Source organism: Myxococcus qinghaiensis (assembly GCF_024198215.1).
In the GTDB taxonomy this organism is placed as follows: domain Bacteria; phylum Myxococcota; class Myxococcia; order Myxococcales; family Myxococcaceae; genus Myxococcus; species Myxococcus qinghaiensis.
The window spans coordinates 1-457,120 of the sequence record NZ_JAKCFA010000005.1; the positions used below are offsets into that span (position 1 = coordinate 1).

General features: G+C 69.1%; 386 protein-coding genes, 10 tRNA genes and 1 pseudogene (1 of these 397 cut by a window edge). 207 read left to right on the forward strand and 190 right to left on the reverse strand.

Annotated features, from left to right (window positions below):
- Positions 1-117: 117 nt before the first annotated feature.
- From sitA6 to LZ199_RS09950, 4 genes are read right to left on the reverse strand one after another with little or no spacing between them, the layout of a single operon-like run.
- On the reverse strand, positions 118-768 hold the full coding sequence (gene sitA6 / locus LZ199_RS09935; RefSeq protein WP_253993412.1) for a SitA6 family polymorphic toxin lipoprotein: 651 nt from the start codon (positions 766-768) through the stop codon (positions 118-120).
- Between the two features lie 42 nt (positions 769-810).
- Positions 811-1,671 (reverse strand): ROK family protein, encoded by an 861-nt coding sequence (locus LZ199_RS09940; protein WP_253993413.1) that lies wholly within the window; start codon positions 1,669-1,671, stop codon positions 811-813.
- Positions 1,668-2,861, reverse strand: a complete 1,194-nt coding sequence (locus LZ199_RS09945; RefSeq protein WP_253993414.1) for a glycosyltransferase — start codon at positions 2,859-2,861, stop codon at positions 1,668-1,670. Before LZ199_RS09945 ends, LZ199_RS09940 begins: the two co-directional genes overlap by 4 nt.
- Positions 2,846-4,363, reverse strand: coding sequence for an asparagine synthase-related protein (locus LZ199_RS09950; RefSeq protein ID WP_253993415.1), 1,518 nt, complete (start codon positions 4,361-4,363; stop codon positions 2,846-2,848). The genes LZ199_RS09945 and LZ199_RS09950 overlap by 16 nt, the downstream gene beginning before the upstream one ends.
- 54 nt (positions 4,364-4,417) lie before the next feature.
- On the opposite strand from LZ199_RS09950, the gene LZ199_RS09955 reads away from it, so the two are divergent.
- Positions 4,418-5,206, forward strand: coding sequence for a 4Fe-4S cluster-binding domain-containing protein (locus tag LZ199_RS09955; RefSeq protein WP_253993416.1), 789 nt, complete (start codon positions 4,418-4,420; stop codon positions 5,204-5,206).
- Here the strand turns inward: LZ199_RS09955 and LZ199_RS09960 are convergent, their stop codons facing one another.
- From LZ199_RS09960 to LZ199_RS47120, 12 genes and pseudogenes are all read right to left on the reverse strand, one after another.
- Positions 5,207-6,205, reverse strand: coding sequence for an aldo/keto reductase (locus LZ199_RS09960; RefSeq protein ID WP_253993417.1), 999 nt, complete (start codon positions 6,203-6,205; stop codon positions 5,207-5,209).
- A gap of 54 nt (positions 6,206-6,259) precedes the next feature.
- Positions 6,260-8,443, reverse strand: a complete 2,184-nt coding sequence (locus LZ199_RS09965) for a sensor histidine kinase (RefSeq protein WP_253993418.1) — start codon at positions 8,441-8,443, stop codon at positions 6,260-6,262.
- Between the two features lie 436 nt (positions 8,444-8,879).
- Positions 8,880-10,067, reverse strand: a complete 1,188-nt coding sequence (locus LZ199_RS09970; protein ID WP_253993419.1) for a serine hydrolase domain-containing protein — start codon at positions 10,065-10,067, stop codon at positions 8,880-8,882.
- Positions 10,068-10,166: 99 nt separating this feature from the next.
- Positions 10,167-11,501 (reverse strand): ricin-type beta-trefoil lectin domain protein, encoded by a 1,335-nt coding sequence (locus tag LZ199_RS09975; RefSeq protein ID WP_253993420.1) that lies wholly within the window; start codon positions 11,499-11,501, stop codon positions 10,167-10,169.
- A gap of 264 nt (positions 11,502-11,765) precedes the next feature.
- Positions 11,766-13,091 carry a phenylacetate--CoA ligase family protein gene (locus LZ199_RS09980; RefSeq protein WP_253993421.1) on the reverse strand — a complete coding sequence of 442 codons (1,326 nt, stop codon included), beginning with the start codon at positions 13,089-13,091 and terminating at the stop codon, positions 11,766-11,768.
- Positions 13,079-13,645, reverse strand: coding sequence for a hypothetical protein (locus tag LZ199_RS09985; RefSeq protein ID WP_253993422.1), 567 nt, complete (start codon positions 13,643-13,645; stop codon positions 13,079-13,081). Before LZ199_RS09985 ends, LZ199_RS09980 begins: the two co-directional genes overlap by 13 nt.
- Positions 13,645-15,306, reverse strand: coding sequence for a M48 family metalloprotease (locus LZ199_RS09990; RefSeq protein WP_253993423.1), 1,662 nt, complete (start codon positions 15,304-15,306; stop codon positions 13,645-13,647). Before LZ199_RS09990 ends, LZ199_RS09985 begins: the two co-directional genes overlap by 1 nt.
- Positions 15,303-16,130 (reverse strand): hypothetical protein, encoded by an 828-nt coding sequence (locus tag LZ199_RS09995; protein ID WP_253993424.1) that lies wholly within the window; start codon positions 16,128-16,130, stop codon positions 15,303-15,305. The genes LZ199_RS09990 and LZ199_RS09995 overlap by 4 nt, the downstream gene beginning before the upstream one ends.
- Positions 16,127-17,662: a MoxR family ATPase gene (locus LZ199_RS10000; protein ID WP_253993425.1), complete on the reverse strand. Its 1,536-nt coding sequence runs from the start codon at positions 17,660-17,662 to the stop codon at positions 16,127-16,129. Before LZ199_RS10000 ends, LZ199_RS09995 begins: the two co-directional genes overlap by 4 nt.
- 41 nt (positions 17,663-17,703) lie before the next feature.
- Positions 17,704-18,351 (reverse strand): LuxR C-terminal-related transcriptional regulator, encoded by a 648-nt coding sequence (locus LZ199_RS10005; protein ID WP_253993426.1) that lies wholly within the window; start codon positions 18,349-18,351, stop codon positions 17,704-17,706.
- A 142-nt stretch (positions 18,352-18,493) separates the two neighbouring features.
- Positions 18,494-19,069: an imm11 family protein gene (locus LZ199_RS10010; RefSeq protein WP_253993427.1), complete on the reverse strand. Its 576-nt coding sequence runs from the start codon at positions 19,067-19,069 to the stop codon at positions 18,494-18,496.
- A gap of 140 nt (positions 19,070-19,209) precedes the next feature.
- A pseudogene (locus tag LZ199_RS47120) lies at positions 19,210-19,359 on the reverse strand (AHH domain-containing protein); the annotation flags it as partial.
- A gap of 193 nt (positions 19,360-19,552) precedes the next feature.
- Between LZ199_RS47120 and LZ199_RS10015 the strand changes: the two are divergent.
- The gene (locus LZ199_RS10015; protein WP_253993428.1) at positions 19,553-20,731 is read left to right on the forward strand and encodes a S41 family peptidase; all 1,179 of its coding nucleotides are present in this window, start codon (positions 19,553-19,555) and stop codon (positions 20,729-20,731) included.
- Positions 20,732-20,738: 7 nt separating this feature from the next.
- Here the strand turns inward: LZ199_RS10015 and LZ199_RS10020 are convergent, their stop codons facing one another.
- Both LZ199_RS10020 and LZ199_RS10025 read right to left on the reverse strand, forming a co-directional pair.
- Entirely contained in the window at positions 20,739-21,107 is a 369-nt protein-coding gene (locus tag LZ199_RS10020; protein ID WP_253993429.1) for a hypothetical protein, read from the reverse strand.
- Positions 21,108-21,140: 33 nt separating this feature from the next.
- A complete protein-coding gene (locus LZ199_RS10025; RefSeq protein WP_253993430.1) occupies positions 21,141-22,217 on the reverse strand; it encodes a dipeptide epimerase in 1,077 nt (358 codons plus the stop codon).
- Between the two features lie 245 nt (positions 22,218-22,462).
- Here LZ199_RS10025 and LZ199_RS10030 point away from each other — a divergent pair, with 245 nt between their 5' ends.
- Entirely contained in the window at positions 22,463-24,487 is a 2,025-nt protein-coding gene (locus LZ199_RS10030; RefSeq protein ID WP_253993431.1) for an ATP-binding protein, read from the forward strand.
- Here LZ199_RS10030 and LZ199_RS10035 read toward each other — a convergent pair whose 3' ends face one another.
- Positions 24,488-25,177 (reverse strand): suppressor of fused domain protein, encoded by a 690-nt coding sequence (locus tag LZ199_RS10035; RefSeq protein WP_253993432.1) that lies wholly within the window; start codon positions 25,175-25,177, stop codon positions 24,488-24,490.
- Between the two features lie 318 nt (positions 25,178-25,495).
- Between LZ199_RS10035 and LZ199_RS10040 the strand changes: the two genes are divergently transcribed.
- Complete coding sequence (locus LZ199_RS10040) at positions 25,496-25,765, forward strand: hypothetical protein (protein WP_253993433.1); 270 nt, start codon at positions 25,496-25,498, stop codon at positions 25,763-25,765.
- Between the two features lie 40 nt (positions 25,766-25,805).
- On the opposite strand, the gene LZ199_RS10045 is transcribed toward LZ199_RS10040, so the two are convergent.
- Both LZ199_RS10045 and LZ199_RS10050 read right to left on the reverse strand, forming a co-directional pair.
- Positions 25,806-26,978 (reverse strand): GNAT family N-acetyltransferase, encoded by a 1,173-nt coding sequence (locus LZ199_RS10045; protein WP_253993434.1) that lies wholly within the window; start codon positions 26,976-26,978, stop codon positions 25,806-25,808.
- Positions 26,979-27,097: 119 nt separating this feature from the next.
- Positions 27,098-27,895 (reverse strand): acyl-CoA desaturase, encoded by a 798-nt coding sequence (locus LZ199_RS10050; RefSeq protein WP_253993435.1) that lies wholly within the window; start codon positions 27,893-27,895, stop codon positions 27,098-27,100.
- A gap of 217 nt (positions 27,896-28,112) precedes the next feature.
- Here LZ199_RS10050 and bioA point away from each other — a divergent pair, with 217 nt between their 5' ends.
- On the forward strand, positions 28,113-29,444 hold the full coding sequence (gene bioA / locus LZ199_RS10055) for an adenosylmethionine--8-amino-7-oxononanoate transaminase (RefSeq protein ID WP_253993436.1): 1,332 nt from the start codon (positions 28,113-28,115) through the stop codon (positions 29,442-29,444).
- A gap of 8 nt (positions 29,445-29,452) precedes the next feature.
- On the opposite strand, the gene LZ199_RS10060 is transcribed toward bioA, so the two are convergent.
- The gene (locus tag LZ199_RS10060; RefSeq protein ID WP_253993437.1) at positions 29,453-30,517 is read right to left on the reverse strand and encodes an AI-2E family transporter; all 1,065 of its coding nucleotides are present in this window, start codon (positions 30,515-30,517) and stop codon (positions 29,453-29,455) included.
- Positions 30,518-30,761: 244 nt separating this feature from the next.
- Positions 30,762-31,286, reverse strand: coding sequence for a phage tail protein (locus LZ199_RS10065; RefSeq protein WP_253993438.1), 525 nt, complete (start codon positions 31,284-31,286; stop codon positions 30,762-30,764).
- A 365-nt stretch (positions 31,287-31,651) separates the two neighbouring features.
- Here LZ199_RS10065 and LZ199_RS46075 point away from each other — a divergent pair, with 365 nt between their 5' ends.
- Positions 31,652-33,745, forward strand: coding sequence for a FapA family protein (locus LZ199_RS46075; RefSeq protein ID WP_256569051.1), 2,094 nt, complete (start codon positions 31,652-31,654; stop codon positions 33,743-33,745).
- 361 nt (positions 33,746-34,106) lie between these two features.
- On the opposite strand, the gene LZ199_RS10075 is transcribed toward LZ199_RS46075, so the two are convergent.
- Positions 34,107-34,724, reverse strand: coding sequence for a GNAT family N-acetyltransferase (locus LZ199_RS10075; RefSeq protein WP_253993439.1), 618 nt, complete (start codon positions 34,722-34,724; stop codon positions 34,107-34,109).
- 50 nt (positions 34,725-34,774) lie between these two features.
- Here LZ199_RS10075 and LZ199_RS10080 point away from each other — a divergent pair, with 50 nt between their 5' ends.
- Together LZ199_RS10080 and LZ199_RS10085 are read left to right on the forward strand one after the other, a co-directional pair.
- The gene (locus tag LZ199_RS10080) at positions 34,775-35,299 is read left to right on the forward strand and encodes a hypothetical protein (RefSeq protein WP_253993440.1); all 525 of its coding nucleotides are present in this window, start codon (positions 34,775-34,777) and stop codon (positions 35,297-35,299) included.
- A 631-nt stretch (positions 35,300-35,930) separates the two neighbouring features.
- Entirely contained in the window at positions 35,931-36,680 is a 750-nt protein-coding gene (locus tag LZ199_RS10085) for a DUF1338 domain-containing protein (protein WP_253993441.1), read from the forward strand.
- Positions 36,681-36,685: 5 nt separating this feature from the next.
- Here LZ199_RS10085 and LZ199_RS10090 read toward each other — a convergent pair whose 3' ends face one another.
- On the reverse strand, positions 36,686-37,246 hold the full coding sequence (locus tag LZ199_RS10090; RefSeq protein WP_253993442.1) for a maltose acetyltransferase domain-containing protein: 561 nt from the start codon (positions 37,244-37,246) through the stop codon (positions 36,686-36,688).
- A 235-nt stretch (positions 37,247-37,481) separates the two neighbouring features.
- Here LZ199_RS10090 and LZ199_RS10095 point away from each other — a divergent pair, with 235 nt between their 5' ends.
- Positions 37,482-39,572, forward strand: a complete 2,091-nt coding sequence (locus LZ199_RS10095; protein WP_253993443.1) for a S9 family peptidase — start codon at positions 37,482-37,484, stop codon at positions 39,570-39,572.
- A gap of 18 nt (positions 39,573-39,590) precedes the next feature.
- Here the strand turns inward: LZ199_RS10095 and LZ199_RS10100 are convergent, their stop codons facing one another.
- From LZ199_RS10100 to LZ199_RS10115, 4 genes are all read right to left on the reverse strand, one after another.
- Positions 39,591-39,911: a DMT family transporter gene (locus tag LZ199_RS10100; RefSeq protein WP_163871012.1), complete on the reverse strand. Its 321-nt coding sequence runs from the start codon at positions 39,909-39,911 to the stop codon at positions 39,591-39,593.
- 16 nt (positions 39,912-39,927) lie between these two features.
- Complete coding sequence (locus tag LZ199_RS10105) at positions 39,928-40,521, reverse strand: GNAT family N-acetyltransferase (RefSeq protein ID WP_253993444.1); 594 nt, start codon at positions 40,519-40,521, stop codon at positions 39,928-39,930.
- A 241-nt stretch (positions 40,522-40,762) separates the two neighbouring features.
- Complete coding sequence (locus LZ199_RS10110; RefSeq protein ID WP_253993445.1) at positions 40,763-42,079, reverse strand: OmpA family protein; 1,317 nt, start codon at positions 42,077-42,079, stop codon at positions 40,763-40,765.
- 24 nt (positions 42,080-42,103) lie between these two features.
- Positions 42,104-42,463 carry a DUF4398 domain-containing protein gene (locus tag LZ199_RS10115; RefSeq protein ID WP_253993446.1) on the reverse strand — a complete coding sequence of 120 codons (360 nt, stop codon included), beginning with the start codon at positions 42,461-42,463 and terminating at the stop codon, positions 42,104-42,106.
- 219 nt (positions 42,464-42,682) lie between these two features.
- Here LZ199_RS10115 and LZ199_RS10120 point away from each other — a divergent pair, with 219 nt between their 5' ends.
- On the forward strand, positions 42,683-43,567 hold the full coding sequence (locus LZ199_RS10120) for a 5'-3' exonuclease (RefSeq protein ID WP_253993447.1): 885 nt from the start codon (positions 42,683-42,685) through the stop codon (positions 43,565-43,567).
- 9 nt (positions 43,568-43,576) lie between these two features.
- Here the strand turns inward: LZ199_RS10120 and LZ199_RS10125 are convergent, their stop codons facing one another.
- The gene (locus tag LZ199_RS10125) at positions 43,577-45,196 is read right to left on the reverse strand and encodes a sensor histidine kinase (RefSeq protein WP_253993448.1); all 1,620 of its coding nucleotides are present in this window, start codon (positions 45,194-45,196) and stop codon (positions 43,577-43,579) included.
- Positions 45,197-45,396: 200 nt separating this feature from the next.
- Between LZ199_RS10125 and LZ199_RS10130 the strand changes: the two genes are divergently transcribed.
- The 7 genes from LZ199_RS10130 (at position 45,397) to LZ199_RS10160 (ending at position 53,481) form a co-directional block, all read left to right on the forward strand.
- Positions 45,397-45,837, forward strand: a complete 441-nt coding sequence (locus tag LZ199_RS10130; protein ID WP_253993449.1) for a group II truncated hemoglobin — start codon at positions 45,397-45,399, stop codon at positions 45,835-45,837.
- A gap of 54 nt (positions 45,838-45,891) precedes the next feature.
- Positions 45,892-46,491, forward strand: a complete 600-nt coding sequence (locus LZ199_RS10135) for a TetR/AcrR family transcriptional regulator (protein WP_253993450.1) — start codon at positions 45,892-45,894, stop codon at positions 46,489-46,491.
- A gap of 40 nt (positions 46,492-46,531) precedes the next feature.
- Complete coding sequence (locus LZ199_RS10140; protein ID WP_253993451.1) at positions 46,532-47,494, forward strand: alpha/beta hydrolase; 963 nt, start codon at positions 46,532-46,534, stop codon at positions 47,492-47,494.
- A 14-nt stretch (positions 47,495-47,508) separates the two neighbouring features.
- Positions 47,509-47,826: a hypothetical protein gene (locus tag LZ199_RS10145; protein ID WP_253993452.1), complete on the forward strand. Its 318-nt coding sequence runs from the start codon at positions 47,509-47,511 to the stop codon at positions 47,824-47,826.
- A 152-nt stretch (positions 47,827-47,978) separates the two neighbouring features.
- Positions 47,979-48,833, forward strand: a complete 855-nt coding sequence (locus LZ199_RS10150; RefSeq protein WP_253993453.1) for a hypothetical protein — start codon at positions 47,979-47,981, stop codon at positions 48,831-48,833.
- Positions 48,834-48,952: 119 nt separating this feature from the next.
- Complete coding sequence (locus LZ199_RS10155; RefSeq protein WP_253993454.1) at positions 48,953-49,885, forward strand: ABC transporter ATP-binding protein; 933 nt, start codon at positions 48,953-48,955, stop codon at positions 49,883-49,885.
- Positions 49,882-53,481: an ABC transporter permease/M1 family aminopeptidase gene (locus tag LZ199_RS10160; RefSeq protein ID WP_253993455.1), complete on the forward strand. Its 3,600-nt coding sequence runs from the start codon at positions 49,882-49,884 to the stop codon at positions 53,479-53,481. Before LZ199_RS10155 ends, LZ199_RS10160 begins: the two co-directional genes overlap by 4 nt.
- 51 nt (positions 53,482-53,532) lie before the next feature.
- Here the strand turns inward: LZ199_RS10160 and LZ199_RS10165 are convergent, their stop codons facing one another.
- Positions 53,533-54,087 (reverse strand): hypothetical protein, encoded by a 555-nt coding sequence (locus LZ199_RS10165; RefSeq protein ID WP_253993456.1) that lies wholly within the window; start codon positions 54,085-54,087, stop codon positions 53,533-53,535.
- 148 nt (positions 54,088-54,235) lie between these two features.
- Complete coding sequence (locus LZ199_RS10170; protein WP_253993457.1) at positions 54,236-54,571, reverse strand: hypothetical protein; 336 nt, start codon at positions 54,569-54,571, stop codon at positions 54,236-54,238.
- A gap of 214 nt (positions 54,572-54,785) precedes the next feature.
- Here LZ199_RS10170 and LZ199_RS10175 point away from each other — a divergent pair, with 214 nt between their 5' ends.
- Complete coding sequence (locus LZ199_RS10175) at positions 54,786-55,436, forward strand: hypothetical protein (RefSeq protein WP_253993458.1); 651 nt, start codon at positions 54,786-54,788, stop codon at positions 55,434-55,436.
- Between the two features lie 14 nt (positions 55,437-55,450).
- Here the strand turns inward: LZ199_RS10175 and LZ199_RS10180 are convergent, their stop codons facing one another.
- From LZ199_RS10180 to LZ199_RS10205, 6 genes are all read right to left on the reverse strand, one after another.
- A complete protein-coding gene (locus LZ199_RS10180) occupies positions 55,451-56,383 on the reverse strand; it encodes an acyl-CoA desaturase (protein WP_253993459.1) in 933 nt (310 codons plus the stop codon).
- 142 nt (positions 56,384-56,525) lie between these two features.
- The gene (locus tag LZ199_RS10185; RefSeq protein WP_253993460.1) at positions 56,526-58,262 is read right to left on the reverse strand and encodes a caspase family protein; all 1,737 of its coding nucleotides are present in this window, start codon (positions 58,260-58,262) and stop codon (positions 56,526-56,528) included.
- A gap of 561 nt (positions 58,263-58,823) precedes the next feature.
- The gene (locus tag LZ199_RS10190; RefSeq protein WP_253993461.1) at positions 58,824-59,684 is read right to left on the reverse strand and encodes a hypothetical protein; all 861 of its coding nucleotides are present in this window, start codon (positions 59,682-59,684) and stop codon (positions 58,824-58,826) included.
- A gap of 17 nt (positions 59,685-59,701) precedes the next feature.
- Positions 59,702-60,388 carry an RNA polymerase sigma factor gene (locus LZ199_RS10195; protein WP_253993462.1) on the reverse strand — a complete coding sequence of 229 codons (687 nt, stop codon included), beginning with the start codon at positions 60,386-60,388 and terminating at the stop codon, positions 59,702-59,704.
- Positions 60,389-60,401: 13 nt separating this feature from the next.
- Positions 60,402-61,622 carry an RCC1 domain-containing protein gene (locus LZ199_RS10200; RefSeq protein ID WP_253993463.1) on the reverse strand — a complete coding sequence of 407 codons (1,221 nt, stop codon included), beginning with the start codon at positions 61,620-61,622 and terminating at the stop codon, positions 60,402-60,404.
- A gap of 108 nt (positions 61,623-61,730) precedes the next feature.
- Entirely contained in the window at positions 61,731-63,200 is a 1,470-nt protein-coding gene (locus LZ199_RS10205) for a DUF4397 domain-containing protein (RefSeq protein WP_253993464.1), read from the reverse strand.
- A gap of 212 nt (positions 63,201-63,412) precedes the next feature.
- Between LZ199_RS10205 and LZ199_RS10210 the strand changes: the two genes are divergently transcribed.
- Both LZ199_RS10210 and LZ199_RS10215 read left to right on the forward strand, forming a co-directional pair.
- The gene (locus LZ199_RS10210; RefSeq protein WP_253993465.1) at positions 63,413-65,440 is read left to right on the forward strand and encodes a S9 family peptidase; all 2,028 of its coding nucleotides are present in this window, start codon (positions 63,413-63,415) and stop codon (positions 65,438-65,440) included.
- Between the two features lie 192 nt (positions 65,441-65,632).
- Entirely contained in the window at positions 65,633-66,178 is a 546-nt protein-coding gene (locus LZ199_RS10215; protein WP_253993466.1) for a hypothetical protein, read from the forward strand.
- A 19-nt stretch (positions 66,179-66,197) separates the two neighbouring features.
- On the opposite strand, the gene LZ199_RS10220 is transcribed toward LZ199_RS10215, so the two are convergent.
- A complete protein-coding gene (locus LZ199_RS10220; protein ID WP_253993467.1) occupies positions 66,198-68,906 on the reverse strand; it encodes a sensor histidine kinase in 2,709 nt (902 codons plus the stop codon).
- 231 nt (positions 68,907-69,137) lie between these two features.
- Between LZ199_RS10220 and LZ199_RS10225 the strand changes: the two genes are divergently transcribed.
- Together LZ199_RS10225 and LZ199_RS10230 are read left to right on the forward strand one after the other, a co-directional pair.
- A complete protein-coding gene (locus LZ199_RS10225; protein WP_253993814.1) occupies positions 69,138-71,099 on the forward strand; it encodes a potassium transporter Kup in 1,962 nt (653 codons plus the stop codon).
- 579 nt (positions 71,100-71,678) lie between these two features.
- On the forward strand, positions 71,679-72,698 hold the full coding sequence (locus tag LZ199_RS10230) for a hotdog family protein (protein ID WP_253993468.1): 1,020 nt from the start codon (positions 71,679-71,681) through the stop codon (positions 72,696-72,698).
- On the opposite strand, the gene LZ199_RS10235 is transcribed toward LZ199_RS10230, so the two are convergent.
- Positions 72,699-73,280 (reverse strand): TIGR02265 family protein, encoded by a 582-nt coding sequence (locus LZ199_RS10235; RefSeq protein ID WP_253993469.1) that lies wholly within the window; start codon positions 73,278-73,280, stop codon positions 72,699-72,701.
- A 63-nt stretch (positions 73,281-73,343) separates the two neighbouring features.
- A complete protein-coding gene (locus LZ199_RS10240; protein ID WP_253993470.1) occupies positions 73,344-74,081 on the reverse strand; it encodes a metallophosphoesterase in 738 nt (245 codons plus the stop codon).
- Between the two features lie 455 nt (positions 74,082-74,536).
- On the opposite strand from LZ199_RS10240, the gene LZ199_RS10245 reads away from it, so the two are divergent.
- From LZ199_RS10245 to roxB, 3 genes are all read left to right on the forward strand, one after another.
- Positions 74,537-76,168: a golvesin C-terminal-like domain-containing protein gene (locus tag LZ199_RS10245; RefSeq protein ID WP_253993471.1), complete on the forward strand. Its 1,632-nt coding sequence runs from the start codon at positions 74,537-74,539 to the stop codon at positions 76,166-76,168.
- A gap of 25 nt (positions 76,169-76,193) precedes the next feature.
- Positions 76,194-77,276 carry a TolB family protein gene (locus LZ199_RS10250; protein ID WP_253993472.1) on the forward strand — a complete coding sequence of 361 codons (1,083 nt, stop codon included), beginning with the start codon at positions 76,194-76,196 and terminating at the stop codon, positions 77,274-77,276.
- Between the two features lie 186 nt (positions 77,277-77,462).
- Positions 77,463-79,526 carry a rubber dioxygenase RoxB gene (gene roxB / locus LZ199_RS10255; RefSeq protein WP_253993473.1) on the forward strand — a complete coding sequence of 688 codons (2,064 nt, stop codon included), beginning with the start codon at positions 77,463-77,465 and terminating at the stop codon, positions 79,524-79,526.
- Between the two features lie 15 nt (positions 79,527-79,541).
- Here roxB and LZ199_RS10260 read toward each other — a convergent pair whose 3' ends face one another.
- The 3 genes from LZ199_RS10260 to LZ199_RS10270 all read right to left on the reverse strand — a co-directional run bounded on the left by LZ199_RS10260 (position 79,542) and on the right by LZ199_RS10270 (position 84,419).
- Positions 79,542-81,923, reverse strand: coding sequence for a sensor histidine kinase (locus LZ199_RS10260; RefSeq protein ID WP_253993474.1), 2,382 nt, complete (start codon positions 81,921-81,923; stop codon positions 79,542-79,544).
- Between the two features lie 164 nt (positions 81,924-82,087).
- On the reverse strand, positions 82,088-82,957 hold the full coding sequence (locus tag LZ199_RS10265; RefSeq protein WP_253993475.1) for a carboxypeptidase regulatory-like domain-containing protein: 870 nt from the start codon (positions 82,955-82,957) through the stop codon (positions 82,088-82,090).
- Positions 82,958-83,129: 172 nt separating this feature from the next.
- Positions 83,130-84,419, reverse strand: a complete 1,290-nt coding sequence (locus LZ199_RS10270) for a hypothetical protein (RefSeq protein WP_253993476.1) — start codon at positions 84,417-84,419, stop codon at positions 83,130-83,132.
- Positions 84,420-84,651: 232 nt separating this feature from the next.
- Between LZ199_RS10270 and LZ199_RS10275 the strand changes: the two genes are divergently transcribed.
- Positions 84,652-85,641, forward strand: a complete 990-nt coding sequence (locus LZ199_RS10275; RefSeq protein WP_253993477.1) for a B-box zinc finger protein — start codon at positions 84,652-84,654, stop codon at positions 85,639-85,641.
- 55 nt (positions 85,642-85,696) lie between these two features.
- Here LZ199_RS10275 and LZ199_RS10280 read toward each other — a convergent pair whose 3' ends face one another.
- Complete coding sequence (locus LZ199_RS10280; protein WP_253993478.1) at positions 85,697-86,368, reverse strand: DsbA family oxidoreductase; 672 nt, start codon at positions 86,366-86,368, stop codon at positions 85,697-85,699.
- A 161-nt stretch (positions 86,369-86,529) separates the two neighbouring features.
- The gene (locus LZ199_RS10285) at positions 86,530-87,531 is read right to left on the reverse strand and encodes an ATP-grasp domain-containing protein (protein ID WP_253993479.1); all 1,002 of its coding nucleotides are present in this window, start codon (positions 87,529-87,531) and stop codon (positions 86,530-86,532) included.
- Between the two features lie 78 nt (positions 87,532-87,609).
- On the opposite strand from LZ199_RS10285, the gene LZ199_RS10290 reads away from it, so the two are divergent.
- The 7 genes from LZ199_RS10290 (at position 87,610) to ileS (ending at position 96,605) form a co-directional block, all read left to right on the forward strand.
- Positions 87,610-89,043: a sigma 54-interacting transcriptional regulator gene (locus LZ199_RS10290; RefSeq protein ID WP_253993480.1), complete on the forward strand. Its 1,434-nt coding sequence runs from the start codon at positions 87,610-87,612 to the stop codon at positions 89,041-89,043.
- 200 nt (positions 89,044-89,243) lie between these two features.
- The gene (locus tag LZ199_RS10295) at positions 89,244-89,981 is read left to right on the forward strand and encodes a TadE/TadG family type IV pilus assembly protein (RefSeq protein WP_253993481.1); all 738 of its coding nucleotides are present in this window, start codon (positions 89,244-89,246) and stop codon (positions 89,979-89,981) included.
- Entirely contained in the window at positions 89,978-91,633 is a 1,656-nt protein-coding gene (locus LZ199_RS10300) for a Tad domain-containing protein (RefSeq protein WP_253993482.1), read from the forward strand. The genes LZ199_RS10295 and LZ199_RS10300 overlap by 4 nt, the downstream gene beginning before the upstream one ends.
- Complete coding sequence (locus LZ199_RS10305) at positions 91,633-92,664, forward strand: pilus assembly protein (protein WP_253993483.1); 1,032 nt, start codon at positions 91,633-91,635, stop codon at positions 92,662-92,664. Before LZ199_RS10300 ends, LZ199_RS10305 begins: the two co-directional genes overlap by 1 nt.
- A 1-nt stretch (position 92,665) precedes the next feature.
- Positions 92,666-92,977, forward strand: a complete 312-nt coding sequence (locus tag LZ199_RS10310; protein WP_253993484.1) for a hypothetical protein — start codon at positions 92,666-92,668, stop codon at positions 92,975-92,977.
- Entirely contained in the window at positions 92,977-93,669 is a 693-nt protein-coding gene (locus tag LZ199_RS10315; RefSeq protein ID WP_253993485.1) for a hypothetical protein, read from the forward strand. The genes LZ199_RS10310 and LZ199_RS10315 overlap by 1 nt, the downstream gene beginning before the upstream one ends.
- A gap of 35 nt (positions 93,670-93,704) precedes the next feature.
- The gene (gene ileS, locus LZ199_RS10320) at positions 93,705-96,605 is read left to right on the forward strand and encodes an isoleucine--tRNA ligase (RefSeq protein WP_253993486.1); all 2,901 of its coding nucleotides are present in this window, start codon (positions 93,705-93,707) and stop codon (positions 96,603-96,605) included.
- Positions 96,606-96,710: 105 nt separating this feature from the next.
- Here the strand turns inward: ileS and LZ199_RS10325 are convergent, their stop codons facing one another.
- From LZ199_RS10325 to LZ199_RS10355, 7 genes are all read right to left on the reverse strand, one after another.
- The gene (locus LZ199_RS10325; RefSeq protein ID WP_253993487.1) at positions 96,711-97,379 is read right to left on the reverse strand and encodes a pilus assembly FimT family protein; all 669 of its coding nucleotides are present in this window, start codon (positions 97,377-97,379) and stop codon (positions 96,711-96,713) included.
- A gap of 2 nt (positions 97,380-97,381) precedes the next feature.
- Positions 97,382-98,602, reverse strand: coding sequence for a PilW family protein (locus LZ199_RS10330; RefSeq protein WP_253993488.1), 1,221 nt, complete (start codon positions 98,600-98,602; stop codon positions 97,382-97,384).
- Positions 98,599-99,123, reverse strand: coding sequence for a type IV pilus modification PilV family protein (locus LZ199_RS10335; protein WP_253993489.1), 525 nt, complete (start codon positions 99,121-99,123; stop codon positions 98,599-98,601). The genes LZ199_RS10330 and LZ199_RS10335 overlap by 4 nt, the downstream gene beginning before the upstream one ends.
- Entirely contained in the window at positions 99,120-103,376 is a 4,257-nt protein-coding gene (locus LZ199_RS10340; protein ID WP_253993490.1) for a DUF4114 domain-containing protein, read from the reverse strand. The genes LZ199_RS10335 and LZ199_RS10340 overlap by 4 nt, the downstream gene beginning before the upstream one ends.
- On the reverse strand, positions 103,376-103,855 hold the full coding sequence (locus LZ199_RS10345; protein ID WP_253993491.1) for a c-type cytochrome: 480 nt from the start codon (positions 103,853-103,855) through the stop codon (positions 103,376-103,378). The genes LZ199_RS10340 and LZ199_RS10345 overlap by 1 nt, the downstream gene beginning before the upstream one ends.
- A 27-nt stretch (positions 103,856-103,882) precedes the next feature.
- Complete coding sequence (locus LZ199_RS10350; protein ID WP_253993492.1) at positions 103,883-104,614, reverse strand: hypothetical protein; 732 nt, start codon at positions 104,612-104,614, stop codon at positions 103,883-103,885.
- Positions 104,615-104,843: 229 nt separating this feature from the next.
- Entirely contained in the window at positions 104,844-105,560 is a 717-nt protein-coding gene (locus LZ199_RS10355) for a Mut7-C ubiquitin/RNAse domain-containing protein (RefSeq protein ID WP_253993493.1), read from the reverse strand.
- A 203-nt stretch (positions 105,561-105,763) separates the two neighbouring features.
- Between LZ199_RS10355 and LZ199_RS10360 the strand changes: the two genes are divergently transcribed.
- Positions 105,764-107,365, forward strand: coding sequence for an endonuclease/exonuclease/phosphatase family protein (locus tag LZ199_RS10360; RefSeq protein ID WP_253993494.1), 1,602 nt, complete (start codon positions 105,764-105,766; stop codon positions 107,363-107,365).
- A gap of 49 nt (positions 107,366-107,414) precedes the next feature.
- On the opposite strand, the gene LZ199_RS10365 is transcribed toward LZ199_RS10360, so the two are convergent.
- Positions 107,415-107,792 carry a hypothetical protein gene (locus tag LZ199_RS10365; RefSeq protein ID WP_253993495.1) on the reverse strand — a complete coding sequence of 126 codons (378 nt, stop codon included), beginning with the start codon at positions 107,790-107,792 and terminating at the stop codon, positions 107,415-107,417.
- A gap of 121 nt (positions 107,793-107,913) precedes the next feature.
- Here LZ199_RS10365 and lspA (LZ199_RS10370) point away from each other — a divergent pair, with 121 nt between their 5' ends.
- The 7 genes from lspA (LZ199_RS10370) to LZ199_RS10400 all read left to right on the forward strand — a co-directional run bounded on the left by lspA (LZ199_RS10370) (position 107,914) and on the right by LZ199_RS10400 (position 113,868).
- Positions 107,914-108,537, forward strand: coding sequence for a signal peptidase II (lspA, locus tag LZ199_RS10370; RefSeq protein ID WP_253993496.1), 624 nt, complete (start codon positions 107,914-107,916; stop codon positions 108,535-108,537).
- A gap of 33 nt (positions 108,538-108,570) precedes the next feature.
- Positions 108,571-109,182 carry a signal peptidase II gene (lspA, locus tag LZ199_RS10375; RefSeq protein WP_253993497.1) on the forward strand — a complete coding sequence of 204 codons (612 nt, stop codon included), beginning with the start codon at positions 108,571-108,573 and terminating at the stop codon, positions 109,180-109,182.
- Positions 109,183-109,298: 116 nt separating this feature from the next.
- Positions 109,299-110,606: a prolipoprotein diacylglyceryl transferase gene (locus tag LZ199_RS10380; RefSeq protein WP_253993498.1), complete on the forward strand. Its 1,308-nt coding sequence runs from the start codon at positions 109,299-109,301 to the stop codon at positions 110,604-110,606.
- A gap of 41 nt (positions 110,607-110,647) precedes the next feature.
- On the forward strand, positions 110,648-111,868 hold the full coding sequence (locus tag LZ199_RS10385) for an MXAN_5187 C-terminal domain-containing protein (protein WP_253993499.1): 1,221 nt from the start codon (positions 110,648-110,650) through the stop codon (positions 111,866-111,868).
- A 9-nt stretch (positions 111,869-111,877) separates the two neighbouring features.
- Entirely contained in the window at positions 111,878-112,381 is a 504-nt protein-coding gene (locus tag LZ199_RS10390; RefSeq protein ID WP_253993500.1) for a KdsC family phosphatase, read from the forward strand.
- A 42-nt stretch (positions 112,382-112,423) separates the two neighbouring features.
- Entirely contained in the window at positions 112,424-113,308 is an 885-nt protein-coding gene (locus LZ199_RS10395) for a hypothetical protein (protein WP_253993501.1), read from the forward strand.
- A gap of 176 nt (positions 113,309-113,484) precedes the next feature.
- Positions 113,485-113,868 (forward strand): hypothetical protein, encoded by a 384-nt coding sequence (locus tag LZ199_RS10400; RefSeq protein ID WP_256568994.1) that lies wholly within the window; start codon positions 113,485-113,487, stop codon positions 113,866-113,868.
- Positions 113,869-113,876: 8 nt separating this feature from the next.
- On the opposite strand, the gene LZ199_RS10405 is transcribed toward LZ199_RS10400, so the two are convergent.
- From LZ199_RS10405 to LZ199_RS10415, 3 genes are read right to left on the reverse strand one after another with little or no spacing between them, the layout of a single operon-like run.
- The gene (locus tag LZ199_RS10405; protein ID WP_253993503.1) at positions 113,877-114,593 is read right to left on the reverse strand and encodes a LytR/AlgR family response regulator transcription factor; all 717 of its coding nucleotides are present in this window, start codon (positions 114,591-114,593) and stop codon (positions 113,877-113,879) included.
- The gene (locus LZ199_RS10410) at positions 114,590-115,660 is read right to left on the reverse strand and encodes a sensor histidine kinase (RefSeq protein WP_253993504.1); all 1,071 of its coding nucleotides are present in this window, start codon (positions 115,658-115,660) and stop codon (positions 114,590-114,592) included. Before LZ199_RS10410 ends, LZ199_RS10405 begins: the two co-directional genes overlap by 4 nt.
- Before the next feature lie 39 nt (positions 115,661-115,699).
- The gene (locus LZ199_RS10415; protein ID WP_253993505.1) at positions 115,700-116,620 is read right to left on the reverse strand and encodes an alpha/beta fold hydrolase; all 921 of its coding nucleotides are present in this window, start codon (positions 116,618-116,620) and stop codon (positions 115,700-115,702) included.
- 195 nt (positions 116,621-116,815) lie between these two features.
- Here LZ199_RS10415 and LZ199_RS10420 point away from each other — a divergent pair, with 195 nt between their 5' ends.
- The gene (locus LZ199_RS10420; RefSeq protein WP_253993506.1) at positions 116,816-117,154 is read left to right on the forward strand and encodes a hypothetical protein; all 339 of its coding nucleotides are present in this window, start codon (positions 116,816-116,818) and stop codon (positions 117,152-117,154) included.
- A gap of 21 nt (positions 117,155-117,175) precedes the next feature.
- Here LZ199_RS10420 and LZ199_RS10425 read toward each other — a convergent pair whose 3' ends face one another.
- Entirely contained in the window at positions 117,176-117,619 is a 444-nt protein-coding gene (locus tag LZ199_RS10425) for an NADAR family protein (RefSeq protein ID WP_253993507.1), read from the reverse strand.
- A gap of 201 nt (positions 117,620-117,820) precedes the next feature.
- On the opposite strand from LZ199_RS10425, the gene LZ199_RS10430 reads away from it, so the two are divergent.
- Both LZ199_RS10430 and LZ199_RS10435 read left to right on the forward strand, forming a co-directional pair.
- Positions 117,821-118,072 carry a hypothetical protein gene (locus LZ199_RS10430; protein WP_240356189.1) on the forward strand — a complete coding sequence of 84 codons (252 nt, stop codon included), beginning with the start codon at positions 117,821-117,823 and terminating at the stop codon, positions 118,070-118,072.
- Positions 118,072-118,980 (forward strand): tetratricopeptide repeat protein, encoded by a 909-nt coding sequence (locus LZ199_RS10435; protein WP_253993508.1) that lies wholly within the window; start codon positions 118,072-118,074, stop codon positions 118,978-118,980. The genes LZ199_RS10430 and LZ199_RS10435 overlap by 1 nt, the downstream gene beginning before the upstream one ends.
- A 22-nt stretch (positions 118,981-119,002) precedes the next feature.
- Here LZ199_RS10435 and LZ199_RS10440 read toward each other — a convergent pair whose 3' ends face one another.
- The 3 genes from LZ199_RS10440 to LZ199_RS10450 all read right to left on the reverse strand — a co-directional run bounded on the left by LZ199_RS10440 (position 119,003) and on the right by LZ199_RS10450 (position 122,852).
- On the reverse strand, positions 119,003-119,926 hold the full coding sequence (locus LZ199_RS10440) for a DUF6929 family protein (RefSeq protein WP_253993509.1): 924 nt from the start codon (positions 119,924-119,926) through the stop codon (positions 119,003-119,005).
- A gap of 39 nt (positions 119,927-119,965) precedes the next feature.
- Entirely contained in the window at positions 119,966-121,291 is a 1,326-nt protein-coding gene (gene mgtE / locus LZ199_RS10445; protein ID WP_253993510.1) for a magnesium transporter, read from the reverse strand.
- Positions 121,292-121,481: 190 nt separating this feature from the next.
- Complete coding sequence (locus tag LZ199_RS10450; protein ID WP_253993511.1) at positions 121,482-122,852, reverse strand: hypothetical protein; 1,371 nt, start codon at positions 122,850-122,852, stop codon at positions 121,482-121,484.
- 188 nt (positions 122,853-123,040) lie between these two features.
- Here LZ199_RS10450 and LZ199_RS10455 point away from each other — a divergent pair, with 188 nt between their 5' ends.
- The 7 genes from LZ199_RS10455 (at position 123,041) to LZ199_RS10485 (ending at position 123,931) form a co-directional block, all read left to right on the forward strand.
- Positions 123,041-123,193, forward strand: a complete 153-nt coding sequence (locus tag LZ199_RS10455; RefSeq protein WP_253993512.1) for a hypothetical protein — start codon at positions 123,041-123,043, stop codon at positions 123,191-123,193.
- A gap of 105 nt (positions 123,194-123,298) precedes the next feature.
- Positions 123,299-123,370, forward strand: a tRNA-Gly gene (locus LZ199_RS10460).
- A gap of 14 nt (positions 123,371-123,384) precedes the next feature.
- Positions 123,385-123,456: transfer RNA gene (locus LZ199_RS10465), tRNA-Ala, on the forward strand.
- A gap of 37 nt (positions 123,457-123,493) precedes the next feature.
- A tRNA-Leu gene (locus LZ199_RS10470) sits at positions 123,494-123,569 on the forward strand.
- Between the two features lie 9 nt (positions 123,570-123,578).
- Positions 123,579-123,654: transfer RNA gene (locus LZ199_RS10475), tRNA-Pro, on the forward strand.
- A gap of 28 nt (positions 123,655-123,682) precedes the next feature.
- A tRNA-Pro gene (locus LZ199_RS10480) sits at positions 123,683-123,757 on the forward strand.
- Positions 123,758-123,860: 103 nt separating this feature from the next.
- Positions 123,861-123,931: transfer RNA gene (locus LZ199_RS10485), tRNA-Ala, on the forward strand.
- 6 nt (positions 123,932-123,937) lie between these two features.
- On the opposite strand, the gene LZ199_RS10490 is transcribed toward LZ199_RS10485, so the two are convergent.
- Together LZ199_RS10490 and LZ199_RS10495 are read right to left on the reverse strand one after the other, a co-directional pair.
- Positions 123,938-124,327, reverse strand: a complete 390-nt coding sequence (locus LZ199_RS10490) for a VOC family protein (RefSeq protein ID WP_253993513.1) — start codon at positions 124,325-124,327, stop codon at positions 123,938-123,940.
- A gap of 90 nt (positions 124,328-124,417) precedes the next feature.
- Positions 124,418-125,209 carry a helix-turn-helix transcriptional regulator gene (locus LZ199_RS10495; protein ID WP_253993514.1) on the reverse strand — a complete coding sequence of 264 codons (792 nt, stop codon included), beginning with the start codon at positions 125,207-125,209 and terminating at the stop codon, positions 124,418-124,420.
- 207 nt (positions 125,210-125,416) lie between these two features.
- Here LZ199_RS10495 and LZ199_RS10500 point away from each other — a divergent pair, with 207 nt between their 5' ends.
- The 4 genes from LZ199_RS10500 (at position 125,417) to LZ199_RS10515 (ending at position 125,995) form a co-directional block, all read left to right on the forward strand.
- Positions 125,417-125,620 (forward strand): hypothetical protein, encoded by a 204-nt coding sequence (locus tag LZ199_RS10500; protein WP_253993515.1) that lies wholly within the window; start codon positions 125,417-125,419, stop codon positions 125,618-125,620.
- 107 nt (positions 125,621-125,727) lie between these two features.
- Positions 125,728-125,800: transfer RNA gene (locus LZ199_RS10505), tRNA-Glu, on the forward strand.
- A gap of 30 nt (positions 125,801-125,830) precedes the next feature.
- Positions 125,831-125,903: transfer RNA gene (locus LZ199_RS10510), tRNA-Glu, on the forward strand.
- A gap of 18 nt (positions 125,904-125,921) precedes the next feature.
- Positions 125,922-125,995: transfer RNA gene (locus tag LZ199_RS10515), tRNA-Arg, on the forward strand.
- Positions 125,996-126,095: 100 nt separating this feature from the next.
- Here LZ199_RS10515 and LZ199_RS10520 read toward each other — a convergent pair.
- The 5 genes from LZ199_RS10520 to LZ199_RS10540 form a co-directional block, all read right to left on the reverse strand.
- The gene (locus tag LZ199_RS10520; protein WP_253993516.1) at positions 126,096-127,316 is read right to left on the reverse strand and encodes a tyrosine-type recombinase/integrase; all 1,221 of its coding nucleotides are present in this window, start codon (positions 127,314-127,316) and stop codon (positions 126,096-126,098) included.
- Complete coding sequence (locus LZ199_RS10525; RefSeq protein WP_253993517.1) at positions 127,313-127,540, reverse strand: helix-turn-helix domain-containing protein; 228 nt, start codon at positions 127,538-127,540, stop codon at positions 127,313-127,315. Before LZ199_RS10525 ends, LZ199_RS10520 begins: the two co-directional genes overlap by 4 nt.
- Positions 127,541-127,542: 2 nt before the next feature.
- Complete coding sequence (locus LZ199_RS10530; RefSeq protein ID WP_253993518.1) at positions 127,543-128,124, reverse strand: hypothetical protein; 582 nt, start codon at positions 128,122-128,124, stop codon at positions 127,543-127,545.
- A gap of 34 nt (positions 128,125-128,158) precedes the next feature.
- The gene (locus tag LZ199_RS10535) at positions 128,159-130,171 is read right to left on the reverse strand and encodes a DNA polymerase (RefSeq protein ID WP_253993519.1); all 2,013 of its coding nucleotides are present in this window, start codon (positions 130,169-130,171) and stop codon (positions 128,159-128,161) included.
- 77 nt (positions 130,172-130,248) lie between these two features.
- A complete protein-coding gene (locus tag LZ199_RS10540) occupies positions 130,249-130,779 on the reverse strand; it encodes a hypothetical protein (protein WP_253993520.1) in 531 nt (176 codons plus the stop codon).
- Between the two features lie 353 nt (positions 130,780-131,132).
- Here LZ199_RS10540 and LZ199_RS10545 point away from each other — a divergent pair, with 353 nt between their 5' ends.
- Positions 131,133-132,464, forward strand: coding sequence for a hypothetical protein (locus LZ199_RS10545; RefSeq protein WP_253993521.1), 1,332 nt, complete (start codon positions 131,133-131,135; stop codon positions 132,462-132,464).
- 22 nt (positions 132,465-132,486) lie between these two features.
- On the opposite strand, the gene LZ199_RS10550 is transcribed toward LZ199_RS10545, so the two are convergent.
- From LZ199_RS10550 to LZ199_RS10565, 4 genes are all read right to left on the reverse strand, one after another.
- On the reverse strand, positions 132,487-134,310 hold the full coding sequence (locus tag LZ199_RS10550) for a DEAD/DEAH box helicase family protein (protein WP_253993522.1): 1,824 nt from the start codon (positions 134,308-134,310) through the stop codon (positions 132,487-132,489).
- Positions 134,311-134,321: 11 nt separating this feature from the next.
- Positions 134,322-135,776 carry a PD-(D/E)XK nuclease family protein gene (locus tag LZ199_RS10555; protein ID WP_253993523.1) on the reverse strand — a complete coding sequence of 485 codons (1,455 nt, stop codon included), beginning with the start codon at positions 135,774-135,776 and terminating at the stop codon, positions 134,322-134,324.
- Between the two features lie 114 nt (positions 135,777-135,890).
- Positions 135,891-136,646, reverse strand: a complete 756-nt coding sequence (locus LZ199_RS10560) for a hypothetical protein (protein WP_253993524.1) — start codon at positions 136,644-136,646, stop codon at positions 135,891-135,893.
- 96 nt (positions 136,647-136,742) lie between these two features.
- Positions 136,743-139,190 carry a virulence-associated E family protein gene (locus LZ199_RS10565; RefSeq protein ID WP_253993525.1) on the reverse strand — a complete coding sequence of 816 codons (2,448 nt, stop codon included), beginning with the start codon at positions 139,188-139,190 and terminating at the stop codon, positions 136,743-136,745.
- 783 nt (positions 139,191-139,973) lie between these two features.
- On the opposite strand from LZ199_RS10565, the gene LZ199_RS10570 reads away from it, so the two are divergent.
- From LZ199_RS10570 to LZ199_RS10590, 5 genes are all read left to right on the forward strand, one after another.
- Positions 139,974-140,690, forward strand: coding sequence for a sigma-70 family RNA polymerase sigma factor (locus LZ199_RS10570; RefSeq protein WP_253993526.1), 717 nt, complete (start codon positions 139,974-139,976; stop codon positions 140,688-140,690).
- A complete protein-coding gene (locus LZ199_RS10575) occupies positions 140,690-140,998 on the forward strand; it encodes a hypothetical protein (RefSeq protein ID WP_253993527.1) in 309 nt (102 codons plus the stop codon). Before LZ199_RS10570 ends, LZ199_RS10575 begins: the two co-directional genes overlap by 1 nt.
- Positions 140,999-141,217: 219 nt before the next feature.
- The gene (locus tag LZ199_RS10580; protein ID WP_253993528.1) at positions 141,218-141,688 is read left to right on the forward strand and encodes a hypothetical protein; all 471 of its coding nucleotides are present in this window, start codon (positions 141,218-141,220) and stop codon (positions 141,686-141,688) included.
- A complete protein-coding gene (locus LZ199_RS10585; protein WP_253993529.1) occupies positions 141,678-143,093 on the forward strand; it encodes a terminase large subunit domain-containing protein in 1,416 nt (471 codons plus the stop codon). The genes LZ199_RS10580 and LZ199_RS10585 overlap by 11 nt, the downstream gene beginning before the upstream one ends.
- A gap of 8 nt (positions 143,094-143,101) precedes the next feature.
- Positions 143,102-144,469 carry a phage portal protein gene (locus LZ199_RS10590; RefSeq protein WP_253993530.1) on the forward strand — a complete coding sequence of 456 codons (1,368 nt, stop codon included), beginning with the start codon at positions 143,102-143,104 and terminating at the stop codon, positions 144,467-144,469.
- Positions 144,470-144,545: 76 nt separating this feature from the next.
- On the opposite strand, the gene LZ199_RS10595 is transcribed toward LZ199_RS10590, so the two are convergent.
- Positions 144,546-145,943, reverse strand: coding sequence for an ATP-binding protein (locus tag LZ199_RS10595; RefSeq protein ID WP_253993531.1), 1,398 nt, complete (start codon positions 145,941-145,943; stop codon positions 144,546-144,548).
- A 272-nt stretch (positions 145,944-146,215) separates the two neighbouring features.
- Between LZ199_RS10595 and LZ199_RS10600 the strand changes: the two genes are divergently transcribed.
- Together LZ199_RS10600 and LZ199_RS10605 are read left to right on the forward strand one after the other, a co-directional pair.
- On the forward strand, positions 146,216-146,878 hold the full coding sequence (locus LZ199_RS10600; RefSeq protein ID WP_253993532.1) for an HK97 family phage prohead protease: 663 nt from the start codon (positions 146,216-146,218) through the stop codon (positions 146,876-146,878).
- The gene (locus tag LZ199_RS10605) at positions 146,875-147,978 is read left to right on the forward strand and encodes a phage major capsid protein (protein WP_253993533.1); all 1,104 of its coding nucleotides are present in this window, start codon (positions 146,875-146,877) and stop codon (positions 147,976-147,978) included. The genes LZ199_RS10600 and LZ199_RS10605 overlap by 4 nt, the downstream gene beginning before the upstream one ends.
- Positions 147,979-148,015: 37 nt before the next feature.
- On the opposite strand, the gene LZ199_RS10610 is transcribed toward LZ199_RS10605, so the two are convergent.
- Positions 148,016-148,195, reverse strand: coding sequence for a hypothetical protein (locus LZ199_RS10610; protein ID WP_253993534.1), 180 nt, complete (start codon positions 148,193-148,195; stop codon positions 148,016-148,018).
- A 222-nt stretch (positions 148,196-148,417) separates the two neighbouring features.
- On the opposite strand from LZ199_RS10610, the gene LZ199_RS10615 reads away from it, so the two are divergent.
- The 4 genes from LZ199_RS10615 to LZ199_RS10630 all read left to right on the forward strand — a co-directional run bounded on the left by LZ199_RS10615 (position 148,418) and on the right by LZ199_RS10630 (position 150,299).
- Positions 148,418-148,861 carry a hypothetical protein gene (locus tag LZ199_RS10615; protein ID WP_253993535.1) on the forward strand — a complete coding sequence of 148 codons (444 nt, stop codon included), beginning with the start codon at positions 148,418-148,420 and terminating at the stop codon, positions 148,859-148,861.
- Positions 148,862-148,924: 63 nt separating this feature from the next.
- Positions 148,925-149,524, forward strand: coding sequence for a head-tail connector protein (locus tag LZ199_RS10620; protein WP_253993536.1), 600 nt, complete (start codon positions 148,925-148,927; stop codon positions 149,522-149,524).
- Positions 149,524-149,847 (forward strand): hypothetical protein, encoded by a 324-nt coding sequence (locus LZ199_RS10625; protein ID WP_253993537.1) that lies wholly within the window; start codon positions 149,524-149,526, stop codon positions 149,845-149,847. Before LZ199_RS10620 ends, LZ199_RS10625 begins: the two co-directional genes overlap by 1 nt.
- Complete coding sequence (locus LZ199_RS10630; protein WP_253993538.1) at positions 149,844-150,299, forward strand: minor capsid protein; 456 nt, start codon at positions 149,844-149,846, stop codon at positions 150,297-150,299. The genes LZ199_RS10625 and LZ199_RS10630 overlap by 4 nt, the downstream gene beginning before the upstream one ends.
- Before the next feature lie 58 nt (positions 150,300-150,357).
- On the opposite strand, the gene LZ199_RS10635 is transcribed toward LZ199_RS10630, so the two are convergent.
- The gene (locus tag LZ199_RS10635) at positions 150,358-150,633 is read right to left on the reverse strand and encodes a hypothetical protein (protein WP_253993539.1); all 276 of its coding nucleotides are present in this window, start codon (positions 150,631-150,633) and stop codon (positions 150,358-150,360) included.
- A 160-nt stretch (positions 150,634-150,793) separates the two neighbouring features.
- On the opposite strand from LZ199_RS10635, the gene LZ199_RS10640 reads away from it, so the two are divergent.
- The 16 genes from LZ199_RS10640 to LZ199_RS10715 all read left to right on the forward strand — a co-directional run bounded on the left by LZ199_RS10640 (position 150,794) and on the right by LZ199_RS10715 (position 168,673).
- Positions 150,794-151,207: a hypothetical protein gene (locus LZ199_RS10640; RefSeq protein WP_253993540.1), complete on the forward strand. Its 414-nt coding sequence runs from the start codon at positions 150,794-150,796 to the stop codon at positions 151,205-151,207.
- A gap of 13 nt (positions 151,208-151,220) precedes the next feature.
- Positions 151,221-151,646 carry a phage tail tube protein gene (locus tag LZ199_RS10645; protein ID WP_253993541.1) on the forward strand — a complete coding sequence of 142 codons (426 nt, stop codon included), beginning with the start codon at positions 151,221-151,223 and terminating at the stop codon, positions 151,644-151,646.
- 34 nt (positions 151,647-151,680) lie between these two features.
- On the forward strand, positions 151,681-152,064 hold the full coding sequence (locus tag LZ199_RS10650; RefSeq protein WP_253993542.1) for a phage tail protein: 384 nt from the start codon (positions 151,681-151,683) through the stop codon (positions 152,062-152,064).
- Positions 152,065-152,078: 14 nt separating this feature from the next.
- Entirely contained in the window at positions 152,079-152,261 is a 183-nt protein-coding gene (locus LZ199_RS10655; RefSeq protein WP_176433757.1) for a hypothetical protein, read from the forward strand.
- Between the two features lie 3 nt (positions 152,262-152,264).
- Complete coding sequence (locus LZ199_RS10660; RefSeq protein WP_253993543.1) at positions 152,265-154,871, forward strand: hypothetical protein; 2,607 nt, start codon at positions 152,265-152,267, stop codon at positions 154,869-154,871.
- Positions 154,872-154,882: 11 nt separating this feature from the next.
- A complete protein-coding gene (locus LZ199_RS10665) occupies positions 154,883-155,719 on the forward strand; it encodes a hypothetical protein (protein WP_253993544.1) in 837 nt (278 codons plus the stop codon).
- Positions 155,720-155,722: 3 nt separating this feature from the next.
- Positions 155,723-158,122: a fibronectin type III domain-containing protein gene (locus tag LZ199_RS10670; protein WP_253993545.1), complete on the forward strand. Its 2,400-nt coding sequence runs from the start codon at positions 155,723-155,725 to the stop codon at positions 158,120-158,122.
- Between the two features lie 99 nt (positions 158,123-158,221).
- Positions 158,222-158,728 (forward strand): hypothetical protein, encoded by a 507-nt coding sequence (locus tag LZ199_RS10675; RefSeq protein ID WP_253993546.1) that lies wholly within the window; start codon positions 158,222-158,224, stop codon positions 158,726-158,728.
- Complete coding sequence (locus LZ199_RS10680) at positions 158,725-159,024, forward strand: hypothetical protein (protein WP_253993547.1); 300 nt, start codon at positions 158,725-158,727, stop codon at positions 159,022-159,024. Before LZ199_RS10675 ends, LZ199_RS10680 begins: the two co-directional genes overlap by 4 nt.
- Positions 159,025-159,240: 216 nt before the next feature.
- Positions 159,241-160,185 carry a DUF2381 family protein gene (locus tag LZ199_RS10685; protein WP_253993815.1) on the forward strand — a complete coding sequence of 315 codons (945 nt, stop codon included), beginning with the start codon at positions 159,241-159,243 and terminating at the stop codon, positions 160,183-160,185.
- A gap of 10 nt (positions 160,186-160,195) precedes the next feature.
- A complete protein-coding gene (locus tag LZ199_RS10690; RefSeq protein ID WP_253993548.1) occupies positions 160,196-162,010 on the forward strand; it encodes a serine/threonine protein kinase in 1,815 nt (604 codons plus the stop codon).
- Positions 162,011-162,175: 165 nt separating this feature from the next.
- Entirely contained in the window at positions 162,176-163,432 is a 1,257-nt protein-coding gene (locus LZ199_RS10695; protein ID WP_253993549.1) for a serine/threonine protein kinase, read from the forward strand.
- 120 nt (positions 163,433-163,552) lie between these two features.
- Positions 163,553-164,965, forward strand: coding sequence for a hypothetical protein (locus LZ199_RS10700; RefSeq protein ID WP_253993550.1), 1,413 nt, complete (start codon positions 163,553-163,555; stop codon positions 164,963-164,965).
- Positions 164,955-166,559, forward strand: coding sequence for a Tox-REase-5 domain-containing protein (locus LZ199_RS10705; protein ID WP_253993551.1), 1,605 nt, complete (start codon positions 164,955-164,957; stop codon positions 166,557-166,559). The genes LZ199_RS10700 and LZ199_RS10705 overlap by 11 nt, the downstream gene beginning before the upstream one ends.
- Before the next feature lie 13 nt (positions 166,560-166,572).
- Entirely contained in the window at positions 166,573-167,286 is a 714-nt protein-coding gene (locus LZ199_RS10710) for an immunity 52 family protein (protein WP_253993552.1), read from the forward strand.
- Positions 167,287-167,713: 427 nt separating this feature from the next.
- Entirely contained in the window at positions 167,714-168,673 is a 960-nt protein-coding gene (locus LZ199_RS10715; RefSeq protein WP_253993553.1) for a hypothetical protein, read from the forward strand.
- 8 nt (positions 168,674-168,681) lie between these two features.
- Here LZ199_RS10715 and LZ199_RS10720 read toward each other — a convergent pair whose 3' ends face one another.
- Genes LZ199_RS10720 through LZ199_RS10730 form a run of 3 tightly spaced genes read right to left on the reverse strand, consistent with a single transcriptional unit; the run spans position 168,682 to position 171,706 of the window.
- Entirely contained in the window at positions 168,682-169,641 is a 960-nt protein-coding gene (locus tag LZ199_RS10720; RefSeq protein ID WP_253993554.1) for an alpha/beta fold hydrolase, read from the reverse strand.
- Positions 169,642-169,683: 42 nt separating this feature from the next.
- Positions 169,684-170,835, reverse strand: coding sequence for an acyl-CoA dehydrogenase family protein (locus LZ199_RS10725; protein ID WP_253993555.1), 1,152 nt, complete (start codon positions 170,833-170,835; stop codon positions 169,684-169,686).
- A gap of 16 nt (positions 170,836-170,851) precedes the next feature.
- The gene (locus LZ199_RS10730; protein WP_253993556.1) at positions 170,852-171,706 is read right to left on the reverse strand and encodes an IclR family transcriptional regulator; all 855 of its coding nucleotides are present in this window, start codon (positions 171,704-171,706) and stop codon (positions 170,852-170,854) included.
- Between the two features lie 105 nt (positions 171,707-171,811).
- Here LZ199_RS10730 and LZ199_RS10735 point away from each other — a divergent pair, with 105 nt between their 5' ends.
- From LZ199_RS10735 to LZ199_RS10755, 5 genes are read left to right on the forward strand one after another with little or no spacing between them, the layout of a single operon-like run.
- The gene (locus tag LZ199_RS10735; protein WP_163863765.1) at positions 171,812-172,582 is read left to right on the forward strand and encodes an enoyl-CoA hydratase; all 771 of its coding nucleotides are present in this window, start codon (positions 171,812-171,814) and stop codon (positions 172,580-172,582) included.
- Position 172,583: 1 nt separating this feature from the next.
- Positions 172,584-174,107 (forward strand): 3-hydroxyacyl-CoA dehydrogenase, encoded by a 1,524-nt coding sequence (locus LZ199_RS10740; RefSeq protein ID WP_253993557.1) that lies wholly within the window; start codon positions 172,584-172,586, stop codon positions 174,105-174,107.
- A gap of 5 nt (positions 174,108-174,112) precedes the next feature.
- Complete coding sequence (locus LZ199_RS10745; protein ID WP_253993558.1) at positions 174,113-175,309, forward strand: 3-oxoadipyl-CoA thiolase; 1,197 nt, start codon at positions 174,113-174,115, stop codon at positions 175,307-175,309.
- 36 nt (positions 175,310-175,345) lie between these two features.
- Entirely contained in the window at positions 175,346-176,764 is a 1,419-nt protein-coding gene (locus LZ199_RS10750; protein ID WP_253993559.1) for an aldehyde dehydrogenase family protein, read from the forward strand.
- Positions 176,765-176,816: 52 nt separating this feature from the next.
- Positions 176,817-177,911, forward strand: a complete 1,095-nt coding sequence (locus LZ199_RS10755) for a zinc-binding dehydrogenase (RefSeq protein ID WP_253993560.1) — start codon at positions 176,817-176,819, stop codon at positions 177,909-177,911.
- A gap of 61 nt (positions 177,912-177,972) precedes the next feature.
- Here LZ199_RS10755 and LZ199_RS10760 read toward each other — a convergent pair whose 3' ends face one another.
- Entirely contained in the window at positions 177,973-178,881 is a 909-nt protein-coding gene (locus LZ199_RS10760) for a LysR family transcriptional regulator (RefSeq protein ID WP_253993561.1), read from the reverse strand.
- A gap of 134 nt (positions 178,882-179,015) precedes the next feature.
- Between LZ199_RS10760 and LZ199_RS10765 the strand changes: the two genes are divergently transcribed.
- Entirely contained in the window at positions 179,016-179,780 is a 765-nt protein-coding gene (locus LZ199_RS10765; RefSeq protein ID WP_253993562.1) for an SDR family oxidoreductase, read from the forward strand.
- A gap of 65 nt (positions 179,781-179,845) precedes the next feature.
- On the opposite strand, the gene LZ199_RS10770 is transcribed toward LZ199_RS10765, so the two are convergent.
- Genes LZ199_RS10770 through LZ199_RS10800 form a run of 7 tightly spaced genes read right to left on the reverse strand, consistent with a single transcriptional unit; the run spans position 179,846 to position 187,449 of the window.
- Positions 179,846-180,763 (reverse strand): transporter, encoded by a 918-nt coding sequence (locus tag LZ199_RS10770; RefSeq protein ID WP_253993563.1) that lies wholly within the window; start codon positions 180,761-180,763, stop codon positions 179,846-179,848.
- Between the two features lie 42 nt (positions 180,764-180,805).
- A complete protein-coding gene (locus LZ199_RS10775) occupies positions 180,806-181,894 on the reverse strand; it encodes a branched-chain amino acid ABC transporter permease (RefSeq protein ID WP_253993564.1) in 1,089 nt (362 codons plus the stop codon).
- 20 nt (positions 181,895-181,914) lie between these two features.
- A complete protein-coding gene (locus LZ199_RS10780; protein ID WP_253993565.1) occupies positions 181,915-182,808 on the reverse strand; it encodes a branched-chain amino acid ABC transporter permease in 894 nt (297 codons plus the stop codon).
- Positions 182,805-184,625, reverse strand: coding sequence for an AMP-dependent synthetase/ligase (locus LZ199_RS10785; protein ID WP_253993566.1), 1,821 nt, complete (start codon positions 184,623-184,625; stop codon positions 182,805-182,807). The genes LZ199_RS10780 and LZ199_RS10785 overlap by 4 nt, the downstream gene beginning before the upstream one ends.
- Positions 184,622-185,392, reverse strand: a complete 771-nt coding sequence (locus tag LZ199_RS10790) for an ABC transporter ATP-binding protein (protein WP_253993567.1) — start codon at positions 185,390-185,392, stop codon at positions 184,622-184,624. The genes LZ199_RS10785 and LZ199_RS10790 overlap by 4 nt, the downstream gene beginning before the upstream one ends.
- A gap of 10 nt (positions 185,393-185,402) precedes the next feature.
- A complete protein-coding gene (locus LZ199_RS10795; RefSeq protein WP_253993568.1) occupies positions 185,403-186,209 on the reverse strand; it encodes an ABC transporter ATP-binding protein in 807 nt (268 codons plus the stop codon).
- Positions 186,196-187,449, reverse strand: coding sequence for an ABC transporter substrate-binding protein (locus LZ199_RS10800; RefSeq protein ID WP_253993569.1), 1,254 nt, complete (start codon positions 187,447-187,449; stop codon positions 186,196-186,198). Before LZ199_RS10800 ends, LZ199_RS10795 begins: the two co-directional genes overlap by 14 nt.
- A gap of 415 nt (positions 187,450-187,864) precedes the next feature.
- Between LZ199_RS10800 and LZ199_RS10805 the strand changes: the two genes are divergently transcribed.
- Entirely contained in the window at positions 187,865-189,673 is a 1,809-nt protein-coding gene (locus tag LZ199_RS10805; protein WP_253993570.1) for a WD40 repeat domain-containing protein, read from the forward strand.
- Here the strand turns inward: LZ199_RS10805 and rraA are convergent.
- Positions 189,625-190,110: a ribonuclease E activity regulator RraA gene (rraA, locus tag LZ199_RS10810; protein ID WP_253993571.1), complete on the reverse strand. Its 486-nt coding sequence runs from the start codon at positions 190,108-190,110 to the stop codon at positions 189,625-189,627. The two genes, LZ199_RS10805 and rraA, sit on opposite strands and share 49 nt — an antisense overlap.
- 238 nt (positions 190,111-190,348) lie before the next feature.
- Here rraA and hemL point away from each other — a divergent pair, with 238 nt between their 5' ends.
- Both hemL and LZ199_RS10820 read left to right on the forward strand, forming a co-directional pair.
- A complete protein-coding gene (gene hemL / locus LZ199_RS10815) occupies positions 190,349-191,644 on the forward strand; it encodes a glutamate-1-semialdehyde 2,1-aminomutase (protein WP_253993572.1) in 1,296 nt (431 codons plus the stop codon).
- The gene (locus LZ199_RS10820; protein ID WP_253993573.1) at positions 191,628-193,718 is read left to right on the forward strand and encodes a serine/threonine protein kinase; all 2,091 of its coding nucleotides are present in this window, start codon (positions 191,628-191,630) and stop codon (positions 193,716-193,718) included. The genes hemL and LZ199_RS10820 overlap by 17 nt, the downstream gene beginning before the upstream one ends.
- Before the next feature lies 1 nt (position 193,719).
- Here the strand turns inward: LZ199_RS10820 and LZ199_RS10825 are convergent, their stop codons facing one another.
- The 3 genes from LZ199_RS10825 to LZ199_RS10835 form a co-directional block, all read right to left on the reverse strand.
- Positions 193,720-194,565, reverse strand: a complete 846-nt coding sequence (locus tag LZ199_RS10825; protein WP_253993574.1) for a hypothetical protein — start codon at positions 194,563-194,565, stop codon at positions 193,720-193,722.
- A gap of 31 nt (positions 194,566-194,596) precedes the next feature.
- Positions 194,597-197,188, reverse strand: coding sequence for a GAF domain-containing protein (locus LZ199_RS10830; RefSeq protein ID WP_253993575.1), 2,592 nt, complete (start codon positions 197,186-197,188; stop codon positions 194,597-194,599).
- Between the two features lie 307 nt (positions 197,189-197,495).
- Positions 197,496-198,014 carry a YbhB/YbcL family Raf kinase inhibitor-like protein gene (locus LZ199_RS10835; protein ID WP_253993576.1) on the reverse strand — a complete coding sequence of 173 codons (519 nt, stop codon included), beginning with the start codon at positions 198,012-198,014 and terminating at the stop codon, positions 197,496-197,498.
- Positions 198,015-198,343: 329 nt separating this feature from the next.
- Between LZ199_RS10835 and LZ199_RS10840 the strand changes: the two genes are divergently transcribed.
- From LZ199_RS10840 to ychF, 6 genes are all read left to right on the forward strand, one after another.
- Positions 198,344-198,610: an AtpZ/AtpI family protein gene (locus tag LZ199_RS10840; RefSeq protein ID WP_163863747.1), complete on the forward strand. Its 267-nt coding sequence runs from the start codon at positions 198,344-198,346 to the stop codon at positions 198,608-198,610.
- Positions 198,607-199,011, forward strand: coding sequence for a hypothetical protein (locus LZ199_RS10845; RefSeq protein WP_253993577.1), 405 nt, complete (start codon positions 198,607-198,609; stop codon positions 199,009-199,011). The genes LZ199_RS10840 and LZ199_RS10845 overlap by 4 nt, the downstream gene beginning before the upstream one ends.
- On the forward strand, positions 199,011-200,057 hold the full coding sequence (gene atpB / locus LZ199_RS10850) for a F0F1 ATP synthase subunit A (protein ID WP_253993578.1): 1,047 nt from the start codon (positions 199,011-199,013) through the stop codon (positions 200,055-200,057). The genes LZ199_RS10845 and atpB overlap by 1 nt, the downstream gene beginning before the upstream one ends.
- A gap of 136 nt (positions 200,058-200,193) precedes the next feature.
- Positions 200,194-200,427, forward strand: a complete 234-nt coding sequence (locus LZ199_RS10855; RefSeq protein WP_163863744.1) for an ATP synthase F0 subunit C — start codon at positions 200,194-200,196, stop codon at positions 200,425-200,427.
- A gap of 125 nt (positions 200,428-200,552) precedes the next feature.
- Entirely contained in the window at positions 200,553-201,104 is a 552-nt protein-coding gene (atpF, locus tag LZ199_RS10860) for a F0F1 ATP synthase subunit B (RefSeq protein WP_253993579.1), read from the forward strand.
- A 45-nt stretch (positions 201,105-201,149) separates the two neighbouring features.
- Positions 201,150-202,259, forward strand: a complete 1,110-nt coding sequence (ychF, locus tag LZ199_RS10865; RefSeq protein ID WP_253993580.1) for a redox-regulated ATPase YchF — start codon at positions 201,150-201,152, stop codon at positions 202,257-202,259.
- A 116-nt stretch (positions 202,260-202,375) separates the two neighbouring features.
- Here the strand turns inward: ychF and LZ199_RS10870 are convergent, their stop codons facing one another.
- The 4 genes from LZ199_RS10870 to LZ199_RS10885 form a co-directional block, all read right to left on the reverse strand.
- Positions 202,376-202,741, reverse strand: coding sequence for a hypothetical protein (locus LZ199_RS10870; RefSeq protein ID WP_253993581.1), 366 nt, complete (start codon positions 202,739-202,741; stop codon positions 202,376-202,378).
- A 449-nt stretch (positions 202,742-203,190) separates the two neighbouring features.
- The gene (locus tag LZ199_RS10875) at positions 203,191-203,427 is read right to left on the reverse strand and encodes a hypothetical protein (protein WP_253993582.1); all 237 of its coding nucleotides are present in this window, start codon (positions 203,425-203,427) and stop codon (positions 203,191-203,193) included.
- Positions 203,428-203,494: 67 nt separating this feature from the next.
- Complete coding sequence (locus LZ199_RS10880; protein WP_253993583.1) at positions 203,495-203,782, reverse strand: hypothetical protein; 288 nt, start codon at positions 203,780-203,782, stop codon at positions 203,495-203,497.
- A 58-nt stretch (positions 203,783-203,840) separates the two neighbouring features.
- Positions 203,841-205,127, reverse strand: a complete 1,287-nt coding sequence (locus tag LZ199_RS10885; RefSeq protein WP_253993584.1) for a citrate/2-methylcitrate synthase — start codon at positions 205,125-205,127, stop codon at positions 203,841-203,843.
- Between the two features lie 107 nt (positions 205,128-205,234).
- Between LZ199_RS10885 and LZ199_RS10890 the strand changes: the two genes are divergently transcribed.
- The 4 genes from LZ199_RS10890 (at position 205,235) to agmC (ending at position 209,549) form a co-directional block, all read left to right on the forward strand.
- The gene (locus LZ199_RS10890; RefSeq protein WP_253993585.1) at positions 205,235-206,014 is read left to right on the forward strand and encodes a class I SAM-dependent methyltransferase; all 780 of its coding nucleotides are present in this window, start codon (positions 205,235-205,237) and stop codon (positions 206,012-206,014) included.
- Positions 206,015-206,074: 60 nt separating this feature from the next.
- Positions 206,075-206,578: a cupin domain-containing protein gene (locus tag LZ199_RS10895; protein ID WP_253993586.1), complete on the forward strand. Its 504-nt coding sequence runs from the start codon at positions 206,075-206,077 to the stop codon at positions 206,576-206,578.
- A gap of 13 nt (positions 206,579-206,591) precedes the next feature.
- Complete coding sequence (locus tag LZ199_RS10900) at positions 206,592-207,086, forward strand: hypothetical protein (RefSeq protein ID WP_253993587.1); 495 nt, start codon at positions 206,592-206,594, stop codon at positions 207,084-207,086.
- A 63-nt stretch (positions 207,087-207,149) separates the two neighbouring features.
- Positions 207,150-209,549, forward strand: coding sequence for an adventurous gliding motility protein AgmC (gene agmC, locus LZ199_RS10905; protein ID WP_253993588.1), 2,400 nt, complete (start codon positions 207,150-207,152; stop codon positions 209,547-209,549).
- Between the two features lie 64 nt (positions 209,550-209,613).
- Here agmC and LZ199_RS10910 read toward each other — a convergent pair whose 3' ends face one another.
- The 3 genes from LZ199_RS10910 to LZ199_RS10920 all read right to left on the reverse strand — a co-directional run bounded on the left by LZ199_RS10910 (position 209,614) and on the right by LZ199_RS10920 (position 211,554).
- Positions 209,614-210,411, reverse strand: a complete 798-nt coding sequence (locus tag LZ199_RS10910; protein WP_253993589.1) for a TIGR00266 family protein — start codon at positions 210,409-210,411, stop codon at positions 209,614-209,616.
- A gap of 135 nt (positions 210,412-210,546) precedes the next feature.
- On the reverse strand, positions 210,547-211,074 hold the full coding sequence (locus LZ199_RS10915) for a hypothetical protein (protein ID WP_253993590.1): 528 nt from the start codon (positions 211,072-211,074) through the stop codon (positions 210,547-210,549).
- 36 nt (positions 211,075-211,110) lie between these two features.
- Positions 211,111-211,554: a cytochrome c oxidase assembly factor Coa1 family protein gene (locus tag LZ199_RS10920; RefSeq protein WP_253993591.1), complete on the reverse strand. Its 444-nt coding sequence runs from the start codon at positions 211,552-211,554 to the stop codon at positions 211,111-211,113.
- Between the two features lie 121 nt (positions 211,555-211,675).
- On the opposite strand from LZ199_RS10920, the gene LZ199_RS10925 reads away from it, so the two are divergent.
- From LZ199_RS10925 to LZ199_RS10945, 5 genes are all read left to right on the forward strand, one after another.
- Entirely contained in the window at positions 211,676-212,899 is a 1,224-nt protein-coding gene (locus LZ199_RS10925; protein WP_253993592.1) for a metallophosphoesterase, read from the forward strand.
- A 76-nt stretch (positions 212,900-212,975) separates the two neighbouring features.
- Positions 212,976-213,788 carry an SIR2 family NAD-dependent protein deacylase gene (locus tag LZ199_RS10930; protein WP_253993593.1) on the forward strand — a complete coding sequence of 271 codons (813 nt, stop codon included), beginning with the start codon at positions 212,976-212,978 and terminating at the stop codon, positions 213,786-213,788.
- A gap of 147 nt (positions 213,789-213,935) precedes the next feature.
- On the forward strand, positions 213,936-215,564 hold the full coding sequence (locus tag LZ199_RS10935; RefSeq protein ID WP_253993594.1) for a DUF4419 domain-containing protein: 1,629 nt from the start codon (positions 213,936-213,938) through the stop codon (positions 215,562-215,564).
- Between the two features lie 156 nt (positions 215,565-215,720).
- A complete protein-coding gene (locus tag LZ199_RS10940) occupies positions 215,721-216,233 on the forward strand; it encodes a hypothetical protein (RefSeq protein WP_253993595.1) in 513 nt (170 codons plus the stop codon).
- A gap of 10 nt (positions 216,234-216,243) precedes the next feature.
- Complete coding sequence (locus LZ199_RS10945) at positions 216,244-217,023, forward strand: hypothetical protein (protein WP_253993596.1); 780 nt, start codon at positions 216,244-216,246, stop codon at positions 217,021-217,023.
- An 8-nt stretch (positions 217,024-217,031) separates the two neighbouring features.
- Here the strand turns inward: LZ199_RS10945 and LZ199_RS10950 are convergent, their stop codons facing one another.
- Entirely contained in the window at positions 217,032-217,733 is a 702-nt protein-coding gene (locus tag LZ199_RS10950; protein ID WP_253993597.1) for an ATP-grasp domain-containing protein, read from the reverse strand.
- 42 nt (positions 217,734-217,775) lie between these two features.
- Positions 217,776-218,075 carry a YiaA/YiaB family inner membrane protein gene (locus tag LZ199_RS10955; protein ID WP_253993598.1) on the reverse strand — a complete coding sequence of 100 codons (300 nt, stop codon included), beginning with the start codon at positions 218,073-218,075 and terminating at the stop codon, positions 217,776-217,778.
- A gap of 111 nt (positions 218,076-218,186) precedes the next feature.
- On the opposite strand from LZ199_RS10955, the gene LZ199_RS10960 reads away from it, so the two are divergent.
- Positions 218,187-219,062, forward strand: coding sequence for a LysR family transcriptional regulator (locus LZ199_RS10960; RefSeq protein WP_253993599.1), 876 nt, complete (start codon positions 218,187-218,189; stop codon positions 219,060-219,062).
- A 78-nt stretch (positions 219,063-219,140) separates the two neighbouring features.
- Here the strand turns inward: LZ199_RS10960 and LZ199_RS10965 are convergent, their stop codons facing one another.
- On the reverse strand, positions 219,141-219,824 hold the full coding sequence (locus tag LZ199_RS10965; protein ID WP_253993600.1) for a LysM peptidoglycan-binding domain-containing protein: 684 nt from the start codon (positions 219,822-219,824) through the stop codon (positions 219,141-219,143).
- A gap of 263 nt (positions 219,825-220,087) precedes the next feature.
- On the opposite strand from LZ199_RS10965, the gene LZ199_RS10970 reads away from it, so the two are divergent.
- Positions 220,088-221,194: a putative NPN-dependent ornithine cyclodeaminase gene (locus LZ199_RS10970; protein WP_253993601.1), complete on the forward strand. Its 1,107-nt coding sequence runs from the start codon at positions 220,088-220,090 to the stop codon at positions 221,192-221,194.
- A gap of 23 nt (positions 221,195-221,217) precedes the next feature.
- Here LZ199_RS10970 and LZ199_RS10975 read toward each other — a convergent pair whose 3' ends face one another.
- The 16 genes from LZ199_RS10975 to LZ199_RS11050 all read right to left on the reverse strand — a co-directional run bounded on the left by LZ199_RS10975 (position 221,218) and on the right by LZ199_RS11050 (position 239,816).
- A complete protein-coding gene (locus LZ199_RS10975) occupies positions 221,218-222,423 on the reverse strand; it encodes a hypothetical protein (protein WP_253993602.1) in 1,206 nt (401 codons plus the stop codon).
- Positions 222,424-222,528: 105 nt separating this feature from the next.
- Positions 222,529-223,107, reverse strand: coding sequence for a hypothetical protein (locus LZ199_RS10980; RefSeq protein ID WP_253993603.1), 579 nt, complete (start codon positions 223,105-223,107; stop codon positions 222,529-222,531).
- Between the two features lie 111 nt (positions 223,108-223,218).
- A complete protein-coding gene (locus tag LZ199_RS10985; RefSeq protein WP_253993604.1) occupies positions 223,219-225,036 on the reverse strand; it encodes an acyl-CoA dehydrogenase in 1,818 nt (605 codons plus the stop codon).
- Positions 225,037-225,204: 168 nt separating this feature from the next.
- Positions 225,205-226,329 (reverse strand): slipin family protein, encoded by a 1,125-nt coding sequence (locus tag LZ199_RS10990; protein WP_253993605.1) that lies wholly within the window; start codon positions 226,327-226,329, stop codon positions 225,205-225,207.
- Positions 226,330-226,662: 333 nt separating this feature from the next.
- Positions 226,663-226,734 (reverse strand) — tRNA-Ile (locus LZ199_RS10995).
- A 319-nt stretch (positions 226,735-227,053) separates the two neighbouring features.
- The gene (locus tag LZ199_RS11000; RefSeq protein ID WP_253993606.1) at positions 227,054-228,013 is read right to left on the reverse strand and encodes a hypothetical protein; all 960 of its coding nucleotides are present in this window, start codon (positions 228,011-228,013) and stop codon (positions 227,054-227,056) included.
- Between the two features lie 258 nt (positions 228,014-228,271).
- Positions 228,272-229,039 (reverse strand): subclass B1 metallo-beta-lactamase, encoded by a 768-nt coding sequence (gene bla / locus LZ199_RS11005; protein ID WP_253993607.1) that lies wholly within the window; start codon positions 229,037-229,039, stop codon positions 228,272-228,274.
- A 37-nt stretch (positions 229,040-229,076) separates the two neighbouring features.
- Positions 229,077-229,460: a nuclear transport factor 2 family protein gene (locus tag LZ199_RS11010; protein WP_253993608.1), complete on the reverse strand. Its 384-nt coding sequence runs from the start codon at positions 229,458-229,460 to the stop codon at positions 229,077-229,079.
- Between the two features lie 103 nt (positions 229,461-229,563).
- Positions 229,564-230,214 (reverse strand): class I SAM-dependent methyltransferase, encoded by a 651-nt coding sequence (locus LZ199_RS11015; RefSeq protein ID WP_253993609.1) that lies wholly within the window; start codon positions 230,212-230,214, stop codon positions 229,564-229,566.
- A gap of 239 nt (positions 230,215-230,453) precedes the next feature.
- Positions 230,454-232,583, reverse strand: coding sequence for a glycogen debranching protein GlgX (gene glgX / locus LZ199_RS11020; protein ID WP_253993610.1), 2,130 nt, complete (start codon positions 232,581-232,583; stop codon positions 230,454-230,456).
- Positions 232,584-232,653: 70 nt separating this feature from the next.
- Entirely contained in the window at positions 232,654-233,928 is a 1,275-nt protein-coding gene (locus LZ199_RS11025) for a hypothetical protein (RefSeq protein WP_253993611.1), read from the reverse strand.
- A 248-nt stretch (positions 233,929-234,176) separates the two neighbouring features.
- Positions 234,177-234,632 carry a hypothetical protein gene (locus LZ199_RS11030; RefSeq protein WP_253993612.1) on the reverse strand — a complete coding sequence of 152 codons (456 nt, stop codon included), beginning with the start codon at positions 234,630-234,632 and terminating at the stop codon, positions 234,177-234,179.
- Positions 234,633-235,126: 494 nt separating this feature from the next.
- The gene (locus LZ199_RS11035) at positions 235,127-235,657 is read right to left on the reverse strand and encodes a hypothetical protein (protein ID WP_253993613.1); all 531 of its coding nucleotides are present in this window, start codon (positions 235,655-235,657) and stop codon (positions 235,127-235,129) included.
- A 309-nt stretch (positions 235,658-235,966) separates the two neighbouring features.
- The gene (locus LZ199_RS11040; protein WP_253993614.1) at positions 235,967-236,680 is read right to left on the reverse strand and encodes an MOSC domain-containing protein; all 714 of its coding nucleotides are present in this window, start codon (positions 236,678-236,680) and stop codon (positions 235,967-235,969) included.
- A 125-nt stretch (positions 236,681-236,805) separates the two neighbouring features.
- Positions 236,806-237,258 (reverse strand): Erp protein, encoded by a 453-nt coding sequence (locus LZ199_RS11045; protein ID WP_253993615.1) that lies wholly within the window; start codon positions 237,256-237,258, stop codon positions 236,806-236,808.
- Between the two features lie 77 nt (positions 237,259-237,335).
- A complete protein-coding gene (locus tag LZ199_RS11050) occupies positions 237,336-239,816 on the reverse strand; it encodes an efflux RND transporter permease subunit (protein WP_253993616.1) in 2,481 nt (826 codons plus the stop codon).
- Between the two features lie 445 nt (positions 239,817-240,261).
- Here LZ199_RS11050 and LZ199_RS11055 point away from each other — a divergent pair, with 445 nt between their 5' ends.
- Positions 240,262-242,739 (forward strand): efflux RND transporter permease subunit, encoded by a 2,478-nt coding sequence (locus LZ199_RS11055; protein WP_253993617.1) that lies wholly within the window; start codon positions 240,262-240,264, stop codon positions 242,737-242,739.
- Between the two features lie 104 nt (positions 242,740-242,843).
- On the forward strand, positions 242,844-243,098 hold the full coding sequence (locus LZ199_RS11060) for a hypothetical protein (RefSeq protein WP_253993618.1): 255 nt from the start codon (positions 242,844-242,846) through the stop codon (positions 243,096-243,098).
- A gap of 11 nt (positions 243,099-243,109) precedes the next feature.
- On the opposite strand, the gene LZ199_RS11065 is transcribed toward LZ199_RS11060, so the two are convergent.
- The 3 genes from LZ199_RS11065 to LZ199_RS11075 are packed head-to-tail and all read right to left on the reverse strand — an operon-like array spanning position 243,110 to position 245,837.
- Positions 243,110-243,955 (reverse strand): hypothetical protein, encoded by an 846-nt coding sequence (locus LZ199_RS11065; protein ID WP_253993619.1) that lies wholly within the window; start codon positions 243,953-243,955, stop codon positions 243,110-243,112.
- A gap of 3 nt (positions 243,956-243,958) precedes the next feature.
- Positions 243,959-244,612, reverse strand: a complete 654-nt coding sequence (locus LZ199_RS11070) for a hypothetical protein (protein ID WP_253993620.1) — start codon at positions 244,610-244,612, stop codon at positions 243,959-243,961.
- A 43-nt stretch (positions 244,613-244,655) separates the two neighbouring features.
- The gene (locus tag LZ199_RS11075; RefSeq protein ID WP_253993621.1) at positions 244,656-245,837 is read right to left on the reverse strand and encodes a cytochrome P450; all 1,182 of its coding nucleotides are present in this window, start codon (positions 245,835-245,837) and stop codon (positions 244,656-244,658) included.
- 324 nt (positions 245,838-246,161) lie between these two features.
- Here LZ199_RS11075 and LZ199_RS46675 point away from each other — a divergent pair, with 324 nt between their 5' ends.
- Both LZ199_RS46675 and LZ199_RS11085 read left to right on the forward strand, forming a co-directional pair.
- On the forward strand, positions 246,162-246,944 hold the full coding sequence (locus tag LZ199_RS46675) for an AHH domain-containing protein (protein WP_253993622.1): 783 nt from the start codon (positions 246,162-246,164) through the stop codon (positions 246,942-246,944).
- Positions 246,941-247,558: an imm11 family protein gene (locus tag LZ199_RS11085; RefSeq protein WP_253993623.1), complete on the forward strand. Its 618-nt coding sequence runs from the start codon at positions 246,941-246,943 to the stop codon at positions 247,556-247,558. Before LZ199_RS46675 ends, LZ199_RS11085 begins: the two co-directional genes overlap by 4 nt.
- Here the strand turns inward: LZ199_RS11085 and LZ199_RS11090 are convergent.
- From LZ199_RS11090 to LZ199_RS11115, 6 genes are all read right to left on the reverse strand, one after another.
- Entirely contained in the window at positions 247,555-248,136 is a 582-nt protein-coding gene (locus LZ199_RS11090) for a protein-tyrosine phosphatase family protein (RefSeq protein WP_323389495.1), read from the reverse strand. The two genes, LZ199_RS11085 and LZ199_RS11090, sit on opposite strands and share 4 nt — an antisense overlap.
- Positions 248,133-249,122: a hypothetical protein gene (locus tag LZ199_RS11095; RefSeq protein ID WP_253993625.1), complete on the reverse strand. Its 990-nt coding sequence runs from the start codon at positions 249,120-249,122 to the stop codon at positions 248,133-248,135. Before LZ199_RS11095 ends, LZ199_RS11090 begins: the two co-directional genes overlap by 4 nt.
- Positions 249,112-250,356, reverse strand: a complete 1,245-nt coding sequence (locus LZ199_RS11100; protein ID WP_253993626.1) for a GtrA family protein — start codon at positions 250,354-250,356, stop codon at positions 249,112-249,114. Before LZ199_RS11100 ends, LZ199_RS11095 begins: the two co-directional genes overlap by 11 nt.
- Positions 250,349-251,275 carry a phosphatase PAP2 family protein gene (locus tag LZ199_RS11105; protein ID WP_253993627.1) on the reverse strand — a complete coding sequence of 309 codons (927 nt, stop codon included), beginning with the start codon at positions 251,273-251,275 and terminating at the stop codon, positions 250,349-250,351. Before LZ199_RS11105 ends, LZ199_RS11100 begins: the two co-directional genes overlap by 8 nt.
- Entirely contained in the window at positions 251,253-252,587 is a 1,335-nt protein-coding gene (locus LZ199_RS11110) for an inositol-3-phosphate synthase (RefSeq protein WP_253993628.1), read from the reverse strand. The genes LZ199_RS11105 and LZ199_RS11110 overlap by 23 nt, the downstream gene beginning before the upstream one ends.
- A gap of 490 nt (positions 252,588-253,077) precedes the next feature.
- Complete coding sequence (locus LZ199_RS11115) at positions 253,078-253,617, reverse strand: pyridoxamine 5'-phosphate oxidase family protein (protein ID WP_253993629.1); 540 nt, start codon at positions 253,615-253,617, stop codon at positions 253,078-253,080.
- A gap of 121 nt (positions 253,618-253,738) precedes the next feature.
- Between LZ199_RS11115 and LZ199_RS11120 the strand changes: the two genes are divergently transcribed.
- Positions 253,739-254,233, forward strand: a complete 495-nt coding sequence (locus LZ199_RS11120) for a hypothetical protein (RefSeq protein ID WP_253993630.1) — start codon at positions 253,739-253,741, stop codon at positions 254,231-254,233.
- Between the two features lie 22 nt (positions 254,234-254,255).
- On the opposite strand, the gene LZ199_RS11125 is transcribed toward LZ199_RS11120, so the two are convergent.
- Positions 254,256-255,236 carry an aldo/keto reductase gene (locus tag LZ199_RS11125; RefSeq protein WP_253993631.1) on the reverse strand — a complete coding sequence of 327 codons (981 nt, stop codon included), beginning with the start codon at positions 255,234-255,236 and terminating at the stop codon, positions 254,256-254,258.
- A 140-nt stretch (positions 255,237-255,376) separates the two neighbouring features.
- Here LZ199_RS11125 and LZ199_RS11130 point away from each other — a divergent pair, with 140 nt between their 5' ends.
- The 10 genes from LZ199_RS11130 (at position 255,377) to LZ199_RS11175 (ending at position 264,832) form a co-directional block, all read left to right on the forward strand.
- The gene (locus tag LZ199_RS11130; RefSeq protein ID WP_253993632.1) at positions 255,377-256,870 is read left to right on the forward strand and encodes an LA_2272 family surface repeat-containing protein; all 1,494 of its coding nucleotides are present in this window, start codon (positions 255,377-255,379) and stop codon (positions 256,868-256,870) included.
- Between the two features lie 101 nt (positions 256,871-256,971).
- Positions 256,972-257,973 (forward strand): zinc-dependent alcohol dehydrogenase family protein, encoded by a 1,002-nt coding sequence (locus LZ199_RS11135; RefSeq protein ID WP_253993633.1) that lies wholly within the window; start codon positions 256,972-256,974, stop codon positions 257,971-257,973.
- Positions 257,974-258,149: 176 nt separating this feature from the next.
- Positions 258,150-258,488 (forward strand): ribosome hibernation-promoting factor, HPF/YfiA family, encoded by a 339-nt coding sequence (gene hpf / locus LZ199_RS11140; RefSeq protein ID WP_253993634.1) that lies wholly within the window; start codon positions 258,150-258,152, stop codon positions 258,486-258,488.
- Positions 258,489-258,645: 157 nt separating this feature from the next.
- Entirely contained in the window at positions 258,646-260,088 is a 1,443-nt protein-coding gene (locus LZ199_RS11145) for a DUF2079 domain-containing protein (protein WP_253993635.1), read from the forward strand.
- 323 nt (positions 260,089-260,411) lie between these two features.
- The gene (locus LZ199_RS11150) at positions 260,412-260,849 is read left to right on the forward strand and encodes a response regulator (RefSeq protein ID WP_253993636.1); all 438 of its coding nucleotides are present in this window, start codon (positions 260,412-260,414) and stop codon (positions 260,847-260,849) included.
- A complete protein-coding gene (locus LZ199_RS11155) occupies positions 260,846-261,475 on the forward strand; it encodes a thioredoxin domain-containing protein (RefSeq protein ID WP_253993637.1) in 630 nt (209 codons plus the stop codon). Before LZ199_RS11150 ends, LZ199_RS11155 begins: the two co-directional genes overlap by 4 nt.
- Positions 261,472-262,893 (forward strand): sensor histidine kinase, encoded by a 1,422-nt coding sequence (locus LZ199_RS11160; protein WP_253993638.1) that lies wholly within the window; start codon positions 261,472-261,474, stop codon positions 262,891-262,893. The genes LZ199_RS11155 and LZ199_RS11160 overlap by 4 nt, the downstream gene beginning before the upstream one ends.
- A complete protein-coding gene (locus LZ199_RS11165) occupies positions 262,893-263,669 on the forward strand; it encodes a response regulator (RefSeq protein ID WP_253993816.1) in 777 nt (258 codons plus the stop codon). Before LZ199_RS11160 ends, LZ199_RS11165 begins: the two co-directional genes overlap by 1 nt.
- A 3-nt stretch (positions 263,670-263,672) precedes the next feature.
- Positions 263,673-264,422, forward strand: coding sequence for an ATP-binding protein (locus LZ199_RS11170; protein WP_253993639.1), 750 nt, complete (start codon positions 263,673-263,675; stop codon positions 264,420-264,422).
- Positions 264,422-264,832 carry a response regulator gene (locus LZ199_RS11175; RefSeq protein ID WP_174456961.1) on the forward strand — a complete coding sequence of 137 codons (411 nt, stop codon included), beginning with the start codon at positions 264,422-264,424 and terminating at the stop codon, positions 264,830-264,832. Before LZ199_RS11170 ends, LZ199_RS11175 begins: the two co-directional genes overlap by 1 nt.
- 7 nt (positions 264,833-264,839) lie before the next feature.
- On the opposite strand, the gene LZ199_RS11180 is transcribed toward LZ199_RS11175, so the two are convergent.
- Together LZ199_RS11180 and LZ199_RS11185 are read right to left on the reverse strand one after the other, a co-directional pair.
- Positions 264,840-265,418 carry a carboxypeptidase-like regulatory domain-containing protein gene (locus LZ199_RS11180; protein WP_253993640.1) on the reverse strand — a complete coding sequence of 193 codons (579 nt, stop codon included), beginning with the start codon at positions 265,416-265,418 and terminating at the stop codon, positions 264,840-264,842.
- Positions 265,419-265,540: 122 nt separating this feature from the next.
- The gene (locus LZ199_RS11185) at positions 265,541-265,954 is read right to left on the reverse strand and encodes a nuclear transport factor 2 family protein (protein ID WP_253993641.1); all 414 of its coding nucleotides are present in this window, start codon (positions 265,952-265,954) and stop codon (positions 265,541-265,543) included.
- A gap of 281 nt (positions 265,955-266,235) precedes the next feature.
- Between LZ199_RS11185 and LZ199_RS11190 the strand changes: the two genes are divergently transcribed.
- Positions 266,236-267,321 (forward strand): aldo/keto reductase, encoded by a 1,086-nt coding sequence (locus LZ199_RS11190; RefSeq protein WP_253993642.1) that lies wholly within the window; start codon positions 266,236-266,238, stop codon positions 267,319-267,321.
- A 351-nt stretch (positions 267,322-267,672) separates the two neighbouring features.
- The gene (locus tag LZ199_RS11195) at positions 267,673-269,412 is read left to right on the forward strand and encodes an AgmX/PglI C-terminal domain-containing protein (protein ID WP_253993643.1); all 1,740 of its coding nucleotides are present in this window, start codon (positions 267,673-267,675) and stop codon (positions 269,410-269,412) included.
- 28 nt (positions 269,413-269,440) lie between these two features.
- Here the strand turns inward: LZ199_RS11195 and LZ199_RS11200 are convergent, their stop codons facing one another.
- Positions 269,441-270,865 carry an MATE family efflux transporter gene (locus LZ199_RS11200; protein ID WP_253993644.1) on the reverse strand — a complete coding sequence of 475 codons (1,425 nt, stop codon included), beginning with the start codon at positions 270,863-270,865 and terminating at the stop codon, positions 269,441-269,443.
- Positions 270,866-271,073: 208 nt separating this feature from the next.
- Here LZ199_RS11200 and LZ199_RS11205 point away from each other — a divergent pair, with 208 nt between their 5' ends.
- Positions 271,074-271,406, forward strand: coding sequence for a hypothetical protein (locus LZ199_RS11205; RefSeq protein WP_253993645.1), 333 nt, complete (start codon positions 271,074-271,076; stop codon positions 271,404-271,406).
- On the opposite strand, the gene pdxA is transcribed toward LZ199_RS11205, so the two are convergent.
- The 5 genes from pdxA to LZ199_RS11230 form a co-directional block, all read right to left on the reverse strand.
- Entirely contained in the window at positions 271,330-272,352 is a 1,023-nt protein-coding gene (pdxA, locus tag LZ199_RS11210; protein WP_253993646.1) for a 4-hydroxythreonine-4-phosphate dehydrogenase PdxA, read from the reverse strand. The genes LZ199_RS11205 and pdxA overlap by 77 nt on opposite strands.
- 33 nt (positions 272,353-272,385) lie before the next feature.
- A complete protein-coding gene (locus tag LZ199_RS11215; RefSeq protein WP_253993647.1) occupies positions 272,386-273,354 on the reverse strand; it encodes a peptidylprolyl isomerase in 969 nt (322 codons plus the stop codon).
- Positions 273,355-273,415: 61 nt separating this feature from the next.
- The gene (locus LZ199_RS11220; protein WP_253993648.1) at positions 273,416-274,405 is read right to left on the reverse strand and encodes a peptidylprolyl isomerase; all 990 of its coding nucleotides are present in this window, start codon (positions 274,403-274,405) and stop codon (positions 273,416-273,418) included.
- A 74-nt stretch (positions 274,406-274,479) separates the two neighbouring features.
- Positions 274,480-275,502 (reverse strand): peptidylprolyl isomerase, encoded by a 1,023-nt coding sequence (locus LZ199_RS11225; protein WP_253993649.1) that lies wholly within the window; start codon positions 275,500-275,502, stop codon positions 274,480-274,482.
- A 70-nt stretch (positions 275,503-275,572) separates the two neighbouring features.
- A complete protein-coding gene (locus LZ199_RS11230) occupies positions 275,573-276,592 on the reverse strand; it encodes an alpha/beta fold hydrolase (RefSeq protein WP_253993817.1) in 1,020 nt (339 codons plus the stop codon).
- Between the two features lie 146 nt (positions 276,593-276,738).
- Here LZ199_RS11230 and LZ199_RS11235 point away from each other — a divergent pair, with 146 nt between their 5' ends.
- From LZ199_RS11235 to LZ199_RS11245, 3 genes are all read left to right on the forward strand, one after another.
- Positions 276,739-277,050, forward strand: a complete 312-nt coding sequence (locus tag LZ199_RS11235) for a CBS domain-containing protein (RefSeq protein WP_253993650.1) — start codon at positions 276,739-276,741, stop codon at positions 277,048-277,050.
- Between the two features lie 97 nt (positions 277,051-277,147).
- On the forward strand, positions 277,148-277,399 hold the full coding sequence (locus LZ199_RS11240) for a GIY-YIG nuclease family protein (protein ID WP_163863667.1): 252 nt from the start codon (positions 277,148-277,150) through the stop codon (positions 277,397-277,399).
- 166 nt (positions 277,400-277,565) lie between these two features.
- Positions 277,566-277,937: a hypothetical protein gene (locus LZ199_RS11245; protein WP_253993651.1), complete on the forward strand. Its 372-nt coding sequence runs from the start codon at positions 277,566-277,568 to the stop codon at positions 277,935-277,937.
- A 21-nt stretch (positions 277,938-277,958) separates the two neighbouring features.
- Here LZ199_RS11245 and LZ199_RS11250 read toward each other — a convergent pair whose 3' ends face one another.
- The gene (locus LZ199_RS11250) at positions 277,959-278,276 is read right to left on the reverse strand and encodes a hypothetical protein (RefSeq protein WP_253993652.1); all 318 of its coding nucleotides are present in this window, start codon (positions 278,274-278,276) and stop codon (positions 277,959-277,961) included.
- Between the two features lie 88 nt (positions 278,277-278,364).
- On the opposite strand from LZ199_RS11250, the gene LZ199_RS11255 reads away from it, so the two are divergent.
- A complete protein-coding gene (locus tag LZ199_RS11255) occupies positions 278,365-278,646 on the forward strand; it encodes a hypothetical protein (protein ID WP_253993653.1) in 282 nt (93 codons plus the stop codon).
- Between the two features lie 43 nt (positions 278,647-278,689).
- Positions 278,690-279,130: a hypothetical protein gene (locus tag LZ199_RS11260; protein WP_253993654.1), complete on the forward strand. Its 441-nt coding sequence runs from the start codon at positions 278,690-278,692 to the stop codon at positions 279,128-279,130.
- Positions 279,131-279,144: 14 nt separating this feature from the next.
- Here LZ199_RS11260 and LZ199_RS11265 read toward each other — a convergent pair whose 3' ends face one another.
- The 9 genes from LZ199_RS11265 to LZ199_RS11305 all read right to left on the reverse strand — a co-directional run bounded on the left by LZ199_RS11265 (position 279,145) and on the right by LZ199_RS11305 (position 289,922).
- Positions 279,145-279,837 (reverse strand): radical SAM protein, encoded by a 693-nt coding sequence (locus tag LZ199_RS11265; RefSeq protein ID WP_163863661.1) that lies wholly within the window; start codon positions 279,835-279,837, stop codon positions 279,145-279,147.
- A gap of 174 nt (positions 279,838-280,011) precedes the next feature.
- Positions 280,012-280,944, reverse strand: a complete 933-nt coding sequence (locus LZ199_RS11270) for an oxygenase MpaB family protein (RefSeq protein ID WP_253993655.1) — start codon at positions 280,942-280,944, stop codon at positions 280,012-280,014.
- Positions 280,945-281,025: 81 nt separating this feature from the next.
- Complete coding sequence (nudC, locus tag LZ199_RS11275) at positions 281,026-281,865, reverse strand: NAD(+) diphosphatase (RefSeq protein WP_253993656.1); 840 nt, start codon at positions 281,863-281,865, stop codon at positions 281,026-281,028.
- A 47-nt stretch (positions 281,866-281,912) separates the two neighbouring features.
- A complete protein-coding gene (gene gloA / locus LZ199_RS11280) occupies positions 281,913-282,299 on the reverse strand; it encodes a lactoylglutathione lyase (RefSeq protein WP_163863655.1) in 387 nt (128 codons plus the stop codon).
- A gap of 56 nt (positions 282,300-282,355) precedes the next feature.
- Positions 282,356-284,680: a hypothetical protein gene (locus LZ199_RS11285; RefSeq protein ID WP_253993657.1), complete on the reverse strand. Its 2,325-nt coding sequence runs from the start codon at positions 284,678-284,680 to the stop codon at positions 282,356-282,358.
- 40 nt (positions 284,681-284,720) lie between these two features.
- Positions 284,721-285,131, reverse strand: coding sequence for a hypothetical protein (locus LZ199_RS11290; protein ID WP_163863652.1), 411 nt, complete (start codon positions 285,129-285,131; stop codon positions 284,721-284,723).
- Between the two features lie 115 nt (positions 285,132-285,246).
- Positions 285,247-286,473: an NAD(P)H-dependent flavin oxidoreductase gene (locus LZ199_RS11295; protein WP_253993658.1), complete on the reverse strand. Its 1,227-nt coding sequence runs from the start codon at positions 286,471-286,473 to the stop codon at positions 285,247-285,249.
- 146 nt (positions 286,474-286,619) lie between these two features.
- Positions 286,620-287,069 carry a GNAT family N-acetyltransferase gene (locus LZ199_RS11300; protein WP_253993659.1) on the reverse strand — a complete coding sequence of 150 codons (450 nt, stop codon included), beginning with the start codon at positions 287,067-287,069 and terminating at the stop codon, positions 286,620-286,622.
- Between the two features lie 3 nt (positions 287,070-287,072).
- Entirely contained in the window at positions 287,073-289,922 is a 2,850-nt protein-coding gene (locus LZ199_RS11305; protein WP_253993660.1) for a TonB-dependent receptor domain-containing protein, read from the reverse strand.
- Positions 289,923-290,103: 181 nt separating this feature from the next.
- On the opposite strand from LZ199_RS11305, the gene LZ199_RS11310 reads away from it, so the two are divergent.
- A complete protein-coding gene (locus tag LZ199_RS11310; RefSeq protein WP_253993661.1) occupies positions 290,104-290,685 on the forward strand; it encodes a Uma2 family endonuclease in 582 nt (193 codons plus the stop codon).
- Positions 290,686-290,688: 3 nt separating this feature from the next.
- Here the strand turns inward: LZ199_RS11310 and LZ199_RS11315 are convergent, their stop codons facing one another.
- Complete coding sequence (locus LZ199_RS11315) at positions 290,689-295,242, reverse strand: AAA domain-containing protein (protein WP_253993662.1); 4,554 nt, start codon at positions 295,240-295,242, stop codon at positions 290,689-290,691.
- 60 nt (positions 295,243-295,302) lie between these two features.
- Entirely contained in the window at positions 295,303-295,746 is a 444-nt protein-coding gene (locus tag LZ199_RS11320) for an HIT family protein (protein WP_253993663.1), read from the reverse strand.
- A gap of 267 nt (positions 295,747-296,013) precedes the next feature.
- On the opposite strand from LZ199_RS11320, the gene LZ199_RS11325 reads away from it, so the two are divergent.
- The 8 genes from LZ199_RS11325 (at position 296,014) to LZ199_RS11360 (ending at position 312,188) form a co-directional block, all read left to right on the forward strand.
- Positions 296,014-297,678, forward strand: a complete 1,665-nt coding sequence (locus tag LZ199_RS11325; protein ID WP_253993664.1) for a carboxypeptidase-like regulatory domain-containing protein — start codon at positions 296,014-296,016, stop codon at positions 297,676-297,678.
- Between the two features lie 234 nt (positions 297,679-297,912).
- Positions 297,913-299,709 (forward strand): Ig-like domain-containing protein, encoded by a 1,797-nt coding sequence (locus LZ199_RS11330; RefSeq protein WP_253993665.1) that lies wholly within the window; start codon positions 297,913-297,915, stop codon positions 299,707-299,709.
- A 152-nt stretch (positions 299,710-299,861) separates the two neighbouring features.
- Complete coding sequence (locus tag LZ199_RS11335; RefSeq protein ID WP_253993666.1) at positions 299,862-300,332, forward strand: response regulator; 471 nt, start codon at positions 299,862-299,864, stop codon at positions 300,330-300,332.
- Positions 300,333-300,452: 120 nt separating this feature from the next.
- Positions 300,453-304,262 carry an nSTAND1 domain-containing NTPase gene (locus tag LZ199_RS11340; RefSeq protein WP_253993818.1) on the forward strand — a complete coding sequence of 1,270 codons (3,810 nt, stop codon included), beginning with the start codon at positions 300,453-300,455 and terminating at the stop codon, positions 304,260-304,262.
- Positions 304,263-304,458: 196 nt separating this feature from the next.
- Positions 304,459-305,442, forward strand: coding sequence for an ADYC domain-containing protein (locus tag LZ199_RS11345; RefSeq protein WP_253993667.1), 984 nt, complete (start codon positions 304,459-304,461; stop codon positions 305,440-305,442).
- 197 nt (positions 305,443-305,639) lie between these two features.
- Positions 305,640-306,890, forward strand: coding sequence for an efflux RND transporter periplasmic adaptor subunit (locus LZ199_RS11350; RefSeq protein ID WP_253993668.1), 1,251 nt, complete (start codon positions 305,640-305,642; stop codon positions 306,888-306,890).
- 39 nt (positions 306,891-306,929) lie between these two features.
- Complete coding sequence (locus LZ199_RS11355) at positions 306,930-310,097, forward strand: efflux RND transporter permease subunit (protein ID WP_253993669.1); 3,168 nt, start codon at positions 306,930-306,932, stop codon at positions 310,095-310,097.
- Positions 310,098-310,223: 126 nt separating this feature from the next.
- Positions 310,224-312,188, forward strand: coding sequence for a 4-alpha-glucanotransferase (locus LZ199_RS11360; RefSeq protein ID WP_253993670.1), 1,965 nt, complete (start codon positions 310,224-310,226; stop codon positions 312,186-312,188).
- Between the two features lie 106 nt (positions 312,189-312,294).
- Here LZ199_RS11360 and LZ199_RS11365 read toward each other — a convergent pair whose 3' ends face one another.
- The gene (locus LZ199_RS11365) at positions 312,295-313,092 is read right to left on the reverse strand and encodes an AMIN-like domain-containing (lipo)protein (protein ID WP_253993671.1); all 798 of its coding nucleotides are present in this window, start codon (positions 313,090-313,092) and stop codon (positions 312,295-312,297) included.
- Between the two features lie 152 nt (positions 313,093-313,244).
- A complete protein-coding gene (locus LZ199_RS11370) occupies positions 313,245-314,252 on the reverse strand; it encodes a DUF1028 domain-containing protein (protein ID WP_253993672.1) in 1,008 nt (335 codons plus the stop codon).
- A gap of 374 nt (positions 314,253-314,626) precedes the next feature.
- Here LZ199_RS11370 and LZ199_RS11375 point away from each other — a divergent pair, with 374 nt between their 5' ends.
- The 3 genes from LZ199_RS11375 (at position 314,627) to LZ199_RS11385 (ending at position 318,607) form a co-directional block, all read left to right on the forward strand.
- Entirely contained in the window at positions 314,627-315,925 is a 1,299-nt protein-coding gene (locus LZ199_RS11375) for a pyridoxal phosphate-dependent aminotransferase (RefSeq protein ID WP_253993673.1), read from the forward strand.
- A gap of 105 nt (positions 315,926-316,030) precedes the next feature.
- Positions 316,031-317,326 carry an NTP/NDP exchange transporter gene (locus LZ199_RS11380; RefSeq protein WP_253993674.1) on the forward strand — a complete coding sequence of 432 codons (1,296 nt, stop codon included), beginning with the start codon at positions 316,031-316,033 and terminating at the stop codon, positions 317,324-317,326.
- Positions 317,327-317,419: 93 nt separating this feature from the next.
- On the forward strand, positions 317,420-318,607 hold the full coding sequence (locus tag LZ199_RS11385) for an NAD-dependent epimerase/dehydratase family protein (RefSeq protein ID WP_253993675.1): 1,188 nt from the start codon (positions 317,420-317,422) through the stop codon (positions 318,605-318,607).
- A 78-nt stretch (positions 318,608-318,685) separates the two neighbouring features.
- Here LZ199_RS11385 and LZ199_RS11390 read toward each other — a convergent pair whose 3' ends face one another.
- Complete coding sequence (locus tag LZ199_RS11390) at positions 318,686-319,213, reverse strand: SHOCT domain-containing protein (protein ID WP_253993676.1); 528 nt, start codon at positions 319,211-319,213, stop codon at positions 318,686-318,688.
- Positions 319,214-319,421: 208 nt separating this feature from the next.
- Here LZ199_RS11390 and LZ199_RS11395 point away from each other — a divergent pair, with 208 nt between their 5' ends.
- From LZ199_RS11395 to LZ199_RS11405, 3 genes are all read left to right on the forward strand, one after another.
- Positions 319,422-320,933: a hypothetical protein gene (locus LZ199_RS11395; protein WP_253993677.1), complete on the forward strand. Its 1,512-nt coding sequence runs from the start codon at positions 319,422-319,424 to the stop codon at positions 320,931-320,933.
- Between the two features lie 1,092 nt (positions 320,934-322,025).
- Positions 322,026-327,095 (forward strand): DNA topoisomerase 3, encoded by a 5,070-nt coding sequence (locus LZ199_RS11400; protein ID WP_253993678.1) that lies wholly within the window; start codon positions 322,026-322,028, stop codon positions 327,093-327,095.
- A 465-nt stretch (positions 327,096-327,560) separates the two neighbouring features.
- The gene (locus tag LZ199_RS11405) at positions 327,561-328,955 is read left to right on the forward strand and encodes an MBL fold metallo-hydrolase (RefSeq protein ID WP_253993679.1); all 1,395 of its coding nucleotides are present in this window, start codon (positions 327,561-327,563) and stop codon (positions 328,953-328,955) included.
- A gap of 13 nt (positions 328,956-328,968) precedes the next feature.
- Here LZ199_RS11405 and cls read toward each other — a convergent pair whose 3' ends face one another.
- The gene (gene cls, locus LZ199_RS11410; RefSeq protein WP_253993819.1) at positions 328,969-330,423 is read right to left on the reverse strand and encodes a cardiolipin synthase; all 1,455 of its coding nucleotides are present in this window, start codon (positions 330,421-330,423) and stop codon (positions 328,969-328,971) included.
- A 492-nt stretch (positions 330,424-330,915) separates the two neighbouring features.
- Here cls and LZ199_RS11415 point away from each other — a divergent pair, with 492 nt between their 5' ends.
- Positions 330,916-331,740, forward strand: a complete 825-nt coding sequence (locus LZ199_RS11415) for a matrixin family metalloprotease (RefSeq protein WP_253993680.1) — start codon at positions 330,916-330,918, stop codon at positions 331,738-331,740.
- Between the two features lie 131 nt (positions 331,741-331,871).
- Here the strand turns inward: LZ199_RS11415 and LZ199_RS11420 are convergent, their stop codons facing one another.
- Together LZ199_RS11420 and LZ199_RS11425 are read right to left on the reverse strand one after the other, a co-directional pair.
- Positions 331,872-332,255, reverse strand: coding sequence for a DUF5335 family protein (locus LZ199_RS11420; RefSeq protein ID WP_163863603.1), 384 nt, complete (start codon positions 332,253-332,255; stop codon positions 331,872-331,874).
- A 134-nt stretch (positions 332,256-332,389) separates the two neighbouring features.
- Positions 332,390-333,535, reverse strand: coding sequence for an AAA family ATPase (locus LZ199_RS11425; RefSeq protein ID WP_253993681.1), 1,146 nt, complete (start codon positions 333,533-333,535; stop codon positions 332,390-332,392).
- A gap of 213 nt (positions 333,536-333,748) precedes the next feature.
- Here LZ199_RS11425 and LZ199_RS11430 point away from each other — a divergent pair, with 213 nt between their 5' ends.
- The 7 genes from LZ199_RS11430 to LZ199_RS11460 all read left to right on the forward strand — a co-directional run bounded on the left by LZ199_RS11430 (position 333,749) and on the right by LZ199_RS11460 (position 343,402).
- Positions 333,749-334,240, forward strand: a complete 492-nt coding sequence (locus LZ199_RS11430; protein ID WP_253993682.1) for a hypothetical protein — start codon at positions 333,749-333,751, stop codon at positions 334,238-334,240.
- Between the two features lie 130 nt (positions 334,241-334,370).
- Positions 334,371-336,236, forward strand: a complete 1,866-nt coding sequence (gene treZ, locus LZ199_RS11435; protein ID WP_253993683.1) for a malto-oligosyltrehalose trehalohydrolase — start codon at positions 334,371-334,373, stop codon at positions 336,234-336,236.
- Positions 336,237-336,544: 308 nt separating this feature from the next.
- Positions 336,545-337,780 (forward strand): discoidin domain-containing protein, encoded by a 1,236-nt coding sequence (locus LZ199_RS11440; protein ID WP_407667189.1) that lies wholly within the window; start codon positions 336,545-336,547, stop codon positions 337,778-337,780.
- Positions 337,781-337,978: 198 nt separating this feature from the next.
- Positions 337,979-339,409, forward strand: a complete 1,431-nt coding sequence (locus LZ199_RS11445; RefSeq protein ID WP_253993685.1) for a M20 family metallopeptidase — start codon at positions 337,979-337,981, stop codon at positions 339,407-339,409.
- 155 nt (positions 339,410-339,564) lie between these two features.
- The gene (locus LZ199_RS11450) at positions 339,565-340,899 is read left to right on the forward strand and encodes an AHH domain-containing protein (protein ID WP_253993686.1); all 1,335 of its coding nucleotides are present in this window, start codon (positions 339,565-339,567) and stop codon (positions 340,897-340,899) included.
- Positions 340,900-340,918: 19 nt separating this feature from the next.
- On the forward strand, positions 340,919-341,494 hold the full coding sequence (locus LZ199_RS11455; protein ID WP_253993687.1) for an imm11 family protein: 576 nt from the start codon (positions 340,919-340,921) through the stop codon (positions 341,492-341,494).
- A 330-nt stretch (positions 341,495-341,824) separates the two neighbouring features.
- The gene (locus LZ199_RS11460) at positions 341,825-343,402 is read left to right on the forward strand and encodes a carboxylesterase/lipase family protein (protein WP_253993688.1); all 1,578 of its coding nucleotides are present in this window, start codon (positions 341,825-341,827) and stop codon (positions 343,400-343,402) included.
- A gap of 24 nt (positions 343,403-343,426) precedes the next feature.
- Here the strand turns inward: LZ199_RS11460 and LZ199_RS11465 are convergent, their stop codons facing one another.
- The 3 genes from LZ199_RS11465 to LZ199_RS11475 form a co-directional block, all read right to left on the reverse strand.
- Complete coding sequence (locus tag LZ199_RS11465) at positions 343,427-345,070, reverse strand: serine/threonine protein kinase (RefSeq protein WP_253993689.1); 1,644 nt, start codon at positions 345,068-345,070, stop codon at positions 343,427-343,429.
- A 99-nt stretch (positions 345,071-345,169) separates the two neighbouring features.
- Complete coding sequence (locus LZ199_RS11470; protein ID WP_253993690.1) at positions 345,170-345,931, reverse strand: ABC transporter permease; 762 nt, start codon at positions 345,929-345,931, stop codon at positions 345,170-345,172.
- A gap of 91 nt (positions 345,932-346,022) precedes the next feature.
- Positions 346,023-346,964, reverse strand: a complete 942-nt coding sequence (locus LZ199_RS11475) for an ABC transporter ATP-binding protein (RefSeq protein WP_253993691.1) — start codon at positions 346,962-346,964, stop codon at positions 346,023-346,025.
- A 340-nt stretch (positions 346,965-347,304) separates the two neighbouring features.
- Between LZ199_RS11475 and LZ199_RS11480 the strand changes: the two genes are divergently transcribed.
- The 5 genes from LZ199_RS11480 (at position 347,305) to LZ199_RS11500 (ending at position 355,365) form a co-directional block, all read left to right on the forward strand.
- On the forward strand, positions 347,305-350,274 hold the full coding sequence (locus LZ199_RS11480; protein WP_253993692.1) for a carboxypeptidase-like regulatory domain-containing protein: 2,970 nt from the start codon (positions 347,305-347,307) through the stop codon (positions 350,272-350,274).
- A gap of 238 nt (positions 350,275-350,512) precedes the next feature.
- Entirely contained in the window at positions 350,513-352,192 is a 1,680-nt protein-coding gene (gene ettA / locus LZ199_RS11485) for an energy-dependent translational throttle protein EttA (protein WP_253993693.1), read from the forward strand.
- 94 nt (positions 352,193-352,286) lie between these two features.
- A complete protein-coding gene (locus LZ199_RS11490) occupies positions 352,287-352,790 on the forward strand; it encodes a hypothetical protein (protein WP_253993694.1) in 504 nt (167 codons plus the stop codon).
- A gap of 64 nt (positions 352,791-352,854) precedes the next feature.
- Complete coding sequence (locus LZ199_RS11495) at positions 352,855-353,343, forward strand: hypothetical protein (RefSeq protein WP_253993695.1); 489 nt, start codon at positions 352,855-352,857, stop codon at positions 353,341-353,343.
- A gap of 396 nt (positions 353,344-353,739) precedes the next feature.
- Entirely contained in the window at positions 353,740-355,365 is a 1,626-nt protein-coding gene (locus tag LZ199_RS11500) for a LysM peptidoglycan-binding domain-containing protein (RefSeq protein ID WP_253993696.1), read from the forward strand.
- A gap of 102 nt (positions 355,366-355,467) precedes the next feature.
- On the opposite strand, the gene LZ199_RS11505 is transcribed toward LZ199_RS11500, so the two are convergent.
- Positions 355,468-356,262 (reverse strand): PH domain-containing protein, encoded by a 795-nt coding sequence (locus tag LZ199_RS11505; RefSeq protein WP_253993697.1) that lies wholly within the window; start codon positions 356,260-356,262, stop codon positions 355,468-355,470.
- Positions 356,255-356,860: a PH domain-containing protein gene (locus LZ199_RS11510; RefSeq protein WP_253993698.1), complete on the reverse strand. Its 606-nt coding sequence runs from the start codon at positions 356,858-356,860 to the stop codon at positions 356,255-356,257. Before LZ199_RS11510 ends, LZ199_RS11505 begins: the two co-directional genes overlap by 8 nt.
- Positions 356,861-357,252: 392 nt before the next feature.
- Between LZ199_RS11510 and LZ199_RS11515 the strand changes: the two genes are divergently transcribed.
- The 3 genes from LZ199_RS11515 to LZ199_RS11525 all read left to right on the forward strand — a co-directional run bounded on the left by LZ199_RS11515 (position 357,253) and on the right by LZ199_RS11525 (position 360,321).
- Positions 357,253-357,960 carry a hypothetical protein gene (locus LZ199_RS11515; RefSeq protein ID WP_253993699.1) on the forward strand — a complete coding sequence of 236 codons (708 nt, stop codon included), beginning with the start codon at positions 357,253-357,255 and terminating at the stop codon, positions 357,958-357,960.
- Positions 357,953-359,005 (forward strand): GNAT family N-acetyltransferase, encoded by a 1,053-nt coding sequence (locus tag LZ199_RS11520; RefSeq protein ID WP_253993700.1) that lies wholly within the window; start codon positions 357,953-357,955, stop codon positions 359,003-359,005. The genes LZ199_RS11515 and LZ199_RS11520 overlap by 8 nt, the downstream gene beginning before the upstream one ends.
- A 152-nt stretch (positions 359,006-359,157) precedes the next feature.
- The gene (locus LZ199_RS11525) at positions 359,158-360,321 is read left to right on the forward strand and encodes an ATP-grasp domain-containing protein (RefSeq protein ID WP_253993701.1); all 1,164 of its coding nucleotides are present in this window, start codon (positions 359,158-359,160) and stop codon (positions 360,319-360,321) included.
- Positions 360,322-360,330: 9 nt separating this feature from the next.
- On the opposite strand, the gene LZ199_RS11530 is transcribed toward LZ199_RS11525, so the two are convergent.
- Entirely contained in the window at positions 360,331-360,903 is a 573-nt protein-coding gene (locus tag LZ199_RS11530) for a TIGR02265 family protein (RefSeq protein WP_253993702.1), read from the reverse strand.
- Entirely contained in the window at positions 360,900-361,673 is a 774-nt protein-coding gene (locus LZ199_RS11535; protein WP_253993821.1) for an alpha/beta hydrolase, read from the reverse strand. The genes LZ199_RS11530 and LZ199_RS11535 overlap by 4 nt, the downstream gene beginning before the upstream one ends.
- Before the next feature lie 224 nt (positions 361,674-361,897).
- On the opposite strand from LZ199_RS11535, the gene LZ199_RS11540 reads away from it, so the two are divergent.
- The 6 genes from LZ199_RS11540 (at position 361,898) to LZ199_RS11565 (ending at position 370,259) form a co-directional block, all read left to right on the forward strand.
- A complete protein-coding gene (locus LZ199_RS11540; RefSeq protein ID WP_253993703.1) occupies positions 361,898-362,089 on the forward strand; it encodes a hypothetical protein in 192 nt (63 codons plus the stop codon).
- 106 nt (positions 362,090-362,195) lie between these two features.
- Positions 362,196-364,301 carry a hypothetical protein gene (locus LZ199_RS11545; RefSeq protein ID WP_253993704.1) on the forward strand — a complete coding sequence of 702 codons (2,106 nt, stop codon included), beginning with the start codon at positions 362,196-362,198 and terminating at the stop codon, positions 364,299-364,301.
- A gap of 80 nt (positions 364,302-364,381) precedes the next feature.
- Positions 364,382-366,268 (forward strand): lamin tail domain-containing protein, encoded by a 1,887-nt coding sequence (locus tag LZ199_RS11550; protein ID WP_253993705.1) that lies wholly within the window; start codon positions 364,382-364,384, stop codon positions 366,266-366,268.
- Positions 366,256-366,741: a thermonuclease family protein gene (locus LZ199_RS11555; protein WP_253993706.1), complete on the forward strand. Its 486-nt coding sequence runs from the start codon at positions 366,256-366,258 to the stop codon at positions 366,739-366,741. The genes LZ199_RS11550 and LZ199_RS11555 overlap by 13 nt, the downstream gene beginning before the upstream one ends.
- Positions 366,742-367,019: 278 nt before the next feature.
- The gene (locus LZ199_RS11560) at positions 367,020-369,281 is read left to right on the forward strand and encodes a sensor histidine kinase (RefSeq protein WP_253993707.1); all 2,262 of its coding nucleotides are present in this window, start codon (positions 367,020-367,022) and stop codon (positions 369,279-369,281) included.
- 132 nt (positions 369,282-369,413) lie between these two features.
- Positions 369,414-370,259 (forward strand): hypothetical protein, encoded by an 846-nt coding sequence (locus tag LZ199_RS11565; protein WP_253993708.1) that lies wholly within the window; start codon positions 369,414-369,416, stop codon positions 370,257-370,259.
- On the opposite strand, the gene LZ199_RS11570 is transcribed toward LZ199_RS11565, so the two are convergent.
- Positions 370,256-371,236 (reverse strand): TerC/Alx family metal homeostasis membrane protein, encoded by a 981-nt coding sequence (locus tag LZ199_RS11570; protein ID WP_253993709.1) that lies wholly within the window; start codon positions 371,234-371,236, stop codon positions 370,256-370,258. The genes LZ199_RS11565 and LZ199_RS11570 overlap by 4 nt on opposite strands.
- Positions 371,237-371,505: 269 nt before the next feature.
- On the opposite strand from LZ199_RS11570, the gene LZ199_RS11575 reads away from it, so the two are divergent.
- Both LZ199_RS11575 and LZ199_RS11580 read left to right on the forward strand, forming a co-directional pair.
- Positions 371,506-371,913 carry an arsenate reductase/protein-tyrosine-phosphatase family protein gene (locus LZ199_RS11575; protein ID WP_253993710.1) on the forward strand — a complete coding sequence of 136 codons (408 nt, stop codon included), beginning with the start codon at positions 371,506-371,508 and terminating at the stop codon, positions 371,911-371,913.
- Positions 371,914-372,050: 137 nt separating this feature from the next.
- Entirely contained in the window at positions 372,051-373,628 is a 1,578-nt protein-coding gene (locus LZ199_RS11580) for a DUF4153 domain-containing protein (RefSeq protein ID WP_253993711.1), read from the forward strand.
- On the opposite strand, the gene LZ199_RS11585 is transcribed toward LZ199_RS11580, so the two are convergent.
- The 4 genes from LZ199_RS11585 to LZ199_RS46095 all read right to left on the reverse strand — a co-directional run bounded on the left by LZ199_RS11585 (position 373,609) and on the right by LZ199_RS46095 (position 377,933).
- Positions 373,609-374,472, reverse strand: coding sequence for a TonB family protein (locus tag LZ199_RS11585; RefSeq protein ID WP_253993712.1), 864 nt, complete (start codon positions 374,470-374,472; stop codon positions 373,609-373,611). The genes LZ199_RS11580 and LZ199_RS11585 overlap by 20 nt on opposite strands.
- 184 nt (positions 374,473-374,656) lie before the next feature.
- Positions 374,657-376,465, reverse strand: coding sequence for a hypothetical protein (locus LZ199_RS11590; protein ID WP_253993713.1), 1,809 nt, complete (start codon positions 376,463-376,465; stop codon positions 374,657-374,659).
- A 182-nt stretch (positions 376,466-376,647) separates the two neighbouring features.
- Positions 376,648-377,724 (reverse strand): ATPase, T2SS/T4P/T4SS family, encoded by a 1,077-nt coding sequence (locus LZ199_RS11595; protein ID WP_253993714.1) that lies wholly within the window; start codon positions 377,722-377,724, stop codon positions 376,648-376,650.
- A gap of 74 nt (positions 377,725-377,798) precedes the next feature.
- Positions 377,799-377,933, reverse strand: a complete 135-nt coding sequence (locus LZ199_RS46095) for a hypothetical protein (protein WP_256569004.1) — start codon at positions 377,931-377,933, stop codon at positions 377,799-377,801.
- On the opposite strand from LZ199_RS46095, the gene LZ199_RS11600 reads away from it, so the two are divergent.
- Positions 377,932-378,165 carry a DUF1579 family protein gene (locus LZ199_RS11600; RefSeq protein ID WP_253993715.1) on the forward strand — a complete coding sequence of 78 codons (234 nt, stop codon included), beginning with the start codon at positions 377,932-377,934 and terminating at the stop codon, positions 378,163-378,165. The genes LZ199_RS46095 and LZ199_RS11600 overlap by 2 nt on opposite strands.
- A gap of 359 nt (positions 378,166-378,524) precedes the next feature.
- On the forward strand, positions 378,525-380,135 hold the full coding sequence (locus tag LZ199_RS11605) for a hypothetical protein (RefSeq protein WP_253993716.1): 1,611 nt from the start codon (positions 378,525-378,527) through the stop codon (positions 380,133-380,135).
- Positions 380,136-380,144: 9 nt separating this feature from the next.
- Here LZ199_RS11605 and LZ199_RS11610 read toward each other — a convergent pair whose 3' ends face one another.
- The 8 genes from LZ199_RS11610 to LZ199_RS11645 form a co-directional block, all read right to left on the reverse strand.
- On the reverse strand, positions 380,145-380,507 hold the full coding sequence (locus LZ199_RS11610; protein WP_253993717.1) for a cupin domain-containing protein: 363 nt from the start codon (positions 380,505-380,507) through the stop codon (positions 380,145-380,147).
- 149 nt (positions 380,508-380,656) lie between these two features.
- Positions 380,657-382,087 (reverse strand): efflux transporter outer membrane subunit, encoded by a 1,431-nt coding sequence (locus tag LZ199_RS11615; RefSeq protein WP_253993718.1) that lies wholly within the window; start codon positions 382,085-382,087, stop codon positions 380,657-380,659.
- Between the two features lie 13 nt (positions 382,088-382,100).
- A complete protein-coding gene (locus LZ199_RS11620) occupies positions 382,101-383,282 on the reverse strand; it encodes an HlyD family secretion protein (RefSeq protein WP_253993719.1) in 1,182 nt (393 codons plus the stop codon).
- A complete protein-coding gene (locus tag LZ199_RS11625) occupies positions 383,282-383,695 on the reverse strand; it encodes a DUF3302 domain-containing protein (protein ID WP_253993720.1) in 414 nt (137 codons plus the stop codon). Before LZ199_RS11625 ends, LZ199_RS11620 begins: the two co-directional genes overlap by 1 nt.
- A gap of 145 nt (positions 383,696-383,840) precedes the next feature.
- Positions 383,841-385,199, reverse strand: a complete 1,359-nt coding sequence (locus LZ199_RS11630) for a glucose-6-phosphate dehydrogenase (protein WP_253993721.1) — start codon at positions 385,197-385,199, stop codon at positions 383,841-383,843.
- A 16-nt stretch (positions 385,200-385,215) separates the two neighbouring features.
- On the reverse strand, positions 385,216-387,063 hold the full coding sequence (locus LZ199_RS11635; protein WP_253993722.1) for a glycoside hydrolase family 15 protein: 1,848 nt from the start codon (positions 387,061-387,063) through the stop codon (positions 385,216-385,218).
- Positions 387,064-387,274: 211 nt separating this feature from the next.
- Positions 387,275-387,844, reverse strand: coding sequence for a hypothetical protein (locus LZ199_RS11640; RefSeq protein WP_253993723.1), 570 nt, complete (start codon positions 387,842-387,844; stop codon positions 387,275-387,277).
- A gap of 49 nt (positions 387,845-387,893) precedes the next feature.
- A complete protein-coding gene (locus LZ199_RS11645) occupies positions 387,894-388,583 on the reverse strand; it encodes a DUF7693 family protein (RefSeq protein WP_253993724.1) in 690 nt (229 codons plus the stop codon).
- A gap of 237 nt (positions 388,584-388,820) precedes the next feature.
- On the opposite strand from LZ199_RS11645, the gene LZ199_RS11650 reads away from it, so the two are divergent.
- From LZ199_RS11650 to LZ199_RS11680, 7 genes are all read left to right on the forward strand, one after another.
- Entirely contained in the window at positions 388,821-389,714 is an 894-nt protein-coding gene (locus LZ199_RS11650; RefSeq protein WP_253993725.1) for a DUF2135 domain-containing protein, read from the forward strand.
- A 33-nt stretch (positions 389,715-389,747) separates the two neighbouring features.
- A complete protein-coding gene (locus tag LZ199_RS11655) occupies positions 389,748-390,326 on the forward strand; it encodes a DUF1175 family protein (protein ID WP_253993726.1) in 579 nt (192 codons plus the stop codon).
- Positions 390,323-391,951: a hypothetical protein gene (locus LZ199_RS11660; protein ID WP_253993727.1), complete on the forward strand. Its 1,629-nt coding sequence runs from the start codon at positions 390,323-390,325 to the stop codon at positions 391,949-391,951. Before LZ199_RS11655 ends, LZ199_RS11660 begins: the two co-directional genes overlap by 4 nt.
- Positions 391,948-396,666, forward strand: a complete 4,719-nt coding sequence (locus LZ199_RS11665) for an alpha-2-macroglobulin family protein (protein ID WP_253993728.1) — start codon at positions 391,948-391,950, stop codon at positions 396,664-396,666. The genes LZ199_RS11660 and LZ199_RS11665 overlap by 4 nt, the downstream gene beginning before the upstream one ends.
- 3 nt (positions 396,667-396,669) lie before the next feature.
- Positions 396,670-398,901, forward strand: a complete 2,232-nt coding sequence (locus tag LZ199_RS11670) for a SpoIID/LytB domain-containing protein (protein ID WP_253993729.1) — start codon at positions 396,670-396,672, stop codon at positions 398,899-398,901.
- 227 nt (positions 398,902-399,128) lie between these two features.
- Positions 399,129-400,238, forward strand: coding sequence for a three-Cys-motif partner protein TcmP (locus LZ199_RS11675; protein WP_253993730.1), 1,110 nt, complete (start codon positions 399,129-399,131; stop codon positions 400,236-400,238).
- 65 nt (positions 400,239-400,303) lie between these two features.
- On the forward strand, positions 400,304-401,149 hold the full coding sequence (locus LZ199_RS11680; protein ID WP_253993731.1) for a DUF5131 family protein: 846 nt from the start codon (positions 400,304-400,306) through the stop codon (positions 401,147-401,149).
- Between the two features lie 14 nt (positions 401,150-401,163).
- Here LZ199_RS11680 and LZ199_RS11685 read toward each other — a convergent pair whose 3' ends face one another.
- The 3 genes from LZ199_RS11685 to LZ199_RS11695 are packed head-to-tail and all read right to left on the reverse strand — an operon-like array spanning position 401,164 to position 403,656.
- The gene (locus tag LZ199_RS11685; RefSeq protein ID WP_253993732.1) at positions 401,164-402,588 is read right to left on the reverse strand and encodes a sensor histidine kinase; all 1,425 of its coding nucleotides are present in this window, start codon (positions 402,586-402,588) and stop codon (positions 401,164-401,166) included.
- Entirely contained in the window at positions 402,585-403,304 is a 720-nt protein-coding gene (locus LZ199_RS11690) for a response regulator transcription factor (RefSeq protein ID WP_253993822.1), read from the reverse strand. Before LZ199_RS11690 ends, LZ199_RS11685 begins: the two co-directional genes overlap by 4 nt.
- Before the next feature lie 13 nt (positions 403,305-403,317).
- Positions 403,318-403,656 carry a hypothetical protein gene (locus tag LZ199_RS11695; RefSeq protein ID WP_253993733.1) on the reverse strand — a complete coding sequence of 113 codons (339 nt, stop codon included), beginning with the start codon at positions 403,654-403,656 and terminating at the stop codon, positions 403,318-403,320.
- 192 nt (positions 403,657-403,848) lie between these two features.
- On the opposite strand from LZ199_RS11695, the gene LZ199_RS11700 reads away from it, so the two are divergent.
- Positions 403,849-405,177: a hypothetical protein gene (locus LZ199_RS11700; RefSeq protein WP_253993734.1), complete on the forward strand. Its 1,329-nt coding sequence runs from the start codon at positions 403,849-403,851 to the stop codon at positions 405,175-405,177.
- Positions 405,178-405,356: 179 nt separating this feature from the next.
- Here LZ199_RS11700 and LZ199_RS11705 read toward each other — a convergent pair whose 3' ends face one another.
- A complete protein-coding gene (locus tag LZ199_RS11705; protein ID WP_253993735.1) occupies positions 405,357-406,247 on the reverse strand; it encodes a zinc metalloprotease in 891 nt (296 codons plus the stop codon).
- 386 nt (positions 406,248-406,633) lie between these two features.
- Here LZ199_RS11705 and LZ199_RS11710 point away from each other — a divergent pair, with 386 nt between their 5' ends.
- The 6 genes from LZ199_RS11710 (at position 406,634) to LZ199_RS11735 (ending at position 415,020) form a co-directional block, all read left to right on the forward strand.
- Entirely contained in the window at positions 406,634-410,260 is a 3,627-nt protein-coding gene (locus LZ199_RS11710) for a hypothetical protein (protein WP_253993736.1), read from the forward strand.
- Positions 410,261-410,268: 8 nt separating this feature from the next.
- Positions 410,269-410,697, forward strand: coding sequence for a DcrB-related protein (locus LZ199_RS11715; protein ID WP_253993737.1), 429 nt, complete (start codon positions 410,269-410,271; stop codon positions 410,695-410,697).
- 192 nt (positions 410,698-410,889) lie between these two features.
- Entirely contained in the window at positions 410,890-411,570 is a 681-nt protein-coding gene (locus tag LZ199_RS11720) for a DUF4142 domain-containing protein (RefSeq protein ID WP_253993738.1), read from the forward strand.
- Positions 411,571-411,718: 148 nt separating this feature from the next.
- Positions 411,719-412,699, forward strand: coding sequence for a hypothetical protein (locus LZ199_RS11725; protein WP_253993739.1), 981 nt, complete (start codon positions 411,719-411,721; stop codon positions 412,697-412,699).
- A gap of 30 nt (positions 412,700-412,729) precedes the next feature.
- Positions 412,730-413,482 carry an ATP-binding cassette domain-containing protein gene (locus tag LZ199_RS11730; protein ID WP_253993740.1) on the forward strand — a complete coding sequence of 251 codons (753 nt, stop codon included), beginning with the start codon at positions 412,730-412,732 and terminating at the stop codon, positions 413,480-413,482.
- On the forward strand, positions 413,479-415,020 hold the full coding sequence (locus tag LZ199_RS11735; protein WP_253993741.1) for an ABC transporter permease/substrate-binding protein: 1,542 nt from the start codon (positions 413,479-413,481) through the stop codon (positions 415,018-415,020). The genes LZ199_RS11730 and LZ199_RS11735 overlap by 4 nt, the downstream gene beginning before the upstream one ends.
- Positions 415,021-415,022: 2 nt before the next feature.
- Here LZ199_RS11735 and LZ199_RS11740 read toward each other — a convergent pair whose 3' ends face one another.
- Both LZ199_RS11740 and LZ199_RS11745 read right to left on the reverse strand, forming a co-directional pair.
- Entirely contained in the window at positions 415,023-415,997 is a 975-nt protein-coding gene (locus tag LZ199_RS11740) for a COX15/CtaA family protein (protein WP_253993742.1), read from the reverse strand.
- A 528-nt stretch (positions 415,998-416,525) separates the two neighbouring features.
- Positions 416,526-419,480, reverse strand: coding sequence for a sigma 54-interacting transcriptional regulator (locus LZ199_RS11745; RefSeq protein WP_253993743.1), 2,955 nt, complete (start codon positions 419,478-419,480; stop codon positions 416,526-416,528).
- Positions 419,481-419,666: 186 nt separating this feature from the next.
- Here LZ199_RS11745 and LZ199_RS11750 point away from each other — a divergent pair, with 186 nt between their 5' ends.
- Positions 419,667-420,671, forward strand: a complete 1,005-nt coding sequence (locus LZ199_RS11750) for a hypothetical protein (protein ID WP_253993744.1) — start codon at positions 419,667-419,669, stop codon at positions 420,669-420,671.
- 3 nt (positions 420,672-420,674) lie between these two features.
- Here LZ199_RS11750 and LZ199_RS11755 read toward each other — a convergent pair whose 3' ends face one another.
- Positions 420,675-422,087 (reverse strand): NAD-dependent succinate-semialdehyde dehydrogenase, encoded by a 1,413-nt coding sequence (locus LZ199_RS11755; RefSeq protein ID WP_253993745.1) that lies wholly within the window; start codon positions 422,085-422,087, stop codon positions 420,675-420,677.
- Between the two features lie 108 nt (positions 422,088-422,195).
- Between LZ199_RS11755 and LZ199_RS11760 the strand changes: the two genes are divergently transcribed.
- The 11 genes from LZ199_RS11760 to LZ199_RS11810 all read left to right on the forward strand — a co-directional run bounded on the left by LZ199_RS11760 (position 422,196) and on the right by LZ199_RS11810 (position 435,659).
- The gene (locus LZ199_RS11760; RefSeq protein WP_253993746.1) at positions 422,196-423,965 is read left to right on the forward strand and encodes a sigma 54-interacting transcriptional regulator; all 1,770 of its coding nucleotides are present in this window, start codon (positions 422,196-422,198) and stop codon (positions 423,963-423,965) included.
- Between the two features lie 213 nt (positions 423,966-424,178).
- Positions 424,179-424,913, forward strand: coding sequence for a hypothetical protein (locus LZ199_RS11765; RefSeq protein WP_253993747.1), 735 nt, complete (start codon positions 424,179-424,181; stop codon positions 424,911-424,913).
- Between the two features lie 105 nt (positions 424,914-425,018).
- The gene (locus LZ199_RS11770; protein ID WP_253993748.1) at positions 425,019-426,062 is read left to right on the forward strand and encodes a DUF7107 domain-containing protein; all 1,044 of its coding nucleotides are present in this window, start codon (positions 425,019-425,021) and stop codon (positions 426,060-426,062) included.
- Between the two features lie 47 nt (positions 426,063-426,109).
- Positions 426,110-428,209: a serine/threonine-protein kinase gene (locus tag LZ199_RS11775; protein ID WP_253993823.1), complete on the forward strand. Its 2,100-nt coding sequence runs from the start codon at positions 426,110-426,112 to the stop codon at positions 428,207-428,209.
- On the forward strand, positions 428,209-428,928 hold the full coding sequence (locus LZ199_RS11780) for a hypothetical protein (protein WP_253993824.1): 720 nt from the start codon (positions 428,209-428,211) through the stop codon (positions 428,926-428,928). Before LZ199_RS11775 ends, LZ199_RS11780 begins: the two co-directional genes overlap by 1 nt.
- A gap of 62 nt (positions 428,929-428,990) precedes the next feature.
- Positions 428,991-429,233, forward strand: a complete 243-nt coding sequence (locus tag LZ199_RS11785; RefSeq protein WP_253993749.1) for a hypothetical protein — start codon at positions 428,991-428,993, stop codon at positions 429,231-429,233.
- Between the two features lie 115 nt (positions 429,234-429,348).
- Positions 429,349-429,792, forward strand: a complete 444-nt coding sequence (locus tag LZ199_RS11790) for an ExbD/TolR family protein (protein WP_253993750.1) — start codon at positions 429,349-429,351, stop codon at positions 429,790-429,792.
- Between the two features lie 134 nt (positions 429,793-429,926).
- Positions 429,927-430,631, forward strand: a complete 705-nt coding sequence (locus LZ199_RS11795) for a phosphatase PAP2 family protein (protein WP_253993751.1) — start codon at positions 429,927-429,929, stop codon at positions 430,629-430,631.
- A 258-nt stretch (positions 430,632-430,889) separates the two neighbouring features.
- Positions 430,890-432,638 (forward strand): histone deacetylase family protein, encoded by a 1,749-nt coding sequence (locus LZ199_RS11800; protein ID WP_253993752.1) that lies wholly within the window; start codon positions 430,890-430,892, stop codon positions 432,636-432,638.
- A 54-nt stretch (positions 432,639-432,692) separates the two neighbouring features.
- Entirely contained in the window at positions 432,693-433,352 is a 660-nt protein-coding gene (locus LZ199_RS11805; protein ID WP_253993753.1) for an acyltransferase, read from the forward strand.
- 270 nt (positions 433,353-433,622) lie between these two features.
- Entirely contained in the window at positions 433,623-435,659 is a 2,037-nt protein-coding gene (locus tag LZ199_RS11810; RefSeq protein ID WP_253993754.1) for a PAS domain S-box protein, read from the forward strand.
- A 78-nt stretch (positions 435,660-435,737) separates the two neighbouring features.
- On the opposite strand, the gene LZ199_RS11815 is transcribed toward LZ199_RS11810, so the two are convergent.
- Positions 435,738-436,892, reverse strand: coding sequence for a hypothetical protein (locus LZ199_RS11815; protein WP_253993755.1), 1,155 nt, complete (start codon positions 436,890-436,892; stop codon positions 435,738-435,740).
- 133 nt (positions 436,893-437,025) lie between these two features.
- Positions 437,026-439,005 (reverse strand): HEAT repeat domain-containing protein, encoded by a 1,980-nt coding sequence (locus LZ199_RS11820; protein ID WP_253993756.1) that lies wholly within the window; start codon positions 439,003-439,005, stop codon positions 437,026-437,028.
- Positions 439,006-439,211: 206 nt separating this feature from the next.
- On the opposite strand from LZ199_RS11820, the gene LZ199_RS11825 reads away from it, so the two are divergent.
- The 4 genes from LZ199_RS11825 to LZ199_RS11840 are packed head-to-tail and all read left to right on the forward strand — an operon-like array spanning position 439,212 to position 441,975.
- Positions 439,212-439,595, forward strand: coding sequence for a hypothetical protein (locus LZ199_RS11825; protein WP_253993757.1), 384 nt, complete (start codon positions 439,212-439,214; stop codon positions 439,593-439,595).
- Positions 439,592-440,761 carry an FG-GAP repeat domain-containing protein gene (locus tag LZ199_RS11830; RefSeq protein ID WP_253993758.1) on the forward strand — a complete coding sequence of 390 codons (1,170 nt, stop codon included), beginning with the start codon at positions 439,592-439,594 and terminating at the stop codon, positions 440,759-440,761. The genes LZ199_RS11825 and LZ199_RS11830 overlap by 4 nt, the downstream gene beginning before the upstream one ends.
- Before the next feature lie 57 nt (positions 440,762-440,818).
- On the forward strand, positions 440,819-441,253 hold the full coding sequence (locus LZ199_RS11835) for a hypothetical protein (RefSeq protein WP_253993759.1): 435 nt from the start codon (positions 440,819-440,821) through the stop codon (positions 441,251-441,253).
- Complete coding sequence (locus LZ199_RS11840) at positions 441,250-441,975, forward strand: hypothetical protein (protein ID WP_253993760.1); 726 nt, start codon at positions 441,250-441,252, stop codon at positions 441,973-441,975. The genes LZ199_RS11835 and LZ199_RS11840 overlap by 4 nt, the downstream gene beginning before the upstream one ends.
- Before the next feature lie 66 nt (positions 441,976-442,041).
- Here the strand turns inward: LZ199_RS11840 and LZ199_RS11845 are convergent, their stop codons facing one another.
- From LZ199_RS11845 to LZ199_RS11865, 5 genes are all read right to left on the reverse strand, one after another.
- Positions 442,042-442,878, reverse strand: coding sequence for a Hint domain-containing protein (locus LZ199_RS11845; protein ID WP_253993761.1), 837 nt, complete (start codon positions 442,876-442,878; stop codon positions 442,042-442,044).
- 45 nt (positions 442,879-442,923) lie between these two features.
- Positions 442,924-444,438, reverse strand: coding sequence for a M4 family metallopeptidase (locus LZ199_RS11850; protein WP_253993762.1), 1,515 nt, complete (start codon positions 444,436-444,438; stop codon positions 442,924-442,926).
- 201 nt (positions 444,439-444,639) lie between these two features.
- A complete protein-coding gene (locus tag LZ199_RS11855; protein WP_253993763.1) occupies positions 444,640-445,443 on the reverse strand; it encodes a hypothetical protein in 804 nt (267 codons plus the stop codon).
- 45 nt (positions 445,444-445,488) lie between these two features.
- Entirely contained in the window at positions 445,489-447,204 is a 1,716-nt protein-coding gene (locus LZ199_RS46680; RefSeq protein ID WP_253993764.1) for a M1 family aminopeptidase, read from the reverse strand.
- Between the two features lie 125 nt (positions 447,205-447,329).
- A complete protein-coding gene (locus LZ199_RS11865; RefSeq protein ID WP_253993765.1) occupies positions 447,330-448,166 on the reverse strand; it encodes a Hint domain-containing protein in 837 nt (278 codons plus the stop codon).
- Positions 448,167-448,621: 455 nt separating this feature from the next.
- Between LZ199_RS11865 and LZ199_RS11870 the strand changes: the two genes are divergently transcribed.
- Positions 448,622-450,640 carry a neutral/alkaline ceramidase gene (locus LZ199_RS11870; protein WP_253993766.1) on the forward strand — a complete coding sequence of 673 codons (2,019 nt, stop codon included), beginning with the start codon at positions 448,622-448,624 and terminating at the stop codon, positions 450,638-450,640.
- Here the strand turns inward: LZ199_RS11870 and LZ199_RS11875 are convergent.
- A complete protein-coding gene (locus tag LZ199_RS11875) occupies positions 450,627-451,094 on the reverse strand; it encodes a PilZ domain-containing protein (protein ID WP_253993767.1) in 468 nt (155 codons plus the stop codon). The genes LZ199_RS11870 and LZ199_RS11875 overlap by 14 nt on opposite strands.
- Before the next feature lie 330 nt (positions 451,095-451,424).
- The gene (locus tag LZ199_RS11880) at positions 451,425-452,489 is read right to left on the reverse strand and encodes a DNA ligase (protein WP_253993768.1); all 1,065 of its coding nucleotides are present in this window, start codon (positions 452,487-452,489) and stop codon (positions 451,425-451,427) included.
- Between the two features lie 315 nt (positions 452,490-452,804).
- On the opposite strand from LZ199_RS11880, the gene LZ199_RS11885 reads away from it, so the two are divergent.
- A complete protein-coding gene (locus tag LZ199_RS11885; protein WP_253993769.1) occupies positions 452,805-453,290 on the forward strand; it encodes a gluconokinase in 486 nt (161 codons plus the stop codon).
- 157 nt (positions 453,291-453,447) lie between these two features.
- A complete protein-coding gene (locus LZ199_RS11890) occupies positions 453,448-455,784 on the forward strand; it encodes a M12 family metallopeptidase (protein WP_253993770.1) in 2,337 nt (778 codons plus the stop codon).
- Here LZ199_RS11890 and LZ199_RS11895 read toward each other — a convergent pair.
- Positions 455,781-456,287: a LysR substrate-binding domain-containing protein gene (locus LZ199_RS11895; RefSeq protein WP_253993771.1), complete on the reverse strand. Its 507-nt coding sequence runs from the start codon at positions 456,285-456,287 to the stop codon at positions 455,781-455,783. The genes LZ199_RS11890 and LZ199_RS11895 overlap by 4 nt on opposite strands.
- 231 nt (positions 456,288-456,518) lie before the next feature.
- Here LZ199_RS11895 and LZ199_RS11900 point away from each other — a divergent pair, with 231 nt between their 5' ends.
- Positions 456,519-456,656, forward strand: coding sequence for a hypothetical protein (locus LZ199_RS11900; RefSeq protein ID WP_253993772.1), 138 nt, complete (start codon positions 456,519-456,521; stop codon positions 456,654-456,656).
- Positions 456,657-456,902: 246 nt separating this feature from the next.
- On the opposite strand, the gene LZ199_RS11905 is transcribed toward LZ199_RS11900, so the two are convergent.
- A protein-coding gene (locus LZ199_RS11905; RefSeq protein ID WP_253993773.1) for a hypothetical protein crosses the window boundary here: on the reverse strand, positions 456,903-457,120 show its final stretch. Its footprint extends 586 nt past the window's final position; only the last 218 of its 804 coding nucleotides appear in the window; its start codon lies beyond the right edge, outside the window; its stop codon occupies positions 456,903-456,905.

Here is a 457,120-nt window from a genome sequence, read left to right on the forward strand (position 1 = left end):
CTGCCCCAGGTTCGACGTCGCCTTCAGCACCTGCTGCTGCGCCGCATCGGCCATTGCCCGCTGTGCCTCCGCAGACTCGGAGCTCGCGCTCCTCCTCTCGGGCCGTCCCGCATCTGATCAAGTAGTAATAGGGCCGCCTATGAGCTGGAAGCGGTGAATCAGCTCTCCGGCGTGCTTGTAGATTTGCTCGGGCGACGCGGTGGGCTTCGCTGCTTTGAAATCTCGCCACGCCTGATTCCACTGCCCTCCTTGTCCTCCCACGTTGTGTATCCGGTAATGAAGGTCGCGTGGGATAGGCATCGTGTAGTGGTGGATTTTCACGCCTCGTATGTCGAACCACGTCGCCAGGTCCGGTGACTGGGGGAAGATGTGATGCTTCTCCCACCGTCCAGCAGTGAGCTGGTGTGAAGGAGGGATGACTGCTGTCGGGGCGCCGTTCCAGTTGGGGAACGTCATGACGGCGCCCGGAGGCAGCTTCTGCGCTCCGCCCCAGTTCCTTCGAGGGCCGCTTCCCGGCGCCGCTGCCGCGGCAGGAGGACGCGAGGGAGGGAAGCGTGCCAGCTCGACCGCTACCGGCGTGTCCTCGCAGCGGTAGAAGCCACAGGTGTCTTCCAGGCAGAAGAGGGTGACGCACTGGTCTTCCCCAGGGTCGTCGCATTCCTGCTCCGCCTCCTCCCAGGCCTGCTGGATGGGCGGCTTGCTGACCGTGGAGCAGCCCAGCCAGGACACGGCGAACAGCGAAAGCCAGAGCGCGTGAGGGATTCGCATGGACCGCGCAAGCTATCAGGTCTTGGTCACCAATCGGGCGCCCTACTTGCTGGGTGATGTGGAAGTCGTGAGCAGTGCTCCTCCAGGGCCGAAGCCCAGCGTGAGGCAGAGGATGTGACGGTGCTTGTGCTTTCGGAGCTCCATGCGTGCGGCCTCTGCTGCGAGTTCCGCGTCGTTGAGCACGAGCACCTCTCCGCCACCTGGCAGGGCTGCCTCCTCCAGGATGTCGGCCACCAGCGATGCGTGGCCTTCCCACCCATACGTGCAGCCTCCTGGAACGAGTGCCTCATCGAGGGGACAGGGGAGCGCGAGACACATGCCCTCCACCTTGAGGTCTCGTGCACAGGTCCGCAGCGCGTTGGCGATGAAGCGCACTGCCGCGACGATGTGGTGCCCATCCACGGGGCGTGGCATCCCGATGAAGAGGCGAGGCAGCTCGTTGAGGTCCCGCTCGAAGACACGCTGGGCTCCCGGGCTCGCGCACTTGATGCTTGTCTGTCCCACGTCGAGCACCAGCGGCGTTCGCGCCGTCACCAACCCGAGGCCCGCGTACACGGGCGCGAAGCGCGGAGCCTTGGACACATACACAGGACACCCGAGTGCAGCGGTGGCCTTCGCCGCCCCGACCTCGAAGCCCTCCAGGCAGGCCAGTCCTCCACTCAGCCACACCGCGTCCACGGCATGCCGGTGCACCAGTTGTTCGAGGGCGCTCATGAGCGCTGGAAACAGTTGCTCCGCGAGCTGGGCCTCGGGCACTCCCGCGCGTCGGTCCGCCTCCACTCGTGGCGCTCCGAGCAACTCCCACAGCTCGCGCCCGAACACCGGCAGGTTCCACACCTCCAGCGAGGTCACCCCGGCCGCATGGTGACGACGGGGCGTCCACGCTCGCGACAGCTCGCTCACTCGACGAGCCCCGCGATTCGCTCCGCTGCATCCTTCGCGCCGTCTCGGGATTGGTACGACTCCGAGATGGTGGCCACCTTCGCGCGCAGCGGCGTTCCCGGCTCCAGGAGCTGACGAAGCGCGGCGCGGCAGTCCTCCACTGTCAGCGTGTCCAATTCCAGCGTGAGCCCCGCCCCCGACGCTCGGAGGAAGTGCGCCTGGATGGGCTGGTCATTGCAAACAGGCAACAGCAACATGGGCACGCCCGCCGTCAATGCCTCCATCACGGAGTTGGCACCTCCATGCGAGACAAAGGCAGACGCTCGCGGAAGGAGCTGACGTTGCGGCGTATAGGGCACCGCCACCACGTCCCCAGGCAGCGAGCGCGAGAACTCCGTGTCCGCCAGCTCGCCCGCGCTCAACACCACCGTGACACCCAGCGGCGCGGCGGCCTCCGCGAGGGTTCGGAACACCGTGGGCTGCCACGAAATCTGGCTGCCGAAGGACACGTACACCACGGGCTTCGAGCCCAATCGCTCCCATGGGAAGTCCACTTCATCTCCCCGAGGCTCGGGCGGAATCGACGGGCCCACCAACAGCCCGGCGGGAGGAAGGTCCGCGTCCGCGCCGAGGAACGCCTCCGTGGCGAAGATGATGTTGAGCAGAGGCGAGAGCGCCTCGCAGTTGCGGAAGCTCGCCTCGAAGCCGTGTCGAGCGAACAGCTCCGCGCGCTCCGTCGCCAGGGCTCGCACGTTGCGGCGCAGCCCGTAGTCCTCCATGGGCTCCAGCAACGAGAGCGCGGAGGACACGCCCGCCCACGGTATCCGCTCCTGATGCGCGGCCAGCACCGCCGCGTACTGCATCCCATCCAGCGCCATGACGTCCGGACGGAAGCGCCGCACCACCTCGCGCACCGGCTCGATGAGCGCGGGCACCGCATCCAGCAACAGGCCCCGAATCCACTTCCCCAGTGCCACCTCGTCGCGCACCAGTCGGGCCAGCGCCTCTCCTCCCGTCTCGATGGCGGGTGCCTCCCTCGCGGAGTGGGGCAGATGCAGCACCTCCACTCCGAGCGTCGCGAGCTGCGGCGCGGGCTCGGGAATGCAGAGCCAGCCCACGGTGTGGCCCAGGCGGCGCAGCCACTGCGCGACGCCCATCATCGGGTTGATGTGACCCTTCTCGGGCGAGGTCGCAATCAGGATTCGGGACATGGGGAACCGTGCACTGCGTGCGCGTGGAGCATGGCGAGGGAGCACAGCCGCATCAACAGGCGATCCACGCCACTCGCCTCAGGAGCCTCGGGCTCCATTCGCGTGTATCGCTCCAGGAGCGCGGCCACCGCCTTCGGGTCGATGACCTCCAGCGGCTCCAGCCGAGCGGCCGACAGCCAGGCGCGATACAGCTCCAGCCAGCGCGCACGCACGGGACTGGAGAGCGCCGTGTGCCCATAGCGCGGTGTCTTGCGCGCCAGTCGGACCTCATCGGGGACCAGTCCGCGCACCGCGTATCGGAAGAGCCACTTGCCGACTCCATCGCGCGAGAGCGAGGACTCCGGCAGCGCGAGCGCCACATCAGCGAAACGCGAGTCGAGGTAGGGCATGTGCACGGTGAGCCCGTGGGCCCGCGCGCCCCTCAGCTCCGGAGGCAGCACCAGCTCGCGCAGCACCCACGCCGCGTAGTGGACCTCCTCGGAGACCTCCGGGCCGCCCTCCTGGGACGGAAGCCCACCACCAGACTCGTCGGAGACCTTCGGAATTTCCTCCAACGTCCAGGGGGCGCCACGGGCCGCATCGGCGATCTCCCGGTCATTCTGCTGGTACGAGTGCCCGCGACGGGCCACATCGGCGCTCTCCGTGTCGTTCTGCTGGGACGAGCGATCACCACGGGTCGCATCGGCGCTCTCCGGGCCGCCCTCCTGGGACCAGGGCCCGTGCGCAGTCCTCCCCAAGTTGTCCACAGCGGAGCGCAGCACGGTCCGTGCGAGTCGTCGGTCCTCCTCGATGCGTGCGAGTGCCGAGGCGCGCGCCCCGGGATTGCCCATCAGCACCTCATCCGCGCCGGCTCCGCTCAGCATCACCGAGGCCCCGAGCTTCTTCGCCTCCGCATAGAACGCGAAGCTCGCCACGGCCCGTGCATTCAGGATGGCGCTCTCGTTGGCGATGACCGCGCGCTCGAACAGGTCCGGCAGCAGGGCATCCGGAATCGGAACGTCCACCTGCTCCACACCCGCGAGGCGCGCCACCGTCCTGGCGTTGTGTCGCTCCACCTCGTCAGCGAAGTGGACGTCCATGCTCCACGCCCGAACCCGGCTCCCCTCATGTCGGGCCGCCAGCATGCACAGCACCGCGCTGTCCACGCCGCCACTCAGGCTCACCTCCCTTGCCCCCGCGCCCACCCGCGCCCCCACGGCGTCCGAGCACGCGCCCAGGAGCGCACGCGCTCGTGACTCGTCAGCTTCGTCCGAGCGCAACGACGCCGACGCGCGGTGGACGAGAGTCAGGGACGGCGCGACGCGGCTCACACCGCGAAAGAGGCTCCGGGTCGACGGCAGGCCATGCTCCAGGAACGCCGAGGCAGACGCGGGCTCCAGGCCCCGGGTCGGCGCCAGCCGCCACACCGACTCCTCGGGAGTGTCCCTCCGTGGCCCGGCTGTCGGCTGGTAGGAGGGCAGGATGGCGAGCGGGCCGCTCGGGTCACCGGGGGCGTCGGACACGCGGGGACTGTCGCAAGCCCCGGGGTCCCCCGGCAACCCCGCTATAGTCCCTCCGTGCGTTACGAGCTGCACGACGGCCGAATCCTCACCTGGTCCCTGGAGACGCACGTCGTCACCCACTGCAACCTGCGCTGCGTGCAGTGTTGCCCCCTGTCGCCCCACCTGCCCGCCTGGGCCGTGGAGCCCTCCGTGCTCGGCGCCGACCTCACCCGGCTCGCGCGCGTGCTCAAGCCCAACATCTTCAAGCTCACCGGCGGCGAGCCCTTCCTCCACCCCGACCTCGCCAGCGTGCTCGACGCCGTCCGCGCCTCCGGCATCTCCGAACAGCTCTCCGTCACCACCAACGGCTTCCTCGCCCAGAGCGCCCCCGACGCCGTCTACGAGCGCCTGGACCGGATGACCCTGTCCGTCTACTCCTCCGCGCTCCTGCCGGAGAAGTCGCTCGCCCGCATCACCGAGCGCTGCGAGAAACACGGCGTCCTCCTCACCGTGAAGCACATCGACGCCTTCCAGCAGCTCACCCCCGACGCGCCCCTCGCCACGGACGCGCAGGTCCGCGACGTCCACGCGAAGTGCTGGCTCAAGGTCCGCTGCCACCTGGTCCACCAGGGCCACTTCTACACGTGCACCCGCCCCCCTCACGTCGCCACGGTGCTCGGCCCACTGCATCCAGAGATGCCCGCGCTGGCGGAAGTCGATGGCGTGCGCCTCGACGCCCCGGAGCTGCTGGAGCGGATGCTCGGCCACCTGGAGCGGGACACGCCGCTCGCCACCTGTCGCTACTGCCTGGGCGCCAGTGGCCCGTGGCAGCCGCACGCGCAGCTCCCACGGGCCCACGGCTGACTACTTGCGCGACTGCGGCAGCACGCGCTGCATCGCCGCCGGATACCGCTCTCCCACCGCGACGCCCGGAGGCGCCACGAGGTCGATGTCCTTCAAATCCTGCTCCGTGAGCTTCACGTCGAGCGCCCCCAGGTTCTCATCCAGGTACGTGCGCCGCTTGGTTCCTGGAATCGGGACGACGTCGTGGCCGCGCGCCATCACCCACGCGAGCGCGAGCTGCGCCGGCGTGCAGCCCTTCTCCTTCGCCAGCCGCTCCACCTTCACCACCAGCTCCAGGTTGCGCGTGAAGTTCTCACCCTGGAAGCGCGGCGAGTTGCGGCGGTAGTCGTCCGCGGCCAGGTCCTCGTAGCGCTTGAGTTGCCCCGTCAGGAAGCCGCGCCCCAGCGGGCTGTACGGCACGAAGCCGATGCCCAGCTCGGAGCAGGCCTGGAGCACCCCGTCCTCCGGCTCTCGGCTCCACAGCGAGTACTCACTCTGGAGCGCGGCGATGGGGTGCACCTTGGAGGCCCGGCGCAGCGTGTCCGCGTCCACCTCCGACAGCCCCAGGTGCCGCACCTTGCCCTCGCGCACCAGGTCCGCCATGGCCCCCACCGTGTCCTCGATGGGCGTCGCCGCGTCCAGCCGGTGCAGGTAGTACAGGTCGATGACGTCCACGCCCAGCCGGCGCAGGCTGGCCTCGCACGCGCGCTTCACGTACTCCGGACTGCCGTTGATGCCGCGCGCCTGCGGGTTGTTCGGGTCCCTGACGACGCCGAACTTGGTGGCCAGCACCACCTTCGCGCGGTGGGGCTTGAGCACCCGGCCCACCAGCTCCTCGTTGCTCCCGGAGCCGTACATGTCCGCCGTGTCGAAGAAGGTGATGCCCTTGTCCAACGCGTGCAGCAGCGTGGCCTCCGATTCCGCGTCGTCCCGCCCCGAGTAGAAATCCGACATCCCCATGCAGCCCAGGCCCATGGCGGACACCTGGAGGCCCTGCCTCCCAAGCGTACGTGTCTCCATGTCGACACCCCTTTCGCCGGTCGCCGGCATGGCGTCCGTTCTCGCGCGGGGCTTTTACTGCGGCTGGGCTGCCGACACGTCAACAGGAAGCGTGCGCTCCCGAGGCAGGTCGACGGTGAAGACGGAGCCTCGGCCCTGCTCGCTCTCCACGCGCACCCGTCCTCCCATGGCCTCCACCAGCGTCCGGGTGATGTAGAGGCCCAGGCCCAGGCCGCCGTAGTGCCGCTCCGACACGGCCCGCTCGAAGCGGCCGAAGAGGCGCGGCAGGTGCTCGGGCGCGATGCCGATGCCCTGGTCCCTCACCTTGAGGCGCGCGCGGGTGGGACCCTGCTCCAGGACCAACTGGATGGGCTTGCCCGCGCCGTACTTCACCGCGTTGTCGATGAGGTTGGTGACCACCTGCTCCAGCCGCAGCCGGTCCCACCGGCCGATGAGGCCCGACTCGCCACCCTCCACCTCCAGCGTGGAGCCCGAGCGCGCCGCATGGGGCTCGTAGCGCACCACCACCTCGCGGATGAGCGCGCCCAGGTCCACGTCCTCCAGCTCCAGGGCCAGCCTCCCCGCGGCGATGCGCGACACGTCGAGCAGGTCCCCGACGAGCTCCGCCAGCTTCTTCACCTGTCGGGCGCCCGTGTCCACGTAGTTCTTCACCACCGAGTAGGGGATGGAGTCGGGGTGCCGCTCCAGCTCGCGCGCGAGCGCCTGGAGCTTGAGGCTCAGCGGCGTCAGCGGCGTCTTCAGCTCGTGGCTGGCGATGGAGAGGAACTCGTCGCGCAGGCGGATGGCCTCCTGCGCCTCGCGGTACAGGCGCGCGTTCTCCAGGGAGAGCGCGGCGCGGTACGCCAGCTCCAGGCCGAAGGCGAGGTCCGCCTGCGTGTAGCGCCGGTTGGAGAACGAGGTGAAGAAGCTGAAGACGCCCAGCGTATGGCCGCGCACCACCAGCGGCACGGCGATGAACGAGCGCAGCCCCGTGGCCAGCATCACCCGGGCGTGGTTCTCGTTGTGGGCGCTGCGCTTGATGTGCGCGGGCGTCATCTCCTCCAGCAGAATCGCCTCGCCGCGCAGCAGCGCCGCGGTGGGCGGGTGGCGCGGGTTGCCCTCCGGCATGAGCTGGAAGTTGAGGACCTCCGCGGCGGTGGCCGCGTCCTCGGGGCGCGCGTGGGCGACCTCCAGTCGGCGGAAGGTGCCGTCCGGCTGCGCCAGGTCCACGAAGCACCAGTCGGCGAGCGCGGGCACCACCAGCTTGGCCAGGTTGCGCATCGTCGCCTCGTAGTCGAGCGAGGACGCGAGCACCGTGCTCACCTCGGCGAGGACGCGGGTGCGGAACTCCGCCTGGCGCAGCTCCGTGGCCAGGGCCTCCGCGCGCTGGCGCGCATGCACCAGGTCCGTCACGTCGAAGCCGAAGCCGGCGATGCCGTCCACCTGTCCCTGCGCGTCCCGGGTGGGCTGGTACACGAGGTTGTGGAAGGTCTCCTTCTCCATGCCGTCCGCCTGGAGGATGCGCAGCGGCACGGCGTTGCCCACGAAGGACTCACCCGTGGCGTAGACGCGGTCCAGCACATCGCGCGCGTCCTCTTCCCCCACCTTCACCACGCCATCCTGGAAGGGCTTGCCCAGGGTGTCCTTGTTCTTCAACAGCGCGCTGTTGCGTGCGTTGGTGAAGTCGAAGTCGTGCGAGGCGCCGCGCAGGAAGAAGATCTGCGCGGGGGCCTGCATGAAGATGGTGTGCAGGCGCGTCCGAGCGGCCTCGGAGGCGGCGCGGGCGCGGTGCTCGCGCTCCAGCAGTCCGGCGCGCTCCTCCAGGGCCCGGCTGAGCGTCACGTTCAGCTTGGTGATGAAGATGGCGAGCAGGCAGAAGATGCCCAGGGACAGCATGTCCGCGGACCGCATCTGGAGCGTCAGGCGCGGCGGGAGGAACTGGTGGTCCACGGCCAGAAGCGACAGCGCCGTGACGAAGAGTGCCGGTCCCCATCCTCCCCACCACCCGGCCACCATGACGGCGCCGTAGAAGAAGAGGAAGGGGCTGGTGGACATCAGCGCTGACAGCTCCAACTGGAGCAGCAGCGCGAAGCAGAAGAAGAGCAGGGCCACGCCATATCGACCGAACCAGGACCTCTGCAGCCAGCTCCAGGCCCTCCGAGGGTCCGGCGTGAGCCGCTGCTCCAGCGGGGTCGACGACAGGGAGCGCGTGCTCCCCGACGGACGGGTGGGTTCCAGATACGAGATGGGCGTGCGCAAGGCGAGTGGCCTCCTCACGACGAGGTGGCACCGCGAGCGTTCGGAATCGAAACCCTCACGGCACGAGGCGGGGAACTCGCATGATGGTCCGACTTGGAAGTCGTCTGCCTTCTTCTCGGATGCAAGTGATTGAAGGAGCACGCTCGGAGGCTCAAAGCGCGACTTCTTGCTCCGACTTGTTGAGTGGACGGCGGCCCCGAGTAGGACGGGGCCCGACCGACCCTCCATTCCCTGACGCTGACGATGAAGTCTTTCAGGTGTGTTGTTTGTGAATGGCGCCCCGTGGCGGCTGGCGCCAACTCATTGGAGCTTTGAGCATGTCAGGCCGGCAGCCGTCGAGGCGCATGCGCGGCCGCCTGGGCTGGAAGCGTGTGTGGGCGGTGTGCCCCATTCCGGTGCACCCGCGCACACGGTGCCGGGGGCGCGGCCCGCCGCATCACTTCGCGGTGGGAGGGTACGGGTTGTAGTCCCAGCGCCAGGGCATGTCCGTGGGGCCCAGGATGGCCTCGATGAGCGGAGGGAAGACGTAGGGGCCCTTCACGCTGTTGGAGAGCAGGACGACGCAGCGCGCGCCGTACTCCAGGCAGAGGGCGAAGTTGTCGGTGTACTCGTCGTGGCCGCCCTTGAAGAAGGCGGGGCCGGAGCGGTCCTTGAAGAGCACCATGCCCAGTCCGGCGGACAGGCCGATGTCCTGGTTGCGCGGGTCCGTCTCCTCGGTGAGGGTGGGGAACTGGTGGGCCCAGGGGATGGGGAGCTGGGGGGAGAGCAGCTCCGCGCGGGCCTTGGAGGAGAGGCCTTCTCCGCGCATGAGGCCAGCGAGGAACTTCGCGTAGTCCTCGATGGTGGTGTCCATGGAGCCGGCGGCGCGGACGCTGCCGCGCTGGTGGTGGGCCTTGGCGACGCCGTGCTCGTCGTAGCCGGTGGTGACGTTGGGGGCGAAGTCGTCGCGCCAGACCATGCTGGTGCGGCTCATGCCGAAGCGGTCGAAGACGCGCCGCTGGAACTCCTGGCCGGCGTCGAGTCCGAGCCCCGCGTCCTCGAGGACGAACTGGAGCAGGTTGATGCCCTCGCCTGAGTAGGCGTAGCGCGTGCCCGGGTCGAACTTGAAGTCGAGCTTCTCGTCCGGGTTGAGGAAGCGGAAGTTGGGGAAGCCGGGCGAGTGGCTCAGCAGCATGCGCGGCGTGAGCTGCTTCCAGCGCGCGTCTCCTGCGAGGTCCTCGTACTTCTTGAACTCGGGCAGGGGCTTCTTGAGGTAGCGCTCGATGGGGGTGTCCAGGTCCAGCACGCCCTCGTCGACCAGCTGCATGACGAGGTAGCCGAAGACGAGCTTGGTGAGCGATGCGCCGTACATGACGGTGTCCGTCTTGAGAGGCGCGGCCTGCTCGACGTCGCGCAGACCGTAGGCCTTGACGGCGACGACCTGACCCTCCTCGATGACGGCCAGCGCGAGCCCGGGGAGCTTCGCCTCGGTCATGAGGCGCACGGCGGTGGCATCGAGGTCCGGACCGTGTCGCGCGGGTTCAGGCGGGGGCAAGGAGCACACCCTGGCGCACGCGGGGAGCAGGCCCAGCAGGCTCGCGAGGAGGAGGAGCCGGGCGAAGGGGCGAACGAGCGAGAAGGACATGCCTGGAGAATGTGGGCACGGCGGGGTTGTCGCAATCGCGAGAAGGGCCGGGTCCCGCCGTGGGATGGCGGGACCCGGCCCTTGTTCATCTGCACGAGACTACGGGGCCACGTGCTGCCACTGCTGATTCACGCCGCCGGTGCACTCCCAGAGCTGGAGCCCGGTGCCATCGGGGAAGCCGTCCACCCAGTCCACGTCCAGGCACTTGCCCAGGGCGTTCTGCAGGGCGCCATCCGGCCGCAACGTCCACTGCTGGTTGTAGCCGCCCGTGCACTCCCAGAGGTGCACCTTGGTGCCGTTGGGGAAGCCATCCACCCAGTCGATGTCCAGACACAGGCCCCCCGCGCCCCTGACGGTGCCATCCGCCTGGAGGCTCCAGAGCTGGTTGACGCCATTCGTGCACTGCCACAGTTGCACGTTCGTCCCACTGGGCCAGCCGGTGGTCCAGGCGGCGTCCATGCACTTGCCGTCGATGCCCTTCAAGTACCCCGCCGAACGCGTGCCGTGACCATAGAGCGCCTGGGCCCCCTGCTGGTCCTTGGCGGAGAGGTTCGTCCGGTTGCGGTTTCCGCCGCAAGAACCGCCGTAGTTCATGATGGAGTCGGGGTCGTAGGTGGTCAGTGCTTCCCACGAAGTGTCGCTCTCCTCGCACAGGTCCGCGGTCTGCGAGATGCGGATGTGCTCGTGACGGAAGCCTAGGATGTGGCCGAGCTCGTGGATGAGACTTTCCTTGATGTCAGCGTATCGGCCGGCCGCGATATTTTCGGAGTTGAGCCCCAGCACCCTCTGGTTGGCGGCCTCATGCGGAAAGAAGGCATAGGCGAGGATGCTGGGAGGATTCGCGCCATAGGGTGGTTTGTGCTCAGGGTCCTCGATGATTTCGCACAGTCCGAGGGGGGCCTCGCATTCATTGACGTAGAACTTCCGGACCATGAAGAGGACATCCCCACTGGTCACCCGGTCCTCCGTGCAGTCCGTGTCGAACTGAGAGAGGTGGATGAAGTTGACGCCCGTGGCGGCCTCCCACTTCTGCGCGGCGGTATTCACGTCGTTCACGACTTGCGTGTAGCGGGTTCCGAAGTTCACCTGGGACACGCAGTACGTGAGCTGACGCTTCTGCGTGGCGCTCCAGACGGAACGCTGCCCGCCGTGGAGTTCCACCAGCAGGTCACTCCGTCCTGTTCCCAACTGGCGAGCCTGAACATGCCGGTCGTAGAACGCGCGCAACTCCACTTCGCTCTCGAACACCTCGTCACCGTTGGCGATGTACGCCCCCGCCGACCCAAGGGGGATCGCCCCCGCCAGGAACTCCTCCCACGACGGCGTCTTCGCGCTGGCCTCGTTCCGCGTCACCGCCTGTTCATCGGTGACACCACAACCCGTCAATCCCACGGCCAGCGCCGCCAGGACAGAGCCAATCCTCGACTTGAGCATCGATGTTCCTTTTTCAGCTTGCTGCGTCTGACAACATGCCTCGCACCAGAATGCGCGAGCGCCCACAGGACGCCACGTGAATGACTTGCCTGACTGATTCCTCACGAGTTCGTTCTGAGGCGGCGCAACCTAACGGTGGGGTCTGACATTCTCGACGCATCATGACGGAGAGGAGATATGTCTGAGACTCTCAATCAAGGTCTGCCCATGAAGGCGTTCCAGGATGACAGTGTTTGCCCCCGCGCACCGCGAGTGGAGCCGACACTATGGAGCGGAGACGCGGCTCCGGAATGGCAAGGGCTTGGAGCCGGTGGCCAGGTCCTCCGCGCTCACGTGCCGCACGTCCAGTCGAGGTGACTCGCTCCAGCCGAGGTTTCGCAGGGCGGCGACGAGGCGCTCACACAGCGGCGCCACCTCGGAGTCCTCCGCGCCGGCCAGCTCCAGCTCGAAGCGCGAGCGCTCCATCTGCGTCAGCCGGAAGGCGCGCAGGGCGTGGTGCTTGAACACCCAGGCGAGCGCCCACGCGTCCACCATCCGGCCCGTGGGCGTCGTGAAGTGGCACGCGCCCCGACCGCCGAAGCGCTCCAGCGTCCAGCCGTGGAAGCCGCAGGCACACGCGTCCCTGTCCACCGTGCCCGCATCGCCCGGCAGGTAGCGCAGCAGGGGCAGCACGCTGGGCCGCAGCCGCGTCACCACCACCTCGTCGAGCCCCGGCTCCAGCCACACGTCGGGCGCGAGGACATGGAAGCGTCCCGGCCCTCCCAGGCACTCCCAGGCGAGCGGGCCCGTCTCCGTCGTCGCGTAATAGTTCAGCAGCGGCGCCGGCACCGTGCGAGCCAGGGCGTCCCGCGTGTCTTGCGGCAGGTACTGCGCGGAGGTGAGCAGCAGCGCGGGGGTTGGGAGGTCGCGCTGCTCGGAGAGCCAGCGCAGGCCCTCCGGGTCCGAGAAGAGGACGGCGGGACGCACTCGGCACAGGCGCTCGCGCGCATCGTCTCGCAGCACGGAGATTCTGTGCAGCGCGCCGTCCCGCAGGATGGGCAGCCGCACCGAGTACTCGAGTCCCCCCGGCAGTGCATCCAACAGCACCACGCGGGGACGCGGCGGCAGTGTGGCCCCGGCGCGCTCCAGCCAGAAGCGCAGCACCGCCCACATGTGCAGGCAGTCGAGCCTGTCTCGCACCACCTTCACCGGCTCGCCCGTGGAGCCGGAGCTCCTCACCACCACGCTCTCGTCCTCGCGGGACAGGGGCGTGGGCACTTCATCCCAGTGTCGCGCCAGCGTGCCGCGCTCCAGCGTGGGGAAGTGCCTCAGGTCCGCGAGCGTCCGGAGGTCTCCGGGGTGCAGCCCCGCGTCCCGCAGTCGCCGCGTGTAGTAGGGCGAGGCGAGCAGCGCGGCACGCAGCGCTGACAGTCGCGACTCCAGCTCCGCGCGGACTGCTGTCTCGTCCGAGAGGGCGGCGAAGCGCGACAGGCCTTGGGCGATGGACTCCGCCCAGGGGACATGGGGACGCTGGGTGTCGGTGTCCCGGCGGATGTTCGCGCGAGGCGCCACGCGTGCATCCGACGGGAGGCCCGACGTCACTCGCGCCATCCTCGCGCATCTGCCGCGCGCTGGGCCGCATCCGCGAGGTCCTTGGCGCGCTTGTCCGCCTCCTTGCGCCGGGCCGCCTCCGCTCGCTGCATCTCCTGGAGTGCCTCGCGGTAGTCGAGCTGCTTCAGTCGCGCGGCGGTCTCCCGGGTGGACTCGTCCTTCACCTGCCCGTCCACCGCGTGCACCCACTTGCGCAGGAACTCCTCCTGTCGGAAGGCGTTGGAGCGAATCATCTCCGCCGTCAGCGGCTCCACCTGCACGAAGAAGCCCCTCATCACCGTGGCGGAGTCGGTGTTCTTCCTCAGCATCGCCGCCGTGTCCGCCCCCAGCGTGGAGGACGTCAGCACGTACGCGAGCATCACCACCTGCTCTCGCCACAGCGTCGGCGTCTTCGCCCTGCGCTCCAGGTCCTCCCAGTCCGCGCGCGACGGAGGACGCACTCCCGCGAGGCGGAAGGTGTCGCAGATGATGGCCACCGCGAGGTCGTGCGGATACGGCGACACGAGGGGCACGTCGGTGAGCTGCTTCTGGATGTTCTTGACGTCGAAGGCCATCACTTCTCCAGCAAAGCCTGGGACAAGGCCGCGGCGGCGGGGCCGAAGTCCGACAACCATTTCACCACCACCAGGCGGAAGTTGCGCTCCTTCAGCACGGGCGCCAGCACCTGCCTCGCCTGGTGCTCGTCCGCCAGCGCCAGGAAGGCGACGAGCAGGCGGGAGCGCCGCGTCGCGTCCACCAGTCGCTTCAGGTTCTCAGGCGTCGCCACGTTCGACAGGAAGTCACTGTCGGAGATGATGACGCGCAGCGCGTCCGTTCGCTCCTTCGACAGGGTGACGAGCACGTCGAAGGGGAACATCGTCCCTCCGCCGATGTAGTGCAGCAGGAACTCGCGCGCCGTCTCCTCGTCGTACATCCACGGGGACACCAGGGGCTTGGAGTCCGAGTAGATGATGCCGCGCACCTTGGCCTGCTTGCGCAGCGCGGAGGAGGACAGCACCTGCGCGGCCAGCGTCATCGTGTTGAGCTGCGCGGCAGGGTTCGGCATGGAGCCGCTGGTGTCCAGGTACAGCTCCACCGAGGGCACGCCGAGCTCGGTCGCGGGGGGCACGTCGGCCTCCAGCTCGCGGCGCAGCGGGGACACCGCCGCGAGGTGCCCTTGCGCGAGCACCGTCAACGTCCAGTCGATGGTGGACGGGTCGTCGCCGTACTCCCACGCCTCGGGCGTGGTGCGCAGGTACGGCTCCGGCTTCGACGGCGCGGACGGGAGCTTCAGGAGATGTTGGTCGACCAGCCGCCGATAGTGCCGGGCCACCAGCGCGCGGCGCAGTTGCCCACCGCCGCTGCCGGGCAGGTGCCGGGTGACGCGGTGGATCTGCTCCAGGTCGTCTGGCGCCTTCGTGTCGTGAGACTCGGCGAGCCAGCCCTTCTCGCGAGCCTCCTCCAGCGCGTCCTCCCACCGGCCACCGCTCTGGAGCGCGGAGTCCCAGTCGTCCACGTCCGGCTGTGACACGTCGTCACACAGCGGGAGGGTGTACGTCGTCTCTTCGAGCTTGCCGAGGTAGCGGATGAAGGTGCCGCAGAAGTAGAGGAACTGGAGGCGCGGGTGCGGCAGCGCATAGAAGGTCTGCGCGAACATGCGCGCCTCCGCTCGCAGGCCGGGGAACCGCTCCTCCATCGGCGCCAGCGCCTCGAAGGGCACCAGGTCTCCCGGCTCGCGTCCCCACAGCTCCTCGTAGATGGCGAGGTAGAAGAAGAACAGCGGCGAGACTTCGCCTCCGCCCTTCGTGCGCTGGAAGCCGCGATACACCCGGCACAGGTCCTCGGGGTGTGTGCGGCCCACGAACTCGTTCACCTGGAGGTCGTAGAAGAGGTTGGTGAGGGACTGCTTCAGGCCCGGGAGCAGCCGCTGCTCCATGACTCGCAGCTCCGCGTCCCAGCCCAGCGTGTGCGGGAAGCGCGCGTGGTGGCCGATTTCGTGCGCGAGCACCGCCATCAGGCTGTCGGCGGCGCCCATGGACTGGAGCAGCTCGAAGTGGACGAAGACCTGACGCTTGGCGAGGTCGATGTACGCGAGCGGCTCGTTCGCGTGGTCCGCGTCCGGATGGAAGGGGACGTGGGGCTCCGGCGGGCTGAGCCGCACCTGCACGTCCCACAGCGCCAGCGCGTCCCGCCAGCACCGGGCGATGTGCTCCGGTGTGAAGCGCGACGTGCTCATACGGGCACGAGCACCACGACGTGCTGCGAGGTGTCCAGCGTGCCCGCGGCGCGCCAGTCATTCGTCACGGTGGCGAACCACGAGTCCACGCGCGCGTCCCTCCACGTCACCGTGGACAGGTGCGGGCTCTGCTGAAGCGTCTTCTCGGGTGTCTCGCGACAGCCCATGGCGCCGAGGGGAATGGGCGTGTCCGACAGGAGCAGGCCCTGCGTCGCGGCCTCGCGTCCGGCGATGGCGTGGCGGTGACGGTCGTGAACGCACAGCACCGTGGGCGCGAGGAAGTGCAGCGGGCCGGGCAGGAAGCGGCCGTCCTCGCGCGACAGGTCCACGAGGAATGGCTGGGCCTTGTCGCCGAGCTTCATCGCGGGAGGCTCCATCGCGAGCGCGGCGGTCTCTCGCAGGCGCTCCTCGATGCCGGTGAGCGAGCCGAGTCGCTGGCTCACGCGATAGAAGATGCGCTGCACCCACGGTGGGGCGGACTCCAGGTTTTCTCCCACGTTCCACAGCTGCGCGAGCACCCCGGCGCGCTGGGCCTCGGGGACTCCCGAGAGCAGGCGGGGGACCAGGTCCGTCCACGCGAGGGTGAAGAGGTTCTGCCGTCCCGCGGTCGCCGGATACAGGTAGCCCAGGCCGATGGCCTCGGCGCCCAGGCGCAGGTACGCGCGCAGCAGCTCCTCGGCTTCGGCGGGAGAGGCGCCCTTCTGGGACAGGGACTCTCCGAGCTGACGCGCGGGCCCTTCGAGCAGCGCGCGCCACAAGTCGGCGTCCCACCGCACGAAGCGGCCCTTCGCGCTGGCTTCCAGCTCGTCCGCGAAGCCGCTCATGGCTTGCCGCCCGGGTTTTCCTTCAGCCAGGTCGCGTAGTTCCGGTAGCGGCTGTACATGGACTTCAGGTGGATGAGGTCCTCGTAGACGGGGCCGGAGAGTTCCTGCTTGGTGAGCAGCTCGTTCATCAGCGCGGTGACGGTGGTGAGGCGCTTCTCGGTGGTGCGCAGGTCGATGCCGGACAGCCCCTTGTCCAGCTCGGTGCGGAGCACACCGACCTTGCGGCGGATGGGCTCGTGCTTGTCGTAGTGGCCCATGGCCATGTCGAACATGTTCCGAATCCAGGCGACGCGGTCCTGGAGGAGCATCTTGTTGCCGCGCGCCTCGAAGAAGGCGCTGCGGGTGTTGGGGACGAGCTTCTCGTGCAGCACCCACGGGGCGATTTGACGGAAGTCCTCCAGCTCCACGGTGCCGTGGCCCCGGAAGAAGGCGAGCGCCTTCGCGTAGTGGAGGATGGTCTGGTAGGCGCGCACGCTGACTCCGTTCTCCGTCTGCGTGCAGAGGTGCACTTTCTTGTCGAGCGGGCACTGCTCGTTGCACACGGCGGCGACTGTCTGGCCCGCGAGCTTGAGGGTGTCCTTGTGCTTGAACTCGAAGCGGGGCGAGGCCATGCGGCAGAAGTCGAGCTGGCCCAGGAAGAAGGCGACGCGCTCCAGGACGGGGCGTGGCACTTCGACTTCGAGGATGGAGGCGTAGGCGCGCTCCAGCTCGCCGGGGGTGAAGACGACGTCCTTGGGGAGGAGCTCCTCGGGGGACTTGTCGGCTTCGATGCGCTGGAGGAGGGTGTCGATGAAGTTCGAGTTGAAGGGGACGGCGCGGACGACGACGTCGATGCGGTCCTTGAGGGCGTCGATGACCTGGAAGGTGCCGCCGCCCTGGTCGTCATTGGCGGTGAGGAACCAGGACGAGCGGCCGGTGTAGACGTACTGGTCCATCATCTCCGCGTAGCCCTCGGCGAGGAGGGAGAGGAGGGCGGACTGCGTCTTGGTGGGGATGCGGTTGTACTCGTCGATGATTTTGACGCGCTGGGTGATCCACTTGCGCCAGCTCACCTTGACGGCGGAGAGGTCCTCCGCCTTGAGCATGTCGGAGGGGAGGGGCGCGCCGAGCAGGTCGGCGATGGAGAGCTGGGGGTGGCCGCGCTGGATGGAGCGGTGGATGTCCTCGCGGGACATGCCGGACAGCAGGGCCATGAGGATGGCGGAGGTGGTCTTGCCGCGTCCGGGGCCGCCGATGAGGAGGGCTCGGCGGCAGGTGAAGAGGGTGAGCAGGGGGATGAGGACGAAGGAGCTGTAGCTCATGTCCTCGGGGAGGTGGAGCTCGTCCCCGGAGGCGCTCTTGAGGGCGGCGGCCTGGCCGAACTCGATGTCGTAATAGGGGCAGATGACGGCGTTGTTGGTGATCCACCAGTACGCCTGCCGCATCTTGTCGTGGAGGCTGCCGCCGTCACGCTCGGAGAGGTGGACGTTGAGCCCCTTGTCCACCGACGCGCGCCCGGAGAGCAGGCGCGACACCCAATCCTGATTGGCCATTCGAGGCGCAGCGTAGCATCCGGGACGCGGGGTGTGGACGGCTACAGCGTGACGAGGCCCATTCGCGCGGCGCGGACGACGGCCTCGGTGCGGCGCTGGACGCCCAGCTTTCCGAGCACCGCATTCACATGGAACTTGGCTGTGTGCTCGCTGATGGAGAGCCGGTCCGCGATGGCCTTGTTCGACAGGCCCTCCGCCAGCAAGGCGAGCACCTCCCGCTCGCGGGGCGTGAGCGCATCGGGCCCCAGTGCGCTGCTCCCGAGCGCCGCAGTAGACCTCGTGGACGCTCTCAGCTCGGAGAGTCCTGGGTCGAACACCACGAGCCCTCGCGCCACCGCGAGCAGGGCCGCTGTAAGCGGCGTGGGCGTCACGTCCCGGAACAGCAGTCCCTTCGCACCCGCCGTCAGCGCCAGCTCGCCCGCTGCCTCATCCGCCACCAGCGCGAGCACGGGCGCACCCAGGTCTGGTGCCTCCACGCGTGCCTCCGACTCCGACAGGCGCAGGCCCGTGTCCCAGAGCACCACGTCGAAGGCATCGCCCCGAGTGGACTCCAGCTCGACCTGGGTACCGGACGCCACCGTGAGCAGCTCGCTCCCCTGGTCGCCGAGCACCCGTGAGAGCGCACCCCGAGCGAGCGGGTCTTCCGCGACGAGCGCGAGACGAAGCGGGGCGAGGGGGGCATCCAACACGGAACCTCTTCATTAACCAGGGAGTCTGCACTCCGCTCGGGATGACGTCTCCCGACGCCGGAGCGCACCCTTGAGAGGTCACGCCCAGCCCGCCGCCTTTCCATGAAGTAGTTTGAAGAGATGCCTGCAGCGACGTGTCCGCTCAGACTTCCTCGAACTTCGCCCCTGTGACTTTCGCGCGCTCCAGCGCCACCTTGAGGTCCTCGGAGATGACGAGGGCGATCTCCCATCCCCAGGTGCGGAAGACCTTCGCGCCGCCTGCCTTCGTGCGGTCGATTCGCATCCCGTAGACGCTGCGGTACTGGCCGAGCTTGTCCGGTCGATCATCCTCGGGCTTCCAATACATTATCTCCTCCGAGGCTTCGTCATCGATGCACCGGATGAGCTTCGTGGCGACGAGCAAGACATGCTGTTCCGGGCGACCTTCGACATCGACGGGTATCAATTGCACATCATCGGGCGCCAGCTCCGCGAAGAGGTTGGCCACCCTGACGTGGACAACCGGAGCCATGCCAGCGCCCGCCGTGCAGTAGTCCAACCACCTTCCAGGCTCCTCGATGGGGAACGTCAGGTGCCCCGCTATCTGGAGGGGCCGCCCCTCGGCGAATTGCCAGATGTCTTCGACCTCTTTGCCCGTCTCATCCAGCGGGTCTCCCAGAGACCAGTTCCCGGCCTGTATGTCTGGCCTGAGCCTGAAGTATCGAGGCTGATTCGGCATGGTGGACTTCCTGGATTCCTCACGGGTCCCGAGTCAAAAGCCTGTGGATCTTGGTTCCTGGGGTCTGCGCTTCTCTTGCAAGCTTGCGTAGCTCATCTGTGAGGGCCTTCCGGCACTCTTCCACCTTGCGGCACTGTCCCAAGGCCTGACTCACGCACTTCCGCATCAGGCTCCTCGTGAGGGATGACGAGGAAGGAGTCCTCTCCGGTCTCCAGCCGCACGACTCGACTCGTCGCGCAGCCGGTGGCGGCCATCAACAGGAGCAGCGACACCACCCAACGAAGCGTCATGGTAGGCCCCGGCAAGTGGCCCGCGGCGAGGCGGGCACACCCTGGCAGTACCAGACGCCGCTGACAGGCGACTCAAGGAGTACCCCAGGTCACATGGGCGCTACGATGCTCGACTCCGGTCCATCATCCCGGACATTCCATGGGAGGCGCGGTGACTCACCCGAACGCGAACGGATGTCGGGCGCAGGAGCGCATGGCGCGGCACCTCATCCTCCTGGTCTGCGCCCTGCTCACCACCGCGTCCCACGCCGCGTCCCCGTTCCTCAAGCCCGGTGACGAAGTCGTCGAATATGTCCGCACGCGCTTCCATGACGCGAAGCGGGGCGAGGCCTGGGCCACGAAGCACCAGGGCTATGGCGCCGCCGCCACCAACGCCGAGGACTTCGCCCGCCTCACGCGCACCGCCCTCGCCGAGCTCAACGCCTCCCACACCGCCTTCTACTCGCGCGGCAGCGAGGGCCATGCCGGCCTGTCCGCCATCTTCCAGCACTCCCTCAAGCTCCCCAAGGTCGACGCCCCCAGCATCGGCGCCGATGTCATGGAGACCCCCGAGGGCTTCTTCGTCCGCCACGTCTTCGCCAACGGCCCCGCCGCCAAGGCAGGCATGCTTCGCGGCGACCGACTCGTCTCCATCGATGGCAAACCCTTCCAGTCACTGACCCCGCTCGCGAGCCGCGTCGGCAAGGCCACGCGCTTCACCGTCGAGCGCACCCAGGGCGCCACACCCCTCACGCTCACCATCACCCCGCGCCTCATCAACCCCAAGACAGAGTGGCTCGACACCCAGAAGGCCAGCTCGCGCATCGTCGAACGCGGTGGCCGTCGAGTGGCCTACCAGCAGCTCTACTCGTGCGCCGGCCCCGAGCATCAGGACCTGCTCGAGGAGACCCTCGCCGGAGACTTCTCCTCCGCTGATGCCCTGGTCATCGACTTCCGAGATGGCTGGGGCGGCTGCAATCCCACCCTCCTCAACCTCTTCAACCGCACCGTCCCCGTCTTCACCCGCATCAGCCGCGAGGGCCGCCGCAACGACTGGTCCGCCACCTGGCGTAAGCCCGTCGTCTTGCTCGTCAACGGCAACTCTCGCAGCGGCAAGGAGATGGTCGCCCTCGTCATGAAACAGCACGCCCTGGCCACCCTCGTTGGTCAGCGCACCGCGGGCGCCGTCCTCGCCGGCACACCGCTGCGCCTGTCCACCGGAGACCTGCTCTACCTCGCCGTGGAGGACATCCAAGTGGACGGCGTCCGCCTCGAAGGCCAGGGCGTCCCCGTGGACGTGGAGGTCCCTGACTCACTCCCCTTCGCCGCCGGCAAGGACCCGCAGCTCGACAAGGCGCTCGATGTGGCGTCAGTCGCGCTCTCGCCGCGCTGAACCCGCGTCAGTGCTTCCAGGTGCCGTACAGGTACGCGAGCCCCGCCGCGAGCAGCACCAACATGCCCAGCATGCTCCACGTCACGATGGAGCAGCCCGGTGACGCACGGGAGATGACGGGCAGCTTCTGCGTCTTCAGCTCCTCCACGAGCTGTGACATCTGCCCCGTGTCGTAGCCCACCGGCTCGCCCATCCGAATCTTCCGCCCGAACTCCTTCAGCGCCTCCTCGGAGTAGAACCGCTCCGAGAGCAGCAGGCTGCGCGCCTGGAGCATCCGGTCCGTCCCTCCGCGCGCGGGGTCCAGTCCGCAGCCGTCACACGGGTCGAAAGCGCCTTCCTTCGTCTCGCCGCATCCCACACAGACGGCCACGCTCATGGCTCCATCCTAGCTCGACGCTCCCTGCCACCGTCACACCAGCGTGACGCCGTGCCCCGCCGCGTCCGCGTCCAGATGCAACCGCTCGCCCTCGTAGCGCAGCCCTCCCTGGAACGGATGCCGCGCGATGAAGAGCGGCGTGTCCAGGTCCGCGTACGTGAAGCCGCCCAGCCCCGCCGCCAGGTGCGCCGACGCGCTCATCGCCAGCACGCTCTCCACCATCCCTCCCACCATCAGCTCCAGCCCCGCCGCGCGCGCCAGGCTCCACATCGTCAGCGCCTCCACCACGCCGCACTTCATCGTCTTGATGTTGATGCCGTGCGCCGCCCCCTCGCGGATGAGCCGCAGCACGTCCTTCGCCGAGCGCGCTGACTCGTCCGCGCAGATGCGCACCTTGGAGCGCCGACAGACCTCCGCCATGCCCGCGAAGTCCGCCGCCGGCACCGGCTGCTCCAACAGCGCGAGCGGCACGTCCGCCCGCTCCAGCGCCTTCAGGAACGCCAGCGCCTCCGCCACGTCGTAACCCCCATTCGCATCCGCGAACAGCCGCGCCTGGGGCGCCACCTCGTGAATCGCCACCATCCGCGCCGCGTCCTCATCCGGCGCCAGCGCCCCCACCTTCACCTTCAACGTCGTGATGCCCCGCTTCAAGATGGCTCGCGCCGACTCCGCCGCGTGCGGCACATCCCCCGCCGTCACCGTCATGTCGATGTCCAGCGCCGTCCCCGCGCCCCCGAACATGACGTACAGCGGCACGCGGTGATGCCGCGCCAGCGCATCCAGCACCGCCATCTCCACCCCCGCGCGTCCCGCCGGCGCCAGCGCGAGCCCATCCCCGAGCGCCTCTGACAACGGCCGCCACGCACGCACGTCCTTGCCCAACAGCCCCGCCTGCACCGCCTCCAGCGCCGCGAGCGTGCCCGACTGCGTCTCCCCACTCACCGCGGGGAAGGGCGCCGCCTCGCCCAGCCCCACCGTCCCGTCCGCCAGCGTCAACCGCACCAGCACGTTTTGCGCGACGTGCTGCGCCCCCGTGGCGATGGCGAACGGCTCCGTCAACGGCAAGTCGAGCGGCGTGAAGCGGACGGAGGTGATGAGCGTGGGCGTCATGTCGAGAGGCGCATCCTGGTCCGCTCCCTGGAAAGAAGGGGACACGAGAGAGGTAGGTTCATCGTATTCAACCCGGTGCTCCAAGGTGTCAGGGAGGCGGATGTGTGCCTCACAGCCTCGGCTTGTGCCTGCCGCCCTTTCATGGCGACATGCGGGGACTCCGGACGTTTCCAGGAATTGCCGCCCCGTGATGGGGTTCCGGAGCTTTTACCTCCGGGTGATGTGGATGTCCGGGTGGGCGGGGCATGTCGGCGACGGACACGAAACAGGCAGTCCCGGGCGCGGATGCGCTGCTGGATGCACTGGAGGAGGCGGAGCGCCATGACTCGGAAGGGTGCATGGTGTTGCGCGCCGTGCGCGACGGGTCCGGCGTCATCACCGACTTCGAGTGGCTCTGGTCCAACCCCGCCGCGTCGCGCGCGCTGGGCCGGGGCACCGACTCGCTGCGTGGCCTCCGGCTGAAGGACATCTCCCCCATCGCCGGCCTGGGCGGACGGCTGGCGGTGCTCAAGCAGGTGGTGGAGTCTGGGCGACCCGCCGCGGACAGCTTCCCGGAGGGCGATGCGTGGCTGCTCGGCACCGCGGTGCCGCTGCGCGACGGCGTGCTGTTGCGCCTGCGCGACGTCACCAGCGCCCTGCGCATGGAGGAGGGCCTGCGCGACACGCTGGACTGGGTTCGCGACGTGCTGGAGAGCACGCCCGAGGCCTTCTTCACCGTGGACGCCGAGTGGCGCATCACCTACGTCAACCGGCAGGCCGCCGAAATCACCGGCCGCACGCAGGAGCAGGTCTTCCGCAAGCTCTTGTGGCAGGCCTGTCCGGAGCTGGTGGGCACGCTGTTCGAGCGCGAGCTGCGCCGCGTGGCCGCCGAGGGCTCCTCCACCATCTTCGAGGTGCGCACCGCGCCGGACCGCTGGCATGAAGTGCACGCGTGGTGCTCGGGCCAGAATGTCTCCGTCTTCTCTCGCGACGTCACCGGCAAGAAGCGCGCGGAAGCCGAGCGCGATGCCCTGCTGACGCGCGAGCACTCCGGACGACTCGAAGCGGAGGCCCTCGTTCGCGAGCGCACCGAGGAGCTGGTCGCCGCGCGCGAGCGCCTGGTGCAGTCGGAGAAGCTGGCCATGGCGGGGCAGCTCGCCGAGGGCGTGGGCCACGAAATCAACAACCCGCTCTCCTACGTCAGCGGCAACCTCCAGTTCGCGCTGGAGCAGCTGGAGCTGTCGGTGGAGGGGGGCACCCTCGGGAAGAACGCGCCCCTGGCCGAGGCGCTGGAGGCGCTGCGAGAGGCTCGCGAGGGCGCCGAGCGCATCCGCGTCATCGTCCGGGACTTGCAGACGTTCGCCCGCGCGGACGAGCCGCACCTGTCCCCGGTGGACGTGCACGCGGCGCTGGAGTTCGGCCTCTCCATGGCCATGCCGCACCTGCGCTACCGCGCGGAGGTGGAGCGCCGCTTCGCCGAGGTGCCCACGGTGATGGCGCACGAGGCGCGGCTGGGGCAGGTGTTCCTGCACCTGCTCGTCAACGCGGCGCACGCGATTCCGGAAGGGGACTTCACCCGGCACCGCGTCACGCTCTCCACGCGCGTGGAGGGGCCCTGGGTGGTGGTGGAGGTGTCGGACACGGGCCACGGCATGACGCCCGAGGTGGCCGAGCGCGTCTTCGAGCCCTTCTTCACCACGCGCGCGGTGGGCGAGGGCAGCGGGCTGGGGTTGTCCACGAGCCTGGGCATGGTGCGCAGCATGCGCGGGGAGCTCACCGTCAACACGACGCCGGGCCTGGGCAGCACCTTCAGCGTGCGCCTGCCGATGACGGAGGCGGTGCCGGACGCGGTGACGAAGGGCGCGACGCAGGACGTGCCCGAGCGCAAGCGGGTGCTGGTGGTGGACGACGAGCCGCAGCTCGCGTCGCTCCTGCGGCGGCTCTTGGGCAAGCACCACGAGGTGGTGGTGACGCACAGCGGGCGGGAAGCGCTGGCGCTCCTGGAGCAGGACGCGGACTTCGACCGCGTCTTCTGCGACTTGATGATGGCGGATGTGACGGGGATGGACCTGCACGCGGAGCTGCTGTCGCGCGGGCCAGAGCTGCTGTCGCGCTTCGTCTTCATGACGGGCGGCGCGTTCACCGAGCGGGCGCGCACCTTCCTGCAGACGGTGCCGCTGCCTCGAATCGAAAAGCCGTTCGACCCCGGGACGCTGCGGGCGCTGGTGGAGGGAGCACCACCGCGCGCCAGGGCCTTGGGGCCGCTGGCGCGCGTGGCTCGAAGCGGGTGACTACAGCTTCACTTCCTCACGGTCCGGGTGGGTGATGTACCCGGTGCCGGCGGCAATCAGCTTCTCCATCAGCTTGTCCAGGCCGTTGGAGCGCGCGAAGGCCATCTCGTTCTTGGTGACGCCCACGAGCGTGAGCAGCTCCACCTTGCCGCTGGGCAGGGTGAAGTGGTCGGGACGGGACGGGTCCTTGACGAAGACGAAGCCGCCCAGCTTGGAGTCTCCGCCGTCGAGCGCGCCTTCCACCGGGTAGCGGTGGTTGAGGGCGAAGGCGCGCAACGTCACGAGGTTGTAGGCCATCATGTCCAGCAGCCGGAACACGGGCCACTTGGCCTGTTCCGGTGTGTGGATGACCATCTCGTAACCGAGGCCACTGGGTGACTCGTCGGGGAACTCCTCACCAGGGACCACGGTGAAGGGGTTGGACAGCCCGCTGGTGACATAGGTCCAGTAGGGGTAGTCCGGGCTCGGCGACGCGACGCGCACGCCCATGGGGCCCCAGTTGGGGTCCGCTTCACCTTCTACCTGTGCGAGGTCGCTCTCCATCCAGGCTTGGATGGCATCCGTCTGGTCGAGCGTGAAGACGCCGTCATCAATGGCGCCGAACGTCTTGGGGTACTCGACTTCATCGCGGTCCGCCCAGCAGTCTTCGTACCACTGCAGGAAGTCTTCGTTCGTCTCCGGTGCTTTCATGACGGCCCCACTCTAGAGGGTCACCCCGGTTTCACAACTTCCACGTGAGGGTCTCCTCTCGCACCTGGCAGATGGGAAACAGGGGCCCTCCCTCCCGGCCGCCCCCCGAGCCCCTGGGAAGGCGGGGGTCTCCCCCCGGTGGGATAGGCGGGGGCGAGGTCTCCGCCCGGGGAGGGGCCACGTGGAGCATGCGTTTCGAGGAGCCGTGTCGGGGGGCTGCATCCAGGATGAACAGGAGCTGATGCTGGTCGTCAGCCACCCCCTCCGGACAATGACCACGGGGGCGGGCCGGGCCCGGTCAGGGCGTGGAACCAGCCCGTGGACGGGGAGGCGTACCGGGAGTTGATCGACTCCGGCGTCGACTCGGACGACGAGGAGGACTCCGGGTTCGACCCGGACGACGTCACATCCGAGGTGGAGGCCACGGGCTTCGAGCGGTGTGCTGTTCCCAAGGAGTCGCCCGTGGCGAGGGGCGTGCCCGACGTGGGCCGGCTCGTCGTGGGAGATGACCGGCTGTGGCTGGCCGGAAGCCATGTGCTGGCCTCGAGCGTGGACGGGAAGCGCTGGACGACACACCCGGTCCGGTGAGCCGGGCGGCTGTCTGGGATTGGGCCCGAGCAGGCCGTGTCTAGGTTTTGGGGAGGGGCCAGGGCTTGAGGCCTGAAATCTGCTCGGCTTCTTCCACCGCCATGCTCAGCCGCGCCCGCTCGCGCCTCACGTAGTCGCGCACCGCGCTGTCCAGCCTGCGGTCGAAAATCACGTGCGCGCTGTGCACCGCCGTGGGCTCGAAGCCCCGGGACACCTTGTGCTCGCCCCCCGCGCCCGGCTCGAACACCTTGCGCCCCGCTCGGATGCAGTCGTCCACCGAGTGGTACAGGCACACGTGGAAGTGCAGGAACGGGTGTTCCTCGGTGCTCCCCCAATAACGTCCGTACAGCCGCTCCTTCGTCGCCAGGTTGAAGGCCCCCGCGATGACCCGCCCCTCGCGCACCGCCTCCACCATCTCCACTGTGTCCGGCATCGCCTTGAACACCCGCGAGAAGAACCCCGGCGTGAGCTGCACCCGGCCCCACGAGTGTCGCTCGCACGTGGCCTCGTAGAACTCATACGCGCGCTTCGCGTGCGCCGGAGTCAGCTCCGTGCTTCGCACCGTGCGCAGCGTGATTCCCTGCGTGGCCGCCGCCGCCCGCTCGCGCTTGAACTGATTGCGTCGCTTGGAGTCGAAGCGCGACAGGTATTCGTCGTAGCTCGCGTAGCCCGGGTTCTTCCACTGGAACTGGAGCGTCACCCGCCGCGCCAGCCCCTGCTCCTCCAGGAAGTCCGCTTCCTCGTCCGTCGGATAGAGGATGTGCACCGAGGAGCACCCCGCCTCCTGCGCGCTCTCCACCGCCGCGGACAGCAGCGCCTTGCGCAGCGCCGGCACGTCCTCGCCCTGGGCGATGAGCATGCGCGGCACCGTGGCCGGGGACAGCGGCCCTCCAACGATGAGCTTCGGGTAGTACTCCACCCCGAGCCGGGCCGCCGCATCCGCCCATCCGAAGTCGTAGATGTACTCACCCATGCTGTGGAACTTCCGGTACGCGGGCGCGGCCGCCACCAGCTTCTTGCCTCGCCACAGCGTCAGGTGGTGCGGCGCCCAACCGGTCTCCTCGGTCGCGCTGCCGCTCTCCTCCATCGCCGCCAGCCAGGCGTGGCGCGCGAAGGGCGGCGCGTCCGGACCGGCGAGCGCATCCCAGTCAGCGGCCGGGACGTCTGTCACTGCGTCGAGGATGCGGAGGCGGAGTGAGGTGTCTGTAGGCACGGGGGGAGGTTTTAACGCGCGCCCCGCGTTCTCGCCGCCTGCCCGGAGGTCCGTTCGCCGGGGGAGGAGGCTGTCGGGCCTCTTCCCTCCGGTTCGGCTCACTCCCGGGTACGACTGGCTCAGGCCGCCCGGGCGGCGCCCGCGTCGTGCGCGACCTCTCGCCGGGGCTCCGGCCACACCGCCCGCTGCGGCGTGGCGATGCGGATGACGCCCAGCTTCGCCAGCACGCGCATCACCTGCCACGTGGGGTCGATTTCGAACTTGCGCGCCGCGAAGTTGGGGCTGCTGCCGAACTTGTGGTGGTTGTTCTGGAACAACTCACCCATGCAGAGCACCTCGACGGGCAGCGTGTTGCGCGACTTGTCGCTGCTGTCGAAGTTCCGGTAGCCGTACTTGTGCCCGCACCAGTTCACGATGGCCCCGTGCACCGGGCCCATCAGGAAGTGCACCGGCAACAGCAGGAACTGCCAGGGCGCCGTCGCGAAGGCCACGTAGAACGACGTGTACAGCCCCACCCAGAACAGCGTCGCCACCCAGGAGGTGCGCAGCGTGTCGTCCACCAGCGGCCACTCGGGATAGCCGCCGAGGAACCGGGCCTCCGGCTGCCCCCGGCCCGCCGTGTAGTCCTCGTAGCGCCTCTTCGTGTGCATCATCATCCGGACCACGTCCGTGAAGAAGTGCGGCGAGTGCGGGTCCTTCTCCGTGTCCGAGAAGGCATGGTGCTCGCGGTGCAGAATCGCGTAGGCCTTGGGCGACAGGTACGACGAGCCCTGCACCAGGTACGTGAGCAGGTGCATCACCCGCTCCGTGCGCGGACCCATGGTGTACATGCGGTGCGCGGAATACCGGTGCTGGAAGAAGCTCTGGAAGAAGACACAGAGCAGCCAGTGCGAGACGAAGAAGACGAGGACGGCCATGGCGCTTTCCCGGGTCGGTGTCAGAGCCAGGAAAACACCGGCCATGTCATGGCCACGTCATCCCCGGCCGGAAGTTGCCCCCGGCCCGCCGTGGAATGGGCCCTGACTTCAGGCCCCCATCAGTCGGACGCACCGCGCCAGGGCATGACGCGCGGTGACAGGGGCCCGATTTCCGGTACGGAGCACCTCCTCACACTCGTCGAGAAGGGGTGCACACGTGGAGCGGGCCGACATCGTCAAGCTGGACAAGGGGCACGTCTGGCACCCGTACACCGCCATGGAGGCGTACATCGCGGGGACCGACCCGCTGGTCATCTCCCGCGCGGAGGGGCCCTACCTCTTCGACGTGGATGGTCGGCGCTACCTCGACGCGAATGGCTCCTGGTGGGTGTCCACCCTCGGCCACCGTCACCCGCGCCTCCTTCGCGCCCTCACGGAGCAGGCGGGCAGGCTGCCCCACGTCTCGCTCGCGGGCATCACCCACGAGCCCGCCGCGGCGCTCGCCTCGGAGCTGGCGGCGCTGGCCCCGGGCGCGGACCGGCCTGAGCTGCCCGTCGGTGAGCGGCTGACGCGCGCCTTCTTCTCCGACAACGGCAGCACCGCGGTGGAGGTGGCCATCAAGATGACCGCCCAGTACTGGGCGCAGAACGGCCGGCCCCGGCGCACGCGCTTCATCACCCTCTCCGGCGCGTTCCACGGAGAGACCATCGGCTCCACCAGCGTGGGCGGCGTGCCCCTGTTCCGCGAAGTGTTCGGACCGCTCCTCTTCGACGTGGTGCACGTGCCGTCTCCGGCGGAGGAGGGCGGCTGGGAGCGCGCCTTTGCCCAGGTCCAGGCCGCGCTGCGCGAGCACCCGGACGAAATCGCCGGCGTCATCGTGGAGCCCATCATCCAGGGCGCCGCGGGCATGCAGATGTACTCGCCGGACTTCCTGCGCGCGGTGCGCGAGGCCACCCGCGCGGTGGACACCTTCCTCATCGCCGACGAGGTCTTCACCGGCCTGGGCCGCACGGGAGCTCGCTTCGCCGTGGACCTGGCGGGCGTGGTGCCGGACCTGCTCTGTCTGGCCAAGGCGCTCTCGGGCGGACTGATGCCGTTCGCCGTGACGCTCGCGTCCGAGCGCATCTTCTCGGGCTTCCTCGGCGCCGCGTCGCGCGCGCTGTATTACGGGCACTCGTATTGCGGCAATCCGCTGGGCGCGGCCGTCGCCCGCGAGGTGCTGGCCGTGTATCGCGACGAGGACGTGCTGGGGCAGGTGGCTCGCAAGGCGCCGAAGGTGAAGGCCGCCTTCGAGCGCATGGCGGAGACGCTCCCCGGGCTCGTGCGTCCACGCGCCATCGGCATGGTGGGCGCGGTGGACCTGGGCGGCGGAGGGTATCTGGCGAGCAGCGGGTGGCGCGTGTACGAGGCGGCGCGGCGACGCGGGCTCTACCTGCGCCCGCTCGGGGACACCGTGTACATCGCCCCCGCGCTCAACATCCCCGACGCCGCGCTCGACGAACTGCTGGCTGGAGTGGAGGAGTCGCTGCGCGAGGTGGCTCGAGGCTGACGGTGTCGTCAGGACGGCCCGGGCGGCAACACGGAGGAGCCCACGCGGGCGAGGCGGCGCTCCTGTCGGAGCAGGAGCATCTCCCGGAAGAGAATCTGCACCGTGGCCGCGACGGGCACCGCCACCACCGCGCCGACGACGCCCGCCAGCTCCGCGCAGAACAGCACCGCCAGCAGGATGAGCAGCGGGTTGACGTGCACCGTGCGCCTGAACACGAGCGGCGCCAGCACGTTGCCCTCCAGCTGCCCGTACAGCACGAAGTACGTCAGCACCCCCAGCGCCATCCACATCCCGCCCGTCGCCCACGTCAGCAGCGTGATGAAGCCTCCAGCCACCACCGGCCCCGCGTAGGGCACCATGCTGGAGAAGCCACTCACGATGCCCAGCGGCAGGAAGTACGGCACCCCCAGCACCGCCAGCATGGTGGACGTGAGCAGCGCGTTGAAGGTGCAGATGAGTGTGAGCCCCATCAGGTACCCACCGGTGGCCCGGTACACGTTGCGCAGCACGCGCACGTAGCGCATCCGGTGCTCCGGCTTCGGCAGGTCCAACAGCCGCTTCAGCAGGCCGCCTCCAAACACCAGCATGAAGACGACGAGGAAGAAGACGCTGAGCGCCCCGCCCACCAGCCCCACCATGCTGCCGATGGCCTGCACCACCAGCCTGGGCAACGTCCCCGTGGCGAGCTCCGGCGTGGCGTCCTCGAACTGGCGCGCCCACCCCAGCGTCTGCAGCCGCGCGCTCAGTCCCCGGAAGGGGCGTGACTCGCGCACCTCCTGCGAGAGGTGGGGCCACTGCACCACCAGCGCATCCACCTGCGCCGCCGCCGCCGGAATCACCAGCAACGCCAGCAGCGCCAGCACCGTCAGCGCGGCGAGCAACATCGTCGCGATGGCCAACGCCCGCGGCATCTTCCACCGCTCCAGCCGCGAGACGCCGTGCTCCAGCGCCAGCGCCAGCAGCGCCGCGATGCCCGTCAGTGTCAGGGCGACCCGCGTGCGCACCACCAGCACCACGAGCGCCAGCACCGCCAGCACCACGAAGCACACGGTGAGCACCGTCTTCGGTGTCACCTGGGAGCCCTGCCTCGTTTCGCCCTGCTCCGCCACCGTACCCCCACGCGACAGACACCTCGCCTCGTGGGGGTATGCAGTGCCTCGCCTGGATGCCAGCCTCTCCCCGCACCGAGGCGCGGGTGGATGTCAGGTCGGCCCCACCCGTGCCCGGCTCTCCCGGCACGGCGTGTTCAGGCGCTGACATTGACGATGCCGCACGCGCCCTTCCTGGAGAGGCACGCCTGGCCCGTGAAGCGCGGCGTCAGTTGCGCGAGGGGAAGATGCCTTCCATCGCGATGATGAAGTTGAGGCACAGGAACGGCGACATGTTGTTGTGCGGCTGGTTGCCGCCCGCGACGCCGATGGCCGCCGGGTTCATCGTCCCGTCGATGGGCGCGGCCCGGTAGTTGAGGACCGTCGCCGTGCTGTCCGCCGCCAGCACCACGCCGACGGGGGTCTCCGTGTCGCCCTGCTGCGAGCTGACGTTGAGGGTGTGGTTGTGCGCCGGCATCTGCGTCGAAATCAGCGTCACCGTCTCCGTTCCTCCCTGCTCGCCCAGCGTCCGCGGCGACAGGCCCGGCCCCTGGCCCGGCTGCATGGGGTAGCGACCGCGCAGGTCCGGCAGCGCGAAGGTCGTCTGCCCGTTGCCGCCATAGGTGGTGCCGAGGATGGAGAAGAGCGCGGTGTTCTGCGCGATGGAGAGAATCTGGCCTTGGCAGAACTGCCAACCACGCGGAGCAAAGTTTCCCGCGAAAAGCTTGATTTCACCGATATAGGGCTCGGACACGTGTACGCCTTTCGTTGCTTGAGTGTGTGTGTTTCACGCGAAACTCAGCACGCGTTTGTGTCCTGAGCAAAGCATCGGCCACACATCAGACGTGGGTCACTTTGGAGTCGGGGCGCGCTGTGGGACGCCTGCTTCCAGAGTGGGCGTGAGGGTTTCGCGTCATCTGCCTTGTCGCGTCATGCGTTCCGGCGTGACGCCAGGCGCGTTCGCACGGAACGCGGGGGGAGGGCTGTTTCGCGTGAGCCCTTTCGGGTGACAATCACTCACGCCCTGCTGAGTGGGGCGCACACCCCAAGCAAAACCATCCTGGCTCGTGACTTGCTCTGGGCTCCGGCCCTGAGTTGCACGACGAGGAGAACCACCCCATGGCTCATTTGAACTGGCGACACCCCACGTACTGGACGCGGGGCCTCCGCGCGCTACCGATGACGGCGCTGTTGCTGCTGTCCGCCTGTGAAGAGGGCTCGCAGGGTCCTCAAGGTCCCCAGGGGCCGCAAGGTCCCGCCGGTCCCGCCGGTCCAACGGGTGCCCAAGGTCCCGCGGGCTCCGAAGGCGCGCAGGGCGAGGTGGGGCCCAAGGGCGACAACGGCGACGTGGGTCCCATCGGTCCAGTGGGTCCGCAGGGGCCCGAGGGCCCTCCGGGTCCCGCCAATGGACCGCGCGGTGAGGAAGGAAAGCCCGCCGTGGCCAGCACCACCGTGGAGCCCGCGGGTGCCAACTGCGCCACGGGTGGCGTGAAGCTGGAGGCCGGCGTCGACGACAACGAGGACGGCGACCTGGATGACGACGAGGTGGATGTCACCAGCTACGTGTGCAACGGCGCGCAGGGTCCGCAGGGCGTCGAAGGGCCTCGTGGCGCCGAGGGTCCGCAAGGGCAGACGGGTCCTCAAGGTCTCCAGGGACAGCAGGGCGTGCAGGGACCGCAGGGTGAGACCGGCGCGACGGGCGGCGTGGGTCCCGCGGGTCCGGTGGGCCCGGCGGGTCCGGTGGGGCCGCAAGGGCCTCAGGGTGAGGTCGGCTCCCAGGGGCAGCAGGGTCAGCAGGGCGCCACGGGCCTGAGCGCGCTGGTGCGCACGGCGGCCGAAGGAGCCGGAGCCAACTGCGCCACCGGCGGCGTGAAGCTGGAAGTGGGCGTGGACGCCAACCGCAACGGCACGCTGGACACCGCCGAGGTCAATGACGCGCTGACGCGCTTCGTGTGCGCGGGGCCCCAGGGTCCGCAGGGCGTCCAGGGTCCGCAGGGTCCGCAAGGCCAGCAGGGTCCGCAGGGCGCCGCGGGCATCCACTCGGTGGCGGCGACGGCCGCCGAGCCGGCGGGGGCCAACTGCGCCACCGGCGGCGTGCGGCTCCAGTTCGGCCAGGACTCCAACGGCAACGGCGTGCTGGACGCGGGCGAGGTCATCGCGGCGCTGACGCGGTACGTGTGCGCGGGGGCCCAGGGTCCGCAGGGCGTTCCCGGTGCGACGGGCGCGCAGGGTGCGCCGGGCACCCCCGGTGCGACGGGTGCAACGGGCGCGACAGGAGCGACGGGGGCGACGGGCGCCACGGGTCCGCAAGGGCCGGCGGGCTCGACGGGCGTCTACGGTGACGGCTCGGGTGGCCTGCTCAATGTCCCCTTCGGCAACACGCTGGACCTCACCACCGCCAGTGGCTTCACCACCCTGGCGGGGCGGCAGCATCTCCAGTTCACGAATGTGACCATCGCCGGCAACCTCATCGTCCCGAGTGGCATGGTCATCCGTTCCACGGGTGACGTCACCATCAGCGGCACCATCACCGTGGACCAGGGCACCGAGGACAGCGGCACGGGCCCCGCGACTGCGGGTGTGTCTCGGTCCGCCGCTGGCGAGCCGCAAAAGGGCCTGGGCCTGCAGCCGCTCCAGGCCGCGCAGCTCCTGCGGCCGGGTCCCACGGGTGGTGGCTCTGGCGCGAAGGCCGCCGGGGTGGCCGGAGCCGGAGGTGGTGGCTCGCTGGTCATCCTCGCGCAGGGCAACGTGCGGGTGCCGACGGGCGGCGTCATCAACGCGCTCGGCGATGGGGGCGGAGGGGCGGTCAATACCCCGGGAGCGGGCGGTGGCGCGGGTGGCGTCGTCGTCATCGTGGGCAAGGCCAGCGTGACGGTGGGCGGCATCATCCGCGCGGTGGGCGCTCGCGGCGGAGATGGCAACAACGCGGGCGGAGCGGGCAAGGGGGGTGGCGGCGGTGGCGGTGGCGGCATCATCCACCTGCTCTCCAGCGCCAGTCCCACCGTCACGGGCACCCTTGACGTGAGTGGCGGCGCGGCGGGAACCACGGCTCCTCCCCAGGGCGCGAGCACCGCTGTCACGGCGGGCGGCGGTGGTGGCGCGATGGGTGGCGACGGCGGCGACGGCGGCGCCACGGGCCTCACGTCCGGCGCTGGCGCGGGGGGCTACACCTTCCAGACCGTGGTTCCCGCGCCGGAGAACATCTTCCTCTAAGCGGAGGAAGGCGCACCCTGGTCCCCGCCGTCCGGCCCTCGCGGCCCGACGGCGGCTGGGCCTGGTGCACGTGCTGAATCGCTGGACGGGGCGGCTCGCATCCGAGTCGGGGGGATACCGCTGGCATCCTGGCCATGGACGTGGCGCGAGCGGCCCCGCGCCTGTCCCTGGCTTCATCACCCGGGTCGTGCGAGCGACCCCGGAGCAAGCGCGCGGAAGGGTCCTCCTGTTGTCTGTCTTCAGGGCCTCCGCGCGCTTCTTCGCCTTTCCCCCCGCGGCGTCACGGTGCGCGCAATCGGCGCGCGGCCCGTTCGTGCTCCAGGGGCATGGCGCGCTTCCCCCAAGCCGGGCCCTGTCGCCCTCAGCCCGCTCGTGACGCGGGCGTCCACTCCATGGCCACGTACGGGGAATCCTCCCGCGCGCCGGGCTCCCCCTGGAACCCCAGGCGCGAGTACAGCTTTCGCGCGGGACTGTCGTGGAGGACGTGCAGGCGCACGCACATGCGCGCCTCGCCCGCGGCCTCCAGCAGCTCGTGCACCAGCTGTGTCCCCAGGCCCCCGCCCCGGTGCGCGGGCAGCAGGGCGATGTCCACCAACCGCCACTCCTTCTCGCCGCGCGCCACCAGCAATCTGCCCGCCGGCTGACCGTCCACCAACACCACCCGGTCCTCCGCCGTGGGATATCGCGCGGACCAGTCACGCCCCCGCGCCAGCCACTGCATGCGCAGGAACACCTCCGCCTGCGCGGGTGTCCAACCCCACGCCGCCAGCTCGCCCTCCCGCGTGCTGGCGTACAGGGCGAAGAGGAAGTCGCTGTCGGAGGGGGAGATGGGACGCGAAGCCAGGGGCACGGTGCCGCGAAGCATGGCCGCGCCGGCCCGCACCCGTCCACCGCCCGACACCGCGCGCGGGCCCCGTCCGCCACCCGACGCGCGAGTGAAGCAACCGCGAACACCGACGTCCGTGGATTCAAGGTCCACACGTCAGACCTGGATGAGAGCTTGCGGGGCAATCCCGACAGGAGCACGGAATGAAGAAGACGCGAGACCCTGAACTGACCCTGGCCCTCCAGGAGGCCCGCGAGACGGAGGACCGGTGGCGAGGGCTCGCCACGCGTCTGCTGGAGCTGGGGGACGACGCGATGGATGCGCAGCTGCTCGTCGCCTTCCGCGCCGCGCGCGAGGAGGGCGTGGTGCCGCCGGACGCGGGCTTCTTCCTGGTGGCCCACATCCTCACCGCCATGGCGGACGAGGCGCTGACGGAGGTGCCGCGCGTCCAGCGCCTGGCGCTGGAGCTGGACCTGATGGAGCGCGAGTACGGCATGGAGGACGGCATCTGGCACGACGACGAGGAGCCGCCGCCGGAGGACTGGGAGGCCCTGCTCGCCGAATACGAGAACGCCTGCGACGAGGCCCGCGCCGCCTTCTTCCGCGCCTACGGCGAGGAGGACATGGCCCGGATGTACGTGGAGGACCGCGTCAGCTTCCACCGCCGCTTCGAGAGCGGACGCCGCTTCTTCCACGGCCTGCCCATGTTCCCCGAACACCTCCACTGAACCGCGTCCGCCGTGGAGCGGCGCGTCATTCTCAGACACTGATGAAGCGCGCATTGCGGGACGAGAAATCGAGAGGACTGGGGAAGATTTTCTGGGGCCCGCGTTCATCAGCGTGCCGACCGGGTCCGCCGTTTCGCGGAGCTCCTCCGCGCGTGCTTCTCCGCCCCAGTGGGGAGGTGACGCGTGCGCACCCGGTGGTGCTCGGGGGTTGTCCAGCGCGAGCCCGGTGTGGGGTTTCGCGGTGGAAGAGGGTGGAGGTGGGCCTGGGGGCCTGTCTCCGCCCTCGCCTGCGACACGCGCGCTGACGGTGACGTGTCGCGGCACAGCAACGACGCAACTTTACGCTCACAATCGTGTCAATTAGCGGGGCTACAGGGTGGCGCAACGCGGCTTTGATGCCCACTCTTGCGCGGCACTGGCGTTTTCCAACGACGCACCCTATTTCGCCGCACGACTTCGGGTGTCGCCGGGCAGGACGGAACGGAAGTCAATGCATACCAAGAAGGGTACAGAGACTCGAAACTCCAAGGCGAGTCTCTAGCGCGCGGCGCGCGTCTCCGAACGAAGTCCCCTCCAAGGGCTCGGGGCCGCGCGCCGCCGCACTTTTCTGGGCGGATTAGAGTGCGCCGCCATGACGACTTCTCAGGCCACCCGGCTGTTGGACTTGCTCTGGGAGCGCTACGCCTCCGAGGTGCCCTTCGCGCGCACCTTCGTGCAGCTCTCCGGAGGCAGCTTCCGCAATGACCATGTCGCGCTGCGCTCCCTGGCGCGGCCCGGCGGCGGAATCGCCCTCTTCTCGCGTCCGTTCGAGCGGCTGGGGTGGAAGCCCGCGGGGGCGTACACCTTCCCCGACGCGCACCTGTCCGCCATCTACCTGTCGCACCCGGAGGGGCTGCCGCGCGTCTTCATCTCCGAGCTGAAGTCGGAGGAGCTGTCGCCGCGCGCCCGGGAGCTGCTCGGCACGCTGCCGGAGGACCCGCCGCCGCCCGAGGACGTGGACGCGCTGGCGGCGTGGTTCTGCTCCCCCCCGCCCCCGTCGGAGGCCGCGCTGCTGGAGCTGGAGAAGGAGTCGCAGTACGGCGCCTGGCTCCTGGCCTTCGGCCGCAAGGTGAACCACTTCACCGGCTCGGTGGACGACGTGGAGGCGTGGCAGCAGCGCATGCGCGACGCGGGCGTGCCCATGAAGGCGGATATCGAAGGGGCGCCGGGCACGTCGCTGCGGCAGACGGCCACCCAGGCCGCGCCGCTGTCGGTGACGCTGCGCGAGGGCGGACGCAGGCCGTGGCCCTACGCATACTTCGAGATTGCCCAGCGCGCGCCGGACTTCGACGGGTTCCTGGGCCCGCAGGCTCGCGCGCTGTTCGACATGACGAAGCGCTGAGACCCTCAGCGCAGCGAACGGATGACCCGACAGGGATTTCCCGCCGCCAGCACGTACGGCGGGAGGTCCTTCGTCACCACGCTGCCGGCGCCAATGGTGACACCCTCGCCGATGGTGACGCCCGCGACGATGATGGCGCCGCCGCCCACCCACGTCTTCGCGCCGATGGTGACGGGCCTGGCCAGCTCCGGGCCCTTGATTCGCTCGTCCGCGTCCAATGGGTGCGTGGCCGCGTAGATGTGCACGTTGGGGCCAAACGACACGTCGTCACCAATCGTAATCTGGTTGCAATCCAGGATGACGCACTGGAAGTTCATGTAGACGCGCTCGCCCAGGGTGATGAAGGTGCCGTAGTCGCAGTGGAAGGGCGGCTCCAGGTAGCACCCCTCGCCGCGCTTCCCGATGAGCTGGTCCAGCAGCTTCGAGCGCGTCTCCTCGTCCTCCATCAGCGTGTCGTTGTAGAGCCGCAGGAGCCGCCGTGCCCGGGCCCTGGCCGCCGTCAGCTCCGCGTCCCAGCCGTTGTACAGCTCCCCCGCAAGCATCTTCTCGCGCTCGGTTCGTGCCATGGCCCGGCAGTCTTCACCGGCCCCGGCGCACGGCTCCCTCGAAGTGCGGCGTCTGTCAGGCGATGGACGCGCTGAGTCACTCCTCCCACGCCAAAACTTCCGAGGTCCAACGAATGACGAGTCCGGCCCGGGCACCGTGCGAGGAGCGCGCGAAGCAAGTGTCCGGACGCGTGGGCGTCCCACTCATGTAGTCTGGTGCTCTCTTCCAGACCCGTGAGGGGATGTGTTGATGCGGATGGTGGCGAGAGTCGTCGGCCTGGGAATGGCGCTGTGGTGCGCGGTGCCCGCGTTGGCGCAGGTGGGGGAGCTGGCGCCCGCGCCCTCCGCGTTGGACCGCGAGACAGTCGTCGTCCGCGGGGCCGCGACGAAGACAGGCAAGCCGTCGGTGGAGTCCATCCTGGGCGCGGTGGGGCGCACCACGCGCTTCCGTCAGGTGGCGCTGTCTCCGGAGGGCACGTGGGTGGCGTGGGTGGAGGCGGCGTCGACGGGAGGCACGCTCATCCACGCGGTGGAGCTGGACGTGAGCGAGCCCAAGGCGGTGCGCTTCAGCGCCTGTCCGGAGGCGCGCGCGTGTGACGAGTCGTCCATCGCCTGGAGCCCGGACGGCAAGCGGCTGGCGTTCCTCTCCGACGCGCTCCAGCGGGGACAGCCCCAGGTGTACGTCGCGGAGCTGGGGCAGGTGCCGGCGCGGAAGCTGACGTCCTTCGCGGGGCCGGTGGCCTCGCCGCAGTGGTCTCCGGATGGCGCGTCCCTGGCGGTGCTGGTGATGGAGGGCGAGGGGGCCGACCAGGCCAAGGGCCCCACGGGCCCCGCCGCGCGCGAGACGGGCGTGGTGCGCGAGTCCAGTCCGGTCAGGCGCGTGGCGCTGGTGTCCGTGGCGGACGGCGCCCACCGCGTGGTGTCCCCCGAGCAGCTCTTCGTCTACGAGTACGCGTGGAGTCCGGACGGCACGCGGCTGGCCTTCATCGCGGCGCCGCCTCCCGGAGACGCGAGCTGGTGGCTGGCGAAGCTGCACGTGCTGGAGACGGCCAACGGCCGCGCACGCGTGGTGTACGCGCCCCGGTGGCAGCTCGCCGAGCCGGTGTGGGGCCCGGATGGCAAGCACGTGGCCGTCATCGAGGGGCTGATGAGCGACCAGGGTGCCAACGGTGGCGATGTGATGCTGGTGCCACTGGATGGCGGCAAGGCGCGCAACCTCACGGAGGGGATGAAGGCGACGGCGACGACGCTGGAGTGGGTGGCGCCCCGCAAGCTGATGTTCGGCGCGCAGGTGCGGGGCGAGTCGGCGGTGGCCTCGGTGGACCCGACGGGGCAGGGCGGGGTGACGGTGCTGTGGAAGGGGCCGGAGCGGGTGAGCGCGGGCGGCTCCGTGGGGCTGTCGCTGTCGCGGGACGGCAAGCGCAGCGCGGTGGTGCGCGAGTCCTTCGCTCAGGCGCAGAACGTATGGGTGGGGCCGGTGGGGGACTGGGAGCGCCTCACGCGTCGCGAGGAGGACCTGCGCGCGTTGGCGGGCGAGGCGAAGGACCTGTCGTGGAAGAGCGACGGCGTGGAGGTGCAGGGCTGGCTGGTGGCTCCCGCCGCGTCGATGGCGCCCCCGGCGGGCGTGCGCGCGCCCATGGTGACGATGATTCACGGCGGGCCGGCGTCGGGCGTGGTGCCCTCGTTCCGGCCGGACGTGCTGCTCTTCACGGCCCGGGGCTACTACGTCTTCCTCCCCAACTTCCGGGGCAGCTTCGGCCAGGGCGCGGACTTCACGCAGGCCAACCGGCGCGACTTCGGACGCGGGGACTTGCGCGACATCGTGTCGGGGGTAGACGCGGTGCTGGCGCGCGCGCCGGTGGACCCCTCGCGCATCGGCGTCATGGGGTGGAGCTACGGCGGCTTCATGACGATGTGGGCGGTGACGCAGACGCAGCGCTTCCGCGCGGCGGTGGCGGGCGCGGGCATCTCCAACTGGCAGAGCTACTACGGCACCAACCGCATCGACGCGTGGATGCGGCCGTACTTCGGCGCGTCCGTATACGAGGAGCCGGAGGTGTACACGCGCAGCTCGCCCATCAACTACATGAAGCTGGCGCGCACGCCCACGCTGGTGCTGCATGGCGAGCGGGACGTGGAGGTGCCCGTCACGCAGGGCTACGAGTTCCACCACGCGCTGAAGGAGCTGGGGGTGAAGACCCAGTTCATCATCTACGCGGACGAGGGCCACACGCTGCGCAAGCCGGAGCACGTGGTGGACCGGATGCGGCGCACGGTGGAGTGGCTGGACACGCACCTGCCCCCAGGAGCGAATGGCGCCTCCCGGGCCGTCGCGTCTCCTCGCTGAGCCGCCCCGCGCGGGCCTTCAGTGCGCGCCGCGCAGGTTGAGCAGCACGACGCCGGAGATGATGAGCGCCACGCCCAGGAGCTTGGTGGCGCTCATGGGCTCGTCCAGGAAGACGACGCCGATGGCGACGATGGCGGCCGTGCCCAGGCCGGACCACATCGCGTAGGCGACTCCCACCGGCACCTGCTTCACCGCCTGCGACAGGAGCGCGAACGCCACCGCGTAGCCCGTGAGGCAGCCCACGGTGGGCCACAGGCGGGTGAAGCCCTGGGTGGACTTCAGCAGGCTCGTCGCCACCACTTCACAGGCGATGGCCCCCAGCAGGAACAGGTACGCCACGGCGGCTGCCTCCAGACTATTCGGCGGGAGTGGGGCTGCCCTCGGGGGCGACGAGGGCGGTGAGGATGTGGTCCCTCCAGCGGCCGTCGATGCGCAGGAAGTCGCGCGCGTAGCCCTCCACCGTGAAGCCCAGCCGTCGCAGCACCGCGGCGCTGCGGAGGTTCTCCGGCAGGTGGTTGGCCTGGATGCGGTGCAGGCCCATGGTGGTGAAGGCGTGGGCGCAGACGGCGCGCAGGGCCTCCGTCATCAAGCCCCGGCCCTCGTGGCGGTGGTCCAGGCCGTAGCCCAGCGTCACCGCCTGGAGCGGGCCCCGGACGATGTTGGTGAGGGAGATGTTGCCGATGACGGGCGCGGAGGACAGCGGCTCTTCGCGCGGGAGGACCACCAGGCGCAGCGACATGTCGAAGCGCGCGTCCTCCAGGTCCTGCGCCAGCCGCGTGCGCCAGTACGTCAGCGTGTAGAAGTGGGCGGGCCGCGTGGGGGACACCGGGCCCAGGTGGTCCCGGTTGGCCTCGTAATAGGCCACGACGCGCGCCGCCCCGTCTGGAGGCAGCTGGGTCACCCTCAGGCGCTCGGTGGTGAGCAGGACGATGTGTCTGTCGGCGGCCATGGCGAAAGCGGCCCGCAGGCTAGCGCGTCCTCTGTCGTCCCGCGTCAGAACCTGAAGGGCGGAGGAGGTGGAGGCGCGCCAGGCGACAGGGGCTCGGCGGGGTGGCTGATGCACCCCGCTCCGGACCGTCCGGGGCCCAGGGGCCACCCGCAAGTCCGGAGCGAGGAGTCTTCACGCAGGCCATCCAGGTGCTTCGTGCCGGGCCCACCCGGCGCGAGGCCGGGCGGGCGTCAGCGCGGGGCTACTGCTTCACGTCCGGGTTGGCGCTGTCCGAGCCGCCCGCGCCATGGAAGTCCTCATGGTCCGCCGACGTGCCCTGCTGTCCCTGGCTCTCCGAGGCGGGGATGTCGCCGCTGCCCCCCGTGCCGTTGAAGTCCTCGTGCTGCGAGGCCGGGCCCTGCTGGCCCGAGGGCACCGCGCCGCTCGTGTCCTCCTGGGGCGGCAGGGTGTCACGGGAGGAGCCTGACTCCGGAGCCTGCTTCTTCTGCTCGGAGCCCGCGCCACCGGTGCCCTCTTCCTGGCCGCTGCCGCCGACGGCGCGCTGGCCGCCCCGCTCGATGACGATTTCCACGCGGCGGTTGTTCGCGCGGCCCTCGGCCGTGGCGTTGGTGGCCACGGGCTGGAACTCACCCATGCCGCGCGCCTCGATGCGATTGGCGGGCACGCCCTGGTCCACGAGGAACTCCTTCACACGCTCGGCGCGCGCGTAGGACAGCCGCTCGTTGAGCGCGTCCGAGCCCTGCGAGTCCGTGTGCCCCTCGATGAGCAGCGGCTTGTCGCCCTCCTTCAGGACGTCGGCCACGTCGGCCAGCCTGTCCCGGGCCACCGGCAGCAGGTCCGACGCACCGGAGGCGAAGAGGACGCTGCCCGACAGCGTCAGCACCGTGCCGCGCGCCTCCTCCTTGACCTTGAGGTCCTTGTTGGCCCGGTCCAGCTGCGTCAGCGCCGCGCTGGCCTGGCGCTCGGCCTCCAGGCGCGCCTGTCGCTCGGCCTCCAGCTGCTGGGAGGTCTGCTGGTCCGTCTGGCTTCGCGCCTGCTGCTGCGCCTGCAGCTCCGCCGTCTGGCGTTGCAGCTCCTGGTTCTCCCGGGCGAGTCGCTGCGCCTCGGTCTCCAGCTGCTGGCGTCGGGAAGACTCCTCCGACAGCCGCTGGTCATTGACCTGCTGCTGCTGGGCCGCCTGGGCCTGCGCCAGCCGCTGCTGCTCCTGGCGGGCCTGGGCCTGGCTCAGGGCCCGCTCGGCCTGGGCCTGCTGCCTGGCCGCGATTTCCGCGCTGCCCCAGGCGCCGGCGGTCTCCGTCCTGCGCAGGGCCACGTAGGCCAGCACCCGGGTGCGGGTGGAGTCCTCGTCGTTCGCGTAGGCCTGCTCCGCCTCGCGCAAGGCATCTCTCGCCTCGGTCACCTCCCGGGGACGCTCACGCCCCTGGGGACTGGCAATCAATTGCTGGTAGGCCGACCGCGCCTCCACGAGCTCCTTGGGCGGAGCGGCACTCGCGCTCCCCGCCGCGAGGAGCGTCGTGGCTCCGACGAGGGCCTTCCATCCACGCTTGGTTCGCACCATGACGGTTTCCTCCGGGACTGAGGCTCACTGCAGGCCGCGTTGCAGCGCCTGGGCCTGCTGGGTGGTTTGTCGTGCCTGCCGCTCCAGGGGCAACGCACGTGCGAGCGCCAGCGCGAGGTCCGCGTCCGCGTCCGCCTGCATGAAGCTCAGCTCCGCGCCGGGCGTGTCCTCTTCCATCATGAGCTTCTCGCCGTTGTTGACCTGCTGGCGAGCGAACTCCAGATGTCGCGCGGCTTCGGGGATGCGCGCGGCGCCGGCTCCTTCGGCTGCGCGCATGGAGGCGATGGCCTCCGTTCGTTTGCTGTTCGAGACGGGTATCACGCTCTGGCTGGCGCACCCGAACAGGGTGGCGCACAGCATCGCGGCAAGCAGCTTCGGGCGCACGGTCTACCTCCAGCCGTCAATCCACGGAGCGCGGGTGTCGCGCCCCAGGTCCAGAAGTGTGCTCGGGCCGACAACCCGGCAATCCGCTCGGGGTCAGGACGCCCGGGGAGGGAGCGGGCGGCCACGCATGGAAGCAGGTCGGCCTTGCGCGCTCGCGCCGTCGTGACAGGCCCGGCTGGAGCCCCTGGCTGGAAGGCGCCAGGAGCGGTAGGAGGAGGGATGCGCCTGCATCTGGTGGATGGCACCTACGAGCTGTACCGCGCCCACTTCTCGCCCCGGCCGAGCCACGCCGCGCCGGACGGGCAGGACGTGAAGGCGACGGTAGGACTGATGTCCTCGCTGCTGATGCTGCTGCACGACGCGGACGAGGCCGTCACGCACATCGCGGTGGCGTTCGACAACCCCATCCGCTCGTTCCGCAACGCGCTGTTTGACGGGTACAAGAGCGACGAGGGCGTCCCGCCGGAGCTGCGCGCGCAGTTTGATTTGGTGGAGGAGGCCGTCGCGGCGCTGGGCGTGCGCGTGTGGTCCATGAAGGAGCACGAGGCGGACGACGCGCTGGCCACCGCGGCGGCGAAGTGGGCGGACGCGGTGGAGCAGGTGCGCATCTGCACGCCGGACAAGGACTTGGGCCAGTGCGTGCGCGGCCAGCGCGTGGTGCAGGTGGACCGGCGGCAGGAGAAGGTGCTGGACGAGGACGCGGTGCGCGCGAAGCTGGGCGTGCCCCCCGCGAGCGTGCCGGACCTGCTCGGGCTGATGGGCGATGTCGCGGACGGCATCCCCGGGCTCAAGGGCTTCGGCGAGAAGGGCGCGGCGTCGCTGCTGTCGGCCTACGGGAAGCTGGAGGCGATTCCGGACGACGCGAGCACGTGGACGGCGCGCCCGCGCGGCGCGGACAAGCTCGCCGCGACGCTGCGCGAGCACCGCGAGGACGTGCTGCTCTATCGACGGCTCGCCACGCTGGTGACGGACGCGCCGCTGCCGGGCACGAAGACGCTGGAGGACGTGGCGTGGCGGGGCGTGCCCCGGGCGACGTTCGAGTCCTTCTGCGACAGGCTGGACGTCACCACGATGAAGCGCAGGCCGAAGCGCTGGGCGGACTGACCGACGCGGCTACCCCGCGGCCTGGCCGTCATCCTCGGCCGCCTTGGCGGCGAGCGCGACGGGCGGCTGGCGGGGGAGGCGCACGGTGAAGGTGGTGCCCTGCTCCTGGGTGGAGCGCGCCTCCACGGTGCCGCCGTGCGCCAGGACGATGCTGCGCACGATGTAGAGCCCCAGGCCGATGCTGCGCATGCCCCGGTCCTCGGGACGCTCCACGCCGCGCTCCAGCGGCTCGAAGATGCGCGACTGGATGTCTCCGGGAATCGGCAGGCCCTTGTTGTGGACCTCCAGCACGATGCCCGAGTCCTCGCCCCGCGCGATGACGCGCACCACCGTGTCCGGCGGGCTGTACTGCATCGCGTTGCCCACCAGGTTGCCGAGCACCTGCACGATGCGGTCCGGGTCCCACGCGCCGACGCCGGTGCCCTCGTACTCGGAGACGATGCGGCGCTCCGGCCAGGCCGCCTGGAGCTCGTCCAGCGCCGCGTGCACCACCTCGTGCAGGTCCATGGGGCGCGGATAGATGGGCAGCCCCCGGCCCTGCCGGGCCCGCGTGAAGTCGAGCAGGTCGCGAATCATCCGCGTCGCCCGCTCCGCCGCGCGCAGGATTCGCTGCACGTTGCGCTGCTGTCGCTCGTCCGCGTCCGGGCGCTGCGCCAGCAGGGACGCCGCCAGCGTTATCGCGCCCAGGGGGTTGCGCAAGTCGTGGCTGACGATGCCGATGAGCTGCCGCTCGAAGTCCGCCTGCGCGTGCACCTCCGACAGCAGGCGCAGGCGCTCGGCCTCCGTCTGCTGCCACTCGGTGACGTCCTGCATCGCCCCCACCACCTGCACCGCCTGGTTCTCCGCGTCGCGGACGATGTGGCACCGGTCCACCACGTGGGCCCAGGTGCCGTCGCCGCGCTGGAAGCGGTAGGTGTCCTGCCACTCGTGGCTCTCGCTGGAGACGGCCTGGCGCAGGCCGCGCACCACGCGCTCGCGGTCCTCTGGGTGCAGGCGCTCCGCCCACCAGGCGCGCGTGTCGCGGATGTTCCCGGACACGTGGCCGAACAGCTCGTGCAGGCCGCTGGTCCAATCCACCGTGTCCGTGCGCGGGTCCCACTCCCACACCGCGTCGCGAGTGGCCCGGGCGGCCAGCCGGAAGCGCAGCTCGCTGCGCCACGCGCGCTCCTCCGCGGCCTGCACCTCCGTCAGCGTGCCTTCGGCCAGCATGCGCCGCGCGCGCTCGTCCTCCAGTTGCTGGCGGCGCAGGCGCTCCAGGCGGGCCAGGGCGAGCACGCGCGCCTCCAGCTCCACCGGGCGGAAGGGCTTGAAGACGTAGTCGTTGGCGCCCGCGGCGAGCGCCTCCACCACGTCGTCCGCGCGGGTGTTGACGGTGAGCAGCAGCACGGGGATCAGCGTGGTGGCGGGCCCGGCGCGCACGAAGCGACACACCTCCAGGCCCGACATGCCCGGCAGGTACCAGTCCAGCACCAGCACCTCGGGCAGCAGCCCGTGCTCCTGGCCCAGCTTCTCCAGCAGGGCGGCGCCGTCGATGAACGTCTCCACCTGACAGGTGGGCGTGAGCGCTCGGCGGATGGCCTCTGTCTCCACGGAGCTGTCGTCGAGCACCCAGACGCGAGGCGGTGGCATCGCGCGGGTCTGTGGAGGTGGGGTGGAAGGGGGCACGGGTGCCGGAGGCTCTAGCAACCGAGTCTCACCCGGGTCAAATCTTCGATGGGCAACCCGCGAGGGCCCTGCCAACCTGTCGCCCTCTCGACAGCCCTCGCGACGGCGCACCGAGCGCTCGTTCCCCGAGGGAAAACCCGCGCCCGCAGATGTTGAAGGATGTCATGCCCGTTGAGCTCAAAATTCCCGCTTCGGACGATTGGGTGCCCACGCTGGACGACACGCCGTATTCGCGCATGGGAGGCGCGGACGCGGTGATGGCGCTGGCGGGGGCCTTCTATGACGCGATGGACGCGCACGAGCCGGTGCTGGCGAAGCTGCACGAGCTGGACGAGCAGGGGCGGGTGAACGGGGGGACGCGCGAGCGCTTCGGCCTCTTCCTCATCGGGTGGCTGGGCGGGCCGCAGCATTACGCGCAGCAGCATGGCCACCCGCGCCTGAGGATGCGTCACGGACACGTGCCCGTGGATCTGCTCATGCGCGACGCGTGGCTGCGCGCCATGGGCAAGGCGCTGGATGCGCGGGGCGTCACCGGCGGGCTGCGCCGCTTCCTGGATGAGCGCTTCGCCCAGGTGGCTGACTTCCTGCGCAACACCGAGGGCTGAGGCGCCCCGGTTCATCGACTTGCGGAAAAAAGCACGGGCGTTTAGAAAGAGGCCATGCGCAAGGGAGAGCTCACCCATCAGGCGATTCTCGAGCGGGCCATCCAGCTCGCCAGCCGGGTGGGCCTGCAGGGGCTGAGCATTGGCGGGCTGGCGGAGGAGCTTCAGCTCTCCAAGAGCGGCCTGTTCGCGCACTTCCGTTCCAAGACGTCGCTCCAGGTGGAAATCCTGGAGGCGGCGACGGCGCTGTTCACCGAGCGGGTCATCCGCCCGGCGTTGACGCAGCCCAGGGGCGAGCCCCGGGTGCGGGCCCTCTTCGAGAACTGGCTGACGTGGGAGCGGGAGCTGGTGCCGGAGGGCGGGTGCATCTTCGTGGCGGCGGCCACGGAGCTGGACGACGCGCCCGGCCCCGCGCGGGACAGGCTGGTGCAGACGCAGCGGGACTGGCTGGACTGCCTGGCCCAGGCCGCGCGCATCGCCGTCGCGGAGGGGCACTTCCACAAGGACGTGGATGTGGAGCAGTTCGCCCACGATGAGAACGCGCTCCTGCTGGGCTTTCACCACTCCGCGCGCCTCTTGAAGGAGCCGCGCGCGGAGACGTGGGCCCGGCGTGCCTTCGACGCGCTCCTGCGCGCCGCCCGGCCCCAGCGCTCCTGAGCTTTCTTTGGCGGTGTGTCGTTCCGAGGAGGACCTCGTCATGGCGAAAAATAGCACGAACGTTCGGGCGAAATTGTCGATGTGGGGCGTGAAGGCGGCGGCGTTGAGCGTGGGGGCGGTGGCGCCGGGGCTGACGGCGGCGTGGGCGGACCGGATGTTCCGGACGCCGCGGCGGCCGCATCGCTCGAAGACGGCGGAGGCGGTGCTGGCGCGGGGGCAGCCTCGGATGCTGACGCTGGGGGGCGAGGAGGTGGCGGTGTGGAGCTGGGGCGTGGGCCCGCGCGTGCTGCTGGTGCACGGGTGGAGCGGGTATGGCGGGCAGCTCACGGCGTTCGTGGAGCCGCTGGTGGCGGCGGGCTTCTCCGTCGTGACGTACGACGCGCCGGGGCATGGGCAGTCGTCGGGGAGGACGAGCTCGTTGCCGGAGATGGCGGAGCTGGTGGCGGACGTGGCGCGGGCGACGGGCGGGCCGTACGCGGTGATTGCGCACTCGCTGGGCGCGGCGGCGACGGCGGTGGCGATGCGGGATGGGCTGAAGGTGGGCAGGGCGGTGTTCGTGTCGCCGCCGGCGGACCCTCGCAGCGGCATCCAGGCCTTCGCTCGGGCGATGGGGCTCACGGATGGGGTGTGGATGCGGATGGAGCAGCGAATCGAAGCGCGCTTCAGCATGCGGCTGCGGGATTTGGCGCTGCCCCACTTCGTGCCGCTGTTGGGGCGCGTGCCGTTGCACGTATTCCACGACGTGGGGGACCGGGAGGTGCCGCTGGTCGCGGGCGAGGCGGTGGCGAGCGCGTGGCCGGGCGCGCGGCTGACGCGCACGCAGGGGCTGGGACACCACCGCATCCTGTATGCGCCGGAGGTGGTGTCGCAGGCGGTGGACTTCCTCGCGGAGGGCAAGCCGGAGACGGCGTGGGCGGACGTAGGGCTGCTGGCGTCGGCCTCGGCCTCGGCGTCGGCTCACACGGCGTCGCGCTCGCCGCTGCGGCTGGTGCGGCACTCTTGAGGTAGAATGGCCGCATGTCAGGGGACGAGCACATCCGCCCGGTGGTCGAGTCGACGGACGCCGCCACGGTGTCTGCTGGCCCTGTCCCACCAGGTCCTTCGTCAGGCATTGTGGGCGCGGTTGGAGATGTCCTCTTCGTCGCGGGAATCGCGTACCGCATCCTGGCGACGTTGGCGGCTTCTCCGGAGGGCCTCGTGCGGGTGGATGGGGTGTGGAACGCGGCGCGCAACCATGTGGAGGAGACGGGACGGAGCTTCTCCCTGAAACTCGTCCTGTTCCTCGCGCTGCTGCTCGGGTCGGTGTTCCTCGCGCTCTGGTTGAAGGCGTCATGAGCTCGCCTCGGGAGGGCACGGGGTGACTTCGAGTCCGCTGGGCAGCGGACGTCACTGAGGTCACGCGGGCTCGCTGGCGGTGCGAGGGCGACGCGGTCGGGACGGGCCCCGCGTGCTTGGTGTCGTGAAAGGGATTGGCTATAAGCGCGGGCATGTCCCGCGAAGAGAATGCCCGCTACCTCGAATCGATTCGCCAGCGCGGTGCTCTCGCGCCCTTCAAGCGTTGGATGAAGTGGTGGCCGTTCCTGATTGTCGCGTACGCCGTCATGTACTTCATGTTCAGCGGCGGCAAGGCACCGAAGCTGCCATCCCCCGAGGAGCTGAGCCGGTCCGGGTCTCAGTTGGGCCTCGTCTTGCTGTTCGGAGGCGTGCTCGCGGCGGGCAGTCTGGGCTTCGCCTACTGGAAGGGACAGGCGACGCGCCGCGGAATCAAAGCGGCCTTTCTGCATCCCGATGTGACTGCCCTGCTCGCCGTCTACGACCGGATGCTCGCGGCGAACAGCCGGTTTCCGGATATCGACTACGTCCGTGTGAGCTCCCGTGCCTTGGCCCATGCCTTCTACGGTGACGCGGCCTCCGCGCGCCGGGAGTTGGCGAGCATCAACTGGGCAGGGCGTCCCCCCGTCATCCGTGCGATGGAGCGAGTGGGTGAGGCGACCATCATCCTGCTGTGTGAGGACGCGCCCGAGAAGGGGCTCTTGCTCGCGAAGGAGGCGCTCTCCATGGTGGACGTTCCCTCGGTGGTCGGTGCGAGCAAGGCGCGCGCCTACTATGAGATTCTGGTGAGCATTGGCGAATTGCTCACCGGTACGGCCACCCCTGCTTCGCTTCAGGTGCTGGAACAGCACCATCAGCGGGCCCAGTTGGCCATGGCCCGACTGCCGAGCACCTGGGGCCTTCGGGTGGCGTACACGCGGGCCGGTGATACGGCGCGCGCCGAGGCGATGCGCGAGGTGCTCCAGCGTGAGGCGCCGCACTGCGCTCCGCTCCACCGAATCCCCGCATGAGTTCCCGGGCGGGCACCATGGTGTCACGGTGCTCCAGCCCACATGTGAGCCCAGACACCGTGAGCGTCGTCCACGCGTGCCCTGGGAAATGAGTGCCTGCCTCCAGACGTACAGGGGGCATGCTCTCCCTCCGCAATCTGGTGAAGGTGTATCCGGGCCCGGTGTCCGCCCTGCGTGGCGTGGACCTGGAGATACCTCGCGGGATGTTCGGGCTGCTGGGCCCGAATGGCGCGGGCAAGTCCACGTTGATGAAGATTCTGGCGGGGCTGCTGGAGCCCACCTCCGGTGAGGTGACGCTGGACGGGCTGGACATCGTCCGCCACCCGGAAGCGCTGCGCCCCCACCTGGGCTACCTGCCTCAGGAGTTCGGCTTCTACCCGTACCTCACGGGCGAGGCCATGCTGCTGTACCTGCTCAAGCTCAAGGGCGTCACCGCGCCGCGAGGACTGAAGGCGCTGGTCGCCGAACTGCTGGAGCGGGTGAACCTCACCTTCGCCGCGAAGCGCAAGGTGAAGGAGTACTCGGGCGGCATGCGGCAGCGGCTGGGAATCGCCCAGGCGCTCGCGGGAAACCCCAAGCTCATCATCGTGGACGAGCCCACCGCGGGCCTGGACCCCGAGGAGCGCCTGCGCTTCTACCGGCTGCTCGCGGAGGTGGCGAACGAGCGCACCGTGCTCCTCTCCACGCACATCGTCGAGGACGTGGCGATGCTGTGTCCGCGCTTCGCCGTCATCCGTCAGGGCCGCGTGGTGGCAATCACCTCGCCCACCGAGGCGAAGGCCGCCATCCAGGGCACCATCTTCGAGGGCACCGCCTCCAACGCCGAGCTGGCCGAGCTCCAGCGCACCCGCCGCGTCACGCAGGCCGTGCTCTTCGAGGGACGCAATCGCGTGCGCATCCACTCGACGGGAAGCGACGTGCCCCCGGGCTTCGAGCGCGTCACGCCCACACTGGAGGACGCCTATCTGCTCCTGATGAAGGACACGCGCGAGGCCCCCGCGACGTCGCAGCCGACGCCCGGCGTGGAAGCCGCGCGCGAGGTGGCGCGATGAACGTGGCGCGGCTGGGGACGGTGGTGCGCACGGAGCTGTCGCACCAGCTTCGCCGCCCGCTGTTCATCATCCTGCTGCTCATCACCTTCCTGTCGGTGTGGGGCCTGTCGTCGGGCAACGTCACCATCGAGTCCGGCGCCAGTCAGGTGGGCGGACAGAAGGCCTGGGTGACGAGCGAGTTCGCCGTCTCGCAGACACTCCTGCTGCTCATGTTCCTGCTCTACACCTTCTTCATCTCCGTGGGCGCGGGCATGGGCATCATCGCGGACGAGGAGGCGCGCGTGGGTCCCATCCTCCACACCACGCCGCTGACGCCGCGCGAGTATGTGTGGGGCAAGTTCCTCGCGGTGCTGGGTGCGTACGGGGTGGCGCTCGCGGCGCTGGTGCTCTTCCTCGTCTTCTTCCATCACGTGGTGCCCGCCGGAGAGAACGCCGAGTACCGGGGCCCGCTGTCGTGGCTCAACTACGTGCGCCCCGCGCTCTTCTTCGGCGTGCCGATGCTGGTGTTCTTCGCGGGCACCGCCTTCGCGCTGGGTGAGGGCACCCGGCGCCCGGTGCTCGTGTACTTCCTGCCGGTGATGATGCTGTTCCTCTGCGCCTTCTTCCTGTGGAGCTGGTCTCCCGGGTGGTTGGACCCTCGGGTGAACCGGGTGCTCCAGGCGCTGGACCCGGCGGGCATGCGGTGGCTGAGCGAGACGTGGGTGAAGGTCGACCGGGGCGTCGCCTTCTACAACGTGGAGCGCGTGGGGCTGGATGCGCTGTTCGTCTTCAGTCGGCTGGGCTTCATCGCGGTGGGACTCGGTGGCGTGGCCTGGAGCGCGCGTCATGTGGCCCGGGGTCTTCGCGGCGCACCGGTGCGCGACGTGCGCGGCAAGACGCTGGCGGACATCCCGCTGGCGACGCCGGAGGGCGTGACACGCGAGGAGACGCCCCTGTCGACGCTGGGCATGCGGGCCCAGTCTCCCGAGGCACTGTCGGGCCTGTGGGTGGTGGCGCGCGCGGAGCTGAGAGGGCTCCTGTCACAGCCGGGCCTCTACCTGTTCATGCCCATCATCCTGTTGCAGACGGTGACGCAGGCGCTGAGCAAGGTGGGTCCGTTCGACACGCCGCTTCTGACGTCCTCGGGTTTCTTCGCGGTGGGCACGATGGGCGCGGCGTCCACGCTCGCGTGTCTGCTGCTCATGTTCTACACGGTGGAGTCGCTGGAGCGGGAGCGCGCGTCCAACTTCGCGCCCATCCATGACGCCTCGCCTGTGCGCACCGTGTCGGTGCTGCTGGGCAAGGCGCTCGCCAACAGCCTCGTCGGTGTGTCGCTGCTGGTGGCGGCGGGGCTCGCGGGCAGCCTTGTCCAGCTCTCTCAAGGACAGGTGGCGCTCTCGCTGTGGCCGTATGTGCTGACGTGGGGCCTGCTGCTGCCTACGTTCTTCGCGTGGACGTGCTTCGTGCTGGCGGCGCGCGCGGTGGCGGGAGGGCGCTTCGGCGCGTATGGCCTGGCACTCGCGGCGCTGTGCCTCACCGGCTACGCGGCGGTGCGCGGCAACCTCCACTGGGCGACGAACTGGCCGCTGTGGGGCGCGGTGCTCTGGTCCGACATGGGGCCCTTCGAGATGGACAGGTCCGTGCTCCTCTTGAATCGCGTGGGCACCCTGGGGCTCGCCGCCTTCTTCACGGCGCTGGCGGTGCGATTGGACGGGCGGCGCGCGGCGGACTCGGTGAGCCTCTTGGAGCGCATCCGTCCCGGGGGCTTGCTGCGCGGCGCGTGGCGACTGTCGCCGTGGGCGGTGGTGCCCGCGGTGGCCCTGCTGGCGGCCGCCGTGCAGGTGGGGCAGGGCTGGCAGGGTGACGCCGCGAAGAAGCGCGCGAAGGAGTACTGGCAGAAGAACCTGGCCACGTGGCTGGACGCGCCGCAGCCGTCGATTCAGGACGTGGACCTGGACGTGGAACTGGACCCCAAGGGGCGCTCCCTTCGCACGCGGGGCACGTACACGCTGGTGAACCGGCACGCGAAGGCGCTGCCGTCCTTTGCCTTCACGGGCGGGGACCACTGGGAGGACGTGCGCTGGACGTTGGATGGGAAGGACGTCGCGCCGGAGGACCGCTCGCGGCTGTATGTCTTCAAGCCCGAGACGCCCCTGGCCCCTGGCGCGGTGGTGCGCGTGGGCTTCGAGTTCCGCGGCGAGTTCCCCAAGGGCATGACGAAGAACGGCGGCAAGGTGTCGGAGTTCATCCTGCCCTCCGGCGTGGTGCTCACCAGCTTCGAGCCGAGCTTCGCCCCGGTGGTGGGCTTCCGCGACGACATCGGCGTGGACAAGGACGAGAACAAGTACGAGCCGCGCGTCTACCCGGACGACTTCTACGAGGGCCTCACGGAGGCCGCCTACGGCATGGGCACGCCCTTCACCACGCGCATCCGCGTGACGGGGCCGGCGGAGTACACGCTCAACTCGGTGGGCGTGCTGGAGAGCGACGAGGTGAAGGACGGGCGCCGCGTCAGCGTGTGGCGGAGCGACGCGCCGGTCAGCATGTTCAACATCGTCGCGGGCCGCTGGACGGTGCTGCGCGGCGAGGGCACCTCCGTCTTCCACCACCCCGAGCATGTCTACAACGTGGAGGACATGCGGCGCGGACTGGATGCGTCACGCCGGTACTACTCGGAATGGTTCCACCCCTTCCCGTGGAAGGAGCTGAAGCTGTCGGAGTTCCCCGGCCTCGCCACCTACGCGCAGGGCTTCGCCACCAACATCACCTTCTCGGAGAGCATCGGCTTTCTCGCGCGCAGCACGCCCGAGGCAAACGCCGTGCTGCTGATTACCGCGCACGAGGCGGCGCACCAGTGGTGGGGCAACATGCTCATCCCCGGCAAGGGGCCGGGCGGCGCGGTGCTGTCGGAGGGCACGTCGCACTACTCGGCGATGAAGCTGATGGAGCAGTTGGAGGGGCCTCGGACGCGAATGGAAATCGCCAAGCGCCTGGAGGAGCACTACGCGAAGGAGCGGTACGTGGACGGGGAGCGGGCGCTGGTGAAGCTCGACGAGTCCCGCGAGGGTGACACCACCATCCTCTACAACAAGGGCGGCTGGGTGTTCTGGATGCTGGAGGACCTGATGGGCCGCCCGGCGATGCACGCGGGGCTCCAGGCGTTCCTCCAGAAGTACGTGGGCCATGAAGACCACCCCGTGCTGCAGGACTTCACCGCCGCGATGCGTCCCTTCGCGCCGGACGCGGCGGCCTATGACGCCTTCGTCCAGCAGTGGTTCCACGAGGTGCATGTCCCGCAGTACCGCCTGTCCAACGCCCAGGTGAAGCAGGAGGGCGGACAGTGGGTGGCCACGGTGACGGTGGAGAACGTGGGCGACGGCCGCATGCCCGTGGAGGTCGCCGCGGTGAAGGGCGAGCGCTTCGCGGAACGCAAGGACGCGAAGACTCCGGACGTGCAGTCACCGGACTATCGAGATGCGCGGGCGCGCGTGGTGCTGGGCGCGGGTGAAAAGGCCGACGTCACGGTGCGCGCGGACTTTCCGCCCGAGCGCTGGGTGGTGGACCCGGACGTGCGCGTGCTCCAGCTTCGTCGCGAGCAGGCGGTGGTGTCGCTGTGAGCCGGTGGACCGCGCTCCGGTGGTGTTCTCGGAGCGCGGTCGCTGGACGGCTCAGGGGCGCGTGACGTGGAGTCGCAGCGCCTCGACGTCGGGCAGGGACTCGGCGCCCGTGCGCGTGCCGGTGAGCAGCAGGGTGAAGTCTCCGACGACTGGCAGGGGGAAGCAGGTCAACGTGAACTTCCCCTCCAGGGTGAGCTGGAGGGGGCCATTCGTCGCCCGGCTTCCTCGCCCCGAGGTGACGCTCAGGTTCGCCGTGCAGTTGTTCTCCTCGATGAAGACCTCGCACGAGCCTTCGCTGACGGAGAAGGTGTTCTCTCCCGTCATGGTCGCCCGCAGGTCCTGGGCGCAGGTGACGGACTGGGAGCGGATGCTCAGGGCGCTCTTGGAGCCGGAGGCCGCCGAGATTCGCACCGTGTCCTCCAGCTCCGCGTTCTCGGTCTGCCCGTTGAGGGAGGCACTCAGGGTGCCCGTGCTGTCATAGGCCCCCGTGACGTTGGAACGGTGGTCCGTCGTGTTGTCCTCGCCCCCGTCCCCCTCCGCGTCGTCGTCCCCACAGCCACCGAGCACCAGCAGCGCGGACGCCAGCAGCATTCTCATGCGCATCACTTGGACTCCCTCCATCCCCAGATGAGTGCCTTCGCGTGAGAAGGCTCGGGCGCAAGTATCTGGATGCCCGGCGCACCGCGCAACGTGACGTGTCCGGGGGCCAGCGGTCCTGACCCCATTCGCGTGCTAGCGGACAGTGCCCGCTGTGTCACGGCGTGTGGAGCGGGGTGGTGCTCGCGCCGAGCTGGGAGCCGACGTAGCGGCCCTTGTCGTCGTAGCGCACGTCGATGTCGCCCGGCTTCAGCGTGACGGAGTGCTCGTCCACCGTGCGCACCACCTTGGGGCGGGCGTCGCGCACGTGCTCCCGCGTCACGTGTCCTCGCGCCAGGGTGTCGAGCCAGTCGCGGTGGGCCTCGCAGTCCGCGTAGCCCTCGCTCATATGGGTCTGGGAGGTGCCGACGTTCACCACCGCGTAGGCCCCCACGAGCAGGGTCAGCCCCCACACCGGCAACATGACGAAGAACGCCACCTTCCATCCATTCATGGCTGGGACGTTAGCCGCATCGGGCTCGCGTGGCGTTCTGTCAGCGCGCTGTCAGCCTGTCATTCGTCGCGAGAGCCCTCGTTGACACGATGTCGTGGGGTGGGGGGCTCACGAGGCGGGGCTCCCTCTGGAGTGAGGTTGTGCACGCCTGTTGCACAAGGGGAGTGGGTCGCTGGACGAGCGTTCCAGGGACGTCATCGGGGGATGTCCAAACATGAAGCCCATTCACATGCTGTGTCTGACGTTGCTGTCGTCCGCTGTCGCTCACGCCCAGGAGCTGAGCGCCGCGCCGTCCGTCTCACCCGTGCGCAAGACGGTGCTGGGGGTCGCCATCACTCCTGACCAGTGGAGTGTGGTGACCCTGGAAGGAGAGCGAGTGGTGAGCCCTCGCGTGTCATTGGGGCTGGGGCTGCGCACGGGTTTGTCCGGTCGCGACGGGGACTCTGGCCTCCTGGTGAATGGCGAGCCAGTCGACACGAAAAGCTCGACGTTCCTGCTGGGCGTCTTGCCCCGGGCGCGGTTCTTCCTGATGGGGGACGCGCCCGAAGGGCTGTGGGTTTCTCCCCAGCTCGAGGTCACCCGGAAGTGGTCGACCTACGAACAGACATGGGCGGGGATTTTCTCGGACTCTCGAATCCGCACGTGGCACCTCGGCATGACGGGGATGCTGGGGTACACGGCCATCCTGGGACGAGGGCTCGCGGTGCAAGCGGGAGTGGGCGCCGAGATCTGGCGGGAGTCGTACCGCAACACGGACCGTGGCATCCAATTGCACGACGGTGAGGTCATTCATGAGGGCGAGAGCGAGAACAGTACCTGGGGGCTCGACGAGCGCATGATGTTGTCGCTGGGCTGGGCCTTCTGAGCCGTGGCGCGGTGCTACACCGGCAGGCGTCGGCGGAGGCATCCACGCGGGAAGCGCGGGTCCTTCCGAGGGCCGGGGCGTCGATGCGCTCCGGGCCGCAGCGGCAGGTGGGCCATCGTCTTCACGTCGTGCACGAGGCCCAGCCAGGCCAAGGCCTTCACCGCCCACCAGCCCGGGTCCGGCTGTCGCCAGCCGAAGCCCATGCGCGCCGAGCTGGGATAGGCGTGGTGGTTGTTGTGCCACGACTCGCCCATGCTCACGAGGGCGAGCCAGCCCGCGTTGCGGCCCTGCTCCGCGCACTCGGGCAATTCGTAGGGCTGCTCTCCTTCGACGTGGCTCACGTAGTGGATGAACCAGAAGCCATCCTGCGTGAGCGCCAGTCGCACGAAGACACCCCAGAACACCCACGCGGGGCCGCCCACCGCGTACAGCGCGAGCGCGAGTGGCACCTGGAGCCAGAGGCCCGCGCGCTCCAGGGCGAGGAAGAAGGCGTCATTCTCGAGGTCGGCGTCCGCGGGGGGATAGACGCTCGCGTCGCGCGCATGCCACGTGCGGAAGAGGGCGTGCGTCATCGCGCTGAGGAAGCCGTCGCGGTAGCCGAAGTACTCGGGGCAGTCGGCCTCCGGCTGGTTCTGGTGGAAGTCGCGCAGGAGGTGCATGCGGCTCATGCCGAGGACGCTGCCCAGTCCCGCCAGCGTGCCGAGGAAGCCGAGCGTCCGCTCCACCACGCGCGGCGCACGGAAGGCGCGGTGGATGAGGCCGCGGTGGATGCCCACCGAGAGGCCGAGACACATTGTCACCCCGGTCAGCACGGCGAAGACCGCCACCGCGCTCCACGAGAAGCAGAGCGCCCCGCCGACGAGTGCGCCCACATGGAGCAGGGTCCATCGGAGCACCTTGCCCGCGTCCCACCGTGCCTCGCCCCACCTCGTGATGTCCGTGTTCATGCACCGCCCCTTTCGGAGCGGGTCCAACGCAAGCCCCCTGCCAGGGAGGCATGGGCCTGATTCCAGGGACTTGAGCGGGCGCGCGGGCGCCGCTGTCAACGCCGTTCACAGCGCGCCGCGCACGGTGTGGACGGTGAATCGCTCAGCGCTCCAGTCCGAACTCCACGCCGGGAATCCAGCGGCCACTCCGGTGCCCGTCCACGCGGACTCCATCGAAGTCGAGCCCCAGGGCGCCTCGCACCGCGAAGTCGCCCGCCCTCCAGCGCAGGCCCGCCGCGCCGCGCGCCGTCAGGCCGAGCGAGTCGCCCTCCCTGCGGCCGGGTCTGTCCACCACCGTCATCAACCAGCCCGCGCCCACCTCCGCGAACGGGGCCAGCGTGCCTCGGCCGCTGAGTCCACCCATGGCCAGCACGGACACGCGCTGAAGCGTGGCGCTGTCCACCCAGGCATCCGGCGAGAGGGAGTAGCTGGCCCGCGCGCCCCACCGGACGATGCCGGGGCCCGGCACGCGCCAGGCCAGCGACAGCCCGCGTGCGACGCCTCGTCCCCCCAGCGGCGGCGCGCCGAGCGTGAGGCCCACCTCCAGGCCCAGCGAGCGCGGCAGGCTCGACGGGTCCCCCGGCGTCACGGTCTCGGAGAAGTCCACGGCGGGCCCACCCGTCGATGTGACATAGCCCTCGTAGAAGTCGCGTCCGAAGGGCAGGGCGAAGAGCCCCTGGAGCAGGCTCTCCTCGGCCGCGCCGCGCCGGGCCACCTCGGGAGGTGAGGGGCGGGGAAGTCGCCCCTCCCGCAGGTCCTCCACCCGCACGCGGGCCTCTCCCCCGGGAGTGCGCAGCCAGTACGCCTCGCGCTTCGGCAACGCGAGGACCAGCGCCTCTCCGGCGGCCTGATGCGCATCCGCGAGTCGCACGCCCGTGGTGTCCTCCACGGAGATGCGCGCGCCCCGAGGCGTCGCTGGCAGGTCCAGGCGCGGACCGTCGGGCACGGGGCCGATGAGTGCTCGCGAGGGACTCAATGTCGGCGGGAAGGTGCGCAGCGCGAGCCGGGCCTGCGGAGACTTCACGCCCCGGATGGCGGCGGCGACGAAGGCGTCCAGTTCGCTGTACTCGACACGGCCGTCGCCGTTGACGTCCGCGCCACCCAACAGCGCGGAGCGCGCCGCATGGCTGAAGACACCCGCGCGGATGCGAGACCACTCGTGCGTCTCGCCCTCGTTGCTCTCCGCGAAGATGGCGCCGACGCTGGGGTGACCCGCGAGCTGCTCCTGCTCCAGCGCGCGCCGCAACCGCCGGAGTACCAGCGGGTCCGCGCCCCGGCTGCCCACGACGCCGGCCGCGTGACAGGCGTCCACGAGCAGGTGCACGTAGTCCGCCTCTGCCCGCTCCACGACGCGCGAGTACAGCGCCTCCTGGTCCAGTCGTCCGTCGGCGAGCGTGAGATAGGCGCGCGCGGAATCGCCGGTGCGGCCGTGGCCCACGTAGACGAAGAGGAAGTCCACGGTGCGGCCTGCAGCGCGGTCCGCCGCGTTGCGCTGGGCCAGCGACGCCACGGCTTCATCGAGCGCGGCGAGCGTGGGCACCCGCACGCCCGTGAGTCGCTCACGGTCCGCTTCGGCGGTGTCGGCGTCGGCGACGGTGAGCAGCACCACGTCCACGCCGAGCCGCTGAAAGGTCTCCATCCAGCGCACGCCGTCGTCGTCCGCGTAGCGCAGGGGCGGCATGCCCGGGGAGTCGCTCCCGTTGTACGCGACGACCAGGGCCCGTCGCACGGGAGGAGGCTCCGAGGACGTGGCGCCTGTCTCCGCGAGGGACACTGTCGCCCAGCACGTGAGCCACAGGACGAGGACACCGCCAAGCACCGGAACCGCGAGGGCTCTCATGCTGTTCCTTCCACGGACACTGCCGCGTCCCGCGCGGCGAACGGTGGGCTCACGAGCAACAAGAAGGCACGGACACCGCCGGGCGCGGGAACCGCGATGAGGCTCATGGTGCGCGCTCCGACCGCATGCCCGAGTCCGGCGTGACGAACGAGAGGCTCACGAGCGGGAGGAGGGCGCGGACATTGCTGAGCCCCGAAACCGCGATGAGGCTCATGGTGCGCGCTCCGACTGCATGCCCGAGTCCGGCGTGACGAACGAGAGGCTCACGAGCGGGAGGAGGGCGCGGACATCGCTGAACCTCGAAACCGCGATGAGGCTCATGGTGCGGCTCGCTGGCTGCATCCTCGTGCCTCGCGTGACGAACAAGGCACTCACGAGCGTTAGGAGCGCGTGGACACCGCTGAGCGCCGGAACCGCCATGAGGCGCACGGCCAGGCCTCGCGCGACGCGTGGTGCATTCGCGCGCGACAAGAGTACGAAGACGCGGCTGAGCACCAAGCACGCCGAGGCTCATGGTGCCATCCGCGCCCGCACGGCCGTGACTCGAAGCAGGAAGCGGGCTCATGGCTTCCCCGCGATGCGGACGCGGTGCTGCACGCGCACGACGTCTTTGACGGGCTCACCTCGCGCGGCGGCGAGCGCCTCGGACGCGCTGCTCGCGAACACGGCGGTCAGCTCCACCTCGCCCGTGTCGGGAAGCTTCGGCGTGAGGTCCAGCGCCGCCTCCGAGCCCGGAGATGCCTTCACCTCGAACGGCCCTTCCACCCGCAGGCCCTTCTCGGTGCGCACCGTCACCACGACATGCGTATAGGGCGCACCGACTCCCGCGGCGAACGCGAGCGCCGCACCGGCCGGACAGTCACCCTGGCCTCGGACCTCCCGAAGCTCCGCCTCCTCGGGGACGCAGAACAGCCGCAGCACCGGGGCACTTTGTCCCTCGCCACGCGTGCCCCACTCCCTCGTCGTGTCGCTCGGCAGGCTCAGCCACAGCAACCCCGCCGCCGCCATCAAGCTGACCACCCACGCGCCGCCCACCTGCCCCAGCGACGGCGCATTCCAGGTCTGAAGCACCCACGCCCACAGCCGTCGCCCCGGACTCCACGCCCCCTCCAGGTACTCCTTGTGCAGCCGGTCCGCGCGCGCGGCCTGTCTCGAGGACTCGGACGACACCTCCCCCTCCACGGCGGCGAGGACGGCGAGCAGTCCGCGCGACTCGAGCGACTCCAGCTCCCCCGGCGTGGGCTCGGTGACGGTGTCGCGGGCGAACATGCGGCGCAGGTTCATCACCCGCTCGTAGCGCGCGCCGCACCGGGCACACCCCCGGGCATGACGCAGCACGCGGGTCCACTGGCGCGGAGGGAGGACGCCCTCGTTGGCGAGGTGGACGAGCTGTCGGTCCACGTGTGGGGTGAACAAGGCCATGGGAGGACTCACTCGGGTCAGGGCACGAAGTGGGGGAAGAGCAGGGCCATCACCGCGGCCGTGGCGGCGGCGGAGGGCAGGGCATTGGGCGCGTCAGCGGTGAGCCAGCCCTCCTCGACGAGGAAGTCGGTCATCGCGCGGCGCAGCTTCGTCTCGCGCGTGCGCAGCTCCTGCCGAGACAAGCCGAGCACCAGGCCCGCGCGCTCCTGGGACAGGCCCTGCACGAAGCGCAGGTCCGCGAGCCGCCGCGTCGCCTCGTCGAGGCCGGAGAGAAAACGTTGCACCAGCTCGCGCGTCTCCGCCTCCAGCGCGCGGTCCTCGGGAGAGGGCGAGTTGCTCGCCAGCCGCTCCGCCGTCGGCGTGTCATCCAGCGTCACCGCCTCGCGAGCGATGCGCCCCGCCGCCCTCAGCACATCCACCGCCGCCTGCCGCGCCAGCGCATTGAGCCAGAGGGAGTACGGCCGCACGCCGTCATACGTGTGCCGGGCCTGCTCGCGGAACGCGCGCACGAAGGTCTCCTGGTGCGCGGCCTCCAAATCCAGCGGTCCCACGCGCGCCAGTCCTCCAGGTCCTCGCGACACGTACGTGCGCGACAGGAACCGCGCCACATGCCCGGAGTAGGCCCGGTACACGCGAGTCAACGCTCCCGGCTCTCCCCGGCGAAAGGCCTCCAGCAACAGCGGGTCTTCCTTCAGCAGCGACATGCCGTCCTCCCTCTCAGGGGACCCCAAGCCCCTGGACCACGGCCGGCGCCACGCGGTCCGACTGCGTCCCATCACCCAACTGGCCCGCGGCGTTGTCGCCCCAGCACCGCACCTGTCCGTCGCGCATCACCGCGCAGGTGCTCGTCACTCCGGCGGACAGGTCGACGACGGCGCCGCCCAGGGCCGTGACTTCCACGGGCGCCGGGCGGTGGATGAGCGTTCCATCGCCCAGTTGTCCTTCTTCATTGCGTCCCCAGCAGTGCACGCGCTCTTGCGCGTCCAGCGCGCAGGTGAACTCATTGCCCGCGCGCACCTGCCGCATGGTGGACGGCAGCTCCAGCGGCCGCACCGGAATGGTTCTGTCCAGCGCGGTGTCATCCCCCAGCTCGCCGCGGTCATTCCTCCCCCAGCACTCGATGTCGCCCGTCCCCACGCGCGCGCAGGTGTGTCCCAGGCCCGCCGTCAACGCGCGCACGGGGCCCGTCAGCCCTCTCACCCGCCCCACTCCTGGCTCGGGCGTCGGACTGGTGAGGCCATTGCCCAGCGCGCCCTCCGAGTTGTCCCCCCAGCACCACGCCTCGCCATCGGTGGTGGCGGCGCAGGTGTGTCTGGCGCCCGCCGCGAGCACGGTGAGGTTCTCGGGAAGCCCCAGCACCTGCACGGGCCGGGGCGTTTTTCCCACCAGCTCCCAGCCCAGTTGGAAGAAGTCGTTCGCCCCCCAGCACATCACCTGTCCCCCCGCGTGCAGCGAACAGGAGTGCGCCAGGCCCACCGCCACCGCCACCACGTTGGTGCCCGCGCCCGGCACGTCCACCGGCTCCAGTGACGCCATCGTGTTGCCGTTGCCGAGCTGCCCCAGGGAGTTGTCCCCCCAGCACTTCACGGTGCCGCCCTCCACCACCGCGCAGGTGTGCTGCCCCCCGGCGGCAATCGCGAGCACGCCCGAGCCCAGTCCCCGCACGCCCACCGCCGAGGCTCGCAGCGCGCGCGTCCCGTCTCCCACCAGCCCCGTGCCGCCCCAGCACCGCACGCCGCCCGTCTCCAACAGCGCGCACGCGTGCTGGCTGCCCACCGACACCTGTCTGGCCAGGCCCCGCTGCCCGGTGTCCGTGTCCGGGTCGGGGCACGAAGCGCCGTCCTCGTCGCAGCCCGGGTCCGTGGTGCTCCGGATGGGGTCCAGGCACGCGCTGGTCGACGCGAGGAGCAGCACGAGGAGGCCAACGCGATGCTTCATGGGGCTCGGCTCTCGAGGAAAAAGACGAGCGGGCACCGCGAAGTCAGTGGCTTCGCGAGGCCCGCCCTGGTGCCTGGGTATTTCTGGGACGAATGTGCTGGGAAAACGTTACGGGAGCGGATGCACGTTGATTGCGCTCCACGGCGAAGTGCTCGTGTCCACCAACACCAGACGGAAGCCCGCCTCGTTTTCTCCAGACGTGGGAGAGAGCGCGCCCGCGGCCACTGCGAAGACGCCCCGGCCCACGAAGGCGGACGTGTCCAACTGGAAGCGGGCCACCGGTGAGCGCTCGGAGGCCGTGGAGGCCGACACCCCCACCACCAGCGTGTTGAGCGGGGGAATCGCCGCGCCCTCCGCCGCCGAGGCGCGGCGATAGGTCACGTCATTGAAGGCCGCGTTCGTCGGGACGACGCCACCCTCCAGCGGGCCCACGTCCACCATGGGCGCGTCGGGAGAGGCGTGGACCACGCGCAGCCTCAGGTTGTTCGCATCGGACGCGAAGCCGTCGGAGAACGCGAGCAGTTCGAAGGTGGAGTCCGCCGGGTCGTCCCTGGACGGACTGAGGAAACCCCCGGCCAGCGCCAGGTAGCGCTCTCCGGCCACCAGCGCGGGCGTGGCCCTGGAAGCCGCGGGCGCACTCGCCGGACGCGTGCCGCCGGCGACGTTGGCGAAGAAGTCCAGCGTGTAGCTGCCCGGAGGCACCTGGATGGGAGTGGACAGCTCGCCGAAGGTGAGGTCATCCACCAGCTCCGTGGTGCCCACGAAGACGTCCACCGAGGGCGCATCCGGCGAAGCGTGCAGCGCATAGACGACGGGGTTCTGGCGGACCAGGCCGACGCCCGCCGCGAGCAGGCCGAAGCCGGCCGGAGCGCTCGGCTTCTGCGAGAGCTGTCCGGTGGCGATGACGAACACCTCTCCGCGCGAGGGAAGGGCGGGCACGGTGAAGGACGTCACCTTCGCGTTGGTGGCCGTGCGGATGCCCACCTGGAGCGACTGGCCAGAGGCCAACTCCACGCCCGTGGCGCCCGTGTCCTGGAAGCGCTGCAGGCCGGTGACTTCCGAGGAGCCGTCATCCCCCACGTCGATGGAGACGGTGGGCGCGTCCGCGCCCGCGTGGACGATGCGCACTCGCGCCTTGCCGTCGGCGGGAGGGTTGAAGCCCTCGGTGAGGGGCAGCACACGGAAGGCACGCGCCGCATCAGGAGAGACGAGCAGCCCCGCGGCCACCGCGCTCACCGTGTGGCCCGCGCCCAGCACGAGCGGCCCGGTGGAGTAGACGGGTGCGGAGGAGGCCGCCGCTCCCGCCGCGCGCACCTGGACGTTGTACGTCCCCGTGGGCACGGTGGCGTAGGCGGTGGTGTCGCCGTACTTCACGTTGGTGAAGAGCGGCGTGGCCTGGCCCTCCGCGTAGATGTCCACGGCAGGGGCGTCCGAGGACGCGTGGATGACGCGCAGCTTCGCCTGGGTGGACGGCGTGTCGTCGGGCGGCGTCTCATCCTCTCCGCAGCCGGCGAGGGTGGACAGCGTGGCGGCGAGCGCCGCGGTGAGGCAGCGGTGACTCCAGGGGCTCTTCGGCATGTCGCACTCCAGGGGTGTGCGGCCGTCGCCCGAGGGAGCGCGACCGCGTTTTCGGGAGCCCCTTACGAAACGAGCCGTGAAACCTGGTTGGTCCCCCGTGTCGGATTCGGCGCGTCGGCGGACTGTCCGCTCGCGAGCAATCAACGGGCCGGCGATTGAATGACGCGGTGCGGGCAGGACAGCCGGAACGCTGCTGGTAGCGTGCGCGCACCATGAACCCTGGACTGCTTCCTCTCGTCGTGTCCCTGCTCGCCGCGCAGGCCCCCGCGCCCGCTCCGGCGGCCCAGGCCCCCAAGCCCCAGGCAGCCGCCAGCAAGCCCTCGCAGGTGCCGGGAATCGCGCCGCTGCCCGGCCAGCCCAACCTGTGGGTGAGCAATGTGCCGCCGGTGCCGGACGCGTTCCGTCAGCGGATGGAGCAGTACCTGGAGGCTCGCTCCGCGGCGCTCGTGGACATCAGTGATGACGGCAAGCAGTTGCTCATCACCACGCGCTTCGCCGACACGAATCAGCTCCACGTGGTGGAGACGCCCCTGGGGGCGCGCACGCAGCTCACCTTCGCGAAGGAGCCCATCAACAGGGCGGTCTTCCAGCCCGGCGATTCGAACGTCATCTACTTCCTGCAGGACAAGGGCGGCGGGGAGTTCTTCCAGGTGTTCCGCCTGGACAGGCGCACGGGGCGCTCGGAGCTGCTGACGGATGGGAAGAGCCGGCACTCGGACGTGAGCGTCTCTCCGGATGGCCGGTGGCTGACGTACGGCGGCACGGGGCGCAACGGCAAGGACACGGACGTGTACGTGGCGCCCACCGCGCAGCCGAAGCAGGCCCGCCGCGTCACGGAGCAGGAGGGCTCCTGGGAGCCGATGACGTTCTCTAACGACGGCTCCAAGCTGGTGGTGGCGCAGGCGCGCGCCATCGACGACGTGGACCTGTACGTGGTGGACGTGGCCTCCGGCGCGCGTCAGCGAATCACGCCCCAGGAAGGCAAGGGCGGCGTCACCTCCGTCGTCTTCGCGCACGACGGCAAGAGCGTGTACCTGGCGACGGACCGCTACAGCGACTTCTCGGAGCTGTACCAGGTGGCGCTGGACAAGGCGCCGCCCACCGCCGCGCCGACGTCGCTGACGCAGGCCGTGAAGTGGAACGTGACGGGGCTGGCCTTGTCGCCGGATGGCCGCAAGCTCGCGGTCTCCTTCAACGAGGATGGCTTCACGAAGGTGTCGCTGCTGGACACGCGCACCAGGGCCCTGTCTCCGTTGGACTCGCTGCCCCGGGGCGTGGCGTTCGGCATGGGCTTCCCGCTGAAGCGCTCCGATGTGCTGGCGCTGACGGTGGGGGATGCGAAGAGCCCCATGGACGTGTGGACGGTGGACTTGAAGTCGCGCAAGCCGACGCGGTGGACGCGCTCGGAGGTGGGCGGGCTGGACACGAACACCTTCGTGGAGCCCACGCTGGTGCGCTACCCGTCCACGGACGGCGTCCAGGTGCCGGCGTTCCTCTACCTGCCCAAGGGCGCGACGGGGAAGGTGCCCGTCATCGTCAGCTTCCACGGCGGCCCGGAAGCGCAGAGCCTGCCCACGTTCAGCACCGTCGCGCAGTTCGCCACGGCGGAGCTGGGCATGGCGGTGCTGGTGCCCAACGTGCGCGGCTCGGATGGCTACGGCAAGGCGTACCGGGCCATGGATGACGGCGTGAAGCGCGAGCAGAGCCTCGCGGACATCGGCGCCACGCTGGACTTCATCGCCTCACGCAAGGAGCTGGATGCCTCGCGCGTGGGCGTCTCCGGCGGCTCGTACGGCGGCTACATGACGCTGGCGTCGGTGGCCTTCTATCCGGAGCGCTTCAAGGCCGCGGTGGACGTGGTGGGCATCTCCTCGCTGCCCAGCTTCCTGGAGAACACGCAGGCGTACCGCAGGGACCTGCGGCGCGCGGAGTACGGCGACGAGCGGGTGCCCGAGGTGCGCAAGGTGCAGGAGCGAATCTCTCCGCTGGGCTCGGTGGCCAGGATTCGCGCGGCGCTCTACGTGCAGCAGGGCGCCAATGACCCGCGCGTGCCGCAGTCGGAGGCGGAGCAGATTGTCCAGGCGGTGCGTCAGCGCGCGCCGGACGTCTGGTACATGCTGGCCACCGACGAGGGCCACGGCTTCCAGAAGAAGGCCAACCGCGACTACGCGCAGATGACGACGATGCTGTTCTTCGAGAAGCACCTGGGTGCGCCCCGGGGTCCCGAGGCCGCGAAGTAGCCGCGAGCCGACACGGCGGCACCCCTGGGGGAGGAGCGAGCAGGCCTCTCCCAGGGGAGCGCGCGCGGACGGGCGGGTCTCCCTGAGTCCGATGCAAATCCGAGGGGTTGCGGCGCGACGCATGACGCCGCGGTATGAGATGCGCAGACTGACGTTCATGGGAATGTCAATCCAGGACGAGGAGCTTTCCCGATGAAGCGCTTTCTGAGCCCGCTGCGGCGGGGTGTACTGGCGGTGGCAATCGTATTGGGGGCGGGAGTCGCTGTCTCCGCGCCGAAGGAGGACGCCATCAACCTGCGAATCGCCCGGCAGCAGTACAACCTGGTGATGACCTCCGAGAACGTGACGGGGCAGGACTTCCAGCTGGCGCGGACCGCCAACGGGCTGCGCGGGCAGACCTACCTGGGCGTCGTCGACGTGAAGTTCAAGGAGGGCGAGGTGAAGGGCTCGCTGGGCAGCGCCCTCGTCAACCTCAAGGTGAAGCGGGACGGCGACACGGTGGAGGCGGAGGGCGGCTTCGGTGGACGTCCGGCGAACGTGAAGCTCGGCAAGGATGAGCTGAAAATCTACATCCGCGACTGCACGTACCGGCTGAAGGCGCGCGAGCCGGGCCGCTCCTACGCGGGCAAGCGCAGCTGCGACACGTCGCTGGTGCCCGAGTCGGAAATCTGGCTGCCGGACGAGTTCCTGGCCGCCAGCCCCGAGGAGAAGGTGGCCCTGCTGCTGCTGGCGCTGTGAGTCGAAGGGCGCGGCGGTTTCAGCCGCGCGTGCGTGGCAGCTCCACGGTGAAGGTGGAGCCCACGCCCAGCACGCTGCGCACGGTGATGTGGCCGCCCATGGCCTCGACTATCTGGCGGGAAATCCACAGGCCCAGGCCGAAGCCGCCGTAGTTGCGCTCGGACACGGCGCGCTCGAAGCGGTGGAACAGCCGCGACAGGTGCTCCTCGCCAATGCCGATGCCGCCGTCGCGCACCTCCACGCGCACCCTGGCCTCGTCCTCCACCAGCGCCACGTGCACCGGGTTGCCGCGCCCGTACTTCACCGCGTTGCTCACCAGATTCGTCAGCACCTGGTCGATTCGCAGCTTGTCCCAGAGCCCCGGTGCCTCCGGCGCCAGCTGTAGCTCCAGCCGCGTGCCCGTGCGCTCCGCCTCCGGCTCGAAGCGCTCCACCACCTCGCGCACCAGCGCCACCAAATCCAACGGCTCCGGGCTCAGCTCCAGTCGCCCGGCGCTGATGCGGGACACGTCCAGCAGGTCGTGGATGAGCTGCGTCTGCCTTTTCACCTGGCGGTCCACGACCTTCAGCGCGCGCTCCAGCCGCTCCGGCGTCAGCCCGGCGGGGGCTCGCGCCAGGCCCGCGAGCAGGCTCTGCACCTGGAGCTGCAGCGCGCTGATGGGCGTCTTCAGCTCGTGGCTGGCGATGGAGAGGAACTCCTCGCGCAGCCGGATGGCCTGACGCGCCTCGCGATACAGGCGCGCGTTGTCGATGGCCAGCGCCGAGCGCCGCGCCAGCTCCTGCGCGAGCGCCAAATCCTGCGCGTCGTAGTCCCGCCGCGAGGTGACGAAGCTCAGCGCGCCCAGCGTCTGCCCGCGCACCTGGAGTGGCACGCACAGCCAGGAGAAGCAGCTGTCCGCGCCGGCGGGGCGCACGCACTCCGGGGCGTCCTCGCTCATGCCCGTGCGCAGCTCCGCCTCGCCAGAGGCCACCACGCGCGCGACGACGAGCAGGCCCGGCGAGGGCTGGCCGTCCAGCGCGCGGTACTCCGCGCTCGCATGGGCCGCTGCCACGCACTTCACCTCGCCGTCCTCGTCCGCCAGGAACACGCCGCAGCACTCCGCGTAGGACGGCACCGCCAGGTGCGCCACGCGCTCCAGCGTCTCCTCCTGCTCCAGGCTCGTGGCCAGCACGCCGCCCGCCTCGGCCAGGAAGCGCTGCGCCGCCTCGCTGCGGTGCCGCTCGGTGACGTCCACTGCCATGCTCAACACCTGCTCCGCGCCGCCCGCGGAGGGCTGCACCAGCGCCGTCCACAGCGCGACTTGAAGCGGCGTGCCGTCCTTGCGCCGCCGCTGCATCACCGCGCCGCCCAGCGACTCGCCCCGGCCGGCCTTCTCGAGATTGCGGCGGAACTCGTCGTGCTTGCCCTCGGGCACCACCGGCAGCACGGTGCCGAGCACCTCCTCCTCCGTCCACCCGAAGATGCGCTCCGCCGCCGGGTTCCACATCCGCACCGTGCCGTGGATGTCCACCAGGATGATGGAGGCGGGGGAGGCCTGGATGATGGCCGCCAGTCGCTCGTTGGCCTCGGCCAGCTCCGCGCGGGCGCGCTGCTCCTGCTCCAGGAGCCGGGCCCGCGCCACCGCCTGCGCGCCGTGGTGGGCGAGCAGCTCCAGGAAGGCGCGCTCGTCCGCGTCGAACACGCGCGCCTCGGAGAAGGCGAACAGCAGCACCCCCAGCGCGCGGCCCTCCACCAGCAAGGGCAGACACACCGATGACGGCGCGGGCTTGCGCACCACCCGGTGCCGCGTCTCGTCCATCTCCGGGTAGCGCTCCGCCAGCTCCTCCGGCGACTCCAGCCACACCGGCCGCGCCTCCAGCAGCGCCTCCGTCATGGGCCCCCGTCCGTCCAGGGGCAGGACACCGAAGGCCTCCATGAAGGAGCGCGGGTCCTCGTAGCCCGTGCACCTCAGGAGCCGCGCGTGTCCGGCGTCCAGCCGCCACAGCGCGCCGCGCGCCGCGCCCACCGCCTCCACGCCCTGCTCGACGATGACCTCCGCCACGCGCTCCGCGGACAGCACCTGGGACAGCTCCGCCGTCACGCGCTGGAGTCGAGACAGGCGGCCCGCGGCGACCTCCGCCGCCTGCCGGGCCTCCTTCTCCGCCGCGTACACGCGCGCCACGTCCAGCGCCAGCGCGGCCCGGTCCGCCAGCTCCTGGAGGAGCAGCTGCTCCCCCGCCTCGCCAGGGCGCTCCGCCGCCGGGTCCTTCCACACGGTGAGGGTGCCCAGGCTCCGGCCCCGCGCGCGCAGCGGCAGCACCATCAGCCGGGTGAAGGGGAAGTCCTCGAGGAGCCCATGCTGCTGCGGGGGCACCAGGCGGCGCAGCGCTTCCGGCTCCAACTCCGACAGCCACAGCGCCTCGCCGGTGCGCAGCACCTCATGGGACGGGCCTTCGTCCGCGCGCACGGCGGGCGGGCTGAGCGTCTGGAACAGCAGGCGGGCCTCCGGAGTGGAGGCGGCGGAGGCCACGGTGCGCAGCCAGAGCCCATCCTCGGACATGAGCCGCAGCGTGCAGGCGGCGCCGAGCAGCGGCACCACCAGCGCGCACAGCCGCTCCATGACGGCGGGGGGCTCCAGGCTGGCATCGGCGAGCACCCGCGACGCCTCCGCCAGCAGGGCCAGCCGCTCCTCCACCTCCGGGGCGTGGACCCCGAAGTGCCGCGCGTCTCCGTACCGGGCTGCTGCCATGTTCGATTGCGCCCCCGCTCACGCGGCATGGGAGCACGGGAAGGCGGGCAGGGGATTCCCCTGAAGGCGCCCCCCGGCCCTCCGTCATGGCTAACCAACATACGTCCAGTCAGGACTGTTCTTTGGGGACGCCCGCTCCGTCGCACACCGACGGGCGGAGGCAGCGGGCCTCACTCAGTCGCACATGGACCTACCCAAGCGTTGGAATCCACGGAGCGTCGCTCCGCGTCCATTGCTACCCCCAGGCGTTCGGTTAAAGGGGGGACCGTGAAAGCCACCACCACCGGAGTATCGGGCGGCGAGGCGGTTCGGGAAGGCCCCGACTCCCTCAAGCGCACGGCACTCCTGGCCCTCGGGGCCCTGGGCATCGTCTACGGCGACATCGGGACGAGCCCCCTCTACGCGCTGCGCGAGTGCTTCACCGGCCCGCACGGCATCCACCCCACGCCGGAGAACGTGCTGGGGGTGCTGTCGCTCATCTTCTGGTCCCTGCTCGTCATCGTCTCCGTGAAGTACCTCATCTTCGTGATGCGGGCGGACAACCGGGGCGAGGGCGGAATCCTCGCGCTGATGGCGCTGGTGATGCAGCGGCAGAAGGGACAGCAGGCGCACACGGCCCGTCCCGTGCTCATCACCCTGGGCATCTTCGGTGCGGCGCTCCTCTATGGCGACGGCCTCATCACCCCGGCGATTACGGTGCTCAGCGCGGTGGAGGGCCTCAGCGTGGCCACGCCCGTGTTCGAGCCCTTCATCGTCCCCATCACCCTGGCCATCCTCGTGGTGCTCTTCCTGGTGCAGCGGCACGGCACGGCGGGCATCGGCGCGGTGTTCGGCCCGGTGATGTGCGTGTGGTTCTTCACGCTGGCGGCGCTGGGCGTGAAGGAGCTGGTGCACAACCCCGCGGTGCTGGGCGCGCTGTCTCCCACGCACGGGGTGATGCTCTTCGTGCACAACGGCTGGCACGGCTTCCTGGTGCTGGGCGGCGTGTTCCTCGTCGTGACGGGCTGCGAGGCGCTCTACGCGGACATGGGCCACTTCGGGTGGAAGCCCATCAAGCGCGCCTGGTTCTTCGTGGTGCTGCCGGCGTTGATGCTCAACTACCTGGGCCAGGGCGCGCTGCTCCTGCGTGACGCGAGCGCCGCGCGCAACCCCTTCTTCCTGCTGGCCCCGTCGTGGCTCTTGTACCCGCTGGTGGCGCTGTCCGCGGTGGCGGGCGTCATCGCCTCGCAGGCGCTCATCTCCGGGGCCTTCTCGCTGACGCGCCAGGCGATGCAGCTGGGCTACAGCCCACGCATGGAGGTGGTGCACACCTCGGCGGAGGAGATGGGGCAAATCTACCTGCCGGGCATCAACTGGGTGCTGATGGCGGGAGTCTTCACGCTGGTGCTGACGTTCCGCTCCTCCAGCGCGCTGGCGTCCGCGTACGGCATCGCCGTGTCCACGACGATGGTCATCACCTCGTTCATGGCCTACGTCGTCGCCCGCGAGCGCTGGGGCGTCAGCCGCAAGCTGGCGATGCCGGTGGCGGGCATCTTCCTCACGGTGGAGCTGGCCTTCTTCAGCGCCAACGCGATGAAGCTGGCGGACGGCGGCTGGTTCCCGCTGCTGCTCGCCGTCGCCGTCTTCACGCTGATGACGACGTGGAAGCGCGGGCGCGACATCCTCGCGGCCAAGCTGCGCTCCTCCAGCATCCCCCTGAAGGAGCTGCTGGGCAGCTTCGGCGACCACCCGCCCGTGCGTGTGCCGGGCACCGCCATCTTCATGACGGGCAACGCGGAGGGCACGCCGCCCGCGCTCCTGCACAACCTGAAGCACAACAAGGTGCTTCATGAGCAGGTGGTGCTGCTGACGATTCAGTCCGAGGACGTGCCCCACGTCCCCGCCGCCGAGCGCGTGGAGGTGGAGCCCCTGGAGCAGGGCTTCGTCCGCGTCGTCGCCACCTACGGCTTCATGGAGAACCCCAGCATTCCGGACGTGCTCAAGCGCTGCCGCGAGAAGGGCCTCCAGTTCCAGCTCATGGGCACCAGCTTCTTCCTGGGCCGGGAGACGCTGATTCCCACCAAGCGCCCCGGCATGGCTGTCTGGCGCGAGGCGCTCTTCGCCTGGATGAGCCGCAACGCCCGCAGCGCCACCGCCTACTTCCGGATTCCCCCCAACCGGGTGGTGGAGCTGGGCAGCCAGGTGGAGCTGTAGCGAGTCGTACCTTCCCGGCCCCGTCCATCCGAGGGGCCGGGGCTTTCATCTGGAGCACTCGCGGCGCGCTGGAGCGCTTTTCCCGCCAGGCCACCTCCCGACAGGTGAGGGCCGCCGCGGAAAATGCCCCGGAAATTCCCCGGGCGGAAAACCCGCTCCGCTGGAAATGGCGTCCACCGGCCTGGAATGGGTGGCTGGACTGGAATCCTGCCGGTCCACCATCACTTTCCCTACGGTGTCCAGAAAGACGCGCTGCGTCTGAGGACCCAGTGAGGGTGTAACTCTGCGGAAACACGGCTGTGGCTGGGCCGATAATGGGGTGAGTTCAACCCCACTCGCCGTCCTGACGCCATGCGTTGAGTGTGGGTTTGGGGGGTCCTTTGACACACTCTAGGTGACACGGAGCGGTGATTTTATCCTGTCAGGGCATAAAATTACCTCTGCACTGGCAACTTCGAGTCTGTTTGTGCGATGATATTTCCACCGGACAGAAATAATCCTGTACGGATGAAAGCCCGCTCGCTTACAGTGCTTTCAGGTGTCGCGCACAACCCCGTGTCCGAACTGAGGTCATCCCCCATGCTCGACGTCGCCTCCTCGATCCTCTCCTCCGGCCTCTCCTCCTCCGCGCCTTCGGCGACGCCCTGGACTGAGCAGCCCCTGCGCGACTGGTCGAACCTGGCCCCGCACACGGTGCTGAGCGCGCAGGAGCTGTACCCGCGGATCTGCGTGCGAGACCCGTACTTCGCGCTGAAGGACGTGACGGTGATGGGGCAGGGCGAGGTGGTGGCGCGAATCCCGGTGCAGCAGGACCCGGACGCGGAAGCGGGCCTCATCGGAATCGCGGAGGCGGGGCGGCACCTGGCCATTCTCGGCTCCTGCGCCTCGGCGCTGGTGACGCCCAAGGACGGGCAGCACTTCTACCTGGCGTGTGGCGCGCGCGGTGAGTGGCTGCGCCGCGAGCCGATGGCGCGCTCCACGGACCTGCTCTGGGGCCTGGCGCAGGCGAGCTTCACGGGCAAGCGCACCGCCACGGCGCGCACGCTCCTGTCCGCGCCGGACGGCACCCCGGTGTTCCGCCTGGAGGTGGACTACAACGTGCTGTCCGCCGCCGCCTTCACCCGCCTGTTCGGCGAGGCCCGGGTGGACATGCGCCGCGAGCCCCGTCGCGAAGACAACGTGCAGCGCACCCCGGAGGAGTGGGCGCGCCTGCGGCAGAACCCGTACGGCAAGGCGCTGGCCCTGCGCGACTGGCGCCCGGACGGTGAGAGCCTCACCGCGTCCCTGGGCCCCGTCACGGCGGAGATGTGCAAGGGCCACTTCGCCCTGCACCCGGTGATGCCCGTGGCCATTGTCGCCAGCGGCATGACGCGCGTCGCGACGACGCTCCTGCGCAAGCTGGAAGGCGCGCCGTGGGCCCGCGTGCTCGCCAAGAACGTGAACCTCAAGGCGGACAGCCTCGCGTACGCCGGTCAGATGGTGACGTTCGGTGCCGTGCGCCGCTCGCACGAGGGCGCCGACCACGTCTTCTCCTGCCAAGCGTCCGTGGGCGAGCGCGTCGTCGCCGAGCTCGACGTCACCTTCGAGCGCGTGGAGTAATCACTCCCACGTGATGTCGTAGTCCACGCGGTCGATGCCCTGTGGATGGGCCTTCGCCGTGCCAGTCAATCCCAACACCTTCAATGCGCCGGTGAGAATGCCCTCGTGATACGCGGGAGGCAGCATGTCTCGACGTACCCTCAACGTGCCGGATTTGGGTCCCGTCGTCACATACTCGCGGGTGCCGTACGTCACGGCCGCGCTGTAGCCCATCTGCGCTCCGGAGAAGAGCTTCTGCGGGTCCCCCCGGGAGATGATGCCGAAGATGAGCATCCCCGGGCCGGTGGAATAGCGTGTGACATTGGACTCGCCGCACGCGTGATACACGACGTCCTCAGGCCCCATCTCCTGCTCCAGCGCGTCCGCCGCGACATAGAGCAGGTGGAGGAACTCCTGCACCGGATAGGTGCGCAGGTCCGAGTAGTCCTTCGCCAAATCACCCACGCGAAGCGTCTCCAGCGCGGCCAGTCCCGCCCGCTGCTGGACCATGCTGAACACCGCCTTGAAGAACAGACCGCGTACCGCGTCGCCGGGCTGGGTGGCCGCGAGGCGCTCGGCGAGCTCGGCTTTGTTGGACGGCATGTCTTTGAGCTCCTGCTCCGGCCCGTGCTCCGATGACGGAAGCACGTTCAGCTTAACCACACTTCACACCTCGTCGAGCAGCATCGGCTTGAAGCCCGCCGCGTCGCACGACGCCAGCACGTAGCGCACGCCCGCGCGCTCTCCGGTGAAGCCCGCCGGGATTCCCGTCGAGTGCAGGTGGCCGTACACGCAGACCTTCGGCTTGAACGCCTCGATCGGCTCGCTGAACGCCGTGGGCTTCTCGTTCGCGTACAGCGGAGGGAAGTGCACCGCGGCCACGCGCACCAGCGGCGTGCGGCTGGCTGCCTCCTTCTTTTTCGCGTCCTCGATGGACGTCGCCAGCCTCCGCGTCTCGCGCTCCACGTAGCCGTCGTTGACGGGCTCGTCCCCCATCTCCCCGCCGGGCATGGGAGGCGCCTCGGGCGCGGTCCACAGTCGCGTGCCGGCAATCACCCACGGCCCCATCACCGCCGCGCTGTTGTGCAGGAACGCCTCCAACGTGCGGAATGGCTCCAAGAGCTTGCGCAGCTTCGACGCCGAGTCGCCCCACCAGTAGTCATGGTTGCCGCGCACCAGCAGCTTGCGTCCCGGCCGCGCGTCCAGCCACGCCAGGTCCTCCATCACCTCGTGCGCGCGCGTCGCCCAGGAGATGTCTCCCGCGACGATGACCACGTCGTCCGGCCGCACCATCTCGTCCCACGCGCGCTGGAGCGGAAGCGGGTGGTCCGTCCACCCGAAGCGATGCATGTCCTTCTTTCGAGTGGAGGGCAGATGCGTGTCGCCGATACCGAAGAGCCGCATGCGCCCCCTCATACCGGATGATTCGCCTGTCGGGCGCCCCAGAACTCCGCGCGCCCCAGGCCCTCGCCTGCCTCCCCGGCAAACCCCCGCCCGCCGCCCTCAATCCGGCCCGGGGATAAAAGACGAGGAATACGAGAAATATCGTAAAATCAGTTTACGCCGGGGCTGTCTCGAAATGCGCCACTGCGACAAGGACGGCCATTCCGGGGGTGGGTGGAAGTAGGCTTGATGTGGGCGTGCTCGTCATTTCAGTGGGTTGAAGTGTTCACTTGGATTTTGGGGAGCGGGGTGGGGGGCGGAGAGGTGGAGCATGGATGCTCCACCTTGGGGCGCGCCTGGGGGTGGAAAGCGGGGTTGGCGCGGCTGGCATGCATGCTGCTCAAGGGCCCGCGCTGCGCCGCTCCCGTGGACGGGGGCGGACCGAAGAGCTGCTGACCCCCTCGAAGGAGCTCCCCATGCACGTGTTGTGGAAGACGTTCGCGGCCTCTGCCGCGGCCCTGGCCCTGTCCGCCTGCGGACCGCAGCCAGAGGCGCCGCCGCAAGAGGCCCCCCCGGCTTCGACGGAAGTCCCCTCGGGTGCGGCGGATGACGCGGCCCGCGCGGTCGCCGATGCGGCCCGTCGTACGCCGACGGAGCTGGACGCGCTGTTCGCGCAGGCGGCCAAGGAGTTCGACGTTCCGGTGAGCCTGCTCAAGGCCATCTCCTATACGGAGACGCGCTGGGAGCACGTGAAGGGCGAAGAGGAGTTCGAGGGCCGTCCCGCGGCGTTCGGTCTGCTGGCCCTGCGCGGCGCCAAGGTGACGGACGGCGCGGCGCTGGCGGGTGTCTCCGCCGAGGCCGTGCGTGAAGACAGGCTGGCCAACCTGCGCGCTGGCGCGGCGCTGCTGTCGAAGTACGCCACCGAGGCGGGCATCGACCGGAACGACCTGGGCGCGTGGGCGCCGGTCGCGGTGCAGCTGACGGACATCACCGACCCGGACGTGCAGGCGCACTACATCCACAATGATGTGTACGCGGCGCTGCGCGAGGGCGCGGGCGCGTTCACCCCCGAGGGCAAGGTGGCGGTGTCGCTGGACGGCGCCCAGGTGGAGGCGAAGTTCGCCCTGCCGAAGATGCAGGCGCTGGCGGCGGGTCCGGACTACGCGGCCTCCATCTGGCGCGCGTCGCCCAACTTCAACGCCCGTCCCGCGGGCACCAACGTGTCGATGATTGTCATCCACACGTGTGAAGGCGGCTATGCCGGGTGCTGGGGCTGGCTGGTCAACTCCGCGTCGGGCGTGAGCGCGCACTACGTGGTCAACGAGAGCGGCAGCGAGATTTCGCAGCTCGTGCGTGAGTCGGACCGCGGCTGGCACGTGGGCGCAAGCTACGCCTGCAGCCTGAACGGCAGCGTGGACTGTGGCCTCAACGGCGTGTCGGTGAACCACTTCTCCGTGGGCATCGAGCACGGCGGCTTCGCCAGCCAGACGTCCTTCCCCGCGGGCCAGATTGACGCGTCGGCGAAGCTGTCCTGCGACATCACCCAGGGGCAGGGCATCACCCGCGACAGCTACCACATCGTCGCGCACGGCCGGCTCCAGCCGTCCTCGCGCACCGACCCGGGTCCGAACTGGCCGTGGAGCAGCTACATCGCGAAGATCAAGAGCTACTGCGGTGACGGCGGCACGCCCACGGGCACCATCATCGTGGACAGCCACAACGCGAACAACGACTCGACGAAGGCGCGCACGGACGTGCCGGCGACGTGGGCGGCGGGCACCAGCGCGGGTTACTACGGCAGCGGCTACTACTACGCCTCCACGCAGCCCATCTCCGAGCCGGTGGTGTTCAACTTCTACATGGCGTCCGCGGGCTCGAAGACCATCGACGCGTGGTGGGTGGCCGGCACCAACCGCGCTCCGGCGGCGCCGTTCATCATCAGCCACACGGGTGGCGACAGCACGGTGACGGTGAACCAGCAGGCCAACGGCGGCGCGTGGGTCGCCCTGGGCACGTACAACTTCGCTGCGGGCTGGAACCAGGTGAAGCTCAGCCGCTGGACGACCGAAGGCTACGTCGTCATGGCGGACGCCATCCGGGTGCGATGACGTGAGGAAGCAAGGCCGAGAACGGATGCCGCGTTCCTGGCCGTGGCGAGCGCGGTGGAGTCTTGCCGCGCTCGCCGTGCTCGGCGTCGGATGCTCCGGCCGGTGTGGCGGAGCGTCGGGCGCCGGGCCGCTGTCGAAGGAGGAGGCACGCGCCATTCCGGGCGTCGTGGTCTTCCTGTCGGAGCGGGCGGGACAGAAGGACGTGTGGCAGGTGAGTCCCGACGGGACCCAGACACAAATCACCCGAGGCCCCGAGGACGACTACCCCGGCCCGGTGTCACCGGACGGGAAGTTGCTGCTGGTGGTGGCCGTGCGCGAGCAGGGTGGGATTCAGTTCCAGCAGCTCCGGGTGCAACCCCTCGCCGGGGGAGACGCGGTGCCACTGCATGCCCCCAGGGCCCGCGCGCGCAACGCGAGCTGGGCGCCGGATGGCTCGTGGCTGGTGGCGGAGTCGGACGCCCAGGGCTTCAGCGACCTCGTCCGTCTGGAGCCGCGCGAGGGCGCGCCGGAGGTCCGACTGACGCAGGTGAAGGAGGGCTGCTTCGAGCCCGCCGTCTCACCGGACGGCAAGGAAGTGGCCTTCGTATGCAGCCGCGAAGGCGACCCCGAAATCTACGTGACGAAGGCGGATGGAACGGAGGAGCGGCGGCTCACCGCCTTCCACCGCGAGGACCGCTCCCCCATGTGGAGCCCGGACGGGCAGTGGCTCGTCTTCGTCAGCGACCGCGAGGAGAAGGAGCGGCTGTACCTGGTGCGTCCGGATGGCTCGGACCTGCGCGCGGTGTCGGGGAGCGGCTTCGCCGGCGACGAGCGCGAGCCGACCTTCAGTCCGGATGGCCAGCGCCTGGTGTACGTGAGCCGTCTGCCGGAGGGCCTCAGTCGCCTCTGGATGGTTCCCTTGGCGGGCGGTGCGCCGGTGGCGTTGACGGACGGCAAGCACCGCGACGACATGCCGGCGTGGAGCCCCGACGGGAAGTACCTGGCCTTCACCTCGGAGCGCGAGGGCAACACGGACGTGTACCTCATGCGCGCCGATGGCAGCGGCCAGACGCGGCTCACCACCGACAAGGCACCGGACTGGCTGCCTCGCTGGGTGGCGCGCCGCTGAACCCACGAACGTGATTCGCGCATGACGCATGACCTCGGGTGGTGCGCCTGACGTCATGCGTCATGCGCAGCGCCCCCGCAGGCTCGTCCCCCGGGCCGCCCGGGTATTCGTGTTTTCTCGTATTGACGGTCTGTCAATAAGAACTCATCGTTTCGATGGCGATGTGCCACGAAGCAGGAGGAGTTCATGCCCGTCGAGAGGATGCCGTTCGTCGAGAGCAGGGCCGCCGTGCCGTTCGTTCGCATGTTGTCCGTCCTGGCGGCGCTGGCGGCGCCGGGTGCCAGTGCCGCGACTGACTTGCTGGGGAGCAGTCGCGGTGGCTCGGTGCAGTGGGAGTTCTGCTACGGCAAGCCGGACAGCGCGCTTTTGCCAGCGGACCCTCGGACGCTGGTGCAGCCCGGCATCAGCGAGGGCCGGGCGGTGCACTTCAACGCTTACTGGAAGAACTGTCATGTCGACCCGGAGGCGGTGCAGGAGGAGGGGCCGGCGCGGACGTGTGGCCAGCTGCGGGCGCGCTTCACCCATGGCGAGGGGCTGCTGACCAACGGCCATCCCGGCGTGGGCGTGCTGTTCACCGGCACCGACTACACGGTGCCCGAGGCGGCGTTCGGCATCGCCACCTTCTCCGCGGCGCAATACAACGAGCTGTGGCGCGTCTGGGGCTTTCCCTTCCGTCCCGACAACTTCGACGCCCTGGTCTCCCAGCGCTACGGGTCGGGGTTGAGCACCGAGCGCAATCCCTATCCCCTGCCGGGGCAGCTCCCGAAGCTCTCCAACGGTGGGAGCGGGCAGCTTCCGCAGATGCTCACGCAGCTGCGCAACCCGGACGGAAGCTGGAGCGGCCGCATCGGCGTCACCTGTCACGCCTGCCACAGCGGCGTGGTGGGCAAGCCCGGGGACGGCGCGGGCCTCGGGGTGCAGGTGGGCGGAGGCAGCAGCCTGGCGGACCTGGACTTGTTCCTGAGTGACTTGTTGCCCCTGGGCTACCCGGCGTCGCTGGCCACGTTCCTGAACCTCAACCGCACCCGTGGCACCAACAACGCCAGCGACATCAACCTCGCCTTCCTGTTCCCGGACGAGAAGCTGCTGAGGCCTTCGGAGGTGATTGGCCTCATCAACTCCGGGTCCACCGCCGGAATGGACACGCCCGCCTGGTGGAACATGGGGCACCGGCCGGTGAAGTTCATCGACGGCGTCTTCCCGATGGATGCGCCGCGCGTGGACATGGTGTTCTACACGCCGTTCATCGGCCTGTTCGGAAGCGCTGGTGGGCCGTTGAGCGAAGCGGGACAGGACTGGATGCGGGACAACGGCCCGGCGCTCAACACCTGGGTGGAGTCCCTCAAGTCACCGCCCTATCCGCTGCCCATCAACCAGACGCTGGCCGAGCAGGGCGCGGTGTTGTTCCACACGCTCGACATGTGGGCACCGGCGCGTGGCAACACCGTGTCGCGGCCGCAGGGCAACGGCTCGTGCGCGAGCTGCCACGGGGCCTATGCGCCTCGCTACGTCAAGGACCCGGCCTTCCTCGCGACACCGGCCTTGGAGGGCATGGCGAGCTACATCACCCCGCTGCGCATCATCGGCACCGACCCGGTCCGGGTGAACACCAACAACGCGGCGGTGCAGACCGCGGGCGCCAAGAACTTCTTCGGCTATCCCTCGACGGCGGGCACCGCCAACGACTGCGGTCCGCAGAACCAGCCGCACATCCGAGGCAATCGCGAGCTCGGCTACCTGGCGCCGCCGCTGTACGGGGTCTGGGCCACCGCGCCGTATCTGCACAACGGCTCGGTCCCCAACGTGTGGGAGGTGCTCAAGCCCGCGGACCGCAAGCCCATCTGGCGCCGGGTCTCCGCTCCGCCGCGCTGGGACCAGCCGCTGGTCGTCATGGGCTTCGACACGGACCTGCAGCGCGCCTACGACGCCACGAAGCTCGGCTGGAAGTACGACACCATCCCTTGCAAGTGGCGCGGGCCGTTGAACCCGGCGGTGTCTCCGTACATCAACTGCCAGCCGGGGGATGAGTTCACCACGCCCCTGGCTCAGGAGCTGATGAACGTGCTCTTCAGCAACCTGGTCGTCTCCTGGAACATCCTCTTCCCGCCCACCCGCACGCGGCAGCAACTGGAGGACCGGAAGATCTTCAACTCCAACGCCTTCGGCCAGGACAACGGCGGACACGAGTTCAACGCCGTGCTCACCGACCCGGAGCGCCTGGCCATCATCGAGTACCTCAAGACGCTGTGAGCCCTGACTCGGGCCTCACTCGAGGCCCTTGGGCCCGGGCCCCCCTGGACGACGGGGGGGCTCGGCACCCGGAGGGGCCGTGGGCACGCTGAAGCAGAAGGTGGCGCCCCGGCCCGGCTCGCTCTCCACCCAGATGTGGCCGCCGTGCGCCTCGATGATGAGCCGGCAGATGTAGAGTCCCAGCCCCAGCCCTTGCGTGTCGGACGCGCTGCCCTGTCGCGTCCGGTAGTACTTGTCGAAGACGTGCTCGGTGTCCTCTCGCGCGAGCCCCGGGCCTTCGTCCCTCACCGACACCACGACGCGGCCCTCCCGCATTGCCGCGCGCACCAGCACGGGCTTGTCGTGCGGGCTGTACTTGGCGGCGTTGCCCAGCAGGTTGGCCAGCACCCGCTCCAGGCGGCGCGCGTCCACCCACGTCAGGGGAAGCGGCGTCGCCACCTCCAGGCGGAAGCGCTCGCGCAGGTCTGGAGGGACGTCCCGCTCCAGCACGTCCTCGAGGAAGCGCGCCACGTCCGTCGGCTCGCGGCGCAGCTGGATGCGGCGGGACTCCAGGCGCGAGCCCTCCAGCAGCTCTTCAATCATGGAGCTCATCCACTCCACGTTGCGGAGGATGGCGTCCGTGAGCGCCTCCTCGCGCGAGAGCCGCCGCTCCTTCAGCTCGCGCAGCAACATGCTCGCTCGCAGGGTGATGCCCTGGAGCGGGTTGCGCAGGTCATGCGAGATGAGGCTCACGTACTCCTCGCGCAGCCGCTCCAGCTCCCGGTGGGGCGTGAGGTCATGGCCGGTGATGACCACGCCGCGCTGCTCGCCTTGCGCCCCGAACACGGGCGCGGCGGTGATGAGCAGGGGAGTCATCACGCCATCCGGACGCGCGATGGTGATTTCAACCGGGCCCACCACCTTGCCCGTCTTGGCCGCCAGCGTCGAAGGCAGCTCCGCCATCTTCATCGGCCGTCCATCCGGATGGCGCAGCCGGCTCAGGTAGGCGCCGCGCTTCGTGTTTTCGGGAAGCGGCCCGAGCATCGTCTCCGCGAAGGGGTTGGCCACCAGCGTCCCCAGCCGCGGGTCGCTGAAGAGCACCCCCACCGGCGCGTGGTTCAGCACGGCCTGGAGCAGGCCCCGCTGCACCTCCGCCTCCTCGCGAGCGGCCTGCAGCCGGGCGATGGCCTGCTCGCGCAGGGTGACGTCGCGGAGCACCGCGAGCAGGCTCTCACCCTCGGGGCCGGACACGCGGCGCAGGCGGGCCTCCAGGGGCACCCGGGTGCCGTCGGCGCGCAGGCCATAGAGGGCCCGCGCATCCACCGCGCCCCCCAGGCTGTGTCCGCCGAAGAGCCCCTCCGGCACCAACTGCTCCACCTCATGGCCCAGCAGCGCCTCGCGCGGGTGGCCGAACACGCGCTCCGCCTCCGCGTTGACGAAGCGCAACAGCCCATCTGAGTCGACGATGAGCAGCGGCTCCGGCGTCGTCTCCAGCAGGCTCCGGTAGCGTGCCTCGGAGACCTCCAGCGCCGCGGTGGCGCGCCGTCGTCCCGCCTCCAGCGTGTCCAGGGCTCGCGCGGACAGCAGCACCAGCACCGCGCCGCCCGCGCTCAGCAGGGTGGCGAAGAGGGGGAGCTTCGCCTCACGCCCGAGCAGTCCCTCCAGGCTGAGCAGGGCCAGCGTCGCGCCCAGGAGCGACGGCCCCAGGAGCGCCACGGGAACCAGCCGCCGCGCCAGGAAGCCGCCCAGGGTGTCCCGCGTGATTCTCCCCGCGAGGCCCCGCTCCGGCCGCAGGCAGAGCAGGCCCACGCCCAAGAGCAGCACCGCCAGCGCCGTGTACAGGCCCATGCCGCGCCGCGGAGGAAAGGACTCGCCATCCTGCGCGATGAGGGGACCGAACAGCAGGCCGTTGAAGCCCAGCAGCGCCACCAGCAGCGCGCCCATGACGAGCGCGTCCCGCCACGCCTGTCGCTTCCCCGTGCGACCCGGTATCAGCAGGGCGAGGCCCAGGAACAGCACGCACAGCGGCGTGAGAGGCGAGGGGCGAATCATCGCGCTGAGGACACCGAACGTCCTCGCGAGGAACGCCTCCAGCGCCAGCGGCAGGCCCGTGACGACTTGCAGCAGGCTGACGCAGGCGATGAGGCACATGCCCACCGCGCAGAGGGCGGACAGCAGGCGGCGCACCCGGGAGGGGCGGGCGGGCAGCCGCAGTCCGAGCGCCACGCCTCCAAGCACCAGGGCGACACCCGTGCGAGGCGCCGTCATGGGCAGGCCGGAGACCTCCGGCCACGCTGAGTGCGCCGCGAAGGTCCAGCTCGCCAGGGAGAGCAGCCCCAACAGCGAAGCGCCCGCCGCCGCGACCCAGGCGAGCGCGCGGGCCATGGCCTGGCTCTGGGCCCTCCAGGTCCGATTCATCGGCGTCCCCCCGGAACGCACGGGTGCTTTCGTCGAGGGCGGGTGGCCGCGTCACACGTGACGGCCCGCTGCCTCGCTCCTCACGCACCTGTCCGGGACATGGATGCGCACGCGCGCCGCATCCGGCGTCGCACGGCGGGGCAGGCTGCCCGCCCGAGTGCCGCTCAACGGGAGGCAGGCGGATGGAGCCCCGGATAGAGGGTGAGCACCAGCCCCCAGCCGGGTGCGACGGCCACGTTGCGCGCCACGTAGGCTTCCTCGCCCTCCACGCCCAGCCGGAACGTCTCCGCGTCCCCGGCGGTGTGCACGTAGAGGAAGAGGCCGTCCGCGGACGTGCCTACCTGGTTGACGCCGCTCAGGTCCGCCGTCGGATAGTAGATGCGCTCCGCCAGCTCGCCCCGGTCCGGCACCACGCGCACGCCGGCGCGAGGCTGACCGTTCTCGTCGACGACGCGCCCCAGCGCGAAGCCCGCTTCGCGAAGCGTGTGGGCCCGGTCCTCCGTGTGGCCGCGCAAGAGCGGCTCCCCCATGGCGGTGCCCAGCGCGTCGTGGAAGGACTCCGGCAGCGCCCAGGCACTCGACTCGATGACGTCCGTGCGAGGACGGGCTCCGGTGAAGACGCTGTCGTAGACGACGGTGACGGTCCGCACGAAGCCGGGCCCGCTCAGGCCCACGGCCAGCCCCTGGTGCACCTCGCGCACGGGGACCTCCGTCACCGCGAAGGCGCCGTCCTCCTCGAGCACGCCCGTGCCGAAGGTCGCGTTGACGTCATTGACCGCCACCCGCAGCGGCTCCTCGACCAGGATGGGCATGCCGCCAAGAGAGGGCACAGGCTGGCCCAGCGCGGTGAGCAGTCTCGCGGCCTCGGGCAGCACCTGGGCCTGTCCGCTGACGCGGATGCGCAGGTTTTCCAGGTCCACCGACTCGGCGTCGTCGGTCTGGAAGCCGGGGTCCGGAGCAGGGCCACTGGAGCCGCAGCCGGACGACGCGAGCCCGAGAAGTACACAGGATGCCAGCAGGAATGGGCGCTTCATCGCACGGCAACATTTCCATGCCCCCTCCGTGCGGCAATCCACCCGCGAACGCTCCGTCCCCTGTCCGACGCTCAAAGACAGACACCGGGCCGGCCACTCGCCCGTGAGGGACGAGGGACGCGGTCCGGTGTCGGAAATCCATCAACTGGGGTGGGCGGATTCGCCCGGAGGCTCAGCGCCAGCCGCCCTTGTTGTCCCGCGAGCCGCCCGAGCTGCCACGACCACTCGGCGCGGAGGAGCCGCCACCCGAGCTCTTCGAGCCGCTGCTGCCGCCACCGCTGCCCCAGCCTCCACCGGAGCTCCGGCTTCCGCCGCCGCTGCTTCCACTGCTGCTGCCGCTGCTGCTGCGTCCACCACCGCTGCCCCAGCCGCCGCTGCTGCTTCCACCGCTGCTGCTTCCGCCACTGCTGCTCCCACCGCTGCTCCCGCCACTGCTGCTCCCGCTGCTGCCGCGTCCGCCACCGGTGCCCCAGCCGCCGGTGCTTCCGCCGCTGCTGTTGCCACGGTCGCTGTCGTTGTCGCGGTTGCCTCGGCCATAGCCACCACCGGAGCTGCCACCGCCCGAGCTGCCACCACCGGAGCTGCCACCACCGGAGCCACTTCCGCTCGGAGGCGTACCGCCGTTGTACCCGCCACCCGAGCTGCCACCGCCGGAGCTGCCACCGTTGCCGTACCCGCCGCCGGAGCTGCCGCCACCGGAGCTGCCGCCGCCCGAGCTGCCCCAGCCGCCGCCATTGTTGTTGTCGTCATCGCGGTCCCGCCCCTGGCCCCGCCCGGGACGCGAGCCGCCGCGGTCATCATCCCTGTCCCGCCCGCTGTTGCCCCGGCCGTAGCCGCCGCCGTTGTTGCCACCGGAGTTGCCGCCACCCGAGCTGCCCCAGCCGCCGCCGTTGTTGTTGTTGTTGTCCCGGTCATACCGGGAGCCGCCGCGAGGAGGCTGCGTGCCCCAGCCGGTGCCGGAGGGAGGAGGCTGGCTGGAGGGGCGGTTGTCGGTGCGAGTCACCGGGCCGCGATAACCGGGCCGCGACGTGGACCGGCTGTAGCCGTAGCCCGCGGAGGCGGCGTGGGTCCGGTCATACACGTAGCCGCGGTTGCGCTCCCAGCGGTACGCCCGGCCCGCGTTCGGGTAGTAGTCGTGCGAGTGACGCCCGTGCAGGCCGCACGACGCCCCGAGCGGATCCAGGTGGAAGTCCCAGTACCAGACCAGCGTCGGCCCTCGGTAGTAGTAGACGTCGTCCGTGTAGACGTAGTGCGTCTCCGCCGGGCGGTAGTTGTGCGTGTGGACGTGGTCGTACGGGCACCAGCCGCCGCCGTCGTTGTCCGGAATGGGGTGGTCGCCCGAGAACCGGTAATCCACCACCGCCACCACGGAGCGGCGGGCGGTAGGGCCGTGATAGTGGGCGTAGCAGCCCGTCCCCATCATCAGGGCGAGAGGGATGGCGAGTGCGAGCAGTCGGCGCATGTGACGAGTCTCCCGTGCGAAGGGCACTTCCAGCCAGTCCCTCTTCGCGACCACGGGCTGATGACGGGCGTCCCTGGAGGAAATTCACGCCCGGCTCCTTCTCGCCCGCCTGCTTCCTCTTTAACCGTGCCTGTGCCCTGGTGAACACCGTGCCCGCTGGTGTAGGTGCGGAAGTGCGCGCGACCTGAGGGCCGGGGCCTTCCGGACCCGTCGCGCGAGGAGAAGGCCACCCATGTCGGATTCGGATTTTGGTCGGGGGAGGGGCGCGTCGTGCCCGCTGCACCCGGACCACCTCGCGCAGCGGACCTGTACGCGCTGCGGCAACTTCATGTGCGACACGTGCAGCGAGCACGGCACGCAGGCGCACTGTCCCACCTGTCGTGAGCGCGAGGGCCTGGGCCGCGCCTTCCCGCTGGACCGCGAGAACTGGTCCATCGGCGGGTTGGTGGAGGTGTGCTGGGACAGGTTCAAGCGCGAGTGGGTGATGCTCAGCGTGGCCGCCCTCATCTTCTTCGCGGCCTCGATGATGGGCAGCTTCCTCTCCCAGATGCTGTCGTTCGTCGGGGGCATGTCGGGCAGCACCACCGTCATCGTGCTGACGACCGTCGTGGGCGCCGTGGCCTCCTGGGTGATTCAGGGCATGGTGTCCCTGGGCATCACCCGCATGTGCCTGGACGTGCTCCAGGGCCAGCGCGCGGACCTGGGGCGGATGTTCTCCCAGCTCTCCAAGCTGGTGCCCTATCTGCTGACGACGCTGCTGTCGTTCGTGGTGATGTTCCCCGTCATCATCCTCTGTGTCGGCGTCGCGCTCGCGGTGTTCGTCGGGATGTCGGGGGTGTCGCTCTCCGAGCTGGACTGGAGCTCCTCGGAGTCGATCGCCGGGACGATGACGAACACGTCGCCGGGGGTGTTCCTGGCGACGTTCGCCGTGGGCGCCGGGCTCTACATCTTCCCGGGCATGTGGCTCATCATTCCGTTGGTGCTCGTGCAGCCGGCGATCGCCAACGAGGAGGCTCCCGGTCCGGTGGAGACGCTCAAGCGCTGCTTCGCCGCCGGGAAGGGCCAGCGCCTGGGCATGTTCGGCACCATGGCCCTGGGCGTGGTCGCCCTCATGGTGGGCTTCATCCTGTGCTGTCTGCCCGTGCTCCCCGCGCTGGGCTTCTTCCAGCTGCTGCTCTGCGGCCTGTACCTGGCGCTGAGCAAGGGCGCGGAAGAGGTCTGACGTCGGTCGCTCATCGGGGCCCGCGAAGCGATGCGGGCCCCGGTGCGGAACCGCGTCAGTGCACCAGTCGCTCGGAGGAGCCCGAGCGGGGCGCGGCCACCCGGCCCATGCAGGCCAGGATGTGCTCGCGGTACTCGGTCAGCTCGCGCAGACCGCACAGCATCCACCGCCCGCCGATGACGAGCGTGGGCACGCCGCGCACGCCGCGAATCGCCGCGTCGCGGTGCTCATCCAGGATGAGCCGGCGCGTCTCCTCGGAGCGGAACGCGGCGGAGAACTCGTTCATCGCCAGGCCCACGCGCGACGCCAGCTCGAACACCACGTCCGACCGCGACACGTTGACGCCCTGCTCCAGCGCCGCGCGCTGCATGGCCCGCGCGAGGAAGGCCCGCGCTTGCGGTCCTTGCAGTCGCGCGGCCTCCAGCGCGGCCAGTGCCGGCACGCTGCTGCGGGGCGGGTCTCCGCCCAGCCACAGGTCCGTGGACAACAGCGGCGCGGTGGCGTCCGACTCGCGTTGCGCGCGCTGCACTTCTTCCACGAGGCCGCGCTTCTCGCGCTCCGTGGGAAGCACATCGTGCACGCGAAGCGGATAAGGCCTCACGCTCCAGCGGACGGCTTCGCCCAGCTCCTGGCGCAGTACGTCCAGGCGCAGGTCGGCGAGATAGCACCAGGAGCACAGCACATCCTGGTACACGGTGATCTGCAGCGGCTTGTGCAGCGTTTTCATGGGGGGCCGCCAGATTAGAGGCCACGCCGCGCCGCTGCCAACTCCCCATGACACTCGGCCGCTGAATGCATTCCTGTGTTCCTGAGGAGCATGCGAGGTGGCTTTGGCCCAGGCTGCTCGCTTGCTTCAAAGCGTGCGAGCAACCTCGAAGGCCCTTCGCGCTACTCGCCGTAGGCCTGTGAACCGCTCGACTTCGAACCCGCGTAAACCAGCGCGTGGTCGATGATTTCGCCCGCGATGTCGCGGCCCGTGGCGCCCTCCAGTCCCTCGAAGCCGGGGCTGGAGTTGATCTCCATCAACCGGGGTCCGGCGTGCCCCTCCAGCATGTCCACGCCGGCGACCTCCAGGCCGATGATGCTCGCGGCCCGCACCGCGGCTTCCGTGTACGCGGGAGGAAGCTCGATTGCCTGCCCCTCACCGCCGCGGTGGATGTTGGAGCGGAACTCGCCCTTCTTCGCCTTGCGACGCATCGCGCCCACCACCCGCCTGCCCACCACGAGCGCGCGCACGTCCCGGCCCTCGCTCTCCGCGACGAACTCCTGGAGCACGATTTCCTGACCCAGGTCCCAGAAGGTGTCGAGGATGGTCTGCACCTCCGGCAGCGTGTGAGCAATCATCACCCCCACGCCCTGCGTGCCCTTGATGAGCTTGATGATGACCGGCAGCCCCCCCACCTCCTCCACCAGTCGGCGCACGTTGCTGCGGTCATGCGCCATCACCGTGCGAGGGATGTCCAGTCCGGAACGCGACAGGAACTGGAGCGCGCGCAGCTTGTCGCGGCTGCGCGCGATGGACGACGGAGGGTTGAGTACTGGAACACCCATCATCTCGAAGTGGTTCACCACCGCCAGCCCATAGGCGGTGATGGACGCGCCGATGCGCGGCACGACGACGTCCACGCCCCGTATCTCCACACCGCGGTACGTCATGCGCGGTGCGCCTTGCGCGAGCAGCAGGCAGCAACGCAGAGTGTCCAGCACCAGCGGCCGGTGGCCCCGCTCCCGAATGGCGGACACCAGCCTGCGAGTCGAATAGAGCGAGCGCTTCCGGGACAAGATGGCCACGGTCTTCTTCACGCGTGAACGACGCGGCGCGGGGCGCTCGGGTGCCGGGGACCCCGGCGTGGCCGGGGCCTTCTTCTGCTGGATTTTTCGGGGAGACATGGGCGGAGCACCCAAGCGTAGCATGTACCGCCGGACGGAGCGGGTGACGTGGTTCGCGTTTGCTATCCTCGGACGCAGATGAGCGCGACAGATCCACACCCCGACGACATCCACACCAGCCCCGGAGATGCCGCCGGGTTGGACCTCGCCCACTCCCCGTTGCTGGGGGAGACGCTCGTGGTGGACCCGCGGACCACGGTGAAGCTCCACAAGTGTCGGCTCGCCGTGGCCTCCGGGCCGGACACCGGGCGCTCCGTGGTCAGCGACAAGGAGCGGCTGCGCTGCGGCGCGCACCCGGGCAATGACCTGGTGCTCGTGGAGGACCGCACCGCCAGCCGCCACCACTTCGAAATCCAGTTCACCGAGCGCGGCTACCTGCTGGTGGACCTGGGCTCCACCAACGGCACGTTCCTGGACGGCCGCAGAATCGAGCGCGCCTATCTCTCACCGGGCTCGCAGATTCGCGCGGGCTCGTCCGTGCTGACCTTCGCGCCGCTGGATGAGGAAGTCACCATCGAGCCGGACCGCGACGGCGAGCTGTGCGGCATGGTCGGCCAGAGCATGAAGATGCGCCAGATATTCGGGCTCATCAAGAAGATCGCCCCGCTCGACGTGTCGGTCATCATCCAGGGCGAGACGGGCACCGGCAAGGAGCTGGTGGCGCGCGCCATCCATGAGCTGTCGGGGCGCAACAAGTCGCCCATGGAGGTGCTCGACTGCGGCGCCATTCCGCCCAACCTCATCGAGAGCGAGCTGTTCGGCCACGAGAAGGGCGCCTTCACCGGCGCGGTGAGCGGACGCCCCGGCGCCTTCGAGCGCGCGCACGGCGGCACCATCTTCCTGGACGAGCTGGGCGAGCTGCGCCTGGACCTGCAGCCCAAGCTGTTGCGCGTGCTGGAGAACCATGAAGTCCGCCGCGTGGGCGGCAACGACGTCATCGAGGTCAACTGCCGCGTCATCGCCGCGACGAACCGCGATTTGATGAAGGAGATTCAGGCCGGCAACTTCCGCGAGGACCTCTACTTCCGCCTGTCGGTGATAACGATTCAGCTGCCGCCGCTGCGCCAGCGCCGCGACGACATCCCCCTCATCCTCAAGGGAGCGCTCGCCGACCCCGAGGTCGTCCTCAAGCACGGCAAGAAGCGCTTCTCCCCGGAGTCCATGAGCCTGCTGATGGCCTACGCGTGGCCGGGCAACGTTCGTGAGCTGATGAACGTTCTGTCTCACGTGCTCACGTTCAGCGAGGGCGAAGAAATTCAGCCAGCCAGTCTTCCTCCTCGGGTTCGGGGGCAGGCCCGCGAGGGGCCGCTGCCGTTCAACGAGCACCTCTCCTTCAAGGACGCCAAGGAGCAGCTCCTGGAGAACTTCGAGCGGGAGTACGTCACCAGCGTCCTCACCCGCTGCGAGGGGAACCTCTCCCGCGCCGCCCGGGAGAGCGGGCTGCACAGGAAGTCCATCGAGCGGCTGGTGAAGAAATATCAGCTCGATACCAAGGGCATGAAGCCGCGCTGATCCACGCCCCTGGGGTCATCCTGCCCCGGGGCTACTGTGTGACACATGTGACACATGCCCCGACCCTGTAGCGCCGAGGGGGCACGCGCCCGTTTCCGACGGGCAAGTTGACGTATGTCTTCTGGGGGGTAAATCCCTGGAACATGCGCGCTGCCATGAATTCCTACCCTCGAAGGAATGTTGGCCAGTCGGGACAAGCCATGGTGGAGGCGGCAATCACCCTGCCGCTGGTGGTGTTCCTGTTGCTGGGCACGTTGCAGTTGTTCCTGATGTTGCAGGCGCGCGTGCTGGCGCAGTACGCGGCGTTCCAGGCGACGCGGGCGGGCAGCGTGGCGCATGGCGAGTGTGAGCGGATGACCCACGCGGCCATCCTCGCGCTGCTGCCTTCGTTCCACTCGTTCCTGGGCATGTCGAGCGCCACGGACACGGTGCGCCACGGCGGCGGAAGCAACGCGGCGGCGAAGCTGGCGTCGGCCTTCGGCGCGCGGCGGGGCAATCGCTACCAGGGGGGCCTGGACGGCCGGCACACCGGCAGCATCGTGTGGATCAACCGGGCGCTGGTGGGCGGCGGCATCGACGGGCCGCAGGACCGCGAGTTCGACGAGCCCGGGCACTTGCGGCGCCTGGAGGTGCAGCTCATCTACTGGTACCCCATGCGCATCCCGTTCGCGAACTGGGTGATGTCGCGCATGTTCATGGCGCAGATGGGCCTCCAGGACTACACGGCCGCCAATCCGCTGATGCCCGCGGAGCGCAACGCCAACTGGAACGCGGGCGAGTTCTCCACGCCGCTCCAACTGGCGAGTGACATCCGGGACGAGCTGGTCGCGCGGGTGGGGCGCGAGGAGTACGTCTTCCCCATCGAGACCAGCTTCACCATGCGGATGATGACGCCCGCCAAGCGGCGCCACTTCGCCACCATGGACTGCCCCCGATGAAGCGCTCCCTGTCTCGCGGTCAGACGCTGGTGCTGTTCGTGCTGGGCACCTTGTTGATGGTGCTCATGGTCACCATGACGCTCTCCTTCTCCATGAAGGTGCGTGAGCGCATCGAGCTGCAGACGGTGGCGGACGCGGCGGCCTTCTCCAACGCGGTGGCCACCGCGCGCACCTTCAACAACATCGCGGTGATGAACCGCGCGCAGATTGGCCACGCGGTGGCGCAGGCGGGGGCCACCAGCCTGGTGAGCTGGGCCAGCCTCTACCGCGCACAGGTCAACGCGGCCAGCACGGGCTATGGCATCGGCATGGCGCCCTACAAGCTGGCCATCGCCACCGGCTGTCCGTGCGCCTGGAAGGGCGGCATGTGTCTGCGCAGGTGCATCTGCGGCAACCTGGGCGTGGCGAACCTGACGACGATCCGCGCGCAGCTGACCGTCGAGCAACTGCGCTTGGAGTCCGTCTTCCAGTCCATGGACCTGATGGTGAACCTGCAGATGCTCGCGCATCAAATCGCGCAGGGCGCGTTCTACGCGGCGCAGCAGGAGAACTACCAGGAGCTGCGCGACGCCCTGGGGAGCCAGCGCTTCACGAACAGGGTGCTGAGCAACATCGTGGGGGCGGGCAGCAATCCTTACGACTCGGCCTGGCGGGTGCCCGACATCGGCGGCGTCAACGAGGGCGAGCTGAGCGGCGGTGTCGCCTGCACGGACGATGGCGCCGTCTGTGATTTGCCGCTCACCGTCGCGCACGCCGTCAACGCGGCCATGGGCAGCCGCGGGTTCCACTTCGTCACCCACCGCCAGTGGGCGCTGAGGGACTACAGCGCGCACCAGGCCAACCTGGACTGGGTCATCATGCCCCCGGACCGGGTGACGGTGATGCCCGACACCAACGGGACGACGTACTTCGGCAAGCCGGGGCGGAAGATGCCGCTCCTGCCTCCGTACGCTCCCGCACTCACGGGCGACGAGCGGGGCAGCATCACCTGGATGTACAACCACACGATGCATGGTGGAGACCCCGGGGCCTGCCCCGGGACTGTCGCCGGCGTGCTGCCCACGGTGGCCACCCTGGTGACGTCGGGTGGCCTGTTCCCCCGGCCCCAGCACACGTGGACGGGCGGCGGAGACGTGGGCGGCCCCTTCAACCACATGCTGGCGCCCTGCCTGGGCGGGCCCTCGTCGTGCCCGGGCATCTGGCCACCGTTCCTGGACTACAACCTCACGCGGTTGCTCAACGCGGAGGGCAACAACTACGCCCAGCCGAAGAACTTCGCCGTCGTCCAGCGAGACTTGATGGCGCGCCGGCTGGACCCCTGGGACCTGTCCTTCCGCTACCGCTTCGAGTCCACCGGCGCGGGCAACGTGTACGACGCCAGGAGCTTCACCCTGGCGGATGGCACGCCCAACAGCACGCAGACGGCGCTGTCCACGGGCATCGCCTACTACCACCGTGGCAACAGCCTGGGCTTCAACCACTGGAACGAGCCGCCCAACCTGCTCAACCCCTACTGGCGCGCCACGCTGGTGGGCGCGGACATCGACAGCGATGGCGTGCGCGACGCCGTCAACACGTTGGGACTCAGCTCGCCCGTCGCGGCGCAGGCCTTCCAGGAACTGCGCAGCGCGGGCTTCAAGGGGCTTCAGTGATGACGACACCGCGCCGCATTCGTCTCCAACGCCGTCACGCGCGGGGCCAGGCCCTGCTCGAGGCGGCCATCGGCACCACGCTGTTCGTCACCATCGTCGCCTTCGGCATCCACTTCGCGGAGGTGGGCTTCCTGTCGCTGAAGGTGCAGGAGGCCGCTGTCTCCGCGCTGTGGGACGGCACCCATGGGCAGATGCACCGCATCCCCGTGACATACGACAACGCCGAAGGCTCCATGCGCCGGGCCGCCCAGGACTCGCAGGCGCGCTATTCGGACTTCAAGGGACTGTCCTCCGCGCCCGGCGCGGGCCGCATCACCCAGGTGTTCACCCAGGGCACCGGGATGCAGGTCCAGTGTGGCATGGACGTGGGCGTGGGCTGGGCGGGCGCCGTGCTCACGCGGCTTGTCTATCGCGACAACGGCGGCACCGCGTGTAGCGCCGAGGCCACGCTGAGCACCTGGCGCTTCCCCACCTCGTTCCTCGACGGGCCCTCGGCGGGCGCGCTCTACCAGAAGCAGAACCTGGACAACTCCCTCACCAACCTCCGCGTCTGCGCGGTGGGGCGCGCGGTGGGCGGCACCTGCAACGGCCGCTTCTCCATGCTCGTGGATGACTGGGGTCTGGCGGGTCAGCTGGAGTCGGCCACCTGCAACATCCTGATGCAGGACCAGCTCATCCCCTGCACCAACGCACCCCTGCACGCGGCGGTGTGGTCCACCTATACGCCGACGACGCTGCCCATCCCCACCGCTGGCAGCAACCTGGTGCAGGCCGCCCTGTTCTGGAACCCGCTGCCCATGACGGCGCTCGCCATGGTGGGCCTGGGCATGAAGGAGAAGACCTTCTGGATGAGCGCCGCGGGTGAGGACGCGCTCAACTTCGTCCAGGTGCCTCCTCACATCGACCCCATCTCCCGCATGTGGCCCACGACGCCGGGCTCCGTCATCGGCGTCACCACGTTCCCCTATGGCGCCGCGTACCTGGAGCGCATGGGCAACGGCGGCTGCTTCCTCGGAAAGGACTGTGACTGAGATGATGCGCTCGTTCCTCTCCGGGTGGCCTGGGATGCTGGGACTGGGCGCCGTGCTCGCCGCGCGTCTGGCGCTGGCGGACGGCAACCAGTGTGCCGTGGACTGCGCCTCCAAGGCCGATGCGGTTGTTCGCTCGTGCATGGCCCGGTGTCCCGAGCCTTCGGAGGACCCCACCCGGCCAGGACCCTTCCAGGCCTGCGCCCTCCGCTGTCAGGAGCGGCAGGAGAAGAAGTTCAACGAGTGCGCGGAGCGGTGTGTGGAGCCGGAGGGACTGGAGTCGCCCAGCAAGGGCAAGAGCGGGCGGGTGCGCTGATGACGCGCACACGGAGCGGAGCCTGGGGCCTGGTGCTGGCGCTGGTGCTGTCCTCGGGACAGGCTTTCGCCCAGCGCGTGCCCTTCAAGTGGGAGGTTCCCGGAGTGGTGGGCGTGGTGGACGTGACGCAGCCCGTGCTCTCCAGTGGCGTCCCGGTGAAGCTCTCCGCGGTGCGCAGCAAGGCGCGGCCGGCGGACATCCTCCAGGCGCTGGTGGACCGCTTCCTGCTTTGGGGGCTGCATGTCCCGCCGGAGTCTCGCCAGCCTCAGCTGCTGCGCGAGCCGATGATTACCGCCATCGACACGCGCGCCTTCATCACCTACACGGCCATCCTCCAGCCCAATCCGGATGGGACGACGACGGTGTTCCTGGGAGAGGCGGACCTGTCGCAGGGGCCGCGTCCGCAGTCCAACGTCGCGCCGGTGTATCCCGGCGGCACGGGGCTGATGCAGACGGAGATGGAGGGGGCGCGCACGCTCGTCTACTCGGTGAGCGCGAAGGCGACGGATGTCGAGGTCTACTACCGCAACGAGCTGAGCCAGGCGGGCTTCGAGGAAGTGGAGCCCCGGCTGTATCGCTCCAGCCAGGACGAGCTGCAGCTCAAGCTGACCCCGGCGAAGGACGGCAAGCTGGCCGTCATCGTCGTGCGGCGGATGGTCTCGCAGGAGGACGCGAAGCCCGCGGGTGATTGAAGCGCTGCACCGAGCGTGTTACGGGCGCTGTCGACATGAGCGACACGCCCTCACAGGACAAGGACTTCAAGGACTCGGTCAACCTGCCGCGCACGGAGTTCCCGATGAAGGGGAACCTGGCGCAGCTCGAGCCGAGGATGCTCGGCTGGTGGGCGGAGCGGGGCATCTGGGGAAAGATTCTGGAGAACAACGCCGCCGGTGAGCCCTTCGTGCTGCCGGACGGTCCGCCCTACGCCAACGGCCACATCCACGCCGGCCACGCGCTCAACAAGGTCCTCAAGGACATCGTGGTGAAGTACCGCAACCTGGTGGGCCGCCGGTGCGACTTCATCCCCGGCTGGGACACGCATGGCTTGCCCATTGAGCAGGCTGTCGAGAAGCGGCTGAAGGACAAGAAGGTGGACAAGCGCACCCTGTCGCGCGACGCCTTCCTGGAGCAGTGCCGCGCGTATGCGCTGGAGTTCATCGACATCCAGAAGGCGGAGTTCCAGCGGCTGGGTGTGTTCGGCTCGTGGGACGCGCCCTACAAGACGCTCGACTTCGCCTACGAGGCGCAGGAGATCCGCGAGCTGGCCGTCTTCGCGCGCCGGGGCATGCTCTACCGCCGCAAGAAGCCCGTGTACTGGTGTCTGTATGACCAGACGGCGCTGGCCGAGGCGGAAGTCGAATACGAGGAGCACGAGTCCCCGTCCGTGTACGTGGCCTTCGCGGCCGGCGCTGAACTCGCCGAGCGGGTGCCGGCGCTGAAGGGCAAGGACGTCGCCTTCGCCATCTGGACGACGACGCCGTGGACGCTGCCGGCCAACCTGGCCATCGCCGTCAATCCGGAGCTGGAGTACGTCTTCTACCAGCTGGGCTCGCGCGTCATCTGCGTGGCCAAGGACCTGCTGCCCAAGGTGCTGGCGGAGGTGAAGGCGGACGAGCTGGCGGTGAAGCACGTGGAGCTGCCGGGCGGCGAGGTGTCCGCGGCGGCGCTGGTGGACCCGTCTCGCATCCTCGCGTACGCGCAGGGAGCGGAGCTGGAGCACCTGACGTACCAGCACCCGTTCTACGAGCGCCGGGGCCGCATCGTCCTGGGCGAGCACGTGACGCTGGATGCCGGTACGGGCCTGGTGCACACGGCGCCGGGGCATGGCCAGGAGGACTACGAGGTCGGCCTGCGCTACGGGCTGGACATCTACAACCCGGTGCGTCCGGACGGCCGCTACGACGACACGGTGGGAGAGGCGCTCACGGGCAAGCGCGTGTTCGAGGCGAACCCGCTCGTCATCGCCGTCCTCGTGGAGAAGGGCGCGCTGCTCAACGACGCGAAGGACACGGTGGCGCACAGCTATCCGCACTGCTGGCGCTGCCACAACCCCATCATCCTGAGCGCGACGTACCAGTGGTTCATCCCCATGGACGTGCCGTTCCACGGGGAGAAGACGTTCCGTCAGGAGGTGCTGGCGGAGGTGGACAAGGTGAAGTGGGTGCCCTCGTGGGGGCACAGCCGCATCCGGGGCATGTTGGAGACGCGGCCGGACTGGACCATCAGCCGTCAGCGCACGTGGGGCGTGCCCATCTGCATCGCGTACTGCGAGGGCTGTGACGAGTCGCTCGTCTCGCCGGAGCTGATGGAGAAGGTCGCGGCCCAGGTCGAGAAGGAAGGCGTGGGCGTGTGGTACCGCACGCCGGTGAAGGACTTCCTGCCCGAGGGCTTCAAGTGCTCGCGCTGCGGGCATGGGGAGTTCCGCCGAGAGACGGACATCCTCGACGTGTGGTTCGACTCTGCGTGCATGTTCTCCGCGGTGCTGGAGCGCAGGCAGCGCATTCCGGCGGACCTCTTCCTGGAGGGGAGTGACCAGCACCGGGGCTGGTTCCACTCGTCCATGCTGGTGGCGGTGGGGACTCGCGACATGTCGCCCTACAAGGCGTGCCTCACGCACGGCTTCGTGGTGGACGGCAAGGGCGAGAAGATGTCGAAGAGCCTGGGCAACGTGGTGGCGCCGGAGAAGATCATCCAGCAGTACGGCGCGGAGGTGCTGCGCCTGTGGGTGGCGGCGAGCGACTACCGCAACGACGTGCGCCTGTCGGACCAGATTCTCAAGGGCCTGTCGGAGGGCTACCGGAAGATTCGCAACACGGTGCGCTACGCGCTGAGCAACCTGTATGACTTCGACCCGGCGCTGCACTCGGTGCCGTACGAGGAGCTGCTGCCGTTGGACCAGTGGGCGCTGGGCCGGCTGTCGGAAGTCGTCACGCGCGTGAAGCAGGCGTACGAGGACTACGAGTTCCACCTCGTCTACGCGACGGTGGTGGACTTCTGCGCGGGTGACTTGTCGGCGGTGTACTTCGACATCCTGAAGGACCGCCTCTACACGTGGCGCACGGATGGGAAGGCGCGGCGCGGCGCGCAGACGGTGCTGCACGAGGTGGCCTCCGTGCTGCTGCGGCTGTTGTCGCCGGTGATGAGCTTCACCGCCGAGGAGGCGTGGGGCTTCCTGCCGGGCAAGGCCACGGAGAGCGTGTTCCTGGCGGGCTTCCCGGAGGCGCGCGCGAAGCTGGAGCCGGCGCTGGCGGAGCGCTACGCGAAGCTGTTCGCGCTGCGCGAGGCGGTGCAGGGCGTGCTGGAGGCGGCGCGGCGCGAGAAGCGGATTGGCGCGTCGCTGGAGGCGCGGGTGTTGTTGATGGCGTCGGCTCCGGTGCGGGAGTTCCTGAAGGCGCACATGGACGAGCTGCCCGGCCTCTTCATCACCAGTCAGGTGGAGCTGGTGGACGCGGAGGGCATCGACGCGACGTCGCTGGACGTGACGCGCGTGTTCGGTGACGGCGCGAGGGTGCTGGCCGAGGTGAAGCCGGCGCTGGGCCACAAGTGCCCGCGCTGCTGGACGTACTCGGAAGCGGTGGGGCAGGGCGGCGACGTGTGCCTCAAGTGCCGCGAGGCGCTGGCCGCGTAGTCCCCCGAAACGAAACGGGCCCGAGCTCCGTGAGGAGACTCGAGCCCGTGGGGACTTCCAGGTGCTCCAGCGGGTGAGGCCGTGGGCTTCACCCGCCAGGACGACTCAGGGAGGAGGCGGCGTCGCGGCGCACTCGGGCACGGGCCGGTCCTCGGCGCGCTTGGAGTCGCAGTCCAGCAGCGACGCCAGCCCGGTGAGGGGCTCCACCATAAGCAGGCTGCGGGGGCGGCCCGACTGCGCGTTGAAGTTGAGCCGCAGGTTGCCCGGGGCCGCGGCGGCGAGCGCCGCCGTGTTGTCGAGCTGGCCCTGCATGCAGCCCAGGTTTCCGGGCTGCACCGCGCGGCCCAGGCCGGGCAGGTAGCAGAGCCCATGCACCGAGGATGCATTCATGGTGTCGGGGATGACGATGTCGGGCCCCGTCTCCGAGCAGCAGGCCGCGTTGGCGCGGCAGGTGGCGTTGACGCAGGCGGGCTGGGGGCAGGTGTTGTTGTCCCAGTCGTTGCCACACGTCAGCCGCTCCCACCGGGCCACCGTCCGCAGTGTACCGTCCGGCTGCGCGATGTTGTCCTCCACCACGATGCGCACCGGCTGGTTGGTGGCGATGGCACGCTGACGTGCCCGCAGCGCGGAGGACCACAGCTCCCGCGTCGCCGCCGACTCACGCTGCCCGTCGATGGGCGTCTGGATGCCCATCAGCGCCATGGACAGCATCAGCCCCACCACGGCCAGCGCGATCATCAACTCCAACAGCGTCATTCCACGTTCGCGCATCATGCTCACGTCCCTCCTGCCGCAGGGGCCTGCAGCCCGGCCGACACGAAGTTCCGGGGCGCCACGCGGAGGGTATAGGTCCGCCGCTTGAAGCCGTCCTGAGGGAAGTTATCCTTGTCCAGCACGTTGATGGTCGCCGGGTCCACCACGGACCGGTCCGAGCGCGGCGTCCGGATGATCAGCGTGATTTCCACCTCGCGCACCCGCTGGCGCAGCCTCGCGCGCAGGTCCGTTTCGTTGGTGACCGGCGCTTCAATGGGAGCCAGCACGTCCACCGTGCAGGTCGTGGGGCCATTGATGGTGCACTGGTCGATGCTCGTGCCACCGGTCAGGCTGGTGGGGAACCACCGATAGGCGGTGTTCGGCTGCGTCAGGTCGATGACGGCGTAGCGAATCTGCATCCGCTCCACGTCCCGACTCACCACCGCCCAGTTGGCCGCGCCCGGGGCCAGGTACTCCAGCGCGGGACTGCCGCCCGCCCAGTTCACCCGGTAGGCCGCGCTCACGGTGCGCATGAGGGTCCAACCCCTCTGTGTCCACTTCGTGTCCCCTTCAGTCGCGCACAGCCCCGTGTTCGTCGTGGCGGCGCCATGGCCCGGAGTCGCCGTCACCTTTGCCGTGGTCGGAGCCGGGTTGTCCTGAATCTGGGTCAGCTGGAAGTGACAGGCCAGGTCACCCTCCGTCGGGTTGCTGACGATGACCGGCGTCGACGCCGGTCCGCCGGAGGGCACCAGCGCCATGGAAGGATTCGAAGGCGTGCACAGCTGCCCGGCTTCGCGGACGTGGTCGCCACCACCCGAGCATCCCGTGAGCGTCAGCATGGTGCGCGGGTCACCCCAGTAGAGCTGCAGCACATCCGAGGCCATGTCGACGTACGGCGTTCCCGCGGGTGGGAGCGAGAAGCTCGGGTCCGCGGTGAACGGGGCCGCCGCCGAGCTCATGTCCATCTTGGACCAGCTCATCAATGCGAAGCGCTGGTCGCCTTCCGAGAACTGGATGGGGGAGTTGCCCATGCCCATGCCGGCGCGCTGCACGTCCAGGGTGAGCAGGTCCTTCACCGCCCGCCCCGTCACCTGCGCCACCATGGTCTGTTCCTCGAAGAGGGCACGCCGCTGCATCTGCATGCCCACCACCAGGCCCACACCGAGCACGACGACGCCAATGGCGCTGGAGATCATCACCTCCAGCAAGGTGAAGCCGCCTTGGGAACGAAGCGTCCTTCTCATGGCGCCATCCTCGTCTGAAGGACCACGACCTGGCGTCCCGTGCGTCCCGGCTCCACCCAGCTCACCGAGACGCGGACATTGGCGATGTTGCCGGCTGTGCCCGCCGAGCCACCCAGGTCCCGGTCCACCGGGGGGAACCCGGAGGCGCCATCCTCGATGGAGCCCGCGAGCGCCGGACTGTCGACGTCCACCGCCACCTCGTACTGGCGTGCCACGTCACCGACGGGCGCGGCGGTCCGCAGCTCTCCGCCAGCCGTCTGCCACAGGGTGGTTCGCTGACCATCCAGGGGTATCAGGTTGGCGCACGGAGGGGTGGCCGAGCAGCCCATGGAGGAGATGTTCTCCAAGGTCCGCTCCGCGAGCAGCTGTGCCTGGGTGGCGGTGAGCGTGCGCCGGTTGGACGCGCTGATCTGCGTCACCAGCGTCATCACCGCGGCGATGCCCACGAGCATCACGGCCATGGTGGCGAGCACCTCCAGGAGCGTGACGCCCCTGGAGGCCTGGAACCGCGAGGAAATCATCGAGGCAGCCTTCCATCCGGAATGGGGTCGTACACGAGCACGCGCGAGCGGGTCTCTCCCGCGTTGCCCGCGCCGTTGTTCCACTTGTCGTCGCCCACCATCATCATCTGACCCGTGGCCGACAGGATGAACGCATGCTGGTCATGCACCACCGGCGCGCTGACGCCATGGCCACCAATCGCCACGCCCGTCTGCGTCGGTTTGCCTGTGTTGCCGTCCGGCATCTGCGACGTCGTGTAGAGCATGCCGCTCGAGTCCTCGCTCAGGTTGCAGACGTCGGCGGCCGCGCCCACGGCGGTGGTCGTGAAGACCTGGTCATCGCTGAGCGACACGCCACCCCACACCGTCTGGCCAGGGTCCAGCTGGCTCACCCAGAGAGGCTCCAGCAAATCGCAGGCCTCGGAGCCGTCGGGGTTCGGGTCCTCGAAGGCCATCAGGTGGTAGCGGTAGTTCTCCTTGTCGGTGGGACCGTCGCCAATCTCGTCCGGATTGTCGCTGGTGCCGAAGTAGAAGCGGACCAGCGGCTTGGCGCCGTCACGCACCACCTTCACTGCGATGTTGGAGTGGATCTGCTGGAAGTGGGTGGTACCGGGGGGGTTGCTCGCCGCATCGCGGTGCGTGGAGGCCGCCATCGGCGCGCTGGCCACCCGGCACGTCTTGACCTGACGGCCCAGGTCCCGGTTCGTCTCCACCGAGTCCAGGTTGATGCGGTACACGCTGCCGGCCGTGGTGGGCACGTACATGACGTCGTAGTTGCCGTCGCGGTTGAGGTCCACCATCGCGGTGGCGCCCGCGACGCCGGAGCCCTCGTCCAGGGTGATGACGCCCGCGTAGCGACCCGAGGGAGCGGAGCCCTTCTTCAGCGGCGTGCCCGTGCTCATGTCCAGCAGATAGAGCGTCCCGGACCGGTCGGCCGCGGGCCTGTAGTCGGTGCCCACGACGGCCGTCCACCGGCCCTCCGCCTCGTCGCCCCACTTGATGCGGACCACGGAGGGCGCATGGCGCGAGCCGGAGTTGTCCGGCAACAGCACGTCCTCGTCGTCGTCGGCCGCGTCCGAGAACGCGTCGAAGAGGGCGGTGTTCCTCAGGTCGAACTCCCACAGCGGCGTCGGATATGTGGCGGTGCCGGGATGGGTGATGTCGAGCGCGAAGACGGCGGGGCTCGACCTGCCGGACGCGGAGACGAGCACCGTCCGGGCACCCTTCAGCGGACGCGCCGTCACCACGGCGCCGGAGGCCGGCGTCCACTTGGCGGCCAGGCCACCGAAGTCCACGTTGGTGATGGTGGGCGAGGCATCCATCTGCGGCTTGGGCTTGTCACCCGTGCCCGGGTACTTGGCGTACAGGTAGCGGTATCGGTCCAGCAGGATTCGCGGCATGTACGCGAACTTCTCGTCACCCGAGCCGTACTGGCGCGGGGCGACAGGGTCGATGCAGGCCGCGCCTGCGTGCTTGAAGTAGCCGCGCAGCTGGATGTCGTCCGTGCACTCGTCCTTGCCCTCGACGCGGAACTCGCCGGATTCGAAGCCGTGCATGAAGCCGTTCATCGTCCCCACGTAGGCGATGGAGGGGCGCGTCGACAGCGGCGTCATGAAGTTGCGGCGGTACAGGTCGCGCTCCGCGGGCAGCGCGCCCATCGCCCACGAGTCCAGGTACGGCGGCACTGCCACGGCCACCGTGGACAGGTTGATGCCACCCATGGCCCACGGACGCTTCACGTTGGTGGCTCCCGGCAACTGGTGGTCTTCCCACCCGTAGAGCCACTCGCGGAAGACGTTCCGGTCGTTGTTGGCCGTGGTGTTCACCTTGGACGGGGGACCGGGGATGGTGGGCGTGCCACACTTGCCGTCGCCGTTCATGTCGTAGAGGGGCTTGCCGGCGACCTGCTCGTCACAAAGGATGTCCGGGAAGAGGACGCTGTCCTTCGACTGGGGGCCCACCATGTCGTCTTCGAGGGTGGCCCGGGTGCCGTCCGCCTTCAGCGTGTAGATCTTGCGGTTGAGCGGGTCCCCACCTCCGCGGAAGCTCATGGCCATCACCTTGCCCGCATCCCAGCGCTCGACGACGTTGGTGACGTCGGTGTCCTCGGGGTCATAGAGCGAGCGGAAGTACAGCCGGCCGCGCACCGAGTAGTCCTTGCGGTTGTCGTAGGTGCGCTCGGTGGCCTCGGGCATTCCGTTGCCCGGCCAGTTCTTGCCCCAGTCGCTGCCCGGCGTCTCGTTCACGCCCCAGAGGATGGCGTTGCCCACCGTGGACGGAGACGAGCGCGAGTAGCTGCCGGCACGCACGGCCTGGTAGCCCACGTTGACGTTGTCGACGACGGGGACGCACCGGTCATCCGGGCTGGTGATGTCCACCTTCCAGCACAGCTGCGACCCAGTGAAGCCCAGCTCCAGCAGGTCCAGTTCCTTCGTGTTGGCGTCGCCCGCGTCGAAGCGCACGGGAATCCAGGTGCGGTTCGGATTTATCTTACGGACGTACGCGCCGTTCTCGAACACGATGTTGTGGCAGTCCACCGCCACCGAGTACTCGATGGTGGGCGCGGGCTTGCCCGGCAGCGAGCAGGCTCCCGGAGTCACCTCCGTCCAGCACGGCGGGCTGGCGCATGTGCCGGAATAGGGCGCGAAGTCGTCGTAGCGCGAGAAGCGCACCTTGGTGATGACGAAGTCCTCCGCGTCGCTCAGGTCGATTTCGCCCGTGAGGCTGCCGGAGCGGAAGGTGCCGCCGTTCTGCTTGTTGATGACGAACACCACGTCGTTGAAGTCTCGGTCGCCGCCGCCTGGAAGGTCCTCGAAGCCCAGAATCCAGCGGAACTCGTCCGTGGACGGCGCACCCACGATGACGTGCGGCATGGGGTTTCGGTTGGTGCCGGTGGGGCGAGGAATATTCACCGCCTCCTTGGGCATCACCAGGTTGCCGTAGGTGGCCTGCGTCCTCAGACGCAGCAGCGTGTCACTGTCCAGCCAGCCGCACAGCTTGCGGCTGTTGTCCGCCAGCATGCACTGGGGGGCCGCAGTGGCTGTGGGGTTCTCGGCGGCGCAGTTCTCCGCGTAGTCACAGCCGATGTTGCGCTCGGCCACCACCGGATTTGCCAGGGAGTTCTGGTCCAGGTTCCACGCCGACTTGGAGAAGAAGACGTTGATGGGCGTGCGCAGGTGCAGCAGGCACTTGCCGGCGTTGTCCTGCTTCAGGCAGGGATAGACGGTGCCCTCGTTCGGACCATGGTTGGAGTCGTAGTAGACGATGAGGAAGAAGATGATCTCCTTCTGGCCCTTGATGAGTCCCAGGTCGACGGTGCGGTCATTGATGTTGATGACGTTGTCAGCGCCCGCGCGCAGGATGCCGCGGTTGTCATAGGCGGTGACGTTGTAGTCGGGGATGCCATCGTTGTTGTCGTCACGGTCGGCCACGGGCGCCATGTTGCCCCATGTCGTCTCTGTGCCATCGTCATCCTCGTCGTCCGCGAGCAGGAAGACCATCTGTCCGATGCCACTGTTGCCGTTCTCGTCGTCCCGCGGCTCCAGCAGGTTGGGGATGTGCGGGAACAAGCCCTTGTCGGAGAACTGGGTCGCGGTGACGTTGGTTCCTCCCCGGGCCTGGCCCACGATGTCCGTGTCGATATGGGTGGAGCCTCCGCCCGGCCGGGCATCCGCGAGTCCGTTGCCCCCGGTGACGCGCACCCAGGTGGCGCCGCAGTTCCGCATGGCGATTTCCGGCTCGGTGTACGTCTCACCACCTGAGGTGAAGGACCGTACCGGGCACCGACGGTCGTTAGCCTTGCCCACGTAGGGACGGGCCTTGGGTCCAGTGGCGGGCGCCAGGTTGTAGAGGTCTTCGTGCAGGTCGAAGATGCCGTTGCTGTTGGTGTCCAGCAGCTCGCCCTGCGCGTTCGTGTAGCCCTCGTCGATCGCGTCCTGCAGGTACATGTACCCGAGCGCGTGCGAGGCGCCTGCGGACTCGAACACGTAGCTGATGGTGACGCGCTGGTCGTAGGGGAACTTGATGACCTCGGAGTTCAGCTGCTCCGGAGGCAGGAGCCGGAGGTTCGACGTGTCGGGCGAGTGGCGCCCACTGCTCGTCAGCTCGATGCTCGGGTTCTCCGCCTCCGCCTGGCTGTCGTATTCAGCGTTGCTGAACCCGTCCTGCTTGTCCTTGGACAGGTTGTCTTCGCAGAGGTTGGCGACGTTCTGGGCGGCCGCGAGCGGGGCCGTCAGCAGGCAGAGCACTGCGAGGGCGCGGTGAAGGGTTCTCATCACTTCTTCCCCTGGGAAGGACGGGCGGATTCAAGCGACTCGCGGCGCTGCTTCGCGCGGCGGGCGGCGAGGTCTTTCTCGAGCTGCTGACGGAGCTGCTCATCGCGAGACAGCGGAGGCGGTCGCGAGCTGGTCTTCAGATAGGACACCAGCGCGTCCATCTCGGTCGGGTGCATCCCGCGCGTGTCGCAGCGGGTGTCCTTCTTGCTCTCGCTGGGCGCGGTAATCCAGGTGCGCAGCCCCTCGCTGGAGGTCTCCTTCACCTTCGGGCCCAGCTCCACGCGCTTCTCCTGCAAGGACCGCACGGGGGCCTTGATGCGCGGGCCGCCGTTCTTCTGCGCCTTCAGCGCGCTCTTCGTGGGCTGCGGGGTGAGGGTGTGACAGCTCGCGCAGGCCTTCTGGAATGCGCTCTGTCCTTCGGCGTTCGCCGCGGCGAAGCCGGGCAGCAACAGGAGCGCGACAAGTGAAAGGCGTTTCATGGGGAGACTCGCGGGACAGCGAGGGAATCAGGGCGTGTTGTTGGGGAGGGTCCGGATGGGCACATTCGTGGGCGCGCCCGTGTCCTGCGTATTGTTGTAGGTGTTGTCGGCGCCGCAGCCGCTCTGCGTGCAGCCGGGGCCAATGGCGATCGCACCGACCTGGTTGATGATGAGCGCCTGGACGATGGCCCTCGTGGGACGTCCGTCCCGGCTGAGCACCTCGCCCACGGCCGCCACCCAGACGCGACCGTTGGCGTCGGTCGTGGGGTCGTTGTCGTCGACGTCGTCGCGCACGAAGACGCGGTAGCGGACGTTGTTCTGCTCCGGGTAGTCGACGTAGGGGTCACCAGACGCACTGGCCTTCTCGGCGGCCGGCAGGTAGGTGGGGGCCAGGCGCAGGTAGTTCCAGGGGTCGCCCGGTGTGGCGGGCAGCAGCTCCATCCAGGCAGGATTCGCGCCCGCCAGGCCCAGCTCCGTCACAGTGGCGTTCGCGGCCGTGAGCGCCGAGAAGGCTTGGAGGTAGGTCAATTCGACAGGGGAGGATCGAAGGCGCATCGCCTCGCGCCCCTCCGCCAGCCCCGCCTCCGCCGCGAAGAACGCTTCCTTCTGTCGGCGCGCGTCGGCCTGGGTGTCCGCCTCGCGGCCCACCACCCGGTAGCTCAGCATCACCGCCATCGTCACGACCACGACGACGCCGAGCGCGACGAGGAGCGTGAAGCCCCGAGCAGCTCGGTTCCGGGGGAGGTTTCGGTGCGCCATCTGAGGAACTCCTGTACGCGCCGCTCGGGGGAAAGCGACGGAAGTGTCGCCAACTCAGCAACTCACGTGCCCGCAAGGGCAGGTCGGCAACCCCCTGAAATCCTTCCGGTGCGGGCCAGCCCGGAGAGGAATGGGGTCCGGATTGACCTCGCAAAAGATGCGAGGCTACGTGCTTTTGCGTAGTGGAGGGTTCACGGCGGGAGCAACCGGGCAGGCGCCCGGAGCCGCGTCATCCGGGCTCCTGCTCCAGCGCGCGCAGCCGGTTCACCAGGGCCTGCATTCGCTCCTGGTGCGAGCCGGCCCAGAAGACCCGCCGGCAGTCGGGACATTGTTGGAACCGCGAGTACCGCTCCGCCACGCCTTCGGGGACGCGGTCTGTCACCTCGTGTGGTTCCGCGGGACTCAGGGATGCGTTGCAGGCGATGCACCGGGAGAACGGCTTCATCCGCGCCGTGAGCCCGTAGCGGCGCACCACCTCCACCAGCTGCTCAGCGGGGTCCGTCTCGCGAGGGAAGTAGCCCAGGACGACCTCGCCCCGCTTGAGCACGCCGATGTCCCGCGTCAGCACGACGCGCTGCTCGGTGCTGGAGATTCGCGCCAGCTCTTCATCCGCGAAGTCGTTGCGCCAGAGCGTGTCGAAGCCGAGCATCCGCAGGAAGCCCGACAGCCGTCCCAGTCCCACGTCGAGCACGAAGCGGGGCATGCCCTCCACGTGCTGGAGCGCTGGCCAGGCCTCCACCCGCGAGCCGGGCGTCACCCGGTGCGAGAAGCCCACGGGCTCGTCGTTGACGTGCACCCGGTCCATTTCGGGGTGGGGAGGCCCGAGCGACTCGATGAGGTCCTTGACCGCCGGCGAGCCCTGGGGCGCCACCTGCAACTCCTCCAGTCCGCGCTTCTCCGGAGCGAGGAAGTCCTTGAGTCGGCCATGGAGTCGGACGGTCACCACTGGAGGCTCTGGATTCCGCCGCGATGCGCGGCCGGGAGGGTTGGGCGAGGTTCACCCCGCGATTTTCACCGCTGTAAATGTTCGATTTGGCGGTAAGTCGCAGGACTAGAGCCCGGGTCGCCTTCTATACTCCCGCGCCCGTCCACTTGCCGGTGCTGACGGTCGACACCTTGAATCGTCATCACGGAAGCAGGCCCGAGCGCATGAAGAAGACTTTCTCCTACCTGGCGTGTGCGGCGGTCTCGCTCACGATTCTCGCGCTGGCCTGTGGTGATTCGGATCCGCCCAAGACGCCGCTGCCGCTGGAGGATGGCGGGGTGCTGTGGGTGCAGTGTGATCCACAGCAAGTACCAGGTGTCTGTGGCGCGGACGAGGAGTGCCGCTTCGTCCCGTTCTATGACCGCTCCATCTGCGTGCGCCCGTGCGGGCCGCAGGCCGCGTGTGGTCAGGCGGAGGCGCAGTGCTGCCCCACGGGTGAGGAGCGCGACGGCGGCGAGGCGACCTTCTGCCTGCCGAGTGAGGTCTGCGAGGCGACCCCGGATGCCGGCGCCGACGCGGGGGATGGGGGCGAGGCGGCCGACGACGGCGGATCAACGCTGGACGGTGGCGACGTCGAGGGCGACGCGGGCCCGGTGACCGATACCGATGCCGGTCCTGAGACCGACGCGGGTCCTGGCCCTGGCACCGACGCCGGCCCTGGTCCCGAGACCGATGCGGGTCCTGGCCCCGTTACCGATGCGGGTACGCAGATTGACGCCGGCCCCGGCCCCGAGACCGACGCGGGCCCCGTCACCGATGCGGGTACGCAGATTGACGCCGGTCCCGGCCCCGAGATTGACGCGGGCAGCCCGATCGACGCCGGTCCTGGTCCGGGCACGGACGCGGGCACCGACGCAGGCAGCCCGATTGACGCCGGTCCCGGTCCGGGAACGGACGCGGGCACGGACGCCGGCACGAGCACCGACGCCGGCACGAGCACCGACGCCGGCACGAGCACCGACGCCGGCACGGGGACGGGCTACACGAACATCCGCATCATGGCGGCGAACATCTCCAGCGGGAACGGGCAGGACTACGACCCGGGCCACGGCATCCGCCTGATGCAGGGCGTGGACCCCGACGTCGTGCTCATCCAGGAGTTCAACTACCGGACCGACTCGGTGGCGGACATCAGCACGCTGGTGAACGCGGTGGGCAGCGGCTTCTATTACTACCGGGAGGAAGGCGCGCAGATCCCCAACGGCGTCATCAGCCGTTGGCCCATCATCCAGTCGGGTGAGTGGAACGACACGCAGGTCTCCAACCGGGACTTCGCGTGGGCGCGCATCGACATCCCTGGCCCGAAGGACCTCTGGGCGGTGAGCGTGCACCTGCTCACGTCGGGCTCGGGCGCTCGCAACAACGAGGCGAACCTCATCGTCAACTACATCCGGGCGCAAATTCCGGAGAGCGACTACCTGGTCATCGGCGGCGACCTCAACACCGACAGCCGCTCGGAGGCGTGCTTCACCACGTTCAAGAACGTGGTCGTCACCACCGCGCCGCACCCGGCCGACAAGAACGGCAACGTCAACACCAACGCCAACCGGAACAAGCCGTATGACCATGTCCTGGTGGACGCGGACCTGAACCAGTACCACCAGCCCACCGTCATCGGCTCCAACAGCTTCGCGGGCGGACTGGTGCTCGACACCCGCGTCTACACGCCGCTGTCGGACATCGCGCCGGCGCAATCCGGAGACAGCGGTGCCTCCGGCATGCAGCACATGGGCATCATCAAGGACTTCCGCGTCCCCAACTTCTGAGTCGGTGACGCTCGCGCGCGGCGGCCCATTCCGGGGTCGCCGCGTGCGCTCAGAAGCTCCACTTGTGCTTGTTGCGCTCGATGAAGCGCGCCACCGGTGGGATGCGCGCGATGAGCGGCGTGAGCACGAACACCGCCGCCAGTCGCAGGGGCTTCACCACCTGCGAGGCCGCGTAGGCCGCCGCCCACGAGCCCGCCTTCTCGCCGGCGCTCGACGGCTGGAAGCCCAGCTTGATGGCGAAGTAGAAACCCACCAGCACCAGGCCGAAGATGACGTAGTTCGTCACCAGCGCCAGCGGGCCGTACTCCAGCATCAGCGTCTTGAAGCGCGCCATCAGCGACGGCTTCGCGGCCTTGGCCGTCTGGGTCGGGGCGGGTGGGGGCGTGTCGGAGACTGAAGGATTCACGTCGGGCTCAACAGGCGACATGTCTCCACCATGCCCCAAAGAAGCGCTGGGAGGGAGACAGAGCGGGCAGGCCACCTGGGGCCGGCCAGGCACACCGGGTTGTCAGGGCTCGGGGGAGCGGGTTAGAGGATTGGGACGCGTCATGAAAGCCTCCCTCCGCCTCCTCCTCCTCGTGGCCACCACGGTGCTCGTCGCAGACCAGGTGACCAAATATCTGGCTGTGTCCCGGCTGACAGATGCCCTGGATGGGCGGGAAGGGGTGGCCCGGGTGACGGGCTACTTCACCCAGCACAACCTGGACAACGACCCTCCGCCTCAGGGTGAGCGGACGGTGACGCGGCCCCATCGCTTCATCGAGGACTACTGGCACTTCCGCTACGTGGAGAACCCGGGCGCGGCGTGGGGGCTGTTCGCCAACCTGCCGGACGGGGTGCGGCGCTCGTTCTTCCACGTGGTGAGCGTGGCGGCGCTGGCCTTCATCTTCCTGATGTACCGCCGCACCTCGCTGGACCAGAAGCTGGTGCGCGTGGCGCTGGCGCTCATCACCGGCGGCGCGCTGGGCAACTTCGTGGACCGGCTGATTCGCGGCTACGTCATCGACTTCATCGACTGGCATTGGCGCAACCAGCCAGGCATGCGCTGGCCCACCTTCAACGTGGCGGACGCGGCCATCTGCGTGGGCGTGGCCTTCATGCTGCTGGACTCGCTGAAGGTGCGCCGCCCGGAGACCGTTCCGGCGCCCCTGACGCAGAGCCCCAATCCGTGACGGCTGGGGGGCTGGTGGTGTAAGCCCCGGGCCGTGCCTCGCAAATACGTCATCCTCATCGCCGTCGCCCTGGGCGTCATCGTCCTGGACCAGTGGACGAAGTACCTCGTCGTCCGTGAGCTGACCTCCCAGATGCAAGGGCAGGAGACGCTGGGCGGGCGCCTGGGCGCCATGTTCGGCGAGCCGCCCCCGCAGGGCTTCGACGGGCTGCACTACCGCTCGCGCCGCAGCATCGAGGTGTCCGACTCCTTCTTCCGCCTGCGCTACGCGGAGAACCCGGGCGCGGCCTGGGGCCTGTTCCGCAGCCTCCCGCCCCAGCAGCGCGGCCCGCTCTTCCACGTGGTGAGCCTGGGCGCGGTGGTCCTCATCGTCTTCTACTTCCGCAAGCTGTCCGGCTCGGACCCGGAGGAGAAGTGGGCGCTGTGGGGCCTGCCGCTGGTGCTGGGCGGCGCGCTGGGCAACTACATCGACCGGCTGGCGCGGGGCTTCGTCATCGACTTCCTGGAGGCCCACTGGTTCGACAAGGCCGCGTGGCCTTCGTTCAACATCGCCGACGCGGCCATCTGCGTGGGCGTGGGGCTGCTGCTCGTGGACGCCTTCGTCCGCAAGGAGAAGCCCGCACCGGCCCCGTCCAAGGCCGCCTGAAGCAACGCCTCCCGGGAGGGCAGCCGGGCGGACCGGCGGGCCCCTCGCCTTGTCTGGCCGCGCGACGGGAGTAGCCTCCCCGCCGCGCCGCACCCTTCGCCCTCCGGCAGGTCCCCATGCTTCCCGTCCTCTTCCGCTTCACCTTCACCAGCCTCTGGACGCAACTGCTGCTGTACGCGGTCGCCGCGGGCACGGTGGGCTACATCGCCTTCAACGGGTGGCGGGGCGCGCCGAGCGTGCTGGACCCGAAGACGGGCACCCTGGCCGAGGCGACCTCCACGGACCGGCTGCTGCGCGCGCTGGGCTTCGGCGTCGCCGGTGCGGGGCTCGCGTGGTTCGGCCTGAAGTACGCGCTGCCCGCGGACGCGTTCCCCGGCGGCAAGGGCGAGGGCATCCCCCTTCACACCTACGGCGTGCTCCTGGCGGCTGGCTTCTCCCTGGCGCTGACGGTGGCGGGGCGGCTGGCCCAGGACGAGTGGCGCCAGGTGAAGCTCGTCGAGGGGCGCTGGGTGAACCTGGAGGGGATGAAGAAGCGCGAGCAGGTGCTGGACATGGCCTTCTGGGTGCTCATCGGCGGCATCGGCGGCAGCCGGCTGCTCTTCATCCTGGTCAACTGGAAGGACTACGCCAAGGACTGGACGCAGGTGTTCTCGCTGGGCGGTGGGCTCGTCTTCTACGGAGGCCTCATCGGCGCGGCGGTGGCGGCGTGGCTCTACGCTCGCTCCACGGGCATGGACTTCCTGCGGCTGGCGGACGTGTGCATCCCCACCGTGTCGTTGGGCCAGTGCCTGGGCCGGCTGGGCTGCTTCAGTGCGGGGTGCTGCTGGGGGGACGTGGCGCCCTCGCACGCGGCCTCCGCCGTGCACTTCCCGGGGCCCGGAATCGCGCAGGACCTGCTCGGGCGGGTGGGCAACTCGTCGAGCCTCGCGTACTCCTCCCAACTGGAGGACTCGCGCTTCGTCGTGGAGGCGACAGGACAGATTCTGCACCAGGCGGCGCCGGACGCGGTGCGCATCTCCGACTGGGTGCTCCAGCACGGCCACACCCTGGGCGTCTACCCCACCCAGCTCTTCGAGTCCGTGGGTCAGCTCGTCCTCTTCGTGGGGCTCATGTACGCGCGCCGCTACCGCCGCTTCCACGGGCAGATTTTCGCCCTGTGGCTGATGGCCTACGCGGTGCTGCGCAGCACGGTGGAATTGTTCCGTGGGGACGTGGAGCGAGGCACCCTGCACGGGCTCCTGGAGTCAATGGGGGCCCAGGGGCTGGCGGCCTCGGTGCCGCTGGAGGCCTGGTACAACGTCTCCACCAGCCAGTTCATCTCGCTGTGCATGTTCACTTTGGGCGCCGTGCTGCTCTACCAGAAGGGGCGGCGAGGGGCGGGCGAGGCGGCGGGCGGTCTGGGTCCCACCCCGTCGGCGGCGTGAGGTTGATCCCCGGGCGCGGGTTGGGGACACTCTGAGGAGTCATGCCTCCCTCCGACGCCCGACAGTCGTCCGCTTCGAAGTCCTCCGCTTCGAAGTCCTCCGCTTCGAAGTCCCAGGCCCCGTCGGACAGCAGCTCCAGCGAGGCCGTGCTCCAGGAGTGCGAGGCGCTGGAGGCGGAGCTGGCCATCCTCCGCAACCTCTACGAGCAGTACTTCCTGGGCAACGAGCGTCACCCGCCCACGCGGGCGCATGACGACTTCAAGAAGCGGGTGATGCGGCTCAAGACGGGCTTCATCCGCAGCACCGCCGCCAAGTTCCGCGTCGGGAGCATCCACGGCAAGTACCTCACGTACGACAGGCTCTGGGCGCGCACGCTGCAGGAAATCGAGGCGGGCACGTACAAGCGGGACTTGTTCAAGGCCCGCCGTCGCGCGGAGGTGCGCGGTCCGTCTTCCAGCAGTGACGCGAAGAAGGGCGTGGTGGAGCTCCCTGAGGACATCTCCGACATGGACTTCGAGGAGGTGGAGGAGATTCTCCGCCCCCGCCCCGCCAACGAACCGCAGGTGCCGTCCGCCGCCGCTTCGGTCGGAACGCCCTTCCGGGGGACGCCCTCGGTGCCTTCCGTGACGCCCGCGGTGGCTCCAGTCTCTTCTCCGCCTCCGTCGCGAGCGTCAGGCGTGCCCGGGGTGGCTCCGCTGACCGCCGGTGGGATGCCCTCCGTGGCGCCAGTGACGGGAACGCCGCCGCGAGGACAGCCCTCGGTGGCGCCGGTGACGGGAACGCCGCCGCGTGGACAGCCCACGGTGGCGCCGGTGACGGGAGCCCCCATGCGCGGCGGACTGCCCACGGTGACGTCGCCGCTGGGAAGCGCGCCCGCGAAGGCTCCCGCGACAGTGCCTCCGGGCATGGCCGCGAAGCCGGCGAGCACTGTGAGCACCGTCCCTCCCGCACGGCCCACCGTGCCGGGTGCGACGACGGTGCCCAGGCCGGCCACGGTGCCGCCGCCGTCTTCGGCGTCCAGGCCTCCCCCGTCGGGAGGAGGCGGCGGCATGTCGGACGACAAGCTGCGCGCGGTGTACGACGCGTACGTCACCGCGAAGCGGCGGTGCCAGGAAGACACCTCGAAAATCTCCTACGAGTCGGTGGCCGCGACGCTGCGCAAGCAGGTGCCGGAGCTGCTCAAGCAGCACAACGCCAAGGCGGTGGAGTTCAAGGTCGTCATCAAGGACGGCAAGGCCTCGCTCAAGGCCGTGCCGAAGTAGGCCCTCGCGATGAACCAGAACCTGGAATCGCTCAAGGCGAGGGTGGCGCGGCTGTCGGTGATGATTTTCGACATCGACGGGACGCTCACCGACGGCCGCATCTTCTGGGTGCCCAACTCCGGCTGGACGCAGATGTACAGCGTGCGGGACGGCATGGGCATCAAGCGGCTGCAGGAGGTGGGCATCGAGGTGGCCGCCATCTCCGGAGGCGACAGCCTGTCCGCGCAGATGCGGATGCAGTCGCTGGGAATCAAGCACGTGCACTTCGGCAGTCAGGACAAGGTGGCGCACTTCGAGAAGCTGCTGGCGCTGCTGAATGTCTCCGCCGAGCACTGTGGCTACATGGGTGACGAGGTGGTGGACCTGCCGCTGCTCAAGGCCGTGGGCTTCTCCTCCGCGCCGCCCGAGGCACCGGACGAGGTGCGCGCGCAGGTGCACTACGTCGCCCAGAAGCCCGCGGGCTTCGGTGCCGCGCGCGAGGTCTGCGAGTTCATCCTCCGCCACCGCGCGTAGGCGCCGCTTCACGCGACTCGGTGCTCGCGGGAGCGCAAGCGCGTGGTTCCCTGTGCTAGGTCCGCGCGGGTGAACAAGGTCGCCCGGCCCTGGTGGTTCGTCGCTCCCGTCTTCGCGACGTGTGTCGCCCTCTGGGCGGCGAGCGCGCACGGTGTTCGCCCCGCTGCGTTCCTTCCGAACCTCGCCGCCATCCTCGTCGGAGGCGCGGGCTTCCGGCTGCTGACCCAAGGGCCGTGGGAGTCGCATCGCCGGGCGGAGCGAGTGCTTCCCGTGCTCGCGTGTCTCGCCATCGCCGCGACGTTGGCCGCGCCGGGGCTGGAGGGCGTTCATCGCTGGTGGTCGCTGGGGCCCGTTCGCATCAACGCGTCAGCGGCCTTCCTGCCGTGGCTGTTTCTCGGCGTCGCGGCGCGCGGTGCCTGGCCCCGGTGGCTCGCGTGTGGGCTCCTGGTGTTGGTGCAGGGGCTTCACCTCCTGCAGCCGGATGCCTCACAGGCCACGGCGCTCGCGCTCGCGGCGCTGCCGTTGTTGGTGGGGGGCGACTTCGTGAACAGGCGCGTAGGCATCCCCATCGCCGTGCTGTTGCTGGGGCTCGCGGTCGTCACCTGGACGCGGAGCGACCCGCTGGAGCCGCTCGAGCATGTGGAGCGCATCCTCGTGCTCATCGTGTCGCGAGGAGCGCTCGGTGTGTTCGTGGCGATGGCCGCCGTGACGGGGTTGTTGCTCCCGGGACTCCTCGCGGCGCGGAGTCGGGATTCGAGGACCGCGCGACTGGGTGTCGCCTTCGTCCTGTATTTCGCCGCGTTGCTGGGCGCGACGTTCTTCGGGAACTTTCCTGTTCCCGTCATCGGCGCGGGCGCGGGGCCTGTTCTCGGCTGGTGGGCGATGCTCACGGTGCTGCGCGTACATGTGCAGGTGCCCCGGGCGTGAAACCGGGGCGTCGGTGTCCGCGCCAACCCGAGCCTCGGTGTTGGGAATCGTTACTTCCTGAAAAGTCTGCCGGGTCGCTTGCCCGCACGGGTTGTCGCGTCAGGGGTGCCTCCCTAGTTTGGGCTTCGCGCATGAGGCCGGCGGACGGCGCGAGACACGTGGGAGGCGATGTGGGGATGCAGAGGTGGCTCGGGCTGTCGGTGGTGGTGGTGGGCCTCTCGGTGACCACGGGGTGCTCCACGCCCTCCGAGGAGTCCCAGGAGCGGCTCGCGGTGTTGGAGGCGGAGGCCGAGCAGCTGGACGCGGTGCTGGACGACGTCGAGGAGCGGCTCCTCGGCAACCAGGCCATGCTCCAGACGTGGCAGGAGATGGGGCGTCGTCACCAGGAGGTGACGCAGCTGCATTGTCAGACGGCGGAACCGCACATGCTGGCGCGCATGAAGCACTACGAGAAGATGGAGGAGCGGGTGAACCAGATGCGGCGCCGCAGCAGCGTGGCCGCGGTGGACCCGGTGCTCACCTCCGGCAAGTCGCCCAAGCACAAGCAGGGCGCGAACTGACGCGAGCCTCAGAGGCTCATGCGCTCGCGGAAGCGCTGGGACTGACGGCGTGACATCTCCACCTCGGTGCCTCCGCGCAGGCGCGCCACCAGCGTGCCTCCGGGGCCGGGCTCCAGGGACTCGACGAAGTCGAGGTTGATGAGGTGCTGACGGCTGGCGCGGAAGAAGCGCGCCGGGTCCAGCTTCTCTTCCAGGTAGCTCAGCGAGCGCAAGAGCAGCGGCTGATGTCCCTCCAGGTGCAGCCGGGCGTAGTTGCCCTCGGAGGTGATGAGCGGCACCTGCGCGAGCTGCACCAGCCAGCACCGTTCACCGTCTCGCACGAAGACCCGCTCCAGGGAGGCGTCCGGAGTGCGTGAAGGCGCGTGCGGTACCTGGGTGCCGCGCTGGCGCACGCGCTCCAGGGCCTCGGCGAGTCGCTCCGCTTCAATGGGCTTGAGCAGGTAGTCGAGCGCGTTGACGGAGAACGCGCGCACCGCATGGGCGTCATAAGCAGTGGTGAAGATGACGTCCGGAGGCTCGTCGAGTCGGGCCAGCACGTCGAAGCCCGTGCCACCTGGCATCTGGATGTCGAGCAGGAGCAGGTCCGGCTCCAGGGCCTCTACTTGTCGGCAGGCGTCGTCCACGTGCGTGGCTTCACCCACCACCCCCACGTCCGGGAAGGCGGCCAGCAGCCGACGCAGCTCGGCGCGGGCCAGTCGTTCGTCGTCGACGATGAGGACTCTCATGAGGGCAAGGGAATCCGGACGCGCGCCGTGGTGAGCGCCGCATGGGTCTGGTCGAGTTGGAGCGAGGCGTGGGCGCCGCACAGCAGGCGCAGTCGCTCGCTCGCGTTGTGGAGGCCCACGCCGTTGGAGTGGGGCGCGGCGGGAGTGCCGAGCGGCGCGGCGGTGTTGGCGACCTCCAACAGCAGCGCGCCTTCGTGCACGTGGGCGAGCAGGCTGACCTCGCCGCCTTCGGGAGTCTGGGCGATGCCGTGCTTGATGGCGTTCTCCACCAGCGTCTGGACGAGCATGGCGGGCACGGGGACATCGAGTGCATCGGGTGCCACGTCCTCGCGCACGCGGAGGCGCTCGTCGAGGCGGATGGCCTCCAGGCTCAGATAGTCACGCACCACCTGGAGCTCCTGGGACAGGGGCACCGTCTCGGGACCGCGCGCGGCGAGGGCATGGCGCAGCAGGGAGGACAGGCGTGTCACGGCCTGCTGCGCGCGGACAGGGTCCTCGACGATGAGGGCGCGCACGCTGTTGAGACAGTTGAAGAGGAAGTGGGGCTGGAGCTGGGCCTTGAGGAAGCGCAGCTCCGCGGTCTGGGCCGCGACCTCTTGTTGCCAGCGCTCGCGCTCCACGGTGCGGGTCCGCTCGACGAAGTGGACGGCGAACCAGGTGAGCAGCCACATCAGCATCACCACGGACCAGAACGAGACGCCGGTGATGGCGAAGGCGAAGGAGAAGTCCTCGGGCTTGTAGAGGCGGAGCACGGGGTAGGCCAGGAAGAGGCCCACGGCCTGCTGGAGGGCGCCCAGTCCCACGCTCGTGAGGAGCACGCGCGGCGCCAGTCGGAGCAGCGGGAGCTGGACCCACGCGCGAAGGTTCAGCGGGGCTCGAGCGAAGTGCGTCAGGACTCCGCCCGAGAGGCTCATCGCGACAATCCACAGCGAGCGGCGGCCCAATTGCTCGGCGCCTTGTGAAAGGGCGACCACGGTGAGGAGGGTCAGCAGGATGTTCACGAGGCCGTAGAGGCCCCATCCGCCCACCTGGCAGGCCACGTACACCTTGGCGCGTCGGGATGACATGCGTGTTCCTGCCTTCGTGAGGGCCTGACTTCACCACGCTCAGCGCTGGGACTCCACGCTCGCCGAGGCAGCGGTGGTCTTCAGGAAGGACTCCAGCGTGGCGAGGAAGCCCTGGGGGTCGTCCCACATGATGAAGTGCCGGGCCGTGTCGTGCATGGAGAGACGCACGGAGGGGAGGTTCTGGTACTGGCCGCGATAGTTGGCCTCCACGGCCTCGCGAGGGACACGTCCCTGGAGGGCAATCCAAGAGCCGAGTACTTGAGTGGGAGCGGTGATGCGAGACAGCTCCGGGCGCAGGTCGGTGATGCTCATCTCGTACACCGCCTGCGTCACCGTCTCCGGGTCCGAGTCGGCGCCCCAGCGTGCGGCGACCTCGCGGCGTGCTTCATCGGAGATATAGATTTGGAGCACCTGGCGCGAGGAGGCGTTGCGCTGCTCCACGGTCTGCATGCGGGCCTGGGTGCGGTACTGGTCGGCGAACGGCTTCGAGCTCTCGGCGGTGGCGCCCGGATACAGCAATGCGGGCAGGAAGGGCACGCTGTCCACGATGAAGACGCCGCCCACCAGGTCCGGTGCATCGGAGGCGAGGCCGAGCGCCAGCACACCGCCCAGGCTGTGTCCGACGACGATGGGCTTCTTCAGTCCCTGCGAGCGGATGTACTCGGCGAGTGCGCGACGCATGGTGGGCATGAAGGGCGCGGGGACCGAGGGCTGGCCCGCGAAGCCCGCGAGGGTGAAGACGTGGCAGTCGTACTGACTCTGGAGCTTGGCGACAGTTTCGTCCCAGACCTCGCCTGACGACGCGAGACCGGGGATGAACAACACGGGCTGGCCCTTGCCGGAGCGCTTCACCGCGAAGGGCGCGGTGGGGGCGGCGGCATTGCTGGCGCTGGAGGTGGTGGCGCAACCGAAGAGCAGGGGCACGGCGACGAACGCCGCCAGGAGCAGGGCACGAGACATGAAGGACCTCGACGATAAGGACACTGCCAGGAGGGCGGCGTCCGACGAGGAGGAAGGTACGTGTCGCGCGGCTGGGGGCCCTGGATACTCCATGAGCGGTTCGGGAGCGGGATGAGTGGCGGAGAGGCTGGGCGACTGGCGTGAGCGCGGGCAGGTCGTGCAGGCTCGTCGGCGTGGGCTGGGAAAGGAGCCGTCGTGTCGCCGCCATCCTTCGAGCAGGCTCATGTCGCTGAAGCGTCGACGGGAGAGGCGCCCGCCACGCCCTCGTTCGCGGAGTACCTGGCGCGCAGGTTGATGGTCGACAAGGGCTTCGAGCCCGGAACGCATCCCGAGGCAGTGGAGTTGGTCGACGCAGCGGACGCGGTGCTCACGTACTCAGATGGATACTCGTGCGTCATCATGTGCATCGTGGACCGGGAGCGTGAGCACGCGACGCCTCCAGGGACGCGATGGGCGGGCGCGGTGTCCGTGGTGGCGCTGGGGGCGGTGGGCGTGAGCGTCTTCTTCGCAGTGGGCTTTCGCGAGGGCTGGTGAGCCGGCCGGACAGGCTCGGAGTCAGGACCGTGCGCTCAGCTCCTGTCGAATCTCCATCAGGATGCGGCCCAGCATGTTCTTGCCGCTGCCGTCTCCACCGTCGCCCCAGTAGTCATCCTGGTCGGTGTGCTCGACGAGCTTCGCGTCGCCGGTCTCCAGCAGGAGTCGGGCGAGGTCCTCGTGTTGGGTGAACTTGGCGCGCACGGCCTCGCGCATGACGGAGACCTTGATGGACTCCCAGTCCCGCCGGAGCTTGCGTTTGCGGTCCCTGCCCAGACGGGCCGCGAGCATCGGAGTGCGAGCCTGTCGGACGGCCTCTTCGTCCGTGGGGTCCTCGAACTTCCGGGCCTGGAAGTAGTGCTCGCTCGTAGGCCACGTCTTGCCGCCCAGTTTGATGAGGTAGGGCGCGAAGTTGGAGCACCAGCCGTATTCGTCGGTGACGCTGTAGAAGTGGATGACCTTCATCGGGCCCGGAACACTGAAGGAGCTCGCTGCACCACGCCAGACCCGCGCCAACTCCTACCACGTGGGCGCCGGGTAGTTCATGACACGCTTGTTTTTCAGACTTCACCCTCTGTGGACCCAGGTCGCAAGGGTTTCCGCTGGGCAGGCGAGCAGGCGCACCGTTCCGTGACGGCGTGGGCGAATCCAGGTAGAACCGCCGCCGTGAGACGCACCGCGCGCGCAGTCCTCGCCGCCATCGGGGCGGGGTTGCTGGGATGCAACGACCTGGAAGTCTGCGGCTCCACGGCCCAGGACATCACCCGTGAAGACGGGAGCGTCTACCGTTGCGTCACGTCGGAGGATTGCCCCCGCACCTCCCGCGTCGACGTGTGCACCACCGACGTGTCGCCCATCGCCGAGTGCGTGAGCTGCGAGGATTCGCGCTGCGTCACCGTCACCCCGGAGAAGTGCTAGTGCGGGCGCTCCGGTTCGCGCTCCTGGCCCTGGCCCTGGCCAGCGCCGGGTGTCGTCGCGACAAGCCCGTGGACCACCTCCAGCGAGCCCGCGACGCCATCTACGAGAAGCGTCCCGACGAGGCCCTCGTCGAATACCGCAAGGCGTTCGACATGCTGCGGCACGACAGCACGCCGGAGGCGCTCGTCCTGCGCGCCCGCTCGCTGAAGGGCGCCGCGGACGTCTACTGGCTGGAGCAGCGCAAGGTGAAGGAGGCCGTGGGCGTCTACCGCGAGCTCATCCAGCAGTGCCCGGAGTCACCCGAGGCGCTCGATGCGCGCATCATCCTCGCGGAGCTGCTGCGCGTGCACTACCGCGACCTGCGCGGCGCCATCGACCAGCTCACCGCCGCGCTCCAGCGCAATCCGCCCCAGGGCGCGGAGCTGCACTACCAGGTGGCCAAGCTCTACTTCGAGCTGGGCGACTATCAGCAGTGCGAGCTGGAGACGCGTCGCCTCGTCGAGCGCTTCGCCACCAGCGTCTTCGTGGACGACACCCTGTTCCTCCAGGCTCAGGCCATCGCGATGATGGAGGGCCGTCGCCAGGAGGCCTCGCGCGCCTTCGCGGACCTGCGCACCCGCTTCCCGGACTCGGAGCTGTCGCCGCACGCCCTCTTCGAGATGGGCAAGCTGCGCTCGGATGCGGGTGAGCACGAGAAGGCCATCGAGACCTGGGTGGAGACGCTGAAGACGCACCCGGACCCGTCGCTCGTGCAGGACTACATCGCCCGGGCGCGCAAGCGCATCGCCAACACCACGGCGGAAGGCGTGGGCGAGCGAGAGGTGGCCTTCGACCGGGCCCGTCCCGCGCGCTCCTCGCTCGAGGCCGTGGGCGGCAGGCCCGAGGAAGCCGCGCACGAGCACGACTGACGAAGGGGCCCGTCCAGGGCGCCTACGCCGGTACGTCCAGCACCGCTTCCAGCAAGGGCGCCGCCACCGCGGGGTCATCCGCGTCCGCCACCAGCAGCAGGTGCACGCGCCCACCCTCGACCCGCGCGTCCACGCCCTCCAGCTTCACCTTCGCGTCCACCGAGTCCAGGAACAGCGGCGTCCCATCCGGTGCCAGCAGCCCCACCGCGGAGCCCGCCACCGGACCATCCGCGTAGGCATTTCGAGTGTCCTCGGCCGTCGCGGTGAACACGAGCCGCCCGTCCGGCAGCGGTGACGCATCCGTGAAGGACAGCCGCACTCCGCCCGAGCGCCCCAGCTCCCAGCGAGCAATCGTGCGCAGCACCTCCGGACCCAGCGCGCCCACTTCGATTCCCCGCAGCGCGCGCTCGCGGTCCAGGTCCACCAGCGCGTCCACGCCCGCGTCGCCATTGCCTCGCTGCAACAGCCGCAGCCGTCCGCCCACCACCGCCGCGCCCTCGATGTTGAGCGAGCCCAGCTCCCGGCCAATCTGCTGATACAGCGCCGAGCAGTCCACCGTGCGCGGCTCACCCGCGAGCGCGCCCTCCGCGTTCAGGGGCAGCACCGCGCCAATCATTCGAACCGGCGAGGACCCCGACGGCAGCGCCAGCAAGGCCCCATGAGGCGCGCCCGCGAGCGGACCCAGCACACAGAGCACCTCCAGGTCCGGCTTGGCCGCCTTGCGAGCCTGAAGCTCCTCTGGCAGCTCACCGGGGAAGAGTCGCGACAGGCGCCCCGGTGCGTCGCCGCGCACGGAGAACGTCGCCAGGTGCAGCGAGTCATCCGCGACGACGTGCAGCCACTCGCCCACGCGCACCAGTCCACTGGCGGCGGAGACGTGCGCGGCGCGGCCCGGTGACTCCGGGGCCTCCAGGGTGAGGGTGCGCCGAAGGGTGGTGCGAATCATGACCGGGCCTCCCGCGCGGGCTGGGGCTCGCGCCTCTCTCTAGAGCAGCGTGCCGCGCAGCAGGAGGCTGGCGACGGTGAAGTAGATGACCACGCCGCTGACGTCCACCAGCGTGGCCACGAAGGGCGCGGAGGCGCTCGCGGGGTCGAACCCGAAGCGGCGCAGCACCAGGGGCAGCATGGAGCCCGCGAGCGTGCCGAACGTCACCACGCCCAGCACGGAGAGCGCCACCGCGCAGCCCAGCAGGAAGGCGTGCTCGCCATAGGCGCCGGACACCTCCTGCCACACCACGATGCGACCCAGGCCCACCGCGCCCAGCACGAAGCCCAGCACCAGGCCGGAGAGGACCTCGCGCCGCGCCACGCGCCACCAGTCCTTCAGCCGCATCTCACCCAGCGCCAGCGCGCGGATGATGAGCGTGGAGGCCTGGCTGCCGGAGTTGCCGCCGGAGGAGATGATGAGCGGCACGAAGAGGCTGAGCACCACGGCGCGCTGAATCGCGCCCTCGAAGCTGCTCATGGCCGTGGCGGTGAGCATCTGTCCGAGGAAGAGGACGAGCAGCCAGCCGATGCGCTTCTTCAACATTCCGAAGAAGCCGACGTCGAAGTAGGGGGCCTCCAGGGCCTCCATGCCGCCGACCTTCTGGATGTCCTCGGTGGCCTCTTCCTGGACGACGTCGACGATGTCGTCCACCGTGACGATGCCCTTCATCCGGTTCTGCTCGTCGAGCACGGGCAGGGCCATGAAGCCGTGCTCGGTGAAGAGCTGGCTCACCACTTCCTGGTCCGTGTTCTCCGACACGGTGATGACGTCATGGTGCATGACGTCCGCGACCTTCTTGTCGCTGGCGGCCTGGAAGAGCTGGCGCAGCGAGAGCACGCCCTGCAGGCGCTGCTCCGTGTCCAGCGCGTAGGCGTAGTAGACGGTCTCCACCTTCTCCCGCGCTTGCTTGCGCAGGTAGCCGATGGCCTCGTCGATGGTCATGTCCGGCCGCACGCGCGCGAAGCGCGGGTTCATCAGACCGCCGGCGTCGTCCTCCGCGTAGGCCAGCAGCACGTTGACCTCGCGCCGGCTGGCGTCGTCGAGCTGCGCGAGGATGGCGTCGGCGGCTTCCGGCTCCACCGCCTGCACCAGGTCCGCCAGGTCGTCGGGGGGCAGCAGCCGCACCCACGTGCGCCGCTCCGATGTCGGGAGGTGGAGGATGAGTTCCGCCTGCTCGCGTGCGGACAGGCCGAGGAAGAAGTCGTCTGCCACAGCGGACGGCAAGAGGCGGAAGCCCTCCAAGCGCTCGTCGATGGAGAGCACCGGCCACGCTTCATGGAGCTCCTCCATGGAGAGCGAGGCGCTGAGAGGGCTGTCCATCATGGGGGCTCGCCTCCGACGGTGGGAGCGCGCGGCCAGTCGCGACGCGCCGGCCTCTCTACACCCGCACGGAGGGCACTGCGAGAGGCAGGCAACCATCTCCTCGCGCTTTTTCCGAACCTGTCACCGGTTCGGGGCCAAGGACAGTTCGTGGGAGCCCCGGGGAGTCACTTTCGGGGCTCGGCCAGGCAGTTCAGGGCACGGCCTGCTCATAGACCGTGGTGAAGCCGACAGTGGGGCGCGAGTCCCCGCCCCAGTGGAAGCGGGGCGACGTGGCGCGGGCGCCCTCCGCGAGCGGCATGTCGGTGGGCATCAGCTCCAGCCCCAGCGCGGACCTGCCGGGCAGGGCCCTCGGCCGTGTCAGCGCGGTGTCCTTCCGGGGGACGGCGTACAGGGAGGGGACGGTGAAGCCCGCGCGGAGGGGGGCGTCGGCCACGGCGATGGAGGCGTCCAGGATGAGCGCGTTCTGCTCGTCGAGCCGACCCGCGGAGATGCCCCAGCGATGCAGCATGCGTCCGGAGTTGCTCGTGGGGAGGTTGGTGCCGACCTGCGTCCACAGGATGCCGTCCTCCACCCCCACGGGCCTGCCTCGCACGGGGGCACAGACCACGTCCTCGCGCAGGAAGGCCCCGTCCGCTCCCAGCCTGAAGGCGCAGGCCGTGCTGTCCATCGTCCCGGACAGACTCACCACCAGCACCCGGTCCTCCGCCGCGCGCACCAGCAGCCCCACCGTGTTGTCCAGGCCAAAGGACATCCGGGTCAGCCCTGTCGCCCAGAACGCGGGAGTGGGGGACTCGAGCACTCCGGTGGGGGTGAAGACGAAGCGGTGCAGGACTTCACTGTCCAGCACCACCAGCTCGTTCTCCGAGGCCAGCCGCGACTGGATGGCCTTCACGCCCGTCGTCGTGCCCAGCAGCAGCGAGCCCGTCAGCTCCAGTTCGGAGCCCGTATCCACATACCGGCGCACCCGCCCATCTCCCACCACCCAGACGACGTTGCCCGACACGGCCACGTCGGGAGGCGTGGAGCTGGTGCCCAGCCGCAGGGGCCGGTCCGAGGGACCGCGCAGGGCGACTCCGTCACACAGCCACAGGCCATGCGCGGTGCGCTCCAGCTGGCCACACCGGGGAAGGGGCAGGGTGACGGGGGAGGAGGCGCCCGCCCAGTGGCTCGCCGCGTAGACGCCGAGCTGCCGGATGCCACCCACCGGAGTGAAGGCGAGGATGACGTGGTGCCTACCCACGACGGTGGGCGTGAAGCTCAGCGTGGCCACGGTGCCGGACGCCTGCAGGGAGACCTCGGAGGGCGTGAGGTGGTTCTCCGGGTCGAAGACCTCCGCGGTGGCCGTGTCGGGGGCCTGGGCCGTCTGGCCGCTCTCGCACTGGAGCGTCCGGGTGGCGATGTCCACCCGCATCGCCGCGGGAGAGCCCACCGGGACGAGCAGCGGGTCGATGCCGGGTGCACCCTCCGGGAGCGAGAGGTTGCAGATGGATGGCGCGTCGTCCGCCGCGCAGCCGGTGAGGGCGAAAAGGGCGGCCAGGGCGAGGGGGAGGGAAGTCTTCATCCGAGGGGGTCTCACCCCGACGTCGGCGTCCCCTCCGGCCAGGGGGAAGCGGCGCGGGCTTCGTCCTTCCTCATATCCCGAACCCGGAGCCCGGTCAGCCCCAGCGCGGTTGAGGGTATCGCTGAAAACACTCGCATGTCAGGGATGAAATATCCGCGCGTCAATTTTCGATGAAAGGAGCGGTGAACATGACGACGACGAACCTGACGAGCCCGATGAACCCCGAGATTCTGAACGACACTGTCACCGGCATCGATGCGCTCGCGCCCGTCGCCCTTGCCACCGCTCTTGCCCCAGCCCTGCTGGGTGATACCGCCGGCGGTCGTCCGCCCGGAACCTGACGCTTCCGCGCCCGTTCTCGAACGTGGCATGGCAGGCAGGGCCGGGCTCCCCAGAGGGAACCCGGCCCTTCTCATTTTCCGGGCAACGCACCAGCACCAGCACACGCAGCCTTGGCCGAGAGGCGAGGCACCTGAGCGCCACTCAGGACGACGCGGGTTCAAATCCCGCAGGCTGCTTTCAAGACATTCATGGGGTCGTAGCTCAGCGGGAGAGCACTCGGTTCGCATCCGAGCGGTCCCGGGTTCAAATCCCGGCGGCTCCACTCAATTGCAGTCGTTGTCGTCGTGTCTGTTTCAAACGCCGCGGTAGCCCAACCTTGGTAGAGGCGCTGCACTCAGAATGCAGAGGTTGCGGGTTCGACTCCCGCTCGCGGCATGGTGGTTTCGGGACGTAGCTCAGCTTGGAATAGAGCGCACGCTTGGGGTGCGTGAGGTCGCTGGTTCGAATCCAGTCGTCCCGACTCGTCGCACGCAGTGGAAGAGGGTTTCCTGGATGTAGCTCAGTCTGGCCAGAGCGCACGGTTCGGATCCGTGAGGTCGCAGGTTCAAATCCTGTCATCCAGATGTGTGGTTTGTATTGCTCCGGGATGCGATTGGATCGCAGCACGGCCGTCTACCGTGTGAACAGGGTTCGATTCCCTGTCGGAGCGCTGGCAGCACCCCTTCAGGGATCGTGGCTTAACGGGAGAGCACTCGGCTGGCGTCCGAGCGGTCCGGGTTCGATTCCCGGCGATTCCATTCACCTCAGGCGGAGATGGGGGAGCAGATCTCCACCAGCACGCCGTTGAGGTCCTTCACGTAGGCCACCGTCTGTCCCCAGGGCTTCTGCTTGGGTGGATGGACGGGGCTCGCGCCTGACTGCACCGAGCGCTGGAAGGCGGCCGCGACGTCCGGAGTGACGAGCGCCACCTCCACCGCGGCGGCGGTCTCCTTCGGTCGATGGAAGCGCACGGTGAGGCCATTCTGGGCCGCCATGTCCTCCGACGCGAAGGCCAGGGCGGTGGAGCCCGTCTCCAGCTCTCCGTACGTGTTGCTCTCGTGGATGAAGCGCCGCTTCAGGCCGAACGCCGTCTCATAGAAGGCGATGGTGGCGGGCACATCCGGGACGTAGAGGATGACATAGCCGAGCTGCATGGGAGCGCTCCGAGGAGAAGGTGAGGTGCTGCCGAGTGACGCGGGTCTCTCACGGCGCCGCCGGAGCGTCTTGAAGAATTCGGACAGGACTCATTCCAGCAGCCCGGTGGGGGACACTCCCGCCAGCTCGCGAACCTCGCGGGTGAAGTGGGCCTGGTCGGAGTAGCCGCAGTCGAGCGCCAGGGTGCTCAGGTCCTGCTGCCCCGTGCGCAGGTGCGTCAGGGCCCGCTGGAAGCGGAGCACCCGGGCGAGCAGCTTGGGGGCCACGCCCGCTTCGTCCAGGATGTCCCGGTGCAGGGTGCGCTCGCTGATGCCCAGGGTCCGGGCGAGCGAGGACATGCGCACCTGCCCGTCGGAGGACTGGAGGCACTGGAGCGCGTGGGTGGTGCGGGTCCTTGGCAGGTAGCGAGGGGTGGCGTTGCGCTTCGTCAACTCCTCCCGGAGCAGCACCATGGCGTGCTCCACGGAGCGGCAGGACGCCAGTCGCTGGTGGAGGGCGCGGAACGCAGGTGCGCAGTCCTCTATGGGGACATTCAGGTTGCGCAGCTCGCGAGGGCTCACGCCCAGCAGCGCGAGCGCCCAGCCTGGCCTGAGTCGGATGCCCAGGTTCACCGAGCCCGGCTCCAGGTCGACGAGGGCGAAGCGCTCCATGGGGCCGACCACCGTCAGGCGGGGCTCGGCGCCACGGCCGACGGCGCTGGCGTCACGGAAGTGGACGATGAGGTCCGTGCAGCCGTCCGGGAGCACCCGGTGGACGCGGGGAGGTGTGCTCCCTTGGTGGGCAGTGGGGGCGACGAAGCGCCAGAAGGCGTCCACCCGGTCCGACAGGACACCCGAGGGAGACACCTCCGTATAACCACCCACCGCCTCACCCTCGTGCATCCCAGGCCCTCCTCATGCCGGGAAGATAACCCTGCGGGGAGGGGCGCGCGTACAGCTCGGCTCCCTTCTCCGTGCGAGAGGAGGGCCGACGCCGTCGACGATATTTCATGTGACACCGCGTACCTGGAGGAGCGGCCGATATGCCGTCCTGCCTGGGGACGTTAGGGCGAGTGAAACACGGCTGAGACACGGCTTGTCAGGAGGCAAATGCAGCTGCGTCTGTCCACGGCGAAAGGAGCGGTGACCATGCCGACGGTGAATCCGATGAGCCCGATGAATCTCAAGCGCAAGAACGACACTGTCCGCGGCATCGCCGTGCTGTTCGCGAACACCGAGCAGGACACCGCTTCTGAAGAGGATGAGTTCCTGGAGGGTATTGCTTCCTTCCGTGGTGCTCCACCCGGACTCTGAGCTTCCACGCCGCGTCTCACGACGTGGCATGGCTCTCCGAGGCCGGGCTCCCAGAGGGGACCCGGCCTCTTCCTTTTTCCGGGCCCCCTCACCCGCAGTACCCAGTTGCCTCGTTCGTCTATCGGCGAAGGACACCGCACTCTCACTGCGGAAAGACGGGTTCGACTCCCGTACGAGGTACTTCCCCACGCTGTCTCGCAGCAGCCAGTTGCCTCGTTCGTCTATTGGCGGAGGACGCCGCACTTTCACTGCGGAAAGACGGGTTCGACTCCCGTACGAGGTACTTCCCCACGCTTCTTCAGGTCTTGTAGCTCAGAGGATGAGAGCACTCGGTTGCGAACCGAGAGGTCGCAGGTTCGATTCCTGCCAGGACCATTGCGCAGCATGCACGCCGAGCCAGCGGGTGACGGCATCGGTCTGACGTACCGACTTCGCCGGGTTCGACTCCCGGGGCGTGTACTTCTTTTCTCTGTGGTTACAGGTGGTTGGCGGCGGCCTCCGTCTGTGTCGCACGTATGTCGCACGCTGGCGCAAGTGGCCTGTCCAAGACGGCGACGGCCTCTCTCCGGGTGTCGGGACTGAGGTGGGCATAGCGCATCGTCATTTCGATGGTGGCGTGGCCCATCAGCTCCTGGATGACCTTCAGCGGGACTCCTCGCATAGCGAGGTGGCTGCCGTAGGTGTGGCGCAAGTCGTGCCAGCCGATGCGCCCCTCTTCGCGGGTGATGCCTCCCGCCTGAAGGACACGATCAAGTGGTGCTCGCATTTTGCCTTTAGTGAGTGGCTGGCCATCCTCTTGGCAGAAGACGTAGCGCCCGCGAAGGTGCCGGTGCGCCTTGAGGGCATCAACCACCGATGCGGGTAGCTCGACAGCCCTTTCACGCCCGCCCTTCGGCAAGCCTTCCACCCCGCGCCAGATAGTCCGGCGGACGTGGAGGGTGCTCCGCTGCAAGTCCAGGTCGCTCCACTGGAGCCCAATGAGTTCTCCCTGTCGAAGCCCCGCCTTGATGGCGACGAGCAGCGCAGGACGCCACTCCGGCTCAGCGACGGCGAGAACCTGCTCGGCTTCCTCGAAGCTCAGGAAGTCGAAAGGCGGCTTCGGCAGCTTCCCAAAGAGCTTCACACGCGGCGCCTGCCGAATGGCCCGTTGCTCTTCTGCGAGCGTCAGCAGTTTGTGAAGCACGGCCAGAACGTTGTTGATGGTCTTCAAGCTCAAGGGCTTGGGCTCGACGTTCTGCCGCTTCCGGATAGCGCGCTTTGATGCGGACTCCTTCCACGTATGAGCCGCCGACTTCTTCTTGCGCATGAGCGCCTTGAAGTCTTCGATTTCGGCTGGGCCGATGCTCGCGAGCGCCATCGTCCCGAAGAAAGGGAGGATATGGTCTCTGAGAATCTGCTGCTTGCTGTCGACGCTTGAGTGTTTGTTGTTGTTCTCGCTATATGTGAGGAATCGCGGTGTGTAGTCCGCAAGCGTGATGGCGCTTTCCCCTCCGCACTTGTCCTTTCCGAAGGTCCCGCTGAGCAGAGCGTTGCGTAGCTCGCGTTCGTAGGCATCAGCACCACGGCGAGTCTGAACGGGCGAGAACTTCACGACTCGCTGTTTCCGTCCGTCCGCGTGCTGAAACACGAAGTCCACTTGCCACGCCTCCTCTGACTTCCCTTCCTTTGTCGTCCACTTCCGCAACCTGACGCTCATCGTCGACTCCCAAGCGCAGAATCGCGGCCCTTACCCGAGGGCCACGTTACCAGGGCATCCCGCCGAATGCGGAGTGCTTTTCCGATGCGAACGACGCCGGGCACCTGACCGAGCCGGATGGCCTCGTAGAGCGTCTTTCGGTTCACTCGCAGCAAGTCGGCAGCCTCCTCCACGGTGAGGAACGTAGGTGCGGCTTCCGGGCTGTTGGGTGTGGGCTCGGACATGGCTACCTCGGAAAGATGCGGCGGGGCGCGAGGCGACCGAGGGCGTGTAGCCCGATGCCGATGGCGTCCCAGACGTTGTGATGGAGGGAGGCGGCGGAGGGCAGCTCGACGCGCAGATGCTCGACGGCGTCGAGGCGCTGCTTGATGCGCTCGATGAACGCGTCCGCGTCGACCGTGCCCTTCCACTCACGCGGGTAGACGCTGCGACGGCTGGCAACGTTCGTCAGGAAGCCACCGAGCATGCCGACGACACCCGCCAGCTGGATGAGGTCGTTCTGGTCGCCCTTCTGGTGCGCGGCGGCGTAGACGCGGGGCATCTCGATGACGAGCTGAAAGGGCTCGTCACCCACGCGGGGACGTAGCCACTCACGGACCGCGAAGGCCATGGCTGCCCACGAGGCCAGCGACAGCTCGCCGTCCTGACGCTCGGGATTCTTCGGCAGGCCAGCGGCCAGGAGTGACGCGCGTTCGTGTTCTGGCACGGCGAACACGGCGACACCGCAATGACGAAGGCCAGGGTCGATGGAGACGAACTTCGCGGCGCGAGGCGCGGAGGGATTTCCGGAAGAAGGTTCGGTGGTCACTCCTTCTTCAATGGGGACACTTTCCGCGACTGGCTCACGCCGCCTTCTTGGCGTCTGGCTCCCACACCAGGAGACGCCCCGTGCTGTCCCTCACCGTGGCCGCGTCCTTCGAGAGCACGCGCGAGAGTGCGGGCTCGGCTTCGATGGCACCCGCGAGGTCCGGCGTCACCTCTCGCATCGCTTGCCGCATGAGTTCAGCCATACGCTCGGCGGCATCGTGGAGGAGGTTGGGACAGTCCGCGCGCAGCTCCGCCACCAACTCGTCATGCACCATGAGGACGAGGCGCGAGCCCCAGAGAGGAGAGCGACGGTCCGCGTACATCTCCCGAGACACGCGCCAGGTCGCCAGCTTCGCGCCCACGGCACCGAGTCCCTGAAAGGGCGTGTTGAGCCACTGCGTGTAGCTGCACGCGCCCCGGAGGATGTTGGCGCCCGGAATCATGACGTCCACGAGCTGGTCGTTGCGCGTGTACGCGCTGGCACGAGCGAAGAGGGCGCGCTGCTCGGGCCACGCGTCGAGCCACCTGTCGCCGTAGCGGCGCGACACCTCGACGCACGCGGCGCAGACCATCTTCACCTTGCCCTGGACGCGCACGGGGACGCGCTCGACGCCGCACGTGTCCGCCACCTTCGCCAACAGGCAGAACCGGACGCCGTCCTTGGCGCGCGCGTGGTACGCCATGCCGCCGGCCCCGAGGCCCCCGCCCTTGCCGAAGTTGAAAATCTTGGCGAGGGAGCGGAAGGATGTGGCCGTTGCCTCCTTGGCCTTCACGCGCGGTAGGAGGGCGTCGTAGCTCTCACCCAGGAAGGTGGCCGCCGCCGAGGTGTGGACGTCCTCCTTGGCCAGCAGCGCCTCGGCCATCCACGAGTAGCCCACATCCCAGATGGCACGCTGGGCCATGGTGCGAAGCTCCAGGCCGCCGTAGTCCACGGAGCAGAAGACGAAGCCAGGGCGGGCCTCGTGGCACTCGCGCACGCCCCCGCGCTGAGGAAGCTGCTGGTAGTCGCTGGAGACGCGCGTCGTGGACACCAGCACGTTGAAACGCGGGTTGAGGGGCGTAGCGGTGCCGGCCTCCAGCTTTCCCAGGTAGGTGGAGCGGTACTTGTCCACCTTGCCGGCCTTGCCCAGCTCCTCCAGCACCGTGTCGCCCGAGTCGAGGAGGGTGTCGCGGTCCGTGGCCACCTGTCCCTCGGGGAATCTGGAGGATGGCGGGGTGACGGGAGGCGAGCCGTTGTAAGCGGCGGTGACGAGCTGGGCGAGGCGCTTGGAGTCCTTGGTGCCGTTGGCGCGGAAGATGCCGGCGGCCTGGAAGTGCGCGCGGCTGGCCTTCCACTCCTGCTCGACACGCTGGCGCAGCTGCTCGACGCGTCCGGCATGGGTGCGCATTCCCCACACGGAGGCGAAGTGGAGCGCGAGGGCGGCGCGGAGCTGGTCCGCTTCGGCGTGGAGGTTGCCGCCGTTGGGGATGCTGGATGCAGCGCGCTCTTGCGAGAGGTGGACGTCCAGCGTGAAGCGCGCGTCGCGTAGCGGGTACTTCACGGCGCCTTCGGGCCACTGCTCCAGCGGCACTCCGTCCAACTCGCCGTAACGCAGGCGCCACGCGTCGGGGGCGTGCTTGTCGGCGGAGATGTCGAGGGCGAGGTGACGCCGCACCAGGAGGGCCAGCGGGTAGCGGGCGCCCTCGTCGTCCCCAAGCGGGCGGCCCGTCTCCGGGTCCACGCCATGGAGTCCCCGCGCAATGTCCAAGAGGGCTTCGCGGATGGCCACGTCGTGGAATCGCCCTGCCTCGGCGGCGGCGAAGACGGCGTCCACCAGTCGCGGGTCATCCGCGCACATGACACCCAAGTCGTACGGGAGATTGGCGCCCGTCAGTTCGACGTCCGGCGCACGGAGGGCCTCACGGAACCACGCGCGGGCCTGGGCGGCGGAAAGGAGCTGCTCACTTCCAACTGCGTCCAGGGCGATGGAGGCGCAGACGAGCGGCGGCGCCAGGAGGCCGGGTTGAATCGGGTACGTCTCGGTGTCGAAGCTGAAGAGGACAGGCACAACGCCGAAAGGCCCGTGACGTGGGCCAGCCGTGGCGCCCTGGGAGAGCGCCAAGAAGTCCAGAGGTGAAGGGAACGTCAGCCCAGGGCGTCAGCAAGCGGCGGGAGCTTCGCGGCGGCGCGCTTGGCTTCGATGGCGGCCAGCTCCGTGTCCGTGGGGCTCACGTTGCTCCAGCGGTAGCCCTCGATGACCTTGCCGGGCCTGCCGTCCTTCTCCGGGAGCGTCTTGGGGAAGACGTCGCAGTCCACCAGGAGGAAGGCGCCGGCCTGCTTCGCCTCGGTGAACTTGGCGATGAAGTCCGGAGAGACTTCGTGCTCCTCGGCCCCGGCCAGGGCCATGAGGAACGCCTTGAAGCGCCCCCCTCCGTTCTTCTTCGCGTCGGAGAGGTTCTCCACGTAGCTGGTGATGAGGCCGGGCCGCGTGGGCTCGGTGTTGGGCTGGGTACGTTCCGACGTCATCACCTTCACTTCAGCGATGGCGGACAGGCCCTTGAAGCCGTCCTTGGTGCGGATGGACTGCACCTCCAGTCGGTAGCGACCGGCCTTGAGATACTGCGCGCCGAGGGCGGCCTGAGAGGTGGCGATTCGTGCGAGTGCTGCGTTGCTCATGTCCCGTGCTCCCATTCGAGTGGCGGGACGTCGAGAGGACGTCCTTTCCTTCCCTTATGGGGACGCTTTCTGGGCGTGGCACAGCAGGCGAGGCGCCAAGAGGCTCCATGTGTGCTGATGTGGTGTGCTTGCTGGTCCCTTCGGCCCCTGTCTCCATATGGTTGAAGGAATTTCAGGTGCTTGCGTGCTTGGGGCAGGCCGTTTTTGCAGACTATTGCGATCATCTTAAGAGGAGAGAAGTGTGCTCATAGGTTGCTTCTCAGTCACTGACCGGTGTGAGAGATGAGACGAGCGCCCTGGTTTGAGGCCAAACATCGTGGAAGCTAACGCTGCATGCATCAGAGGAGGAGAGAATGGCGAAGTTTGATGAACTCTTTGTGAGTAGCAAGGGACTCATCGAGTCAATGAATCGCGCGTCGAGGCTACTGAATAGCGACGCAAGTGTGGTTGGTTTGGCTAAACAGCTTGCGTGGATGCATGACCCGCTCCATGGACTTGGTATTCCCAAGATGGAGGGCATGTTCGCTGGTGAGAAATTCTTGGCTGGACATCTCGAGCTGTCCAAATTGGCGAAGCAACTCAAATGGCTTAATGAGCCACTCAGGGGAGCTGGTCTGCCAGAAATAATGCAATGGCAGAATGGCCTAATTTCCTCGATAGGAAAGCTTGGAGCGCAAGATTGGCCCGGTGGCGTGCGACTGGGATTTGAGAATGCTCTGTTGGCGCAAGCTGCGAAGATTGGTGCTGCGTTTGAGAGCCCATTGGATGCTAAGATCTACTCGCAGCTATCCTCCTTGCAGAAGATGTTTGCATCGCCCATTGAGGATGTGGCTGGTCTCTCGGGGATGGAGAATCTAGTTGGCAAAGCTGGTTTTGCTGTAGGCGGGGCGCTCTCGTCTTATGTCGCGGAAGTTGGCAAGTCGGTGGCTGATTCTCTTGCATTAGGGAGCTTGGCCTCGACGTTTGCGGCTGTTGGGCTCATTGGAAAGTTTGATCCCATCCTCGTTGAGAGATTTATTGAAGCGGCGAGTTGGGTCGAATCCATCGATGAAGAGGGAGATGGAGGGGTGGAACTCGCAGAAGCTCGCGAGAATTCTGTAGTTGTTGATGCAGTAGCTGAAGTCGCGTCGCTAACGACTCTAGAACCAGGTGGCGTTTCTGAGAATCAATGGCGGCTGTTTGTGGAGGTGGTGTTCCGAGTCTGCGTTCGTATTTTTGGAACACCTCATGCCGCTGTCATGCGTGCGACCCCACACGTGAACCCATATCTCATGATGTTCTCGTTTGTTCTTTCGGTGCTCGCATTCCAGGCTCAAAGGAAGAGCGGAGTCGAGAGCGGGCAGGACGCCAAGGCATTGCTCAATGCAGTTCTCGAGGGGAACCGTGTCACGGCAGAGGAATCGGCACGGCTTTACGAAGTGATTGACCGACTGCAAAAGACGCTGGACCGACGGGATGGGCAGGGACTCGTTCTTCGGGTTGAGCGGAAGACGTTCCTGATGTCACATAGATCAACGGAGTCAGAGAAGCTCTTGGAGCTTCGTTCTGGACAACTTGTGGAGAGAACTGCTCGTCACTATAAATGGGTCGAGGTTCGTGTATTTGATTATGCGTCAGAAAAAGAGGTCGTTGGCTGGGTGCTGCGAAAGGAACTGGGAGAAGTCGAGACGGAGGTCCAGGATTGATGTTGTCGCAAGTTCTAGAGCCCTACAGAGGGAAGAGAGGGCGCGATAGTAGCTTTTGACGCTGACCTTCCGTCTGTTGGATAAATTGCGCTCGCTCGCGAGCCGTGAAGAATGCTGCGGCGTAGTCCTGAGTATGCAGGCACACGTCCACCTCGACGCATGGTGCCTGCTGGCCGGGCCGATGTGTGCGCGCGAGCAACTGTTCCCAGGTGGCTCCGTCCGAGGGCGGTGTCACTACGAGGTTCCGGGAGAACTGCTGGAGGTTCTTCCCAGTGGCGTGGGCCTTGATGCTCGCCACCACGGAGCGTCTTCCCGTCTCCCGGATGATGGCCTCGGACGCGGCTTTGCCCCCGCCATGGAACGGCACGCCCGCCGCCTTGGCGATGCGCTCGCCCAGTTCTGGGTACTCGACCCAGACGATTCCCACCCGCGAGCGCGCCCACTCTGCCGCGTCCTTCACGAGAAAGTCCGACACCCAAACGGCCTGGGGCTCGGGCTTCACGGCGGCATGAATCTCCACCCACTCCGCCCACGTTCCCGCGTGCCAGACGGGCTTGTCGCCCTCATAGGGCGGTGTCATGTGCGCGCGGATGGCGGCCTTGGTGAGCAGCCCGGGTGAATCCAGGTGCTCGCGGCGCTCGCCCTTGAGTTCTCCCCAGACTTCCTTGTTCCACGCCTTGCGCCGCGCGAACCACTTCTCAATCAGCTCCGGCGGCTCGCATCGCGGGTAGCGCCAGCGGTGGAAGAAGCCAGCGGACAGCTGCCGCGCGCAGGACACGGACTGGAGCTGCTCTTGGAACTGCTCTCCGTCCGGACGCTCGCCCGCGTGCGCCAGCTCGATGAAGGCGAGGAGCTGCGCGGGCACGGGTCCCGGGTAACGCGGGCGGATGACGAGCGGCTTGTCCAGGGCGCTCTCTTCAGTGGCCACCACGCCGCGCGTCGCGTTGCGGCGGCGCTGAAATCCCTCGCGCACGTGCTCGTCGGGCTCGCACAGCCGCTCCAGCGCGCCAGGAGGGGCCACCACCTTGCCCGGGTCCAGGGCTGTTCCCCATTCCTCGACGACGTGGTGTGCGAGCGGCAAGGGCGAGCCCTCACCGAGCGCCAGGCGCGAGAGGTGCGCGTAGTCCTTGATGCTCTTGGACGCGAAGGTGCCGGACAGCGCCACGAGGCGCGTCCGTGGGTGCTCCTCGAAGTAGCGGAGGAATCGGTCCGTGCGCGTGGACTTCGGGTCCTTGAGGTTGTGCGCCTCGTTGAGAATGACGAGGTCCGGGCGGATGCGCTCCAGGAGGTTCGTCGCTTCCTGGCTGGAGAGCTTGTTGTACGAAACGACGTGGAGCACCGGCAGACCCGCGCGGAACCACCTGCCGCCCGCGAGGTTGGGAAGCCGCCAGTGCGCGCCGTAGTAGCTCCACTCGATTTGGAACTGCGGCAAGAGGTTGGCGGGGATGAAGAGGACGGCCACGCGGCAGCCCGGCATCACCATGGGCATGAGGAAGGTTGTCAGCTCCTTGCCGTGGCCCGTGCCGATGGGCGCCAGGAGGCCACCAACGCGCGGTGCCTCCAAAAGTGCCTGGGCCTGTACCCGCCGCAACTGCGTAGGGCAGGGGCGCGGCGGGGACATGCTCGCGCAGCTACACGGACCGGGCGGCGCGCGTAGCTGGGCCTCCAGCGCCTCGATGTCCGCCGCTGTGTACGCGGTGGCGAGGTTCCGCCGAGGCAGGGCGAGGATGCGGCCGAGGTCCGCCGAGTAGCCCACGGGAGAGCGCCCGTAGACCGGAGCGCGCTCCTCGGGCGGCGGGGGGCTGGAGGGCGTGGGAGTGACGCCCAGTCGTTCAAGTAGCCGCATCTCGAGCCTCTTCAGCGAGCGCCGCGCACGAAGTCACCAGGGCCGCACAGGGGCTCCAGGGCCTCGACGGCGAGTTGCAGCAGCTCCGAGTGGGCGAGGCCGAGGGCGGCGTAGGCACCGGGGGCTGGCGGCGCGTTGCGGATGGCCATGGAGAGCGCCCCCTTCCACCTGCCGAATCCCAGCGTGCTCTCGGCTCCAGCAAAGCGCAGGTCCGCCACTCCGCCTGCCTCACTCACCTGGGCGGCCACCTTCGCCACGTACTCGGACAGCGACGCGGCGGGCATGTTGGGCACGCAGTCCACGAAGAGGCGCAGGCGCTCGTGCTGGGGGCTCGGCGCCGTGTGCGAACTGGTGACGGGCTCCTGGGGCTCGGCGGGCTCCGGAGAGGCCAGAACCTTCGGCTTGCGTCCACGACGCTTCGGCGCGGCATCAGGGGGGAGGGTAGGGGAGGCGGCCGGAGCGTCCGGGGGCAGCACGGCGGCCACCTCGGCACCAGGGCAGGACACATGCAGCACCTCGCCCGAGCGGAGCTTGCTGGTGTTCTCCGGCGTCAGGGCCTCGCCGCACCTGTCGCACGTCCCGAGAGGCTCGGGGATGACCTGGTGGGGCACGGTGAGCGGGAGCTGCGCGGCGGTGTCGGTGGCCTGGGGCTTGGGAATGAAGCGGTTCAACAGGGACATGGTGCGTTCTCCGGAGATGCACTGCGCTTTGAAGGGGCACCCGCCGTACTTCTCGCAGGCGCTGAAGTTGGGCGGCGCGTCAGCGGTGCGCATGGCGCGGGCCACCTCGCGCATGCGGCGCACCATGGGGACGACCTTCTCTGTCCACTCGCGCGTGACGTGCTCGACGCTCACCGAGGCCAACACGCTTGCTGCGCGCTTCGCGCCGCGCGTCTGGAAGTAGAGGTGCTCCAGCTCCAGCACGCGGACACCTGGGAAGCGCGCGTCCGAGAGGGCCGCCCAGACGCCGTAGCCCACCATCTGCAATCCGGCCTCGGTGCTCGCGTCGGACAGCTGCGCGGGCGTCGCCCCGTAGCGAGCCACGTTGGACGAGAACTTGTGGTCCGTGACGCGCAGCACGCCTTCCGAGAGTCGGCGCTGGTTGATGAGGTCGATGTGTCCGATGAAGGGGACACCGTCCGCCGACAGTGGCGAGGGCGTGCCGAATGGTTCTTCAACCAGTAGGTCCGCGCCCGGAGCTGGAAGCAGGTGGCGGCCTGCCCGCGCGACGTCGCCCAGGACGTCCTCGCCCGTGCGGAGGTAGTGCTCCAGTTGCGAGTGCCCCTCGACACCCAAGGCTTGAGCCTTGGTTTCCGGCTCGGGCAGGCGCAGCACCTTGACGAAGTACCAGCGGCGCGGACACAGGCTGAATTGCTTCAGCTGCGAGACGGAGAGGAAGTTGAGGACGCCCCCTTCCACGGCGCGGCGACGGGGGCCCTCGGCGGGCTGAAGTGCAGGAGCGTCCACACTCTATTCAATGGGGACGCTTTCCGCGAGTGGTTCACGCCAACGCGGTTTTGTTGAGCCGCGTGCATGTCGAGAGGCTTGAGGAGCCGAACATGGGCGGGTCGCGCCTGCTGCTTACTCGTCCGCGCGAGTGTCTATCCGCCGGAGTTGGTTGGTTCTCGTGTCCAGCAGGTAGACTGCGTCGAAAGTCGATGTGACCTTGAGCCCCTCTGTCAGCGCTGAATCCGTCGCCTGGATCCATGATTCGCCAGTGACGAGAAGCAGCCAGACCTCATTGAGAGACTGGGCTGTCTTATAGGCCGAGAGTCGTTGCTCCTTCGCTTTGACTGCTGCCTGTGCCGACGCCGCGCCCGGTCCCCAGTGGCCCGGGTATGCCTGAACGTCGGGATGGCCTAGCGGATTTCCACGAGGGAGCTGCTGAATCGTGATGAACTCAATGTCCGCGAATCCATGGTGAGAAAGCGCTACGGAGTTAATGCTGGCAATTGCGCCTGCGCTCAGGAGCGACGCTTGCGCGAAGATGAATGGCGCTATTCGCTCGGCCAGTTCATCAACCTGGGAACGCTTGAGGTAGAACGGTGATGTAGGGTCTACCTGGACCCCCACGGTGAAGTGCTCTGGGAGGTCGAGCTTTTTCAGTTCACGAAGCAAGGTGCTCGCAAAGGAGCGAATGTTTGCTTGGGTGGAGGCAAGCTCCTGCTCGGTCAACTCGCAGTGCTCCAAACCTACTCGGCGCCCATCCACGAGGAGAACGGCATCGGGCGCATCGCAGTACATTTCGACGCTCGCGTTGAGTCCTATGCGCCGAAGAAACTCGTCGATATGGCGCTTCTCGGTCTCTTGCTGCTTGAGTTTGTTCGTGCTCGTCATTGCCCACCTGAACCCAGGATGCTGAAGCGGGAGATGCCAGCGATATGACACAACTGGTCGAGTACGCCCGAATGCTCGGCCGCTGTCAAAGTGCCTTCACACCTGCGTGGCTGCCTTCCCAGGTGCGAGTCTCGCCACGGGACAGGGACGTGTCATACCGGGGGCCTGCTGGGGCGCGGTTCGGATGTTCTCCGGCGGCAGGTAGACCCACGTCTGCACGCCGGCAATCCGCCGCTGGGTGCGCTGGAAGCCGAGGCGTCGCAAGGCGCGCCCAATGTCGAGGCGGACGCCGCGCGGAATCTGCCCAGGCGTCGTGAGGAGTAGCGCGTCGCGGGCCACCAGCTCCGTAGTCACCTCGTTGCGCCTCTCGGGCGGCAAGCTCAACACCCACTGGAGAATCGTTTCGTCCGGGCCGCCGTCGGTCTCGCTTCGCTCTTGGGCGTGCTTCTCCGCGCGCTGTGCTTCCTCATTGTCCAGCCACCATTCCTCCCCTTCCTTGAAGCGCACCACGGCCTCGGCCCAGAGCTGGTCCCTCGCGTGCTTCAACCCCTCAAGGTCGATTCGCGTACACCGCACGGGCCACCAGCGGCGGTAGCCACTCGGGTCCGCGCGCAGGTACTCGGCGGAATTCGTGGTGCCCACGAGGACGCAGCGGCGCGGCGCTCGCACGGTGACGCGTCCATAGGGAGGACGGTAGGTGTCCTCGTTGCGCGACACGTAGGCTTTCATCTCCTCGGCGTCAGCGGCGCGCACGGTCGTCACTTCGGCAAGCTCAATCTGCCAGTTGCGGCCCGCCAGTGCGGCGCTGTCCTTGTCCCTCACGTTGATGGGCGCGTCGCAAAACCACTCCCCCGCGAGGACGCGGAAAGCCGAGGACTTCTTGAGTCCCTGGGGACCTTCGAGGATGAGGACCGTGTCCACCTTGCAGCCCGGCCGTAGGGCGCGGGCCACGGCGCTGATGAGCCACTTCCCGCTGATGGTGCGCAGGTGCTCGACGTCGCCCTGGGCGCCGAAGAAGTGCTCCAGCATGGTGTCCGCGCGAGGGACTCCGTCCCAGGTGAGGCCCTCCAGGTAATCGCGCAGCGGGTCATAGGTGTTCTTCATGGCCACCTGGCGCAGCACCTCGCGGACGTGCGCGGCGCGCGGAAACAGGCCCAGGCGTCCGTACTCACTTCGCTGGAACCAGAAGGCGATGTCCCCGTCCATCCCCTCGACGGGAGTTCCCTCGGGCAACGGGCCGCCGGAGTATTCCAAGTCCTTCGTGACGGCGTTGAAGCGGATGGTGCCTCGCCACTCGGGCGAGAGCGTCAGCACCGTGTGGAGGTTCGCCTCGCAATTCTTCAGGCGCGTGCCGGTGGGCGTCTCGATGGTGATGAGTTCCTTCCTCCACGCGTCCGGGTCCTCCTCGGCCACCTCGTTGACGGGCACGGACGGGGCGGGCTTCTTGGTGCCGAGGGACGTCCAGAGGGCCTCGTTGTCAGAGAAGCGCTTCGCGTCGCTCTCCCTTCGCCGCTCTCGGTGTCGGCGCAGCTTGAGGAGGGCCTGTTCGCGCAGGTGCTCGGTGCCCTCGCCCCAGTCCGTTGCGGCGAAGCACGCGCCGAACAGCTCCAGGACGATTTCCTCCGGCGTCTCCAGCGGCAAGGCGAAGGCGGTGGACGACATGAGCTTGTTCAGCGTGTTGTCCTGCATGCCCTGTGCGGCGAGCGGCTCCCCAGCCAGCGCGCGGCGGATGATTTCGGCGTGCTCGGGCTGTCGGACGCGGCGCAGCTTGGCGCGTAGCTCGTAGACGTCTGTCGGTCCGTTGAGGTCCGCCACGGCGATGCGAGGAGGCGCAGGGCTCGCGGGGGGCCTCGTCGCCAGAAGGGCATCCACGTCGAGCGCTCGGCCCTCGGAGGAATTGGCGACGAATTCGTGTTCGCCCGAATTATTCGGCAGAAAGTACATGCGAGAGGGATTTTTTGTATTCGGGTCCGCAGGCAGGGCCAGCAGTCGCTCCGCTGCCTCGCGCACCTGCTTCCACTCGGAGGGGAGGACGGGACGGCTCAGGGGGACGACGACACGCAGGCTATTGGCGCCAGGCCGGTGGCCATGCGTCGTGTGGACAATGGCCGCATACCCTTCGAGTTTCGCGGACGCGGCGTTGATTTGTTCCGACGAGACACCGTCCAAATCGAAGACAGCCACTGTCACGGTGCGGACATGGTCGTCCCGGCGCAACGGGCCCATGTCCACGGGGGCCCAGCCGCGTTGCTCCAGCTTCGCGGGGCACCTGTGGCCGATGCACGGCGCGCAGGACGTGACGGTAGGCGTGGTGAGCAGCTGCTTCAGCTCGTCCCACGTGACGTCCTGGGACTTGGGCTCGTTGTCTCGGACGTTGTCAAAGAAGGCCACCCGCATCCGCCCGTCTCGCGGCTCGGATGGAGTCTCACGGGCCGGAGTGCGCAGCGAGAAGACGCGGGGAGGCGCGCCTCGACGGCCAGCAACGCGTCGCACGCCCACGGACAGCTCGCCCGACTGAGCAAGCCACTCGACGGCATGCCTCACGTGCCTGTCTTCCGCTCCCAGAGAGAGTGCGATTTCGCCAGGAGTGAGAGCTTCGCTCGGACGAGAGGCAAACAGCGCACGCACCTGGGCAACGCACGGGTCTGCCGAGGGGGCGGGAAGGGGCGAGGACGCGAGAGAAGGGGTCACACCATGCTTAATGGGGACGCTTTCCGCGACTGGTTCAGGCGGGGATTTTCAAGCCATTTTCCAAGCCCCGAGCGGCAGCCCTCCCCGTCCGCCGCAACCGGCACCAGCGCACCGAGGGGGGGCCGGGACTTCCCTCTCCTCGTTCCTCTCGCGTGTGTTCTTATATTCCCTACTACTACCTCATCTCTCTTCTCTTGAAAGAGAGTCTTGAAGGAAGAGTTACATAGGAAGGGATTGAAATCCGCTCGCCTGGGAGTGCGCGAGGCCCACTTTTCGGCTCCGGATGCGGGCCACTCGCGGAAAGTGTCCCCATAAGTAGAGACATGGGCTTTGTCCTCTTCAGCATGGTTGAGACGTTTTGTCAGAGACGGGCGCTACGTTGCGTCCTTCGAGTCCCCCTCGTCGTGGGCGATGGCCTGCCGCGCGCCTGGGCGCTTCGTGTGCTCGCCGTGGTGTTGCTCGCAGCGCGAGCCACTGTTCTCCGCGTGAAATGGCAGACGCTTTGCTTAGCGATGCCGTTGCCTTCGAGTTCGGTGTTCCGTGCGTGTTTCACAACGATGCGAGTCGTAGGGGGCAGTCATGCTGTGCGGTAGAGGTCCGGTGAAACAAGCGTCTTCCCGGGGAGACGAACAGTCGGTGCGTGGTGGGCGTGGTCCGCGCGAGTCGCGGGAGTGGATTGATACGACGGTCCTCGCGATTCGCGCGTGCCGGGTAGAGGGCGACGCCAAGTCCGAGCGAGAGCTTTCCAACCGGCTGTTGGACATGCTGATGCCCCTGCTGCGAAAGCTCGCGGGTGAGTTCGACAAGGCACGCGGCTCCCTGTCGCGGGAAGACCTCTTCCAAGTCGCGGCGATGGAAGCCATCAAGGCCGTGGAGACGTATCAGCGCGCGAAGCGCGGAGAGCAGAGCTTCAGGACGTGGGTGAAGTGGCGAGCGCGGCGCGCCATCATGGACCAAATCCGCCTGCACCGAGCGGACGTGTGTCTGCCGGACCGGGCCCAGCGCGGCAAGGGCAAGTGGCAGCGGGCCGTGGACCTCATCAGCCGAGACGCGCCAGAGCAGGGGCTCTCCAGGTCCGCGACGCGCAAGCATGACGAACGACTCGCCCAAGAGATGGACAGGCTGGAGGACTTCCTCATCGCGCATGAGAGGTGCGTCCTTGTGCAGCGCGCCCTCGCGGAGCTGGAGCCCCAACTGGCGGAGTTGCTCTCACGCACCTACGGCATCGGCATGCCGCGCGAGGGGACACGCGCCCTGGCTGCGCGGTGGTGCATGTCCCGTCGACGCGTCGAGGAACTGCTGGCCGTGGCTCATGACGAGCTGCGCGAGCATCTGAGAGAGAGGCTCCGCTAGTGCCGGTTCTCGTCGCCGGGAAGGGCGGGCCTTGCGCGGCATGTGGCGCGCCCATCCTGGAGGGCGAGCGCATCGCCTACGAGTTGGCGACAGGCCCACGTCACCTCGCGTGTGCGGACAGGGCACCGGAGCTGCGTCGCAACAGGTACGCGGCTCGGTGCGCCCTCTGTGGCTTCCTGGTGCGCAAGGGGCGGGGAAGGCTCGACGTCACCGAAACATGCGAGGGCGGGGCCTTCTCGCGCGTCTGGCGCGTGTTCTGCTCGGACATCGCGGCGTGCAACGCTCGGCTCGCCCAGGTCGCTCGGTGAGATCTTGTCCTACATGTGAAACCTGTAGCTGGACTTAGCGAGCCCCCCGGGTCCGAATTTTGGACGGTGGGCCCGTTCCTGTCTTGCTCGGCGGACCCCCACGCTTGAAAAACTTCAAGAAAACGCCAGGGCCCTCTCGGGTTTTGTTCGGCCCGCTGAATGAAAGTTTGAAGAGAACTCCGGACCAGTCGCGGAAAGCGTCCCCATTGAAGGGGATGAATGGCTCGTCCAACGAAGCTCACCCCCGAGTTGCAAGCTGACATCTGCGCCCATTTGGAGCGCGGCCTGTTCCGCCGCGCCGTTGCCGGCCTCGTGGGCGTCGAGGAGCACACCCTCTCGCGCTGGTATCACCGAGGCGCTGGAGAACAGCGCGGCCTGTATCGAGACTTCTTCCTCTCGGTGAACGAGGCGGAAGCGAAGTTCATGGCCGGGGCAACGGACATGCTCCAGGCCGCCGCGTCGCACAACCCCAAGCACGTGCAGTGGCTTCTCTCGCGTCGCTTCCCGGACCTCTACGGGAGGCGCGACAACGTCGAGGTGCAGGCGCCCGAGGACAAGGCCGCCGACGAGAAGGCCCTGCGCGAGCTGCTGATGGAGCGCCTGGGCCGGTTCCTCCCGGACGCGCCCGAGCCCGAAGCGAGCGCCTCCAGCTCCACCAACGCAGACGAGGAGGACGACCATGTCGGCTGACTCTCGGTGCTCGCGCTTCTCGGTGCTGGTGGACCACCTCGCTCCGGATGAGTCCCCGGCCGCGTTCCTGGTGAAGCAGGCACGCACCCGTCAGGGCCTCGCGCGTCTCTTCGGTCGGCTCACCCATCCCGAAGTAGAGACGCTCGTTCATGACTTGGACTTCTGGGCGCGGCGAGAGCAGATGCCGCCGGCCTCGTTTGCCACGTGCTTCATCCTGGCCGGGCGCGGCTTCGGCAAGACTTGGTCGGGCGCGCGCTGGGTGATTCAGAAGGCCCGCGAGGCCAAGACGATTGGAGCGCTCATCGGCCCCACGGCGGCGGACGTGCGCGACACCATGATTCGCGGCTCCAGCGGCATCCTCGCCCTGTCGCCCCCGTGGTTCATGCCGGTGTACGAGCCCAGCAAGAGGCGCGTTACGTGGCCCAACGGCGTCTATGCCATCTGCTACTCGGCGGATAAGCCGGACAGGCTGCGCGGGCCCAACTGCGGCTGGGCCTGGGGTGATGAGCCGGCCTCCTGGAAGCATGAGATGGCGGCGCTGGACCAGCTCCCCATGGTGCTGCGCATCGGCACCGCTGCGAACCCGCCCCAACTGCTCCTGACGGGGACTCCGCGCCCGCTGAAGAAGTTGGAGGAGCTTCTCTTCTCCGACGCGGAGACGAAGGCGCTTCGGCCTGGAGTGGTGCTGCGGACGGGCTCCTCGCTGGCCAACCGCGCGAACCTGGCACCCAGTGCCGTTGCCACCATGAAGGCGCTGATGAACACGCGCTGGGGCCAACAGGAAGTCCTCGGCAAGCTGCTGATGGATGTGCCGGGAGCCATCTTCGGTTCCGCGAAGTGGGGCCGCGTTGAGGCGGACGCTCACGAATACGCGCGCAGCTTGGAGCGTCGCATCGTCTCCGTGGACCCTGCGCCCACCAGTGAGACGGGCTCGGACGAGACGGGCATCATCGTCCAGGGAGTGAGAAACAGTCCCGTGGTGGGGACGGACGGCGCGTCACTCAAACGCGTTTCAGTGCTCAAGGACGCAAGCCTCCGAGGTTCGCCGCGCGAGTGGGCCGCCGCCGCGATTCGCGAGTACCTCGCCTTCGGGTGTGACGCCCTGGTTGCCGAGGTGAACTCGGGCGGGGAGATGGTGGAGACGACGATTCAGACGGTGGCCTCCGAGATGGGAGTCCACGTCAACGTGAAGCCGGTGCGCGCACGCGAGGCCAAGTCCAAGCGCGCCGAGCCGGTGAGCGCGCTGGCCGAGACGGGGCGCATCGAACTGGTGGGCGGCTTCCCGAAGCTCGAGTCCCAGCTCTCCAAGTTCAGCGGCATCAACGGCCGCCGCGATGACCGCGTGGATGCCCTGTTGTGGGGCGTCCATGAGCTGGTGTTCGCGGATTCCTTCTTCTGTCTGTGAGGGTGGCGATGGGCTTCTGGGAGCGGATGAAGGCGGCGGTGAGTCGCGAGCCGCGCAAGGGGACGGGGCTGGAGCTGGCGCGCTGGCAGCAGGCGCCGCCCCGCCGAGGTACGTCGCAGCTCCTCGCTGCTTACCGGGAAATGCCGTGGCTCCGCGCGTGTGTGGACGTAGTGGCCGACTCGGTGGCGGGCGTGCAGTGGCGCGTCTATCGGCGCGTCCAGAAGGACGGGCAGCCCGTGAAGGACTACGCGCTGCGAAGTGCCACGCGAGAAGTCCGGGCCGGGCGACTGAAGGCGATGCTGGAAGCAGGCGAGGCCCAGGAGGTTCCCGACCATCCCGTCATCAAGCTGCTCTCGGACCCGAACGATCATCTCACCGGACGCAGCGTGACGAAGCTCGTTCAGGTGTACCTGGATTTGGTGGGCGAGGCATTCCTGGTGCTGGAGCGCGTGGGCGGGGTGCCTGTGGGCTTCTGGCCGGTGCCGCCGAGCACGGTCACGCGGCTGCCCGCGCTGGACGTGCCTCGCGAGCAACGCACGTACACGGTGACGGTGGGTAAGGTGTCGCGGGAGATTCCAGCCAGCGATGTGTTGCACCTGCGCAGCTTGGATCCGGAGGACCCGATGGGGCGCGGCATCGGTCCGGCCTACGCGCTGGGGGACGAGCTGGATACCGACGAGTACGTGGCGCGGTTCCTCAAGACGTCCTTCTGGAACAACATGCTGCCGCCGGCCATCGCTTCGATTGAGGGCCTGTCCGATGCGAACAGCGCGGGCGCGAAGGCATTCAAAGAGTCGCTGGCCCGCGAGCACCAGGGGCCGGACAAGGCAGGGAAGCTGCTCATTACCAGCGGGAAGGTGACGTTTGCGCGCCTCGACACGAGCTTCAAGGACATGCAGCTGGTGGAGCTGCGCCGCTTCCTGATGGACTTCGTCCGGATGACCTTCCGGGTGCCCCCTGAAATCGTCGGAGACATCTCCAGCTCCAACAAGGCCACGGCATTCGCGGCGCGGGAGAACCTTGCCGAGCAGGCGACGCTTCCGCGCATGGAGTTCCTGCGCACCGAGTACCAAATGCGACTGATGCCGCTCCTGGGCGACGAAGGGGCTATCCTCGACTACGACAGCCCTGTGCCTGCGGACCGCGAGCACCAGCTCCGCGTCATGGACACAATGCCGGAAGCTTTCAGCTACGACGAATGGCGAGAGCTGGCGGGGTTGCGGCCCGACCCGAACCGGCAGGGATATCCGTTGCCGATGCCGGGTCAGTCAACGAGAGGTCAGGCACTCTCTGTATTGCAGGCTGATGGATGTGCCTCTGGCCCAGTGTCGCAGGCGAATGCCGACGCACCTTTCCTGGAGAAGTCATGGGGCTGATGGAAAGGGCATTGCATTCTTCTGCTTGCCCTTCTTGTCGCGTGTTTTCCTGGAGCCCGGCGTCATGGTCGAACAGTTATTTTGTGGTGGGCGCTGGAGCCTGCGCCTTACGCCACGATGTCGCTCGACCACGCTTCCCAGGAACCTGCTCCAAAAGCCCCTGCTTTCGAAGGGCTACAAAAACGTCTTTCATCTCTACATCTCGTCTGAGTCCAGTAATCTCTCGGCCGAGTTGGTTTGTGATGAATGGGTTCTTCTCGACATACTCCATGACGATTTGCGCGGGAGTAGAAAGCCGTGTATGGCGAATATAGACGACTACTGACTGGTCCTTCTCGATTACCTCTGGCTCCTGAAGTCGAATTTTCCGCATGGCCTGGAAGGCTGTATTCAGGCCCTCGCCAACATCTTTATTTGGCGGGTTGGGAAACTTGTTGATGAGTCGCACCAGTTTTGGGTTCCGGGCGAATTGCTCCTCCAACATATTCCCAACAGTAACATGGCCGGGCAGCCGCCCTGGGCTATGCACCTCGATGCGGTCGTCGTAGATGCGGATCTGAATGTCCGTTGCGATGCTGTAGTCGCGATGAAGGACCGCGTTGGTTATAATTTCATGCAGAGTCTCATTAGGGTAGCTCACGGCTTCAAGGCGGCCGGCCCCAAGTTTCTTAATGCCCTCTACGATGTCCTTGGTTTCGCTAACTGCCTTTTTAATTAGGTCGTAGATGGGGCCTTCGATTGTCAAGGGGTCGAAGGCGAGAGAGTCTCTGTTCAAGTCTTCGTCGACGGTCTTGTATCGAAAGATTTTGACGGCAGATCTCTTGGGGAGAATCGCCTGGGGCTCATCCGCAAACAGAAGCGTTGCGGCAACGGTCGGGTTGTCTGCGTGAATCAGAAACTGCGACCGAAGCCAGCGATCTGGTTCGGCGGTGGGAACCTCTGAGAGCAAAAACTCGAGCACCGTAACGGAGTTCGTAACTTCATCGAGAGGTGCTCTGACTGTCTCGTCTTCATAGGTCGCAATTCCTTTGTCCAGTGCAAGGCGGCGCAGTGCATCCTCTCCTACAACGGGCAGTTTCTGTGCCCCTCGACGCACGTAGGGCGTTCCATTGGTGGCCTTCACAATCTGGCGGGTTTTTTGGACCACCAAATGGAGGACGTAGCCATCTCGTCCTTTGCACGAAAGAAAGCGGGGCTGACAAAGGTCTGGCCCGCCCAGGCCCTCAATCATCGCGAGGAACCCGTTTGCAGCTTCCTGATCTGTAAATCCACGCCAACTTGTGGTCTTCTCCTCGTCGTTGCGAGTCTCAGATATGCCAATGAAGAGTTCGCCACCTGCGGTATTGGCGAAGGCAGAGATGCTCATTGAGAGCTTTGCTGGCTGAACCTCCCGAGCTTTGACATCCCTGAAGTGACCCTCTTCGTAGCCTAGGATTGCTTGCGCCTCTTCGTCGGTAATGTCTCGAATTTCCATCGGACAACCATAGGCGACACATCATCTTACTGTCACGAGTGGTAGATGGGAGCGCTGGCTTGTCTCTGAATGGGGTGAGTAATGCCCCATGTGGGTACGTGACCACATCAACCAGGACTCTAGGACATGCCAAGGTCGGAACGGCGCTGTGCCGCTGCATTCGCTCCAGGTGATGGACGCCTTCTTGGCGGGTACTCGGTGGCCATGGGCTAGCTCGTCGGCTCTCGGAGCCCCGAGCCAGAGGCGGAAAGCGTCCCCATAAAGAGAGGTGAATGCCCGCACCTCTTTCCAGAGCCCGCCTCTTCACCGTCCAGAAGGACGCCCCCGCACCCGCCGAGGGTGCGCCGAGGCTCCATACCTTCCGCGCCAACGACGGCGACTTCGACCGCTACAACGACAGGTTGAGCGTCCAGGGCTGGATGCTGGACGCCTTCAACGCCAACCCCGTCGTCCTCTACAACCACGACGATGGCTCCGGCGGCCTGTTCGGCACGGGCCGCAAGGACGTGTTGCCCATCGGCAAGGGGCGCGCCTACGTGCAGGGCGATGCCCTCCTGGTGGACATCGAGTTCGACCAGGATGACGACTTCGCCCGGAAGGTGGAGAGCAAGGTCGCGCGCGGCATCCTGAATGCAGTGTCGGTGCGCTACCTCATGCACCGCTACCATGAGAACGAGCGCGGCGGATTCGACTGCGAGCAACAGGAGTTGCTCGAAATCTCCGTTGTCACGATTCCCGGAAACCAACGCGCGGTGAGGGTGAAGGAACTGGCCGACGAGCGCGCCGCCTTCATCCAGGACGTGGCGAAGGCCGTGGTCGCCACCCTCGATGAGCGCGAGCGGAGCAACGCCGCGCCCCCTCCAGCCCCCGACGTCAACGCCCTGGCCAAGCACACGGCCGAGGCCCTCTTGCAGCACTTCAAGGAGATGCGATGACCCCCGAGCAGATGCAGGAAGTGGCGAAGTCCCTGGGCCCTCTCGTGGCCGCGCAGCTGATGGAGCAGGCCAAGGGACAGCGTGACGGGCTGGCGGGCCTCATGGGCGCGAAGTCCAAGCCCGAGGACAGCCAGGTCTCCGGCATCCTGAAGAGTGTGAACGGCTTCGGCGCGTACCTGAAGGCCGTCGTCAACGCGGGCCGCAACCCGACGCGCGAGGCGGTGCTGGAGCAGGCCAAGCGCTTCGGTGGCGCTGACGTCCAGAAGGCGGTGCAGGAGAGCGTCTTCAGCTCGGCGGGCGTGCTGGTGCCGGTGCAGGAGGCGGGGGAGATGATTGAGTTCCTCCGGCCTGACTCCGTCGTCCTGGCGCTGGGCGCTCGCACCGTGCCCTTCAAGGGGGAGCTGCACTTCGGCAAGAAGACCGGGAGCGTCACCTTCAAGTGGATTGGCGAAGGCGAGAAGGTGGAGAAGACGCAGCCTTCCCACGGGAAGGTAGTGCTCAAGGCCCACAAGGCGATGATTCTGGCCGACATCTCCAACGACCTTCTGCGCAACCCGGCGGTGGGTGACGCGGGCGTGGCCGAGGACTTCCGCGAGGCGGCGGCGGACGGCATGGACGAGGCGGCTCTCAACGGGGACGGCCAGGGCCCCAACCCCAAGGGCGTCCTGGCGCAGATGGACTCCTCGCACTCGAAGGCCCGGAGCGGGACGAGCGCGGACCACTACCTCGCGGACGTGGACGGCATGGTGGAGGACGTCCTCAAGGCGAACATCAAGCTGCGGCGTCCGGGCTTCCTGCTGCACCCGACACGGGAGACGGCGCTGCTCGGGCTGAAGGACGGCGGCACGTGGATTTTCCGGGACGAGATGCTGAACCGGGGCACGCTGCGAGGCTTCCCTTACAAGGCGTCCACGCGGATTGCGCCGAGCCGCATCCTCTTCGGCACCTGGGACCAGCTGCTCTACGGCGTGGACACGGAGTTGGTGCTGTCCGAGCACGACGTCCGCGCCGAGTACGACGAGACGACGCTCCGGGGAATCTGCCGAGGGGACTTCAAGCTGCGGCACGACAAGGCGTTCTCGGAGCGCAAGGGCTACTGAGCGCGTTGGCGTCGTCGCGGCTTAGTTACTTGAGCGGCTACAGCTCCCGAGGGAGCTGTTCGACGCTCTGGACCATTGCCATGCGCATGTCGGTGTCCACACTGAGTTTGATGCGGACGCCAACAATGGTCGCAACAAACCCATCTTCCGCTTTCGTGATGGAGTTGAGGAGCAGCGCATGGTCCACGCTTCCCAGCAGCGTTGCGACGTTCGCCAAGAAGGCTTCGACATGAGGGCGGACGTCTCCCGGAAGCTCTAGCAGTTGCTTCTGAACCCGCGCGGGGATGATGACTCGGTGTGCCGTCACACTTCATCGATACCACAGAAGTACCCACACGCCATGAATCGTGGCGGTGCGTCGGACCCTCCGGTCGATTGTTCACATGCGGCTCCTCGTCTGGAGGGGTGGCAGCTTTTCTGATGTTGGGAAGGAATCTCAATGCACGCGAACACGCAGGACTTTCAAGTCTTCTACAAAGCCGTCGGAGTGGCTGGTGGTGCGCTCACGGCGGGAGGGACTGGCGACGCCGCCGAGGTGACGAGCGGTGCCGTGGACCGCAATGGGTTCGACTCCGCGCAGCTCCTCCTCACGGGAAGCACCAACTGTGCGGCCGGCCAGACGCTCAAGGCCACGGTGAAGCTGGCCGAGTCCGAGGACGGGACGGCGTTTGGCGCGGATGAGACGCTGGCCAATGCCGTGACGGTGGTGGCCGGTGGCGCCGCGCCTCAAGCCTTCTGCCTCCGGGTGGACCTGCGCGTCGCCAACCGCAAGCGCTTCCTCCGTATGAAGGTGACGCCCGACTTGTCGGCGGCGAGCACGGACACCGCGCAATGGGGCGCGGCTCTCGTCCTCGGCGGCGCCGACGAGTTCCCGGTGCGGTGAGCCATGCCCTCCGTTGCGGACCTCTGTCTTGCCTCCACAGTTGCGGATGACTTGGGCATCCCCATGTCTCCGCGCGTGGAGGTGCTCGTCACAGCGGCAAGCCGAGCCGTGGCGGGCTACTGCGGCCGGGTCTTCGAGCGGGGCCTGGGCCTCGTGGAGTACCCGGCTGGTTACGGGCGACCCTTGCTTCTCCTGGAGCGCCCTCCCGTCCTGGCCGTCTCCGGCGTCTGGGAGGGTGGCAACCAGGTCTCCGCCGAGGAGTACGAGATTGCCGGCGGCCTAGCCGCGTCCGGCATGTTGAGGCGAAGGCGCGGCGTATGGCGCGCGACAGTGCGCTCGGGCGGCGGCGTGTCGGAGACGCTCGGGGACTTCGAGGGCAGCGAGGATGGGCTCCGCGTCGTCTACGACGGGGGCTATGTCACCCCAGGACAGTGGACGCTCGACGGTGCCCTGATTGTGACGCTTCCCGAGGACGTGCAGGAGGCCGCCGTCCTCACGGCCGTTCAGCTCTACCGCTCGCGAGGTGTCGACGCCATGGTGGCCAGTGAGTCCATTGGCGACTGGAGCGTCAGCTACTTCGCCGCGAAGGCCGAGGGGAAGAGTCCCATTCCAGGCGCGGCTCGGGCCCTGCTCGCGCCCTACGTCCTCCACCGGGTGAGCTGATGGCATCGCCTTCGGACAGGTTCCGTCAGATCATCTCCTACGCATTGGTGACGGGACGGGATGCCCACGGCAAGCCCATGCTAGGGCCGGTGTCCTCGTCGCGGGCGCGCGTGCAACCGAGCCGGCGACTCATCCGCGACGCGAGCGGCAACGAGCACCTTGCCTCGCACGTCATCTACACTGATGCACCTCTGACACTTCAACATTGCCTGTGGTTGTCACGAGAGGACGTGTCCGACTTCAACCGGGCCCGGCGTCCCGTGGCAGTGGATGAACCAGTGGACGGCGAGGGCGTGGTGCGCTTTCGCAAGGTGTGGCTGTGAGTCGCGACCTTGCTGCGGAACTGGCGACAGTGCTGGAAGCGGCGGGGCTCGGGCTGACGCGTCCTCCCGCTTCGGGCGCCAACCTCTTCACGGCCCCCATGCCCGAGGTGGATGGCAGTGTACCGGATAGGGCCGTGGCGTTGGTGGTGACGGGAGGCGCGGGGCCTTTGCCTTACCTCGGGCTGGGACGGAAGGCTTACCTGTCCCCAGGGTGTCAGGTCCGCATCCGCTCGGCGCGCGAGGACTTCGAGGGCGGGCAGTCACTCGCGCTCGCCGTCTTCGCGGCGCTCAACCAGACGCCCGACATGTCGAGTGCCACCGTGCGCGCCGAGGAAAGCGCCCCGGTGTACATGGGGACGGACGGGGCGGACCGGCACCGCTGGGGGATCAATCTGATGGTGGGATTCATCGCGTCCGCTACTGCTCGGAAGCCAAGCGCGGGTGTTGTGTGAAAGCCTCGAGTGTTTCTTGTGGGCCGAGGCTTAGTGGGTGACGCAGGCGCAGAAAATCCTATAGGCGAGGGCTCATCCATTCCCAGATTGGCTTGTCGAGGAAGCCCCAATAGTTGTCGGGGAAGACCTTGCAGACAAAGAACCTATCGTCGGTGTCGGTGACTTTTTCGAGCTGGTCCGTCCACCATTTGCAGTTGTTGGTCGTCTCGACAAGCCATTGGGAATAGAGCGGGCGCTGAAACGACTTTGAGTTCTTTTCAATAAACTCTTTCACGCGTTCATAGTCTGCCGGTCGCTCAGGTCCTTTGAGATCATAGCTAACCAATAGAATCATGTGCTGCCCTTCTGTGGTGTGATGTGTGGAAGCTACTTGTTGCATGTTGATGAGCCGGCACTGAACTGCACTCCGGGGAGGGGTTTGGGCGACCCATGTCGACACTCTCGACCGGGGATTGAGCCACTCGCGGAAAGTGTCCCCATAAAGAAGTAGTGGGATGCCTGTCCGAGTCAAAGTCGATGCGGTGAAGCTGGAGCGCCTGCGCCGCTCCCCCGCCGAGGTATTGCGCGCGTTGGATGTTCCGTGCCGGGGCATCGCGCGGCTCGCCCTCGACTACTCCCTGTTCCTGGTGCCGGTGGGCAAGGACGGGTCGGACGGCCACCTGCGCGACACGGCCTTCCTCGACGGTCCTCGCTATAACCTCGGACCACTCCTCTCCACCGCCTGGACTGCGGGCTACTCGCACCCGTCCGCCGGCCCCATTCACGAGGGCTGGCACTGGGGCGCGCCCATCTTCAACCCGCCGTCCCACTTCCTCCGGAAGTCTTTCCGGCGTGCCCGAGGTAGCGCGCGTCGCCGCGTCGCCGCCGTCCTCCAGGACTTCCTCGCTCGCCGCTTTCCCTCTCACTGAAGGAGACACACCCATGGCCCAGCCCCGAGAGGCATTCTTCGACAAGCTCTACATCCGCGCCACGGAGACCGCACCCACCGAGGTTGACGAGTTGGACGGCATTACCGAGGCGCCGGTCAACCGCGCCAAGGACACCGTCGACACCAACTACTTCGGAGGTGACGGGTACAAGCGCAGCAAGGGCACTCTCAAGTCCTTCACCATCCCTCTGTCTGGCCACGTCCTCCAGGGCAGCGCGCCTCAGAAGGTGCTCCTCGACGGGTTCGAGTCCGACGCGACGGTGTTCTTCACCATCATCGAGGACGAGACGGCACCCGTGGGCAGCCAGGGCTTCCGCTACCCGGTGACGGTGACGGCCTACGACGAAGGACGCAGCTCCACGGACGTCGTCACCTTCTCCGCCACGCTCACCTGCCAGGGCGCTCCTGTCGCCGTGTAGCTGGCCGTTGCCTTTCGCCTTCGAGGAGACACCCATGTCCGCACCCGCCATGCACCGCAAGCCCCTGGGCACCCGCCGAGCCCTCCACAAGCGCGTCACCCTCGACGGCGCCGACTACGACATTTGCCGCCCGACACTGGGCGAGAAAATGGACGTGCTGTCCGCGTCGCGCGCGGCCAAGGAGATGGGCGACAACCGCCATCCCGTGGACGAGGCGGCGGGGATGATGATGATGGCTCGCATTGCCGTCTGCTGCCTGTACTTCCCTGGCGCCGCGACGCGCGTCTTCACCGAGGCGGACGTGGCGGCGGTGAAGAACGAGCCCTGGCTGGAGGAAGTGCAGAGCGAACTGGCCTCGGCCTTCGCGGGCCCGACGCTGGAGAGCGCGAAGGGAAACTCCGAGACCACCCCGAGCTGAAGGCCCTGCATGGGGTGGTGAAGCTGACGGGCCAGTCTCCGGACGCGGTGCGCGGGTGGGCCTGGGACGACGTCGTCCACCTGCTCGCCTACTGCGACCTGGAGGCCGACGAGCTGCGCGCGGGACGTCCCCAGACTGGGGCCGGGAGCGGCGGCCACGAGGTGACAACGGTTTTCCGGAAGCGTCCGAAGAGGTGAGGCATGTCTGGCGGCGGGCTGAAGGTGGGCGACCTCTACGTGGCGGTGACGGCCTCCATTGGCGAGGCCATGGCCAACCTCGCCAAGCTGGTGAAGGCCGTGGAGAAGGCCGCCAAGGAAGTGAAAGAGAAGGCCGGGGACCTCGGGGACATTGGCGCCGTGGTGGCGGCGGGACTCGCGGGCGCGGTGGTTGCCGCGTCCCAGTCCAACGAGGCCATGTCCCAGGAGGTGGAGCGGATTACCTCGCTGCTCTACACCCTGGCCGCCGACATTGGCGACGCGTTGATGCCGGTGGTGAAGCAGGTGGCGGACGGGCTGGAGAAGGTCGTGGCGAGCTTCCAGTCCCTCTCGCCCGAGGTGAAGGCCAGCGCCCTGGATTTGGCCGTTTGGGTGGCGGGAGCGGGCCTTGCCTTGGGGGCCATCGGGAAGGTGGCGGGTGTCGTCGAGGCGTTGGCCGCCGGGACGGGCCTGTTGCTGTCGGCCTTCAACTCGTTGAGCAAGTCCACGGCGCTGGCCTCGCTCGCGGGCAACATGGACAAGGTGACGCAGTCCATGGGTGGCATGGTAGCCACCGCGCCCTCGGTGAAGAGCAGCCTCTCGCGGCTGGCCCTGTCCTTCGGGACACTGCTGGTGCCGCTTGCCGCCGCTGCCGCTGCCATGGCCGGCATTGTGCTGCTCGCGGGCGCCGTCTACGCGGCTTGGGAGGACTCCAGCACGGGCCTCGCGGAGTTCTTCCGGGGCCTGGGCGAGAAGCTGGGGCAGTTGGCCGCGCAGATTGCTGACGCCTTCGCCCGTGCCTTCGCGGCCCTCGGAGACTTCCTCGGGCGTGTCGCCGCGTCCATGTTGGAGCGAGTGGCGGCCCTGGTGCGCGGCGTCTCGCGCTTGCTGGAGCCGGTGGCGAGGGCGGCGGGCTTCTCCCAGCTGGCGGACACCTTCGCGGCTGTCTCCACCCTCACGGGCCAACAGCTCCTCGAGACGCTGGGGCAAGGCGCCCAGCTGCTTTGGACGGGAGCGAAGGAGACGGCGGAAACGGTGGGCGCGGCGGTGGCGGGTGCTGGCCGCACGTTGGCCGAGGGCGCTTCCTTCGGGTTGGCCTCCAGCGCGGCCGGGGCCAAGCGCCTGGGGACGGACATCGCTCGCGCGCTCAACCTGGAGCACTTCACCGAGGCGATTCAAGCCCTCGTCGCGCAGCTGACGGGCGTCACGGCCTCCACCGGCAAGGCCCGCATCCGCCAGCCCACGGACAAGGCCGCCCTGGCGGCATCGGCCAAGGAAGAGGCAGCAAGGGCGCGCGAGCTGGGGAAGCTCCAGGAGCAGGCCGCCGACGAGTCGCACCGCGAGTTCATCGCCAGCATCCGGGCGGAAGAAGCCGCCGGAGCTGCTGCCTTCCGCGAGGTGCGCCGCGAGGCCGAGGCCCTGGCCGCCGCCGCCGAGGCCGCCATGCAGAGCGCCCGCGAGGGCCTCATGAATCGCCTCATTGGCGGACTGGGCGCCCTGGGGGACCTTATCAACGCGGGCCTGCAAGGACTCCAGGCGGGCGGCGTGTATGGCGCCATCATCGCCGTGGTGTCGGAGCTGCTCATGCAGTCCGAGGGCTTCAAGGGCGTCATCGAAGCCACCAACGGCATCATTCAGCAGGTGGCCAATGCGTTGGGGACGCTCCTGGAGCCGCTCCAGCCCTTGCTGGGGGCTATCTCCCTCGTCGTCGACGGCTTCTTCTCCGCGTTGACGCCCGTCTTCGAGATGCTGGGGAACGCGATTCGGCCTCTCGCGCCGCTGCTCGTTGTCGTCGGGCAGCTGTTGGAGGGCCTCGCGCCCCTTTTCGAGCAGATGGGCAAGTTCTTCGTCATGCTGATGGACCCGCTGGGCCAACTGGTGGGGCCCGTGCTGAAGGCCCTCTTCGGCGTGCTGAAGTTCGTGGCCACCGTCATCCTCGCCGTGGCGCGAGCGATTGGCTGGGTGTGGAACCTCATCGTTGGCGCGGTGCAGAAAGTCATCCACGCGTTGGGCAGCCTCATTTCCTGGACAGGTTTTGACGGGCTGGCGCGCTTCGCTCGAAGCCTCGACGGGCTGAAGGTGGACACGGACGCCATGCGTGCCTCACAGGACGCGCTTGAGGGGACGACCTGGGAGTCGGCCATGGCGCGTGCCGAGGAGACGGCTCGGGTGCGCGAGCACACTCAAGCGGTGTCGCGTGCCACTGAGGCGCTCACCAATGTCCCATCCGCATGGCGGCGCGCGCTTCGCACCTTCGAGTCGGAGGACACGCAGGAGGGGCCGACGCGCCCGCCCACCCCAACGTCGCCCACGTCCCCCTCGCCCGAGGATGCACCAGGGGACGGGGAGCATCCGGCGACACCCATTCAGGGCGGTGCGGCGCCGCAAGTCCTGCCCGTCGTGCTGGAGCACTACGAGCGGATGCGTCGGTTGCTCGGCTTCGACGTGGGCGCGACGTCCCAGCCCGCGCCTGTCACCTACAACATCGTCGGCTACGACATTGGCGCCGCCATGGAACAGACGCGCCGCGATGAGGACGTGCGCCAGCAGCGCGCGGGCGTGCGCACCAGCGGCAGTCGCATCCGTCTGGCGTCCCGCTTCTCTCCCGTCTGAGGACTTCCTCCATGCCCGCGCTCGCCCTCTCTGGAATCCCCTTGCCGGTGCTTGCCGAAAGGGGCCTCACGTACACGCCCACCCTGCTGGGAGAACACCGTCGCACCTTCTCCGGGTGGTTGCGCACCAGCGAGCGTCGGGAAGTCCTCTCCTACGCGGGCAACACCGGGCCGCTCTCCCAGGAGGACGCCCGCGCATACCGGGGCCTGGTCAAAGGCGAGGGCGAGGTGTGGAGCTTCGAGGCGGGCATGCGGAGCAACTCGTTCCTCCTGCCGAGCGCCACCACGGGGACGGTGACGGCGGGCGTCGCTGGAGGGCGCTATGGCGCGTGCCTGCGCATGGCCGTCAACTCCAGCGTGACGTTCCTGACGGGCTTGGGCACGAAGTGGACGGTGGCCTACTGGTGGAAGCTGGAGGGGCAAGCGACGTGGACGCACTACATCCACCGGGCAGGCCACTTCATCTCCAGTGGAGGGCTCGTCGACTCCACCACGCCCAATAGCGGCGCGCTTGTCGTGGACGGGGCGGGAGCGCTTGTCGGTGGCGCGGTGACGCTGCAAATCCTCGGCGGCTTTGGTGGCGGCATCGTCAACCCCACCAACGCGGCGTTGCTGGTGGATGACCTCGTCATCCTTCCGTGGGTGGCGCCTTCCTCGTGGGTAGCGCCCTGGTACGCCGCTGGCCAGCCCTTCGGCGCGCCGTACCCGTACCACGTGGCCTCGGGCTCGGCGCTGTACGAGCCGCGAGTGGTGCTGGGCAAGGTGGGCCAGGGGCGCGCCGTGGAGTGGTGGCAACGCGGCGCGCGCATGCTGGGGCAGGAGTTCGACTTCGAGTTGCAGGAGCGCTGACGCATGCGTCCTCTGTCTTCCTTCCAGGCAGCTCTCCTCACCAGTCCCACGGGCTACTCGACGCATCCCCGCGTCTGGGTGCGTGACGGGCAAGGCGTGTGGCTCAACCTGCAAACCCTCTTTGGCGCCGACTGGGTCCTGGGCGTGCGCATCAACGAGAAGCTCGACGCGCCCGTGGCCGAGGCCGAGGTGGCCCTTGCACGCAACGGGGCCGGTGGAGGGCGCATGTCCCTCTCTCCCCTGGTGGTGCAGTCGCTTGCCAACACCACCCGAGGCAGCTTCGCGCCGTTGCTCGCGGAGGCTGCCTACTTCCGCATCGAGCTGGGACTGGCGGCGCCCGGAGGCGTTCCGAGGGAGGAGGACTACTTCGAGGTCTTCCGGGGCCGCATTGACGAGGTGGACACGGGGCCCGAGGAGCTGAAGGTGGTGGGGCGCGACTTGGGCGGGCTGCTCCAGGACACCGTCATCGAGGTCGAACGCGAGTATGGCAACGACACCGCGGGCGTCCCTGTGCAGGCCATCATCCAGGCCATATGCAACGACAACGGCATGGCCAGCTTCGGCCTCTACATGCCGGCGGACCCTCTCTCCCAACGCGGGCGGTACGCGCAGAAGGTGGAGCCTGTCCTCGAAGCGGTGCGCACCCTCGCGCAGCGAATCGGCTGGGACTGCCGCATGAAGTGGCGGGCGAGCACCGGGGCTTACGCGCTGACGCTCTACGCACCGGACCGACTCCAGACGTCCGAGGAGTGGGCCTATGGTCCGGACGAGTACGCGGACCTGAATTCGGTGACGCGCCAGCTCGTGGACATCCGCACGGATGTCGAGGTGATTTACAGCGACAGGGCGGACCTCGATGCCTCGGGTGTGCCGAAGCGAAAGAAGGTGACGGCGAGCAACCCCACGGCGCGCGCGCAGGTGGGGCGGCGGTGGATGCAGCTGGCCGAGGGCGACTCCAGCAACATCAACACCGAGGCCGAGGCGCAGCGCCTCGCGGATGCGGCGGTGGCTGACCTCTCCGTCTCGCCCCTCACGGTGAGCATGACGGTGGACCCTCACCCGGGCATGGAGCTGGGGGATTTGGTGCGCGTGGAGCCGGATGGCGTCCGGATGGACACGGTGCAACGGCTCGCCGTCCAGGAGCTTGAGCACGAATGCGCGACGGATGGCACCGCCCGCATGAAGCTGGTGCTGCGCGGGCAGCCCTCGACGTCGGTGCGCGAATGGCTGGAGCGCGACGCGCGGCCCGGCATCGCTCCGAGCGCGCCGTTCACCGGCCCGGCGGCGCCCCAGCAGCTGAAGACGACGCCCATCGTCAACGGCTTCACCGTGGCGTGGACGCCCGCGCCCTCCGGCCCCAAGTGGGACGAGTACGAGCTGCACGTCTCGCGGGAGCCGGACTTCGTCCCCTCGGCGGACACATTCCAGGAGCGCGCGAGGACGACGTCCTTCCAGTTGTCGAACTTGAAGCCGGGCGTGACGTACTTCTGTCGGGTGGTGGGGCGGGACGTGAAGGGCAACGTCGGGGCCCCCTCGGAGGCGGTGCCAGTCACCACGGCCTACGTGACGCCCGCCACGTTGCTGCCCGGCGTGGCCTTCGGTGAGTCGCCGCCCAACCCGGACTTCGAGGCGTGGAGCGTGGAGTCCTCGCCACCGGACGCATGGGCCATGGGCGCGGGCCTGTGGGCTGGACATGCCCAGGTGACGGAGGACGCCTTCACCGGCCAGCGCGCGGTGCGGCTGCTGGCGAGCGGGACGCGCCTTGACTCCCAGGCGATGATTGCCCGTCCCGGGGACAGGTACAGTGTGGACGCCCTGGCGAAGACGACGCAGCTGGGCACCGTGCTGTCCGTCCAACTCGTCTGGTACGACGGCGCCTTCACCGCGCTGTCCACGTCGAGCACCAACCGCGCGTTGCCTGCCGGCGGATGGCAGCGCCTCACGGGCTTCCATGCCGCACCGTCCGGGACTCGCTACGTGCAGGTGCGTCTCTTCGTGCCACTCACCACCGGAGAGCCTTGGGTTTACGTCGACTCCGTGCGGCTGGAGCGCGTGGGCGGCCTCGTTGAACCGTGGATTGGCATTCGCACCGACCAGCTCAACGACTTGGAGAACGGGTGGACGCCCTGGGACACCAGCGCGTGGCCGCTGGGCTACTACAAGAACAGCGACAACGAGGTGTCCATGCGCGGCGCCGTGCGTCCGGGGACGGTGGGCTACGTCACCGTCTACCGTCTGCCGGTGGGCTACCGCCCCAGCAGTCCGCGAGTCCTCGCGCTTCCCACGAGCCATGGCTTGGGCATGGGCCAGCTCAACGTGGATGGCACGTTGCAGGTGTACGCAGTCCCAGTGGGGACGTCCTGGGTGAGCCTCGACGGCGTGCGCTTCCGCGCGGAGCAGTAGGGAGGGGCGTGGGCCACGGCCGGAAAGTGTCCCCATTGAAGAGAGGGAGAGCGGGAGCTGTGCGGCATGGCGCCGCGAGCCCCGCTCGAAAGGCTCACCATGCCCCGTCCCTCTTTGCTCCTGGCCTCTTCCCTCCTGCTCGCGTCTTCCGCCCTGGCCGCCGAGTCGCCCGGTGTCCCGGACCCGAGCCGCATCGAGGAGTTCGCGCGCCTCGTGTTCGACGCGGTGACGTCGCGCAACTGGGCCCTCGTCGCGTCCCTCGCGGTGGTTGCCGTCGTCTACGCGCTGCGCCGCTTCGGTGGCAGCCTCTTCCCGTGGCTCGCGTCCTCGCGCGCGGGGGCGGTGCTGGCGCTGCTGGTGGCCGTGGCGGGCGCCGTGGCCAATGCGCTGGTGGCGGGCGAGTCCTTCACCTGGACGCTGCTCCTGAAGGCCCTGGGCATTGGCTTGGGAGCGGCGGGTGGCTTCTCTGTGCTGAAGGCGCTCCTCTTCGGTGACGAGGTAGTGCGCAAGGCAGAGGAGGCGGGAGAGCTGGCCGCCGGGGAGATTGCCGGCAAGGCGGCGGCGGTGGCTGTCCTGGAGCAGCTCCACAAGGGCCGCAAGCCGTGAGGTGGTTTGGCCTGGTGCTGGCCCTGGTGCTCGCGGGGCCGGTGCGCGCCGAGGACGAGGTGCTGGACGTGGCCCGCGCCACCGTGACGCTTCAGGACGGGCGCACGGTGGCCGTCTCCGAGGGCTGCTGGTTGTCCACACCGCGTTGCCTCGACACGGCCCGGGAGATTCGGCGCCTCCAGGCCGAGAACGAGGAGCTGCGCCAGCACGCGGGGGACGCGCCGCTGGTGAAGGTGCTGGTGGCGCTGGTTCTGGGTCTCGGGGCTGGATTCGCCGTTGCGACGCTCGCGAACTGAGAGTGGGCGGCTACGGAATCGGCGCGGTTGGTCTGGGACCTCGCAACGCCGTCAAACTGCGTACTCACCGCAGCCGCCCGCGTGCGACTAAGGCACAGGTCGGCTTGTGCGTGCAAAAGGTTGTGGGAGGGATGGCGCCTCGCTCGCTCAACGGGCGGCAATCGCGAGGGCCCTGGGGCGTCCGGGACTTGGCTGTCTCGGATGGCTTTCCCGGCGATGGTGTCTTCCGGGTTTGCTAGGGTCGGCGCCGGAGAATCCGCGTTGCTTAGACCCGTTGCCATCCTTTCCCTATTGCTGGGAGTCGCCGCCTCGGCCCAGCCCCTTCCCCCTGATCGCGAGCGCCAGGAGCGGCGCGTGGCTCTATCCAGTAGCCCCGCCGAACCCGTGCCGGAGCTGCGCGTCGCGGCGGGTGTCCTAACCTCGCTCGTCTTCGATGTCCCGCTCGACCGTGGCTCGGTGGAGCTGGAGGGGCGCGAGCGCTTCCGCCTTGTGGACGTCGGGGACCGTGCGCTTCTGCTGGAGCCTGCCGTGGACCTGGGGCCCGGTGAGAGGCTCGGGCTTCGGGTACGGTTTGCCAGCAGTGCCATGCAAGACCGTGGGGTCTTTGTCCTCGTCTCCCATGCGGCGCAGGTGGACACGCGCGTGGAAGTCTTTCGTCGAAAGGACTCCATCGAACTACTCCAAGCCGAGTTGATGGACACGCGCGCTCAGCTCAAGGCTCAGACGGAAGAGAATCAGAAGCTCAGAGTGCTACGGGATTCAGGCGGGCCTATCGAGCTGATTCTGTCCGGAGCATTGGATCATCGAGTGCGAGTAAATCGCATCAAGAGGGCGATGGAGAGAGGCCACGAGGGGGCTCTCAAGTTTATGAACGGCGCGACTTTCCGAGCTGATACGTGGGCAGCCATAAGCGTCAAGGTCCGGACCAACGGGAAGCGGGGCTGGGCTCCCGTATCGGCCCGCGTCGTGAACTCAAAGAGCGGGGTTCGTTTGGGCGTGATTGGCGTGCGCTCGGCATTGCCGCAAGGAGAGCCTGAAGGTGCTGGCTTAGTCGTAATAGAAACGGAAGTGCCTCCATGGCTGCCTGGAGAATTGTGGCACTTGGAGTTGCTAGATAGCGACGGTGCCGTGCAGGTAGTCGTTCCTGGGATTGCATTTTAATGGATGCGCCATGCTGACAGTCATTCATCACCCCGCGCAGTTTCCTCCCGGCCATGTAGTTCACGGGTGGCGTGTCGTGAAGCTCGTTGGCGCGGGCGCCTACGGTGCCGTCTACAAAGTGGAGATGAACGGCAAGTACTACGCGATGAAAGTCGCGATGCACCGTGCCACGAGTGGAGACGAGGAGAAGGCGGACTCTCGGTTGCGGCGCGAGTTGGGATGCCTCGTCCATCTCCGGCATCCAAACATCATTGAGTCACGCTCCTTTGGTCGCTGGCCTGAACTTGATAATGGGTGGCTATACGTCGTCCTCGATTTCGTGGATGGCTACACGTTGGCGGAATGGGTGGAAAAGGTTCACCCCACTGCGCAGGAGGTCGTCCGCCTCTTCGTGAAACTGTCGGCTGCCGTGGACTACATGCACGGGCGTGGCGTCTTCCACCGCGACTTGAAGCTGAACAACGTCATGGTGCGCGCCTCGGACAACGAGCCATTCATCATCGACTTCAGCGCGGGAGACTACACACACGCGGAAGATCTGACGGACGCCCCACTCCCTCCGGGCACACGCCGCTACCGCTCTCCCGAAGCCTCCCGTTTCCTCCGGGAGAATGGCGACAATCGCGACGCTCGTTACGACTTCAAGGTCACCGACGACGTGTACGCGCTGGGAGTCTGCCTCTACGACGCGCTGACGAATCCCCAGCCCGCGAGCGACTCCGCGAAGACGCCCGTTGAAGGCAGAGCGATGCCGCCAGACGCTCGGGTTCTGAATGAGCGGGTTCCCGGGGCACTGAGCGACGCGGTGATGCGCTTCATTGCGCGCAAGCCAGAGCACCGGCCTCCCACGGCAGAGGCGATGCGGCGTGAGCTGGTGGCCCTTACGAGAGATTCCGGCCCCGAGTGGGTGACTCCGCTGCACACGCTCACGGCAAAGCCCCTCCTCACCCCCGCAACGGGCACGGACGGGACCGCCAAGAAAGCCCGGCCTCGTCGTGAAATCTTCGTGGGCGCGCTGGTGGGCATGCTGGCCGTCGCGGCACTGGCGGGCCTCGTCGCGTCGCGGCAGCTCGGGGAGGAGTCGAACACGATGGCTTCCAACGAACCCACGATGCCGCAAGGCACTGGAGGAATGGCCGAATCCCCCCAGCGCGCAGTAGCCACCCATGAGGATGCCGGTATGTCCCAGAGCCCCGCCCTCGCATCTCCTACGCCTGTAGCATCGTCGCCTGGGGTAGCGTTGCCCCCTCAAGCTCCAGTCCAGAAGGAAAGCCCCGCCGTGAAGCGTGCCCCCATCGTCGCAAGTACCTCCGAGACTCCGTCATTGAAGGCCCCTGCATCCAGTGGCGGCCGGGCCGAGTTCCTCAAGAAGTGCGCTGCGGCCACTGCCGCCGTTGCATTGCAGATGGGGTGCCCGGGTAGTCAGGTGCGCCCCGGTCCCAGCGAGTGCCCCGAGGAAGCACGCGAGGCCATGTTCGGGGTGCTTCGCTTTTACCCTGGGGATTCGGTGGTGGTCACCATCGATAAGAATCAGCCAGGAGATATGGGTGACGCAGGTGTTTACTCCGAAGGGCCTGTGCGCGGCATTGTAAGCGATGGGGTTCGAAGCCTTCCTACTGGAACAGTGCTCTTGGGGCGCGTGTGGACGGGTGGTGGCGCTCTTCTGGCTCGCTACACCGAGGCAAGGTTGCCAAATGGGCGCACGTACCCGGTTTGCATCGCCATTGGGGAGAAAGGGGCCGAAGAAGCCGAGCCGGGCCCCCAGCCCGGGACCGTCACTTTCAATCGAAGCATGTACGGCTATGCGGTAAAGAGCTGGCCTTAGTATCTCTTTGTAAAGTGGCTTTACTCATTTTCGGGGTCTTTTTCGATGGGCGGGCTTCGTGCCGTTCGCGACCTATAGCGTCGTTCACGTCGGACATGACTGGGAGTACCTTCTGTCTGCCTTCACGCGAGAGCTTTCGCGGAGGGCTATGAGGAGACTCCCACCATGTCTGATGATTCCAACCCTCGGCTGACCGAGGGCGTGGTCCTCTTTTCTCAAGGGGATACCACATACTTTCTCTTTCAGATTCTCGGAGAGGGCCGCAACGGGGAGCGCATCCTCTACGCGCGGCCCCGCACGCCCGAGGGGTTCCAGGGCAAGGTTCTGGTCAAGTACGTGGCGCTCTCTGGGGGTGAGGGGCTCACGGATAAGCACCAGCGCGCACGCGTTCGACTGGAGGAGGAAGTCAGACTGGCGCGCTTTCTCCAGCACCCCAACATCGCCCGCGTCCATGGCCTGTTCGAGATGAAGAACGCTCTTTGCGTCGCCAGTGAATGCGTGGGTGGCTTCACGTTGGACTCCCTGCTTGCCATTGCTCAGGCGCGCGGGCGCTACTTCTCCGAAGCCTTCATCCTCTATGTGTTCGCGGAAGTCGCGGCGGCTTTGGCCTACGCCCATGCGCGCACGGACGATGCCGGGATTCCTCTGAACATCGTCAACCGCGACGTCAACCCCACGCGGATTCGGCTCACGCCTCGGGGTGGTGTGAAGCTGACGGACTTTGGAGTGGCCTTCTCGCGTCTGGCCGGGCGAGTTGCAACGACACTCCCGCGTCCCAAGGGAGACGTCATCTACGCGTCACCGGAGCTGCTGCTGGGAGAGGACGTTGACGGGCGCGCGGACCTCTTCTCGCTGGGCCTGACGATGCTGGAGTTCGCAACGGGCCGGCACCTGTACGACCCAGGCAACATGAAGATGGCCGACCTGGAGGCACGCATGTCCGAGGAGGAGCGGCGGCGCTTGCTGAAGGCGACTGTCAGAAGCATGGACGCGGGGCTGACGTCACTCGCGGAGGACGCCATTCACTGGTCCATGGCGTATCGCCCCGGGGATGTGGATGCGGCAATGCAGGGGCTACCCGACCGGCTCAGCACCATTCTTGGCTGGTTGCTTCAGCGCAGCCCCGCGACGCGCTTCGGGACGGCCTCCGAGTTGGAGCGTGTGTTGCGCGTCCGACTGGCTGAACTGCCCCCGTTCGGCCCGAAGGATGCGGTGAAAGAAGTCGAGCAAGCACTCACCGACGCGGGCGATGCGATGGAGGAGCTGGACTTGCTCGACGATGAGGGCGGCTTTGTTCCGGCTGATTGGCGGGCGCCCCCGGACCACGTCGAGACGCAGCCCGAGGCGCGCAACGAAGACGAGCTGACGACGGACCCCACTCCCGCGCCTCGTCGAGCTGTGAAGGCGCCGCCGACCGCCTGACGTCGGCACCTTTCTTCACTCACCACCGCTGATTCACCACCGGCCCGACTCAAGTCGCTGAGCCGACCGGGAGACGTGTGTTCTTCGTGCCTCATGCCGGGGCACGCATAGGAGGCGTGTATGCGCAGGAAGCGAAGTTGGATTGTCGCGCTGCTGCTGGTGCTGCCTGGAGTGACCTGGGCGGAAGAGATTGCGGACCCACCATTGCCCGAGGAGGTGGACGAGATAGAGGAGGAGACGTCGCCCGAGAGCACAACGGAAGATGCCGAGAGCCCACCCGCCCCGGAACGAGGCGAGGTCTCACGGCCTGCGCGCTGGACGAACTTGCTTCGAGTGGAGGCCGCGACGTGGGCGCTGTTGCCGCGCGCGGGCATGGGCACGGACGAGGGCTATTTCCAGGTCGAGCCCACCGTCGTCTTCGAGCGCGGCCCGGAGTTTGGCGTCAACCTGGGGACTCCGCTGCGGTTGCGCGTGTGGGGGCCGAAGGATGGCGGGGTTGTCCGGCGCGAGGACTGGGACACTCTCTCCGACTGGGGACAGTTGGTGAGGAGTCTCAAGCTTGGCTCGGACAATTCACCGCTGGGAGTCTGGTTCGGCAAGCTGGACAGCTACAGCCTTCTCAATGGGCATCTGGTCCGGCGCTATGCCCACCGCGCGAATCCGGACTACCACCCAGCGGCAGGTGTCCTGACAGGCACGCTGGGGCCCGTCTACGTCGAGGCGTTCTCTTCGGACGTTCTCGGTGCTCGACTGATGGGCGCGGAGGCGGAGCTGGACCTGGAGCACGTTCTCTTCGGCAAGCCCAAACAGAAGGGCCGCTACACACTCGGCCTGTCGGCGGTGCATGACTGGGGACGTGCTGGTGGACGCGCGGCCTCGGTGACGCTGGCGCACATGGACGCGGTGGCCGTGTTGGTGGTGCGGCCTGAGTTTGAAGCGCAGGTCTTCGCGGGTTGGGGCGGCAGGCCGGGGGAGGCAGGCGCATGGGGCGCGGTTGTCGGTGCGGGCGCGGATGCAATCACACCGACGCTCAAGATGGCGTTGCGGCTGGAGGCGCGGCGCCAACACGGTGGCTTCCGGCAAGGTTTCTTCGGGCCGGACTACGAGCTGGCGCGCTTCAAGGCGGTGGGCCCTGCCGGCGTGCCGCTCGCGGATGCGCCCTTCCCGGATGGCTACTCCGCATTCGGTGAAGCGGAAGTGGGCTGGGATGCCGTGCGCTACGGGGGGCTCTACAAGCACCTGAAGCTCTCGCTGGGTGCCGAGGTGTTCTCCTGGGGGCGTGTCGACGTGGACGGGCGCATGGCGGTGCAGCTCTTCGAGCGCAGCCTGGAAGTGGCCGTGAAGGGGCTCGCCGTCGGAGCTGGGAAGCCGGGGGCTCGCTACCTGGGGGCGGCGGAAGTGCGCTGGCGGTTCCTGGGAGGGAAGTTCTACGCGCTCGGGACGGGTGGCACGCTGTTGTTCCCCACGACGGACGGGACGTTGCGGCCTGGCGCCTTCGCATCAGTGGGGCTGGGGGTGGACAATGCGCGCTAACGCCCTGCTGCTTGCCGTGGTCCTGCTGGCCACGGGATGTGCCTCCGTGTCGCGCGCTCCCGGGCGTGGTGGAGCCCTTGGCTTCGCGCTGCGCGTGTCTGGTGGGGAGCCCACCCGGGAGCCCCGGCACATCAGCCCGCCACGTGCGATGGCCTCGTCCTCGGACGACGACGAGCGGAAGCGGCGCCATCGGGTCTTCCGCGAAGACACATCAACTGGGGAGGACAGCACCGTAGGGGTGGCCGCTGGAGGAGCTGTCGCGAGCCTGCCTCTGAATTTGGATGCGTGGGAGTCTCTGCTGACGAACGCGGGACTTGCGGCGCGGGACGAGCGTCCGATTCCGGGCGGCCCGCTCACTCCGACCCAGGCAGCGCGGCTCCTCGAGACTCTGTTGGGGAAGGACGTGACGCTGGGGCAGTTTCCGGCGCGACTCGCGGTGGGCTTCGTCCTGCGTGAGGTGCTGGGTTCGGGCGAGGCGGTGTCGCGCGCTGAGCTGGTGCAGAGGGTGGAGCGCTTCAAGCATCTGGCGGTGCTCCGGCCCGACGGGTGCCTCGCGTGGGTGCGCAGCGGCAGGACGCAGCAGCGAGTGGCTCCAGTGGAGTGGAAAGATGGGACCTTCCGCGCGCACGGCTTCGAGCTGGGTCGCTTCTACAATGGGCGCACGGGCGTCTTCCGTTTGCTGGACGACGAGCTGCGGGAGGTCAACGGCTTTGCCATCGCGGACGTCCACGACGATGCCGACGTCATCAGTCGCACGCTGGACGGGGCAGAAGAAGCCTTCGTCGGGCTGGCCTTGGCGGTAGGGCAGTTCTTCTCGACGTCGCCCGCTGACAACCTCGCGGCGCTCCGACACATGCCTGCCGCTGTGGCCGCGCTGCTGGCCTCGTCGCCTGAGTACATGGAGCGCTTCCAGTACATGACACGCGGCGAGCAGATTCAGTCCGTCTCCAAGCTGGTGACGAACATCATCGCCACTTGGGGCACGGTGTCTGCCACAACGCGCACGCTTCAAGGTGCGGCGCTCGCTACGGCGGAAGTGCCGGTCCTGTCGCTCTCGGCTCAGGGCGCGCTCGCGATGGAACGTGTTGCGGTGCCGGTGGGACGCGCGGCGGCGGTGCTGAGTGGCGGCCCCGGCGCGGCAATCATCCTTCAACGAGCGAGCACGGCCGCGAAGAGCGGGGCACCGTCGAAAGGGCCCGGCCAGTGGGCACCTGCCAACGAGAAGATGTCACCTCGTGCGCGGCGCTACCAGGAACAGGTCTCCGGGCACTCGGCGGACGAGGCATACTGGGTCGGAGGCACGACAACGAAGGACGGAGGCGTGAAGTTCGATGGCTTCGAGAAGGGCGTACTGCTGGAGGCCAAGGGGCCGGGCTACGCCAAGTTCTTCGAGGGGCTCGACCCAAAATCCTGGTTCAAGAACTCGGGGGCGAAGTCCCTTGGAGAACAAGCTCTCCGACAACTGCGGGTAGCCAATGGCCGACGCATCCGATGGCACGTAGCGGAAGAGCAGGCGGCAAATGCGATAAGGAAGCTGCTGGAAGGCCGAAACCTGGGCGAAATCGAAGTCGTTTTCACGCCACCATTGCCGTGAGCAGAATCGAACCATGGACGAGAGCTATTACCTGGGGGCCTATTGGCGCGCGCGGAATGAGTCTGCGAGCGAGTGCGCCGCGCGTGCTGTGACATTGTTCTCGCTGCTTCCCAAGGTCGACCCGTCGCTTGCCCAGTGGTTCCGGCAAAGCAAGTCACGCAAGGACGCGACGAAGAATCCGATTGCGTCCGATCATGCTGAGTTGGAGCGACGACTACGCCGAACCAAGGACCGTCATTTTGAGGACCTGGGGTTCCGCCTGAGTGGCTGGAACGGAGCGCCCGAGGACGCCGACGCATCCAGTTTCGATGCAGCCGTCGGGATCTATTCCGAATGGGTGGGAAACTTCTGGCTGTTCGAGCTGCCCTCACGGGGGCCAGTTGCGGAGCGACTCCTTACTGGAAAGGTTCTCTCTGAGCTGCTGCGAGCAACCGCGATTGCATGGGAGCCAGATTGGGGTGTGGCTATGTCCCACGCACACCGCGAGATGGTCGGAGATCGGCACGTTCCGAAGTCGCCATACGTAGGAGGAGTGACCTATCTCGCGCGGCATCTTGGTGTGGTGCCGCCTCTCCCAGCCCCGGTGCGTATCGAACCCGTCGAGGACAAGGGCACCCTCGTCATCCTCACCCCCGAGCGCTTCACAGCCAGCAACCCGGAGCATGTGGCGCTGGCTGAGCGAGTGCGGGAGCTGCTGGACCGAGCGGGGCTGTTGAAGCCGCTCTAGGCACAACCGTAGGAACCAAGAGGGGCCGAGTTACCTGTCGCTCGGCCCCTCTCGAAGCGGGTTGAAGACGGTCTCCGTCAGGCCCCGCCATGTTGCACGTATGTCGCATGACTCTGCGGAACGCGCTGGAACATGGCGGGACGACGGGGACTGTCGCGGGACGTCGAAGCCGAAGCATCTCGGGCAGTTGCGGGGTAAGGGCGCGATTCTGCTGGGTTTGCGCACTGCCCGGCTGCGGGTTCGACTCCCGGGGCGTGCACTCTCGTTGAGTCATTCATCCGGTTGTGGCAAGGAGTGACCTGCCCGCCATGGATGAGTCCCCTTCGAACCTCGTTGATGTCTGCCTTTGCCTCGCGGCCCAACAGGAGCCGTGGTGGTCAGGGCACGTCCGTGTTGTTCCTGGGACGCTCGCCGGAGCGGGTGCGCCATGAGCCCCGTCACGCTGCAAATCAACCTGGCGCCCACGGACCATCCGCACGCGCGACTCATCCTGCCGCACCAGCTTCGTCAGCTCGGTCCCTCCGTGCAGGAAATCCTGCTGGTGCTGGACCTGCACCGCAGTCAGGGCAGCCGCTTCGCGGAGGCGTGGCTGGAGCGGAAGCCGAAGATGGAGTCGCTGCTCGCGGAGCTGCGCGCCGCCGACCCTCGGGTGCGCGTGGTGGAGGTGGACTACTCGCCCGCTACCACCCAGGCGCTCTCCGAACGGTTCTTCGGCGGTACGCGCCTGCCGATGAAGGACTCGCGCGGTGGCCCCTATCACTCCTATTTCTTCGGCGTGGCGCAGGCGGCGCACCGGCATGTCCTGCACCTGGACGCGGACATGCTCATTGGCGGCGGCTCACGGACGTGGGTGAAGGAGGCCGCGGAGCAGCTCGCCGCGCGTGAGGAGCTGGTGAGCTGCAGTCCGCTCTCGGGCCCTCCCAGAGCGGATGGCACCATCGGCGTGGATGCCCGCTGGTACGAGCCGGATGGCGCGCCCCAGGCGTTCCGCTTCCGCCGCTTCAGCAGCCGTGTCTTCCTGGTGGACCGCGACGCGATGACGCGGCGCCTGGGTCCGCTGCGCGCGAGGCTGGCACCGCCCATCCACGTCCTGCGCGCGCTGCGAGCCGGCAATCCGCCCTACCGGGAGCCGGAGAACCTCGTCACCCGGACCATGGCGAACAAGGGACTGTGGCGGTTGGACTTCCTGGGCACGGGCCCCGGACTGTGGACGCTGCATCCGCAGTACCGCTCACCCACGTTCTACGCGCGGCTGCCGGAGCTCATCGCCCGGGTGGAGTCCGGCGACATGCCCGACGCCCAGAGAGGCCAGGAGAACGTGCACGACAGCCTGGTGGACTGGTCCGACGTCCGCGTGGCGCGCAAGCGCTGGTGGCATCGCAAGTAGGAGGACGCTCACCCGCTCGCGGTGGAGCGCTCCGTGACGCGAGCCAACGCGGGCATCGCGTCCGGCCGGTCCCACACGACGAAGTGGCTGCACCCGTCCAGCTTCACCACGTTGAGCTCGGGCATGCCACGCTGAGCGCTCTCCAGCATGGAGGAGGACTCCAGCACCCGGTCCTTGCCTGGGACGAGCACGGTGCCGCGACGCACGTTCCGGAACACCGACGCGTCGCGCTCCTGGCTCCAGGCGCCGATGTCCAGCAGGTTGGCCACCATGGTCGACACCCGCTTCGGGTTGAACGGGAAGGCCATGATGAGCTCCCGCTTGCGCACGTCCTCCAGCGGCCCCCAGGCGCCCCGGTTGTGGCGGGCGATGGGCGCACGCCGCCACAGGGGGATGAGGAAGGGAAGCAGCCAGAGCTGCGCGCGCGACAGGCTCGTGTACGGCCGGGCCTGCGGGAGCACGGGCGCCTCCAGCACCACCTCCACGCGCTCGAACAAGTCCGGCCGCTGCTTCGCCGCCTCCAGGACGACCGCGCCACCGCGCGAGTGCCCATGGACCCGCACCTGGTCCGTCTTCGGCAGGTGCTCCAGCGCCTGCACCAGCACCGCGGCGTCGTGGGCGATGGTGCCCTCCGGCTCCTTCGGGATTTTCGCCCAGGGTGCGGGGTGCTCGCGAGGCGTGGTGATGGGCAGGTGGTAGTCGCAGCTCGTCACCAGGATGAGCTGGATGTCGGCGTCACCGTAGTGGCGCGTGAAGTAGCGCATATCCGCCACGAAGCCGTGCATGCCGATGACCGTGGCGCGGGGCTGCTCACAGCGTCGCTCGGCGATAACCGCCTTGCCGACCCGGTAGACGTGCCCGTCGAAGGGCTCGCTCGGGCTGGGCGTGCCCTCCCTGCGCAGCAACCACTGCCGCAGGGCGAGCACGGAGACGGTGATGCCAGCAAGGACTCCGAATGCCGCGTACATGCATGCTCCAAGGAGGGGGCGCCGGAGCCTCGGGGGGAGGGCTCAGCTCGCCTCGCGCATCATATTGCGCGCGATGACCAGTTGCTGAATCTGACTGGTGCCCTCGTAGAGTCTGAAAAGTCGCACATCGCGATAGAAGCGTTCGATGCCGTAATCCGCGATGTAGCCTGCCCCACCGAAAATCTGCACCGCGCGGTCCGCGACGCGTCCCACCATCTCGCTCGCGAAAAGCTTGCAGCAGGACGCCTCGGTGCTGATGTTCTGCCCCTGGTCCCTGCGCAGCGCCGCGTCCAGCACCATGCACCGGGCCGCGTAGGACTCCATGCGGCTGTCGGCCAGCATCGCCTGGATGAGCTGGAACTCCGCGATGGGCTTGCCGAACTGCTCGCGCTCCATCGCGTAGCGGAGGCTCTCGCGGATGAGGCGCTCGGAGACGCCGACGCACACGGCCGCGATGTGGAGCCGGCCCCTGTCCAGCACCTTCATCGCCGTCTTGAAGCCCTGTCCCTCCACGCCCCCGAGCAGCTGCGTCGCCGGGACGCGACAGTCCTCGAACAGCACGTCGGCGGTGTGGGTGCCCTTCTGGCCCATCTTCCGGTCGGCGGGGCCGATGTGCAGCCCCGGTGTGCCTGCCTCGACGAGGAACGCGGAGATGCCACCCGCGCCCTTCTCTTCGGGATTGGTGCGCGCCATCACCGTGAACAGCCCGGCCTCCGGCGCGTTGGTGATGAAGCGCTTGGTGCCATTGAGCACGTAGACGTCGCCGTCGCGTCGGGCCGTGGTCCTCAGCGACGAGGCATCCGAGCCGGCGTTCGGCTCCGTCAGCGCGAAGGCGCCGACAATCTCGCCCGAGGCCAGCCGGGGCAGGTACTTGTTCTTCTGCTCCTCCGTGCCGTCCAGGATGATGCCCTGCGAGCCGATGCCGTTGTTGGTGCCGATGAGCGAGCGGAACGCGGGCGACGTCTGCCCGAGCACGAAGGCCACCTGCACCTCCTGGCTCATGTTCAGCCCGATGCCGCCGTACTCCACGGGGGTGGACAGGCCGAACAGGCCCAGCCCACGCATCTCCATGATGATGTCGGCGGGAATGGCGTCCTCGTCCGCGACGCGATGCTCGTTGGGAATCAAGCGCTCCTTCACGAAGCGCTCGAGCATGGTGAGCAGCGGGGCCAGGGTGTCGTCCTCGCGCATCATGGGCAGGGATTCCTTGTCAGCGATTCTGGAGGGCTGCTTCGACGTTGCGGACGAGGTTCACCAGCCGGGGCCCGATATCCAGGAGCAGTCGCTGGCGCGGGAGGAGGAAGGACGGGCCGCCACAGTTGAAGGCCAGCAGCCCGCTGCCGTCCGGCGCGATGAAGGGCACGCCCACGGCGTTGACGTCCTTGTCCCAGTCGCCGACGGAGAGCGTGAAGCCGTAGGTGCGGTACTCCTCGAGCGCCTTCTCGATGCTGGCTTCGATTCGCGGCCACTTCTCCGGCTCGCGCTTCGCCATGTGGTCCATGAAGTAGCGGCGCTCGCCCTCCGGCAGCGCGACGAGCAGCGCGCGTCCCATGGCGGTGGTGGCCAGCGGAAGCCGTGAGCCGATGTCGAGCCGCAGCGTCACCGCCGCCGTGGAGCGACAGTGCTCCACGTACACGACATTCAAGCGGTCTCGACTGCCCAGGGACACGGGGACGTTGGCGTAGTCCGCCAGGTCCTGCATCAGGGGCCGGGCCACGTCGCGCACGCCCATGTTGGACAGCGCCGCGAAGCCCAATGCCAGCACACGGGTGCCGAGCTGGTACTTGCCCAGTCGCTGGGAATACGTGAGGTAGCCCAGCCGCGTCAGCGTGTGCGTGAGGCGGGAGATGGTGGGCTTGGGCAGCCCCGTGCTCGCCGCGAGCTCCTGGTTGCCGAGCATGGGGCGCTGAGGCGTGAAGGCGCGCAGGATTTCCAACCCCCGCGCGAGCGCCGTCACGAACTGACGGTCCTTCACTTCTTCTTCGCCCACCTGCTCCAGCGACTCCACGTAGGGGGCAGCACCAACGTCATTGGGCGGAGATGAGAGGGCTGAGAAGCGTCGCATGGCGGTCCTGAAAGTGCGGGATTGCCTTCACGATAAACAGACAGTACAAATGGGTCAAGGTTTGCGAAACTCAATTCCGCACAGCGAAATTGATGGAGACCCGCCATGGCTCAGGTGCTCGTTGAGAAGCCCGAGGAAGGCGTCGCATTGGTGCGACTCCATCGCCCCGAGGTTCGCAATGCATTGGGGTTGGAGCTGCGTCAGGAGCTGGCTGCCTGCTTCCTGGAGCTGGGAGCGGACACAGCGGTCCGCTGCATCGTCCTGACGGGCGGGCCGGAGTTCTTCGCGGCGGGGGCGGACCTGCGCGCGCTGGCGGAGGCGACGCCGGTGGAGCTGCTGCTCCGAGACACCCATCGGCTCTGGCAGTCCTTGGTGGAGTGCCCCAGTCCGGTCATCGCCGCGGTGAATGGCTTTGCGCTCGGCGGTGGCTGTGAGCTGGCCATGCACGCGGACATGATTGTCGCGGGCGAGGGTGCCAGCTTTGGGCAGCCGGAGATTCGCGTCGGAATCATGCCGGGAGCGGGCGGCACGCAACGCCTGACGCGGGCGGTGGGGAAGTTCAAGGCGATGAAGCTGCTGCTCACCGGTGAGCCGATGACGGCCCGGGAAGCGGAGGCGATGGGGCTCGTCACGGAAGTGGTTCCGGACGGCGAGGTGCTGGAGCGGGCGCTGGCACTCGCGCGCAAGGTGGCGCGCATGCCGCCTTTGGCCGTGCGGCAAATCAAGGAGGTCGTCCTCGCGGGGCAGGATGCGTCGCTGTCGGAGGCGTTGTTGCTGGAGCGCAAGGCGTTCCAGCTCCTCTTCGCGACCCGGGACCAGAAGGAAGGCATGCGGGCCTTCCTGGACAAGCGCAAGCCCGCCTTCGAGGGACGCTGACATGGTCGACGTCCAGGCTCCCTCGCTCACGTTGGGGCTGGTCGGCACGGGTGTCATGGGTCGTGGCATCGCCCAGCTCGCCGCGCAGGCCGGAATCACGGTGCGCCTGTTCGATGCCCGTCCCCAGGCCGCCGAAGAGGCCCGCGCGAGCGTTGCGTCGATGTTCGACTCTCTGGTGGCGAAGGGCCGCTTGTCTTCGGAGGTGGCTCGCGCGGCGACGGCCCGGCTGGAGCCCGTTCCCTACGAAGCGTCGCTCGCTGGCTGCGACGTGGTGGTGGAGGCCATCGTCGAGGACCTCCGGGCGAAGCAGGAGCTGTTCACCCGCCTGGAGGGAATCGTCGGCCTCGGCTGCCTGCTGGCCACGAACACCTCGTCATTGTCGGTGACGGCCATCGCCGCTGTCTGCGAGCGCCCGGGTCGTGTCGGAGGCTTCCACTTCTTCAACCCCGTGCCGTTGATGAAGGTGGTGGAGGTCATCGAGGGCGCGCGCACGGAGCCGTGGGTGGGCGAGGCGCTCGTGGCGCTGGCGCATCGTCTGGGTCACCGGCCTGTGCGGGCGGCGGACACGCCGGGCTTCATCGTCAATCACGCGGGACGTGGCTTCGGCACGGAGGCGCTGCGCATCCTCCAAGAGGGTGTCGCTTCCTTCGCGGACATCGACCGGGTGCTGCGCGAGGCCGCGGGGTTCCGGATGGGGCCCTTCGAGCTGCTGGATTTGACGGGGCTCGACGTCTCCCACCCGGTGATGGAGTCCGTCTACGAGCAGTTCTACCAGGAGCCGCGCTTCCGTCCGTCGTATGTGCTGAGGCAGCGACTCACTGCGGGACTGCTCGGGCGCAAGAGCGGGCAGGGCTTCTACGCCCACGAGGGCGGCAAGCCCCGCGTCGAGCCGGAGGCCGCGCTTCCCTCGGGCGAGCGTCGGCCGGTGTGGGTCGCCGCCGATGAACCTGGCTGGCGCGACACGCTCTTGTCCCTGGTGCGCGCGGCGGGGTGGTTCCCGGATGACGGTGAGCAGCCCGCGCCGGAGTCACTGTGCCTGGTGGCCCCGCTCGGGAGGGACGCGACCACCACTGCGCTGGCGCTGGAGGTTGACCCCGAGCGCACCGTGGCGGTGGACCTGTTGTTCGGCCCGGAGCGCCGCCGCACGGCGATGACGACGCCAGTGACACGGCGGCCGTTCCTGGACTCGGCGCTGTCGCTGCTCGCGGCGGATGGCACTCCGGTGTCGCGCATCCACGACAGCACGGGCTTCGTCGCGCAGCGGGTGCTCGCCACGGTCGTCAACATCGCCTGCGACATCGCGCAGCAGCGCATCGCGAGTCCCGAGGACATCGATGCCGCCGTGACGCTGGGGCTCGGCTATCCCAGAGGGCCGCTGGCCTGGGGTGACGCGCTCGGGCCTCGCAGACTGCTGAAGATGCTGGAGGCCATCCACTCCGCCTCGGGTGACCCTCGCTACAGAGCCAGTCCGTGGTTGTCCCGCCGAGCCCGGCTCGGTGTCTCCCTCCTCACTCCGGAGAGCTGACCCTCATGAGTGCCTATATCTACGACGGGCTGCGCACGCCGTTCGGTCGTCACGCCGGAGCACTGGCTCCCATTCGTCCCGATGACCTCCTCTCCGGAGTCATCCGCACGCTGCTCACGCGCGGCCCCTTCGAGCCCGGTGCCGTCGAGGACGTCGTCATCGGCTGCGCCAATCAAGCGGGCGAGGACAGTCGCAATGTGGCGCGACATGCGGCGCTGCTCTCGGGACTGCCCATCGAAACCGGTGGCGTCACGGTGAACCGGCTGTGTGGCAGCGGTCTCGCGGCGGTGCTGGATGCGGCACGGTCCGTGATGACGGGGCAGGGTGAGTTGTTCGTCGCGGGAGGCGTGGAGAGCATGAGCCGCGCGCCCTTCGCGATGGGCAAGGCGGAGTCGCCCTACAGCCGCGAGGCCCAGGTCTTCGACACGACGCTGGGTGCGCGGTTTCCCAACGCCCGCCTCGTGGCGCGCTTCGGCGGGGATACGATGCCGGAGACAGCGGACAACATCGCGAGGGATTTGGGCATCGGTCGCGAGCCGACGGACCGCTTCGCCCTCGCGTCCCAGCAGAAGTACGCCACCGCCCAGGGGCGCGGTTTCTTCTCCGGTGAGCTGGTCCCCGTGGAGCTTCCTGGACGACGGGGCACCGTCACCACCGTGGCGACGGATGAGCACCCGCGCGCGGACACGACGCTCGACAAGTTATCCACACTGAAGCCGCTCGCGCCGGAGGGGGTCGTCACCGCGGGCAACGCCTCTGGCATCAACGACGGCGCGGCGGCCCTGCTCATCGGCTCCCTCAACGCGGGTGAAGATGCGGGGTGCAAGCCGCTCGCGCGCATCGTCTCGGCCGCCATCGCCGGGGTTCCTCCGCGCACCATGGGCCTGGGCCCTGTCCCGGCCGCGCGCAAGGCGCTGGAGCGAGCCCGACTGACGCTGGCCGACCTGGACGTCATCGAAATCAACGAGGCCTTCGCCGTGCAGGTGCTCGGCTGCCTCAAGTTGCTGGAGCTGAGCGAGGACGACAGCCGGGTGAACCCGAACGGCGGCGCTATCGCTGTCGGTCATCCGCTGGGGGCGTCCGGTGCTCGCCTGGCGCTGACGGCCGCGCGCCAGCTCCAGGTCTCTGGTGGTCGCTATGCGCTCGTCAGCATGTGCATCGGGGTGGGGCAGGGCATCGCCGCCGTCCTGGAGCGCGTCTGACGGCTCCACTCATTCCTCTGACGTTGGGAGAACCGCATGCAGGTCTACGACAAGCTCTACATCCACGGTGAGTGGGTGGCGTCCCGGGGGACGGGACACATCGACGTGCTCAGCGCCTCCACCGAGGAGGTGATGGGTCGAATCCCCGAAGGCACCGTGGAGGACGTGGACCGCGCGGTGCGCGCCGCGCGTGCCGCCTTCGACACCTGGTCCACTCGACCCGTCGAGGAGCGCGCGGCCCTGCTGCGTCGGCTCCAGGCGGGGCTGACGGCGCGACAGGATGAGCTGGCTCGGACGATTACGGGCGAGCTGGGCATGCCCATCGCATTGTCGAAGCCCATCCAGGTGGGCACACCCATCGCCGTGACGGGCACCTATGTGCAGCTCCTTCAGGACTTCGTCTTCGAGGAGCAGGTGGGCAACTCGCTGGTGGTGCGCGAGCCGGTGGGCGTCGTCGCCTGCATCACCCCGTGGAATTACCCGCTGCATCAGACCATCGCGAAGGTGGCGCCCGCGTTGGCGGCGGGTTGCACCGTTGTCCTCAAGCCGAGCGAAGTGGCTCCGCTCAACGCCTTCATGCTCGCGGAGATTCTCCACGAGGCCGGCGTGCCGCCCGGGGTCTTCAACCTCGTGTCGGGAACGGGCCCCATCGTAGGCGAGGCGCTCGTGCGTCACCCCGAGGTGGACATGGTGTCCTTCACGGGCTCGACGCGCGCGGGACGCCGGGTGTCGGAGCTGGCGTCGGCCACTGTCAAGCGCGTGTCCCTGGAGCTGGGCGGGAAGTCCGCGTCCATCATCCTCGACGACGCGAACCTCAAGACCGCGGTGAAGCGGAGTGTCGGCAACTGCTTCCTCAACAGCGGGCAGACCTGCACGGCGCACACGCGCCTGCTCGTGCCGCGCGCGCAGCATGAAGAGGCCGTGAAGATTGCAGCCGAAGTCGCCGCGAGCTTCACCGTGGGCGACCCGTTCAAGGGCGAGGCGAAGCTCGGTCCGGTCATCTCCGACGCACAGCGCACGCGTGTCCGCGAGTACATCCAGCAAGGCATTCGCGAGGGCGCGAAGCTCGTCGCCGGCGGACCCGAGCAGCCCGAGGGACTCTCGAAGGGCTACTACGTGAAGCCCACCGTCTTCGCGAACGTCACGCCGGAGATGACCATCGCGCAGGAGGAGATTTTCGGCCCCGTGCTCGCCATCATGCCGTACGACGACGAGGACGACGCGGTCCGCATCGCGAACAGCACCATCTACGGCCTCGCCGGTGGCGTCTGGTCGGAGGATGTGGAGCGGGCGAAGCGGGTGGCTCGGCGGATGCGTACCGGTCAGGTGGACATCAACGGAGGCCGCTTCAATCCGCTGGCGCCGTTCGGTGGCTACCGACAGTCCGGACATGGCCGTGAGCTGGGCCGGTACGGGCTGGAGGAGTTCCAGGAGCTCAAGGCGATGCAGCTCTGACATTCGTCCGTCGTCCCCCCTCTCGCTGTTTCCCTCCGACTCAGGAGCCCCCATGAAGGCCGCCGTGTGTTTCGAGAAGGACGTGCTGACCATCACCGACGTGAGCTTCGAGCCGCCCAAGGCGCGCGAGCTGCTCGTCCGCATGGTCGCCTGTGGTGTCTGTCACACGGACCTGTCCGTGGTGAACGGCACCGTGAAGATGAAGCTCCCCTGTGTGCTGGGACACGAGGGCGCGGGCATCGTTGAGGAGGTCGGCGCGGACGTCACCCACGTGAAGAAAGGCGACAAGGTCGTCCTCTCGTGGGTCGCCCAGTGTGGTGAGTGTTACTTCTGCCGCATCCAACGTCCGAACTTGTGTGAGCTGGGCGAGCGCATCAACGCGAGCAACCGGATGCCGGACGGCAGCTCGCGGCTGCACAAGGACTCGCGGGAGCTGAATGTCTTCTCCGCGCTCGGGGCGCTGGCGGAGTACGCAGTGGTGCCCGCGCGAGCGGCGGTGAAGCTCCCGGAGGATGCGCCGCTGGACAAGGCCGCGCTGATTGGCTGCGCGGTGACGACAGGCGTGGGCGCGGTGCTCAACACGGCGCAGATGCCGCCCGGTGGCTCGGTGGTGGTGTTCGGCACGGGTGGCGTGGGGTTGAACATCATCCAGGGCGCGGTGATTGCCGGGGCCGAGCGCATCATCGCGGTGGATGTCCACCCGAGGAAGCTGGAGTTCGCCAAGGTCTTCGGCGCGACGGATGTCATCGACGCGCGCGAGACGGACCCGGTGGCGGCCATCCGCGAGCTGACGAAGGGACGCGGCGCGGACTACGCGTACGAAGCGGTGGGCCGCAAGGAGACCATCGAGCAGGCGTACCAGTGCACGCGCAAGGCCGGCACCTGTGTCGTCGTCGGCGTGGGCAGCGTGAAGGAGCAGATCAGCCTCAACGTCTTCGTGCTCCCGCTGTTCGAGAAGCGGCTGCTCGGCTCCTGGTTCGGGACGGCGGACATCCACCGCGACATGCCCCGGCTGATGGAGCTCTACCTGCAGAAGAAGCTCAAGCTGGATGAGCTGGTGACGACGACGTACACGCTGGACCAGCTCGACCGAGCCTTCACCGACATGAACAGCGGAGTGAATGCCCGGGGCGTTGTCCTCTTCTGACGCACGGGCCTCTACTTCGTGTCGTCAGCGAGAACTCGCCAGTCCGGCCCTGGGAGCACTTTTACGTTCGCTCCCAGGGTGGCGTGCCTCGGAACTGCTCGACGAGGAAGTCGATCATCAGCCGGACCTTGGCGGAGAGATGTCTCCGGCTGGGATAGATGGCGAGGATGTCGATGTCCGGCAGCGAGTACTCCGGCAGGACTCGCACCAATCGCCCCGCGCGCAGGTCCTCGCCAATCAGGAAGCCGGGTTGCCATATCAGTCCACGGCCCGCGAGCGCGGCGGCTCGAACAGTGTCTCCATTGTTGCTCTGCATCACGCTGCGCATGCGCACGACCTGAGTCCTGCCCTCGGAGTCCGTGAGCGGCCACTCCTCGGCCATCGACGAGTTGCTGTACGCGACGCAGACATGCTTGGAGAGGTCGTCCAACTGCCTGGGCACACCGTGTTGAGCCAGGTACTCGGGCGACGCGCAGACCAGGTTGTGTGACTTGGCGAGCCGTCGTCCGATGTTGCTCCCCGCTCCACCGAGCGAAATGCGGATGGCCAGGTCATAGCCCTCCTCGACCAGGTCCACGACTCGGTCGGAGAGCGACACGTCCAACTCCACCTCCGGATGGCGCGCGAGGAAGCGCGGCCACAGTGGCGCCAGGTGCAGGATGCCGAAGCTCAGCGGCGCGTTGAGGCGCAGGCGGCCTCGTGCCTGGACGGTGCTCGCGGAAGCCAGGGCCTCGGCCTCCGCCACTTCCTCCAGGATGGTGCGCGCTCGCTCGTACAGTGCCTTGCCGCTCTCCGTCAGCGACAGTCGACGTGACGTGCGGTTGAGCAGGCGTGTGCCGAGATGTCGCTCCAGCTCGTGCACGTAGCGCGTGACGTTGGCCGCCGACGTGTCGAGCGCGTCCGCCGCCTGGGTGAAGCTGCCTCGCTGGACGACGGAGGCGAAGACTTCGAAAGCACGGAGACGATCCACGGGTTCGGCCTCCCATCATTCATAAAAGCTGAATGAGTAGACCAGCTTCCAACCCTTACGCCCAGGAAAGCTGAGGCGTATCTCTCTTTCATCGACGCCGGCACCTCGCCGGCTGAATCGCGGGAGAGCCAGTCATGGAACGGTTGAACGGGAAGGTCGCCATCATCACCGGAGCGAGCGCGGGCATCGGGCGCGCGGCAGCGAAGCTGTTCGCGGCGGAGGGCGCGAAGGTGGTGGTGGGCGCGCGCCGCAAGGAGGAGTTGGACACGCTGGTCGCCGAAATCGTCGCGGCTGGTGGAAAGGCCGTCGCACTGGCGGGGGATGTCCGCTCCGAGGAGTACGCCCGCGCGCTGGTGGCGCTCGCGGTGCAGCGCTTCGACAGGTTGGACATCGCCTTCAACAACGCGGGCGTCATGGGCGAGAGCGGCCCGAGCACCGAGGTCTCCGAGAAAGGCTTCAGCGACACGGTGGCGGTGAACCTGACGGCGGCCTTCCTCGGCGCGAAGCACCAGCTGGGGCCCATGGTGAAGCAGGGCGCGGGCTCCATCATCTTCACGTCGACGTTCGTCGGCTACAGCTTCGCCTTCCCGGGCACCGCGGCCTACTCCGCGAGCAAGTCCGGACTGGTGGGACTGACCCAGGCGCTCGCCGCCGAGTACGGCCCGAAGGGCGTCCGGGTGAACGCGCTGCTGCCGGGCGGCGTCGACACGCCGATGTATCAGACGGTGAACGCGTCGCCGGAGTCGAAGACCTTCATCACCGGGCTGCACGCCCTGAAGCGGGTGGCCACGCCCGAGGAGCTGGCGAAGGCGGCGCTATTCCTCGCCTCCGATGACGCGTCCTTCGTGACCGGCACCGCGACGCTGGTGGACGGCGGCGTCTCCATCACCCGGACGTGAGTGATGCACGTTGAATCCCAAGGAGACGGCCCGAGTCCCAAGGCCGTCTCCCGAGGGCACAGCGCCTAGAAGAACACGTGCGTGAAGCGCGCGCCGATGAACTGGCTCTTCGTCAAGCCCTCGGAGACAGCCACGTCGGGCTGGAACTGGAGCATCAGCGTGGACGCCTTCTCCAGCCGGATGCCCATGGTCAGCCGCAGGGACTGCACCGTGCTGCGCTTGGCGATCTCCAGTTCCCCCGCGGGCGTGTCCAGCGTGCGCTTGCCGGACGCCTCGACGATGTAGCCCGCGCCAGTGAAGAATGTGGAGGACAGGTCCATGCCGAAGTGGAAGATGCCGCCGAAGGACGGCGCCTGGCTCATCACCAGCTTCGAGCCACCCTCGGCGCTCGGCACCAGGAACTCGTCGTTGTCGCCCTGGAAGGCCATGCTCGCCATCGCCTCCACCGTGAAGATCTTCTTGAAGCGCTGACCCGCCACGAGCTGCGGGCGCACCACCCAGCGGTTCGCGCCGATGTTCACCAGCTTGTTGCTGTCGTACTGGCCCACCGGCACCGTGACGTAGGGCGTGAAGGCGAACCACGTATGGGTGTTGTCCTCGGCGTTCTGCACGAGCCCATATCCAATCGTGGGGATGTACGTGACGTCACCCACGCCGGAGGCGCGCAGCGCCGTCTTCGGAGCGGACGGAGACGCGGGGTTGGCCGTGAACACCGTCACGTCCACCACCGGCAGGCTCACGTCGAACGGGACGACGACGAGGTCGCCGAACTTGAGCACGTAGGTGGCGCGGAAGGCCGCCTGGAGTTGTGAGAAGTCACGCTCGCCGGAGGCAGATACGTGACGCAGGTACATGTTGGAGATGATGCCCCGGTGCGGCACGAAGAAACCGGCCTCGTAGTCACGCAGGTCCGCCTGCTGGGCCTGGGCACCGGTGGCCGACAGCAACGATACGAACAGGACAGTGAGCAGCACGCGCTTCATGGTGATTCCCTCCCTCATTGAACGTCGACGACTTGGATTGACTCAGTAACGGAACGGCCACGCCTGGAAGTACCGGCGGACCCGCAGCCACACGCCGAACAGCCCCAACGGCTCCAGCACCAGCACGAGCACCACCACCAGAGACAGCAGCACCGTCGCCTGCTGCGCGGACGTGAGCTGGTTCACCAGGGGAAGCGCGCCGCCCACCGTCTCCGCCAGGGGACTCAGGAAGGTGAACGCGAGCGCGCCACTCACCGCGCCGAACACCGTGCCCACCCCGCCCAACACAATCATCGCGATGTATTGGATGGAGAGGTTCAAATCGAACGGCGGCTCGACGGTGATGTATTGCTGCTGGAACGCGAACATCGCCCCGGCGATGCCCGCCAGGAAGGACGACACACCGAACGCCTGGAGCTTCGCCTGCGTCGTGCCCACTCCGAGCACCTCCGCCGCGAGGTCCTGGTCCCTCACCGCCATCATCGCCCTGCCACTGTCGGAGCGTTGGAGGTTCTTCGTCAGCCACACCGTGCCCGCGGCCAGCAGCGCGAAGACGAAGTACAGCTTCCGCTCGAAGTTGAAGCCCACCCCGCCCACCACCCACGTCTCGCTCAGCGAGGCCGCCACGCCCGCGTCGTCGCGGAACCACCAGTACATGGGCACCGCCGTCCCGCTCAGCCCGTTCGTCACCTCGGGGTACGCGAGCAGCACGTGCTGCGTGAGGAACACCAGGCCCAGCGTGACGATGGCCAGATACAAGCCCTTGAGCCGCAGCGCGAAGGCGCCGATGACCACGCCCACCAACGCTGACACGCCCCCCGCCAGCGGCAGCGCCAGCCAGAAGGGCCAGCCCAGCTTCGCGCCGAGCACCGCCACGGTGTACGCGCCCAGCGCGAGGAAGGCCGCGTGCCCCAGGCTCACCTGTCCCGCGAAGCCCGTGAGCACCATCAGCGACGCGGCGCCGACGATGGCCACCAATCCCAGGTTGCCCACCGTGAGCCACCGCGTGCTCACCAGCCACGGGTACGCCAGGGTGATGCTCAACGTCAGCAACACGCCGGCCCTCTGCCACAGGCCGGGAAAGAGCTTCAGGTCGTCCTCGTACCGAATCACCAAGGGGCGGGTTGGCATGATGTGGTCTCGCGGCGCGCCTAGACGCGGCGCACCTCGTGCTCGCCCCAGAGTCCGCGCGGACGCAGGACCAGGAAGAGAATCATCGCGGCGTAGGGGAAGACGGCGTGGAAGTTGTGCCCGAAGGCGCCCAGGTGCGGATTCACGTACGCCTGGGACAGCACCTCCAAGAGCCCCAGCATGAACGCGGCGACCACCGCGCCCACCACCGACTCCAGACCTCCGACGATGATGGCCGGGAAGGCACGCAGCGCCACGTAGCCCAGGTTGGAGTCCACCGAGCGCGGGAACATCCCCAGGAAGATGCCGGCCACCGCGGCCGTCGCTCCCGCCAGGAACCACGTGAAGGCGAGCACCCGGCCCACGGGGATGCCCAGCACCAGGGCTACCTCCTGATTCTCACTGGCCGCGCGCATCGCCACGCCCATCGGGGTGCGCTGCACCAGCGCATGCATTCCAACGAGCACCAGGCTCGTCGCGCCCAGCGAGATGAGCGAGGACAGGAGCACGGTGGAGTCGCCCACCTGCACCTCGGCCATGGTGTCCCACGGCGTCGGCATGCCGCGCGTGTCGGTGCCAAAGGCGATGACGATGCCCGCGCGCAGGAGCAGGCCCAGGAACAGTGTCAGGATGATGGTGGTGAAGACGGACCGTCCCACCATGCGCCGCAGGACGGTGCGCTCCAGGAGCGCGGCCAGTCCTCCGGTGAGGCACGCGGAGGCGGCGAGCGCCAGCCACCAGGGCATCACCTCGACGAGCGCCGTCATCAGGAACGCGCCCAGGCTGAGCAGCTCGCCGTGCGCGAAGTTGAAGAGGCGGGAGGCTCGGTACACGACTGAGAAGCCCAGGGCGATGAGCGCGTAGCTCGCCCCGAGCGCCAGTCCCGAGATGCTGAGCTGGAGCAACTGCGTCATTCGCGTGTCCTCGCGTACATCTCTTCCACCAGCGCTGAATGCAGCTCGAGCACCGCCTTGCGGCGCACCTTGAGAGAGGCCGTCACCTCACCCGCGTCCTGCGTCATCTCGCGGGCGAGCAGCCGGACTGCGCGCACCTGCTCCACTCGCGCGAGGCCTTCGTTGGCGCGGGCGACCTCCTCGTCGATGAGCTTGCGCACCTCGGGCCGCAGCGTGAGGTCCGTGTACGAGGTGAAGGCAATCTTGCGGCGCAGCGCCCAGTCCGCCACCGTCTCCGGGTCCACCTGCACCAGCGCGGTGACGAAGGCTCGACGGTCGCCAATGGCCACCGCCTCCTTGATGTACGGACTGTTCTTCAGCGCGTTCTGGATGCGCTCGGGCGACAGGTTCTTTCCGCCGGAGGTGATGAGGATTTCGCGCTTGCGGCCGGTGATGCGCAGGTAGCCGTCCGCGTCGACCTCGCCCAAATCCCCGGTGTGTAGCCAGCCCTCCGTGTCACGGACCTCGGCGGTGGCCTCTGGCCTGTTGAGGTAGCCGAGGAACACGTTGGCCCCACGCACGAGCACCTCGCCGTCCTCCGCGAGCCGACACTCCACGCCCGGCACGGTGCGCCCGACGGTGCCCAGCTTCGTGGCGCCCGGGATGTTGAGGTGGCTGGTGCCCGCGCTCTCCGTCTGGCCGTAGCCTTCGTAGATGCGGACGCCGATGCTGTCGTACCAGGCGAGCAGCTCCGGAGAGATGGGCGCCGCGCCGGAAATGGGGAAGCGACAGCGCCGCAAGCCCAGGCGCTCCTGGAGCGGCCGGTAGACGAGCAGGTCTCCGACACGCCACGCGAGTGCATCCCACCAGCGGCGTTGCCCCGTGCGCTCCCGCTCGCGAATCTTCGAGCCCAGCCGGGTGAAGGTCTCGAAGAGGGTGCGCTTGAGCCACGAGGCGTCGCGCATCTTCACAGTCACAGCCGCGTGCATCTTCTCCCAGATGCGCGGCACGCCCAGGAACACGGTGGGGGAGACCTCGGCCACGTCGCTCTGCACCGTCTCCAGTGCTTCACCGAAGTGGACCTTCCCGCCAACGACGAGCGGCAAGAGCAGGCTGAACAGCTTCTCCGCGACGTGACACAGCGGCAGGTACGAGACGACGCTGTCGTCCTGGCCCAGCCCGAGCTGCGCGGTGAAGGTCGCCGAGCCCTCAAGCATGTTGCGGCTGGAGACGAGCGCGCCCTTCGGCGCCCCCGTGGTCCCCGACGTGTAGATGACCATGGCCGCCTCGTCGGGAGTGCGCCGCGCGAGCTGCTCGCGGAGCCAGCCTGGCTCGCGTTCCAGCAACGCGCGTCCCTCCTCGAGGAAGCGCTCCCACGTGCGCAGCCGGGAGTCCTCCACGCCGCGCAGTCCAAGCGGTTCGATGACGAGCACGTGCTCGACGGAGGGCGTCTCGGCGGCGACGGTCGCGACCTTGTCGTACTGCTCCTGGTCCTCGCAGAGCACGACGCGGCACTTGGCGTCGTTGAGGATGTACGCCACGTCCGCGGGCGGATTCGTCTGGTAGATGCCGACGGTGCGCGCCCCGAGCGCCTGGGTGCCCAGGTCCGCGAACAGCCACTCCGGCCGGTTGTCACTGAGGATGGCCACCGAGTCACCGGCGCGCACGCCCAGCTCCCACAGCATCCGCGCCGCCTGGCCGACGCGCTCCAGGTAGCCCTGGAACGACAGCTCGTTCCAGATGCCAAGGCGCTTCTCTCGGATGGCGACAGCGTGCGGATGCTGCTCCGCGCGCAGGAAGAGCTGGCCCGGCAGGCTCAGGGGAAGCGCCGCGTTCATGCCGCCACCGTCCCGCCCACGTAGGCGCTCAGCACGCGCGTGTCCTCACGCAGGGAGGAAGGCGGTCCATTCGCGATGACCCGGCCCCGGTCCAGCACCGTCACCTGCGTGGCCAGGTCCATCACGAAGCGCAGCTCGTGACCGATGAGTACCTGCGTCACCCCCAGCTCGTGACGGATGTCGAGCAGGTGGTTCGCCATGTCCTCCGTCTCCTCCTGGTTGAGTCCCGCCGTGGGCTCATCCAGCAGCAAGAGCTTCGGCTCCATGCACAGCGCGCGGCCCAACTCCACGCGCTTGCGGATGCCGTAGGGCAGCACCGATACGGGCATCCACCGGTAGTGCTCCAGGTTGAGGAAGTCGATGACCTCCTCGGCCTTCTCACGGTGGCGGACCTCCTCCGCGCGCGCGCCTCGCGTCCAGAACAGGTTCCTCAACAGCCCCGTCCGGTACTTCGGGTGACGACCGAGCAGCAGGTTCTCCAGCACGGTGAGGTGCTCGAAGAGGGCCAGGTTCTGGAACATCCGCGCCACGCCGCGCCGAGCAATCTCCGGCGGCTCCAGGCCCGCGAGTGCCTGGCCTTCCAGCGTCACGAGGCCCTCCATGTGGCGATGGATGCCGCTGATGCAGTTGAAGAGGCTGCTCTTGCCCGCGCCATTGGGGCCAATCACGGCGTGCAGCGCGCCGGCCTCGATGGCGAACGTGACGCCATCCAGGGCTCGCAGCCCGGAGAAGGAGAGGCCCACGTTGTCGAGCTCCAGCAGTGCCATTCCTCACCCTTCACGAAAGCCAGCGCCGCTTGCGCCGATACCGCTTCAGCTCGTGGTAGCCGCGCTGCCCCTCGCGCCCGAAGCCCAGGTAGAACTCCTGCACGTCGGGGTCCTCGCGCAGCTTGTCCGCGGGGCCGTCCAGCACCACCTTGCCCGTCTCCAGCACGTAGCCGTGGCTGGCCAGCGTCAGCGCGACGCGCGCGTTCTGCTCCACGAGCAACACGGCGACACCCTCGGCGCTGATGCGCTGAATCAGCTCCGACACCTCGCCCACCGCCTTGGGCGACAACCCCAGGAAGGGCTCATCCAGGAGCAGCACCTTGGGCCGTCGCATCAGCCCTCGGCAGATGGCCAGCAACTGCTGCTCTCCACCGGAGAGGTAGCCGGCCTTCTGTCGCCGCCTTTCGCGCAGCACGGGGAAGCGGGTGAAGGCGGACTCGACCAACTCCTTGCGTGCCTGGGCGCCCATGCCGAAGCCGCCCGCGAGGAGGTTCTCCTCCACCGACAGCTCGCCGAGGATGCGCCGCCCTTCGAGCACCTGCACCACGCCCGCGTGCACGCGCCCGTCGGCGGGCAGGGCCAGCAGGCTCTGTCCGGACAGCTCCACCTTGCCCTGGGTGATGGCGCCGTCGTGCATGTGGAGCAGGCCGCTGATGGCGCGCAGCGCGGTGGACTTCCCCGCGCCGTTGGGCCCGAGGAGGGCCACCACACCCTGGTGGGGGACCTCCAGGGTGATGCCCCGGAGGGCTCGCACCGCCGAGTGATAGACGACCTGGAGGTTCTGCACGCGCAGCAGGGCGGGACTACTTGCTGTCATCGGCGGCCTTCGCGGCGGAGGCCCCCAGCGCCTTCGGCGGCGCCAGGCCAGCGACGACACTCCAGCTCCCCTGGTCCAGCACGGGCTTGAGCACTCGCGCCGAGACGGCTGTCTCGTAGGGGAACCGGGACAGGTCCACCGGCTCCGCCGTCATGCCGCCCGCCGTGGTGCGGGTGATGCCCTTGAGCGCCTTGAGGTAGCCGGCCCGCGTGACGTCCTTGGCTTCGATGGCGGCCTTGAGCGCCTCGATTTGCACGCGGCCCTGGACGTAGGAAGACAGCGTGTAGAAGTCCTTCGGCGTGTTGGGGTACTTCTCCACCAGCGCGAGGAAGTCCTTCATGCCGGGCACGTCGTCGCCCCAGAAGGTGAGCCCCGTGGCCCAGTAGAAGTTGGCGAAGACGGCGGCGGGGATGACCTTCGCGTCGAAGAAACGGTCCACCCACGCGGGCGTCTGGCCTACCCACGTCGGCTGGTACTTGAGCTGCGCGGCCGTGCCCAGGATGGGCCCCGAGGCGCTGGGCAGCACCGTGAGCAACACGTAGTTGGCGCCGGACTGCTTGAGCGCGGTGATGATGGCGGCGAAGTCCTTCTGTCCCGGCGCGACGCTCTGCTGCGAGACGATGGTGACGCCGTGGTGCTTGGCGGCCTCGCTCCAGCCGTCCAGCCCGTCCTTCCCGTAGTCGTCACCCTGCGCGACGATGGCGGCCTTCACCTTGTCCGCGCCGCCCGCGTGCTCCACGGCCCAGTCCATGGCCCGCATCGCCTCCATCTTGTAGGAGGCGCCAATGGGCGGTGTGTACTGGTGCCGCGCCATCTCCGAGGACTGCGACGCGGGGAAGGCCACCAGGTTGTCCGCCGTCATCTTGTCGCGCAAGGGCAGCGTGTTGGGCGTGCCGAAGCTGGTGCCCAGGAACAGCACGCGGTCGTGGATGTCGCTGTACGCCTGCACCGCGTTCTGCGGGTTGTAGGCGTGGTCCCGTTCGACGAGCTCCACGCGCCAGCCGGGCGGCAGGAGTCCCGAGTCCCCCGCGTTCACCTGCTGCGCGAGCAGCCGCTTCCCCGCGGCGAACGGCTTGCCGATGGCGGCGCCAGGGCCGCTTTCGTCGTTGAGCGCGCCGATGTAGACGACCTTCTTCTCCAGGTCGACGCCCTTGTCTGTCTTGATGTCTGGTGCCGCCACGGGACGCGCCTGCGCGCCCTCCGACGGTGGTGTCGAAGCCTCTTCCTTCTTGCAAGCCATCAAACAGAAAGCTGTCGCCAGGAGTCCGACCACGAGTCGTTGCATCGCACTCTCCCCGTCAGAATCGTGGCGGCACAGTAGCCACACTCCCCTCGAAGAGGAAAGACAGTCACCCGTAATTCGATGGCTGTATTTCGCAGGGCGGAACGTCCTGGAAGGTTGTCTTGATTGTGTTTCGCACGGCGAAAATGTTTCGGGTGATGACACATTGCGCCAGGGACACGCTGCGCCACCGGAGGGCTGTCAGGTGAGTGAGGGTTGCGCGTCGCTGGGGGCGCCCCGCATGCCGCTACCCGAACGGAATTTTCCCCGACTCGACGCTTTCGGTGACCCTCTCCCGGAGCAGGCGCACAGTCGCTGCGGCACCGTGCGCTTCTGGCACGCACCGAGCCCTGAGGGTTTTCCACGAGGCGTGGTGGCGCACGCCTTCTCCGCGGACTCGCGCCGGCTCGTCACGTCGGGAGACTCGACGGCCCGGGTGTGGAACCTGGAGGACGGACGGGAGCTGCTCACGCTCCGGGGAGACTCGCGGAGGGTGAACGCCGTGCTCTACCTGCCGGACGAGCGCATCGTCACCGGAAGCGATGGGGGCACGGTGAGGTTGTGGGACGCGCGCAGTGGCGCGGAGCTGCGACGCTGGGAGGGACTGGGAACGGACGTCCGCAGTCTCGGGCGCTCGCCGGACGGGCGGATGTTGCTGGCCGGTACCCAGTGCCCGAGTGGCTTTGTCGTGTTCGACCTGGAGCGGGAAGAAGAAGTCCGGCGCGTCCAGCTCGAAGAGAGTCCTGGTTCAGCGGAGTGGCTGGTGTTCTCGCCGGATGGCGGCAGCCTGTTGGTGCTGGAGAGCAGCAACGAGCCCCTGCGGTTGTCTGTCTTCGATACGGCGAACTGGAGCCCGCGCTGGTCCGTCAGGGGAGATGCCGAGTGTTCGCCGCCGTGGGTGTGCTTCACTTCAGATGGCGCGTTCATCCGGTGCAAGCAGACGGGGCCCGGGTTGAGGTGCATCTTGCGCACGTATGATGCCCGTACGGGAGAGTGCGTGGGCGAGGTCGAACGGCGCTCGTCCAGCAGTGCAAGCCAGGTGCTTCCCGATGGTCGTCAGGTGCGAATCCTGAATCGACGGTTGCTCTTCACTCGAGGCGAGGCGCTGGATGAGTGGGTGGAGCTGCCGAGCTCATATGGTTGCGCTGGCTGGAGTTTCGCCATCTCCCCCAATGGTCGGTGGGCGTCGTTCGCGAAGCGGGAGTCCTGGGCCCTCCTGCTGGTGGACCTCCAGACCCGGCGCGAGGTGCCGGGGCCCGCGCATCGCCACGGCGTGGAGCAGCTCACCTTCTCCTCCGATGGGAGGTACCTCCTCACGGCGTCGTGGGATGGCACGGTCCGGATGTGGGACCGCGACTCGGGCCGGGAGGTGCGTCGTGAGTCGTTGCCGCTGGATTGGACCCATGTCCATGTGAGAGGCGGGCGCGTCTTCATGTTGCTGCCCCAGAACGGTGGCAAGCGACTGAGCGGTCTGCTCGGAGGGGCTGACGTGGAGCTGGAGGAGAGATGCTCCAATGATTCGTCGACGGTCTGGTCCGACGACATGGGGATGCTGGCGGAGAGTGAGAGCTGGTACGAGCATCGCTGGATACGCGTCGTCGACACACGGACCGGACGGCCTCTCTGGAGGAAGGACCTCGCACCCGAGGACCTCGCTCTGCGTGTGCTGTCCCGGTCGGGGCGGCTGGGCGTCATCTCACGCAGATGTCCGCCGCCCGCGGACAACACCGTCGAGCTGCGGCTGGTGGACCTGGAGAAGGATGAGTGGCTGTCCTCGGTTCATGTGTCGAAGGGGAATCGATTTCGTGCGCTCACTCCGGATGACAAGTGGGTCGTGCTCCAGAGGGAGTACGGGCACGTGCTCCTGGTGGAACTCGAGCACCCGTACCGTCAGGTCCGGCTGGAGGTCCCCGACCCCACGCTCGCCGTGACTTGTTCTCATGACGGACTGCTCGTGGCCACGGGTGACGTGGTGGGCCGAGTGAGGGTGTGGAGCCGCGAGGGGACGCTCCTGGCCACGCTCGAAGGCCACGCCCATTCGGTCAGCGCGCTGGCGTTCTCGGAGGATGGCGCCTTCCTGGCCTCCAGTGGCCAGGACGCCGTGGCCCTCATCTGGCCTCGGAGCGCGTGGACTCAGTCCAGCGTGGACTCCGAGGTGACGATGCCATCCGCATCCGCGTAGAGGCGGTGACCCGGCTTGAAGACGACGCCCGCGAAGCGCACCTCCGCGTCGCGCTGGCCTTCGTTGCGCTTGGAGCTCTTGAGCGGGTGCGTGCCCAGGGCCTTCACGCCAATGGCCGTGCGGCCCACTTCCTCCGAGTCGCGGATGCAGCCATTCACGATGATGCCCGCCCAGCCGTTCTGCTGCGCGAGCAGCGCCAGCTGGTCGCCCACGAGCGCGCAGCGACGGCTGCCACCGCCATCCACCACGAGGACGCGCCCCGAGCCCGGCTCCTCCAGGGCCTTGCGGACGAGCGAGTTGTCCTCCGGCGCGCGCACGGTGCTGATGAGGCCGGAGAAGCGGGTCCGCCCCCCGTAGTCGATGAAGCCGGGCTCGGCGACCTGGAAGTGGGCCGTGCCCGAGTAGGTGTCACACAGGTCCGCCGTCTTGAAGTCCATGGGTGTCTCCTTCGGTCCTCGGGCCCGCCGTCACATCGCTGTATCAGCGCGCCGTCCAGGTCCATGATGCCCCGGCCGCCCCGGATGTGCGTTCTGGTGTGATTTTCCAGGGATACGTTGCCGACGTCTCAACGCGACGTGTCCATAACCGGCACTCGACAGGACGGAGAAGCGGCGAGCATGGGGGCAGGCGAGAGGAGAGGCAGGAGACGTGGCGCCGCGTGCTATGGAAAGCGGCATGAATCACGCTCACAGTCAGGCCCTGTTCGCCCGCGCGCAGGCGCGCATCCCGGGTGGAGTGAACTCTCCGGTGCGCGCCTTCCGTGGCGTCGGCGGGGACCCTGTCTTCTTCCGTGAAGGCTCCGGAGCCTGGCTCACCGACGTGGATGGCAACCGCTACGTCGACCTGGTGGGGAGCTGGGGGCCGCTCATCCTCGGCCACGCCTACCCGCCCATCGTGGAGGCCATCATCGACGCGGCCCGGCGCGGCTCGTCCTTCGGTGCGCCGCACGCGGGCGAGGTGGAGTTCGCGGAGCTCATCTGCGGGACGATGCCGGCGGTGGAGATGGTGCGGCTCGTCTCCAGCGGCACGGAGGCCACGGTGGCCGCCATCCGCGTGGCGCGAGGCTTCACCGGTCGCGAGCACATCCTCAAGTTCGAGGGCTGCTTCCACGGTGCGGGAGACCCGTTCCTGGTGAAGGCGGGCAGCGGCGTGGAGACGCTGGGCCTGCCGGACTCGCCGGGCGTGCCCGCGGCGCTGGCGAAGCTCACGCTCACCGCGCCCTTCAACGACCTGGCGGCGGTGGAGCGCATCTTCGAGGAGAAGGGGCGGGACATCGCCTGCGCCATCATCGAGCCGGTGGTGGGCAACATGGGCGTGCTGGTGCCCAGGCCCGGCTACCTGGAAGGCCTCCAGGCGCTCTGCCAGAAGCACGGCGTGCTGCTGGTGCTGGACGAGGTGATGACGGGCTTCCGGCTGGCGCGCGGTGGAGCGCAGGAGCTGTACGGGCTGAAGCCGGACCTGACGACGATGGCCAAGGTGATTGGCGGCGGCATGCCGCTGGGCGCCTATGGTGGTCGCGCGGACATCATGCGGAAGGTGGCGCCCGCCGGGCCGGTGTACCAGTCCGGCACGCTGTCGGGGAACCCGGTGGCGGTGGCGGCGGGGCTGGCGTGTCTCAAGGCGCTGGCTGCGCCGGGCACGTACGAGCGGCTGGAGCAGGTGAGCCGCATGCTGGAGGAGGGCTTCATCGCGGAGGCGAAGGCCGCCAACGTGCCCGTCACGGTCAACCGCGTGGGCAGCATGCTGACGGTGTTCTTCACGGCCGAGCCGGTGTTCGACTACACGAGCGCGAAGACGTCGGACACGGGGCGCTTCGGACGCTTCTTCCACGCCATGTTGGACGCGGGCGTGTACCTGCCGCCGAGCCAGTACGAAGCGGCCTTCGTCTCGCTGGCCATGGGCGAGGCGGAGGTGGCGCACGTGCTCGGGGCGGCGAGAAAGGCCTTCCGCTCGCTTGGCCAGACCGGTTGAGCCGGCGCCCCTCGAGGGGCCCGTCCGCTTCGGTCCCTATACCCTGGTGCGCCGCATTGGCGCCGGGGGGATGGGGGAGGTCTTCCTCGCGCGAGAGGAGGCTCCGCGTCGCGCGTGTGTGGTGAAGAAGGTCCTCCCCCAGCTCATGGAGAGTCCGCAGTTCGTCGGGCGCTTCCGGGACGAAGCCCGGGTGGTGGTGCGGCTGACGCATCCGAACATCGCCCGCGTGTATGCGATGGGCGAGGTGGAGGGGCAGCTCTATCTCTCCATGGAGTACGTGCGCGGCAAGACGCTGAGCCGGCTCTCGTATCGGCTGCGACAGCTGGGGCGGATGATGCCCTTGGGAATCATCCTTCATCTGGGTGAGCGGCTGTGTGAGGGATTGGCCTATGCGCACGATGCCACGGATGAAGAAGGGCATGCGTTGCATCTGGTGCACCGGGACTTGTCCCCGGCGAATGTGTGTATCAGCTACGACGGTGAGGTGAAGATCATCGACTTCGGCGCGGCGCAGTCCACGCTGAAGGAGCAGCAGACGGCGCCTCGGGTGGTGATTGGGAATCTGACGTACATGTCGCCGGAGCAGGCGCGCAAGCGCTTCGTGGACCGGCGCGCGGACGTGTATGCGGTGGGCGTGTTGCTGTGGGAGCTGTGTGCGTGGAAGCCGCTGTCGCAGCGGGGCGACCCGGTGGAGCGCTGGCGGCGCGCGGCGTATCCGACGTGGGAGAACGCGGGGAAGCATCGGCCGGGGCTGCCGTCGAGCGTGGATGCGTTCTTGATGCGGGCGCTGACGGCGGAGCCGGCGAATCGCTTCCCGGACGCGGCGGCGATGGGCGCGGAGCTGGCGAGGCTGAAGGCGAAGCTCTCGCCGGGCGTGGGAGATGCGGAGCTGGCGCGGTTGCTCGCCATCGTCTTCCCGCGCGAGAAGAAGGCGGAGGAGACGCTGCTCGAGGAGCTGCTGCGCGAGGAAGCCAGGCGCACGCACACCGAGCCGGAGCTCGTCGCCACGCTCACGCCGCCCACGGCGCTCGCGTTCGAGCACAACGCCATCTACACGCCGGATGACTTCGTCCTGTCAGAGCGCGCCCAGGTCGGCCCGAGACCCGCGACGGATGATGAGCCGACGCGCGCGGGCGGTGGAAGCGACCCAGGTGATGATGAGCCGACGCGCGCGGGCGGTGGACGTCGCTCGGGGGACGATGAGCCGACGCATGTGGCGGGCGCGCGAGGTCCTGGCGAGGATGAGCCGACGCATGTGGCGGGCGCGCGAGGCCCTGGTGAGGATGAGCCGACGCATGTGGCGGGCGAGCGAGGCCCTGGTGAGGATGAGCCGACGCATGTAGCTGGCGCGCGAGGCCCAGGTGATGATGAGCCAACGCAAGTCGCTGGTGGGCGCCGCCCTGGTGACGATGAGCCGACGCGCGCGGGTGGTGGGCTCAGCCCTGGTGAGGATGAGCCGACGCGCGCGGGCGGTTGGGGAAGCTCCGACGAGGACGAGCCCACCGCGGTGGGCGCACCTCCGCGCGTGGACCTCCCGCGTGCCGGTTTCGACGACCCGTCGGCGACGGTGCCCCTCGGCGCGGAAGACATCGCCTCGAAGACAGCGCAGTACGGAGCCTATTTCACGGAGTCGGGCACCCGTGGCGGCACCGCGACGCGCGCTCCGAAAGCCACGCCCCCCGTCGAAGCGACCGAGGCGCTGGACGCTGCGAAGGTCCTCGTGGCTATCGAGCAGGCTGCCTCCACGCGAGCCAGCGGCACCCGCGAGCCCCTGCCAGGCGCCGAGGACACGGTGACGCCCGCCATGGCGAGTCGCACGCCCCGGCGAGTGCCCCGTGAGACGCAGGTGGGCTTCGGTATCGATATCTCGCAGACAGTGGCGACGGAGGCCATCGAGGCCCGTCGGCGTGAGCTGGTGCGAGCCATCACCGGTGAAGGCGAGGCCTCCATCGTGGAGCCTGAGATCTCCTCGGGCGGATGGCTCCAGGGCCCTCGCGTCTGGCTCGCCGTCGCGCTGTTCACGGGAGCGTCCCTGCTGGGGCTCCTCGTGGCCTGGTTCACGGTGTGGCGCTGACTCAGTCGACGACGAGCAGGTAGCTGAAGCCCAGGCTCACCGTGGCGGTGCTGATCCAATTGCTGGTGAAGCCGTCTCCGAACTCGTCATCATTGTCGTCCGACACCCCGCGCGCCCCGCCGCCCAGGTAGCGCAGGTTGAGGAACGCCTCCACCTGCTTGGTGATTCGCAGCCCGCCGCGCACGGACGCATCCAGCAGCGCACCCGTGGTGTCGGAGTTGTCATCCCCGTTGATGATGGCCGTGGGCGCATAGCTCCCATCCGCCTCCAATCCCAACCACCAGCGCTCACCCAGTCCCCACTTCCCGCGCACCTTGAGCAGCGGCACGGGCCCCACGTCGCGAGTGGCCCGACGCAAGGTCCCATCCGCCGAGGTGAAGACGAAGTTCGCGTCGCGAAGCTGCAATGACACACCCACGGACAGCTCATGCTTCTCGGCGCCGAGCAGGTCATACAAATAGCTGGCCCGGTAGAACGGGAAGCCGTAGCGCACGTCCAGCGGCGTGCCGGACGGGAAGGTGAGCGCGTCGATGCGCACGTCGCGCCGCAGGACCACCTGGGTGTCGATCTGCAGCGGCTGGAAGAGGAAGCCCACCGTGTGGCGTCCTCCCAGCGTCAGCTCCGCCGACACCCGGTAGAAGGTGTAGAGGTTGTCCTGTCCCCCGTCCTCCGTGTACCGGAAGAGCGTGCCGTCCTGTCCCTGCCGCAGGCTGTGGGACAGCACGTCGAGGAACCCCAGCTCACCCGTCAGACGCAGGGACGTGCGCGGCTCGCGCTCCCACCACGCGTGAGCGGGGAGACTCCCAAGACAGAGCAGCATGACGAGGATGCGGGTGCAGCGCGACATCAAGGGTTCTCCTGTCGAGGGCGTGGACGGCTCATGGAACGGCCAGCAGCGGAGGGCGCGCGGAGCCCGGCGAATTCAGGGGCAGGTAGAGGCGGAAGCACGTGCCGGTGCCCGGCTGGGAGTCGAGGGTGAGGTGTCCTTGATGGGATTCGATGATGCGCTTCACCACGGCGAGCCCCAGGCCGGTGCCCTTGGCCTTGGTGGTGAAGAAGGGCTCGAAGATGCGGGCGCGCACCTCGGCGGTGATGCCGGGGCCGGTGTCGCTGAACTCCACCATGACCTCGGGCGCACCCGCGGCGCGGCGCACCGCGGCCCGCAGCCGTCCTCCCTGCGGCATGGCCTGCATCGCGTTGATGGCCAGGTTGAGGAACGCCTGCCGCATCATCCGCTCGTCCACCGTCACGGGCGGGACGTCCTCCTCCAAATCCAGCTCCACGCGGACCGCGCCAGCTGACTCCGCGAGCGCCCCGCGCACCGCGTCCTCCACCAAAGGCGCCAGCGGCACCGGATGGGGGTGGGGCGCGGGAGGTCTCGCGAAGGTGAGAAGGTCCGCGACGATGCGGTTGAGGCGGTCCGCCTCCTCCGCGACGATGTCCACCAGCGGCTCGGCGGGACTGCCCGGGCCGATGATTCTGCGGATGGAGGCCACCGAGTTGAAGATGGCGCCCAGGGGGTTTCGCACCTCGTGGGCCACCACGGCGGACAGCTCACCCAGGGCCGCCAGCCGCTCGCGCCGCACGAGCTGCTCCTGCGTCCGCGCCAGCTCCACGTAGCTGTCCTTCAAGTCCTCCACCAACCGCGCGCCCTCCAGCGCCAGCGCGAGCTGGTTGGCGATGGCGCTCGCGCGCTCCACTTCCGCCGGGGAGAAGCGTCGGGGGCGTCGAGTCTCGGAGGCCACCATGACGCCGACGGGCCTGTCCCTCACCACCAACGGCAGCACGAGGAACGCCTGCGCGGAGGCGCTCTCTCGCAGCTCCTGGTCCACCCGGACGTCGGTGATGGCGTCCTCCACCATCACCAGGTCGCGCGTCAGGAAGGCCAGCCCGGTGGCGGACGCATCCGGCGCGCCCGCGGGCAGGCAGCGCCCGAGCAGCTCCGGGTGGTTGCCGCTCACCGCGCGCACCTCCAGCCACTCGCCGGTGGAGTTCGGCATGAGGACATACGCATCCGGCGTGTCGATGATGCGCGCCAGGCTGGTGACACCCGTGGCCAGCAGCTTGTCCAGCTCCAGCGTGGTGGCCAGGGCCCGGGCCACCTCGTGCAAGAGCGCCATGTCCTCGGCGCGTCCGCGCAGCTCCTGCAACAGCCGATGTGTCTCGATGGCCGCCGCGAAGTGGGTGCCCATCGCCTGCAAGGTCTCCAGCTCCAGGGGAGTCAGGTTCCGGGACTCGCGGAAGAAGATGCTGAGCGTGCCCACGCCGCGCGAGCGCACGCGCAGGGGGATGATGACCAGCGTCTGGAAGCCGCGCTGACGCAAGTCCTCGCGCAGCCCGCCCGGGCAGTCGTCCACCTCCACCACCAGCGGCGCGCCCTCTTGCTGGGCCTGGGTACATAGACCGCCCGACAGCCACAGCCGCGCGAAGCGGTCCGTGTCCGCGTCCTCCAGGTCCATCCCGCGTGCGTAGGCCAGCTCCATCTGGTTCTCTTGAGGGAGCAAGATGCTCACGGCGTCACAGGCCACGAGTCCGACGATTTCCTCCGTGCCCGGCCCGAAGAAGGCGCGCGGGTGGGGCGCGGACGCAGCCTCCGAGGCCAGCCGGTTGAGTGCCGCCAGCGCCGTGTTCTGCGCGGACAGCCGGGAGATGGTGAGCGCCGCGTCGAGTGCCGCGGACACCTGCGCGCCGAACAGTCGCACCGGCGCCATCTCCTCCTCGCGCAGCCACTCCCCGGCCAGCGCCAGCATCGCGCGGGGGCGGCCCTCCACGTCGATGCGCACGGCGATGGTGTGCGCCGTCCCGGCCCGGGTCAGCGTGCTCCGAGCCTCGTCCGCCAGGGCGCCGTCGAGGAACCAGGCCACCTCCATCGACAAGTCATTCGAGTAGGCCGAGCCCTCCTTCCACGCCCGGGACAGCAGCGACGGCCAGCGGCCCACCACGTCCCGCACCCACCGTCCGCTCATCATCCGCGCGTCCGCGGGCACCAGTGCCACCGGGACGAAGGTCTGCCCCAGCCGCACGCCCTCGCCCTCCGGAGACAGCCACGCGAAGGCCAGCCCCAGCTCCTCGAGCCCGGAGAACACCCGCCGCAGCACCTCGCCCTCGGTGCGAAGGGCGGGCAGCCCCGCGCCCATCTCCGCCAGCCGCTGGAGCACGCTGCGCCGCAGGCCCCGGGACGTGACGTCGCGCACCAGCGCGACCCAGTCGGGCCCGCTGGGAATGATGGTCATCTCCACCTGTCGTTCTCCCGTCGCGGTGAGGAGCGCCGCCTCGTAGGTGCTGGACACCGACTCGCCGCGCAGTCGGCGCGACTGCTGGTCCATCACTTCCGTCACGCTCGACTCCGTCAGGAGGAGCGTCGCGGGTCGACCCACGATGGACTCGCGCGGGTGCCCCACCAGGAGGCCCAGCGCATCATTCACATACACGAAGCGGCGCTCGCGGATGACGCAAACGCCTACGGACATTTCGTCGAAGGAGCCATAAGGGGCTCCGCCTCGGATGGGTGGCGTCACGGCATCCGTGACTCTTTCACCGCATGCAAGGGTGGAGAAGTGGGTGCCCCGGCGCTTCGATGACCAGACCACAGACGCGGCCAACGACTCGCGGGTTCCCCTTACATCAGGGCACGCCCATGTCAGGGTTGACGTGCGTCACACAAGATGCGGGCGATGACAGGAAATGATGCGGGCGGGCCCGGAACCCGGGCTCCGCCCACCTGTCAGGCCATGCGCTCGTCGGCAGGCCTGGCGAGCATTCGAGACTCGAGCCGTCTCAGGCCGACGGGCCCGGGACCTGCTCGGAGCCCCGGTGGTGGACCTTCTCGTACAGGCCGATGAGGTCCGCCTGGCCCAGGATGTGGCCCTCCATGGCCTTCAACAAATCCATCCGGGTGGGCCGGTTCAGGTTCGGCAGCACCACGTCCAGCGCGTACAGCCGGAAGAAGTACCGGTGCCGGCCGACAGGCGGCATGGGCCCCCCGTACGCCTGGTGGCCGAAGTCGTTGAGCCCCACCCGCGTCCCGGGGGGCAGCCCGTCCATCCGGGCCCCCTCCGGCAGCCCCTGGGCGCCCGGGGGGATGTTGTAGAGGACCTGGTGGCAGAAGATGCGCTGCGGGCGCTTGGGGTCCGGGGCGTCCGGGTCCTCGACGATGAGCGCCAGGCTCTTCGTCCCGGCGGGCGGGTTCTCCCAGTGCAGGGGTGGGGCGGTGTCCTCGCCCTCGCCGGTGAAGGCGATGGGGATGAGGTCCCCGTCCTTGAAGCGGGGGGACGTCAGCACGAGGGGCTTGGGCATGGGGTCCTCCGAGAATCGGGATAGGAGCAAGCTGGCGACGCGCACGCCCCGACGCGGATGAGCGACATCCCGGCCGCTGAACCGCCGGGCACCCCGGGGACGGAGCGGGCGGGCCCTCGGTGCCCCTCTGAAAAAGGGCGGCTGCCGCTCTGGAGGTGATAGCTGCGCTACCGGGTGCCCCAACCCCCGCTGGCGGCGCCCCGTGCCGGGACACTGTAGCGGTTGCACGTGTCGCTCATTCGGTGTTAAGCGGCGCCCGCGTGTGAAGGGGTTGGATCTGGGTGGCATGGGAAATCCGAGGGTTTCCCAGGGTTTGGGGAGGCGTCCGAATGGTGGAGCAAGAACCCCCAAAGAAGGTCGCTTCGGACGGCAGCGAGCTGGGGTCGATGGCTCGCCACATGAGGGCGGCCGAGCCCTACGTCTCGGCGGTGTGGAAGCTGGTGGGTGGGGCGGTGGTGGGCGTGCTGGGCGGCTACTGGCTGGACAAGAAGCTGGGAACGGCGCCGTGGCTGCTCCTGGGGTTGAGCCTGCTGGGTATCTGCGTGGGCTTCTACGGATTCCTCCGGGAGATGGCCCGACTGGGGAAGCGGAAGTGACGGGGCAGGGCGAGGAGAAGGACCCCTTCGGCTCCCATGCGGGGCTGGCGGCCGGGGTGGCGGTGGTGGGCGTGGCGGTGGCCGGGCTGTTGCCGACGGTGGTGGAAGACCGGGTGGCGGCGCTGTGGGGCGTGGGTCTGGCGGTGGTGACGGGCGTGGTGGCGCTGTTGTTGAAGCGGCGGGCGGTGAAACAAGACCTGAAGGCGGCCATGAAGGTGGTGGCGGTGGTCTTCGGCCTGCGGGCGGTGGCGGTGCTGGTGGGGCTGTTGGGGATGATTTCGCGAGGTCTGCAGCCGGTGCCGTTCATCGCCGGCTTCTTTGGCGTCTACTTCGCGCTGCAATGGATTGAAGTCAGCTACGTGATGGCCGCGTCCAAAAGCGCGGCGGGCGGAGACGAGTGATGCGCAAGGCAATGGTGCTGTTCACCTGTCTGTTCGTAGCCACGGCGTGGGCTTCGGCGTCCGGGGGCCACGGCGAGGGTAACGAGCCGAGTGTGCCGGACTACATCCTCCACCACGTCGCGGACACCAACGACTTCGAGCTGGAGGTTCCGCTCAGCCAGCCCATCCACCTGGGCGCGATTCCGCCCATCCGCATCGGCAACTGCGCGCCGGTGATGACGGACCACGGGCTGGTGGCGCCCTCCGGCTGGTCGGGCCTGATGGGGGGCTGCCTGGACCTCTCCATCACCAAGCACACGGTGATGATGTGGCTGGCGGCGCTGCTGCTGCTCGCGACCATCTTCATCTGGAGCAGCCGCGACAAGACGAAGCTGGTGCCGCGCGGCACGGGCGCCAACCTCATCGAGATGCTGGTGCTCTTCGTTCGTGACGAGATGGCCATCAAGAACATCGGCAAGGAGGACGGCCCGCGCTACGTGCCGTATCTGCTGACCGCGTTCTTCTTCATCCTCTTCATGAACCTGCTGGGCCTGGTCCCCTGGATGGCCACGGCCACCGGCAACCTGGCGGTCACGTGCGGCCTGGCGCTGTGCACCTTCTTCGTGACGCAGGCGGCGGGCATCCGCGCGGCGGGCCTGGGCGGCTACCTGAAGCACCTGACGGGCGGCGTGCACTGGTCGCTGTGGATCATCATGGTCCCGGTGGAAATCCTGGGCCTCATCTCCAAGCCCTTCGCCCTCACGATGCGTCTGTTCGCCAACATGCTGGCGGGCCACATCGTCCTCTTCTTCCTCATCGGCCTCATCTTCATCCTCGGCCATCCGGCGGTGGCGGCGGTGAGCGTGCCCTTCGCGTTCGCCATCTACCTGCTGGAGCTGTTCGTGGCCTTCGTGCAGGCGTACGTCTTCACCCTGCTGTCGGCGCTGTTCATCGGCATGGCGGTGGCCACGGGCCATCACCACGACGACCACGGCCACGCGGATGACCACGGCCACGGCCACTCGGAGCTGGGCCCCAGCCACGACCACGGCAAGGCGCACGCCTGAGACAAGTTAGCGGGGCGGCGGCAGTAGACGCCCCGCGTAGAAGACCTGGCGGTTCGAAAGGCCGTCAGAGGTAGTCCTGAAGGGAATCACGACCCCCCCACAAGTGGGTCCTTCGCTAGAAAAGAGAAGCACCGCCATGACCAACCTCGCTCTTGCCTTCCTCGCCGCCGGCCTCGGCGCCGGCCTCTCCATCATCGGCGCCGCCCTCGGCATCGGTAAGCTCGCCGCCGCCGCCATGGACGCCACGGGCCGTCAGCCCGCCGCCGGTGGCGACATCCGCACCACGATGATCATCGCCGCGGCCCTCATCGAAGGCGCCACGCTGTTCGCGCTGGTTGTCTGCATCCTGCTGGCGACCAAGACCGCCTAGTTTCAACGCAGGTGCCTGGGAAGCGCCGGTGCTCGCGGGTCACATCGCGGGCGCCGGTGCCTCTTCCTCAGGCTGTTTCACCCTGAAGCCCTCGCCGTCTCATCCCTCACGCCGGACACGCCACCATGTTCCTGCCCAACGTCCTCGCCGCCAGCAGCCTCGTGAGCGTCCAGCCGGGCCTCATCTTCTGGACCCTCGTCACCTTCGTCATCGTGTTCTTCGTCCTGAAGGCGAAGGCGTGGGGACCCATCCTCCAGCTGGTCGAGGAGCGTGAGAAGCAGATTTCGGCCGCCATCGAGAGCGCCAAGCGTGAGCGCGCCGAGGCGGAGAAGCTGCTGGCCGACCAGAAGACGGCCATCTCCGAGGCCCGCCGTCAGGCCGCCGAGGAGACGCGCCGCAACCAGCAGGAGATGGAGAAGTTCCGCGAGGAGCTGATGGCGAAGAGCCGCAAGGAGGCGGAGGAGCTGAAGCTGAGCGCGCGTCGTGAAATCGACGAGCAGAAGACGAAGGCCATCGCCGAGGTCCGCGCCATGGCGGTGGACCTGGCCATGGAAGTGGCCGGCAAGCTCATGAGCGAGCGCATGGACGACAGCAAGCACCGCGCGCTGGCCGAGCAGTTCGTGAAGGGCCTTCCGCTGAGCGGCTCCGGCAACGCCGGCGTCCGCCGGTCGGCCTAGTTCGGGGAAGCGCGCCCCCCGGCGCGCGTGTTCCAGGGAATCACCATGGCGCTATCCATCGGAATCGTCGGGCTGCCCAACGTGGGCAAGTCCACCCTGTTCAACGCGCTGTCGGCCGCGGGCGCGCAGGCGGCCAACTACCCCTTCTGCACCATCGAGCCCAACGTGGGCGTGGTGCCCGTGCCGGATGAGCGGCTGGACAAGCTCTCCGAGCTCATCAAGCCGCTGAAGAAGGTCCCCACGTCGCTGGAGTTCGTGGACATCGCCGGCCTGGTGCGCGGCGCCTCCAAGGGCGAAGGCCTGGGCAACCAGTTCCTGGGCAACATCCGCCAGGTGGACGCGGTGCTGCACGTGCTGCGCTGCTTCGAGGACGACAACGTCACCCACGTCGAGGGCGGGGTGAATCCGGTGAGGGACCGGGACGTGGTCGACACGGAGCTGTGCCTCAAGGACCTGGAGACGGTGGAGAAGCGCCGCGAGCGCTCCTTGAAGAACACGAAGATGGGCGGCAAGGCCGGTGACGAGGCCAAGGCCGAGGTCGCGCTGCTGGACCGCGTGAAGGCCGGGCTGGATTCCGCGATCACCGTGCGGGCGCAGAAGCTGACCGAGGACGAGAAGGCCGTCATCCACGACCTGTTCCTCCTGACGGACAAGCCGGTGTTGTACGTGGCGAACATCGGCGAGGGCGAGATTGGGAAGGAAGACGCGAACAAGCACGTCGCGGCGGTGAAGGAGATGGCCGCGAAGGAGGGCTTCGACGTGGTGGTGCTCGCGGCGGCGCTGGAGTCGGAAATCCAGCAGCTCCCCGAGACGGAGCGTCCGGGCTTCCTGGAGAGCGCGGGGCTGACGGAGCCGGGTCTGCACAAGGTGGTGCGGGCGGGCTACACGCTGCTGGGCCTGTGGACGTACTTCACAGTGGGCGAGCAGGAGTGCCGCGCCTGGACGATTCACAAGGGCTACAAGGCGCCGCAGGCGGCGGGCGTCATCCACACGGACTTCGAGCGCGGCTTCATCAAGGCCGAGGTGATGCGCTGGGAGGATCTGGTGAAGCTGGGCAGTGAGTCCGCGGTGAAGGAGAAGGGGCTCTTGCGGATGGAAGGCAAGGAGTACGTCGTGCAGGACGGTGACTGCATGCACTTCCGCTTCAACGTGTGACGGGCTGACGCGGCCCTTATGGGGCTGCGAGCTGTGGATGTACCGCGCGGGCGCGTTCTGGAGGGCCTTGGGGCCTTCTGGGAGCGCCCGCGAGGCGTTTCTGGGGGTGGGCGCGGCTAGAAGCTGATGCGGGGGCCGCGCAGGGCGGTGGCGACCCAGAGGCCGACGCCGACGAGGGCGAGCAGGGTGGTGAAGAGGGCGGCGCGGCGGATGCGGTCGCTGCCTTCAGGCTGCTGGCGGGCGTAGAGCCACATGCCGCCCACGCGGAGGAGGACGAAGAGGGCCAGGAGGATGGGGCCGACCACGAGCCAGCCGGAGGGGCGTGCGAGCACGACACCCCAGGAGGCGAGGAAGGCGACGTTGCCCAAGAGGGAGGCGATGGCGAATCGAGGATAGGCGCGTCGTGGGTCCACGGGCGCAGTGTCCACCGTGCGGCGCGTGCGGCCAACCTGCGAGTGCTCGGGGTGGCGGGAAAACAACATCGTTATTCGTGAGACTGGCCGTGTTGCTGTTCAGGGGTCAGGGCTGTTTGTCAGGCTGACACGACTCTTGGATGCGAACGATCAGGTCGTCGGAGCTGGGCTGCCCATCGCGACCGAGCGACCATACAGTGAGACATCCCGCGTCGTTGGTGAGCATGAGCTCCCTGCGCCAGTCATCGAGGGGAACCCCTGGCGTCAGGATGCATGCGTCACCCGTGCATCCAGGTGGGGACAGGTCTTTCAGCGATTGAGGCCATGCTCCTGTTGCTCTTTTGTAGTCAACGACCACCGTTGCTACGTTTTGAAGATGCCGCATGGGTTTGGTGTTGTTGAAGTACGACCATTCAGACCAGACTTGCAGGACGCAGCCCGCCAAGACAGCGACCCCGATTCCCACTCTTACGAGAATGGCCTTCCTGCTCAATCGCATGGACAACTCAAGTCTCTTCCTACTCAGCGGGCACCACATGGGTGGGGTCAACCATGATGATGTGACGGTGCCCGCCGAAGCGCGGGACCGCTACTTGCGAGACGTTCAGGACGAGCACGCCGTCGGATTCGATTTCCTCCACGGGGAACGTCCCGCCAAGGCAAACTCGGAAGACCTCTCTGGATTCTTCGGGCAACTGTGCCAACCCGTCAGGGAGAGACATCACCCGGACCAGTTGGCCCACTCGAAAGCTCACGGACCTGCCTCCTTCACGGCCTGTTCCCAGGGCAAGCACCGCAGATGCTGAGGCTGTCGAACTCGGCTCATGGATTGATGACCTCCCTGGCGTATTCTGTGTTGAAATTCGCATTCAAATACCAGATGCGTTCAGTCCGACCGCTCGCGGTGCGCTCATCGCGCAGGATGAATCCGTCGACACCGACGATGCAATACCGAACGCGCAGTGTGCCCTCTTCTCTAAATGGGCCGCAGGCATAGAATCCACGGGGGACGCCTGTGTCGGTTCGGGACATGAATATCCAGTAGGGCCACGAGCGGACCACGCAGGCCGCGAGGATGATGAGGGCCACCACGATGTGCAGGGGCCTCATCCCACGCTCTCCGATTCAAACATCCGGGTCTGCTCAGCAGCACGAGTAGGGAGGGAAGTCATTGCCGAGGCGGCTGCACGTAGCGTGCCCTGGGGCGCAGGAGGTGGCCCTGCTCCCTTTGCTCCAGGATGTGTGCGACCCAGCCCGCCGCGCGCCCCACTGCGAAGATTGTCGCCGCTGCTCCCGGGGGCAGGCCCAGCGCTTCCGCCAGCATCACCAGTCCCAGGTCCACCGACGGCGCCGGGTGTCCCGCTTCTGTCATCGCCTCCTGGACCGCCCTTGCCACTTTGACCCTCGGCGCCTCGGGCCGTACCTCCCTTGCTGCCTCCAGGATGGGCGGGGACCTCGGGTCTCCGTCGGGATAGAGCTGGTGTCCGAAGCCGGGCACGGACTCGCCACGGCGCAGCCGCTCGCGCACCACGGCCGCCGCTCGCTCTGGCTTTCCCACCTCCGTCAACAGCGCCTCCACCCTGTCACATGCCCCTCCATGCCTCGGCCCTGACAGTGCCCCCAGTGCCGCGCACAGGCATGCGTACAGGTCTGCTCCCGAGGACGCTGTCACCCGCGCCGTGAAGGTCGACACGTTCAGCTCATGGTCCGCGCACAACACCAGCGCGCGATTGAGCAGCTCCGGGGCTCGCTTCACCTTGGAGTCCCATGCCAGCGCCAGCGACTCCGCCACGGTCTGCACTCGCAGTGCCCGCGCCACCCGTCCTGGCGCGTGCGCCACGCACACCCACGCCGCCAGCTGACGCAGCAGCCGCTTCGCCCTGGCCTTCTCCTGCTCAGGCGGCGCGGCGAAGCGCACTGCGTCCCTGGCCGCCAGCAGTGGCAGCAGGGCTGACAACGCCGCCACGGGTGGCGTGTCTCTCGGCAGCATCCTCGCCAGCTCCGACGGCGGAAACGGTGGCTCCTCGCTCTCCCACCGTGGGTCCTGCTCCGGAAGTCTCCCCGTCCACAGCAGCTCCGCCACCGCTTCGAGACTCCGCCCCTCCATCGCCAGCGCCACCGCCGAGTGTCCCCGGTACGCCAGCCCCTCCGCGCCCACCTGCGACACGGACGAGTCGATGACGGGCTCACCCCAGCGCAGCGCCCCCGAGGCCACCGCCGCGTGCCCCGCACGTGCGTCGTGCCGCGTCTTCAGTCGCTCCAAATCCGAGCGCACATAGCGGTTCTCCTTCGTCCCCGGCTCGGGCACGCAGCGCACGAGCCCACGGCTCACGTACGTGTACAGCGTCGCCCGCTTCACCCCCAGGAGCGCCGCCGCCTCCACCGCGGTGACGAGCTGCTCCTCGGGTCGATGGTCGAATCGAGATTGAGAGCGTCCACCCTTGCGTCTACTCATATCTCCGCAACCTCCTGAACACGCATTGTCGACTCGACTCGATTCCCTTGTCGATGTGAGCCTTTGGGCCCACGCGACACTCGGGACGACGCGAGAGGAGAACTGTCATGCCTGTCGTCGACTTTGGTCGCACGTCCGAGGACTACTCGAAACACCGCCAGGGCTTCCCGGACGCCTTCTTCACCCGTCTGGCCCGGGAGAACGTCCTCCGCCCCGGACTCCGTGCCGTGGACCTCGGCTCCGGCACTGGCACCGTCGCACGAGGACTCGCGCGACACGGCTGCTCAGTCACAGCGCTCGATGTGTCCGCGTCCATGCTCGCGGCCGGACGCCAGCTCGCCTCCGAGGCAGGTCTGTCCATCGATTCACGCGAAGCCCCCGCCGAGGCCACGGGCCTGCCTTCCAGCGCCTTCGACCTCGTGACCGCAGGGCAGTGCTGGCACTGGTTCGACCGGCCCGCCGCGGCTCGCGAGGCCGCTCGACTGCTCGTCCCTGGCGGCAAGCTGGTCATCGCGCACCTGGACTGGACATCCCTGCCCGGCAATGTCGTCGCCGCCACCGAGGCCCTCATGGAGGACTTCAATCCCAATCCGCCGGACCACGCTCGCTTCGGCTGCGGCGTCGGCCTCTACCCACAGTGGCTCCGCGACGTCAGCGACGCGGGCTTCACGCCCCTGGAGACCTTCTCCTTCGACGTGCTCCTGCCCTACACCCACGAGTCCTGGCGAGGCCGCTCCCGCGCCAGCGCCATGGTCGGCGCCACCCTGCCTCCCGCTGACGTGGAGCGCTTCGACGCCGCACACGCCCGACTCCTCGCCGAGCGCTTCCCTCACGACACGCTCGACATCCCCCACCGCGTCTTCGCCCTCATCGCCACGCGCCCTTGAGCCCGGAGCACACCCCATGTCCTCACGAGCCCTCGCGCCCCTGAACCTGGAGCACACCCCATGTCCTCACATCCCCACCTCGTCCACGAGCCCTCGCTCCCGTGGACCGAAGTCACGCAGGGCCCTCGTGTCTCGTACCGGCGCAAGCAGCTCGGCGCCGCCGCGAAGGGACAGAAGCTCGGCTGCAGCCTGATGGAGCTGGCTCCCGGCAAGCACGCCTTCCCGCTCCACTTCCACCTGGCCAACGAAGAGGCGTACTTCATCCTCTCCGGCACCGGCCATCTGCGCCTGGGCGACACCACGCTGCCCGTGAAGGCCGGCGACTACGTGGCCCTCCCCGTGGGCCCCACGGGTGCGCACCAGCTCGTCAACGACGGCGCCGAGACACTCCGCTACCTCGCCTTCTCCACCATGGTGGAGCCGGACGTCATGGTGTACCCGGACTCGAAGAAGCTCTGTGTCACCGCCGGCTCCGCCCCAGGTGGCGACAAGGCCGCGCGGACCCTGTACACCGTCCTGCCCCTCTCCGCCGAGGTGGACTACTGGAGCGGCGAGGAGCGATAGGCTTGTCGCCCTCATGTCCTCCCTGCTCGACGTGCTCACCCGAGAGCGGCTCCTCAAGGACCGCGACGCCGCCACGGAGCTGCTCCCCTGTGGCGAGCCGCCCCACGTCTCCCTGCTGCGCCTGTGTGACGCGGGCCTGCTCGTCGGCGGCCTCTCCGTCGCCTACGGCGTCCGCCCCGATGAGCTCATGGGGCCGCTCACCCTGGCCATGGGCGGCGCGGCTCGGAACCTCAAGGTCGTGGACGTCCGCGAGCGCCCCGTCCTCGAGCTGCACGTCCAGGCCGGCGACGTCACCGAGCGCTGGGAGGTGGAGGACCTCTCCGCCCTCGTCCACAACCTCAATGACCTCTACCGCGACGCCGCCGATGTGCGCGCCATCGCCGAGCTGGGCGAATGGGAGGACGCGCTCCAGCTCTGGTGCATCGACAAGCGCACCCTTCCACGCCTCGTGCGCCAGCCCTTCTTCGCCCCCCGCAACGCCCGGGCCCTGACGCGTCCGGTCGACTGACGTCAGATAGGACCCCGCACGCTCTCGCGGGAGTCCCACGTTCTGGGGCAGCATGGGGGGCACATGCGTTTAGCGCCTTGCCTGCCGCTCCTGCTGCTGTGGTCTTCCTCCGTCCTGGCCGAGCCGGATTCCTTCGGCCTGGGTAACGGTCGCAACGGCGCCCTCACCGTCAACACCGCGCGCACCATCATCAACACCGCGATGCGGATGCCGGTCGGCGCTCGGCGCGGTGAGACCTCGCTCTCGGTGGATACCTCCGCGGCGCCCGCGACGGGAGGTCTGGTGATGGTGCACCAGACGATGGGCTTCCCGTCCAGCACTCCCTCGGGCAGCACGGGCCAGACGAGCCCCGGGAATGTGGGGCGCTGGGAGCTGGCGCGCGTGTCCTCGGTGGTGGTCGGCAGCCCCACCGTGCTCCGGCTCACCGCGCCGCTCATGCATTCCTATACCGCCCCGGGCGCGCAGGTCGTGACGGTGCCCGAGTACGGCAGCGTCAACGTGACGGCGTCCGGCTCGGTCGTGCCGCCTGCCTGGGATGGGAACAGCGGGGGCATCGTGGCCTTTCTCGCCTCGGGCGCGTTGATCAACAACGGCGTCATCCAGGCCGACGGCGCTGGCTTCCGGGGCGGGGCCTTCGCCAACAACACCTCTCGCACGGCCTGCGAGGGCGGTGACCTCTCCACCACCCTGGGCGGCTCCCACAAGGGCGAGGGCGTGGTGGTGGGGCGCTTCAGCTCGGCCTCCGGGCGCGGCAACCTGGTCAACGCGGGAGGCGGCGGCAACTGCAGCAACGCGGGCGGTGGAGGCGGCGGGCACCGGGGCTTCGGTGGAACAGGCGGACGCTCCTCCTTCCTGGATGGCTCGCGCGACGTGGGCGGCCTGGGCGGCACGTTGATGGAGTACTCGATTGTCGATGCCATGCTCTTCGGCGGAGGTGGCGGCGCGGGTGAAGGCGACAACGGCGTGGGAAGCAGCGGAGGCGCGGGGGGTGGCATCGTGTTCGTCCGGGCGTCCAGCGTCTCTGGGACGGGCCGCATCACCGCGAATGGCGCGTCCTCGGTGGCGGCAAGTGGCGAGGACGGCGCCGGAGGTGGAGGCGCGGGTGGCTCCGTCATCGTGAGGACCGCCGCCGGGCTGGCGTGTGGCCAGGTCGAGGTGCGAGGTGGAAATGGTGGCAACGTGCTCGCCGAGTCCATCCAGTTCGGGCCTGGAGGCGGCGGCTCGGGGGGGCACGTGTTGCTGAACGGCACGCCGGTGTCGTGCACCATGGTGTCCTCGGGAGGCGCCGCGGGGACGACGTCCGCCAGCGCCGGCACCCACGGGCCCACGCATGGCGCGGGCGTCGGTGGGGGCGGCACCGCGCGGGTGTTCACCTATGGGTACGCCACGCCCGCCACGCCGACCCTCACCCTGCCGCTCGCGAATGCGGTGGATGTGTCCTCGCGCCCGGTCATCGAGGGCGTGGCGGACCCGGGCCTGCGCATCATCATCGCCGTGGACGGTGTCGAGATTGCGCAGGTGTCGTCGAGCTCCGATGGCAGCTTCTTCACCGAGGTTGACGACCCGCTCCCCGCGCTGTCCTCGGGCGCTCACACCGTCACCGCTGTCTCCGAGGGACTGGGGGCCTACAGCAGGCCCGGGTCCGTGAGCTTCACGGTCGCCGCAGCCCCCGCGATTCCCCAGCCAGTCATCGTCGTGCCCGAGGAAGGCGAGGTGATGGGGCCCACGCCGTACATCGCGGGTGTGGCGCCCAATGCGCTGACGGTGGGCCTCTACATCGACAATCGCGACGAGGTCATCGTCCCCGCGGATGCCTTCGGTCGCTTCCGCTACCAGATTCCCGCGAACGCACCGCTCGACCCGGGCCCCCACCGCGTCAACGCGCACGGGCACGGCGAAGGCGACTTCGGACCCGACTCTCCCAACACCGTCTTCGAAGTCGTGCTGGCGGATGACGACGCCGGCACGACGCCGGTGCCGGACGCGGGAGACTCGGGAACGCCCGGCCCGGACGCTGGGGCGGATGGGGGCTCGGACGCCGGCTCGGGAGATGGCGGCACGGTCATCACTCGCGAGATGCCCGTGCTGGTGGTGCCCGCGGAGGGTGAGCTGGTGGACCCGACGCCGCTGTTCGCGGGCGTTGCTCAGGCCGGTGCCTCCGTGGCACTCGAGGTCGATGGCACCCGCGTGGCCACGGTGGTCGCGGACTCGACGGGCGCGTTCCGTCACCTCGTGGCCAGCGACAGCGCGCTCTCCTCGGGGGCGCACGCGGTGGCGGCATACTCGCTCAACGGGGAGTCGGGCACGCCGGGCCCGCGGTCTCCGGACACCGCCTTCGAGGTGCGCGGCCCCACCGCGCTGGACGTGGGCTGCGGCGGCTGCGGCGCGTCTCCCGTGGGCGCTGCGGGCGCGTGGACCCTGCTCGTGGGGCTGGCCGCGCTGCTTCGTCGGCGCCAGCGTTAGTCGAGGCGAAGGGCCCGCTTCCCGCCGTGGGAAGCGAGGCCCTCCGTGACACGGCGCGGAAAGCCTAGTCGTCGCCGCCGAGCAGCGAGCCCAGGCCGACACCGCCCAGCACGCTGCCCTCGTCGCGCGCCCCACCCGGACGCGCGGCGGCGAGGATGCGGCCCGCGAGGCGGCTGAACGGCAGCGACTGGAGCCACACCCTTCCCGGCCCGCGCAGCGTGGCGAAGAAGAGCCCCTCGCCGCCGAAGAAGGCCGTCTTGATGCCGCTCACCATCTGGATGTCGTAGTCCACGGTGGGCTGGAACGCGACGATGCAGCCGGTGTCCACGCGCAGCAGCTCACCCGGGCCCAGCGTGCGCTCGCGCAGCGTGCCGCCCGCGTGGATGAAGGCGAGGCCGTCACCCTGGAGCCGCTGCATGATGAAGCCCTCGCCGCCGAACAGGCCGGTGCCCAGCTTCTTCTGGAAGGCGATGCCCAGCGACACGCCCTTGGCCGCCGCGAGGAAGCTGTCCTTCTGCGCAATCAACTCACCGCCCAGCTCGCGCAGGTTCACCGGAATGATTTTGCCGGGGTAGGGCGCCGCGAAGGCCACCTTGCGCTTGCCGCCGCCCCGGTTGAGGAAGACGGTGGTGAAGAGGGACTCGCCCGTCAGCAGGCGCTTGCCCGCGCCGAGCAGCGAGCCCAGAAAGCCGCTCTTCTTCTCCGAGCCGTCACCGAAGATGGTCTCCATCTCGATGCCGTCCTCCATGTACATGAGGGTGCCGGCCTCGGCCACCGCCGCTTCCTGCGGGTCCAGCTCCACCTCCACGAACTGCAGGTCATCGCCGTAGATGTGGAAGTCGACCTCGTGCATCTGCGCCATGGAATCGCTCCGTCGTCGTCAGTCGGAAAGGGACGGCGCACCATAGCCGCCCCGTTGCATCGCTCAACCCGCGAGCGCACCGGAATGCGTCCCGGCTTCCGAGCGATGCCTGAGCCAGACGGAGTCCCAGCGCGGCTATTGCGCGAGCAGGATGGACAGCGCCGTGACGAGCTCCTCTTCATCGTCCGCGAGCGACGAGGGGATGGTCAGCGAGACGCTCTTGTCCAGCTTGCCGGCGCAGGTGCGGTAGCCCTCGTAGCGGTCATGGCGGGTGATGAGCAGCTCGTAGCTGCACGCGCCCACGGTGCCGGTGATTTGCTGGGGACTCACCTGGAAGCTGGTGACCTGGCCGCCGAAGGTGCCGGTGGCGTCGATGGTGTCCTCCTTGTCCGTGACATCGAGATTCACGGGGCGCTGACCGTAGGTGCCACGGATGGTGTCGTCCTTCACGGTGAGGTTGACGGGGCGACCGAAAGCCTGACCGCGCACGGTGTCGTCTTCCTTGAAGGAGAGCTGGATGTCAGCGCTGGAGAGCTGGTCGTCGGCGACGCGGACGGTGACGGAGCGGTCGTTCGTCCGGAAGTGGAGGGAATCCGCTGCTGGCGCGGCCAGGGCAGGGCCACAGGCGAGCAGTCCAAGGGCAAGGAGGCGCGTGGTCTTCATGCCCCTCAAGTTAGGCAGCGAAGACACCCCGTGTGCTCAGTCCGCAGGCAGGGCGGGCGTGCTGCCTCCGGTGAGTAGCTCCACGGAATCACCGCCCTCGGGGCGTAGCACCAGCCTGCGCAGCGTCCAGAGGTCCTTCGTATAGGTCACCTGGGTTTCGAGGACGCCCCGGCCGAGCGGGCCCTGGACGGTCAGGTCGAAGTCCACCAGGCCCTCATGGAGGTTGGAGCCGTGGGCGCGCAGGGTGAGGAAGCTGCTCGTCAGCGGGGTGCCCAGTCGCTCGGTGGCGAGCGGGCTGGCCTCCGCGGTGCGCAGCGCGAGCCGGTGGACGTCGTTGCGGCGCAGCTCCTGCTCCATGTCCTGGAAGAGCGAGCGGGAGACCCAGGCCACACCGCTGGCGAAGCATCCGAGCCCACCGAGCACGAGCGCGGCCGCCATCATCCAGCTCTGCCAGGGACTGTCGAGGCGGTGCGGACGCATGTAGGTCTCCGGGTCCCCACACTAACGAGCAGCCGCGCGGGTTGCCGGGCAGGCGACGGAGGCGGCCATTATGCTCCGCCTCCCCACCGGGTGAGAGTCACCCTGTTCGGAGGTCCTGGCCGTGGCGGAGCTGTCGTCGGAAGGCGTGGAGCAAGAGTCACGGCGGGCGCCGCGCGCGGCTCCCAGGCAGGTGTTGCGCTGGCTGATGTCCCTGGGCGGCATCCTCACGTTGTTGGGCTCGCTGCACGCGTACCTCGCGGTGCGGCTGTTCGTGAGCCCCGCGTGGCCTTCACCCTGGGGTGTGCTGGGCGTGGCGCTGATGGCGCTGCTGTTCGTGTCGATACCGGCCGGACTGGTGGGCAGCCGGGGCGAGCCGACGCCGGCCCGGCGTGTGTTGCTGTGGACGTCGTACGTGTGGCTGGGGAGCTTCGGCATCCTGCTCAGCGCCGTGGTGATGGCGGACGTCGTCGGCGCGGTGCTGGGGTGGACGGGCGTGGTGACGGATGCGCTGGCGCTGGCGCGGTGGAAGGCCGGCATCGTGGGCGCGGCGACGGTGCCGGCGGTGGTGTTCGCGTTCGTCACGGCGCGCGGCAAGGCGACGGTGGAGCGGGTGACGGTGCCGGTGAAGGGACTTCAGCCGGGCCTGGACGGCCTGCGGGTGGTGCAGATTTCAGACGTCCACGTGGGACCCACGTTGGATGGGCGGTGGCTGCGGCGCGTGGTGGAGCAGGTGAACGCGCTGAAGCCAGACATCATCGCCGTGACGGGAGACCTGGTCGACGGTGGGGTGGAGGAGCTGCGCGAGGAGGTGCGCCCGTTGGCGGAGCTGCGCGCGTCGCTCGGCGTGTTCTACGTGACGGGCAATCACGAGTACTACCACGGCGGTCCCGCGTGGGAGGCGGAGGTCGCGCGGCTGGGGCTCACGGTGCTGCGCAACACGCACCGCGTGGTGGAGAGGGACGGCGCGCGGCTCGTCGTCGCGGGGGTGACGGATTTCAACGCGGGGAGCATCGTGCCTTCACACGCGAGCCGTCCCGACGCGGCGCTCGCGGGGGCGCCCGAGGGCGTGCCGGTGGTGTTGCTGGCGCATCAGCCGAGGTCGGCGCTGCAGGTGGCCCGGTCCGGCGTGCGCGTGGACCTGCAGCTCTCCGGACACACGCATGGCGGGCAGGTGTTCCCGTTCATGTTCTTCATCAAGCTGCAGCAGCCCGTGGTGCGAGGGCTGGCCACCGTCGCCGGCGTGCGCGTGTACACGCACCGGGGCACCGGCTACTGGGGACCGCCGCTGCGGCTGGGGCCCTCTCCCGAAATCGCGGAGCTGACGCTCGTTCCGGCAGTACTGTAACTCATGTAATCTGGAGTCCGCGGCGCCGTGTCATGCTCACCGGGATGCGTCCGTCCGCTCGTGCGGAGGTGTTTGCGTGACGGTTCCTGGATTCGATGAACTCCTCACCACGGCGCGCGGCGTGGCCGCCGAGTCGGTGCTCGTCGTCACGGGGGCGGGCATCAGCCTGGCCAGTGGCATCCCCACGTTCCGGGGCACGGACCCGGGCGCGGTGTGGGCGAACGAGGTGACGCAGAAGGGGACCCGCGCCTACTTCAAGCTGTTTCCTCACGAGTCCTGGAAGATGTACCTCCAGCGCGGCGAGCTGGCCCGAGGCGCGAAGCCCAACGCGGCGCATGCGGCCCTGGTGGACTGGGAGCGCTGGCAGACGGGGCAGGGCGGCGGCTTCACCATCGTCACCCAGAATGTCGACTCGCTGCATGAGCAGGCTGGGAGCCAGGCGCTGGTGAAGGTGCATGGGAGCCTGCATCTGGCGCGGTGTTCCTCCCGTGGCTGCGAGCTGGGGCCACCCACCGGCACCATTCCGTTGGAGACGCTCGACTTCAGCGCGCTCCACGCGAGCCCGAGCCGCGAGACGGTGCCGCGCTGCCCGAGCTGCCGCAGTCTCGTGCGACCTCACATCCTGTGGTTCGACGAGTACTACTCCGAGCACCTCGGGTACGAAATCGAGCGGGTGTACGACCTGGCACGACAGAGCCGGCTGGTCGTCTTCATCGGCACGTCGTTCTCGGTGGGCGTGACGGAGAGCATCCGCGCCCTCGCGCTGAAGCGCCGCACTCCGATGTTCAGCATCGACCCCTCGGGCGTGGCTCCGCCCCAGGGAATCCAGGCGGTGGCGGGGCGCGCGGAGGAGCTGCTCCCCGAGCTCGTCCGTTCCCTGCGGGGTTGAGTTCGAGGCGGATGGCCCCGGCTCCTTGCGGCGAGGGGCCGCTGCTGTATCTCAAGCCGTGGCGCGCCGAGCGTCCTGTCAGGTGGGCGTGAAAACCCGCGTCGGGTGGCGGCTTCATTCCACACACCGTGACGAGGGGACGTACCGATGACGACCTTCGCAGTGGATTCCGTCGAAGAGGCTGTGACTCCCCTGGAGACCGTACCCCTGGGGAGCCTGGTGGGTAAGGCGCTGTGGCTGGCGCCGGCCGCTGACACCCGGGTGGTGGACCCCGAGGGGGTGCACCCGCTGCTCGCCGCAGTCCACATCGCCTTCGCCGAGCATCGCCCCCTGGTTCTATCTCCGGACGTGGTGTGGCTCACCCTGGCCCAGGGGTTCGCCCACCACATCCGCCTGCACTCCGAGGCGCTGCGAGGCCGGCTCGTCCGACACTCGGGCCGACGGACGCTGACGGTGGGCGTCTCCGCCGCGCCTCGCACCGAGGAGGAGTTCCGCGACACCCTCACGGCCTTCCGTGAGCTGCTTCGCGAGGAGCTGGGGCCGGGACTTCCCCGACTCCTGTCGTGTGACTTCTCCACCAGCACCGACGTGGAGCGCATGGCGGGGGACGTGGTGTTGATGGACGCGATGTCCCCGTACTTCGACTTCGCCCTCTCCGTGATGTGTGGAATCCCTCGCATCACCGTGCTCGGCACGCCGGAGGACTGGCGGGCCATCCGCCGCCGCATCGACGTCCTCGCCGAGTTCGACCTGGGCTGGTGGACCTCGTCGCTCATCCCGATTGTCGATGAGCTCGTGCGCACCTCGGAAGGCCATCCGGACCGCGAGCTCTGGTCGGAGCTGTACAAGCCTCGTCGAGCGTATGGCTGGGACCGCGCGTCGGGCTGGGTGATGCGGCTGTTCCCGTATGTGCGGAACGCCGGGCGCTTCAACCGCCGCAACCCCATGCTGGAGCAGTCCCACGCGGACATGATGAAGGCGGCCGAAGGCCAGGATGCCAATGATTGGCATTGGGGCCCCGGCCTCGCGCTGCACGAGGTGCCCTCCGGGCTGGCCTGCGTTCCGCTTCATCTCTCGGCGCTCACGTCGGACTGGCGCGAGACGTGGTCCCTGGAGGCAGGTGTGCTCGCGGTGGCGGTGGACTCGGAGGGCGCGCTGGTGCCTCGCGCGGGAGTGCTGGTGCGGAGGTCGCACGCCTCCATGGCCCAGGTCGTCGAGCGCATCGTCGCCGAGCACTCTGCGATTCGCGCCACCGAGGCCTCCACGTACCAGGGCGTCGCCGAGCTGAACGCGCTCTATGACCACCTCACCCGCGCCACGCTCTTCCCGGACACGAAGCCCTGGCGCGTGCGCTCCACGTCCGAGCACACCGAGGTCCACATCCCGGTTGACGGAGTCGGAGACAACGTCGTGCCGGTCCGGTGCCTCGTCGACCTGCCGGATGGGACGGTGCTCGCGCTGCGCTACTGCAGCGGCCGTCGTCCGCACTGCTACGTGCGCCTGCGCGCGGACGCGCTGGAGCCCCTGACGCTGCCTCCGGGGAAGCGGCCCGAGGACGAGGTGATGCTGGAGCTCGAGCGGGTGACGCCGCCGCTTCGCTCCCGCCAGTGCGCGACGGACCTCCCCGTCGTGGGCCCTTCGCTCACCGAGCTGCTCGTCCACGCGCTGGAGCACGGTGGATCCACGGACCTGCCAGTGCTGGGGACGCTCTTCGAGGAGCTGGAGCCCTGGGAGAATCCGCCTCCGCGCGCGCCCATGCCGCGGCGCAGGAAGTAATGTCTGGGTTGTTCATGACTCACTGAACGAAAAGCCATGACCCTTGGGGCCCGTGCCCCGGGGCCGTGGCCATGTCATTGAACCCAGGAGAGCGGACTACTCCGATAGTTGAAGTGTAATTTGATATTTCCGCTATTCCTGGTTATTGTCCGATGCGTGCCCCCCGCCACCACCATCCAGCCGCGTCTGCTCCAGTCCGTTCCCGCGCCTCGCTTGAGGGATGTCGGTGCCGTCGAGGTGTACGAGACGCGCCGCGCCATGGCCTCCGAGGATGCTCCCGCGGTGATGGTGGTGTCCGAGTCCCCGTTGCTGCGGCTGGCCATGGGGCGGGAGCTGGCGCCGGTGGTGGGGTTGATCCACGCGACGGGCATGGCGTCGGCGACGCGGCGGCTGGAGATGGGCGTGGTGCCGGCGGCGGTGGTGGTGGTGCTGGACTCGGCGGAGCGCGACTCGGCGCACGCGTTCCTGGCGAAGCTGGTGGAGAAGGACTTCGCGGGCCCACGCATCCTGGTGTCCTCGCGCTTCTGCCCGGAGCTGGCGGAGGCGTTCAGCGGCTCCTGCCTGACGCACTTCGCGCTGGCGCGTCCGTGGCGTCCGGGGTCCATGCGTTCGCTGGTGGAGTCCGCGTTGGGGCTGAGCGCTCCGCTTCGAGCCGCCGCGGGACGCTGAGGTTCAACCCATGAGTGTGGGGGGCTCCTCGCTGGCCTCGCGGCTGGTGGACGCAGGCCGTGGCCTGCTCACGGGCGTGGTGAGTGCCTTCGTGGGTGTCGTGCGAGGCCTGCGCGTGGTGCTCACGGGCGTGGTCGGTGGAGTAGCCCTGTATGCCCGGGGACGTCCGCGTGAAGGGCGCTTCCTGCTGCGACGTGGGCTGTGGCGCGTGGCACAGCTTCCCGTGGATGTATTCCTGATGCTGGTGGGCCGCGTGGTGAGCGCGGTGCAGGTGCTCTTGTGGATGGAGCCCGTGGGACGCCGGCTGTCGGGGTTCGAGGTGGAGTTGCTGCGCCCCATCTTCGGCGCGAGCGTGGACTACGCGGCGGTGCGGTTGAAGGAAGGGCCCATCGGGATTCTGGGTGGGTCGGGGCGTGCGTTCGTGCACGGCGACACCGTCTTCGTCCCGCCGAGGAGCGGCCCCACGGACCTGGGGCTGCTGGTGCACGAGTTGGTGCACGTGTGGCAGCACCAACACGGTGGCACCGCGTACATGAGCTCGGCCATCGTCGCGCAGCTCTCTCGAGACGGCTATGACTGGCGCAAGGGTGTGGAGCGGGGCTTGCGCTGGGAGGAGCTCAATCCGGAGCAACAGGCGCAGTTCATTGAAGAGGCCACGCTCGCGGGCCTGATTCATCCTGACCACCGCGCGCTGTCCCCTCGCGCGCGGCTGAAGGGATGGACGGAGAAGGCGCTGCCTTTGTTGGAGGAAGCGCTCGTCAGCGTGCGCACGGGACGCGGCGCGCCCTGAGTCGTGGCTCAGGCGTGTGAAGCCTCGGCGAGGCAGTGGGCCGCTTCGCTCGCGTCGCAGCCGTTGAGGCCGGCGCCCCAGGTGGCATTGGCTTCGAGGAGCACCCAGCCACGGCCCTCGATGCACGCCGCGTCCAGCACGCAGGTGCGCGGGAGAACCGCCGCTTGGGCCACGGTGCCCAGGAAGGCCCGAGCGCCCGCGAGGTCGCCTTCACCTTCGTACAGCGCGCAGGTGAGGAGCTGGCCTCCTAGCACCCAGGCCCGGGCTTCCGCGTGCACGGTGACGACCTCCGAGGACAGCACGGGCGTCTCTGGCGTGAGGCCCTTGCACTCACTTCTCAGGGCCTCGGGTTCGCTCCACACACCCGCGCGGAACACCTTGGGCACTTGGGGCTTGATGAAGCGCGGAAAGGGCTCCGTGACGACCTGCTCCAGCGTGGTGCCGTGCACCTCGCGACCCAGCCAGGTGGGGTCCACGCGCAGCAGGAGGTCATCGGGCGGCGAGACGAGGGTGAGGCCCAGCTTCTGGGCCACGACGAGACAGAAGGTGTCGTTGCCATAGAGGCGGGTCCGCGCGGGCGTGACGGCGGGCGGGCTCCAGAAGCGGTCCAGTCGCAGCACCGTTCCTCCCCCCGCCTCCCATGCGCGAGCGACCGCGTCGCGCTCCGGGTCGGCCTTGGCCGGAATCAACAGACTGAGCCCCTGGAACATGCGCGAGACGCTACCTCATCCCGCGCGGACCCAATAACGGCACTACATCCTCGGCGGAGCAATCGGGTCGTGCTCGGAGAGCATCTTCGCCACGCGCGCCTCGTCCAGCCGAGTGCCGAGCTGGTCCATCTCATGCTGGTCTCGCACTGTCTTCGACAGGCTGAAGGTGGAGCCCACGCTGAACAGCAGACCCATGCCCAGGAAGGCCTTCACCCAGGCGTCCACCGGCAGGTTCCAGATGCCCACCGCCGTGACGCCCACGGACAGGGCGAAGGACAGCCAGGTCTGGATGACCCAGGCGGAGCTGTGCGCGACGACGACCTTCGGGGTGGAGCGGGACATTCTTTTCTCCTCGTCGAGACCGAGCCGTGCTCGCTGACGTGGAGAAAACATGCCGCTTCCCGTCGGAAACCGCATGGAACTAATCGAGGCACCATTGATAACCTGGAGTGCATGATTCAACTCCAGCGCCTGGAGGGCTTCTACCGCGTGGCCCGCGCGGAAGGCTACGCACGAGCTGTCAGCTCATTCCCGTATCCCATCACCCAGCCTGGCATCCATCAGCAGGTCAAACGCCTGGAGGCCGAGGTCGGCGTCGCCCTCTTCGAGCGCGTGGGCAAGGACCGCGTCGTCCTCACCCCCGAAGGTCGCGCGCTGTACTCGCACGTCGCGCCGTTCCTGGAGGGACTGGACTCGGTGGTGCAATCGCTGCGCAAGGGCGAGGTGGGTGGCACGCTGCGCATCCACGCCTCCGGGCACGTGCTGCGCCACCTGCTGCCCGCCTGGCTGCGGCGGCTCCAGGCGAAGCGCCCCGACATCGAGGTCGTCCTCTTCGAGTCCAAGGTCCCCGCCGTGGACATCCTGCGCTCCGGTGACACCGACCTGGTGGTGGACCACCTGCCCGACGTCCCCGACGAAGTGGACGTGCGTGAGGTGGGCAGGACGCATCCCTTCCTGGTGCTGCCCTCGCACCACCCCCAGGCGAAGAGTCGCCGCGTGCGGCTGGACGCGCTCCGCGAGGACGCCTTCATCGCGTACAGCACGGACCGACACCTGCGAGAGCTTCAGCTCGGAGAGCTGGCGCGCGCGGGCGTGAAGCCGAAGCGGCTGCATGCGGCGGACTCGTCGGAGACCATCCTCGGCTTCGTCGCGGCGGGGCTGGGCTACTCGCTGCTCGCTTCACTGCTGCCGGGCGGGCCTCGCGAGGCCGGGGTGGTCTCCCGCCCCTTGCCCGGTGTGCCTTCGGGGAGCGTTCACGCCGCGTGGCGCAGGTCCGCGGCGAAGAGTCCGCTCATCCAGGCCGCGCTGGCGCTCGCGCCGAAGCCGTGAGCCGGACGTGAAACGGGGCCTCGCTTCCGCGCGAGTGGCGGAGGCGAAGCCCCGGGGGCACTTCGGCGGAGCGCCGGCTCAGCCCTGGTACTGGTGCACCGACATGATGGGGTAGTTCATGCTGCTGATGGTGATGCGCTGCGAGCCATCCGAGTTCACGTTGTTGGAGCCGATGAACTGGGGCTTGCCGTCCTGCCAGCCCGCGAACATCACCACGTGCTGGCCGCTGCCCACCTTCATGGACACCACGTCGCCGGGCTTCGCGTCCTGCAAGGACACGCGCTTGAAGTCCGGGTCCGCGTCCAGCTTGCTCTGAAGGCCCATCACGCTGTTGTCGTGCTGGCCGTTGGTGATCTGTCCGGCCTGCTCCAGGCACGCGGAGACGAAGTTGGCGCAGTTGACGTTGTTGGGGACCCAGTCCTCCATGTCCGCGCCCACGCCGCTGCCCTCGAGCTTCAGGGAGCCCGCGTTCTTGTTCAGGTGCGAGCGCGCGATGTCGAACGGGCTGCCGTTGGGGCCCTTCACGCCCTCACCCGAGTTCGTGCCGGAGGGCCCCGTCACGCCGCCCGTGAGGTTCGGCCCCGTGCGACCCGAGGGAGAATCGAAGCCGTCCGTGGCGCCGGGGAGCTTGAGCGTGTCCCCCGCGTAGATGAGGTCCACGTTCTTGATTTGCGGATTCGCCTTCTGCAGGGCGTCGACGCTGGTGCCGTAGCGCTTGGCGAGCGCGGACAGGGTGTCGCCGGACTGAATGCGGTAGCTCATAAGAACGGCTCCGAAGAGGTTCATGTACGACTTGCACCTATTCTCGGCGGTTGAGACCCCGAGTTGCTTGGAGGCGCGTGTTTCGCCGGAGCTTTCGGTGAAGGCTCCAGGTCTCGCGCACTTGCGCGGAGCGCCGCCGCACCAGGAGTCGGAGTTTCTCTCTCCAAGAGTGAGAAGCTCCGGGCTGCCACCTACCGGACGGACCGCTCGTGGCGGCGCCAAGGTTCTTGAACCGGGCGGGTGGGACCGCGCATGGTGCCGGCGTGAGCACCTCCATTCCCCATCCTGACTTCGCGGTCGAGCGGTTCTCCCGGTGTCCGGACGCGCGCTTCCAGCCAGCGCCCGCGGACGGTGTGCTGCCGGAGGGCTTCTTCACCACGACGAACCTGCCCACCTACGTGCGCATCGGCGGTGAGTGGCGGATGCCGCGCGAGCCGCGCATGGACGGCGCGCTGGTGCTGGACGAGCAGGGCACGCTGTGGATTCGCGAGGGCCGCCGCGTCCGCGCCGGAGAGCGCGTGGTGGTGGGGCACGCGGAGGACGGCTCCGAGGGCGTCTATGTGAACCTGGCGTACCTGGGCGGCGGGGGCGAGGGCGAGTTCAAGTTCATGACGAGCGAGGTGTCTCGCGAGAAGCCCATCGACTACGCGCAGATGGCGCGGCTGTTGGTGGAGGAGCGCGAGCGCGGCGGCTATCCGGTGTGGGTGACGGGGCCGGCGCTGGTGCACTCGCGGGCGCGCGCGGACATGACGTGGTTCATCGCCAACGGCTTCGTGGGCGCGCTGCTGGCGGGCAACGCGGTGGCGGTGCACGACATCGAGGCGTCCATCTTCGGCACCACCCTGGGAATGAGCGGCACCGGGGAGGCCACGTCCGGAGGCCACGGCCTGCACATGCGCGCCATCAACAAGGTGCGCGCCGCGGGCTCCATCGCGAAGGCGGTGGAGGCGGGCGTGATTACCAACGGCATCATGCACGCGTGTGTCACGCACGGCGTGCCCTTCGTCCTGACGGGCTCCATCCGCGATGACGGGCCGCTGCCGGACGTGGTGACGGACAACGTGGCCGGCCAGGACGCCATGCGCCGTCACGCGGTGAAGGCCACCATGGCGGTGTTGGTCGCCACCGCGCTGCATGCCATCGCCACCGGCAACATGCTGCCCGCGTTCGTCACGCAGAAGGACGGCTCGCTGCGGGAGCTGGCCACCATCTGCGTGGACTCGTCCGAGTTCGTGGTCAGCAAGCTGAAGGACCGGGGCACGCACCAGGCGTTCGGCGTGGTGACCAACGCCCAGGACTTCATGCACATCCTGCGGCTGTACGTGGAGCGCGAGCTGTCCGCCCGGGCCCAGGCACCGAAGGGCGCCTGAGCCGTCGCGAGCCCGTCATCCGCTCACCGGCAGAAGGCGGCCTCGGCGGAGACGCATCGGGCCTCGCAGATGCTGTTGGAGTCGCAGACACCGGACAGCGGGCCACAGGTCTCCCCCTCGCGGACGAAGGGCAGACAGCGCAAGCCGGAGTTCGTCTCGGCGCAGTCGTAGCCCCGGGAGCAGAAGCGGCCCTCGTCGTCGCACGCCTCTCCCGGCGCCGCCATCTTCACGCAGATGCCCCAGAGGCCCACCTCGGGGCGTGCGTCCTTGCACCGCATGCCGTCCGAGCACTCGCTGTCGAGGCGACACTCCTGAAGCTCCGAGCGGCGCGGGCGGCACAGCCCCAGCTCGTCGGGAATCGCGTCGCAGAAGAGCTCCCGCTGACACACGTCGAGGTGGAACCCGGCACTTGCATCATAGGCCGGCGCGGTGCAGGCGGAGCCCTCCTTCACGTAGCGGACACACTTGTTGTCGCTGCACACCAGGGAGGGACCGCAGGGGTAGTAGCCCAGGTTCTCACAGACGTCTCCCTCCACGCCCACGCGCTTGCATGTCTGGTAGCCGTTCCAGTCGCACCAGAGTCCCTGCGCGCACGGAAGGGAGTAGGTCGTCCCTCCGCGCTGGGCGACACACGAGGCCTCTTCCTCTCGGGGCCGCTCGCACGTGCTCGTCACGCCCACGAGCACGAGCCCGGGCGCGCATTGCCAGGGCCGGTCGACCCGCGTGCCCTCCGCGCCTCGGGCCTCGCACGCGCCCTCGCAGGCGGTCTCCGCCGTGTGGCCGCAGTACCCCTGCTCGCCGCAGTCGAGGTGTCTCTGACAGTCCTGGGGGGACTCGGGGGCCACGAGCACCCGGCAGGCCGCGTCGTACTCGATGCCGAACTGCCACGCGTCATCGGACAGGGCGGGTGAGTCACAGCTTCCTCCGCGGATGGAGTCCAGACAGCGCCGGGCGGCCCCCTCGTCGTAGCGAAGCTGGCCGGTGCGCAGCGACTCGTCGTAGCGCGTCCCCAGCCCCCAATAGGCGTCGCGTCCCCAGCGGCGCATGTCCTCTTCACATGCGCTCGCGCGGGCGTACTCGCCACAGCGCTGGGCCCGCGCGCAGAGCGCCTGGACGACCTCGCCGCCGAAGTCCTCCCGCCTCACCGCGTCCTCGCCACCACACGCCCAGAGCCCCGCCAGCATCACCACCAGTGCCGCCTGCCGTCCATGCATCGCGCGTCTGCCCATCCGTGGCTCCCAGAGGGCGCTGGCCCGACGTGCCCTCCATGGGCATACGGACCCTCCCCGAGCCATGGGCTGATGATGTCTCGCTTTCGCGCGGGAGCGCGAGGGCTACCGCGTCGCCAGCCGTCCCTCGGTGTCGATGAGGAACACCCCGTCCTCCGTCGCGACACGCACTCCCCGGCGCTCCTCCACGACGGCCAGCACCGGACCGTCGACGTTCCACACCCGGTGGGTGCCCAGCTCCAGCACTCGCCCATCCGCCGTGCCCGCATGGCGTGAGGTCAGCACCGTGCAGGTCGCATCCGAGGGCAGTGTCCGTGCGAGTGCGTCCAGCCGCTCGACATACTCGGCCTCGCTCGCGTCCTCCGCGTCGGGTAGCGCGTGCCAGCGCACGTCGAGCACCGGCTCCATCCGGAAGGAGGCATCCAGCGAGACGATGCCCAGGTCGGTCGCCGCGAAGAGCCGCTCCCCAGCGACTTCCAGCGCGAGGCAGAAGGGGCTCGGCAGCCCTTCCTCGGTGGAGAGGACGCGCACGGGCTTGCCGGAGGAGGTGAGCACCTCCAGGCCGTCCTCCGTGCAGGCGACGACGTGGCCGGCGAAGCGCGCCAGCTCCAGCGGTCCTCCCGTCTCGACAGCGGGAGAACCCAGGGCGACGGCGGAGGCGACGGTGAGGGCGGAGAGCATCACTCCCACTCTCATTGCGAACGCCGGGCCACCCCTGTCTCCCCCGTCAGGACGGGGGGATGGCCCCCGAGGTGTCCTCCCCCGGCCACGGGTGCGGCCGGGGGACAGCACGCCTCAGTACGACTCCTCGGGGACGTCCATCAGGTCCAGCGTGCCGGCCTCCACCATGCGGGCGGCGTGCGCGAGGCCGGGCAGCACCTCCGCGCAGTACCAGCGCGCGCTGGCGAGCTTGCCCACGTAGAAGGCCTTGTCGCCGGGGTTGCTCTTCATCCGCTCCAGCGCCACGCCCGCGTGACGCACCAGCAGCCAGCCGATGACCAGCTCCGCCACGCTGGCCAGCACGCGGTTGCCCTGCAGGCCCACGTGGTAGACGGACTCGCCCAGCTTGCCCATCAGCGTGCCGAGCATCGTCTCCAAATCCCCCAGCGCCTTGCCCAGCGCGGCGCGCTCCGTCTGCAGCTCGCCTCCGCCCAGCTCGCCCTCGGCCGTCTCGCGCACCTGCGACAGCAGGCCCTGCAGCGTCGCGCCGCCGTCCTTCGCCACCTTGCGCATGAGCAAATCGAGCGCCTGGATGTGCGTGGTGCCCTCGTAGAGCGTGTCGATCTTCTGGTCTCTCAGGTACTGCTCCACCGGGTAGTCCTGCAGGTAGCCGGAGCCGCCGTGCACCTGGAGCGCCAGCGCGAGCAGCTCGAACGCCTTCTCCGAGCAGTAGCCCTTCACCAGCGGCAGCAGCATGTCGTTGAGCGTGTCCAGCTCGCCCGCCTCGGTGGCGCGGTGGCCGCCCTTCAGCTCCACGCCGTCCTGCACGGCCGCCGTGTAGAGACACAGCGCGCGCATGCCCTCGGCGTGCGCCTTCTGCGCCATCAACATGCGGCGCACGTCCGGGTGCTGGAAGATGGGCACGCGCGGCGCCAGCTTGTTGCGCGCCTGGAGCAGGTCCGCGCCCTGGAGCCGGTCCTTCGAGAAGGCCAGCGCGCGCTGGTAGCCCGCGGACAGCGTGGCCATGGACTTCACGCCCACCGCCATGCGCGCCTGCTCGATGATGTAGAACATCTGCCGGATGCCGTCGTGGACCTCGCCCAGGAGCAGGCCGCGCGAGGGCTTGCCGTCGCCGAACGTCAGCTCGCACGTGACGGAGCCCTTCAGCCCCATCTTCTTCTCCAGCTTGGTGCAGACGACGCCGTTGCGCTCGCCCATGCTGCCGTCCTCGTTCACCCAGAACTTGGGGACGACGAACAGCGACAGGCCCTTGGTGCCCGGAGGCGCGCCTTCCGGACGCGCCAGCACCATGTGGATGATGTTCTCGGACATGTCCGAGTCACCGTTGGTGATGAAGCGCTTCACGCCCTCGATTTCCCACACGTCGCCGCCCACGGGACGCGCCTTGGTGCGCGCGGCGCCCACGTCGCTGCCGGCGTCGGGCTCGGTGAGCACCATGGTGCCGCCCCAGCGCTTCTCCAGCATGTGCGGCAGGAAGCGCTGCTTCTGCGAGTCCGTCCCCAGCCGGTCGATGATGCGCGCGAGCAGGTTGCCCAGCGTGTAGAAGGCCAGCGAGGCGTTGGCGCCCACCATCAGCTCGAACGCGGCCCAGCCCAGCGACGGCGGCGCGCCCATGCCGCCCAGGTGCGGCGGCTGCTCCAGCAGGTGCATCCCCGCGTCGAAGAACGCGTTCATGGACTTCTTCAGCCCGGGAGGCAGCGTCACCTCGCCGTTCTCCAGCCTGGGCGGCGTGTGCTCGGCCTCGTCGAAGGACGGCGCCAGCTCGTTCGCGCACAGCACGGCGAACGTCTGCAGCATCTGCCGCGCGGACGTCTCGTCCAGGTCGCCAAAGGGCGCGCGCCCCAGGGAAGTACGGCCGATGTCGAGGAACTCGAAGAGATTGAACTCGATATCGCGCAGGTTGGGGACGTAGTGGTTCGCGGACGACGACATCTCGGACTCCTCACGGGAACGAAAGCCCGGAGGGTAGCCGAGATTGATTTTCGAGTCAGCCACGGCGCCCGCCCCACGGAGCGTGCATGACGCATGGTGCCGTGAACGCACGAAGGGCCCCCGGGGAACCGGCCCCAGAGGCCCTTCGCTCAGCGGTGTGACGGAGCTTCAGCCCTTGAGCTGGAGCGAGGGCACCGCCCCCTCGCCGAGCACCAGGTGGACCTGGCCGACCTTGGCCGCGAGGTCCTTGTAGGCCTCCAGCTCCTTGAGGCGCACGAGCAGCGGGTTCTCCGCGAGCACCTTGGCCGTCTGGGCCATGGAGCGCGTGGCGGCCGTCTCCTCGCGGCGGGTGATGACGTTCGCCTCGGCCTCCTTCTGGGCCTGGATGACGCGGTTGAGCAGCTCCTTCATCTCACCCGGCAGCACGACGTCCTTGATGCCGAAGCGCAGCAGCTCCAGGCCCACGGACTCCGCGCGCTCCTTCACCTGCGCGAAGAGGTCCTCGGCCACGGCCTCACGGGAGGCGAGCAGCTCGTCGAGCGTGCGCGTGGCCACGGACTCGCGGGCCGCCAGCTGCATGGCGAGGTAGAGGATGTCATCCGGCGCGCGGGCGACGACGGCGAGCCGGCGGGCATCCGCGACGCGGAAGGCGGTGGAGAGGTTGAGGCGCAGCGTGACGCGGTCCTTCGTCATCACCTCCTGGCCGGTGACGTGGAGCAGGCGCTCGCGCAGGTCGATGACGGCGAGCTGGACCTTGCGGGCGACGGTCCAGGCGGCGTGACGGCCGGCGGGCAGCACCGCGTCCAGGGTGCCGTCCACGTAGCGCAGCACGACGCTGCCCTCGGTGGCCGTGGCCTCCACGTAGTCACTGGCGGGGACCTTGGCGCGCACGTCGTCCTGCAGGGGCGTGGTGGCCACGCCGGACGTGTCCAGGCGCTCGATGCTCACGGCGGAGGAGGCGGGCACGGAGTCGCGGCTGGGGAGGCGCTCCACCGTCCACACCTGGTGCTGACCACGGCCGAGCCACATCGAGGGGCGACCCCGGTGGTAGAGCATGGCGCGCTCGGTGGGGCCCAGCTCGATGACCTGGAGGTCCGACGGGGGCACGAGCGCGAGCATCTCCGTGTCCAGGTTGGTCAGCGGCATGCCGGTGGCGACGCGGACGATGCGCACGTTGCGGAAGGGGTAGGTGAGCCGGTAGCGGCCCGGAACGAGGTAGCGCGTGGGCACCTCGTCGACGAGGACGAACGCCCGCTCGTGCTGCACGACATCGACACGCTTGAAGAAGCTCATCGCGCACCTCCTTTCCCCCGAGGGGGGACTTGATGAAACCCGGGAGGCGAGGTGGCGCGAGGAAGCGCGCGTCCCGGGGGACTGCTGAAAAGTGGAGGCCCCACCCTTCGCGGGTGGAGCGCGCTGACTGCGTGCCCTGCCTCGTCACCACATCCCGCGCTCGCGGGCCGGGCCGGGCGCGGACGACGACAGGACCTGCCGCTGACTGCGCGGAAGGGGACTGTCGCCCTGGCGGACGGCGAGGCTTCGCGGTGGGGGAGGGTGGACGGGGTGGGCCAGCGTGCTCACCGGCTAGGGGTGGAGCTTCCTGGCGGAGCCGATTTACGAGATCGGTTCAGAACGAAGGAGTCGAACCTTCAACCTCAAGATTATCAGTCTTGTGCTCTCCCATTGAGCTAGTTCTGAGAAGTCCCTGTTGAGGGGCTGCTCAAATGGCTTTCAAGGCGGCCGGCCTGACGCGCCCGATGTGAGGGAGACACTGAGGACGATGGACCCGGGAACACCCTGCCCGGCACGGGAGCGCAGAGCGCCCACGTCCAGACTCGGGAGCCCAGGGACAGACCCGTGACACCTCTGGAGATGCGTCGGGGGCGAGGGACGCCACCGTGACGCGGAGGCTGACAACGGGCGTTGCGCCGAAGCGCGGGACGTTCGTCACCGCGCTCGGGCGGAAGGGTTGCTTCTCAGCACGAGCGCGGGGGCGTCACCGCGCCCGGGTGAATGGCTACTCCGCCGCGCCCGGTTGCACGGACAGCAGGGGCAAGGAGGCCGTCTGCGATTGTGCCTGGGGCGTGGCGGACGGCGTGGGCTCCGTGGGCTGCATCGGCTGGCAGATAGAGGGCTCGCTCTTCGTGTCCGACTCGCCCGCCGTGGTGGACGTGGTCTGCTTCGCGCTCTTGGAGGGCAGCGAGCACATGGTCGCGGGGGTCGCCACGGTGGGCTTCGCCACACGGGGATTGCTCGGCGTCGCGGAGTCTCCCCGGGCGCGCGAGTCGCCTCGCGAGTTGGAGTCGCTGCGCGTGTCCGCCTTGCCCTCGCTCGTGGAGGTGGACGAGGCCGTCGCCACCGCCGAAGGCGTGGGCCGCTTCGCTGCTTCTCCGAGCGCGGTGGCCAGCCGTCCGTTGGTCTCGTGCATCTGGTCCCGCGCCCGTTCCAGGCTCACCTGCGCGTGCTCACGCTGCTCTTCCATGGTGCTCTGGAACCGCTCGCGCTCCTCCACCAGCGCCGCCTGGGCCTCGTCGCGCTGCGCATCCAGCTTCACCCGGTACGCTTCGCGCTCGTGCTCCTGGTTGGCGCGCAGGCTGTCTCGCTCCTTGGAGACTTCACTCAGGCGCTGCTCCAGTTCCTCCTTGTCCGCCGAGAGCATCCTCTCCGTGGTGACCATGCACGCCTCGAGCACCTTCTCGTCCGGCTCGCGCACCGGCAGCGGCTCACCGCGATTCCAGGCCACGAGCGCGCTGCTCTGCCAGCGGTAGTCCGCGTGCATCACGCACTCCTGCACCAGGCGCGTGACCCGGTCCTTCGACCACTCCGGCTTCGGCCGTGAGCACGGACCCACTTCTTCCTTGAAGCTGGAGGGAAAGCTGCGCACCTGCTTCACCCAGCAACCGTCCCGCTGCTCCACCTTCACCGACGCGCACCCGCTGACCGCCACCGCGACCACCACCGCGACCACATGCTTCATGACCCCCCCCACCTTCCATCCCACCGCCGGCCCGTGCTTCACCGCACCGCCATTCGCAAGCACGGTAGGAACGATGGAAGGCCCCGCCTACTCGGCCGAGCCTCCCTTCACAAAGGGCTTGTCTCCGGCTCAACGGACCTGACCAGACGAGCGAGCGGATTGCGACCCACTCCATGTGTGCCGCTCAACCCTCAACCGATTTGAAGGAAGGGGGCGGCCGAGCATGCGCTCCACCGTCACGCGGGTCCTTCGTGCTGCTCAGGGTATTAAATTCCGCGTGTGCACCAGCAGCTCCGGTCCGCCCGGTGCACCGTGTCCCGGGATGACGATGCGGGCCTCGGGGAAGCGCTCCTTCGTGCGCTCCAGGCTCGTGGGCCAGGCCGCGAGGTCCGCGTCCTCCACGTTGCCCAGGTCCTTCGCCGCGCCGTCCTTCACGAAGCAGCCACCGAACAGCACGCCGCTGTCCCGATGCCACACGACGATGTTGTCCGGCGCATGGCCCGCACCGGGGAAGAACAGCTCCACCGGCCCCAGCGTCCGCGCCTCCGAGAAGGTCTCCGTGGGCGCGGGCCGTCCACGCTCCTTCGAGAGCTTCACGGTGTCTTCCAGCCCGTACACCGGGATGTTCCGTGCCACGAAGACAGGGATGCCCGCCGTCCGGTCACCGTGGAAGTGCGTCGCCACGGCCGCGCGCACGGGCCTGCCCAGCGTGTCTTTCGCCCAGGCCAACAGGTGCTCCGCCTGTGCGGGATTCCAGCCCGTGTCGACGAGCAGCGACTCCGCGCCGTCCTCGATGAGCAGCCCGTTCGCGGGATGGTGGCCGAAGTCCGGGCCCGACAGCGTCGTGTGGACCCAGACGCCCGGGGCGATGCGGCGCACGGTGACGTCGGGCGCCAGCGTGTACTCGCTCGGGCCCGTGTCCGGCGTGGCCACCGTGGAGGCAGGGCGCTCGGGTGTCGAGGTACAGGCCGGAGCGAGCATCAGCAGTGGCGCCAGGACGAGGGCGCGAAGGCGTTGTGAGGTCATGACGTGGGCTCTGCGCTCGTGCGGAAGAGGGGGCGATTCATGAGGGCTCGCCACCGAGGATGACCGTGCACTGGCCCGTGATGACCTGGGGGCGCTCATCCACCCACTGCCAGACGCGGCTGTAGCGAAGCCGCGCTTCGAACACGGTGCCTTCGTGGGTTCCCTTCACGGAGGCGCTGACGATGAACACCGCGCCCGCCGAGAGGTAGCGGATGATGGGCGCCGACATGTCCATCCGCGTCAAGCGCAGCGCCCTCGAGCGGTGCGCCGCCAGGTCCGCTTCCTTGTCGAACACCTGTCCGGTGTGATTGACGAAGACGAGGTCGTCGGAGATGAGCGCATCAAGCGCGGTCACGTCACCCTGGAGCATCGCCTGCCGCAGCGACTCCTCGGCGGCAAGGAGGACTTCTTCCGTCATCATCCGTGGTGCTCCCTTGTCTCGATGCCAGACCCGACGGGGTCTGTCGCGCCGCGAGTTTGCCTTGGCCACCCTCGCGGGGCGTGTCAATTCCATCGCGGCGGCGCTATCCCCGCTCCACGTCCCACCAACCGAACCACATCGTCCGCTCCTCGGCGAGCTGCACCCAACCCGGGGCATGCACGTAGTCGCGCGGTTGCATCCCCGCCTCCACGACGGCGCGAGCCGTGTCCTCGAAGGAATACAGATGCAGCGTCACCGCGGGGCCCGCCGTCTGCACCTCGCGCGTGGAGGCTTCGTGTCCCTCGAACCCGGGCCGCTGCTCCAGCACCGTGAACAACATCCGCCCGCCAGGCGCCAACGTCGCGGCGAGATGGCTCAGCACGCGCGGCAGGTCCTCACAGAAGTCGAGGCAGCCGATGGCCAGCACCACCTGGAAGCGGCCCCACTCCTCGGGAAAGGGGCGGTGATAGCTGTGCACGTGCCACGCGCCCTCGGGCCGTCCCTGTCGCGCCAGCTCCAGCATCTCCGGAGACAGGTCGACTCCCACCACGTCGATGGACGCATCCAGGCCCCGCGTGTGGAGCCCCGGTCCGCACCCCACGTCGAGCACCCGACACCCCGGCGTCACCGCTTCCGCGAGGAAGCGCTCCACTCGGCCCTCATACCGATGAAGCACGGGGAAGAGCACCTCGTAGGCCGAGGCAATCTCTCCGTACACCTGCTTCACGTCCTCTTCCTGCGCATCCCGCGACATGGCGCCGCAGCCTATGCACGAGGAGGGCCCGAAGGGCGTGGAACACACGCGGACACTCCGTGTGGCGAACGTCCCGCGATGAACGCGGACGCCTCCACCGCCGAGTCATCCAGGTCTCCGCGCGCCACAGCCTGGGCAGAACTTCGCACCGTCGTGGCGTCTCGGCCTGTCTCCAGGGCGTGTCCGGGATGCGACAGGGCCTCGCCCGGACGACGAGGCCCCGTGCATTCCCGCGTGGCTCAGTCCGCGACCTGCCGGAACACCGCCATCGCGCGGCCCACCAGCTCGAACTTCCCCTGGGGTGCGACCTTCTCCCCGCCCCGGGCGTCATCCTCCGTGTACAGCACCAGCTCCCACCGGTGGCCCGTCGCGACGGCGGGCACGGTGAAGGACACCGCCTCATGGTGCGCGTTGAGCAACACCAGCACCGCGTCGCCGATGATGCGCTGGCCCCGCTCGTCCGGCGTGGGGATGGCGTCGCCGCCCAGCAGGAACGCCAGCGAACGCACGAAGGGCTTCTTCCAGTCCTCCTCGCTCATCTCCGTCCCGTCCGGACGGAACCACGCCAGGTCCTTGTGCTCGGAGTCCCAGAGGTGCGTGCCCTTGAAGTAGCGCCGCCGCTGCAACACCGGCTGCCGGTGTCGGAAGTGGATGAGCTTCCGGGTGAACTCCAGGAGCTTCTCGCGCCGGGCGTCCAGCTTCCAGTCCACCCACGACAGCTCGTTGTCCTGGCAGTAGGCGTTGTTGTTGCCCTGCTGCGTGCGCCCCATCTCGTCGCCCGCGACAATCATCGGGACGCCCGTGGACAGGAACAGCGAGGCCAGGAGGTTGCGCTTCTGCCGCTCGCGCAGGGCGACGACGCCCGCGTCCTCCGTCTCGCCCTCCACGCCGCAGTTCCACGACTGGTTGTCGTCCGCGCCGTCGCGGTTGTGCTCGCCGTTCGCCTCGTTGTGCTTCTGGCTGTACGTCACCAAATCATGAAGCGTGAAGCCGTCGTGCGCCGTCACGAAGTTGATGCTCGCCTGCGGCTTGCGCCGCGCCTCCGCGTACAGGTCCGAGTTGCCCGTCAGCCGGTAGCCCACCTCGCTGGCCTGGTTCTCGTCGCCCTTCCAGTAGCGGCGCAGCGCGTCCCGGTACTTGCCGTTCCACTCGCGCCACGGCGCGGGGAAGCCGCCCACCTGGTAGCCGCCGAGTCCCACGTCCCACGGCTCCGCGATGAGCTTCACCCGGCTCAACACCGGGTCCTGCTGGAGAATCTGGAACAGCGCCGCCCTCGGGTCGAACCCGCCTTCCCCCGTGCGCCCGAGCACCGTGGCCAGGTCGAAGCGGAACCCGTCCACATGCATCTCGTTCACCCAGTAGCGCAGGCTGTCGACGATGAGCCGCGCCGCGTTCGGGTTCGACGCGTTGACGCTGCTGCCGCACCCGGTGAAGTCCAGGTAGTAGCGCGCGTCCGGCATCAGCCAGTAGTAGCTCGCGTTGTCGATTCCCTTCAGCGACAGCGTGGGCCCCAGATGGTTGCCCTCGCACGTGTGGTTGTAGACGACGTCGAGGATGACCTCGAGCCCCGCGGCGTGCAGCGCGCGCACCATGGCCTTGAACTCGGCGACCGCCGCGCCCGGTGTCTTGCGACTGGCGTAGTACTGCTCGGGCGCGAAGAAGCCGAGCGTGTTGTAGCCCCAGAAGTTGGACAGCTTCTTGTCGTTGAGGAACGAGTCGTCCGCGAACGCATGGATGGGCAACAGCTCCACCGACGTGACGCCCAGCTTCTGGAGGTGCTCGATGATGGGCGGCGAGGCGAGCCCCGCGTAGGTGCCGCGCAGGTGCTCGGGCACGTCGGGGTGCTTCATGGTGAGGCCGCGCACGTGGGCCTCGTAGATGACCGTCTTGCGCCAGGGAATCTCCGGCCGCCGGTCATTCCCCCAGTCGAAGTAGTCGCTCACCACCACGCTCTTGGGCACCCCCGCCGCGCTGTCCCGCTCGTCGCGCGCCAGGTCCTGCTGGGGGTTGCCGAGCGGATAGCCGAACACCGGCTGCTTCCAGTCCACATCGCCGTGCAGGGCCTTGGCGTATGGGTCCACCAGGAGCTTGTGCGGATTGCAGCGGTGCCCCTTCGCCGGCTCATACGGGCCGTGGACCCGCAGGCCGTACAGCGTCCCGGGCTCCAGGCCCGGCACGTAGCCGTGGTGGACGAAGTCCGTGGCCTCCGGCAGCGGGAAACGTTCGATTTCCTTCGTTGGATTCGCGGGGTCGAAGAGACAGACCTCGATGCGCGTGGCGACCTGGGAGAAGACGGCGAAGTTCACTCCCGTGCCGTCGAAGGTGGCACCACGCGGCCAGGGCTTGCCCGGCCAGACTTCCCTGCTCATACGGGCTCTCGATTCCTCTTCCAGGAAATTGCCCGCTGAATGTGGGATGGCCCTCGCGTACCGGCAACCGTCAGGCAGCGACAGCGTGGTCCAGTGAGCGCCAGGTCCCCAGCGCCCAGTCCTCCTCCTCCGGGTCGTCGAAGCTCACCACGCACAGCGCCCGGTGCCTGCCCGAGCTGCACACCGCCGTCAGCCGGCACTCGCCCGGCTCCATGTGCAGCGAGGCGCGGCCGCTCACCCGCTCGCCCCGGTGCTCCAGCTCCATGGCCCGGCGCTCCGCCGTGGTGGGGACGAGGCCGTCCTCCGTCGCGTCCTCCAGCGGGACGAAGCGCACGCTGCGCCGATGGTCCCTGGCCACCCAGGTGCCGTCCTCCAGGTGCGCCTCCGCCAGCGAGCCCGGGATTCGAATCTCCCACCCGGCCGGCAGCGCCACCTGCACGGAGCCTCGCCGGTAGCCGATGGGCGGCCCCTTCGCCGCGTGGAACGCCGCGTGCCGGTGGACCAGCTCCGCGAGCGTGCCGCCCACGCCCAGGTAGCCGAGCACCTCGCGCCACTCGCGCCACGGGTACGCCAGCTCCGGGTCCTCCCGCCACGCCAGCTCCAGCGCGCGCGCCACCTCGCGCATGAGCCGGCGCTCCTCCTTCAGCAGCGGCGGGCGCCAGACGACTTCCGTCCACAGCCGGCACAGGGCCCGGCCCAGCCGCGCCTGCGCGCCCACGCCCTGCTTCCACCAGGGGAACACATCCATGCCCACGCGAGGGTCCTCGTACACGCGCCGCATCCAGCGCTCGTCCCGGGGGCCCAGGGGCGTCAGGAGCGCGCCGGGGTACTCGAAGGTGTGGCCGAAGCGCATCGACATCGCGAAGCCCGACTGCCCCCGGCTGCGCAGGCGCAACACCTGCCCCACGGACTCCTGGAGCCACGCGAGCATGTGCACCTCCACCGGGCCCGCGTCGTCCGTGTGGAAGTAGCCCGTGGGGTCTCCCACGCCCATCGCCTCGTCGGCCTCCGCCCAGTGCAGGTGCAACGCCTGCCCCATCGCCTTGAGCAAATCACAGAGGAAGACGTGGTAGCCCGGGCCCACCGCCGTCGTCTCCGCGGAGATGACGACACGCGCGCCGCTGGCCGCGAGGATGGAGACCTCACCCGCCGCCGGATGCAATCGCAGGCGCAAGAGCGGCGCCCCGTGCGGGCCCGTACTCACGTGACTGCTCTCCAGCCATTCCCTGGCGTTCTCCTGGAACCATTGCTCCACCTGTCCCAGCCAGGCGCGCGAATTGTCGGGTGACGACGTGAAGGGCACATCGCCTCCACGCCGGCCGGCCAGCAGCAACTTCACACTCATCACGCCTCTCTCGGGTTGGATTCAGGGTGCGGGGGGACTCGACATGTCTCCGGGCCTTGTCAGGAAAGCGCGTTTCACCTTGAAGGTGCCACCGACCCTGGGTCCCTGCCGGCCCGTGCTCCACGTCGCGCGGAGGCACGAGCGAGCAGTCCGCCGCCCGCTCGCCTGTCTGCCGTTGCCGCAATGGCTTTCAGTGAAGGGCCTTCCGTGGCCCGGAGGCGTGAGGGCCACGGAAGTTGAAGAGAGGTTCAGTTCTGCGTGGAGGTGGCGGCGGGCGCGTCCTTGCGCGCGTTGGCGGCGACCTTCTCCGCGATGCGGGCCCAGTCGGTGTGCTGTCGCACGGGCTCCAGGGAGGGCTCGGTGGTCAGCGACTCGGTGGCGGCGAAGCCCGCGTCGGCGGCGCGCCCCAGCCAGATGATGGACTCGTCCTGGCTGCCCGCGCGCGCGGCGATGACGCCCGCGTAGTAGAGGCCGTCCGGGTGGCGGAAGCCGTCGTTCCACGCCTTGCGGTAGAGGAAGAGCGCGTCCTCGTAGCGGCCATCCTCCAGCAGCTTGTCGGCCTCGGCACCCAGCCGGCGCGACTCGCTGGCGTCGGGCGGCACGGGGCGGGGGACGGGACCTGCGGGGTTGCCCGGGTCATTGGTGTGGGTGGTGGCGCAGGCGGTGAGGTGGAGGACGGCGAGGACCGTGAGGAGACGGCGCATGGCGGGAGTGCTCCGGGGTTGAGAAGGTTTCCGGCGGGGACGCTGCCAACACCTGAGCGGCCATTCAAGCAGGCCCTTGATGCCCGGAGCCTGGAGGACCCCCACGTTGCGGGGAAAGGAGGCCGTCATGAGCAAGAAGGACGTGTTGCACATTCCGCCCGATGCCCTTCCCACCATCCCCAAGCGTGAGGCGGGAATCGAGGACGAGTCCTCACCGCGCCGCGCTCCGCCGACGTTGGACCCCGGCACGGGGCCGGGGGCACCCCGGGGGCGGATACGGACCCACTCATCATCGAGCCGCAGTCGGACCCCGGCCGCTACCCCGGGACGAGCGTGTCCTGAGCGTCACGCCGTGGAGAGTGCGAGGCCCGCGTCCGACCAGGGCGGGGGCCTCTTGCTGTCGGGGGAGGGCTTCAGGGCGCCGCGCGCTGGAAACGACGATGCCCGCGCCGGTCGGGGCGCGGGCATCGTGTGCTCACGAATCCAGCGCGGAGCTACTGCTTGCGGCCGGACTCCGGCTCGCGGGTCGTGCTGGTGTCGGGCGCGTACGGGTCCTCGCGGTTGCTGGAGTCAGGCGTCAGGTCGCCATCCCCACTCGTGCCGGGGTCGATGGCGGTGTCATCCGCGGGGTCCAGCGTGCCCGAGCCACCCGTGCCCGGGTCCATCGTCGGGTCCTGGCCCGTCGGCGGGTTCAGCGTCGGGTCCTGACCGGAGGGAGGGCTCATGGACGGGTCATCCACGCCCGTGCCGCCCGTGCCCGGGTCCACGGAGGGGTCCGTGGCTGGCGGCGGGCTCATCGTCGGGTCATCCATGCCCGTGCCGCCCGTGCCCGGGTCCGGCGACGTGCCCGCGGGAGGCGTCGTCGTGTCGGTGCCCGTCGTAGTGCCCGTGCCGGTGTCCGTCGTCGTCGGCGCCGTGGTGTCGTCGCGCTTCGCGCTCGAGTCGGACTTGCAGGCGGTGCCAAACACGAGAGCGCCGGCGGCGAGCGAACCCAGGACGAGCTTCGTCTTCAGGAACTTCTTCATGGTGGTTCTCCCACTGAAAAGTTTTGGGTTGGTGTGGCTGGCTGCTGCTGGTCGAGAACCTGAGCAGCCAAATCGCGGCTTGCAGGGGACGCTCCTCTGGCTGCCTGCTCCCCAGCCAGAGGCAGGAGGCTGGACGTGCGGCCCCTTGTCAGTGCGGGACCGTGCTTCAGCCGGGCCTCGGGTCCAGGGGCCGGCATCGAAGCCCTGTGGGCTTTCCCACCCACGGGGCGCCGCGGGTGATGCGTTGTGATTCATTGCACGGTGGTATGGGGTTGCCCGTGCCGCGGGTGCAGAAAGGCTTGGCCTGAGTCAGCCGTCCTTGTTCGGGCCCACCAGCCGGGGCTGGTCATCCCCTCGAGTTCCCTGGGCGCGGCGGCGCAGGGACTCGCGCCACCCCGGCGCCAGCAACGGGCACTCCGCCAGCGCCGCCGCGTCCTCCCGCCGGTGCTCGTGCATGGCCCGGTTGGCGAACGCGACGGTGAACACGGGGAAGGGGCGCTCCAGCAGCTCCAGCGCGTCGCCCGCCTGGACTTCGCCCTCTTCCAGCACGCGGTAGTACCAGCCCGTGCGCCCCGTGCGCTGGAGCAGCATCGCCAGCTCCTGGTGCCGCCAGCGCCGCGCGGGCTTCCAGCACGGCTGACGCGGCTGGGACACCTGCACGCGCGCGCCACCCACCCGCAGCACGTCGCCAATGCAGACACTGTCCTCGGCGCCGCCGGAGACGACCCAGTTCTCACCGAAGGCGCCCGGGCCCACGTCCTCCCGCGCCAGCTGCACGCGCCAGAAGGCCTGGTGCGAGGCGGGGTACGCGAGCACGGCCTTCTCCACGCCGCCGTGCACGCGAAGGTCCGCCTGGCCATCTCCGGCCAGCCCCGTGCGAGACAGCCACACCCGTCCCTCCACGGGCTCCTTGTGGATGGCGCTCGTCCACGGCCGCTCCAGCGGAGCCACGGCACCGGGCGTGCCGAGCTCGCGGGGCAGGCCCACGTGAAGCGAGAGGATGCGGGGGAGCTCGGTGTCCATCACTCGCGCCACAAAGCAGGCGCGGCGGGCGCTGTCCAGTGGAGGCGCCGCTCTACATATGACGCGGGGCGGGAGCCGCCGTGGAAGGCCGCTCCCGCCCCGTCAACCGGGTGACACGCGTGGCGTCAGAAGGTTCCGCCGTCCATCACCGCGCCGCCCGCGGGCGGAGTGAAGGTGCCGGAGGTGTTGTCGTCCGCGGTGCCCGGCACCACGCCCGTGTTGTCGTCCGTGGTGCCCGGCACCGCGCCCGAGCCGCCCATGCCCGCGTCACCGTCGAACGTGGGCGTGGCCCCCGGGGCCGTCGTCGTGGTGCCCGGCGCCGTGGTGGTGGTGTCGCCCGGCATCGTCGTGGTGCTGCCGGGGTTCTGCTCCGGCGTGGCCGGCACCGTGCCCGGCGTGGACGGCGACGTCTGCGTCGGGTCCGTCATCGGGTCTTGCGTCATCGTGTCGGGAGTCGTCGTGCTCCCGGAGCCGCCCGTCGCGGGCTGCTGTCCCGCGGTGCTCGTGTCCGCCTGGGCCACCACGATGGGGGCCTCCGTGGAGCTGCACGCCGTGCCCAATGCCAGGGTACCCGCCATGGCACCCGCCCACATCCACCGCCTCATGTGCATCGCCATTGCCTGCCTCCTTCCGTGGGTTGTGCGTTACGTCAGTTTCAAGGGGTGGCATGCTCGGGACCTGGAGTCCCCGCCGCCCGTTCCTTCATCTCCGAATCCATTCGCGCCCGGTGACGGCGCTGGCGTCGCTCGGTCAGCACCAGCAGCAGCGCGGGAAAGGCCACCAGCATGACGAGTAGATTGGTGGCGAAGCCCAGACTGGCCAGTGCCCCCACGGAGTTCAGGCCTGGATGCCTGGCCAGGAAGAGCGCGCCGAAGCCCATGGCGCTCGTCAGCAGGCCCCCGGAGATGGCCCGGCCTGTCTCCGAATAGACTTCCACGAAGTCGCTGCCCGGTGACGCCAGGCGTGTCAGCAGATGCACGCCCGCGTCCACCGTCGTCCCGATGAGCACCGGGATGATGAGGATGTTCAGATAGTTGAACTCCATCCCTATCAGCGGCATCAGGCCAATCAGCACGAGCAAGGACACCACCGTGGGCAAGAGGCACAGCACCGCCATGCGCAGCCCGCCCAGCGTCATCCACATGGCCAGGAGCACCGCCAGCGTCGTGCCGCCGAGGATGAGCGGCGCCTCGTGCGTCACCATGTCCAGCAGGTCCGCCATCACCATGGCCTCGCCCGCCGCGGACACGCGCTCGCCATCGGGAGTGGCCACACCGCGCACCTCACGCGCCAGGGCCCGCACCGCCTGCCCGTCCGACTGATTCACCGCCGGGTACACCAGCACGAAGCTGCCGGGCGTGCCCTCGCGGCCCATGAACTGCTGGCGCACGCTGGGCGGAAGGTCTTCGAGCGTGAAGGGCCGGGCCTCGCTCTGCCGGCGCAGCTCCACCAACTGCGCGCGCTGCTCCGCGGACAGGCGCTCCTCCGGGACGCGCTCCAGCAGGCGGTGGATGTCCTGGAGCACGGCCTGCTTCTTCGGCTGGTCCTGGGGCACGAGCGACGACAGCGAGGCCACGAAGTCGATGGTGGAGTCCGGGCCCCGCTCGCGCTGACGCCGGGCGAGGGCGGTCGCCATCGCGTGCTCTTCCTCGGGGCCCTGGGTGAGGACGACAATCGGCGTCTGCGAATAGCCGATGATTTTGTTCACCTGCTGGTCGAGCACGAACGAGGGCAGGTCCTGGTCCTCGAGCGTCCCGAAGTTGTAGTCGAAGCGCACCCGAGGCACCTGCGTCAGCAGCCCCACCAGCAGCACCGCGGAGACGGCGGTGATGATGAAGCGGTGGCGCACCAGCACCGCCCCGAAGGGAGACGCGCGCGGCGCGACGGACGCCCGCTTGGGACGCCAGCCCCAGCGCGCCGTCAGGCCCAGGAGCGCCGGCAGCACCAGCACGTACGCGGCGATGAGCACCAGCATGCCGATTCCAGCGATGACGCCGAACTCGCGGAACGCGCGCAGCTGGGAGGTGCCCAGCACGAAGAAGGTGAGCGCCGCCACCAGCGCGGAGACGAGGGCCGCGCCGCCGGTGTGGGTGAAGGCCTCGCGCGTGGCCTGCTCGGAGGACTCGCCCTCCGTGCGCAGATGCAGGTAGCGGCCCAGCAGGTGGATGCCGTGCTCCACGCCCAGGCCGCCGAGGATGGCTCCCAGAAAGCCCGTCAAGAGATTCACCTGGCCGTACACCAGGGCGACCAGGCCGTACGTCCACGCCAGGCCCACGCCCACCGGCGTCAGCACCAGCCCCACCGCCAGCGCGCTGCGGAAGTGGAAGAGCAGGTACAGCAGCATCAGCGCCATGGCCACGGCCGACGACACCGCGATGTCGCGGATGATTTGCTGCTGCTGGTCCAGCTTCTTCTGGAAGGTGCCGGTGATTTCCACCCGGAAGTCGGCGCCGTACTTCGACAGGTCCTGCGCGTCGAGCAGCCCGCGCACCTCGTCCACCACCTGACGCGAGTAGGCCAGGTCCGCCGACGTCATCTCCGGCTTGACGAGCACGACGACGCGCCGGGCCTTCGCGTCCAGGTAGTAGTCGTCCGTCGCGGAGGACAGCTTCTGCCCCGCGGCGCCGCCGTACTTCGCCTCCAGGTCGGAGAAGTCGAGCGACGGCGCGGGCTCGTCCACCAGCTGCACGTAGAGCGGATTGGCCTGCTGCTGCTCCCACGCGAGCCGCGCGGCGAGCCGACGGTGCACCTCTCGCAGGTCCTCTTCCGACAGGAAGTACATCGCCCTGTCCCTGAAGAAGGCGCCCGTGCGCTCCTTCTCCACGAAGCGGATGCCCGGCAGCGCCTGGAGCTTGGGCGCCAGGTCATTGGCGAAGCGGCGCAGCGACTCGGTGTCGCCTCCCTCGCCCACCACCGCCACCCAGCCGAGCGCGCCGAAGCGCGTCTCCAATTCATGGAGGTCCTGCACGCTCGCGAACGAGTGAGGCAGCAGGTCCACCAGGTTGGCGTTGAGCTTGAGGTTTCGGGCGAAGAAGCCCCCGACCGCCGCCAGGAGCAGGGCGATGCCGAGGGCGAGAATGGGCCGCCGGTGACTGCGTGTTGCCAGGGCCCCGAGGCCCCGTTCCACGCGCCGCATCCAGCGGCGCTCGGCAGGTGTCGATGTGGTCGGCTCCGAATCCATCCGTCGCGGCAGGCGGTCCGCTTCTCCAGGCCCCGGACTCTCCGGTGGCGTGGAAGGCGGCACGGCTTCCCCTCCCTCGGGTGTCCGCGTCAGCGGCCCCATGTGGTCGGGAACGTGGGGATTCGGCGCGGGTGATGCAGTGCCCGCCGCCCGGTCGTCTGCCCTCCAGGAGGACGGCGGACCCACCGCTCCGGGGATGCGCTCGCGGAAGTCGTTTCACCCCCAGAATCAGCCGGGCAGTCAGACGGGCGAATGCCGCTGGGAATTGTTAGTGAAGGTCAAGTGATTCGGTGCCTTACATTCCGCCTTACGGCATAAACGCGTTGACTCCCTCGTTGGCGCATGCCCAAGGTGGGCCGGCCGTCGTTCGGCCCGCAAACAACACAGCAGGTGTCGCAACATGGGTGAGAAGCGTTGGTCGGAGCGGTTCGAGGGGGCGATGGGCCAACTCGCCGCGCGGAGCCACCGGCGTCCGTACCAGGCACTGGTGGTGGCGGTGGTGCTCACGCTGCTGGGGGCCTGGTTCGCGAGGACCCTGACGCTCAACGCGGACTTCGTGGGCCTGCTGCCCAAGGCGTTCCCCAGCGTCCAGGACATCGAGAAGCTGCGCAAGCGCTTCGGCGGCCAGGGCAACGTGGTGGTGGTGGGCATGGGCGCGGAGCCGGAGGTGCTCAAGCGCTTCGCGGACGACATGGCGCCGAAGCTCGCGCAGCTGTCGGAGCTGCGCTACGTCAACTTCCAGCGGCCGAGCGAGTTCTTCGACAAGCATGCGCTGTACTACGTGGACCTGGAGGACCTGAAGACCATCCAGGGTCGCATCGACGCGCGCATCGCCTGGGAGAAGGAGCAGGCCAACCCGCTGTTCGTCCGGTTGGATGACGCGCCGCCGCCGTCGGTGGACTTCTCCGACATCGAGCAGAAGTACACCGGCCGCGCCAACCAGCGGCTCTCCGGCCAGGGGGATTTGTACTACCTGGACACGACGGAGCGCATGGTGGTGCTGATGGCGAAGCCCCGGGGCAGTGCCGCGGACCTGAACTACTCGAAGAAGGTCGTCACCCAGGTGGAGGACTTCCTGGCGAAGCAGGACCTGTCCAAGTACGGGCCGGGCTTCAAGACGGCGGTGACGGGGACGTTCAAGAAGAAGATCGACCAGCAGCGCGTCATCGTCAGTGATTTGGCGACCGCGTCCTCGCTGGCGATGGTGCTCCTGCTGGCGTACCTGGCGTTCCACTTCCGCAGCGCGCTGTCGGTGGCCTTCACCATGGTGCCGGTGCTCGCGGGCCTGGGGTGGACGTACGGCTTCGTGGGGATGGCGTACGGGCAGGTGAATCTGCTGACGGGCTTCCTGGCGGCGGTGCTCGGCGGCCTGGGCGTGGAGCACGGCATCCACCTGCTGGGGCGCTACGGGACGCTGCGCTCGGAGGGGATGACGTCCGAGGCGGCGGTGCAGGAGTCCTTCCGGCACACGGGCTTCTCCGCGCTCATCGCGGCGCTGGTGGCGGCGCTGACGTTCTTGAGCCTGGCGCTGTCGGAGTTCAGGGCGTTCCGCGAGTTCGGCATCATCGCGGCGGTGGGCATGCTGGTGAGCATCTTCGCGTACGTGCTCATCCTGCCGGCGCTGCTCGGGGTGGCCTCGCGGTTCGGCTGGTCGCCGCGCGTGCACCAGGGTGGCACGGGGCCCATGGCGCTGTTGGGGCGGTGGCTGCCGCGCTCCTACCGGGGCGTGGCGGTGGTGATCGGGCTGGGGGTGGTGGCGCTCATCTCGCAGTCGTACCGAATCTCGTTCAACTACGACTCGCGCACGCTGGAGGACTACAAGCAGGCGTCGGCGGTGCTGGACCAGAAGGTGAACAACATCCTGGGCTATTCGCAGACGCCCGTTGTCGTTCTGACGGAGTCGCAGGACATGGAGCGGGAAGTCGTCCGCCAGCTGGAGGCGCGCAAGGCGGCGCGGGGCAAGGACTCCACCATCGACTTCGTGGGGGCGCTGGAGGACCTGGTGCCCCGGCAGCAGCCGGAGAAGCAGGCGGTGCTGGAGGCCATCTACGCGCGGCTGAACAAGCTGGACGCGGAGCGGCTGCCGGAGGACACGCGGGTGTCGCTGGCGCGCGCGCTGAACATGTCGCAGGCGAAGCCCTTCACGCAGGCGGAGCTGCCGGCGAGCGTGCGTCACCAGTTCGAGAGCCTGGATGGGAGCACGGGCGGCGTGGTGCTGGTGTACGCGGGTGGCGGGGTGAGTCTTTCGGATGGTGAGGGCACGCGGCGCTTCTCCAAGGAGGTGCGCGGGCTGCACATGCCGGACGGCAGTCAGGTGTCGGCGGCGGGCGAGGCGCTCATCCTGGCGGACATCCTGGACATGGTGTCGCGCGAGGGTCCGCGGATTCTGGCGGCGGCGGTGCTCAGCGTGCTGGCGGCGATGTGGCTGACGCTGGGGCGGCTGCGCACGGCGCTCATCTGCATGGTGCCCACGCTCCTGTCGGTGGCGGGGCTGGTGGGGTTGATGGCGCTGTTGGATTTGCAGTTCAACTACCTGAACATCATGGTGTTGCCGGTGTTGGTGGGCACCACGGTGGACGCGGGGGTGCATCTGGTGCAGCGGCTGGGTGAGCCGGGCGCGGACTTCATCTCCGTGTATGGGGAGACGGGGCGAGCGATTACGGGCGGTCTGCTGACGAGCGCCATCGGCTTCGTGGCGCTGGTGCTGGCGAAGCACCCGGGGTTGAACTCGATTGGTGACCTGGCGAACCTGGGGTTCGGGTTGAACATGGTCATCGTGCTGCTGGGCTTCCCGTCGCTGCTGCTGCTGGTGGAGCGGTGGAGGCGCAAGCACGGGGCCACGGCGGAGCAGCCGGAGCAGCCCGCGCCTGAGGCGTGAGACTTCTCCAGGCCCGGCGCGTGTCGTCGTGCCGGGCGGGTGGCAGACTGCGCGGCACGGTGGGCGCCGGGGTGGTGCCCGAGTCGGTCCGAGGAGGGCAGGACATGAAGCGGAGCGGGTGGCTCGCGGTGGTGACGGTGGCGGTGGCCCTGGCGGGCTGTGGCCATGGTGGGAAGAAGGAAGAGAAGAAGGGCGACACGCGGTGCGAGGAGTCGCGGAACCTCTCGTGCATCACTGGCACGGAGTGTTCCATGGACCGAGACCGTGGCTGTGAGGTCTGTCGCTGTTCGCCCGCGGATGCGCTGACACCCACGGACAAGCGCCGGCCCACGGCGATGGAGCCGCAGCAGCGCTGGTAGGGTGGGGCGGCTTAGGCGAGGTGCGCGACTTCGATGTCCAGGCGCTTCACCTTCAGCTCGACCAGGAGGCCATGCAGCTTCGGGGACATGAGCAGGAGCGGGTGAGGGCGCAGGACTCCGCTCCGCATTCCTAATTGCTGCCGTGTCCAGGTCAGGTCGCTTCCGTCGTAGTCGCTGCGTCGCAGTGAAAGCTCGGAGAGCACGTTCAGGCCGACGACGTGGCCCTTGGGGCAGCGCTGCGCGTTGTCCTCGTCGAGGTCGAAGGGGTCGTTGCCCGTGAGCGTGGCGGGCAGGATGTCCAGCGGGGGCGCTGTCACGACGAGTTGGTACCACTCCTTCACTGGCTCAGCGCGCGCACCCGCTCCCCGGATGGGTCGGAAGTCCGCGCCCGTGATTCCGTGCTCCTGCCAGAGGTCGGCAAGCCGAGCGGAGATGACCCATTCGTGAGAGAGGGTTCGAGCGAGGTCCGCGCGCTGGGGAATCCGGCGCACGTCCAGGCTCAAGTCCGTCACCTGCCTGGCACCCGCTCCACACAGCGTGCACGCGGTGGCTTCGTCGTACTCGGTACCGCACTCCTCTCCCGAGGGCTCGAAGACCGCCGCCATGCCCAGCTTGAGCAGCTCAGCGGACTTCAGCTCTCGCGCCGAGTAGTGGCGAAGGATGCGCCAGCCCGCGAAGAAGAGCTGGCCTTGCTGACGCAGGGTGCGGTCAATCTCCCTGACGCGCGACACGCGTTCGTCGTCGGTGGGAAGCGTGACTTTGCGTACGGTGCCACTCGGAAGCACGACGCCCTCGTCATCGCGGAAGAGCCGCCATGCTTCCGATTCCTCGACACGGAGTTCGATGGTTTCGCGCATGGGCTAGGGCTGGAGTCCGATGAGCTGGGGGATGGGGTACTGAGAGTAGACCTGGACCAAGAGGAGCTGGAGCTTCTCCGGAGGAGGCCGCTCCTGGCCATAGGCCCAGCGCTCGCGGAAGGCCTGGGTGATGGCTTTGTGGTACGCGGTTGGCAGCCGATAGGTCGCGCCGGATTTGGCACCGCCCAGGTACATCGGAACCAGGTGATGTTCCTGGAAGCCCGCGCTGCTCGGATAGCGCGCCTGAGCTTCCTTGAGCCGCTGGACATAGAGCTGACGAGCCTGCTGGACGACTTGATGGTTCGCCAGCCGGTGCGCCTGGAGCTGGCTCTGTTGTGGCGTCGGCGTCGGGGTGAGCAAGGGAGCGCGTCGCCACGGGCGTCCTCCAGGCCCTCGACGAACTGGCGGTCTCATCCCCGAGTTCTCGCAGGGCGTGTCGGTCCGCGATGCGCAGTACGCATCGGGCGATTCGACCTCGGCTCGGCTCGTGTCCTCCGGTGTGTCGTCTGGCAGGAAGGCCCCGATGGTTCCTTCGTCAGTCGTGACGTGGAGGCTGCCCCAGTCGCGAAGGTTGACGGTGGCGGCACCACAGCCCAGTTGAAGCAGGACCAGGACACAACACCACAGGCTCAGGTGCCAGGCAGGTCGAGCGCGCATCCCTCCTTCATATCTTCTCCCAACGGCGCGGGAGGGAACGAAGTCAGCTCCGTGCACCCGGCTCGAAGCGCAGCGGCAGATGCGTGGGGCCGTGGACATGGAGCGCCTGTCGCGGCTGCCAGGGCTCGTCGCTCGCGAGCCGGAAGTTCCGCAACCGCTCCAGCAGGTCCGTGAGCGCCACCCGCGCCTCCATGCGGGAGAGCGCTGCCCCCAGGCAGAAGTGGATGCCGTGCCCGAAGGCGATGTGCGGATTCGGGTCCCTGCCGATGTCGAAGCGCTCCGGCTCATGGAAGTGCTTCGGGTCCCGATTCGCCGAGCCAATCATCGGCAGCACGAACTTCCCTGCTGGAATCACTTGTCCGTGCAGCTCCACGTCGCGCTTCGTCGAGCGGAACATCGACTGCGCCGGAGAGCGGAAGCGCAGCACCTCCTCGATGGCCGAGGCCAACAACGCTGGCTCTGCCCTCAGTCGCGCGAGCTGGTCCGGGTACTCCATGAAGCACAGCAGCGCGTTGTTGATGAGGTTGGTCGTCGTCTCCGTCCCCGCCGCCAGCAGCAGCTGGAAGAACCCCAGAATCTCCTTCCCGTCCAGCCGTTCCCCATCCACCTCCGCCTCGACGAGCCTTGTCAGCAGGTCATCCCGCGGCACCCTCCGACGCTCATCGAGGATGTCCGCCAGATACGTGCGCATCTCGTTCCGCGCCGCCGAGTTCTCCTCCATCGCCCGCTTCGACTCCTCCCCGTCAGCGATGGTGTAGCTGAGCTTCATGATGACATCCCCCCACCGCAGGAACCGCGCCCGGTCCTCGGGAGGAATCCCAATCATCTTCGCGATGACCATCGCCGGCAGCAGGCTGGAGTAGTCCGTCACCAGGTCCATCTCTCCACGTTCCACCGTCACATCCAGCAGTTCCCGTGACAGCGTCTGCACATGCGGCTCCAGGTTGGCGATGGAGCGCGGCGTGAAGGCCCGCATGATGATGTTGCGCAGCTTCGTGTGCCGGGGCGGGTCCGAGAACAACAGCCAGTCCGGCGTCGTCCCCGTCTCCGTGGCGACAATGGAACTGAACGCTTCGTGGTCATGCAGCGCCCGCCTCACGCTGTCGTAGTCGAAGAGAATCCACAGGTCCGCCTGCGGCTCGTGCAGCAGCGGAGAGGCCGCGCGCAGCTTCGCGTAGAGAGGGAAGGGGTTGCGGCGCACGTCGTCGGTGAAGAGCTCCATCATGACTCGGCGTCTCCGGGCTCTTCGGCAACCTGAGGGCCGGACAACGGTAGGAAGCCCAGGTTGCGGAACGAAGCTGTATCGAAGCTGTCCGTTCAGTTGCGGATAGCGCTGCTAGCGCGCTCGCGACATGCTGACGGAGGAATGGGCTGAAATGACGGCGGTCGACGCGGTTCCGGGAGGGTCATGGGCAAGGACAATCACCTCACCGAAGCGGATGCCGCCTTTCACAAGTGCGAGCCGAGCCAGGACGGTGGAGCCTGCCTGAGTGGCGCCTGTGCTCCCGAGTACAAGGAGCGCAACAGTTGCTCCTATCGATGGCAGGCCGTGAAGCACTCGCGCGAAACGAAGGCGCGCCGGGACCTCTACAACCGGTCTGTCATCCTCAGCCGGAGGACCCTTGCCCGCTATGGGAAGAAGGGGTTCGCGGCCGGCCTCATTCCCACGTCGCGATATCGCACGAAGAAAGGGGGCGTCTTCCCCCAAGCGGAAAGATACGGCGACAGCCTCAAAGAGCCACGGCCAGGGGATTGGGACGTTGACGGCCCGAAGCTACCTGGAGCCGTGGACAGCATGGGCCGGGAAATCGGACTCCATCGGAACTTCGAGACGATGTACTGGCCCTATTGGAACAACGCGCACCACATGATTCCAAAGGGCACCCTGAACTCGATGATTGAGTCCGTGCCCGATGACGCAAGGCTCGCCAACCTCATCCGGGCCGGCCTGCTGAAGGGGCTGTACAACGTCAATCACTACGAAAACGTGATTCTGCTGCCCATGGACAAGGAGGTGGGAATCCATCTCCAGCTCCCGCGTCACCTGTCCCTGGATGACGAGTCCGACGCGTTTGATGAGGCGCCCAAGTTCAACCATGTGGCTTATAACGCCAAGGTGGAGACCCGGCTCGACACCATCCTGCAGCGCTTCATGGAAATCGCGAGCGAGGTCAAAGCGGGCGAGGTGCCGTGCGAAATGAAGGAGATGTCGGCCTTGGCCAAGGCTGACCTCATCACCCTCTCGCAAGATTGCTACGTCGCGATTGTCGCGCTGGGCAAGAGCAAGCCCGGCAAGCCTCTCGTGGATCTACCGAGCCTCCCCCGCCCATGAACTACTTCATCGTCGACAGGGCCCCCACGGTCGAAAAGTCGTTCTGCATGCTGGAAGGTGGTCCTCGCTCCATCGCCCAGGTGCGCTACCGGTTGATTCGCGGCAAGCCCATGGGCAGCGACTACCCTCAAGGGGTGACGTGGCGCATGAGCGACAGGTATGGCGGCATTCGATTGCCGTCGCTCATCGGCAACACGGGGAACATGCTCGTCGTCGACAGGGCCCTGATGGAGGTCTTCGCGCGAGTCGAGGTCCCCATGGAGCGCCTGCCCTTTGCCTTGGTGAACCACAAGGACAGGGTCGCCAGTCAGGACTACTTCATCATCAATCCCCTGGGGACCTTCGACTGTCTGCTCAAGCGCGACGGGCAACTCGCGCAGGCCCACTCCGGTGGCGGGCTCCTGGGCGGGTACAAGTACGTCTTGGACTCGCGGAAGCTGAAGAGTGCCCCCGAGGTGTTCCGCGTCCTGGAGACTCCCGAGGAGATTGTCATCAGTCACCGACTGGCGGATGCGCTGAAGACGCTCAATCCCACGAACGTGTACCTGTTCGAACTGGATCAGGCGTCGTCGCCTGTGACTGAAGAGCCCGAAGAAGGGACTGTGGGTTCTTAGGCCGCGCGTCCCGAACGCCGTGCCGCCCACGCGGTGACGAAGTCCGCCAGTCCGCCCAACTGCCGGTCATTGAGCGTGCACTGCCACCGGGCCTTTCGCAGCGCGCGGTACGCCGCCGGAGCCTCCCAGCCGCGCGCCACCATCACCGCCAGCCCCATCAGCGGGCCCCGGCCCACGCCGTGCTCGCAGTGCGCATACAGGTGCCCGCCACGCTCCAGCCGGGGCATCGCCCACTCGACACCCTGCATCAGCTGCTCCACCGACGGCGGATAGCGGTCCGTCACCGGCAGGTTCAACAGCTCGATGCCCAGCGCTTCCAACGCCTTCGCGTCGTCGACACACTCGGCGCGCAAATCAATCACCGCGGTGATGCCCCGCGCCTTCAGCTCCGCGTAGCGCGACGGCGGCACCGAGCCACCCACGTGCAGCCACTCGCTCACCTGGGACACGTTGAGCCCGCGCCCCGGCAGCTTCGTGGTCCACTCCACGCAGCGCGCCACCGAGCGCAGCACCTGCTTGCGCACCCAGCCGCGCACCCCGGGCACATGGTGCACGTCCCGCAACAACGACACGCTCACAAGTCGCCCTCGAGGGACACTTCCATCAACCCCGCCACCGGCGCCTTCCCCGCGCGCTCCAGCACCGCCCGGTGCAAGTACGTCACGGGAGAGCCCACCACGGGCCTGATGAGCCCACCCAGCATGCCCAGGTCCTCCACGGGCGCGCTGCGCTGCAACAGCGACGTGGAGCGCAGCACCATCGCCTTCGCCCCGTCGCCACCAAAGACATCCACCGTCCAGGCGCTCCGCTCCTTCGAGCCCTCGCGGCTGAGCGTGAAGGACTCCAGCTGGCTCGGCGTGCCACCCTCCGTCCACGAGTACACCGGACCGAACTCACCGTCCTGCCCCTCGCGCGCCAGCAACACCAGCCGCTCCCCGCCTTCGCGCAGCGCCCGGAAGCGCACCCAGCGCTTGGCCAGCTTCGCCGGAGGAATGGTGGAGCGCGTGTGGTCCGCGTAGCCGCCACCCGCCTGCTCCAGCTCCGCGCTCTTCGGCGGCTGCACCGTCGCCTTCAGCGGGCTGAAGGCCAGCGTCATCTCATGCCGGTAGCGCGCGTTGCCCACTTCCACTTCCGAGCCGTCCGGCGAGCGCGGCGTCACCTGCGCCGCGTACTCCAGCACCACCCGCCCACCATCCAGCGGCGCCTCCACCCGCGTCACGCCGTCCGCCGAGCGCGCCGAGCACGTACCGACGCGCAGCGTGCTGGTGGCCGCGTCGTAACCCCACTCGCGCGAGCCCACCTTCTTCTGCGCCGTCCACGCGCGCTGGCCCGGCCGCAGCACCGTCGCCCGGCAGATGCCCGTGCGCGAGCCCGGTCCGATGTTCGTCACCTGCAACTGCACCAGCACGAAGGTGCTGTCCTCCAGGTCCCCGATGAAGGTGAAGCTCTCCCCGTAGTTGTCACTCGGGGAGGCCGTGGGCTCCAGCGTCGCGCCCGCCGCCACGGTGGGCAGCGCGAGCGACAACAGGAGGCCCAGGACCTGGAGCCCCGACTCACGCCGCATGGGGGCGCTGCTCCAGGAGCGCTTCCGGCGAGTTCGAGTCGTTGAACACGTAGTCGCGCTGCAACGGCAGGTTCCACGCGAAGTAGACGACGCCGCGCACCAGCCACCAGCCCAGCGTGTAGGCCAGCTGCGGATGCAAGGTCAGCAGCGCCACGCCGCCCGCGTTGAGCAGCGCGCTCGTCCCGCTCACCACCGCGTAGCGCATCACCTGCCGACCCACCGCCGCCGTGCTGCGGAAGGTGAACACGCGGTTGATGGAGTAGTTCACCACCGCGCCCAGGAGCGCGCCCAGCGCCGTGGCCCACGCGGGCAACAGCCCCGCCAGCTCCACCAGCGCCAGCACCACCGCGAAGTCCGCCAACGTGGCCACCGCGCCCGCCGCCGCGTTGAGGCCGACAATCGCCTTCTCCGAGCGCGCCTCCACCCGCTTGGGCGCCAGCGCCTTCACGAGATTCCGGAAGCGGGAGATGGCCGTCAGGTTGCTCATGATGGCGACGAAGACCAGCCCCACCACCGCCAGCCAGTGCATGGGGTGCTTCTCCGTGGGCCAGAACACCGCCTCCAGAATCGGAGACAGCGCCGTGCCCGCGCCCAGGAAGAGCACCCGCTCCAGCCGCTGCATCGCGCCGTCTCGCACGTTGACGCCCAGGCCCTCGCCCTTGGCGCGGACATACGGCACCAGCGACGAGCCCAACAGCGCGCCCAGCGCCGGCAACAGCACCCACGTGTCCCGGTAGTACCAGGCCAGGCCCATCAACATCGCCGAGTCCACGTACCGGTCCAACACCGAGTCCAGCGCCGCGCCCGCGGGGTTGGCCTCCTTGCGCGTGCGGGCGATTCTCCCGTCCATCACATCCAGGATGCCCGCGCCCAGGAACAACCAGCCGCCCAGTGCGAAGCGGCCCGCCGCCACCGCCACGCCGGAGGAGATGCCCAACAGGCCCGACAGCATGGACAGCGCGTTGGCCGGAAGCCCCGAGCGCAGAATCACCGCCCACAGCGGCTGGATGATCCAGAAGAAGTAGTGCCGGAGGAAGTAGCCCACGAACCCCGCGTTGCCCCGCTTGAGCGTCTCCTCGTCGCGAGGCACTCCCTTGAAGGCGCAGCGGATACAGAAGATGAGCAGGCCTCCCAGGAAGTACACACAGGCGAGGATGGCGGGACCCAACGCGGTCCAGATACGAGCCGACGGAGACAGGTTTCCAGTCAACCAGGCGACCACGTTCTCAAGCACGGGTGTCCCCTCCAGGAGTCAGCGGCAGCGTGACGGGCATGGGTGCGCTCTTGCGCGAAAAGGCCAGCTCCACCGCCAGGAAGGCGGCGAGCGCGAAGACGAGGCCCGCGAGCACGTCCAGGATGTAGTGGTGCGTCAGATAGACAGCGGAGAAAGCAACCAGCAAGGCGAACGCTCCCGTGCCCAGACGCCACTTCGGGCCGTCTCGCCAGACGAAGAGCATCACCATGAAGGGATAGGAGGCGTGCAACGAGGGCATGGCCCCGAAGACGTTGGGATTGCGGGCATAGAAGCCCGCGAAGTAATTGATACCCAACAGTGCATCGAAGCGCGCGGTGCCAGCGGGGCTGGGCAGCGCGGCCAGGTTCGCCGGGCCCGGGCCGTACTGGAGGATGTACCAGGGTGGCGCGGCCGGGTAGAGCAGGTAGGTGACCACGCCCAGGGCGTTCACCACCAGGAAGGCCCAGCACAGCTTCTCGAAGCGTGTGTCCTTCTTCACGAAGAAGAAGATGGCCATCAAGAAGACTTCGTAAAGGTAGGCCGCGTAGGCAAAGCCGCACAGCAGGTCCAACACGGCGTGCGAGCGGGTGCTCCACCACAGGGGCCAGTTGACACCGCCGGGGGCGGGGAACCACTGGCGCTCCCACTCCCACAAGTCACCTGTGTGGATGGTGCCGCGCACGAACAGCCAGAGTCCCTGGCTGTCCAGCAGCATGCCGGTCAGCCACAGTGGGAAGCCGCCGAAGAGGAAGCGACGCGTGCGGGGGCCCGCCCAGGCCACCCCCACCAGCGCCGCGTCCGCGACGACGTGGTCCCACCGGAGCCGTCCGGTGGCCGTCACGAGCATCAAGTGGCCCACACCCATCAGGGTGATGAACCACGTGAAGGCCGTGGTCTTAGCGAGCGAGCGGGAGGTCATCCCCGTAGTAGTCGAGTCCAAGGTGGGTGATGGGCTCTTCGCCGGCCACGACGCGCAGGGTGTTCTTCAGCTTGGTGAGCTGGATGAACAGGTCATGCTCGACGGGCAGGCCGGGCTGGGCCATGGGGCTCTTGAAGTAGAAGGACATCCACTCCTGGATGCCGCGCCACTCCAGCCGCTTGGCCAGGTCCAGGAACAGCGCGATGTCCAATACCAGCGGCGCCGCCAGGATGGAGTCGCGGCAGAGGAAGTTGACCTTGATCTGCATCGGATAGCCGAGCCACCCGGTGATGTCGATGTTGTCCCAACCCTCCTTCGCGTCGCCGCGGGGCGGGTAGTAGTGGATGGACACCTTGTGCGAGTACTTGCTGTACAGCTCGGGGTAGAGGTCCGGCTGCAGGATGGTGTCCAGCACGCTCGACTTGGTGACTTCCTTGGCCTTGAAGGCCGCGGGGTCGTCGAGCACCTCGCCATCGCGGTTGCCGAGGATGTTGGTGGAGAACCACCCCTCGAGGCCGAGCATGCGGGCCTTCAGCGCGGGGGCGATGACCGTCTTCATCATCGTCTGGCCGCTCTTGAGGTCACGGCCCGCGACGGGGATGCCCTCCAGCTTCGCCAGCTCCTGCAGCGCGGGCGTGTCCACGCTCGCGTTGGGCGTCGCGTTGGCGAACGGCACGCCTTCCTTGATGGCGGCGTAGGTGTAGAGCGCGGTGGGGTTGATGTCCGTGCTGTTCTCGTCCAGCGCCTTCTCGAAGGCGGCCAGCGTCTTGAAGGACTCCGGCAGGGGACGGAAGGTCTCCACGCTGCTGCACACCACCATCACGGCGCGCTTGGCGTTGAGCTCCTTCTTGAAGTCGCGGATGTCCTGGCGCAGCGCTTCAATGCTCTCGCGGTGCGTCTTGGTGGCCTTGGTGTGGTTGGCCTCGATGCGGCGGACGAACTCCGCGTCGTGCACGCCCTTCTTGGGCTTGATGCCCTGGAGGAAGGGCTTCACCTGCTCCAGGTGCTTGTCGTGCAGCACGCCGGAGCGCACCGCGACCTGGTACGCGTCCTCGCTGATGATGTCCCAGGCGCCGAAGACCACGTCGTTCAGTCCCGCCAGGGGCACCAGCTCACCCAGCTTCACGGTGCGCCCGTCCGTGCGCTTGCCCAGGCGCGCCGTGCCCATCTGCGTCAGGGAGCCGATGGGCGCGCCCTTGCCCTGCCGCGCCAGCTCCACGCCCGCCATCAGCGTCGTGGACACCGCGCCCAGGCCGGGGATGAGCACCGCCAGCTTGCCCTCGGGCTTCGAGACCGACTTCTTGTTCTCCATCGTGGATTCCTTCGAAAGGCGGTAATGCCGCCCTGTGGTGAGTCTTCTTCGTACCTTCCGCTGCGCACCGACATGACGCCGTGGGGTATGCGGAAAATCCCGAATGCGGATGGTTGATACTCTAAAGCGTTCGTGACTTCAACGTCATGTGGGGCGGCTGGTTAGCACGCCACGGGGCGGACTGATGGATCACCCAGGCCCCAGGTACAAGGCGACGCGAACGCGCCTGTCAGAGAAACACCACGTCGTGAGAAAAGTGACACCTACCTGACCGTGCATGGGCATGACGGGTAGGTCGGGGTCGGTGTGGACCCGTGGGGTGGTGTGTGGGGAAGGTGGCACTGCGAGCGTGCCTTCGAGGGGTGTGGGACGGCCGCGCAGTCATGGCGTCCGCGCGTTTCTGGCGCAACCCCAAGTCGAGGCAGAAGGACCCACCCCGCCACCTGCCGGGCAGCGGGAGTGGGTCCTCCAGGTGAAGGTGAACGAGCTGTCAGTGGGGGCCGGAGGGGCCGTTGCCGCCGTTCAGCTCCAGGGACTGGTGGTCGCCGGGGGCGTAGGGCTTCCCGGAGAGGACGGCCTTGAGCATGCCGGCCAACTGCACCATGCGGCTGGAGGGGGCGTCCCAGTACTCGGCGCGCTCCACGTGGACGCACAGGAGGGCCAGCTCTGGATCATCCATGCCCTGGGGGAACCAGGCCTTGAGGGCGGGACTCCACAGCTCGCGGACCTTGCGGGGGTCCTTCACCAGCTTGCAGCGCCCGCTCACGGAGACGTAGCGCTCCCGCGAGGGGTCGGCGAAGGACACGTTGACGTGGTGGTCCTTCTCCACCTCGTCGACCTTGTGGGAGTGCTCCCGGGTGAAGAACCAGAGCTCTCCGTCGAAGTCGTGGTCCTGGGTCCACATCGGTCTGCTGTGCAGGCTCCCGTCGGCCTCCACCGTGGTCATCATCGCGACCTTGATGCCGTGGATGAGGTCTCCCAGATGTTCGACGGCGTCGCGGGTGCCTTGCTCCTTCTTCTTCGTGCTCATGCGCTCCTCCTGACTTTGGAAGGTAGGCAGGGTGACGGGGAGCGAGCATGGGACGACCGCTTGGATGGCGCCTGGGCAGGCGGGCGGTGTGGTAGGTGGGGGACGGAAAGCGAGTGCGACGATGCTGAAGACCGCGTGGAACGAATGGTGCCTGAAGGCGCTGCAAATCGAGACGGCGCTCCTGGCGCTGGAGGAAATCGAGCTGCCCGAGGAGATGCACGGCCTGCAGGACGCGGCGGAGGAGAAGTTGTTGGAGCTGGGGCGCGCGTGGAAGGGCCGCCAGCCGCAGAAGGACGGGCGTCGGTGGGAGCGGCAGACGCAGGACGGTGGCGCGCCGAGCGACGCGGAGCTCCAGGAGGTCGTCGACGAGTTCCGTCAGGACGGCAAGAAGTGGACGCTCCTGCGGGCCACCAGCGACAAGCAGGAGGTGGTGGAGGTGGTGGTGTCCGAGGGCCGCGCGTGCATGGTGGCCGGCGGCTCGTACTACCTGGGGCAGTGGGACGCGAAGGACGAGGTGCTGGAGGTGGGCCGCGATGACGACGCGGGCGAGCCCGGCACCGGCGTGGTGCTGTCCGCCATCGCCGAGGTCCAGTTCACGCCCGACCCGGAGCTGTAGTCGGCTTGGGCCTCGTGCCCCGTCACGGATTGAGCACGCGGGCCATGCGCTCGCGTGTCTTGGCGTCGGGGAGTCTGCCGAAGCCGGCGCGGAGGTTGTCGGCGACGTGCGCGGGGTTGCTCGTGGCGGGCAGCGGGCAGTGCACGGCGGGGTGGCCGAGGATGAACTTCAGGAAGAACTGCGCCCAGCTTTCACAGTCGAAGTCGGCGGCCCACTCCGGCAGCGCGCGGCCCTTCACCTGACGGAAGAGCTGGCCGGTGGCGAAGGGCTGCATGACGAGCACCGCCACGCCGTGCTCGGCGGCGGCGGGGAGCAGGCGCTTCTCGGCGTCGCGCTCGGCGAGTGAGTAGGGCAGCTGGATGAAGTCGAGCGTCTGCTCCTTCAGGAGCTTCTCCAGCTCATCGAAGGCGCTTCTCGCGTAGTGGGTGATGCCGACGTAGCGCACGCGGCCCTGGGCCTTCCACTCGCGCAGCACGGGCAGGTGGGTGCGCCAGTCGACGAGGTTGTGGACCTGGAGCAGGTCCATGCGTCCGCGCCCCATGTCCTTCACGGAGGTCTCCATTTGAGCGAGGCCCGCTTCGCGGCCCGTCGTCCACACCTTCGTGGCGAGGAACGGCTTGGGCACGTCGCCGAGCGAGGCGAGCACGTCCCCCACGACGCGCTCCGCCCGGCCGTACATGGGTGACGAGTCGATGAGGCGCGCGCCTGAGTCGAGGAAGCGCTGGAGCACCTGCTTCAAGGGCGCGCGCTCGGCGGCGGAGGTCCCCACGTCGAAGGTCTGCCAGGTGCCGAGGCCGATGACGGGCAGGGCCTCGCCCGACTTGGGGATGGGACGGGTGAGCATGGTGGCCTTCGCGGCGGGTGGGGGTTTCGGGACAAGGTTGGCGGTGGGCTGGGCCGCGTGCGACAGGCTCGGGAGCAGCGCGGCGCCGAGCCCCGCGGCGAGCACTTCCCGACGCGAGGGCGGGGAGGCGGGCCTGGGGCGTTGGGGTGTCTGGGACATGGTGGTGACAGTATTTCGCGGGCCCGGTGTTCTGTTGCGCGAAGGGGGCGGCGACGTCTCCCGCGAAACAACCCCGGCTCTGGTGCCCGCGTCACGCGTGGGAGGAGCCCTCTCGGATATCAGCTCAGGAAGGTCCAGCGATGAAGCGCAAGGTCTCGGTGTGTGCGGGCGTCATGGCGGCGATGGTGGCGATGTCCGCCGGCGCCGAGGAGTCGAAGGGCGTCGACCCGGGACCCGGTACCTCGGCGGGCGGTGACGCGGGTCCTTCGTCCGTGCCGACTGTCGAAGGTCCGGGCGTGGAGCGGGCGATGGTGCCGCCGCCCCTCGTCGAGGCGACGACGGCGGGCGCGGTGACGACGGCGGCGACGGATGCGCCCGTGGTGGTGGCGAAGACGGAGGCCGCGGAGCAGGAGGTCCACGTGCCCTTCAACCTGTCGATTCTGCCGGGGTTGAGCACGTCGGGCTTCGCGCGTCAGAACCTGGTGCACGACGTGTCCATCGGCCTCGTCGCCACGCACGCCCGGCGGGTGACGGCGCTGGGTCTGTCGCTGGGCGCCAACTGGGTGACGCATGGCGCGACGGGCGTGCTGGCCACGGTGGGCGCCAACGTGTCGGGCGGTCCGGTGGACGGCACGCTGCTCGCGGTGGGTGGCAACCTGGTGGGCGGGGACTCGGAGGGCGTGCTGGCGTCGGTGGGCACCAACGTGGTGCGCGGAAGCATGGGCGGCGGGCAGCTCACGGTGGGCGCCAACGTGACGACGGGGGAGATGGAGGGCGCGCAGCTCTCCGTGGGCGCGAACATCGCGGGCGCCAACGTGCGGGGCGCGCAGCTCACGGTGGGTGGCAACCTGGCGGCGGGGACGTTGAACGGCGTCCAGATGGCGGTGGGTGGCAACGTGGCGCGGGGTGTCTCGCGCGGGCTCCAGATGGCGGCGGGCATCAACGTCGCGTCGGACCTGACGGGCGTGCAGATGTCCTCGGGCGTCAGCTACGCGGGCAAGCTGTCCGGCGCGCAGCTCTCCCTCATCAACGTGGGCGGCGACGTGGACGGCGCGCAGGTGGGCCTGGTGAACGTGGCGGGCCACGTGGCTGGCGCGCAGGTGGGCCTGGTGAACGTGGCGGGCGAGACGGAGGGCGAGTCGGTGGGCCTGCTGAGCTTCGTGGGCAACGGCCAGGCCCATGTGCAGGCGTGGGCCAGTGACGTGGCGCTGACGAACATCGGCTTGAAGCTGGGCGGACGGCACCTCTACACGCTGCTCACCGTGGGCCTCTCTCCGCCGATGGACGGAGACCGCCGTCGCTACACGGTCGGCGCGGGCCTGGGCGGCCACATCCCCATGGGCCGGTTCTATGTCGACGTGGACGTGCTGGGCTCCAGCCTGCACGCCAACCGCCTCTTCGACTTCGACGACGACACGAACCACGTGCTCGGGCAGCTCCGGGTGATGGCCGGCTGGCAGTTTTCGCGCCGCTTCGCCGTGTTTGGCGGCGTCAGCTCCAACACGCTCGTCACCTGGAACGGGAGTGACCCGTGGAAGGAGCTGGGCATCGGCCCGGAGTGGAAGGAGGTCAGCGACAGCGGACGCACCACCGTGCGCACCTGGCCGGGCCTCCTCGCGGGCATCCAGATTTGAGGCAGGAAGCTCGGACGCGCTTCCCGCTGGAGTGGTCGCCCCCCATGTTTCCCTCCGACGGATGCGCCCGCTGACGGGCGGACGACAGAGGGAGCGATGCCATGGAAGGCACCATGCGCGCGATGGTTCTCCACGCGCCAGGGCAGCCACTGAGAGCGGAGACGAGGCCCATCCCCAGGCCGGGCCCGCAGGAGGTGCTGCTCCGCGTGCACGCCTGCGCGGTGTGTCGCACGGACCTGCACGTGGTGGACGGTGAGCTGCCGCGGCCCAAGCTGCCGCTCATCCCAGGCCACGAAATCGTGGCCACCGTCGTGGAGGTCGGCGACGAGGTTCTGGGGGTGGAAGAGGGGACGCGGGTCGGCGTGCCCTGGCTCGGCTGGACGTGCGGGCAGTGCCGCTTCTGCGTGTCCGGTCGGGAGAACCTCTGCGACTATGCGCGCTTCACCGGCTACCAGGTGGACGGTGGCTACGCGGAGTACGCCGTGGCGCACCACCGCTTCTGCTTCCCGCTGCCCGCGAACTACTCGGACGTGCACGCCGCGCCGTTGATGTGCGCGGGGCTCATCGGCTTTCGCAGCCTGCGCCTGTCGGGAGAGGGTGAGCGGCTGGGCTTGTATGGCTTTGGCGCCGCAGCGCACGTGCTCATCCAGGTGGCGCGTCACCGCAAGCGCCGCGTGTTTGCCTTCACGCGCCCCGGGGATGAGGAGGGGCAGCGCTTCGCCCGGGAGCTGGGCGCGGTGTGGGCGGGTGGCTCGGATGTGCTTCCGCCGGAGCCGCTGGACGCGGCCATCCTGTTCGCGCCCGTGGGAGCGCTGGTGCCGGCCGCGCTGCGCGCCGTGGACAAGGGCGGGGTGGTGGTGTGTGGCGGCATCCACATGAGTGATGTCCCTTCGTTCCCGTATTCGCTGCTCTGGGAGGAGCGCGTGGTGCGCTCGGTGGCGAACCTGACGCGCTCGGATGCGATGGACTTCCTGGTGCTCGCGCCCAGCGTGCCGGTGCGCACCGAGGTGCGGGTGTTCCCCCTGTCCGAGGCCAACGAGGCGCTCACCGCGCTGCGCGAGGGACAGGTGCGCGGCGCGGCCGTGCTCGACACGAGCAGGTAGGCGTGGGGCATTGCGCCCCGCAGGGGCTGCGTGCCGCCCCATTTCGCCGCAAAGCCTGCGGAAGCGCGCGAGGGGTGCCCAGGCATTCCAAGGGGTTGGCGCTGGCCAGGGTGATGCAATGGGGAGGGGTGCACCCTGAAGCCCCGCGAACGGCGGGGCCCGACCCGAGGCCGACGATGAAGCGAGCGTTGCAGATTACCTACCGGGGCATGGCGACCAGCGAGGCCCTGAACGAGCACATCCGCGACCACGCAGCGAAGCTGGAGCAGTTCTTCGACGGCATCGTCGGATGCCACGTCGTGGTGGACGAGCCCCACCGGCACAACGCGCACAGCCACCACTTCCGCGTGCGCGTGGACCTGCACGTGCCCGGAAAGGACATCGTCGCGGGCAGGGAGCCGGAGCATGACGCCGCGCACGAGGACGCCTACCAGGCTGTGTCGGACGCGTTCGACGCCGCGCGCCGGCAGCTCCAGCACTACACGGACGGGCTGCACGCGCATCATCGCCACTGACGCGCAGGGAGGACCTCGGGGCCTCGCATCCTTCGTTCGGGTGCGGTGGGCCCCGGGGGGCTGGACGGGCTGTCGAGTCGGATGACAGGTGTCATGGGAGTGCGCTAGACGACGCGGCCTCGGGGCCGTGGCCGGTGGCGCCTCGCTTCGCGACCTCATGACTCCTTCCGCCGATGACTCGAGCCCCGGACGCGCACGGCGATGGCCGGGCATGCTGGCCCTGCCGCTCGTGGTCTTCGTCTGGGGTGTGCTCGTCGTCGCGCCGGTGTGGATTCAGGCAGCGCACGCCTGCTTCGCGCACTTCGACCTGGGCATCTACACGCAGGCCCTGGCGCGCATGTCGCTCGCGGACCCGAACCCCTGGCTCAGCGCGCGACAGGTCTACATCTTCAACGACCACTTCGACCCCATCCTGGTGCTGGCGCGCCCGCTGGTGGCCGTGCTGCCTCCGATGTGGGCCGCGCTGGTGGGCGAGGCGCTCTTCGCGCTGCTCGCGGTGGCGCCGCTGCTCTGGCTCCAGGCGCGCGGGCTGCTGAGTCGCGCGGCCACGGGGCTGCTGGCGGCGTTCCTGCTGCTGTCCCCCAGCGCGGTAGAGGCGCTGAAGTTCCCCATCCATCCCACGACATGGTCCGCGCTGCCGTGGGTGATGGCGGGCGTGGCCTGGCACCTGCGCCGCAACGGCTGGCTGCTGGTGTCGCTGGTGCTGCTGTTCGCCTGCAAGGAGGAGTTCGCCTTCGGGGGCATCATGCTGACCGTCGCGCTGTGGCTGCGCGGCGAGCGGCGTTTCGCGGTGGTCGTGGGCGTGCTGTCGCTGGTCTGGCTCGCGGGCGTCTACGGGCTACGGCCATGGCTGTTGGGGCCGTCGGAGGACTACAGCATCCGCCTCAAGCAAGGCATGGATGGCGGGCTCCTCCACTACCTCTCGCTCCGGCTGGCACCGGTCCACCTGTCGCGCGTGGGCACGCTGGTGTTGCTGCTGCTGCCGCTGGGTGTCTGGGCGTGGCGAGAGCGCGTGAAGCCGGACTGGGCGTGGCTGCTGGTGTTGTTGCCGATGCTCGGCATCCGCTTCCTCGGCATGGCCTGGCGCTTCCATTACGGCGTGCCGCTGCTGGCCGCGGCGCTGATGGGCTTCCTGCCCTTGCTGCGCGGCCGGAAGGTGCCCGCGTGGGTCCTGGTGTCCTCGGGGCTCATCCTCCTCTTCAGCAACGAGCTCAACCTGCGCCAGTTCACGCGCACGCTGACCTCCTCCCGGACATACCCGCGACAGTGCCCCGGAGACCCGTCGCGGCTGGACAGCATCGCTCGCGGCGTGGAGGTGATTGCCCGGCATCGCGAGGGCCCGGCGCTGCTCGGCAGCAACTTCGTCTCCCTGCTCGCGGACCGCGATGACATCTATGCGGTGGGTGGACCGCAGCCCGACGACGGTCGGGTGTACGAGTGGGTGCTGGTGGAGAAGCCTCCTCATGGCGAGGCCTATCCCCTCACGTATGAGCGCGTGACGGCGCTCATCAGCCTCTGGCGCGCCGATGCCGGCACGGAGGTCCTCATCGACGATGCGAACGTCTTCCTGGCGCGAGGCCGCTTCACCGCGCACCGATGAGTGGCTCATGGTCCGGGCCAGCAGTTCGAGGGTCAGCGCTCGCGGGTCAGGGCGAGTGGTAGCAGTCCGCCGAGGCGCGCGAACATCAGGGCGGATCCGCGCGAGCACCCACACGGATCCTCGCGCTCCGGTCCACGGGCTCTCAATGCGACAGGCAGCTGAGCGAGCGCCGCTGTCCCCGTCCGAGCGCGAGGCCCGCCCGCACGTGGGTGTAGGTGCCCGCCCTCTAGCGCTCGCGTACCGGGCGTCCGCCGGTGGCGAACAATCCGCCGTGACTGCTCACGGTCTGGCGCGGACGACGTTATCCTCGGGAGGTCCCCGTCATGACTGCTCCGAGGCTTCAGGTTCTGTTGGTGGATGACGAGGCCGCTGTCCTCGCCACCACCGCGGCCGTGCTCTCCGAGGACTTCGAGGTCCAGACCGCGCCCGACGCGCTCACCGCGCGACGGCTGCTCGGGCTGCATCCCTTCGACGTCCTCTGCACCGACCTCCACATGCCCGGGCCCAGCGGCATCCAGCTCTTGCGCGAGGCCGTGACGCGGTACCCCCACCTCGCGGGCGTGCTGGTGACGGGCTTCCGCGAGTACCTCGACTGGAGGGACCGCCTGGACGCGCAGGGCCTCTTCTATCTCGTGCTCAAGCCCTACCAGCCCCGGGACCTCATCGCGATGATCCGCCGGGCCGCCGAGTCCGCGCGCCTCAAGCGCGACATGAGCCGGCTGACCTCCGGCCTGGCCGAGCACAAGTGGGGTCCCCGATGAAGGTTCCCGCCCTGTCGCGGGGGGCGTGGCTGCTGGGAGGTCTGCTGTGGCTGGTCGCCACGGCGGCGGGCTTCGCGCTCCTGGCCCGACATGCCCTCACCCCGGGCCCGACACTCGAAGCGCCTTCCTCCTGGCCCGCGTCCGCGCACCCTCCGCTCGCCAAGGGGCGGCCCACGCTGGTGATGCTTGCCCACCCGCGCTGCCCCTGCACTCGCGCGAGCCTGGGAGAGCTGTCCGTCCTGATGGAGCACGCCCGGGGTCAGCTCGACGCGCGCGTCCTGTTCCTCCAGCCCGAGGGCACTTCCAGCGACTGGACGCAAGGGCCCCTGTGGCGCGCCGCCGCCGCGATTCCGGGCGTCACGGTGCTCGTGGACACGGGAGGCGAGCAAGCTCGCGGGTTTGGAGTCGCTACTTCCGGACATTCCTTGCTCTATGATGCCGCCGGTCGGCTCCGCTTCAGCGGTGGACTCACCGGGGCGCGGGGACATCGAGGTGACAACCCGGGGCGGGACGCCGTGGAGGCGCTGCTGCGGGAGGCGGGTGGGGTGGGCGGGTCGTCGGAGCACGCTGTCTACGGTTGCGCACTGGAGGAACCGCCCGAGGCCCGGGCCACGAACACCCCATGAAGCCCACGGAGGATGCCAGCGGCCCGACGGTGGTACTGAAGGAACGCGCCGTTCTGCTGTTCCACGAGCACCTGACCACGGTGCGACGCCGCACGGACCGCCTGTTCGCGGGCCTCATGCTGGCCCAATGGGCCTTCGGCATCCTCGTGGCCCTGTTCGTCGCCCCCTATGGCTGGGAGGGCAAGGACCGCGCCCTCCACGCCCACGTGTATGCCGCGCTCTTCCTCGGCGCGGCCCTCACCGTGTTCCCCATCGCCCTGGCGCGCTGGCGCCCCGGGGCCGTCTCCACCCGCCACGGCGTGGCCCTGGCGCAGATGTTGTGGTCCTCGCTGCTCATCCACCTGACGGGTGGCCGCATCGAGACGCACTTCCACATCTTCGTCTCGCTCGCGTTCCTCTCCCTGTATCGGGACCCGTGGGTGCTGCTGACGGCCACGGTCGCCACCGTCGCGGACCACATCATCCGGGGCCTGTTGTGGCCGGAGTCCGTGTACGGCCTGCCCAACGTGGAGTGGTGGCGCTTCCTGGAGCATGCCCTCTGGGTGGGCTTCCTGAACCTGGTGCTCCTGCACGCGGGCCGGGTGATGCGGCGGGAGATGCGCGAAGTGGCGGTGCGCCGCGCGGAGCTGGAGCTGGCGCGCGAGCGCGAGGAGGACAAGTCCGCGGAGTTGGACCGCGCGCTGCGCGAGCTGAGCGGCTTCCAGGAGCACCTCATCCGCGTGGAGAAGCTGGCCGCGGTGGGTCAACTCGCCGCCAGCGTGGGTCATGAACTGCGCAACCCGCTGGCCGCCGTGCGCAACGCGCATGCCTACCTCTCCCGACGACTGAGTCGAGATGCCATCGGGGCCGCGGATGACCCACGGGTCCCCCAGTTCCTCGGGGTGATGGAGCGCGAGCTGGGCGCGTGCGCGAAAATCATCTCCGACCTGCTCGACTTCGCGCGCGAGCGGCCACCCGCGCTGCAGCCGTGTCCGTTGCGACCTCTGGTGGACGAGGCCATTGGCGTGGTTCCCTCCCGGGATGGCGTCCGCATCCTCAACGAAGTCCCCGAGTCGCTCCCCGTGCCGAGCCTGGACAAGGAACAGTTCCGTCAGGTGCTGGTGAATCTGGTGCAGAACGCGGTGGAGGCCATGCCCCAGGGAAGAACCGGTCAGGTTTCAGTGCTGGCGGAAGGCGGCGACACGGGGCCGTGGGCCATTCGCGTGGTAGATGACGGGACGGGCATCCCGCCGGACGTGCTGCCCAAGATTTTCGAACCCCTCTTCACAACCAAGACGCGTGGCACCGGCTTGGGGCTGGCCATTGTGGCCAACATGGTGCAACGTCACGGAGGTACAATCTCTGTGCGAAGCGAAGCCGGTCGGGGTAGTGAATTCCACATTCATCTCCCGGCAACCGCCGCGGCTCAGGCCGCATGATGGAGGACGTGGCTTTGGGCCCCGCTCGCATCCTTTTGGTCGACGACGAGGAGGGGCTGCGCATCACGCTCGCGGCGAACCTTGAGTTGGAGGGCCACACCGTTCTGGAGGCCGCCAACGGCGAGGAAGCGCTGCGCCTCCTGGGTGAGCACACGGTGGACGTGGTGCTCAGCGACATGCGCATGCCCGGGCTGCACGGGGTGGACCTGTTGCGCCGAATCAAGCAGGCGCGTCCGGACATGCCCGTGGTGCTGATGACCGCCTTCACGGCGGAGGAGCTGGTGGAGGACGCGCTCGCCGAGGGCGCTTTCACCGTGCTGCCCAAGCCCTTCGACGTGGCGCACGCGCTGGACACCATTCTTCGCGCGGCCAGGGCCCCCCAGGTCCTGGTGGTGGACGACACGGAGCCGGTGGCGCGCGCCATGGTGCGCGCGCTGAGCACGGTGGGGTTGCGTGCGCGCGCGGTGTACAGCGGCGAGGAAGCGCTGAACTACCTGCGCTCGGGCGACTTCGATGTGTGCGTGTTGGACCTGGTGATGCCGGAGATGAGCGGGCCGGAGCTGGTGGCCAAGGTGAAGGCGGCGGACTTGTCCGTGGCCGTCATCGCCATGTCCGGGCACGTGGTGCCTGAATTGCTACGCAAGGTGGCGGCGCAGGGCGCGGTGGTGTGTATGACCAAGCCGGTGCCGCTGCGGGAATTGGTGCAAGCGATTGCCCGGGTGAGAGGCCAACCCCGGGCGCAGGGGCCCCAGGGGCCCCAGGGTGCGAGGAATTGACGGATGGGCGCGCGCGCAGATCTCCAGGCGCGGGAACGGGCCGCGGTGGCGGACGTCGTCGCCTCCACGCTGCGGCATGACCTCCGCAACAAGCTGGCCAGTGTCCGCAATGCTTCGTTCTACCTGATGCGGAAGATGCAGAAGACGGACGTGTGGGGCACGGATGCCCGCGTCGAGGCCTTCTTCCAGCTCATCGACCGGGAGCTGGCGGCCGCCGAGGAGGTGCTGACGAGGCGCGCCCCGGTGGCCAGCAGCGACAAGCCCCTGTGCCACGCGAGCGAGGCCATGGAGCACGCGCTGCGGGAGGCGCGGGTGCCGGAGCAGGTGCGCGTGGAGCGCGACTTCAAGGCGCGGGGCACGGTGCCGCTCGACTTGGAGGACCTGGCGCTCCTGGTGCGCTGTCTGGTGGACAACGCCGTGGAGGCGATGCCGCGCGGCGGAATGCTCACGGTGCGCACCTGGGACGTTGAGGAAGGTGAGGGCGGCGTGGGCATTCGCGTGGAGGACGCAGGGGAGGGGCTGGCGGCGGAGGCGTATTCGCGTGCCTTCGAGCCCTTCTATTCGACACGTCCCGGCCATGCGGGGCTGGGTTTGAACATCGTGCAGCGGTTGGTGTTGCGCAATGGGGGGAAGGTGGCACTGGACGGAGGCCCCTCGGGGGGCACGCACGTCGAGGTCCTCTTCCTGCACCGCCCGGAGGCGGGGGCCAGGATGCGGCTCGCGGGCCATGACGAGATACGGGGGAGCAAGTGATGGAGACGAGCTGGACCTTCGGGCGCTGCCTGCTGCTGGTGGAAGATGACCCGTCCAACCGGATGACGCTCGCGGCGCTGCTGGAGGAAGCAGGCTTCGCGGTGGTGACAGCGGGTTCCTACGCGGAAGCGGAGAAGTGGCTCAACCACCCGCGGCCCATCGACGCGGTGCTGCTGGACCAGAGCCTGGGTGATGGCTTCGGTACGGGCTTGATTCCGCTGGTGCGTCACCACATGCCGGGCGCGAAGGTGGTCTTCGTCACCGGCGCGGACAGCGCCATCGACATGCCGGTGGATGCCGTCTTCCGCAAGGGTGACCATTTCGAGGCGCTCCTGGCCTTCCTCTTCAAGCTGTTGCCCCAGCGACCGCTGGGGATGTCGTCGTCCGCTCCGGGTCCGCGCAGGCCCTGAGCACAGGTCAGCTCCAGCTCTGGCCGTCCAGCTCCGGGAAGGTGACCTGGCACTCGCCGGGATTGACGCCCTCCACGCGCGCGTAGCCATTGGCGTTGAGGGTGCCTTCGCGGGTGCTGCCGTCGGGCAGGCTCACCACGTAGCGGGCGTTGCGGACGGGCTTGCCCGCCTCGTCCTTCAGCTCGATGGCCAGCCAGGTCATCTCCTCCACCACGGCCTCTTCGTCCTGGTTTTCGGGCTGGGGCGTCCACGGTGCGGGCACGCTCCTGGGGCGGGCCACCTCCAGCGCGACGAGCTCTCCGCGTGAGAAGGCGTCGGAGAGGCGCTGCTTGAGGCGCTCCTCGTAGCGGGTGCGCTCCAGGCCCGTCAGGCCGAAGGGGCTGCCACCGCCGAGCGACTCGTAGATGCCGTACAGCGTGCGCGCCGAGGGCGTGGACAGCCATCGCTCCAGGGCGGACGTGACGAACACCTCGGGAACGGGGTGACGGTGGGGCTCCTTCGCCTCGGCGTCCACGGACGAGACGACGAGCCAGTCGGCGTTTCGTGCTGGCAGCGTCCACCGACGTTCACCGCGATTCAGTGGCATCCTCACCACCCCCGTAGGACACAGTGTATCACCAAGGGACACTGTCTGTCCGGCGCCGCGGGATTTTTCGTCTGGCTGTGCGCCGGCGGACGCGGGCGGTGTGGGTGGGGGCTGGCCTTGGGTCAGTCGGGCTTGGAGGGAGGCGGTGCGGGGAGGCTGTGCGCGAGGACGACCCACCAGCGGCCGTCGCGACGCTGGCACACGTCGGTGAAGTGGCCCACGTCCGTGACTTCGGTGCCGTCGGGGAGTCGCACGCGGGCGCGCTGGGTGCCGGTGAGGACGCCGGTGTCGCCGAAGACGTGGGCGCGCACCGTCTCTGATTCGACGGAGAGGATGGTGCCGGGGATGGCGGCGATGTTGGCGAGGAAGGCCGTCAGGTCCGTCTCCACGTCGCCCACGCCGCGAAAGACGAGGTCCTTCGCCATCAACCCTTGAAGGGCCTGGGTGTCGCGGGCCTGGATGGCGCGGACGATGGACTCCTCGAGGGCGAGGAGGGCACGGACGTCTTCTGATGCAGCGGTGTGTGGGGTCGTCATGGGGGGTGGGCTCCGGAGGGCACCCGCGTCGCGAGCACAGGCGGTCATCAGCAGCGCGACGAGGGCGATGAAGGCAGGGCGTGGGAACATCTGTCGCTTTTGAGCATGTTCCGAAGGGTGAAGCCAGACAGCGGCGTCCGCTGTTCGTCAAACGTCGCGGGTGCTGGTGGCGCGGGTGTTCCTGGTCGCGTTAGGCCAACGCGCCCTCTCGTCCGCGCCTGCTCGTCGAGTCTCCATCTCCGGGCCGAGAGGCGTGTCCTCGTCGTCGTTGGGAGTCCTCCATGTCGTTGAACCACTACGTCACGTTGGGCCGTTCGGGTCTGCGGGTCAGCCCGTTTTGTCTGGGGGCGATGACCTTCGGTACCGATTTGGGTTGGGGCAGCAGCGTCGAGACGTCCAACGCCATCATGGACCGCTTCCTCGAGCGGGGTGGCAACTTCATCGACACGGCCAACGCGTACACGCGAGGGCACTCGGAGAAGATCATCGGCGACCACCTGGGCCGCTATCCGAGCAAGCGGGACAGGGTGGTGATTGCGACCAAGTTCATCAGCAACCTCTTCCCCGGAGACCCGAATGGTGGAGGCGCGGGGCGCAAGTCGATGATGGCGCAGTGCGAGGAGTCGCTGCGCCGGCTCCAGACGGGCTACATCGATTTGTATTGGATGCACTGCTGGGACGCGAACACGCCCATCGAGGAGACGATGCGCGGGTTCGAGGACCTGGTCCGCTCCGGGAAGGTCCGTTACATCGGTATCTCGGATACGCCGGCCTGGAAGGTGGCGCAGGCGCAGATGGTGGCGCAGTTCCGGGGCTGGGCGCCGCTGGTGGCGTTGCAGGTGGAGTACTCGCTCCTGGAGCGGACGGTGGAGGGGGAGCTGGTGCCGATGGCTCGGGAGCTGGGGCTGGGGGTGACGCCGTGGTCGCCGCTGAAGAGCGGGGTGCTCAGCGGCAAGTACACGCGGGAGAACGCGGGGAAGCAGAAGGCGGACCGGGGCGCGTGGGCGGAGAATTCGCTGAACGAGAAGACGTATGCGCTCCTCGACGTGCTCCAGCGCGTGGCGAAGGAGCAGGACACCACGGTGGCGCGCGTGGCGCTGGCGTGGGTGCGGGGACGGCCGGGGGTGACGTCCACCATCATAGGAGCGCGCACGCTGGAGCAGCTCGACAACAACCTGGGCGCGCTGGACGTGACGCTGAAGCCGGAGCAGCTGAAGGCGCTGGATGAGGCGTCCAAGCCCAAGCTCGACTTCCCGGCTGAGTTCCTCCAGGGCGCGCCCGTGTTCATGCACGGCGGTGTCACCGTGAACGGTGTCTCCGCGCCCGTGTGGCCCCTGGCGCCGAAGAACGACGAGGAGCGCTGGTAGCCGCCGCGTCGTGCGCGGGTTGTAGGCGTCGAGTCCGTGCACGTGCGCGTTCGGGGTGAGCGCGTGGGTGCACCTCGCGCTCGCGCGGAGTGGGAGAGGCGGGTGGCCACGCGTCGTGCGGTGTCGGTGCGCAGGAGTGGCGTGGCTCCGTGTTTCATGCGTGAGCGGTGAGGCACCGGACAGCGAACGCGTGCCACGGCGATGAAACGTCGTGCGTGAGACAGTCGCGCTGGCGTGAGCAGGACCCGTCCCTACGTTGCGAGCCCTGGCGCGGGAATGGCTGCGCGGTTGAGGGGAGGGTGTGTGGGCGAGCTTCTGTCAGGAGGAGAAGAACAACTCCGTACGCGGGGCATGAATCATCCCGAGGCGAATGGCTTCGAGCACGAGGAGTCGGGTGAGGCCCTGAGTGTGACGGAGGCGCTGGATGGCGACCTCGACGCGTACCTGGACCGGGAACTCGCCTTGGAGCCGGAGGTCGATGGCGGCGGTGATGCGACCACGCGCGAGGCCGCGGAGGACATGCGCGCGCTGCTCGACCTGGCGGAAGAGGAGACGCGCTGGATTGCGGAGTCACCTCGTCCCACGTACTCCGACGCGGAGCCCGACGAGACGGTGTCCGAGTCCGCGCCCGTGGTGATTCCGGAGTGGATGCGCGCGAACCCGGAGGTGCCGGTCGCCGAGGCCGTGCGCCTGCCGTGGGAGCACTCCAAGGTGGTGCCTCCGGCGGTGGCTCGCGCGAGCGCGGCGTCGCGGGCGGCCTCCCAGAAGAACACGGTGAACGAGGTCCAGGGCCCGCTCAATCTTCAGCAGCAGCCCTGGGGCATTCCCATGGTTCCGCCCCAGCAGCAGTGGGGCGGGCCGATGGCGCCTGGTCAGCAGCACGCGTGGGGCGGCCCGGTGGCCGCGCCGACGGCGTCGAATCGTCGTCGGGATGTGGTGTCTGGCGTTCTGCTGGGTGTCGCGGCGGTGGGCGCGCTGGCTGCGGGCATGCTCGTGGTTGCGAGCGTTCGCTTCTGGGAGCAAGGTGCGAGCGCTCCCTCGGTGCTCGGTGGTGTGAGCGCCTCGGGGAGCCACGTGCGGGGTTCCACCGCTCAATTCGGTGCCCCGGGCCAGCTCAACGGCGTGAGCGGCATGGCGCAGTTCAACGGCGCGGGTACCTCGGCGCAGCTCAACGGTGCGAACAACACAGGAGCGCAGATGGGTACGAACGCTTCGGGGCAGACAGGTGGCACGGCGTCTTCGGGTGCCATCGGCTCCTGGGCCATTCCAGGTGTCTCGACGGGCGTGGCCGACACCCACGCGCTGAACCCCAGCGCGCCTCGGTACACGGGCCCCTTCGTCACGACCTCGCCCGGAAGCATCAGCGACGTCGCGAACGGGCTGCACGCGCAAGGCGCGTCGACGGACCCGACGCGGGCGCTCACCTCCTTCTCGGGCCCGAGCGGCGCGGACCTGATGGCCCGTCGTGACACCCTGGCCGTGAAGTCCGGCGAGCGGCGCACGCGCACCGAGAGCGCTCCAGCCCGCGCTCCCGCGAGCCCCACTCCGCCGCAGAGCGTCGCGGCGGCCTCCGGCGCGGTGATGGAGATGACCTTCGAGGAGCCCGACTCCACCGAGCAGGCCACCTCGGTCCCGGTGGACACCGCGGACGACCCGGATGGCGCGAACAGCACCGAGTCGGAGCTGGATGAGGAGTTCGCGCGCGAGCTGGGCTTCACGGACGAAGCGGAGGAGCGCGCCGCGGCAGCGTCCGAGCCCACCGCCACGCGGACCGTCTACGTCCCGCCCGCGCTCGAGGCGAAGGAGCACCTCACGTCTGAGGACGTGAAGCAGGTCGTCGTGTCCAACCAGCCCGCCATCGCCGAGTGTCTGCGCCAGCACGCCGCCGACACGTCCCTGGAGAAGAGCGGGCGCTTCATGGTGCGCTGGTCCGTGCAGCCGAGCGGCGAGACGACGAACGTCGCCATGGACACGGACGCGCTGCGCGCCACGCCGCTCGCCGGTTGCATCGAGGGCGTGGTGCGCGGCTGGAAATTCCCCGTGCACACGGTCCGCATGCAGGAGCCCATCCGCTTCCCGTTCGTCTTCTAGTCCGTGGCCCGAAGGGGCGAGGCGCTGCTCAGGCCTCGCCCGTCTCGTGTCCGAAGACCTCGCCCGGGTTGGGCGTGGTGGGGCCCTCGGGGGGCTTCTTGAGCAGAGGGCGCCGCCACCTGCCGGAGAAGTAGTAGGCCATGCTCACCACCAGCGACACGCCGAAGCTCAGCGCCATCGCAATCCACACGCCCGTCACGCTGCCCATGCGGCGCGACAGCCAGTACGCCACCGGCACCCGCACCACCCAGAGGCTCAACAGCGAGAACGCCGTCGTCATCAGCGTGCGTCCCGCGCCGTTGATGATGCCGTTGCTCACGAAGATGAGCGCGAACAGGACGTACGTCCCGCCCACGATGTGCAGGTAGGTGACGCCCGGCCCGATGACCGCCGGGTCCGTGACGAAGATGCGCAGCAGCGCCTCCGGGAATGTCACCGCCACCGCCGAGATGACCAGGGTGACGCCGCCGCTCAACAGGCAGCCCCACTTGAAGATCTCTTGCACGCGGTCGTCGCGGCCCGCGCCCAGGTTCTGTCCCGCCAGCGTGGAGATGGCCATGCCGAACGTCATCGCCGGCATGAACGCAATCTGGTCGATGCGCGACGCCGCGCCGAACGCCGCCGTGGCCACCTCGCCGAAGCCGTTGACGAGCCCCGTCACGAACACCATGCCGATGGACACGAGCGACTGCTGCACCGCGGCCGGCACGCCGATGCGCAGCGTCTTCAAGGTGACGGGCCCCAGGTGGGCCAGCCGGGGCCTGCGCGGCGCCACGGGCACGTCCTTCATGCGCAGGTAGACGAGCAGCGTGACGAGCGCCAGGAGCTGCGAGACGACCGTGGCCCAGGCCGTGCCATTCAAGCCCAGCTTGGGCAATCCCAGCCAACCGAACATCAGCACCGGGTCCAACACGGTGGTGAGCAGGACGGAGCCCGCCTGGAAATACAGCGGCGTCTTCGAGTCACCCACGCCCTGCAACAGGCTGCGCGTGAGGAACAGGCCGAAGCCCAGCGGCATCGACAACAGGAAGATGCGCAGGTAGCTGACGGACTCCGCGTGAATCTCCGGCGGCGTGTCCATCAACGTGAGGATGCTCGGCGCCAGCCACTCGCCCAGCAGCGTGAGCACCACGCCCAGCGAGTAGATGAGCACCGTGGAGCTGTCGACCACCTTGCGCAGCTCGTCCATCCTCCGGGCGCCGTAGTTCTGCGACACCAGGATGCTCGTCGCCATGGTGAGGCCCATGCCGATGGAGAACAGGACGAAGACGACGGGGAAGCTCACCGTCACCACCGCCAGCGCCTCGGTGCCTAGAAACCGCCCCACCCAGATGGCGTTGATGAAGCTGTACGCCGTCTGCAGGAAGCTCCCCATCAACATCGGGATGGAGAAGGCCACCAGGTGACGGGGGATGCTGCCCGTCGTCAAATCTCGACCGAAAGGCGCTTTCATGTCCCACGCCTCGTGTTCTGGATTCCCATCTGAAAAGTCCCTCGGTATCAGCCCTCACCCGCGCATGGGCCATGGAAGGAACTCGTCAGGAACCTGATGCTCCAGGTGATTCCAGGAGGGTGACGTCGTCTTTCCGGGTGTGGGCGCCCCTCGGCACCCGCGCGGGAGCTTACGGCGCTCACGGCCCATCCGCCTTATGTTTCCAGGCGTGCGCAAGCCCCCTCCCATCGAGGCCGCCCCGGACTCCCAGCCGACCGAGCTGCACGTGTGTCACAACTGCTCGGTGCGCCTGGACCCTCGCCTTGGGGGCGTGGACCTGCCGCGCCGCATCCGGGAAGCCGTGGCGGCGCGCGGCCTGGGCCCCAGCACCCGCGTGTTCTCCTCGGGCTGTCTGGGCGAGTGCCCGCTCGACAAAGTCACCGTGCTGGTGATTCCTCCGAGCGGCGTGGGCTCGGAGGTGAAGCTCATCGACGCGGAGAAGGACGGCGAGGACCTGGCCGAGCACCTCGCGCGGGCGGCCGAGCGAGCTGAGCGGCCTTGAGCAGCGCCTCCGCCATGGGCACGCAGCTCGCCTGTCCCTTGCCTGCAATCGCGTAGGCCGTGCCGTGGTCCGGCGACGTGCGCGGCACCGGCAGCCCCAGCGTCACGTTGACGGTGCGCTCGAAGTCGAGCGCCTTCGCGGGGATGAGTCCCTGGTCGTGGTACATGGCCAGCACCGCGTCGTACCGCTTGCCCACTTCATCGGGCCTGGCGAAGAGGCCGTCCGCCGCGATGGGCCCGTGCGCATCCACCCGCGCCGCGCGCGCCTTGCGGATGGCGGGGCCAATCACCTCCACCTCCTCGCGCCCCAACAGGCCCCCTTCGCCCGCGTGCGGATTCAGTCCCAGCACGGCGATGCGAGGCTTGCGTCCCACCACGGGCGTCAGGCTGCGTGAGAGGAGCTTCAGCTGCGCGGTGAGCCCGTCCACCGTGAGCAGCTTCGACAGCGCGGAGAGGGGGACGTGGTTGGTGGCCAGGGCGATGCGCACGCGCGGCCCGTCCATCATCATCATCACCTCCACGCCGAAGGCCTCCGCCAGCACCTCCGTGTGGCCCATGAAGGGAATGCCCGCGCGCGAAATCTGCTCCTTGGACACCGGCGCCGTGCACAGCGCGTCCACGTGGCCCGCGCGCATGGCGTCAATCGCCGCCGTCACATAGGCGTACTGCGCCCGGCCTCCCTCGCGCGAGGGTTTGCCCGGGACGCGGTCCTTGGCTGCCAGGCGCGTCACCTCCACCACGGTGGGGGACTCGACGCGGGAGAGCGCGGAGGGCTCCACGCGCGCATGGCGACGGAAGAAGGGGAAGCGCTCCAGCGTGGGCCCATCCCCGAAGACGACGGGGATGAGCGCGCGACGCACGGCGGGGAGCGCCAGGGCCGCGGCCGTCACCTCCGGACCGATGCCCGACACATCACCCAGGGAGATACCGACGAGGGGGAGGCTCACGGTGGCGAGCATCCCCCGCGTGGGGACGACAGGCTACATCTTCACGTCGATGCTGGCCTTCTGCTTCAACTCCGCGACGTACTGCTCCAGGAACTTGTCCGTCTTCTCCTGGAGCAGCTTGTTCTCCAGCTTCGGACGCATCTCCTCGTAGGACGTCGCGGCGACGGAGCGGCGCTCCTCCACCTTCAGGATGTGCCAGCCGAAGTTGGTGCGCACCGGCTCGCTCACCTCGCCCTCCTTGAGGTTGAAGGCGACCTTCTCGAAGGCCTGCACCATGACGCCGCGCTTGAACCAGCCCAAATCTCCACCGTCCGCGGCGCTGGGGCCCTCGCTGCGGGCGCGCGCCAGGGCGGAGAAGTCCATGCCCTCGCGACGGGCCTCGGTGGCGATGCCCTCCGCCTTCTTGCGCGCGGCGGCCACCTGCTCATCGGTGGCCTTCGGGTCGACGGCGACGAGGATGTGGCGCGCGTGGACCTCCGAGTCCTCGCCCTCCACGCGGGCGTACTGGTTGTACGCGGCCTTGAGGTCCTCCTCGGTGACCTTCACCTTGGGGCCCACCTTCATGCGCAGGAGCCGGTCCCGGAGGATGCGCTTGCGCAGCATGTCCCGGTAGGTGGTCATCGTCAGACCCTCGGCGGTGAGCACCTGCTCGAACTGCGCCGGGTCCGTGATGTTGTTCTGCCTGCGCACGTCGTTGACCAGCTCGTCCACCTCGCCCTCGGTCGCGGAGATGCCCATCTCCGTGATTTCGGCCTCCATCAGCTTCTCGCCGATGAGGGTGTCGAGCGCGGTCTTCATGAGCTGCGCGCGCTGCTCGGAGCGCTTGCGCGGATCCGGGTCATTGAGGCGCGACAGCTCCGGCGCCGCGCGCTGCTGAACCTCCGACAGCGCGATGACGTCGCGGTTCACCACCGCGGCCACCTTGTCCACCAGCTCCGCGCGCGCCGACGTGGCGCCCCCCAGGAGCGCCGCCGCAGCGACGAATGCCACCAGCTTCTTCATTCCGTGCATCCTTCCGCACCACACCGGGCCCGTCCAACTGTCCGTCGGGCCCTCGAATCCATTACTTCGCTGCCTGCGGGAGCGCCGCGGGCTGTCCGCGGATGGCCTGCAGCGTGGCCTCGTTCACCTGGACCTGCGCCTTCTCCCGCAGTTCCTTCTCGAAGGCGTCCTGCGCCTCCGTGCGCTTCTGCTCCATCAACTTCGCTTCCACCCACTGACGCGCCTCGGCGAAGTCCCGCTTCCGCGCGGGCTTGCGCTCCAGCACCTTGAACAGGTGGTAGCCGTACTCGGTGGACACCACGTCCGAAACCTGCCCGACCCCGAGCTTGAATACCACCTCGTCGAAGGCCGGCGGCATCTGTCCTCGGGGGAAGAACCCCAGGTCGCCCCCCACCTTGGCGTCCGCGCTCAGCGAGTACCTGCGCGCCAGGTCCGAGAACTTCTTGCCCGACTTGAGCTGCGCCTGGAGCCGGCGGGCCTCATCCAGGCCCTTCACCACGATTTGGGCGGCGTGCACCTGCTCGCTCTCGTTCAGCTCCGCCTCGTGCGCAGCGTAGTACGCGCGCAGCTCCTCCTCCGTCACCCCCACCCGCGAGTAGACGTGGCCGGCGAAGAGCTTCTCAATGGTGAGCCGGCTGGCCTCTCTCGCGCGCAGCTCCGCCATGGAGAGCTGCCCCTGGGCGAGCACCTCGTTGAAGTTGCCGGCCGGATAGTCGCCCGACAGCCGCAGCACGCCCCGGTCCACCTCTTCCGGGGTGACGGTGACGTTGTTCCTCCGCGCCGCCTGGAGCAGCAGCATCCGGTGGATGTACGTGTCCAACAGCGTGCGCTTGAAGGGCTCAATCTCCTCCGGCGTGCGCTGGGAGGCCTCCGTGGAGGCCAGCTCCCGGCCCAGCTCCTGCTCGAAGTCCACGCGGGAGAGGACCTCGCCATTCACGGTGGCCACCACCGTGTCGTCGGGCGCCGATTTGACGGGCGTGTTGCACCCCTGACTCAGCGCCAGGGCGAGCACCAGGGACAGCAGGGGAGCGCGGGTGGGAGAAAGACGCATGCGCGAAGTCCTGGGGGAAGGGTGGGGGCGACTCCCAAAGGTGGGGATGGCCCCCCAAGCTGGCAAGCGGGCCCTCATGGCGCGGGCACCGTTCCCGGCAGCGGGCTCGACGGCTTGCGCATGGGGGCCTGGACGTCCACCGGCACCGAGGCCAGCGCGTCCAGGTCGACCGACAACGAGAGCTGCTTCTCCACGCGCGCCAGGTATTCGCCCCACGCGCGGGTGCGCTTCTCGCCCTCCAGGCGCACGCGCAGCTCCTCGCGCACGTCGTCCAGCGAGAGATTCATCGCGGGCCTGCGCGCGCGCAGCTTGAGCAGGTGCATGCCCTTGCTCGTCATCACCAGGTCGCTCAGCTGGCCCTCGGTCTTCAGCGCGCGCGCCGCCTGGGCGACCTCCGGCCCGTACTCGCGGGCCAGGGCCTCGTTGGAGAGGAAGCGCATGTCCCCATCCAGCGGCGCCGTGCGGGGCTCCTGGCTGCGCGCGCGCGCGAGCTTCCCGAAGCCTTCGAAGTCGTCCACCGGCAGGGCCTTCGCGTGGGTCACCACCTGGTGGGCAACGAGGTCCACCCTGAACGTCTCGGTGGCATCCAACTCGAGGTAGGGCCGGGGAAAGGCGAGGAAGACATGGGACAGGCGCACGGCCTCCGGGCGCACGAAGTCGTCCTTGCGCGCCGCATACGCCTCCGCCAGCTCCGCGTCGGTGACAGTCACTGACGCCTCTTCCAGCCGCGAGCGCATCAGCCGGCCCACCAGCGCGCGCCGGGTGGCCTCCACCACCTCGGGGTCGTCCTGGAGGCCCTGGGCGAGCGCGTCGCGCACCAGCAGGTCGAACCGGGCCAGCGACTCCACATACTCGCGGCGGGCGCGGGGCTCCACGTAGCGCTCGCGCAAGGCGGGGCTCATCTCCAGGAAGCGCTCGGTCAGCTCCTCCGCCGTCACGGCATCGCCGCTCCAGCGCGCCACCGCCCGTCCACCGGCCTGCCGCGTGTGGCGCAGGTCCATCACCGCCTGCCCGTCGGCGGGCACCTCCGCGGGAGCCTTGCCGCACGCGGCGGGCGCCAGCAGGGCGAGGGTGAGGAGGCGGGGGGACAGACTCATGGGGAGGGGCTTCCGGGTAGCACGCCGAGGGGGCCCGGACAACCCGGAGTCCCGTCCCCTGTGTGCCGTCTCACGCCCGGGTGGCGTGCGCGGACAGGAACGCCTCCACCAGGGGGAAGATTTCGTCCGGTGCCCGGCGGCCCAGCACCAGGTCGGCGTGCCCGTAGTCCGCTCCGAAGCCGTGCCCTCGCCCGGCCACGAGGAACTTCACCGGGCCTCCCAGGGCCTCCTTCGCCCGCGCCACCGACATGGGCGGCGCCAGCAGGTCCTTGCTGCCCGCCAGCAGCAGGATGGGAATCTTCACCCCCGCCAGGGACTCGCGGTAGTCGAAGCCCCCGTCATAGGTGGTGAAGCGGTTGGTGGAAATCCAGCGGGCGAACTGGCGGCCCACCCCGCCGGCGATGTTGGCCGGCACGTTGGCCAGCGCGCGCCGGACGACGTCCGGCTCCATGTTCTCCGCCAGCATCATGTACCGGCTCAGCGGACCCGGCGGCGCGCCCAGCAGCGCGATGCTGGTGACGCGGCCGGTGGGGATGACCTTCAGCCGCAAGAGCGGCTCCACGTGCTGGATGAAGGTGCGCAACCCCGGTTGCACGGCGAAGGTGAACGGGCTGCCCAGAATCGCCGCGGCCCGCACCGGCGCCTGCGGATTGCGGGCCAGGTGCGCGTAGAGCATCAACCCACCCTTGGAATGCCCCACCCAGAGCACTTCCTTGGACCCCGTGGAGACCACGGTGCGCAGCGCGGTGCGCACGTCGTGCTCCGCCTGGTCGTCGAAGTTGAAGTCCGAGCAGTCGCCCGCCAGCCCCCGCCCGCGCAGCTCCATCACCCAGGTCTCGAAGCCCGCGCGCGCCAGGTAGCGCGCCATGCTGTACTGCTCGTCGAAATCCAGGTGGAAGCGGTTGGCGCCCAGCCCATGGCAGAGGATGACGGGCTCCGCGTACCGCCGCTCGCCTCGGGCGTGATAGCGCCCCAGGGCAATGGCCGCGCCGTCGTCCGTGGGCACCCGGTACAACTCGTCCGGGCGGAACGTCAGCGTCAGCAACCCCTCTTTTCCCCGGCTCATCGTCCGCGAGAAGAGGTCCGCCATCCGCCCCAGCCGCGCCGCCTGTCTTCGTGTCACCCCCCCACTCTAAGCCGGTCCTCAGCCCGTTGCCGTGTCCAATGCTGAGCGGTCATCCCTGCCGGCAGGGCCGTTGCAAGGAGATGTAGGCATATCGGTCCGGAGGAAACTGGATGCGGCAAAACAGGGCAATCAAGGAAACGTTGTCGTCCTTCATCGCCACCGTTTTTCCCACAGACACCCTCCTGCGTGCCCTGAGAGAGATGGAGCGGCACCAGGTGCAGTTGCTGGGCGTGGTGGGGGAGGGGGGCGGGTTGATGGGGCTGGTGAGCGAGGCGCACATCCTGGCGGCGTGGGGAGATCCGCTGGCGCCCGTGTCGGAGGTCATGGCGCGGGTGGGGCTGCCGGGCGGAAGGAGGCGGTCGCTCTTCCGCCTGCCGCGCTTCTGCCTGAGGCGTGGAGGGCGGATGCGTCCGGCGACCTGAGGCGGCGGGCGGGGCGCGGAGGCGGGGTGCGCGGGGGCGGGTACGCGGTACAGTCGCGCCCCCCGTGCCGGACGCCCCTCCCCGTTGGACTGTCTACATGCTGCGCTGCCGTGATGGCTCGCTCTACACTGGCGCCACCAATGACCTGGAGCGTCGGGTGGCCACCCACGGGCGAGGGCGCGGCGCGGCGTATACCCGAGCGCGGCTGCCCGTCACGCTCGTCTGGAGCGAGCCCGCCGAGGACCGCGGCGCCGCCCTGCGACGGGAGGCCGCCATCAAGCGCCTCACCCGGGGCGACAAGCTGCTGCTCGTGTCCGCGAAGAAGCCCCCGCGACGCCGCGCGCGCTGAGCCGGTTCCCACGTCATACCGGGGTGCGGGGATGACCGTTGGTGAGAGACCCTTTTCGCCACCATGTGTCGTCATCCGGGAATCCGGGTCTTTTGTATCAAGCCCCTCGATACCCGAGCGAGGGCTCGCGCGTTACCGTGGGACCACTCTTCACAGGGGGCAGTCCATGCTTCGGTCGCTTTCAGGAGTCTTCGCCGCGCTGGTCATCACGACCTTGGGCTGTGGCCGGGTGGTCAACCATCCGCCGGATGTGCAGGCGGGCCCCATTCCGAGTCCGAAGACGGTGGTCCCCGGTGGCGTGGTGCAGCTCGTGTTCGAGGTGCAGGACCCCGACGGGGACGACATGGAGTTCTACTGGACGCAGATGCCGGCGGAGCCCGCGGGCCACTTCAGCGACATCCACTCGCGCACTCCGACGTGGACGGCGCCGGAGGACGTGGAGGGGCCCATCCACTTCCTCTTGCAGGTCAACGTCATGGACACCGAGGGCGGTGGCGTACTGGGCACCGCGCCTTCGGTGCTGGTCCGCACGCCGTAGGTCGGGCCAGGGCCCGTGGCTTCAGGGCGTCGTCTGGGGCGGAGCGGCCGGGGGCGGAGTCCGGGTCTGCTGCTCGCGCGCCTTCCGGTTGGAGCGGACGGTGAAGAGGATGCCCAGCACCAGGAAGACCGCGGCGCCAACGCCCGCGCCAATGGTCTGCCAGGTGAGCAGGTCCGAGCTGACCTGACGAATCACCTGGGGCAGGTTGCACATCGTCTGGGTCGCCAGGGGCGTCTCGTTGTACCAGCCGATGAAGTGCGGACCTGCCCAGGACGCGACGAGGATGCCCAGCAGGGCTCCCCCTAGGACGAAGTTGAGCAGTGTCTTGGCGGCGTTCATGCGCAATCACCTCGGCAGGAGGACGGCGGGCCGTGCTTAGTATGTGCACGACGCCCTGGCCAGGGGTGGAACGTGTTAAGGGGAGGGCGTGCCGCTGCTCCCGCTCGCCATCCTGTCCAGTCTCATCGCCCTGGTGTGCGCCGCCTTCCTCCTCGTCCATGCCTTCCGCCGCAGCGTGGGCACGGGAGTGATGGTGTTGCTCATCCCCTGCTACGCGCTCTTCTACGCGTTCAGCCAGTTCGAGCACCGCCACAAGGGGCTCATCGTCGCGGGCTTCGTGTCCTGCACGGTGCTCGCGGCGGTGTTCCTGGGCCTGGGTGCCCACTCGCTGACGGCGCTGACCGCGCGCGTTCCTCCGCCGGGCTTCTGAGGGTCCGCTTCGCCGTGCGCTCGCCCGACGCCAGGGTGTCCCGGTGACGGTGGAGAGCACGGCCGCCCTGTGCGCGCGCCACGCGGAGGTCTCCGCGGTGGCCACCTGCACGCGCTGCGGAAGCTTCCTGTGTGGGGAGTGTCTGGAGCTCTTCGGCGAGTCCGCCTTCTGCGAGCCGTGTGTGTCGTTGCGGCGCAAGGACGGGCCCGTGTCGCGCGCGGCCTGGGGCGCGCTGGGGCTCGGGGTGCTGGGGCTGTTGGTCCTGCCGTGCACCCTGGCGATGCCGCTGCCGCCGCTGGTGGCGGGCGTGGGCGGCGTGGTGCTGGGGATGCGGGAGGCGGGACGCATCCGCCGGGGAGAGAGCCCCGCGAAGGGACGGGTTCCCGCGCGGGTGGCGTACGTGCTGGGCTGGCTGACCCTGGGGGGCCTGGCCGCGTGGCTGCTGTTCTGGGGCTGGCTGTACTTCGCGGCGACCGACGTCTGACTCGGGGGCGGGCTTCAGACGCCGCGCGCGTTCGGCTCCCAGAGGTACTTGTGCATCTGGAGCTGGAAGCGGACGGGGAGCCGGTCCTCGATGGTCCACTCGGCCAGCTCGCGCGGGTGGAGCTTGTCGAACACGGTGGAGAACAAGAGCGCGAAGGGCTTCTGGGCCAGCCGGTGCTCGGTGATGAGCGCCTTGGACCAGTCGTAGTCCTCGCGTGAGCCGATGACGAACTTCAGCTCGTCGTTGGCGTTCATCGACGCGAAGTTGCGCAGGTCGTTGCGCGAGGCCTCGCCGGAGGACGGCGTCTTCATGTCGACGATTTTGTGCACGGCGGCGGGCACCAGCCGCACGTCGATGGCGCCGCTGGTCTCCAGCAGCACCGTGTAGCCCTCGTCGAGCAGCGACTGCATCAGCGGGTAGACGCCGGGCTGGAGCAGGGGCTCGCCGCCGGTGATTTCCACGCGCGGGGTGCGCAGCGCCTTGATTTCCTCGAGGACGTCCGCGTTCTTCCGGCGCGCGCCGCCGTGGAAGGAGAACTCGCTGTCGCAGTAGGTGCAGCGCAGGTGGCAGCCGGTGAGGCGGATGAAGGCGCACAGCAGGCCGGCGTGCGAGGACTCGCCCTGGAGAGAGAGGTAGATCTCCTTCACCACCACGGAGTCGGCGGTGGGGACGAGGCGGGGCTCGATGTGGGGACGCGCGGCGGGCATGGCTTCTTCGTGAGGCGAAGGGAGCGGCGCTTCAACCCCAGTCAGCCCGGGAGGTCAAGCCGCCACCCCAATCCGGAGCCAACGTTCCGGGGGCGGCCAGGGATTCCCGGGCCCGCGCCCCCGCTCCGCGCGCGGCGAAGTGCGCGGAATCTGGGGACTCACGGCCGTCCGGGCTCAGGAACCGCCTGCACCCTGGGTCCTGGCGGGCGCCGCTTCCTCGGCCGTGGCCGGGCGGTGGTGGTGCACGGGGCACGTCTTGGGGAAGGTGCCGAGCTCTTCGACGGCGTAGCCCTTCGGGTAGGTGCGCAGGTTGACGCTCTCTCGGCCGAACTTGGGGACCTCGCGCGGGGGCAGGGCGTAGCGCACGAACTTCCCGCGCATTCGGAGCGCGGAGCGGAACACCTTCCGGGTGAGCGCGGAGGGGCGCGCGTAGTGGAACGCGTCCAGCAGCGCGTCCTCCATGAGGGTGCGCGCGAACAGCTTCACGAGCTTCTTGGGCGCCAGGTGGGAGGGCGGGAAGGTGGTGAGCAGCTCGAGCGTGGAGTCGGCCACGGCCTGGCTGCGCGCATCGAAGGCGAAGTGCTTCGCCTCGTAGCCGTCCAGGTACGCGACGAAGTCCGCGTGCGTCTTCGGGATGTCCTGGATGCCCATGTGGCGGCCCATCTCACGGTAGTAGTGGGTCCACGCCTCCACCTCGTTGGAGGTGAAGGGCCGCCAGCCGAACTCGCCCACCCAGCGGATGGGGGACACGGCGAAGGTGGAGAGCACGTAGCGCATGTCATCATTGGAGATGGCATAGGCGCCGTGCATCTGGTTCATCCGGCGGAAGGCGCTGTGTCCAACGGGGCTGGTGATGCCGTGCTCCAGGATGGCGTCGAGGACGAGCACCGTGTCGTCGTAGCGCTTCTGGGTGCACTCGTTGAACTCCCGCGTCTCGTGCAGGAGTACGCCGATGCTCGGCACCGCGTAGGTGCGGAACAGCGCGAAGCTGAGCGCCTGGGTGATGTCCCAGGGGAACTCCTGGGTGGTGAGGATGCGAACGATGTCCTCGTACTGGGTCACGGCATCGAGGCTGTCTGTACGGTCGCGCAGCGCGAAGCGGTTCATCCGGGTCCCTCCTGCGGAGAAGGCGGGAGGGACGGTAACTGATGGCGCGAAGGCCTGCTTATTGGCACCCCTGGGACGCTGTCAGCCTTTGTGCGCCGGGCCCTTCACGCGCTCGATGAAGGCGTCGATGAGGTGCCGGGCGATGCTCAGGCGCGGCGGGACGCGGGGCAGTTGGTCGGGGTGGAACCAGTGCGCCTCGGCGATCTCCTTGCCGTCCACCTGGATGTCGCCGCCCGCGTACTCGGCGGTGAAGCCCACCATGAGCGAGCGCCCGAAGGGCCACGGCTGCGAGCCGAAGTAGCGGATGTTCTTCACCTCGATGTTGACCTCTTCCTTCACCTCGCGCGCGACGCACTCCTCCAGCGACTCACCCGCGTCCACGAAGCCCGCGAGCGTGCTGAACATGGGCTCCGGCAGCGTGGAGTTGCGCGCGAGCAGCATGGTGTCGCCCCTGGTGACGAGCACAATCATCGCGGGGGAGATGCGCGGGTAGAACGGCGTGTTGTCCACCGTGCAGCGGCGGGCGCGCTCTCCGGCGACCAGCTGGGTGGGTTGGCCACAGCGTCCGCAGAAGCGGTGTTGAATGTCCCACTCGGCGATGGCGAGCGCGCGGCCGGCGACGGCGAAGCGCACCTCGTCCAGTCGCTTGTAGAGCGAGCGCGCGGGCACCAGCGTCATGCCCTCCGGCGCCGCGAAGTCCCGGGGCAGCGGGGCGGCGTAGCAGTCCACGCCATCCAGCGCGCCCAGGTAGTGGGCGGCCTCGGCGAGCTGGGGGAACGCGGAGCCTGTGGGCAGGTGGACGGCGCCCTCCTGCTCGATGATGAGCAGCTCCATGCCGCGCGAGAGGAAGAGCAGGGCCCCGTCGCGCGGTCGGCCGGGGGGCTCGTGGCTGGGGAGGAACGAAGAAGGGCTGGGGCTCACGTGGCCACCTTAATGGCCCGCGACGGGCCACGCAGGCTTCGTTGTGACTAGCTGCCCTTCTCGATGAGCTCCACGCGGTAGCCGTCCGGGTCCTCGACGAAGGCGATGACGGTGGTGCCGTGCTTCATGGGCCCCGGCTCGCGGACCACCTTGCCCCCGGCTTGCCGAATCGCATCGCACGTCGCGCGGATGTCCGGCACGCCGAGCGCTACGTGGCCATAGGCCGTGCCCAGCTCGTACTTCTCCACGCCCCAGTTGTGCGTCAGCTCCAGCGCGGGGTGGGTGTCCTCGGGGCCGAAGCCGACGAAGGCCAGGGTGAACTTGCCGTCGGGGTAGTCGTGGCGGCGCAGCAGCTTCATTCCGATGACCCGTGTGTAGAAGTCGAGCGACTTCTCCAGGTCTCCAACGCGCAACATGGTGTGCAGGATTCGCATGCGCGCTTCATAACCCCGGGAGCGCCGCGCGTCTCGGCGCGCTGTCGTCCCCTGGACTACGGGTTCACGGAGGACTCATTGGCCCGGACGTTCCGTGGAACGGTGAACGTCCCCACGTACACGCGGCCCTCGGACACGGGCTGTCCGCTCGGCTCCAGCACGTTGACGCGGGACTGGTCCCCGCCCGCGTGCCACAGGCCCACCAGCACCTTCCACTCGCCGGGCCTCCAGCCTCGGGTGGAGAGGGAGAAGGCGTCGCGCAGCAACGTGTTCCGGGGCGCGTCCGCGAAGAACCAGGTGCCGCCCACCACCGCGTGGTCCGAGCCCATGCGCTGGCCCTCCGCCGACACCACGTGCACGAAGATGCCCACCGAGCGGGGCACCGGTGTCGACGTGCGCCAGTAGAGCGCCAGGGGAAGGATGCCCTCCGCGTCCGGCTCTCCGGGAACCTCCGCGCCCACCAGCTCCACGGGCACCTCGAAGCGCGTGTCCACGGCCCTGGCCTGGGGAGGCAGTGCCGGCACCGTCAGCGGCGAGCCATCCGCGTTGCGCGGCTCCGCCTTCGCCACGGGCTCATGCCACGCCATGGCGAGCACGAACCAGGTGACGATGGGCACGGTGAAGACGTTGATGGCCACGGGCCAGCGCAACGCGTGTCCACGCCGCTGGCGCCACACGAGGAACGCGAGCCCCGCCCACGCGAGTCCGGACACCAGCCCGCCACCGATTCCCGAGCGGGGCAGGAAGCTCAGCACCACCTGGTGGTGGCCTTCCGGCACGTGCACGCCGAGCAGCCCGTCACGCGAGACGACCTCGCCCTGGGACGACTTCCAGCCCGGGTGCCAGTTCTGGTTGACGAGGAGCACGGTGGGCCGCGTCGCGTCCACGTCCACGGACACGCGGTTGGGCGTCCACTCCACGCGCTTCGCGGTGCCCGCGTCGGGCTCCTCCAGGTACTCCTCGGCGCTCAGGTCTCCACGCAGTTTGGCGGACATGGGCACGGGCCACGCCTCGCCACAGGCGATGGAGCCCCGGTTGAGCGCGAGCAGATGTCCCTGAGACCAGCGATTGCCGCGCGCCTGGGCGAAGGGCTGCTCGCGCTCGGCGGGCATCGCCGTCATCTGCGCCCAGCGAGACAGGTTGTCGAAGGCGCGAAGCTGCAGGCCCCAGCTCGCGATGGCCACGGCGCACGCGGCCACGGCGGCCCACGCCCACTTCGAGGGCGAGCGCCACGTGCGCGTGAGCAACACGGCGAGCCCCAGCGCGGCCAGCTCCGCGAGGAAGAGGCTGGTGGGGACGAGGAAGCGCTCGGGGTAGCGGAACGTCTCGAAGATGGGGAGCGTGCGCAGCCCCGCGAACAGGGAAGGCTTCGCCGCGTAGCCCGCCGCCATCCACGCGCACAGGCCCGCCACGATTGCCGGGTACAGCGCGCGGCGTCGAGCGAAAGCGAGGGCGGGCAGCGCGAGGGCGAGGGCCACGGGCGCGAAGTAGAAGTTGCCCGGGTCGCTGTAGCCGGAGCGCGCGGGGAGCTGGAGCAGCATCTTCACCAGCGGCTCCAGGGCGTTGCCCGGAGTGCCCGCCATGACGCGCGGTGAGGAGCGCATCGTCTCGATGAGCGGCCACAGGCGGAAGGCGCAGGCGGCCACGGTGAACAAGGCGGTGGCGCCCAGGGCCCACAGCGCCTTGTTCAGTCTGGGCATGTTGCGCGGTCCGCGCAGTCCATACAGCGCGCGGCCGGTCTCCAGCGCGACGAAGAGGGCGCCCATGGGCACGGGGTAGGTGCCACCGAAGCTCAAGAGCAGCGCGAAGACGCCACCCACGAGCGCCACGCCTGACAGCTTGCCTTCGACGACGCGCCGGGTGCCGACGAGCAGCCACGGCAGCAGGAGGAATCCCGCGAAGTTGAGCCAGCCGATGGCCCAGGACAGCGCGGTGAAGCCCATCAATCCGAAGAGCGGCGCGGCGCCCAGTGCGCCCAGTGTGGAGCCGGTGCGCCGTCGGGCGTAGTGGAAGAAGCCCTCCATGCCGAGCACGAGGAAGACCCACAGCAGGAGCGGCTCCGCGCGGCGCGGACCCACGAGCGAGGACAGCACGACGGTGGGAGAGAAGACGCGCGTCTGCGGACTGCCCAGCGCGTACTGGCCACCGCAGGACCAGGGGTTCCACAGCGGGAGCTGTCCGTAGTGCGTCACGCTGCGCGTGCCCGCGTCCTCGTAGGAGTCGAGCAGGTGTGAGTCGCGGAAGTCGTTCATCCCTCCGGCGAGCGACAGGGAGTGCCAGCACGCGGCGAGCGCGAGGACGCCGAAGAGGGCCAGGCGCACGCTGGTGAGCGAGGCGGCGCGGTGGGCTGCGCGGAGCAGTCCGTGAGAGGAGGTCGTCATGCGGAAGGGTGCGCGCGGGGAAGCGGGAGGGTGCCGGGCATCAGTCGTAGAACGGACGGGGCTTGCACGGGCTGGCGGAGGCCTTGCGCGGCGGGAGGATGGGCGCCGACGAGCGCAGCTCGGAGTCGATGGCGTCGAACACATCCGTCACCGGCACGTCGCGCCTGCGCGCCTCGCTCATCACCCACCCTCGCTCCGACGCGCCGAAGTCGTCGTCCTGGGACCAGTGGTCACCGGGGAACGAGTGCATCGAGCGCCGACGCCAGTGAGGCTCCGCCTCGGCGGCGGCCCGGCCCAGGAGGACGCGCTCGTCGGCGGACAGGCGCCGCGAGGGAGTCCTCACCTCCGAAGTCACCGCCCGCGCCACCGCCACTCCGCCACACAGCGCGAGGGCCACCCAGCCCGAAACCGCCACGCGCTTCCAGCGCGCCTGTGTCGTCGTCATCGTCATGGCACCCACCCGTCCTTGCGTGGGTTCCTACTCCAACTTCCCCGAGCGCTTCACCCGATTCAGCCGGAAGGGCGGCGGGCGGAGCACCAGGGCACCGTCCGCCGGGCACCTCGACTCAGGAGCGGTCGTTCTCGTCGGCGTCGGCTTCCAGCTCGTACGGGTTCGCCAGCAGCCGGTGCGCGCCCTCCATCATCTCCACCACGATTTGTCCGGCGGGCTGCACGCTCTCGATGCGCGCCATGCTGGAGCCGCTGGCGGGCAGCACCATCTCCTCCAGGTCGCCCTGCGTGTCGGGCGTGGGCACGAAGGCGCTGAAGCGCGGCATCGTGTAGAGCGCGTCGCCTCCCGTCAGTCCCGGGTACAGCCGCGTGGTGCCAATGGAGTCCGTGGGGTTCGTCGGCGCGCGCGCCTCGCGGCCCGCCCACTCGCGCACCACGCGGTTGCGCAGCACGCGCTGACGCGGACCGGACCACTCGGGGCCGAAGAGGGTGGTGAAGTCGGAGTCGCGCGCGTCTCCATCCACCACGCGCTGCTTGTAGCCCGGGTGCGCGTACGCCTCCACGGAGGCCACCATGCGCGTTCCCACCCAGACGCCATCGGCGCCATGGAACAGCGCCCGCGCCGCGCTCAGCCCGTCCGCGATGCCACCGGCGGCGAGCAACGGCAATTCCCCCACCAGCGCGCGCAGCTCCCGCACCAGCTTCAGCGTGGGCGTGGTGCCTTTGTTGTAGCCCGCCGCCTGACGGCCCTGCGCGATGAGCCCGTCGATGCCCAACACCAGCGCCTCCTTCGCGAACTCCACCGAGCTGGCCTGCACCCAGACCTTCGTCCCCGCGGCCCTCAGGGCCTTGACCCAATCCGCGGGCGGCAGGGCCCAGTGGAAGGCGACCACCGGCACACGCTCGGCGATGCACGTGTCGATGTGCTCGCGCGTGGTGAAGTCCCCCGCCCGCGCGCGGTCGAGGATGAAGTCCACGCCGAACGGGCGCTGCGTGCCGGCGCGGATGGCCTGGATGCGCGAGCGCAGGAAGGGCGCGGGCTCCGGCGCCGAGCCGAGCATGCCGATGCCTCCCGCCTCCGACACGGCGATGACCAGCGGCGGCAGCGCCACGAAGGCCATGCCCGCGCTGACGAAGGGGTAGTGCACGCCCAGGTCCCGCGTCAGCCGCGTGTGCAGCGTGTTGTCTTCCAGGACGTGGATGGGCGGACGGCGAGGCGCGCGGCTTTCGTCCGACTCGGAAGGAGAGCCCTCGTCATCCAGCTCGCTGTCCCCAGGACCCCCCGAGGGGCCGGCCCGGTGGGAAGGGGGCGCGGCGCGTCCGTCGTTCGTTCCGTTCATCATGTCTCCTCGGTGTCGCTGGCCCGCTGACCTCTCCCAAAGGTTACCAGCATCCCCTGGCTGTTGAGGTCAGGGGGCGAGGTGGCGGAGGGCCACCCGGGTGCTCGAAGACATTCGCCGGTGTCGGGTGGTGAGCACCCGGACCTCGCCTACGTCGCGAGTGACTTCTTCATGTGTCGGTGGGGTATCCCCACTTCCGTGAACGCTTCCGCATACACGGAATAGCCCAGGCGTTCGTAGAACGGCACGACGGGCTGCCGGGCGTGGAGGTGGACGTGGGTGATGCCCCGTCGCACCAGCTCCGCCTCCAGCGTCTCGACCAGTCGGGCACCCAGGCGCTGCCCCTGCAGGTGGGGCGTCACCGCCATCTGGAACAGACGTCCTCCGTGCGAGTCCTCGGGGTTGAAGAGCACGCAGCCGAGCACGCTGTCACCCCGGTGGGCGACCAGGTGGAGGCTCTGCGCCTCGAACGGAAACTTCACCGCGTCCCGCGTGTGGCCCAGGGGCTCGCGCAGCACGCGGAAGCGCAGCTCCAGCTCCGCCTCGTAGAGCGGGTGTCCAGGCTGGATGAAGGTGAACTCGAGCTCGGGCTCGCTCATGCGTCAGAAGGTCCCCGTGAGCTGGAGGGTGAAGGTGCGCCCGTACTGGGGCACGGGAGCGATGGAATTCTCGTCCGACACGGGAATCTGGTACTCGGAGTCGAGCAGGTTGTGGACGCCAGCGAAGTAGCGCAGCGGGCCGTAGTCGCCGGAGAGGCCGAAGCCGATGAGCAGGGCCTCGCCGCTGTCCGCGCCGCCCGGGCCGGTGGGACGCGCGCTCTGGTAGGTGGCCTGGGTGGCCAGCCGCATGTCGCCGTTGCCCACCGGCATCAGCAGGCGTCCGGAGACCAGGTGCGCGGGAGACGCGGAGGCCACCACGTCCGCGGCGTTGCGCAGCGTCACGTACGAGTAGCTCACGTCCACCAGCAGCCAGCGTCCCGGCTGCCAGTGCACGCCCGCCTCCGCGCCCCACGCCAGCGTGGTGCCGCTGTCGTTGACGAAGCGCAGACACTCCGAGCCGCCGCACTCCTCCGAGGGGGCGTCGTCCGTGCGCAGCTGCACCAGGCTGGAGATGCGGTTGTGGTAGCCGGCCACCGACAGGCGCAGCTCGTCCGTGAGGTCGTGCGCGTGCTCCACCTCGAAGGTGGTGATGGTCTCCGGCTTCAGGGACGCGGGTGGCGCCTGGGTGATGCCGTCCGCGTAGTAGAGCTCGTAGACGTTGGGGGCGCGGAAGGCGCGTCCGGCGACCAGCTTGGTGAGGCCCGCGTCGTAGGGCCGGGCGATGACGGCCAGTCGCGGGGTGATGGGCGTGGTGTCCAGGTCCAGGTACTTGTCCAGGCGCAGGCCCGCGGAGAGGCTCAGGCGCGGGTGCAGCTTCCACTCGTCGAGCAGGTACGCGGACAGCAGCGTGCGCGCCTTCGTCTCCAGGGGGATGTCGCTCGCCGTCTGGCGCACGCTGAGCTGCCCTTGCGTCTCCACGCCGAGCGTGAGGCGGTTGCCCTCGAAGATGCCCACGCGCGCGCGAAGTTCGCCGCTGACCCAGTCCGCCGCGCCGCCCTCCTTGTTGGAGCCGCCGGCGCTCTCCGGGTACACATAGAGGCCCTCGTAGCGGCTGAGGTCGAACGAGGCGCGCCCGGACAGGCTGAAGCGCTCGGTGAACTCGCGCTCGTAGCGCGCCTCGACGAAGGCGCGCAGGTCCTCCACGGTGTTTCCCTCCGCGCCTGGCACGGTGCCGTAGGGGGCGGTGGGCAGCTCCTTCGAGCGGACGTTGAGCTGGCCCTGGAAGGAGAAGTCTCCCAGCCGGGCGCGCACGGAGGCGGTGGCGGCCCGCTCCGCGTCCAGCCCGGTGACGAGCAGGTCGCCCAGCGCGGGGTCCGCGCGTCGCAGCAGCGTGGTGTCCGCGCCGGAGGCCGTCAGCGCCGCGGCGCTCACCAGGATGGAGCGATTGCCGTCCTCCCAGGACGCGGTGGCGTGTCCACGCGTGGTGTTCAGCGCGCCCACCGCGCCGGTGACTTCCAGGTGGTTGTCCGGGCCCAGCGACTCGCGGGGCACCACGTTGATGACGGCGAAGAAGGCGCCGGTGCCGTACAGGGCGCTGCCCGGGCCGCGCACGACTTCGATGCGTTCGACTTCCATCAGGTCCACGTTGAGGTCGTGGGCGGCGTAGCCCTGGCCGGCCCACACGTCGTTCATGGCGTGGCCGTCCCAGAGGATGAGGACGCGGGTGTTGAGGTCTCCGGGGGGCGAGAAGCCGCGCACGCCCAGGTACGTATAGGTCCGGTCGTCGGTGAGGTAGAAGCCGCGCACGCCGGCGAGCGCCTCCGCGAGGGTGCGCCAGCCGAACGCGCGCAGCTCCTCCTGGGTGAGCACGGTGGTGGAGGCGGGAGCGTCGTCCACGGCGACCAGGCTCTTGGACGCGGCGCGCACGGGTGGGGGCGCGTAGCGCAGCTCCGCGTGAATCTTCACCTCCTGGTCCGCCACGACGGTCACCTTCTGGCGCAGCGGACGCACCTCGCGGCTCTCCACCTCCAGCGCGTGCTCGCCCTCGGGGAGGGTGACGACGGTGGGGGTGAAGCCGGCGGGCTTGCCGTCCACGCGCACGGTGGCGCCGTCGCGGTTGGCGGTGACGACGAGTCGGCCGGAGGGACGGTCCTGGACGCGCAGCGCGACGGAGAGCGGGACGCTGCCATCGGCGGGCACGTCCACCACGTACTGGCCGGGGGAGTAGCCGGGGGCGCGCACGTAGAGGATGCGCTGGCCGGGGGGCAGGCGGGCGCGGCCGGGCAGCTTGGTGATGACGGGGCCGTTGGGGGCGTCGCGCACCTCGGCGCCCTCGGGGGTGCCGGTCAGCTCCACGCCGCCGGTGATGAGGAACAGGTCGAAGGTCTGCTCCGTCTCACGGCCGCGCGCCACGGTGACGGTGGCCTCGGTGGGACGGTAGCCGTCCTTCTTCACCATGATTTTGTGACGGCCGGGCGACAGCGCGAGCGTCTGCGGCGAGCGGCCCCGGCTGCCCAGGTCCATGCGGTCCACGTAGACGTCGGCGCCCTTGGGGACGGTGGTGACCTTGACGAGCGCGACCTTGGGGCGCAGTCGATCCAACGAGCGGGAGACTTCCGAGGCGTCCTCGGTGGGCAGGTCCTCGGTGAGCAGATCGTTGTAGTAGCGGTACGCCTCGTTGAACTTGCCCAGCGCCTCGAAGCAGCGGGCGATGTTGAAGAGCACGTTGCGGTTGGGCACCAGCCGGTAGCTGGTGAAGTAGGAGCGCAGGGCTTCGGTGTACTGGCCCTTGGCGTAGGCGTCGTTGCCCAGCTCGAAGGCGATGTCCGCCTCGTCGGCGTTGTTGTCCGCGTACGCGGGCACGGACAAGAGCAGGAGTGACAAGACGAGAAGGCCAGAGCGGGAGGGAAGCATGGGGCGGTGACATTCTTCCTCCTCTGGAATGGCAGGTCCATGGGGGCCTTTGGGTGGGCCGCCGGATGTCAGACCCGCTGAGTAGGAAGGAGTGGACACGCGGTATGGGGTGGGGTTCCACTTCGGGGAGGTGGCGGGGATGTTGGAGGGGTGGGAAGTCAGAGGGGAGAGGAGCGAGGGAATGGGTGAGGGACCGAAGCGGCCGGCGACGTACGAGGACCTGGTCGCACTGCCGGAGAACATGGTCGGGCAGATCATCGACGGGGAGCTCATCGCCATGCCCCGGCCGGCGAGCCCACATGCGAAGGCCAGTTCCAGCCTGCAGGGCGAACTCTATGGACCCTTCCAGCGGGGCCGAGGAGGGCCTGGAGGGTGGTGGTTGCTGGTGGAGCCGGAGCTGCACTTCGGGCAGGACGTGCTGGTGCCTGACCTGGCGGGCTGGCGTCGGGTGCGGATGCCGGAGGTTCCGAACGCGCCGTACTTCACCCTGGCGCCGGATTGGGTCTGCGAGGTGCTCTCTCCGTCCACGGCGTCACTGGACCGGGTGAAGAAGAAGCGCATCTACGCCCGAGAAGGCGTGCGCCATGTCTGGCTGGTGGACCCGAAGGCGCGGACGCTGGAGGTGTTCCGCCTGGAGGGTGGCCGCTGGGTGGAGCTGGGCACGTACACAGGGGACGAGCGCGTGCGTGCCGAACCCTTCGAGGCGTTGGAGCTGGAGCTGGGCATCCTGTGGCTTCTGGAGTCGACGCCGAAGACGCCCTGAGGCTCAGTGCATGACGCCCTTGCTGGAGGTGTCCGTGGCCTGTGCCGTCGCTGGCTGGCGCATGAGGAGGTCGCCCACCCTCTGGAGCACATGGGTGGTGGCGCCCTCCGGGTCCCTGAAGAAGTGGGGCGTCCAGAGCCGGACGAGCTTCCAGCCCTGGCCCTCCAGCACGGCGGTGCGGAAGAGGTCCCACTCCACGCGGTCGGCGGCCTTGGGGTAGCGCGTGCCGTCGCAGAGCAGGCCCACGGTGACGTCGCCCGGGACGGAGGGGTGATGCAGGGCGAGGTCCACGCAGAAGCCGTCATTGCCCCAGTTCACATCGGAGGACACGTGGTGGCGTCGCGCGAGGTGTGACGCCAGTGCGCGGACGAAGGTGGAGTCCGCCGCGGTCTCCCGCTCGCGCACGACGAGCTCGCGCGGGGCGGAGGGCTCGGAGGTGGGGAGCGCGTCGTCGCGGGTGGCCTCCGCGTGGGCGAGGGCGATGCGTTCCGCGAACTGGAGGTAGGCGAAGAGGAGCCAGCCACCGTTGGGCTGACGGCCGGACTCCACGGGCGGCAGGGCCGTATACGCGTCGCGAGGAATGGAGGTGACCAGGTGCACCTGCTGTCGGGCGCGAGTGACGAGCACGTTGAGGCGCCGTCCTCCACCCGCGCTGCCGAGCGGGCCGAAGCGTCGGTAGAAGCGCCCCTGTCGGTCGGGCCCGTAGGTGGTGCTGATGATGAGGTGGTCTCGCTCGTCGCCCTGGACGTTCTCGAGGTTCTTGACGAAGAGGCCCTCGAAGGAGCCGGCGCCGCGGCGGGTGCGCGCGGTGGCGAGCCGGGCGGCGAAGGTTGCGTCCTCCGCGGACAGTTCATCGAGGACGTCGGTGATGGCGTCGCGCTGTGAGAGATTGAAGCAGGCGATGCCGATGGAGGGGGGCTCGGGGCGGGCGAGCAATTCCTTCACGAGCTGGCCCACGGCGCGGGCCTCGGTGAGATTCACGCGCTTCTCGTAGGTGCCGCCCACGGGGAGCAGGCGCAGGGGCGCGTGGGGAGCCACGTGCGAGGGATGCGCGGGGATGGCCTGGAGCCGCCTGTCGTAGAAGTGCTCGTTGCTGAAGGCGATGAGGTCCGCGTCTTGCGAGCGGTAGTGGACGTCGAGGTAGCACTGGTCGATGTCCAGGTTGAGCGCGGCGGAGAGGAGGTCTTCCACCTCGGACTGCTGGTCCTCGAAGAGGCCCTGCTCCGTTTCAGCTTCGGTGTCCTGGCTCTGCACCACGGCGGACTCGAAGAAGCGCGTGGGAGGGAGTTGCTTCGGGTCTCCGGCGATGACGACGCGCTTGGCGCGGGTGAGGACGGGCAGGGCTTCCTCGAGTCGGCACTGGGAGGACTCGTCGAAGATGACGACATCGAAGATGGGGCGGCGCGGGAAGATTTGCGCCACCGTCTGGGGACTGGCCATCCACACGGGGCGGGCGTCGAAGAGCGGGTCTCCGCCTTCGAGCTCCAGGCCGGTGGCGATGACCTGTCGCACGCGCATGGCGCGCTCGCCTCGGAGCATGAGGCGACGGCGCAGCTCCGCGCCCTGGGTGTTGAGTCGTCCGCCGGTGCTTGCGAGCAGGCGCTCGCGCTGGCGCTGCGTCCACCGGTGGAGGATGGCGTCGCGGACGAGTCCGCGCTTCTTCTCCTCGAGCACGCGGTAGCGGGCTTGAGTGGCCTGGGCGCGCTCGGCGTCGACGTGCTGGAGGGCAGGGTCTTCGCGCAGACGTGAGGACGCCTCCGAGGCGAGTGTGGCCTTGAGTACGGACGTCCAGCCCGTGTCCGCGTCCACGCCCTGGCGCGCCAGGGCTTCCACCGCGGTCTCCAGCGAGGGCGGCATGCCGGACAGCAGCGCGCGCAGGCGCAGCATTCCCTCCACGGTGGACAGACGTGCCTGGAATGCGGAGGCGATGGGGAGCAACCGGGCGCTCGCGCGCAGCTCGCGCGAGCGGGTGGCGAGCCACGTCGAGGAGAGGAGCCCTGTTTCGGAGAGGCGCTTCTCCAGCTTCGTCACCGCCGCGCCTCGGGCGGGAGATTGACGGAGGCCCGTGAGCAGCGCGGCGCGAGCCGAGGCGTCCCCCGTCAGGGCCCGGCGCACGGCGTCGCGGCAGGAGGCGAGCAGAGGCGTGTTGTCCAGCGTGCCCAGCACGTCGAAGAGGGCGCTGTGAGTGCGCAGGTCCCGCGACAGCAGCTCATCGGGAAGACTTGAGGTGGCGAGGCCCATCGCGGTGGAACCCGGAGCCACGCTGTGATGGGCGACACCCACGGAGGCGACAGTCGGAGCCACGGTGGAGTGGGGAAGGTGCGCGGCAACGGAGCCCGGCGCGAGGGTGGAGCGGTGGAACTCGCTCAGCAACGCGCGGGCGCGAGCGCCCGTGAGGAATCGACTGACGCGGTCCGCGGCGGCGGCGCCCAGCGTGAGGCCGAACTGCTGGAGCACCTTGCGAGCGCCCGCCTTCCGCGCAAAGCAGAAGAAGGCGTACCACTTGCTGGCGATGCCCAGATACGCACCCAGCGTGGCGAGCGCCGTGGACAGCGCTCCCAGGGAGTGGGGCTGCTCGCGGTGAATCAACGCGAGCTCCGTATCGAGAGGCCCCTCGGAGAGCACCTTCGCCTGGGGCGCGAGCCCATCGAGCTGGGCCTTCGCGGTCCGCACGGCGTCCGTGGAGGCCGCGCTCCAGCGTGCGAGTGCTTCAGGGCTCGTGGTCTCCAACAGCGGAGCAAGCTGCTCGGCGAAGTGGGCGCGTGCGGTGCCCTCGGCTTCGGGCTCCGCGCCAAAGGAGGGGATGTTCGGGGAGGCGAGTGAGTCGGCGTCACGGGCCGCGTCGACCGCGGTGTCCAGGCGCTCGCGCCAGGTGGCCAGCGGCGTGGCGAGGTACGTGGCCAGGTCCACGCCCAGGACTTCTCGCCAGGGATTGTCCGGGTAGCCTTCCTTGAGCGCGCGCTCGAGGACTTCGCGCGTCTCGCGTTCGCGTGGGATGACTTCACCCAGCCGCGCGGAGGCGAGTGACGACGTGGCGGGAGCGAGCGCGGCGGGGGACTCCAGGGAGAGCCACTGGCCCACCAACTCGTGGAAGGAGGGCGCGGTGCCGTCGGCGGGGCGCTCGGAGAGGGCGCGCTCGGCGGTGCTGAGCTCGTCGTGGAGGGTCTGGAGCTCTTGGTCCACGTGGGACAGCTCCTTCGTCACGGCGGCATGGGTCCGCGCTTCGGGCAGGGTATCGAGCTGCTCGCGGATGCCCAGGTAGAGGTCGCGTTGATCTCTCTGCGCGTCGTGCACGACGGCGCACAGGTTGCCCAGGCCCAGGTGGTCCAGGCGGTGCTTCACGACGTCGAGCGCCGTGCGCTTGTCGCAGACGAACAGCACCCGCTCGCCTCGGGCCAGGTGGTCGCCGATGGCATTGGCGATGGTCTGCGACTTGCCGGTGCCAGGAGGCCCGTGGATGACGAGCCCTCTGCGACTGCGCGCCAGCCGCACCGCACGGGCCTGACAAGGGTCCGCGATGGTGACGAGCCGTTCCTCGGCGGCGAGCTTGAGCCCTTCGAGGTTCCGCTCTCCGCCGCCGGAGTGAGCGACCTGCCCGAGCGACACATCCACGCGCAAGAAGCTCTCCAGTGGACCGGAGATGGGCTCACCGTCCACGAGCGCGCGCATGTCGTCCACGAGGCTTTGATTCGACAGCGGATACAGGCCGAGCACGGCGCTGGGGAGGATGGACGCCGTGGCGCCCTCCTCGTCCGAGCGGGGCACGGGAACCAGGAGCGTCTCGGGTGAGAAGGTCGCTGGAGCAGGCAGCTCCAACGCCTTGGAGACGAGTGCCGCCAGCTCATTGACCTCACGCCAGGGGTCCACGCCCTCCTCATCGGTGAACAGCTCACCGAAGCGCTCCCCCGTCTGTTGTTCGAGCCACGCCAGCAACGCGGTGTTGGGTGCGACGCGGTCCACGCCCTCTTCTGCGCCTTCCAGCTCGACCGCCGTCACGCGTCCCTTCTTCACGGTGATGCGCACGGGAACGAAGGCGATGGGCGCGAGGATGCGTCGGGTGCCGAAGCCGCGCTTGTCCTTGGTGTTGGGGGGCAGGTGCAGCAAGGGGAAGCCGACGTGGAGGACATGCGCGCCGGTGTCCTGCTCGAAGATGCGGGCGTCCTCGACGATGGCCGTGAGCTTGCGCAGCAGGGCCTGTTGTTCCTCCTCGGCCCGCGTCGACGCGGGGGCCGTTTCATCGTCGTCGGCCTCGAGCTCCGCGCGAGGAGGGGGCCGCGTATCACCCGCGTTGGCCGGAGTGCTTTCGAGTGACGTCGAGATTCCGGGGGAGCCCGACCTGGGGGGCGGCTTCACCGTGAGCCGGGCCGAGGCCTTGTCTCCGAGCAGCGCGGCCAGCACCGCGTGAGGCGGGGTGCCGTCGAGTCGGCTCAGCACGGAGAGGTCCAGGCGCTGGCGACTGTGGTGGGGGCGGCAGTTGAGGCTCGGTCCGGACGCGAGCGCGGCGTAGAGCCGCTCGAGCATCTTCGCGAGGACGCGGCTGCGGGACTCGGGCGACACGGCGGTACCTCTCTCCAGAGGAGGGAGGTCGCTGTCTACCATGGGGCCTGGAGGGTGACCTCAGTCCGCCAGTGCGGCGGCGAGCGAGCGAGCGGCGGCCTCCAGCGCCTCAGAGGGGAGATGATCCACCGGGGCTGCGTCGAACACCGCGCGGCCCCACAGTCGCTGTGGAGTCTCTCGGAAGCGCGGCACCAGGTGCAGGTGGCAGTGGCGCAGCACGTCGCCGATGGCGAAGGCGTATGCGTGCTCGGCGCCCAGCACCTCGCGTTGGGCGCGCATCACCCGCGCGGCGAACCCACCCAGCTCCCGCGCCGTGGCGTCGTCCAGCTCGTACCAGGCACGTGCATGTTGCTCGCTGGAGATGACGACCCAGCCGGGAACGGGACTGGGTCCCGCGACACCATGCAGCACCAACCCCGGAGCCCGGGCCAGGATGCCCCCCACGGGGCGGTGCTCGCCGCGCGCGACGGCACAGCCGAGACACGGCTCATTCACATCCACCATGCGGCCACCGTAGCAGTCGTTTTTCGCCAGGGCAGGGCGTTGAGAAGGCGCATCGCGCAAGGGAGGGTCTCATCAGACCCTCTGAAAACTAAGAGGATGGGAGGGGTGTGTTGTGATCGCCCCAGGGCGTGATGTTGGCGGTTTGGGACGAGGGGAGAGTGCGACTGTCGCCTGCTTGACGTGAAGGGGCCGGGTCGGAGAGTGTCCGCCCCACGCTCTTTCATGGTTGGGGGCGTGAGAGCTCAAGCAAATCTTTTCAAGGTGGGGATGATGAAGAAGCATCTGGTCATGGCCGTGGTGCCGTTCTTGGCGCTGGGGTGCGGTGATGATTTCAAGGACGAGAACGGTGACGGCATCGCCGACGGCATTCGTGAGCCGGACAGCGTGACGGTGGTGACGCCCGCGACGCCGAAGGGGACGGTGTCGGGCCAGGTGTTGACCACGGACCTGAAGCCGCTGTCCGAGGCCTCGGTGGAAATCACCATCGGCAGCTCGGCGGATCCGCTCGCGGGGACGACGGATGCGAAGGGCAACTTCGAGTTCAAGGACGTCCCGGCGGGCTCCCAGGTGCTGCTGACGTTCACCAAGGCGGGCTATGCCACGCTGCGCGCGACCGCGGAGATTCCCTCGTCGGCCGGCAACGTGCCCATCAACAACGCCAACGTGAGCTTCGGCCCCGTGACGCTGACGCGGCTGGACGGCTCGCTGCGCTTCCTGCTGGTGACGCCGCAGGGCCGTCCCGCGGCGAACGTGCGCGCGACGCTCGAGGCCTCGCCCGCGGGCAACCTCGTCCTGTTGAACGGTGACTCCACCCCCGCCGTGGTGAGCACGGTGGTCGTGGAGGCGACGTCCGATGACCAGGGCGCGCTGGTGTTCCAGGGTGTCCCGACCGCGCAGGAGCTGGCGCGCCTGACCGGAGGCCAGTACCGGCTGTGGGTGTCCGCGGTGGACAGCAACAGCGACGGTGTGCCGGAGACGAACGGCTTTGTGAGCACCTATCCGGCCGGCACCGTGGTGGCGTCTGGCACCACGCGGCTCATCAACCTGCCCTACTCGCGGACGTCGAATGTCGAGCTGAACGTCGAGGGCAGCAATGTGGCGATGTTGAGGGGCGCCGCGGATCCGCACCCGCTGCGGAACATGGTGCGGCCGGGCGAGCCCATCTATCTGTACTTCAACCAGCCGGTGCAGCAGAGCTCCCTGCTGGTGCGCCTGACGGACGAGTACGCCAAGGAGGCGCTGCCCGTCACGGTGGCCCTGGGCAATGGTGGCTACACCGCGACCATCACGCCGGGCAACGGCGTGGTGCAGACGGGCAAGGAGTACAACCTGGACCTGCGCGCTGTCTCGGCGGAGAACGGGGACCTCTACTCGCGCACGGGCTTCTTCTTCGGTGGCGAGCCTGGCACCGTGACGCCGGTGACCATCGCGGAGGCGCGTTACCAGGAGACGTCGTTGACGGCGCCCACCTCGCAGCAGCTCAACGCTGGAGAACTCGTCTACATCAACTTCAGCTCCCCCGTCTTCACCCCGTTCTCGGGGGGGGACGGTTCGTCGGTGCAGGTCTTCTTCAACGTCGACATCGACAACAACGGGACCGTGGGTCGCACCTCGTTTGGCGAGGTTGGCAACTACAGTGGCCAGGGCTTCCTCCTGAACATCGACGAGCCCACGTCGCCGTACCAGACTCGCGTGCTGAACCCCGAGATGCCTGTGTTTCCCATCAGCCACTCGAGCTACAGCACCCGTTACTCGTTCACCTACTCTGGCGTGGGGATCATCCCGAGCACCACGACAATGCAGGTTGCGTTCTCGAAGCAGGGGGAGCGCGGTGTCATCCAGACCTACCAGAGCATCTGGGGTCAGCCGCTCACCACGGACCTGACCATCAACAGTGTTGCGACGCAGCCCGTTCCCGTACCGGCTCCGTAACACCCGACAGGGCTTGAACCCGTCGACATTGCTTCAATGACTCATCACCGCGCCTCCGTGAGCTTGCTCACGGAGGCGTTGGTGTTTCTGGCTCCGTATCCTGGTGCGTGGACGCAAGTCCATGTTCCGGGATACGCATTCCTGGCGCTCCACCCAGGCGCGCACCTGCTTCCTGGCGTGAGGGGCTTTTGGCGCGTGCCTCACGTTGGAACAGGGCTTGCCACGGCTCACACCATGTCCCTTTCTCTTCTCCGCTTCTCTCTCATCTTCCTGGGGCTCATGGTGGGCGCCTGCATCGACGTTCCTGAAATCCAGCAGGTTCCGGAAGACACGGACGCAGGGCATGTCGAGCCAGGGGATGCCTCGACGCCCGATTCAGGTACGCCCTTCCTGCAGGTGGCGCTCGTCACATCGAGGACCGCCACGAATGGTTCCCTCGGTGTGTCGGTCGAATTGAATGGACCCATTCCTGAGTTGGTGGAGTTGTTGGTCGATGGCGAGAGCGTGGCGACGCTCCTTCCCCCATACCTGAAGCAGCTGGATACCCAAGGCCTCGCGGAGGGACAACACGTGCTGCACATTCGCGCGACCCTGAGTTCAAAGGTGTTTCTCAGCGCGCCGCAACCGCTCACGGTGGACCGGTCTGCTCCGTCATGGGTTTCGCGCACTCCCTCGACGGGTGCTGCCTGGGTTCCCGTGAGTCACGTGGTCCAGGCCGTTTTCTCGGAGCCGCTGGAGCCGACGACGGTTTCGTCGAACTCCATTCGGATGTTCGGCGGTGCGGACGTCATTGCCGCGGACGTGTCCCTCTCCGCCGATGGGACGACTGTGACCGTGAGTCCGCTTTCGCGGCCTCCGCTGGATGTGCTCGTGAGGGTGACGTTCGCTGACTCGGTGACGGACGTGGCGGGCAACCCGGTGCCGGCCGGGGAGGAGTGGAGTTGGTCCCTGCCTGGCTTCTTGCCGCTGGGAGACTTCTTGTTCACGGAGTCGAGGACAAACACGTCAGCGCTCTATGAGGCGCTCCAGTTGGACAGTGCTGGACGGCCGGTCGTGGCCTGGGTCGATGAACTCCGAAACGGGGTGTACGTGCGCCGGTGGACCGGAGAGACCTGGGAGTTGTTGGGAGCCGGGTTGCGCACGGAATCTCCTTTACAGCTTCCTACGAGCCTTGCCCTCGCATTGGATGCCAACGACGAGCCCGTCGTGGCCTGGAGCGAATTTCATGGCTCGGTGGTTTATGTCCATCGTTGGAACGGAACAGGTTGGGAAGCCATGGGTGCGTCTGTTCCAAGCCCGCTCAATCCCTGGGGTGTCGCCCTGGGAAGGAGCGCGGCAGGGCAGTGGCATCTGGGCTTCGCCTCGGGGAATTTTGAAGGGTCTCAGCTCTTGGTCTGGAGATGGGAGAGCGACCACTGGGCTCAGTTGGGAACGGCGCTCAAGGCGGTCCCGACCGCGTCGATGATTGGGCCGCGCATGGACTTTCGTGGTGCGCAGGGCCCGCTCGTGAAGTGGACCGAGTCGGCCGGTGTCGATGCGCAACAGGGGCACATGCGACGCTGGAAGGAAGGAAGCTGGCAGGTCATTCCGCTGCCTTCCCAGAATCCCGGGGGGGTATGGGGATTGGATGCCTTGGAGCGTCCCCTCAACCTCCTGGCTTCTTCTGGAGATGAGGTCCGACTCCGCGCATGGGATGGATTGGATTGGGTTCAGCTTGGTGCACCGATGGCGGGCCGCTTCGCGGGAGCGACGCAGGTTGCCGCCTTGGGATTGTCCTTGGACCCGGCGGGAAACCCTGTGGCCATGCTGCGAGAGGCGGAAGCCCCAGAGCAGGCAGAGGCGTTTTATGTCCGCCGCTTGCGTGACGGAGCCTGGGAGGATTGGGGAGGGCTGCTCCGACCTCTTCCTGCGGGAGCCCGGAGCAGGTATCCCTTGTTCGCGATCATGCCTTCGGGCCGAGTCCTCATGGTTCGTGCCGAATCCACCGCGCCGAACGCGTGGCCCATCCGGGTCTACATCTCCAACGAGTGAGCTGATCGCCGTTCCTGTGCGGTGACGTGTCCTCCACCGTTCTCCATTGAACGGTGGGCAGGGGGGTGGCGGATCACAGTGGGGTGGGCGCCAGGGGGGATGCGTGCATAGATTGTCCACCGCTGTTCCCCTACACGCGAGGCGCCTGTTCCATGACGCGCACGGCCACCCCCACTTCCGAAGAGCTGGTGCCGGGCACAAGCCCGGACGCGTCCCAGGGGGGACGCAGGCGGGTCCTGGTCGTCGATGACTTCGACGATGCCCGCGAGATGTATGCGGAGTATCTGGAGTTCGTCGGCTTCGAGGTGGATACCGCCAGAGATGGCATGGAGGCGGTGGAGAAGGCCCAGTCGAGCGAGCCGGACATCATCCTCATGGACCTGTCCCTGCCCGTCATGGACGGCTGGGAGGCCACCCGGCGAATCAAACAGGACCTTCGCACTCGCGACATCCCGGTGATGGCCCTGACGGGCCACGTCCTCGCCGGCAACGCGGAGCACGCACGCGAAGCCGGCGCCGACGAGTTCGTCGCCAAGCCGTGCCTGCCCCAGGACCTGGAAAACAAGATCCGCAACATGCTCAAGCCGAGCAAGGCGCGTAAGCGGGAAGGCCAGGAGGGCTGAGTCCCTAGCGAAGGGTGAGTGCCCACCACCTGACACTTCCAAGAGCCCCTCCACAGCGCGGAGCCTCCTTCCACTCAGGGGAGGGTTGCCGTTTCGGGTGGGGATGCATACGCCCTCATGGTGGGAATCCCTGCAGCCTCGCCGCCGCCGGACGCGTGGGCGCCGCCCCTGGAGTTCGACGAGTACCGAATCGTGCGGCCCATCGGTCGAGGGCGGACCGGCCGCGTGTACCTGGCCCAGGACACGCTCCTCGAGCGCCCGGTGGCGGTGAAGTTCATCCCCTCGCTCGGCCCCAATGCCCTGGCCCGCTTCCTCGTCGAGGCCCGCGCCGCCGCGCGCATCCAGCACCCCAATGTCGTCACGCTCTACCGGGTGGGACAGCTCGATGAGCAGCCCTACCTCGTCTCGGAGTTCATCCGGGGCGTGAGCCTGGACCGGCTGGTGAAGCCCCTGCGCTGGGAGCGCGTGCTCACCATCGGCAGGGACCTCGCCCGGGGGCTGAGCGCCGCCCACCGTCGAGGCGTGCTCCACCGGGATATCAAACCCGGCAACGCCGTGCTGACCGAGAGCGGCGCCGTGAAGCTGCTCGACTTCGGGCTCGCCAAGCTCCTGGACAGCGCCGCCGGCACGGAGGACGCCGCGCCTCCCCGGAACGCCCCCCCGCCGGAGCTGCCCGCGGACCTGGACCCGGAGGCCAACCCGCACTTCTCCGCGCGCTCGCTGGACGGCGTCTTCCTGCCCTCGCTGCCGCGGGGCGCGCTGGTGGGCACGCCCTACTACATGTCCCCCGAGGCCTGGGCGGGCGAGGACCTGACGGCGCGCAGCGACGTGTACTCGCTGGGCGTCGTCCTCTACGAGCTGTGCGTCGGCCGCGGGCCCTTCCGCGACGTCGTCTGGCGCGAGCTGCCCCATGTGGTCCGCACCCAGGACGCGCTGCCCCTCGCGACTGTCGCGCCCCACGTCGACGCCGCCTTCGCGGGCGTCATCGACCGGTGCCTGCGTCGCGAGCCCTCCGAGCGCTTCGGCTCCGCCGCGCTGCTGCTGGAGGCGCTCGAGGCCCTGTCGCGCGAGGACGCCCCCACGCACGTGCCCGAGGGCAATCCCTACCGGGGCCTGCGCGCCTTCGAGGCCGAGCACCGCGCCCTCTTCTTCGGCCGTCGCCGCGAGTGCCGTGCCGTCCTGGAGCGGCTGCGCGCCGAGTCCTTCCTGCTCATCACCGGTGACTCCGGCGTGGGCAAGTCCTCCCTCTGTCTGGCCGGCATCCTCCCTTCCGTGGCCGAAGGCGGACTCGAGGACGGGCGGCGCTGGCACTCCGTCCGGCTGGTGCCGGGCCGCAAGCCCGTCGCCGCGCTGGCCGCGGCGCTCGCGCCCCTCCTGTCGGTGGAAGAGGAGCCACTGGCCGAGGCACTCCGCTCGGAGCCCTCCTGCCTGGTGCGCAGGCTCCGGGCCCGCCTGGGCGCGCGCGAGGGCCTGCTCGTCTACGTGGACCAGCTCGAGGAGCTGGCGACCCTGGCCGAGCCGCTCGAAGCGGCGCTGGCGGGTCAGGCCCTGGGCGGACTCGCGGAGGGGGCCAGTGGCGTGCGCCTGCTGGCCTCCAGTCGCAGCGACTTCCTCACCCGGCTCACCTCCGTGCCGGGCCTGGGCGCCGAAGTCCCGCGCGCGCTGTACCTGCTGCGCGCGCTCACCGCCGAGGAGACCCGGGAGGCCGTCACCGGCCCCGCGCGCGTGAAGGGCGTGCGCTTCGAGTCCGAGGCGCTGGTGGACTCGCTCGTCACGGCCGCGGCCGAGGGCGGGCTCCCGCTGCTCCAGTTCGCGCTCGCGGAGCTGTGGGAGGCCCGCGACGCGAAGGCGCAGGTGATTACCCAGGCCGCGCTGGACTCGCTGGGCGGCGTGGCGGGCGCGCTGGCGAAACACGCGGACGCGGCGGTGGAGCGGCTCCTTCCAGACCAGCGCGCGGCGGCGAGAGGCGTGCTGCTGCGGCTCGTCACCGCCGACGGCACCCGCGCGCGCAAGACGGACCGGGAGCTCGCGGGAGAGGACGTGCGCTACCGTGCCGCGCTGGAGGCGCTCGTCCGGGCCCGGCTGCTGGTGGCGCGCGAGGCACCGGAAGGGACGTCCTACGAGCTGGCCCATGAGGCGCTGCTGTCCGGTTGGAACTCGCTGGCGCGCTGGCTCGCGGAGGCGGCCGAGCGCCGGGAGGTGCAGGCCCTGCTGGAGACCGCCGCCGCGCACTGGGAGAAGCTGAACCACTCGCGCGAGCTGCTGTGGGGACCGCGCCAGCTCGCCGAGGCGGCGGTGCTGGACTCGGGAGAGCTGACGCGCCGCGAGCAGGACTTCCTGCGCGCCTCGCGACGCACGCTCGTGCGCAGCCGGGGCATGCGTCATGCGCTGGTCGTGGGCTTCATCCTGTCGCTGGGCCTGGTGTACGGCGGCCTGAAGCTGCGCGAGCGCTGGAGCCTGGAGCGCCAGGTGCGCGCCGAGCTGGACGAGGCGCGCGGCTCCCTGGCGACGGTGGTGGAGACGAAGGACCTGCTCCACTCCGAGCGCGCCGAGGCCTTCCGCCTCTATGGCAGTGGCCAGAAGCCCGACGCGGACCGGCTGTGGAGCAAGAGCGTGGCCCGGGCCGCGCAACTGCGGCACCGCTTCGACGGAGTCTCCGGACGGCTGGAGCGGGCCCTGGCCCTGGCGCCGGAGCGGCAGGACGTGCGCGACGCACTCGCGGACTTCCTCTTCGAGCGGGCCCTGTGGGCCGAGCAGGACGGCGAGGTCGCGGCGCTGCCCACGCTCCTGCAGCGCCTGCGGCTCTATGACTCGCGGGGCGAGCGCTGGAGGCAGTGGACCGCGCCCGCGCGCCTCACGCTGGATGTCGCCGCGCATGACGTGGAGGTGGAGCTGCGTCCGTTGATGCGCGATGCGCTCGGCGACGAGCAGCCGGGCGCGCCGCTGCCGCTGGAGTCGGAGCCGTGGATGGACGTCTCCGTCCCGCCCGGGCCCTACCAGCTCACGCTGCGCGCGCCGGGCCACGAGCCGGTGACGCAGCCCTTGTTGCTGCGGCGTGGGGAGGCGCGACGGATGGAATTGCGGCTGCCGCGCGTGGGCGCGATTCCCACGGGCTTCGTCTTCGTGCCGCCGGGGGAGGTGCGCTTCGGCAGCGCCGCCGATGCGAGCGTCCGCGAGTTCTTCAACGCGGTGCCGCAGCACGCGGTGCAGGTGCCCGGCTTCCTCATCGCGCGCCACGAGGTGACGTATGCCGACTGGCTCGCCTTCCTGGGGTCGATGTCTCCCGAGCTGCGCGCCTCGCACCTGCCCCACGTGGGCACGGGCGGGTATGCGGGACACCTCTCGCTCGACCAGGTGGACGGGGTCTGGCGGCTGCGCTTCCAGCCGGGCAACGCGCCGTACGAGGCGCGCGAGGGTGAGCCCGTGCGCTACGCGAATCGCACCCGGCGGGCAGCGCAGGACTGGCGCCGCTTCCCGGTGAGCGGCATCTCCTTCGCGGACGCGGAGAAGTACGTGTCGTGGCTGTCGTTCAGCGGCCGGGTGCCGGGCGCGAGGCTGTGCTCGGAGCTGGAGTGGGAGCGCGCGGCGCGCGGAGTGGACGGGCGCGAGTTCCCACATGGTGACCGGCTGGGCCCGGACGACGCCAACATCGACGCCACATACGGCAAGCAGCCGGGAGGCTTCGGCCCCGACGAGGTGGGCAGTCACCCCGCGTCGCGCAGTCCCTTCGGCGTGGACGACATGGCCGGCAATGTCTGGGAGTGGACGCGCTCGTGGCTGGAGCCAGGGCGGGCGGTGGCGCGCGGTGGGAGCTTCGCCTTCGCGGCGACCTCGGCGCGCGCGACGAACCGGGAGCTGCCGGAGCCCTCGCTGCGCGACGTGACGATGGGCCTGCGGGTGTGTGCGGACCTGCCCTCGGTGACGCGCTGAGGGATGCTCGGTCGGTTGCCGAGAGAGCACCCCGACTACCGGACGATGGAACCCGCTGACTGTCCAAGCGTGCTTGCACGCCGCCTCCCCGCGGACGATGCGTGTGTCGCGCGGTCATCACTCCGGCTTGCGAGCGGGCAGGCTCCGCCGAACCTTGAGTCCAGTCGGAGTCGGGCGGGTCGGGGAGGTACGGGGCATGGCGGCGTGGCGGATGGTGGGGGCGATGGTCATCGCCTGCGGGCTGGTGGGGTGTGGGAACTCGACGGGAGAAGGAGCGCACGACACGCTGGGAACCCAGGTGGCCGAGCTGTCCTCGCCGAACGGGCGCAACCTGAATGGGCGCAACCTGAACGGGCGCAATCTCAACAGCGCCGAGCTGGGGCAGATGCTGGTGGCGGTGCGCTTCGCGGGGGCGGAGCGCGCGGACCCGGGCGCTTCCTCGCTGACGCGGACGTGGCTGGACGGCAGCGTGTTCCGGGCCGATGCGCAGGACGGCTCGGTGCTGTCCGGGATGGACTTCGTCGGCGCGCGCTTCGTCGGTGAGCTGGGCAGTGGCGACACCGTCGCGCTGCGCGTGGACGACATCCAGCCGGGCGAAAGCGACGACGTCTGGGCCTACCGCGTCTCGTACTACTCGCTGGCGGACAACACATGGAAGCCCGCGTGTCAGGCCGCGGATGGCTCCGCGCTCGGCGCCATTCCGGTAGCGGGGCGCTGGGACTACCGCGAGGGAGTCGCCGGCGGCGGCGCGAAAATCGAGGACACGCAGACCTTCACCTTCGCGTGCGAGGGCGCGGCCATCGCCAAGTGCGTGCGCTTCGGCTACCGCCCGTGGGCCACCACGGCGACGGGGCGCAGCCTGGCGCCGCTGCACCAGGCCTGCACCCGTATGGTGCGCGCGGACTTCTGTGGTGACGGCACCTCGTACACGATGGATGGGAACTGGGTGAACCTGTACGACGCCTCGGGCGTGCAGTCCGATTCCGAGAGCTGGGCCGTGGAGGCGGAGTGGGACGCCGAGGGCGCTCGTTGCCGTGCGCCGACGACTCGGGCGGGTGCGCGGGAAATCACGTGTGGCTCGCGCGCGGCGCCGCCGACGTGTGGCCAGCAGCAGAACTTCCTGCTTGGCACGCTGCTGATGAGCGAAATCCCGCCCGCGGTGACGCAAGGGCCCCTGTAGTCGAGCGCCTGGTGGGCCTGGCTGCCCATCCAGAGCGTAGGCGGGCGGCCTGCCTCTGTCTCCTGGGGCGAGGAGCAGAGGCGGGCGGCTTCCGGCGGCAAGGGGCCGACACCACGTTTAGCCGGCCCGCCGGGGGCAGGGGAGGGACCGGCGGAGGACGGAGACGCGCGGTGAGACGAGCCCAACGGACGAGACGGATGGCGGCTGGCGGGACGTGGGGCCTGCTGCTGGCGGCGGCTTGCGTGGTGGCCGGGTGCAAGAAGGGCTCGCAAGAGCCGGCACCGCCCGCCGAGCCCGTGTTGAACCTGGGGCAGGAGAACGTGGCGCTCGCGGAGCCGAGCGAGCTGCGCTCCGGCCCAGGCATCTCCGGCACGCTGCAAGCCCGCACCGCGGCGGCGGTGCGCGCGCAGGTGGGCGGAACGGTGCTCGATATCAAGGCCCAGCAGGGGCAGGTGGTGAAGAAGGGGCAGGAGCTCGCGCGCATCGACGATGCGACGTTGCGGGACCAGCTCATCGCCACGCGCACGGCCGTCTCGACGGCGCGCAGTGCTTTGCAGGTGGCCGAGGCAGAGCAGGAGCGCAGCGGCAAGCTGGCCAAGGCGGGGGTCATCACCCAGCGCGACTTCGAGCGGGCGCAGTTGTCGGTGGCGCAGGCGAAGGGGCAGCTCGCGGAGGCGCGCTCCCGGCAGTCGCTGGCACAGGAGCAGCTCGGACGCACGCGGGTGGTGGCGCCCTTCGCGGGTGTGGTGAGCGAGCGACAGGCGAACGTGGGCGACGTCGTGCAGTTGGGCTCCCCGCTGTTCACGGTGGTGGACCCGCGCACGCTGCGCCTGGAGGCGTCGGTGCCGGCGGCGAACCTGGACCAGGTGAAGGTCCAGACGCCGGTGGAGTTCAAAGTCACAGGCTACGGAGACAACTCCTTCACCGGTCAGGTGGAGCGCATCAACCCGGTGGTGGACCCGAACACGGGGCAGGTGCGCATCTACGTGGCGATTCCCAACACGGACCTCCATCTCCTCGCGGGCTTGTTCGCCGAGGGGCGCGTGGCCGCGAAGTCCGTGCGCGCGCTGTCCATTCCGCTGGGCGCGGTGGATGACACGGAGGGCAAGCCCGGAGTGATGCGCGTGCGGGACGAGCGCGTGGAGCGCGTGCCCGTCACGCTGGGACTGCGAGACGACGTCGAGCAGCGAGTCGAGGTGCGCCAGGGACTCCAGCAGGGCGACGTGGTGCTGCTCGGCTCCGCGCGCGACGAGGTGACCGAGGGCGCCCGCGTGAAGGTAAGCCCGCCGCGTCCGGGAGAGCAGCCGACCCGAGACGAGGGCCCGGGCGTGGGCGGTGGAGGCACCGAGCCCTCCTCCCGTCAGGGCACCGAAGGCACCTCCGCGCCTGTCCGTCCCGCCCCTTCACCGAGCGAAGCCTCGAAGGGCGCGCCGCCGCCGGCGCCCTGAGCTGCTTGCGTCCCTTCGACTCCTTCCGGGAGAGCCTTCGTGTTCATCTCCGACTTCGCCATCAAGCGTCCCATCGTGACCATCACCGCGATGGTGACCCTGGTCATCTTCGGCATCGTCGCCTTGTGGCAACTGGAGACGGATGAGTTCCCGGACGTCCAGGCGCCGGTCATCGCCGTCAGCATCGTCTATCCAGGCGCCGCGCCGGACACGGTGGAGCGCGAAATCGTCGAGCCGATTGAAGACGCCATCTTCGCCATCAGCGGCGTGGACCCGCAGGAGACGACCGCCACCGCCACCGACGGCCTGGCAACCTTCACGGTGTTCTTCGAGTTCGAGAAGGACATCCAGGAGGCCTCGCAGGACATCCGCGACGCCATCTCCAGCAAGCGGGCCGACCTGCCTCGGGAGATGGAGGAGCCCGTCCTCACGCGGTTCGACCCGGCGGACGCGCCCATCGTCTCGTTGACGCTGACCTCGGAGCGGCTCGACGTGGCCGCGCTGTCTCGCGTGGCGGACCCGCTGGTGGTGGGGGAGCTGCGCTCGGTGCCCGGCGTCGCGCAGGCGGACGTTGTCGGTGGGGTGGAGCGGGAGATGACGGTGCAGCTCAAGCCGGAGGCGCTCCAGGCGGCGCGCATCTCCCTGGCGGAGGTCGTCACGGCGCTCCAGGCGCAGAACCTGGCCGCGCCAGTGGGCCGCATCAACTCGAAGCTCGGAGAGGAGTCCATCCGCCTCAAGGGGCGCCTGGAGAGCCCCGAGGCGTTTCGCGACATGGTGGTCACCACGCGCAACGGCCAGGTCATCCGGCTGGGACAGGTGGCGGACGTCTTCGTGGGCTCCGAGGAGCCTCGCACGCTGGCCCTCTACGACGGTGTGCAGGCGGTGGGCATCGACGTGCTGAAGACGAAGGGCTACAGCACCACCGAGGTGGCGGACGCCGTGCGCGAGCGCGTGTCGGCGCTCCAGCAGAAGCTGCCCGCGGACGTGAAGCTGGCCATCGTCCGCGACGCGGGTGTGCGCGTGGAGAGCGCGGTGGAGAACGTGCAGTCGGCGCTGGTGGAAGGCGCGCTGCTCACCGTGCTGGTGGTGTTCATCTTCCTCAACTCGTGGCGCTCCACCGTCATCACGGGGCTGGCGCTGCCGGTGAGCGCGCTGGCGGCGTTCATCAGCGTCTGGGCCTTCGGCTTCACGCTCAACACGATGTCGCTGCTGGGCCTGACGCTGGCCATCGGCATCCTCATCGACGACGCCATCGTGGTGCGCGAGAACATCGTGCGCCACATCGAGATGGGGAAGGACCACTACACGGCGTCGAAGGAAGGCACGTCGGAGATTGGCCTCGCGGTGTCCGCGACGACGTTCTCCATCGTCGCCGTCTTCGTGCCAGTGGCCTTCATGTACGGCGTGGCCGGCCAGTGGTTCAAGCCCTTCGCCCTCACCATCGCCTGCGCGGTGCTGGTGTCGCTGTTCGTGTCCTTCTCGCTGGACCCGATGCTGAGCGCGTACTGGGCGGACCCGCAGGTGGAGAAGGGCGCGCGGCAGGGCTTCATCTCCCGCGTCCTCTCCCGCTTCAACACGTGGTTCGACCGACAGGCGGACCGCTACAAGGGCGTCATCGCCTGGGCCCTGGACCACCGGTTGGCCATGGTGCTGGTGGCGGTGGGCTCGCTCGTGGGCGCGCTGGTGCTCCAGGGCACGGTGGGCGGCGCGGGCTTCGTGCCCGTGAGCGACCGCTCCGAAGTGGAGCTGCTGGTGGAGACTCCGCCGGGCTCCAGCCTGGAGTACACGCGGCGCAAGGTGGAGGAGGTGACCCGCGTCGCCCGAGCCCACCCGGAGGTCGCCTATACCTACAGCACCATCGGCGTGCCGCTGCCGATGAGCGCGCCCGGCGTGGACCAGGCGCTGGTGTACGTGCGGCTCACGCCCAAGGCGGAGCGCGACGTGAGCCAGGACGCGCTGGGCAGCAGGCTCCGGAAGGAGATGGCGAGCGTGGGCGGCGCGAAGGTGTCTGTCTTCACGTCGGGCTTCGGCGGCGCCATGAAGCAGATTCAGCTGGAGCTGCGCGGGCCCGACCAGAAGATGCTCACCGAACTCGCGCAGCAGGTGCAGCGAGAGATGGAGCAGGTGCCCGGCGCGGTGGACGTGGGGCTCTCCACGCGAGGACAGAAGCCGGAGCTGGAGGTGGACCTGAACCGGGGGCTCGCGGGTCAGCTCGGAGTGACGGTGGGCCAGGTGGCCCAGGTGCTGCGGCCGGCCTTCGCGGGACTGGACGTCGGGGACTGGGTGGACCCGATTGGAGAGACTCGCGACGTCATGGTGCGGCTGGCGCCCGAGGCGCGCGACAACCCGGACGACCTGGCGCGGATTCCGCTCCTGGTGGGCGCGGCGCCGGGAGGCGCGCCTCAGCTCGTGCCGCTCGGACAGGTGGCGGACATCCGTCAGGCGCTCGGCCCCGCGCAAATCACGCACCTCAACCGCGAGCGCGTCATCAACGTGCAGGCGAACGTGCAGGACCGCTCGCTCACGGAGGTGATGCGAGACATCCAGAAGCGGGTGGACACCGTCCAGCTCCCCGCGGGCTACACGCTGACGACGGGCGGCGAGTCCGCGGACCAGGAGGAGGTGTTCTCGCGGGTGTTCCTCGCGCTGGGCGTCGCGGTGCTGTTGATGTACCTCATCCTGGTCATCCAGTTCGGCTCGTTCCTGGACCCGCTGGCCATCCTCCTCTCACTGCCGCTGTCCCTCATCGGCGTGGTGCTGGCGCTGCTCCTCACCGGGGACACGCTCAACATCATGAGCCTCATCGGCGTCATCCTGCTGATGGGCATCGTCGCGAAGAACGCCATCCTGCTCATCGACTTCGCGAAGTGGTCCCACGAGAAGGGCATGCCCTTGCGCGAGGCGCTCATCGAGGCGGGCCGCATCCGCTTGCGCCCCATCATCATGACGACCTTCGCGCTGGTGGCGGGCATGATTCCCGTGGCCATCGGCGCGGGCGAGGGTGGTGACTTCCGCGCGCCGCTGGGCCGCGCGGTGATTGGTGGCACGATTACGTCCACGCTGCTGACGCTGCTGGTGATTCCGACGGTGTACGAAATCCTGGTGGATGGGCGGACGTGGATGGGTCGCAAGCTGCGCAAGGTCTTCCACCGCCGCGCGGGCGGAGGCGGCGAGCCCCGACCCGCGCCCCAGTCCCGACAGAAGTGACACCCGGCCCGCGCGGAGTGTCCGTGTCGCCGCGCGGAGTGTCTTCCTCGGACGGATGTTGAACGTCGGACCGAGAAGCGGGTTGGCGTGTCGCTCGGGGGAACCTAGGGTCGGACGCCATCCGCCATGTCCCGAGCCTTGCTGCCTGAAGACCATCGTCGACTCGTCACCCAAGCCCTGGCCGCACTCGATGTCCGCAACCTGGTCCTGAGCATCCACGACCCCAGCTTCCCCAGTCTTCCGCACGAGGACACGGGACGGGGCTCGCCCTATTCGGAAGGGGCCGCCCGCTTCCTGGAGGCCGCGCACACGCTGGGCTTCACGGGCATCCAGCTGGGCCCGCAGGGCCAGACGTCGGAGTCGAACGCCTCGCCGTATGACGGCACGCTCTTCTCTCGCAACGTGCTCAATGTGGCGCTCGCGGCGCTGGAGGACGAGGCCTGGGGCGCGTTGCTTCCGCGAGGCCGTGTGGCCGCGCTCGTGGAAGGGCGCTCGCGTTCCTCCAGTCCCGGGGAGCGCTATCGGTGGGCCTTCCGCGCGCAGCTCGCGGCGCTCGATGAGGCGTGGACGTCGTTTCGGCTCCAGCGCGCGAGTCCGGGGGCCTCGGCCGCCGTGCGTGAGGTGGCCGAGCGCTTCAACATCTTCCGTCAGCGACACCGGGCGTGGCTGCTGCGTGACTCGCTCTTCGATGTGCTGTGCGCGGAGAAGGGCGTGCCGGATTGGAGGCCGTGGGCCGACTCGTTGGATGGACGGCTGTGGAGTCCTCGTTCGGGAGCCGAAGGTGTCGCCGCCGCGAGGGTGAAGACGCTGGAGGCTCAGTACGCGGAAGAACTGGAGCGCTACGCCTTCTTCCAGTTCCTGGTGCATGCGCAGCATGAAGTCCTGCGGGCTCGCACGACGGGGCTGAAGCTGAAGCTCTACGGTGACCTCCAGATTGGCTTCTCACCGCGCGATGCGTGGGCGTGGCAGGGCTTGTTCTTGCGCACGTACCAGATGGGGGCGCCGCCGAGTCGCACCAACCCGGAGGGCCAGCCGTGGAACTACCCGGTGCTGGACCCGGAGCAGTACTTCATGGAAGGAGGAGAAGGTCCGTCGCTGGGCTTCCGGCCCGGTCCGGTGCTGCGCTTCATGGACGCGCGCATGGACAAGATGCTCGCGGAGTACGACGGGCTGCGGCTGGACCATCCCCATGGACTGGTGTGTCCGTGGGTGTACCGAGCGGGGCAGTGGGACGCGCTGGGAGCGGTGCAGCACGGCGCGCGCCTCTTCTCGTCTCCGGACCTGGAAGACCATCCCGAGCTGGCGCGCTACGCGCTGGTGGCGCCCGAGCAACTGGACCGCTCGCTGCCGAGGTACGCGGATGGCGAGGTGAAGTCGCTCACGCCCGAGCAGGTGCAGCGCTTCAGCGTCCTCTTCGACACGGTGGTCGCGGCGGCGCGGCGCAATGGCCGAGATTTGGGTGATCTGCTGGGCGAGGTGCTGAGCACGCTGCCATATCCGCTGGGCCGGGTGATGGCGCGCTACGGGTTGGGCCGCTTCCGCGTCACGCAGAAGGCGGACCTGGGCAACCCGGCGGACGTGTATCGCAGTGAGAACGTGGCGCCCGAGGACTGGATGATGGTGGGCAACCACGACACGAAGTCGCTGTGGCGACTGGTGGGCGACTGGCAGTGGCGCGGCACGCTGCGGGCGCAGGCGGACTACCTGGCGACGAGGCTGTGTCCCGAGCCCGAGCGACGCGAGGACTTCGCACGAGGACTGGCGACGGACCCGGGGAAGCTCGCGCAGGCGAAGCTGGCGGACCTGTTCGCCAGTCGCGCGCGCAACGTCATGGTGTTCTTCACGGACCTGCTGGGGATACCGGAGACGTACAACGAGCCCGGCACGGTGGATGAGCGCAACTGGTCGCTGCGCGCCCCCACGGACTGGATGCGCGAGTATCGCGAGCGGCTCCAAGGTGACGCCGCGATGAATCTCCCCGGCGTGCTGGCGATGGCGTTGCGAGCCGGTGGTGAGCCCGCGCGGGAGAAACATCGCGAGCTGCTCGCGGGGCTGGACAGGCTCGCGGAGTCACTGAGGGAAGGCCAATAACCTCCCGTTTCCCGCGCCGGAATGAGCGGCGCACAGGGGAAGCAGGCGGACCGCGAAGCGAGGCGAGTCTCCACGCTCGCTTCAGGTCCGCCACCTCGTGGCGCGCTCAGTGCTTCACATCCACCACGAGGCGCGTGGGCTCGCGCAGCTCCAGGACGCGGAACGGCTGGACGCTCTTGTTCCCGAGCACCCACGTCACCTCGCCCTCGAAGTCACAGGTGCGCTCCAGCTCCAGCAGCACGGGCAACGCGGGCTTCAGCTCTCGCGTGGCCACGGTGGGCTGGCCCTGGTCGGTGTGGGCTCGCGCGGGAGTGAAGGTCACCTGGAGCTGGCCCTTGCCCGCGAGCGACGCCGGGTCTCCCGAGCCACACTGCACCACCGGCTCCTTCGCGTACTCCACCTTGTAGCCGGGGAGCTGCGTCCCCTCGAACTCGAACACCACGCGGTCGTAGTCCGGGTGTTCCCCCGCGCGCACCGAGCGCAGCGTGGCTTGCGGCGCATCCTGGCGCTTCATGTCCACCGCACTCGAGGTCCACTCGCGGTTCTTCGGGTCCTCCGGCGTGAACCCACCGCCGTTGGACGGTGCCGGCGGCGGCTTGGACGGCGCTCCCGCCTCGGCACCCGGGGGCGCGTCCGTCGGAGCGGGAAGGTCCTCGTCCTGGGCGCCACCGACGACAGGCACGCTCGGGCTTCCACCCGTCACCACATGCACGGGAGGCTTCGCGGCGGCCTCGCCCTCGCGAGGGAGCGTTCCGGGGGGCGGGCCTGAAGGCAGCGCGGGCGTGTCATCGGGAGCAGGCAGCTCGGCCGCGGGGTGGGGCGCTTCCTCTTTCTTCGAGCATCCGGTGGCCACCAGGCACCCGGCGAGCCACAGCGACGACAGCCAGCGTCCGGCACGCTTCATCGTTCCTCCCCTGTCGGCCCGCAGGGGCCGTGAGGAACTCCCTCTCTCACGAGAGCGCTCGCGGTGCCAGCCTCCCGCCGAGGACACGATGACGAGAAGACGACAGACCCTCCGCCCGAGCACGGCGAAGGGCCCGCGTCACCCGAGGGACTTCAGTCGGCCGAACCCGTCGCGCGCGTCAAGGCACCCAGGTCCGCGTCGCGCAGGAAGTTGACCAGCACCCCGTCAATCTTCCGCGTGCCGTTCTCCACCACGGTGGGCTTCAGGAAGAAGAGGTTGTTCCAGTTGAAGTCATACAGGGCCTGCTCGGCGGCGTCGGACCAGCTCCCGTCCATTCGCCCGTGGTAGTAGCCGAGCTTGCGCAGCACGCGCTTCACGTCCCGCGCCGTGTCGGAGTCCAGCGTCACCCGGTCCGCGGCATACACATCCGCGAGCGTGCCCTGGTAGCGGTTCAGCTCCACGCCCAGCTCCTGCAGCGCCCCGGTGCTGCCGTGGACGACCGCCTCCGCGAGCACATGCGTATAGAAGGCCGTCTCGCTCGAGGTGTTCCAGACGCGGATGACGCCCGAGCGCTCGCCGTTGCGGTCCCCACCCACGCGCGCCCCGGCCTTGAGGGACGCATACAGCCGCTGCGGCAGGCTGCCCCTCGCCCGACGGAAGCCGTCCGCCATGGCTCGACACATGTCGGGCGTGGTCATGTTGTTGGCCTGCACCACGAAGGTGTCGCCGAGGACGGAGCAGGTGTGCGCGCTGTTCTCCGAGCCCGAGCGCTGGCCCACCGTCACCCGGCCATCCGGGTGGAGCTTCACCGCGGCGAGCTGACGGATGGGGGCATAGGGGTCCGCGGCGAGCACCCCGTCGATGGCGGCCTGGGGCGCCTCGCCCGCGTCGATGCGCGCGATGACCGCCTGCGCGTCATCCACCGAGGGCAGCGCCATGGTGGCCACCGCCACGTCCGAGCGCCCGTACGGCACCAGTCCACTCACGCCGCTGGGGAAGGAGATGACGGCCATTCCGCAGGACTGCTCCACCGCGTCACACGCCACGACGGCGCGCGTGCCGAAGATGCTCGGATTGAAGGGACGGTCCGCCGCGGACGCCTGGGTGGAGCCCAACAACAGGGATGCGGCGAGCAGCAGGCCACGCTTGAACGGCTTCATGCACGTACCTCGGGACACAGGGCTCCGCCGGGCCGAGCAAGCGTCGCTCGACACGGAACGAGGCCACTCATGTCTGGGAATGGAGGGTGGGTGTTGCTAGCTCCATGAACGCCATGCGCCTTCGAGACATATCGGGAAGGCTTGGAGGTCCTTTCGCGCCGTCAAACACCGGATTCAGGGTGAGGACCGACGGCCCGAGGAGGGCTGGCCGGCCCGGCTGCCCCGCGCATCCCGCTTCCGGGAAAATTGTAGCCGTGGCACTCCCCCAGAAGTTTCAGACGCGCCCCACAAGGGCCCGGGTGGCGGGTATGGTCCGCGCCCGGCCGCAGCCCGCGTCCTCCCCCTCACGCGCACGAACCGGAGACAGATTCCCCATGGCTCTCGACCTCACCTCCCTCCCACGTCCCTCGCGGGACGACGCCTCCATTGGCACGATGGCGCGGGGCCTCGTTGGCAGCGAGATTCTCCGCATCGCCGCGGAAGTCCGTGAGCTCGTCGCCAAGGGGCGCAAGGTGTGCAACCTCACCGTGGGCGACTTCAGCCCGCGCGAGTTCCCCATCCCCGACGGCCTGCGCCAGGGCATCTCCACCGCGCTCCAGGCGGGCGAGACGAACTATCCGCCCTCCGACGGCGTGCTGGACCTGCGCCAGTCGGTGCAGCGCTTCTACGAGCGCGCCCTGGGCCTGAAGTATCCGCTGGAGGGAATCGTCATCGCGGGCGGCGCCCGGCCCATCATCTACGGCACCTATCGCGCGGTGCTCGACGACGGGGAGACCGTGGTCTACCCGGTGCCGTCGTGGAACAACAACCACTACGTCCACATGATGAACGCCAAGGGCGTCGTCGTGACGACGGACCCGTCGCACGGCTTCATGCCCACGGTGGAGCAGCTCACGCCGCACCTGGGCACCGCGCGCCTGTTGTGCCTGTGCAGCCCGCTCAACCCCACGGGCACGATGATTTCGTCCGACGTGCTGGGCGCCATCTGCGAGCGCGTCGTCGCGGAGAACCGCGAGCGCGAGAAGCAGGGCAGGAAGCCGCTCATCCTGATGTACGACCAGATCTACTGGGTGCTGAGCTTCGGCGCGGTGAAGCACGTGACGCCGGTGGAGCTGGTGCCGGAAGTGGCGCCGTACACCGTGTTCGTGGACGGCATCTCCAAGGCGTTCGCCGCCACGGGCGTGCGCGTGGGCTGGGGCGTGGGCCCGCCGGCCATCATCGCTCGCATGCGGGATGTGCTCGGCCACGTCGGCGCGTGGGCGCCCAAGGCGGAGCAGGTCGCGGTGGCGCGCTACCTGGACGACGTGCCCGCCACCGAGTCCTTCCTGACCGAGATGCGCCAGCGCGTGGACGCGCGCCTGGAGGCGCTGCACACGGGCCTGACGCGCATGCGCGAGGCGGGGCTGCCGGTGCGGCACATCGCGCCGCAGGGCGCCATCTACCTGTCCGTCCAGTTCGACCTGGTGGGCAAGGGCGGCCTGAAGACGAATGACGACATCCGCAAGCTGCTCCTGGAGAAGGCCAGCCTCGCGGTGGTGCCCTTCCAGGCGTTCGGCCTGAGCGAGGACACCGGCTGGTTCCGCCTGTCCGTGGGCGCGACGTCGGTGGCGGAAATCCAGGAGGCCCTGCCCCGCGTGGAGGCCACCCTGCGCGAGGCGCTCGCCGCGAAGTAGCGCCCGACATCGGTGCCGAGCCCCGCGTGACGTCGACGAAATCGACGGGCGCGGGGTTCGGGAATACACGGAAAGGGCTGGAGTTCAGCCGGGTACTTCGTGCCAATGCTCAAGCGATTCGTGGATGTACGTGACGAGGAGGTTCGCGCGGTCCTCGGGTCCTTCGTCTACTTCTTCACGCTGATGTGCGGTTACGCCATCCTCCGTCCCATCCGCAACGAGATGGGGACGGCGGGCAGCGTGAAGGGCCTGCCGTGGCTCTTCACCGCGACGTTCATCGTGATGTTGCTGGCGGTGCCGGCCTTCTCCGCGCTGGTGGCGCGCTGGCCCCGGCGGGTGGTGCTGCCGCGCGTCTACCGCTTCTTCCTGGTCAGCCTGCTCGTCTTCTTCGTGCTGCTGAAGTTCGAGGTGGCGAAGGAGCCGGTGGCGCGGGTCTTCTACATCTGGCTGAGCGTCTACAACCTGTTCGTGGTCTCCATCTTCTGGAGCTTCATGGCGGACGTCTTCGCCGGCGAGCAGGGCAAGCGGCTGTTCGGCTTCATCGCCGCGGGCGGCACCACGGGCATGCTGGTGGGGCCGTTCCTGGTGGGACGCCTGGCGGAGCCGGTGGGGCCGGTGAACCTCATCCTGCTGTCCGCGGTGCTGCTGGAGGTGAGCGCGCAGTGCGTGCGCTGGCTGAGCCGCTGGGCTCGGGACGTCCAGCATCAGCCCGCGTCGTCGGAGGGGCCCGTGGGCGGCGGGGTGCTGGCGGGGCTGCGGCTCCTGGTGGCATCGCCCATCCTGCTCGCGCTCGGGCTCCAGGTGTTGCTCTACGCGGCCACGTCCACCTTCCTGTACTTCCAGGAGGTGAAGATGGTGGCGGAGGTGGGCAAGGACGCGGCCTCGCGCACCGCGCTGTTCGGCGACATCGACTTCTATGTGCAGCTGTTGACGCTGGCGCTCCAGACGCTCGTCACGGGGCGGGTCATCTCGCGGCTGGGCCTGGGCGCGGCGCTGGCGGTGGCGCCGGTGCTCACGGGGCTGGGCTTCCTGGGGCTGGCGGCGATGCCGGTGCTCGGGGTGCTGGTGGTGTTCAAGGCGCTGCGAGGCGCCAGTCACTACGCGCTGGAGCGGCCCTCGCGCGAAATCCTCTTCACCACGGTGGACCGGGAGGCGCGCTACAAGTCCAAGAGCTTCATCGACACGGTGGTGTACCGGGGCAGCGACACGGTGAGCGCGTGGTTGCAGGGTGGGCTCACGGCGCTGGGTCTGGGCATGACGGGGCTGTCATTGGCGGCGGTGCCGCTGGCGGGGCTGTGGCTCGGGGTGTCGCTGTACCTGGGGCGGGAGCAGCGGCGGCTGTCCCGGGAGTCCGAGGGTGCGCTCGTGCCCGTGGCCTCCGATAATGCCGCGGCTCGCTGAAGTGGAGTCCAGGGTCTTCCTCGAAGTGTTTCCTCGTCGCCGCAGGTGGGGGGCGGGGGTTGAAACGAACGTCGCAGCAGGAGACGACACGACATGAAGCTGTCTCGCAGAGACCTGATTCAAGGCGCGGTGACGGTGGGCTCCCTCTGGGCCATGGGCTGTGCCACCTCGGGGTCGTCGGGTGGCGCGTCCGAGACGCCGAGTCCCCAGGGCCAGGGGGCCGGGGCCGCGAAGGCGGACAAGCCGTTGAACATCCTCATCCTCGGCGGCACGAAGTTCCTGGGGCCGGCGCTGGTGGAGTCCGCGCAGGCGCGGGGCCACACGGTGACGCTGTTCAACCGGGGCAAGACGAACCCGGGCCTCTTTCCGAACGTGGAGAAGCTCCAGGGGGATAGAGACCCGACGAAGGCGGAGGGCCTCAAGGCGCTGGAGGGCCGCAAGTGGGACGCGGTGGTGGACACGTCGGGTTACGTGCCGCGCATCGTGAAGGCCTCGGCGGAGCTGCTCGCGCCCAACGTGGGGCATTACACCTTCGTGTCCACCATCTCCGTCTACAAGGACGCGTCGAAGCCGGGACTGACGGAGACGTCGCCTGTCGCCACGGTGGCGGACGTGACGACGGAGGACGTGGACGCGCACTACGGAGCCCTGAAGGCGCTGTGCGAGAAGGCCGCGGAGGCGGCGATGCCTGGCCGCGTGTTCAACGTGCGCCCGGGGCTCATCGTCGGTCCGGATGACCCGACGGACCGCTTCACGTACTGGCCGGTGCGCGTGGCTCGGGGGGGCGAGGTGCTCGCGCCCGGCACGGGGCTGAACCAGACGCAGTTCATCGACGCGAGGGATTTGGCCGCGTTCATCATCCTGGGCGTGGAGAAGAAGTTGTCGGGGCAGTACACGGCGACGGGGCCCGAGAAGCCGCTGTTGATGCGCGACTTCCTGGAGCGCAGCAAGAAGGCGCTGAAGAGCGACGCACACTTCATCTGGGCGCACCCCTCCTTCCTGGAGAAGCACAAGGTGGAGTCCTTCAGTGACATGCCGGTCTGGGTGTCGCCCACGGGGGAGGACGCGGGCTTGCTGCAGGTGAACATCGACAAGGCCCTGGCGGCGGGACTCACCTTCCGCCCGCTGGAGGAGACGGTCCGCGACACGGTGGCCTGGTTCAACGCGGAGCCGCCCGAGCGACAGGCGAAGCTGAAGGCGGGCATCAAGCCGGAGCGGGAGAAGGAAGTGCTCTCCGCGTGGCACCAGGAGCACGACAAGGGCAACGCCAACGCGGGTTGAGGCGTGCTCAGGCGCGGATGACGGTGACGCGCCGACCCGAGGGCGTCCGGGCCTGTTCGGCCCGGGTGCTCCAGGCGCTCAGAGCCGGCCGAGGATTTCGGCCTTCTTCCGCTCGAAGTCATCCATGGTGATGAGCCCCTCGCCGAGCATCCGCTGGAGGTCCGCGAGGGACTTCACCGGGTCCGGCGCGGTGCCGACGGGACGCCCCGCCAGGAGCGCGGCGAGGTTGCCCAGGTCCTGCGGAACGAGGGGGCCCATGACCACGACGCGCTTCGGGTCTTCCGGAGCGACCTTGACCTTGAGCTCCATGCCCGGCGCCATCACCCGCACGTTCCAGTCGTGCGCCCGGCTTCGCAACCACACTTCATAGGGCGCGCGACCTGGCACTCTCACCTGGAGCAGGTGGTTGTAGACCGTCGCTTTGTTGATGCGCATCGCGGTCCGCTCGAGGCGCAGCAATGTGGCCTCGGCGGGTATCCCGTGCTGGCGGACCTGCTGGTGCTTCCAGCGGGAGTAAAGCCAGTGCCCGAAGAACCAGCAGCCCGCCACCGCGAAGACCGCCCAGCCCCCCATCAAGACGAAACGGGTGTTGTCCAGCTCCATCATGACCACTTCACCTTGAAGAATGAGCCTTGCCTGCTGGGTGTGCCGTCCGTCCATCCACGAGGGAGGCGCCCCACGACTCTAAGCGAGCCGTGCCCGAGCTGAAACCCGCGGGGCGGACCCCATGCGATGATGGTCAACGGCGCATCCGCTGGGGATGAACCCGCGGGGCATGGCTTGTCGCGCGGGAGCGCACTCGAAAGGATTCACGATGAGGCCTCAGCTGGCCCTGCTCTCGCCTGGGCGGCGCGGTGCCGCCGTGCTGCTCGCCGTGTCGCTCGTCGCTTGCGGCGGCAAGGAGGTTCGTCCGGAGGGCGACCCCGACGCGGGGACTCCGGATGCGGGCCCCGGGCAGGCGCACTCCTGCGCTCCGCTGAGCCTGGAGCGGAACGTGGACCTGGAGGGCTTCCACACCGACCGCTACACATGGCGCGACGGCGACTGCACACCGCGCTCGGCGTTCCTCGTGCGCAACGACTCCGCGGACCCCGCGGGCTGGCACGGTGGCTACGTGCGCCGCTACGTCTACGAGACGGACGGCGCCCCGCGCACCTGCGACGGCGCCAATGACGGTGTCCCCGGCTGGGGCATGGTGACGTGCCACCTGCGCGCCGGGGCCACCTGGGGCAACTGGACCGAAGGCGTCACCGGCACCGGCCGCACCCTGTTCGAGGGACGCCACCACGCGCTGCACGAGTTCCGCTGGCCCCTGCCGCTCGGCGGCCACATCGTGAATGTCACCGTCCACTACCTCTTCGCCACCGGCAGGGACCATCCGCTCTACGCCATCACCCACGACATCTCGAACGTGCCGCCGGACGCGCTGGAGGCGGACGTGCGCTCGCCCTACGGCGACCTGCTGTTCGACGGCAACGCGAACGCCGAAATCGCGGGCCTCGGCTGGGGAGACCGTCACCGCTTCGTGACGCTGTCCTCCCCGGTGACGATGGCCAGCGGCTGGGACTACCGCGAGCCCAACGTCGTCCCCTACACCCGCATGTGGACCACCGCGCCCGACGCGGAGATGGGCGTGGTGCAGACCGAGCCCTGGCTCCAGAAGCCCGCAGGCGGCTACTGGTTCTATCAACAGGGCTGGGGACAGCGCGCCGCGAATGGCCCCATGCCCGACGACTGGAACTGGACCTACCAGCTCAACCAGTACCAGCTCCCCACGACGACGCGCTCCCACCGCATGGCCTGGGGCAGCAACTACGGCGCGCTCGGCTGGCGTCAGTACGCGCGCTACGGCGATGACGGCATGCTCTCCGGCCACCCCTACCAGAGCTACTCCGTCTTCATGGTGCTGGGGACGCACTCGGAGGATCCGGTGCTCAAGCGCGCCTCGGAGGTCGAGTCCTGGCAGGCCGTGCGCCTGTCCGCCACCGAGGGCACCGTGGCCACGCAAGGGCCCGGCGGCGTCGGTCGCTCGGACTCCGTGCCCTTCGCCGTGCCCGGCTACAACCCCGTGTATGCGACGTGGGAGGCCCGCGTGACGGGCAACCGCGCGCGGCTGCGCTTCGACTCCGGCCGTGACGGCCTGGAGCGCCCGGTGCTGGTGCTGCGCGGCTACACCCTGTCCACGCCGCCGTCGCGCGTGCTGCTGGACGAGCAGGTGCTCGCCGCCGACGCGGACTACTTCGCCTCCGTGGACGACGCGGGCGACGCGCTGTGGCTCACCCTGAACCGCACCCTCACCGGCAGCGTGATGCTGCGCGTGGAGTGAAGCGGCGGAAGCGGGAGCCGTGGTGACCCGCGAAAAAGCAACGGGGGATGCCCCGATGAGCTCGGAGCACCCCCCGGAATGACCCTTGCTCAGGTTCGCTCTCCCCCTCTGAAGAGCGTCACCCCCGGGTCCCCCTGCCACGGATGGCACCGCCCCCGCGGCGCCATCTTCCTACCCGCCCTGTTGGTGTCAGGAGGGCCTTGGACCCCTCCAGCGAAGCTGTGACTTCACGAACGTGCGCGCCCCCCGGTGCGCATGCCGAACTGCTCTGCTTTCAGGATGTCGCGGTGCCCCAAGCACCAACACCCCTTGAATCGGGCTAAGGCCAGTACTCGGCGGGACGCGAGCTCGCTCGCAATCGCGCCAGGGTCTGCGCCCAGCCAAACGTCTGCGGGCGCATGGACGCCACCCGCGTTACAAGGTCCATCTCCCCCCGGAGCAGTCCCAGTGCTCTGGACTTCATCAGCACCGCGAGCTGTCTGCGCTTCGCCCCCGCGAAGGCGTTCAGCTCGGGTACCGCGATGTCCCCCTCTTGTGCTTCCAGTGCGCTTGCGCGCTCCCCTCTGCTGATGCGAGTCCCCGCCTTCCGGGCCGTGACTCCCCGTCCCCTTCCCCCACGCTTCACACCGTCTGGCCTCGCGCTTCCCCCCGGAACCCGCTGGCCCGACTCATGCGCGACGTGCGACATTCGTCTCTCCCTTCGCACCATCGTTGACTGCATCCCCCCGTGAGACCCGCGCCGTGGCGCGTGTCGACCAGGGCATACTGGCTCAGTCGGTAGAATGAGTTTTCCGCGTTAGCGCCAAACGCTTGCGCGAACGCGCCAGCTTCCCGAGCGACCTGGCGGCGGGCTGAACGTGCCGGATTCCACCCTTGGTGTGGTGACCCGGGAGGTCGTCGGGTGCGCGGGAGACGAGGGGGGGTGGAGGAGGGCGATTTTCCTCGGCTGGACGGGCGGCGGACGGGCGTCACGGGTAGGGACAGCGAGGGGCTGGCCATGTCAGCCTGACGCGGTAGGGAAGTGGGTCGAGACGTGGGCTCGGGGGTTGGCTTCCCGGGTGGTGGCGGGTGGGGCGGGAGGGGACTGGTTTCATGAGGTGGGAAGCGATGGGCGAGTCGCCCGGCGAGGACAGGCGAGGCGGTATGGAGGGCGCGGGCCGGGGCTCGGGGCGTGCGTCCCTGCTGGCGGTGCTGGCGGAGAAGCCGTCCGTGGCGCGCGACATCGCCCGGGTGCTGGGGGCGCAGGAGCGGGGTGACGGCTTCCTGCGCGGCAACGGCTATGTGGTGACGTGGGCGATTGGCCACCTGGTGGGGCTGGCGCAGCCGCACGAGATTCGACCGGACTGGAAGAAGTGGAGCCGCTCGCTCCTGCCGATGCTGCCGGGGGACTGGCCGCTGGTGGTCTCCGAGCAGACGCGCTCCCAGTTCGACGTGGTGCGCCGGGTGCTGACCTCGCCGGACGTGGGCGGGGTGGTGTGCGCCACGGACGCGGGCCGCGAGGGAGAGCTCATCTTCCGCTACATCTATGAGGCGGCGGGGTGCCGCAAGCCGGTGCGGCGGCTGTGGGTGTCGTCGCTGACGGAGCGCGCCATCCGGGATGGGTTCCGGCAGCTCAAGGAGGGGCGGGAGTATGACTCGCTCGCCTCGGCGGCGATGGGCCGCAGCCGCGCGGACTGGCTGGTGGGGATGAACCTGTCGCGCCTGTACACGCTGGCGCACGGGGGGCAGGGGGAGATGCTGAGCGTGGGGCGGGTGCAGACGCCCACGCTGGCCATGGTGGTGGAGCGGGAGCTGGCCATCCGCAGCTTCGTTCCCCGGGACTATCTGGAGGTGGTGGCCACCTTCGCGCCGCAGGGGAAGGGCGTGGCGGCGGGGGCCCGGTATGACGGGACGTGGTTCCGCTCGGGGCCGGATGGCAGGCCCGTGATTCCGCCGGGCATGGAGGGCGTGCGCGAGTCGCGGAGGCTGGACGCGGACGGGGTGGATGCGCAGGCCGTCATCGACCGGGTGAAGCGCGGGCGGGCCGCCATTGAATCGCTGGACGCGGAGGAGAAGAAGATGGCTCCCCCGCTGCTCTACGACTTGACGGAGCTGCAGCGTCACGCGAACCGGCTGTATGGCTTCAGCGCGCAGCGCACGCTGGAGGTGGCGCAGGCGCTCTACGAGAAGCACAAGCTCTTGAGCTATCCGCGCACCGCGAGCCGGCACCTGTCGCAGACGGTGGCTGACACGCTGCCGGAAGTGGTGAACACCGTGCGCGGGCCCTACGAGGAGGACCTGGCGCCAGGGACGGGCGCGAGGCCCCTGGGTCGGCGCTACGTGGATGACGCGAAGGTGACGGACCACCACGCCATCATCCCGACGCCCACGTCGCCGCAGGGGCTGCGGCTGTCTCCGGACGAGCAGCGCGTCTATGACCTGGTGTGCCGGCGGTTGCTCCAGGCGTGGCACGAGGACCACGTGTGGCGGGTGACCACGGTGGTGACGGCGGTGATGTCGCCGGGGCCCCAGAGCGCGGTGCCCGTGGTGGACCGCTTCCAGAGCACGGGCACCCAGGTGGAGCGGGTGGGCTGGAAGGTGCTGGATATCGGCGGAGGCAAGAAGGCGCCGAAACCGAAGGCCGAGTCTCGCAAGGGTGACGAGGACGCGGAGCCGGACGACGAGCCTCAGTCGTTGCCGTCGGGGTTGGAGCGGGGGCAGCCGCAGAAGGTGGAGGACGTGAAGGCGGTGAAGAAGCGCACGCGTCCGCCTCCGCGCTTCACGGATGCGTCGCTGCTGACGGCGATGGAGACGGCGGGCAGGGCGCTGGACGAGAAGGAGCTGGCGGATGCGATGCGCGAGACGGGGCTGGGGACGCCCGCCACGCGTGCGTCCATCATCGAGGTGTTGCTGGACCGGGAGTACCTCGTCCGCTCGGGGAAGGTGCTGGAGGCCACGGAGAAGGGGCTGCACCTCATCCAGGTGGTGCACCCGGACGTGAAGACGCCGGCGATGACGGGCCAGTGGGAAGCCTGGCTTCAGCGCATCGAGCGGGGCGAAGGCCGGCTGGACGAGTTCATCCGGGGCATCGAGAAGTATGTCACCGAGGTGGTGGGCCATGGGCCCACGGGCCCGGCTCAGGCGATGCCCTATGGGGCCTCGATGTCGCGTGGCGCGGGGGCAGGGCGAGGGATGGATGGGGGCGGGGAGGGGACAGTGGCGTTTCGTGAGCGGTCGGGGGTGGGGAGTGGCGGGTACGCCGAGGCGAGCGCGGGTGGCTCGCGTCGTATGGGCGAGGCCGCTGGCGTGGATGTAAGCGGAGGACGTGGTGCCCAGCGTGTGGATGGGCCCGTAGCGTCGGACTTGCTCGGAGGGATGAGCTCGCGGGGTACGCGGAGTGCCGCCTTCGCGGAGTCGGGCGCGGGTGGTGGTGCTCAGCGCACAGGGTCCTTGTCGTTCTCGGAGCCGGGCGCGAGTGGCGGCGCTCGTCGGTCTGAGTCCTTTGCGTTCACGGATTCGAGCGTGAGCGGTGGTGCGCGTCGCACGGAGTCTCAGTCGTTCGCGGACTCAAGCGCGGGCGGTGCGCGTCGCACGGAGTCACCGTCGTTCGCGGACTCAAGCGCGGGCGGTGCTTGGCGCGCAGAGCCCCAGTCGTTCTCGGACTCCAGCGTGGGCGGTGCTCGTCGCGCGGAGTCGTTCTCGGACTCAGGCGCGGCACCCAGCTCCCGCCGAGCACAGAGCGCGGCCTTTTCGGACGCGGGAGTGGCGATGACGCCCCGCCGGCCGGGGACGCTGGGGGCGAGTGCGTCGCGCGGGACCTCGTCCTCTCGCGGAGGGCTCGCGCCACCACCGGGCCAGCGGCCCGACCGGGTGCCTCGTGCGCCCACTCCACCGGACAGGCTCCGCCCCCTCCTGAAAGAGGCCTTCGGCTTCTCCGAGTTCCGCCCCTACCAGGAGGCCGTCTGTCGCGCGGCCACCGCGGGCGAGGACCTGCTGCTCGTCATGCCCACGGGCGCGGGCAAGTCACTCTGCTACCAGCTCCCCGGTCTGGCTCGCGCGGGGACGACCATCGTCGTCAGTCCGCTCATCGCGCTGATGGAGGACCAGGTGCTGCGGCTCCAGTCGCTCGGCTTCGCGGCGGACCGCATCCACTCCGGGCGAGACAGGGCCACCTCACGACAGGTGTGCTTCGACTACCTGGAAGGGAAGCTCGACTTCCTGTTCATCGCTCCCGAGCGACTCGGTGTGCCGGGCTTCGTGGAGTTCCTGGCGCGACGTCCGCCCACGCTCATCGCCATCGACGAGGCGCACTGCATCTCCCAGTGGGGCCATGACTTCCGCCCCGACTACCGACTGCTCGGCTCGCGGCTCCCGCTGCTCCGCCCCGCGCCCGTGGTGGCCCTCACCGCCACCGCCACGCCCGACGTGCAGCGGGACATCGTCCAGCAGCTCGGCCTCCTGGGTGCGGGAGGCCGCGCGCGCACCTTCATCCATGGCTTCCGCCGCACCAACATCGCCATCGAGGTGCGCGAGCTGAACCCCGGCGCTCGCGGCGACGCCATCCACGGGCTGCTCCAGGACGAGGAGAACCGTCCCGCCATCGTCTACGCCGCCACGCGCAAGCACGCCGAGCAGCTCGCGGAGATGCTGGCCGGCGACTTCCCCTCGGCCGCGTACCACGCGGGGCTTCCACCGGAGAACCGCGACAGGGTCCAGGCCGAGTTCCTCCGAGGCTCGCTGGAGGTCATCGTCGCCACCACGGCGTTCGGCATGGGCATCGACAAGCCGGATGTCCGCACCGTCATCCACGCCGCGCTGCCCGCGAGCCTGGAGGGCTACTACCAGGAGCTGGGGCGCGCGGGCCGTGACGGCAAGCCAGCCCGTGCGGTGCTGCTGCACTCGTACATCGACCGGCGCACGCACGAGTTCTTCCACAAGCGCGACTATCCCGAGGCCTACGTGCTGGAGCGGCTGTTCCAGTCCACGTCGATGGAGCCGGAGCCCAAGCAGGCACTCCAAGGGCGCGTGCGCGGAGACCCGGAGATCTTCGACAAGGCGCTGGAGCAGCTGTGGATTCACGGCGGTGTGGTGATGACGCCCGACGAGACGGTGCGACGCGGGCGACCCAACTGGTCCGCCGCCTACACCGCGCAGCGCGAGCGCAAGCTGCTGCACCTGGAGCAGATGGGTCGCTATGCCGAGGCCCATGGCTGCCGCATGAAGCAACTGGTGGGGCACTTCGGTGACACCCAGGACTCCGGTGAGGCGTGCGGCCTGTGTGACGTGTGCGCCCCGGAGTCGTGCGCCACGCTGCGCTTCGCGGAGCCCTCGGCGGCGGAGCGGCACTGGCTGGAGCGCATCCTGGAGTCGCTCCAGGAGCGCGATGGACAGGCCACGGGCCGGCTCCACCGGGAGCTGTTCGGGGATGCGCTCCCACGTCGCGACTTCGAGCGGCTCGTTGGAGGGCTGGTGCGCGCCGGGCTGACGCGGCTGGAGGTCGACTCGTTCGACAAGGACGGACAGGTCATCTCCTTCCAGCGCGTGTCGCTGACGGACGAGGGTCGGCGCACCCGCGCGGTGGACCCCCAGCACGTCGTCCTTCCGCTCGCGCTGGAGAAGGCGACCAAGCGCAAGCGCGGGAAGACCAAAACGGCGAGCGGAAAGGCAGCCAAGCGTCCGACTCGGGCAAGCGCCAAGGGACGGGGCACGGGTGAGGCGAGCGCCGCGCGACAGTGGCGCGCGTCTCCTCCCTCCGAGGACTTCGACCAGCGGTCGTCCTGGAATGCGTCCCGCGGAGGCGCCGCGGAGCGGGCCGACTCCGGCGCGTGGACCGCCCGCGCTCCAGCCTCGGAGAGCAAGGGGGCTCGGGGGCGCCGCGTGGAGCTGGATGACGCCGCGCCCGTGGAGACGGAAGGCCGGGGCACGCGGAGCCGGAGCGGTCGAGGTGCGGAGCAGGTGGAGGCGCCTCCAGGCTTGGTGGACTCGCTGAAGGCCTGGCGGCTCGCGGAGGCGCGCAAGCGCAAGGTGCCCGCGTTCCGCATCCTCACGGACCGGGTGCTGGGCGCCATCGCCGCGGCGCGACCGGAGAACGGCGCGGCGCTGATGGCCATCCACGGCGTCGGGCCGGCCCTCACCGAGCGCTACGGTTCGCAGATTCTCTCGCTCGTCGCTCGCAAGCGCTGACCGACACGCCCCCCGCGAGACGCTCGTGTACTCGCGGGAACCGGCACCGGGGCCTACCTGGACATGGGCCCATGTCACCACGTGCCCGGGCCGACCCTCACTCGACGCAAGGGAGGGCGTGCCACGGGCTCACTCGCCCGTCTCCCCCCGCGCGAGGGCTGCCGAGCAGACCCACGGCTTCGCGCCATTGACGGGTGACTCGGAGGGCTCCGGCGGCTCCAGTCCACCCTCGCAAGGGGGGCCCAGCGTCCTCGCGGGCCGCATCCTCGCCGCGCACGGGCACGGGTGGCGGCACGCTCGTGGAAAACATCTTCTCTCGCTCCCCGCTCGGAGCAACCTGCCGGGCGCGAAGTCCTTTTCGCTGCCCGCGAGGGCACTGTGTCGCCCCAAGCCCCTGCGTCACCTTTCGGTCCAGCTACCGCGATGGCGAGCAACCGCAACAGGAGCACGAGGGGGGAGCGGAAGATGGAACTCGGATTCGAGACAATCGGAAACGCCACACTCATCTGCCACGACAACGGACCGGTGCTGGTCACCGACCCATGGACTCACGGCGCCGCATACTTCGGGAGCTGGACGCTGTCCCACGACATTCCCGAGGAGGTGCGAGACACCATCCAGCGCTGTCAGTACGTGTGGCTGTCCCATGGCCACCCGGACCACCTGAGCGCGGAGTCACTGGAGAAGCTGCGCGAGCAGACGATTCTGGTGCCCAACCACTTCGGCGGGCGCATCCGCGATGACCTGCGTGAGCAGGGCTTCAACGTGCACGTGCTGGTGGACCGCGTGTGGACGCAGCTGTCCCCGCGCATCCGCGTCCTGTGCATCCCGGACATGAACCAGGACGCGGTGCTCCTGGTCGACGTGGACGGGCGGCTCCTCGTCAACCTCAACGACGCAGGCGACCGGGGCTGGGGCCGCTTCGTGCGAAGCATGGTGCGCCGGTACGACGAGTCGTACCTGCTGGCCCTGTCCGGCTACGGCGACGCGGACATGATCAACTACTTCACCGAGGACGGGCAGCGAGTCATTCCCTACGCCGCGGCGAAGACGCCGGTGGGACGCACCATCGCCCGGCAGGCGGAGTTCTACGGCGCGCGCTACTTCGTGCCCTTCAGCTCCATGCACAAGTACCAGCGCGCCGACTCCATGTGGGCCTCCGAGTACACGACGACGCTCGACGACTACAGTCGGGGCTTCGAGTCCGAGACGTGCACGCTCCTGCCCGCCTTCATCCGCTGCGACTTCTCCAAGGACGACAAGCAGCTCATCCGCCCCACGGAGCGCGCGCTGCTGCCGGTGGACCCGAAGGAGTTCGGCGACGACTGGAACGAGATGCTGGAGGCCGACGAGGCCCGGACGCTGCGCGAGTACTTCGGCGGGATTGAGCACCTGGGCTCCGTGCTCGACTTCCTCCGCTTCCGCGTGGGCGGCCAGGACCACGTCATCGAGTTCCACACCCGCCGCTTCCGCCGGGGCATCACCTTCGAGGCCCCGCGCAACTCGCTGATGACGGCCGTGCGCTACCGCGTCTTCGATGACCTGCTCATCGGCAACTTCATGAAGACGACGCTGCACGGCGACTTCGGCGAGGGGCGGCTGTACCCGGACTTCAGCCCCTACGTGGCCAAGTACGCGGACAACGGCAAGGCCCGCACGCGCAACGAGCTGAAGACCTACTTCTCCGAGTACCGCCGCAGGGACCCGGTGGGCTTCCTGCGCGGCCAGGTGGAGGCGCACTGCGTGAGGCCGCTCCAGACGCAGTCGGCGGAGCTGCTGCGCACGCTCCTGCCGTCGGACTCCACGGCGTTCCGCACCGCCAAGGAGACCTTCTGGAAGATGCGGCGCGCGCTGCTGTGAGTCGCCGCGCCCGCTAGAGGTACGGAGACAGGAGCCGGGCCAGCCCATCCCTCAATCGGATGGGCAGGGGCCGGCCATCCACCTGCTCGCGGCTGAGGGGCCGCGAGCGTGACAGCCGCTCCTCCACCACCGCGTTCAGCCGCCCCGCCAGCTCCGCGTCGTAGCACTCCACGTTCAGCTCGAAGTTGAGCCGCAGCGAGCGCGGGTCCCAGTTCGCAGAGCCGATGAGCCCCCACTCTCCATCCACCACCATCAGCTTGGTGTGGTCGAAGGGGGGCTCGGTGAGGAACACCCGGCACCCCGACGCCAGCACCTGCCAGAGCTGCGCGGTGCTGGCCCACTGCACCACCGGCAGGTTTCCCTTCCGGGGCAGCACCACGTCCACGCGCACGCCGCGCAGCGCCGCCACGTTGAGCGCGGTGATGAGCGCCGCGTCCGGCAGGAAGTACGGCGTGACGATGCGCACCGACGTCCGCGCGATGGACAGCGCCCCGAGCAACACCGTGCGCAGCTTCTCGAAGTCCTCGTCCGGCCCGTCCGGAATCCCCCGCGCCAGCACCGCGCCCACTGGCGCGTGCTCCGGAAACCACGCGTCCCCCGTCAGCTTCTCCCGCGTGGTGAAGACCCAGTCCTCGGCGAAGGTCTCCTGCAGCTGCGCCACCACCGGGCCCTCCAGGCGGAAGTGCAAGTCACGCGCGGCCTGCTCGCCCGGCCAGAAGTGCTCGCGGATGTTCATCCCGCCCGTGAAGCCCACGCGCCCGTCCACCACCAGCACCTTGCGGTGGTTGCGCAGGTTCATGAAGGGCAGCCGGTAGGGCATCAACGAGGGCAGGAAGCGCGCGGCGTGGATGCCCTCGCGCTTGAGGCGGCCCAGAATCGTCGGCCACGTGTAGCGCGCGCCCACCGCGTCCACCAGCACCCGCGTCTGCACCCCGCGCCGCACCGCCTCGCCCAGCGCCCTCGCGAAGTGCCGGCCCGCCATGTCGTTGTCGAAGATGTAGCTGCACAGCGAGATGGACGTGCGCGCGCCTGCTATCGCCTCCAGCATGGCCGGGTAGGCGTCCGTCCGGGACTCCAGCACCGTGATTCGATTGCCGGGCAGCAGCGGCCGGTGCAGCACCGCGTCCCCCAGGCGCGCCAGCGGCGCCAGGTGGGCGACCTCCGGCTTCACCCGCGACACGCCCTCCGCCACCACCGCCTCCACGCCGCGGATGGGCGGGAACAGCCCGTGCTCACGCCGGGGCGTCAGCGAGCGAGCGCGCCGGCGGATGCGATTGATGCCCAACAACAGATAGAGCACCGCGCCGAGCACCGGCACCAGCCACACCAATCCCACCCAGCCCACCGCCGCGCGCACGTCCCGCTTGCGCAGCACCACGTGCGTGCTGGTCAGCACGCTCACCAGCACCGTCAGCACCGCCGCCACGTGCGGCCACGCCGCCTCCAGCCAGGTGACCACCACGGACATGTCGAACAGGAAAGAGGACACGGAGCCCTCCGGCTATACACGGGACACCCGCCACGGCGCAGCGCGGTGCGCCCCGCCACTGTCAGGCCGCGCCGCGTCGGAGCCGCTTGACGCATCCTGACGGCGCGTGCATGGTGATTGACCCTTTCCGCTCCGGATGCGAGTGCGAGGGGCCCCTGTCCAGGTTTCCTTCGACCCCGGGGCGGTTGACTGATTCGCGGACAGCATTGTCCGGTTCTCGAACAGTCCCGCCGACGAGAAGAAACTCCAGTTCTTCCAGCAGGTTCCAGAACCCCATGTCAGGTCCATTTACAATCGGGCCTCAAGACCTGGAGTGCGGATACTCCAGGTTAATCCTTTATAGCGGTTTTTGCCATTGTAAGACGTTCTTGGCCCGACAGTTGCTCATGGGCAGGGCGCGCCGTGCCGCGGCTGGTGGAGGAACCAGGTGGAGGGCGCATCCCCCGCAGTTGCTGGTCCAAGGAAATCCGAATGCTCAAGTTCCGCTCGATGGCGTTGCTGGCTGGTGTCGCTCTTCTGGGGACCGCGTGTGGTGGTCCCGAGGCCTCCGAGACGCAGGCGCCGAAGATGACGTGGGAGGAGTTCCGCGCGAGTGCCGTGCAGGATCCCGAAGGCAAGTGGATCTTCGACATGGACCAGGCCGTGGACAGCGAGGAGGAGCTGCGCGCCTACTTCGACAACAACGTCGTCACGGACGAGGGCAAGAACCACGACGGCCTGGCCGTGTACAACGTCGGCGGTGGCACGGCGAATGACCGCAAGTGGAGCTCCACGCAGAAGGGCTCGCTGACGTACTGCGTGAGCAGCACCTTCGGCACGACGAACAAGGCGAAGGTCGTCACGGCGATGAACAGCGCGACGGCGGCCTGGGAGGCCACCGCGAGCGTGAACTTCGTCCACAGCACCTCGTACGACGCGAGCTGCACGGCGAGCCAGGCGGGCGTGCTGTTCGACGTGCGTCCGGTGAACTCCGGTGGCCAGTACCTGGCGCGCGCGTTCTTCCCCGGCTCGGCTCGCTCGGGCCGCAACGTCCTCATCGACAACACGGCGTTCGGCAGCATCTCGCCCTGGACGCTGGCGGGCATCCTGCGCCACGAGCTGGGCCACACGCTCGGCTTCCGTCACGAGCACACCCGCCTGTCCAGCACGGGCTGCTACGAGGACGCGCAGTGGCGCGCGCTGACGGCGTACGACAGCGCCTCCGTCATGCACTACCCCCAGTGCCGTGGCACGCAGACGGGCGACCTCGTCCTGACCAGCCTGGACAAGACGGGCGCTCGCGCTCTGTATCCGTGATTTGAGTTCGACTCACCCGGCCAAGGCTCCCCTCGTCACGTGAGTGGCGGTGGGGGCCGAGGCCCCAGGCCGGAAGGTTCCTTCTCCCGCGGAGGGGGGTGCCTTCCGGCCTTTCTGCGTGGCCGTGCCCGTCAGTCCATGTTTCGCGCGCCGGCCGTGGCGGCCTCGCCGAAGTAGATGAGCGTCTTGGTGTTGTCCTCGGCGCTTTCGATATCGAGGCACTCCAACTCGCCGCTCTCGCTCTCGTCCGCGTAGATGTGTTCCGGCTTCTGGATGCGGTGGGTGTCTTCCCCGTCCGGGTTGTCGATGATGATGGCCACGACGCCCTTGTCGCTGCCCTTCTCCTCCAGGCTGATCTCCACCAGCGCCCCGCCCTTGACGGCCGACTGCGCTCCCAGGTCCAGCCCCTCCACCTCGATGCGAACCGGGTGCTCCTTCTCCATGTTGGAGAGCAGCGCCAGATAGTCCGCCCAGCCCTCCCGGGGAATCTCTCGCGTGTGGTCCGTGTGAGCCATGTGTGTGTCCCTCCGGTGTTGGCGTTCCCGAGTAGACCGTAAGGCTCGTGCGGGCCTGGACGCAGCCGGGCCCGCCCTCCTGCTCGCCGTCCGAGCCGCCGACAAGCTCCCGCTGGCTCGCGGGCCCTGGGGCGCTATTCGGTGAGGGAGCGCACCGAGTCGCCTTCCAGCACCAGGCGCACCGTGGAGGCGGTGCCCTGCCGGCCGAAGTGCTCGTAGGCCGTCTGCTCCAGCAGGGGGCCCAGGGTGGTGCGCAGGCCGCGCGCGCCCGTCTCGCGCTTGAGCGCGCGCGTCACGATGTGCTCGCGCACGGAGGGCTCCACCTGGAGGCGCAGACCCTCCTGCTCGAACTCGCGCTCGTATGAGCGCAGCACGTTGTTCTGGAGGATGTCGCCCAGCGTGGCCGCGTCCAGCGGCGTGAAGGAGACCAGCCGGTTGAAGCGGCCGATGAGCTCCGGGATGAAGCCGTAGCGCGCGAAGGCCGTCGTCTGCTCCAGCTGCTCCTGGGTGACGGCCACGGCGATGGACTCCTCGGGCGTGTGCTGGGGCTCGCGGCCGAAGCCCAGGCGCTCCGTGCGCGTCATGCCCTCCGCCGTGGAGCGCAGGCCGCTGAAGGCGCCGCAGGCGATGAACGTGACACAGGACAGCTCCATCGTGTCCGGCTGGAGCCGGCTGGTGAAGCCGAAGTCCGGAGGGAAGTCCGCGTTGGCGGCGGAGAGCAGATGCAGGAGGCTGCGCTGCACGCCGAAGCCGCTGACGTCCTTGGTGGTCTGCTGTCCGGCGAAGCGGCTGTCGGAGCGGCTGGTGGCGAGCTTGTCGAACTCGTCCATGCAGATGACGCCGCACGCGGCCCAGTCCGCGTCCTTGTCGGCGACTTCATACAGGCGCGACAGGAGCGTGTTGACGTCGTCGCCCACGTAGCCCGTCTCGGAGAACTGGGTGGCGTCCGCCAGCACCGTGGGCACGGCGAGGATTTCGCGGAACAAGAGCTCCACGAGGAACGTCTTGCCGGAGCCGGTGGGCCCCAGGAACATGCAGTTCTCGCGCAGGCCCGGCTCGGGCGCGAGTCCCTCCAGGTGCAGGCGGCGGATGCGGCGCAGGTGGCGGTAGGCCAGCACGGAGGCCGCGCGGCGCGCCTCCTCCTGCCCCCGGTAGCCCAGGTCCGTGAGCCGCGCGTCGATTTCGCGGGGGGAGAGGACTTCCAGGGCCGCGACACGCTCGCGGACATCCTCACCGCGAGGGACAGGCCGTGACTCCAGGCCATGGCGGGCGACAGTCATTTTCCAGGCGGCTCCAGGGAGGGCGGACCGGAAGGCTTCCGGACCGGGGCCGCATCATCCAGGCGGCTCGGGGCGTCCACAAGCAGGCCGACGACCTCGTGCCTTCCGCGCCCCCGTCATGGATGGACACAGGGGCGAATCAGCCCCCTCGCGGGACGGGCGAGCGGGCGCGGACGGCTGCGCGCGCCAGGACACGCTGCTTAGCGTCCGGGCATGAGCCTCACGACCCAGGTCGCACCTCCCCTCGCGCTCGCGCCGGAGCACCACACGCTGCGCGAGTGGCGCTTGTTGTTCACCCGTCTGCCCACGCCCACCCGGGAGGCACTGCCGGGACGCTACCGGGCGGAGCTGTTGGGCCCCGCCTGGTTCCAGGGCCTCGCGCTGCGACTGCTGGGCGTGCTGGGGATGCGAGGCTGGTGGGGCAAGGACATCGCCCCCGGGGGACGAGAGGGGGCGAACCTCGTGAACCGCGTGGGCGGCATCTGGCGGGCCGTGCCGTTGGTGATTCGCGAGGGGACGTCGCGGGTGGACGGGCGCACGTCGCTCCAGGTGGAGTACACGCCGGAGGTGGGCAGGCAGTGGCGTCCCTGGGTGGACGAGCTGCGCTGGCTGGAGGGGCGCACGCTGCTGGCGATGACGCACCTGGAGCTGCCGGTGCTGCGCCACCTCACGGTCCCCTTCCTGCTGCACCGCGAGCCCGCTTGAGCGGGCGGCCGACGTGAGGGGCGCCTGCCGCGTGTGAACGCCCACCCGTGAACATCTCTGATGGGAGAGTGCGCTTCGACTTCGCGCAAGTGCTCCCCGGAGGAACCCGGGCGCATTACAGAACACACAAATGGGTGCTCTGGCGGAGAAGAAGGCGGACGCGAAGCAGGCGAAGGTTCCCTCGCTGGGTGCGTGGGTGGAAGAAGGCCCGAAGGTGCGGTGGCGCGTCTGGGCTCCCAGTCACGAGCGCGTGGAGGTGGTGCTGCACGACGCGCGCGGCGAGCCGGGCCGCGTGCTGCCGATGGCGGCGGAGCGCGACGGCTACTTCAGCGCGGTGCTGGAGGGGCAGGGCGCGGGCGTGCGCTACAAGCTGCGCGTGGATGGCGCGGGGCCCTTTCCGGACCCGTGGTCCCGCTCGCAGCCGCAGGGCGTGCACGGCCCGTCGGAAGTCGTGGTGCCGGACTTCGCGTGGACGGACGCCGGCTGGAAGGGCGTGGAGCCCCAGGACCTTGTCCTCTACGAGGTGCACGTGGGCACCGCCACGCCCGAAGGCACCTTCGAGGCGCTCATCTCCAAGCTGCCCGAGCTGAAGGAGCTGGGCATCACCGCGCTGGAGCTGCTGCCGGTGGCCAGCTTCCCGGGCACTCGCAACTGGGGCTACGACGGGGTGGACCTCTTCGCGCCCGCGCAGGTGTATGGCGGGCCCATGGGACTGCGCCGGTTGGTGGACGCCGCGCACGCGCAGGGCCTGGGCGTGTTGCTGGACGCCGTCTACAACCACTTCGGGCCGGACGGGAACTACCTGCGCGCGTACTCGCCGCACTACTTCACCGGACGCCACCACACGCCGTGGGGCGACGCGGTGAACTACGACGGCGAGGACAGCCGGCCCGTGCGGGAGATGGTGCTCTCCAACGTGGAGATGTGGATTCGCGACTACCACCTGGACGGCCTGCGCCTGGACGCGGCGCACGCCATCGTCGATGAGACAGCGCCGCACCTGCTCACCGAAATCGCCGAGCGTGCCCGGGCCAGCGCCCCGGGACGCCGGGTCATCGTCATCGCCGAGGACGAGCGCAACGAGCGCCGCCTCATGCTGCCCGCGTCCGAGGGAGGCCACGGGCTGGACGGCGTCTGGGCGGATGACTTCCACCACCAGATGCGGCGCGCCTTCGCGGGGGACAGCGAGAGCTACTTCCAGGACTACACGGGCAGCGCGGAGGACCTGGCGCGCACGCTGCGCCAGGGCTGGTTCTACGAGGGCCAGGTGTCGAAGAACCAGGGGCATGCGCGAGGCACGCGCGCGGAGGGCCTTGCTCCTTCGGCCTTCGTGTACTGCCTCCAGAATCATGACCAGGTGGGCAACCGCGCGCTGGGCGAGCGACTGGGGCATGACGTGTCCCCCGCGGCCTTCCGCGCGATGAGCGCGTTGCTGCTGCTGTCGCCCTACACGCCGCTGCTCTTCATGGGGCAGGAGTGGAACGCGAGCACGCCGTTCCTCTACTTCACGGACCACAACGAGGAGCTGGGCCGGCTCGTCACCGAGGGCCGGCGCAAGGAGTTCGCGGGCTTCACGCGCTTCGCGGGCGAGCAGGTGCCGGACCCGCAGGCGGAGGACACCTTCGCGCGCTCCCGGCTGGACTGGAGCGAGGCCCAGAAGCCGGGGCACTCGGGCATCCGCGCGCTCTACCGAGAGCTGCTCCGGCTGCGCGCGACGGAGCCCGCGTTGAAGGACGCGCGACGCGGCACGTACGACGCGCGGGTCGTGGGGCCGGAGGCGCTGGTGCTGGAGCGGCGAGGAGGCGGGCAGGTGCTCCAGGTGTTGCTCGGCCTTCGCGGGAAGGTGGAGCACCGCGTCCCTCCCGACGCTGAAGTCGTGCTGTGGAGCGAGTCGCCCCGCTTCGGGGGAGACACCAGGACCTCTCCCCTCCAGGACGGAGTCGTGCGCCTGGAAGGGCCGTCCGCCATCGTGTTGCGCTTCGCGAGTCAGCGGTAGTGGCCCTGGCGTCCGGACAAGCGCGGGCTTGCTCGAGGGGGTGGGCGATGGGAATGACCTATCACCCCCTCGGGTATTGGCGCCGCAGTTCGAACGTTGAGACATCAACACCGTGGGCGGCGTGTCGTGAGGAGACCTGAGCTCCCTGGCGCGCGTCGACGGAGGAAAGCCAACGCGCCGCGGGGGGAACGCGGCGTGCCGGGGCGGTGCTGTCCGTCCGGTGGGTCGTGGCCCTCGGTGGCCTCACTCGAGGTAGCAACTTGAATCCACACCACAGGACCTCATCCCGGATGGGAGTTCGCTGGCGCATGCCGTATCGCGCGCTCGCGCTCGCGGCCTTCGCGCTCACCACGCCCGTGCTGGCCGCGGGCGGCTTCGTCGCCGTCACCGCCAGCGGGAACGACGGCAACGTTCCCTCCAATGCCATCGACGGAAACCTCGCCACGCGCTGGTCCAGCGACGGCGTGGGGCAGTGGCTGCGTGGTGATTTGGGCGCCGTGAAGTCGGTGAGCGCGGTGGACATCGCCTGGTTCCGAGGCAATGAGCGCTCCAGCAAGTTCGTCGTCTCCACCTCCCCGGACGGCAGCGCATGGACGCAGGTGTCCTCGGGCAGCTCGTCCGGGAAGAGCACGGCCTTCGAGCGCGTGTCCTTCTCCCCCGTGAGTGCGCGCTACGTGCGCATCACCGTCAACGGCAGCACGATGAATACCTGGGCGAGCATCTCCGAGCTGGCGGCCCTCACCACCGACGTCGTCACGCCGCCGTCCACGAGCAAGGACAAGTTCGGCGTGACGATGCTCTACCCGTCCAAGAGCGGCGGCGAGGCGTGGTCGCTGGCGGACAACGCGACGTCGGATGCGCGCTTCAATCCGCAGAAGACGATTACTCGCAACTCGGATGGCTCGTGGAAGATAAAGAACAGCGCGGTGCGGCTGCTCGTCTACACCTCCACCGGCTACGACGACCGGAAGATTCCCACGTACGACCGGGACGTGCTGGCGAGCCGGGGCTACATGCAGGCGGCCAATGACTGGCGCAACGTGGAGATGACGGGCTTCGTGAAGCTCAACGCCACGTCCGACGTGAAGGACAACTTCGACTGGTACGCGCGGGGCGGCAAGCACAACGACGACCACTCCGGCTGCGAGGGCAGCAGCTACAAGGCGGGCCTGCACTATGACGGCCGCGCCCGCTGGCAGAAGGAGACGTGGCATGTCTCCTACGAGCAGGCGTCGTACAAGACGGCCACGTCGGCGCTGAAGGGCCGCTGGGTGGGCTTCAAGGCGGTGATGCGCAACACCACCGTCAGCGGCAAGGAGGCCGTGCGGCTGGAGATGTACGTCAACGAGAACGCCGACAAGGTGACGTGGAAGAAGGTCTACGACATGGTGGACTCGGGCACCTGGGGCGGTGACGCGCAGCACTGCGGCGGCGCCACCGGGGCCATGCCGATTACCTGGGGCGGTCCCATCGCCACGTTCCGCTGGGACAACGCCACGGACGTGGACTTCAAGTGGTTGACGGTCCGCGAAATCCAGCCGTGACGCGCGGGCGCTGACGCGGTGCTTCCTGGGGGCACGGTGGTTCCTCGTGCTCCCTGCCAGCGGGCGGGCCGTGACAGGTCCACCGATGGAGGCCATCAGGCCAGGAGCAGGGGAGGCCGGTGGGGCGGGGCTCCACCGGCTTCGCCCAGGGTTTGTCGGTGTCGACAGAGGCGGCGTCCCGTGCTCAGCATCGCGGCCATGAATGTCCAGACCGCCACCGAGTCCTCCGACCGCATCTGGGAGAAGGAAATCCTCCCGGCGCTCGAGCGCTACATCCGCATCCCCAACAAGTCGCCTGCCTTCGACCCGGACTGGGTGAAGGCCGGACACATGGAAGCCGCGGTGCAGCTCATCGCGGAGTGGTGCCGCGCGCAGGCGCCGCACCTGCCGGGCCTCACGTTGGAGGTCATCCGCCTCAAGGACGAGCAGGGGAAGGACCGCACTCCGGTCATCTACATGGAGGTGCCCGGCACGCGCGGCGACGACACCGTGCTGATGTACGGCCACCTGGACAAGCAGCCGGAGATGACGGGCTGGCGTGAGGGCCTGACGCCGTGGACCCCCGTGCGCGAGGGCGACAAGCTCTACGGCCGGGGTGGCGCGGATGATGGTTACTCCGCCTTCGCGTCGCTGACGGCGCTGCGCCTGCTGCGTGAGCAGGGCGTGCCGCACGCGCGCACGGTGGTGCTCATCGAGGCGTGCGAGGAGAGCGGCAGCTACGACTTGCCGGCGTACATCGAGGCGCTGGCGCCGCGCATCGGCAAGCCGTCGCTGGTGGTGTGCCTGGACTCGGGCTGCGCGAACTACGAGCAGCTCTGGATGACGACGTCGCTGCGCGGCATGGTGGCGGGCAACCTGCGCGTGGACGTGCTCACGGAGGGTGTGCACTCCGGTGACGCGAGCGGAATCGTGGCGTCGTCCTTCCGCGTGCTGCGTCAGGTGTTGTCGCGGGTGGAGGACGAGGGCACGGGCCGCGTGACGGTGCAGGGTCTTCACGTGGAGATTCCGAAGGAGCGGCAGGAGCAGGCGCGCTCGGCGGCGAAGGTGCTGGGCGAGGAGGTCTTCGGCAAGTTCCCGTGGGTGTCTGGGATGAAGCCCATGTCGGACGACGGCTCGGAGCTGGTGCTCAACCGCACGTGGCGGCCGGCGCTGTCGGTGACGGGCGTGGATGGCCTGCCGCCGCTCCAGAGCGCGGGCAATGTGTTGCGGCCCTTCACCACGGTGAAGCTGTCCATGCGCATTCCTCCGAGGCTGGAGCCCAAGGCGGCGCAGAAGGCGCTCAAGGAGGCGCTGGAGAAGGACCCGCCGTACGGCGCGAAGGTGAGCTTCGAGGGTGACAAGGCGAGCGTCGGCTGGGATGCGCCGCCGCTGGCGGGCTGGCTGTCGCGCGCGGTGGAGTCCGCGTCCGGCACGTACTTCGGCCGTCCGGCGATGGCGATGGGCGAGGGCGGCACGATTCCGTTCATGGGCATGCTGGGGGAGCGCTTCCCGGAGGCGCAATTCCTCATCACCGGCCTGTTGGGCCCGGGCAGCAACGCGCACGGCCCCAACGAGTTCCTGCACGTCCCCACCGGCAAGAAGCTGACGTGCTGCGTGGCCAGCGTCATCGCGGACCACTTCAAGCGGTAGGTCGTCGCTGGTGTCTGTATTTGCCGCCGCTCCCATCCCGGGGAGCGGCGGCATGGATGGCGCAGGCGACCGTACTCCTTGGGTTGTCTGTCAGTGTCGTCTGGTACTGCCTGGGGTTGCCCGCCTTCGCCGCGGGCCTCTTGCCGGGGCCTACCATGACGCTTCGTTGGGTGGTGTCGCTGCTCCTGTTGATGGCCGTCACCGGCTGCGCGACGGGTCGAGTCGTGCGGCTGGAGACCGGGGAGGACTCTTTCGTCGTCACCCCTCACGAGGAGCCTGACGCGGAAGTGAGTGCGGCTGAACTCGAAGACGACGAATTCGAGGAGGCCGTCGCGGAGCTCGCTCGGGATGTGCGCCCCTCTCGCAATCCCATGCAGACCGCGCGGGAGCGCTTCGGCGTTCCGTCCCGGAGTGGGGTGTATGGGTATGAACGTGGCTCCTCACGACTCATCCCCCAGCGTGGAGGGGAGGTGGACGGTCCTCGGCTGCTGGAGGACTACGCGGATGAGGCGCTGACACGCGCGTACGGCCAATGGTGCACGAGGAAGGACCGACCCGGCGACTGCTTACGTCTGCTGGACGAAGGCCCGCTGCTGGCCAGCGATGGCAAGTACACGTGGGCCCTGGCCATCGCCATGGACTCGGTGTGGGAGGAGACCGCCGAAGCACTGGAGGGAATGACGGACCCCCAAGCGGTCGTCGCTGGCATCGCCGCCTCCGCGACGATGTACCTGCTCTTGTGGTCGCTGCCGGAGCCGGTGAGTAAAGGCGTGGCGGCCACCTTGACGGCCTGCCTCATCGCGTACCTGGGCGTGGACACGGTGTGGAGCATGCTGGACGGGTGGCTGACGCTGGTGCGCCAGGTGGACCGGGCGACGAGCTTCGAGCAACTCCAGGCGGCGGGTGAGGCATACGGAGAGGTGCTCGGGGAGAACGCGGCGCGCGTCTTCGTCATGCTGGCCACGGTGGCCATCGGGAACACGGCGGGGCTGGCGGCGAAGTCAGCGGGGTTGCCGGGCTCCGCCCAGGCGGCAGTGGCGGTGGAGTCCCAAGCGGGTTTCCAGTACACGGCCATGGGCAGCGTGAGTTCGGTCGCCTTGACGGCGGAGGGGTTCACCATCGCGCTCGCTCCGAACGCCCTGGCCATGGCGAGCCGGAGAGGGCGTAGCGAGAATCATCACATCGCCACGAACAAGAACGACGTCTCCGCCGCCCGCGGCGGGCCCTGGACGCCAAGATTCAGGGACTTGTTCACAAGGGCTGGGATGAAGTTGAAGGACCCCGAGAACGTTGTTGAAGTCGTGGGCCACAAGGGGCCGCATCCACGGCAGTATCACGAGTACGTCCATGATCGACTGAAGCAAGCCTTGGGACAGTGCCGCAAGGTGGAAGATTGCCGGAAGGCCCTTACGGATGCGCTACGTATTCTCGCCAGAGAAGCGCAGACCCCAGGAACCAAAATCCACAGGCTTTTGACTCGGGACCCGTGAGGAATCTAGGAAGTCCACCATGCCGAATCCGTTGCGATATTTCAGGCTCAGAGAAGACGTGCAGGGTGGGAATTGGTACCTGGGAGACCCGCTGGACGAAGCAGGCACCGAGGTCGAAGACATCTGGCAGTTCGCCCGGGGGCGGCCCATCCAGCTTGCGGGTCGCCTGAAGTTTCCCATCAGTGAGCATGGAAAGTGGTTGGACTACTGCACGGCGGGAGTTGGCATGGCTCCGATTGTCCATGTCCGAGTGGCCAACCTCTTCGCGGAGTTGGCGCCGGATGATGTGCAATTGATACCTGTCGATGTCGAGGGGCGCCCGGAACAGCATGTCATGCTCGTCGCCACGAAGCGGATCCGCTGCATCGATGACGAGGCCTCGGAAGAGGCAACGTACTACCAGCCCGAGGATGAGGTGCCGGAAAAGCTCGGCCAGTACAAAGGCATCTACGGGATGCGAATCGACCGCACGAAGGTGGGCGGAGCGAAGGTCTTCCGCACCTGGGGGTGGGAGATCGCCCTCATCGTCTCCGAGGACATCAAGGTGGCCCTGGAGCGCGCCAACGTCACAGGGGCGAAGTTCGAGGAGGTCTGAGCGCGGCGGTGCGGGCCCCACCACCGGAAGTGTCACCCACGAACGACCCACGGACCCCACGGGGCACCCTCTCCGCGCTGCTGTCGACAGTCGCCAGGACCCTCGGGGAGGTGTGTCACACGGGCTCTGTTTCATAACCCGCGCTTGCCGTGGACGTCTCGTCGCGGAGGTTGCGAGGCATTGCGCCGAAATTCTATGTCACGCACCCCACCCGGACGGTGGTCAGGCGATTCGCTCGCGTAGCTCCTCGACAGGTAGTCCCTCTCCCGGCTCCGACCGTGTGCCCACGCACGTGGACACGTCCTCTCTCACCCCCAACGGAGCCAGACAATGAATGTCATCAAGACGCCCCCGGTCACCACCAAGGAAGGCCAGCTGCTAGGCAAGGTGGAAGGGAAGGTTTCCGTCTTCAAGGGCATCCCCTACGCCAAGCCCCCCGTGGGCAACCTCCGCTGGCGCGCGCCGGAGCGCATCCCCGCGTGGACCGGCCCACGTGACGCGCTCGAGTTCGGTCCCTCCGCGCTCCAGTCGCGCGAGGCCTGCATCGCCGGCGGTGGCGGTGACCCCGGCAAGATGTCCGAGGACTGCCTCTACCTCAACGTGTGGACCCCCAAGACGGACCCGGGCGCGAACCTGCCCGTGCTGTTCTGGATTCACGGCGGCGCCTTCGTCATCGGCTCCGGCTGCGTGCCTCCCTATGACGGGACGCAAATCGCGGCCCGCAACGTGGTGCTCGTCACCTTCAACTACCGCCTGGGACACCTGGGCTTCTTCGCGCACCCGGAGTTGGAGAAGGAGAACCCGGGCGGCCCGTCCAACTTCGGCATCCTGGACCAGATGCTCGCGCTGGAATGGGTGAGGAACAACATCGCCCAGTTCGGAGGAGATCCCGGCAACATCACCATCATGGGCCAGTCCGCCGGCGCCAAGAGCGTGCTGGCGTTCTTCACCTCGCCGCTCATCCGGGAGAAGAACCCCTTCCGCCGTGGCGTGGCCATGAGCTCGTACGTGATTCAGGAGAAGTCCGTGGCGGACGCGAAGCTCGCGGGCGTGGCCTTCGCCCACCACCAGGGCATCCCCTGGCAACAGGCCACCATGGAGAAACTGCGCAAGCTGGACCCGGAGAAGTTCTGGATGCTCCCCTCGGACAGCATCAATGCACCGAGCCCCATCTACGGCGACTCGGTGCTCCCCCAGACGATTCGCGACAGCTTCGAGAAGGGCTCGCAGCTCAAGCTGCCCCTCATCCTCGGCAGCACGAGCGATGACTCGAGCGTGGTGTCCTCGTTCGGCATCGACCCGGCCACCATCCTCGAGAAACTCGGGGACCTCGGTAACCTGATTCGCCAGCTCTACCCCGACGTGAGCGACGACAAGGAGATTGGCCGGCGGATGTGCCGCGACTTCGTCTTCTCCGTGACGCCGCGCCACTTGGCGAGCTTCCATTCCCATCACGGGGCCCATGCCTGGCGCTACTACTTCGAGTACCGCGCGAAGATGCTCGCGCCCCGGCAGCCCCTGGGTGTGCCCCACGGCGGAGACGTCTCCTACTTCCTGGAGACGGCCGACCACGTCCCGCCGACGGGAGACCTCTTCCAGGATGTGGACCGGAAGTTCACCACGAACCTGGTGGAGTCCCTCGTCCAGTTCCTGCGCACCGGCACGCCAGGACCCGTGGGCGGAGTCGCCTGGAGCGAGCACACGGCGGAGAGCGACAAGCTCTTGAGGTTGGATACCACCGTTCAGATGGTGGACAACTTCGAGGGGCCCATCCTGGACGTGGCCCAACTGGTCATGCCGCTCATCGACTCCTTCGCCAAGCCGCCTCCTCCCATGCTGCCGAAGCGGACTTCGTCGACGTCGACGGCGGCCGCGAAGGGCAAGCCGAGACCGCAGGCCACTCCGTAGAGGGGCCCGCGGAGACGGGCCGACTCAGCGGCCCGTCTTGATGCCCAGGTTCCCACCCTGCTGGGGACCCCCGGGGCGCTTCGAACTGGTAGTGCCAGGGGACTTGCCACCCTGGCGCCGCAGCTCCAGGCGCAGCTCGTCGTCCGCGGCGGAGATTTCACGCGTCACCGGCTCATAGCCGTTGAGCGCCAGCGTCACCGCCACCATGGGCGCGCCCTGCTCCAGCTCCAGCTTCAGGGGCGTCACGCCGCGCTCCTCGCCGGCGATGCTCACCGTCGCGCCCGCGGGCTCGGTGGTGACGAGCACCTCCGTCATCTTCACCGGCTCCGGCGTGGGTTTGGTCGGAGGCGGGGGCGGCTCGCGCTCCACGTGGACAGGCTGCGTCGTCGTCGTCACGGGCAGCGTCGTCGCGCCCGCGGGTCCGCGCAGCAAGACGACGGCCGCGCCCGCCAGCAGCAGTCCCACGCTCGCCGCGACGACGGGCACCCACGGAATGCGGCGCGGCTTCTCGGAGGGCGCGCGGTCCATGGGCGAGGTGCCGCGCGTGCGGTCCTGCACCACGGCCCCGACGGGAGCGGCCACCGCCTGCTGCCGCGAGCGCGTCCCCGGCGTCACGTTGCGAGGGTGCTGCCGCGACGCGGACGTGCGCCCGGCCGGGCCCCCCACGCCGCTGAGCGACGAGTTGGAGCGAGAGTCCAGGTCCGCGTCCTCGGCCAGTTGGTCCAGCTTCGCCGGGTCCGTCTCCGTGGAGATGCGGTCCGCGTACAGCTCCCGCAGGTACGCCGACAGGTGCGCGCTGCTCGAGGGCAGCCGCAGGTTGAGCGTGTAGTCCTCCAGCGCGAGCCGGAAGGCGCCGCAGTCCGGGTAGCGCTCGTCCGGCGTGGGGGCCAGCGCCTTGAGCACCACCTCGTCCAGCCCCGGCGGCAGCTTGGGGTTCAACTGCGAGGGGCGCGGCACCTGGCAGTCCTTCACCAGCCGCAGCGTCATCAAGTCCGAGTCGCCCTTGAAGAGCCGCTTGCCCGTCAGCATCTCCCACATGACGACGCCCAGCGCGAACAAGTCGCTGCGCGCGTCGATGGCCAAGCCGCTCGCCTGCTCGGGGGACATGTAGGGGTATTTGCCCTTCAGGACGCCCGTCGCCGTGTTGGCGCTGCTGGTGGCCGCCTTGGCGACACCGAAGTCGATGACCTTCACGCCTCCGTCGAAGCCGACGAGGATGTTCTGCGGTGACACGTCGCGGTGTACCAGCCGCATGGGCCGGCCCTGAACGTCCCGCGCCTGGTGCGCGTAGTGAAGACCCGCCGCGGCATCCGCGATGACGCGCAGAATCAACCCCACCGACATCGGCTTGTTCTGCGCGCGCGAGAACTTCTCCAGCCGGCGCACGTCGTCGCCCTGGACGTACTCCATCGCCAGGCAGTGCCGTCCCTCTATCTGGGACAGGTCGAGAATCGTGATGAGGTTGGGGTGGGTGAGTCGGGCCACCAGCCCGGCCTCATCCAGGAACATGGAAAGGAACTCATCATCCTCCGCGAGGTGCGGGAGGATGAGTTTGAGGACCACCAGCCGCTCGAAGCCCGTTCCATGCTCACGGGCCAGAAACACCTGTCCCATGCCTCCCGAGGCAATCTTCCGCAGCAACTCGTACTTACCGAATGGCACCGCCATGATGTGGTCGGGAGAATATCTCCCTTTCTCACCGTGCGGGAAATGAGCAGTCGGCTGTCACCCCACGGTGACGCGGGGGCATGAAGGTCTGGGTAGGTCTCATGCCTTCATCCTGTAGCCGGAGCGGAGCACGAAGTACACGACAAGGGTTGCCACCACGGCGACACCGGCGAGGATTCCGCCGCCGAACAGGGGCGAGTAGATGCTGCGACCGAGCATCCCGTACCGCAACCCCTCCACCATGTAGACCATGGGGTTGAAGAGGCTGACGGTGTTCCAGGGCGAGGGCAGCTCGCGCACGGAGTAGAAGACGCCGCCCAGGAACGTGAGCGGCAGCATGACGAAGGTGGGGAAGAAGTTGATCTGCTCGAACTTCTCCGCCCACACGGCGGCGAGCATGCCCAGCACGCTGAAGACGTAGGAGGCGATGAGCAGGAAGTACGCGGCCACCCACGCGTGCTCCAGGCTGAAGCCGGTGAAGAGGCCCGCCACGGCCCACGTCAGGCCGCCGACGACGAGGCCGCGCACCATGGCGCCGCCGATGAAGCCCGCCATCAGCTCGCCGGGCCCCAGGGGCGCCACCAGCAGGTCCACCACCGTGCCTTGAATCTTGGTGATGAACAGCGAGGAGGAGCTGTTGAGGAACGCGTTGTTGGCGATGCCCAGGAAGACCAGGCCCGGCACGATGAAGTGCAGGTACGGGGCGCCCTCCACCTCGTGCACGCGGCCGGAGATGCTGTAGCCGAAGACGATGAAATACAGCGTGGTGCTGATGAGCGGTGAGAGGACGGTCTGCCCCGGCACTCGCATGAAGCGCCGGACCTCCTTCACGAACAGCGTCTGCATCCCGAGGACGTTCATGGTGGTGTCTTTGCGTGGCGCATGTCCCCTTCGCGCACCCATGACGGGCCTCGCGGTGGGGGCGGGGGCGCGGAAAAAGGAGGAAGGAAGGTCAGGCGGCCTGGGGTGAAGGGCGGCCCCGGAGGACCTCGATGAGGACGTCTTCGAGGCGGGAGCGCCGCGTCTCCACGTCGGCGATGGGCAGCCCCTCCGCGTACAGCACGCGCAGCAGGTCTCCGGCCGGGGCCACGCCCTCGCGCTCCACGTAGGTGAGCGAGCGGCCGTCCTCGGACAGGCGCGGGGCGAAGCGGAGCGTGGCCTCCGACAGCGTCGTCTGGGGCTCCTGGAACGTGACGACGACGCGCTTCTCGCCGAAGCGGCGCAGGAGCGTGGCCTTGTCCTCCACCATCAGCAGGCGGCCCTCGTTGATGATGCCCACCCGGTCCGCCAGCTCCTCGGCCTCCTCCAGGTAGTGGGTGGTGAGGAGGATGGTGGTGCCCTCCGAGGCCAGCTTGCGCACGTACGTCCAGAGGTCCCGGCGCAGCTCCACGTCCACGCCCGCGGTGGGCTCGTCCAGGAAGACGAGCTTGGGCTTGTGCACCAGCGCCTTGGCGATGAGCAGCCGGCGCTTCATGCCGCCGGAGAGCGCGCGCGTGAGCGAGTCCTTCTTGGTGTACAGGTTGAGGGCCTTGAGCACCTCGTCGACGCGGGCCTCGTCCTGGCGCTGGCCGTAGAAGCCCAACTGGATGCGCAGGGACTCCGCGACGGTGAAGAACGGGTCGAAGTTGATTTCCTGCGGCACCAGGCCCAACTGGTAGCGCGGGCCCACCGCGTCCTGGTCCAAATCCTTGCCGAAGACCCGGATGGTGCCGGCCGTCTTGCGCACCAGGCCGCAGACGCTGCCAATCATCGTCGTCTTGCCCGCGCCGTTGGGCCCCAGCAGCGCGAAGATTTCGCCTGGCTGGATGGTGAGGTTCATCTGCTGCAACGCGGTGAAGTCACCGTAGCGCTTGGTGAGCCCCGTGAGCTCGAGGGCGGGAGTGGGCGTCGACATGGCGCGCTTCTCCTAACACCTCGGACCTCCGGCGTCAGAACTCCCGCACCCCTTCTGGAGCTCCACCCGGGCGAGTCGCGTCGACTCATACGCTCCGTAACGGCTCGCGTCATGAGTGGGTGGATTTCCATTCTGTTCAAGGTTTGACACGGTGGAGGCTCCACGCCGGCCCGGAGGCGAGGAGGCGCGGGAGTCCCCCGAGGGACGCGGCGCCTGACGCCCGGGAGTCATCCAACAGAAGCGGGGGTACCTCATGCCAGGTCAGCAGCGCGCACGTGCGCGGATGGTCTTCACTTTGAGTGTGGCCGTATTCGCGGTGGCGTGCAGTCGGGAGCCGGCCGTGCCGAATGGCGCGGACACGACACGCGAGGTGGCGCAGGCGGCGCAGAACGACGGGGCGGAGGTGCACAACTACGTCTACACGCAGGCCTTCGGAACGGGCTGGGCGGGGCGGGTGTACCTGCCCAACGTGGAGCTGTGGGTGCGCAACGTCGCGACGAACGTGGACAGCGTGCACGTGCTGTCGGACGCGAATGGCTTCTTCGGGGTGCCGCGTCAGCCGGCGGCGACGTACCGGCTGTGCTGGAGCGCGCCGGGCTTCGTCAGCGGGTGCCAGACGACGAACTTCAGCCTGGCGGACGAGACGTTCGTCATGCCCATCCACCTGCCGCTGGTGCCGGTGCGGCCGCTGCTGTGGGGCCACGCGCTCCTGCGGGACGGCTCGGTGCCCCTGACGCAGAGCAGCTTCGTGGGGGTGAACGTGGCGGCGCGGGTGCGGCTGGTGAACCCGGCCACCAACGCCACGGTGTCCTCGGAGGTCCAGGTCAACGCCCTGGGCCAGTACGCGGTGGGCGACGCGCCGGCGGGAACCTGGAACGTGGTGGCGCGGGTGGAGGCCGACCAGGCCTTGTCGTCGGTGCAGATGGGGAGCGTCGTGGTGCAGCGGAATCTGACGTTCCGGAATGCGCGGCCGTTGCTGCGAGCGCCGGTGGCCTGGAGGAACACGCAGGCGCTGCGCAACGCGCAGCCGGGCGAGACGGTGCGACTGACGGCGCTGGCGAGTGACGCGGATGGGGACGCGCTGACGTGGCGCTGGGTGGCGTCCGCGGGCTCGGGCGTGGTGGCGGCGCAGCAGGGCTCGGACGTGCTGTGGACGCTGCCCTCGGCCCAGGGACGCTTCAGCGTCTGGGCGGTGGTCTCCGACAACCGGGGCGGCGTGGCGACGAGCGAGGTGCGCGTGAGCACGCAGGGCCCCGTGGCGTACTTCGGCGGACAGGTGCTGACCGCCAGCGGCCAGCCGGTGGGCGGGGCGCGGGTGACGGTGGGGAACAAGGAGGCCATCACCAACGCACGGGGCGGCTTCCAGCTCATGGTGGAGGAGTCGGCGCGGTACGTGCTCAACGTGCGCGCCACCGGCTTCCAGCTCCTGTCGCGCATCCTGCTGAACGAGGCGCCGGAGGGGCAGTACCGCCTGGTGTCGGCGCAGCGCTTCACGGTCAACCCCCAGGAGACGATGACGCTGTCGGCGCGCTCGCCGTCGGGTGACCAGCGGCCGGTGCTGCTCACGCTCCAGGCCAACTCGCTGGTGGATGCGGAAGGCAACGCGGCGGACCAGCCGCTCACGGCGTGGCTGGCGCCGGTGGACCTGAAGGACCCGGAGGGCCGCATGCCCGGAGACCTGTCCGCGGTGGACCGCGAGGGCAACGTGGTGACGCTGACGAGCTTCGGCGCGCTGGACGTCAACATCTTCGATGACCAGGGCCGCCGCTTCAACCTGCGCAAGGAGTCGCCCGCGCAGGTGTCCTTCCCCGTGGACCCGAGACAGGCGGAGCTGCCCGCCGGCACGCCCCAGTCCATGCCGCTGTGGTTCTACGACGAGAGCAAGGGCGTGTGGAGCGAGGAGGGCACGCTGCTCCTGCAGGGGGACTCCTACGTGGGCGCGGTGCCGCACTTCTCCGTGTTCAACGCGGACATCGTCTCCACGGGCGCGGACTGCATGCGCGTGCACATCGACACCGCGCGCCTGCCGGTGCCGCTGACGGTGCGCCTCACCATCCCCAACGGCACCAGCTCTCCCACGGTGTACACCACCACCCTGGACGCGGCGCTCAACGCCATCACCCGCCTGCCCGCCAGCACCGTCATCAAAATCGAGGTGCTCGACTCCAACGGGCTGGTCATCAGCACCGCCACGCAGAACCCCTCCACCGGGCCTGGCAACTCGGGTACCAACGCCATCACCGTGCCCTATCCGTACTCCGTCTGCACGTCGGATGTGACGCTGACGCTGGGCGTGCCCGTGTCCACGAACTTCCTCAACAACTACGGCGATGGCAACGCCGTTGACGCGGCGCTCTACTACTCGAAAATCGACCCGAGCAGCGCGAAGCTGACGCTGGCCGCGTGGAAGACGCTCAACGGCTTTGGCGCGGACGACGCCGCGGCCTACTACTTCAACAACGGGGATTTGGGCTTCGGGCGCAGCATGCACATGAAGCGCTCGGGGGCGAACCGGGCCTTCTACGTGACGAACCATGCCAGCGTGGACTTCGCCACCGCCGGCGTGGCGCCCATCGCCACGGTGGCCATGGAGTACAGCCCGCACCCGACACTGGGGGGCACGCCGTACACGAAGTTCTACGTCTTCGACGCCGTGGGCACCCGCGTGGACCGCGCGGACCTGGATGGCAACGGCGACAAGTTCGTGCCCCAGCTGTGCAACGTCTGCCACGGCGGAGACCCGTTCTCCCTCTCCTCGGACCCCCGCGCGGACCTCAACGCGCGCTTCATCCCGTTCGATTTGGAGAGCTACCGCTACTCCACCATCGAGTCGCCGCCCGTCAGCGGCATCTTCCCGTTCTCCCGCGCGAGCCAGGAGACGCAGTTCCGGGAGCTGAACAAGGCGGTGCTGGAGACCAACGTGACGACCACCGTCCAGGAGCTGGTGCAGGGCTGGTACGGCGGGGCCACGCTGCCCGCCGCGACGCAGAACTCCACCTACGTGCAGCCCAACTGGGCCTCGTCCGGCAAGAGCAACGTGTACCTCCAGGTGCAAGGGCCGTCATGCCGCGCCTGCCACAGCACGCGCGAGAATCAGCTGAGCTGGCGGTACTGGAGCCTGGCGGGCGTCAACAACGACTTCCAGGAGCGCACCGGCATCTACGGCGCGGTATGCGGGCCGTTCCGGCGCATGCCCCACGCCAAGCGCACGTACCAGAACTTCTGGCTGAGCACGACGCCGCACCAGCCCAACGTCCTGGCCAACGCGGGCATCGCCGGGTGGCTGTCCACCGACCCGTGCCCGTTCTGAGTCACGGTTGAGGTGAGCAGGCCCGACACCGCCTCTGGGGTTGCATCCTGGAGGCGGTGGCAGGGCGCGACGGCGAAGCAGGGGGCGCTGTCCCGACGGCGGGGAGCCCGGGGTGTTCCGTAGCGGACGTCCGGCGCCGAGGGTGCGGTGGAAGGCTCCGGGATTCTCTCGCCTTGAGTGCGCTGTTGCACCCTGGTATCCGCGAGCCCCCACCCGCTCCAGAGCAGGAAGCCCCCAGATGGCCCAGAATTTCATCTTCACGATGCAGGACCTGCGCAAGGTCAAGAATGGCAAGGAGATCCTCAAGGGCATCTACCTGTCGTTCTTCCCGGGCGCGAAGATTGGCGTCATCGGTCCGAACGGCTCCGGCAAGTCGACGCTGCTGCGCATCATGGCCGGCGTGGACACGGAGTTCTTCGGCATCGCGAAGCCGGACCCCACGGCCAAGGTCGGCTATCTGGCGCAGGAGCCGCAGCTCGACACCTCGCTGGACGTGAAGGGGAACGTGGAGCTGGGGCTGAAGGAGATTCGCGCCTCGCTGGACCGCTTCAACGAGGTGAGCGCGAAGTTCGCCGAGCCCATGAGCGACGCGGAGATGGAGAAGCTGCTCGCCGAGCAGGGCCGGCTCCAGGACGCCATCGACGCGGCGAACGGCTGGGAGCTGGACCGCACGATTGAGATGGCCATGGACGCGCTGCGCCTGCCCCCGGGCGACGCGGACGTGACGAAGCTGTCCGGCGGCGAGAAGCGCCGCGTGGCGCTGTGCCGAATCCTCCTGGAGAAGCCGGACCTGCTCCTGCTCGACGAGCCCACCAACCACCTGGACGCGGAGAGCGTCGCGTGGCTGGAGGTCGCGCTCAAGGAGTACAAGGGCACCATCGTCTGCATCACCCACGACCGGTACTTCCTGGACAACGCGGCCGAGTGGATTCTGGAGCTGGACCGCGGCGAGGGCGTGCCCTGGAAGGGCAACTACTCCAGCTGGCTGGAGCAGAAGCAGAAGCGGCTGGAGCTGGAGGAGAAGTCGGAGAGCCAGCGGCAGAAGACGCTCAAGCGCGAGCTGGAGTGGGTGCGCCAGTCGCCCAAGGCCCGTCAGGCCAAGAGCAAGGCGCGCATCTCCGCGTACGAGGAGATGCTCAACCAGACGCAGGACAAGCGAGAGGCCACGGGCGAGGTCATCATCCCCCCCGGTCCCCGCCTGGGCGGCCTGGTGGTGGAGGCCAAGGGGCTGCGCAAGGCGTACGGTGACCGGCTGCTCATCGACGACCTGAACTTCAAGCTGCCGCCGGGCGGAATCGTGGGCGTCATCGGCCCCAACGGCGCGGGCAAGACGACGCTGTTCCGGATGATGACGGGCACGGAGAAGCCGGACGCGGGCGAGCTGAAGATTGGCGAGACGGTGGTGATGGCCTACGTGGACCAGAGCCGCGACGCGCTCAACGGCGACAACAGCGTGTTCCAGGAGGTCAGCGGCGGGCTGGACCACCTGGACCTGGGCCGCGCGGGACAGGTGCCCAGCCGCGCGTACCTGGCGGGCTTCGCCTTCAAGGGACAGGACCAGCAGAAGCGCGTGAAGGACCTGTCCGGCGGCGAGCGCAACCGCGTGCACCTGGCGAAGATGCTCAAGAGCGGCGGCAACCTGCTGCTGCTCGACGAGCCCACCAACGACTTGGACGTGGAGACGCTGCGCAGCCTGGAGGACTCGCTCCTGGGCTTCGCGGGCTGCGCGGTGGTCATCAGCCACGACCGCTGGTTCCTGGACCGCATCGCCACGCACATCCTCGCCTTCGAGGGCGACAGCAAGGCCTTCTTCTTCGAGGGCAACTTCCAGGACTACGAGGCGGACAAGAAGAAGCGCCTGGGCCCCGACGCCCTGGAGCCGCACCGCATTCGCTACCGCCCCATTTCAAAGAATTAGGCAGACGGGAATTTCTCCGCTCTCTCCAGGAGGGAGCGGAGGCCTGGGTTTCCAGAGGTTGATGAAGGTTCACGGAGGGTTCTACCGTTGGGGGATGAACCTTCTTCGACAGAGCTGGCTGTGGAGTGGATTGCTGGGCGTGGTGCTGGGCCTGGCGGCGTGCAACGCCGGTGACGTGGGCAGCGAGGAGGAGGGCGCGCTGGGGACGTCCGAGGCCGCGCTCTGCACCGTCGAGCAGACGTGTCCGAGCGGTACGCCGGTGACGTGCTCCTCTCCGACGACCGGCTGTGCTTCGGGTGCCGACAACGGTGGCTGGGTGGAGTGCGACGGCGTGCGCACCTACTGTCCGCCGGCGTGCACCTGCGGCACGACGCGCTACACGGCGTCCCGGTACGGCGAGGGAGCCACCTGCGGCGCCGCCATGACTCAGGCGCGCAGCCTGCTGGCCTCCACCGTGGCCGCGCGGTGCCCGGCGGGGGGCTGCAACAGCTCCGACGTCCTCGGTGACTGCATCCCGCTGGGCCCCAACCGCACGGATGGCTTCCGCGCGAGCGTCACCCGCACCTACTCCTGCAAGGAGCCCGCGAACTGCCGGTAACCGGATGACGGGTTCCCACGATGGAGGCCGGGGCGGCCTGGCCTCTATCGTCTCGGGGATGCAAATGCAAATCAGTAACCTGATGCGCGGTGGTGCCCTCCTCGTCGTCCTCGCGCTGACCGCGTGTGGCATCGGAGAAGCCCCGGGGGTCGAGGACTCGGTCCTGGAGAGCTCCGAGGCGGCGCTGGCCTGCCAGGTGACCCAGCAATGTTCGAACGCGACGACCGTCTCCTGTAGCTCCGCGAGCGGCGTCTGTACCTCGGGGACCGCATCGGGCGGCTGGGTGGAGTGTGATGGCGTGCGGAAGTACTGCCCCGTGCCGTGCACCTGCGGCAGCTCCCAGTTCATCGAGTACGGATTCGGCACCGGCTTCAACTGCACCGCGGCCTATGCGAGCGCGCGGAATGACGCCAACGCGCGCCTGGAGGGCAGGTGCCCGGCCGGGACGTGCAACGAGACGGACACGCGGGTTAGCTGCTCGGCCATCGCTGGTGGTCAGTTCGCCGAGTTCACCATCTCCTTCTTCTGTAATGAGCCCGCTCACTGCCAGTAGGTCGGCGAGTGCCGCAGCACGGAATATTTTCAACCACAGTGCCCTGCTGGCTCACGCCAGCGGGGCATTGTCGTCTTCAGGACAGTGGCTCGCGTGGTCATCCCAGACTCCCGGCCCGCAATTGATTGCATCAGTTTGGCCAAAAAATAGTCGTGAGGTTGAAGCTGATTTGTGACGGATTGGTCACGGGATCTCCGGATTTACGGGATTAACGCGATGCATTAGCAGGCGGACACCCCGTGCGGGCCTGTAGCGCTCCCTCTGGGGCAAGGCGAAGTTCGGTGGGTTCGCAACTTTTGTCGGCTGATCTTGAAAATCCGGTTGGCGTCTGTCGATGCCCTCTCCGGCGGCAGTGATTGGGGAGGGGTGTCTCGGACCTCATAGGGAGCCATCCACATGACTGTCAGGAACAGCACCAGCAGCCGGGACACCAGCAACAACTACCGCATCCGTGAGCGCGACACGCTGAGCAAGATCGCAGCCCGGAACAACACGACGGTGGATGAGCTGGCCCGGCTCAACAACATCGCTGACCCGAACAAGATTCGGGCGGGCGCCACGCTCAAGCTTCCGTCCGCCACCGACGGGTTCGACCGCACGGCGGCCAACCCCACGCAGACCACCGCGGGCACGCGCCAGACTCCCGGCGACACCTTCGACGCGGGCACCACCGCGGCGGCGGGCCTGACGTCGCCCAACGCGTCCGGGACGAACAACGGCTACCGCAACATCCAGGACCTGGGCGCCTTCACCCGCGGCGGCTCCAACTCCGAGGCGGCCATCGTCGTCGGCACCTCCGAGGGCAACCGCCGCCCGGACGGTGGCTTCACGTCCAGCTACGGCGGCCACACGGACCCGGGCAACGCGGCCCACAACCGTGGCTCGTTCTCCTACCAGGGACAGGGCGCCAGCACTCCGCAGCAGGCCGACCAGATCTGGAACCGCGAGCTGACCAACGTCACCCCGCGCTACGAGGCCGCTGCCCGCGCCGCGGGCCTGGACCCGAACAACGCGCTGCTGGCGTCCACGTACTTCGACCTGCACACCCAGTCGCCCCGCGCCGCGCAGAACTTCATCAACCGCGAACTGCCCAAGCTGGCGCAGGACCCGCGTGGCGTCACCCGCGAGTCGCTCATCGACGCGCGCGTGAATGCGTACCGCAATGACCAGGGCGTCCTGCGCGCCGCCGGCTTCAACCACAGCGAGTCCCGCCTGCGCGCCGACCAGACCCGTCGCGAGACGGCGCTCGTCACGGCGCTGGATGCGCGCGGCTATCGCTCCGGCACGACGCAGAACGACGCCGTCCCGCAGGGCCAGGTGCCGGTGCCCACGCCGCGCCCGGCCTCCGAGCGCCCCACCGTCGCCCCCACGCCGCGCCCGGCCTCCGAGCGCCCCACCACCGCGGGCACCACCACCGGCGCGGGCACCACCAACGGCGCGACGCCGACGAACCTCAACGACACCGAGCGCGTCGCGGCGAGCACCGACCGCGCGGCGGTGCAGACGCGCACCCCGTGGATCAGCCAGTACGACGCCAGCCAGGTGGAGCGCGCCGGTGACAAGGCGTGCTTCCGCGCCGCCACGGCGATGGCCCGTCAGGCGGGCGCCAACGTGACGGACGTCTCCCAGCGCATCCAGGTCGCCACGGGCGAGGGCCCCAACGGCATCACCGTGAACCGCCAGGCGGCGGAGCGCGGCCGCAACTACATCGACCAGCAGCTCGCCGCGGGCAAGCCGGTCGTCGTGGGCGTCAACCACCGCTCGGACCGCAACGTGGGCAACGCCGACGGCATCACCGACCACTTCGTCGTCATCACCGGTCGTGGCGTGGACCAGCAGGGCCGCACCTACTACACGTTCAACGACCCGGCGACGCGCAACCAGAGCCGTGGCGCGGACACCAACGCGAACAACCGCTTCTACGTCGACGAGAACACCGGCGGCCTCACCCGCCCGGGTCCCCGCAACGGCTACGTCGTCGGCCGCCAGTTCGACGTGTCGATGGTTCGCCCCAACGCGTAGTCGTCACCTGACGCGCTGAAGAAGATGCCCGGCGGCCCCTGAGGCCGACCGGGCTTCTTCACGTCCACACTCGGGAGAGACAGGGCTCGCGGAGGATGCTGCTCACGACGCCCGAGGTTCCACGCGCGGCGCCGGCTGCTCCGCCAGTGTGCTCCGCAGCGCGCGGACCTCGGTCAGCAGCTCCTGGGCCGCCTCCAGCGTCGAGGGGACGGCCGCGTCGGGCTCCGGGCTCGTGGCCAACTCCGTGGGCTCTCCCAGGCCGGTGTCCCGGTGCCGCCGCACGCAGTCCATGATGGCGTCGCGAATCGCCTCGGGGTCGCTCACGCCGCGGAAGCGGGCCTCGTGCAGGTGCTCCGCGGGCTCGCTCATCTCCGTCTCCTTGAGGGGCGAGCTGTGGCCTCCGCCCGCTGACTCCACCCTCACGTCGGCGATGCCCAGCATCCGCTGGATGGGGTTCTGATGGATGGAGACCTGCTGGATGTTGGCGAAGGTCATCGTCTTCTCCCGCAGCGACATGATGCCCTCGCGCACGCGCAGGCTGCGGTCCGTCAGCGCGTACCAGCGCAGCTCGTAGTCGAGCCGCACCACGAAGAAGCTCACGGGCACCACCACCACCAGGAAGCCCAGCCACGCCAGGACCTCCACTGTGTGGACGATTCTCGTCACCACCGCAGCGGCGGGCAGTTCGCGGAATTGGACCTTCATCATCTGGGCCGCGAAGACCCAGACCGCCACCGCGAAGAAGAGGGCGAACACGTGCTTGAACCCCAGCAACATCCGTCGGTAGAGCAGGTACCGGGGGTCCGCGCGGAACACGCGCACCGTCCCCTCCGGAAGCTGGGGCTCGGGGTCCACCTTCAAGAGCCGAAGGAGCCACTCGTGGGGCACGTCACGCATCTGACTGCTCCTTCACCGCGCGCGCGCCCAGCTCCTGCCGGAGCGCGCGGACCTCGGCGGCGACCTCGCGCAGGGCGGACGTCAGCGCCGCCGACTCGCCCGACGCCAGCGCGGCGGACTTCGCCATGGCGGGGCTCTTGTCTCGCGTGCCCCGCATCTTCGAGTAGAGCAGGTCCCTCATCGCCAGGTAGTCCTGGACGCCCTCGATGGTGATTTCCGCCTCCGCGCTGCCGCTCGCCGTCTGAATCTGGATGCGCGCGAGCCCCAGCCACCGCTCCACCAGGTTGCTGGACAGGTGGATGTCCTGGATGCGCGCATAGGTGAGCGACACCTCACGCCGGAAGAGGATGCCCCACCGCATGGTGATGCCCTCTTCGTCCAGCTCGTAGCGCAGCGTCTGGAACTTGAAGTAGCGCACCAGCGCGAGGATGGGGAACGCGGGCCCCGCCAGCAATGAGCCGAGCAGGTAGTGGATGAGCAGGCTCGAGTGCGGCTGCAGCACCGCGGGCAGCGTCCACGGCCAGGCGGGCCGCGCGGGAGGGGCGTGCACGGGCGGCTTGGGACGGGGCGGGGACGTCACGGGTCCGCCGAGAGTCATGAGGGGCTCACCTGGGTGTTCCTCCGGGAATCGCTCCCTGTCCCCAACGGGCGGGCGCGACTCCCATTTCATACGTCGGTCCGCTTCCTCCCGTCATGTCCCCCACCGGGCACGGTCGCCACCCCACCTGCCCAGGGGAGCGGTGTCCGCGTCCGACAGGCCACGCGGGGCCCTCCTTCCTGGCCAGGGGCCCGTGAGGCGTGAGCCCGTCGACCCGCTGACAGCGCTCCGAGTGACGAAGGCGGCCTCGTCGGCCGTTGCCCACTCCGCGACGCGCCGCCTGTGGAGCACGCCACGGTTTCGAGCCACCGCTGCTTCATCAGGAACAGACCCGCACTGTTTCAGCCGTGCGGGCCCTTTGCGCTGCTTCCGCGCACCCTACCGTGGCGCGCATGGACCTGATGCGCTGGCGGAGTCTCGAGGAGATGTTGTCAGGGATTGAAACACCGGAGGGTTGCTCCGCGGAGCAGCTCGCGCGGGAGGACCTCCCCCGGCTGACGGCCCTGCTGGAGAGCTGGTACCCGGACATCCGGGTCGGCACGGAGAGCCGTCACCTGGAGCCCTCGTTCTACGAGCGCGAGTTCTTCCTGCGAGGCGGGTCTCCGGACCGCTCGCTGTACGGCATCCTCGTGCGTGACCGCGCGAGCGGGGACATCATCGGCCTGCTGACGATGGAGCGGAACGTGCGCGGGCTGCAGCTCTCCGCGGCCCTGGGCGTCCTGGAGCCCTCGCGGCGCGGACTGGGCCTCGGCTTCCTGGGCACCGCGGCGCTGGAGGTGGTGGGCCGCAACATCGGCGCGGAGGTGGTGCTCTACTACTCCACGCTGAAGACGGCGCGCGCGCAGCGCAACGCGGAGAACCAGGGCTTCAAGCTGGTGGGCCTGGTGCCCGCCTTCGACGTGGATGCCATCGCCCCGGGCAAGGTGAAGCGCGTCTACGAGGCGCTCTACTCCAAGGTCCTCGTGGAAGCCGAGCGCATCCACCTTCCCGAGTGGGAGGCGCTGACGCCCTCCACCCGCGCGCTCTACACGCACCTGTTCGGTCAGCATCCTGCGCAGGTGGCCAGCGTCCCCGCTCCGCCGGAGCGCCTGCATGGTTGAGGTGCGGACCTACGAGGGGGATGCGGTGGAGGCGTCCCTGTTCGTCAACCGCATCTGGGGCCAGTACTACGGAGCGCAGGGGCCGCTGACGGACTTCCAGCCTCGCCTGCTGGACTGGATTCTCTTCGGCAACAGGCTCGCGACGCGGGAGTACCGCCTGGCCGCGTACTCCGGCGGGAAGCTGGCGGGAGTCCTGTTCGCGGAGCCCATCCGCCTGCGACTGGGGAGCCGCGCCCTGGAGGGCACGTACGGGAGCTGGTTCAGCGTGGACCCCGCGTTCCACGGGCGGGGCGTGGGGCGGAAGCTGGCGGAGACGATGTCCTCGCGTCAGCGCGAGCGCGGGTCCGCGCTGATGCTGGGCTGTCTGGCGGATGGCAGCGCGGGAGAGCGCTTCTGGAAGAAGACCCCCGGCACGCGGACCTTCGGCGCGTTGGGCCTGTGGCTTCGGGTCTTCGACGCGGCGGCGGTGGCGCGCTGGTCCACGACGGCGGCCGAGCGCGCGCTCTTCACGCTCGCGCGGCCGTGGCTGCGCGGGAGCGCTCCGACCGTGGACACGGAGGCGGGCATCCGGCCCTATCGTCCGGAGGACCTGCCTGCGTGCATGGCGCTGGTGGAGCGGATGACGGAGCCGGTGAGCCTGGGGTACGGCTACACGCCCGAGCGGCTCGCGCATCAACTCCAGTACCGGGACGTGCCCCACACCCTCGTCCTGGAGCGGGACGGCGAGGTGCGGGGATTGGTCAACTACTACACGCTCCAGATGAATGCCCGGGGGCCGCTGACCATCGCCCTGGTGGACCTGCTCGCCTTCCACGACTCGGTGCCTCGCGCGGAGCAGAAGCGCCTCTTGCGCGTGGCCATGCGGGACATGGTGGGGCAGGGCGCGAACTGCGCGGCGATGCTCCGGGGGCCGTGTGTGTCTGGTCGGCTGATGCTCGGGGAGGGGTGGGTGCCCTGGGCGGGAGGTACCCGGGTGGTGTGCATGCTGCCGTCTCCGGACGTGGAGTGGCCCGCTTCCCCGCGTGTCTTCACGCACCTGCGCTGAGGGCCTCCCTCGCTGGGAGGACCGCCCCCGGGTCCGGGCTGGGGCCCGGCGGGCGCCTCCTCGGGAGGGCAGGGGGCCAGCGACAAGGAACTGGGCGCGGGCGCGCATCGCGCTATGGTCCATGGGTACCGGGACTGTCGCCCCGAGGAGCCATGAACTTCGTCTTCATCTCTCCGCACTTCCCGTCCCACTTCTTCCACTTCGTCACCGCGCTGCGCGAGCGGGGCGTCACCGTGCTGGGCATCGGCGACGCCGCCTACGAGTCGCTGCGCCCCGAGCTGCGCGACAACCTGCGCGAGTACTACTTCGTCCCCAGCCTGCATGACGAAGACTCCCTGACGCGCGCGGCCGGCTACCTCACGTGGCGCCATGGCCGGCTGGAGCGCATCGACTCGCTCAACGAGTCCTGGCTGGAGGTGGAGGCCCGGCTGCGCGAGGACTTCCATGTCCCCGGCCTCCAGCCGGCGGACATCCACCGCATGCGCTCCAAGTCGGGCATGGCGCAGGTGTTCCAGCAGGCGGGCGTGCCCCACCCGGACCTCATCCGCGTGCGCGACGCCGCGCAGGTGAAGGAGTTCGCCAGCCGCGTGGGCTACCCGCTGGTGCTCAAGCCCGACGTGGGCGTGGGCGCCGCCAACACCTTCAAGGTCTCCAGCGCCGCGGACGTGGACGCCGCCCTGGCCCACCCGCTGCCCACCACGTATGTCGCGCAGCCCTTCGTGCGCGGCACCATCGTCACCTACGACGGCATCGTCGACCGGCACGGCGTCATCGTCTTCACCCTCAGCCACGAGTACAGCGACGGAGGCATGGAGACGGTGGTGGAGCGGCGGGACATCTCCTTCTGGAGCCACCTGGAGATTCCCCCCGCGCTGGACGTGCTCGGACGACAGGTGGTGGCCGCCTTCGGGCTGCGCGAGCGCTGGTTCCACCTGGAGTTCTTCCGGCTGCCGGATGGCCGCTTCGTCGTGCTGGAGGCCAACCTGCGGCCGCCCGGCGGCTTCATGACGGACATGATGAACTACACGTGCGACATCGACGTGTACCGGCTCTGGGCGAGGGTGGTGACAGGGGACCCGGTGGCGGACTTCCGCTACACGCCGCGCTACCACATCTGTCACAGCGCGCGCCGTCACGGCCGTCGCTACAAACAAACGCACGAGGAGGTCGTGAAGAAGCTCGGGGCCGCGTTCATCCTCCACCGCGAGCTGCCGCCCATCTACCACAGCCTCCTGGGCGAGGAGATGTACCTCACCCGCCACACGGACCAGGATGGGATGCGGGACGCGGTGCGCCTCATCCAGGCCACGGTCTGAGCGCCGCCGTCAGCGCTCCGTCCAGGTGAGCAGGTACGTGGTGTGGCCGTCCTCCACGGACAGCGTCCTCACCTGGGGGGACTCGCCGCCGCCCACGCGAATCATGTGCTCGAAGAGCGACTCCGAGTAGCCGGGGCAGTCGAGCACGGAGTTCATCCGCATCTCGTATGTGGTGGGGCCCTTCTCGACGAGCTCCACCTCCGTGTAGTTGTCCGTGCCGCGCAACGTCTGGGGCATCCGCTGCACCAGCCGGCGCGGGCCCAGGAGCCGCATGACGCCATACACGGCGCGCCCGATGAGGGTGCGGCCGTAGCCCTCCACGTGCGCGGCGGCCAGGTGGCGGAAGGACTCCTCCAGGGACATGCCAGGCCAGGTCTCCTCGGCGATGACGCGCAGGCACTGCTGCCACATGAGCACGGAGTAGGCGGGCAGCAGGGGTCGGTCCACGTCGAGGCCGACCTGACGCAGCCGCGTCTTGAGGCGGAGGGAGATGCGGTTCTGGAGGCCGTGCTGGATGAGGCCTTCCACGACCTGGACGTAGACCAACCGGTGTTCGAGCGGGACGTGCTTTCCGGCTGTCACGTCAGCAGCCAGCGCATCGCGGTGGGAAGTCTGCGCTGCCAGTCCTTCTCGTGGTGCTCGCCCCCGGGCTCCAGCACGAGCGACACCTCGTGGTCGGCGTAGCCCAGGCCCTTGAGGTGCTCGTAGAAGGCGCGCGTGGCCTCGCCGTAGTTGAGCGGGAGGCCATCCGCGTGGATGAACTCCTGGGCGCCGGCGTCCAGGTAGATGCGCGTCCAGCGGCGGGGGTGGGTGCCCCACTCGGAGAAGAGGCGGCCGTCGCTCCACATGACGGTGGGGGACAGGGCGCCGATGCGGCCGAAGACCTCCGGGTAGCGGCAGCCCAGGTACAGCGAGATGAGGCCGCCCAGGGAGGAGCCCATGGCCCCGGTCCACTCGGCGCCTTCGCGCGTGCGGTAGCTCTGGTCCACCAGCGGCTTGAGGTGCTCCACCAGGAAGCGGCCGTAGGCCTCGCCGCGCGCCTTCACCTTGCCGCTGGAGTCGTCCCAGGGCGAGTACTCCTGGAGGCGCCCGGTGCCGGAGTCCACCGCGACGATGATCCACGGCTCCAGGTGGCCTTCGTCCACGCCCTGCTCCAGCGCGAGGTTGGCGCACCAGGTGTCGAAGAGGGCGGACTCGGGATGCGCGAAGACGTTCTGCCCGTCGTGCATGTAGAGCACGGGGAAGCGATGCCAGGGCATCGAGTCATAGGCATCCGGCGTGTAGATGCGCACGGTGCGGGAGAAGCCCTCCTGGGGGGAGGGAAGGTCTCGGACGATGTGGACGTGGCCCATGGATGCGGAGTGCAGCATACATGGATGTCCCCCCATTTCTCCGCTCCTGGCCGCCGGTGGTTCTGGAGCCCACACCCGGTGGGAATGGGGGCGGGTCGTCCGTCCCGGGAGCGAGCGGGCAGGCTGGCTCCGGGGGAGGCACGCCCTGGCGGGAAACAGGAGGGTGTCGGTGGCTGCTGCCATACTGACGATGCAGCGGGCCGCCCCCTCCGGAGTCCCCCTCGATGGAACTGAACCGACTGCACCTCTCCGCGCTGTTGATGTCGACCGAGGCCGACGTGCGTCGCGCGCGGGCCGCCCTGGACGGAAGCGAGGAGGCGCGCTTGAGGTATGCCGCCGCCCAGGCTCGCGCGGTGGCGGCGAGGTCCGTCACGGAGGAGCTGTTGCTGGCGGCCCCGCCCTTCGTCCAGGTGTGACGCGGTTGCGTCTGGCCCGTGGACGGCGGGTCCGGGGCGCGGACGGCGTTGGGGTGGGGTGTGCCTGTAGGGAACGGTGGTCTCTGGCGTGCAGAGCCGGCGCCGCGTGCCTCGGTTCCTCGTGTGGTGGCTCCATGGGTGGTTGGGTTGCTGGCTCCTCGGCGCGTGGCCGGTGTGGGCCGCGCCGTACGAGGTGGAGCCCGACGTCGACGGTGAGCTGGAGCTGCTCGCGCTGCTGGAGGACGGGACGCTCTCCGCGGAGACATGGGCCGCGCTGGTGTCGCTGCGGCGCACGGGCGTGGAGCCCGAGCAGGCGACGCGGGCCGCGCTCTATGCACTGCCTGGGCTGACGTATGCGGAGGTCGATGCCCGGTTGGAGGCGCGCCGGAGTGTCAGGCCCGGAGTCCTCACGAATGAGGAGCGGCGTCGACTCGCGCCCTTCCTGGTGAGCCGTGCTCCAGGGACGCTGTCGGGGGATGCGCGGCTGCTGACGGCCTTCGCTCTATCGGATTCGGTGCTTCCTCCGGTGGCGTTGCAGGTCCGGGCCGGCGGGCTCGCGGGGCTTCGCGTCGGCGTGCTCGCGACGTGGGCCCGTCGGAGGTTGGGAGCGCTTCGACGAGACACTCGCACGCGAGCGCTCGTGGTGGATGCGCCCGGCTCTGCGCTGTTGTTGCCCAAGTTCCACGCGCAATGGACGGGCGCCCGGGCCTCCGTGCTCGTGGGCACCTATCGGCTCGGCTTCGGACAACGCCTGACGCTGGACACAACGGCGCTTCCTTCACCGGAGGGCTTCCTCCCGGACGATGGCGTGAGCCCTCCCGGCACCCTGGAGCGGGAGTGCCTGCTGGCGAGCGCCTCGTGTTCAGAGGCCGAGCGCGAGGCGGACGTCACCCCCGACTTCCGCTGGGACGAGGGGTTCCGTGGCGTGGCGGGCACCGTGCTCGGTGCGGTGAGCCCTGGCCTGGAGCTGTCACTCACGGGCTTCGGCTCCTACCAGAGCCGTTCACTCCAGCGGTCCGCTGTCCTGGACCGGGCGACGTGCGGGTCGTCACGAACGGGCGCGTCCGGCTGCGAGGCGCCAGAGGTGCTCGTGCCTCTGTCGCGCGCTCGGCTGGAGCCGCTCCGTGCGCGCACGTTGCCCGGTGTCTTCCGCGAGTGGGCCGGTGGTGGCAACGCGACGCTCACCCTGTCGCCGCGAGCGCGACTCGGTGTGACGGGTTGGGCCGCGAGGCCCGTGTGGCCGGTGGAGGGCGCCACGCTCGACTTCAAGCCTGGCGCTCGCTATCCGACGGGCGGCGGATTCGGCGCGGTGGGGCTCGACGCCGCCTGGGGGCTGGGCGCGGTGGACCTCTTCTTCGAGGGCTCGCGAAGCTTTGACTCGGCGCCCGGCGGTGGCGGGAGCTGGGCGGCCCTTCAGCGCACGGTGCTCTCCGGCACGGGACAGGAGTTGGAGCTGGCGCTGCGCTACTACGGACGCGGGTTCGCCAATCCCTACAGCGGTGCCACCTCGGGACCGGACCTGCTCGAAGGTCAGCGGGTTCGCAACGAGCTGGGCGCGCGGCTGCGCTACCTGTATCGGAACGTGGAGCGCTGGCGGTTTCGCGCGCAGGTGGATGGCTGGACGCTGCCCGCCGACAGCGCGGTGAAGGGCACGGCGGGACTGACGCAGCTCCGCGCCTCCGCTCGAGTGGACTGGCTGGCCTGGCCATGGCTGCGCCCCGCGCTGCAACTCGAAGCACGTGAGGCGGGGCTGGGACAGGCCCTCGCATGCTCCGACACGGAAGACAGCGCGGAGCTGGAGGAGGTGCCCGCGTGCTCCCGAGGGAGCCGCTGGGGCGTCACCGCGCGGGTCCGCTCGGAGCTCTCGGAGTCCGTCTCCGTGGCGGCGCAGTCCGGTTACGCGCGGGTCGTCGAGCCTGGGAGCCCGAGGGCCCGCGATGACGGACGGGCATCCGTGGAGCTGAAGCTGCGTCCCGTGGAGTCGTTGCGACTGGGTGCCCGACTCCAGTGGAAGGACGAAGACCTCGCCGAGCGCACCCGGCTTCGACAGGAGGTCCGCACCACGGTGGACCTGGGCTGGACGCTCCTGCCCGCGACGACGGTGCGGGGCCGGTATGTCTGGGTGGTGGACTTGAAGGACGCGCGTGCGGCGAAGACTCCGCCGGACGCGCCGCGACACCTGTTCCAACTGGAAGTCGAGACACGCTTTTGACGTGGAGCGCGGTGAATCGAGAGGGAGGCATCGACGTGAGGGGTTGGGGATGGAGGCTGGGGTGGATGTGTTGGTTGGGGATGGTCGCTTGTGGAGTGCCGCTGGAGGATGGGGCGGAGGACGCGTGCGCAAACGCGTTGCCGGGGGACCTGGTCATCACCGAGTACCTGAATGACCCCGAGGGGACCGACACCGGGCGGGAGTACGTGGAGCTTCACAATCCCCTCAAGGTGCCGGTGAGCCTGGAGTCGATGACGCTCTACGCGTCGCGCTCGGACGGCTCGCAGGAGAAGGGGTTCTTCTTCGCGGAGCCGCTGTCGATGTCGCCCGGGGACTACCTGGTGCTGGGGGATGTTCGCGAAGGGCCCGTGCCCGCGCATGTGGACCTGTCCTATGGCGAGGCGCTGGGCGCGCTGGGCAACACGTCGGGACGGCTGGGCGTGCGGTGTGGCGAGCGGGTGATTGACGAAGTGCCCCTCACCGCGCCCGTGAAGAGCGGCGCCGCCCGTGGCTATGACGGGCGGCTCGTCCCGGACTCCGCCGGCAACGATGACCCGGCGCGGTGGTGTGACGGCACGGCCTCCGGGGAGGCGGGGGCGCCGCTGGGAAGCCCAGGCGCGGCGAATGCGCCCTGCGCGCCGACGGAAGGCGCGTCCGAGCAGAACGGGAAAGGGGAGACCTGTGTCCCCGTGGGCTCGCAGGTTCCTCGGGACGTGAAGCGGCCTCGCGCAGGTGAGCTGGTCATCACGGAGTTGATGGTGAATCCGCTCGGGGACGACACGGTGGGCGAGTGGGTGGAGGTCCTGGCCACCGTCCCCGTGGACCTCAATGGACTGACGCTGGGCACCGACACCACGGGCACGAAGGTGCAGGGGGCGAACTGTCTGTCGCTCCCGGCGGGAGGGTACGCGGTGCTCGCCCGGCGCTCGGAGGCCGTGCTCAACGGTGGGCTGCCCATGCCCGTGGCCACGTTCAATGTGGACCTGCGCAACACGGGCGGTGTCGTGCAGGTGCGGTCCGGTGACGTGCTCGTGGACGCTGTCGCCTATGGCCCTGCGGAGGACGGCGTGGCGACCCAGGTGTCCGTGGGGAAGACGAACGCGTCTGGCAATGACTCGGCGGAGGCGTGGTGCCGGGCCTCGGAGGCCTATGGCTCGCGCGGCAACCTGGGGACGCCGGGGCGTGCGAACCGTGACTGCGCGGCTGGCGGCGGTGGCGGTCCGGAGGGTGGCGCTCCCGACGGAGGACGTGACGCGGGTGGAGGCGCTCCGGATGCCGGGCGTGAGGGTGGCACCGACGCTGGCTCTCCGGATGGAGGAGCCCGTGACGGCGGACAGGATGCTGGGGGACTGGATGGTGGTCTTCGAGACGCGGGTGTTCCGGACGGTGGCGCCCGCGACGCGGGGAACCCGGTGCCCACATGCATCGACCGGGTGACAGGCATCCCGCGTCCAATCCGGTTACCGGAGGTGGGCTCGCTCGTGCTCACCGAGTTCATGGCGGACCCGAGCGCCGTGGCGGACAGCGTGGGGGAGTGGGTGGAGGTCCTCGCGGCGCGCGAGGTGGACCTCAACGGCGTCACGCTGATGAACGAGGGCGGAGCGAACACGGTGCTCGACGCGACGCTGTGTCTGTCCTTGAAGGCCGGGGCCCGAGGGGTGCTCGCGCGCAGCACGGAGACGGCGCTCAACGGCGGGCTCCCCTCGGTGCTCGCCACGTTCTCCTTCAACCTGTCCAACGTCGCGGGCAATCACTCGCTCCGCCTCGCGCTGGGCAGCCGGATGTTGGACACCATCACCTGGACGAGCGCCGCGACGTCGGGCGTGTCCTGGCAGGTGAGTCCCACGAGCAGCGACCCTCAGCGCAACGACGCGCCAGGCAGCTTCTGCCTCGCGCCCGTTTCAGCGCGTTATGGCCTGGGAGACAGGGGCACGCCGGGACTGGAGAACCGCGCATGCGCGCCCTGAGGCTCGCGTTCGTCCTGATGGGGCTGCTCGGGGCCTCCTGTGGCCATGACGCCGGGCCGGGGTGTGGACCGCACACGGGCCGCGTGGTGGAGGTCATCGACGGCGACACCGTGATGCTCGAAGGCGGGGAGCGCATCCGCTACGTGCTCGCGGACACTCCGGAGAGCACGGCGGGACGTCACGACTGCTTCGGGCGGGAGGCCCTGGCCTTCAACCGGAGTCTCGTGGAGGGCAGGCAGGTGACGCTCGTGGACGCGGAGGCGTGCGAGGACCGCTTCGGTCGACGGCTCGCCTACGTCACCGTCGATGGCCATGACGTGAGCGCGCTGCTGGTGGAGCGGGGCTTTGCCTGCGTGCTCCATGTTCCACCCGCCGGGAGCTCGCGGCGCGCGGAGCTCGAGGCGCTGGAGTTCCAGGCGCGACGGGCGCGGCGAGGCCTGTGGGGCGCCTGCTCTCCGGTGCCCTGTTCATGATGAGGCACTCCGAGCACGCTTCCCGGGCGAGGCGCCGCCCAGGCGGCCCTGGAAGGTGGGGAGCCCGGACGCCCCGGGCGTCCTATTCCATTCCTGACGGCCATGCCTACGCGCCAATCATCCAGACCGGTCCGCTCCCAACAGCGGCCGGCGAAGGGCGGGCCAGCGGAAGCGCGCACCCGAGCGGGCGTGCGCTGTCCGACTGGGACCTGTCCGGCATGGCCGCGCGCTCCCGAGGACGAGGACGTCCACCGTGCCCGGGTGGGGAGGGCGCTCGCATGAATCCCTGTCCCGCGCCCATCGGTCCCCTGACGGAACTGCTGACCTCCCGCCGGGAGGAGATCGCCCGGCGTTGGGAGGAGCGGACGGGGACGCGGCACGGACAGGGGCTGCTGCGGCTCCAGACGCAGGCGACGGGCTCGCTGGAGTGGGTGGACTCCGTGGTGGGTCTGCTGCGGCTGTTCGGTGTCTCGGCCGAGGAGGAGGTCCAGTTCCCTCCACAGGGGCTTGGTACCGAGCACAACCGGGCGGGGGCGGACATCGCCGCGGTGGTCCGTGAGTACGGCCTGCTCCGGGATGTGCTCGTCGAGGTGTTGGAGGAGGAGGGGTGGGCGCCGGACTTCGAGGGGTTGCGCGCGCTCAACCGCGCCATCGACGCGAGCATCGCGGACGCGGTGGCCCGGCACACGGAGGCGCATGCGCGGACCCTTCGTGCCACGGAGGCGAAGCTGCACGACATCCTGGAGCACGCGCCGGCCGTCATCTACGCGAAGGACAAAGCGGGCCGGTATCTCTTCGTCAACCGCGCCTTCGAGCGCACCGCGGACATGAGTCGCGCCGACGTGGTGGGCCACACGGACCGCGAGCTGTTCCCTCCGGCGGTGGCGGACGAGTTCACCGCCGCTGACCGCCGGGTCCTCGAGACGGGACAGCCCCTGGAGTACGACGAGTACGTGCAGTGGACGGATGGCTTGCACATCTACCAGGCGCTCAAGTTCCCGCTGCCCGACGCTGGAGGGCGCGTGGATGCCGTGTGCGGCATCTCCACGGATGTCACGGAGACGCGGCGCGCCCAGCGCGAACGGGACCAGGCCCGCGAGCGCCTGCGCCGGGTCATCACCGAGCTGCCCGTGGTGCTGTGGGCCACGGACCCGGAGGGCAACATCACCCTCTTCGAGGGCGAGGGCCTGCGCGCCATGGGCGTGCGCACGAGTGAGGTGGTGGGCCGCAACACCTCCGACGTGTACGAGGGCCGACCGCAGCTGCTGGACGCCGCGCGCCGCGCGCAGGAGGGAGAGACCTTCTCCCTGGAGCTGGAGATGGGGGGCTCCTGGTTCATGGCCTACGTCTCCCCGGAGCTGGGCCCGGACGGGCGCGTGGTGGGCGTGTCGGGCGTGTCCCTGGACATCACCGAGCGCCGCAGTGCCGAGGAGGTGCTCCGCCAGTCGGAGACGCGCTACCGGCTGGCCACGCTGGCCACGCGGGACGTCATCTACGACTGGGACCTGGCCACCGGCGACATCCAGTGGAGCGAGCTGGCCGCGCGGCAGTTCCTCCTGAGCCCGGAGGGGCTGGAGATGGGCATCGACTGGTGGACCCGGTCCATCCATCCAGAGGACCGGGGGCGCGTTGCCGGGAAGATGCAACAGGTCATCGACGAGGGCCTGGACCACTGGCGTGACGAGTACCGGTTCCGACGGGGGGACGGCTCGTGGGCCATCATCGAGGACCGGGGGCAGGTGGTCCGTGACGACGAGGGCCGGGCCCTGCGCATGGTGGGCGCCATGCATGACGTCACCGAGCGGCGGGTCGCCGAGGAGGAGGCCCGGCGCCGCGCGGAGTTCGAGCAGCTGCTCATCGGCATCGTCGGGCATGATTTGCGCAACCCCCTCTCCGCCATCACCATGGCGTCCGCCACGCTGCTGCGGCGGGACAACCTGGATGAGCGGCAGCGCAAGGTCATCGACCGCATCCTCTCCAGCGCCGAGCGCGCCACGCGCATGCTGCGCGACGTGCTGGACTTCACCCAGGCGCGGCTGGGCGGTGGCATCCCCATGCAGCCCCGGACGCTGGACCTGCACGAGCTGACGCGGCAGGTGCTGGACGAGGTGCGGCTGGCCCACCCCGAGCGCATCCTGGAGCTGGCGTCCAGCGGGGACGGCGCGGGCCTGTGGGACCCGGACCGGCTGGCCCAGATCATCACCAACCTGGTGAACAACGCCCTGAGCTACAGCCCCATCGACTGCCCGGTGCTGGTGCGCACGCATGGCGCGCGCGGCGCGGTGATGCTCTGCGTCCACAACGCGGGGGCGCCCATCCCCTCGGAGCTGCTCCCTCGTCTGTTCGAGCCCATGAAGCGCGCCGAGCGCCCGGAGGCGAAGGACGGACGGGGCGGCCTGGGCCTGGGCCTCTTCATCGTCAAGCACATCGTGGACGCACACGGCGGCCGACTGCGCGTGCGCTCGTCGGAGCAGGGCGGCACCCTCTTCATGGTGCGGCTGCCCCGCGTGCTCTCCTCCCCACCCCCCATGAAATCGTGACCTCGAGGGCCCGCCCCCCGAAGCGGCTCGCGCAGATGTCCTGGAGCGACCTGGCAGGCAGCGGCCACTTGCTCCCGGGGGCACACCCGGCTAGCACGGGGGGCTTAAGGCTCAAATCCCTCGGAGGGGTGAATGAAGAAGGTCCTCATCGGGCTCGGTATTGGTTGTGGCGTCATCATCCTCGGCGTCATCGCCACGGTGGTCGTCGGCGGCATGTTGTTCGCGAAGAAGGCGGGCGACAGCCTGGAGGCCGTCAAGCAGATGCAGGTGCATCAGGAGGAGATGACGAAGCTGAACAAGAGCCACCCCTTCGAAGCTCCCGCCGAGGGTGAAGTGCTGCCGCTGAAGGAAGAGCGCCTGCTGACCTACCTCTCCGTGCGCGAGTCGGCGCTGCCGGTCTTCAAGGCCTATGAGGAGAAGTCGACGGCGTTCCAGGAGAAGTACGACACGAAGAACGGGGACGCGCTGCCGTCCTTCGGCTCGGCGATGGAGGCCGCCAACCTCATGATGTCGATGATGGCGGACGTGCGCACCGCGTACATCGCCAGCCTGAAGCAGCACGGCATGTCGCCCAATGAGTTCCAGACCATCACCGGCACCGTCTACGCGTCGATGGTGGCGCAGGGCACGGAGGCGATGCAGCAGATGAGCGGCAAGGCCCTGGAGGCCATGGAGAAGCAGCTCAAGGCGGTGGAGGCGAAGCTGGGGAACGACAAGCTGTCCGCCGAGGAGCGCGCGGACCTCGAGGCGACCCAGGCGGAACTCCAGGAGCAGATTGGCGCCCTGTCCGAAGCCGGGGGCAGCGCGGGAGACCAGCCCCCGTCCGAGGCGTCGAAGCAGGCCACCGCCGCCAACCTGGCGCTGCTCAAGAAGCACGAGGACCGCGTCAAGGTGATGGCCAACCCGGCCTTCGACGGCTTCGTGCTCGGCGGCGCCACCGACGAGCTGAGCGGCGCGGGCGGGGAAACCGCGGACTAGCGTCGCGCGGGGGCTTCCGGCTCCGGCCCCTTCCCATCGGAAGCGGCCGGACCGGGGGGGGCCCGGGCGTCCCGACGCCGGGCCCGGAGGCTCGCGACGACGGAGACGCCCACCAGGGTGGCGATGATGGCCACCGACGGCAGGGGCGGGACGTGGAGCCAGGGCTCCACCACCATCTTCAGGCCCGCGAAGCCGAGCACCCCCGCCAGGCCGTAGTGCAGGTAGCGCAGCTGGCCCAGCGTGCCGGCCAGCACCAGGTACAGCGCCCGCAGCCCCAGAATCGCGAAGGCGTTGGAGCTGTAGAGGATGAAGGTGTCCTTCGTCACCGAGAAGGCGGCCGGCACCGAGTCCACCGCGAAGAGGATGTCCGTCAGCTCCAGGCCCATGAGCGCCAGGAGCAGCGGCGTGGCCACGCGGTGGCCGTCCGCGCGCCGGACGATGAACTTCTTGTCATGCACCTCCTGCGTCACCGGCAGGTGCTTGGACAGCCAGCGCACCGCCCCGTTGTCCTTCTGCTTCGCCGGGTCCTCGCGCGCCACGCGCAGCGCGGTGATGAGGAGGATGGCGCCGAAGACGTAGGACACCCAGCCCCAGCGCTCCAGCGCGGCGGCCCCCACGAAGATGAAGAGCGCGCGGAAGACGAGCGCTCCGAAGATGCCGAAGAAGAGCACCTGGTGCTGCGCCCGCAGGGGCACCGACAGGCTCTGGAAGATGACGAGGAAGACGAAGGCGTTGTCCAGGCTGAGGCTCTTCTCAATCAGCCACGCCGCCACGTACTCCTGGGCCGCGTGCCCCCCGAGCACCGCCCACACCAGCCCGCCGAAGCCCAGGCCCGCGGCAATCCACACGCCGCTCCAAATCCAGGCGGCCCGGCGTGACTCGCCGTGGTGCCCCCGGTGCGACAGCAGGTCCACCGTGAGCAGCGTCAGCACCGCCACCCAGAAGACCCCCCAGAGCCATGTGGGAATCGCATGCATGTTCGTCGGCTGAACTTAGGCATCCTCCTCGCGGGCGGGACATTTTTCCCGCACGCGTCGCGTCACCAATGGGGTGGGCCAGACACCCCCGGGCAGGGGGATGTGGGCTGACCAACCCATACGGGCAGGCAGGGGGCTTTTCGCTCTCTTTGCGAGCATCCCTTCACGGGATGTGTCAGCGTCCGCGCGGGGCGGCCCGTGAGGGGAAGCCCATGACTGTCGCGTGGGGAGGGGCGCGACGAGCCGAAGGAACTGGAGGAGTGGTACCGATGAACAAGGTCATCTTCGCCTGCGTGCGCAACGCTGGCCGCTCGCAAATGGCGGCGGCGTTCTTCAACGTGCTGGCGGACCCGGAGAAGGCGCGCGCCATCTCCGCGGGGACGCAGCCCGGCGAGAGCGTGCATCCGGAGGTCCTGGAGGCGATGCGTGACGCGGGCCTGGACTTGAAGGACGCCCGGCCCCAGCAGCTCACGGAGGAGCTGGCGCGGGACGCCCACTGGCTCATCACCCTGGGCTGTGGCGAGGCGTGTCCTCACGTCGCGGGGCTCCAGCGTGAGGACTGGCCGCTGGACGACCCGAAGGGCAAGTCGGAGGTGCTGGTGCACCGCATCCGCGACGAGGTGGCCGCGCGCGTGGCGGGCCTGCTGGAGCGCGAGGGCTGGATGCGCGCCGGCTGAGTCGCCGGCCGGTCAGCCGGGCAAGGGAGCCGGCTGGGGTGGAGAGCCGACCGCTCGCCCGCTCCGGCCCCATGGCGCCTGGTCCCCGGCGCATCCTGCGGACGTTTCGAGCCGACGTCCGTCCGAGGTGCGCCGTCATGTCTTCGACTTTTCCGTCCACGTCCGTCATGGCCGCGCCGTCCGCGCCGCCGCCCCGGCCGCTGGCCACGCAGCCGTCCCTGCCGCTGGCCACGCCCTGGCTGCCCCAGTCGCGCGCGCCGCGCCGCACGCTGGGGGCCGCCCTGGCGCTGGGCGTGCTGGCGGAGGTGCTGTTGGACCGGCCGGCGTGGGGCGTGTCCTTTCCGTTGATGGTGCTGGCGCAGGTGGCGGTGCTCGTGGGCCTGGGCGGACGCGAGGGCTGGCAGCGCGCGCGGCCCAATGCGTGGCTGCTGGCGCCGCTGCTGGCGGTGTCGGGCTTCGTGGCGGTGCGCGACAGCCCGTGGCTCACGGCGCTGAACGTGCTGACGGCGGGGACGCTGCTGCTCCTCGTGACGCACTTCTGGGGCGCGGGCCGCGTGCAGCGGCTGGGGCTGTGGGGCTATCCCCGGGTGGTGCTGGGCACCGCCCTGCGCGGCATGCTCCATCCGCCCGCGCTGGTGCGCGACTCAGTGGACCTGAGCGTCGCGAAGCGGCATGCGCCCCTCATCCTCTCCTTCGCGCGGGGGCTGCTCCTCGCGCTGCCGGTGCTGGCGGTGTTCGCCCTGCTGCTCTCCTCCGCGGACGCGGCGTTCGCGTCGGCCATGCAGCGGGTGTGGGCCGTGGACGTGGGCGTGCTGCTGGGCGCGTGGGTGGCCCGGGCGGTGGGCGTCGCCTTCTCGGCGGCGGTGGCCGCGAGCGTGCTGGGCCACGCGCTGCGCCGGCGCAGGGGGCGCGAGGCGGGAGAGGCGGAGGTGGCGCCCGCGTCGCCCTGGCTGGGGCTCACCGAGGCGCTGACGCTCATCCTCGCGGTGGACGCGCTGTTCCTCGCCTTCGCGGGCTTCCAGGTGGCGTACCTCTTCATCGGGGACGCGTCGTCTCCGGCGCCCGGGTACTCGTATGCGACGTATGCGCGCCGGGGCTTCTTCGAGCTGATGGTCGTGTCCATGCTGACGCTGGGGATGGTCATGGCGCTGGCGCGGTGGACGTGTCGCGAGTCACCGCTGGCCAGGACTGTCTTCCAGGTGGGGGCATCCCTCATGGTGGCGCTGACGCTGGTCATCGTCGCCTCGGCGGTGAAGCGCATGACGCTCTACGAGGAGGCGTTCGGCTACACGCGGCTGCGCGTCTTCACGCATGTCTTCATGTTCGCGCTGGGCGGGGTGCTCGCGTGGCGCGGGGTGACGCTGTGGTGGCGGCCGGAGCGCTTCGCCGTGGGGGCCTTCGTCGCGGCGCTGGGCGCGGTGCTGGCGGTGAATGTCATCAACCCCGACGCGCTCATCGTCCGGCTCAACATCGCGCGGGTGGCGGAGGTGCCGCACGTGGATGATGACTACCTGTACTCGCTCTCCGCCGACGCCGTGCCGGAGCTGGCGCGGGGGCTCGCCTCGGGGCAGCTCACGGACTCCATGGGCCTGGACCACATCGACCTGGGAGAGGCGTGCGAGGGCGCGTCCTGGCCGGAGTGGAACCTGTCGCGCTGGCGGGCGTGTCGGACGGTGGAGGCGGCCAGGTTCCGCGTCAGCGCAGGTGGTAGTTGAAGGGCAGCTCCACCGTGACACGAGGGCCGAGCGCGGCGGGCGGAGGCGGGAAGGGGGCCGCCTGTCGCACCGCCGCCTGGGCCGCGTCGCACAGGACGTAGTGGGGACAGGAGCCCACGACGGACAGCTCCAGCAACTGGCCCCGGGCTCCGACGGTGATGCGCAGCGAGAAGCGACCTTCGATTCCGGCCATGGCGGCCTGGTGCGGGTAGCGCACGTTCTCGAAGCGGTCCCTGAACATCACCTCGAAGTACTCCTCTTCCCAGGCGGTGCGCTCCTCGAGCGAGGGCGGCGGCTGCGCGACGGGGAGCAGCCCCGCGCTGCTCGCGGCGAGGACGCTGTTCACCACGCCGCCGATGACTCCTCCCGCCACGCCCCCGGAGACGCCGCCTGAAGAGGCCGTGGCGCGGGCCTCGACGGTGGAGTCTGGAGCGGCGGTCTCCGTCGGAGCGGGCGCTTCGGGAGTCGGGAGCGGCCGAGGCTCCTCGGAGGGCCGAATGAAGGCCCTGGACGGGCCAGGCTTCGAGGAGGGGCGGGCGCGTCGCGCGGAGGCCCGATGCGGCCCGGACGGCGTGCTGGTGGCGAGGGCGGGAGGTGGCGGCGGAGGCGCTGCGAGCAGGCGCAGGACGAGCGTGTCGTCGTCCTTCGTGGCGAGCCGGGGCGCGTGGGTGGAGCCGTGCCAGACGGCGTCCAGGCCCGCGAGCGCGAGCACATGGAATGCCACCGCGAGGGGGGCCACCCAGAAGATGCGTGTCGTGTGCGCGGCCCGACGTGAGCGCGCGTGGGCGACGGAGGCGAAAAGCGCCGCCTCGGCGTTGCCGTCCTTCGGACTCTCGTCCGGCATGTCCAGACCCCCTTCCCTCCCGCTTGGAACCACAAGTCTAGCGGGAGGCCCCATCCACCTGACATGGGGTAGTGCCTGTCTTCGTCGGGGTGAAGGGGACCTGCCCCGGAGCGCCGGGTGACGGTGCTGATTTCCTGCCGGATTCATGCGCGTTCCATGAGGAACGTGTCCACAGCACTCCACTTCATGCCCCGTGAGGGTGACCGCAGTCCTTGCACTGAAGCGCATTGCCGAAGGTGGCGACGAACTGACGGCAGTCACAGTTCATGACGAAGCAGCTGTGCTGGTTGTCATAGCGTCCGCCGAAGGGGTGCGGGACGAGCGTCTGCACGGAGACCTTGGGGATGCTGAAGGTCGTCGACCCGGAGGTGTCCGAGTAGCCCACGAAGAGGGGGGTGGGGATGGGGTCTTTCTTCAGGGGTTTGGTGCCCTGACTGCGAGGACCCGGCCAGAACAGGAGCTTCACCTGCACCGCGTCCGTCGTCCCCGCGTCGGGCAGGCGCACCGCGACCTGGAAGTACAGCGCCCGCGTCGTCCAGTCCTCCTCGCTCTGGAAGTCCCAGAACAGCTCGTTCACCGTCCACGTGGTGTCGTGGACCTGCGAGCCGCTGTAGAGGCTCTTGTAGTTGTCGATGCCCAGCAGCGCCTTGCTGCAGCGGTCCATGACGAACATCCACTGCTCGCCCTCGGGGGCCTCCAGCGTCGTCTGGAACTTCACGGTGCTGGCCTTCACCTCGAAGAAGGCCCACCGGGGGCTCGTCGGCGTGCAGCGCAGCCTGGCGGCCAGGTCCACGCCATTGCCCGTGTTGTTCTGCACCGCGCCCCGGACGTCGAAGCCGAGCTGCTTGAGGAAGTCCTGGGCGATGCGCTCCCCCGTGTCGCCAATCCAGGAGCTGTCCATGTAGGTGATGCTGTTGCAGTTCTGCAGGATGACGAAAGGCTGGCTTGTGCGTCCGCCGGATTCACCCCAGGGGTGGCACGTGGCGGTGATGGAGTTGCCCTGCTGGTACTCCAAGGTGCCGTTGCGGGGCACGGACACCCGGATGAGGTGGAACTCGAAGTCCGCGCCCTGCCGCATCGCCCGCTCGATGGTCTTCGCGCCTTGCTGGGCAGGGACGCCGTACTGGCCATTGAGCGCGTTCTTGAGGCGGTCCTCGACGAACGCCTGGGCATCGCGCTGGGCCTTCGAGCACTGCGCGTCATTCACCTTCACTTCCATGTAGTGGATGACGATGCCTCGCTCGACGACGACCTCCTTCCGCTTGCGGAGGGTGCGCTGCGGGGTGTCCAGGACCACCACCGGTGATGATGGAGACATGTACTTCTTGAGGGTGTCGTACTGCTCGTTGGTCCGGGTGATGAAGACCAGGTCGATGCCGTTGTTGCTGCTGACGGTGATGGAGTCGAGGTCGGTCTCCCGCTTGATGAAGTTGCGGAACAGCGTCTCCGCCTGGACGCCCACGTGGAACTGGGGCGTCTCCAGTTGAGTCGTCAGCGTGACGGGTTGGTTCGTGGCGAGGTCCTTGTACTTCTTCGTGACGTAGCAGTCGGCGCAGACGGTGAAGGACGTCGTGGCCCAATACAGGCGCCCGCAGCCGGTCGTGGCGCACTCCTTGATGTGGGTCCGCTCGTTGTTCGCGCAGTACTCGCAGATGAAGGCGTCGAAGGTGGAGTTGCTGAACCAGTCACGACCCGTCGAATACTGGGAGGGCTCCAGGGGGCGCTGCTTGCAGCGGGTGCACCGGGGCCGGCTGTCGTTGAAGACAATACCCTGCTGGAATTGGATGCGGGGCGTCTGGAGTTGCTGGTCGCGCTGCTTCAGGAGCGACAAGACCTTCTGGGCCGCTGGCTGGCCGAAGACCTGGAAGCGCAGGGGGCCCATGGCCTGCTCCAGCTTCCAGGCCTCCGTGCAGGCGCCGATGGCATTGATGAGCGCTTCCCATTCCCGGGGAACGTCGGTGTCGTATTTCGTCCCGTCGAAGTCGATGATCATGCCGCCGCCACCTCGGAGGAGCAGGCACACCTCGGGACTGAGCGCGCGAGGTGTGCCTTCGGTGCCACACTCCGCGAAGCAAGGGATGTACCAGGGACCCGAGACGGACGGGTGTCGACGTCAGGAGGAAGGACCCGCGTTCCCACGAGACGCGCATGCGTCACGCCAAGACGCGCGGGGCTTCAGTTCTCCGAGACGGCGTGAGGTGACCACGCCTTCACGTGGTCCTGTCCCGAGTCGTCCCGGGTGACGGTGTACAGGGTGCGGCGCGGCGTGCCGGTGGCCGCGTCCAGCGCATGGTGGACGATGAGGGGCGCGACGGTGACCTCGGGCAGGGCTTCGTGGAGCCTGGCGAGGAAGGCCTCGGGGCTCTCCGCCTCGAGGACGAAGACGGTGCCGTGGCCGGTGAGCGCGGAGTTGATGAGCAGCTCGAGGTCCTTCGCGCCGCGAGGCTCATCCGCCAGAATCACATCCGGGTCCTGACGCAGGAACGCACGGACCACCTGCGCGAGCGGCGGGGTGTCACCCACCCGCACGATGCCGAGCCGTACATCCACGGCGCGCGGGTGCTCCAGCGCGACGAGGACGTTGGTGAAGTCCGGCAGCGCCGCCATCGCCGCGTGGAGCGATGTGCTTCGCCCGGTGCCGCGCGCGCCGGAGAACACCACGGGCCGCCCCTGGAACAGCGTGTCGAGGCGCAGGAAGCGCTCGGTGAGGAACGCGGCCTCGCTCGCGCCCAGGTTCAGCGACGCGAAGTCCGGCTGCGCGGCGCGGAGCTGACGGTCTCTCGCGTATGCGGTGACGCTGGGCGCCACGGGCCCGTCCTGGAACGTCACCCAGAAGAGGACGTCCGGGTCGCTGGCGTCGGGCGGATGGGCGACGGTGCCACGCGCGGGGCGCTCGGCGTCGTGGCCACGTCGGGACAGGGCGTGGATGGCCTGACTCAGCGAGGGGTGCAGCTCGGGCGCGAAGGGCTGACGCACCGGCAGCCTGTCCTGTCCGAGCAGGCCCTGGTGGTCGGGCGCATCGGCGCGGACGATGAAGAACGAGGTGCCGGCCGTGAGCACGTCCTCGTCCTCGTCGGCCCACACGGAGAAGACGAGGGTGCGCGTCTGCGCGGCGATGGAGAACAGGGCCGCCGCGGCGTCCTCGGCCGAGGTGGGGAGGGGCGGCGGCCTGGGCACGGGGATGCCTTCGGCGGCGAACTGCGCGAGCAGACCTGCAATCAGCTCGGAGGGGGTCGTGGCGGGTGTGCTCAAGCGGTGGTCTCCCGTGGGGCGCCGATGATGGCATGCGTCACACGGCTTTGTGGTGACGACGATGAGGCTCGGGGCTACGAAGTGGGCATGAGCCAGGACTGGAATGCGACGAACGCGCCCACGGCGGACTTCGACCCGGGCGCGGAGCACGGAGTGTTGACCCGGTAGGTGGGCGCCTGGGTGGACAGCTTCCACATGAGCGCGAACATGATGGTCTCCACGGGCGCGCCCCGGGACGACGGACGCGTGTCCATGCTCGGCAGCTACACGGCGAGCATGTGCGACGAGCAGGGCGTCACGCAGAAGCAGAAGTGGGGCTGGCGCACGGTGATTCACCAGCCGGACGCGGACACCGTGGTGCTCGAGTCCTTCAACATCTCCCCCGAGGGACAGGAGGACCGCGCGGTGGAGACGCGGCTGACGCGGCGTCGCCAGGGGTAGTCAGCGCGCGCGGCGGACGGAAGCCCTGCGCCCCGGGCTCCACCGTCACTCGCAGGTGCTCTTCCTCGCCGCGGTCCAATGCCACCCCGCGTTGGACGTGCGCGTCAGCCCGCACGAAATGGACGCGCGGGGTGCGCGAGCCCTTCACACAAGGTCCGGCCACCCCTTCGAGGCGGGGCGTGTGTCCCGCCGACCCCAGGGGAACAGCCCGGGCCGAGGAGTCTTCGGCGTGGTCGCTGGACAATCGCAGGAAGAGGCGCGCCCGTCGGGCGTTGCGCGTGGGATAACCCTGTCAGGCGGACGGCGCGCGCGACCGGAGGGACACGCGTGCGGGGGCAGGGCCCGGTGAGAGGACGTGCATGAAGCTGGATGACCTGGTGCTGGCGTTGACCGTCTCGTTGCTGCGCGTGGAGCGCGAGCAGTGGCTCGACGTCCTGACGCGGCTGGAGACGGAGCTGGGGTCGGGGTGGACGCTGAGGCTCCTGGAGGTGCCGGGGACGTACTCGGTGGGCGCGCGCACGCGGGAGGGGCGCGAGCTGCCGCTGGAGGCCTGGCGCGAGGTGCTGGACGAAGAGGAGCTGGTGAGTGTCCGAGCCATGGACCTGGGGGGCCTGGGGCCCGGCGAGCTGCCGGACCATGTCGCCGCGGCCTTCGTCAACTCGGAGGCCCTGGTGCTGGACGTGCGCACGAAGCAGGGCAACAACCTCTACCGGCTGGAGGTCGTCTTCAGCAGCTCCTCGCTCATCACCCCCCGGCAGTTCGTGGACTTCGCCCGGGCGCAGCCGAACGCGGAGCGCGTGCTGGAGGCGCTCTCACGCGTCATCACCGACTCCAATACGTTGAACCAGCGTCCCGCCGTGTCGCCGTCACAGGTAGCGGACTACCTGTGCTCGCGCGAGGGGGCCTCGCTGTTCGACCTGCTCGGGGGTGACCTGCTCAAGGAGCTCCAGTCCACCGTGCTGCGCACCGGTGGCGCCATGGTGTTGTCCGAGGACTTCCGTCCCTTCTTCCAGACGCTGGACCCGGACGACTTCGAGCGCGGCCTGTTGCCCCCGGAGCGGCTGGCGGAGTTCGTGCCGTCGGACGAGCGGGTGTACCTGTCGGGCGACGACTTCGGGCGGAACTTCGTGACGCTGGTGGAGGCGCAGCCCTTCGCGGAGGAGGTCTGGGCCCGCGCGGCGGAGAACCTCAACCGGTTCATCGCGCCGGACGCGACGCCCCACACGCCCCAGTCGCTGCGGGAGCTGCTCGCGACGGGAGAGCCCGCGGCGGTGCAGGGGATTCCCGCCGGCAATCTCATGGAGGAGCTGCAGATGTGCTGCAAGGCGCACGGCGCGGAGCTCCTCGTCCCGGAGCCGCTGCGCGAGCGCGTGCGGGCGCAGGGCCACACGAAGGAGGAGCGGGCGAAGGACCCGGGACTGATTCCGGAGCGCGAGCGGCTGCGGCTGGTGCCGAATGACTCGCGCTACCAGATGTATCTGTTCAACGCGCTGAAGGTGGCGCGCTCGCCGCTCCTGTCGCCGCGCGCGACGACGGACACGCGGGCGGAGCTGTTGTCGAGCCTGAAGGACGCGGAGGAGTTCGCCACGCGCAAGGGGTCGCCCTTCGCGGAGGCCTTCGGGCTGGCGCGCTTCGTCCTGGAGAACACCGGCTTCCAGCTCCGGGACGCCGCGCCGGCGCGACTGGCGGCCGTGCGCGAGGCGCTGAAGGGCGCGGGGTTGAGCGAGCGGGCGTGGGATGCGTTCGAGCGCCGCTTCTCGCTCGTGACGCTGTTCCAGGTGTTCCCCTCGTCGGAGGAGCGGCTGCGCGGGCTGTTGGCCTGCTCGGTGGCGGACGTCTTTGGCGGCATGGGCTCGTGGAACGACGAGTTCTTCGAGTCCGACGAGGACCAGGCCTGGTACGAGCGGGTGACGCAGCGGCTGTTCCGCGCGCTGCGCGAGTTCTTCGTGACGATGGTGAACGCGCGCTGAAGGGGGGCGTCAGGCGTCGCGGTGGACGGTGCCGGGGGAGAAGGCGGGGAGGCAGATGGCGACGTACTCGGCGCCCTCGGGCTCGGGGGTGCTGTAGCGGACCCACTCGCCCGGCTCGCAGATGACGGCCTGTCCGCCGCGCACGTCGAGAAACCCGCCCTTGTGTTCGACGCGCAGGACGCCGGCGAGGACGAGGGTGATTTCCTTGAACTCGGGCTTCTGGCCCGGCTCCTCCCAGCCGCCCGGGCTGTTCATGTGGGCGACGCTGACGTCCGAGGTCTTGGAGGTGGCTCGGCCGACGAACTCATGGATGAGCTTCGGTTTGTTGCCCACGGCTGTCACGCGCAGGGGAGCGGGAATCAGGGTTGGCATCGAGGGCTCGGTGAGACCGCGGGGTGGTGTGGCTGAGCCGAGCAGGTTACAGCACGCGGCCCCCGACACCCACCCCTTCGGAGTGAACCTCGGCCTCTCCACGGTTCGACGCGACAGGAACAGTCCGTCGAGACCGGATGGCGCGCGGGTTATTTCGCGGCGGGCTTCGGCTCGGCGGGGACGGCGAACCCTCCGCCCAGGGCGAGGTGGAGGTTGATGCGCTGAATCAACTGCTCGCTGCGCACCCTCAGCAGGGAGATTCGCGCCGCGTCCGCGAGCAGGGTCTGCTGGAGCAGCGTGCGCAGGTCGACCTTCCCGACGCGGTAGTCGACATTCAACAGCTCCAGCGCGCGCCCGTGCGCGGCGACGGCCCGCTCCAGGATTTCGCGTCGCTCGCCGAGGATTCTCTCGCTCGTCAGCGCGTTCTCCACCTCGTTGGTGGCGCGCAGGGCCGCGGACGCGTACGCGCCGAGCGCCGCTTCCTGCTCCGCCGTCCGCGCGCGCACCTGCGCCGCCAGGGCGCCGCCATGGAAGAGGGGCGCCAGCAGTCCCGCCGCCACGCCGCCCGTGGGATTGGTGAGCGTGTCCTTCAGCACCACCACGTCGCTGTCGACGAGGCCCACGGCGCCCGTGAGCCGCAGGGAGGGAAGCCGCGCGGCCCGGGCCTCCTGCACCCGGTTGAACGCGGCGGCCACGCGTCGCTCGGCGGCCACCAGGTCGGGCCTGCGCTCCAGCACCGACGCGGGAATCCCCGCGGGCACCGGGCCGGGCAGCTCGACGAGGGAGTCCCTCGGCTCCAGCGTCCCGGAGGGATAGCGCCCGGCGAGCAGCTCCACCGCGCGCGCCGCCTGCACGCGCGTCAGCTCCAGCTGCTTCACGGTGTCGCGATACGAGTCCAGGTTCGCCAGCGCCAGCGACAGCTCGTGCTCGCTGATGACACCGACCTGCAGCCGCGTGGTGGTGAGTTTGACGAGCTCCTCTCCCATCGCGACGCGCTCGACGGCGATGCAGCGCAGCAGGTGGGCCTCGGTGACCAGCAGCCAGCCCTTGGCCAGGGTGGCCGCGAGGGACTGCCGGGCGAACTCGAAGTCGGCCTCGGCGGCGGCCATCGTCTCCTGGGCCGCGTTGCGGCGGTAGCGGAGCTTGCCCCACAGGTCGACCTCCCAGCCGGCGGAGAGGTCGATGCCGCGCAGCACGCCCTCCAGCCCCTGACCAATCCCGAGGGACTCCTTGGCCTCCAGGTCGAGCGTGGGGAGCAGCCCCGCGCGAGCGACGCCCAGCATCGCCGACGCCTGGTCCACCCGCGCCGCGGCCGAGCGGAGGTCCGGGTTGCGACTGAGCGCCTCCTTCACCAGCGCCTGGAGTTGTTCGTCCTGGAATGTCGCCAGCCACCCATCCTGGATGCCGCCCTCCGGCGCGCCCGGGGACGTCCACGCGGTGGCGAGCGCGGTGTGCGGAAGCGCCTGCTGGATGACCTCCGGCCCTCGCGGCGGCGCGCGCGTGGGACAGCCGGAGACGCCCCCGCTCGCGACGAGCACCGCCCATGCCCGGAGCCATCCCCACCGCCGACGCTCGAACATGCTCCGCCCTTCCTCAGTGCAGCTTGAGAACCAGCCAGTCCAGCTTGGTGCCCACGCGCAGAATCACCTTGCGCAGGATGTGCACCGGGTGGAACGACTGGGTGTAGATGGCGGCGTGTCCGCGCGCTCCGGCGGGGAGGACCTTGTCCCCCTGCTCCTTTTCAATCTTGAGCGTGACGGCGTAGCGCCCGGCGGGAAGGGCCTCGGCGCCCGTCTCCGGCAGGACCCCCGAGATGGGAATCTGCCCCTGTCCGGTCGCCCAGACGACGGACTCGACGTGGCACTTGATGACGCGATTCGGGAACGTGAGGAGCGTGACTTCCGCCTCGTCGCCCGGCTGCACCTGGTGCAGCTCGTTCTGGTTGAAGAAGGCGACGACGTACTGCTCGTCCTCCACGAAGCTCATCACCGGGGAGATGGGCAGCGCCGCCGCGTAGGAGCCCGCGCGAAGCTGGAGGTTCACCACCGTCCCATCCGCGGGCGCGTACGTCACCGTCTCCTTCAGACGCCACTCCGCGTCCGCCAGCGTGGCGCGCGCCTGCTCCCGTCCGGCCTCGGCCTGGGCGAGGTCCACGAGCGTGCCGTCCTCTGTCCGCGACCCGAGCTTCTGGTCGACCTGCCCCACGGCGGCGTTCGCCGCGGCCAGCTCACCTTCGAGGTTGCGGACCTCCGCCTCCACCTGCTGCAGGTCGAACTTGTTGCCCGAGCCGTTGGCGGTGAGCACCTTGTGTTGCTGCACGCGCCGGCGAGCCAGGTTGAGCCGGGCGGCGACTGAGGCCCGTCTGCCCTGGGCCGTCTTCTTCTCCAGGGAGAGCTGCTGCTCGATGGCGCGCGCGCCGGCGACCTTCGCGTCCGCCTCCCGCACCCTGGCCTTGAGTCCGTCCACCTCCAGCCGCGCGGACTCGGGGTCGATGCGGAAGAGCACGTCGCCCTTCTTCACCGCGCTGTTGGGCTGGACGGGCACCTCGACGACGCGCCCGGAGACTCGCGGGACGACCTGCACCACGTAGTTCATCACCCGCGCGTCCGACGAGGACGGCGCGTACACGTTGGCCAGGAGGAGCAGCGCCACGATGCCGATGATGGGCAGGGTGATGACGATGACCTGGGAGACGAAGGTCCACGGCAGCCACTTGAACTTGAAGAAGACCAGCCAGACGATGACCGAGTAGATGAGGAGGAGCAGCAGTTCCATCAGTGAGGCTCCCCGCGCTCGTCAGGGGTGAGGTCCTCGGAGACCGGGCCTGGACGGACCGCGAGCGCCGAGTCGTCGTCCCCAGCCGGCTCCGAGCCGTGCGGAGGCGGGACGCGGTCATGTCCGTAGGCCATCTTGTAGAGGGCCGGCTTGGAGTAGGCCCAGAGCCACGCCAGCGGCCACAGCAGCCCGCCGAAGAACAGCGACAGCAGGCACAGCATCTTGATGGCTTCCAGCTGCGGGTGATGGCGCTTCTCCGCGATTTTCTCCGGGAGGATGTGGAGCAGCCAGAACCCGGAGATGAGAATCACCGGACCGATGATGATGACGACCCAGCTCATCACGTCCGCCGCGGTGTCCATCGCCTCGCCGCTGAGGAACGACGCGTACGCCGGGAGTGGAGCCAACGCCACCAGTCCCCACCATCGCCTTACGGTGGTGGCCCCCCTCGAGCCTCTCATGACGCCCGCCCCCCTTGCCGCGCTCACAAGCTAGGAAGAGTGGGCCTATCGGCAAGGGGACGTTCGAGCGGATCGCACTCCCGTCTGTCACCACTGTTCAGGAGGCGCTCGGGCCAGTGCTTCCGGCCGGGTACTCGCGCAGCGGGACGATGCCCTTGCGCCAGCCGTCGAGCACCGGTCCGACGATTCGCCACGCCTCCTCCACCTCGTCGTCCCGGAGGGTGAGCATGGGCTCGGCGCGCAACATGTCGAGCAGGAGGTTGGAGTACGCGAGCCGCCCGGCCGCGTGGGAGCGCAGCTCCAAATCGGTGGTGACGAGCGTCCGCTCTGGTCCATTGATGTTCACCGCGAGGCGGACGTAGGGCTCCGACAGGCCGATGCGGAGCACGTTCTGTCCTCCCGTCGGGTTGCGCAGCGCGTGGTCCGGCTCGAAGCGGAAGTACACGGCGACCTCGGCGTGTGCCCTGGACAGCGCCTTGCCGGTGCGCAGGACGAAGGGGACGCCCGCCCAGCGCCAGCTCGCCACCTCCAGCGTCAGCTCGGCGAAGGTCTCCGTCTCGCGCGAGGCCTCGACGCCGCGCTCCCGGGCATAGGCGGGCACCTGTGTGCCGGCGATGAGTCCCTGGGCGTAGCGGCCGCGGATGCTGTGCTGGCGCACCTGGTCCATGGACATGGTGGGAATGGCCCGCAGCACGGCGGCGCGAGCGTCCCGGATGGAGCGCTCGTCGAAGCGCGAGGGCTGCTCCATGGCGACGAGCGCGAGCACCTCCAGGAGGTGGTTCTGAATCATGTCCCGGAGCGCGCCGGCCCTGTCGTAGTACGCCGCGCGTCCCTCGACGGTGAGCGTCTCGTCCCAGGTGATGACCACCTTCTCGATGTGCTGCTGGCTCCAGATGGACTCGAGCACGCGGTTGCCGAAGCGCAGGGCGAGGATGCGCTGGACCAGCTCGTCCGACAGGAAGTGGTCGATGCGGAAGACCAGGGTGCTGGGGAACCGGAGCCGCAAGAGCTCGTTGAGGCGACAGGCCGAGGTGAGGTCGACGCCGAAGGGCTTCTCGACGGCCACCACGCTGCCCTCGGGGAGGCTCGCCTGGGAGAGGGACTCGAGCACGGGCTCGAAGAGGTGTGCCGGCAGGGCGAGGTAGGCGAGGACCGACTGCTGGAAGCCGCTGAGCGCGCGCCGGAGGTCCTCGGCGCGAGTGGCGTCCGCGCGTCGGTAGCGCAGGCGGCGGAGGACCTCCGCGCGCGTCTGGGGGGAGGCGCGCGTCGCGTGCGCGTCCAGGGCTTCACGCATGCGCTCGCGGAACTGCTCCTCGGTCCAGTCCATCCGGTCCACCCCGGTGATGGTGAGTCCGCCGGGGGCCTTCTTCTGCTCGACGAGCTCCGCGACGGCGGGCAGCAGCAGCCGCGCTGTCAGGTCTCCGGAGGCGCCGATGATGACGAGCGGGTCAATCATTGCCACATCCTCCCGTCTACGAATGCATCGGCGGTTTGTGTCCTTCGGCCAGGAGGTAGGCGCAGTTCACGAGCGCCAGGTGGCTGAACGCCTGGGGGAAGTTGCCGAACAGCCTGCGCTCCTTGGGCAGGTACTCCTCGGCGAGCAGGCCCACTTCGTTGGCGAGTCCCAGGAGCTTGTGGAAGAACCGCTGGGCGTCCTCGGTCCGCCCCATGAGGTGGTAGGTGTTCGCGAGCCAGAAGGAGCAGGCGAGGAACGCGCCCTCTTCACCCTCGAGTCCGTCCACGCTGTCCTCGGTCCGGTAGCGCAGCACCAGCCCGTCCGGCATCAGCTCCTGCTCGATGGCGAGCACGGTTCCCGCGACGCGCGGGTCATCCGGTGGGAGGAACCCGGAGAGGGGGATGAAGAGCAGGCTCGCGTCCACTCCCTTGGAGCCGTAGTACTGGGTGAAGGTGTTGCGCCGGGCGTCGTAGCCCTTGCTGCACACCTCGTCGAAGATGGTCTGCCGCAGCTTCACGAACGGCGCCTTGTCTTCCTTCAGGCCGTACTCCTCGATGACGCGCACCCAGCGGTCCACGGCGGTCCATGCGGAGACCTTGGAGGCGGTGAAGTCGTGCTTGGGGCCGCGCATCTCCCAGATGCCGTGGTCCGGCTGGGTCCACACCTGGGACACGTGCGTCGCCACGCTCTTGAGCGCCTTCTGGGCGCGCTCCGTCATCCGGCCCTTCAGTCGGGAGTGGAGGTAGAGGACCGCGGCGAACTCGCCGAGGATGTCGAGTTGGAACTGCGAGTAGGCACCGTTGCCGATGCGCACGGGGCGAGCGCCCTCGTAGCCGCTCAGCCAGTCCAACGGGACTTCGGTGAGGCGGCGCTCGCCTCGGATGCCGTACATGATTTGGAGTTGGTCGGGGGCGCCGCCGATGGCGTTCAGCAGCCAGTTGCCGAAGGCCTCCGCCTCGTCGGTGAGGTTGCCGAGCATGAGCGCGTTGAGCGTCAGGGCCGCGTCGCGAATCCAGCAGAAGCGGTAGTCCCAGTTGCGCTCACCGCCTGGTGTCTCCGGGAGGCCGAACGTGGGCGCGGCGACGAGCGCGCCCGTGGGTTGGAAGCTGCAGGCCTTGAGGGTGAGCAGGGAGCGGATGACGGCGTCCTGATATCTGGCGGGCAGGCGGATTTTCGAGGCCCAGTCCTCCCAGTAGGCCTGGGTGTCGCGCAGGGCGGCCTCGGCGTCGAGCTCCTCGGGGATGTCGCTGTAGGGCCGGCCCCAGGAGAGGATGAAGGGGATGCGCTGGCCTTCGCGGAGGGTGAACTCCGACTCGAAGGGCGGGGGGGCTTCTCCGGGGCCGCCTCGGAGGTAGAGGGCATCCGGGCCGGCGATGGCGGCGGAGATGCCGTCTCGCTTGCTGAGCAGGGGCACGGTGTAGCCGTTGGCGAAGCGAGGGCGCAGCTCGGAGCGCATCTTCACCGAGCCCTGGATTCCTTCCACGAAGCGCACGAGGTGGGGGCTGCCCTTCCGGATGGGCATGAAGTCCACCAGGCGCACGGTGCCTTCGTCCGTGACGAGCTCGGTCTCCAGGACGAGCGTCTTGCCGAGGTAGCGGCGGCGCACTTCGCGCACGGGTGACTTCGGCGCGAGCTTCCAGCGGCCGTTGTCAGGGGTGCCCAGTAGCGAGGTGAAGCACGCGTCCGAGTCGAAGTCCGGGAGGCAGAGGAAGTCGATGGAGCCGTCACGGGCCACGAGCGCGGCGGTGTAGAGGTCTCCGAGGAGGGCGTGGTCTTCGATGAGCAGACCGGGCTCCGCTCGGGTGTCGCCTCCCCAGCCGGTTCGGGGGGCTTCCCTCGTCTGCACGGTCCCTGTCGAAGTCATGTCGTGTCCCCCCGCGCGAGCCCGCGCGCCTTCCCGAAAAAAGGTAGGCCCCGGCTCTTCGGATGCAATTCGAGTCCAGGGCTCGTCGTCGCGAAGCCCCTGCACGCGGGCGGCGGAGCGCTGGCGAGTTCGGGTCGGACGGCACGGCCCCGGGGGCGTGCTGTCTTGGTGTCTCGGAGAAGAACTGAGCGCGCCGAAGCGGCGCGAGTTCTCAGTGAGAAGGGCCGCCGTCGAGAGAGCCGCCATCCAGCCAACGTGCGGGTGTCGTGTCGGAAGGTGCGCCCCAAGTCGAGCCGACAGGTACGTCCACCGTCAAAGGTCCCGCATCTTCGAGTGTGCCTGCGTCCGGAGCTTCGATGTCCATCCCTGCGCCCGGCTCTCCGTCAAAGACGCGACGAAGAATGCGACCATCCACATGGACGGCATAGGCCGCGCCCGAGTCCAGTGGAAGAACCTTGCCGGAACAGGCAGCAGGGTCCACGTCCATCCGGACGAAGACGATGTCGCCCTCTCGAATGAAGCGATAGAGGCGAGCATCCTGTCGTTCCCAGCAATGTCCCGGCTGGGCTCCCGAGGGCAGGAAGTCATGGGCCGCGAGCATCAAGGCCTTGAGCACTGCGCCATCCAGTTCGAAGGGGGCGGCTGAACCGTCGAGCCTGTGCGCTGGCTGGGCGAAGAACTCTGGAAAGCGAAGAGCTGGGTCCACATCGATGGGGCGATGGGGCGTGGCTCGCGGACAGCCGGCGACGAGCAGAAGCCATGGAATGAGCAATCGTCTCATCGGGCTCCACGGCGTGGGTTCATCATGGACCGAAGTGCGGCGCGCACCCTCACGACGGCAATCCCCACACGTCGAGCGAGATATCCGGCGGAGGCCGGTAGTCCTCGAGCCGAGGCATGGGCACGGGCTCGCCCGGTCCTCCAGCGATGTCCGCGTACGTCAGCCAGCGTCCATCCGGCGCGGTGACGCGCGAGATGTAATCCCACTCGCATGAGTCGTTGAAGATGACGAAGCACCACCCGTTGGAGCAGAGAATCGGCGTGTCGCCACCGCCGGAGTCCTCCACGAGCTGGAGCTGCCGCGTCGAAATCGTGACCTCGCCCCGCTCCAGCGCGTACAGCACCGCGAGCACCTCGTCCTCCTTCAGCTTGTGCTCGCTCGGCTGCTCCTGAAACTCCAGCCGGTTCCCGAACGGGTCCTCACCGTGGAACCGCCGCACCCCCGGCACCTCGAAGCTCCACCTCACCGGATGCTTCGCTTCGAGAAACCGCGAGACCAGCGCATCCAACGTCGTCACCCGGAACGCCGGATGCGCCTTCTTCGCCGGGATGAACGGCTCCTCCACGCCAAGGTGCAGCCCTCGCCCGTCCGGCAGCTCGAACCAGAGCCCGCCTCGCTTCGCGAGTTCTGGGGGTTTGGGAATCTCTCGCAGCCCGAGCAGCTCGCCGTAGAAGGCACGGCCTTTCGCCTCCTCGCCTCGGGGCATCGCGAGCTGGATGTGATCAATCCCCTGAATCATGTTTGCCGCTCCCCCTGTCGTGGCGCGTGAGTCTGCCGGGACTCCTGGTGCGGCAGAAGGGCCTCGTGCTCGCCCACCAACGTGTCCGCCCGCCCGCGCCTCGCAACGCGCAGGGCCTGATTCCGCGAGGTTCCACCCTATTGACGATTGGCAGGCGACTTGAAATGGAAGGCGGAGCGGGCGCAGTGTGCCCATCACCGACGCCTCCGTCGGACCCCTTTCGCTGAAGGACGCGCGATGCTTCCCGTCATCCTCGCCCTGCTCCTGTCGCAGACGCCGCCCGCAGCCAACCCGCGCCAGCAAGGCGTTCCCATCGGCAAGGGCAAGACGCTGCCCACCGTGCGCCTCAGCGCGCCCTCCGGCGGCTGGACGGTGGACCGGATGCTGCTCATCGAGGGCACCGTCAGCGACACCACCATCGACCCCATCGTCGTGTCCCTCAACGGCGACCGCTACCTGATGCGCACCTTCAACGGGCGCTTCAGCCGCAAGTTCCCCGCGGCCAGCGGCAAGAACGTCGTCACGGTGATGGCCACCAACCAGGCCGGCACCGCGCGCACCCAGGCCACCAGCTACGCGCAGGTGCCGCCCGTTCCGTTCAAGGTCATCCTCACCAGCGACACCGACGGCGTGTACACCGACCTGCACGTCTACGAGCCCACCGACACCAGTGAGAAGGACGGCCAGCTCGTCATCGGCTCCATGGCCCACGTGTACTGGGCGGACACCTCCAGCCCGTCGGGCGGCACCTTCTTCCTCAACTCGCAGGGCGGTGACTTCGACCAGCCCGCGTACGGCCCGTACCTCTACATCCACCGCGCGCCGCCCAAGGGCGTGTACCTGGTGGCGACCAACTACTGGCCCAGCGGCGACAAGGCCCACACCCTGGCCACGCTCAACCTCGCGCTCTTCGAGGGCACGCCGAACGAGGTCCGCCGCATGGTGCGCATCCCCCTGGCCACGCCCGGCACCACGCGCGTGCTCGCGTGGGTGAACATCCTCGGCGACGGACAGGCGGAGGTCTACGTGCCCTCGCAGGACCCGAAGCCCACGCGCAAGGGCTGGCCCACCAACCTGGACGCCGCCCTCAAGGAACTCCAGACCAACGGCGGCGGCGAGGGCGACTACTGACGCGCGCGGTCCGACGCGAACCAGTCCACCGCCATGCTCGCCCTGTCCCTGCTCCTGCTGCTGGAGGCCACCGCACCCGCGCCCGAGTCGCGCGACGTGCTGCTGCGTCGGCAGGTGGCGCAGGTCGCGCTCGCGCAATTGAAGCAGCAGGACGCCGCGTGGCATCCGGACCAGCGCGACTGCGCGGGCCTCATCCGCTTCGCCTTCCGCACCGCCTACAAGCGCATCGCCCCGGAGCGCCTCGCCACGCCGCTGTGGCTGGACGCGCGCGGCAAGCCGTCGGACTTCGCGGACGCGGAGACGTTGCTGCATCACAGCCTGGTGTTCCTGGGCCGTGACGAGGCCACGCGCGACGCGGTGCGCACCGGCGATGTGCTCGCGTTCCGCCAGGAGCAGGACGCAGGCCCCGACTTCCATCTCATGCTGGTGGTGCGCCCGGAGGACCGGGCCCATGCGCCGGCGCGTGTCGTCTACCACCCGGGGGAGAAGGGCGCCGCCGTGCGCACCGGGCTCCTCCACAACCTCGCCGACGAGGCGCCACGCGAGTGGCGTCCGGTGCCCACCAACGGCGCCTTCCTCGGCTTCTTTCGTTTCAAGGAGTGGATGCCATGACAGCACCGTCGAGCCCTCCTCCGGGCACGCCGCCACCGGCGGGCCCACCGCCCAAGCGGGGCGGTCCTCCCAAGGGCCTGTTGATTGGATTGGGCACTGTCTTTGTCGGCGCGGCGGTGGCGGGGGCCTTCGTCCTCGGCCGTCGCACCAGCGGCCCTTCGTTGGGGGGTGACGACGGCGCCAGCTCGCCTCCGCTCATCAGCGGCGCGAGCGGCAGCTCCGTTCCCCCCGCGCAGGTGGAAGGACTGCCCGAGCCCACCAGCTCGGAGCTGGAGGTGCCCGATACGAGCGCACCCCAGGCCGTGTGGCTGGACGTGCTCAATCCGCCCAAGGTGCGTGACGCGCTGGCGCGCAACGAGTGGCTGCGCGCGCAGCTGTCACAGCCGCTGGGGCAGGGCTTCGTCGGAGGCTGGGCCGGGTTCCTCGGCTCCACCGGTGAGGACCTGAAGGCCGACTTCACGGGCGCGGTGCTGGACCTGATGGTGGGGCGCGTGGGCAACGCGCCGTTCCGCGTGGCGTGGTTCGCAGGTGGCACGCGCGCGAGCACGCCCGCGTTCATCCTGCCCAAGGCGACGACGTCGGCGACGGCGGCCTACAACGCGCTGGACGCGGTGGCGAGCCGAGGCACCATGACGGTGAAGACGTGCCCGGGTGGCACGCCCACCCCCGTCGCGGAGGGGTTGGAACTGAAGCGCTGGCTGGTGGCGGAGCAGACGCTGTGGGCGGGCAAGACGCCGGACCGGCTCGTCGTGGCGCGGCACCCCGTCGCGGTGCTTCAGGGCCTGTGCGCGGAGGTGCCGGAGCTGAGCGCCGAGGACAACGTGGACTTGGAGCTGGGCTTCCAGCCCGAGGCGTTCGACCGCGACTTGCAGCTGTTCACCCACGTGCTGGGGCTGTCGCCGGACACGCGCCTTCAGTTCGGCGTGGAGGGTGACCGCCTGGTGGGCCGGGGCATCGCCGGCGAGCTGATGGAGGGCACCGCGCGCCTGGACAAGGCGCCGCTGTCCGACGACTTGCTGAAGCTGGTGCCGGAGGAGACGCCGGTGCTGCTGGCCATGCAGCTGAAGCTGCCGGAGACGCTGACGGCCGAGTCGCTCAAGGCCTTCTGGAAGTCGGGCGGCGAGGGCGCGACGCGCACGCGGCAGGTGGCGGTGGTGTGGACGCCGCGCGGGGACTCGGCGCTGCCTCAAGAGGTGGCGGTGCTGTGGGGCCGCCCCGAGGACGGGCCCGCGCTGGAGGGCTTCTTCACCGGAGGCAGCAGCAAGCTGGTCCAGGCCACGGTGTGCAACCACGTGGTGCTGGCGTCGAGCGACGCGGAGCTGCAGGCGCTGCGCATGTCGTGCTCGGGCGGCAAGCCCAGCATGCTCGCCGCGCCGGGGCCGGTGGTGACGGGGCTGCGCGAGCCGAGCTCGGTGGCCTTCGGGGTGAATCTGGGACGGCTGCTCAGCGGCCTCACCATGGACGGCTTCCTGTCCGAGTCCCGAGTGGGGCGCAACGCGCCGATTCCGAAGGCGGCGCCCCCTGAAATCGAAGCGGCGCGGCGCGACCTGGAGTCGCTGCCGTACCTGGGCCTGCGCGGCACCGTGCAAGGCGATTCGCTGGTTCCTGGAGGTTTCGGGTCATGAGGATGATTGCTCGACTCGCGGTACTGACGGCGGTGGCGCTGTCCGGCGTGGCGATGGCCAAGCCGCTCTACATCACCGTGCCGCGCTCCTATGGCAGCGGCGAGCCGGTGGCGGTGGACGTGGCCTTCGAGGACAAGGGGCCGGTGGAGCTGCGCGTCCTCAAGCCCGACAACGTGGATGCATTCATCCGCGCCCAGGGCGACTTGCGGCGCGCGTACCAGACGCCTCCGACGATGAACAACCCGGGCCGCGCGCTCAGCCGCGGCGTCAACGCGGTGGGCATGCCGGGCCGGTGGTTGCTCGACGGGCTCAACCAGAGCTTCCGCGAGGACGTGCTGACCATCCTGCCGCCCGCGCCGAACCTGCCGGGCTCCAGCGAGCCGCTGGCCAAGGTGGCGGAAGGGCCCAAGAAGCTCGTCGGCGTGCCGCCGGGCTTCACCGTGGCGCGCAGCCAGTGGCTCAACCTGGACCTGGGCGGCGCGGAGCGCGACTTCAACGTGCCCGGCTTCAGCGCCAGCGGTGGTTACGGCTTCCAGGAGCGCCGCGTGCTGCTGGCGCCGCTGCCGGCCGGCACCTACGTCCTCCAGCTCGTGCAGGGGCTCGTCGAGGGCCAGGTGGTGCTCGTCGTCAGTGACCTGACGGTGCAGCTCAAGCAGACGGACGGCGAGGTGCTGGTGCGCGTGGCCGGCAAGGACCAGAAGCCGGCCGTGGGCGCTCAGGTGCAGGTGTACCTGCCCAAGGGCAAGGGCCCGACTGGGAAGACGGACGCGAAGGGCGAGGTGCGGCTGGACGTGACGGAGCCGCGCATCATCGCCACCGCGTCGGTGGGCGGCGACACGGCGATTGTCGACACGGACTTCTACTCCACGCTGGCCGTGGCGCCGGACGTGTTCATCTACAGCGACAGGCCCATCTACAAGCCGGGCCACGAGGTGAAGTTCCGCGGCGTGCTGCGCCAGCCGGACACCTTCCTCGCGCGGCTGTTCACGCCGAAGAAGAAGGAAGTGAACGTGAAGCTCGTCTCGCAGGAGGGCCGCGCGCTCACCACGCGCGTGTCCGTGGACGAGTTCGGTGCCTTCCACGGCACGCTCAAGGTGCCCGCCGACCTGGGCACGGGCGTGTTGCGCGTGGAGGCGGAGCTGGACGGTCAGCCGCACCAGGGCGAGGCGCGCGTGCAGGACTACGTGAAGCCGACCTTCTATCTGGAGGCGGAGCCCGAGTCGGAGACGGTGGTGCCCGGCCAGTCGCTGCGCGTGAAGGTGCGCGCGCGTCGCTACGCGGGGGGCGTGCCCGCCGGAGCGAAGTACGAGGTGTTCCTGTACCGCAGCCTGCTGGACGCGCCCGCGTGGGTGGATGACTCCGGCAAGGGTGGCCAGGGCAGCGACGTGACGTACGGCTCGCAGTCCAGCAACGAGGGCAAGCTGAGCGTGCCGGAGCGGCTGTACTCCTCCGTCGCGGAGCGTGGTGTGACAGAGGACCCGTGGGCCAGCGCGACCGGCTTCGACGCGAGCGGCGAGGCGGCGATTGAAGTCGCGGTGCCGGAGCTGAAGGCGGGGGAGGAGCGGCTGCCGTATCGCTACTCGCTCACCGTGCGCTCGCGGGATGACCAGGAGACGTTCGCCAACTCGACGACGTCGTTCTTCCTGTCGAAGGTGGAGGTGTTGGGCACGGCGCGCTACTCGGACGCGGTGGTGGCCAAGGGCGGCGAGGCGCAGCTGTCGGTGCGCGCGACGACGCTGTCGGGCAAGGCGTACGGCGTCACGCAGGGCGAGGTGGAGTTCGTGCTGCGCAAGGCCGACGGCTCCGAGAAGAGCCTGGGCAAGCGCTCGTTCACCACGGCGGCGGACGGGACGCACCGCGAGAAGGCGCCCACGTCGGACGTGGGCGCGGTGCTGGCGCGCGTGGTGGTGAAGGACAAGCGCGGCGAGACGTGGCAGGGCGAGGAGTCGCTGCTCGTCATCGGCTCGGCGGACGAGGCCGTGGCGCAGGTGCCCAACCTCACGCTGGCGTCGCTGTCGGGCACGCTGGAGCCCGGGGACTCGGCGCGGCTGGTGGCGCTCCTGCCGGATGGCTGGGGGGCGGGCGGCCGTGACGCGGGCCCGGTGTGGGTGACGCTGGCGGGCGCCAGCCTCTATGACACGCAGGTGGTGGAGCTGACGGGCCGCACGCTGGTGCACAGCTTCAGCGTGGAGAAGCGCTTCGGCGGCGCGGTGTATGCGTCCGTGGCGTACCCCACGTCGACGGGCCGCTGGGAGGAGCGCACGGTGGCGTTCCGCGTGATTCCGCGCGAGCGCACGCTCACCGTGGAGCTCCAGCCGCGTCGCGCCGAGGCCACGCCGCTGACCGAGCAGACCATCGACGTGCGCGTCGTGGACCACGAGGGCAAGGGCGTCGTCGCGCAGCTGTCGCTGGGCGTGGTGGACAAGGCCGTCTACGCCATCCAGTCCGAGTTCCGTCCCAGGGTGCTGGACTTCTTCTACCCGCCGGCGCGCAACAACGTGTCCAACTTCTACTCCTCGGAGTTCCAGGGGTACGGGTACGGCGAGGCGCTGGCGCGGAAGATGGCGGGGCTGCCGGACCATGCCTTCGCGTCCATCAAGCCGCCCAGCCGTCAGGCGAAGGACCTGGAGAAGGACACGGCGCACTGGGACCCGACGGTGGTGACGGACCGGGATGGTCGCGCCACGGTGCGCTTCACGCTGCCGTCCAACCAGACGCTGTGGGTGGTGACGGCGGTGGCGGCGGACACGTCCGGCCGCTTCGGCGAGAGCACGTCCGAGTTCGCCACGCGCGGGGGCCTCAACCTCTACGCGGCGCTGCCGCAGTTCCTGCGCCAGGGTGACGAGGCGCTCGCGTCCATCCGGCTGTCCGCGGGGGAGAAGTCGCCGGGGAGCCAGCTGCTCGAGGTGAAGCTCGCGTCGCTGGGCGCGCTGAAGGCTGACCAGTCGCAGCACAAGGTGGAGCTGGCGAAGGGCGGCGAGCAGGTGGTGCCGCTGACGCTGCGCGCCGCTTCGACGGGTGATGCGCAGCTCATGGTGGACGTGTCGGGTGGCAAGGACCCGCTGAAGGACCGCAAGCTGTTCCAGGTGGAGTCGTCGGCGGTGGAGGACGTCGTCAAGGTGAGCGCCTGGGGTGGTGGCGCGCTGGAGGTGCCAGCGGCGAAGGAGGCGACGCTGACGCGCGTGGAGCTGGTGCTCCAGCCGTCCATCGTCGACGCGGCGCTGTCCAACGTGCGCGAGCTCTTGTCGTACCCGTACGGGTGCCTGGAGCAGCTCGTGTCGACGACGGTGCCCAACGTGGCGGTGTACCAGGTGCTCCAGCAGGCGGGCGCGCTGGCGAAGCTGGACACGGAGACGCAGGCGCTGCTGGCGGAGGCTCGCAGCCGCTCCGTGCAGGGCACCGCGCGCATCCTCAACCTGTCGGTGAAGGGCGGCGGCTTCACCTGGTTCGGCGGCTACAGCACGCCGAGCCTGCCGCTCACGCTCATCGCGCTGGACGGTCTGGCGTACGCGGCCGAGGCGGGCCTGGTGGACCGCGCGGACCCGCGCCTCGTGGAGAGCACGCGCTGGCTGGAGGCGCAGGAGGGCCTGCCGCCCGAGTACGAGGCCACGCGGGCCTACGTGCTGGCGCGGCTGGAGGGGCCGAAGCAGGCAGCGCGCGTGCGTGCGCTGGTGGAGGCCTCCGAGTCCGGCGAGCTGTACTCGCTGGCGCTGGCGGTGCTCGCGGCGGAGAAGGCGGGCGTCATCAAGGAGCCGGCGCTCCAGGCGCGCATCAACTCGCTGGTGAAGCGCAGCTCGGAGGGGTTCACGACGCTGGCCGCGTACAAGCCGGGCCAGGAGCTGGAGACGTCGGAGGCGTTCTTCCGCTTCCCGCTGCGGCGCGTGGGCATGACTGCGATTGCCGCGCACGCGGCGTCGTTCGGCACGCTGGATGTCACCCGCGCCCGCAAGCGCATCCTGGAGATGCTGTCCGAGCCGGACCTGTCCACGTTCGACCGGAGCACCGCGCTCTTGCACTCGCTGTGGCTGTTGGAGCGCGACGCGAAGGCGTTCAAGGGCATGACTCCGCCGGAGGTGAAGGGCACCAAGGGCGCGGTGAAGTTCTCGCCGCGCGGCATGGGCCTGGTGGCGACGCTGGAGCCGGGGACGCGCACGGTGGACGTGGGCGGCTTCGACGGCGTGGCGACGCTTCAGGCCACCGCGCTCACGCCGCTGTCCGCGGTGCGTGCGCAGGCGGAGGGAATGTCGCTGTCGCGTGCGTACTACGCGCTGCGCGAGGGCGGGAAGGTGAAGCTCGGCGCGGGGGACACGGTGTCGCAGGGCGAAGAGGTCTACGTGGAGCTGACGATGGACGCGCGCGGGAGCAACAAGGTGCGTTCGGCGTACTACGTGGTGGAGGACGCGGTGCCCGCGGGCTTCGTGGCGCTCCAGGAGGACAAGGCGTTCCGCGGTCCTCCGCACTCGCTGCCGCTGGTTCCGGAGGCGCTGAAGCGCCGGGTGCTGAGCCCGGAGCGCGCGACGTTCTTCTTCGAGGAGCCGGCGTGGTGGAGCGACAGCCCGCGCACGGTGGGCTACGTGCTGCGCGCGCAGTTCCCCGGCACGTTCTCCGCGCCTCCCGCGAGCATCGAGGACATGTACGCCGCGAGCATCCACGGCCGCACGGCCGCGGACTCGCTGAAGGTGGTCCCGTCGAAGAAGGGCACGGGAGACCTGTAGTCGATGGGGTGGGCCTCCGTGGTGGCCGTGCTGCTGACGGCCACCCCCGCCTTCGTCACGCGAGGTGACGTGACGCCCGAGTCGGACCTTCGCCGCGAGGCGGAGGCCGGCTGGGCGGCGTTGGAGGCGGTGTACGCGGCGGAGGCGGGTGGGGCGCCGGTGAAGGCCCCGGCCTCCATCGTCCTCCAGCGAGGCGTGGCCCTGTCGCCCGAGCGCAACGCGCAGGGCCGGCCGGGGCTCGTGGAGCTGCGGCAGAACACGCCGGGCATGTTGGACGAGCGACTGCGCGTGGCGCTGAGGCACGAGCTGGCGCATCAGCTCCTATGGTGGGCCTGTCCGCAGTCGAGCGAGGACCGGCTCTTCCACGAGGCCTTCGCGGTGGCGCTGAGCGGCGAGCTGCCCGCGTGGCGCGAGGGCCCGTATCAATCCCTGTCACGCGCGGCGTCGGAGCTGGCGGCGGCGCCCGCGGTGGACTCGACGCGGGCGCGGCGGGCGCTGGCGCGGCTGTTGAGCGAGACGGTGGGGTTTCCCAAGGCGCTGTCGCGGCGGCTTCGCCAGTGTCACGACGGGGCGCGGTGGGTGGTGCCGCTGTCCATCGACGAGCTGGCGGACGTGGAGGTGCGCGCGGCGGGGCCGGCCACGGTGGTCGTGAGTCGTCACTCCGGCGAGGTGCTGCTGTCGGAGGGCGAGGTGCGGCGCGCGCTGCCATATGGCTCCGCGCTGAAGCCCTTCGTGTACGCGGCGGGTCGAGGACATCCGGTGTTGGCGCCGCGTGTGGACGTGCAGGAGTGGGCGTGTGGCCCGGGGCTGCCGGCGAAGGTGGATGCGCGCACGGCGCTGCTGCGCTCGTGCAACGGGTACTTCCTGGACTGGGAGACGCAGGGCTCGGCGCCGAAGGGGTTTGGCGCGTGGGAGCCGGTGCTGTCGGCGCTGGGGATGACGGGGACGCCGGTGGACATGGCGGACGTGGTGGGGCTGCGCTCCACGTTGGCGCTGTCTCCGTGGGGGATGGCGCAGGCGTATCGGCTGTTGGCGGAGGCTCGGCCGGACGTGGTGGCGCTGCTCGCGGACAACGCGGCGCGAGGGACGTTGGCGGAGCTGCCCGCGTCGAAGGCGCTGGTGGGCGTGGCGACGAAGACGGGCACGGTGCGCGACGCGGCGAGCCGTCCGCAGTACGGCTGGATTGCGGCGGTGGACGGGGACCTGGTGGTGGTGGCGGTGCGGCCGGGGAAGATGCCGCGCCAGTTCGCGGAGGAGATTCCCGCGGCGCTGGCGAAGGCGCGCAAGCAGGCGGGAATGGAGGCGGCGCGGGTGCAGGTGTTGGGGTTGGTGCCCGCGCGCGAGGTGGAGGCGCGGTGCGCGGGCGCGGGCTTCACGGTGGAGGACGGGCTGCCCAAGGCCGCGCCGGTGGAGTGGGCTCGACTGGAGGGATTGACGGTGCGTGGAGCGGCGGTGTGCCTGGGCGCGCCGTGGCGGGTGCGCTTCCCGAAGGGGCCGGAGGAGGGGCGGGACTACGCGGGAGTCTTCACCTGGTCGCCGCCGCCCGCGTACCGCCCGCCCGCGGGAGTGCCCACGTCACCGAGCGCGCTGAAGGCGCGGCGGGGTTCGGACTTCGTGTTCCGCACGACGCGGCTGCAGTACACGGCGGGCGTGGTGGCGGCGGAGGACGTGACGTTGAAGGGCGAGGCGCGGCTGGCGTTGGCGCGGGTGGTGGCGCACAACGAGCGGCACAGTCGACACCCGGGCCGGGCCGTCTGCGACACGACGCACTGTCAGGCCTTTCGAGGCACGGTGCGGGTGCAGCGAGAGGACTCGAAGGCGCTGAGACTTCCGGCGCTCAAGTGGCGGGAGTGGCTGTTGTTCTCGCAGGGAGGACAGGAGCCGTGGACGCAGGAGCGGCCGCGCGGGGACGTGGAGCGACTGTTGGGCAAGGGCCTGGTGTCGCTGCGCTTCGAGGCGGGACGCGTCCAATACCTGCTCACGGAGAAGGAGGGCGCGTCGACTTTCGAGAGCGGGCGCTCGCTGCCGTGTGAGTTGTTGCGCTCGGGCTTGAAGCTGCCGTCCTGTCCGCGCACGGCCTCGTTCAATGGGGATGTGCTCGTGTTCGAGGGGCGCGGGCGCGGGCACGGTGAGGGATTGGACGTCGAGGCGGCGAAGTCGAGTGGACTCCGCAGTGACGCGATTCTCGAGAACGCCTACGGACGGAGCCGCCCGGAACCGCGTGATGTGGATTGACCTGAAGGGCGATAGACGTTCGTAATCGCCGAGGTTCAAAACTAGCGGGAGAAACGGTTACTTCGCATTCTGCGCAGATCAAGACCGCGTGAAAGGGCGATGTAGTGACGACCCAGGGTTCTAGTTTGACATCACCGTGTAGGAGAACCTGTTGAGTGCATTGTCATGCTGGACGGCGCGTTCGTTCAGGGGTTAGTCTTATTCATCAAAAAACCTGGGAGGGGGCAGTGTCGAAGTCATTTTTCGATGAGCAGCAGGAACAGTCAGAAATCAAGGCAAGCATCGTTACTAATTATTTCTGGGCATGGGCAAAAGTAATCATGCCCCGAGCTCGAGATGGACGGATTGGGTATATCGACCTGTTTGCTGGACCCGGCCGATACAAGGACGGGGCGAGTTCGACACCACTGATGATCCTTGAGCGGGCTGTTGGTGATGAGAAGATGAGGAATAGGCTTGTAACGCTCTTTAATGACAAGGATGCCGGACATGCCAATTCATTGGAGTCCGCGATTGGGTTGATTCCGGGGGTGAATACGCTCGCGCATAAGCCGCAGGTGAATAACCAGGAGGTCGGGGAAGAGATTGTTAAGATGTTTGAGCAGACTAATTTCATTCCGACGCTCTGTTTTGTGGATCCGTGGGGCTACAAAGGATTGTCGCTGCGGTTGATTAACTCGGTCCTCAAGGATTGGGCGTGTGAATGCGTCTTCTTCTTTAACTATAATCGAATTAATATGGGGTTGAGTAATCCGTTCGTCGTAGAGCACATGAATGCTTTGTTTGGAGAGGAGCGAGCTGCTGCTCTGCGGCCGCGCCTAGCTGGGTTGAGTGCAGGAGACAGGGAGCTCGCGATCGTGGAGGAACTCGCGAAGGCTTTGATTGAGATGGGTGGTAAGTATGTTTTGCCGTTTACGTTTATGAATAAAAACGGCACCAGGACGACACATCATCTGGTGTTTGTGAGTAAGCATGTTCTTGGGTATACGATTATGAAGGAGATCATGGCTGGAGAGAGTTCCGGTGGTAGTCAAGGAGTTGCTACGTTCCGGTATAACCCTGCCGATGATAGGTTTCCGCTGCTGTTTAGTTTGACGCGACCGCTCGATGACTTGGTCGGACGCCTAGCGAGCGATTTTTCCGGGCAGCAATTGACTATGGCTCAGGTATTTGAGCGCCATCATGTGGGCACTCCGTACATTAAGCGAAACTACAAGGAGGCATTGCGTAGGCTCGAGGCGAAAGGCTTGGTTCAGGCCAGTCCAACTGCAGCGGACCGACCTAGCAGAAAGGGCGAGGTTACATTCGCTGATGATGTGCTCGTGAAATTCCCCTGAGAATGGAAGTCGGGGTTGCGTCTGTCGCTGATCTGAACTAGTGTTTAGTGGACCTGGAGCGACCTATGGCCATTCAAAGCGCGATAGAGTGGACAGATGCGACATGGAACCCCGTGAGGGGCTGTAAGAAGCTTTCGCCGGGCTGTAAACACTGTTACGCGGAAACGTTTGCTGAGCGTTTTCGTGGGGTGCCTGGGCATCCATACGAGCAAGGGTTCGACCTGCGGCTTGTGCCAGAGAAGCTCGCTGAGCCTCTGCGATGGAAGAGTCCTAAAACGGTCTTCGTCAATTCGATGAGCGACCTTTTTCTCGACGGTATTCCCGAAGACTATGTTGTTGCTGTGGCTCGTGTCATGGAATTGGCGCCATGGCATACTTTTCAGGTTCTTACGAAGCGCTCTGAACGAATGCGGAAAATGTTGAATGGGTGTCTTTCATTTGCGGCTCAGCTCCCAAATGTTTGGTGGGGAGTGAGTGTGGAAGATCGACGCTATGGTTTGCCACGGGTCAGCCACCTGAGTTCGTCGAATGCTGGAACCCGATTTTTGTCAATCGAGCCTCTTCTTGAGGATTTAGGCGAGGTATCTCTCGAGGGTATTGATTGGGTAATTGTGGGAGGGGAAAGTGGCGCGGGTGCACGCCCGATGCACAGAGACTGGGTTGTTTCTCTTCGTGATCAGTGCCTGCGGGCTCGCGTGCCATTCTTCTTTAAACAATGGGGGGGAGTGCAGAAAAGTAGAACAGGCAGGGTCTTAGATGGCCGGACCTACGATGCCATTCCTGCAAGGCACATGGCTGTTGTGCCCAGTGCCGGTTATTGTGGAGCCCTTGTTGAGCGTGTTCAAGCAGCTGCCGTGCCTTGGACAGGGAGTTCAAAAGGGCAGGATGGAATTCAACTGGGTCTTTTGTAGATTGTATGCTGACCTTATGGGTCGGCCACGAACGAACTGCTTAGCTCATGATCTGCTTGGCTTGAGTTGTTGTTAGCGAATTGCGCCGATGATGATGGAAGCACCAGCCGGGCGCGGGTTCCTCCCTCGGAGACACCCTGGAGGGACAGCATTCCCCCGTGGGCCTCGACGATGCGGCGCACGAGCGTCAACCCGAGGCCCGTGCCTCCTGTCTCCCGCGTGCGGCTGCGGTCGGTGCGGAAGAACGGCGTGGTGAGCTTGGGCAGGTCCTCGTCGCTGATGCCGATGCCCCGGTCCTCCACTTCCAGGTGCACCGTGCCGGCCTCCACCTGGGCCCGCAGCGTCACCGGACTGCCGGGCTCCGAATATTTGCGCGCGTTGTCGAGCAGGTTGTGCAGCGCGCGCCGCACCAGCACCGGGTCGGCCTCCACCGTGGGCAGGTGCTCGGGCAGCTCCAGTTGGAGAGGACACTCGGGGGCGCTCTTCTGGAAGCGCTCGGCGGCGTCCTTCAGGAACTCCGTCAGCCGCAGCGTCGCGCGCTGGATGCGAGGCCCCGGCTGTCCCGCTTGATTCGCCTCCAGGTCCAGCCGCGCCATCTGCAACACGCCATCCACGAGCTGCTGAAGCTCACCGATGTCCCGCCGCAGCTCCGGCAGTCGCGTCGCCAGCTCCTCCGGTCGCCCGTCCTCCACCAGGTCCAGCGTCACGCCCAGTCGTGCCAGGGGCGTGCGCAGCTCATGGGACACGTTCGCCAGCAGCTCCTTCTGGCCCCGGATGAGTGACTCCATCCGCTCGGCCATCGTGTCGAAGGTGTTTCCCAGCACCGCCACTTCGTTCCGGCCCTTCAGCCGCACACGAGCGGACAAGCGCCCCTGACCGAACTCCCCCACCACCGTCGTCAGCCGCTCCAACGGGGAGACAATCGCCCGCGCCAGGGGCACGGAGATTCCCGCCAGGAAGAAGAGCACGGCGGCCAGGCTGACACTGAGCGCCACGTAGACCCAGCGATGGGTGACGGTCCGGTAGATCAGCACGCCCGTCACGACATCGCCGCGCCACGTGGGGGCGGCCCAGAAGTTGAGTTCATCCCTCTCGAACCAGTTATTGGCCTTGCGAACTTCTCGCCACTCCGCGTCGTCGAGGGGTCTCAGCGGAGGGTGTGCCGAAGTCGCTTTCACGTTGCCCTGAAGGTCATACAGGGTGGCCTGGACGTTTTTCTTCTTGTCGAGGGACTCGAGCATGAGCGCGAGGTCGGAGGGGTCCGAGCTGGCCAGCTCCACCAGTTCCTGGAAGTGCTCGAGGTTCGGTTGGTTCCCCTGAAATTGAAGAAGCCTGGTGATGAGGGCGAAGGACAAGACGGCCCCCCCCAGCATCAACAGGCCATACAGATAGATGCGCCAGAACATCCGGCGGGGACGGAGTCGTTCGAGGAGCTTCATGACTCCTCACCCCTCTCCAGCACATACCCGACGCCTCGCACCGTCTTGAGCATCCGAGGGTTGCGCGCGTCGTCCCCCAGCTTCTGACGCAGCCGGGACACATGCACGTCGATGGCTCGGTCCACCGGGCCGTCCGGGTCGCTGCCCTTCGCCAGCTCCAGCAGTTGCTCACGCGACAGCACCCGTCCCGCGCGCTCCGCGAGCCCGAGCAGCAACGCGAACTCGTGCCGCGTCAGCGACAACACCTGTCCATCCAGCGACGCCCGCATGTCGCTCCGGTTCAGCGTGAGCGCGCCCACACGCACCACCTCGCGCGAGGGCCCCAGCAGGCCCCGGCTGCGACGCACCAACGCCTGGATGCGCGCCAGCAGCTCCCGAGAGGAGAAGGGCTTGGGCAGATAGTCGTCCGCGCCCAGCTCCAATCCCATCACCCGGTCCGCCTCCTCGCCGCGCGCGGTGAGCATGAGGATGGGCACCGCCGAGCGCTCCCGTAGCTCTCGACACACGGTGAGCCCATCCTTCCGAGGCAGCATGATGTCGATGAGGATGGCGTCGAAGGCGCGGCGCGAGGCTTCAATCAACCCCAGCTCCCCATCCCGCGCGACGCACGTGCGCACGCCCTGGCGCTCCAGGTACTCGGCCGTGAGGCGCGCCAGGTGCGCGTCGTCCTCGATGAGGAGCACCTCGATGCCGGGTGACGGTGTGGCGGTTCCCATCATGTCTCCCAGTCTAGTGGCGCGGGCACGCCGCGGGCTCGCCGTCGAACCACGGGAGCGAATCACCCACCAGTTGCCTCCGCCAGCTGAGCAGGAGCAGGCCTGTCGCGCAGGCGCCCCCAGGCGTCATGAGCTGCTTCACCCATTCCTGGGGATTCAGCCGGCGCGCCTGCCACACGCCGACCTCGACGAGGAGCTGGGACAGCTCCACCAGGTCTGTCGGTCGAAGGCTGGACCTCATGTCGAGGCTCGGGGGCATCGCGGACCGCGACGCGAAGGCGAGCAGCAACAGGACTTGGACGGCGAGCGGAACCACCGCGTGGAGACGTCGGATGGGGCGTGGGGACGACATCGAACCTCCCAGGGCCAGGACCTCGGGGTCCTTGGATGACTCGCAGTTCAACGCCGGGATGTCGCGGGAGGATGTGCGGAATGTAAACGAATGTAACGGGCCGCCGGGGTGGGCGCGTGCATTGGCACGTCCGTGGGAATCAGCCATGTTCGCGAGCAGAGGGGTTGGTCCATCTGCTTTGGGGAAGATGACATGCACGTCGCATCGCGCCGGTTCGCGCTTTCGTTGCTCTTGAGTGCCTCGCTGTGGTCCGGATGCACCGAGGACTCGCAAACGCCGCGGGATGGACCCGACACGGAAGAAGGGTGTCCCGCGGTCACCGGCGCCGTCGTGGAGCACCAGGGCCTCCTCTCCAGCCCGGAGACGTGGGCCGCCGGCGGTCCGCATGTCATCACCAGCGACCTCACCATCCGGGGGCAGGTCACCGTGGCGGCCTGCGCGACGGTGCGCATCGCGGCGGGGGCCTCCCTCCAGGTGGACAGCGGCGGCGTGCTCCGTGTCGAGGGCAAGCAGGGCCAGCCCGTGCGCTTCGAGTCACGCGAGTCGGGCAAGCCGTGGGGCCAGGTGCTCATCGGGACGGGAGGCTCGGCGCGGTTGGAGTGGACCGTGTTCTCTGGAGGCGGAGACACGGCGACGGCCCTGGCCACGGTGCGCGTGAATGCGGGCGCGGACCTCCCCGGCCTGACGCCGCTGTTCGTCAACCACGTCACCATCGAGAGCTCGCAGGGGCCCGGCATCCTCATCAATGGCACCTCGGGCTTCGCGACGGGCTCCTCGGACCTGACCATTCGCGGGTCCGGCAGCACGGCCCGGCCGCAGCCGCTCGCCGTCAATCCCAATGCCCTGGGGACGCTGCCGTCGGGCACGTACACGGGCAACCTGGATGACTCCATCTACGTGGGGCCGTCCATCGCGTCGGCCTCGGTGTTCTACCTGGGCGCCAATGCCACGCTGAAGGACCTGGGCGTGCCCTATCGGCTGGAGGGGCTCCAGGTGGGTGGGAATCGGGTGGCGGCGACGCTCACCATCGAAGCGGGCGCGACGCTGCGCTTCGAGCCGGCGACGACGCTGGACATCTACGACGAGACGAGCGCGCTCATCGCCGCGGGAACGGCCGCTCGGCCCATCACCTTCACATCGAGCGAGGCGACGCCGAGGGCGGGTGACTGGACGGGCATCCGCTTCGACGGGATGAACGCGGCCAACCGGCTGGAGTCGGTGGTGGTGCGCTACGCGGGTGGCGCGTGCCAGTGCTCCAGCTTCGGGTGCAACTACCTGCCGCCTGGGTTCGATGTCAGCTCGGCCATCCTCGTGTTCGACGAGCCGACGGCGCCGTTCATCGCGAACTCGCGCATCGAGGACAGCGCGGGGCACGGCATTCTGCGCGGGTGGAATGGCTCCGACCTCAGCCTCGCCGCGAGCACCACCTTCGCGCGCATCGCCGAGTGCACGGAGACGAAGCCGAAGGACCGCGACGGGCGCTGCCCCGCCGAGACGCCCGTCTGTCCTCGCAGCCCCTGAGGCACCGTGGGACGCCGAGCGCTCCACCGGCGTCCCTCCGAGGCCTCGCCGTGTCCCCCCAGCGCTCGGGCGTGAGACACCCCGGGGCGACTGACGCCGCTGAAAACAACGACGCCGGAGCCTCCTCGTGGGAGACCCCGGCGCCGAGCCGACAACAGTCCGTGCTGTCGTGAGACGTCCTAGCGGTAGGTCGCCGTCAACTGGTCCGCGCGCGCCGACTGGCCCGCGGTGAACGTGTTCATGCAGTTGTCGTCGGTGTAGTCCATGAAGTTGGTGATGGGGTCGTTGCCCGCCGTCGAGCAGGTGTTGCGGCCCGTGGGGCAGCCGTACGCAGGGGAGGCCTCGGCCGGGGTGTCGCTGACGGAGTCACCCGTGGCGGTGCAGCCGCCCTGGAACGTGTGGTACAGGCCCAGCCAGTGGCCGACCTCGTGCGTGCCCGTGTCGCCCTCGTTGTAGGGCGCCGCCGAGCCGCCCGGAACGCTGCTGTAGAGCATGACCACGCCGTCCTGCAGCGGCTGCGAGGTGTAGCTGGAGGGGAACGTCGCCCAGCCCAGCAGGCCGCCGCTCAGGTTGGCGGTGTAGATGTTGAGGCTCTCCTTGCCACCCTTGCGCAGGGCCTTCTTCATCGCGCGCTCGTTCGCGCTGCCGTCCTTGAGCGCGAACCACTTCGAGTTCGTCGTGCGGTCCGTGCCCTGGAGCACGAAGCGGAACGGGGTGTTGGCATAGGCCGCGTTCAGCACGTTCATCTGCGCGGTGATCTGCGAGTCCGGGATGTCGCCGTTCGCGATGCCCGTGCCCTTGTTGATGACGTGGAAGTAGGTCGGCACCGTCACCGAGCCCACCGCGCGCATCGCCGTCTTCTGCTCGGCCAGGAAGGCGTCGATGGCGGCGCGCTCCTCCACCGAGGGCTCCACCGTCGCACAGCCCCGGTGCAGCGCCGTCTGCTCCACCGCGGGGTCCGCCGGCGACGGGGCCTCCGCGGCCTCCTCACCCTTGCACGCGGCGAGGCTCAGCAGGGCACCGGCAAACACGGCCAGACGACCATTCTTCTTCGCGACGCTGCCAATCATTGTCATCTCCAGGGAAGATGGAGATTGGGTGAATAACTGAATGAAACAGAGAGAGTCAATGCCACCCCGAGACATTCTGTAGACAATCCCCGTGTGTCCGACGACGCACTCCCGGGCGGATGAGACAGCAATGCTCCACTCGGTGAGGGTGATTGTAAAATGTCTTTCATTGTCTCGGCACTCCCAGGGGTGCGTGGGTATGTCTGGACTTAGGCCAGGGGCTCCCCGACGGGTCGGGTCACCGGCGGCGACTCCCGGGATGACGTGCCGCGTCGGGAAGGGTCCGGAAAAATCCCACCTTCCCGCGCAACTCTTTCTCTCAGGTTTCGAGAATTGAGATCTGGATTCCAGAAGAGCCTGGATTCCCCTGCCTGAGAGGTCCTCGAATGGCCCCCCCCGTTAGCGGCCCCCCGAACAACTCCGCTCAAATCGCCGCCGCCGAAGCCCAACGCCGTCAGGCCGAAGAGGCCCGCCGTCGCGCGGAGGCAGCGCGCAAGGCCGCGGAAAACCAGAAGAAAGCCGCCGCCGAAGCCCAGAAGAAGGCCGCCGAGGCCCAGAAGAAGACGGCCTCCGGTGCCCAGCAGAAGGCGCGCACGGATGCCGCTCAGGCGAAGGTCGCGGCGGACAAGGAGAAGGCCGCGAGGGTCGCGAAGGACGACGCCCAGAAGAAGGCGGCCGAGGCCCAGAGCAAGCTCGACGCGAAGCAGACCCAGGCCGACAGCAAGGGCGCGAAGCTGACCGACCCGGAGCGCAAGGACCTGGACGCGGCGAAGAAGGTGGCCAGGGACACCCAGGCCGAGGCCACCCAGGCCAATGACAAGCTCGTGCAGGCGCAGAAGGAGGCCACCGCCGCCCGGCAGCTCTCCGACACGTCGCACAACAAGGCCATTGAAGAGGCCAACAGGGCCCTCCAGACACAGAAGTCCGCCAACACCGCGGCGAAGGCGGCGGGCGAGAAGCCCCCGTACGCGGAAGCCAACCAGGTGCGCGACGTCTTCGACGCCGGCAGTCTGGACCCCAAGGCCCAGGAGCGGTTGTTCGGGACGAAGTCGGTGGTCTCTCCGCAGCAGGCGGTCCACGCGGATGCGAAGGCGGTGAATGACGCCTCCCTGCGCAACCCCGCCGAGGGGGCCAAGGAGCTGCGCCGGCAAATCGAGGCCAACCCGGACCCCGCCTACCGCGAGGCCCTGATGAAGGAGTCCCAGCCCTCCATCGACCGCATGACGTCCAGCCTGGACAATGCCGGCGTGTCGCAGGAGCAGGCGACCCAGGCGGTGACCGACCTGAGCCACGCCGCCGAGCTGACCAGTCCCAAGGCGTCCCGCGACGTGGCGGACAGCTTCCGCCGCTCCATGACCGACTCGGCCTCTCCCGGGGACGAGCCGATCCGCCTCCGCAACGCGCTGAAGGCGAGCGCGAAGGACCCGGCGGTGACGAACGTCGCCAAGGGCATGGTGGAGGGCCTCCGCGAGACGGGGCACTACGGAAAGGCGGACGACATCACCGGCCTGGCCCCGGAGCTGGAGAAGGTCTCCACGCAGACTCCTGGCCAGACGAAGGCCCGCGAAGAGCTGGACATCCAGAACGCGAAGGAGAGCAAGGACACCGTCGCCGCGCAGCAGAAGCAGCTGGACGAGGCCACGCGCGGCCAGGTCGACGAGCTCTTCACGGCCGCCCAGGACAAGAAGCCTCCCGAGGGCTTCGAGGCGGTGGACACGAAGGACCCCAACCGCGTCGAGTTCGTCCAGAAGGACCCGACGGGAGAGGTCACCGCGCGCATCTCCGCGACGCGCGACGACAAGAACAACGTCACCCTGGACACCAGCGCCGTCGACCCCCAGAGCAAGCAAGTCACTCGCGAGGTCGTGACGAGCAACGGGCCGGAGGGCACCACCACCAGCCAGAAGGCCACGTGGACGCCCGCCAAGGGCCAGGACATCCGCAACCCTCCGTCCATCGAGGACCTGAAGAAGAGCCGCGACCCGGCCGTGGGCGTGGAGGAGAGCAAGGTCTCCCGCGACCAGGGCGACCTGCTCACCACGACGTACAAGCAGGGCGGTGGTGGCGTCGAGGGCTCGGAGACGCGCTTCAGCCAGCAGCAGGGCGAGGGCGGGCTCGACGACAACTTCAAGGACAAGTTCAACGAACACAAGCCCATCGACCGGACGGAGACGAAGAGCTACTCGATTCCTCCTCCGGGAACGAAGGGGCCGGACGGCAAGGACCTGGAGCCGTCCTACACGCGCACGCAGACCTTCTCCCAGGGCGAGGGCGTGAACGAGGTGCAGGCCACGGCCACCATGAGCAAGCAGCTCACGGCGGACGACGGCTTCAACGTGGACAAGGGGCCGCGCAACGCGGGTGACTTGTCGAGCGTGTCCGGCAAGCTCAAGTCGGAGGACGGCGAGAGTGGCGAGTCCTTCGACGGCGACACGGACAACCCCAAGCAGTGGGTGCTCGAGAGGACCGACGGCAGCAAGTACAACAGCCAGACCTTCATCGAGGGCCACCCGGACATCTCGGTCGTCACCGAGCGCACCGCCAAGGGCAACACCGTCGAAGAGACGGTGAAGGGCAAGGTCTACGGCACCGAGGGCGACAAGAAGGGCGAGCCCGTCGACATCAGCTCCAAGTCCAGCCGCGGCTATGACGACAAAGGCATCCTCACCAGCGCCAAGGGCGAGACGAAGGGCGCGGACGGCGTCACCACGAAGCAGGACTACCAGCGGACCGACACGGTGGGCCCGGACGGTCGGCTCCAGGTGGACGAGCGCAGCACCAGCACGCGCACGCCGCAGGGGGGACAGCCCACGACGGTGACGTCGGAGCGCCAGCGCCGCGAGTCGGACGCGGGCGTGCTCCAACTGGTCAATGCCTCCAAGTCCGTCCAGGGCCCGGAGGGCTCCTCGCAGGTGCGCGTCACCCCGGAGAAGACGGAGCTGTCGGTCAACGGCAGGCCCGTCCCGGAAGGAGACCTGGGCAAGCTGGACACGAAGGAGAAGGCCCTGCTGGACGTCACGCGGGGCGAGATGGCGAAGGAACTCTACAACCTCGCCATGACGCCGGAGCCCGGCACCGCCAAGGAGAAGAGCGAAGGCCCCATCAACACGCCCGAGTCCACGGGCGACGTGACGGCGGCGCTCTCCATCAACAAGGACGTGCTCGGGTTGATTTCTCAGGACGCGCTCAACACCCTGACGCAGTCGTCGACACCCCCTGCGGACCCGGCGAACGCGAATCCCACGGGAGATGCGGACCCGGCGAATCCGGCTCCCACGGGCGACCCGGCCAACGCGAATCCGTCGGGACAGACGGACCCGGCGAACCCGGCTCCCTCGGGCGACCCGGCCGACGCGAACCCCTCGGGAGATGCGGACCCGGCGAACGCGAACCCCCCGGGGGATGCGGACTCGGAGGCGGCGCGCCTGGCGAAGTTCGCGCGCGGCGTCCAGGTGGGCGCGGAGAGCCTGGGCATCGTCGGCAACACGCTGGGGGCGCTGTCCTCGGGCGCGGACCTGGTGAACAACATCAGCCAGGGCAACTACGTGGCCGCGGCGCAGAACGTGGTCAACATCGGCGGCGGCGTCGGCGGCATCATCCAGGGGGTCAACGGCATCCGTGGAGGCGCCGAGCTGGCGACGGGCATCGCGGGCGCGGGCGGCGAAGTGGGAGGGCTCGCGGGTCTGCGCGCGGCGTCCACCACGGCCTCGGGGTTCCGTGAAGCGCTCGCGGTGGGCGGCAAGCTGGGCGCGGTCGGCACGGGGCTCGGCGTCGTCTCGGGCGGCTTCGACCTCGTCGGCGGCATCCAGGCGGGCGACGGGTGGCAGATCGCCAAGGGTGGCGTCAGCATCGCGGGAGCGATTGGCGCTGGCGTGGCGGTGGGCTCCATCGGCGGCCCGCTGGGCGCTGGCGTCGGTCTGCTCATCGGCGTGGGCGTCTACGGCGTGGGGGAGCTGTTCGACAAGCTGGGTGAGGACAACAAGGAGCAGCAGATCGCCGACGTGGAGATCTAGCCGACACCATGAGCACGAACACCATTCGACACGGAGACCTCACGCTGCCTCTGCCCGAAGGCTGGGCGGATGCGAGTCAGGTCGTCGCCATGGGCCCGGTGGAGGAGGGCTTCCGGGCCAGCGTGGTGGTCTCCACCGAGCCGAGACAGGGACAGGAGACGGCGAAGGACCTGGCGACACGGGCGCTGGCGCAGCTGCAGCGCTCCACCCAGGGCTTCGCGCTCGTGAGTGAGAAGCCCGCGAAGTTCGGCGGGCAACAGGGCCTCACGCGCGAGTACACCTGCCTGGCAGGCGCGCTGAAGGTCGCGCAGCTCCAGTTCTACTGCGTGAAGGACAAGCAGGCCTACACCTTCACGTACACGCAGCGCGCGGACCGCATCGCCTACACCCGGGCGGTCGCGGAGCTGTTCTTCGGCTCGGTGCGCATCGGCGCCTGAGTCGGGCGCGGCTCGAAGCAGTGGGGCGTCCGGCACGAAAGTGTGTCGGGCGCCTCGTCCGTCAGGCCTCTCGCCCGACTTCGCGCGGCGCACGAAAGGGTGCTGCTCCAGGGAGGGGCGAGCTTGCGAGCGGCGATTGCCGAGCCACGGAGGGGGAACCAGCTTCCGGCATTCCCTGTCCAGGAGGACGGCATGGCTCGAAGGATTCTTGGTGGTGGTGGTGGTGCGGCGGCCCTGGCGGCGGCGCTGGTGTTCGGCTCGATGACGGGCACGGCGCTCGCGGAAGACGAGGCCAAGAAGGCCCACAAGGAAGACAAGCGCATTGGCGAGGCGGCGGCCGAGAAGGAGCTGTATGTCGGCAAGCTGGCCCTGTTCGACGCCAAGCAGATTGCCCTGGGCAACATGGCGCTGGAGAAGACGCAGGACCCGCAGGTGCGCCAGTTCGCGCAGAAGCTGGTGACGGACCACAAGCAGCACCTGTCCGACCTCAAGGCGTGGGCCGACAGCAAGTCCATCGAGGTGGCGACGGTGGACCTGGCCGGGCCTCCGGGGACGGGTGGCTCCGGGGCCACCCCCGGCATGCAGGAGGGCTACGACAAGAAGATGGAGGGCGTGGACGAGCGCCTGAACAAGCGCATCACGGAGGCGGAGAAGGAGCTGGACAAGCTCCGCGAGAAGAATGGCAAGGAGTTCGACAAGGACTTCCTCTCGCGCGTCGCCGATGACGGCAAGAAGGGGCAGGACCTGGCCAAGGAAGGCATGGACAAGTACAAGACCGACGCCGCCTTCAGCGCGCTCCTGAGCAAGACGCGTCAGGGCATCGCGGGCAACGAGACGATGGCCAAGGAGCTCGAGAAGTCGATGCGTCGCTGAATGACGCGCGGACTCTCGTGAGGCATCGGCGCGGTGACTCGGGGCGACCCGGTGTCACCGCGCCGGCGTTCTAGGCCGTGTGTGGGACTCCATGCGCGGGCGCTTCTCCTGGGTTGACGTCGCGGTGGACGGATGCCTATCCCGGCACATGGCGAATGCCTGGAAGTGGATGATGGCCTGGGGTTTCACGGTGCTGTGCGCGTGCGCGACGTCGGCGCCGCAGGTCCCGCCTGTCTCGCCCGAAGGAGCCACGCCCGCGGGTCCCTTCCTGCCGGAAGCTCGTGCGCTGTTCGAGGGATGCACGCCCGTTCCCGACAGCACCAGCTCGCGCATCTATCAGTGTGGTGACGCGACGGTGTGGCTCGTCGAGCGCAAGGACGTGCCCGCCGCGCGAGTGCTCACGCTCGCCCGGGCGCGCCTGGTGGAGCGGCTGGGGGAGGGGGTGGTGGTGGCGGAGGGGGCGCTGCCGCTCGCGGGGCGCTCGTGGCCGGCGGCCCGCTTCGCCGTGTGCGAGGTGGGGGACGCGGGCCTGGAGGGACCGGGCTCCTGTCGCGCGGGCGGCTATCTGGTCTCCGTGGCGGGGCTGCTGGGGCGGCAGCGGGAGCTTGGCTGTGTCGCGAAGGACAACGCCCAGCCCGCGTTGACGCGCTGTCTGGAGCTCTTCGAGTTCCTCGCGGCGCGCGGCAGTCCGGAGGGCGAGTCGCTGGACGCGGCGGCGTTGCTGCTGCCACCGCGCCTGCCCTGGCGCACGCTCGCGGTGCCCGAAGGCTGCCAGCCGTCATTGTCCACCAGTCGCGATGGGCGCATCCGCTGTGACGACGCGTCGTTGGTGTGGAGCGTGTATCGGCCCGCGCGGGAGGAGGTGACGGTGCGCTGGAGGGACCAGAGCGTCGCCGAGCTGAGGGCGGCGCTGCCGGGCGCAAGTCCCGTGGAGGAGGTGGAGTGCCTCCTGGAGGAGCGGCCCGCGCGGTGTCAGCGCTTCACCGCGCCGTCCGCGCGAGGCCCGCTCGTCGTCTGGGCTGGGGCGATGCAGTGGGATGACCGGGCACTGTTCGCTGCGTGCAGCTTCCTCGCGTCGGCCGAGCCCGCGTTCCCCGCGGTCTGCAATGGTGCCTTCTCCGTACCCTGAACCCACTGTCCCGCGCGAAGGGGCCGCCGCGTGTATGCCTTGCAGGATGTCTCCAAGCGCTTCGGCACCACGCAGGCGCTGCACGCGCTGAACCTCACCTTGCCCACGGGGCGGACCACCGTGCTGCTGGGGCCGAGCGGCTGCGGCAAGTCCACGCTGGTGCGACTGCTCAACGGGCTGCTGCATCCGGACACGGGGCAGGTGCTCTATGGGGGCAAGCCCCTGCCCACGGACGCGAAGGCGCTGCTGTCGGTGCGTCATCGGGTGGGCTACGCGCTCCAGGGAGGCGGGCTGTTTCCACATCTCACGGGTGAGGAGAACGTCACGCTGATGGCCCAGCACCTGCGCTGGTCTCCCGCGAAGACTCGCGAGCGGAGGGATGTGTTGGTGGAGCTGACGCGGTTTCCAGCCGAGGCGCTCGCGCGCTATCCGGCGCAGCTCTCTGGAGGACAGCGACAGCGGGTGGCGTTGATGCGCGCGCTCATGTTGGACCCAGAGGTGTTGTTGCTCGACGAGCCGCTGGGGGCGTTGGACCCGCTGGTGCGGCATGAGCTGCAAGCGGACCTGCGCGCCATCTTCGCGCGGCTGCGCAAGACGGTGGTGCTGGTGACGCATGACCTCGCGGAGGCGGGGTTCCTCGGTGACGACATCGTGCTCATGCGTGAGGGGCGCGTGGTGCAGCAGGGCAGCCTCGTGGACCTGGAGACCCGTCCCGCCGACCCGTTCGTCACGCGGTTCATCCAGGCCCAGCGACTGGCTCCGGGAAGCGGAGCGTCGGCATGAGCACGTGGAGAACATGCGCACCGACGGGTCTCGCTGTGCTCCTCCTGCTCTCGCTGGCGCTGACGGCATGCGAGCGCGCGAGCACGACCCAGGGCGAGCCCTCCGTGCGCGTGGGCTCCAAGAAGTTCACCGAGTCCGTCATCCTCGGGGAGATGGTGTCGCAGCTCGCGAGGAGCACCGGCGCGAGCGTGCGGCATCGGCGCGAGCTGGGTGGCACCGCCGTGCTCTGGGAAGCCCTGCGCCGAGGCGAGCTGGACGTGTATCCCGAGTACACCGGCACGCTGCGCCAGGAGTTGCTCTCCGGCCGCAAGCTGCCCGATGACGCGGCCCTGCGTGTCGCCCTGGCCGAAGAAGGGCTGCGCATGAGCGCGCCGCTCGGCTTCAACAACACCTATGCGCTGGGCATGAAGGAGGCCGAGGCCGAGCGACTCGGCATCCGGAGCATCTCCGACCTGCGCGAGCACCCCGCGCTGCGCTTCGGCTTCAGCAACGAGTTCATGGAGCGCGGCGACGGCTGGCCCGCGCTCCGCGACAGCTACCGCCTCCCTCAGCGCGAGGTCAGCGGCCTGGACCACGACCTCGCCTATCGCGGCATGGAGGCGGGCTCCGTCCAGGTGACGGACCTGTACTCCACGGACGCTGAAATCGCCGCCTATGGCCTGCGCGTCCTCGTGGACGACCTGCACCACTTCCCCGCGTACGACGCCGTGCTCCTCTACCGCGCGGACCTGGAGTCACGCGCTCCAGAGGCCCTCGCGACCATCCTGCGACTCTCCGGCACGCTGTCGGAGGAGAAGATGGTGAAGCTCAACGCCCGCGCACGACTGGAGCGCGTGCCCGAGGCGCAGGTGGCCTCCGACTTCCTCTCGCAAGCCCTGGGCGTCTCCACCGTGGTGCGCGGCGACAGCCTCGCCTCCCGCGTCTGGCTGCGCACGCGGGAGCACCTGTTCCTCGTCGGCGTCTCGCTGCTCGGGGCCCTGGCGCTCGCGGTGCCGCTGGGCGTGCTGGCCTCGCGCAGTCCCCGACTCGGGCAGGCCGTGCTCGGCCTCGCCGGCGTCATCCAGACCATCCCCTCGCTGGCGCTGCTCGTGGTGATGATTCCGCTGCTGGGCATCGGCTCGCGGCCGGCCATCGCCGCGCTGTTCCTCTACAGCCTCCTGCCCATCGTCCGGAACACGGCCTCGGGACTCACCGGCATCCCACTTGAGGTCCGCGAGTCCGCGGACGCGCTGGGCCTGCCTCCGCGCGCGCGGCTGTGGCGCATCGACCTGCCCATGGCCTCGCCCTCCATCCTCGCGGGCATCCAGACGGCCGCCGTCATCAACGTGGGCACCGCCACCCTCGGCGCGCTCGTGGGCGCGGGCGGCTACGGCCAGCCCATCCTCACCGGCATCCGCCTGGACGACACGCGCCTCATCCTCGAAGGCGCGGTGCCCGCCGCGGTGCTCGCCCTGCTCGTCAGCGGCGTGTTCGAGGCGCTGGGCCGCGTCCTCGTCCCCAAGGGCCTGCGGCTGCGCGCGGAGTCGGAGTCGCGCTGACGCTACACGGGCGACGCGTGCGTCGGCACCGTCTCCACCACCGGCTCCGCCCTGGGCGCATCGGCCGCGAGCCCCGCCGCGCACAGGCTCACCACGGCCATCCACACGAAGTCCGCCAGCAGCAGGTGCACCAGCTGCAACCACACCGGCGCCAGCAGCACCACGTTGACCAGGCCCGCCATCAGCTGCACCGAGTAGAGGATGCTGATGATGAACGCCGCGCGCTTCACCTCCACCGAGGGCCGCAGCCGCGCCATCCACCGGCCAATGAGCACCAGCAGCGCGCCCATGGACACCGCGAGCACCGGGTGCAGGATTCGCCGGCGGATGAAGACGTGCGCCGTGTCGGACACGTCCTGGCGCAGCCCCTCCATCAGCGTCTCCGAGGGGAACAGCGTGTCACCGAGCGCCGCCACCGCGCCGCTCACGCCGAGCAGCAGCATCCCCGCCACGCTCGTGCCCACCAGCACGCCCACCCACCCCTGGCCCCGGAACGTCAGCGGCGCACGGCCTCGAGCGAACCAGATGACCAGCGTCTGCGCGCCCACCAACAGGAACGTGTTCACCAGGTGCACGCCCATCCACACCGCGCGGCCCAGGGACGCGTTGTCCGCCACGTACTTGAGGAGCACGATGCCGGCGCCCACGAGGGCCTCCGTCAGCATGAAGAACAGCGCCCAGCTCGCCGCCTTGCGCACCGGGTGCCCCTTCGCATGTGCTCGAAGGGCCCACACGCACAGGACCACCGCGAGAATCATGACGAGCCCGCTCGTCAGCCGGTGGGTGTACTCGATGAGCGTCTGCACGGTGGGCTCGCGGGGCACCACCTCGCCGTTGCAGTGCGGCCAGTGGTCGCCGCAGCCCGCGCCGGAGCCCGTCGCCCGGACGAAGGCGCCCCACAGAATCACCCCCAGCGTGAAGACCAGCACTCCGACGCTGAAGGCCTGGAACCGACGTGACGAGGCGGCGTGAGTCATCGCGGTCCCCTTAACCCACTTCGACCCCACTCGCTGCCCGAGCCCCCTCATCCAGTTTCAACCGGGCCATCAGCCGCGCTGCTCGCCTCCCTGCTCGCAGTGCGTCAGGCCATATCCGGATAGGGCCAGCCGGATGTCCCACTCGGGCCGTTGGATATACCTGCTCCCTTTGACTACCCGTTCGGATGATTTCCATTGAGCAGATCCATCGGCCTAAGGGCTGGCACGTATGGTGCTTAACGAATGGTCAGTGAGCGACGGACCTCTCCGGAGGCTGGCGACACACGGTTTGAACTGGTGACCGCTCTCGAGTGGTCCCGGCACCCAGGGTCGAAGCTTCCCCCCTCTTTGGCCCATGGGTGTGTTCTTTGAGAGGCATCGATTCGGAAGCAGCACTGCGCTCTGGGCCGGGGTTCCCCCCCTCCCCGGCCCGGAGCGTGACCTCTTCCTTCAGCCTCGACAGGTTCCCACAGGGGTGTGGGGAAACAGGGCGGGGCGCATCGCGGGTTGGGGACGATTCCTCAACCCTCAGCCCGCGATGCGCATCTGCTCCGCCCCCAGCACCGTCGGCAGCGGCCCGTAGGCCATGGAGCGCTCGATGACGTTGCGCAGCTCGCGCACGTTGCCGGGCCACGAGTGCGCCATCAGCGCCGCCAGGGCATCCGGTCCCAGCACGGGCGGCGTCTGGCCCTCCGGCGTGAGCTGCCGGACGAAGTGCTTCGCCAGCGCCACCACGTCCTCGCGACGCTCGCGCAGCGGGGGCACCCGCACCGGCACCACCTGCAGCCGGTAGTAGAGGTCCTCGCGGAAGCGGCCCTCGCGCACCAGCTGGCTCAAGTCCCGGTGGGTGGCCGCCACCACGCGCACGTCCACTTCCACCGGCCGCGTCTCGCCCAGGGGGAACACCTCCCCGTTCTCCAGCACGCGCAGGAGCTTGGGCTGCACGTCCAGCGGCAGCTCGCCAATCTCGTCCAGGAAGAGGGTGCCGCCGTGGGCCGCGCGCAGCACGCCGGGGTGGTCCGACGCCGCGCCGGTGAAGGAGCCGCGCCGGTAGCCGAAGAGCTGTCCCTCGAAGAGCTCCTTGGGGACGGCGGCGCAGTTGAAGGCGACGTAGGGGCGCTGCGAGCGGGTGGACAGCACGTGCAGCGCCCGCGCGACGACTTCCTTTCCCGCGCCGGACTCGCCGGTGACGATGACGGTGGAGCGGCTGGCGGACAGGCGCGCCAGCTCCACGCGCATCCGCTTCATGGAGGGCGAGGCGGCGATGAAGCCCGGCAGCTCCGCGTCCCGGCCCGGCTCCTCCGGCGCGGACTCGTTCGAGCCGGGCACCTCCACGTTCACCATCGCGAAGCCGCGCAGGGTGGCCACCTCCAGCGCGAAGCCGCCCAGCCGTGACAGCGCCGTGAGCAGCGCGCGGCCATCCGCCGGCAGCGGGCCCGCGACACCCAGCCGCAGCCGTCGCCCGCAGCCGTCGCCGAACTCCACCTCGTCCGTGCTCGGCGTCGTGTCCAGTCCCGCCAGCAGGGTGATGCGGCCCTGGGAGTCCACCTCCTCCAGGCGCGGCGCGCAGCCGGGGAACAGCCCCTCCAGCACACCCAGCAGCTCACGCTGGATGAGGGGCGCGCCCATGCCTCGCACGGACAGCCGCTCGAAGGGCACCACCAGCGCCTCCGCGCCCAGGCGCTTCTCGGAAGCGCTGTCGGGGATGGAGGCGCGCTCGTTGGGGGGACGCACCGAGGCGGGGATGAAGTTGGGGGGCGGCGTCATCCCGCCCAGGCGGCGCAGCTCCGCCTCGCTGGCGGCGAGCAGCTCGTCGGCGGCGGGGTCGCCCTCGTGCTTCGCCAGCCACGCCAGGAGATTTCGCGTGTAGCCGGCCATGCACACGTCGCCGGAGAGGCGGAAGGTGCCCAGCGACGCCTCCAGCAGCTCGCGGGCCTCGCGCGTGCGGCCCTCCAGCACCAGCAGCAGGCCCTCGAAGCGGTGCAGCAGCGCCGAGTGCCACGCGGACGGCATCCGCTCCAGGAACGCGCGGGTGCGGCGCAGCACCGCGCGGCCCTCCTCGCGCTGGCCCGCGTAGCCTCGCGCGGCCGTCTCATAGAGCAGGCACTCGCGGCGCAGGTAGGGCCAGCCGCCCAGCTCCATGACGCGCGCGCCCGCTGCGGCGAAGCCCGCGGCGGCCTGCTGGGCGGGGCCGCTGGAGAGGTCCGCCATGGCCTCCACGAAGAGGGCGTAGGCGCCGGTGAGTCCGCGTTGGATGTTGCCGTCATACGCGGCCAGCTTCGCCGCCAGCCTGCGCAGCTCCGTGGGCTTGCTCGTCGTCAGCCACAGCCGCGCGCGAGTCACCGCGAGGTGCAGCGGCGACCAGCTCAGCTCCTCGACGACGGCGTCGGCCTCGTCCAGCACCGTCTCCGCCTCCGCGAAGCGGGCCAGGCGCAGCAGCGCGTCCGCCTCCGCGCGCGCGGCGAAGATGAAGGAGAAGCCCCGCGCCATGCGTCCGCCGTACGCGGCCTCGCGCGCGCGGCGCACCAGCAGGAGCGCCTCTTCCGGCTCGCACGCTTCATCCAAGCGGCGCTGCGCGAGGAAGGCGAGGTTGCGCGCCTCCAGGAAGGCATACCCGAGCCGCGCCGCGCCCTGTGCCACCTCGCGGAAGCGCCGGGTGGCCTGGGTGGCCTCGCCGCGGATGGCCTCCTCGTGCGCGCACACGTCCTCGGCCAGCAGGCGCAGCGCCGGGTCGGTCACCCCCGCGAGCGCCTCCGCCACGCGTCCGGCGTAGCGATTCACCCGCTCGATTTCGCCCAGGTAGAAGGCGCCCGCCATCTGCGCCATGCGCAAGAGGCAGCGCGCGTCCGGGTCCGGGCGCTCCGCCATCAGCGCCTCGGCGCGAGCGACGTGCGCGTCGGATTTGGCGACGTCGAGCAGCTTGCCGTCCGGTGACGCGTAGAGGATGGCCGCCAGCGCGTGGACTTGAAGCTCCACCCACTCCGGCAAGAGGCCCGTCTCGGCTTCACCCAGGTGGGGCAGCAGCGTGGCGAAGGCGCCCCGGCTGTCCTCGCGTCCCCAGCGTTGGAGATGGGCCAGGCCCACCGCCGCCAGGGCCCGCGCCCCCGGCGTCTTGAGCACGCCCGAGGCCCCCAGCGTCAACAGCTCCTCTTCCGCCGCGCGCCACTCCGCCCGCTTCAGGCGCTCCAGGCAGGGCTGGAGCCGGACGCTCTCCTCGGGACGCAGGGGCTGACGGGACAGGGAGGGAAGGCGGGAGACGCCGGAGAGCCCACCGGCCCCCAGCAACTGGCGCAGCGCCTGGGCCACCCGCCCACGGGGCCTGCGAGCCTGGGGCGCCGACTCCGGCAGCTCCCAGCGGTACACGGTGAGGGGGGTGACACCGAGCATGCGGGCGAAGGCGGCGCGACTGTGCCCTCCACGCAGGGCGCGGATGGCCTCGGGTCCCAGCTCCCCGCGCTCCCCCTTTTCCTCGATGCTCTCCACGACACCGAACCCCTTGTGCCCCCCGCAGACGCAATCTCATGGGCCTTTTCCAGGGAGAATGCAAACGATTGAGCATTCCCCAAGGTGAACCGAGCGTCACGTTGGGGTGACGCGCCCAACATGAAGGAGACAGTGGGCGGAAGGCTCACCCTCCCGCGTCGCGGGGGGAAGTCGTTATCGTACCGTGTGCCCCGCGCTCCCGAGTCACCTCCGCCCCCCTCGTCGCAGCTCCAGGACGAGCGTCTTCGTCGGTTGGAAGGCGCCCTGTCGGAGGGGCAGGCGCGAGAGGACGCGGCCGTGGAGGCGTGGGTCCGCAAGACGGGTCGCCTGCCGCCTCGCAAGGTCCGCCGGCAGTGGGAGAAGCAGTGGCGAAAGGAAGCCCGGCGGGCCGCGAACAGCGCGGTGCGGACGCGGCGGTCCTCCCAGCGCTCCAGGGACCCGGCGAAGGCGGCGGCCTTCATGGCGTCGGCGATGACGTGTCTCTTGATTGCGATAGGGCAGCGGCGGATGTGGTGGCTCGTCTTCGTGGCGCTGGGACTCTTCCTGGTGGCGGCGAAGTACCTGAAGCGCCCTTCACCCGAGGCGGCGCCGACGAAGTCCGGGCTCGGCGAGCGCGGCGCGGGACAGACGGATACCCCGTCGTCGGAGGACCCGAGGGTGGCGCGGGTGGATGCGCTGTGCGCGAAGCTGCTGGCCGAGCTGGGGCAGGGGCCCGAGGTGCTGCGCGAGGTGGTGCACGCGCCCGAGCGCACGGTGGAGGCGCTGCGCCAGGGGTGTCACGCGCTGGCGCGCCGGGAGCGGGAGCTGCGCGCGCTGGTGACACCGGAGGAGACTCGCCGGCTCGAAGAGGAGCGGGAGCGCCTTTCGACGCGTGTGGCGGCGGAGAAGGACGCGGTGGTGCGCGAGCGGCTGCAAGGCGCGCTGACGGCGCTGGACGCGCAGCGGGCGCAGCGGGCGGAGCTGGCCACGGCGGCGGACCGGCTGGAGGCCGAGCACACGCGGCTCTACTACACGCTGGAGGGGCTGTACGCGCAGGTGCTGCGGGTGCGCTCGGCGGACGCGGCCGGCGAGGACATCGCCGGGTTGGGCCTGCGCCAGAGCGTGGAGCAGCTCGGCGCGGAGGTGGAGGCCGTGACGCAGGCGTTGGAAGAGGTCCACCGCCCGTCGGATGGCCGGGTGCGCACGCGTTGAGGGTTACTCGCTGAGGGCGCGGCCCTTGGGCGACGACTCGCCTCCGGAGGTGCTGGCCACGCGCACCGTCTTGGCATTGAGGAACTCGTGGATGCCCAGGTCGGCCAGCTCGCGCCCGTGGCCGGAGTGCTTCACGCCGCCGAAGGGCAGCCGCGCGTCGGAGACGACCATCTCGTTGACGAACACCATGCCCGCCTCGACGCCGTCGATGAACTGGCGCTGCTCCTCCGCGTCCTTCGTCCACACGCTGGCGCCCAGGCCGAAGGGCGTCGCGTTGGCCAGTTCAATCGCGTGCGGGACGTCCTTCGCGCGCAAGAGCGTGGCCACCGGGCCGAACAGCTCGTCATGGAAGGCGGGCGCCTTCGGGGGCGGATCCGCCAGCACGGTGGGCGGGTAGAAGTTCCCCGGGCGCTCCAGGGGCTTGCCTCCGAGCACCAGGCGCGCGCCGGCCTTCACGCTCTCCTCCACCTGCGCGTGCAGACCCTTGAGGATGCTCTCGGTGGCGAGCGGGCCCAGGTCCGTCTTCGGGTCCATGGGGTCGCCCACGGTGACGCGCTTCATGCGCTCCACGAAGCGGCGCTCGAAGTCGGCGGCGATGGACTCGGCGACGATGAAGCGCTTGGCGGCGATGCAGGACTGGCCGTTGTTGATGAGGCGCGCGGACACCGCCGTCTCCACGGCCTTGTCCAGGTCCGCGCTGGGCATGACGATGAACGGGTCGCTGCCGCCCAGCTCCAGCACCACCTTCTTCAGCGACTTGCCCGCGGACGCGCCCACCGAGCGGCCCGCGGCCTCGCTGCCGGTGAGCGTCACGGCCTTGACGCGCGCATCCTCGATGACGCGATTCACGTCGGCCGTCTCGATGAGCAGCGTCTGGAAGGCGCCGGCCGGGAAGCCCGCCTGGAGGAACAGCTCCTCCAGCGCGAGCGCGCACTGGGGCACGTTGTGCGCGTGCTTGAGCAGGCCCACGTTGCCCGCCATCAGCGCGGGCGCGGCGAAGCGCACCACCTGCCAGAAGGGGAAGTTCCACGGCATGATGGCCAGCACCGGGCCCAGCGGCTGGTAGCGGACGAAGGCGGTGTCGCCGCCCACTTCGATGGGCCGGTCCTTGAGCAGGCCCTCCGCCTTGGCCACGTAGTAGCGGCAGGCGGTGGAGCACTTGCGGGCCTCGGCCTTGGCGGCCTCCAGCGGCTTGCCCATCTCCTCCGTCATGATGCGGCCGTAGCGCTCCGCCTCCGCGTCCAGCAGCTCCGCGGCGCGGCGCATCCACCGGGCGCGCTCGGCGAAGGACGTCCGACGGTAGGTGTTGAACGTGTCGGCCGAGAGCTGGAGCTTCATCTCCAGCTCCGCCGGGGTGAGGGCGTTGAACGTGCGCAGCGTCTTGCCCGTCGTCGGGTCGATGGTGGCGATGGCCATGGGAAGCTCCTTCCGGGGGCCCCGTGATAGCAGCCGGGCGCGTCCGGACAATGACTCGGGTGGAGGGAGCGTCGTGCCGCGTACGCGCCCGTGCTCCGCATTCCTGATATGCGACAGAGTCGCTCCGCTCCCGCCATGCCCCAGCTCCTGGTCCTCCCCGACGGCCGCCGTCTCCCGCTGGACAAGCCCGTCATCTCCGTAGGCTCCGATGCCACCTGCGACGCCGTGCTCACAGCGCCTGGCGTGAAGCCGAGCCACGCGCTGCTGTTCCGCGACGCGCGAGGCTGGAGCGTGTCCCCCGCGGGCAAGGGCTGCGACATCAAGGTCCGAGGCAAGCGCGTGGACCTGGCGCCGCTGGAGCCCGGGGACCGCTTCCGCGTGGGCACGGTGGAACTGGAACTCGTCGACGCGGTGGAGTCCGCGCCTCGTGACGCGGCGGAGGTGGCGCCGCGACAGGAGGGCCGGCTGGTGGCGGTGCTCGCGGAGCTGTCCTCGCGACTGCTGGTGCAGCGCCCGCCCCAGGAGTTGTTGGAGGTGGCGATGCGCGGGCTCGCCGAGGTGGTGGGCGCGGACGTGGGCTTCCTCGTCACCGCGGATTCGCGCGAGGGGCCCCGGCGCGTGCTGTGCGCCACCGGAGCGAAGCCCGAGGCGGCGGTGGTGGACAGCCTGGTGGACCGGGTGCTGACGTCGGGCTCGCCGGTGCGGGTGGCGGACGTGGAAGCGGACGCGGCGCTGGCGCGGGCACCGAGCCTGGAGGCCCTGCGGTTGGGCTCGGCGTTGGTGGTGCCGCTGCGCGTGGAGTCGGTGCCGCTGTCGGTGGTGTACCTGGGGCGACGCTTGGGAGCCCCGGCCTTCTCGGCGGTGGAGCTGGAGGAGGCCATGGCGCTCTCCGCGCTGACGGCGCTGCTCTTGTCGACCCGGCGCGAGCTGACGGAGCTGCGCGCGACAGTGGAGGGTCTCACCCGCCGCATCGAAGCGGCGACCTTCGAGGGGCTCATCGGCGAGTCGCCATCGATGCGCGCGCTGTACCGGCAGGTGGAGCGACTGGGGCCCACGCCGCTCAACGTCCTCATCGAAGGAGAGACGGGGACGGGCAAGGAGCTGGTGGCGAGGGCGCTCCACCGGCGCAGCGGGCGGCGCGGGCGACTGGTGGCCATCAACTGCGCGGCGCTGCCGGAGAGCCTCATCGAGCGCGAGCTGTTCGGCCATGCGCGCGGCGCCTTCACTGGCGCGGGTGCGGAGCGGGCGGGGCTGGTGGAGGCGGCCGACGGAGGCACCCTCTTCCTGGATGAGATTGGGGACATGCCCCTGTCGCTCCAGACGCGCCTGTTGCGCGTGGTGCAGGAGCGCGAGGTGACGCGGTTGGGTGAGCACCAGCCGCGCAAGGTGGACGTGCGCGTGGTGTCGGCGACGCACGTGGGGATGGAGGAGGCGGTGCGACGAGGCACCTTCCGCGCGGACCTGCGCTTCCGACTGGAGGAGGTGCGCGTGGACGTGCCCCCGCTGCGAGAGCGCGGTGACGACGTGCTGCTCATCGCCCACCATGTGCTGACGCAGGAGTCGCGCAGGGCACGAGGCTTCACGCAGAAGGCCACGGAGGCGCTGCGCGGGCATCCCTTTCCCGGCAACGTGCGGGAGCTGGCGTCGCGCGTGCGTCGCGCGGCGGTGCTGGCCACGGACGAGCTCTTGGGGCCCGAGGACCTGGAGCTGGGCGGTGACGCCACGCCGATGATTCCCCTGGAGGACGCGCGCGAGGCGTTCGTCCAGCGCTACGTACGCGAGGCGATTGCGCGCTGTGGTGGCAGCAAGAAGGACGCGGCGGCGGCGCTGGGCATCGGCCTGCGCTCGCTGTTCCGCTACCTGGGAGAGGGGGACTGACAGGCCGCCTCCCAGGGAGGCCTGTTCCGCGTGCCAGTCCTGGCACGTTTCCCCCGGCGCCGGGCCGTCATCGGGGCTGAGGCGTCACGCAACCCCGTGGAATCGGGGCGGTTCGGTGTCTCGCGAGGTCGCGGCACGCACGTTGCGATGGGGCTGCCCATCGCACGCTGGCGGAGAGCCGCCACGGTGCAACCGAACCTCGGGGAGACGCACATGAAACATGTCGTGATGGGATTGTTCCTGGCGCTGGCGGTCGTGGGTTGTGGCAGCACGAAGGACGATGACGGCGGGGGTCCCGACGACAACCCCAGCCAGCAGGACGCCGCGCTGTGCAGCGCGAGCAAGGCCTGTCCCTCCGGGCAGTTCTGCTTCAACGGCCTGTGTGCGCTCGGCTGTCAGACGAACGCCAACTGCGCGGCGGACCAGTACTGCGACGCCGAGGACACGGGCACCCTGGCCTCCTACTGCAAGAGCAAGAACGTGCCGACGTGCACCTCCAACAGCCAGTGCCTGAGCAACCAGGTCTGCATCGAGGGCCTGTGCAGCCTGGCGCCTCCGGCCAACCCGCCTTCATGCAACCCGGAGACGAGCGACTTCAAGGACGGCTGTGACAACTACTCCGTCTGTCTGGACCCGGATGACGACGGCTCGCGGCAGCCGTACTGCGCCAGCTTCGCGCCGTGCGCCGAGGACGGTGCCTGCCCCACGGGCCTGGGCGGCGCGGTGTGCAACGACGGCTACCTGGCCAACAAGGGCCGCTTCTGCATGCAGGGGATTTGCCGTGACAACTCGAACTGCCCCTCGTCGTGGAGCTGCGTGAAGCCCGTCGTCGGCGCCGTCCTGGGGTTCTGCAGCCCGGGGGCCTTCGGCTTCCCGTGCACGGAGAACGCGCACTGCAAGAGCGGCCAGTGCTTCGCCGCCCCTGGCGTCATGGGCGCCTGCATGTAGTGGGCGGAGGTGGCCCTGTGTTCTCGAGTCGGGGGACACGGGGCCCTTCTGTGTAGGGGCTGCGCTTCGAGCGTCCCTCCGCATAGAGTCGACCGGGCCTTGGTGATGCGCCGCCTTCTTCCGCTCTCGTTGTTGCCCGTGCTCGTGTTGCTCGTCGCGCCGGGCTGTCCGCTCGACATCCGCATCCGCTGTGACGAGTCCCAGGAGTGTTCCCAGGGACAGGTCTGTGTGCGGGGAGGTTGCGAGCCCGTGGACGCGGAGCGGGTGGGGGCGGCCTGTGGCGCGGATTCGGACTGTGGCGAGGGCCTGTCTTGCGGCCTGGGCTTTCCGGGTGGGTATTGCCTGTTCGAGTGCTCCGAGGCGAAGGACTGTCCTCGAGGCACCGTGTGCGCGACGGAGTTGGGGCAGTGCCTGCGGACCTGTGGCGAGGACTGTGCTCGCTCGGGGTACGGCTGCGGCGCGGTGCCGCAGGCGGGCGAGCCGCTGACTGCTTGTGTGCCGGTGATGACGTCCGCGGATGGGGGCTGCACGGGGACTGCGTGCGAGGTGCCGGACGCGGGTTGCACGGGCTCGGGATGCGGTGTACCGGACGGAGGCTGCAAGGGCACGGGGTGCGGGACGCCGGACGCGGGGTGTTCGAGCACGGTAGCGGTGGGAGGCCCGTGCTCGCGGGCGTGTGAGTGCGCGGACCCGGCCGCGGCCTGTGAGGACTCGAAGTGCACGCTGACGTGCGTGTCGGACTTCGCGTGTCGGGACGGGCGACGGTGCTCGAATGACGCGTGTGTCGTGGGGCCTCGGCTGGGAGATGCGTGCACGGACTCGCTCGACTGTCCCACCTTCGCGTCGTGTCCCAGGGAGCGGATGCGGTGCGAGGAGAAGTGCAATTGGAACGCGGGTGGCGGCCTCTGCGAGCCGGGTTACCAGTGTGCTCCGGACGGGCTGTGCGTGCAGGCGTGCTCGGGCACTCCGGCGTCGGTGGGAGAGGTCTGTGAGAACTCGATGGACTGCTCGCCGTGTAGCGTATGCCTGACTTCAGGGGCGGCCTTGCGGTGTCGGCAGCCCTGCCGGTTGGACCGGGATTGCCCTGGGGGCGCGGTGGGGGCCTGCGAGCAGGTGGGGGACACGAAGGCCTGTCGGCTGTCGCTGTAATCCTCCGGGTTGCTCGCGGAGGCGCGCTCCCGGAGAATGCGCGGGTGATGACGGGTGAGGTGCTTGCGGGCCGCTACCGACTCGAGCGCGAGTTGGGGCGTGGGGGAATGGCCACGGTCTTCCTGGCCACGGACCTGCGGCTGTCGCGCCCGGTGGCGCTGAAGCGGATGCACCCAGGAGACGGCACGGGCCGCGCCGAGCGCTTCCGCAGGGAAGCGGAGCTGGCTGCGTCACTCCACCATCCCAACGTCCTGGAGGTTCACGACTACGGCGAGGACGGGGAGCACGGTCCTTTTCTCGTCTGCGAGTGGGTGCGGGGCGAGGACCTGCGCGCGCTGGCGGGGAGGCTGTCGCCGGTGCCGCCCGAGGCGGTGATGGTGCTGGGCTGGGAACTCGCCCGGGCGCTGGCGGCGGCCCATGCGCGAGGCATCGTCCACCGCGACGTGAAGCCGGACAACGTGCTGGTGGCGGAGGGAGGTCCGCTGAAGCTGGCGGACTTCGGTCTCGCCGCGCTGGAGGACCAGGAGCGACTGACGAGCACCGGGGCGGTGACGGGCTCGCTGCCGTACATGGCGCCCGAGCGCATCGACACGGGCGCGTACTCGCCCGCCTCGGATGTGTATGCGGTGGGGGTCATCCTGTTCGAGCTGTGCTCGGGGACGACGCCGCACGCGGGCAAGGGCGCGGCACATCTGGCTTTGTCGGTGATGACGAAGGAGGCGCCGTCGCTGACGGAAGTGGTGCCGGGCACGCCCGAGCCGCTGGCGTCACTGGTGGCGAGGTGTCTGGCGAAGGATGCGCGGGACAGACCTCGTGACGGGGCCGTGCTCGCGGCGGCGCTGGAGGAGTTGCTTCAGCGCGGGGTCGGGCCGCCGGCCGAGGTGGCTCGGGAGTTCTTGAGCAATCCGGTGGCGGTTGTTTCCCGGTGGCGTCGGGCACGGTTCGAGCGGTTGCTGGAGGAGGGCCGTGGACTGCTGGCGCGCGGTGAGGGAGCGCGAGCCGCGAAGGTGCTCAACGCCGCGCTGGTGCTGGAGCCTGCTTCCGCCGAGGTGGTGGCGCTGTTGCGCGAGCGGCCGAGGCGCTCCGGGTGGCGGGCTGGTGCCGTGGGCGCGGGACTCGTGTTCTGCGCGGCGGTGGGGTGGGGTGGCTGGTCGCTTGTTCGACGGAGCGGGACTGAAGCCTCCGGACGGGTCGTGGCGAGCGCCAACGTGCGTTCGGGCGAGGTCGTCGCGGCAGGCCGGGTGATGTCCGCACAGTGGGACGGTGAGAACTTCGCCGCAGTGGCGATGATTCAGGAGCGCGAACGAGAGAAGCCGTCGCGTGGCGCGGAGTCTCCGTCAGGGCAGGTGTCCCCGGAGCCGGTGCCTGTCGATGACGCCACCGCCGCCGCCGAGCAGCCCCGCGTTCCCACGAGCGACAATGAGTCACCTCTTCCGAGGACAGACCCCTCCACACGGGATGCCTCGCGAGGACGGGGGCGTTCGGAGGAAGTGGCTTCGGTGAAGCCCGGTGGGGCATCTGCGCCGACAGGACGTTCGGACGAAGTGGCTTCGACGAAGCCTGTCGGGTCGCCTGTGCCGAAGGGACGTTCGGAGGAAGGAACTCCGGGGAAGCCCGGCGGGTCGCCTGTGCCGACGGGACGTTCGACGCGAGGGGAGCCCGTTGGTGCCTCCCAGTCGCCGGTGCCGACGACGAGCCCGGGCGTGGGAACCACTGCCCCCGCGCGTCCCGCCGTGTTGAAGGTGACCGCGCGCCCGTGGGCGGAGGTGTTCGTGAATGGCGAGAGTCGGGGCTACACGCCTCGCGTGCGTGAGCTCTCGCTGCCAGCGGGGACCTACCAGCTGCGCTTCGTCAACCCGCTCTGTGACGAGGTCGACCAGGAGGTCACGCTCGCGCCCGGAGAGACGGTGGTGCGCGACGTGGTGTTGTCGTTGCGCAAGGCGGAGGTGCTCATCCTCGCGCCTGCGGGTGCGCGGCTCTTCGTGGACGGCCGGGAGGTGGGCGTCGCGCCCCTCTCTGGCCCGGTGGCCGTCGAACATGGGCGACACACGGTGACGGCGCGCCGAGCGGGTGCTCCTCCCTTGCAGCGAGAGGTGGACGTGGTTGCCGGTCGTCGTCTCGAAGTGACGTTGGACGTGACGCCGTGATGGGCGCGGCCTTGTTGATGACGGTGCTCGCGGCCACTCCGCTCGACGGCGCGCGCGGTGCCTACCAATCCGGCGAGCTGTCCCAGGCGCGCGCGGAGCTGGAGTCCCTGCTCTATCCGCTGCGGCTCGACGGAGACGCGTTGGAGGCGGACGTGCACCTGCTGCTCGCGGCCACCTACCACGCACAGGAAGAGCTCGCTCGGGCGGAGGACGAGGTGGTGCGAGGGCTGGCCGTACACGGTGACGCGGTGTTGGATCCGCTGCTGTATCCGCCGGACTTCCTCGCCTTCGTGGAGCGTGCGCGTGTGCAGCATCAGGCGCGCATCGCGGAGCTGCGCGCGGAGCGACGTCCTCGGTTGCTGCCACCACCGACGCCCATCGTCGACCCCGTGGGCCAGGTCGCGGTGCCCGCTTCGCCGACGCGGGCCTGGTATCTGGCGCCGTTGGGGGTGGGGCACTTCAAGCATGGGCGCTCGGGAATGGGAGCGGTGATGGCGGTGACGCAGGGGTTGGGGCTCGCGGTGGCGGGCGTCTCGCTGGGGACCTCGCTCTCGATGCGCGGAGCGGATGGCCGCTACAGCGCGAGCGACGCGGGGAAGGCGCGGACGCTCAACGTGACGTACCTGGTGGGCGCCTATGCCTTCGCGGCCGCCTATGCGTATGGTGTCCTGGATGGGATGGTGCTGACGCCCGCTCCGGTCGCTCGCCCGGTGCCCTGAGGGACGGGCGGGATTTTCGTTTCGGGGAGCCCGCTTTTAAGAGCGGAAGAATGGAGGCCGACATGACCACCGACATCATCCGTGAGCGCCGCTTCAACCCCCTGATTGCGGGAGTGTTGTCGTTCTTCATCCCGGGCCTGGGCCAGCTCTACAAGGGGCAGTTGTTCCGAGCCATCCTGTGGTTCTGCTTCGTCGGCGCGGGGTACTGGTTCTTCCTCATCCCGGGCTTCGTGCTGCACTTCTTCTGCGTGTTCGGCGCGGCCCTGGGCAGCGCGGGACAGGACCGGCTCCGGCTTCGCAGGTAGCGGTGAGCACCGCGTCGTGACGGAACGATGACCCGACGCGGGACGTCCGCCCGCCAACGGGTCTTCGTGCGCGTGTACCACTGTGACTGTCCCTTCCAGCAAGGAGCAGTCGCGCATGGGCATGTCCAGCGGTGGTGGCCGGGGTGGAGTGAAGAGCGACATCAACGTCACACCCCTGGTCGACGTGGTGCTCGTCCTCCTCATCATCTTCATGGTGGTGACGCCCATGATGAAACGAGGCAAGGACGTGGAGCTTCCCCAGGCGAAGCATATCGAGGAGGAGGACGGGCCCGACCCGTTGATCCTCTCGGTGACTCCTGACCGGAAGCTGTTCGTGGAGTCCGAGGCCTATCCGGACGAGCGCGTCCTCCAGGAGAAGCTCAAGGCCGAGCTGAAGCAGGAGCCTCGGCGGCGGTTGTTGCTCAAGGTGGACCAGTCGCTCACGTACGCGGACGTGATGAAGGTGATGCGACTGGCGAAGGACTCCGGAGCGGAGCGGGTGTCGCTCGCGGTGGTGAAGCCCGAGATTGCGGCGAGCGCGGGCACGCCGTCCCGTTGACACCCTGAGGACACGTCCGCGGGTTCCGGTGCCAAGGCCGGAGCCCGCGAGACGACAGTCCTCACGTCATGCGCGCCTCCGTGCGTGGGCCCAGGCATAGTGTCGCGGATATGTGGCGAGGCTTGTGGGCGAGGATGTCCCAGCAGAACGTGGCGGTGACGCGGCTCATCGGGATGCTGCTGTTGCTGGGCGTGTGCTGTCTGGGGTTCATCGCGTTGTCGGACGAGGTGTCAGAGGGGGAGACGCAGGACTTCGACGAGCGGGTATTGCGAGCGCTGCGAAGTCCGGAGGATCCACTGGTGCCGAGGGGCCCCTGGTGGTTGCGGCTCACGGCGGAGGATGTGACGTCACTGGGGGGCGCGCCGGTGTTGTTCCTGGTGACGCTGGCGGTGTGCGGCTTCCTGGTGCTGGTGCGGCGCTACCGGACGTTGCTGCTGGTGCTCGTGGCGACGGTGGGCGGGACACTGCTGAACGGGGCGCTGAAGCAGTTCTTCTCCCGGCCTCGGCCCTCGGTGGTGCCGCACCTGAAGCAGGTGATGACGACGAGCTTCCCGAGCGGACACGCGATGTTGTCGGCCATCGTGTACCTCACGCTGGGAGCGCTCCTGGCGCAGCTCGCGGAGAGCAGGCGCGTGAAGGCCTACATCCTCACGGTGGCGCTGTTGCTCCCGCTGCTGGTGGGGCTGACGCGGGTATACCTGGGGGTGCACTACCCCACGGACGTTCTGGGCGGCTGGGTGGCGGGGCTCGCATGGGCTCTGCTGACGGCGCTCGTGGCGCGTGGCCTGCGACGGCGCAGCCCGGCCCTGCGTGAAGAGACGCGGCGCGAGATGGAGTGACGTCTACGCCGTGGATGTCGGCCGGTGGCTCATCCTCTCCGTGCAGAAGTAGGCCAACGACTCGTCCAACAGGGCTGCTCGGTCTCTGGGAGACCGAGAGGGCATGAGCCCCCAGCGTCGGGCACGAACGCATCCCCACTCCAAGCCGCACGAAAAAGCCCCCACGCGGCGCTCGCTGGGCGAAAGTCGTGACCCCGTGCGCTGTCTCTCCCGTCCCTCCCCACAGCAACTGCTCCCCGCTCCCGTGAGGTTCGCGGCATGAGCGTGTGGAGCTGGCTGGGGCGGTGGTTCCCCGCGCTGCGCGGCGAGCACGTCCCCATCTTCTACGACGAGGACTACCGACTCCCCCTCACCGGCATCGAGTCCACCGTCGGCGTCGAACCTCGTGGCGTGGACTTCACCACCTGGTACCTGCTGGAGAAGCACGTCGTCCGCCCCTCGGACGTGTACCGGCCCAGGCCCGTGAGCTACGCGGAGATGTCCCGCATCCACGACGCCGCCTACCTGGAGTCACTCAGCCTCCCGGAGACCCTCGCTCGCATCTACGCCGTCGACCCGTCCGAAGTGCCCGTGGACACCCTCCTGTCCAACGTGCGCCTCGTCTGCGGAGGCACCCTCGGCGCCGCGCGCCTCGCCTTCGGCCGCCGAGGCCCCGTCGTCAACATGTCCGGCGGCTTCCACCACGCCGCCCCCGGCCGGGGCGGTGGCTTCTGCGCCGTCAATGACATCGCCGTCGCGCTCGCCTCCCTCAACGCCGATGGCTACGAAGGACAGACTGTCGTCCTCGACCTCGACGCCCATCCTCCCGACGGCACCGCCGAATGTCTCGCCGGACATCCCAAGGTCTGGATTGGCTCCCTGTCCGGCAGCGACTGGGGCTCACTGCCCGAAGGCGTCGACGAGACACGAGTCCCCGAGGGCGTCACCGACGACGGCTACCTCGCGCTGCTCGAGGCCACGCTGTCGCGCATGCCCAAGCCCGACCTCGCCTTCGTCATCGCCGGCTGTGACGTGCTCGCGGGTGACCGCTTCGGACGCGTGGGCCTCACCGTGCAAGGCGCGCGGCGCAGGGACCAGCTCCTGGCGCGCGCGCTGCGCGGCGTGCCGAGCGTCTGGCTCCCCGGCGGCGGCTACCACGCCGAGTCGTGGAAGGTCTTCGCCGGCACCGTGCTCGTGCTGTCCGACATGGGCGGGCGCCGCATCAAGGACCGCTATGACCCGCTCAGCGCCCGCTATCAGCGCATCTCCCGCCTCCTCTCGCAGGAAGGCGAGCCGCTCGATGAGCCGCTGACGCTGGAGGACCTGGAGGGCTCGCTCGGCCTGGGCGGCGCGGTGCAGCCTCGCGTGCTCGGCTTCTACACGGCGCAGTCCCTGGAGTACGCCCTCTTCCGCTACGGCCTCCTGTGGCAGGTGGAGCGACTGGGCTACAGCCGACCTCGCGTCGAGGTGGGCACCACCGGCGTCGGAGACCGCATCAAGGTGCTGGGCCGCGCGGGCGGACAGGAGCACCTGCTCGTCGACGCCGTGGTGGAGCGACGCACCATCGCGGGCGAGCCCTTCTTCTTCGTCAACTGGCTGAGCCTCCGTCACCCCCGCGCACGCTTCAGCGAGCGCCGCCCCCAGCTCCCGGGCCAGGACGTCCCCGGCCTCGGCCTCGCGCGTGAGGCCACGGAGATGTTCGTGCTCATGGCCAGGCGCCTCGGCCTCGCGGGCGTCGCTTCGCGTCCCATGTGGTACCACCTCGCCGTGGTCGCCCGGGCCCGCTTCCGCTTCGTCGACCCCGCGCGTCAGGGCCGCTTCGAGGCGATGATGAGAGACCTCGCGCACCTGCCCCTGCTCGAAGCCACGCGCGCCGTGGCCGAGGGCCGCGTGTCCCTCAACGGCGAGCCCTACCGCTGGGAGCCGGACGACCTCGTCCTCCGCCTGGAGCCCGTCCCCGTCGACACCGACGCCATCGCCGCCGAGCGCGAGCGTTGCCACTTCACCGTGGAGCCCCGGCACGGTTGAGCCCCCGGGCGCTCGCCCACCCCGAACCCCCAGGGCTCATGGTAGGCAGGGGCCGTGGACCTGGACGCGCTCCGCCGTGAGCAGCACAAGCTCCGGCTCTCGTGGATGCCGTGGCTCTATTTCTCCCTCAAGCCCCGCCACCGCGCGTGGGCGGACGCCTGGCAGCGCGAGGTGCAGGACCTCCTGCGTGAGCTGGAGACCGTCGAAATCGCCGAGGGCTGCTTCATCGCCCCGCAGGCCCGCATCTTCGCCGAGCCCGGCCGCACCGTCGTCATCGGCCCCGGGTGCAGCATCGCCGCGGACGCCTTCGTCCATGGCCCCGTCGTCCTCGGGCCCCGCGTCAGCCTCAACGCCCGGGTGAGCCTGGACGGCGGCGCGGGCGGAATCCGCATCGGCGAGGGCACCCGCATCGCCACTGGCGCCACCCTCTACGCCTTCGACCACGGCCTCGCCCCGGACCGGCCCATACGAGACCAGCCCGTGACTTCCCAGGGCATCACTCTGGGCGCGGATGTGTGGATAGGTGCCAACGCGGGCGTGACGGATGGCGTCACCGTGGGCGACCACGCCGTGGTGGGCATGGGCGCCGTCGTCACTCGCGACGTGCCTGCCTGGGCCGTCGTCGGAGGGGTGCCCGCCCGTGTGCTCGGCGACCGTCGGGAGCGCCACCGCTCGGGGGCCCCAGGCGGGTGGGAGCCGGGCGACCAGGAGTGAACCTTCTCCGGCTTCATTGACTTCCCGACATTCGCCGGCTCTATGCTGGAGAAGACGTCGCCACCGGGAGGGGCACAGGGTGTTGGACAGGCTTCCGGCGGCCATGTGCGCTGCCCGGGCGCTGAACCCCCGCCGAGGGCGCAGGAGGCCGAAGTGGCAGACGAGCGGCGGGACGTGGGGCGTGTCGAGGCTCCAGGACCGATTCCCGAGGCGACCGAGGGTGGCCATTCCCCCCGCGCACCCTCGTCCTCCGCGGACAGCGGAGCCGCGATGGCGCGGCGTCTCCAGGTGCTGGAGGGGCTGCTCAGCGAAGTCGTCTTCCAGCTCGACGCCGAAGGCCGTGTCACCTACCTGGGCCCCGGCTGGGAGAAGCTGACGGGGACGCTCAGGGCGGTGTTGCAGGGCCACCCGCTGTTGGAGGCCGTGCACCCGCCGGACCGCGAGGCGGCGAGGGCGCTGCTGGAGTCGGTGTCCACGCAGCGCCTGCCCGACGCGCGCCAGGAGCTGCGCCTGTCGGTGGGCAACGACGCGCGCTGGGTGGTGCTCACCGCGCGAGGCGTGCCCGGGCTGCCCGGTGAAGTCGTGGGCACGCTGCTGGACATCGACTCGCGCCGTCGGGCCGAGGAGGCCGTCGCCACGCGCGAGCGCTACCTGGAGACCATGGTGGAGGTGCAGCGGCGGATGATGCCGCACCAGCTCCCCGTGGACCTGTATGCCTCCGTGGTGGAGCCGCTGGGCCGCGTGTCCGCCGCCAGCCGCGTCTACGTCTTCGAGATGCACCGCGGTCCGCAGGGCGAGCCGCTCGCCTCGCAGCGCGCGGAGTGGTGCCTGCCCGGCGTTCCTCCCAACCTGGAGGACCCGAACATGCACGGCCTGCCGCTCCTGGAGGCGCTCCTCCCCGAGCAGGCCTCCGCGCTGATGCAGGGCGAGCCGGTGCAGGGCTTCCCCACGAGCTTCACGCCCGTGCTGACGCCGATGCTGGAGGCGCAGGGCGTGCGCTCGGTGCTGCTCCTGCCGCTGCACGTGCACGGGCAGCTCTTCGGCGTCATCGGCTTCGACAACTGTCGCGAGGCGCGGCCCTGGGGGCCCATCGAGGTCAACCTCCTGTCGGGCGCGGCGGGCACGCTGTCGCTCGCGCTGGAGCAGCGCACGGACAAGGCGCTGCGCGTGCGCACGGAGACGACGCTGCGGCGCACCGAGGCCGGCGTCCACCTCCTGATTGAGGCCTTCCCGGACCCCGTCATGGTGCACGTGGGGGACGGCGTGCTGCTGTCGGTGAACCCGGCGCTGGTGCAGTACCTGGGCTACCGGGACGCGTCGGAGCTGGTGGGCCGGCACGTGCTGGAGCTGGTGCGCGAGGAGGACCGCAGCGCCGCGCAGCTCTACCTGGGGCAGGCGCTGGAGGGGAAGCGCTCGTCGCGCGCGGTGGAGGTGCCGCTGGTGCGCCGCGACGGCGAGACGGTGGTGGCGGACCTGGTGACGCTCGCCGTCGTCTTCGACGGGACGCCCGCGTGGGTGACGATGGCGCGCGACTTCACGGAGCGCAAGCGCTCCCAGGCGCAGCTCATCCTCGCCGACCGCATGGCCTCCATGGGCCTGCTCGCCGCCGGCATCGCCCACGAGCTGAACAACCCGCTGGCCTACGTGCTCTCCAACCTGGACTTCCTGCACGCCACGGTGGGCCCGCGCGCGCGTCCGCTGACGCCCGATGACCTGGTGGAGTGCCGCCAGGTGCTGGACGACGCGCGCGAGGGCGCCGAGCGGATGCGGCAGATTGTCCGCCAGCTCCGCGTCTTCTCCCGCGTGGAGGACAACCGCGAGGAGCCGGTGGACGTGCACCGGGTGCTGGACTCGGTGGCGCAGATGGCCGCCAGCGAGGTGCGTCCCCGGGCGCGGCTGATAAAGACCTACGGCGTGGTGCCGCTGGTGCGCGGCAACGAGGGCAAGCTGTTCCAGGTGTTCCTCAACCTGGTCATCAACGCCGCGCACGCGATTGAGGAAGGCCAGTCGGAGACGAACGAGATTCGCATCACCACGCGGCCGGATGACGGCGAGCGCGTCCTGGTGGAGGTGCGAGACACCGGCGGCGGCATCCCTCCGGAGCACCTGCGTCGCATCTTCGACCCGTTCTTCACCACCAAGTCCGCGGGCCTGGGCACGGGCCTGGGGCTGTCCATCTGCGACACCATCGTCACCGCGCTGGGCGGCCACATCTCCGTGGAGTCGTCCGTGGGCGTGGGCACCACCTTCCGCGTGGCCCTGCACGCCTCGTCTCCGCTGGACTCCGTCGCCCGTCACGGCCTGTGAGCCGTGGCGGTGGAGCGGGACTCCCCCTCGCGCGCGCGTGTGTCGCCCGCGAGGAGGTGTGGCTCCTCGGAACGCGCGTCAGCTGCAGATGCCCAGGGGCTGTGAGCCCTCGATTCCCAGCAGGGTCCGTTGGTGCGTGATTCCGCCCCACTGGGCGATGGTCACCCACCAGGTCTTCTTGAAGAAGAGGAGCCGGACGCGAGCAAAGGCCTTCAGGGTTCCGGAGAGCGTGTTCAGGTCCAGGTCCGTCTTCAGCTTCCAGTCGAGCGAGCAGGCGGGCCAGAAGACCTCGCCCGAGGTGGGCAGGGTGGCGTTGATGAGGGCCAGGCCGCCCTCCACGCCGAAGGCGACGATGAGGACGTCCACGGACGCTGACGCCGCGACGTTGGACCAGCCGCCCGGAATCGCCGACAGCCGCGCCACCGTGGGGCCGACGAGTCCCTGCACCGCCAGCTTCACGCCGCCGGAGAGCGACGCCTTCACGGTGATGGGCACCGGGCCCACCATGAACGTCTTGGAGGCGGAGAAGAACGTCCGGCTCCAGTTGATGGGAGGCGGGGAGTACGTGGCATAGAGGCTGGTGGACCAGACCTCCTGGCCCAGCACGTAGAGCGCCGCCAGGCCGCTGTTATCGCCACCGTTCTGCCCCACCACCTGCGCGCGGCCGCGCACCAGGTCGTGCTCCGAGGAGAACACGGCGGCGAACAGCTTGCCCTCCGCCACCGCGACGACTTTCTTGTCCGCGTTGACGGTCGCCGTCTCGGCGGTGAGCACCGCGTTGAGGTGGTAGCCCGCGCCGAAGAGGCTGTTGCCGAACTTCTCCGTGCGTACGTAGGACTTGTTGAACGTCTGCGACGGGTTGGTCCACGGCATGATTTCCGTCGCCGGAGGGACCTGGTGCTGGAACGCCTCCGGGATGACCGCCTGCTGGATGTCGATGTTGTGGGTGTAGTCGGACAAGTCGAACTGGAGCTGGCCTCCCGTCCGGTTCGCCTCGTCCTGGAGGATGGCGTACTCCTGGTTCGTCGTGTAGCTGGCGCCCGGGGAGAACGGCGCCACCTGGGACTCCCACGCCACCGCGTTGTTGAGCGACGTGCCCGGGGCATAGACGGCGAACGGATACTTCGAGGGCTGGACGACGTAGGGACTCGGGTCGACGTAGCTCTGCGCGGCGACGAGTCCTGGAACCACGGCCAGCAGCGTCGCGACGATGCGCGACAGTGCCCTGTTCATGTGGGCCTCCCGGGGGGATAGGTGGAAGGGTGCTTGTTTACTCCGGGTGAAGTGAATGGATGTGTTTGAAGCGTGGAAACACGTCACGGGAGTCGTCGGTGTGTCTGACTTTCCACGGTTCGTCGCGTCAACGTCAGTGCATGGGCGTTGGTGCTGACTGAGAAGTGACAGGCGTGGTGGGAGTTTCCACGTACGTGGTGGCCATGCGTCGGATGTCGGGATGGCGCTCGTGCTGGCTCGCCCAGCGCAGCAGGGCCAGGGCGCCGGGCGTGGTGCCCCGGTGCTGGCCGAGCAGCTGGACGATGTCGGAGCGCACGCCGTCGGACACGTCCTCGCGCAGCGCCTGTCCGAGCATGGGCAGGAGCAGCGGCTCCAGGGGGCGGAAGCCGCAGGCGAAGACGGCGCCACGGCGCACCTCGGAGGCGGAATCGTTCGCCAGCCGCTCCATCAGCAGGCGGTCCGCCTCCGGGCCGGGAAACCCGCGCAGCGCCACCATGGCCGCCTCGCGGACCTTCACGGAGTCGGAGCGCAGCGCGTCCATGATGGACTCGAGCGCGCCCGGTGCGCGGGTGTTGCCCAGCGCGCGCAGGAGCAGGGAGCGCTGGTCCGCGTCCCGCGCGGCGCGGTAGTCGTTCTTCAGCTCCTGCACCAGGGCCTCGGAGCCACGCCCGTCGGTGTCATTCAGCTGCATCGCCGCGTTGCCCATCGCCAGCGTCGCGGTGCCTCGCAGGCGCGGGTCCTCGCTCCGGGACACCTGCCGCAGCGTGTCCACGCCCGCGCGAATGGGGTTGTCCGCCATGCCCAGCGCGGAGACCGCGTCCATGCGCACGTCCGTCGTCAGCGCGGTGTCGACGGTGGCCGACGCCAGCGCGCGCAAGGACTCCGGCGTACTGGCCGCGGAGAGCGCGCCCAGCATCGCGCTGGCGGCCAGCGGAGACAGGCCCTTCTCGCGCAGCAGCGCGGGGATGCGCGCGGCCTCCTCGGGGCGGAGCAGGAGCAGGGCGCGGAGCTGCTCCAGGGCCCGCGTCCTCGCGTCGTCCCGGGCTTTCTCGTCCGCGGGCAGCGCGCGCAGGTCCGCGAGGATGTCGTCGAACGTCCGCGAGCCGAGCACCTGGCGATGGTGCGCGAGCGGGTCCGTCGCCTGTCCCTGGAACGAGGCCAGCGCCGCGGTGGTCAAGAGGCCCGAGCGCGCGGCGAAGGCGCCCCGCAGCGAGGCGTCTTGTCGACGCTCCAGCAGGCGCAGCGTCAGCTCCGTCGCGTTCGTCACCGTGGGCAGGCCCTCGCCCGACTCCACCGTGAGCTGCTCACGCGTCTGGAGCGTCTGGAGCCACGCGCCCTCGCCCAGCTCGAAGGTGGAGCCGCCGCTGACGCTCATGCGCGGGGACGTGCCCAACGGCTGGAGTCCTTGAGGCGTCGCCACGGCGGTATAGGCGCGCTTGCGCTTCTCGAAGCGGCTGGCGCCCTGGCGCTGGTACTCCGCGAGGTACTGGCCGGAGGTGTCCTGCTCCTCCGTGCTCCAGGTCGTCCCGGGCACGCCGTTCACCACGAACTGGGACGACGCCACGACGGAGCGCAGCAGCCCGCGCGCCAACTCGTCCACGCCCTGCTCGAAGTGCGTCAGCGACACCGCGCCCGTCCTGTCCAACGTCGCGAAGAAGGGCAGCGACAACGCCGCCACCATCGCCTGTCGCTGCTCGGGCGCCAGCGCCCCCTGTCCCTCCACCTGCAGCTCGAAGCTCGTGGGACGCAGCTGGAGGCGGACGAGCACCGTGTCGCCCTCGGCGGAGACGATGCCCACGTCCCACTCGCCCTGGAGGGCGAAGCGCATGCCGGGGCCGGTGGGTGCGTCGGGCGCCTTCTGTTGGCCAAAGGACACCGTCAGCCCCAGGCTCAGCGCGTGACGGTGGAGTGAGCCCGGCACCCACGCCCGTCCTCCGGCCGCGTCACGCGGGGCCTCGGAGGGCGGTGGAGGCTCCGTTGCCCGCACGGAGGACGCCGCGTTTCCCACCGGGGCGGAAGATGCTTCCCCCGCTTGCTTCCACCACACCGCGCCCAGCCCCAGGAGGAGGAGGAACGCTGCCAACCCGACGACGTGAAGTCGCTTGAGGCGCATGGTGTCTCCCAGGGACGCTTCCTTGACAGGGGGATGTGTCCCAACCCACGCTTGTCATTGAATGACTGGGAACGCCAGGGCTCCGACAATATAGCGAAATCCCGTATCGTGGGGCTGACATGCTGACTCGACACCGCTTTCGTCATCTCATACCCGGAGTGTGCGAGTCTCGAACGGCCTCGCGTCCGGAGCCGTGGCGGTGGCTGGTGGGGTTCTCGCTGACGTTGCTCGCGGCCTGTGGCGCCTGGGAAGAAGCGCCACCGTCCAGGGTGCTCGACACGCAGGCTCAGGCGGTCCGCACGTGTCCCGTCGCCCAGGTCTCCTCGCTGTCCGGCTCCTGCATGGGCTCATGCCATCTGGGGTGCGGGGACGGCTTCTGTCAGGTGGGCGCGGAGACGGAGGCGACGTGTCCGAGCGACTGCTGGTGTGGTGATGGCGTCTGCACCGCGGAGACGGTGAACACCTGCCCCGTGGACTGTGGGTGTCCCGGTGGGCTCACCGTGGCCTGCCAACCCGGAGACCCCTCCTGCTCCGTATCCCTGGGGGACCCGTTCGCGGTTCCTGACCTCCAGCGACAGGAAGCACCATGAGCCGCCGTTTCCACCACCTCCTGCTGGGCTGCTGCGCGGGCCTGGCATGCACGTCCTCCACCATCTCCCCTCGGGCCTTCTCGGACGTGGAGGTCGAGTGGCTCGGCTTCTCCGAGACGCGGGCGACGCTCCAGGCGGGGGGCTCCAAGGCGCGAGGGCTGCACATCGCCGACGTGGACGATGATGGAAGAAAGGACCTGGTCCTGGTCGCCTCTCAGGAGGAGCAGGTCTGCATCCTCCAGGGCGAAGGGGGAGGGCGCTTCGCGGCGGCCCGGTGCCTGGCCGCGGGGACCACGCCCATGGACGTGGCCGTCAGCGACGTGAATGGCGACGGACGCCAGGACCTGCTCATCGTCGGCCACTTCTCCAACGCCCTCACGGTGCGCCTGGGCGGCGCGGGTGGCGCGTTCCAGGAGGGAATCCCCTACTCGCTGGGCAATCACTCGCAGCAGGTGCGGGTGGCGGACCTCGACGGGGACGGGCACCTGGACGCGATTACGAAGAACGCGGGCTCGGCGGGCTTCTGGAACATCACCTCGCTCAAGGGTCGGGGCGATGGCTCCTTCGGCGAAGCGGTGCCTCACTCCGTCACCGGACTGCCTCGCGACTTGATGGTCGCGGACGTGAATGACGACGCGCTGCCCGATGTCCTCGTCCTCAACACCAACAGCTTCACCGTGGACATCCTGCTCGCGCGCAAGGACGAGAGGCTCTCCGCCGCTCCGCCGCTGAAGCTCAGCGGGTCCGCGGACGACGAGCCCTTCCGCCTCGCGCCCGTGGACGTGAATGGCGACGGCAAGCTGGACCTCGTCATCACCCATGGCCTGTCGGACAGCGGCTACCTCTCCGTGCACCTCGGTGACGGCCGTGGGGGCTTCACCTCCACCTCGCCCATCCTCGCCAACGAGCCGGGAGAGGTGGTGGTGGCCGACTTCAACCAGGACGGGCGCAGCGACATCGCCCACGCGGGGATGTCCGGCGGTGTCTACCTGCTGCTCGGCACGGCGGACGGTCAGCTCGGCGCGCCGGTGCGAGTGGCGTCCAGCGTGGCGCCCACGTCCCTGGTCGCCGAGGACCTGGACGCGGATGGCTTCCCCGACCTGGCGTGGACGACGCCGGACACCGTGGAGGTCCTCCTGGGCTCCACGGTTCGCCGCGAGCCCTAGGCGAGCACCCAGGCGCAACGCGGTCCTTCTCAGTTCGCATCCATCGTGGAGGTTGGCATGAAGCAGCTCTGGCTCATCGTCGGTCTGGTCGTCATGGGCTTCGCGAGCCCCTCCCAGGCGCAGCTCAGCGGCCGGTGCGGCGGTGACGACAACCTCACGCCCCAACAGGTCCAGGGACGCAACGCGTGGGCGCGCAAGTGCGGCTACATCTCCGCCGCGAAGGAGGCCATCCTCAACGCGGACAGCGAGTACCAGGTCTTCGCCAACGGCTGTTTCCAGTACCCGTGCTCCACGAACAGCTGTCTGTTCTTCGTGCCCGTCTCGCCCAGCGCACCCTGTGTGACGGGGCTCGTCAATCTCGGGACGTGCATGGCGAGCACCGTGGCTCCGCCGCGCGGCTCCGTGCTGGCGTACCTGGAGGACTCTGGGGCCGCGTGGCCCGCGTGGTGGCTGTGGTCTGAGGCCCGGCGCGTCTCGGCGGGCCCCACATGAGCACGGCGGCGACCGGCCGCCTCACCATCGTCCTATGGGCCTGCCTGACCTGGATGGCTTGCGGCGTCGTGGCTCCAGAGGGCTCGGGTGAAGCGCTCGGCGAGTCCTCCCAGCCGCTCCCCGCCTGTCAGTGCCCGCTGCAGTATCTCCAGGCGGGCGAGGGGGTGGACCCGCTGCGACCCCAGTGTCCCTATTACGAGTGTGAGAGCTACTGCGGGGATGGCTACTGCGCCGCGGGTGAGGACTCGTGGAGTTGCACGTGGGACTGCGGCTCACCCACCTGGTGCGGAAACGGCTCCTGTGATTTCGGCGAGAGCGAGGGGAGCTGTCCGTCCGACTGCTACTGCGGAGACGGCTGGTGCAATGGCGAGACGGCGTACACGTGCTCCGTGGACTGTGGCTGTCCCAACCCCTGCGGCGACGGGACGTGTGGGCCGGGCGAGTCCACCGCCACGTGTCCCGGTGACTGCGGCTCCGCGTGTGGAGACGGTGCCTGCACGGTTGGAGAGGACGTGTTCTCCTGCGCCACGGACTGCGGCTACTGCGGGGACAACTTCTGCACGGGCTCGGAGACGTGGAGCAGTTGTCTGAATGACTGCGGCTTCTGTGGGGACGGCCTCTGCGCCGGCATCGAGAACCGCTTCCTCTGCAGCCAGGACTGCGGCTTCGCGGCCCCGTGCCTGAGTCCCGCCGAGTGCCCCATTCCACAGCTTGCTCCCTGACGGAGCGGCTGGGACTCCGGCGATGTACGGGCCGGAGTCCCAACCTGGAGGCTTCAGCGCGCGGGACTACAGGCCGCTGACGTCCACGTCGTCGCGCAGGGACAGGCGGTAGTCGTCCTGGGCCCACTCGTTCTGGAAGCGAACGGAGCCGGTGAGGAAGCCCTCCGCGTTCATCACGTTCTCCAGCTTCACCTTGCTCTCCGGCCGGACGTTCCAGACCTGGCCCTTGAAGTTGAAGACGGTGACGCGGTTGAGGTGCAGCTTCACGCCGTCGGCGCCCAGCAGCGTGTCGCCTGCCTTCAGCGTGCGGGCCTTCACCAGGGTGCCGTCCTCGAGGACCATCGGGTGCTCCGCCGTCACTTCCAGGCGGCGACCCTCCTGGGTCTCCAGGGTGAAGATGTCCTCCTGCGTGTCACCCGCGACATAGCTGCGGATGGTCTGCTCGCCGTAGCGCAGGAAGCCCGCCTCCGAGTCGGGGCTCAGCGCCGTCACCGTGGTGAGGCCGGACGCATACGCCTCCGGCACCGGCAGCATCCGCCCACCGAAGGCGACCTTCTGGCTGGGCGTGGTGCAGCCGGCGACGCAGGTGCCCAGCTTGTTCAGGCCGGAGATGCACGTGGCCGACTCCTCGGCCGGGACGAAGAACGAGCAGGTCGAACCCGCGGGCACGGCCGGGTACGCGAAGCAGCCGTTGGTGAAGACCTGGTACTCGTTCTCCGTGTTGAGGTACGCCTCGCGCGTGGCGGTGATGAGGCCGCACTTGCGGGCCCAGGCGTTGCGGCCCCGGGCGAGCTCAATCGTGACGAGCTGGTCGTCCTGGAAGCAGCGCGTGGACAGCTGCGCCAGGGCGGTGCTTGAGAGACAGACAGAGAAGACAGCGACTGCGATGAAGACATTCTTCATGGGTTCTCCTTGAGGTGGTTGGGGTGTGGATTGCGCTGACGTGGCCTACGGCACGCCCGCGGCGCTCCAGGCGTCTCGCACCGCGTTGACGACGGAGGCGTCGTAGCGGTCCGCCGCGGCCTGGATGGTGTAGGCCTTGGCCTGGGACATCGTCGTGGTCGACGTGTAGTAGTTCGTCGCGGCGAAGTAGAAGGTCTGCGCCGCGCGGTTCATGCCGACGCCCGTCACGTTGACGGGGGACTTGCCGCGCGGGTGCGTGCCGCCCGTCACGAGCAGCTTGAAGACCAGGTTCTGGATGCCCGAGTTCCAGTGCACACCGCCGTTGTCCGCGGTGCCCGTGTAGCGCTCGGGGTAGAAGTCCCTGGACGAGCCGTCTCGCGTGGGGCTGTCCATGTAGCGCAGCGCATCCCCGCCGATGTTCGGCGTCCAGATGTCCTCGCCAATCTTCCAGACGTCCGCGTCGATGGCGCCGCCGCGAGTCCAGCTCTCGCAGATGGCGGCGGCGATGTCCGACAGGCTCTCGTTGAGCGCGCCGGACTCGTTGCGGTACACGAGCCCCGACTCGTACTGCGTCACGGCGTGGGTGATTTCGTGCGACACCACATCCAAATCCAGGCCGAGCTGGCCCGAGTTCACCCCGTCGCCGTCGCCGAACACGATTTGGATGCCGTCCCAGTACGCATTCACGTACGCGGAGCCGTAGTGCACGGTGCTGGTGATGGTGGCGCCCCGGTCATCGAACGAGTCGCGACCGAAAATCGTCTCGTAGCAGGCGTACGTGGTGCCGACGTGGTCGTAGTTCACGTCGATGTGGCTGTCGCCCGTGGCCGCGCCGAGCTCGATGCGGCGCAGGGTGCCGGGCGTGGTCCACTGGTTGTTGGCCGAGTGGAGGCGCCGGTTCATGGCGGAGTGGATGAGCGGCTGCACGTCGAGTACCCGGCCCGATGACGCGTCCACGTAGACGCGGTCCCTGGCGGGCGCGTCCTCGCGAGTGCCCGCGCGCGTCACCTCCCAGGCGGAGGCCAGCGTGCCCTCGGCGCCCAGGAAGTAGACGAAGCGGGGCTCGCCCTCGACGACGAGCGTGTCGAGTCCCTCCAGCGCCGCGCGCTTCACGTCGTCGATAGGGAGCCGCGCGAGCGTCGCGGGCTCACCAGCGCCACGGGCCGAGCCATTGGCCGCGTACACCAGGCCCGCCGTGTTGACGTGCAGCACCAGCTCGCCACCGACGACGCGGGTGCCCTGGCGCGTCTGGTCGTAGCGGATGTGCGTGAAGCCCAGGTCGTCCACGCGGCTGGAGCGCACCGTCAGCTCCTCCGCGCGCAGCCCGAACACCGGGGCGATGGCGCGCAGCGCGGGCGCGAGCGCGTCACCGGCCCTGAGCGAGACGAGCGAGGCATCGGCCGTGCCCAGCCGGCCCCGGATGAAGCTGGGGGTGCCGTCCTTCCCCACGTCGACCACTTCCACGCGGCCCAGCGCGGCGAGGGCGTCCTGGCGCGCCTGCCGGGTGCTGTCCCGCGCCTCGGCCGGGTCCGCCGGGACGTCGCCGCACGCGACGCTCAATACGGCACAGCACGCTCCAATCAATCCCTGTTTCCAAGTCCGAGTCACGACGCGCTCCTGTCTTCTGGTGGGTGTTGCTTCACGGCTCCAGCGCGGGTGCGTCCGATGGACGGGCGCACCCTCCTCGCTGGCACTGCGGGCGCACGAGGCCCCGTCCGCCCTCGGCAGACAGGGTGCTCCTGGGCCCATCACGGCCGCGGATTAGAGGTGGGCTGTCATCCGCCGGACTTCGTCGGGAGGGGCTCCCGACTCCGCCAGGCCGGCGAACAGCGCCTCTCGCAGCAGGTCCTTGAGTCGGGGGTTCTCCAGCTTCGAGTACGTGTCGACGGCGAGCTGCCGGTCCACCTGCGCGAGCCGGAACAGCAGGTCGTACTTCTCTCCGACGAGCCCCTTCTTCACCGAGTCCGGCAGCGAGCTGTCGATGGGCGTCAGCGCCAGCGACGTCATCGCCTCGCGAGCGGTGGGCTCCTGCGGCGCCAGCTCGAAGAGCAGGTCAATCATCGCCATGCGCTCCAGCACGGGCTCGGGCTTGGTCTCCAGGAACTGGGCGCCGGGTGGAAGCTGCTGGAGGGCCGTGGGGTCCGCCAGCTCGTTCCGCAGCGCGACGATGCGCGCGCCGCCTTCACGCGTCAGCTCCTCCACGAAGACCTCCTTGCGGAAGAACGCGTTGAAGCGCCCGGCCCGGTACTCGCGAGCGGACTGACGCGCGGCCTCGCGCTGCTCCTTCGCGACGCGCGCCTCGTCCTTGCCGGGCTCGGTGACTGCTGGCGCTACGGCGGGAGTCTCGGCGCGCTTCGTCGCGAGTGTAGTGGGCCGCGGCGCGGGTGCGTGCGCCTGGGGCATCGGGGCGCCTGGGGGCGTAGTGGCGGAGGGCGCGGCGGTCGTCCTGGAGAGGAGTCCATAGAGGCCGGTGCCTCCGAGGACGAGCAGCGCCAGCCCGGGTCCCATCATCCGCCAGCGTCTGGGAGGCTTTGGCTTGGCGCTCTCGGGAGGATGTCCGTTCATGGGGCCTTGGCTCCTTGTCGATGACGACGCGATTCGATGAGAGAGTCAGAACAGCCAACGCGGTGGAGGCGGCTCGTCGGAGATGCCGAGGAACCTGCGATTGACCACGCGGTTCTCCGGGTCCACCGTCACCTGGAGCACGGGCTCCGGGAAGGGCACCGTCACCTGCGACGTGTCGGACTCGGGCTCCAGGCCGTAGTCGAGCGTGACGAGCCTGCGCTCCGTGGCGCCTTCAAGCAGCACGTCGACGGAGACGGGATAGCGCGTTCCGGAGAGGGAGCGCTGGATGCCGGTGACAATGACTTCACCGTCCTCCTCCTCGGTGCTCACCTCGAAGTAGGGCCAGTCCGGGTCCCCCGCGCCGTGGACCCAGGCGTCGAAGTACGGACGCAGGTTCTCTCCTGACGCCTGCTCCAGCGCGACGCGGAGGTCCTCCACGCTCCTGTCTCCCGGTTGGGACAGGAAGCTCTTGATGCCTCGGAGCACCGTGTCCTCGCCGAGCAGCGGCTCCAGCTGGAGGAACAGAATCATGGGCCCGGTGCCGTAGACGTCCGACGCGAGCGAGAGGAAGACGGGGGGAGGGTCGTCCTGGGGCTGCGGGTAGTACGCGGCGGTGCGCGCCAGCCTGTCCCAGTACGCGCGCGTCTGCTCCGCCTCGCCCGGGGGGCGCGCGCGCAGCTCGTACAGGTACGTGAGGTATTCGGTGATGGCTTCCTTCCACACGAAGTCGAAGGGCCGCGACAGCGTGGTGCGATTGCCCGCCCACTGGTGCACGACCTCATGCATCAGCGTGTGCATCGTCATGTTCGCGTAGTCGCGCCGCAGGTCCGGCAGGTCCTCGCGGAGGATGAGGTTGGCGGGGTGCTCCACGCCGAGCCAGTCCGTGGGCGCGCCCGCGACGCGCAGCTCCGTGCCATAGGGCAGCGGCCCCAGCTCGCCGATAATCCAGTGCAGGTACGCCGTCACGTCCCCGCCGTTGAGCGAGGACGCCAGCTTGCCGCCGGGAACCTCGTAGAACACCAGCTTGAACTTGTTCGACACCTCCGTGAGTGTCTTGGACACCCAGGCGGGGTTGGAGGCCACGGCGAAGGACGAGTACGTGGGCGCCCGGGTGAGCCCCGTCAGCGTGCACTTCGTCGTGGTGTCGTCCGGCCGCGTGCGCTGGCCCGGGCACAACACCCGCTCGCTCCGCGCGTGCTTCACGGTGAAGACGTATTGCGCGAGCAGGTCCGTGCGGTCGTCGCAGGGGCCGAACCTGTCACAGCCCTCCACCCAGTTGAGCAGGTAGGAGAACGTGTTTCCCGCCTTGTCCTGCCGACGGGAGAAGCCCACCTGCGTGAAGTCGTACGTCTGGAGGGGCACGGTGAAGCGCGCCTCCAGCTTCACCTGGCCCGCGAAGATTCCAGGGCCGCAGACGCGGATGCCGTCCTCGACGGACTCGGACCGCAGCGGGGGGTTCCCATTCCAGCGGACGTCGGTGAGGCCCTCGGGCGCCTTCACCACGACGCAGTCGCCGCCGGGAGGATAGACGTTCAACAGCAGCGTGGACTTCGCCGCGCCCGTCTCTGTCGCGAACTCGTATTCGTAGCGCGTCACGTTGAGCGTGAGGTCGCCCTCGGGCATCAGCGGCTCGAACTCGAACGAGTTCGCCCGCGTCCCGACGATGGCCGCCTCATCAGGGGAGGGGTCCTCCGTCGGGCCACACCCCGTGAGCGCCACGGCTCCCCAGGCCAGTGTCACCACCGAGAGAATGCGTGCCACCTTGTCCGCAAGCCATCCTGGGATGCTTCGCATGACGTCCTTGTCGTGAAGTGACGAGCGCGATGGGACGACGCGAGAGCCCATGTCCCCCGAGGGGCTCTCGCGTCGGCTTCGACGGGGACCGCCTAGAGGCCGTCGACGCTGGCCTCGTCACGCAGCGACAGGCGGTAGTGGTCGTCCGCCCACTCGTTCTGGAAGCGCACCGAGCCCGTCAACAGGCCCTCCACGTCGAGCACGTTCTCAATCTTCTCGTGGCTGACGGGCTGCACGTTCCAGGTCTTCCCCTCGTACCGGAACACGGTGACGTCGCGAATCTCCACCTTCTCGCCCGTGGTGCCGAGCAGCAGGTCGCCCTTCTGGAGCGTCTTGGCCTTCACCATCTCTCCGGTGGCGGTGACCATGGGGTGCTCGGACGTGACTTCGACGCGGCGGCCGTCCACCGTCTCGATGGCGAACACGTCCTCCACGGTGTCTCCCGCCACGAAGGCGCGGATGGTCTGCTCTCCCGTCGTCGGCGCGACGAGCGACGCGTCCTTGGTGAGCGCCGTCACCGTGCGCACGCCCGCGGCGTAGGCGTCCGAGATGGGCCAGTACTCACCCCCAAAAGACACCTTCTCCTTCGCCGTGTAGCAGCCCGTCACGCAGGTGCCGAGCTTCACGAGGCCGGGGATGCAGGCCGCGGCCGCGTCCGCGGGGATGAAGAAGGTGCAGCTCGCGGAGGGCCCCGTGGTGGCGAAGGAGTAACAGCCGCCGGAGAACACCTGGTACTCGCCTTCGGAGTTCAGGAAGTCGCGCTTCGCCGCGGTGATGTAGCCGCAGTTGTAAGCCCAGTTGTTGCGACCCTGCGACAGCGCGTAGGTGGTGAGTTGATCATCCGTGAAGCAACGCGTGGACAGCTGCGCCGACGCCGTCGTGGAAAGCACCGCGCACGCAAGGACAACCAGATACGACAGTCGCTTCATGGGCTTGCTCCTGAAGGCTGATGGAGGGGCTCTGTTTGAGGAATCAGGGGATATACCTGGGTTCACTCACGGTAAAGTGTAAATCGACCTATCGTGGGAATCCCTGACTGGAATGTTGGGTGTAATTGATTTGCTGTGAACGCGGATAATTCCAGCCACGGGTCGCCAGGTCTGGGGTGGGCGTCGGCTCGAAAACCACTGATAACTCAGTGGGTTGGATGCAGGACCTGTCCAGGTTCGCGATGCAGGGAGACAGCCCATCGCGTCAGGAATTGGCGGTCCCGAGCGGGCGACGGCCGTGCATGTCGGGTTCCGGATGGGGGTGGGTGATGTCCGAGGGAGGGCGCACTCCGGGTGTTGATTGTGAACATGTAGGTGCGAGGAGACGGGCGAGTCCTTATGAGGGGCACGGCTTTGAGCCTGGAGCGGCGCCCCTACGCGCCTTGGAGGAAGGCATGCGCGCACATGGGTTCTGGTTTGTCGTGGCGCTGTGCCTCGTCCTGGGGACGGAGGTCACCGCGGCTCCGGTGCGGGGTGATTCCTGTGCGGGCAACGCGCGCTTCCTCATCGGCGCGGGCATGGGGGACATCACCGGCCCCGCCGCCGAGGTGGGGATGATGGGCTACGGCCAGCTCTCCCAGCAGACGGCGGGCATCCACCAGCGCCTGCGCTCGCGCGCCTTCGTCATCGTCTCGCCGTGCAACGGGCGGCGCGTCGTCTTCGTCAGCGCGGACCTGGGCATGGTCTTCCAGGCGGTGAAGACGCAGGTGGTGGAGAAGCTGCGCGCCCGCTTCGGCGCCGTGTACTCCGAGGAGAACGTCCTCATCAGCGCCACGCACACGCACTCGGGGCCGGGCGGCTTCTCGCACCACACCCTCTACAACTTGAGCACCTTCGGCTTCGTGCCGCAGAGCTTCGACGCCATCGTCTCCGGCATCGTCACCTCCATCGCCCGCGCGCACGCGCGACTGGGAGAAGGCTCGCTGCGCCTGTCCGCCGGAGAGCTGCTCGGCGCCAGCCGCAATCGCTCGCCGGAGGCCTACCGCCTCAACCCCGCCGCCGAGCGCGCCCGCTACGCCCACGACGTGGACACGCGGATGACGCTGTTGCGGCTGACGCGAAAGGATGGACGCGACGTGGGGCTCATCAACTGGTTCGCCGTCCATGCCACGTCCATGGGCAATGACAACCACCTCATCAGCGGCGACAACAAGGGCCTCGCTTCGTACCTCTTCGAGCGGGCGCATGACGCGGGGGACACGTTCGTCGCCGCGTTCGCCCAGTCCAACGCGGGGGACGTCACGCCCAACATCCTCGGCGGTACGAACGGCGGCGGTGCCGACGACTTCGAGTCCACCGAGCTGTCCGCCCGTCGCCAGTACGACTCCGCCACGCGCCTTTGGACGCTCGCCACCGCGCCGCTCACCGGAGGCGTGGACTTCCGACACACCTTCGTGAAGCTGGACGCGGTGGACGTGGCGCCCGCGTACACGGATGGTCAGCCGCGCCGCACCTGTCCCGCCGCCATCGGCGTGTCGATGCTCGCGGGCGCGGAGGACGGGCCCGGCTATGGCGTGGAGGGGGCGACGTGCTCCGTCATCCATGACCTCTGGAGCCAGTTCACCTGCGCGCTCACCACCACGCCGTGTCAGGGCGAGAAGCCCATCGTCCTGGAGATGGGCAGCATGCTGCCGCACCCGTGGACGCCCAACGTGCTGCCCCTGCAGCTCGTCACCGTGGGCTCGCTCGCGCTGGTGGCCGTGCCCTTCGAGGTGACGACGATGGCCGGGCGTCGCCTGCGCCAGACGGTGCTGGAGCGGCTGGCGCCCGTGGGTGTCACCGAGGTCGTCATCGCGGGCCTCGCCAACGACTACGCGGGATATGTCGCCACGCGCGAGGAGTACGCCCGCCAGGCGTATGAAGGCGCGTCCACGCACTTCGGGCCCTGGACGCTCGCCGCGCTCCAGCAGGGCTTCGACGGGCTCGCTGTCGCGCTGAGGGATGGCCAGTCGGTGTCGCCCGGCCCCACGCCTCCGGACCTGCGCCACGCGCAGACGAGCCTCCAGCCCGGGGTGGTGTTCGACGACAAGCTGCTCTGGGTGGAGTTTGGCGAGGTGCTCACGGACGCGCGCCCGGCCTACTCGCGCGGCGACACGGTGCGCGTCACGTTCTGGGGCGCGCATCCGAAGAATGACCTGCGGCTGGAGGACACGTACCTGCGCGTGCAGCGCAAGGGCTCCATCGGCGCGTGGGTGGACGTGGCGGACGACAGCGACTGGGAGACGCGCTACCGGTGGGAGCGGGAGAACTGCGTGCCCACGCTGGGGTGCTCGCACGTCGTCGTGGAGTGGCACATCCCCCGTGATGCTTCGCCGGGCACCTATCGCATCCTTCACGAAGGCGAGTGGAAGTCCGGCTGGGATGGCCGTGTGCGGCCGTACTACGGCGCGTCGCGGGCCTTCACCGTGAAGTGAGCGGCTCGGAGGCGGGGCGGTCCTCGTGACGCGAGCTGCGTGCGCGCGAGAGGAAGTCGCGCAGCTGGGGTGAGGGCGGCAGGAGCTGCACGCCGATGCCCGCTGAGACGCCCCACGTGCGGGCATGCGCGAAGTCGACGTGCCGCACCACCTCGCCCTCGCAGGCGAACTCCTCGCCGGCCAGCCGCAGCGTCAGCTCCAGCCGCGTGAAGAGGGGAGGGAAGGGCTCCGCGCAGCTCAGGAAGAGGCCGCCCTTGCCCAGCTCCAGGCCGTGCACGTCCACGCCCTCGGGCGTGCGAATCCACACGTCCCAGGACCAGGGAGGGGCCTCTCCGGAGCACTCGCCTCCGTGCGGATGGGATTCGCCGAGCAGGGAGGTGCCGTGGCGTGCCCGGGGGACGGGCGTGCACGGCGAATCCACGGAGTGGTCCGACAGGCAGCGCGAGCAGTGCATGGTCGCCTCGAGCAGACACCAGGGGGTGCTGACTCCGCGGGGGCGGAGGGCTCACCCGTTGCTCTATAGACCGGGCGGGAGTCCGCATGCCGACGGCCCCAGGCACGCCACGCGGGTCCAGGTGCTTGCGATGACGGCTGGCGCACAGACCCCGCGGAGCGGCTGGCCCGCACGGGTGCGAGGGACACCGTGGGCTCCTGGAGCAGGAGCGGGGCAGTGGGGTCGCCGCGCTCCCGCTTCACGCCCGGACAGGTCGACGCCGAGGCGGGCGTCGTGCGCGCTTCCCGGGCTCGGGCACCTGCCGCCCAGGCCCAGGGGAGCCGCCGTCTTTCAGCCCTTCGCCTTGAACGGGGCCGCGTCGATGCGCACGCCGATGTACGAGGGGAAGCGCGGCACGCCGTCGTCGGACAGCTCCTGGTAGCGGAAGGTGATGAGGGTGCCGATGGCGGGAGGCGACCCGCGCTCGGCGTCCGACAGGCCGGTGCCCACGCTGAAGCGCTTGCCGTTGCGCAGCTCCACCTCCAGCGCGCCCAGCCGTCCCTTGTGCCTGCCCGCTCCCGCGACGTGGCCGATGACGACCGCCTCGTCGTCCTTGAAGCTCTTCACCTTCAGCAGCGTGTGCGAGCGGCCGACCTCGTAGCGCGAGCCCGGCTTGCGCAGCATCAGCCCCTCGCCGCCCAGCCCCTCCACGCGCTCCAGCTCCGAGCGCAGGTGGGGAGTCCCCTGGCAGCGCTCGTGCGGATGCCACTGCGCATATGGGTGCTTCGCGTCATCCAGCCACTTGCGACAGTGCTCCAGCCGCTGCTCGAACGCGGCATCGAAGCTCGGCGCGTCGAACACGACGAAGAGCAGCTCCTTCCAGTCCTTGCTCTTGTCCTGCCGGCGCACCACGCTCACCGTGCGCTGGAAGCGCTTGCGCCCACCGAAGAGCTCTCCGTCGAGCGGGAAGTCCGGCAGTCCCGCGGTGAACCAGTCCGGCGCGAAGAACTCGTTGCCCAGGCGCGACCAGAAGCGCTTGCCGTCCCAGTACGCGCGTACGCCGTCGAGCTTCTCGCTCATCCACCAGTCCGTGAGGTCGACGTCGTTCTCCCACGGGTGGGCCAGGAGCAGCGGCGGGGCCTTCTCGTCGGCCGCCTCGCCCTCCGCGCCTTCGGAGGGGGCCTTCACGCGCGTGGCCTTGGCGGGAGGCGGAGAGGAGCCGCCGACGCGGGCATCCTCGGCGGCGTCACCGCGCACGCGGCGCAGGTGCTTGCAGGTGCGCCGTTCAATGGCGATGGACTGGTTGCGCCACGCGGGGCAGGAGCACGAGTAGACGCCTCCCGTGTTCTTGAGGATGTAGGGCTTGGAACCCGAGCCCTGGACTTCCACCTGCTCGCCGTCCGCGATTTCCGCCAAGTGCCGACCCCTCCGTGCCGCATCCGTCGCGGCGATGAAGAGAAGAGTACCCCCGAGGTCTGACATTCCCAAGACTCGGAGAGTGACTTCGAGCACGTGACGGAGCCTCTCGGCTCTCGGGAAATCGAGCCGTGACGGAGTCGTGCGTCTCGGTGTCTGGCATTGCCGGGAGCTGGTGGGGCTGGCCGGCTGCCCGGTCCTTGAGCCCGCCTTGCTGACGTGGAACGGTGGGCATTTCCCCCAGAAGGGAGTGGCGCTCCGACAGAGGGAGTCGCAACCTGTCCGGAGGTCCACGGTTCGAGGAGGCCGCACCGGATGGTCGTCATCGTCATGGGAGTGTCGGGCGCCGGGAAGACGACGGTGGGGAAGGCCCTGGCGGAGAGCCTGGGCTGGCGCTTCCTGGACGCGGACGACCTGCACCCCCAGTCCAACGTGGCGAAGATGGCGGCCGGGGTCCCCCTGACGGACGAGGACCGCTGGCCCTGGCTCGACCTGGTGCGCGGCCAGCTCCAGACGGCGTTGGAGCGAGGCGAGGACCTGGTGCTGGCCTCGTCCGCGCTCAAGAGGGCCTACCGGGACCAGTTGGAGGTGGACCCGAAGCGGACGCGGTGGGTGTATCTGAATGCGCCGCGCGCGGTGCTGGCCAGCAGGCTCGCGAAGCGCCATGGCCACTTCATGCCGCCGTCGTTGCTGGACAGCCAGCTCGCCACGCTGGAGGTGCCCACGCAGGCGCTGGAGGTGGATGTCTCGCCCCCACCGCCAGAGGTCGTGGCGCGCATCCGCGAGGGCCTCAACCTCTGAAGCGCTTGCCCTGGATTCCGTCAGGAATGTCAGACCGCTCCTGTAAATGTTGACCCAGATGCACATGTAGCTCGGGTTGCACGAATGCTGTCCCGCGCCTCGCGGGGCGCCGTGCCCGACTTTCTGGAGAGACATTTCAATGTCGAGACTTCCGGGGATGAAACATGTCTCACGTGGTTGTGTCGTCGTGGCGCACGGCCTGCTGGCCCTTGGCGCGAGTGGCTGTGGCGGTGACGCCGTTGCTCCAAGCGAGAGCATCCGACAGGAGCGAGCCTTCCCGGGTCGCACGGGAGAAGTACATCGCGCGGACTTCCAGGTGGGTGGAGGGCTGCGTGCGCTCGCCTACGAGCGCATCGACGGCGAGCGCGTCTTCCAGGGAGACATCCTCCTGCCGCCCGAGGTTCCTGCGGGACGGCTCTCCGCGCAGTCGGTGGAGGCGCAGGGCGCGGTGTCCACGCGAGCGATGACGCGCTGGCCGGGCGGGGTGGTGCCCTTCACGTTGGACCCCGCGCTGCCGGACATCGGACGCGTCGCGGGAGCCATGGCGCGGTGGGAGGCGCTCACGCCCATCCGCTTCGTGCCACGCACCACGCAGGCGGACTACGTCACGTTCCGACCGGGCACGGGCTGCTCGTCACACGTGGGGCGCATCGGCGGTCAGCAGTTCGTGACGCTCGCGCCGGGCTGCACCACGGGCAGCACGCTGCACGAAGTGGGGCACGTGCTGGGGCTCTGGCACGAGCAGGCGCGCACGGACCGGGACCGGAATGTCCTCATCCACTTCGAGAACATCGAGGCGGGGTACGCGCATGCCTTCGAGACCTTCGCGCAGGAGGGCGCGGCGGGCCGCAACCTGGGGCCGTATGGTTTGGATTCCATCATGCATTACGCCCCGGAGGCGTTCTCCGCGAATGACTCGCCCACCATCACCCGGTTGGATGGTTCGTACTTCACCGCGAACCGCACGGCCCCGACGAACGCGGATGCCTGCGCGGTGAAGCGCCTCCACGGCTACGGGCGCCGCTCCGACGTGAACGGAGATGGCTTCGCGGACCTCGTCGTTGGCGCACCGGATGAAGACGTGGGCACGGGGGTGGACCAGGGCGCGGTCAGCCTCGTGCTGGGCTCGGCCACGGGGCTGGGAGCGGCGGGCTTGTGGCTGCATCGCGACGTGTCGGGCGTGGAGGACACGACGGGGCCCGGTGACCACTTCGGCGCCGCCGTGGCCGTGGGTGACTTCAACGGAGACTGCTTCGCGGATGTGGCGGTCGGCGTTCCCGGGGACGACGTGAATGGGATTGTCGACGCGGGCTCGGTGCACATCTTCCTGGGCTCCGCGCAGGGGGCGGAGTTGAGCTCCGACAAGGTGCTTCACCAGAACAGCGCGGGGGTGCCCGACAGCGCGGAGGCGTTCGATGGTTTCGGCACCACGCTGGCGGTGGGTGACTTCAATGGCGACGGGTATGACGACCTGGCCGTGGGGGTGCCCGACGAGGACTATGGTTCATCGGCGCTCGACTCCGGCCTGGTGACGGTGTTGTTCGGCTCGGCCTCAGGGCTCACCGGCACGGGCGCGCAGAGCTGGAGTCAGGCTTCGGCGCATGTGCTCGAAGTCACGGAGACGGGAGACCGCTTCGGCTCCGCGCTGGCGGCGGGCGACTTCAACGGAGATGGCTTCGACGAGCTGGCCGTGGGCGTTCCCACCGAGGACGTGGACACCGCCGAGGACGTGGGCGCGGTGAACGTCCTGTTCGGCTCACTCGATGGTCTGACGAGCACGGGAAACCAGCTCTGGGTTCCGGGAAGCGAGGGAGTGCCCGGTGTCGCGAGCGCGGAGCTGCGCTTCGGTGCCGCGCTGGCGGCTGGGGACTTCAACGGGGATGGCCGGAGCGAGCTCGCCATCGGCGCACCGGGACAGACGGTGGGCTTCATGGCGAAGGCGGGCGCGGTGACGGTGCTGCGCGGCGGAACCGCGGGACTCCAGGCCACGGGGGCCATGGCCTGGAGTCAGGACTCGGCGGGTGTCTCTGACGCGGCCGAGGAGGGAGACCGTCTTGGCTCCTCGCTGATGGCCGAGGACTTCGATGGAGATGGCCATGGGGACCTCGCCATCGGCGTGGCCTCGGAGAGCGTGGAGGGCATCGCTGGCGCGGGCATCGTGCACGTGCTGCACGGCGCGCCGGATGGATTGTCCGGTGCGCGCGAGCAGCGCTGGTCGCAGGTGGGCTCCGCCGTGGATGAGGGCGCGGAGTACCAGGATGGGTTTGGGTTCCGGCTGACGGCGGGCGACTACGACGGCAATGGCTTCGTGGACCTGGCGGTCGGCGTGCCCTACGAGGACGTGGGGAGCGCAGCCGATTCGGGTGCGGTGCACGTGCTGTACAGCGCGGGAGGCACGGGGCTGTCGCGCGCGGGAGAGCAGCGCTGGTCCCAGGCGCCGTCGACACAGACGGACTCGGTGGAGACGGGAGACCGCTTCGGCGGAGGTCTCTAGGTCTTCCTTCGTGCCGGCTTCCGCCGGGAGGATTTGCTTCGGTTCTCCTCGGCGGACAGCCGCTCGGGGATGCGCGCGACGAGGATGTCGATGGCCGCGCGCACCTTCGAGGGCAGGTGCTTGTTCTGGGGCCACACGGCGAAGAGTTCATTGCCGTGGTGGCCCTCGTTCTCCAGCAGCATCACCAGTTCGCCCCTGTGCACCCGCTCGGCGATGAGCCAGCTCGGAAGCCATGCGAGCCCGGCGCCCTGGACGGCGGCATCGGCGATGGTCTCCAGGTCATCGAAGCGCAGCCGGCCCTGGACGGTGATGAGTCGCTCGCCGCCTTGTCCATCCGGAAAGCGCCAGGAATTGCTGACGCCCGCGCGCCCGTAGTTGATGGCCTCGTGCTTCGCCAGGTCCTTGAGCGTCCTGGGCCGGCCGTGTCGGGCGATATACCGGGGTGAGGCGCAGACCCCCATCATCTGCACGCCGAGCCGACGCGCGGAGGGGTCTTGCGTCAATCGCGTGCCCGGGTCTCGTTCTTCTTCTTGATTCCGAAGATGTGTCTGACATTGCCACGTAGGTGGGCCCGTTTGCGTTTCACGGCTGGCTGTTTGGCCCTTGGGTATGTGCGGGGACGTGGAGAGGTGGGCACTTGCCGAGGATGGGAGTGGCGCTCCGTCGGAAGGCGTCGCAACCTGTCCGGGGGTCCACGGTTCGGGGAGGCCGCGCTGGATGGTCGGCACCATCATGTGAGTGTCGGGCGCCGGCTGGATGACTGTGGGCGCGCCCTGGCGGAGAGCCTGGGCTGGTGCCTCCTGGATGCGGATGATCTGCACCCCCGCTCCAACATGGCGAAGATGGCGGCCAGGGTCACCCTGACGGAATGAGGACCGCGGGCTCTGTCTCGGCTTTGTGCGCGGCGAGCTCCAGGCGACGATGGAGCGAGGCGAGGACGTGGTGTTGGCCTAATCCGCGCTCAAGCACCCCTCTCGGGACCATCTAGAAGAATAGAGCGTAGGTGTGCGTCTTGACGGTACCAGCCTTCAATCCTTTCTCTATTCCAATGCTCCCTTCCCTGAGGATGGGACTCCGGCCAGACGAAAGATCTTGCGGTGTGTAGGAATTGCGTGACGCTATCCGCCGCGCAGCTCCTTTAATCTCTGTGACGTTGGATGACGGGAGATTGTTTCAACCATTTTCTCTTCACCAGAGCCAGCAAAGTATGCAGCCCATTCATGCGGTCGATCAATGAAGCTGCCTCGAATTTGGCGCAGAACCTGGGGTGTTGGATCGATCGATCGAGCAGCGTTGATGGCGTGTGAAAGCAACGTCTTGAGGGCAATACCTCCTC

Excerpts from the sequence above, each read along its gene's own strand:
- sitA6 (WP_253993412.1), bottom strand. The coding sequence starts at position 768 with ATGCGAATCCCTCACGCGCTCTGGCTTTCGCTGTTCGCCGTGTCCTGG.
- LZ199_RS09945 (WP_253993414.1), bottom strand. The coding sequence starts at position 2,861 with ATGTCCCGAATCCTGATTGCGACCTCGCCCGAGAAGGGTCACATCAAC.
- LZ199_RS09960 (WP_253993417.1), bottom strand. The coding sequence starts at position 6,205 with ATGGAGACACGTACGCTTGGGAGGCAGGGCCTCCAGGTGTCCGCCATG.
- LZ199_RS09970 (WP_253993419.1), bottom strand. The coding sequence starts at position 10,067 with ATGTCCTTCTCGCTCGTTCGCCCCTTCGCCCGGCTCCTCCTCCTCGCG.
- LZ199_RS09975 (WP_253993420.1), bottom strand. The coding sequence starts at position 11,501 with ATGCTCAAGTCGAGGATTGGCTCTGTCCTGGCGGCGCTGGCCGTGGGA.
- LZ199_RS09980 (WP_253993421.1), bottom strand. The coding sequence starts at position 13,091 with ATGGCGCGAGTGACGTCGGGCCTCCCGTCGGATGCACGCGTGGCGCCT.
- LZ199_RS09985 (WP_253993422.1), bottom strand. The coding sequence starts at position 13,645 with ATGGCCTTCGACGTCAAGAACATCCAGAAGCAGCTCACCGACGTGCCC.
- LZ199_RS09990 (WP_253993423.1), bottom strand. The coding sequence starts at position 15,306 with ATGAGCACGTCGCGCTTCACACCGGAGCACATCGCCCGGTGCTGGCGG.
- LZ199_RS09995 (WP_253993424.1), bottom strand. The coding sequence starts at position 16,130 with ATGAGCGGCTTCGCGGACGAGCTGGAAGCCAGCGCGAAGGGCCGCTTC.
- LZ199_RS10000 (WP_253993425.1), bottom strand. The coding sequence starts at position 17,662 with ATGGCCAATCAGGATTGGGTGTCGCGCCTGCTCTCCGGGCGCGCGTCG.
- LZ199_RS10010 (WP_253993427.1), bottom strand. The coding sequence starts at position 19,069 with ATGCCGAATCAGCCTCGATACTTCAGGCTCAGGCCAGACATACAGGCC.
- LZ199_RS10015 (WP_253993428.1), top strand. The coding sequence starts at position 19,553 with ATGGCGCGGCACCTCATCCTCCTGGTCTGCGCCCTGCTCACCACCGCG.
- LZ199_RS10020 (WP_253993429.1), bottom strand. The coding sequence starts at position 21,107 with ATGAGCGTGGCCGTCTGTGTGGGATGCGGCGAGACGAAGGAAGGCGCT.
- LZ199_RS10025 (WP_253993430.1), bottom strand. The coding sequence starts at position 22,217 with ATGACGCCCACGCTCATCACCTCCGTCCGCTTCACGCCGCTCGACTTG.
- LZ199_RS10030 (WP_253993431.1), top strand. The coding sequence starts at position 22,463 with ATGTCGGCGACGGACACGAAACAGGCAGTCCCGGGCGCGGATGCGCTG.
- LZ199_RS10035 (WP_253993432.1), bottom strand. The coding sequence starts at position 25,177 with ATGAAAGCACCGGAGACGAACGAAGACTTCCTGCAGTGGTACGAAGAC.
- LZ199_RS10050 (WP_253993435.1), bottom strand. The coding sequence starts at position 27,895 with ATGGCCGTCCTCGTCTTCTTCGTCTCGCACTGGCTGCTCTGTGTCTTC.
- LZ199_RS46075 (WP_256569051.1), top strand. The coding sequence starts at position 31,652 with ATGGCTCATTTGAACTGGCGACACCCCACGTACTGGACGCGGGGCCTC.
- LZ199_RS10080 (WP_253993440.1), top strand. The coding sequence starts at position 34,775 with ATGAAGAAGACGCGAGACCCTGAACTGACCCTGGCCCTCCAGGAGGCC.
- LZ199_RS10085 (WP_253993441.1), top strand. The coding sequence starts at position 35,931 with ATGACGACTTCTCAGGCCACCCGGCTGTTGGACTTGCTCTGGGAGCGC.
- LZ199_RS10090 (WP_253993442.1), bottom strand. The coding sequence starts at position 37,246 with ATGGCACGAACCGAGCGCGAGAAGATGCTTGCGGGGGAGCTGTACAAC.
- LZ199_RS10095 (WP_253993443.1), top strand. The coding sequence starts at position 37,482 with ATGGTGGCGAGAGTCGTCGGCCTGGGAATGGCGCTGTGGTGCGCGGTG.
- LZ199_RS10105 (WP_253993444.1), bottom strand. The coding sequence starts at position 40,521 with ATGGCCGCCGACAGACACATCGTCCTGCTCACCACCGAGCGCCTGAGG.
- LZ199_RS10110 (WP_253993445.1), bottom strand. The coding sequence starts at position 42,079 with ATGGTGCGAACCAAGCGTGGATGGAAGGCCCTCGTCGGAGCCACGACG.
- LZ199_RS10120 (WP_253993447.1), top strand. The coding sequence starts at position 42,683 with ATGCGCCTGCATCTGGTGGATGGCACCTACGAGCTGTACCGCGCCCAC.
- LZ199_RS10125 (WP_253993448.1), bottom strand. The coding sequence starts at position 45,196 with ATGCCACCGCCTCGCGTCTGGGTGCTCGACGACAGCTCCGTGGAGACA.
- LZ199_RS10130 (WP_253993449.1), top strand. The coding sequence starts at position 45,397 with ATGCCCGTTGAGCTCAAAATTCCCGCTTCGGACGATTGGGTGCCCACG.
- LZ199_RS10135 (WP_253993450.1), top strand. The coding sequence starts at position 45,892 with ATGCGCAAGGGAGAGCTCACCCATCAGGCGATTCTCGAGCGGGCCATC.
- LZ199_RS10140 (WP_253993451.1), top strand. The coding sequence starts at position 46,532 with ATGGCGAAAAATAGCACGAACGTTCGGGCGAAATTGTCGATGTGGGGC.
- LZ199_RS10145 (WP_253993452.1), top strand. The coding sequence starts at position 47,509 with ATGTCAGGGGACGAGCACATCCGCCCGGTGGTCGAGTCGACGGACGCC.
- LZ199_RS10150 (WP_253993453.1), top strand. The coding sequence starts at position 47,979 with ATGTCCCGCGAAGAGAATGCCCGCTACCTCGAATCGATTCGCCAGCGC.
- LZ199_RS10155 (WP_253993454.1), top strand. The coding sequence starts at position 48,953 with ATGCTCTCCCTCCGCAATCTGGTGAAGGTGTATCCGGGCCCGGTGTCC.
- LZ199_RS10160 (WP_253993455.1), top strand. The coding sequence starts at position 49,882 with ATGAACGTGGCGCGGCTGGGGACGGTGGTGCGCACGGAGCTGTCGCAC.
- LZ199_RS10170 (WP_253993457.1), bottom strand. The coding sequence starts at position 54,571 with ATGAATGGATGGAAGGTGGCGTTCTTCGTCATGTTGCCGGTGTGGGGG.
- LZ199_RS10175 (WP_253993458.1), top strand. The coding sequence starts at position 54,786 with ATGAAGCCCATTCACATGCTGTGTCTGACGTTGCTGTCGTCCGCTGTC.
- LZ199_RS10180 (WP_253993459.1), bottom strand. The coding sequence starts at position 56,383 with ATGAACACGGACATCACGAGGTGGGGCGAGGCACGGTGGGACGCGGGC.
- LZ199_RS10185 (WP_253993460.1), bottom strand. The coding sequence starts at position 58,262 with ATGAGAGCCCTCGCGGTTCCGGTGCTTGGCGGTGTCCTCGTCCTGTGG.
- LZ199_RS10190 (WP_253993461.1), bottom strand. The coding sequence starts at position 59,684 with ATGGCCTTGTTCACCCCACACGTGGACCGACAGCTCGTCCACCTCGCC.
- LZ199_RS10195 (WP_253993462.1), bottom strand. The coding sequence starts at position 60,388 with ATGTCGCTGCTGAAGGAAGACCCGCTGTTGCTGGAGGCCTTTCGCCGG.
- LZ199_RS10200 (WP_253993463.1), bottom strand. The coding sequence starts at position 61,622 with ATGAAGCATCGCGTTGGCCTCCTCGTGCTGCTCCTCGCGTCGACCAGC.
- LZ199_RS10205 (WP_253993464.1), bottom strand. The coding sequence starts at position 63,200 with ATGCCGAAGAGCCCCTGGAGTCACCGCTGCCTCACCGCGGCGCTCGCC.
- LZ199_RS10210 (WP_253993465.1), top strand. The coding sequence starts at position 63,413 with ATGAACCCTGGACTGCTTCCTCTCGTCGTGTCCCTGCTCGCCGCGCAG.
- LZ199_RS10215 (WP_253993466.1), top strand. The coding sequence starts at position 65,633 with ATGAAGCGCTTTCTGAGCCCGCTGCGGCGGGGTGTACTGGCGGTGGCA.
- LZ199_RS10220 (WP_253993467.1), bottom strand. The coding sequence starts at position 68,906 with ATGGCAGCAGCCCGGTACGGAGACGCGCGGCACTTCGGGGTCCACGCC.
- LZ199_RS10230 (WP_253993468.1), top strand. The coding sequence starts at position 71,679 with ATGCTCGACGTCGCCTCCTCGATCCTCTCCTCCGGCCTCTCCTCCTCC.
- LZ199_RS10235 (WP_253993469.1), bottom strand. The coding sequence starts at position 73,280 with ATGCCGTCCAACAAAGCCGAGCTCGCCGAGCGCCTCGCGGCCACCCAG.
- LZ199_RS10240 (WP_253993470.1), bottom strand. The coding sequence starts at position 74,081 with ATGCGGCTCTTCGGTATCGGCGACACGCATCTGCCCTCCACTCGAAAG.
- LZ199_RS10245 (WP_253993471.1), top strand. The coding sequence starts at position 74,537 with ATGCACGTGTTGTGGAAGACGTTCGCGGCCTCTGCCGCGGCCCTGGCC.
- LZ199_RS10250 (WP_253993472.1), top strand. The coding sequence starts at position 76,194 with ATGCCGCGTTCCTGGCCGTGGCGAGCGCGGTGGAGTCTTGCCGCGCTC.
- roxB (WP_253993473.1), top strand. The coding sequence starts at position 77,463 with ATGCCCGTCGAGAGGATGCCGTTCGTCGAGAGCAGGGCCGCCGTGCCG.
- LZ199_RS10260 (WP_253993474.1), bottom strand. The coding sequence starts at position 81,923 with ATGAATCGGACCTGGAGGGCCCAGAGCCAGGCCATGGCCCGCGCGCTC.
- LZ199_RS10265 (WP_253993475.1), bottom strand. The coding sequence starts at position 82,957 with ATGAAGCGCCCATTCCTGCTGGCATCCTGTGTACTTCTCGGGCTCGCG.
- LZ199_RS10270 (WP_253993476.1), bottom strand. The coding sequence starts at position 84,419 with ATGCGCCGACTGCTCGCACTCGCCATCCCTCTCGCCCTGATGATGGGG.
- LZ199_RS10275 (WP_253993477.1), top strand. The coding sequence starts at position 84,652 with ATGTCGGATTCGGATTTTGGTCGGGGGAGGGGCGCGTCGTGCCCGCTG.
- LZ199_RS10280 (WP_253993478.1), bottom strand. The coding sequence starts at position 86,368 with ATGAAAACGCTGCACAAGCCGCTGCAGATCACCGTGTACCAGGATGTG.
- LZ199_RS10285 (WP_253993479.1), bottom strand. The coding sequence starts at position 87,531 with ATGTCTCCCCGAAAAATCCAGCAGAAGAAGGCCCCGGCCACGCCGGGG.
- LZ199_RS10290 (WP_253993480.1), top strand. The coding sequence starts at position 87,610 with ATGAGCGCGACAGATCCACACCCCGACGACATCCACACCAGCCCCGGA.
- LZ199_RS10295 (WP_253993481.1), top strand. The coding sequence starts at position 89,244 with ATGGTGGAGGCGGCAATCACCCTGCCGCTGGTGGTGTTCCTGTTGCTG.
- LZ199_RS10300 (WP_253993482.1), top strand. The coding sequence starts at position 89,978 with ATGAAGCGCTCCCTGTCTCGCGGTCAGACGCTGGTGCTGTTCGTGCTG.
- LZ199_RS10305 (WP_253993483.1), top strand. The coding sequence starts at position 91,633 with ATGACGACACCGCGCCGCATTCGTCTCCAACGCCGTCACGCGCGGGGC.
- LZ199_RS10310 (WP_253993484.1), top strand. The coding sequence starts at position 92,666 with ATGATGCGCTCGTTCCTCTCCGGGTGGCCTGGGATGCTGGGACTGGGC.
- LZ199_RS10315 (WP_253993485.1), top strand. The coding sequence starts at position 92,977 with ATGACGCGCACACGGAGCGGAGCCTGGGGCCTGGTGCTGGCGCTGGTG.
- ileS (WP_253993486.1), top strand. The coding sequence starts at position 93,705 with ATGAGCGACACGCCCTCACAGGACAAGGACTTCAAGGACTCGGTCAAC.
- LZ199_RS10325 (WP_253993487.1), bottom strand. The coding sequence starts at position 97,379 with ATGATGCGCGAACGTGGAATGACGCTGTTGGAGTTGATGATCGCGCTG.
- LZ199_RS10330 (WP_253993488.1), bottom strand. The coding sequence starts at position 98,602 with ATGAGAAGGACGCTTCGTTCCCAAGGCGGCTTCACCTTGCTGGAGGTG.
- LZ199_RS10335 (WP_253993489.1), bottom strand. The coding sequence starts at position 99,123 with ATGATTTCCTCGCGGTTCCAGGCCTCCAGGGGCGTCACGCTCCTGGAG.
- LZ199_RS10340 (WP_253993490.1), bottom strand. The coding sequence starts at position 103,376 with ATGAGAACCCTTCACCGCGCCCTCGCAGTGCTCTGCCTGCTGACGGCC.
- LZ199_RS10345 (WP_253993491.1), bottom strand. The coding sequence starts at position 103,855 with ATGAAACGCCTTTCACTTGTCGCGCTCCTGTTGCTGCCCGGCTTCGCC.
- LZ199_RS10350 (WP_253993492.1), bottom strand. The coding sequence starts at position 104,614 with ATGGCGCACCGAAACCTCCCCCGGAACCGAGCTGCTCGGGGCTTCACG.
- LZ199_RS10360 (WP_253993494.1), top strand. The coding sequence starts at position 105,764 with ATGAAGAAGACTTTCTCCTACCTGGCGTGTGCGGCGGTCTCGCTCACG.
- LZ199_RS10365 (WP_253993495.1), bottom strand. The coding sequence starts at position 107,792 with ATGTCGCCTGTTGAGCCCGACGTGAATCCTTCAGTCTCCGACACGCCC.
- lspA (WP_253993496.1), top strand. The coding sequence starts at position 107,914 with ATGAAAGCCTCCCTCCGCCTCCTCCTCCTCGTGGCCACCACGGTGCTC.
- LZ199_RS10380 (WP_253993498.1), top strand. The coding sequence starts at position 109,299 with ATGCTTCCCGTCCTCTTCCGCTTCACCTTCACCAGCCTCTGGACGCAA.
- LZ199_RS10385 (WP_253993499.1), top strand. The coding sequence starts at position 110,648 with ATGCCTCCCTCCGACGCCCGACAGTCGTCCGCTTCGAAGTCCTCCGCT.
- LZ199_RS10390 (WP_253993500.1), top strand. The coding sequence starts at position 111,878 with ATGAACCAGAACCTGGAATCGCTCAAGGCGAGGGTGGCGCGGCTGTCG.
- LZ199_RS10400 (WP_256568994.1), top strand. The coding sequence starts at position 113,485 with ATGCAGAGGTGGCTCGGGCTGTCGGTGGTGGTGGTGGGCCTCTCGGTG.
- LZ199_RS10405 (WP_253993503.1), bottom strand. The coding sequence starts at position 114,593 with ATGAGAGTCCTCATCGTCGACGACGAACGACTGGCCCGCGCCGAGCTG.
- LZ199_RS10410 (WP_253993504.1), bottom strand. The coding sequence starts at position 115,660 with ATGTCATCCCGACGCGCCAAGGTGTACGTGGCCTGCCAGGTGGGCGGA.
- LZ199_RS10415 (WP_253993505.1), bottom strand. The coding sequence starts at position 116,620 with ATGTCTCGTGCCCTGCTCCTGGCGGCGTTCGTCGCCGTGCCCCTGCTC.
- LZ199_RS10425 (WP_253993507.1), bottom strand. The coding sequence starts at position 117,619 with ATGAAGGTCATCCACTTCTACAGCGTCACCGACGAATACGGCTGGTGC.
- LZ199_RS10440 (WP_253993509.1), bottom strand. The coding sequence starts at position 119,926 with ATGATTCGCACCACCCTTCGGCGCACCCTCACCCTGGAGGCCCCGGAG.
- mgtE (WP_253993510.1), bottom strand. The coding sequence starts at position 121,291 with ATGATGGACAGCCCTCTCAGCGCCTCGCTCTCCATGGAGGAGCTCCAT.
- LZ199_RS10450 (WP_253993511.1), bottom strand. The coding sequence starts at position 122,852 with ATGAAGACTTCCCTCCCCCTCGCCCTGGCCGCCCTTTTCGCCCTCACC.
- LZ199_RS10455 (WP_253993512.1), top strand. The coding sequence starts at position 123,041 with ATGACGACGACGAACCTGACGAGCCCGATGAACCCCGAGATTCTGAAC.
- LZ199_RS10490 (WP_253993513.1), bottom strand. The coding sequence starts at position 124,327 with ATGCAGCTCGGCTATGTCATCCTCTACGTCCCGGATGTGCCCGCCACC.
- LZ199_RS10495 (WP_253993514.1), bottom strand. The coding sequence starts at position 125,209 with ATGCACGAGGGTGAGGCGGTGGGTGGTTATACGGAGGTGTCTCCCTCG.
- LZ199_RS10500 (WP_253993515.1), top strand. The coding sequence starts at position 125,417 with ATGCAGCTGCGTCTGTCCACGGCGAAAGGAGCGGTGACCATGCCGACG.
- LZ199_RS10520 (WP_253993516.1), bottom strand. The coding sequence starts at position 127,316 with ATGAGCGTCAGGTTGCGGAAGTGGACGACAAAGGAAGGGAAGTCAGAG.
- LZ199_RS10525 (WP_253993517.1), bottom strand. The coding sequence starts at position 127,540 with ATGTCCGAGCCCACACCCAACAGCCCGGAAGCCGCACCTACGTTCCTC.
- LZ199_RS10540 (WP_253993520.1), bottom strand. The coding sequence starts at position 130,779 with ATGAGCAACGCAGCACTCGCACGAATCGCCACCTCTCAGGCCGCCCTC.
- LZ199_RS10545 (WP_253993521.1), top strand. The coding sequence starts at position 131,133 with ATGGCGAAGTTTGATGAACTCTTTGTGAGTAGCAAGGGACTCATCGAG.
- LZ199_RS10550 (WP_253993522.1), bottom strand. The coding sequence starts at position 134,310 with ATGCGGCTACTTGAACGACTGGGCGTCACTCCCACGCCCTCCAGCCCC.
- LZ199_RS10560 (WP_253993524.1), bottom strand. The coding sequence starts at position 136,646 with ATGACGAGCACGAACAAACTCAAGCAGCAAGAGACCGAGAAGCGCCAT.
- LZ199_RS10580 (WP_253993528.1), top strand. The coding sequence starts at position 141,218 with ATGGCTCGTCCAACGAAGCTCACCCCCGAGTTGCAAGCTGACATCTGC.
- LZ199_RS10585 (WP_253993529.1), top strand. The coding sequence starts at position 141,678 with ATGTCGGCTGACTCTCGGTGCTCGCGCTTCTCGGTGCTGGTGGACCAC.
- LZ199_RS10590 (WP_253993530.1), top strand. The coding sequence starts at position 143,102 with ATGGGCTTCTGGGAGCGGATGAAGGCGGCGGTGAGTCGCGAGCCGCGC.
- LZ199_RS10595 (WP_253993531.1), bottom strand. The coding sequence starts at position 145,943 with ATGGAAATTCGAGACATTACCGACGAAGAGGCGCAAGCAATCCTAGGC.
- LZ199_RS10600 (WP_253993532.1), top strand. The coding sequence starts at position 146,216 with ATGCCCGCACCTCTTTCCAGAGCCCGCCTCTTCACCGTCCAGAAGGAC.
- LZ199_RS10605 (WP_253993533.1), top strand. The coding sequence starts at position 146,875 with ATGACCCCCGAGCAGATGCAGGAAGTGGCGAAGTCCCTGGGCCCTCTC.
- LZ199_RS10615 (WP_253993535.1), top strand. The coding sequence starts at position 148,418 with ATGCACGCGAACACGCAGGACTTTCAAGTCTTCTACAAAGCCGTCGGA.
- LZ199_RS10620 (WP_253993536.1), top strand. The coding sequence starts at position 148,925 with ATGTCTCCGCGCGTGGAGGTGCTCGTCACAGCGGCAAGCCGAGCCGTG.
- LZ199_RS10625 (WP_253993537.1), top strand. The coding sequence starts at position 149,524 with ATGGCATCGCCTTCGGACAGGTTCCGTCAGATCATCTCCTACGCATTG.
- LZ199_RS10635 (WP_253993539.1), bottom strand. The coding sequence starts at position 150,633 with ATGATTCTATTGGTTAGCTATGATCTCAAAGGACCTGAGCGACCGGCA.
- LZ199_RS10640 (WP_253993540.1), top strand. The coding sequence starts at position 150,794 with ATGCCTGTCCGAGTCAAAGTCGATGCGGTGAAGCTGGAGCGCCTGCGC.
- LZ199_RS10645 (WP_253993541.1), top strand. The coding sequence starts at position 151,221 with ATGGCCCAGCCCCGAGAGGCATTCTTCGACAAGCTCTACATCCGCGCC.
- LZ199_RS10650 (WP_253993542.1), top strand. The coding sequence starts at position 151,681 with ATGTCCGCACCCGCCATGCACCGCAAGCCCCTGGGCACCCGCCGAGCC.
- LZ199_RS10660 (WP_253993543.1), top strand. The coding sequence starts at position 152,265 with ATGTCTGGCGGCGGGCTGAAGGTGGGCGACCTCTACGTGGCGGTGACG.
- LZ199_RS10665 (WP_253993544.1), top strand. The coding sequence starts at position 154,883 with ATGCCCGCGCTCGCCCTCTCTGGAATCCCCTTGCCGGTGCTTGCCGAA.
- LZ199_RS10670 (WP_253993545.1), top strand. The coding sequence starts at position 155,723 with ATGCGTCCTCTGTCTTCCTTCCAGGCAGCTCTCCTCACCAGTCCCACG.
- LZ199_RS10675 (WP_253993546.1), top strand. The coding sequence starts at position 158,222 with ATGCCCCGTCCCTCTTTGCTCCTGGCCTCTTCCCTCCTGCTCGCGTCT.
- LZ199_RS10685 (WP_253993815.1), top strand. The coding sequence starts at position 159,241 with ATGGTGTCTTCCGGGTTTGCTAGGGTCGGCGCCGGAGAATCCGCGTTG.
- LZ199_RS10690 (WP_253993548.1), top strand. The coding sequence starts at position 160,196 with ATGCTGACAGTCATTCATCACCCCGCGCAGTTTCCTCCCGGCCATGTA.
- LZ199_RS10695 (WP_253993549.1), top strand. The coding sequence starts at position 162,176 with ATGTCTGATGATTCCAACCCTCGGCTGACCGAGGGCGTGGTCCTCTTT.
- LZ199_RS10700 (WP_253993550.1), top strand. The coding sequence starts at position 163,553 with ATGCGCAGGAAGCGAAGTTGGATTGTCGCGCTGCTGCTGGTGCTGCCT.
- LZ199_RS10705 (WP_253993551.1), top strand. The coding sequence starts at position 164,955 with ATGCGCGCTAACGCCCTGCTGCTTGCCGTGGTCCTGCTGGCCACGGGA.
- LZ199_RS10710 (WP_253993552.1), top strand. The coding sequence starts at position 166,573 with ATGGACGAGAGCTATTACCTGGGGGCCTATTGGCGCGCGCGGAATGAG.
- LZ199_RS10715 (WP_253993553.1), top strand. The coding sequence starts at position 167,714 with ATGAGCCCCGTCACGCTGCAAATCAACCTGGCGCCCACGGACCATCCG.
- LZ199_RS10720 (WP_253993554.1), bottom strand. The coding sequence starts at position 169,641 with ATGTACGCGGCATTCGGAGTCCTTGCTGGCATCACCGTCTCCGTGCTC.
- LZ199_RS10725 (WP_253993555.1), bottom strand. The coding sequence starts at position 170,835 with ATGATGCGCGAGGACGACACCCTGGCCCCGCTGCTCACCATGCTCGAG.
- LZ199_RS10730 (WP_253993556.1), bottom strand. The coding sequence starts at position 171,706 with ATGCGACGCTTCTCAGCCCTCTCATCTCCGCCCAATGACGTTGGTGCT.
- LZ199_RS10735 (WP_163863765.1), top strand. The coding sequence starts at position 171,812 with ATGGCTCAGGTGCTCGTTGAGAAGCCCGAGGAAGGCGTCGCATTGGTG.
- LZ199_RS10740 (WP_253993557.1), top strand. The coding sequence starts at position 172,584 with ATGGTCGACGTCCAGGCTCCCTCGCTCACGTTGGGGCTGGTCGGCACG.
- LZ199_RS10745 (WP_253993558.1), top strand. The coding sequence starts at position 174,113 with ATGAGTGCCTATATCTACGACGGGCTGCGCACGCCGTTCGGTCGTCAC.
- LZ199_RS10750 (WP_253993559.1), top strand. The coding sequence starts at position 175,346 with ATGCAGGTCTACGACAAGCTCTACATCCACGGTGAGTGGGTGGCGTCC.
- LZ199_RS10755 (WP_253993560.1), top strand. The coding sequence starts at position 176,817 with ATGAAGGCCGCCGTGTGTTTCGAGAAGGACGTGCTGACCATCACCGAC.
- LZ199_RS10765 (WP_253993562.1), top strand. The coding sequence starts at position 179,016 with ATGGAACGGTTGAACGGGAAGGTCGCCATCATCACCGGAGCGAGCGCG.
- LZ199_RS10770 (WP_253993563.1), bottom strand. The coding sequence starts at position 180,763 with ATGAAGCGCGTGCTGCTCACTGTCCTGTTCGTATCGTTGCTGTCGGCC.
- LZ199_RS10775 (WP_253993564.1), bottom strand. The coding sequence starts at position 181,894 with ATGCCAACCCGCCCCTTGGTGATTCGGTACGAGGACGACCTGAAGCTC.
- LZ199_RS10780 (WP_253993565.1), bottom strand. The coding sequence starts at position 182,808 with ATGACGCAGTTGCTCCAGCTCAGCATCTCGGGACTGGCGCTCGGGGCG.
- LZ199_RS10785 (WP_253993566.1), bottom strand. The coding sequence starts at position 184,625 with ATGAACGCGGCGCTTCCCCTGAGCCTGCCGGGCCAGCTCTTCCTGCGC.
- LZ199_RS10790 (WP_253993567.1), bottom strand. The coding sequence starts at position 185,392 with ATGGCACTGCTGGAGCTCGACAACGTGGGCCTCTCCTTCTCCGGGCTG.
- LZ199_RS10795 (WP_253993568.1), bottom strand. The coding sequence starts at position 186,209 with ATGACAGCAAGTAGTCCCGCCCTGCTGCGCGTGCAGAACCTCCAGGTC.
- LZ199_RS10800 (WP_253993569.1), bottom strand. The coding sequence starts at position 187,449 with ATGGCTTGCAAGAAGGAAGAGGCTTCGACACCACCGTCGGAGGGCGCG.
- rraA (WP_253993571.1), bottom strand. The coding sequence starts at position 190,110 with ATGGACTTCAAGACGGCGGACCTGTGTGACACCTACTCGGGCACGGCC.
- hemL (WP_253993572.1), top strand. The coding sequence starts at position 190,349 with ATGAATCACGCTCACAGTCAGGCCCTGTTCGCCCGCGCGCAGGCGCGC.
- LZ199_RS10825 (WP_253993574.1), bottom strand. The coding sequence starts at position 194,565 with ATGTCGCGCTGCACCCGCATCCTCGTCATGCTGCTCTGTCTTGGGAGT.
- LZ199_RS10830 (WP_253993575.1), bottom strand. The coding sequence starts at position 197,188 with ATGTCCGTAGGCGTTTGCGTCATCCGCGAGCGCCGCTTCGTGTATGTG.
- LZ199_RS10835 (WP_253993576.1), bottom strand. The coding sequence starts at position 198,014 with ATGCCCAAGCCCCTCGTGCTGACGTCCCCCCGCTTCAAGGACGGGGAC.
- LZ199_RS10840 (WP_163863747.1), top strand. The coding sequence starts at position 198,344 with ATGGTGGAGCAAGAACCCCCAAAGAAGGTCGCTTCGGACGGCAGCGAG.
- atpB (WP_253993578.1), top strand. The coding sequence starts at position 199,011 with ATGCGCAAGGCAATGGTGCTGTTCACCTGTCTGTTCGTAGCCACGGCG.
- LZ199_RS10855 (WP_163863744.1), top strand. The coding sequence starts at position 200,194 with ATGACCAACCTCGCTCTTGCCTTCCTCGCCGCCGGCCTCGGCGCCGGC.
- atpF (WP_253993579.1), top strand. The coding sequence starts at position 200,553 with ATGTTCCTGCCCAACGTCCTCGCCGCCAGCAGCCTCGTGAGCGTCCAG.
- ychF (WP_253993580.1), top strand. The coding sequence starts at position 201,150 with ATGGCGCTATCCATCGGAATCGTCGGGCTGCCCAACGTGGGCAAGTCC.
- LZ199_RS10870 (WP_253993581.1), bottom strand. The coding sequence starts at position 202,741 with ATGTTGTTTTCCCGCCACCCCGAGCACTCGCAGGTTGGCCGCACGCGC.
- LZ199_RS10880 (WP_253993583.1), bottom strand. The coding sequence starts at position 203,782 with ATGAGGCCCCTGCACATCGTGGTGGCCCTCATCATCCTCGCGGCCTGC.
- LZ199_RS10885 (WP_253993584.1), bottom strand. The coding sequence starts at position 205,127 with ATGAGTAGACGCAAGGGTGGACGCTCTCAATCTCGATTCGACCATCGA.
- LZ199_RS10890 (WP_253993585.1), top strand. The coding sequence starts at position 205,235 with ATGCCTGTCGTCGACTTTGGTCGCACGTCCGAGGACTACTCGAAACAC.
- LZ199_RS10895 (WP_253993586.1), top strand. The coding sequence starts at position 206,075 with ATGTCCTCACATCCCCACCTCGTCCACGAGCCCTCGCTCCCGTGGACC.
- LZ199_RS10900 (WP_253993587.1), top strand. The coding sequence starts at position 206,592 with ATGTCCTCCCTGCTCGACGTGCTCACCCGAGAGCGGCTCCTCAAGGAC.
- agmC (WP_253993588.1), top strand. The coding sequence starts at position 207,150 with ATGCGTTTAGCGCCTTGCCTGCCGCTCCTGCTGCTGTGGTCTTCCTCC.
- LZ199_RS10910 (WP_253993589.1), bottom strand. The coding sequence starts at position 210,411 with ATGGCGCAGATGCACGAGGTCGACTTCCACATCTACGGCGATGACCTG.
- LZ199_RS10915 (WP_253993590.1), bottom strand. The coding sequence starts at position 211,074 with ATGAAGACCACGCGCCTCCTTGCCCTTGGACTGCTCGCCTGTGGCCCT.
- LZ199_RS10920 (WP_253993591.1), bottom strand. The coding sequence starts at position 211,554 with ATGCGTCCGCACCGCCTCGACAGTCCCTGGCAGAGCTGGATGATGGCG.
- LZ199_RS10935 (WP_253993594.1), top strand. The coding sequence starts at position 213,936 with ATGACGACCTTCGCAGTGGATTCCGTCGAAGAGGCTGTGACTCCCCTG.
- LZ199_RS10945 (WP_253993596.1), top strand. The coding sequence starts at position 216,244 with ATGAGTGTGGGGGGCTCCTCGCTGGCCTCGCGGCTGGTGGACGCAGGC.
- LZ199_RS10950 (WP_253993597.1), bottom strand. The coding sequence starts at position 217,733 with ATGTTCCAGGGGCTCAGTCTGTTGATTCCGGCCAAGGCCGACCCGGAG.
- LZ199_RS10955 (WP_253993598.1), bottom strand. The coding sequence starts at position 218,075 with ATGTCCCGCTCCACCCCGAAGGTCGTCGTCGCGCACAGCTCCGCCTGG.
- LZ199_RS10960 (WP_253993599.1), top strand. The coding sequence starts at position 218,187 with ATGATTCAACTCCAGCGCCTGGAGGGCTTCTACCGCGTGGCCCGCGCG.
- LZ199_RS10965 (WP_253993600.1), bottom strand. The coding sequence starts at position 219,824 with ATGAGCTACCGCATTCAGTCCGGCGACACCCTGTCCGCGCTCGCCAAG.
- LZ199_RS10975 (WP_253993602.1), bottom strand. The coding sequence starts at position 222,423 with ATGGGCAGACGCGCGATGCATGGACGGCAGGCGGCACTGGTGGTGATG.
- LZ199_RS10985 (WP_253993604.1), bottom strand. The coding sequence starts at position 225,036 with ATGTCGTCGTCCGCGAACCACTACGTCCCCAACCTGCGCGATATCGAG.
- LZ199_RS10990 (WP_253993605.1), bottom strand. The coding sequence starts at position 226,329 with ATGAGCTTCTTCAAGCGTGTCGATGTCGTGCAGCACGAGCGGGCGTTC.
- LZ199_RS11000 (WP_253993606.1), bottom strand. The coding sequence starts at position 228,013 with ATGAAGCATGTGGTCGCGGTGGTGGTCGCGGTGGCGGTCAGCGGGTGC.
- bla (WP_253993607.1), bottom strand. The coding sequence starts at position 229,039 with ATGACCTCACAACGCCTTCGCGCCCTCGTCCTGGCGCCACTGCTGATG.
- LZ199_RS11010 (WP_253993608.1), bottom strand. The coding sequence starts at position 229,460 with ATGATGACGGAAGAAGTCCTCCTTGCCGCCGAGGAGTCGCTGCGGCAG.
- LZ199_RS11015 (WP_253993609.1), bottom strand. The coding sequence starts at position 230,214 with ATGTCGCGGGATGCGCAGGAAGAGGACGTGAAGCAGGTGTACGGAGAG.
- glgX (WP_253993610.1), bottom strand. The coding sequence starts at position 232,583 with ATGAGCAGGGAAGTCTGGCCGGGCAAGCCCTGGCCGCGTGGTGCCACC.
- LZ199_RS11025 (WP_253993611.1), bottom strand. The coding sequence starts at position 233,928 with ATGAGTGTGAAGTTGCTGCTGGCCGGCCGGCGTGGAGGCGATGTGCCC.
- LZ199_RS11030 (WP_253993612.1), bottom strand. The coding sequence starts at position 234,632 with ATGCGCCGTCTCCTCACGGTCCTCGCCGTCCTCCACCTCACCGCCTGC.
- LZ199_RS11035 (WP_253993613.1), bottom strand. The coding sequence starts at position 235,657 with ATGAAGAAGTTCCTGAAGACGAAGCTCGTCCTGGGTTCGCTCGCCGCC.
- LZ199_RS11040 (WP_253993614.1), bottom strand. The coding sequence starts at position 236,680 with ATGGACACCGAGCTCCCCCGCATCCTCTCGCTTCACGTGGGCCTGCCC.
- LZ199_RS11045 (WP_253993615.1), bottom strand. The coding sequence starts at position 237,258 with ATGGCGGGTACCCTGGCATTGGGCACGGCGTGCAGCTCCACGGAGGCC.
- LZ199_RS11050 (WP_253993616.1), bottom strand. The coding sequence starts at position 239,816 with ATGCGGCGCGTGGAACGGGGCCTCGGGGCCCTGGCAACACGCAGTCAC.
- LZ199_RS11055 (WP_253993617.1), top strand. The coding sequence starts at position 240,262 with ATGGGTGAGAAGCGTTGGTCGGAGCGGTTCGAGGGGGCGATGGGCCAA.
- LZ199_RS11060 (WP_253993618.1), top strand. The coding sequence starts at position 242,844 with ATGAAGCGGAGCGGGTGGCTCGCGGTGGTGACGGTGGCGGTGGCCCTG.
- LZ199_RS11065 (WP_253993619.1), bottom strand. The coding sequence starts at position 243,955 with ATGCGCGAAACCATCGAACTCCGTGTCGAGGAATCGGAAGCATGGCGG.
- LZ199_RS11070 (WP_253993620.1), bottom strand. The coding sequence starts at position 244,612 with ATGCGCGCTCGACCTGCCTGGCACCTGAGCCTGTGGTGTTGTGTCCTG.
- LZ199_RS11075 (WP_253993621.1), bottom strand. The coding sequence starts at position 245,837 with ATGATGGAGCTCTTCACCGACGACGTGCGCCGCAACCCCTTCCCTCTC.
- LZ199_RS11085 (WP_253993623.1), top strand. The coding sequence starts at position 246,941 with ATGAACTACTTCATCGTCGACAGGGCCCCCACGGTCGAAAAGTCGTTC.
- LZ199_RS11095 (WP_253993625.1), bottom strand. The coding sequence starts at position 249,122 with ATGCGGCGTGAGTCGGGGCTCCAGGTCCTGGGCCTCCTGTTGTCGCTC.
- LZ199_RS11105 (WP_253993627.1), bottom strand. The coding sequence starts at position 251,275 with ATGACCTCCCGCTCGCTCGCTAAGACCACGGCCTTCACGTGGTTCATC.
- LZ199_RS11110 (WP_253993628.1), bottom strand. The coding sequence starts at position 252,587 with ATGGAGAACAAGAAGTCGGTCTCGAAGCCCGAGGGCAAGCTGGCGGTG.
- LZ199_RS11115 (WP_253993629.1), bottom strand. The coding sequence starts at position 253,617 with ATGAGCACGAAGAAGAAGGAGCAAGGCACCCGCGACGCCGTCGAACAT.
- LZ199_RS11120 (WP_253993630.1), top strand. The coding sequence starts at position 253,739 with ATGCTGAAGACCGCGTGGAACGAATGGTGCCTGAAGGCGCTGCAAATC.
- LZ199_RS11125 (WP_253993631.1), bottom strand. The coding sequence starts at position 255,236 with ATGTCCCAGACACCCCAACGCCCCAGGCCCGCCTCCCCGCCCTCGCGT.
- LZ199_RS11130 (WP_253993632.1), top strand. The coding sequence starts at position 255,377 with ATGAAGCGCAAGGTCTCGGTGTGTGCGGGCGTCATGGCGGCGATGGTG.
- LZ199_RS11135 (WP_253993633.1), top strand. The coding sequence starts at position 256,972 with ATGGAAGGCACCATGCGCGCGATGGTTCTCCACGCGCCAGGGCAGCCA.
- hpf (WP_253993634.1), top strand. The coding sequence starts at position 258,150 with ATGAAGCGAGCGTTGCAGATTACCTACCGGGGCATGGCGACCAGCGAG.
- LZ199_RS11145 (WP_253993635.1), top strand. The coding sequence starts at position 258,646 with ATGACTCCTTCCGCCGATGACTCGAGCCCCGGACGCGCACGGCGATGG.
- LZ199_RS11150 (WP_253993636.1), top strand. The coding sequence starts at position 260,412 with ATGACTGCTCCGAGGCTTCAGGTTCTGTTGGTGGATGACGAGGCCGCT.
- LZ199_RS11155 (WP_253993637.1), top strand. The coding sequence starts at position 260,846 with ATGAAGGTTCCCGCCCTGTCGCGGGGGGCGTGGCTGCTGGGAGGTCTG.
- LZ199_RS11160 (WP_253993638.1), top strand. The coding sequence starts at position 261,472 with ATGAAGCCCACGGAGGATGCCAGCGGCCCGACGGTGGTACTGAAGGAA.
- LZ199_RS11165 (WP_253993816.1), top strand. The coding sequence starts at position 262,893 with ATGGAGGACGTGGCTTTGGGCCCCGCTCGCATCCTTTTGGTCGACGAC.
- LZ199_RS11170 (WP_253993639.1), top strand. The coding sequence starts at position 263,673 with ATGGGCGCGCGCGCAGATCTCCAGGCGCGGGAACGGGCCGCGGTGGCG.
- LZ199_RS11175 (WP_174456961.1), top strand. The coding sequence starts at position 264,422 with ATGGAGACGAGCTGGACCTTCGGGCGCTGCCTGCTGCTGGTGGAAGAT.
- LZ199_RS11180 (WP_253993640.1), bottom strand. The coding sequence starts at position 265,418 with ATGCCACTGAATCGCGGTGAACGTCGGTGGACGCTGCCAGCACGAAAC.
- LZ199_RS11185 (WP_253993641.1), bottom strand. The coding sequence starts at position 265,954 with ATGACGACCCCACACACCGCTGCATCAGAAGACGTCCGTGCCCTCCTC.
- LZ199_RS11190 (WP_253993642.1), top strand. The coding sequence starts at position 266,236 with ATGTCGTTGAACCACTACGTCACGTTGGGCCGTTCGGGTCTGCGGGTC.
- LZ199_RS11195 (WP_253993643.1), top strand. The coding sequence starts at position 267,673 with ATGAATCATCCCGAGGCGAATGGCTTCGAGCACGAGGAGTCGGGTGAG.
- LZ199_RS11200 (WP_253993644.1), bottom strand. The coding sequence starts at position 270,865 with ATGAAAGCGCCTTTCGGTCGAGATTTGACGACGGGCAGCATCCCCCGT.
- LZ199_RS11215 (WP_253993647.1), bottom strand. The coding sequence starts at position 273,354 with ATGAAGAAGCTGGTGGCATTCGTCGCTGCGGCGGCGCTCCTGGGGGGC.
- LZ199_RS11220 (WP_253993648.1), bottom strand. The coding sequence starts at position 274,405 with ATGCGTCTTTCTCCCACCCGCGCTCCCCTGCTGTCCCTGGTGCTCGCC.
- LZ199_RS11225 (WP_253993649.1), bottom strand. The coding sequence starts at position 275,502 with ATGAGTCTGTCCCCCCGCCTCCTCACCCTCGCCCTGCTGGCGCCCGCC.
- LZ199_RS11230 (WP_253993817.1), bottom strand. The coding sequence starts at position 276,592 with ATGGCGGACCTCTTCTCGCGGACGATGAGCCGGGGAAAAGAGGGGTTG.
- LZ199_RS11235 (WP_253993650.1), top strand. The coding sequence starts at position 276,739 with ATGCGGCAAAACAGGGCAATCAAGGAAACGTTGTCGTCCTTCATCGCC.
- LZ199_RS11240 (WP_163863667.1), top strand. The coding sequence starts at position 277,148 with ATGCTGCGCTGCCGTGATGGCTCGCTCTACACTGGCGCCACCAATGAC.
- LZ199_RS11245 (WP_253993651.1), top strand. The coding sequence starts at position 277,566 with ATGCTTCGGTCGCTTTCAGGAGTCTTCGCCGCGCTGGTCATCACGACC.
- LZ199_RS11250 (WP_253993652.1), bottom strand. The coding sequence starts at position 278,276 with ATGAACGCCGCCAAGACACTGCTCAACTTCGTCCTAGGGGGAGCCCTG.
- LZ199_RS11265 (WP_163863661.1), bottom strand. The coding sequence starts at position 279,837 with ATGCCCGCCGCGCGTCCCCACATCGAGCCCCGCCTCGTCCCCACCGCC.
- LZ199_RS11270 (WP_253993655.1), bottom strand. The coding sequence starts at position 280,944 with ATGAACCGCTTCGCGCTGCGCGACCGTACAGACAGCCTCGATGCCGTG.
- gloA (WP_163863655.1), bottom strand. The coding sequence starts at position 282,299 with ATGCGAATCCTGCACACCATGTTGCGCGTTGGAGACCTGGAGAAGTCG.
- LZ199_RS11285 (WP_253993657.1), bottom strand. The coding sequence starts at position 284,680 with ATGACGACCTCCTCTCACGGACTGCTCCGCGCAGCCCACCGCGCCGCC.
- LZ199_RS11290 (WP_163863652.1), bottom strand. The coding sequence starts at position 285,131 with ATGACGATGACGACGACACAGGCGCGCTGGAAGCGCGTGGCGGTTTCG.
- LZ199_RS11295 (WP_253993658.1), bottom strand. The coding sequence starts at position 286,473 with ATGATGAACGGAACGAACGACGGACGCGCCGCGCCCCCTTCCCACCGG.
- LZ199_RS11300 (WP_253993659.1), bottom strand. The coding sequence starts at position 287,069 with ATGAGCGAGCCCGAGCTCGAGTTCACCTTCATCCAGCCTGGACACCCG.
- LZ199_RS11305 (WP_253993660.1), bottom strand. The coding sequence starts at position 289,922 with ATGCTTCCCTCCCGCTCTGGCCTTCTCGTCTTGTCACTCCTGCTCTTG.
- LZ199_RS11310 (WP_253993661.1), top strand. The coding sequence starts at position 290,104 with ATGGGTGAGGGACCGAAGCGGCCGGCGACGTACGAGGACCTGGTCGCA.
- LZ199_RS11320 (WP_253993663.1), bottom strand. The coding sequence starts at position 295,746 with ATGGTGGATGTGAATGAGCCGTGTCTCGGCTGTGCCGTCGCGCGCGGC.
- LZ199_RS11325 (WP_253993664.1), top strand. The coding sequence starts at position 296,014 with ATGATGAAGAAGCATCTGGTCATGGCCGTGGTGCCGTTCTTGGCGCTG.
- LZ199_RS11330 (WP_253993665.1), top strand. The coding sequence starts at position 297,913 with ATGTCCCTTTCTCTTCTCCGCTTCTCTCTCATCTTCCTGGGGCTCATG.
- LZ199_RS11335 (WP_253993666.1), top strand. The coding sequence starts at position 299,862 with ATGACGCGCACGGCCACCCCCACTTCCGAAGAGCTGGTGCCGGGCACA.
- LZ199_RS11345 (WP_253993667.1), top strand. The coding sequence starts at position 304,459 with ATGGCGGCGTGGCGGATGGTGGGGGCGATGGTCATCGCCTGCGGGCTG.
- LZ199_RS11350 (WP_253993668.1), top strand. The coding sequence starts at position 305,640 with ATGGCGGCTGGCGGGACGTGGGGCCTGCTGCTGGCGGCGGCTTGCGTG.
- LZ199_RS11360 (WP_253993670.1), top strand. The coding sequence starts at position 310,224 with ATGTCCCGAGCCTTGCTGCCTGAAGACCATCGTCGACTCGTCACCCAA.
- LZ199_RS11365 (WP_253993671.1), bottom strand. The coding sequence starts at position 313,092 with ATGAAGCGTGCCGGACGCTGGCTGTCGTCGCTGTGGCTCGCCGGGTGC.
- LZ199_RS11370 (WP_253993672.1), bottom strand. The coding sequence starts at position 314,252 with ATGAAGCCGTTCAAGCGTGGCCTGCTGCTCGCCGCATCCCTGTTGTTG.
- LZ199_RS11375 (WP_253993673.1), top strand. The coding sequence starts at position 314,627 with ATGGCTCTCGACCTCACCTCCCTCCCACGTCCCTCGCGGGACGACGCC.
- LZ199_RS11380 (WP_253993674.1), top strand. The coding sequence starts at position 316,031 with ATGCTCAAGCGATTCGTGGATGTACGTGACGAGGAGGTTCGCGCGGTC.
- LZ199_RS11385 (WP_253993675.1), top strand. The coding sequence starts at position 317,420 with ATGAAGCTGTCTCGCAGAGACCTGATTCAAGGCGCGGTGACGGTGGGC.
- LZ199_RS11390 (WP_253993676.1), bottom strand. The coding sequence starts at position 319,213 with ATGATGGAGCTGGACAACACCCGTTTCGTCTTGATGGGGGGCTGGGCG.
- LZ199_RS11395 (WP_253993677.1), top strand. The coding sequence starts at position 319,422 with ATGAGGCCTCAGCTGGCCCTGCTCTCGCCTGGGCGGCGCGGTGCCGCC.
- LZ199_RS11400 (WP_253993678.1), top strand. The coding sequence starts at position 322,026 with ATGAGGTGGGAAGCGATGGGCGAGTCGCCCGGCGAGGACAGGCGAGGC.
- LZ199_RS11405 (WP_253993679.1), top strand. The coding sequence starts at position 327,561 with ATGGAACTCGGATTCGAGACAATCGGAAACGCCACACTCATCTGCCAC.
- cls (WP_253993819.1), bottom strand. The coding sequence starts at position 330,423 with ATGTCCGTGGTGGTCACCTGGCTGGAGGCGGCGTGGCCGCACGTGGCG.
- LZ199_RS11415 (WP_253993680.1), top strand. The coding sequence starts at position 330,916 with ATGCTCAAGTTCCGCTCGATGGCGTTGCTGGCTGGTGTCGCTCTTCTG.
- LZ199_RS11420 (WP_163863603.1), bottom strand. The coding sequence starts at position 332,255 with ATGGCTCACACGGACCACACGCGAGAGATTCCCCGGGAGGGCTGGGCG.
- LZ199_RS11425 (WP_253993681.1), bottom strand. The coding sequence starts at position 333,535 with ATGACTGTCGCCCGCCATGGCCTGGAGTCACGGCCTGTCCCTCGCGGT.
- LZ199_RS11430 (WP_253993682.1), top strand. The coding sequence starts at position 333,749 with ATGAGCCTCACGACCCAGGTCGCACCTCCCCTCGCGCTCGCGCCGGAG.
- treZ (WP_253993683.1), top strand. The coding sequence starts at position 334,371 with ATGGGTGCTCTGGCGGAGAAGAAGGCGGACGCGAAGCAGGCGAAGGTT.
- LZ199_RS11440 (WP_407667189.1), top strand. The coding sequence starts at position 336,545 with ATGCCGTATCGCGCGCTCGCGCTCGCGGCCTTCGCGCTCACCACGCCC.
- LZ199_RS11445 (WP_253993685.1), top strand. The coding sequence starts at position 337,979 with ATGAATGTCCAGACCGCCACCGAGTCCTCCGACCGCATCTGGGAGAAG.
- LZ199_RS11450 (WP_253993686.1), top strand. The coding sequence starts at position 339,565 with ATGACGCTTCGTTGGGTGGTGTCGCTGCTCCTGTTGATGGCCGTCACC.
- LZ199_RS11455 (WP_253993687.1), top strand. The coding sequence starts at position 340,919 with ATGCCGAATCCGTTGCGATATTTCAGGCTCAGAGAAGACGTGCAGGGT.
- LZ199_RS11460 (WP_253993688.1), top strand. The coding sequence starts at position 341,825 with ATGAATGTCATCAAGACGCCCCCGGTCACCACCAAGGAAGGCCAGCTG.
- LZ199_RS11465 (WP_253993689.1), bottom strand. The coding sequence starts at position 345,070 with ATGGCGGTGCCATTCGGTAAGTACGAGTTGCTGCGGAAGATTGCCTCG.
- LZ199_RS11470 (WP_253993690.1), bottom strand. The coding sequence starts at position 345,931 with ATGAACGTCCTCGGGATGCAGACGCTGTTCGTGAAGGAGGTCCGGCGC.
- LZ199_RS11475 (WP_253993691.1), bottom strand. The coding sequence starts at position 346,964 with ATGTCGACGCCCACTCCCGCCCTCGAGCTCACGGGGCTCACCAAGCGC.
- ettA (WP_253993693.1), top strand. The coding sequence starts at position 350,513 with ATGGCCCAGAATTTCATCTTCACGATGCAGGACCTGCGCAAGGTCAAG.
- LZ199_RS11490 (WP_253993694.1), top strand. The coding sequence starts at position 352,287 with ATGAACCTTCTTCGACAGAGCTGGCTGTGGAGTGGATTGCTGGGCGTG.
- LZ199_RS11495 (WP_253993695.1), top strand. The coding sequence starts at position 352,855 with ATGCAAATCAGTAACCTGATGCGCGGTGGTGCCCTCCTCGTCGTCCTC.
- LZ199_RS11500 (WP_253993696.1), top strand. The coding sequence starts at position 353,740 with ATGACTGTCAGGAACAGCACCAGCAGCCGGGACACCAGCAACAACTAC.
- LZ199_RS11505 (WP_253993697.1), bottom strand. The coding sequence starts at position 356,262 with ATGCGTGACGTGCCCCACGAGTGGCTCCTTCGGCTCTTGAAGGTGGAC.
- LZ199_RS11510 (WP_253993698.1), bottom strand. The coding sequence starts at position 356,860 with ATGACTCTCGGCGGACCCGTGACGTCCCCGCCCCGTCCCAAGCCGCCC.
- LZ199_RS11515 (WP_253993699.1), top strand. The coding sequence starts at position 357,253 with ATGGACCTGATGCGCTGGCGGAGTCTCGAGGAGATGTTGTCAGGGATT.
- LZ199_RS11520 (WP_253993700.1), top strand. The coding sequence starts at position 357,953 with ATGGTTGAGGTGCGGACCTACGAGGGGGATGCGGTGGAGGCGTCCCTG.
- LZ199_RS11525 (WP_253993701.1), top strand. The coding sequence starts at position 359,158 with ATGAACTTCGTCTTCATCTCTCCGCACTTCCCGTCCCACTTCTTCCAC.
- LZ199_RS11535 (WP_253993821.1), bottom strand. The coding sequence starts at position 361,673 with ATGGGCCACGTCCACATCGTCCGAGACCTTCCCTCCCCCCAGGAGGGC.
- LZ199_RS11540 (WP_253993703.1), top strand. The coding sequence starts at position 361,898 with ATGGAACTGAACCGACTGCACCTCTCCGCGCTGTTGATGTCGACCGAG.
- LZ199_RS11550 (WP_253993705.1), top strand. The coding sequence starts at position 364,382 with ATGGTCGCTTGTGGAGTGCCGCTGGAGGATGGGGCGGAGGACGCGTGC.
- LZ199_RS11555 (WP_253993706.1), top strand. The coding sequence starts at position 366,256 with ATGCGCGCCCTGAGGCTCGCGTTCGTCCTGATGGGGCTGCTCGGGGCC.
- LZ199_RS11560 (WP_253993707.1), top strand. The coding sequence starts at position 367,020 with ATGAATCCCTGTCCCGCGCCCATCGGTCCCCTGACGGAACTGCTGACC.
- LZ199_RS11565 (WP_253993708.1), top strand. The coding sequence starts at position 369,414 with ATGAAGAAGGTCCTCATCGGGCTCGGTATTGGTTGTGGCGTCATCATC.
- LZ199_RS11570 (WP_253993709.1), bottom strand. The coding sequence starts at position 371,236 with ATGCATGCGATTCCCACATGGCTCTGGGGGGTCTTCTGGGTGGCGGTG.
- LZ199_RS11575 (WP_253993710.1), top strand. The coding sequence starts at position 371,506 with ATGAACAAGGTCATCTTCGCCTGCGTGCGCAACGCTGGCCGCTCGCAA.
- LZ199_RS11580 (WP_253993711.1), top strand. The coding sequence starts at position 372,051 with ATGTCTTCGACTTTTCCGTCCACGTCCGTCATGGCCGCGCCGTCCGCG.
- LZ199_RS11585 (WP_253993712.1), bottom strand. The coding sequence starts at position 374,472 with ATGCCGGACGAGAGTCCGAAGGACGGCAACGCCGAGGCGGCGCTTTTC.
- LZ199_RS11590 (WP_253993713.1), bottom strand. The coding sequence starts at position 376,465 with ATGATCATCGACTTCGACGGGACGAAATACGACACCGACGTTCCCCGG.
- LZ199_RS11600 (WP_253993715.1), top strand. The coding sequence starts at position 377,932 with ATGATGGTCTCCACGGGCGCGCCCCGGGACGACGGACGCGTGTCCATG.
- LZ199_RS46095 (WP_256569004.1), bottom strand. The coding sequence starts at position 377,933 with ATGTTCGCGCTCATGTGGAAGCTGTCCACCCAGGCGCCCACCTACCGG.
- LZ199_RS11605 (WP_253993716.1), top strand. The coding sequence starts at position 378,525 with ATGAAGCTGGATGACCTGGTGCTGGCGTTGACCGTCTCGTTGCTGCGC.
- LZ199_RS11610 (WP_253993717.1), bottom strand. The coding sequence starts at position 380,507 with ATGCCAACCCTGATTCCCGCTCCCCTGCGCGTGACAGCCGTGGGCAAC.
- LZ199_RS11615 (WP_253993718.1), bottom strand. The coding sequence starts at position 382,087 with ATGTTCGAGCGTCGGCGGTGGGGATGGCTCCGGGCATGGGCGGTGCTC.
- LZ199_RS11620 (WP_253993719.1), bottom strand. The coding sequence starts at position 383,282 with ATGGAACTGCTGCTCCTCCTCATCTACTCGGTCATCGTCTGGCTGGTC.
- LZ199_RS11630 (WP_253993721.1), bottom strand. The coding sequence starts at position 385,199 with ATGATTGACCCGCTCGTCATCATCGGCGCCTCCGGAGACCTGACAGCG.
- LZ199_RS11635 (WP_253993722.1), bottom strand. The coding sequence starts at position 387,063 with ATGACTTCGACAGGGACCGTGCAGACGAGGGAAGCCCCCCGAACCGGC.
- LZ199_RS11640 (WP_253993723.1), bottom strand. The coding sequence starts at position 387,844 with ATGAGACGATTGCTCATTCCATGGCTTCTGCTCGTCGCCGGCTGTCCG.
- LZ199_RS11645 (WP_253993724.1), bottom strand. The coding sequence starts at position 388,583 with ATGATTCAGGGGATTGATCACATCCAGCTCGCGATGCCCCGAGGCGAG.
- LZ199_RS11650 (WP_253993725.1), top strand. The coding sequence starts at position 388,821 with ATGCTTCCCGTCATCCTCGCCCTGCTCCTGTCGCAGACGCCGCCCGCA.
- LZ199_RS11655 (WP_253993726.1), top strand. The coding sequence starts at position 389,748 with ATGCTCGCCCTGTCCCTGCTCCTGCTGCTGGAGGCCACCGCACCCGCG.
- LZ199_RS11660 (WP_253993727.1), top strand. The coding sequence starts at position 390,323 with ATGACAGCACCGTCGAGCCCTCCTCCGGGCACGCCGCCACCGGCGGGC.
- LZ199_RS11665 (WP_253993728.1), top strand. The coding sequence starts at position 391,948 with ATGAGGATGATTGCTCGACTCGCGGTACTGACGGCGGTGGCGCTGTCC.
- LZ199_RS11670 (WP_253993729.1), top strand. The coding sequence starts at position 396,670 with ATGGGGTGGGCCTCCGTGGTGGCCGTGCTGCTGACGGCCACCCCCGCC.
- LZ199_RS11680 (WP_253993731.1), top strand. The coding sequence starts at position 400,304 with ATGGCCATTCAAAGCGCGATAGAGTGGACAGATGCGACATGGAACCCC.
- LZ199_RS11685 (WP_253993732.1), bottom strand. The coding sequence starts at position 402,588 with ATGAAGCTCCTCGAACGACTCCGTCCCCGCCGGATGTTCTGGCGCATC.
- LZ199_RS11690 (WP_253993822.1), bottom strand. The coding sequence starts at position 403,304 with ATGGGAACCGCCACACCGTCACCCGGCATCGAGGTGCTCCTCATCGAG.
- LZ199_RS11695 (WP_253993733.1), bottom strand. The coding sequence starts at position 403,656 with ATGTCGTCCCCACGCCCCATCCGACGTCTCCACGCGGTGGTTCCGCTC.
- LZ199_RS11700 (WP_253993734.1), top strand. The coding sequence starts at position 403,849 with ATGCACGTCGCATCGCGCCGGTTCGCGCTTTCGTTGCTCTTGAGTGCC.
- LZ199_RS11705 (WP_253993735.1), bottom strand. The coding sequence starts at position 406,247 with ATGATTGGCAGCGTCGCGAAGAAGAATGGTCGTCTGGCCGTGTTTGCC.
- LZ199_RS11710 (WP_253993736.1), top strand. The coding sequence starts at position 406,634 with ATGGCCCCCCCCGTTAGCGGCCCCCCGAACAACTCCGCTCAAATCGCC.
- LZ199_RS11715 (WP_253993737.1), top strand. The coding sequence starts at position 410,269 with ATGAGCACGAACACCATTCGACACGGAGACCTCACGCTGCCTCTGCCC.
- LZ199_RS11720 (WP_253993738.1), top strand. The coding sequence starts at position 410,890 with ATGGCTCGAAGGATTCTTGGTGGTGGTGGTGGTGCGGCGGCCCTGGCG.
- LZ199_RS11725 (WP_253993739.1), top strand. The coding sequence starts at position 411,719 with ATGGCGAATGCCTGGAAGTGGATGATGGCCTGGGGTTTCACGGTGCTG.
- LZ199_RS11735 (WP_253993741.1), top strand. The coding sequence starts at position 413,479 with ATGAGCACGTGGAGAACATGCGCACCGACGGGTCTCGCTGTGCTCCTC.
- LZ199_RS11740 (WP_253993742.1), bottom strand. The coding sequence starts at position 415,997 with ATGACTCACGCCGCCTCGTCACGTCGGTTCCAGGCCTTCAGCGTCGGA.
- LZ199_RS11755 (WP_253993745.1), bottom strand. The coding sequence starts at position 422,087 with ATGGCCATCGCCACCATCGACCCGACGACGGGCAAGACGCTGCGCACG.
- LZ199_RS11760 (WP_253993746.1), top strand. The coding sequence starts at position 422,196 with ATGCGACAGAGTCGCTCCGCTCCCGCCATGCCCCAGCTCCTGGTCCTC.
- LZ199_RS11765 (WP_253993747.1), top strand. The coding sequence starts at position 424,179 with ATGAAACATGTCGTGATGGGATTGTTCCTGGCGCTGGCGGTCGTGGGT.
- LZ199_RS11770 (WP_253993748.1), top strand. The coding sequence starts at position 425,019 with ATGCGCCGCCTTCTTCCGCTCTCGTTGTTGCCCGTGCTCGTGTTGCTC.
- LZ199_RS11775 (WP_253993823.1), top strand. The coding sequence starts at position 426,110 with ATGACGGGTGAGGTGCTTGCGGGCCGCTACCGACTCGAGCGCGAGTTG.
- LZ199_RS11780 (WP_253993824.1), top strand. The coding sequence starts at position 428,209 with ATGGGCGCGGCCTTGTTGATGACGGTGCTCGCGGCCACTCCGCTCGAC.
- LZ199_RS11785 (WP_253993749.1), top strand. The coding sequence starts at position 428,991 with ATGACCACCGACATCATCCGTGAGCGCCGCTTCAACCCCCTGATTGCG.
- LZ199_RS11790 (WP_253993750.1), top strand. The coding sequence starts at position 429,349 with ATGGGCATGTCCAGCGGTGGTGGCCGGGGTGGAGTGAAGAGCGACATC.
- LZ199_RS11795 (WP_253993751.1), top strand. The coding sequence starts at position 429,927 with ATGTCCCAGCAGAACGTGGCGGTGACGCGGCTCATCGGGATGCTGCTG.
- LZ199_RS11800 (WP_253993752.1), top strand. The coding sequence starts at position 430,890 with ATGAGCGTGTGGAGCTGGCTGGGGCGGTGGTTCCCCGCGCTGCGCGGC.
- LZ199_RS11810 (WP_253993754.1), top strand. The coding sequence starts at position 433,623 with ATGGCGCGGCGTCTCCAGGTGCTGGAGGGGCTGCTCAGCGAAGTCGTC.
- LZ199_RS11815 (WP_253993755.1), bottom strand. The coding sequence starts at position 436,892 with ATGAACAGGGCACTGTCGCGCATCGTCGCGACGCTGCTGGCCGTGGTT.
- LZ199_RS11820 (WP_253993756.1), bottom strand. The coding sequence starts at position 439,005 with ATGCGCCTCAAGCGACTTCACGTCGTCGGGTTGGCAGCGTTCCTCCTC.
- LZ199_RS11830 (WP_253993758.1), top strand. The coding sequence starts at position 439,592 with ATGAGCCGCCGTTTCCACCACCTCCTGCTGGGCTGCTGCGCGGGCCTG.
- LZ199_RS11835 (WP_253993759.1), top strand. The coding sequence starts at position 440,819 with ATGAAGCAGCTCTGGCTCATCGTCGGTCTGGTCGTCATGGGCTTCGCG.
- LZ199_RS11840 (WP_253993760.1), top strand. The coding sequence starts at position 441,250 with ATGAGCACGGCGGCGACCGGCCGCCTCACCATCGTCCTATGGGCCTGC.
- LZ199_RS11845 (WP_253993761.1), bottom strand. The coding sequence starts at position 442,878 with ATGAAGAATGTCTTCATCGCAGTCGCTGTCTTCTCTGTCTGTCTCTCA.
- LZ199_RS11855 (WP_253993763.1), bottom strand. The coding sequence starts at position 445,443 with ATGAACGGACATCCTCCCGAGAGCGCCAAGCCAAAGCCTCCCAGACGC.
- LZ199_RS11865 (WP_253993765.1), bottom strand. The coding sequence starts at position 448,166 with ATGAAGCGACTGTCGTATCTGGTTGTCCTTGCGTGCGCGGTGCTTTCC.
- LZ199_RS11870 (WP_253993766.1), top strand. The coding sequence starts at position 448,622 with ATGCGCGCACATGGGTTCTGGTTTGTCGTGGCGCTGTGCCTCGTCCTG.
- LZ199_RS11875 (WP_253993767.1), bottom strand. The coding sequence starts at position 451,094 with ATGCACTGCTCGCGCTGCCTGTCGGACCACTCCGTGGATTCGCCGTGC.
- LZ199_RS11885 (WP_253993769.1), top strand. The coding sequence starts at position 452,805 with ATGGTCGTCATCGTCATGGGAGTGTCGGGCGCCGGGAAGACGACGGTG.
- LZ199_RS11890 (WP_253993770.1), top strand. The coding sequence starts at position 453,448 with ATGAAACATGTCTCACGTGGTTGTGTCGTCGTGGCGCACGGCCTGCTG.